We start from the raw sequence: 456,369 nt of genomic DNA on the forward strand, positions 1-456,369 counted from the left end.
TTCCGGCATCAGTCTGGCGCGCCTCGAACTCATTGATGGCCCGGTAGCGGCGCTTAAGTTCGTCAGGCGAAGCCCAGTTATGGACCCGGTGGATCAGGACGTCCTCATAGTGCGAGCGGTCGAAGATGCCCACCATGCCCGCTCCGGGAACCTCCCTCTCGATCCGCCAGAGAAAGTCATAGGACTTCTCCTCCTCGGTGGGTGCCTTGAAAGCCTTGAACTGGACGCCCTGCGGATCCATTGAAGCCATCACATGGTTGACGATTCCGCCCTTGCCCGCAGTGTCCATGGCTTGCAGGATCAGCAGAAGCCGTTTTTTCCCGCCGAAGCGCGACTCCGCGAACAGCTTTTCCTGAAGTTCGGCCAACGCGCCGTCCAATTCAGCCAGAATTGTCTGGCCATCGGCTTTGTTGCCCTTGTAACCGGGCGTCGCGTCAGGGTCGGCCTCGGCCAGCGAGAAGCCTTTCCCCACCCTCAGCGTATCGACGGGGTGCTTCTTGAACTCAACCAAGTCGGCCATTGGGGTCCTTTGTCCGCAGTGTCCGCGCCATCTGGCGCATCCCCACAGGCTAGTTCCCTTTGTACCTGCTCAGGAAGTCCCCCATACGGTTGATGGCCTCCTCGAGGTCCTTCACCAGCGGGAGGGTAACCATCCGGAAGTGGTCGGGGCGGACCCAGTTGAAGGCCCGGCCGTGGGAGACCAGGATTTTCTGCTCGCGCAGCAGGTCCAAAACGAACTTCTCGTCGTCGCGGATATGGAATACCTCGGGATCGAGTTTCGGGAAGAGGTACATGGCGCCACGGGCCTGCTGCGTGCTCACACCGGGGATGGCGTTGAGCATGTCGTAGGCCTTGTTCCGCTGTTCCAGCAGCCTGCCGCCGGGCAGAATGAGGTCGTTGATGCTTTGGTAGCCGCCGAGTGCGGTCTGGATGGCATGCTGGGCAGGCACATTGGCGCAGAGGCGCATGTTGGCCAGGAGGCTGATGCCTTCCAGGTAGTCCGAGGCATCCTTCTTCGGGCCCGAGATGGCCATCCAGCCGGCACGGTAACCGCAGACGCGGTAGGCCTTGGACAGTCCACTGAAGGTGAGGCACAGGACGTTGTCGCCCGTGAGCGCGGCCATGTTGATGTGCACGGCGTCCTCGTACAGGATCTTTTCGTAGATTTCATCGGCGAAAAGGATCAGTCCGTGCCTTTCGGCCAGGGCCACGATCTTCTTCAGCGTCTCTTCTGGATAGACCGCGCCAGTGGGGTTGTTGGGGTTGATCACCACAATGCCTTTAGTGCGCGGCGTGATCTTGGCTTCAAGATCCTCAATGTCAGGCTGCCAGCCTGATTCCTCATCGCAGAGGTAGTGCACGGGCTTCCCGCCCGCCAGGGCAACGGAAGCTGTCCACAGCGGGTAATCCGGTGTGGGGATCAGCACTTCATCGCCGTCGTTGAGCAGCGCCATGAGGGACATGGTGATCAGTTCGCTGACGCCATTGCCCAGGTAGATGTCGTCCACATGGATGTTCTGGATTCCGCGGGTCTGGTAGTACTGGGAGACGGCGGTCCGGGCCGAGAAGATGCCCCGGGAGTCGCTGTAGCCCTGGGCATGGGGCAGGTGGCGGATCATGTCCACCAGGATGGCGTCCGGGGCTTCAAATCCAAACGGCGCGGGGTTTCCGATGTTCAGTTTGAGGATCCGGTGACCCTCCGCCTCCATCTGTTGGGCGGCCTGAAGGATCGGTCCACGGATGTCGTATAGGACGTTGTGAAGCTTGGTGGACTGCTTGAATTCTGCCATCCATCAAATATGCCATATGACGGATGTACTTCCCGTTGAGACCTCAGACACAGAAGCGCAGAGAGCAGACGACGGCGGCTGCCGGCCCGTGTGGGTCCGGCAGCCGCCGTCGTGATTTGCGTTGTGGAGTCAGGTGTTACTTGACGATGCCCTTGTCCTTGAGCCAGGTTGCGGCGGCGTCTTTGGCATTCTGCTTCTGGCTGCCGCTGACTGCACGGTTGAGGCTGACCAGATCCTCAGTGGTCAGGATCTTCGATACGGCATTGAGCGCATCCTTTGCCTTGTCGGTCATTTTTGCCTTGTTGTAGAGCGGCAGGACCTGCTGGGCCTTGAAGTTGTTCTTCGGATCCTCCAGCACCACAAGGTCGTTGTCCGCGATGGACGGGGTAGTGGTGTAGATGTCGGCTACCTGGACGTCATCAGTGAGGAGGGCCTGCAGGGTCAGGTTTCCGCCGCCGTCACTGAACGGCTTGAGCGCCTTGAGTTCACAGCCGTACTTGTCCTTAAGCCCCGGAAGGCCGTATTGGCGGGTCTCGAACGTCGCCGGCGCACCGATAGTGAGGTCCTTGCAGACCTTGGCCAGGTCCTCGATGGACTTGAGCTGGTACTTCTCGGCTGTGGCCTTGGTGACCACCATGGCGTCTTTATCCTCTGCCTTGGATGCCTCCAGGATGGCCAGCCCGTCGGGAAGTTTTCCAGGCAGGGCTTTGACGATGTCGTCGGCAGAGACCTCCGACGCCGACGTATTAACGAACGACAGCAGGTTGCCTGAGTAGTCGGGCACCAGGTCCACGGAGCCGTCCTGGACGGCCTTGAAGTAGATCTCGCGGGAACCGATATTCGGCTTGGTGGTTGCCGTGACCCCTGCAGCAGTCAGTGCCCCGGCATAGATCTCTGCCACAATCTGGCTCTCCGGGAAATCAGCAGAGCCGACCACCAATGATCCGCCGCCGGCGCTCCCGGCACTGGTGCTGGGGGTTGCCAACGGGTCGCTCCCGCCGCAGGCTGTCAGCGCAACGGCAAGGCCGACGCCAGCAGCCATGCCGGCCAGTCCCCGGCGGGTAAGGATTGTCCTGATGTTGTCTTTCATGGGGTACCTCCTTGAACGGCAGCTGACGCAGGCGCGGCAGCTGGGAGATCAGCGGCGGCCTGCTGGCCACCGTGCAGATCGGATGTGAGGCCAGGCGAAAGAAGGACTCTTTGCGCCGCGGCAAGGATGAGGTCAACGATGATGGCCAGCCCTGCAATCAACAAGGACCCGGCAAGCATCCGCGGGAAGTCCTGCAGCGCCAAGCCATCAAAAAGATAGCGGCCCAAGCCGCCCAAGGGGAGGTACGCAACCACGGAAACCGTCGCGATGACCTGCAGAACTGCCGTTCGGACGCCGCCGAACATAACCAGCAGCCCGTTGGGCAGCTCAACCCGGAACAGGATCTGCAGCTCGGTCATCCCCATGGCCCGGGCAGCATCCACCATGGTCCTGTCCACACTCGAAATGCCGGCGTACGTTCCGGCAAGGAGCGGCGGCACGGTCAGGATGACCAGCGCCCACACCGGCGGCATCAGGCTGCTCCCGGCCAGGAGCGCGAAAAGGACCAACAGGCCCAGGGTAGGCAGCGCCCGCAGCGCACCTGCCACCGCTACTGCCACCACGCGCCCACGGCCCGTGTGTCCGATGTAGAGCCCGGCCGGAACGGCGATGGCCGTGGCAATCAGAAAGACAAGCCCGCTGTACTGGAGGTGCTCCAAGAGCCGGACGGGGATGCCGGAACTGCCGGTCCAGTGCAGGGGATCAGCAATCCAGGCGAGGGTGTCCACAAAAATATTGCTCATGGTGAGGCCCCGGCGTGGACGTTGGCATCGGCCAGATAGCCGGCGGCCGAAGTCGCCGGCGGGCCAGAGGTCTTAGCGGCGCGGGTCCACGGCGTCAGCAGCCTTTCCAGGACGACCAGCACGGCATCCATCAGCAGTGCGAGGACGAGGATGGCAATGATTCCCACCACCACTTCCGTGACGAAGTTCCGTTGCAGTCCATCCGTAAACAGCATGCCCAGGTTCCCCACGCCCAGGAGTGCCGCGACGCTCACCAAAGAGATGTTGCTGACGGAAACCACCCGCAGTCCCGCGAACATCACCGGCAGAGAGAGCGGCAGGTCAATCTGGACAAAGCGGGGCCACGGCGTGTACCCCATGGCCATAGCAGCCTGCCGGAGATCCTCCCCTACGGAGTCAAAAGCATCCAGGGCGGCCCGGACCAGCAGCGCCACCGCATAGATGGTCAGGGCAACAATGACGTTGAGCGGGTCCAGGATCCGGGTTCCGAGAATCGAGGGCAGGATGATGAACAGCGCCAGCGAGGGGACGGTGTACAACAATGAACTTGCCGTGACTACCACCGACCGAAGTGCCGGGTGGGTCCGCGCCAACTGCGCCAACGGAATGGAAATAACCAGCCCCAGCACCATCGGAATGAGGGCCAAGACCAGGTGCTGGCCGGCCAATCCCATGACCATGCCACCGTTTGCCAGGAACCAATCCATCAGAGCGCCGCCTGCCGGACCTGGCGGGCCTCTTCAATCACGCCGAGGACTTCCTGAGCCTTCACGGTTCCCAGGACCTTGCCGTCGCCATCCACCGCCACACCTTGGCCGGACGGGGACGATAGGGCCGAGTCCAGTGCCCTCCGCAGGGTCTCACCTGGGCGGAAGAGTGACCCGCCGGGGATGAGCTCAGAGTCCGTCCCCGGCTTTGCCCAGCCCAGGGGGCGCAGGTCCGGATCCACCACGAGCTGCCAGTCGGTCACCGCGGCGGGATCGCCGGCAAACTGGCCGGCACTCATCACAAGCGTGGGCACCGGGTGGATGGTGACGGCGTCGGACGTGGTGAACCCCAAATGGCGGAAGCCACGGTCCCGCCCCACAAAGGAAGCCACAAAATCATTCGCCGGTGCCCGAAGGATTTCCTCAGGGGTGGCGTACTGGGCCAGCCGGCCGCCGACAGCGAAAACGGCCACCTTGTCGCCAAGAATGGTTGCCTCGTCGATATCGTGCGTGACGAAAACGATGGTTTTTGCGAGGTCCTTCTGCAGCCTCAGGAGTTCCTGCTGTAATTCGTCACGCACCACGGGGTCAACGGCGCTGAACGGTTCGTCCATCAGCAGGACGGGTGGATCGGCTGCGAGCGCCCGGGCTACACCGACTCGCTGCTGCTGGCCGCCGGAGAGCTGGGACGGGTAACGCTTCCCGAGCGCGGAAGCCAGCCCGACGACGTCGAGCAGGTCCGTTGCGCGTTTGCGGGCTTCAGCCTTGGTAACGCCGTTGAGCCGGGGCACGGTGGCGATGTTGTCCAGCACCGAACGGTGCGGCATCAGCCCGGAAGACTGCATGACGTAGCCCATGGACCGTCTCAGTTCCGCGGCAGGCACCGAGGTCACGTCCCGCCCGTCCACGGTGATCGCACCGGACGTCGGTTCCACCATGCGGTTGATCATCCGCAGCGACGTGGTCTTGCCGCAGCCGGATGGCCCCACAAATACGGTGATTGAGCCCTTGTCGATGGACATGGTGAGCTGGTCCACAGCAGGCTGCCCGCCCTGATACTGCTTGGTGACGCTCTGGAACTCAATCATGGCTGGGTCCATTCCCGGACTTACCTGTTCTGTTGGACGGCATCGGACAGTGTTGGGTCATAAGTTCACTGATATTTACGGTAACGCAATCCGTGATCAGCGTAACTGGATCTGCGGGCAATCCGGGCAAGAGAATCCCTACTGTAATCATTCGTTGCACAACCCCGCGTGGATGGGTCCCCCCGATCACCCCGTGCCGGGATGCGCTTACGCCCGGCCCTGCCCGCGCCTAGAGTTGGACCGTGACCAACTTGGAAGTAGCTCCCCAACAGGAACTTTGTCCGCCCGCCGGCCCTGAAGGGACGTCCGAACCCTGCCTCCAGATCTGGCCCGAACGGGAGGTTCCGCTGGGTGGCGTGCGGGCCATGACCGTCCGGCGCACGCTGCCGCAGCGGGGTTTACCCACCATCGGCGCCTGGTGTTTCCTGGACAGTTTCGGCCCGGACCGCACCGCCCTGGCCGTTCTCCCGCACCCGCACACCGGGCTGCAGACGGTCACCTGGCCACTTGCCGGGAACATCCGGCACCGGGACAGCGTGGGCAGCGATGTTGTGGTCCGTCCGGGTGAGCTGAACATCATGACCGCCGGGCACGGGGTGTCCCACTCGGAGTTCGCCGTCCGGCTGGATCCCGACGCCGCCGCGCAGTTGCCCGTGCAGCGCGGCCTGCAGCTCTGGGTAGCGTTGCCGGAGGCTGAACGCCACCGCGAACCCGCGTTCGAGCAGCACCGGGAACTGCCCTCGGTGACGGGGCCGGGTTTCACTGCGACTGTGATGGTGGGCGAATTCGCCGGGGCGGTGTCACCGGCCACGATGTACTCCCCCATCGTCGGAGCAGACATCTCCTGCGCGGGGCCGGCCGTACTGCCACTGAACGCACATTTTGAGCATGCCGTGCTGGTGCTCGACGGCGGGCTGACGCTGGACGGACAGGAGGTCCCGCCCGGTCCGCTGGGCTACCTGGGCGCGGGACGCCCGTCACTGGAGTTCCAGGCCCTGCCCGGAACCCGGTTCCTCCTGATCGGCGGGGAGCCGTTTCAAGAGGAGCTGCTGATGTGGTGGAACTTCGTGGGCCGCACGCACGACGAAGTGGAGCAGGCGCGTCAGGACTGGGAAGCGCAGGCGGCACTGGCCGACGATGCCGCGCGTGGGGCACGCTACGGGCTGGTTGAGGGGCACGGCCCGGACGCAGGCGCCGAAACCGGACGCATCCCCGCCCCCATCATGCCGGCCGTCAGGCTGACACCACGGAAGCGGTCAGTGGGCCCCTGACCCTTCCGAGACCAGCTTCAGGACGCCAAACACGGGATCCTGGTCCAGGACACGGACATCGGTGACGCCGACGGCAGCCAGATGGCTCCGGAAAGAGTCCTGCAGCGGGACCACGTTCATGCCCAGTCCGCTGCCGAGAATAACCGGTCCGTCGATGCCAAGCTTCTGCAATGCCTGGGCAGCCAGGCCGGCAAGGTCTTTGCCGGCCTGGTCCAGCAGCTCCAGGCACGCCGGGTGGCCAGCCGCTGCCGCGTCCACCACCAGGCGTGCCTGCTGGGCCCAGAACCGGCGGCCGGTATCCGGGGAATGAAAGAGCGCAATCAGCCGGTTGGGGTGGTCCACTCCGCACGAGGCAAGCAGAGCCTCGGTCAGCTGGTCCGCCGGGAGTCCCTGGTTCATCCGGCGCAGGCTGTGCCGGACCGCCTCACGGCCCAGCCAGTAGCCGCTGCCTTCGTCACCAAGCAGGTAGCCCCAGCCGCCGGCCCGGGCCTCGTCGCCGGCGGCGTTCCGTCCCCAGGCTGCGGAGCCGGTTCCTGCGATCACGGCAACACCGGTGCTGGCTCCGCCCGCGGCCAGCAGCAGCCGCGAATCGTGGACCACCGTGACTTTGGCTCCCGGAACATGGGGTTCTATCAGCGCGGCCAGGGCGGCGGCGTCGTCGTCGGTATCAATGCCCCCGGCCCCCGCATACACGTGGGCCACCTGGCCGCCGCCGATCCGGGAGAAGAGATCCGCGAGGTTCAGTGCCGCCTGTTTGCGGCTGACGTTCTGGACGTTGGAACTGCCGGCGGACTCGTCGGCGACGGCTACTCCGTCCTCAAACCTGACGCCGCGGGTCTTTGTACCGCCGATGTCCAGGCCGATGATGACCCCCGCGAGGGGACCCGGGGCGGACGCGGCGCCGCCCGCCTGGTGGTTTCCGGGCAATGCGGTCTGGGGGTGCTCGCTGTCAGTCACGCACCCAGCCTACTGAAATGCTGCCGGCGAATCGCGGCCGGGCCGCGGGCCGCCGTCGTGTCTCAACACGTTGTGCCTCAACATCCCGCGCTTATCCCGTCCCTGAGCGGGCGGCCACCAGGCCCGCCAGCAGGTGGGGCCCCTCCTGCAGGACCATCTCCCGGAAGAAGCGGACAGGATAGGGCTCGGCATCGGGACCGGGCTTCCGGCGCCGCCAGCCCAACCCGATCTCGCGGTAGGCCAGGCCGGACTCCAAGGCAAGCTCGACCCAGCCCAGATTGCCCGTTTCCGGGCTGACATGGCGCCCCGGCGCATTGCCGCCGGGCGGGAGGATGCTGACACCAAGGCCCGCGGCGACCAGACCACGGACTGTGTGGGAGTCCTGGCTTTCGAACGCGATCCGCGGCCGGAATCCTGCCTCGCGGAACAGCGCATCGGTCAATGACCGCATGCCGTACCCCGGCTCCAGCGCCACGAAAGGGTCCCGGCGGATGTCCTGCACACTGACGCTGCCCCGGCCGGCCAGCGGATGGCCGTGGTGAACCACCAGGCGAAGGGGCTCACGGTAGAGCGACTCCGAGGAGATGATGCTGCTTGCGGACGGAACCGGTGCTGTCAGTGACAGATCCACCTGGCCCGAGGCGAGTTCCGCGAGGCAGGCGTCCCGCGCCCCCTGTCGGAGGATGAAGCCGGCCTCCGGATGGCGGCTGCGGAAGGCGCTGATGAGCAACGGCAGGGTGGCCTCGCCGAACGTGTGCTGAAAGGAGAGCGCCACTTTTCCCCGCACCACGTCCGACTCGTGCCGGACCAGGTCCAGCCCGGCCTGGAATTCGGTCAGGGCCGACTCGATGTATGGGAGCAGCGTCCGGGCGGCCGCCGTGAGGCGGATGCCCCGTCCGTCACGGATCAGCAGTTCGGTTCCGACGACGGCGCTGGCCCGGGACAGTGCCCGGCTCACCGTGGACTGGGGTACTCCAAGGAACTCGGCCGTTTCCGTGACGTGCTGGGTCCGGCCCAGCTCAGCCAGGATAGGCAGCAGCGGCAGGAGCTTCACCAACTGCTTGTGGTCGGCGTGCATTGGCCCCACCTCTCCAAACGTTCCACTATTGACATGAATTGCTTCTTAAAGATGCATTGGAAGCATACATTGCGGAAGCCTACCCTTGGGCTATGCCACAAAATACCGCGGCCCCGGGACCATTCGCTCCACCGCAGGGCGGCTGGGCGGGACATCCCAAAGGCTCCGCTGCCTACAACAAGATCTTGGCCGGCCTGGCCTTCGCGGGCGTGGCCACATTCGCCCAGCTCTACTCCACCCAGGCAGTACTGCCGCTCCTGGCCGCAGACCTGAAAGTGACCGCGGCAGAGGCGGCGTTGACTATATCGCTGGCCACTGTGGGCCTGGCCATCACCGTCATTCCCTGGTCCTTCCTCGCGGACAGGATCGGCCGGGTCAAGGCCATGGCCTGGGGCATCTCCGCCGCCACCGTACTGGGCCTGCTGGTACCCCTCGCCCCCACGTTCGGCGCGCTGCTTGCTTTGCGGCTGTTTGAAGGAATGGCGCTGGGCGGGATCCCGGCCATCGCCATCGCCTACCTGAACGAGGAAGTGAACAGGGCCCATGCGGCCATGGCCGCAGGCAGCTATGTTGCCGGCACCACGCTGGGCGGACTGGCCGGCCGGCTGGTGGCAGGGCCGGCAGGTGAGCTCTGGGGCTGGCGCACAGCCGCTTTGGCCGTTTCCCTGCTGGCAACAGTGGCCGCGGCACTCTTCCTCGTTCTGGTACCGCAGGCCAAGGGATTCACAGCCGCCAAAGCCTCCGGGGTCCGGGGTGCCATGGCGAGGCTCGGCGGACATGTGCGCAATCCCCGGCTTCTGGCGCTCTACATCCAGGCCTTCCTCATGATGGGCGGGTTTGTAGCCGTCTACAACTACCTTGGCTTCCGCCTGTCCGCTGAGCCTTACACGCTGCCGGCCACCTTCATCAGCCTGATCTTCCTGGCCTACCTTTCGGGAACGATTTCGTCGCGCTGGGCCGGCGGGCTGACAGCGAGGTTTGGCCGCAGAAATGTGCTGCTTGCGGGCATCACCCTGATGGTGGTTGGGCTGGCACTGACGCTGATGCCGGTGCTCGCCCTGATCCTTGCCGGCCTGGTGATCTTCACCGGCGGCTTCTTCGCTGCCCACAGCATCGGTGCAGGCTGGACCGGAAGCATCGCCACCACCGGCCGTGCCCAGGCGTCGTCGCTCTACAATCTGGCCTATTACCTGGGCTCGAGCTTCATCGGCTGGGCGGGCGGACTGGTGTTCCAGTCCCTGGGCTGGACGGCGCTTGCCGTGGCGATCATGGTCCTGGCGTGCATCACGGCGGTGACAGTCGCCGTCGTACATCCCCGGGGGAACGACGAAACCGCACGGCCGCCACACAAGGGCGGGCGGAAGCCGCGCGGCCGTAGAACTATCCGCCATTAAATGGCAAGTGTGTCTGGCGATTGTTCGGCAGGGATGGTTGCGTTCCGGGGTGATCAACAGGAATCCGGCGTCTAGGATGAACTGACGGACATTCAAGGAGATTCCATGAGCAGCAACCCAAAAAGCATCCGGCCGGCCAGCCACTTTGAGCCGCTGGATGCCATCGATGAACGGCTTCTGGCCGCCTTGGTGGACGATGCACGGATCTCCAACAAGCAGTTGGCAGAACTCGTGGGCATTGCACCGTCCACCGCGCTCATGCGGACCCGCGCATTATCCGAACGTGGCATTGTCCAGGGATTTGAGGCGAAGCTCAGCCTCTCGGCCATCGGCAGGTCCGTCCAAGCGCTCGTGGCCGTCCGGTTGCGGGCCCACGACAGGGACCAGATCGACCGCTTCACGGCCCGCGTTCCGCACCTGCCCGCAGTCCTCTCCACCTTCCACACGTCAGGCTCCGTGGACTACCTGCTGCACATCGCCGTTGCCAGCACCGAGGACCTGCGGGACTGGGTCCTCGACAACCTGGCCACCGATCCTGTGGTGGGCCACACCGAGACCACCCTCGTCTTTGAGCACATCCAGGGAAACCATGGTCCCCTGCCGGATTAGCCTCCGTGCGGCAGCGCTTTCCGAAACGTGACCGCGGACAGCGCCAGTGCGGCGGCGCTGCATAGCACTACGAAGCCCGTGACCGCCGTCGGCAGCCCGAACACCGCTGTAGCCCAGCCCAGTCCAATGACCGGCACGGCGCTGCCCAGGTACGTGATGACATAAACGGTGCTGATGACCTGGGCGTGCTGTGACGATTCCACCTTGGCGGCCACATCATTGAAGACCGTGCGGAAGGCGACCCCCTGGCCCAGCCCCGCGCAGACGCTGGCGGCGGCCAGCAGCAGCGGACTGCTCCAGGCGGCCGCTGCGGCCAGGAGCAGCACCGAGGCTCCCAAGACTGCCAGCCCCGCGGGCACCACAAAGCGTCCCCGCACGGACAGTACCTGGCTCAGCGCCGAGGCCGCGAGCGTCATCCCGGCCAGGGCGCCGATCAACGGCCGTGAATCGGTCTGAATGATCGGGGCGAAATAGGCCGGTGCCAGCGACAGGCAAAATCCAAAGACGGAGAAGCTGAGGAATCCGACGGCGGCCGCGAGCCAGAACGCGCCCCGCGCTTCAGTGGATACCGCGGGCCGGCGGGGCGCCAGGACCATGACGGGGCGCGGGCCAGCCGGAGGCTTGATGGCCGGCCGGGCCTGAAGCAGGTAGAGCGGCACCAGCATTGCCGCCAGGACCAGCGAGTGAACGTAGTACGGGGCGGTGGTGGGCCCCGGCAGCAGCGACAACAGGCCGCCGATGACGGGACCGGCCGCCACTCCACCCGCCGTAGCCAACAGGGTGAAGCGTGTGGCCCATTCCGGCCGGGACGGGAGCAATTCCCGCAGCGCGGCGGCACTGGCACCGGTGGCCAGGGCAACGGCCACGCCCTGAAGGGCCCGTCCGGCCGAAAGCGCCACCAGGTTTCCGGCCTGTGAGAAGACCCAACTGCCCGCCAGCCCGGCCAGTACAGCCAGGATGAGCGCCGCCCGCCGGCCGATGTGGTCCGACCAGTGGCCGGCCAGCATCAATGTGGCCACCAGCGCCAGGACATAGCTGGCAAAGGCCGCCGTGACCCCAAGTGCCGAGAGGCCAAGGTTTGCCTGGAGCAGCGGATACAGGGGCGTGGCCAGGTTCGCTCCGACCAGCAAGGTGAAGATGACGGCACCTGCCATCACCAGCCGTGCCGTGGTGGATGCATCCCAGCCCTGACGCCCGGCTGTGGCCGGACGCATACGGAGTTCATTAAAGACTGTCATTGCTGCTGCCTTGGCGTCGACCGGGGCGGGAGGTCCTTGTGGGACGCCGCCCCGGATGGGAATTGATACCTACAGAATGCTTCAGGGCTGACTGATTGGGCGTTAGTTCGTGGAACAATTGAGCAAAGTACGCAATTCTTGGTTCCTCAAATAACTGAAAGTGACGCTTTGCCTACCCTTGATCCCACGGATCTGAAGATCCTCGTGGAACTCATCCGCGATCCCCGCATCCAGATCGGCGAGTTGGCCGAGGCGCTGGGGATTGCGCGCAACACAGCGCAGTCGCGTGTCCGGCGCCTGCTCCGCGCCGGGGTGCTCCACGACGGCGGCCGCGAGATCGACCTTGAGTCGGTGGGGTACGACGTCGTCGCCTTCGTCACGATCGAAGTGACGCACCGGGAACTGGACGGAGTTGTGGGCGCCCTCCGGCTGCTCCCCCAGGTCCTGGAGGTCCATGAGATCTCGGGGCGAGGTGACGTGTGGTGCCGGGTGGTGGCCACCGATACGCACAATCTGCAGTCCGCCCTCCGCCAGATCCTCCGCATCAAGGGCGTCATCCGGACCGAGACTGTACTGGCTCTCCACACGCACATTCCGTACCGGACCGAACCCCTCATCAGCCGCCTCGCACAGGCCGTGCCCGGCACCCCAACACGGCCCAAGTAATTGTCCGGGCGCGGCGGCGGCTCCCCTGATGGCAGTTAGGATTCGAGCATGGATTGGCTTTCACATATTTCACAGATCAACTGGCTCGCCGTGGCACTGGCCTTCGTCTCGAGCATGGCGATCGGCTTTATCTGGTACATGCCGGCAGTGCTGGGCAAGCGGTGGATGGCCGCCATCGGAAAGACTGAAGAGGACCTGAAGAACATTGGCGGCGGCGCGGGGATCTGGGTTCCCATGATGGTTGCGGCCGCCGTGACTGCCATCCTGCTGGCGGTCCTGACCAGCACGCTGGGCCTGGATAGCGCAGCGGCGGGCGGCGGGTTCGCCCTGGTGCTAGCGCTGGTGTTCCGCGCTGGCGGGCATGTCATCCATAACGGGTTCGCAGGCCGCCCGACCGCTGTCACGCTGATCGATTCCGGACACGATCTGTTCGCCATGACGGTGGCCGGCGCCATCATCGGGACCATGCCCTGACGTGACCATCATCGACAATGCCGTCTACGTGGACGGCGTCCGCAGCGCAGAGCCGCAGAGCCTGGAACAGACCTTCGAAACCCTCTCCGAGCACGGAGGCATGGCCTGGATCGGGCTGTACCGGCCCACGGCGGCGGAAATGACGGCTGTGGCCACAGAATTCGGGCTGCACGCCCTGGCGGTGGAGGACGCCATTTCGGCGCACCAGCGGCCCAAGCTTGAACGCTACGAGGACAATCTTTTTACGGTGCTGCGCCCGGCGCGGTACCTGGACGCCACCGAGACCGTGGAGTTCGGCGAACTGCACATCTTCACCGGCCGGAATTTCGTGGTCACCATCCGCCATGCCGAAATGGCCGGCGTTGCCCGCGTCAGGCGGCGCCTTGAAGGCCGCCCCGACCTGCTCCGGCACGGCCCGGAAGCCGTTCTCTACGCCCTGCTGGACCTTGTGGTGGACGACTACGCACCGGTGGTGGCCGGGCTGGAAAACGACATAGACGAGATCGAGGACCAGCTCTTCAGCGGGGACACCACCGTCTCCCGCCGCATCTATGAACTGGCCCGCGAAGTCATCCAGTTCCAGCGCGCCATCCATCCCCTGCCGGACATGATGCAGCAGCTCAAGCGTGGCTTTGAAAAGTACGGCGTGGACTCTGAACTGCAGCACAGCCTGCGGGACGTCGAGGACCACGTGGAGCGGGTCATCTCCCGCGCGGATTCATTTCGCGACCTGTTGCAGAACGCCCTCACGCTGGACGGAACGCTGACCGCCAACCGGCAGAACGAGGCCAGCGCGGAACAGAACGAACAGGTCAAGAAGATCTCCTCGTGGGCGGCGATCTTCTTCGCACCTTCCTTCGTGGCCGGCGTCTACGGCATGAACTTCGACCACATGCCGGAACTTCACTGGGCTCTGGGCTACCCTATGGCCATCGCGCTGATGGCCGGCACCGCCGCCCTGATGTACACCATTTTCAAAAGGAAAGGCTGGCTGTAGGGCCGGAGGCTGCGAGCCCCGGGGCTCGCCGAGCCTCAGGCGACGTGGAGTTCCACGCTCCCGTGGCCTGAGTCTGCAGCGCTGAAAACCAGACGCCGGTTGGCAATTTTCTCCGTAAAGAAACGGTCGTGGCTGACCACCACCACCGCACCTGGGAAATGCAGCAGGGCACGCTCCATGACCTGGGTGCTGGAGAGGTCCAGGTGGTTGGTGGGCTCATCCAGCAGCAGGACCGAAGCACCCGAGAGCAGGCACTGGGCCATAGCCACTCGGGCGCGTTGGCCGCCTGAGAGGTTGCCAATCTTTTGCTTGAGATCAGCTTCCGAGAACTGGAACATAGCAAGAAACCTGTTCACCGACTTCTTCGTCGCCGTCAGGGCCAGGCTGTCAGGCATCGCGTTGACCGCGTGGCTGACGGTGTCGTCGTCGTCGAGTTCTTCCAGCACCTGGTTGTAGGAGACCATCCCGGCGCCCTTGGCCCAGGCCACGCTGCCTGAATCGGCTGGCTCTTCGCCGGTGAGCGCCCGGAGCAGCGTGGTCTTGCCGCTGCCGTTGGACCCGATGACGGCGATCCGGTTACCGCGCCCGATCTCGAAAGTGAGGCCGCTGAACAACGTCCTGCCACCGTAGGCCTTGCTCAGGGATTCCACCCGGCACAGGACATCCTTGACGTACAGACCGCCGTAAATCTCCGTGATGATCTGGTCCACGGGCCGGGGCGCACGGGACTTCTTGATCCTGGCCAACTGGTTTGCGAGTCCCTTGCCTGCCGCCTTGGCGGCTTCCCGCCGGTCCGAGATGCCTTCGGCTTCGAAGGCCAGCAGCTCGGACTCGTGGACAAACTGGCTCTCCAGGCTCTTGAGCTTGAACTGCTTGGCCACCACGTATTCGGCGAAGTTGCCCGGGTATTCGTGGAGGTGGAAGTTCTCCACCTCGATAATCCGGGTGACCACGGAGTCCAGGAACTTGCGGTCGTGCGAGACGATGATCGCAGCGCCCTTGAAAGTCCGGAACCAGCCTTCGAGCCATTCGACGCCGGCCACGTCAAGGTAGTTGGTGGGTTCATCAAGCAGGAGGACGTCCGGGGCTTCCAACAGGATCTTTGCCAGTGCGGCCCGGTTCCGCCAGCCGCCGGAGAGTTCGTCGATGGCGCAGGTGCGGTGGTGGTCGCTGAAGCCGAGGGTGGTGAGTACTTTATCGATGCTGCGCTGATAGTCCCAGCCATCCAGCCGGTCCATCGCCTCAAAGAGTTCAGACTGGCGGTGGATGAGTTCATCCAGCCGTGCTGCGTCCGAGGAATCGGCGGCGATGGCCGCATCGATGCCGGCCAGCTCGACTTCGATCTCTTTCACGTGGGCGAAGAGCCCGTCCAGGACCTCCGCAATAGTGAATTCGCCGTTCAGCTCGGAGAACTGGGAGAAGTAGGCGGCCTTGGTTCCGAGCTCGACGGCGACGGTCCCGGAATCGGGAGCCACCTGGCCCTGGATCAGCTTCAGGATAGTGGACTTGCCCGAGCCGTTCTTGCCGATCAGGCCAACCCTGTCCCCGGCTTCAAGCTTGAAAAAGGTTTCGCGGAGAACCTGGGTTTTGTCAAAGCTCACGTTGACGTCGTTCAGCCGGATCAAACTCATTGATGGTGTCCAATCCAGTGCTAGTAGCTTCTGATCCCCGATGGACAAGTTTACGTTAGAGTCGCCCCACCCAAAGCCCATGGAGCAACGGAAGCACCGACCCGATCATCAGCACGTTGCCGAGCACTGTGTCGTCCGCCCGGACCACTGAACCCGCGATCAGCAGTGCGCCGAATATCAGCACCGATACTGCTCGCTGTGCCGTGCGGCTAAGCCGTGCCAGCTGCCTTTCGAGGCGCGGGTTGGCCACCTTCAGTGAATCGTCCTCGACTCGGGTGAGAAGCCCATCCAGGCGTTTCGGGAGACGCAAGGCCACCCCTGCGGCATCCAGCGCCTGAGCGGCCAAATCCTGAACGATATTGCTGCGCTCGTCTCGCAGCAGCTGCGCTGCATATGGCTCCACCGAATCCCACAGATTGAACTTTGCGTCCAGCGAACTGCAAACACCCGAGGTCAGGGACATCGCACGGATGATGAGCAGGAAGTTCTCCGGCAGTTGGAACGGCAGCGAGCGGACGACGTCGCCGAACTCCAGCCCAAAATCACGGAACTCCCGCGGGTCCACCTCGCGAAGCTCGGAAAAACCCATCCCGCCGAACCGGGCGAAGAGGTGCGTCATGGCCCGCTCAAGCCCGGCGGTGTCAGCCGACGGCACCAGCACACCGACGTCGCTGATCGCCGCCACCAAACCCTTCCCGTCACGCGAGGCTGCCGCGATCAGCAGCTTCCGCAGGCCGCTGCGCGTCTTGGGTTGAACCTCGCCCATCATGCCGAAGTCGATGAACGTCAGCTTCCATGGATGCTCTTCCCATGAATCTTTGATCGGAGTGACAAAGATATTGCCCGGGTGCGGATCGGCATGGAAGAAGCCATTCGTGAACAACTGGTCGAACATGACCGACGCGAATACCGGGGCAACCTGTGCCGGGTCGATACCCGCCGCAAAAAGCGCCTCCGCGTCCGTGATCTTGATCGCCGTGACATCTTCGAGGGTGAGCACGCGGCGGGTGGTCCGCTCCCAAACGACGCCGGGCACAGTGACCCTCACATCGTCGGCGAAATCAGCGGCAAAGCGTTCTGCGTTCGCCGCCTCGTTCAAATAGTCGATCTCCTCGAGGCTGGTCTTCGCGAACTCCTCGACCAGCGCAGGCACGTTGGCACGGTTGGACACGAAGCGCACATGGCTGAGCCAGCCTCCCACTTTGCGCAGGGCGGCCAGATCGACGTCGACAATCGTGTGGATGCCAGGCCGCTGCACCTTCAACACCACATTGTCGAGCCCGGTGTCTGCGGCATTTCCAGGAAGAAGCCGCGCCCCGTGCGCCTGCCCGAGGGATGCGGCGGCGATGGGCACCTCCTCGACTGAGGCGAACACGGCATTCAGCGGCGCACCCAGTTCTGCCTCGGCAAGGCCACGGATTGCAGGGAACGTAGCGGGCGGTACCTCGTCCTGAAGCCCTTCCAGTTCAGCGGTGATTTCCGGAGGGAGCACATCGAGCCTCGACGACAGGAACTGACCCACTTTGATCATTAGACCGCCAAGCTCCATCGCGAGCACATGGAAGCGCTGCGCGAAGCGACGCATCCTTCGCGTTCGGGTGCGTTCAGCAATCCTGACTAGCCCGATTCGAGGTAGGAACAGCTCAAACCACCAGGTCACCGCAAGATGCCACGCGGCGAAGCCCAAGATGCGACGGTAACGGGCTCGGGTATCCCCAGTGCCGGGTATCGGATTTTCCCGGTTCCGGCGAACTGAGGTCACTAGGCTCAGCCCTGGGAGAGGATCGAGTACAGCCGGCGGCGAGCGTCCTGGAGCACTGTCACAGCCTCTTGTACCTGCTTCGACGATCCGGTGCGCCCCACTTGGGCCGCGGCCTGGGCAAGCTCCACCCCCGCCTTGGGCAGCGCCGCGAACCCGGTCCCCGACGCCTGACCCATGGAGTCCCAGGGCGCAGACGTTTCGGTACTCGCGACGTCCTCCCGGCCGGCTTCTGTCAACGAGTAGATTTTGCGGCCGTTGGATTCCTCAGCGCTTACGAACCCCTCATCGGCGAGCAGTTGCAGTGTTGGGTAGACAGATCCGGCACTGGGTATCCAAGTGCCGCCGCTGCGTTCCTCGATCTCACGCATGATCTGGTATCCGTGCATGGGACGCTCCGCGAGCAGTGCCAGCACTGCCGACCGCAACTCCCCTCGACCCGCACGGGTGCCGGAGCGCTTCTCGAACCGCGAGCGAAACTCCTCAACGGCCTGCCACATGCCGTCCAGGTTGTTGCCCATAAATCCGCCTGCAGGAAATGAATTATGCATCATGCCCTCCCTAGTAGATCGCGAACGATACTAAACGATAGCTAACGATATGCCCTGAGGCTAGAGGGCCGGTGCGGTTCAAGGCCACCTCCGCACGGCTGCGGCCGGCACGCCCCACGAGGTCAGGCCCACGCGGTCGGCGCGGAGGACAAGGTCCAGGTCAGCGGAGGCGGTGAGCCGCCGCACTTCCCGGTCGCTGAGAGCCACCCAGGCCCCGGACGCCGTCCGCAGGCGGCCGGCCATACCCAGATGGTCCGAGTGGAAATGAGTAACCACAATGCCCGTCAGATCGGTGAGGCCAAGGCCCGCCTGCCGTAGACCGGCGGCCAGATGGTCCAGACCGGCGTCACTGTCCCAGCCCAGATCGATCAGGACGGCGTCGCCGTCGCCCAAGAGCATGTAGCTCAGGGTATAGCGCATGGGGTTGTCGGGGAACAGGATGGGCCACACGTCACGGCCGAGTTGCTCCACGGGCGGCAGCACCTTGTTCAGCCACGCTTCCTTCTGGGCGTGACGGGTGATGGTAGTCGACCGCAGGCTCATCAGTTCCTCTCGCGGCGGTTAAGAATGGGTGCGGCGGACCTCTTACGGATTCGGATGAGTCGGGTTATTCTGCATCATTCCATGTCGTGAAGCTGGAATCGGCCCAACTGCGTGTGGTTTCCGTATGCTTGAGCGATCGCAAGGCAAGAGAAAAGCCCTTCAACCCAGCGTTTCCGCAGGTCAAATGGCTTTATTTGTGGAGCTAAGGAGATTCGAACTCCTGACCTCTTCGATGCGAACGAAGCGCTCTACCAACTGAGCTATAGCCCCGGAACAGTCCACCTTCCCTGATGAACGGCGGTACCGGTGACCTTAGGCTACAAATTTTCGTCCCGCATTGCGAATTGACACTCCACACCCGGACTGGCAAACGGTCTGGGCTGCCCTGGCAAGCTATCAGGCGCGGCGGCGCTGCAGGACGTCGTCGAGGTTGCTCAGGGCGCTCTGCGCCTTGGTGAGGGGCTTCGCGGCGGTCGCGGCGGGCGTGGCTCCGGTGACGCCCTGTTTCAGGGACGGCCTGCCGACGGCTTTGGGCGCCTCTGGAAGGTCAAGCGGCTGGGGCGCCGGGCGCTCGGCCTTGGCGGCCTCAACGTACACCGGCCTTGGCACGTCCACCGGTTCCCAGGTTGTGTCGGCCGGCGCCAAAGCAGCGGCGGCGCTGGCATCTCCGGCGGCAACGGCCACAGCCAGTGCCGCTTCCCGGAGTTCCATTGCAGTCAGGGGCTCGGGCTTCGGCTTGGGCTGATGGGCCTCGGCGTCAAAGAGCCGGCTTTCCGGCCGGGCGGCGGGGCGGGCCGCTGCATTCGTGGCGACAGATCCTGAACGCTGCACGGGGGCACTCATCGCTGAGCGAAACGCGGCGTTCACCTTCGCTTTGCGGTCCCGGACAGCCAAGGTCCGGAGCACCGCCACAGCTGCGCCGGTGGTGGCCAGACCGGCTACCGGCAGCAGCGCGCTTCCGATTCCGAACGGCAGAAGAACACCCGAAACAAAGGCGCTCAGCAACGCTGTGACACCAACGAGGGCGATCCCTGCCCTGCCATAGCGGATCCGGAACGCGCCGCGCGTCGTCGCGTTGCCGGACGTTTCCGTGGCGGTTTCGGGGCTCTTCCTGATCTCCATGGCTTTCTCCTGCGGGGCGGCGATGTTCATTACCGTCCCGGCTCTCGGGTCCGATGATTCAATGGCTGGTACGTCCGCCAGGAAGTCGCCAGCGGCCTGGACCTGGTGCTGGCGGTTCCGCAGAACGTAGGGCGCAACCCACACGATCCAGAGCACAACGGCAACCACAAGGATCACTGAGCTGCTTAGGGGGAAGTCCACAATCAAAACCGTATGAGCATTAGGGCAGCCGCCCCCGCATTAGCCACGGTGTGTCGCCGGCAACGTGGCAATTCATTGGATTTATGACCTTGGAAGTACCCATGGGCGGTTCAGGTCCGGCGGGTCAGGACCGGGACGCGAGCCACCGCGCGAGCAGCCCCTCCGGGACCTCGTCAGCGGTCAGCGCAAAGGACCGGTGGTCCGCCCACTCCCCGTTGATGTGAAGGAAGCGTGGACGGTGGCCTTCGTCGCGGAAGCCCAGCTTCTCAACCACGCGCAGGCTGGGGCCATTCTCGGGCCGGATGTTGATCTCCATCCGGTGCAGGCCCATTGCCTGGAAACAATGGTCCGTGGCCATGGCCACCGCCGTGGGCGCGATGCCGTGACCGGCGCGCGCCTGGTCAACCCAGTACCCCAGCGTGGCCATCATGGCCGAACCCCACACAATCGAGGACACAGTCAGCTGGCCAACGATGACCGGGCCGGCCAACCTGGGCGTGCGCTCAGTGATCAGGAACGGCAAAGCCGTCCCCTGGGCAGCCTGGATTTTCAAGGACCGCACCATCTGCCGGTAGTCAGGCAGCGCACCGCCGGGTGCCGGGTTGGATGCTTCCCAGGGCGCTAGCCACTCGCTGTTGCGCCCACGGACCTGGGTCCATTCCTTCTTATCCCGATACCGGATGGGGCGCAGGATCAGGTCGCCACATTCGAGTGTTACGGGCCAGATGGGTCCGGGGCGCACGGCAGTTATTTAGCGAGGCCGGCTGCGAAGCCCGGCAGCCATTCCCGCAGGCCTGGGCCGAGGTCTTCGCTGTCGATGGCGAGCTGGACGCAGGCCTTGAGGTAGCTGAGCTTGTCGCCGGTGTCGTAGCGGCGGCCGCGGAAGACCACGCCGTAAACTCCGTGGCCCTCGCCTTCGCCGGCAGCCAGTTCCTGTAGGGCGTCCGTCAGCTGGATTTCCCCGCCCCGGCCCGGGCCGGTGCGCTCGAGCACGTCAAATACTGCCGGGTGGAGGACGTAGCGGCCAATGACGGCCAGGTTGGAGGGCGCCTCCTCCACACTGGGCTTTTCAACGAGCTTGTTGATCCTGACATAGCCTTCACCGTCGATCTCCTGCACGTCGGCACAACCGTAGGCACTGATCTGGGAGGGGTCCACCTCGATGAGGGCCACCACAGATCCGCCGGTCTTGGACTGGACGTCGATCATGGTGCTGAGAAGTTCGTCCCGGGCATCGATCAGGTCATCGCCGAGGAGGACGGCAAATGGTTCATTGCCAACGTGCTGCTTTGCACGCAACACTGCGTGGCCGAGGCCGTTGGGGTCACCCTGCCGGACGTAATGGATGTCACCGAGGTTGCTTGCTGCCTGGATGGACTCAAGTTTGGCGAGGTCGCCTTTGGCTTCCAAGGTGTCCTCCAGCGAAGGAACCCTGTCGAAGTGGTCCTCCAGGGCACGCTTGTTGCGTCCCGTGATCATCAGGATGTCGTTCAGGCCAACGCTGACGGCTTCTTCAACCACATACTGGATGGCCGGCTTGTCCACCACCGGGAGCATTTCCTTGGGCATGGCTTTGGTGGCCGGCAGGAACCTGGTGCCCAGTCCGGCAGCGGGAATAACGGCCTTGCGTACTGTCTGCTGAGTGGTAGTCACTGGACTAATCTAACGGAGGGGCTGATCATTCAGTAATTATTGGTGGCTCCAGCGCCAACGGACCGCAGCGACTGCAACGTCCACAGGGAACGGCAACCAAGGAGCGGCATGTCCGAAGACAGCAGCGCAGCCAAGGCGGACATCCGCGCACGCCATCGTGCGCGCCGTGCCGCGACGGATCCCACTCACCGCGACACCACCGGTGCCGCCCTGGCCGTCCACGGCGTTGCCTGGGCTGAACAGCTCACCGGTGGGACGCCGTCGACCTTTTGCGCATACCTGGGCGTAGAACCCGAACCGCCCACACTGCCCCTGATCATCGAACTCCATCGGCATGGCCACACAGTCCTGCTCCCTGTCTGTGAGCCCGGACGCCGGCTGAACTGGACGCAGTGGACCCCCGGCGTCGAGTTTGTCCGCAGCCGTTATGCACCGGTGCTGGAACCGGCCGGACCTCGCCTTGGCCTCGGCATCATGACGTCTGTTGCCGCACTCTTCATCCCCGCCACGGCCGTGGACAGGGACGGCAACCGCGTAGGCCAGGGCGGCGGCTACTACGACGTCCTGCTGGGCTCCCTTGGCCGAGACGGACTTGAGATCCCGTTAGCGGCCGTTGTCTTCGATGCCGAACTGCTTCCGGCCGGAAGCATTCCCGCCGAAGACTTTGACCGGAGGGTGCCGGCTGCCCTGACGCCGTCAGGTTTGATCCGGCTACCGGACAAAGCCTGACGGAGGGCTACTTTCCGGGGGTGATAGAATTGGCACTCAGGCCCTGCGACTGCTAATGGACGGTTTTCGTTCAGCGCGGCACAGGACCTCTCGTTTGCCCCCGAGGAGGATCACCCAGTGCCCACTTATGCTTACGCCTGCAAGGATTGCGGCCACGCCTTCGACGTTTTCCAGTCGTTTACCGACAGCACCCTGACGTCATGCCCGGAGTGCCAGGGCGCCTTGCGCAAGAAGTTCAACAGCGTGGGCGTGGTCTTCAAGGGCTCCGGTTTCTACCGGACTGACTCCCGGGATACCAAGGGAAGCACCGTTTCGGCTGCCCCTGCCGCCCCCGTGGCCGCGCCGGCGCCTGCCACGGCCGCTGCCGCCAGCTGACCTCCCCTCTAACAAGACGTACGACGCCGGCGGCTCGGTTTTCCACATAGGCACCTTCGCTTCTGTCGGACTCCGTTGCCGGTACGTAGCGTGGTTTGCATGCCCGCTACTCTCTTTCGTTCCAGCCGCGGATCCGCCCCGCCGGGACGCCAGGTCCGCCGTCCGCTCCCGTTAGCACGCCCCCGCGCCGTGCGTGGCCATAGGCTGTTAGCCTGGCTGGGCCGGAACCGGCGCCTTGCGATAGCGCTCCTGCTGTGCCTTGCAGCGGGGATCACGGTCCATCAGCTCACTCCCCCGCCCGCCGATACTGTCCCGGTGTTGGCTGCGGCGCGGGACCTCCCCGCAGGCACGGCCTTGTCGGCCACGGACATGACGGCAACGAAGATCCCGCCGGGGATGCTGACCGCCGGGGCCATATCCCACACCGGTGAAGCCGCGGGAAAACAACTGGCAGCCCCCTTGCGGAAGGGCCAGCTTGTGACCGACTCCCTGCTGCTGGGACCCGGCCTGCTGACCGGAACGCCGCCGGGCTCCGCAGCCGTGCCCTTGAGGATGGCCGATCCTTCCTCCATCCAGCTCGTATCGCCCGGGCAACTGGTCAACGTGGTACTAACCGGGGCGAACGGCTACGATCAGCAGTCCCCCTCAGAAGTGCTGGCAACGTCCGTTCCCGTCCTGTGGACATCAGGACAGGGCGGCAGGACGGGTCAGTGGCTAAGCACCGGCGAAACCGACGGGCTGATTGTCGTGGCGGCAGCTCCGGAGCAGGCTGCGCGGCTTGCCGGGGCCTCCGCCCAGGGCAAACTGTTTTTCGTCCTGGTGGGACCGGAAGGCATCGCGCGGTGAAGCCGTTGCAGCTTGGAGGTCAGCCCCAGTGCGGCGGCTTGTTTTCCTTCAGCCACGCGTCGTGATCGTTGTCCGGGCCGTCGCCCCAGCGCTTCGGGTCATCCTCCGCAGCCTTGTTGGGCAAGATGCCTGCTGCCCCTGGCACCTTGCGGTCCGGCGCAGCGGCCGTCCCGTCAACTGCCTCATCCGGCTGGTCGTCACCTTGCGTCTCGGCTTGATCGGCATTCCGTGACGTCACAACAACCGCCTCCTCACTGGCCAGGCGTCCGGCCTGGTCTTCGTTCCTGTTGTTTCCAATATTTCCCAGCGCGAGCGCGTCCATGTCCTCGTCAAAGAATCCGCCGGAGGCAGTGCCGCGTCCGGGCGGCAGAACATTCTCGAGGCCCAGGTAACCCGCGATCCGGTCCGCGCAGGCGGACGGGTCCGTGAAGACTTCGATGGTCCAGAGCGGCATGTACCGCCAGCCCATCCGTTCCAGCAGCTGAGGGCGGAGCCGGCTCCGCTCTCGGACACTCATGGTGCGGTATTGCTCCGTGCCGTCCGACTCGATGGCCACCGGCCGCGGAATATCGGCGTCGTCCTGGCCCATGGTGCTGAGCGGGTCTGCTGCGGCCACTACGTCAATCACGCCGTCGTACTGGTGCCAGACTCGGGCGCCGCGGGCACGCAGCCGGTCGCCAAGATCGGCCACGAGGGGATCGGCCCCAAGCGCCTGCTCGCTGGCAGCGGCGCGCGAGGCCGGGGTACCGAGATCGGTCTTTCCGGCAATTTCACGGTTAAGGAGCTCGTAGAAGTCCACCGCACCATAGGACAGCCGCGTGTGGTCAAGGTCTTCGGGCTGGAAACACGTCAGGACGTGGAGCGATCGGCGGGCACGCGTCATGGCCAAAGCGAACTTTTCCCGCCCGCCCTCAGCCGACAGGGGTCCGAAATTGTGCAGCGCCCGGCCATGCGGAGTGCGGCCGAAACCGGGTGAGAAGATCACGTGGTCACGGACCAGGCCCTGGGCACGCTCAAGGTCAACCACCCGGAAGGACTCGGATCCTGCGCTGAAGAAACTGGCCAGTCCCGGGTGGTTCGGGAGCTGAAGACGGATTGACTCACCAATCCGGGCAGCATGGCGCAGGCTGGCGGTGACCACTGCCAGCGACGTGCGCGGCCGCGTCCGGGCGTGCTCAAAGACCAGCTGGACCACGCGGTTAACCTCGGCCACCACGGATTCCACGCCTTCGTGGTCGGCGCTGGGCAGCCCTGTGCCGTCGGGCAGGTACTCGACCAGGAGCGCCCTGTCCAGTCCTGTGGCCGACTGCCCCTCCGGGAGCCTGCGGAGCGCGCCGTCGTAGGAGTTCTTGCTCAGCTGCAGGACCAGGTCCTCGTCAACCGCGCGGTAGACAAAATTCAACCGCCAGACAGGCAGGACCGCAGACAGCGCCGAATACGCGCTTTCGACGCGATGGTGGGCCGCCTCACCGGCGGCCAGCCGCTCAACACCAACAGTGAAAGTCCGGGGGCTGGCAATCTTGGCATCACCGAAGGCAATGACCTGCCCGGCTCGGGCGATGGCAGGCAGGACGGCCTGCAGCGACGTCGCTTCGGCGTCCAGGATGACCACGGCGTCGAAGTGCTGTTCGGCCGGCAAGAGCCCGGTCATGAGGTACGGGCTGACCGACCAGACCGGCACCAGCATGGGAACCAGCTCGGCGGCCTGGGCCGTCAGCGCCGCGAGGGTAACCCTGCCGTCCTTGAGCAGGCTCCTGAGCAGCTGGGCCTGGCGCGGGTGTTCCGCAAGCGCGGCCCCCCACCGTTCGGACAGTTCCCAGCGCAGGCGCGCGGCTCCGCTGGCAATGTGAGCGTTGTCCGCGAGCCGGTACTCGGCCTCAAGCTGCCGGAGCGCGTCCCCGTCAGACATGGCGAGGTAATCGTCGCCGCTGATCATCGCTTCCAGCGCGGACTGCCACCAGGCCAGTTCAAGCTCTGCTCCGACGGAACCTGCGGGAACCTCCCGGTCCGCAAGATCGGCCAGGAGCTCCCCCAGGCCGTGCTCGCGCATGTTTTCCACGAGCAGCGTGCGCTCGGGAAGCGTTTTGAGCGTGTGGGTGTCGGCCACGAGCCGCTCCAGCCGCTTCATGAGTTCCTCATAGCGGGCCGTTGCCAGCGAGCCACCGGACTGTGTGTGCCGGAGGGCCTCGCCCAGCTGGGTCAGTTCCCGGTCCAGCGACCGGTACATCACATTCATTTCGGCAAGGCCCGAGGGGACGGCCGGGTGGCGCTGTGAGGTGGCGTACCCGGACCAGAGTGCACGCTGCTCCTGCACCAGCACCAGCGAGCTGTGGAGATCACTGATGTGGACGCCCGGACGGACGTACTCTTTCGCGACCCGGCGCAGGCGGGAACGCTGCATGGAGGCCATGTCGACGTTCCGCTCCCGGCGCCAGGCGGAGGACGCCGTGGCGGAAATGAGATCGTTGACCGGCCTGTCGAAGATGTCCGGTGTGAACTTATCGAGGCTTTCGCGGACAGCCATGAGGAGTTCGAGCTGCTTCCCCCACTCCGAGAAGGACTCGCCAAGCCGGATTTCGGCATGTTCGGCCACGCTGTTCATCCGGTCACGCAGAATAGGCAGGTTCTTCGCCACTGACCGGGCGAGCTCCTGGGCTTCCTCGGTCTCCTTGCGGGTGAGCAGCCGGGCGCCGTGCCACGGGCTGGCGGTGGACGCGCGGCTGAAGCTGCCAAGCTCGGCGGCGCGGCGGAGCCGGCCGGCGAGCTCATTGCGGTCGCGGATGCTGTCCAGCACACTGCGTTTGAGACGCACGGTGGTGGCGGGAGCCGGATGGATGGAAGTCAGCTCGGCCAGTGACTGCATGGCCTGATACGGCGAACAGCCCCAGCGCTGGCGCACGTTATGCAGGGACGCCACGTGATCCATCAGCGCGTGCCGGTGCTCAGTTAGGGTCCGGTGGAGGTTCCCCAGCTGCGGCTCAAGTGATTTTTCGTTCCGCACGATGGCCCGCACCAGCTGGGCCTTGAGCTGCTGGGGGGTGGCTGTGCCGGAGAGCTGGAACAGGATGGATTCAAGTCCAAGCGATTCCAGTTGTGCGGATACTTCGTTCAGGCTGGCCCGGCGGTCGCCTACCACCAGGACAGACTTGCCCGCATCCACCAGGGCACCGATGGTGTTGATGGCCGTCTGGGTCTGTCCTGTTCCCGGCGGGCTGCTGACCACCAGGGAGTCTCCAGCACGGGCGGCATCTATAACGAATTGCTGGGCCGGATCGGCGTCGAGGAGGAGCAGTTCGTCGTCCGGGTGGCGAGTGTCCACGCTCGGGAAGCGGGAGGGGTCCGGCACGGGTACGTCAATGACCCCACCGCCGGCCGCCTTGGCCAGGGCTGCGACCAGCGGGTTGCCCTCGTTGATCCAGGGATCGTCCAGGTTTCCGGAAAGGTCCGCGAAAGTGGACACCAGCAAATTGTGCTGGGCTTCGGCGCCGTGGATGGGCCGGATAAGCGTTGCGAGCCTGTCCAGGACAGGCTGGGGATCGAAGCGCGCGGTGCTGTAAGCGAGGCGGGTCACGGCGTTAACGTCAAACACAATGCCGTGGACAGTCTTCAGGTGCCGGACCAGGGCCGGGTTGATGTTGGCCTGCTCGGTGAGCTGCAGTTCGTAGTCGTCCTCACCTGGCCGGACCGTGAGCGAGATTGCGGTGAGCATCACCGGCGCGGAGATGCGCTGGGGTTTGCCGCCGACGGCGGAGGTCCACACGACGGTGCCTGCCGATAGGTAACCGGCATCAATGCCACGGTCATTTCCGAGTTCGAAGATTTTGGAGCGGATGTTCCGCGATGCCCGGGCCGCGACGACGTACTGCTGGTGGTCCCGGATGAGTGTGGACAGCCGTGTGCGGCGGCCGGCCATCAGCTGGGCCAGGCCGGACGGGTGCGCATGGGTCAGGTCAATGGAACCTTCGGGGGTCTTGGTGAAACGCAGCATGGTGTCTGCCCCGGTGACGGGTTTAAGCCCGGACAGCCATTTTCCAAGCTCCTCAGAACCCTCCGGGTGGCCTTGACCAACTGACACTACTGCCTTCTTTTCTGCGTTTGCACGTGACGCCCTGGACCATACCGGCATACTTTCGAGCGTAGCCGCAATGAAGCCGGGATGAGAGACCGCAACACTGGATCAGGCCAAATTGCCGTGGATTTCAACGGATGACAACAATGGCCGGCCTCCGCTGACGGAGACCGGCCACTCACACTGCTATTCCCACTCGATGGTTCCCGGCGGCTTGCTGGTCACGTCCAGCACCACCCGGTTGACGCCTTCCACCTCGTTGGTGATCCGGTTCGAAATCCGGGCCAGGAGATCGTACGGCAGGCGGGACCAGTCCGCCGTCATGGCGTCCTCGGACGAAACGGGACGCAGCACAATCGGGTGGCCGTACGTGCGGCCGTCACCCATGACGCCGACACTGCGCACGTCGGCCAGGAGGACTACCGGCATCTGCCACACCTCGTTGTCCAGCCCGGCTGCGGTCAGCTCGGCACGCGCGATGGCGTCTGCCTTGCGTAGCAGGTCCAGGCGCTCCTGGGTGATGTCGCCGACGATGCGGATTCCCAGTCCGGGGCCGGGGAACGGCTGGCGCCCGACGATTTCCTGGGGCAGGCCCAGCTGGGCGCCCACGGCGCGGACCTCGTCCTTGAACAGTGCGCGGAGCGGTTCAACCAGTTCGAACTGCAGGTCCTCGGGAAGGCCACCGACGTTGTGGTGACTCTTGATGTTCGCAGCACCTTCGCCGCCGCCGGATTCGACGACGTCCGGGTACAGCGTGCCCTGGACCAGGAACTTGATCTTCTCGCCGTGGGCCGCGGCCTCGGCGATGATGGCCAGCTCGGCCTCTTCGAACGCGCGGATGAACTCGCGGCCGATGATCTTACGCTTGGTTTCCGGATCGCTGACGCCGGCCAGGGCCGACAGGAAGCGCTCTTGCTCGTTGGCTACGTACAGCTTGACGCCGGTGGCGGCAACGAAGTCGCGTTCCACCTGCTCGGCTTCGCCTTCGCGCAACAGGCCGTGGTCAACGAACACACAGGTCAGCTGGTCGCCAACGGCCCGCTGGACGAGCGCCGCCGCAACGGCAGAGTCAACGCCGCCGGAGAGCCCGCAGATAACCCGGGCGTCACCGATCTGCTCACGGATCCGGTCCACCTGCTCCTCGAGGATGTTCCCCGTGGTCCAGTTGGGCTCCAGCTTTGCGCCCTTGAACAGGAAGTTTTCCAGCACCTGCTGGCCATAGGCCGAGTGCTTGACCTCGGGGTGCCACTGCACGCCGTAGAGGGCCTTCTCTTCGTTGGCGAAGGCAGCCACTTCAGCGCCGGCCGTCGTCGCCAGCACTTCGAAGCCTTCGGGGGCCTCGTGCACAGAGTCGCCGTGGCTCATCCAGGTGTTCTGGTGCTGCGGCATCCCTTCGAGGACGGAGCGGCCCTCACCGAGGATGGTGGTTTCGGTGGAGCCGTATTCGCGCAGGCCGGTCTTGTCGACCTTCCCGCCCAAGGCATTGGCCATGGCTTGGAAGCCATAGCAGATGCCGAAGACCGGAATGCCGGCCTCAAACAGGTCGGCGCCGACGGCGGGTGCACCGTCCGCGTAAACGCTGGAGGGACCACCGGAAAGGATGATGGCGGCGGGGTTCTTGGCCAGGAGCTGCTCGGTGGTGAAGGTATGCGGAACCACTTCCGAATACACATTCGCTTCCCGGACGCGGCGGGCAATCAGCTGCGCGTACTGGGCACCATAGTCAACAACCAGCACCGGCTTCTGGGAAGTCTGGGATGCAGTGGGAGTAGTCACCTCACTAGCCTACTTTGCGGCATCGCCCTGCCGCACATTCAGGACCGTGGGTGTGACGCAGTGAACGTCCGACGGCGGGACTTCCCCACCGCTGCAGCGTTCAGTAGCGCTGTGTGGCCTGGGGGTGCGCGGCCAGTTCGGCTTCCACCTCGGCGTGGAACTTCTTCTCCACGATAAAGGACAGGAAAGGCACCACGCCGCCCAGTGCCAGGAGGATCAGCTTCATAAAAGGCCACCGCATCAGCGACCACAGGCGGAAGTTGGAGATCAGGTACACCACGTACATCCAGCCGTGGAGGATCAGCACGGCGACGGAGATGTTCGCGCCGCCCTCCACGCCCTTGGGCTCGGCGTCGGCGAAACCCAGGCCGAACGTCTGGCCCGTGACGGCGCTGGTGCCGCCGGCAAAAAGGTACTGACCAAAGGCGTAACGTGCGATGAGCTCGGCGCAGAGCAGCAGCAGCATGGCGCCGGTGAGGTACGCCAGCACCTTGTAGAACTTCAGCGCGGACCGGATCTGCCGCTCGGTACCGCCGAAGCGGCGCTTCTTGCCTTTGCCCTGCGCAGGACCCTGCTGGATGGCCGGTTTCGGTTCGATCATGGCTTTACCTTTTGTTGGAGCTGTTCAGAAGTTGCTTCGGCGGGCGGAGCATCATGGTGAGGATTGTCGTCGAGTTCCTCTTCGAGGTCCCGCCGGTAGTCGTCCTTCACGAGGCGCCACCAGATAAACAGGGCGAAGCCGGCGAACACTACCCATTCGAGCGAGTAGAAGAGATTGAGCCAGTTGACTTGCTGGGCAGGCGGCTGGGGACCGATTTCCAGGGGCTTCAGGGCTCCGTCAACGGCCGCCGCGGACAGGTCGGACCCGGCGGCCAGTTCCGAGGTCGCGGCCACAAATCCCGGGTACATGCTGACGTCCCAGTAGTTGATGAGTTCGGCAACCGACACGGCGGTGGCGCGTCCGGCGTCCGGCGCGGTGGAAGGCAGCGGCGATTCAGACGGCAGCAGCCGTCCGGTCAGGTTCACAATGCCCGACGGCGGTGCGCCGGCGTCGTCGGGCTCTGCCACCCAACCGCGGGCTACGGGAATCCAGGTCTGCGGGGAAGCAGCGACACCGGTGACCGCAGGCGCTCCGGTCACGGCGAAGGCGGAAACCACCCAGTAGCCGCTCTCGCCATTCTTCAGGCGCTCTGGCACCAGAACCTGTTTGGCGGGGTCGTAGGTTCCTTCGGCGGCGACCATCTGGTCTGACACTGACCCGGGGAAGAATGATCCGGGGACAAGCGTTTCCGTCAGCACCCTCACGTCCTCGGTGCCGGGATTCACCGCAACCTCGGGCTGCGTGGAGCGCCCGAACTGCCACTGGCTGAGCAAGACAAACACCCCGGAGACGGCGATCGCGAAGACCAGGCCTGCGATCCATCGGGGCTTAAGGGCTGTTTTCCACACGTCTTAACCGTACTTCGTTCCTCTGTAGAACAACTAATAGCCCCCGATCGCTAGTGGTCGAAGAACACGAGGCTGGAGTTGATAAGTTCAGCGATGACTTCGGCATCGTAGGCCCGGCGCAGCGACTCCCGAAAGGATTCCTTGGACAGGGAGCGTGCCAGCGTGGCCAGGACTTCGAGGTGATCGGAAAACGAGCTTGCCGGGGTAGCGATCAGCAGGATGACGGTGGCCGGACCGTCAGCGGCACCGAAGTCCAGGGAGTGGCCGTACTTGGTGATGCCTACAGCGATGGACGTCCGCGAAACGAATTCGCTGCGGGCGTGCGGGAGCCCGATCCCGCCCGGCAGGCCGGTGGCGAGCTGGTGTTCGCGGGCGTTGACGTGCTCCATGAACCGCGGCAGGTCTGTGACGCGCCCGGCGGCGAAGAGGCGCTCTGCGAGTTGCGCCGCGGCGTCCGACTTGCCCGTTGCTTCCAACTCCAGAATCACCAGATCGGACGTGGTGAGATCGGCATCGTACCGGTCAAGTGGTTCCGCCAAGGCGTATCCCTTCAGTCAGGAGAAGTGCTGGTATGCGGTGCCGCCTCAGCGCAAAGGGACAATGTCCTCCACACCCAGCCGTGCGGCGTCGGCCGATTCGTCGTCCGGCTGCTGCTGGCTCAGCCGTTCAGCTTCAACGCGTGCTATGTAGTGCTTTATTTCGCTTTCGCGTTGTACATCGCTCCAGCCAAGGACTTCGCCCATAAGTTTAGCGACAACCGGCACCGCCGATACACCACGGTCCCAGGCTTCGATGGAAATGCGTGTCCGCCGGGTCAGGACGTCATGGACATGCCGGGCGCCTTCGTGGGTAGCGGCGTATACGGCTTCGGCCTGCAGGTAATCGTCAGCACCGGGCAACGGCTCAGCCAATTCGGGATTCCGGGCGATGATGTCCAGTACCTCCGGAGTCATGGACCCGTAACGGTTCAGCAGATGCTCCACCCGGGCCACGTGTACGCCGGACTCGTCGGCGGTCCTGCTCCTGCGGTTCCAGGCTGCCTTGAATCCGCCGGCACCGAGCAGCGGGATGGTTTCGGTGCAGCTCGCCGGGACCCGCTCATCCATGGTGCGGGTGGCCTCGTCCACTGCGTCCTTGGCCATAACCCGGTAGGTGGTCCATTTGCCGCCGGCCACCACCACCAGGCCCGGTACGGGGTGGGCCACGATGTGTTCACGCGACAGTTTCGCCGTGGAATCATTCTCCCCAGCCAGGAGGGGGCGCAGTCCGGCGTAGACGCCTTCAACGTCCTCCCTGGTCAGCGGGCGTTTGAGGACCCGGTTGACGTGCTCGAGGATGTAGTCGATGTCCTTGCTGGAGGCTGCAGGGTGGGCCTTGTCGAGGTTCCACTCAGTGTCCGTGGTGCCGATGATCCAGTGCCTGCCCCACGGAATAACGAAGAGCACGGACTTTTCGGTGCGCAGGATCAGCCCCACCGTGGACTGGAACCGGTCTCGGGGCACTACCAGGTGGATGCCCTTGGACGCCCGGACCTTGAGCTGCCCCCGGTCCGTGACCATCGCCTGGGTTTCGTCAGTCCATACACCGGTGGCGTTGATGACCTGCTTCGCTTTGACGTTGAAGTGCGTACCGTCTTCGTGGTTGACCACTTTGGCCCCCACCACGCGTTCACCTTCCCGCAGGAAGTCCACCACCGCCATCTGGTTCACCGCATGGGCGCCGTAGTGTGCGGCCGTCCGGACAAGGTTCGCCACGTACTTGGCGTCATCCACCTGGCCGTCGTAATAGCGGATGGAGCCCACAAAAGCGTCTTTTTTCAGGCTGGGGGCGGCCCTGAGGGTGCCCCGCCTACTGAGGTGCTTGTGGAACGGCACGCCGCGGCTGTGCCCGCCGGTAATGGACATGGCGTCATAGAGTGCGATCCCGGCGCCCACATAGGGCCGCTCGAGGAACGGTTTGGTCAGCGGATACAGGAACGGCACGGGCCGGGCCAGGTGCGGTGCCAGAACCGAAAGAATCAGGCCACGTTCGTGCAGCGCTTCCTTCACCAGCCCGAAATCCAGCATCTCCAGGTAGCGCAGGCCGCCGTGGATCAGCTTGGAGGAACGCGACGACGTGCCGGCCGCCCAGTCGCTGGCTTCCACAATCGCCACACTGAGGCCTCGGGTCACGGCGTCCAGCGCCGCTCCGGCGCCCACGATGCCGCCGCCGACAATCAGGATGTCCAGTTCGTTGCCGGGTTCCGAGGTAGCCCTGAGCCTGGCGATCGATGCTTCCCTGGCCGCGGGACCAAGAACCCCGCCTTCGTTTGGAACGTTGTTCACTGAACGCCTCCCTTGCCGCTGCTGCCGGTAGTTAATCAACACTACTTCTTTGCCGCCCGGTTGGGCAGGGCAGGGTCCACCGAGGGAGGAGCTCCAGATGGAATCGGGGGCGGCGGCCGTTAATCAGTGAGCGGGCGTCAGTTACCGGTGTAAGGAGAAACTACGACGTCGACGCGCTGGAACTCCTTGAGGTCCGAATAGCCGGTGGTCGCCATCGAACGGCGGAGTGCGCCGATCAGGTTGGACGTGCCGTTAGTGTGGTGGCCGGGCCCGAAGAGCACCTCTTCGAGCGGTCCGACGGTGCCGACGTTGGCGCGGTCCCCGCGGGGAAGCTCCAGGTGGTGGGCTTCCTGGCCCCAGTGCCAGCCCTTGCCGGGGGCTTCTTCGGCGCGGGCGAGGGCGCTGCCCAGCATCACGGCGTCGGCGCCCATGGCAATTGCCTTGACGATGTCACCTGAGGTGCCCATGCCGCCGTCGGCAATGACATGGACGTACCGTCCGCCGGACTCGTCCATGTAGTCACGGCGGGCGGCCGCAACGTCGGAGATGGCGGAAGCCATGGGCGAGTGGATGCCCAGGGCGCGCCGGGTGGTTGCGGTGGCTCCGCCGCCGAAGCCGACCAGGACGCCGGCGGCGCCGGTGCGCATCAGGTGCAGGGCGGGCGTGTAGCCGGCCGCCCCGCCCACAATCACGGGGACGTCCAGTTCGTAGATGAACTGCTTGAGGTTCAGGGGTTCGTGGTCTTTCGAGACGTGCTCGGCCGAGACCGTGGTCCCGCGGATCACGAAGATGTCGACGCCGGCGGCCACCACGGTCTTGTAGTGTTCCTGGGTGCGTTGCGGGGTGAGAGAGCCCGCCACGGTGACGCCCGCGGCGCGGATCTCGGCGAGGCGGGACGTGATCAGTTCCGGCTGGATGGGAGCGCGGTACAGCTCCTGCATCCGGCCGGTCACGGCAGGGCTGTTAACCTCGTCCTGGAGGGCGCTTATTTCGTCGAGGATGGACTGCGGGTGCTCGTACCGGGTCCAGAGGCCTTCGAGGTCCAACACGCCGAGTCCGCCCAGCCTGCCCAGGGCGATGGCCGTCTCCGGGGACATGGCCGAATCCATCGGGGCAGCAATCACGGGCATGTCGAACTTGTAGGCATCGATCTGCCAGGAAACGGAAACGTCCTTGGGGTCGCGGGTACGACGGTTGGGGATAATCGCAATGTCATCCAGGGAGTAGGCACGACGCCCACGCTTGCCACGGCCGATCTCGATCTCGTAAGTCACTGCTCTAGGTTATCCTCCACGGCCGTCAACTGCGATTCGAACATCCTGAAGTAGCGGCCGCGCAAGGCCACCAGCTCCTTGTGCGTCCCCTGTTCCACAATCTGACCGTCTTCGAGCATGTAGACAATGTCGGCCTTCTCAATGGTGGCGAGCCGGTGGCTGATGGCAATGATGGTGCTGCTGCGGTCCGCGAACAGCCGGGTGAAGATCCGGTGCTCGGCCAGCGCGTCAATGGCAGACGTCGGCTCGTCCATCACCATGAAGGTGGCGTTACGGTAGAAGTTCCGGGCCATCGCGAGCCGCTGCCACTGGCCGCCCGAGAGCCCGCTCCCCTTCCGGCCGCGCGGATCCTCCATCCAGTTGCTGACGTAGTTGTCCAGGCCGTTGGGCAGCTTATTGATGAACTCCAGCGCTTCGGCGTCGCTGGCCGCCCGGCGGATCCGTTCATCATCACGGGGCGACTCGACGTCGCCAAAGCGGATGTTGTCGGCGGCAGTGGCGAACTCGTACTTCAGGAACTCCTGGCTCAGCACCGCCAGGTGGCGGTGCCAGGACTTCACGTCGACGGCGGCGAGATCGACGCCGTCGAGCATTACCTGCCCTGAGTCCGGCCGGTAGAGCCCGGCGAGGATTCGGATCAGGGTGGACTTTCCGGCACCGTTCTCACCTACGACGGCGATGTGCTGGCCCTCGCGGATGGTCATGTTGATGCCGCGGATCACCTCGGTGTCGCTGCCTGTGTAGGTGAAGTGGATGTCCCGCAGCTCCACTGTTTTGGGTCCCTGCAGCAACGGCGGCGAGTGGTCCGAATGCACGCGCATGGCCATGAACAGCTCGTAGTCCTTGAGATTGGCAAGGTCCTCGTCAATCGAACTGAGAGAGGAGACCAGGCTGTTGGCTGTGGACAATGCGCGGCTGACGATCTGCTGGACATAGAGGAACTGGCCAACGGGCTGGGCGCGGGCGATGATCTGGCCCACCACCCAGATCAGGGAGATCACCTCGGCGCCGTACTGCAGGGCATCGGCGGCGAGTTGCTTGGGAATGTAGCGCTTCTGGAAGTCCAGGCGGCGCCGCTCATCAGCGTCGCGCAGCCGGGAGCGGAGATCCATCAGGTAGCCCACAATCCCGTAGAGCCGCATCTCGGCGATGTGCTGCGGGCGGAGCAGGTTGGTCTCGATCATCCGCCGCTGCCGGCGGGAGTCCACCTGCGTGTTCCAGTGCGCGATCTGTTCGCGCGAGAGCTTGAACTGCAGGTAGACGCTGGGCACGATGGCCACCAGGACAATCACCGCGATCCACCAGCTGACCAGCAGCAGGGCCCCCACGGCCAGGATTACCGAGACCAGCTGGGTGAAGATGGCCGCGATCCGGTCCAGCACGCGCGCATAGGAATCAGAGAACCGCTTGGCCCGGTCGTAGAGGTCGACCGTTACTTTGTCGTCGTACCGCCAGAACTCCAGGGCCAGGAACCGCTCATACATCTGGTCGCCCACAATCGCGCCCACCCTGAAGCTCATGAGCTGCTGGATGTAGCGGTCCACGCTGCTGAAGCCGCCCCAGAAGAGCCCCAGGGCAGCCGTGATGATGACGTACACAATGGCCTGCTGGCCTGCTGCGGAATCACCGGAATAAGCGGCAGCCAGCGCCGTGGTGGTCAGCGCTGCGAAGTAGGTGGTCACCAATGGCAGCGTCGCCGAAATGAGCGAACCGATTACTTTCATCACGACGGCGGCCGGCGAGGCCTGGAAGCTGACCCGCAGCACCTGCGCCACAGCCCTGGCGTAAGGCCTCAGGGCCAACCGCGGCTGGGGGTCCCTTTTTGGGTTCAGATCGGCGGGATGGCGTGGTTGGGACATGGCTCCAGCCTAGTTCCGCCCGGAGGGAGGCGCCGGGTGGGCCCACGGCGCCCGGGTTCCCTGGCCGAAGCGCAGCGAGGTCAGGGAGGCGCCGGGTGGGCCCACGGCGCCCGGGTTCCCTGGCCGAAGCGCAGCGAGGTCAGGGAGGCGCCGGGGATTAGCGCGAACCGTAGTTCGGGGCCTCCACGGTCATTTGGATGTCGTGCGGGTGCGATTCCTTGAGGCCGGCCGGGGTGATGCGGACGAACTTGCCGCGGGCCTTGAGCTCCGGGATGGTTGGCGCGCCGGTGTAGAACATGGTCTGGCGGAGGCCGCCCACCAGCTGGTACGCCACTGAGGCGAGCGGGCCGCGGTAAGCAACGCGGCCTTCGATGCCCTCGGGGATGAGCTTGTCATCACCGGAGACGTCGGCCTGGAAGTAGCGGTCCTTGGAGTAGGACGTGTTCTTGCCGCGGGACTGCATGGCGCCCAGCGAGCCCATGCCGCGGTAGCTCTTGAACTGCTTGCCGTTGACGAAGATGAGCTCGCCCGGGGACTCATCGCACCCGGCCAGGAGGGAACCAAGCATGACGGTGTCGGCGCCGGCAACCAGCGCCTTGCCGATGTCGCCCGAATACTGCAGGCCGCCGTCGGCGATCAACGGTACGCCGGCAGGGATGGCTGCCTTGGCGGATTCGTAAATGGCGGTGATCTGCGGGACACCCACGCCGGCCACCACTCGGGTGGTGCAGATGGAGCCGGGCCCCACGCCCACCTTAATGCCGTCGGCACCGGCGTCGATCAGGGCCTGGGCACCTTCGCGGGTGGCAGCCTGGCCGCCGATGATGTCCACGTGCGCCGTGACGGGATCGGACTTCAGGCGGCGGATCATGTCCAGCACGCCCTGGGAGTGGCCGTTGGCCGTGTCAACGAATAATGCGTCCACGCCGGCGTCGACAAGTGCCATGGCGCGCTCCCAGCCGTCACCGAAGAAGCCGATGGCGGCACCGACGCGGAGCCGGCCCTCGTCATCCTTCGTGGCCAGCGGGTACTGCTCGGCCTTGGTGAAGTCCTTGGTGGTGATGAGGCCCTTGAGCCGGCCCTGCTCGTCAACAAGCGGAAGCTTTTCGATCTTGTTCGTGGCCAGCTTGTGGGAGGCCTCCTCACGGCTGATGCCAACATGCCCGGTGATCAGCGGCATCTTGGTCATGACGTCGCTGACCAGCCGCAGCGGGAAGTCGGCTTCGGGCACAAAGCGGGTGTCGCGGTTGGTGACAATGCCGAGGAGCCGCAAGCCCTCGTCCACAACGGGGAGCCCGGACACCCGGTACTGCGAACAGATCTCATCAAGTTCCGCCAGCGTTGCCTCAGGGCCGATGGTCAGCGGGTTGGTGATCATGCCGGACTCGCTGCGTTTCACGCGGTCCACCTGGTCGGCCTGGTCCTGGATGGACAGGTTGCGGTGGATAACACCCAGGCCGCCCTGGCGCGCCATGGCAATCGCCATCCGGGATTCGGTGACCGTGTCCATAGCGGCGGACAGCAGCGGCGTGTGGACGGTGATCCGCTTCGAAATCCGCGATGACGTATCAGCCTCGGACGGGATGACATCCGTGTGGCCCGGGAGGAGCAGGACGTCGTCGTAGGTCAGGCCGATGAAGCCGAAAGGATTGTGCTCGGGCTGGGTCATGAGTGCGCCTCTTACCTTGGTTATGGGTTCACGGGTAGGGGTTGCAGCTAATGACCAGCCCGTCATTACGGGACTGGTCCGTGCAGGGCCTTGGTACATGCGGTGCCTCATGCGCGGACACCGTGCAGAAAGCTTTGAATAAATATTAGAACCTCCACGCCGATCCCCCTATTCCGGAAGCCCATTGTGAGCAACGGCACTCAGGGCGCGTGTCAGTTCCAGCCCGTCGCCGCCAGCATCCGCTCCTCAAACATGGGAATCATGCTTTCCACATACGTCCTGCTGAGATGGTTGTCGTCCTTGTACACGTAGACGTTGCCTACCACGGCCGGGCAGATACCGCCGGCGCAAATGAAGTCGCTAAGGTCCATCAGGTACAGCCCGTCCACCTTCCCGCGGTAACTCTCCAGCGGGGACGGCTCCACCAGGGACTCGTTCAGCGGCGGGTTGCAGGCCGGGGCGTCCGCGCCGTGGCGCTGGACGCACTCGGGCATGTTGATGGTGAAGCGCGGGTTGTCCCGGATGCCGACGATCTCGATGCCGGCGTCCGCAATGGGCTGGATGCCATCGAGGTACGCCGGCACCTCGGTCTCGAACGGTGCTTCCTCGTGGGTCTGGGTGGCCACGGTAAAGACGGCATCCGGCCGGTGTTCCAGCACGTACGCTGCGCTGGCGCGGTTGTAGGCGTTGCACTCGGCACTTCGCGTCTCAAATTCAGCCCCGAAACGGCATGCCGGCATCAGCAGGGTGACCAGCTCCCAGCCGCGGGCTTCCGCGGTGGGAGCCAGGGCGGCCAGATACTGCTGGGCATGGGAGTCACCCAGCACAACGATTCGTTTGGTGGCTTCACCTTCGGGGGCGGCCTGCCGGCACCCTTCAAGGACAGTGTCCTCCGCGGCATTGGGACCGACACACGGCGCATTGATTCCGGCCCAGTCGTTATCCAGCGCGGTGGGCCCGGGAATGATCCTCCCCTGCGGAGCGGACGCCCCGGCGTTGCCCGGGGCCAGCAGGGCGGCTCCCGGCGTCAGCTCGCGGGGCTGGGCGGCAGTGGCGGCTTCCTCCGCGGTGAGGCTCGTCTGCCAGACCGCCACCGGTCCGGCCAGAAGGGCACAGCAGGCAACCACGACGACGGCGGTGCGCCAGGTGCGCACCTGCGGCCAGCGCCACTCCCGGAGGGGTTTTTCCACAAAGTTGGTGGTGAGGACGGCCAGGACCACCGAGGCGGCGATGATCGCCGCGCCTTGGATGAAGGTGGGAGCCTCGATGCCGGTAGCTGCCAGGGCAAGCACCAGGACCGGCCAGTGCCACAGGTAGAGGGCGTAGGAGTTGTCGCCCAGAGAGACCAGCGGTTTCCAGCTCAGGAGGCGGTCCACGCCGTACCGGCTCCCGCATTGTCCAGCCACGATGATCGCTGCGGCAGCCAGCGTGGGCCACAGCGCCACGAAACCGGGAAACGCGCGGTCCACTGTCAGCAAGAGACCGCAGGAGACCATGGCCACCAGGCCGGCCCAGCCGAGCACCACACGCAGGAGTTTCCCCGGTTTCAGGTGCGGCAGGCCAAGCGCCAGCAGCGATCCAAGCGCGAATTCCCAGAGCCGGGTCCGGGTGTCGAAGTAGGCGTACGCCTGGTTCGTGGCCGTCTGGTCAATCGAGAACGCGAGCGAGGCGACGAGGATCCCGGCGAACGCGGCTGCCACTACGGCCCGATAGCTGACGTTGTACCGGTGCCGGAGGAGCCGCCACGCTCCAGCGGAGGCGGCAAAGACGAGCGGCCACAGGATAAAGACCTGCCCTTGGATGGACAGGGACCAGAAGTGCTGCAGGGGGCTCGCCGAGGCGTGGTCCTGGGCGTAGTAGTCCACGGCGGTGTCCGCCAGCAGCCAGTTCTGCCGGTACAGCAGCGCTGCCCAGGCCTGGTCCAGGATGACGGGCCAGCGGCCTTGCGGGAGGATGAGCCAGGTGCCTGCCAGGACCCCGAGGATCACCACGACGGCAGCGGGCAGCAGCCGTTTGAAGAGGTGCAGCCAGTGCCGGAGGAGATTGAGGGAGGTACCGGCTTCCACCTTCCGGACGAAGGACAGCGTCAGCAGGAAGGCCGAGATCAGGAGGAAGACATCCACACCGCCGGACACCCGGCCAAGCCACACATGGTAGGTCACCACCATCAGAACGGCGAGCGCGCGGAGGCCCTGGACTTCGGGACGGAACGTCGGTTTCCGGGCGGGCGTCCGCGTGACGGTCTTTGCGTCCAGCGCAGGGCGCGGGGCAGCCTCGGCTGGTGCACTGGACACAGAGACCTCTCCAAGCGGGTAAGCAAAGCATCAAGCCTACGGAGCCGCTGTGCCGATGGCCAATCAGGATCCGGTCGCGTGGGGCACCTTAGGTGGCCGTGCGTGTGGATTCGCGGTGGGCCGGGACAGGGATCCGCCCCTACGAACGCAGCAGCCCGCGGAGCGTCTGAATGGTGTCGGCCTCCGCTGCCGTCTTGTCGTCGCGGTAGCGCTTGACTCGTGCGAACCTCATCGCGATTCCGCCCGGATACCGCGAGGATTGCTGCACGCCGTCGATCGCGATCTCAACCACCGTGATGGGCTCAACCCAGACGGTCCCCGCCGTGCGGCGCACCTCGAGCTCCTGGAACCTCTCGGTCTGCCAGCGCAGCAGGGCGTCGGTGAGGCCTTTGAATGTCTTGCCCACCATCACATAGCCACCGGGTTCGCCGAACTCCCCAGTCGGGTCGAGGGCTCCCAGGTGCAGGTTCGACAGCAGCCCGGTGCGCCGCCCTGACCCCCACTCGCAGGCGAGCACTACCAGGTCATAGGTGAGCACCGGCTTCACCTTGATCCAGTTGGACCCACGCCGACCGGCCGCGTAGGCCGATCGGACCGCCTTCACCACCACGCCTTCATGGCCCGCGGCGAGCGCATCGCGCGACACTCTCTCAGCAACGGCCGCATCCGCCGTGATCTCCCCCGGGATCCGGTATTCGGGGGCGATGCGCTCGAGCACACCGAGGCGCGTTGACAGCGGCTCGTCGAGCAGGTCGCGCCCGTCCACGTGCAGCACGTCAAAAAACCACGGGTGCAGCACCGTGGTGCGCGCCGCGTCCGCCCCGAACCGCGACATGGTCTCCTGGAACGGTCGGGGGCGGCCGTCCTCGTCGAGGGTGAGGGTCTCGCCGTCGAGGATCACATCGCGTACCGGCAGTCCGCGCACCACCTCCACCACCTCGGGCAGCCGGTGGGTCACCTCGGCCAGGGTGCGTGTGTAGATGCGAACATCGTAGCCGGCGCGATGCACCTGGATGCGCGCCCCGTCGAGCTTGTATTCCACGGATGCCTCCCCCGTGGCCTCCAGCGCCGCGCTGGCACTGGCCGCGGTTGCGGCGAGCATGGGCCGCACGGGACGGCCGACGACGAGGCCCACGTCGTCAAGCTGGTCCGCCGTGCCTTTAATCGCCAGCAAGGCCGTCTCGCCGAGATTGCCGGAGAGCATCGCGGCGCGGCGTACGGCGTCGACAGGCCGATCTGCAGCGCGGGCAACGGCGTCCGTCAGCACCGCTTCGAGGGCGCCGGTACGCAGTTCACCGAGCAGCACGCCGGCGATGAAGGCCTGCTCGCGCTCGGTGGCCGCCGCCGTGAGCAACCGGAGAGTCGCGGCGCGCTCCGCGGCTGATCCAGCGCCTGCGGTGGCAAGCAGCCCGTCCAGCGCAGCGTCGACGTCGGCCAGCGTCAGACTCGGCTCAGCGGCCGGCTCCCCCATGGCCGCCGTCATGCCGCGCCAGCCGATGCCGACGCGGCCCTGCCGCGGCTGGGCGATAAGCAAGCCGACGGCCGTCGCGATGTCCACTGGCTCGAGCCGGCGCAGGAGATCGGCCAGTGCGTCGACCTTCGCGAGCCGGGAGCGGGTGGACGCGACGGCATCCGAGGTTTTCACGAGCTCATCGAGCAGCATGGCATCAGTCTGCCACGGCCGCCGACTCTGGACAGTGCCGGAACGCAGTTCCAGAATGAACGCATGGGAGTCATCGTCGCGAACCTGTTCATCACCCTCGACGGCGTCTACCAGGCACCCGGCGGTCGCGAGGAGGACACCGAGGGCGACTTCCCTTTCGGTGGCTGGCAAGCGCCGGTGTCCGATGACGAGGCCGGCGCGGCCATCGGCGCCGAGATCGACCGCATCGACGCCCTGCTCCTTGGCCGGAAGACCTACGACATCTTCGCGGCCTACTGGCCGCACCAGTCCAACGATATCGGCGGCACGCTCAACCGGGTGCCCAAGTTCGTTGTCTCCAGCACCCTGACTGCTCCGAGCTGGGCGGGCACTACGGTACTGGCGGATACCGCGGCCGCGGGTCGGCTACGCGAGGAGTACGACCAAGTGCACATGTTCGGCAGCGGCGTCCTCATCCGTTCATTGCTCGCGGCAGACGTGATCGACCGCCTCCACCTGTGGCTCTATCCGATCACCCTAGGGCAGGGCAAGCGCCTCTTCGACGCCGGGACTATCCCCGCCTCATTCCGCCTCGCGGAGCCGGCACGCACTTTCCCGAAGGGGGCGGTGTCTCTGGTCTACGAGCGTGCGGGCGACGTTGAAACGCAGGAAATGTCGGCCACGTAGGGGCGACAAAAAACCGGCCCAGCCGAAGCTGGACCGGTTCTTTGTGCGATGACTTGATGCAGAGGCACTGGGCCCACACCGGCGAGGGACCCAAGTCGAGCGAAGCGAGACTTGGGAGCCGGTGGGTGGGCCCACACCGGCGAGGGACCCAAGTCGAGCGAAGCGAGACTTGGGAGCCGGTGGGGACTAGTGGCTGTGGCCTGCGTGCTCGTCTTCGTTTGCGGGCTTCTCCACTACGAGGGTCTCGGTGGTGAGAACCAGCGCAGCGATGGATGCCGCGTTGCGCAGGGCTGCACGGGTGACCTTGACCGGGTCGATGACACCGGCTGCGATCAGGTCCTCATACTCACCCGTCTTGGCGTTGAAGCCGTTGTTGGTTTCGAGCTCGGCAACCTTGGCGGTGACAACGTAGCCGTCGAAACCGGCGTTCTGGGCGATCCAGCGAAGCGGCTGCACCAGCGCGCGGCGGACGATGCCCACAGCAGCGGCGGCGTCGCCTTCGAGTGCCTTGACTGCAGGATCCTCGTCGAGGGCCTTCAGGGCGTGGATCAGAGCGGAACCGCCACCGGCAACGATGCCCTCTTCGAGGGCGGCGCGGGTGGAGGACACTGCATCTTCGATGCGGTGCTTCTTTTCCTTCAGCTCAACTTCGGTGGCTGCGCCGACCTTGATGACACCGATACCGCCGGCCAGCTTGGCCAGGCGTTCCTGGAGCTTTTCCTTGTCCCAGTCGGAGTCGGTGCGGGTGAGCTCGGCGCGCAGCTGGGAAACCCGGGCTGCGACGTCTTCTGCGGAACCGGCGCCGTCAACGATGGTGGTGTTGTCCTTGGTGACCGTGATGCGGCGGGCGGTACCCAGCACCTCAAGGCCAACCGAATCCAGGCTGAGGCCCAGTTCCGCGGAGATGACCTGCGCACCGGTGAGGGTTGCAATGTCCTGCAGCATGGCCTTGCGGCGATCGCCGAAGCCCGGAGCCTTGACGGCAACAACGTTCAGGGTGCCGCGGATGCGGTTGACGATCAGCGTGGACAGGGCCTCGCCCTCAACGTCTTCGGCAATGATGAAGAGCGGCTTGGAGCTCGCCAGCGCCTTCTCCAGCAGCGGCAGGAAGTCCTGCACGGAGGAGATCTTGCCCTGGTTGATCAGGATAAGGGCGTCTTCGAGAACGGCTTCCTGGCGTTCGGAGTCGGTCACGAAGTACGGGGACAGGTAGCCCTTGTCGAACTGCATGCCTTCGGTGAGGACCAGCTCGGTCTGCGTGGTGGAGGACTCCTCGATGGTGATCACACCATCCTTGCCGACCTTGCCAAATGCCTCGGCGAGGAGCTCGCCGATTTCGTCGCTCTGGGCCGAGATAGCTGCCACGCTGGCAACCTGGGTGCCTTCAACCGGGCGTGCGTTCTCGAGCAGGCGGGCTGCAATGGCTTCTACGGAAACCTCGATGCCGCGCTTGATCTGGCCCGGAGCGGCGCCCGCCGCAACGTTGCGCAGGCCTTCCTTGACCAGGGCCTGGGCGAGCACGGTAGCCGTGGTTGTGCCGTCGCCGGCAACATCGTTGGTCTTCGTGGCGACTTCCTTGGCCAGCTGCGCGCCAAGGTTCTCGTACGGGTCATCAAGCTCAATTTCACGCGCGATGGTGACGCCATCGTTGGTGATGGTGGGTGCCCCCCACTTTTTGTCGAGGACAACGTTGCGGCCGCGGGGGCCGAGCGTCACCTTGACAGTGTTGGCGAGCTTATCGATGCCGGCTTCAAGCGACCGGCGGGCAGCGTCGTTAAACGCAAGCTGCTTTGCCATGGTTTTGTCCTTTCAAGACAGAACCCCGCACAGCTGACCAGCGGAATGCATGATCAGCGGCACGGGGATCCAAAGAGTTACTTTACGACGATCGCCAGAACGTCGCGGGCGGACAGCACGAGGTACTCGTTGCCACCGGTCTTGACTTCGGTTCCACCGTACTTGGAGTAGATGACAACGTCGCCAACGGCTACGTCGACAGGCACGCGGTTGCCGTCTTCGAAGCGGCCGGGGCCTACTGCAACAACTTCACCCTCCTGCGGCTTCTCCTGTGCGGAGTCCGGGATAACCAGGCCGGAAGCCGTGGTCTGCTCGGCTTCGAGCGGGCGGACAACAATACGATCCTCAAGAGGCTTAATAGAGACCGACACTCGGACCTCTCCTTCTACGTCAGCGAAATTTGTGGACAGTTGAGCTGTTTCGCCGTGGCTGGCAAACCGTCGTCGCGGTGCCGGCAGCAGCCTGGCTGGCAGCTCGTCATGTGTTAGCACCCTCCTAGGGAGAGTGCTAATGATGACTCTATGTTTTGGTTAGCACTCGGTCAAGGCGAGTGCCAGAATTATGTCTCCGGCGAACAGCCTTTTACCGGCCGGTGAGGTCCTCAAGGTCGACGTCCTCGTCGCCGTCGTCCCCTTCTTCGACTATGCCCCGCTGCAGATACAGAACCACGGCGCCGCCCACGGCAGCCAGCAGCGAGACCACCAGCATGATGATGCCGCCTACGCGTGCTCCGGCGTATAGGCCGCGAATCTCCCCTGCCTCATCCGTGGCGTCCTGGATGTTCTTGCCGCCCACGGAGTAGACAGTGGCGTTGAACGTGTCCAGGAAGAAGATGATCACGAGCAGCGCGACGCAGACAACGGCCACTGCGGATCCTGCAATCAGCGCGGGGCGGGCGAACTTCACCAGGTCCGGCTTACTGGCTTGCGGTGGTCCGGACGGCTGGGTGCCTGCACTGTCTTCCATGCCTTCAACCCTAGCCGGATCTGGCCACCGGCCCCCTCCACTAGGCTTGAACCCATGGCTCAAGCACCGCAGGACCAGATCGCCCCACTGCTCACGAGCGAAGGCTGGGAGCTCCTGGCGTCCCTGGGCCCGTACCGCGAGGACAAGGCGTTCGAACTCAACGCGGCCCTACGCAAGGCCGGTCACTCCCCCGCATTGGTCTCCGCCGTCCTCACCCAGTCCCGGCTCCGCACCAAGGCCGAGCTGAAGTTCGGCGAGTTCGCCCGGAGCATGCTCTTCACGCAGGCCGGGCTGGAACAGGCCACGCGTCTCACGGTCGCGGCAAGGCATGCCGAGCGCTTTGCGCAGGCCGGCGTCCGCCATGTGGCTGACCTCGGGTGTGGCCTTGCCGCGGATTCCCTGGCCTTGGCATCAATGGACATCACGGTCACGGCCGTGGAGATGGACGAAACCACCGCCGCCTGCGCCACGGTCAACCTGATCCCCTTCCCCAACGCCACGGTGGTGCATTCGGACGCCACCACCGTCCCTTTGGACGGGGTCGACGGCGTCTGGCTGGATCCCGCACGCCGCGTCACCTCCACGTCGGGTACCAAGCGGATCTGGGATCCTGAGGCATTTTCACCGCCCCTGTCCTTTGTGGAATCGCTCGCGGCCACCGGGCGCGCCGTTGGCGTAAAAATGGGCCCCGGCATGCCGCACGAGTCTGTTCCCGCTGGCTGCGAGGCGCAGTGGATATCGGTGGGCGGCGACGTCACCGAGGTGGCCCTGTGGTTCAACTCCGTGCGCCGGCCCGGAATCCGCCGCGCCGCGCTGCTGCTTGGTGCGCAAGGTGCCGCCGAGCTGACCAGCGCTGACGACTTCGACGGCGGTCCCGCGGCGCCGGTGGGTCCGGCAGAGAGCTACCTGTATGAGCCCGATGGTGCGGTGATCCGTGCCGGCCTGGTGGCCGACGTCGCGCTTCAATTGGGCGGGCACCTGCTGGACGAGCACATCGCCTATATCTGCGCTCCGGAACTGGTGGACACGCCCTTCGCCCGGGCGTACAAGGTCCTGGAAGTGATGCCGTACAACGTCAAGGCGCTCAAGGCCTGGGTGAAGCAGAACGGCATCACGGTGTTGGACATCAAAAAGCGCGGCACATCGGTAACCCCGGAGGAACTGCGCAAGCAGCTGTTCGCCGGCAACAAAGGTGCAGGCAAGAAGGCCGGACAAAAAACAGCCACCCTGGTCCTGACCCGTATTGGGGAGGACCGGGTGGCCATCTCGGTGGAACCGGTCTGAGACCGCGAACGCTCCCGAGACCGGGCCCTACTGGGCGCGCATAAAGTCCTCGGCGGCCCGGACCTGCTCGTCGGTGGGCCGCACGCCGGTATAGAGCACAAACTGCTCGAGCGCCTGGATGGTCGCCACCTCGGCGCCCGTGATCACCTGTCTCCCGGCGGCCCGGGCCGTCTTGATCAACGGCGTCTCGGCCGGCAGCGCCACAACGTCGAACACCACTTTGGCTGCCGCGATGGCATGTTCCGGGAAGGACAAGGAGTCCACTTCCGGACTGCCCGCCATACCAATGGGCGTGACGTTGATGATCAGGTCCGCCGTCCCGCGGTCGAGCGTTGCCCGCCACTGGAACCCGTACTGCTCAGCGAGCGCCCGGCCGGCGTCTTCGTTCCGGGCGATGACCGTGACGTCCGTGAAGCCTGCGTCGCGCAGGGCCGCGACGGTGGCCTTGGCCATGCCGCCGGCACCCTGGACCAGCACCGAGTAATCCGCGGGCACGGCGTTGCCGGCAAGGAGCTGCTCGATGGCGGTGTAGTCGGTGTTGTAGGCCAACAGATGCCCGTCGGTGTTCACGATGGTGTTGACCGAATCGATGGCCTTGGCGGAGGGATCCAACTCATCCACGAGGGCCATCACGTCCTCCTTGTACGGCATGGACACAGCGCAGCCGCGGATGCCCAGGCCCCTGACGCCGGCGATCGCCTGGGCCAGGTCGGTGGGGGCAAAGGCCTTGTAGATCCAGTTCAGGCCCAGCTGGTCGTAGAGGTGGTTGTGGAACCGGGTCCCGTTGTTGCTGGGCCGGGCCGACAGCGAAATACACAAGGTCATGTCTTTATTCAGAATGGGCACCCGACCATTAAACCGCCGTTGAGCGATTCGGCGATGTGTTGCGGGCCAGGTTACGGGCAACCCGTTCCGGCCGGATAGCTTCCGACGGCGGCGGGCAGCTTTCCCGGGGCAGTCGCCTTGCCTGCCAGGACGGCAACCAGTGCGTCGAACGCACCCGGGGTCCGGCCGTACAGCGCAATCTTTACCGGCGCGCTGGAATCCTGCAGCGGCCACGGCGCATCCAGGGCGACGGCGATATCGCCCCCGCCCGGCCGCCCGGCGTAACCGATAAGGCTGACCAGCGGGCCCGCCCCGGTGCCAAGCCCGGCCTTCGCCGCGGCCGCCTCAAACCGTGCCCGGTCCTGCGCTGATCCGCCCGTGATCCGGAGGCTGCCCTGGACGATTGGGATGCCGCAGTGGCCGGACAGAACTGTGACGGCGCCCGCGGAGACCCGCGCCGAGATATCGCCGCCGCTGCCGGGGGCTGCGCTGGCAGGGGCCGAGCCGGCGGACGCCGAGGTGACGCGGCCGCGCCAAATCATCATGGTAGCCACCCGGATGGCTGCTTCGTCCAGGCGCGCCGCGGGCAGGGTTCCGGCCGCCACGGCGCTGACGATGGCCGCATGGGACTGCCCCACGTCCGTGGGCATCAGCAGCAGGTCCGCGCCGGCAGCCAGCGCCGCCGTTGCTGCAGAGCCGCCCGGGTATTGCTTTTGGACTGCCCCCATATTGAGGGCATCGGTCACGGCCACACCCTTAAAACCCATGCCGCGCAACGCAGCGTAGGTGGGGCCGGACAACGACGCCGGGACGCCGGGTTCCAGGGCCGGTAGGGCGATGTGCCCGGTCATGACCATAGGCACACCGGCGGATATGGCTGCCCGGAAGGGCTTCCAGTCCCGAGCCTCGAGCTCTGCGATGCCCGCGGGCTGCACCGGAAGGTCCTGGTGCGAGTCAACCGTCACGGAGCCATGTCCCGGGAAGTGTTTGAGGGCGGGCAGGACGCCGGCCTCCTGCATGCCCTGAGAGAACCCCACGGCCAGCGCTCCCGCTGCGTCCGGGTTGCCGGACATTGACCGGGCACCGATGGTTGGATCTGCGGGCCCCATGGTCACATCCGCAACAGGCGCGAAGTCCACGGTGAAGCCCAGCGACCCGAGCTCCGCGGCCAGGGCGCGGCCTGCATCCTTGGCGAGCGGCACATTTCCGGCGGCTCCGTAGCTCAGGGCTGTTGGCCATTCGGTCAGGGGCGCACCGAGCCGCGCCACGATCCCGCCCTCCTGGTCCACGCCGATGAGCCCGGGCCAGGGCCTGCCGTCAGCTTTTGTGGCCTGGGCCAGCCGGGCGTTGACCGTCGCCATGGCAGCCGGATCCGTCTGGCCGCGGGCGTCGAGCGGGACGTTGTCGCCCATGATGATGGACCCGGCCAGATGGAGGCGTTCAATGGTTGCGGCCTGGGCTTCGGCGTCGGTACCGGCATACAGCGGAATCAGCACCTGACCGGCTTTTTGCTCCACCGACATCGCCATCACGGCGGCAGCGGCGGCATCCTGGTCCCGCTGTTCGGGGCCCCAGCCCAGCGGCAGCAGCCCGGGGTCAGGTGAGGGGGAAGCGGACGGAGGTGCCGTCGTCGGACGCTCTGATCCCGGGGTTGAGGCCGGCGCGGGGCTGGAGGTCGCCGGGGTGGTGGGGGGAACCGCCGTGCAGGCCGTCATCGCGGCCACTGCGGCGGCCACGAAAAAGAGGGTGGATTTGTGAATACACTCACGGCTCCATATGAATAAGGCCATTATGACGATGCTACCCCTGCACTAGACTTGAACGCGGCGCGTGCCCAGTGCTATCCGAACAGTTAGGGGAACGCATGAAGATTGATTTCGCTTCATCGAAGCAATCAACTCTTGGTGTGGAGTGGGAGCTGGCACTGGTGGACGGCGAGACCGGCGAACTGGCATCGGTCGCCAACGAAGTGCTCAGCGGCGTGGTTGCCAAGCACCCCGAACTCAACGAAGACGACGAGCACCCGCACATCAAGCAGGAACTCCTGCTCAACACCGTGGAGCTGGTCACCGGCATCTGCGAAACTGCCGCCGAAGCCAAGGAAGACCTCAACCGGTCCCTGGCCGCCGTCCGCGAAATCACCGACCCCATGGGCGTTGAGGTTTTCTGCGCCGGCAGCCACCCGTTCAGCCCGCCGCAGCTGCAGCCCGTGACGGACAAGGCCCGGTATGCCAAGCTGATCGACCGGACCCAGTGGTGGGGCCGGCAGATGGTCATCTATGGTGTGCACGTCCATGTGGGCCTGGACCGGCGCGAAAAGGCACTCCCCGTGCTGGATGGGCTGGTCAACTACTTCCCGCACTTCCAGGCGCTCTCGGCGTCGAGCCCGTTCTGGGGCGGCGAGGACACCGGCTACGCGTCGCACCGCGCCCTGATGTTCCAGCAGCTCCCGACGGCGGGCCTGCCCTTCCAGTTCCAGTCCTGGGGCGAATACGAGTCCTACGTCCAGGACATGTTCACCACCGGTGTGATCGACACCCTGTCCGAGATCCGCTGGGACATCCGGCCCGTCCCCAACCTCGGCACCATCGAAATGCGCATCTGCGACGGCTTGGCCACCCTGGAGGAAGTGGGCGCGATTGCAGCCCTCACCCAGTGCCTGGTCGATGAATTCTCCACCACTCTGGATAACGGCGGCACTATCCCCACCATGCCGCCGTGGCATATCCAGGAGAACAAGTGGCGTGCCGCCCGCTACGGCATGGAGGCCATCATCATCCTCGACGCCGCCGGCCACGAACAGTTGGTCACCGACCACCTCCTGGAGACCCTGAACCGGCTCGAGCCGGTGGCCGCGAAACTCGGCTGCCCCGACGAACTGGCCGACGTCGAAAAGATCATCCGCCGCGGCGCGGGGTACCAGCGGCAGCGCCGCGTCGCTGAAGAGCACGGCGGCGACCTGCAGGCCGTGGTGCTGGACCTGGTCAAGCAGATGCGGAACGGGCCCACTGGATAACCCCACCCGTTTGCGCTATCAGTTGCGGTCCCTGACATGAAAATTGCGGTGACGTTGTCCCGTTGACTGAATGATCTGGCGGTCGGCGTTTTGAGGCAGGATTATCCGGTGGGTTGCAGGGGCGCGAGGGTCACTTGGTAGCCCAGGGATTCGAGCTGTCCGATCGCGCGGGCCTTGGTCTTGGCAGGTGCTTGCAGCCTGAAGTAGTCGGCTCCGGGGTCTTTGTAGAGTTCCCCGGTGGTGAGCATGTGCCAGGCGGCGGTGAGCATGGCGTGTTCGACCGCGACGAGTGCTTTGGATGGCCCGCGCCGGGCGGCGAGGCGGGAGTATTTCGCGGAGAAGTAGGTGTTCTTCGAGCGTGCTGCCGAGAGCGCGGCGATACCGAGGGCTCCTTTGAGGTAGCGGTTGCCGGGGCGTGTCTTGGTGGACTTGACCCGTCCGGCGGATTCGTTGGATCCCGGAGAGGTGCCGGCCCAGGAGGCCAGGTGTCCCGCGGTGGGGAACACGGTCATGTCGGCGCCGGTTTCGGCGATGAAGATCTCCGCGACGGTGGTGCTGAATCCCGGGATGCTGATCAGGAGTTCCCGGGCGAAACGAAAGGGCGCGATCGCCTCCTCGATCCTTGCGCCCAGGTCCTCGATATCGGCGGTGTGGGCGTCGATCCGGTGCAGATAAAGTTTCGCCATGTAGCGGTGGTGGCTGCCAAACCTGCCGGTGAGCGCGTCGGTGAGCTCCGGGATCTTTGACCGCATCCTGCGCTGGGCAAGGTCTGCCAGGACCGCCGGGTCCTCTTGCCCCTCGATCAGTGCCTGCAGCATCAGCCGTCCCGAGACCCCGGTGATGTCCGAAGCTACCGAGGAGAGCTTGATGCAGGCGTCCTCGAGGAGCTTCTCCAGCCGCTGGATCTCCCGGGTCCGTTCCCGGGTGATGACGGTCCTGGCCCGGGTCAGGTCGCGCAGTTCACGGATCGGCGGCGGGGGCACGAACGAGGCACGGACCAGCCCGTGGGCGCCCAGATCCGCGAGCCAGGCAGCGTCGGAGACATCGGTTTTGCGGCCCGGGACGTTTCTGGCATCACGGGCGTTGACCAGGATGACGTTCAGGCCCTCGTCCTCGAGCAGGTAGTAGAAGGGACGCCAGTAATCACTGGTCGCTTCCATCACCACCAGGCTCACCCGCTCCTTCAGCAGGTGTTCCTTCAGGTCCAGGATCTGTCCGGTCATCGCACCCCACGTGGTGACCGTCGACGCGGTTGCCCTGGCCCCCCGCCCCTGGACACGGATACAGACCTTCGCATCCTTCTTCGAAATATCAATACCCGCACACCGCGGGTGCATCACTTCCATCTCGGATCACCCTTCCCAATCATTCCGGCAGGAATCAAAGTGCATGCGTTCCGGGGAAGGCGGATAAAACAACAAATCTGACATTCGGTTGGGTCGGACCGCAGCGCCCTGCCGGGATTGCTCCCGGTGGGTTTCTGCGGCCCGCCCGCCGAACCCGGCGTGCGCCTCTCAACGCACCGGGCTCTCCACGTGTCGTGACCGTTGGTCAGCCGCTGCTGGCGGCTGCCGGTTTGGTTGTCCAGGGGGTCGCGATGGTGCTGCCGCGGTAGCGGTAGCGGGTCACTGCGACGCTGGATGCGCCGGTGAACACGACCCCCTCATGGGCGATCCGCCATCCCTGGTCACAGAAACGGCGGCGCACCTCCTTCATGCTGACCCGGCTCTTGCCCTTATATTTCGTGCGTATCCAGCTAACGATCCGCCACCAAGCGTGGCTATCGAGTTGCTGGAATACCCGCGAGGACACACCGTGCCGGAAGTAGTTCGCCCATCCCCGCAACATCCGGTTGAGACTGATAATCAACTCTCCCAGACTCATGTGCAGGGTTGACCTACGCGTCTTGTAACGCACCTTGTCCTTGGCCGACTGGACGGCCTTCTTCGAAGGTGTGGTGTAGACGCAGCGTCTCTGTGTTCCTCGTTTCCGTCGGCGATGGATATGGAAACCGAGGAAGTCGAAACCCTCGTCAATGTGGACCACACGGGTCTTCTCCGGAGACAGCCGCAACCCCATCGGGGCTAGCACCTCGGCCACATCCTCCCGCAACTCCTCAGCGTGCCTGCGTTCTCCAGACACCATCACCACGAAGTCGTCCGCATAGCGGACGATCTTCCAGTTGCCGAGGCCATTCCGCTTGCGTTTGGCCCGCTGCTGGTCGGTTCCCATCTGTTCTCGCCGTTGCTCATCAAAGTGCTCGTCCAACGTCGATAACGCGATGTTAGCCAGCAGCGGGGAGAGTATCCCGCCTTGTGGGGTGCCGCTCAGCGTTTCCTCCCGCTGCCCGGAGGTCGTCATGACCCCGGCCTTCAAGAACGCTTTGACCAGCGCCAGGACCCGCTTGTCCTTGATCCGATGCCGTATCCGTTCCATCAACGGCGTGTGCCCGATTTCATCGAAACACGCCTGGATATCGGCTTCCAGCACCCACTCATGCGAGTGACTGGCCAGAAAATGGATCTCGGCAATTGCGTCCTGGGCCCTGCGGTTAGGTCGAAACCCATACGAGCACGGTTTGAAATCCGCCTCGAAAATGGGTTCCAACACCGCCTTCAGGCTCGCCTGGACCACCCGATCCACGACGGTGGGGATACCCAGCTTGCGCAGTTTCCCGCTCGCCTTCGGTATCAGCACCTGCCGCACTTCGACCGGCTCGAACTCGCCTGACTTCAGCAAGGCACGAACGTGGCCCAGGAAGGCCTCCACCCCAATCCGGGACTCGACCCAAGCCACCGTGGCCTGGTCCACCCCCGGAGTCCGTGCCCCGGCGTTGGAGGACACCCGTTCCCACGCGTGCACCAGAAACGCCGGATCATAGACAAGGTTAAACAGGTCACCAAACTGGCGATAGAAATCCTCTTTCGCCCAACGATGCAACTTAATCTGCATGCTTCGTACCGCCCAGAAAGCCGAATCAGCATCCGGCCACTGCACGGCGCCGGTATTCACCGGCGCTTCTTCGAACATTGCAACCTCTCGTTAACTGACACGCTGCCGCCCTTCCCCATGTGCGCGGGCTTTCCCCGGCTCGGAGTACTACGGCGGCTCCGCCCCACCCCTAACCTTCGGCCGGCATCAGGCCTATCCATCCCTCCATCTCCCTGGCCGGGAGTGGGTAATGGAACGGTTACAGATGGTTCCCACGTTCACTGTCGTCCGATTAACGGGTTAGGCACCCGGCTCTACCCCTGCGGCATCGCCACGGCTACGCCGTAGACATTCACCGTGGCCTCCCAGCCGCGAAGAGCAAGCCGGACCAGGAGTCCCCCGCCCGAAATGAGGGGCGGGCGTGCACCGCATACCAGCCCACATCCACCGGATTGGAGCTGGCGTTGCCTGAAGAGGCGTAACGACACCGGTTCCTCTCGTATACCTTCCCGTCTCGCTCACCGGGCCCGGCCCATCCGGCAGTACTGAACCGGCCCGACTTTGTCGAGGCTGCTCCCACCGGTTCTCGGTGATCCCCGAGAACGGCTGCCTCCAGCTTCACTCCACCGCTACGACGGCGAAGCGACGAAGGTCTCCCACCTCCATACGTAACAAACAGCGCCTCGTGGCGCACTGCTCCAAGGCAACAGTCCACGGTCCCGCGGACAACAAAGCTGTGCCCTCCACCACCAAACTAACCCACAGGCTCACCGGCACCATAGACGAATCGGGGTCGACCGAAACACACACATCAAGTCTGTCCCCTGAGCGTCTGCCAGCACCAGATATCCCTGGGAACAGACCTGACACGGCCAAATTTTCCGTCCCCACGGCGGAGCGAAGCGCACCTCAGAAACTAACCCGGCGGTTTAGGGACCACAGCTGATAGAGCAAGTTGGGTGTTCGGCGGGCAGGTGAGGCAGGCAGGTCAGGCAGGTCAGGCGGGGAGTGACACCGCGGTGACCGGCATCGAGGAGTCGGGGGCAAAGCGGATGCCGCTGGGCCCGATCCCGGCCATCACCAGCTGGGCACCGAGGGCCGCCACCATGGCGCCGTTGTCCGTGCACAGCTCCAGCGGCGGCACATGGAGCTTGATTCCGGCGGACGCACAGCGCTGACCGGTGAGTTCCCGCAGCCTGGAGTTGGCTGCCACTCCCCCGCCCAAGAGAACGTCTTTGATGCCATGCTCGCGGCAGGCCAGGACGGCCTTGGACGTGATGACGTCCACCACCGCTTCCTGGAAGGCGGCGGCGACGTCGGCCACCGGCACCTCTTCGCCGCGGGCCTCGAACTGCTCGACGCACCGCGCCACTGCCGTCTTCAGGCCGCTGAAGGACCAGTCGTAGCGGTGTTTTCCCGGCTCCTCGGCGGTGCCCATGTACTTGGGCTGGCTGAGGCCGCGCGGGAACCGGATGGCTTTGGGGTTGCCGGTGCGGGCGAGCTTGTCGATGGCCGGGCCGCCCGGGTAGCCGAGGCCCAGGATGCGGGCCACCTTGTCGTAGGCTTCGCCGGCGGCGTCGTCGATGGTGGAGCCGAGGAGCCGGACGTCGCTGGTGATGCTGTTGATCTTCAGGATCTCGGTGTGCCCGCCGGAGACCAGCAGGGCACCCAGGTTCTCCGGGAGACGGCCGGCCTGACCGAGCCCAACCGCGAGGCTGGCGGGACGGCCGGCCCTGCTGCCGGCGGCAGCACCGCCGTCGGAGTTTACGTCCAGCAGCCCGACGCCGACATGCGCCACCAAATGGTTGATGGCATACAGCGGCTTGCCGGTGGCCACGGCCAACGCCTTCGCGGCGCAGACCCCCACCATCAGGGCGCCTGCCAGCCCGGGGCCGGAGGTGACGGCAATCGCGTCCACGTCCGCCAGGGTCACGTCGGCGTCGGCCAGGGCCTGCCGCAGAGTGGGCACAAAGGCATCAAGGTGTGCGCGGGAGGCGATCTCGGGGATCACGCCGCCGAAGCGGACGTGCTCGTCCATCGAGGAGGACACCGTGTTGGTGAGCAGCGTGGTGCCGCGGACGATGCCCACGCCGGTTTCGTCGCAGGAGGATTCGATGCCCAGCACCAGGGGCTGCGAGCTGTTCATGCCTTGCCTGCTTCTGTTGTGGGATCTGGGGCTGGTGCCGGGTCGGCTGGTGCGGGGGCTGTGCCTTCGGGGACCAGTTGCAGCCGCATGATGAGGGCGTCAACCCCGTCGCGGTAATACCCGCGGCGGACGTGGATCTGCTCGAAGCCGAACCGCACGTACAGCTGCTGCGCCCGGGGATTGTCCGCACGGACCTCCAGGAGGACGTCCGCGGCCCCGCGGAGCCGGGCTTCATCGATCAGCCGGGTCAGGAGCCTTGAGCCAATGCCCCGGCCTTCACATTCAGGCACGACGGCGATGGTCTGGACATCCGCGATCGGCTCGATGCACATCAGGCCGGCGTAGCCCACAATGTCCCCGCCACTTTCCGCCACGAGGTAGCGGCGCGTTTCGTGCTGGGACAGTTCGGACAGGAACATGTGCAACGGCCATGCGTCCGCCGGGAACAGGCGCTGCTCCAGAGCGTCCACTGCGGGCACGTCTTCCAGGGTCATATCCCGGAACACCACGCCGTCGGCGCTGGAACTGTCTGCGCTGGTAGGCATGCTCACAGGGCCCGCTTCCGTGGGCCCGGGACCTGGGCGTCCGACTCGCGGAGGTACAGGGGCGTGGAGTCGAGCAGTTGCTTGCCGGAGGCGAGCCGGGCTAGGGCGAACTGTCCGAGGTAGAGAGCGTCGGGCTGCTCGTTACTGAAACCCGCGTCGGCGCGCAGCACGTCACTGTAGAGTCCGGCGCCGGCGCCGTAGGCCGGGAGGTCCGGGAGGTCGGCGGCGAAGCTGACGTGCGGGCCGTCCTCAAGCTGCGGCAATTGGCCGTCGGCGAGACTGTACCGTGCCCAGTAAACCTCTTTGCGCCGGGCGTCCGTGACCACCAGGAATTCGGCCGCGGCCTCGGTGGACTCTGCCACTTCCAGCGCCACGGCGTCCAGGCTCATCAGCCCGTACAGCGGTTTGTCCCAGACGAAGGCGAGCGTCCTGGCGGTTGCGATCCCCGAGCGCAGTCCGGTGAACGGGCCTGGGCCCACGCCTGTCACGATCGCGTCAATGTCCCGGCCGGTGACGCCGGCGGAGGCAAGCAGGTCCTCGATGCCGGGGGCCAGAACTTCGGCGTGGCTGCGGGTGTCCTCGGTGGAGAAGCTGGCCACAACGCCTTCGAGGGCGTCGTCCGAGACCAGCGCAGCACTGGCCACGGCGGAGGTGTCGATGGCAAGAATAAGCATCAGGGTGTCCCTTCGAAGGCCCCGCCCAGGGCAGGCTTGGTGCTCCAGCGGGGACCGAAGCCGCGCAGCACGATGGTGCGGGGCTCGTCGAGGTCCTCGGTGTCGAAGTCCAGGATTTCGGTGTGGGCGGGGTTGGGTTTCCGTTCCGCCGGATCCGTCTCCCCGTCCGGCCCGACCGGTTCCAGCCCGATCGCCCGGTGCAGGTCCACTTCCAGCCGGCTCTCGCTCAGGTGCTCCACCCGGCCGCGTCCCCACTCCACCACGGTCACGGCCGAGTCCAGCGTGTTTTCCAGGTCAATGTCGTCGATTTCCGACGCCGATCCCAGCCGGTACGCGTCCACGTGCACCAGCTCGGGGCCACCGGGCCGCGGGCCGTCGGGCAGGTTGGGGTGGATACGGACCAGGACAAAAGTGGGCGAAATGATGCCCGCACGCACACCGAGGCCTTCGCCGAGGCCCTGCGTGAAGGTGGTTTTCCCGGCACCCAGCTCGCCAGTCAGTACCACCAGGTCCCCGGCCTGCAGCTCCGCGCCCAATGCGGCGGCGAGCGCGTGGGTCTGGTCCGCCGTTGTGACCCTCAGCGTCTCTTCCCAGTGGGGCATCTCTGCCGTGGCCATGCTCACGGTGTTGCCTGCCCGGCGTCGGAATTTCCCACGGCAGGATGGCCGACGGCGGGACTTTCGTTAATGACCCGGCGTGGCACCCGCGGGCTGATCCGGGTCACGATCTCGTAGTTATTGGTGCCGGCGGCGACCGCCCAGTCGTCCGCCGTGGGACCGCCGTCGTCCCCGTTACCGAACAGCACCGCTTCGGCGCCGAAGAGGTCCGCGCCGGCGGGGCCGATGTTGCCGAGGTCGATGACCATCTGGTCCATGGCGATCCGGCCCACCACGGGGTAGGTCCGGCCGGCCACCCGGACGGGACCGCCGGTGGCAATGCGGGGCACGCCGTCCGCGTAGCCCAGCGGGACCAGCGCCAGGGTGCTGGGGCCGCTGGTGCGGTAGCGCAGGCCGTAGGAAACGCCCTGCCCATCCGGGACCTGCTTGCACTGGGACACCAGGGTGCGCAGCGTCATCGCGGGACGGAGACCCAGTTCGGCGGAGGTCTGGCCTTCAAAAGGCGAGAGGCCGTAGATGCCCAGGCCCACGCGGACCATGTCAAAGTGGGTATCGGGGCGCGTCAGCGTGGCCGGTGTGTTGGCCAGGTGGCGGACTTCGGGGTCCACGCCCGCGTCCTCGGCCACAGCCAGCACCTCGCGGAAGGCCGCCAGCTGATCGTCGGTTTCCGGCCGCTCGGGTTCATCCGCAACAGACAGATGGGAGAAGATGCCCACTACCCGCAGGAGGCCCTGGTCCTGGTACTCCATGGCCTCGCCCAGCAGCTGGTCCCAGGCATCGAGCGCTACGCCGTTCCGGCCCAGGCCCGTGTCCACTTTCAGGTGGATCCGTGCGGGACGTTCCTGGTCACGCGCGGCGGCCACAATCCGGTCCAGTTCCCAGCCGGAGCAGCCGATGTCCACGCCGGCAGCCACCGCTGCCGCGAAGTTGCTTTCCGCCGTGTGCAGCCAGGCCAGCAGGGGGGCTTCGATGCCGGCCGCCCGCAGTGCCAGCGCTTCGGAGATGTGTGCGACGCCCAGCCAGGATGCGCCGGCTTCGAGGGCGGCCCGGGCTACAGGAACCGCGCCGTGTCCGTACGCGTCAGCCTTCACCACGGCCATGACCTTGGCGGGCAAGGCCGCGTCCGCCAGCCGCCGCACGTTGTGGCGGATTGCGTCCAGGTCTATAACGGCGGAGCGCTCGTACCGAGGATCGGGTCCTGAGGCCGCGCGGAAGTCACCTGCTGTTACGGGATAAGTCACGCTAGTGATTCTAGTGCGGGCGCTCAGGGCGGGATAATCGCGGCGCCCTCAGGCATCGGACAGGTGCGCGATCGTGGCGGTGGCCCGGCGCTGGGCCGCAAGCGGTATGTCGTGGAGAATGTCGGCCAGGAAGCCGAAACGGCGGAGCCACTGGCTGCTCTGGCGTTCCGGCCTGGAGTTGGCCCGCTGCCACCAGTCTGCGATGTCTCCCCAGCCGGGTGCCGCCAGCGAACCGCCCACTTCCTGCACGGCGAGGGAAGCGCAGAGGTTTGCGAAGCGAAGCCTGTTGCCCAGCGGCCAGCCTGCCAGGCTGCCCACGATGAAGGCCGCGTCGAAGCAGTCCCCGGCGCCGGTGGGATCCAAAGCAATGACCGGCGGCGACGGTACCCACTCCTCCTCCCCCGTCTCCGAGTCCACGGCCATGGCACCCTGCGCGCCGAGCGTCACCACGGCCACGGGCACGCGATCGGCGAGGGCGTACAGCGCGGACCACGGATTGTCCTTCCCGGTGAAGGCCATGGCCTCGCGCTGGTTGGGCAGGAACGCATGGAAGTACTGCAGGTTGTCCAGCCGGACCCGTGACCATTCACCGCTGGGATCCCACCCCACATCCCCAAACAACTTCACGCCTTCCTTCTGCGCGGCCACGGCCCAGGGTTCAATCTCGACGCCGAGCTCGGCAATGCCGGCGAGCGCCCGGGGCGGTGAACCAATCAGTTCGGACGACGTCACGGGGGCCGGGTGGCCGTGGGTCACCAGCGACCGGTCCTTCGCCACGCAGAGCGAGACGGTGACCGGCGAATGCCACCCCTCGACTTTGCGCGACATACTCAGGTCCACGTGCTCTTGCCGGGCCAATATCTTCCAGTTGTAGTCCCCGTAACCGTCGTCCCCGAACGCGGCGGCCAATCCGGTGCGCAGTCCCAGCCTCGCCGCCGCAATGGCCTGGTTCGCGACGCCGCCGGGGCAGCTGCCCATGCCATCGCTCCAGATTTCCGTGCCCGGCTCGGGCGCGTGGGGCAGGCCGGTGAAGATGATGTCCTGGAAGACCGTTCCGGCGAGGATCAGGTCGAACCCGCCGCCAGACTGCGCGCGGACGGTTGCGAGCGGATCGAAGCGGCGGTCCGGGATGGCGTCCATGTCCGGCAGACTACGCCCTGCCGCGGCCCCACGGTAGGGGCGCGCCTGGCGGAGGCCTACACTGCTGACTATGCGGCTTATGATTGCCGGCGGCGGCGGATTCCGCGTGCCGCTTGTCTACCGAGCGCTGGCGTCCGGCGCGTTCGCGGGGCTGGTCAGCGAGCTGGTGCTGTTCGACGTCGATCCCGCCCGCCTGCGAGCCATCAACGCGGTTCTGCATGCCATGCCGGAGTCCGACGGCCGCCCCGCCGGCGGCCCCACCGCTGGCCCTCGCTCCGGTGTCCGGCCGCCCGCCGTGCGTTCCACCACGTCCCTGCCCGGGGCCCTGGCGGGGACAGACCTGGTGTTCGCGGCGATCCGCCCCGGCGGTACTGCCGGCCGGATCCACGACGAAAGGGTGGCCCAGGACCTCGGCCTTCTTGGCCAGGAAACCACCGGCGCGGGCGGCATCTCCTATGCGCTGCGCACCATCCCGGAAATGCTGGACCTGGCACGGCAGATGCGGGAGTTCTGCCCGGACGCCTGGCTGATCAACTTTACCAACCCGGCGGGCATGGTCACCGAGGCCCTGCTGCCTGTCCTCGGCCGGAAGGTCATTGGGATCTGCGATTCCGCGGGCGGCTTGGTGCACCGTGCGGCCCGCGCGGCCGGCCTGCCGCTGCCGGACGGAAGGCTCGACGGCGTGGGCTACTTCGGACTGAACCATCTGGGCTGGCTCTACCGGCTGGAGTCCGGCAGCCAGGATCTGCTGCCCGGCCTGCTGTCGGACCCGGCCGCCCTCAGTACGTTCGAGGAAGGCAGGCTGTTCCCGCAACCGTTCCTCAAGGAACTCGGCATCCTGCCCAACGAATACCTCCACTACTACTATCAGCGGGACAGCGCCACCGCGGCCATGCGCGCCATGGCCCAGACCCGCGGCGAGTCCATCCACCATCAGCAGGCCGAGCTGTACCCGCGGCTGGCCTCAGCCGGCCCGGACGCCTACACACTGTGGGACGCCGCCCGCCGCTCGCGGGAGGAAGGCTACCTCGCCGAGGCACGGACCCACGGCGAGCAGCGCGACGAGGACGACCTCGCCGGCGGCGGCTACGAACGCGTGGCCCTCGCCGTGATGCGCGCATTGGCGGGGGCCGGGGAGGCCCAGCTCATCCTCAACACCCCCAATACGCTTCCGTCCGATCCGGGCGGGGGTGCCGCCCTCGGAAGGACCACCACGGAACCGGCCATTCCGGGGCTGCCGGCGGACGCCGTCGTCGAGGTCCCCTGCACCGTAACGCCCGACGGCGCAGTGCCGCTTCCACAGTCAGCCCCGGGAGCGGAGCAACTCACCCTGCTCCGGCGCGTCAAGGAGGTGGAACGGCTCACTGTCCGGGCAGCGACGCACGGAGACCGGACGGCCGCCGTCGACGCCTTAAGCCGGCATCCCTTGGTGGACTCCCCCGTGCTCGGGGCCAAGCTGCTGGCCGGCTACGAGCGCGCCTTCCCTGCGCTGCTGGAGCTTTGGCGCCGCTAGGGGTTCCTGTACATCACGTGCCGGAATGCCGTCCGGGGGCGGCTGGAGTAGTGTTTTACCGAGCGGGCAACAGCCTGAGGCCCGCCGCGCCAGCGCTGGGAAGGAGAAGCCATGACATTGATCCGCAGGGTCGCTTTACTCTCCCTCCACACCTCCCCGATGGAACAGCCCGGCTCCGGCGACGCCGGCGGGATGAACGTCTACATCCGGGAGCTGGCCTCCGCGCTCGCCGAGACCGGCGTGCAAGTGGAGATCTTCACGCGCTCCACCTCAGCCAAGCAGGCCGCCGTCGAACATCCCTTCCCCGGCGTGTGCGTCCACAACGTGCTGGCCGGCCCGCCGCGGAAGATCCCCAAGGAGGAACTGCCGGCGCTGCTCCACAGCATGGTGGCCGAGATCGACCAGATCCGGCAGCGCCAGCCGCACGGCCGCTACGACGTCATCCATTCGCACTATTGGGTGTCCGGGATCGCCGGACTGGAGCTCTCGGAACTTTGGGGCGTGCCGCTCGTCCACACCATGCACACCATGGCCAAGGTCAAGAACCTCCTGCTGGAGTCCGGCGAACAGCCCGAGCCGCGGCGGCGTGAGGAGGGCGAGCACCGGATCGTCGACGGCGCCGCCCGCCTGATTGCCAACACCACGGCCGAAGCCGAAGAGCTGGTGTCCCACTACGATGCAGATTACGACCGTATCGATGTGGCGCCGCCGGGCGTGGACCTCAGCACCTTCACACCCGCGTTCCGCGCGCGGTCCCGGGCCGAACACGGTGTTTCGCCGGAGACGTTCCACCTGGTCTTCGCCGGCCGGATCCAGCGGCTGAAGGGCCCGCAGATCCTGCTCAAGGCGGCTGCCCTGCTTCGCGCCCGGCGGCCCGGGATCGATCTGCGGCTCACCATCCTGGGTGCCCTCAGCGGCAACAAGGACTTCAACCTCCGGCACCTGATCTCGGAGTCCGGAATGGACGACGTCGTCACGCACCTTCCCCCTGTCAGCGCGTCTGACCTGGCGTCCTGGTTCCGGGCGGCTGACGTTGTGGTGATGCCTTCCTACAGCGAATCGTTCGGGCTGGTGGCCATCGAGGCGCAGGCCTGCGGGACCCCCGTGGTGGGCACCCGGGTGGGCGGACTGTCCCGCGCCATCTGCCATGGCCGGACCGGGCTGCTGGTGGACGGGCACCACGCCTCGGACTGGGCGGACGCGCTTGAAGCCATGTACGACGATCCGGACACGCGGGCCGACATGGGGCGGGCCGCGGCCATCCGGGCGGAGAACCTGGGCTGGAACCGCACTGCCGCGATCACGCTCGAGACTTACCACGCCGCCGTCGAACAGCAGCTGGCCAGCGGGCTGATCCCGGCGGTTCCGGCACCCTAAGCGGTGGTCAGCCGCCGTCTGCCTTTAGTACCCGGCCCCCAACAAAAGGACAAGGATGTCTGAACAAAATTCCCTCAGCGACCTCAAGATCGCACGGCAGGCACCGATGAGGCCCATCGAGGAGATTGCAGCTGCCGCGGGCATCAACGCCGCCGCTCTGGAACTTTACGGGCGGTACAAGGCGAAGGTTGATCCGGCGTTGTTGACTGCGCCGGCGCCCGCCGGAAAAGTGGTACTCGTCTCTGCGATGTCGCCGACGCCCGCCGGCGAGGGGAAATCCACCACCACGGTGGGGCTCGCCGATTCGCTGGCCCGGGCCGGGCACAAGGTGATGATCGCGCTGCGGGAACCCTCGCTGGGCCCGATCCTGGGAATGAAGGGCGGCGCCACTGGCGGCGGCTACTCCCAGGTGCTGCCGATGGACGAGATTAACCTGCACTTCACCGGTGATTTCCATGCCGTGACGTCTGCGAACAATGCCCTGATGGCGCTCGTGGACAACCACATCTACCAGGGCAACGAGCTGAACATCGACCCCCGGCGGATGACGTTCAAGCGGGTCCTGGACATGAATGACAGGTCGCTCCGCGAGGTCATCATTGGCCTGGGCGGTCCCACCCAAGGTGTGCCCCGGCAGGACGGCTTCGACATCACCGTGGCTTCGGAGATCATGGCGGTTTTCTGCCTGGCCACCAGCCTGGCCGACCTCCGCGAGCGCTTGGGCCGGATCACGTTCGGCTACACGTACTCCCGCGTTCCGGTCACCGTGGCGGACCTCGGCGTCCAGGGCGCCCTGACCCTGCTCCTGAAGGAAGCCATCAAGCCCAACCTGGTGCAGACCATTGCCGGCACTCCCGCACTGGTGCACGGCGGGCCGTTCGCCAACATCGCGCACGGGTGCAACTCGCTGATTGCCACCCAGACGGCCCGGCGGCTCGCGGACATCGTGGTCACCGAGGCTGGCTTCGGCGCAGACCTGGGCGCGGAGAAGTACATGGACATCAAGGCGCGGATCGCTGACGTGGCGCCGTCCGCCGTCGTGGTTGTAGCCACTGTCCGAGCGCTCAAGATGCACGGCGGCGTGCCCAAAGACCGGCTGACGGAACCCGACCTTGAGGCGCTGCAGTCCGGCGTCGCAAATCTTCGGCGGCACGTGCACAACGTGGAGAAGTTCGGGGTGGCACCGGTGGTGGCCATCAACAGGTTCTCGTCCGACACGGAAGAGGAGCTGGACTGGCTCTTGGAGTGGTGCGCGGCGGAGGGGGTCCAGGCTGCGGTGGCGGATGTGTGGGGCCGGGGCGGCGGTGGCGACGGCGGCGACGAGCTGGCCGCGAAGGTCGCCGCCGCGGTTGCTGGGCCGAACAGCTTCCGGCATCTGTATCCCTTGGACCTGCCCGTGGAGGAGAAGATCCGGACCATTGCGCAGGAGATCTACGGCGCGGACGGGGTGGACTTCTCCGTCCCCGCGCTGAAGCGCCTGACGGACATAGAAAAGAACGGCTGGTCCGGGCTTCCCGTCTGCATGGCCAAGACCCAGTATTCCTTCACCGACGACGCCTCCCGGCTGGGGGCTCCCAAGGGCTTCACCGTGCACGTCCGGGACCTGATCCCCAAGACCGGCGCGGGTTTCATCGTGGCACTGACCGGTGCGGTCATGACGATGCCCGGCCTCCCCGCCGCACCCGCCGCCATGCGTATGGACGTGGACGACGCCGGCAACCCGGTAGGCCTCTCCTGACCCACGTTGCTCTATCACTTTGAGCTCTTATTCCGGGGCCAGAGTGACCAAAAGTGATAGAGCAACGGGAGCTGTGGATAACTTCTGCGGGAGAGATTGGCTCCGGGCGACAATGGTGCGCATGCGACCCTCCGCACCTCTGCCGTTCAGCCTTTCGTCCGCTCCGTTCACTGTCCATGAGGCGCGGGCTGCCAGCCTGAGCAGCGGAAGACTTCGTTCCTCCGACCTCGCGTCCGCCGGACGGTTGCTGTATCTGCCCACGGGCTGGGACTTTGAAATCCGGGGCCTTGCCAGGGCACTCTCCGCTGCCACTCCGGGCGCCTGGATCTCGCACCTGACGGCCGCCGTCGTGCTTGGGCTCTGGCTTCCTACCTGGTTCCGCGACTGCCGGGAACTCCATCTGAGCAAGCCCAGGAACCTGCCACCGGTGCGGCGCGAAGGCGTGGTCGGCCATACCGTCCTTGCCTTTGATGGGGAGATCATGATGCTGGACGGGATGCGGATCTCCACGCCGGCCCGCACTTGGCTTGACCTTGCCAACCTCGTGCCGCTGGAGGACCTCGTGGCTGTGGGTGACCAACTGATCCGTCTGCCTCGGCCCGGCTTCGAAGATCGCGCGGAGCCTTGGTCAACCCTTCCGGAGCTGGAAGAAATGCTGAAGAGGCACCCGAAGCTCAAGGGCATCGTGAAAGCAAGGGCAGCTGTCGAGCTCATCCGTCCCGGTGCAGATTCCGCGCCTGAGACGTTCCTGCGCCTCGCATTAACTGCCGCGGGCCTGCCGGAGCCAGAACTGCAACTACGGATTGTGAAGGCCGACCCGTATTCGCCGGCGGCAGACCTGGGCTACCGCGCCCATCGAATCGCCATCCAGTACGACGGCGGCCATCACCTGACCAGCGAGCAGCAGTCGCGCGACAATCGCCGCGACGAAACGTTCAATGCCGCTGGCTGGAGGTACTTCAAATTCAACGCGGACGATCTGGCCCACGGCTTCCACCGCGCGGTCAATCAGGTCCGGCTTGCACTCAAGTCCCCTTAAACGCCTGTTGCCCTATCAGTTGCAGTCGCCAAACCATAGATTTGGGGACCACAACTGATAGAGCAACGAGAGGGTGGAGCGGGGTTAGCGCTCCAGGTCGCCGCGGATGAAGGCCTCGACCTTTTCACGGGCGAGGTCGTCGTTGAACTGCTCGGGCGGGGACTTCATGAAGTAGCTCGAGGCGGAGAGCAGCGGGCCGCCGATGCCGCGGTCCAGGCCGATCTTGGCGGCGCGGATGGCATCGATGATCACGCCGGCGGAGTTGGGTGAGTCCCAGACTTCCAGCTTGTATTCCAGCGACACGGGGGCGTCACCGAAGTTGCGGCCTTCGAGGCGGACGAAGGCCCACTTGCGGTCATCGAGCCACTGGACGTAGTCAGACGGACCGATGTGGACGTTGCGCGGTGCAATGTCAGCTTCAACGTTGGACGTCACCGCCTGGGTCTTGGAGATCTTCTTGGACTCAAGGCGGTCGCGCTCCAGCATGTTCTTGAAGTCCATGTTGCCGCCGACGTTCAGCTGGTACGTGCGGTCCAGGGTGACGCCGCGGTCTTCGAAGAGCTTGGCCATCACGCGGTGCGTGATGGTTGCACCGATCTGGCTCTTGATGTCATCGCCAACGATCGGGACGCCGGCGGCGGTGAACTTGTCGGCCCATTCCTTGGTGCCGGCGATGAAGACGGGGAGGGCGTTGACGAACGCCACGCCGGCGTCGATGGCAGCCTGCGCGTAGAAGTGTGCAGCATCCTCGGAACCAACCGGGAGGTAGCACACCATAACGTCTGCCTTGGATTCGCGGAGCACGGCGACGATGTCAACGGGCTCTTCGGCGGACTGTTCGATGGTCTCGAGGTAGTACTTGCCGAGGCCGTCGAGGGTGTGGCCGCGCTGGACGGTCACACCTGTGGGGGGCACGTCGGCGATTTTGATGGTGTTGTTCTCGCTGGCCAGGATGGCGTCGGCGAGGTCCACGCCCACTTTCTTGCCGTCAACATCAAAAGCGGCAACAAACTGGACATCGTTGACGTGGTACTTGCCGAACTCCACGTGCATCAGACCCGGGATCGTGGCCTGGGGATCGGCGTCACGGTAATACTGCACGCCCTGGACGAGCGAGGCGGCGCAGTTACCTACACCAACGATGGCAACACGAATCGGATTTGCAGACACGGAACTCCTTTGAAGAAAACTTCAGCCGCCAGGACGGTCAGTACCGGAAAGGTACGACGGCGGCACGCTGGCAGTGCGCCATTCGGCGCCATTTCATCTTACCCAACCAAAAGGGGGCCGGGATTGTTCCCGGCCCCCTTCAGTCGAAGCGTTACGTGGTTACTTTTGCTTCCACAGGTTGATGTCCGACTCGACGGCGAACTCGTCGATGGCATCAACCTCGTCGGCGGTGAAGTCCAGGTTGTTGATGGCGGACAGGGTGTCTTCCAACTGCCGGACGCTGGATGCGCCGACGAGCGCTGAGGTCACGGACGAGCCCTTGCCCTGCTCGCGCAGGATCCAGCCGATCGCCATCTGCGCCAGGGTCTGGCCCCGGCCCTCGGCGATCCGGTTGAGCCCGCGCACGCGGTCCAGGTTCTCTGGACTGATCATGGCTTGGTCGAGGGACTTGTGCTGCGCTGCCCGGGAATCTGCAGGCACGCCGTTGAGGTAGCGGCCTGTGAGCATCCCCTGGGCCAGCGGCGAGAAGGCTATACAGCCGGCGCCTACCTGCTCCAGCGCCTCGTAGAGGCTGGGGCTGCCATTCTCGGTCCAGCGGTTCAGCATGGAGTAGCTCGGCTGGTGGATCAGCAACGGCGTACCCAGTTCCTTCAGGATCCGGGCCGCTTCGAGGGTCTGGGCCGGAGTGTAGGACGAGATGCCAGCGTACAGGGCCTTGCCCGAGCGGACGGCATGGTCCAGTGCACCCATGGTCTCTTCCATCGGCGTTTCCGGGTCCGGACGGTGGCTGTAGAAGATGTCCACGTAGTCCAGGCCCATGCGCTCCAGGGACTGGTCCAGGCTGGCCAGCAGGTACTTGCGGGAGCCGAAGTTGCCGTAGGGGCCTGGCCACATGTCGTAGCCGGCTTTGCTGGAGATGATGAGTTCGTCGCGGTACGGCTTGAAGTCGTCCTTGAAGTGGCGGCCGAAGTTGGTTTCGGCGGCGCCGTAGGGCGGACCGTAGTTGTTCGCGAGGTCGAAGTGGGTGACGCCCAGATCGAAGGCTCGGCGCAGGATAGCGCGCTGCACTTCGAAGGGCTTGTCGTCGCCGAAGTTGTGCCAGAGGCCCAGGGAAATGGCTGGCAGTTTCAGTCCGCTGCGTCCGACGCGGCGGTAGGGCATGGAGTCGTAGCGGTTCTCCGCAGCGATGTAAGTCATAATGACTATCCTGCCAGCCCTGTCTCACATAACAGCACAAAAGCGAACTATTAAGCCCGGGGCCACCATCAGCCGCCGCATCATCGCCCGGATGCCGTGAATCCGGAGTTCGAGCGTGGCAGGAAGCGTACTCTTCCGCGGGTCACCCATGACGGCCTCCATCGCCCGTACACCACCGAGCCGCCCATCACGGCTGGTCCATACGCGCAAAGTATGCCGGGGTCACTCCAGTGTCTAGGTTAACTCAAGGCTACTTCTGCCCCAGCAGTAAGAACCGCCCCGCTGTGCGCCGCCAGCACGAACGAATCGCCGTGGAACAGGGTGTCCTCGTCCGTCGACAGCAGCACCGAGCCGCCCAAACCGTCCAGCCGCACAGTCGATGCCGAGAAGTTCAGCAGCACCTCCATCGACCCGCGCCGGAAGCGCAACCAGCCGGCGTCGTCGTCGAACGTCACGTCGGTTTCCTCGAACCCCAGCCCGGCCAGTTCGGGGTGAGCCCGCCGCAGCGCCGTCAGCGAACGGTAGAGGGACAGGAGCCGCGCGTGGTCACCCTCAGCGGCCTCCGCCCAGTTGAGTTTGGAGCGCCGGAACGTTTCGGGATCCTGTGGATCGGGGACGACGGCGGGATCCCACCCCATGCGTTCGAACTCGCGGATTCTGCCCTCCGCCGTCGCCTTGCCCAGCTCCGGTTCGGGGTGCGAGGTAAAGAACTGCCAAGGGGTAGAGGCCCCGAACTCCTCGCCCATAAACAGCATGGGCGTAAACGGCGCGGTCAGCGTCAGCACGGCGGCTACGGCCAGCGGGCCGTACGGGAGGGACTGGGACAGCCTGTCGCCGATGGCACGGTTGCCGATCTGGTCGTGGTTCTGGCTGCAAACCACCAGCGCCGCGGGGTGGACCAGCGAGGTGTCGATGGGCCGGCCGTGGTGGCGTCCGCGGAAGCTGGAGTAGCTGCCGTCGTGCAGGAAGCCATCCTTGAGGACCTTCGCCAGCACGCCGAGGGACGCGAAATCGCCGTAATACCCTGCGGTCTCACCGCTGACATTCACGTGCACCGCATGGTGGAAGTCGTCGCTCCACTGCCCGGCAAGACCGAAGCCGTTGGAACCGCGGGGATAGATCAGCCGCGGATTGTTCAGGTCCGATTCGGCGATGAGAGTCTTGGGAAGCCCTGTCTCCGTGGAGATGGCATCGCCCAGCGCGCCGAACTCCTCCAGGAGGTGCACGGCCCGCTCATCGCGGAGTGCGTGAACGGCATCCAGTCGCAGCCCGTCCACGTGATAGTCGCGCAGCCACAGGGCCGCGTTGTCCAGGATGTATTCACGGACGACGTCGGAGCCCGGGCCGTCGAGGTTGACCGAATCGCCCCACGTGTTGGCGTCCCCCTGCCTGAGGTAGGGGCCGAATTTGGGCAGGTAGTTGCCGCTGGGGCCCAGATGGTTGTAGACCACGTCCTGGATGACGCCCAGTCCGGCGGCGTGGGCGGCGTCCACAAAGCGCTGGTAGGCCGCAGGACCGCCGTAGCCTTCGTGGACCGCGAACCACTGGACACCGTCGTAACCCCAGTTGTGGGTGCCGTTGAATCCGTTGACCGGCAGAAGCTCCACAAAGTCGATGCCGAGGTCCGCGAGGTAACCGAGCTTATCCGCGGCGGCGTCCAACGTTCCTTGGGGGGTGAAGGTTCCCACGTGAAGTTCGTAGATGACCGAACCGCGCAGTTCCTTGCCCTGCCAGCCGGCGTCCTGCCAGGCGTAGGAGCCGGGATCGAAGGTGCGGGACAGGGCATGGACGCCGTCCGGGAGGCGGCGGGACCGGGGGTCCGGCAGCGGATGCGTCTCGCCGTCGAGCAGGTAGCCGTAGTCCACGTCTGCGTCCGCGGGAGCGTCCGGCGCGGACCACCAGCCATCTGCACCGGGGGCTCCCGCCACCCGCTTCATGGGGTACTGCTGCCCATTGCCGAGCAGCGAGACGGCCGAGGCGTCAGGGGCCCAGACATCGAACCGGCCGGAACCCTGGTGCGTCAGGCTCATGCGTTGTCTCCGTTCACGGGCGCCAGCAGCGCCACAGGGTAAGGCTGGAGGATGTCGGCCAACGGCACCGGGCCTGGGCCGTGCGTCCGTCCTGTAAGTGCGTCGCACATGGCCGTGGAAAGTTCGACGGCGGTGTCCCGCCATCCGCCGGCGCGTTCCAGTCCGCAGGGAAGCCGAGTTGCCAGAGTCAGGGCGCCAGGTGTGGCGCCAGCCCCGCGGTCGAACGCCACCACGTGGTCAGCGGCGGGGCCTGACGCAAGAACGGGCCGGTAGCCCTCGAACAGTTCGGGCCGGTCCCGGCGGAGCCTGAGCGCCCGGGAGGTCACCAGCAGTTTCGTTACTTCGTCCCGGAAGTCTGCCGGGAGTGTGCCCGCGTCCAAGGCAGCCAAGGCCACGCCACGCCCCTCGAAGTCGACAGCCCGCCGGTTGTCCGGGTCGGCCAGCGACCGGTCCCAGAATTCGGTGCCCTGGTAAACATCGGGTACCCCCGGCATGGTCAGCTGGAGCAGCTTCAGGGACAGCGAATTGGCTGCGGCAAAGGCAGCCGTCCGGGCGACGAAGCCCTCGATCACCGTGGTGACCCGGTCGTCGTCGAACGCAGCATTCACAGCAGCCGTGACCCGTGATTCGAACTTCTCGTCCGGATCCGTCCACGTGGTGGAGTTGGCTGCCTCCCGGGCAGCTTTCTCGGCGTAGGCCTGCAACCGTTCCCGCGACGCCGGCCACGCACCGATGACCGCCTGCCACAGCAACGCCTCGAACGGGCCGTCGGGCACCGGGACAAGCCCGCGAAGAGTGTCCAGGGTTCCTGCCCACTCGTCCGGCAGCTCAGCGATCACGGAGATCCGTGCCCGCGTGTCCTCGCTGCGCTTGGTGTCGTGCGTGGTCAGCGTGGTCATGGACAGCGGCAGGGACTCTTGGCGCTCGGCCATCCGCCGGTGGAACTCTTCCGGGGCGACCGAGAAGTGGGACGGGTCCGCTCCCACTTCCGTCAGCGTCCCCAGCCGGTTGTAGCGGTAGAAGGCCGTGTCCTCAACACCCTTGGCCATCACCATGCCGGACGTCTGCTGGAACCGCAGGCCCAGTTCAGTCTCGGGCTTCAGCAGGAGGGGAAGCAGAGCGTCCAGCGTGTCGGAAAGGTCAGGACGCTGGCGAGCAGCAGCCGCGCAGGCTTCGCGCAGCACATCCTCACCCGTGGGCAGGTAGGTGCGGTACACGGGGAAAGCCGCGATGACCTGGGCCAGGGCATCCGCCGAGGCCTCCGCGGACAGGTCAGCGGACAGGTCAGCAGACAGCCCGGCGTCAGCATGGACCAGGCGGGCCAGCCGCAGGATCTCGGACCGCAGCATGCCATCAGCCACGGCACGCTTGGTCCCCAGGATCATGCCCGCATAGTCGGCAGGCTCCCCGGAACGGAGCTGTGCATCCAACGCGTTCAGAGCAGCCTCGCCGGCCGGCGCCACCAGCAGCCGGTCCAGGTCGGCCAGGGCGTCATAGCCGGTGGTGCCCTCGCAGGCGAATTCCGTCGGGAGCTCCTCCCCCGGCTCCAGGATCTTCTCCACCAGGACGTACGCTCCGCCGCTGAGGTCCTTGAGCCACCGAAGATACCCGGCGGGATCCGCCAGGCCGTCCGGGTGGTCCACGCGCAGCCCGTCAACCAGGCCGGCATCGAACCACCGCTTCACCTCTGTGTGGGCCTGGTCGAAGACCCAGGGGTTCTCAACCCGGATACCCGCCAAGGTGTTGACCGCGAAGAACCGCCGGTAATTCAGCTCATTGTCCGCCCGGCGCCAGGAGACGAGTTCGTAATGCTGCCGCTCATGCACAGCCCGCGGAGAGTCGCCGTCGGAGAATGAACCTGCGGCCAACGGAAAGCGGTGGCCGTAATAGTGGAGCTCGCCATCGGCAACCTCCAGCACATCAAGGTCGTCATCGCTGCCCAGGACGGGGATCCGGATCCGGCCAGCACCAAAGTCCCAGTCGACGTCGAACGCTTCCGCGTACGGCGAGCCGCGCCCTTCCTGCAACAGCGACCACCACCACGGGTTCTGCGCCGGCGAGGCCACACCCACATGGTTGGGGACAATGTCCACAAGCACGCCCATGCCATGTTCCCGCGCGGCAGCAGAAAGCGCCAGCAGTCCTTCCGGGCCGCCCCGCTCCGGATCCACCGACGACGGATCCGTCACGTCATAGCCGTGATCGGATCCTTGTTCCGCCGTCAGGATCGGAGACAGGTAGACCCAATCCACACCCAGTGATTTCAGGTACGGAACCGTTTCGGCAGCATCGAAAAGCGTGAAGCTGCTCCGGATCTGGAGCCGGTAGGTGGACGCCGGAACCTTCACTTTGCGGTGTCCTTCCGGTCCCCGACTTTCGTGGTTCTACCCGGGTCGGCCACCACGGGCGCGCTCAGCGACTCGGTCTCGCTGGTGGACGTCTGGGTCAGCGCGGCCAACGATGCAGCTACGGAGTGGTCCGGCTCGACGTCAGGAACACTGTGGGCGCGGAGGACCACCAGGGACTTTGCGTCCACAGGCAGGGCTTCCCCGGCCTTGACCGGCTCGGTGTCCGCATTGTGGCCGGCGGTATCGATGATAATGTCCCAGGCCGGCGCATACTCATCGGCCGGAAGGGTGAAATTCACCATGTCATCGTGGGCATTGAAGTACAGCAGGAAGTTCACGTCAGTGATCCGGCGGCCGCGGATGTCTTTACCCTGGATGCCGTCGCCGTTGAGGAACACTCCCACCGAGCGGCCGAAGCCGCTGTCCCAGTCCTCCGGCTTCATGGTGTTACCTTCAACGTCAAGCCATACGATGTCCGGCAGCCGTTCGCCTTCGCCTCGGCGGACGGGGCGGCCGTCGAAGAACCTGCTTCGGCGGAACGTGGGGTGCTTGGCACGGAGCGCGTTGACTGCTGCCGTGAATTCGACCAGCGGCTGGTCGATGTTCTCCCAGTTGATCCAGGTCAGTTCGGAGTCCTGGCAATAGCCATTGTTGTTGCCCTGCTGGGTTCGGCCCAGCTCGTCGCCGTGCAGCAGCATAGGAACGCCCTGGGACAGCAGCAGCGAAGCGATGAAATTCCGCTGCTGGCGGGCGCGCAGACCGAGGACGGCGGGATCGTCGGTGGGACCCTCGGCCCCGCAGTTCCACGACCGGTTGTGGGACTCGCCGTCGTTGTTGTCCTCGCCGTTGGCGTCGTTGCGCTTTTCGTTGTAGGACACCAGGTCTGCCAGCGTGAAGCCGTCATGGGCGGTGACAAAGTTGATTGACGCTACGGGACGGCGGCCCGAATGCTCGTAGAGGTCGGCCGAACCGGTGATGCGCGAAGCGAACTCGCCCAGCGTGGCTGGTTCGCCGCGCCAGAAGTCCCGGACCGTGTCTCTGTATTTGCCGTTCCATTCTGTCCACTGCGGCGGGAAGTTACCCACCTGGTAGCCGCCTGGACCCACATCCCAGGGCTCGGCGATGAGCTTGACCTGCGACACCACCGGGTCCTGCTGGATGAGTTCGAAGAACGTGGAGAGCTTGTCCACATCGTAGAACTCGCGCGCCAGGGTGGAGGCGAGGTCGAAACGGAAGCCATCCACGTGCATTTCGGTGACCCAGTACCGCAGCGAATCCATGAGCAGTTGCAGCGAGTGCGGCTGGCGTACGTTGAGCGAGTTGCCGGTGCCCGTGTAGTCCATGTAGTGCTTCTCGTCGCCCTCCATCAACCGGTAGTAGGAAGGGTTGTCGATGCCCTTGAAGGAGAGCGTGGGCCCCAGGTGGTTGCCTTCGGCGGTGTGGTTGTAGACCACATCCAGGATGACTTCGATGCCTGCCTTGTGGAGCGCGCGGACCATGGCCTTGAAGTCCTGGACCTGCTGGCCGGCGTCACCGGTGGAGCTGTAAGTGTTCTGGGGTGCGAAGAAGCCGATGGTGTTGTAGCCCCAGTAGTTGTTCAGGCCCTGGTCCTGCAGCGTCCCGTCGTTGACGAACTGGTGCACGGGCATGAGTTCGATGGCAGTGATGCCGAGCTTCTGCAGGTGTGAGATCACTGACGGGTGCGCGACGCCGGCGTAGGTGCCGCGTTGTTCCTCAGGAATCTCGGGGTGGAGCTGGGTGAGGCCCTTGACGTGGGCCTCGTAGATAACCGACTTGTGGTACGGGACCCGCAGGTTCTGGTCGCCATCCCAGTCGAAGAACGGGTTGATGACCACGCCCATCATCATGTGCGAAGCGGAGTCCTCGTTGTTGACCGAGTCAGGCTCGCCCAGGTTGTAGGAGAAGAGTGACGGATCCCAGTCCACCTGGCCGTGCACAGCCTTGGCGTAGGGGTCCAACAGCAGTTTGTTCGGGTTGAAGCGGCTGCCGGAATCCGGGTCGTAGGGACCGTACACGCGGTAACCGTACTTCTGGCCTGGCTGGACCTGAGGGACGTAGCAGTGCCATACATAGCCGTCCACTTCGTCGACCCTGTACCGCGATTCCACGCCGTCCTCATCAAAGAGGCACAGCTCCACCTTCTCGGCGTGTTCGCTGAACAGCGCGAAGTTCGTGCCGGTCCCGTCAAAAGTGGCGCCAAGCGGATAAGCCGATCCGGGCCAGATTTCCATGCGTGCTCCTCATCGTTGTTCGACAGCCGGTGTGTGGACACAAAACCGCCCCTGCCGGTACAAAACCTATGCCTACGGTAGCTGGTGGCTGTGACTATTACGTTTCCGGCCCACCGGTTTACTAAGCAGGCTGACTTTATGCCAAACGTCTGGTATTGCGTCCGCAATCCGGCCGGCCGTCAGCGGGCCGCCGCCGGAGGTGGCCGCGCCCGCGAGGCCGTGGAGGCTGGCACCGAGGGCGGCAATAGCCGCCCAGCGCTCGTCCGGATCGATGCCTGCGTCACGGAAGCGCCCGACGTCGGACCCCATCTGGGCGAGCAGCGCGCCGATGATCCCGGCCAGGACGTCGCCGCTTCCGGCGGTGGCAAGCCACGGTGTGCCGTCCGCCTGGCTGTAGAAATCCTGGAAGGGCGACGCGACCAGCGTGGTGGCGCCCTTCAGCAGGACGGTGGCCTCGGTCAGCACGGCAGCATGCCGGGCAGCACCGAGGGTGGAGGACTCGACGGCGCTACGGTCGGGGGCAGGATCAAAGTCGGGGCTGTCCGGGGACGAGGCAAGCCGTTGCAGGAGGGACGCCAGTTCTCCGGCGTGCGGCGTGAGCACCACCTGCGGCGCCAGGACCGCGGGCAGGGCAGGCAGCGCCCCGGCGTCGGCGATCACGGGCAGGCCGGACTCTACGGCGTCGTGGGCGCGCTGGAGCTGTTCGGTGTCACCGGGGCCCATGCCTGAACCCACCAGCCACGCCTGGACGTGGGTGTCCGCAACGGAGCCCGCGCTGCAGACTACTTCCGGGCAGGACTGCCGGACCAGGTTGGCTACCTCGGGCGGACCCAGGTAGCGGACCATCGCCGCGCCGGCAGCCAGCGCGCCGCGGCAGGCGAGCACGGCGGCGCCGGGATAGTCGGCGGATCCGGCCACAACGCCCAGGACGCCGCGGGAGTACTTGTGCGAGCGCCTCCCGGGCTGCGGCAGGAGCCGGGCCAGGTCCGGCAGCTCAAACCTGCGCAGCGCCGGCCACGGCAGGTCTTCTTCGATGCCTATGGGCACCACACGGACGCGGCCGGCGTGATCGGCGCCAGGGTCCGCCAGCAGTCCCACCTTGGCTGCGCCGAATGTTACGGTCACATCCGCGGTGAGCACCGGCGCATGCGCTTCCCCGGTATCGGCATCCACGCCGCTGGGAACATCGCAGGCCACCACGATCCCCGGCTCCCCGGACGATAGCCGCAGTTCCGCAAGACCCCTGACCAGGTCAGCGGCCGCCCCGCGTAGACCCCCGTTGGCGCCCGTTCCCAGAATTGCGTCAATCACGACGTCGGCACTCGCCACGTGTGCCGCAAGCTGGCCGGCATTGACCTCAGTGAGAAGGTGCACCCGCCCGCCGGCGCGCTCAAAAGCAGCCAGCGCCTCGGCGTGGGCGGTTCTGGCGGTGAGCACCGCCGTCGTACGCATTCCCCTGGCAGCCAGGATCGAGGCGGCGAAGAGGCCGTCTCCGCCATTGTTGCCCTTACCCGCCAGCACGGTCACGCTCGCGCCGTAAAGCCGCCGGCCACATGACTTCAGCTCGTGGACCGCCGCGTTGGCGAGCCCGTGGGAGGCCCGTTGCATCAGAACAGCACCCATCCCTGCAGACAGGAACGGCTGTTCGGCAGCCCTGATTTGGGTTCCGGTATAGGCGCTGATCATGGCATCAGGTGCATTGTCGGGTTGAGCAGGAGGTGGCTCAGCCTTCGGCCAGTACCGTGGCGGTGGCGATCCCGCCGTCGTGGCTCATGGAGACGTGCCACCGCTTGACGCCCTTTGACTCGGCCACCGCGAGGACGGTGCCTTTAACCTGGATGGTGGGTCCATGCTGGTCCAGGCCGATCCAGCAGTCCTGCCAGTTCATGCCTGCAGGCGCGCCGAGCACCTTGGCCACCGCTTCCTTGGCGGCGAACCGCGCGGCCAGCGAGCGGGTGTTCAGTTCACGTTCAGCGGGCACGAACAGCCGGTCCCGGAGCCCGGGGGTGCGCTCAAGCTGGCGGCCGAACCGCTCGATGTCTACAACGTCTACGCCAATGCCAACAATCATGGCGCTATTCTACGGGGACGCTCCGCACCAAGTTGCTGCCGACGTGCTGCCAGCGCAATTGCGTCACTTTTGGACCGGGACGGGCGCGGTTCCCCGGATTTCCGGGCCGCCGCCCTCCGCGCGCCCCACAAGTGACGCAATTGCGTTCGCGCTGGATGTCCACCTCTACGGACGTATTGCTTACGGTTCGTTTGGTTCGTAAGGTTGATAGATGACAACGACTACTTCGAATGAAGCCCGGATTCATTGGGCTGAGCTGATTGATGGTGTGCGTTCCGAGCCGGTTCATATCACCCGCCGCGGGCGGGCTGTCGCGGTGGTGGTAGACCCGGATTTTTATGAACGCGCCGTAGAGGCGTTGGAGGACGCCGAGGATGTTGCCGCCGCACGGGCTGCCCGGGCGGATGAGGGGCCGACGATCACTCACGAGGAGCTGCTGCGTGACCTTGGCATCGAGGCATGACGGGACGGTTTTGCGTTCGATATACGGCGGTCGCGGCCAAACAAATCCGGAAGCTTGACCGGCAGGCACAGCTGCGGGTGCTCAAGGTGATTGAAATCCTCAGTGACACGCCGCGGCCACCCAAGGGAATGCGGCTGGTTGGCGGGGATGGGGAATGGCGCATCCGCACCGGCGATTACCGGATTATCTATGAGATCCGGGATCAGGAACTTTTGATTTTGGTATTGCGTGTGGGACACCGCCGGGAAGTTTACCGGCGCTAAGGCCTCGTGCCATTACGTCTTCGTAATCACGCTGGCATGATTACGAAAAGGTAATCGATGCCCGCCTATTACGAATAGCTCATCAAGGAAGCCGTCTGCACGGCGTCATGAAAACAGTGGCCGACCTGGGCCTGATGGTCTACGGCGTCCGCCAGCGCAGCGGGCCCTCCCAGCGGGAGCTTGCCCGCCGGCTCGACGTCAGCCAGCCCTCGACACCGGAGGCGGCTACCGCATTCTTTGGTGGGCTGCTGCCAGAAGGCTCCGGCAGGTCCAACCTTGAGGCCCTGACCGATGAGCAGATCGCCGAGCGGTTGACCGTCATCCACGACCACGCGCTTGGCGCCGTCGGCGGGGGTGGCTCCCTGGCCGGCTATCAGCCGAAGACCGCCCTCGCCCTGTTGGACGGGGTCTGGCACGCGGGCGACGACGGCGCCGCCTCCACCCACATCCTCAAGCCGGTGGCCGCCGGGAACGAGCACGCCCTGCACGCCGAGGCCTTCTGCCTGGAGCTTTCGCGGCGGATCGGCTACGACCGCCGCATGGCCGGTCGGAGCCTGGAGCGTATCCACCAGGAGGTCGGCGCCCAGGCCCTTGGCCTACGCTCCCGCCAACCCTCGAAGACGAGTCGCTCGTCAGACTCAATATTCTTGTTGGTGCGCAGATAGCGGTCGAGTAGCGGCTCGCGTCCGCCCTGGTCCGGGTCATAGAGCAGCGACTCGACGGCCTCCGCCCACTGATTCTGTTCCCCACCCCAAGCCCGGAGAAGTCTGACATGGCCTGCGAAAGACGCCGGGCGAACCCCGGTGAGGATGCGTAGACGACCAGTGCTTCCTTGAGGTTCCCCGCCCGGTCCAACAGTTCGTCGGTGTTCATCAGCCTGCGGTTACTCTACGGTGACGCTCTTGGCGAGGTTGCGGGGCTGGTCCACGTCGTAGCCCTTGGCCGAGGCGAGGGCCAGGGCGAAGATCTGCAGCGGGACCGTGCTGAGCAGCGGGGCCAGCAGCGTATCGGTCTCCGGGACGTAGAAGACGTGCTCGGCGTAGGCCTTCACGGCCTCGTCGCCCTCTTCGGCGATCACGATGGTCTTGGCGCCGCGGGCCCGGACTTCCTGGATGTTCGAGACCACCTTGGCGTGCAGCGAGTCGCGGCCGCGCGGGGACGGGACCACCACAAACACGGGCTGGCCTTCCTCGATCAGGGCGATCGGGCCGTGTTTGAGCTCACCGGCAGCGAACCCCTCGGCGTGGATGTAGGCGAGCTCCTTGAGCTTCAGCGCACCTTCCATGGCTACCGGGAAGCCAACATGGCGGCCCAGGAACAGCACGGACTTCGCATCCTTCATGGACGTGCCGAGTTCCTTGATCTGCGCCTCGTTGTCCAGGATCCGCTGGATCTTGGCCGGGATCTTGTTCAGGTCCGCCAGGATGTCCTTGATCTCGCCCTGGAACTTGTTCCCGCGCAGCTGCGCCAGGTACAGGCCCAGCAGGTAGGCGGCGGTGATCTGGGCCAGGAATGCCTTGGTGGAGGCCACCGCGATTTCCGGGCCGGCGTGCGTGTAGAGCACGGCGTCGGATTCACGCGGGATGGTGGAGCCGTTGGTGTTGCAGATCGAGACTGTCTTGGCGCCCTGTTCCTTGGCGTAGCGGACAGCCATCAGGGTGTCCATGGTCTCGCCGGACTGGGAGATCGAGACGATCAGGGTGTTCGCGTCCACGATCGGGTCCCGGTAGCGGAACTCGTGGGAGAGTTCCACCTCGGTGGCGATCCGGCACCAGCGCTCGATGGCGTACTTGGCCACCTGCCCGGCGTACGCGGACGTGCCGCAGGCCAGCACAATGATCTTGTCGATGTTCTTCAGCAGCTGCGGGTCGATCCGGAGCTCATCGAGGGTCAGCTTGCCGTTGACGTCCGAGCGGCCCAGCAGGGTCTGCAGCACGGCGTTGGGCTGGTCATGGATTTCCTTCTCCATGAAGGACGGGAACCCGCCCTTTTCCGCGGATTCCGGGTCCCAGTCCACGTGGTATTCCTTGCCCTCGGCCGGGGCGCCATAGAAATCGGTGATCTCCACCGTGTCCGCGGTGATGGTGACGATCTGGTCCTGGCCCAGCTCCACCGCACGGCGGGTGTAGTCAATGAATCCGGACACGTCCGAGCCCAGGAAGTTCTCGCCCTCGCCCAGGCCCACCACCAGGGGTGAGTTACGGCGTGCAGCCACCACAACGTCCGGCTGGTCAGCGTGCACGGCAAGCAGCGTGAACGCACCCTCAAGGCGCTGGCAGGCGAGCTGCATCGCGGTGGTCAGGCCGCCCTCGGACGCCCCACCATCGAGTTTGGTGCGGAAGATATCCCCCAGCAGCACGGCCGCGACTTCAGTGTCCGTCTCGGACTCGAAGGCGTAGCCCTTGGCCACGAGCTCGAGCTTGAGCTCGGCGAAGTTTTCGATGATGCCGTTGTGGATCAGGGCCAGCTTGCCGCCGTCAGACAGGTGCGGGTGCGCGTTCTGGTCCGTGGGGCCGCCGTGCGTGGCCCAGCGGGTGTGGCCGATACCGGTGAACGTCTCCGGCAGCGGGTGTTCCTCCAGCTCGGCGAGGAGGTTGCTCAGCTTGCCGGACTTCTTCCGGGACTCGATGGACCCGTGCGAGACCACCGCCACGCCCGCGGAGTCGTAACCCCGGTACTCCAGGCGGCGCAATCCTTCAAGGACTACATCCAACGCGCTGTGACCGGAATTCCCACGGTCAGAATGGCCCACATATCCAACGATTCCACACATGGGCCCCAGCTTATCGGCAGCTGCGCTGAGATCTAAACCGCGTGACGAGGCTCACGCCCAAACCTGCTGATGTAATCCGCCATCCCAGGAACGGTGAAGGCGAGATAGCCGCGGCGTGGGCGTAGATGAGACCCGCGTGGATTAGTGAATGCCTCGCTGCGGACACCGCGGTTTGAACCCTGCCCAGCCGTGTAGCGATGTCGCTGACCAGTGAAGGGGCGTCGTTGTCCTGGGCCATGGCAGCCATAAACTCCTGCTGGGCAGTGGTCGCCCTTTACCAGCGTGAGTTGTAGAGTCCGGCGTCCACTTCGTCGCGGGCCCTGCCGATCCCTATGCGTGCATCATCTGCGTCGATTGTCCGGGAAGCCGCAACATCCCAGATGTGCTTGCCGCAGGCCTGGACGAAATATGGGTACCCGCCGGATGCTTTCAGGACAACAACCAAGGCATTTTCGCTCCAGGTCACGCGCTCCCGCTGCGATGGTGTTGCGAGGGCGTCTTTGGTGTCCTCGTCGCTTAGGAGCCCCACAGTTCGGTATAGATAGATGCGCTCTGCGTAGGTGGAAGCTTTGGAAAGGACGGAAGGCAGCGACGGGAGGCCCGTGCCGAGGAACATGAGCGTCGCGGGACGCGGATCTTGGCCGAGCTGGTGCAAGGCGACGTTGAGCGCCTCCAGGTCCTCCTTTGGTGCTTCCTGCAGCTCATCGACAGCCAGCAGAACTCCCGTTGCGGCGGCACGAGCGGCGAGAGGCCCAGCGGAAATTATTTCGAAATCACGATAATTGTGGATTCTTTGGCATAAAGCAGCGCCATCCGCGCGAGCAAAAATACCTGAGGCCAGCGCAACACGGTTGCGATCATCCTGATGGTAAGTCGTGACAACAGGGTGCTCCATTTCGCTCTCAGCCGCCCGCGGGGCAGAATCTCTAAAGTGACTTTGCAACGCAATGAAGCGAATGGAGAGGGTGTCTCCCCGTTCGTTGAGCTGGACCGCCAGACGTGGTCCCGGCTCGCCGCCCAGATGAAGCAGCCGCTTAACGAAGAGGACATTGTCCGTCTGCGTGGCCTCGGCGATCCTCTGGACATGAAGGAGATCCGCGAGGTCTACCTGCCCCTGTCGCGGCTCCTACACCTTTATGTGGAGGCCGCGGGCCAGCTTCATTCGGCCACCACCACCTTCCTGGGAGAGCAGACCCAGCGCACTCCCTTCGTCATCGGCGTGGCCGGCTCGGTGGCCGTGGGCAAATCCACCATCGCCCGCGTGCTCCGGGAAATGCTGCGGCGCTGGCCCGGCACCCCCAACGTGGAGCTGATCACCACGGACGGCTTCCTGTATCCCCTGGCCGAGCTCAAACGGCGCCAGCTGCTGGAACGCAAGGGCTTCCCGGAGTCTTACGACCGCCGCGCGCTGCTGCGTTTTGTGAGCGAGATCAAGGGCGGCGCGGAGGAGGTCCGGGCACCCTGGTACTCCCACGTTACCTACGACATCGTTCCGGACAAGGAAGTGGTGGTCCGCCGCCCGGACGTGCTGATTGTGGAGGGCCTGAACGTGCTGGCCCCCGCCCGCCCGCGCCACGACGGCAAGCAGGGGCTGGCGCTGAGCGATTTCTTCGATTTCTCCATCTATGTGGATGCCAAGACCTCCTTCATCGAGGAGTGGTACGTGGAGCGGTTCCGGAAGCTCCAGAGCACCGCATTCGCGCAGCCGGAGTCCTACTTCCACAGGTATGCCACCCTCTCCGAGTCCGAAGCGGAGACCACTGCCCGGGACATCTGGAAGCGCATCAACGAGCCCAACCTGGAGGAAAACGTCCTCCCCACCCGTGGCCGCGCCCAGCTGGTGCTGACCAAGGACGCGGACCACTCCATCCGCCGCATGCTCCTGCGGAAGGTTTAACCCACGTGTGCCACGACTGCATGGCAGGCGGCCTTTCGGGGGCCAGCCGCCGCTCCTTCGCCCGTTTCCTCGCCGCCGGAGCGGGACTGACTGTCCTGGCAGCGTGTACGCCGGAGGCACCGGCCGGGGTGGCGCCGTCGTCCTCCGCTGCCCCGGCGGTGACCTCCGCGTCCCCCTCTGCGGTCGCGGACCCTTCAGTGGAAAGCACGACGGCGGCAGCTGAGCCGCCGCCGCAGGCTGCCGTACCGCCGTCGGCGGCGCTGCCCCGTCAGTTCTCGCTGACGGATCCGGCCAGCCCGTGGCTGGTGGTCAACAAACACCGTCCGCTGGCGCCGGCGGACTACGTTCCGGCGGATCTGGTCCAGCCCAACGTCCGGCTGGCCGTTTCGGGCGAGGCGGCACTGCTGAACAGCACGACGGCGGCTGCCGCGGAAGCGATGTTCGCCGCGGCCGGGCAGGACGGCGTTGTCATGACGCTCGCGAGCGGTTACCGCTCCTACGGCACGCAGGTGGCCACGTACAACGGCTATGTGGCTGCCCGCGGCCAGGCCGATGCCGACACCGCCAGCGCAAGGCCCGGCTACTCGGAGCACCAGACCGGCTGGTCCTTCGACATCGGCGACGGCGGCGGGGCGTGCAGCTTCCAGCCCTGCTTCGCGGATCAGCCGGCGGCCGTGTGGGCGAAGGCAAACGGCCATCGCTTCGGCTTTGTGGTGCGGTACCCGTGGATGTTCCACCCGATCACCGGCTACTACTACGAGCCGTGGCACCTGCGGTTCATCGGCGTGGAAGCCGCAACGGACATGGCGGCCCGGGGTATCGGCACCGTGGAGGAGTACTTCGGGGTGGACGCGGCGCCAGGATATGCCTAAACACCGGGCTGATGTGTTGCAGGGGCGTCATCCTCTGTTAACGGCGATGCGCTAGCTTGGTACTCATGCTGACAGGATTCAAAAATTTCATTATGAAGGGCAACGTCGTTGACCTTGCCGTCGCAGTTGTGATGGGTGCTGCTTTCAGCTCCGTCGTAACCTCTATCGTCCAGGGCCTGCTGACGCCGCTGATCGGACGTCTGTTCAGTGCGAAGGGCGTTGAAGAGATGCAGTGGGAGGGATTCATGTATGGGTCCGTCATCTCCTCCATCATTTCTTTCGTGCTGGTGGCCGCCTCCATCTACTTCGTGGTGGTACTTCCCATGAACCACATGATCGAGCTCCGTAACCGCAAGCTGGGAATCAACAAGGACGTCAAGGAAGAGGCTGCGGAAGACCCGCAGATCGCCCTGCTTACCGAAATCCGGGATGCGCTGAAGTCCCGAACCCCCTAACTTCACGGCAACCAACTGTAGCCCGATTCCTGAAGGAGGCGGGCCACACTTGCTTGTGTCTTGGATCGGTCAATAACCAGTCAGTCGGTGACCAGTTCGAGCGCGAGTTCCGTGCGGACAACCTGGGCAAGGCGCTCGGCGATGGACTCAGCCGTCGCTTCATCGGCCGCTTCCACCATGACGCGCACTACGGGCTCGGTGCCTGAGGGGCGGAGTAGGACACGTCCGGTGTCACCCAGTTCGGCTTCGGCCAGGACCACGGCCTGTGCCAGCGCCTCGGAACTTCCCACGCCGCTGCGGTCAACGCCCTTGACGTTGATGAGTACCTGCGGGAGCTTGGTCATCACGGTGGCCAACTCCTTGATTGCCACGTGGCAGCGGTCTGCAGGCCGGTAAGGACGCCGTCGCCGGTGGTGGCAGATCGGGGGCACGATCACCACACTCCTGGCCGCCATCACCGAGCTGAAAAACAATCTCCGACAACGGGTCCGCTCCCGGCCTGAGAACCAACAGTGAGTATTTGATGCCTTGAGAGCCACCCGATCGTGCGGTTCAGAGCCAGCGATCGTGCGGAAGAGAGCGAGTGGTGGTGTGGTTGGGAGCCACTGGCCCTCGGCCCGACCTTAAGCGCTGGTGAGGGCGGTCTGCTCCCTCATGTTGTGGGTGCCGGTCTCGACCCAGACGGTGTTGTGGATGATGCGGTCCATGATCGCGTCGGCGTGAACACCGGAGCCGAGGCGCTGGTGCCAGTCCTTCTGCTGGTACTGGGTGCAGAACACCGTCGATGTCTCGCCGTAACGGCGCTCCATCAACTCCAGCAGCATTGTCCGCATCGATTCCGTCGGCCGGTCCAGCAACCACTCGTCGATCACCAAAAGCGTGAAGGCGGCATATTTGCGCAGGAACTTCCCGGCGCCGCCGGGGGTGTCCTGGGCGGCGGCCCAGGCTTCCTCGAGGTCGGGCATCCGGACGTAGTGGGCGCGGATGCGGTGCTCGCAGGCGCGTTTGGCGATCGCGCATCCCAGATACGACTTCCCCGACCCGGTGAAGCCCTGGAAGACGACGTTCTGCTGCCGGGTCACGAACGAGCAGGTGCCGAGCTGGGTCAGCACTTGCCGGTTCAGGCCGCGCTCGTCGAGCAGGTCGATGCGGCGCAAATCCGCGTTCGGATAACGCAGCCCCGCCCGCCGGATCAACCCGGCGACCTTGGAATGCATGAAGGTCGAGTAGGCGTCATCGACGACCAACCTCACCCGCTCCTCGAACGTCAAACTGATCGACAAGGTCTCGTCCTGGGTATCGATCGCCTCCAGCAGCTCGCCGGCGTTCATCTCCCGGAGCTTGCGTTTGGTCTCTCCATCCAGCGCGCTCATCGGGTGCCTCCGGCGTAGTAGGCGCCGCCGCGGACATAGCCGCCATCATCCGGTTCCGGTTCGGGTGTGTGTCCGGTTTTGTCCTGCCCGGTGTCGAGGATCGGCCGCAAATGGGCGTAGCGCGGAGAGCGGACCCGGCCCCGCAGCGCGAGCTGACAAGCGGCTTCGACCCGGGCCGGTGAGAACCGGCGCGACAGGCGCAATACGGCCAGCGCCGCGTCGATGCCGGCCTCGTCGATGAATACGGTCTCGAAGATCTTCCCGATCACTGTGACGGTCGCCGGGCCCATCCGCGCCGCCCACTCCTCGATCCGGGCCCGATCCCAGGCCTGCCAACTGCGTCCCTCGGGCAGGTCCGCGTCGTTCGTCTGATACTGATTCACCGTGCTTACCGGCAGCAGCAGGTGGCTGGTCAGGCGCTCATCACGCCGATAGACCTCCAGCATCGTCTCGGTGACGCGAAGGTCCACCAGGGCGCCGATGTGGCTGAAGGGGACGGAGTAGAAGTTCTTCGCCCAGACCACGTGAGCGTTCTTGTTCACCTTGCGCTTGTAGGACCACGTGCTGATCTCGAACGGCGCCGCCGGCAGCGGTTGCAGCAGCGGTTTCTCCTCCGTGGTGAAGACGCTCAGCCGGGACCCAGGACTCTGGACGTAGCGATTTAGTTTTTGAGTGACGTTTCTTTGTTTTTGATTTCGAATCGTAGGATCCGGTCCGTGCCCGGGTAACGGGTTTCGGTGGTGGTGAGGTGGGTGCAGAGCTCGCTGATCGCGGTGGTTGCCCGTTGGGTGGGGAGCGGATCGAGACGGATGGTGAGGTAGCCGTCGATGCGGGGGTCGATGTCGCCGCTGCCGGTGAGGACCTGACGGATCAGGGTGTGGGCTTCGTCCTCGCCGCGGGCGTAGCCGGTGTTGGTCCGGACCTCCCTCGCCAGCGTTGATGCGGTGTTGAACGCGGCCATCCGGATCGCATGGCTGAGCAGTTTCGTCTCGCTCTCCAGGACCCGCTGGCCCGGGGCGATCTCGCCGAGCGGAACCCGGGCAGGGATCCCCTTGTGGGCTGCCTGCGCGGCCTCGAGAGCGGTTTCGGCGGTCAGCAGGTCCGCGGTGATCTTGTTGTGCATGGTGTTCGTGATCAGGATTGTGGATGTTCCCGGCGGCGGGGTGCGGGCCGCGAGCATCGCGGCGTCGGTCTCGGCCAGGGTCTTCTCGTACCGGGTCCTGGCGGCGAGGACCTGCTGGTAGGCGAGGCGTTTGGCCGGGTTCGGCACTGACCGTTCCGGATCATCATCAGTGGATGTGTAGGCGTCGTGGGAGTCCAGGGCGAAGCGGATCCTGGCGTAGCGGAAATAGTTTTCCTGCCGCCACCTCGCGCCCATCCGGTAGATGATCTCTCCGGCGGGCATGTTGGTGTTGGTGGTGAGGATGTGGATCTGCCGGGACCCGCCGCCGGGAGTGTTGACCTGGCGGCTGAGCTGGCGCATCGGAAACACTTCCCCGGTCGTCCCGACGGGCACCTCCACGGCGGTGTCGGCGGCTTCCCAGGTCCGGGTTTGTCCGTGTTCGTCGGTGTGGGCGACCTCGGTGAACAGGGATGACGGAATGTCTTCGGTGGTGCCTTTGCGCCACGTCAACACATCGAAGTTGTTCTCTGCCATGTGTTTGAAGAGTGCCGGGGACCAGCCGCCCCGGTCGAACCCGACCAGCACCCGGCGGTCATCCCCGATGATGGTGCGCAGTCTCGGCAGGAGACGGCGCAGTTCCCCGGTCAGCGCGGCCCCGGGCTCGGCCATGACCACCAGCACGGGGGCGCCGGCAGCGTCGGCGACCCAGGTTTCCTCGGTCGCCGGGACCGGGAACTTCAACCTCGTTGAATGGACTTTCCCGATCTTCCGCGTGCCCTGGTAGGCGCGGACATGCCCATCAACATAGAGCACAGCAGCCAGATCCCCGCCCTCGTCGTGACTGCCATTGAGGTGTCTGGCAGCCATGGCGGTCAGCAGCTCTCCGGCCTTGCCTTTCGTGGCCAGGGCGGCGGTTTTACGGCGGAGGGTTTTCACTTCCGGGGCGCGGTCCAGGCCCAGGACCCTGCCGAGCGCTGCCGGGTCGATCCGGGTGATCCCCTCGGCGCGTGGTTCCCCCGCCAGGGCCTGGAACACGGCGCCGGTCAGGATGGTCTCCAACCCGTAGAACCCGTTCGGCAACGCCCCGAAGACCTCCTTCGCGCACTCCAAAAGCCCGGTGCGCTCGAGGGCGGGCAGGGCCAGGAACAGTCCGGCCAGCGGCACCCTTGCTGCGGGTGCGAACACCGGTGCCGCGCACTGGACCAACCCGGTCCGGGCCCACGCCCGTTCGCCGGACCGGTCCACCGGTGCAGGGAGCACCGGCAACTCCTCTTGGACCGGCTCCGTTACCGGAGGACCCGGGTGCGCAGCAGCCGGCTCTTCCGGGGCCGGGGTTTCCATGGCCAGGGTGCGGCGGACACTGAATTCGGAGACGCCCACAGCCGCTCCAACGGCGCGCAGGGATAATCCCGTCGCACGAAGGGAACGGATCCGGGACATCACGGCGTCCGTCAGCCGGCTGGGCCCTTTCGGGCCGGACTTTTCCGGGGACAGGCCCAGCACACCGGCCGCGGCCAGGTCCTGGCGCCACCGCCATAACGTGCCCGGATCCACTCCGAACGCGGCAGCTACCTCGGCGACCGAACCGGCTTTGATGTCCGCCAGTTTCGCCGCCGCGAACCGACGGGACACCGAATCCCCGGCATCCCAACCGTAGGAGAGCTCGCCATGGACGAAAACCCGGCCGCCTTCCTCGTCTTCGACCAGCGACGCGGCGGCGCCTATCGGGACGGCTCCGGCGTCCATCGAGGCAGGAAGAGGCAGCTGAGCAGTCATCGCACCCATCTTCCCACCCCGCTCATCACGATCAATTATCTTGTCTAGATTTTATCGCAAACAGGGAAAAATTAACAGCCAGCCCGCAGACAAGATCAGCGGAACCACGCGGAAGTCACTCCCCAGCATCCTCCTGTGTCAGGAGCCCTGGGGACCCGTCGCGTTTTTGGAACGGCTGCCGGTTATAGGAATCGATCTGCTCATAAATCCGGGTGCGCAACTGCGGCAGCGACGTAAACTGCTCATGCCGCAAGCCCGCGATGACCCAGGTCGCGACGTGGGAGACCGTGTTCTCGGCACTGCTCTTGTCTCGAGGGTGTCTCACTCTGCCGGGGAGTACGGCGGCCGAGTAGTGCGCCGCCATCTCCCGGTAAGCGTCATTCAGGACGACTTCGCCCTCCTTCGGGTGGGAGATGACCCCGGTCTTCAGGTTGTCGGGCACCAGGCGCGGGACGCTGCCGCCGAAGAAGGTGAACATCGATGTGTGGGCGCGTAGCCACGACTCCTGCCGCATATCAAGGCAGGCTTCCACGAACGCATACCGGCTGAAGGGCAGGCAGGCGACGAACAGATACACCTTCGAGATCTCGCCCGTGGTGAGATCCAGCAGCTGCATCGTGGGCCCGGACCAGTCGACCTCGATACTGCGGCCGGCCTTATGCCCGACCCGCGACGTCGCCCCCGACACCGCGGCGTAGTCGCCATAGAGCCGGCAGAACCGGTCATAACTCATCGTTGCCTGCGCCGCCATTGAAGTCGCGTCAACATACTCCTGATGGAGGAGCTTCAACGTCACCCCGACCCGGGCCAGCTCGGTGTGAATTCGAACCCAGTCCGGCTGCGCGAACACGCTCTCGTGCACCCCGCGGCCCGGAAACAACACCGCATACACCTCGGCCTCCGACAGCTCCGCGACATCATCCCAACCGAGACCTGCCAGCTCCGCCGCATCGAGGACCGCCTGAATGCTATTGCGGGCGATGCCCTGCGCCGAGGCGATCGCCCTGCCCGACAACCCCTGATTTCGTAACTGCAAGACCAGTTTCGCCTTGATCTTCCGTACCATTACCGGTACTCCTTCCACCACGTGGCCATCACATGGTGGAAGGAGCTTTACAGGTGGCTCTCAACCACACCAACCGTGGCTCTGAACGACACGATCCGTGGTTTAGGGAGGTGGCTCTGACCCGCACCACACGTGGCCTCCTTGGAAGCCAATATTCACCAACAGGCCCAAACCCACGCGCCCAAACGACGAAATCCAATCCGGACCAGAATCAAACCAGAACCCGACGTCCAACCCGACCATCATGAAAAATTCGGGTTAGGCTCATTGCACCGCCACCTCAACCGGGGAAGCCGCGGAATAGCGACTGCGGATTTTTTGGATGGGTCTGCAACTCTCTGGAAGGCTATTTTTCGATGAAACTTCGCGCGCAGTTGAGGTCAATTGACATTGAACGGGTGATTCTGGTCCCGGTCATGGCACTCTTGTTATTGTGGTCGATATCCGCACTATTTTCGGGTGGGAATCGCGCGTCGGTTTCTGTCCTTGTCACTGCGTTGCACCTGACCTACCAAGTGTTGATGACCGTCTTTTATATCATGCTGGTCTTCTTCCTTCTCACAAGGAACCCTGCAAGTGCCCGGAGCGGACGGATTGCGCCCACGGCCGCTGCCTACGTGGGGACCTTCCTGCCTTTCCTGTTCGTGTTTGCTGGTGGCTCGGAAGTTTCCGAGGGATTAGCTTCGTTTGCGGTGGGGCTCATGGCTCTGGGAATGTCCTTCACTGTCTATTCCCTGATGACGCTCGGTAAGAGTTTCGGCGTGGAACCCCAAGTGAGAACGCTCGTGCAGCACGGTCCCTATCGGCTAATCCGTAACCCTCTTTACGTCGGAGAGATGGTGACTCTGACCGGCGCAGTGTGCTTCAGTCCCACGTTGTTGAAGACGGCAATCCTTTTGGCACTGGGCGCAATTCAGGCCTACCGAGCAATCCAGGAGGAGCTGCTACTAGAGGAGAACTTGCCCGAATATGCAGCATACAAGCTGCGAACTAAGCGATTTGTTCCCGGCCTGTTCTGACCATGCTGCTGGCGGCTGCAAGTACCGCCTCCCGGGGCGCTCCCTTACGGGGAGCTGACCCCGAGGCCTGCGTCCCTTAAGGCCCCACAATCAGCAACTCCCTTCTCGCATGATGTCGCGAGTTGCTGATTGTACTGTCAGCGCTGTCAGTCCGCGACTAGCTCCAGCGCGAGTTCGGTGCGGACCACCTGGACAAGACGCTCGGCGATGGACTCGGCCGTAGCTTCATCGGCCGCTTCCACCATGACGCGCACTACCGGTTCAGTACCTGACGGGCGGAGCAGGACCCGTCCGGTGTCGCCCAGTTCCGCTTCGGCCACGACCACGGCCTGAGCCAGCACCTCGGAGCTGCCCACGCGGCTGCGGTCCACGCCCTGGACGTTGATGAGTACCTGCGGGAGCTTGGTCATCACGGTAGCCAACTCCTTGAGCGGTTTGCCCGTCAGCGCGATCTGCGCCGCCAACTGCAAACCGGTGAGGACGCCGTCGCCGGTGGTGGCGTAGTCAGCGAAGATCACGTGGCCGGACTGTTCGCCGCCGAGGTTGAATCCGCCGTCCCGCATGCCTTCCAGAACGTAGCGGTCCCCCACGGCTGTCTCGCGGATGCTGATGCCCGCTTCGCGGAGGGCGATCTTGAGGCCGAGGTTGCTCATTACTGTGGCCACCAGGACGTCGTCAGCCAGTTTGCCGGATGCCTTGAGCGCCACGGCGAGGATCGCCATGATCTGGTCGCCATCCACTTCAGTTCCTTCATGGTCCACGGCCAGGCAGCGGTCAGCGTCACCGTCGTGGGCGATGCCAAGATCCGCACCGTGCTTGATCACGGCGGCCTGCAGCGGGCCGAGGTGGGTGGAGCCCACGCCGTCGTTGATGTTGTGGCCGTCCGGATCGGCGCCGATCACTATGACCTCAGCGCCGGCGTCCTTGAAGACCTGGGGTGAGCAGCCGCTGGCGGCGCCGTGGGCGCAGTCCAGCACAACCTTCAGCCCGTCCAGGCGGTGCGGGAGCGTCTGCAGGAGGTGGACGATGTAGCGGTCCTCGGCGTCGGAGAAGCGCTGGATCCTGCCCACGTCGCTGCCGACGGGCCGCACCGGCTCCTTGCTCATCTGTTCCTCGATGGCGTTCTCGACGTCGTCGGGGAGCTTCTGGCCGCCACGGGCGAAGAACTTGATCCCGTTATCCGGTGCGGGATTGTGGGAGGCCGAGATCATCACGCCGAAGTCGGCGTCGAGGTCTGCCACGAGGTATGCCGCAGCCGGCGTCGGGAGGACACCGGCGTCATAGACGTCAATACCGGAGCTGGAGAGCCCCGCCTCAACGGCGGCGGCGATGAATTCCCCGCTGGCGCGGGGGTCACGCGCCACCACGGCCCGAGGCCGGGTGCCGTTGGTATTGCGGTCATGACCAAGCACGACGGCGGCTGCCTGGGCAAGCTGCATCGCAAGCTCTGCCGTCAACAGGCCGTTAGCCAAGCCCCGGACACCATCTGTTCCAAATAATCTAGACATCGGGGTCAAGTCTAGGTGATGGACGCGCTGGGCTTTGAACCGGCTGGTCAGCGTGACTCCAGCTTCAACGGACGGGGGCGCCGCGTTAACGGCCGAAGCCCGCCCCGCCAATGGCGGGACGGGCTTCTGTGTAAGCGGATTTAGCGCTTGGAGTACTGCTGAGCCTTACGGGCCTTCTTGAGACCGGCCTTCTTACGCTCGATGACGCGTGCGTCACGGCGCAGGTAACCGGCCTTCTTCAGGGTGGCGCGGTTGTTCTCGGTGTCGATCTCGTTGAGTGAACGGGCGATGCCGAGGCGCAGGGCACCGGCCTGGCCGGAGATGCCGCCACCGTGGATGCGGGCGATGACGTCGTAGGCGCCGTCAAGATCGAGGATCTTGAAGGGCTCGTTGACGTCCTGCTGGTGCAGCTTGTTCGGGAAGTAGTTGTCCAGCGCGCGGCCGTTGATGGTCCACTTGCCGGTGCCGGGGACGATGCGCACGCGGGCAACAGCTTCCTTGCGACGGCCAACTGCGGCGCCGGCAACGGTCAGTGCCGGGCGCTCCTTCTTGGGCGCTTCTGCTTCCGCAGGACCGCTCTCCGAGGTGTAGCTGGTCAGGTTTTCCTCAGCCACAACGGCCTCGGTGGTCTCTTCGTTCTGAGCCACGATTCTCCTTGTATAGATAAGTTGTTTGGTGGCCAGGACTACTGGGCGACCTGGGAAATTTCGAACGTCTTGGGCTGCTGGGCGGCGTGCGGGTGCTCTGCACCGCGGTACACCTTCAGCTTGCCCAGCTGCTGTGCAGCGAGGGAGTTCTTGGGGAGCATGCCCTTGATGGCCTTCTCAACGGCGCGGACCGGGTTGGATTCCAGGAGTTCCGCGTAGTTGACGGAGGTCAGGCCGCCCGGGTAGCCGGAGTGGCGGTATGCGCGCTTCTGCTCGAGCTTGGCGCCGGTGAGGGCGACCTTCTCAGCGTTGATGATGATGACGAAGTCGCCCATGTCCATATGGGACGCAAAGGTGGCCTTGTGCTTGCCGCGCAGCAGGATTGCGGTCTGGCTCGCGAGACGACCAAGGACAACGTCTGTGGCGTCAATGACGTGCCACTGGCGGTTGATATCGCCGGGCTTCGGGGTGTACGTACGCACGGTTTTTGCCTCGTTCTTGTTCTGGCGTTCTTGTTTAGGTGTCACTCAAGCGTGTGCACCTACTATCTATGCGCTACCGGAACAGAGGTGAGGGCTCTATGTAACCAGTGATCCTGGGGTCTCGAATGTGCACGTTGAGTAGTTATCCTGCAACCGGATTCTCAAGCGGGCACGCATCATCGAGAAAGGACACGCACAACGACTACCAATATTAGCTTGAACCGGGCCTCGGGGTCAAAGTGAGGCAAAATGGGGTAGCCGGCCGCTCATCCACTACTCTGCCGGCACGACGTAAGAAGGGGATGCAGTGACTTCTTGGGGCGACGCCGGCTCAGCCGGACCACTGTTCGTGGCCGTCATCGGCTTCTTAGGACTCATTCTCTCACCGTTGGCCGAGCTGCTGATTGCCAAACTCCTCCCCCGCGTCGGTCCCCTGCCTGGCCTGCGCGCAAGGATCACGACGGCGATGATCACCGCCACTCTCTGTGCAGCCTTCGCGTTCCGGTTCGGTGCTGACCCGGGATTGCCGGCATTCCTACTCCTTGCCGTTCTTGGTGTGCAGCTAGCGAGAATAGATGTCTCGCTCCATTTGCTGCCGAACCCCGTGGTTCTTTCCCTATTGACAGGGGGGCTCTTGTGCCTCCTGGGAGCCACCTTTGGCGGGGAACAGTGGGCTAACCTCCTTCGGGCAGTGGCCGGCGCCGCAATTCTCTTCGTCATCTACCTGATTCTGGCGTTAATTTCGCCGGCGGGCCTCGGAATGGGCGACGTAAAGCTCGCCGCTCCCGTGGGCCTCTACTTGGGGTACTTAGGCTGGAGCCAACTCCTCTACGGCGGCCTGCTCGGGTTCATTCTGAACGGCGTGGTGACCGTGCTCGTCGTGGCACGTAACCGCAAAGGACGCACCGCAGAAGTGGCTCATGGACCATCGATGATTGGCGCCGCCGTCGGCATCGGGCTCTTTTTTTTCTAGTCCTGGGATCGGACAAAACCGTAATCCTCAGGCTGCCCGCGCAACAGTAATCCAAGTAGCCGCGCATGGATCCGTCCATCAATCTGAGTACTCCCGTATAGGTTCCGAGTACGCCTGGAAAAAGCCCCTGAAAAAGTCGAGTACGACTACGCATTGTTGCCGAGAACCCCCAATGACAATCTCTTCTTAGCGAAGTCCAGCAACCGCTAGGAATTATGGGGGGAGCTGGAAATTCGTTGAAATATCAAAAAAATCACTTTCATCGAATTAAGGAAACTAAAATGACTTCTCTCATGGTCTCAATGATGGCTTTTGTTGCCGGCGTCAAGGATCGCCTCGACTCGGAAAAGGGCGCAACCGCAGTTGAGTACGGCCTGCTCGTCGCGCTCATCGCAGCCGTCATCATCGGCACGGTCGTAACCCTTGGCGGCCAGATTAACACGGCATTCGACACAATCGTGAAGGCACTGCCCGCCGCCGCCTAAAGAGTTTTCGCGGAAGCTCAGGGGTGGGGCGGCGGCACATGGAGCGTCGATTCCACAGCCACCGCTCCACGCCTGGGCTTTCTGCATCTCTAGCACGCATCAATTCAAGAGGGGTTGTGCCAAGTCTCATGTTCACTCGAGTAGTCAAGCTGTGCAGATCCACTGCCAGATGGAGCGACCGCATTCGCGGCGAGGCTGGCGCAACCGCGGTTGAGTACAGTCTGCTGATCGCCTTTATTGCAACGGCAATCATCGGTGTTGTCGGAACGCTCGGGGGGCAGTTGCTGCCCGGGTTTGAAGCCGTGATAGCTGGCCTGTGATGTTCATCAGGCTCCGGAAAGCCGGAAAGCCGTCATCGGGCAAAGAAAGAGGCGCCGTCGCGGTGGAAGCCGCCCTGATAATCCCTATTTTCCTCGTACTTGTTCTCGGTATTTTCGAGTTCGGTCGGGCATTCAACATCCAGGTTTCGCTCTCAGAGGCGGCCCGGGAATCCGCCCGTTATGCAGCGGTCCATGGCACCACAGCCGGGTTTACCCCCGACGCCGCCCAAGCAGCCGGTGTCGCCGCCGCGCCTTCGGTGGCCCTGTCCCCCGCAAATGTGGGTATTTCTTACAAGAATCCTGACGGATCAGCAGCTACAAAGTGTGGTGCCGGCGTCAACGCTATAAGCACCGTCACTTTTCCAACTGGTTTCATAACTGGTCTCGACAAGCTGATCAAAACCGACAAGCCGTTTACGCTGACTGGACGAGGAGTAATGCGATGCGGAGGATAATCAGCATCCCACGAAGTGGTTCGTCCGATGAGCGTGGCGTGATTGCACCTCTAGCTGCCATTCTCATGGTAGCGCTGCTCGGAATGACGGCCTTCGCCGTCGATACAGCGATGATGTACTCCGAGCACGCGCAACTGCAAAACGGCGCTGACTCTTCGGCGCTAGCAATAGCGAAAGCGTGCGCGGACAATGCGTCGTCAACCGACTGTCTAGCTCCGAAAGATGCAGCGACGGCACTCGCAGGTGATAACGCCTTGGACGGCGTCAGCAATGTTCCGGTTGCGTCGGTAAACCTCAGCTCGGGAACCGTCGACGTCACCACTCAAGCCCGGGATACCGCCAATAACAACCACTTTTCCCTCGTCTTTGCCCGTGTTTTGGGCATCGATACGGCAGACATCGGCGCATCTTCTCAAGCCGTCTTCGGTGGATACTCCGCTGCGGATGTCATCCCGCTTGCCTTTTCACAATGCGAAGCCGGGCCATCAACAGTAGGTGTCCTGCAGTTCTTTCCTGAGCATGGCCTCGCACCTGGCTACAAATGCGCCCACAAGTCGTCATCCGGTTCTGAAGTTCCCGGCGGGTTCGGTTGGCTGAAGAATGACACTTCACAATGCACGGTTCACGTCGACGTGACTCATCCGTGGGTTCTACAAAGCGAAGGCGGCAACTTTGATTCGACTTGCCTGTCGACTTTTGCCGACTATGAGAAGCAAATCAAAGCGGGTAAGGCGGTCGAAATATTGATTCCAATTTTTGACACGGCATGCCCTATAAAGAAATACACAGGCATCAATGTCTGCGCCGCTTCTACCTACCCGGCAACTGCGAAGGTATTCCGAATCGAAGCCTTTTCACAGATCGAACTAAAGGGCTGGCACTTCATCGGTGGTGGTGGCGACTATATGCCACCCGACGCCACTGCCCTGAAGAACTCCTTGGGACTAGGTAATTCTGACACCGGGATCTACGGCAAATTCATAAAGAAGGTCACTTTAGCCGAAGCAGCGACCCTGAAAGGCCCTACCACTTATGGCGCGATAGGTGTGGCGCTGAGTAAGTGACCGTGCTTCCGCAGTGAAGGTAGACGGCTCAAGAAGTGAACTCATGCAGGAAAGAAAAGGAGAAAGTCAAAGTGAAAACTCGCCTACTGGGAGGCATCGTTGCACTTGTGCTCGCAATAGTTGGCACACTGCTTCTAGTCTCATACGTTCAAGGATCTGAGGCCAGGGCCCAAGAAGGCCTGAAGCCAGTCGACGTCTTAGTGGTACAGAAACAGGTCCCACAGGGTGCTGACCTTGAAGTGATCAAGGCAGCCACCAAACTCACATCCCTGCCAGCCGACTCTGTGCCCAGCGGGGCACTGAAAAGCCTTGACGGACTTAACGGAAAAGTCGCGGCAGTCGAACTCATACCAGGAGAAGCGCTTTTGGGAGCGCGCCTTGCGGATCCGGCTACGCTGTCTGCTCCTGGTTCCGTAGCTGTTCCCGACGGTATGCAGGAAATTTCGGTTCAGTTGGACGCCCAGCGCGTGGTGGGCGGTCGGATTGCGGCGGGAGATACTGTTGGAATCATCGTCCTCCTTGATAAGGGTGGGGCAAAGGACAGCCCCGACATCGAATCCGGCCAGCAGGTCTTTCATAAGGTTCTGGTGACGAGTGTCCAGCGCTCGTTGCCTAAATCCACGGGAACAACGACGACCGATCCTGCCGAGCAAGCGAATACTCAGCTTCCGACGGGGCAAATGATCGTGACGTTTGCCCGGAATGACACCGATTCTTCAAAGATCGCCCTTGCTGCACAATTCGGAACCCTGTGGCTGACGAAGGAGCCGTCGACGACCATCGAAGGCGCCCCATTCGTGGCGAAGAAGTCCGAGCTGTACCGATGAGCCGCTACGTGCTGATCACGTCAGATCAGGAATTTGAAAAGCGGGTAAGGCAGGCGACGGCCGGCTTACACGGAACCTTTCACGCAATCGCTGCTGACTACCTGCCGCCGGGTCCGGACGACCTGCTCCAGGTACTGACTGGAGATCCCGTCGAAGTCATCCTGCTCGGGCCGGGACTTCCACTTGATGATTCCATCCGGTTGGCTAGTCTCTTCGACCTACAATATCCGGAAATCAGCATGGTCCTGGTCACCGCAGCCGAACAGAACATCGCACTTCCCGCTATGCGAGCCGGCATAAGGGACCTCCTAGACCCGGCCTCGGATGTTGATGCCATCCGCAAGTTGCTGGAGCGAGCAAGTCTAGCGGCCGCCGGGAGACGCCGTGGCTTGGGCAACTCGGTAGAAGGTGGGCCAAGAAGCAGCCGTATTATCGCGGTCATGTCTCCAAAAGGCGGAGTGGGCAAGACGACCATTGCGACGAACCTTGCCGTCGGATTGGGCAAGGAAGCACCCATGGGAGTTGTGGTGGTCGACCTTGATCTCCAGTTCGGTGACGTTGCATCCGGCCTGATGCTGGACCCTGAGCGAACCTTGGCTGATGCGGTGGTTGGGGCCGCAGTCCAGGACATCGTTGTGCTGAAGTCCTATCTGACGCTGCACCCATCTGGCATATACGCGCTCTGCGCGCCCCTGCGCCCGACCGACGCCGATCAGATTTCCGGCGAACAGGTCGGTCGATTGCTTAGCCAACTTGCTAACGAATTCCGGTACGTCGTAGTTGATTCGGCACCCGGCCTGGGCGAACACGTTCTTGCCACACTGGAAGTCGCCTCGGATGCAGTCTGGGTTTGTGGCATGGATATTCCAAGTATTCGTGGGCTTCGCACCGGGTTGGGAATCCTGACCGAACTTGACCTGGTACCGGAAAATCGTCACGTTGTGCTCAACTTTGCGGACCGCAGAACCGGGCTAACTTTGCAGGACGTTGAGGCCACTATAGGGTGCCCCGTCGACGTGGTTTTGCCTCGATCGCGGACCCTTCCATTTTCCACCAACAAGGGCGTACCTCTGCTGCAGGACTGCACTCGGGATCCGGCAACAAAGGGTCTGCGCCAGCTCGTTGAAAGGTTCAGCGCCAATTGGGAGGCTCGCCCCCATAAGAAACTCCATAGAAGGGCAGTAGTCCAGTGAACCTAGCCAAGCGCCTTGAGTCCGCCCGAGGCAATGACACCGTAAATGCCGGACGGGCCGCAGCCAATGTGTCCTGGATCGGAGGGACAACACCTCCAGTCGAGTCACCGCAGGGATCAGCAACCGACGCAGGCACCCTTGGCAGCGACGCGAATGAGGCCCTAAATGCAGTCAAGGATCGCGCAGCCGCTGCTCTCTACGAGCGAATGGGCAGCCGGATTACTGATGCTTCTCTGGACGAATCCGACCTGCAGAAATACGTCAAGGACGAACTCCGGGCCATCATCGACGAAGATGAAATCCCGCTCAGTGCTCCCGAACGCCAGCGCCTCGTACAGGAAATCATCGACGACGTCCTGGGTCTCGGACCGTTGCAGAAGTACCTCGCAGACGCTGCCGTGACCGAAGTTATGGTCAACGGGCCGGACAAAGTTTATGTTGAGCGTGGCGGCCGGTTATTCCTCACGAATGCCCGATTCAGTTCCGAGGAACATCTGCGCCGGATCATCGAACGGATCGTGTCAAAGGTAGGGCGGCGCATCGATGAGTCCTCGCCGATGGTGGACGCCAGGCTTTCTGACGGCTCTCGCGTTAACGCGATCATTGCCCCACTTGCCGTAAGCGGATCATCACTAACGATTCGAAAATTCAGTCATGTCCCGTTGACCGTTGACAACTTGATCTCGTTTGGAACCCTGAGCCCAGAAATGGCGGAGTTGCTGCAAGCGTGCGTCCTCGCCCGACTCAATATCATTGTGTCCGGTGGTACTGGGACTGGAAAGACTACGTTGCTTAATGTCTTGTCGTCGTTTCTGCCAGCCGACGAACGAATTGTAACGATCGAGGATGCTGTAGAGCTCCAATTGCAGCAGGACCACGTGGTGCGACTCGAAAGCCGGCCGCGCAACATAGAAGGCAAGGGTGAAATCTCCATCAGGGATCTCGTTCGAAATTCGCTTCGCATGAGGCCGGACCGGATTGTCATCGGCGAAGTCCGAGGCGGTGAGTCATTGGACATGCTTCAAGCCATGAACACTGGCCACGACGGTTCGATTTCCACAGTCCACGCCAATTCGCCCAGGGACGCCATCGCCCGTTTGGAAACCTTGGTCCTCATGGCCGGCATGGACCTTCCGTTGCGAGCCATTCGGGAACAGATTGCATCGGCGGTCAACCTGATCGTCCACATTTCGCGACTGAGGGACGGAACGCGCCGCGTCACACATGTTACGGAGGTTCAAGGCATGGAAGGTGACATCGTTACCCTCCAGGATGCCTTCTGTTTCGACTACAGTGCGGGCGTTGACGCCAACGGTAGATTCCTGGGTCGCCCCATCCCGACGGGGGTCAGGCCGCGGTTCGTTGATCACTTCGCCGAGCTGGGCATCGCGCTTTCGCCATCAGTATTCGGGAGCGTCCAAATGGGTGGTGGTTACAGGTGACCGCTAGTAGCCCCATTTTCTTCGTGCTGGGCATCGCCCTCTCGCTTGTGGCCCTCGCCATCTTCCTATTTTCCACACTAGGCATTGGCAAGGGCGGGATCGCTTTGTCGCGGCGGCGGCCCGGCGTTACCAACGAGCCATCCATCCTAACTCGTGCTACGGGCGCTGCGGTTGCCTTCGTGGACCGCAAGGTCAGCAAGAACGCCAGATTCGGCACCAGAGAATCGCTTGAGCAGGCTGGATTACGCATGCGGCAGCCGGATTTTATTCTCTTGGTCTGCTGTATCGGCGTCACCGCAAGCCTTATTGGCTTTGTAGCAGGTGGCATTCTCATGTGCCTGCTATTTCTAGTGCTGACTCCGCTGGGTGCGACACTTTTCCTCAGGATCATGGCGAGTCGCCGACGCGCCAGGTTTGAATCGCAACTTGGAGACACCCTTCAGATGCTTGCTGGTGGCTTGCGCGCCGGTCACAGCCTCTTGCGGTCCGTTGATGCCGTCGCTCAAGAGGCCGACTCACCCACCTCCGAAGAATTTGCCAGACTGGTCAACGAATCGCGGCTCGGGCGAGATCTCAAGGATTCCATGGTGGATGCGGCCAGACGACTCAGGAGCGAAGATTTCGATTGGACAGGACAAGCCATCGAAATACATCGCGAAGTTGGCGGAGACCTAGCCGAAGTCCTCGACCATGTGGGTGAAACTATCCGCGAACGGTCCGAGATAAAGGGCCAGGTTCAGTCCCTGAGCGCTGAGGGAAGACTGTCTGCCTACATTCTGGTTGCGCTCCCAGTGGGCATGTTCCTCTACTTGAGCACAGCTAGTCCAGACTACATGAGTGCCCTGTACACGAATTTGCTCGGCTGGGTGATGGTCGCAATGTCAGTGGTGCTGCTAGCACTCGGTTCCTGGTGGCTCAGCCGCGTCGTAAAGATCAAGTTCTAGGAAGGATCGCTATGAGTGCAATGGCATGGCTACTTGTTGGCCTGATCATAGTTCCAATTGCTTCGATGGTCTGGTCGTTCATATCCATTGACCGTAATGGTATTGCGGCTGTCCGAGCCAACCTTGGGCGAGGTCATCTGGCCGCTGAAGGAACCAACGCTGGCGAGCCGAGAGGCGTAGTCGGTCTCGGCGTTCGCCTCACGCCCAAGGGGTACGCAGGCTGGCTGGACAAGCTTCTGGCCAGGGCTGGCCGCCCAGCACGCGTGCCATTGGAACGGCTACTGATTGCGAAACCTATGTTGGCACTCGTCGCCGCATTTTTCAGCATCTTGTTTGTGATGAAGTCGCCAACGGGTCTCCCTCTACTCTTCGCGATCTTGCTCCCGGTCCTCGCCTACTTCACTCCGGATATTCTGATCCACGGCCGAGGGGCTGAACGGCAAAAGGCTATTGAGATGGAACTGCCCAACACCTTGGACCAAATGCTGATTTCGGTCGAGGCAGGATTGGGATTCGAGTCGGCAATGGCAAGAGCCGGTCAGAATGGCAAGGGTCCACTGGCTGAGGAGCTTGTCCGCACACTTCAGGACTTGCAGGTGGGGCGAAGCCGCAAAGACGCATATTTGGCCATGGCGCAGAGAACTGATGTGCCGGACCTTCGTAGCTTCGTACGTTCAGTAGTGCAGGCCGATGCCTATGGCATAGGGCTGGCGGGTGTCCTTCGCACGCAGGCTAAGCAAATGCGCGTCAAGCGCCGCCAGCGCGCCGAAGAGAAGGCCATGAAACTGCCGGTGAAAGTCCTATTTCCACTGATGTTATGCATCCTTCCCGTGCTCTTTATCGTCATCATTGGGCCTGCTGTTATCAATGTGATGAACAACTTCGTAGGCAAATTTTGATGCGTTGAAGCCGCACCCATCGCGCCATAAGGCGCCCCAAATACCGGACCCCCTCGGAACCCAGAACCGAGGGGGTCCGTTTGTGTGCCCGGACAGTGAGCCACTCCGAGGTTCAGCACAGTAGACGCGAAGGGAAAGCGCAGGAAATGCGCAGCAGTGGAAGCGTTCACGCAGGATCCTGCAAGATCCGATCAACGTCGAATCAAGGGTTGCTAGCTTCGTTTCAGAGCTGGTGCAGGGCCAGCCATCCGACTCGCTCAGGAGTACGAAATGCTTTCTCTCTACACGAACCTCATGATCCGTCTTCGCAGCGACGAGAAGGGTGCCACCGCCGTCGAATACGGCATCATGGTCGCACTCATCGCCGTTGTCATCATCGTGGCCGTAAGCAGCCTGGGTGGCACGCTGACGGGGCTCTTCGAATCCGTCGACACTAAGATCACGCCGACGACACCGGCCACCCCGTAACACCCCGTTACAGACGGATCCACGCTCAGTGCGGTGCAGGAGGCGTACCTGTACCGCACGTCGCATTCCCGCCCAGCGTGAGGCCAGAAACAGACCAGGAAGGGCACAGCGAAATGCAGAACAATGAACGCGGGGCAGCCGCCGTCGAGTTCGCGATCCTGCTGCCCCTCCTCTTGCTGCTGGTACTGGGGACCATCGAATTCGGCCGGGCCTACAACGCCCAGATCACACTCACGAATGCCGCCCGCGACGGCGCCCGCGTCATGGCCATCGCGAACGACCCGGCCGGAGCGAAGACTGCGGCCAGGAATGCGGCAGCGTCCGTCAGCACAGCGATTCCAACGTCAGACGTCACGCTCAGCACCACCATCTGCAGCACGGGCACCCAGGTGACGCTCACCATCAAGTACAGCCTGTCCACCATCACCGGCATCGCTGGCCCGTTTCCGATGACAGGCAAAGGAGTCATGCTTTGCGGCGGCTGACCGGGGACGCGCAGGCCACGGACCGAGGCGCCATCACGGTTATCGTGGCACTCCTCATGGTGGTCCTCCTAGGATCCGCGGCAATCGCCGTCGACGTCGGGGTGATCTACTCCGAACGCGCTCAGCTTCAGAGCGGCGCAGATGCCGCTGCCCTCGGCGTGGCTCAGAAATGCGCCCGGAATGCCAGCGATCCGTTATGTTCGACGACGTCGACCCTCGCCACCAGCCTCGCAAACCAGAACGCCCTGGATGGCATGAGCAAGGTCCATTCCATCGCTCTCGACAAAACGGCGCAGAAGGTCAGCGTCACCACATCGGCGAAGGAGCCCGGGGGGACGGACAACTCCGTCTCCCTCTTCTTCGCGGGCGCCCTCGGTGTTCCAACCAAGGAAGTCGGGACCAAGGCTTCGGCGGAGTGGGGCAGTCCGCTGAAGGGACCGGCAGCCTTCCCCATTACAGTCTCCGTCTGCCAGGTCCGGGGCCAGACCGGCGTCATGCAGCTCCTCCAGCTCCACGGAAAGTTGAAGAATCCCGGATGCAACTACGGCCCGTCAGGCGCTCCGGTTCCCGGTGGATTCGGAGGCCTGAAGCAGGACACCGGAAGCTGCGGGGCGATCATCGACGTCTCCAAAGCCACCGCTGGCGGAGACACTGGCAGCAACCCTCCGCCAAACTGTGAGGCGCTGCTGAACGGCTGGGGTGCCGACATCACTGCCGGCAAGGAGGTAATCCTCCTGCTGCCGGTTTTCAACGCCGTAACCGGCACCGGAGCTGGAGCCGTCTACGGCCTCACAACCTTTGCTGCCTTCAAGGTGGCGGGCTGGAAGTTCAGTGGCGGCAGCACTCTTCCCTATACCTTTCGAAACAGGGCTCCAGATGTACCGGCCGCCCTGGAGTGCCGGGAAGCAACCCAGTGCAAGGGAATTATCGGAACATTCGTCAAGTACGTTTCCCTGGCCAGCGGCTACACCTTGGGACCCGTCCACGCCGATGGCGCCACCATCGCCCGCCTCACCCTTTGATCCCGCAAATACCTAGAACCACGGAGTTGACAGTGAAGTCTCGCCTGCTCGCCGGAACGGCTGCGATTGCGTTGGCGGTTGTGGGCGCCCTCCTTATCATCTTCTACGCCCAAGGTGCCGACCAGCGAGCCTTGGCCACCACCAAGCCCGCGGATGTCCTGGTGGTCAAGACCGCCATCCCCGCTGGAACTCCCGTTAACGAGATGGCTGCGTCCCTCGTCATCGAAAAAGTTCCCGCCGCCGGCGTCGCCGACACCGCGCTCAGCACACTGGACGACAAAGCCGGCACTGTCAGCGCCGTAGCCCTCATCCCCGGTGAGCAGCTCCTCGCCGAACGCCTTGTCGCCCCTGAGGCGGTCAAGTCCGAGGGCGCTGTGAAAGTCCCGGCCGGCTTCCAGGAAGTCTCGTTCGAAGTGGAGCCCAAGAGGGTTGTGGGCGGACGTATCGACGTCGGCGATCACGTCGGCTTCTTCCTCTCGTTCGAAGGCGGAGCCTTCAAAGCCAAGCCCGAGGATTACACGAGCCAGCTAACCGTCCGCAAGGCCCTGGTGACCGCCGTCCAGCGCGCACCACAGACCAAACCCGCCGAAAAGCCGGCCGCCGGTGAACCCAACCCTCAGGACACCACCCTCCCGGAGGGCTCACTAATGCTCACGGTCGCGGTCAACGACGTCGACGCCGGGAAGATCGTTTTCGCCTCCGAATTCGGCCGCATCTGGCTCACCAAGGAACCCCTCGACGCCCAGGACAACGGACCCCGCATCGAGCGCAAGGAAGTGGTGTACAAATGAGCCGCTTCGTCCTCCTCTCCCCCAACACCGACTTCGACCACAAACTCCGCGAGGCCGTAGCGCACGGTCTCCGCGGCTCCGTGCAGAGCATCGCGTCGGACATCCTGCCCGCCGGGCCGCAGGAGCTGTTCGCCCTCCTCAACCAGGAACAGCCCGAGGTCCTCATCGTCGGCCCGGACATCTCCCCCGACGAGGCGATGCGATTCGCCAAAGTCTTTGACGTTCAACTGCCCGGCCTCAGCATTGTGTTGGTCAGCGACGCCGATCCCGCGGTCCTCCTGCACGCCATGCGGGCCGGGATCAGGGACATCCTGAGCCCCGGCGCGGATGCCGCCGAGATCCGGGTAATCTTGGAACTTGCTTGCCAGTCCTTCGCCACCCGCAACCGGACCTTCGGCGCACCGCCCGCCGAAAACAGCGGCAAGGGACTCGTCATAGGCGTTTTCTCCCCCAAAGGCGGCGTCGGCAAAACCACCCTCGCCACCAACATCGCCATCGGCCTGGGCCAGATCGCCCCCATGAGCGTGGTGATCGTGGACCTGGACCTCCAGTTCGGCGATGTTGCCTCCGGCCTCTACCTCAATCCCGAGCACACCGTCACCGATGCGGTCGGCCCGGCGGCGGCCCAGGATTCCTTGGTTCTGAAGGCCTTCCTGACCGTCCATCCGGCCGGTATATACGCCCTGTGCGCGCCGCCGAATCCGGTGGACGCTGACCATGTCACGCCCGAGCAGGTTACGCACCTGCTGGAGCAGCTCGCCCGGGAGTTCCAGTACGTGGTCCTGGATACCGCGCCCGGCCTCCCCGAGATCGGGATCGCGGCGCTGGAACAGTGCACCGATGTGGTGTGGGTCAGCGCCATGGACATCCCCAGCCTCCGTGGCCTCAGGTCCGGCTTGGAGGTTCTCCGCCAGCTTGAGATCATGCCGGAGTCACGGCACGTAGTCCTCAACATGGCCGATGCCAAGGCCGGCCTGACGGTCCAGGACGTGGAGTCCACCATCGGCGCCCCCGTGGACATCAGCATTCCCCGGTCCCGCGCAGTGGCATTGTCCACGAACCGGGGCATCCCAGTCCTTCAGGAATCCAGAAAGGACCCGGCCGTCAAGAGCCTGATACAGCTGGTTGAACGCTTCAACCCCGTCTGGCGGACCCAGGCCCAACGCAAGCTGCACCGAAGGGTGGTCATCTAATGAAACTCTCCGAACGGATCCAAACCGTCCAGGACCGGAACCAGGCCGCACAACCGTCTCTCGCCGTGCACCCCGCCGTGGCCAGTACGACGGCGGTACGCACCACAGTGCCCCACCGCACCCCGAGCGCGGCGCGGGTTGCGGAATCCGCTGGAACGCAACCTCCCGCCGTCGTACGTTCCCATGCCGATTCACCCGACCCGGCTCCCCAGGCACCCAAGGTGCAGCCGGTGGATGTCTTTGCCGCGATGAAACTCCGTGCCGCGAGCGCCCTCTTTGAACGCATGGGCGCACGGTTCAACGACGCTACAGTGACCGAGCAGGAGCTGCGGCGCACCGCGAAGGAAGAACTCACCCTGATCATCGATGCGGAACAGGTACCCCTGTCCGCGGAGGAACGCATCCGGCTGGTCCGCGACGTCGCCGACGACGTCCTGGGTTACGGCCCGCTGCAACGGTTGCTGGACGATCCGGCCGTCACGGAAATTATGGTCAACCGGATGGACCAGATCTACGTGGAGCGCAAGGGCAAGCTCACCCTGACCGAATCGCGCTTCAGCTCCGAAGAGCACCTGCGCAAGGTGATTGAGCGCATCGTGTCCAAGGTGGGGCGTCGGATCGACGAATCCTCGCCGCTGGTGGATGCCCGACTTGAAGACGGTTCCCGCGTCAACGCCGTCATCCCGCCCCTGTCCGTGGGCGGGTCATCGCTGACCATCCGAAAGTTCAGCAAGGTACCCCTAACGGTCCGCAACCTGATTGACTTCGGCACGCTGACCCCGGAGATGGCTGAGCTCCTCGACGCGTGTGTGAAGGCCAAGCTGAACATCATCGTCTCCGGCGGTACGGGCACCGGCAAGACCACGCTGCTGAACGTCCTGTCCTCCTTCCTTCCGGCCGACGAACGGATCGTCACCATCGAGGACGCCGTTGAACTGCAGATCCAGCAGCAGCACGTGGTCCGGCTGGAAAGCCGTCCCCCAAATACTGAAGGGAAGGGCGAGGTGACTATCCGTGAACTGCTGCGCAACTCCCTGCGTATGCGGCCGGACCGCATCGTGGTGGGCGAGGTCCGCGGCGGCGAATCCCTGGACATGCTGCAGGCCATGAACACCGGCCATGACGGATCCCTTTCCACCGTGCACTCCAACTCACCGCGTGACGCCGTGGCCCGTCTGGAGACCCTGGTGCTGATGGCCGGCATGGACCTGCCGCTGCGGGCCATCCGGGAACAGATCGCCTCCGCCGTCAACCTCATCGTCCAGATCTCCCGACTGCGTGACGGATCCCGCCGCATCACCCACGTGACCGAAGTCCAGGGTATGGAAGGGGACATCGTCACGCTGCAGGACGCGTTCGTTTTCGACTACTCTGCCGGGATGGATGCCCATGGCCGGTTCCTCGGCAAACCCGTGGCCACCGGCATCCGGCCACGGTTCATCGACCGGTTCGAAGACCTCGGCATCCACGTCTCACCGTCTGTGTTTGCCGGTTCCCTCTCCCCGGTCACGAAATGACCGCTCTCACCATTGGGATCGTCGTCCTGCTGGCGGCCGTCAGCCTTCTGGGCATCGCGGTGCTGGTCCCCGGCACACCCGAGGTGCCGATGGACCGCCGTCGTCCGTTCGAATCAAACGCGCCGTCCACGCTTGCTCGCTTCGCAGCGTCCGCCGTGACCTCCTCCGAACGGATCCTGGGCGGACGCAACGTCCAGCTTTTCTCTCGCACCCAGCTGGAAATCGCCGGCCTCCGGCTGAGCCAGTCCGAATTCTTTATCCTGGTGGCCGCCGGCGCGTGTGTGGGATTCCTCGTGGGCATTGTCACCGTCGGGCCGCTAGTGGGGCTGCTGCTGGCAATATTCTCCCCGTTCGTGGGGCACCTGGTCCTGGGATATCTAGCCGGGAAGCGGCGCGCGAAGTTTGATACCCAGCTGGGCGATACTCTTCAGCTCCTCTCGGGGGGCTTGCGCGCCGGCCACAGCATCCTTCGCGCCATCGACGCCGCCGCGGCGGAATCCCAGAAGCCCACGTCGGAGGAGATGCGGCGCGTTATCACCGAGACCAGCCTGGGCCGTGACCTGCTCGCAGCCCTCAATGATACGGCCCTCAGGATGAAGAATGAGGATTTCGTCTGGGTCTCGCAGGCCATCCAGATCAACCGCGAAGTGGGCGGTAACCTGGCCGAGGTCCTGGACCAGGTGAACGAGACCATCCGCGAGCGCAGCGAGATCAAGGGCCACATCAAGGCCCTTGCCGCGGAAGGAAAGTTCTCCGCCTACATCCTCATTGCCATGCCATTCGGAATCGTGGGCATGCTGCTTTCGGTCAGCCCCAACTACATGAACCCGATGTTCAGCCACCCCCTCGGCTGGGCCATGATCGGCGGCTCGTTTGTCCTCATGACCATCGGCGCGCTGTGGATGCGCAAGATCATCGACCTGAAGTTCTGAGGACATGATGAACCCTATGATTCTCCTGGCCGTTGTCCTGGTCTGCGTTCCCGTGGCCGGATTGGCCTGGTCCCTTCTGACGGCCGATCAAAGAGGCCGGGTGGCCACCGCTGAGCTGTTGAGCCGAGGCGCAGCACTCTCGGGAATTGGCGCTCCGCCCAGGGCCAGCGTGCTCGAAGCCATCGGGCGTCGGCTCACCCCGCCTGCGTACGTGGCGTTCCTCGACCGCCTACTGTCACTTGCCGGCAGGCCGGTATCGATGCCACTGGAAAAGGTCCTCGGCGCCAAGATTGCCATCGGCCTGGCGGGTGCGTCCCTCGGGCTCTACCTGGCCGCCGTCGGCACCACGCCCATGATGAAGCTCGCGGGCATCTTCCTCCTGTTCCTCGGCTACTTCATCCCGGACCTGATGCTGTACAGCAAGGGCCTGGAGCGGCAGAAGGCCATGCAGCTGGAACTGGCCAACACCCTGGACCAGATGCTGATCTCTGTGGAGGCGGGCCTTGGCTTCGAAGGGGCGATGGCCCGCGCCGGCGAAAACGGCAAGGGACCGCTGGCCGATGAGCTGGTCCGCACGCTGCAGGACATGCAGGTGGGCCGCAGCCGGCGCGAGTCGTACCAGGCACTGGCTGAGCGGACCAGCATCCCGGAACTGCGAAGCTTCGTCCAGGCGGTCGTGCAGGCCGATACGTACGGCATTGCCATCAGCCGCGTGCTGCGGATCCAGGCCAAGGTCATGCGCGTCAAACGCCGCCAGCGCGCCGAGGAAAAGGCCATGAAACTCCCCGTGATGATCCTTTTCCCTCTGCTGTTCTTTATCTTTCCGGTGCTCTTCATTGCCATTCTGGGGCCAGCGGTTATCAACACTGTTGTCACATTCAGCGGGCAGTGACGCCGGCCACGAGAAGTCAAGGATGACTCAAGGTTTCCACAGGATCTACTGAAAATGGGCTCTCACATAACTACAGGAAGTAGCCTTGAAACATGGATAGTCCACCACTCACTTCCAGCAGCGGGGGTGTCCCTGCCGAGCCGCTGGCCGCGGGGTCTGCTGCGGACGTGCGTTCCGGACAGCCGCAGGCGGGCGTCGCACCCGTCCGCTGGGTCGAACCGGACATCCTGGCGGAGCTGGAAGAAGAACTGGACGGCCCGGAACTTGCCCTTGGATTTGCCCGTGATTACGCGTCTTTATGGGACCTGCGCTTCAGCCGGCTGGCCGCAGCGGTCCACACTGAGGACCGCCCTGCTGCCTTGGACGCCGTCATCAGCCTGCGGATCGCCTCCGCCATGGTGGGCGGGATCCGGTTGTCAGCCCTGGCCCAAGGTCTGGAGGACGCAATCCGCCGCAACGACTTCGTCCATGGCCAGGCCTTGCTGGCAATCGTGGCCGAGCACGGCGTGCGTACAGTCTCCGAGCTCCAGGCAAGCTACATCCTCAAGAACGACTAGTGATCAGCGCCCGGCCAGCCTTGCAGGTTGGTCCTGTTCGGTGCGAGCCGGTAGCCCACCCCCCGCACGGTCTGCAGCCAGCGCGGTGACTGCGGATCTTCCCGCAGCTTGCGGCGAAGGTTCCCCACGTGGACTTCCACAGCCCGCTCGTCAGCCTCACTGATATAGGCATCGGCCTCATAAAGGTCGCCCCGGACCGCACGCACCAGATCCGACCGCCTGCATACTGCCCCCTCGCCGCGGAGCAAGGTGTGCAGGAGGTCGAATTCGCTGCGTGTGAGCCCGAGGTTGACCTCACCAATCACCACCGTGCGGGTCCGGTAGTTCAGAATGAGCCCGTTGTGTTGGATAACGCCCGCTTGGGTGAAGATTGCCGGCGCGGCCGGAGGTTCAGGCCATGAAGCCGGCTGAGGTGTATTGGTGCCTTCATGGCGCGGCCTGCGCATCATCGCTGCAACCCTTGCTCGGAGCTCACGAGGCCGGAAGGGCTTGGCGATGTAGTCATCCGCGCCTGCGTTCAGGGCCGAGAGCAGATCGGGTTCCTCGGTGCGGCCGGTCAGCATGACAACATAGGCATCACTGAAATTCCGGATGCGCCGCAGGACTTCAAAGCCGTCAATGTCCGGCAGGCCGATGTCCAAGGTGACCACCTGGGCCTTCTTATGTCGTACCACCTCTACGCCGGCCCGCCCCTCGGCGGCAGTATGGACCTCAAATCCGGCCTGACGCAGAATCCCCTCCAGGAGGTTCCGCACATCGGCGTCGTCTTCAATTACTACTGCTACCCCAAGATCTTCCATGTATATCCCCGTTGCCAGGTGAACGAGGCCCCCATCAGCCCAGCGCTAATCCCTCGTCCACTCCAACTCTCTATACGCTACAAGTATGAACGTCGGATGACACGCCTTCCTGCATTTAGTTTTGGAAAGTCAATTACCATGACATCGCAGCACATTAGTATTCGGAGGGTTGATTACCTCAGCATTCAGACATTCGGCGACATCATTTCATTGGGGACGGAATGGGGCCCGTCAGGAAAGTTGGAGATTCCGCATGGCTCGACGTCCCTCGCCCCGGGCGGTGGCCCTCTATTTCAGGAACCTCGGTCCCCGCACCCAAGTGGCCTTGTGCCAGCTTCCGCTATCCCTGATTGTTACCGTCCTTGGCGTGATGACACCCTTCGGCTGGCCATCCCTGCTGTCCAGCCCCTTCTACCTTGCCGGGCTGGCACTGCACGGCGCCCTCTTCCTGGCATGTTTCCTGACTCCCTGGGAGCGCCTGCGCCATAGTGCCTACCTAATCATTCCGGTGCTGGACCTTCTCGCCGTAGGACTCCTACGCAACGGCGCCGCGCCGCTCCTGCCGGGACTGGCAATCCTGGTGGTTTTTCCGGTGATCTGGCTCGCTGCTTCCGGGATGCTGGTCCGGACCAGCCTTGTACTGAGCGCTGTGGGTCCGCTCCTGATCATGGTTCCATCAACAGCTCCGAAGTTGCCCAACCTCACGGCAACGGACCTTACTCCACTTGTCCTTTTCCCTCTGGTGATGCTTGCTGTTTCTCTCGCAATCCGCTTCGCCAGCGTCAATATGCGCGTCCAGCAGCGCGAGCTACAAGCCATGGGCCAGGATCTGCGGGAGCTGCTCGCCGCGAGCCGGGAACGCGAGAAGCTCCTGGTGACCATCCTGGATGCCACCGACGTCGGCATTATTGCCGTCGATTCGAACGGTAACCAACTGCTGGCAAACAATATGATGAGGCGTTGGCAGCAGACCGCTGCACCCGCCGGCGTCGAGCCTGCCGACCACAGCGAACAGCGGGTCTTCGCCCAGGACAAAGTGACTCCCCTGCCGCCGGACAAGCGTCCGCTCCGGCGTGCCATCGAGGGTGAATCATTTGCGGACTATCTCGTCTGGATCGGCGATGCCCCGCAGCCGCGCGCGGTGTCCACCGCCGCCAGGCCGTTAATGGACGACGCCGGCCGCCTCACCGGAGCGGTGGTCGTCTACAACGACGTCACGGGGCTGGTTGAAGCCATGGCCGCGAACGAGGAACTGGTCTCGAACGTCTCCCACGAATTCCGGTCGCCGCTGAATTCGATCCTCGGCAACATTGACCTGGTGCTCGAGGACAGCGACGGACTTCCCGACGTTACGGTCCGGCGGCTGGAAGTGGTCCAGCGCAACTCCGAACGGCTGCTTGCCCTGGTCTCGGACCTGACGCTCGAGGCCGCCGCCGCCCTGAACGTCCACCCGAAGCGCACCGACATTTCCGGCCTGGTGGAGACCAGCATCGGCTCGGCGCAGGCGCAGGCGGAGCGAGCAGATGTGGCGCTGGTGGCCGATGTGCCCTCCCCGCTCTGGGCCTACGCCGACCCGCTCCGGATCGGCCAGGCACTGGACAATCTCGTGTCGAACGCCATCAAGTACTCCCCCGACGGCGGCACCGTGACCATCAGCGCGGCCGGCACCGAAGACTGGGTCAAGCTGGTTATTCAGGACACCGGGATGGGCATGGCACCGGAGGACGCGGCCAAGGTCTTCAGCCGGTTCTTCCGCGCCGAGGCTGCCCGGGACGCGGCCATCCCCGGAGCCGGGCTGGGCCTGGCCATCACCAAGACCATCCTGGAACGCCACGGCGGGGCCATCGCCTGCGCCAGTGCACTGGGCGGCGGCAGCACGTTCACCATGACCCTGCCCGTTGAATCCGCTGGTTGAGCTCGGCCACGGTGATTGAGCCCGTCGATGGGTCGGAGCTCAACCACCGGAGCTCAATGCTTGCGGACTGCCCTCGTCAGCTCGGCGCGGGCCAGCATCTCGTCGTCGGACGGGTAAGCCACTTCCTCAAGGACCAGCGGGTGCGGTGCAGCCAGCACGGACTTGGCGTCCCGCTTTTTGGCCAGCAGCCGCTCAAGCAGCCAGCCCGGCTCCTCGATGCCCTCGCCCACGAACAGGGCTGAGCCAACCAGGGAGCGAACCATGTTGTGGCAGAAGGCGTCTGCCTGGACGGTGGCCACAATGACGCCGTCTTCACTGCGGTGGAACTCGAAGCGCTGCAGCTCACGGACGGTGGTGGCACCCTCCCGCGGCTTGCAGTAGGACAGGAAGTTCTGCAGCCCCAGCAACTGCATGGCACCCACGTTCAGCAGGTCTACGTCCAGCGGGCTTTGGTGCCAGAGCGTGAAGTACCGTTCGAGCGGATCCCACAGGGCAGGTCCGTCCGCGATGCGGTAGCTGTAGCGCCGCCAGAGTGCAGAGAACCTGGCATCGAAACCCACGGGCGCCAGGGACACCAGGTGGACCTCGATAGCCCCGCTCAGGTCTCCCAACCCCCTGCTGAGGGCGCCACGAATCCGCCGAAGGAACGCGACGGCGGGATCCAGTTCGTGCCCGCGCGGCAGTTTCAGCCACTCTGCCTCGGTCAGGTCCAGGTGGACCACCTGGCCGCGGGCGTGCACACCGGCGTCGGTACGTCCCGCCACGGTGACCCGGATGGGCCGGCGGATCAACAACGCCAGGGCCTCTTCCAGGATGCCCTGGACTGTCCGCAATCCCGGCTGCACTGCCCACCCGTTGAAGGGGCCGCCGTCGTACGATAAATCGAACCGGACACGCAAAAACCCGCCGCCCCCCAAAACGGGGGCAGCGGGTTTTTGGTCGTTCATAGACATAAGTCTACTGGAGCGTCAGAGCCTGATTACTCAGCTTCGACGGCCTGTGCAGCGTCGCCACCGGCAGGCACGAAACCTGCGGCTGCGGCGGACTCAGCAGAGTCGAACCAGACTTCAGCAACCGTGGCGTCGTACCAGCGTGAGCCGGGAACGTGGTACTTCATGGAGTCCTCGTTGCCCTTGACCTCGAAGCCCTCAGGGGCAACGTTGTCAGCCGTAGCAGGCTTGGAACCGGCGTACTTGGCTTCAGCAGCTTCGGTTTCGACAGGCTCGGTTTCGACAGGCTCAGCAACCGGAGCAGCCTTAGCGGCAGCCTGGGTAGCCTCGGCCACAACGGCCTGCTTGGCGGAAACCGGCTCGAGAACCAGTTCGATGACAGCCATGGGAGCGTTGTCGCCCTTACGGTTGCCGATCTTGGTGATGCGGGTGTAGCCGCCGTTGCGGTTCTCCACTGCCTGTGCAATATCGGTGAACAGCTCGTGGACGATGCCCTTGTTGCTGATCAGGCCGAGTACACGGCGGCGGGAAGCCAGGTCGCCACGCTTGGCGAAAGTCACCAGACGCTCGGCGTAGGGCTTCAGTCGCTTGGCCTTGGTCACCGTGGTGGTGATCCGCTTGTGCTCGAACAGTGCGGCGGACAGGTTCGCGAGCATAAGACGCTCGTGAGCCGCTCCGCCTCCGAGGCGCGGACCCTTAGCGGGGGTAGGCATAATAGTTTCTCCTCATATGGAAGCCAGTTGTCTGCGCACACCGTGGTGCATCCAGCCAGCCGGCCAAGATCTGTTTGTTAGAGTTCGTCGTCGCCGAAGGCGGCGTCGTCCTCTTCAATTGCTGCGGCGCGTGCTGCGAGGTCAAAACCGGGAGGCGAGTCCTTGAGGGACAGGCCCAGTTCAACCAGCTTTGCCTTGACCTCGTCAATGGACTTCGCACCGAAGTTACGGATGTCCATGAGGTCAGCCTCGGAGCGTGCAACGAGTTCACCCACGGTGTGGATGCCCTCACGCTTGAGGCAGTTGTAGGAACGGACGGTGAGGTCCAGATCCTCGATCGGCAGTGCCATGTCTGCTGCCAGGGCAGCATCCGTCGGCGACGGGCCAATCTCGATACCTTCAGCTGCGGTGTTCAGCTCGCGGGCCAGACCGAAGAGTTCCACCAGCGTGGTACCTGCGGAAGCAACAGCATCGCGCGGGGCGATGGCCTGCTTGGTCTCGACGTCGACAATGAGCTTGTCGAAGTCGGTGCGCTGCTCAACACGGGTTGCTTCCACGCGGAAAGTAACCTTCAGGACCGGCGAGTAGATCGAGTCGACCGGGATACGGCCGATCTCGGAGTCGCCGGACTTGTTCTGAGCTGCCGAAACGTAGCCGCGGCCGCGCTCGATGGTCAGTTCGAGTTCGAACTTGCCCTTCGAGTTCAGCGTGGCAATGTGCAGATCCGGGTTGTGGAATTCGACGCCGGCCGGCGGAGCGATGTCCGCGGCGGTGACGACTCCGGGGCCCTGCTTGCGCAGGTAAGCCACAACCGGCTCGTCGTGCTCGGAGGAAACCGAGAGGCTCTTGATGTTCAGGATGATCTCAGTGACATCTTCCTTGACACCCGGAACCGTGGTGAACTCGTGCAGCACGCCATCGATCCGGATGCTGGTTACAGCGGCACCGGGGATGGAGGAGAGCAGGGTACGGCGGAGGGAGTTTCCTAGGGTGTAGCCGAAGCCCGGTTCCAGCGGTTCAATGATGAAACGCGAGCGGTTATCGGAGACGACCTCTTCGGAGAGGGTGGGGCGCTGTGCAATGAGCACTTAGGTTTCCTTTCGGCGAGCATCCGCTATATGACGCAACACAGGTGGTGGAAATTTGGTCTGAAGACTTAACGCGGCTGGGCTTGCCCGGACCATTGACGGTCCGGGCAAGCTCAAGCTGCTGGAAAAGCCTTAGACGCGGCGGCGCTTCGGCGGACGGCAGCCGTTGTGCGCTGCGGGGGTGACGTCCTGGATGGAGCCAACCTCCAGGCCAGCGGCCTGCAGCGAGCGGATTGCGGTCTCGCGGCCTGAACCCGGTCCCTTGACGAAAACGTCAACCTTGCGCATGCCGTGCTCCTGCGCACGCTTGGCAGCAGCTTCGGCAGCCATCTGGGCTGCGAACGGGGTGGACTTGCGTGAGCCCTTGAAGCCAACCTCACCTGAGGAAGCCCAAGAGATAACAGCGCCGTTCGGGTCCGTGATGGACACGATGGTGTTGTTAAAAGTGCTCTTGATGTGCGCCTGGCCCAGCGCGATATTCTTTTTGTCCTTCTTACGCGGCTTGCGAACCGCGCCACGAGTCTTCGGGGGCATTTTTTCTCCTACAGAAAGTTATTGGGGGAAAGATCCGCTATTCCCTCATTCGCCGGGTTACCTAAAATCGCGCCAGCGATTTTAGGGGGCAAATGGGACTTAACGAGCCTTCTTCTTGCCTGCAACGGTGCGCTTCGGACCCTTACGGGTACGTGCGTTCGTCTTCGTACGCTGTCCGCGCACTGGCAGGCCCTTACGGTGGCGAATACCTTCGTAGCTGCCGATTTCAACCTTGCGGCGGATATCAGCTGCTACTTCGCGGCGAAGGTCACCCTCAACCTTGTAGTTGCCTTCAATGTAGTCACGAAGTTCTACCAACTGGGTATCGGTGAGGTCCTTAACGCGGACGTCAGCGCTGATGCCAGTGGCAGCCAGGGTTTCGTGTGCACGGGTCTTGCCCACGCCGTAGATGTAAGTAAGCGCAATTTCCAACCGCTTTTCGCGGGGAATGTCTACGCCAGCGAGACGAGCCATAGTGGCAGTGCTCCTTGAATAAACCGGAGGTCGTAGGCAGTACACCCGCACGTTCTGTGCGGCCCCAGCCTCCGACCGGGGGTTAGCTGTCCGGGCTCATACGTCCCAGTTCAGCTTGTGCTGCCTTTTATTTACTTGCGTGGGTTAGCAACCCAGGATTTCCCTCGGGAGGGAAATTAGCCCTGGCGCTGCTTGTGGCGCGGGTTCTCGCAGATCACCATGACCCGGCCATTACGGCGGATCACTTTGCACTTTTCGCAGATCTGCTTGACGCTCGGCTTGACCTTCATGGCGTTCCTTTGCGTGTGGCAGTTGGTCAACTGGTGCAACCTTCAGCTCACGCTGAGGCCGCCCAGAATTTACTTGTAGCGGTAGACGATACGACCCCGAGTGAGGTCATAAGGGCTCAGTTCCACCACTACCCGGTCCTCTGGGAGAATCCTGATGTAGTGCTGGCGCATCTTGCCTGAGATGTGCGCGAGTACGATGTGCTTGTTGGTCAGCTCAACGCGAAACATCGCGTTAGGCAGCGCCTCAGTCACAACGCCTTCGATCTCAATGACCCCGTCCTTCTTGGCCATACCCTCCGCTAACTGTTGTTGCCGCAGCCCTGCCGGATTGCACCGGACATGACCACGAACGTTTTTGTTGGATCGGTGACCGCCTCCGGCCCCAAACAGGGCACAGCTGGGCAGACAACCAACAAACAACGTTACTACATCTGTACTCAGTTACCAAAAAATGCCGAGTTACACAATCCCGTCCAGGATCGCCAAGCGTACGACGTCGGCTGCCGCGCTCTGCAGGGAAATGAGACTCACCTGCCGGGCAGTTTCAGTGCTGCGGTCCAGCGCCACCTCGCCAGTGGCGAGGCAGAACACAGTATCCCCGTCGGCCAGCGTGTGCGAAGGGTTCAGCGCCCGAGCCAAGCCCGCATGCGCGGCGGAAGCAGTCCGCTTGCATTCGGCGGGGTCCAAGACAGCATTAGTCGCAACAACCACCAATGTCGTATTCAACGCTGTCGGCGCGTCTAAGGTGGGCCCACGCGAGCCGGGTTCCCTGGCCGAGCTTGCGAGGTTAGGGGGCTCGTGGGGAGGAACGACCGAGCGCGCGGAGGGTTGCGGCTCCTGCCGCCCGTCCGACACCGGAAAGCCAAGGGCGTTGACCACGGCCAGCGCCCCCACAACCACGCCGTTCTCGAGCGTGACCGATGCGGTACCCACTCCGCCCTTGAACTGTCCCCGGCCAATAAGAGCTCCGGTGCCGGCGCCCACACTGCCGCGTCCGACGTCGTGCCCGTCCTTTTCGGCAGCGGCCGCAACAGTTGCTGCGTAGCCCATGTCCGGCGTCGGGCGCGCAGAGAAGTCGCCGCCCCTGCCCAAGTCGAAGATGGCGGCGGCGGGGACGATCGGCACCACTCCCCCGGGGACGGCGAAGCCCCGGCCGTTCTCTTCGCACCAGCTCTGCGCACCGTGGGCGGAGACGAGCCCGTAGGCACTGCCGCCGGTGAGGACCACAGCGTCCACGGTGGACACCAGCGTGGTGGGGTCCAGCGCGTCAGTCTCATGCGTACCCGGGCCCCCGCCGCGGACGTCCACGGAACCGACTGTCCCCGGCGGCGGCAGAACCACGCTTACGCCCGTCAGCCAGCCGTCGCCGGTCTTCTGCTGGTGTCCTACCCGAATCCCCGGAACGTCAGTTATGGCTCCCATGGGCTCCATTGTGCTCCATCGCAGAACGGCGCTCCGGCGCCTCAAACAAACATTGTGCAATACTGCTGGAAACACGGCGTTAATGGGCGATGAAGCCTCCAACAACAATCCTCTGGCGAGGGCTTATGCGGGATTCTGCTCACCGTCCGTGTGGTGAAGTATGGCTAGATCCCCTGCCCGCAAGGCCCGCCTAGTGCGGGCCCCGATCCGTTGGAGACCCTCATGACTCGTCAACTCGCCTCCACACTTTCCACAGAGCCGCCGGGCCCTCCTGGCCCGCCAATGCGGCGACGCCCGAGGCACTGGTCCGGTCGGGCCCGGCGGGACTTCTTCGTGTTCCTGGCGCTGGCACTCCCAAACCTCGTACTCATTGCCGTGTTTACCTACCGCCCGCTCATCAGCAATATCTACTACTCGACCCTTGACTGGACCCTGGGTTCGGCATCGGCAACGGTGGTGGGACTGGACAACTACGTCACCTTCTTCAGCAGCAACGACGCTACCAAAGTGCTCGGCACCACGGCAGTGTTCACCCTGGTGACAGTGGGCGGTTCCATGATCCTAGGCCTGCTCATAGCTCTGGCGCTGAACTCCAAGGTCCGCGGCACAACGTTCGCTAGGTCGGCTGTTTTCGCCCCGTACGTGTTGTCCGGCGTGGGGGTGGGCCTGGTCTGGCTGTTCATTTTCGATCCCGGCTACGGTGTGCTGGCCTGGATCCTCCGCGGTCTGGGACAGCAGAGCCCGCAGTGGATCAATGACCCGCAGCTTTCCCTGGTGATGGTCATCCTCGTCTACATCTGGAAAAACCTCGGATACTGCGCCGTGGTGTACCTTGCCGGCCTGCAGTCACTGCCCCAGGACGTTATGGAAGCCGCCTCGCTCGATGGGGCGAACGGATTCAGGCGCTTCGTCAGTATGTCGATCCCGCTGCTGTCACCCACCACCTTTTTCCTGCTCATCACCAGCATGCTGAGCTCCCTTCAGGCCTTCGACCTGATCCGGATAATGACGCCGCTCGGGACTGGCACCAGCACCCTGATCTACGAGGCCTACCTGCAGGCATTCGGGGCCTTCAACAGGGCCGGATACTCCGCCTCGATTTCCGTGGTCCTGTTTGCCATCCTGCTGGTTGTCACCCTGCTCCAACTCCGCTTCGTGGAACGAAAGGTGCACTACTCATGAGTTCCCTGTCGCCGGTCAACCCCGACCCGAGCGCTCCCCCGCTGGTCCATCCTGAAGCATTCGTGCCCCGGGAGCGTCCGTTCTCGGCCCGGAACCTGCTCCAGACAATTCTCGGCGGGTACATTCCGCTCGTTGTTGCCACGATGGTGGTTTTCCTGCCCCTGCTGTGGATGATCCTGAGTTCCCTCAAACAGCCTGGTGAAATCATCACCACGGACCTGCAGATTCTTCCGAACAGCGTCAACGTGGAGAACTACAACATCGCCATGACCACCGTGCCGTTCGCCCAGTTCTTCATCAACAGCACGATCGTGACCGTGGTTGGCGCCACCGTCAAGGTGTTACTGGCCATCCTGACCGCTTATGCGCTGGTGTTTGTCCGCTTCCCGTTCAAAAACGCCATCTTCATACTGATTCTTGTGGCCCTGATGGTGCCGCCGCAGGTATCCATCCTGCCCAACTACATTCTGATTGCCGGCATGGGCGGCAAAAATACTCTCTGGGGCATCATCCTCCCAGGACTGGGAACCGCATTCGGAACGTTCCTCCTTCGGCAACACTTCCTGACCCTGCCAGCGTCGATCCTGGAATCCGCCGAGATTGACGGCGCAGGTCACTGGCGCCGCCTGTGGCAGATCGTGGTCCCTGTCTCAGTTCCTTCCATTGCCACAGTGGCGCTGGTGACGGTTGTCAGTGAATGGAACGAATACATCTGGCCGCTCATCATCACGGACCGTCCGGAAACCATGACCCTGCCGGTCGGCCTGACGCTGCTGCAGAACTCCGAAAGCAACGCCTCCGGCTGGGGCATCCTCATGGCCGGCGCTGTGCTGGTCATCGTACCCATCCTGGTGATCTTTGCAGCACTGCAGCGCTACATCGTTGCCGGCCTCACCCAAGGCAGCGTTACCGGCTGACCCGCGTCCGCCGTCGTTCTTCCACCAGAAGCAGCAATTCCCTTTAAGGCAACAACCGAAAGGAACCATCATGACCACGAATCTTGACCGACGGCACTTCCTGGGCCTGGCCGGCGTCACCGCCAGTGCGGCCGCGCTTTCCGCCTGCGGGGGCCCTGACACGGGCGGCACCCCGGCAGCAAGTAAAGCGGCGGACATTGATTTCAGCGGCGTCAAGCCGGCCGCGAAGATCGATTTCTGGTCCAACCACCCGGGCAAGTCCCAGGACGTCGAGAAATCCATCATCGAAAAATTCCACGCGAAGTACCCGGACATCAAAGTAAACCTGGTCACGGCCGGTGCGAACTACGAGGAAATCGCGCAGAAGTTCCAGACCTCGCAGGCCGCCAAATCGGGGCTGCCCGCTGTTGTGGTCCTGTCCGATGTCTGGTGGTTCCGCTACTTCACGAACGGCAGCATCATTCCGGTCGACGGGCTGATCAAGGAGCTGGACATCAAAGTCGACGATTTCCGACAATCCCTCGTTGACGATTACAAGTACGACGGCAGGCAGTGGGCGCTCCCCTACGGGCGCTCTACGCCGCTGTTCTACTACAACAAGGACCACTTTGCGGCCGCAGGCCTGCCGGACCGGGCGCCCGCAACGTGGCAGGAATTTGGCGAGTGGGCCCCGAAGTTGAAAGCGGCCTCGGGTGCACAGTATGCCTACATCTACCCCGCCCTGGCCGGCTACGCAGGCTGGACCCTGCAGAACAACCTTTGGGGCTGGGGCGGCGGCTGGTCAACGGACTGGGAGATCACCTGTGATTCGACCGAATCGGTGGAAGCATTGCAGTGGGCCCAGGACTCCATCTATAAGCACGCCTGGGCGGGGGTCTCGTCCAAGGAAGCCGCCGACGATTTCTCGGCCGGTCTGACCTCCTCCACCATCTCCTCGACTGGTTCCCTGCTCGGGGTGCTGAAGTCTGCCACCTTCAACGTTGGCGTAGGTTTCCTTCCCGGCGGCCCCAAAGCGAAAACCGGAGTTTGCCCCACAGGCGGCGCCGGCCTGGGCATCCCGAGCGGTATCAGCAAGGAGGAACAGCTCGCCGCGGGAACGTTCCTGAAGTTCATGACCGAGCCTGAAAACACGGCAGCATTCTCCGCCGCTACCGGATACATGCCGACCCGCACCTCCGCCGACATGACAGCAGTGCTGGCCAGAACTCCCCAGATCAAGACCGCCATGGACCAACTTGCCGTAACCAAGGTGCAGGACCGCGCCCGCGTGTTCCTCCCAGGCGCCGACCAGGAGATGGCCAAGGCTGCCGCCAAGATCCTTACCCAGGAAGGCGACGTAAAGGCCACCATGACCGAGCTGAAGGCCACACTCGAGGGAATCTACAACAAGGACGTTAAGCCGAAGCTCAAGGCCTGACGATGCACTAAGTGCCCTGCGATACGCAAAATCCCTGCCGCTACCGGTATTCAGGTAGCGGCAGGGATTTTGCGCGTCGACGGCAAAGCTGCGTCGAAGGACCTACGGGATCGGAACAGGCACGACGCCGAGCGGCACCAGGTGCTCCGCTCCGCCGTCGGGGGCTGAGAGTACCCAGATCCCCTTTTCATGGACCGCAACCGAGTGCTCCCATTGGCACGAGCGCTTGCCGTCGGTGGTCACCACGGTCCAGTCGTCCTCCAGCACGGCGGTGTCAATGCTGCCGCGGACCAGCATGGGCTCGATGGCGAGGCACAGTCCGGGCTTGATCTTGGGACCGCGGTGGCTGGTGCGGTAGTTCAGGACATCAGGGGCCATGTGCATTTCGGAGCCAATGCCGTGGCCCACATAGTCCTCCAGGATGCCCAGCGGCTTGCCCGGCACGGACGCGACGTAGTCGTCGATGGCTGCGCCGATGTCGCCCACGTGGCTGCCCGTGGCCAGCGCGGCGATGCCGCGCCACATCGCGGCCTGGGTGACATCGGAAAGCCGCTGGTCCTCGGGGTCAACATTGCCCACAATGACGGTCCGTGCAGAGTCGGAGTGCCAGCCGTCAACAATCGCGCCGCCGTCGATCGAGATGATGTCGCCGTCGTTGAGGACCTTGCCGCCGGGGATGCCGTGGACCACTTCCTCGTTCACGGAGGTGCAGATGGTGGCGGGGAAGCCGTGGTATCCAAGGAAGTTCGACTTGGCTCCAGCCTTGTTCACCACCGCGGCGAAAACATCGTCCAGCTGCTTGGTGGTGACGCCGGGAGCGGCGGCCGCCACAGCGGCGTCGAGCGCGCGGCTCAGCACCAGCCCGGCGTCGTGCATGAGGCGCATCTGGGCGTTGGTCTTGTATTCGATACGGGGCTGGCCGAAGGCCATGGTGTGTCCTCTCAATAGCTGAGGCTCCTCCCGGATGCCGGGAGGAGCCTCGAAAAGCTGGTGTGCCAGGCTTAGGCGGCCTGGGCTGCCTTGATAGCCTGCATCACGCGGTCGGTGACCTCGTCGATGCCGCCGATCCCGTCAACCTGGGTCAAGATGCCGCGCTCGGCATACTTGGCCACAACGGCTTCGGTCTGCTCGTGGTACAGGTCCAAGCGGTGGCGGATGACGGCTTCGTTGTCGTCGCTCCGGCCGGTTTCCTTGGCACGGCCCAGCAGGCGAGCGACGAGTTCCTCGTCATCGGCTGTGAGTTGCAGGACGACGTCGAGCTTTTCTTCGCTGTTCGCGAGGATACCGTCCAGGTAGTCCACCTGCGCCGTGGTGCGCGGGTAGCCGTCCAGGAGGAAGCCGTTTTCCACGTCCGGCTCGCTGAGGCGGTCGCGCACCATCTTGTTGGTGACGCTGTCCGGAACGAAATCCCCGGCGTCCATGTACTTCTTGGCTTCGATGCCAAGAGGAGTCTCGCCCTTCACATTGGCGCGGAAGATATCACCGGTGGAAATCGCCACGACGCCGAGGCGCTCGGAAATGCGTTCCGCTTGCGTTCCTTTTCCGGAACCGGGGGGTCCAATAATCAACATTTTCGTCATCGCAAAAGCCCTTCGTAGTGACGTTGCTGTAGCTGTGCATCTATTTGCTTGACGGTTTCAAGGCCAACGCCCACCATGATCAGGATCGAGGTGCCACCGAACGGGAAGTTCTGGTTCGCGTTGATCAGTACCAATGCCACCAGCGGAATCAGCGCCACGAAGCCCAAGTACATGGCGCCGGGCAGCGTGATCCGGGAGAGCACGTACTGCAGGTAATCCGCGGTCGGTTTTCCGGCACGGATACCCGGGATGAAACCGCCGTACTTCTTCATGTTGTCGGAGACCTCTTCAGGGTTGAAGGTGATCGCGACGTAGAAGTAGGTGAAGAACACGATCATGGCGAAGTACAGCGCCATATAGATCGGGTGGTCGCCTCGGGTCAGGTTGTTGTTGATCCACTCAACCCACGGCGCGAGAGCTTCGCCCGCTTTGGGCCGATTGAACTGTGAGATCAGTCCCGGCAGGTAGAGCATGGACGATGCGAAGATCACGGGGATCACGCCTGCCATGTTCACCTTGATGGGGATGTAGGTGCTGGTGCCGCCGACGGTCCGGCGTCCGATCATCCGCTTGGCGTACTGCACCGGGATTCGGCGCTGGGACTGCTCCACGAACACCACCAGGGCAACCGTCACAAGGCCGATGATCAGGACCAGGAAGAAGGTTCCCGGACCCTGCGAGCTCCAGATGGCACCGAGCGAGGTGGGGAACTGTGCCGAGATCGAGGTGAAGATGAGCAGCGACATGCCGTTACCCACACCCTTTTCGGTAACGAGTTCGCCCATCCACATGATGAGCCCGGTACCGGCGGTCAGCGTGATGATCAGCAGGATGGTGGTGATGATGCTGTTGTCAGGAATGATCGGCAGGGCACAGCCAGGGAGCAGCTGGCCCGAACGTGCCAGCGATACCAGCGTCGTGGCGTTCAGCAGGCCCAGGGCAATGGTGAGGTACCGCGTGTACTGGGTGAGTTTGGACTGCCCGGAGGCGCCCTCCTCGTACAGCTCCTGGAACCGGGGAATGACCACCCGAAGTAACTGCACAATGATGCTGGCCGTGATGTACGGCATGATGCCCAGCGCGAAGATGGACACCTGAAGCAAGGCACCGCCGCTGAACAGGTTGACGAGCTGATAAAGCCCGCCAGCGCTCTGACCGTTCTGCAAGCATTGCTGGACATTCTGGTAGTTCACACCAGGCGAGGGGATGAAGGCACCCAAGCGGAAGATTGTGATGATTGCCAGCGTGAACAACAACTTGCGTCGCAGGTCAGGCGTGCGAAAGGCCCGGCCAAATGCGCTAAGCAAGCGTCCTCCTGTGTTGTTTATAAGCGTGGTGTGATGGGGGACAATAATCCCAACAACCGAGTCTAACGGGTGGATCGGCCATGCGAACAATCCGCGAACCCGCGATTGCGGCGAACGGGCGGAAATAGTCGGCCGGCGGATGTGAAAAAAACTCCCGGCGTGCAGGGCCCTGAGGGCCTTGCACACCGGGAGTTCACAACGGGCGTTCGCCCACCGTCTACTAGAGCGCGGTGGTGCTTCCGCCTGCTGCTGCAATCTTTTCCGCGGCGCTGGCCGAGAATGCGTGGACGGTGACGTCAACCTTGACGGTGATGTCGCCGGTGCCAAGCACCTTGACGGGCTGGTTCTTGCGAACGGCACCCTTTTCGACCAGGTTCTCCACGGTGACTGCGCCACCTTCCGGGAACAGCTCGTTGAGCTTGTCCAGGTTTACAACCTGGAACTCAACCCGGAACGGGTTCTTGAAGCCGCGCAGCTTCGGCAGGCGCATGTGCAGCGGCAACTGGCCGCCGGCAAAGCCAGCCTTGATCTGGTAGCGGGCCTTCGTACCCTTGGTACCGCGACCAGCGGTCTTACCCTTGGAACCTTCACCACGACCAACTCGGGTCTTGGCGGTCTTGGCACCCGGGGCGGGACGCAGGTGGTGAACCTTCAGCGTGTTCTGCTTCTCAGCAGTCTCCGCGGCGATCTTTTTCTCTACCATTTACTTCGCCTCCTCTACCTTTACCAGGTGCGGAACCGTGTTGAGCATTCCAACCGTCACGGCGTCGGCGGTGCGGACAACGGTGTGTCCGATCCGCTTCAGGCCGAGGGACCGAAGGGTGTCGCGCTGGTTCTGCTTGCCGCCAATGGCGGACTTGATCTGAGTGATCTCCAACTGAAGGTCGGAGGGAATCAGGTTCTTAGCCATGGCTTAGACACCCGCCTTCTGGTTCAGGATTGCCTTCACCATTGCCGGCGGAGCAACCTCGTCCAGCGGCAGGCCGCGGCGTGCTGCCACTGCTGCCGGCTCTTCGAGCTGCTTCAGCGCAGCAACAGTCGCGTGAACGATGTTGATGGCGTTGGAGGAACCCAGCGACTTGGAGAGGATGTCGTGGATGCCCACGCACTCCAAGATGGCGCGGACCGGACCACCGGCAATAACACCGGTACCGGCGGAAGCCGGACGCAGCATTACGACGCCGGCAGCGGCCTCACCCTGAACGCGGTGCGGGATGGTGTTCCCAATGCGGGGAACGCGGAAGAAGGACTTCTTGGCTTCTTCTACGCCCTTCGCGATTGCGGCGGGAACTTCCTTAGCCTTGCCGTAGCCCACGCCGACCATGCCGTTACCGTCACCAACGACGACCAGAGCGGTGAAGCTGAAGCGACGACCACCCTTGACCACCTTGGAAACGCGGTTGATGGTGACAACGCGTTCAATGAACTGGCTCTTCTCGGCTTCGCGGCCGCCGTCGCGGCCACCACGGCCACCACGGCCGCCGTCGCGACCGCCCTGAGCACGGTCGCCACGCTCGCCGCCACGACGAGCGCCACCACGGCGGTCATCGGCAGCAGCTGCGGGCGCAGTGGTCTCAGTGGCCGGAGCAGCTACGGCTTCAGTAGCCTTCTGATCTGCAGACACAGTGTCCTTTTCCTTGTTTGCTTCCGTCACAGTGACAGCCCACCTTCACGTGCACCGTCAGCGACGGCGGCGATCCGGCCGTGGTACTTGTTACCACCGCGGTCGAAGACAACAGCTTCGATACCGGCAGCCTTGGCACGAGCGGCAACGAGCTCGCCAACGCGCTTGGCCTTGGCGGTCTTGTCGCCTTCGAATGCACGAAGGTCGGCTTCCAGTGTGGAGGCGCTTGCTACGGTCAGGCCCTTGGTGTCATCGACAACCTGGACGAATACGTGGCGTGCGGAGCGGTTGACGACCAGACGAGGACGTACAGCCGTGCCGGAGATGCGCTTGCGGATACGAAGCTGGCGGCGGCTGCGCGAAGCAGACTTGCTCTTGTTCGTTCGCTTCTTGTTAATTGAGATGGCCATGGTTACTTACCAGCCTTTCCGACCTTGCGGCGGATGACTTCGCCTGCGTAGCGGATGCCCTTGCCCTTGTAGGGGTCCGGCTTCCGCAGCTTGCGAATGTTGGCAGCAACCTCGCCGACCTGCTGCTTGTTGATACCTGAAACAGAGAGCTTGGTCGGGGTCTCAACTGCAAAGGTGATGCCGTCCGGTGCGGTGACATTTACCGGGTGGCTGTAGCCGAGAGCGAACTCAAGGTCAGATCCCTTGGCCTGTACGCGGTAACCAGTACCAACGATTTCAAGCTTCTTCTCGTAGCCCTTGGTAACGCCCTCGATCATGTTGGAGATCAGGGTGCGGGTCAGGCCGTGGAGTGAACGGGAGGCGCGCTCGTCGTTCGGGCGGGCGACAGTCAGGGTCTCTGCTTCCAGGGAAACCTCGATCGGGCTGGCCACAGTGTGGTTCAGCTCGCCTTTGGCACCCTTGACGCTGACGACAGAGCCGTCAACCTTGACCTCAACGCCGGCAGGAACGGTGATGGGGAGACGTCCAATACGTGACATTATTCTCTTCCTTTCCCGTTACCAGACGTAGGCGAGGACTTCGCCGCCCACGCCCTTCTTGCCGGCTTGCTTATCAGTCAAGAGGCCGGAAGAGGTGGACAGGATTGCGACACCCAGGCCACCGAGCACGTGCGGGAGGTTGGTGGACTTTGCGTAAACACGCAGGCCCGGCTTGGAAATACGGCGAACGCCAGCGATTGAACGCTCGCGGTTCGGTCCGAACTTAAGGTCCAGGGTCAGCTTCTTGCCAACCTCTGCGTCTTCTTCTTTCCAGGAGGCGATGTAACCTTCAGCCTTCAGGATGTCCGCAACGCGTGCCTTGAGCTTGCTGTACGGCATGGACACGGAATCGTGGTACGCCGAGTTTGCATTGCGCAGACGCGTAAGCATGTCTGCGACCGGATCAGTCATTGTCATTTGGGCTCTTGCCCTTCCTCATAACGGTTTCCTCGCTGCCGCATTAAGCTTCAGCGAAGGACCTGTTACGTAGTTAGATTAGTCTTCGGCCTTGAACGGGAAACCGAGTGCCTTAAGCAGCGCGCGGCCTTCGTCGTTGGTCTTGGCGGTGGTTACAACCGTGATGTCCATGCCGCGTACGCGGTCGATGGAATCCTGGTCGATTTCGTGGAACATAACCTGCTCGGTCAGACCGAAGGTGTAGTTGCCGTTGCCGTCGAACTGCTTGCCACTGAGGCCGCGGAAGTCGCGGATACGGGGCAGAGCCAGCGTGACCAGACGATCCAGGAATTCCCACATGCGGTCTCCACGCAGAGTTGCGTGTGCGCCGATGGGCATGCCTTCGCGCAGCTTAAACTGAGCGATCGACTTGCGGGCCTTGGTTACCTGCGGCTTCTGGCCGGTGATCAGGGTCAGATCGCGGACAGCGCCGTCGATCAGCTTGGAGTCCTTAGCAGCATCTCCAACACCCATGTTCACAACGACCTTCACCAGGCGGGGAACCTGGTTCACGTTGCTGTACTTGAATTCCTCAACGAGCGTGCTCTTGATGGAATCGGCGTACTTGGTCTTCAGACGAGGAACGATCTTCGCTGCCGGAGTCTCGAGAGTCTCAGTCATTAGATGTCCTTCCCGGAGCTCTTGGCCACGCGGACACGCACTTCGCGCTTCACGCCATCGCGCTCAACGGTCTCGGTGCGGAAACCGACGCGGGTGGGCTTCTTGGTGGACGGGTCAACCAGAGCCACGTTGGAGATGTGGATCGAAGCTTCTACGACCTCGATGCCACCGGTCTTGGTGCCGCGCTGCGACTGACCGGCCTTGGTGTGCTTGGTTACGCGGTTAATGCCCTCAACCAACAAGCGGTTGGTCTCGGGGAATACGCGCAGAACCTTGCCCTGCTTACCCTTGTCGCCGCCGCGCTCAGCCTTGGCGCCAGTGATGACCTGAACGAGGTCACCCTTTTTGATCTTAGCCATGGACTAGAGCACCTCCGGAGCCAGAGAAACGATCTTCATGAACTTCTTGTCACGAAGTTCACGACCAACCGGTCCGAAGATACGGGTACCGCGGGGGTCACCGTCAGCCTTCAGGATCACAGCTGCGTTCTCGTCAAACTTGATGTAGGAACCATCCGCACGGCGGCGTTCCTTCTTGGTACGGACGATGACTGCCTTAACAACATCGCCCTTCTTTACGTTGCCGCCCGGAATTGCATCCTTGACGGTAGCGACGATGACGTCGCCAATGCCTGCGTAGCGACGGCCAGATCCACCGAGAACGCGAATGGTAAGGATTTCCTTAGCACCCGTGTTGTCGGCGACCTTGAGTCGCGACTCCTGCTGAATCACTATTTACTCCTTGCGTCGCGCCGGTTCTCAGACCGAAAATCTTCCTACGGAATGAGCCTTGCGGAACGGTTGATCGGGGTGTCTCTTGACCTGCCTGGATTTTGCCAGACCAGGCCTAAACTCCCGTGCCAAAAACATTTGCTTCCCAGGCGGATCCGGACAGGTCCGAGGCGCTAGGGGGCACTATGCCGTGGCACGATTGTTTACGAGGTTGATGACGGCGCACAGAGGGCGCCATACAAACTCAATATCCTAGCACAGTTGGGGCCATCTCCCATATCACACGGCGGCATCCAGAGCACAACTATCGGACACCGGTAAGCCCAGCCAGCCCACCCGCCGCAAAACGCAGGAAACCCCCGCTCCCAAGAGGGAACGGGGGTTTCCGGTGCAGTACCTGCAGGCAGGCTGCGGGTGTTACTTAGCCTTTTCGAGGATCTCGACCAGACGCCACCGCTTAGTAGCGGACAGCGGGCGGGTCTCGGCGAGGAGAACGAGGTCGCCGATGCCGGCGCTGTTCTCTTCGTCGTGAGCCTTGATTTTCGTGTTGCGCCGGATGACTTTGCCGTACAAAGCGTGCTTTACGCGGTCTTCTACCTGGACAACGATGGTCTTTTCCATCTTGTCCGAGACTACGTAGCCACGCTTCGTCTTACGGTCACCGCGTTCGCCAGCCGTAGCTGCTGCGGAAACAGTTTCCGTCACGTTCTCGTCCTTTTCACTCACTTGGCATCCTCCTCGGCCTCAACCGTTTCAGCCGTTTCGGCCTTCTTGGCTGCAGCCTTCTTGGACTTCTTCTCTTCCTTGGCTTCCACAACCGGTGCGGCAACCTCGGCACGAATGCCCAGCTCGCGCTCACGGAGAACGGTGTAGATGCGTGCGATGTCCTTCTTTACCGCGCGCAGACGACCGTGGTTCTCCAGCTGACCGGTGGCGGACTGGAAACGCAGGTTGAACAGCTCTTCCTTAGCCTTACGGAGTTCTTCAACGAGGCGCTCGTTGTCGAACGTGTCCAGCTGTGCGGATGCAAGTTCCTTGGATCCTACTGACATTTCTATTCACCACCTTCGCGACGCAAAATGCGTGCCTTCAACGGGAGCTTGTGGATTGCCAGGCGCAGGGCCTCGCGAGCTACCGATTCCTCGACACCGGAGATCTCAAAGAGAACCCGGCCCGGCTTGACGTTTGAGACCCACCATTCCGGCGAACCCTTACCGGAACCCATGCGGGTTTCGGCAGGCTTCTTGGTGATCGGACGGTCAGGATAGATGTTGATCCAGACCTTGCCGCCACGCTTGATGTGGCGGGTCATCGCGATACGGGCAGACTCGATCTGACGGTTGGTGACGTATGCCGGGCTCAGAGCCTGGATACCCCACTCACCGAAGGAGACCTTGGTGCCGCCCGTAGCAGCGCCGGAACGACCCGGGTGGTGCTGCTTACGGTGCTTGACTCGACGTGGGATAAGCATTTAAGCCTGTCCTCCTTCTACTGCAGCAGGTGCAGCCTCAACTGCCGGAGCCTCGGCAGCCGGAGCTGCCTCCGCTGCCGGACGGTCGGTACGACGACGGCGGTCACCACGGTCAGCGCCGCCGGCGCCACCCGGGCGGCCCGGACGGTCGCTGGGGCCGCGGCCACGGGACGGAGCAGCAGCTGCCTGCTGAGCCAATTCCTTGGCGGTGACGTCACCCTTGTAGATCCAGACCTTCACGCCGATGCGGCCGAAGGTGGTCTTGGCCTCGTAGAAGCCGTAGTCGATGTTCGCACGGAGGGTGTGCAGGGGCACACGGCCTTCGCGGTAGAACTCCGAGCGGGACATTTCTGCGCCACCCAGTCGACCGGAGCAAGCGATACGGATGCCCTTGGCACCTGCACGCTGGGCGGACTGCATTGCCTTCTTCATCGCACGGCGGAAAGCCACACGGGAAGTCAGCTGTTCAGCAACGCCCTGGGCAACAAGCTGTGCTTCCATCTCGGGGTTCTTGACCTCGAGGATGTTCAGCTGGACCTGCTTGCCCGTCAGCTTCTCAAGCTCGCCGCGGATGCGGTCTGCTTCAGCGCCGCGGCGGCCGATAACGATACCGGGACGTGCCGTGTGGATATCCACGCGGACACGGTCACGGGTGCGCTCGATCTCAACCTTGGCGATACCGGCGCGCTCCATGCCAACTGACATGAGCTGGCGGATACGGATGTCTTCGCGAACGAAGTCCTTGTACCGCTGTCCGGGCTTGGTGCTGTCAGCGAACCAGTGCGATACGTGATCGGTGGTGATGCCGAGTCGGAACCCGTGCGGGTTAACTTTCTGTCCCACTTAGCGAGCCTCCTCTTTCTCAGGTGTAGCCACTACCACAGTGATGTGGCTGGTGCGCTTCTTGATCTGAAATGCACGACCCTGAGCACGCGGCTGGAACCGCTTCATGGTCGGGCCTTCATCAACGAACATTTCGCTGATGATGAGGTCGCTTTCGTCAAACGAAACACCGTCGCGGTCCGCGAGGGACCGGGCGTTTGCGATTGCCGACTGTACTACCTTGAATACCGGCTCCGAAGCTGCCTGGGGGGCAAACTTCAGAATTGCCAGAGCCTCATTCGCTTGCTTACCACGAACAAGGTTGACGACGCGCCGGGCCTTCATAGGCGTTACGCGGATGTGACGCGCAATTGCCTTGGCTTCCATTGCTTTCCTTCTCTCGTCTTTGACGTAAGTGCAGGCGCCTAGCGGCGCTTGCCCTTACGGTCGTCCTTGACATGGCCGCGGAATGTCCGCGTGGGAGCGAATTCGCCGAGCTTGTGCCCGACCATCGACTCGGTGACAAACACCGGAATGTGCTTGCGTCCGTCGTGTACGGCGATCGTGTGCCCGAGCATGTCGGGGATGATCATCGAACGGCGGGACCAGGTCTTGATGACGTTCTTGGTGCCCTTATCGTTTTCCCTGGCTACCTTTACAAAGAGGTGCTGGTCAACGAAAGGACCTTTTTTCAGGCTGCGTGGCATGTGTCCAGGCTCCTATCGCTTGTTCTTGCCAGTACGACGGCGACGAACAATAAGCTTGTCGCTCTCTTTGTTGGGACGCCGGGTGCGGCCTTCCCGCTTACCGTTCGGGTTGACGGGGTGACGTCCACCGGACGTCTTACCCTCGCCACCACCGTGCGGGTGGTCAACCGGGTTCATCGCGACACCACGGACGGTCGGGCGAACGCCCTTCCACCGCATGCGGCCGGCCTTACCCCAGTTGATGTTCGACTGCTCGGCGTTGCCGACCTCGCCGACGGTTGCGCGGCAGCGCACGTCAACGTTGCGGATTTCGCCGGAAGGCAGACGCAGCTGGGCGAAGCGGCCTTCCTTGGCAACAAGCTGGATCGATGCGCCGGCGGAGCGGCCCATCTTGGCGCCGCCACCCGGACGCAGTTCAACTGCGTGGATTACGGTACCAACCGGGATGTTGAGCAGCGGCAGGTTGTTACCGGGCTTGATGTCAGCACCGGAACCTGCCTCAACAACATCACCCTGGGAAAGCTTGTTCGGGGCGATGATGTAACGCTTGGTGCCATCAATGTAGTGCAGGAGGGCGATGCGAGCCGTGCGGTTCGGATCGTACTCAATTTCGGCAACGCGGGCGTTGACGCCGTCTTTGTCGTGGCGACGGAAGTCGATCAGACGGTACTGGCGCTTGTGGCCACCACCCTTGTGACGGGTCGTGATCTTACCGGAGTTGTTACGGCCGCCCTTTTTGGGCAGCGGACGTACCAACGACTTTTCCGGCGTCGACCGCGTGATTTCGGTGAAGTCCGCTACGCTCGAGCCACGACGGCCCGGGGTAGTCGGCTTGTACTTACGGATTCCCATAGTTTATTTCCTCGTTAAAGTGGTCTCCGCTACGAGAGCGGACCGCCGAAGATGTCGATGGTGCCTTCTTTGAGGCTCACAATTGCACGCTTGGTGTTCTTGCGGGTACCCCATCCGAATTTGGTTCGCTTGCGCTTACCGGCACGGTTGATGGTGTTGATCGATTCGACCTTGACGGAGAAAATCTTCTCCACGGCCAGCTTGATCTCGGTCTTGTTCGAGCGGGGGTCCACCAGGAAGGTGTACTTGCCCTCATCGATCAGGCCGTAGCTTTTTTCCGATACGACGGGTGCAAGCACGACGTCGCGCGGGTCTTTGATGGTGGCTGCACTCACTTGGCATCCTCCTCGTTCTTTGCTACTGCCCGGTCAGCAACGAATGCTTCGTAGGCAGCCTTGGTGAAGACAACGTCGTCAGAGACGAGTACGTCGTAGGTGTTCAGCTGGTCTGCGTACAGAACGTGAACACCGGCGAGGTTGCGCACGGAAAGTGCTGCAACATCGTTGGCGCGCTCGATGACAACCAGCAGGTTCTTGCGCTCAGAAACTTCGCGCAGCGTTGCCAGTGCGTTCTTGACGGACGGCTTGGTGCCCTCCACCAGTTCGGCAACAACGTGGATGCGTCCGTTGCGTGCCCGGTCAGAGAGTGCGCCGCGCAGTGCAGCAGCAATCATCTTCTTGGGGGTCCGCTGGCTGTAGTCACGCGGTGTGGGACCGTGGACTACGCCACCACCGGTCATGTGAGGAGCACGGATTGAACCCTGACGGGCGCGGCCGGTGCCCTTCTGCTTGAACGGCTTGCGACCAGCACCGGAAACTTCGGCGCGGGTCTTGGTCTTGTGGGTACCCTGGCGAGCAGCAGCGAGCTGGGCTACGACGACCTGGTGCAGCAGCGGCACGTTGGTCTGAACGTCGAAGATCTCTGCAGGCAGGTCAACCTTGACAGTGCTAGTCATTGAACTAGGCTCCCTTCACGGCGGTGCGTACGAGGACGACCTGGCCGCGGGCGCCGGGGACGGCACCCTTGATGAGGAGCAGCGACTTCTCGACGTCAACTGCGTGAACCGTGAGGTTCAGCGTGGTGTGACGAACGGCGCCCATGCGGCCGGCCATTTTCATGCCCTTGAAGACGCGGCTCGGGGTGGATGCGCCACCGATTGAACCGGGCTTACGGTGGTTCTTGTGAGCACCGTGTGAGGCGGGAGCGCCGTGGAAGCCGTGACGCTTCATAACACCGGCGAAGCCCTTACCCTTGGTGGTGCCAATAACGTCGATCTTCTGGCCGGCTTCGAAGAGCTCAACAGAAAGCTCCTGGCCCAGCTCGTAAGTGTCAGCATCTGCAGTGCGCAGTTCGACGACGTGGCGGCGAGGCGTGACGCCTGCCTTTTCAAAGTGACCAGCCAGCGGCTTGGTGACCTTGCGGGGATCGATCTGGCCGTAGCCGATCTGAACAGCTACGTAGCCATCAGTGGCTGCGTTGCGCAGCTGGGTGATGACGTTCGAATCTGCCTGGACCACAGTGACGGGGATGAGCTTGTTGTTCTCGTCCCAGACCTGGGTCATGCCGAGCTTCGTGCCCAGCAGGCCCTTTACGTTACGGGTTGCGGTCATAGTCTCTCAGCACCTCCCTACAGCTTGATTTCGATGTTCACGTCGGCCGGCAGGTCGAGACGCATAAGCGAATCAACAGCCTTCGGCGTGGGATCGATGATGTCGATAAGACGCTTGTGCGTGCGCATTTCAAAGTGCTCGCGGCTGTCCTTGTACTTGTGCGGAGAGCGGATAACACAGTAAATGTTCTTCTCCGTCGGCAGCGGCACGGGGCCAACTACCGTTGCGCCTGCGCGCGTGACCGTCTCAACGATCTTCCGTGCTGAAACGTCAATGACCTCGTGGTCATATGACTTCAGCCGGATGCGGATTTTTTGTCCCGCCATGTCGCCTGACTCTCTTTCAGTTAGTGCTGCTCCCGGTGAGGGCTGCTCTGTTCACTTTCTTGTTGCATGTGGCTGCCGAAGCATTTGAAGTCTGAACTACCACCCGCCGCACAAGCTGAATCCGGATGAATCCGGGTTCCTCAACCTGCCGACGTAACCGACCCCCGCGGTCGGGCGTGTCGTGCTTAGCACGCATACAAATCCGCAGTTCCATGGGGAGTGGGTTATGTTTGGGCTTCCACTTGGACCCTGACACCCGGCATTATCCGGATCGGGACACGAAGAAGCGCTTGAACAACTCATCTAGTATGCCGGATATTATGCCCAGAAGCGAATCTGCAGGCTGGCGCCTCCCCGGACAACAGATGGGCCAGCACACCGCTCATTCGGGCCCTGCACCGCCTGCGGTCATTGCCTTCGGCAACATCCGAATGGATGATGGGGGAATGACCGTCGCAAATGACGTTTCCGTCCAGGACCTGGCCGGCCGTCTACCCAGCTCATTCACCCTGGGAGTTGCCGCGGCCGCCTTCCAAATCGAAGGCTCCCTCTCTGCTGACGGGCGTGGTCCCTCCGGCTGGGACGCCTTCGCGGAGAAGCCCGGCGCCATCATCGATGGACATTCCCCCGCCGTGGCCTGCGACCACTACAACCGCTCGCCCGAAGATGTGGCTCTGATGCGGGATCTCGGCGTAGATTCCTACCGCTTTTCCATCTCGTGGCCGCGGATCCAGCCGGACGGCCGCGGCGCGTTCAACGAACAGGGTCTGGACTTCTACGACCGCCTGATCGACCAACTGCTTGAGGCCGGCATCTCCCCCATGGCCACCCTCTACCACTGGGATACGCCCCTGCCCCTGGAGCACCGTGGCGGCTGGATGAACAGGGCAACCGCCGAACGCTTCGCTGAGTATGCCGGGGAGGCCGGCCGGCGTTTTGGTGATCGCGTGGACCAATGGGTCACCCTCAACGAACCCGCCTCTGTAGTGCTCAACGGCTATGCTCTGGGCGTTCATGCCCCCGGACAGGACCTGCTCTTTGACGCCTTTCCTGCCGTCCACAACCAACTGCTTGCCCATGGCATGGCTGTCCAGGCGTTGCGTGCAGCAGGGGTCCGCGGCGGAATCGGCGTGACCAACCTCCACTCCCCCGTCCGGCCAGCCACGCGGAAAATCACGGACAAGTACATCGCGCTGGTGTTCGACCTGATGCTCAACCGGATATATGCCGATCCGGTCCTCCTGGGCCGCTACCCCCGCCCGCCGCTCATCGCCAAGCCCTGGTTCCGGTCCTTCGGCAGAATCCCCGACGCCGACCTCCGCACTATCCACCAGCCCCTGGACTTCTACGGCGTGAACTATTACTACCCCACGAAGGTGGCAGCCGGACGGGGGCCGGCCGAAAGTCCCACGGGTCCCGCCGAGGCCATGGTGCGGGTGCCGTTCCACCAGGAGCCGTTTCCCGAATACGGCACTACTGGTTTCGGCTGGCCGGTAGCACCGGAGCATCTGGGTATCCTGCTGCGCGAACTCAAGGACCGCTATAGAGGGGACCTGCCCCCGCTGTACATCACCGAAAGTGGCGCCAGCTTCCCGGAGCCTGACCATGTGAACGGCCCCATCCAGGACCAGCAGCGGATCAATTACATCGCGGGACACCTGCGGCACGCGCTGGAAGCGACGGCACCGGGCGGAATCGCCCACGACGTGGACCTCCGCGGCTATTACGTCTGGACCCTGATGGACAACTTCGAATGGGCTGCGGGGTACTCACAGCGCTTCGGCCTGGTGCACGTGGATTTCGACACCCTGGAGCGAACTCCCAAGGAATCGTTCTACTGGTACCGGGCACTCAGCCACGCCCGGAGATCCCTGGCCGGCGAAGGCCCTCCGGCGTGAAGCCCGCTTGGCTGAACTGCGGCTAACACCAGGCTGACCCCCGGCGACCCCGGACGAACGCCACGCTGACGCGGCCCGGCCCTGCTACTTGTCCTTGTTCGCCCGGTTGATGCGTTTGGCGCGGTCAATCTCGGTGCGGAAATGCTTCTTCGCCCAGAAAACTCCGGCAACCACGGCTACTGCGATGATCAGAAATATCAGCCATCCCATGATGTACTCCTCTCGCTATCAGCAACAGTATCAGGGCCAGCGTGACGGTAACTGTCGTCGCGGGACAGCGGGTTGGACTCAGGACCAGGAGTCATCTCCGGCCCCTCGGCCGGCGTTCGACCACTCCGACGCCAAGTCTGCGCCGATGGAACTTGGCCCTGGCGTGGCGCCCTGACCTGGCTGGCCTGACGGCTGGAGCTTGGCCACGGCGTCAAGCCACCCCTGAAGGTGACCGGCAGGGTAGGCCGCTTCATAAGATTCGTCCCTCACCGCGTTCCCTCCAAAGGCAGGCCTGCCTGCACAGTTAATCCATTGATTGGATTAACTGTGACAAAAGAACAGCCCCGCTGCACTAGCAGCGGGGCTGTTGCAAACTTTGCGTCAAGCCGTCAGACGGCCATCGGCTCCGTGATCAACAAGTAAATTACTTGATGATCTTGGTAACGCGTCCTGAACCAACGGTGCGGCCGCCTTCGCGGATAGCGAAGCCGAGGCCCTCTTCCATGGCGATGGGCTGGATGAGCGCAACGGTCATCTCAGTGTTGTCGCCAGGCATAACCATTTCCGTGCCTTCCGGCAGGGTGATAACGCCGGTTACGTCCGTGGTGCGGAAGTAGAACTGCGGGCGGTAGTTCGAGTAGAACGGGTTGTGGCGTCCGCCTTCATCCTTGGAGAGGATGTAGACGTTGGCCTCGAAGTCGGTGTGCGGGGTAATGGAACCCGGCTTGACGACAACCTGGCCACGCTCTACGTCATCACGCTTCAGACCGCGGAGCAGGAGGCCACAGTTCTCGCCGGCCCATGCTTCGTCGAGCTGCTTGTGGAACATCTCGATACCGGTAACCGTGGTCTTCTGGACCGGGCGGATGCCGACGATCTCGACCTCAGAGTTGATGGCGAGGGTTCCACGCTCGGCGCGGCCCGTTACAACGGTGCCACGGCCGGTGATCGTGAAGACATCTTCGATCGGCATCAGGAACGGCTTGTCACGGTCGCGTACGGGGTCCGGAACGGACTCGTCAACGGCTGCCATGAGGTCCTCGACGGACTTGACCCAGATGGGGTCGCCCTCGAGAGCCTTCAGACCGGAAACGCGAACAACCGGAGCTTCATCGCCATCGAAGCCCTGAGCCGAAAGCAGCTCACGAACTTCCATTTCAACGAGGTCCAGCAGTTCTTCGTCGTCAACCATGTCGGACTTGTTCAGCGCAACCAGCAGGTAGGGAACGCCAACCTGGCGGGCAAGCAGAACGTGCTCGCGGGTCTGAGCCATCGGGCCGTCAGTGGCGGCAACCACGAGGATTGCACCGTCCATCTGTGCAGCACCGGTGATCATGTTCTTGATGTAGTCAGCGTGACCCGGAGCGTCTACGTGTGCGTAGTGGCGCTTCTCGGTCTGGTACTCAACGTGGGAAATGTTGATCGTGATGCCACGCTGGCGCTCTTCCGGAGCAGAGTCAATCGACGCGAAGTCGCGCTGCTCGTTGAGAGTCGGGTACTTGTCGTACAGCACCTTGGAAATGGCGGCAGTCAGCGTCGTCTTACCGTGGTCAACGTGACCAATGGTGCCGATGTTGACGTGCGGCTTAGTCCGCTCGAACTTTGCCTTTGCCACAGGTTCCTCCTAGAACGTTTTCAAATGACTTACCCTTCAACCGCGCTTATCGCGGCAGAAACTCAGGCAAGTCTACTTGGGGGGCTTTGGATTGGTGAAATTGCAGATTCAGGAACTAATACTAGTCCCTCGAGCCTGTTCGTGCAGATGGCCGGGGCCCGGCTTGACCGGACCCGGCCACCTGCACCAGGTGAGCTTCCGTGAACCGGAAACGCACCCGAGTTTTTTGCTGCGAAAGTCCGAAGACTACTCGCCGCGGTTCTTCTGGATGATCTCGTCGGCAAATGCCTTCGGGACCTCGGCGTAGCTGTGGAAAGTCATGGAGTACACAGCGCGGCCCTGGGTCTTCGAACGCAGGTCACCGATGTAGCCGAACATGCCGGACAGCGGGACGTGCGCACGGATGACCTTGACACCCTGTGCATCTTCCATGGACTGCATCTGGCCACGGCGGGAGTTGAGGTCACCGATTACTTCACCCATGTATTCCTCAGGGGTGCGGACCTCTACATCCATCAGCGGTTCGAGCAGGATGGGGTTCGCCTTGCGTGCGGCTTCCTTGAAAGCCATACGGCCGGCGATCTTGAACGCCATTTCCGAAGAGTCAACATCGTGGTAAGCGCCGTCAATCAGCGTCGCCTTGATGCCAACAACCGGGTAACCGGCCAGGACGCCGTCGTTCAGTGCATCCTGGATACCGGCGTCAACCGACGGGATGTATTCGCGCGGAATACGGCCACCAGTGACCTTGTTCTCGAACTCGTACAGCTCGCCCTCGGAAGTGTCCAGCGGCCCAATGGCAATCTGGATCTTTGCGAACTGACCCGAACCACCGGTCTGCTTCTTGTGCGTGTAGTCGTGACGCGCAACAACATTCTTGATTGTTTCGCGGTAAGCGACCTGCGGCTTGCCAACGTTGGCCTCGACCTTGAATTCGCGGCGCATGCGGTCCACCAGGATATCCAGGTGGAGCTCGCCCATGCCGGCGATGATGGTCTGACCGGTGTCCTCGTTGAGGGAGACCTGGAAGGTCGGGTCCTCAGCGGAGAGCTTCTGGATGGCCAGTGAGAGCTTCTCCTGGTCACCCTTGGTGTTCGGTTCGATCGCAACCGAGATCACGGGCTCCGGGAAGCTCATGGACTCGAGGACGATCTGGTTGCCGGAGTCACACAGGGTGTCGCCCGTGGTGGTGTCCTTCAGCCCGATCGCTGCGTAGATGTGGCCCGCGGTAGCGCCCTCAACGGGCATTTCCTTGTTGGCGTGCATCTGGAACAGCTTGCCGATGCGCTCCTTCTTGCCCTTGGTGGAGTTGACCACCTGAGCACCCGCTTCGACGTGACCGGAGTACACGCGGATGAAGGTGAGCTGGCCGAAGAACGGGTGCGCAGCAATCTTGAACGCCAGAGCCGAGAACGGCTCCTCGGAGGAAGGCGCGCGCGTGAGTTCCTTCTCTTCGTCGCGAGGATCGTGACCGATCATCGGCGGGACGTCGAGCGGGTTCGGCAGGTAGTCAACCACGGCGTCAAGCATCGGCTGAACGCCACGGTTCTTGAACGCGGAGCCACAGAAGACCGGGTAGAGCTCAGAGTTGATCGTCATCTTGCGGATGCCGGCCTTGAGCTCCTCGACGGTGAGTTCTTCACCCTCGAGGTACTTCTCCATGAGCTCTTCGGTAGCGTCAGCCACCGTCTCAACGAGGGCAGCCCGGTATTCCTTGGCCTTCTCCAGCAGATCCGCGGGGATCTCCTGAACCTCGTACTTGGCACCCATGGTGACGTCACCCTTGGAGTCGCCCGGCCAGACCAGCGCGCGCATTTCCAGGATGTCGACAACGCCGGTGAAGTCGTTCTCGGCACCGATCGGCAGCTGCATAACGAGCGGCTTGGCACCGAGGCGGCTGATGATGGTATCTACCGTGTAGTAGAAATCAGCACCGAGCTTGTCCATCTTGTTGACGAAGCAGATACGCGGAACGTTGTACTTGTCAGCCTGGCGCCAAACGGTCTCAGACTGCGGCTCGACACCTTCTTTACCATCAAACACGGCAACGGCGCCGTCGAGGACGCGCAGTGAGCGCTCAACCTCGACGGTGAAGTCAACGTGGCCAGGGGTGTCAATGATGTTGATCTGGTTGTTGTCCCAGAAGCAGGTCACGGCGGCAGACGTGATGGTGATGCCGCGTTCCTTTTCCTGTTCCATCCAGTCAGTCGTCGAAGCGCCGTCGTGCGTTTCGCCGATCTTATGGTTCACACCTGTGTAGAACAGAATGCGCTCGGTGGTGGTGGTCTTGCCGGCATCGATGTGAGCCATGATGCCGATGTTGCGGACCTTACTAAGGTCTGTAAGCACGTCCTGTGCCACGGTGTCTCCCTTTCGGATGGACTACGCGTTCGCCGCCGGCTCAGTCGAGCCGGCGGCGTCCGGGAAGTATTACCAGCGGTAGTGTGCGAAGGCCTTGTTGGACTCGGCCATCTTGTGGGTGTCTTCGCGACGCTTCACAGCGGCACCGAGACCGTTGGAGGCATCCAGGATTTCGTTCTGGAGGCGCTCGGTCATGGTCTTTTCACGGCGGGCCTTGGAGTAGCCAACCAGCCAACGCAGGGCGAGGGCGGTGGAGCGGCCCGGCTTGACCTCAACCGGAACCTGGTAGGTAGCGCCACCAACGCGGCGTGAGCGGACCTCGAGGGAAGGCTTGACGTTCTCCATGGCCTTCTTGAGGGCTGCTACGGGGTCGCCGCCGGACTTGGCGCGGGCGCCTTCGAGGGCACCGTAAACAATGCGTTCTGCGGTGGACTTCTTGCCGTCAACCAGCACCTTGTTGATCAGCTGGGTTACCAGCGGGGAGCCGTAAACGGGATCTAGTACGAGCGGCCGCTTGGGGGCCGGACCCTTGCGAGGCATATTACTTCTTCTCCATCTTTGCGCCGTAGCGGCTGCGTGCCTGCTTACGGTTCTTCACACCCTGGGTATCGAGGGCGCCACGGACGATCTTGTAACGGACACCGGGGAGGTCCTTCACGCGACCGCCGCGAACGAGCACAATGGAGTGCTCCTGCAGGTTGTGGCCTACACCGGGGATGTAAGCGGTAACTTCAACGCCACCGTTGAGGCGCACACGTGCAACCTTACGAAGAGCCGAGTTCGGCTTCTTGGGGGTGGTGGTGTAAACGCGGGTGCAAACACCGCGGCGCATCGGGCTGCCGTTAAGCGCGGGAGCCTTGGTCTTTTTGACCTTAGGCGTGCGGCCCTTGCGGACCAGCTGGTTAATCGTAGGCACTCTCGTGTTCTCCGTTGGTTTGATCTCTACCTTCACGCTCAAGCGCCAGCCCGAGCACAATGGTTTTGGCGTTGTTCCTTGCAGCTGCGGCTCTTGAAGCTTGCGTAGGCGTGCAAAAGCGTGGCATTCGTTGCGCACCTTACCCGCAACCCGGAAACAAGCTCCACCCAGCATCATGAGAACAAAACCAAAATGATGCTGCGGCGGCCTTCATCCACTGCCACACAGAACAATTACACAAAGTTTAGCACGGCTGGACCCGGGACCTTAAACGGGTGTAGACGAAAGGCCCCGCCTCCACGGAGTGGAAGCGGGGCCTTTCAACGCAATCGACTAACGGAAATCGTTGCCGAGATCGTAGTCATCCAGCGGGATGGCGTGGAACTCAGGAGCTCCGTCGCCGCCCAGGGAGTCATACGAGAAGTCACTGAACGCGCTGGGGCCGGTGAACAGGTTGGCCTTTGCTTCTTCAGTGGGCTCCACGGTGACCTCGGTGTAGCGCGGGAGACCCGTGCCGGCCGGGATCAGCTTACCGATGATGACGTTCTCCTTGAGGCCGAGCAGCGGGTCGCTCTTGCCTTCCATGGCCGCCTGCGTCAGAACGCGGGTGGTCTCCTGGAAGGAAGCGGCCGACAGCCAGGACTCGGTGGCCAGGGACGCCTTGGTGATGCCCATGAGCTCAGGACGTCCGGAAGCCGGAGTCTTACCCTCGGACACAACGCGGCGGTTGGCCTCCTCGAAGCGGCTGCGCTCGGCGAGCTCGCCGGGGAGCAGATCCGATTCGCCGGACTCGATGACCGTGACGCGGCGCAGCATCTGGCGGACGATAACCTCGACGTGCTTGTCGTGGATACCGATGCCCTGGCTGCGGTACACGCCCTGGACCTCGTCCACCAGGAACTTCTGCGCGGCACGGGGACCCATGATGCGCAGAACCTGCTTGGGATCCACCGGACCGTTGATGAGCTTCTGGCCTACTGTGACGTGCTCGCCATCCTCGATGAGGAGGCGTGAACGGCGCAGTACCGGGTAGGCGATCTCTTCAGAGCCGTCATCCGGGGTGATGACCAGGCGCATCTGACGCTCGGACTCTTCGATGGCGATGCGGCCGGCTGCTTCAGCAATCGGCGCGACACCCTTCGGAGTACGGGCTTCGAAGAGCTCCTGGATACGGGGCAGACCCTGGGTGATGTCGTCGCCACCGCTGGCGGAAACAGCACCACCGGTGTGGAACGTACGCATGGTCAGCTGGGTACCGGGCTCGCCGATGGACTGTGCGGCGATGATGCCGACAGCCTCGCCGATGTCCACGGTCTTGCCGGTGGCCAGTGAACGGCCGTAGCACAGGGCGCAGGTGCCGACGCTGGACTCACAGGTGAGTACGGAGCGGACCTTGACCTCGGTGATGCCTGCTGCGAACAGTTCAGCGATCACGACGTCGCCGCAGTCGGTGCCGCCGGCCGCAAGGACATTGCCCTTGGAGTCCACAACATCAACAGCCAGCGTGCGGGCGTAGGCACTGTTCTCAACGTTCTCATCCAGGACCAGCTCGCCGTTGGCGTCCGGCACGGCGATTGCCGTTACCAGGCCGCGCTCAGTGCCGCAGTCCTCTTCGCGAACGATAACGTCCTGCGACACGTCCACCAGACGACGGGTCAGGTAACCCGAGTTGGCGGTACGCAGCGCGGTGTCAGCCAGACCCTTACGGGCACCGTGCGTGGCGATGAAGTATTCCAGCACCGACAGGCCCTCACGGTACGAGGACTTGATGGGACGCGGGATGATTTCACCCTTAGGGTTGGCCACCAGGCCACGGATACCCGCGATCTGACGGACCTGCATCCAGTTACCACGTGCACCGGAGGACACCATGCGGTTGATGGTGTTCATCGGCGACAGGTTGTCACGCATTACCTGTGCGATCTCGTTGGTTGCCTTGTTCCAGATCTCGATCAGTTCCTGGCGACGCTCGTCGTCGTCGATCAGGCCCTTGTCGTACTGTCCCTGGATCTTGGCAGCCATGGTTTCGTAGCCGGCGAGGATCCGCGGCTTGTCCTTGGGTACTTCGATGTCCGAGATGGCGACGGTAACGCCCGAGCGGGTGGCCCAGTAGAAACCGGCGTCCTTCAGGTTGTCCAGCGTTGCCGCCGTGACCACCTTCGGGTAGCGCTCGGCGAGATCGTTGACGATCGTGGACAGTTCGCCCTTGTCCGCAACGTTCTCAACCCACGGGTAATCGGCCGGCAGCGTCTGGTTGAAGATGACCTGTCCCAGGGAGGTCTGGACGATCACCGGCTGGCCGGCTTCCCAGCCTTCCGGAGCTTCCCAGCCCGAGTACGGAACAAAGCCTTCGAGACGGATCCTGACCTGCGAGTTCAAGTGCAGCTCGCGGAGGTCGTAGGCCATGATGGCTTCGGAAACCGAGGAGAAGACGCGGCCTTCGCCAGCTGAACCGACACGCTTGGTGGTCAGGTGGTAGAGACCGATGATCATATCCTGCGAAGGCAGGGTGACCGGGCGGCCGTCGGACGGCTTCAGGATGTTGTTCGAGGACAGCATCAGGATGCGTGCCTCGGCCTGGGCCTCGGGGCTCAGCGGCAGGTGGACTGCCATCTGGTCGCCGTCGAAGTCAGCGTTGAAGGCGCCACAAACCAGCGGGTGGAGCTGGATTGCCTTGCCTTCAACAAGCTGCGGTTCGAACGCCTGGATGCCAAGGCGGTGCAGGGTGGGTGCACGGTTGAGCAGCACCGGGTGTTCGGTGATGATCTCTTCCAGCACGTCCCAGACCTGCGGACGGTAACGCTCGACCATGCGCTTGGCCGACTTGATGTTCTGTGCGTGGTTGAGGTCAACCAGGCGCTTCATCACGAACGGCTTGAAGAGCTCCAGTGCCATCTGCTTGGGCAGACCACACTGGTGCAGCTTCAGCTGCGGGCCGACGACGATGACCGAACGGCCGGAGTAGTCAACGCGCTTGCCGAGGAGGTTCTGGCGGAAGCGACCCTGCTTGCCCTTGAGCATGTCGCTCAGGGACTTCAGCGGACGGTTGCCAGGACCGGTAACCGGACGGCCGCGACGGCCGTTGTCGAAGAGGCTGTCAACAGCTTCCTGAAGCATGCGCTTCTCGTTGTTGACGATGATCTCCGGGGCACCGAGATCAAGCAGGCGCTTGAGGCGGTTGTTGCGGTTGATCACACGACGGTAGAGGTCGTTGAGGTCGGAGGTCGCGAAGCGGCCACCGTCCAGCTGGACCATCGGGCGCAGTTCCGGCGGGATCACCGGGACGGCGTCCAGCACCATGCCGAGCGGGCTGTTGTTGGTGGTCAGGAACGCGTTGACCACCTTCAGTCGCTTCAGGGCGCGGGTCTTGCGCTGGCCCTTGCCGTTGGCAATGATGTCGCGCAGCAGGTCAGACTCGGCCTGCATGTCGAAGTTCTCAAGGCGCTTCTTGATCGCTTCGGCACCCATGGAGCCTTCGAAGTACATGCCGTAGCGGTCGCGCAGCTCGCGGTAGAGGCCTTCGTCGCCTTCGAGGTCTGCGACCTTCAGGTTCTTGAAACGGTCCCAGACCTGCTCGAGGCGTTCGATCTCGGCATCGGCACGCTTACGCACGTTAGCCATCTGACGGTCTGCCGAGTCGCGGGCCTTCTTTTTGTCGGCAGCCTTGGCACCTTCACCTTCGAGGCGCGCGATCTCGTTTTCGAGGTCACGGGCGATCGTGGCGATGTCGGAGTCGCGGTTGTCGATCAGCTGCTTCTTCTCGATGTCGTGCTCAACCTGCAGGTTGGGCAGTTCCTCGTGGCGGCTGTCGGCGTCGACGCTGGTGATCATGTAGGCAGCGAAGTAGATGACCTTTTCGAGGTCCTTCGGTGCCAGGTCAAGGAGGTAGCCCAGACGGGACGGAACACCCTTGAAGTACCAGATGTGCGTGACCGGGGCGGCCAGCTCGATGTGGCCCATGCGCTCACGGCGGACCTTCGCACGGGTGACTTCAACGCCACACCGCTCGCAAATGATGCCCTTGAAGCGCACACGCTTGTACTTACCGCAGTAGCATTCCCAGTCACGGGAAGGGCCGAAGATCTTCTCGCAGAAGAGGCCGTCCTTCTCGGGCTTGAGTGTGCGGTAGTTGATGGTTTCCGGCTTCTTAACCTCGCCGTAAGACCAGCCACGGATGTCATCCGCGGTGGCGAGGCCGATCTGCATGAGGCCGAAGGAGGATTCGCTGGACATATGGTCCCTGTTCTCTCTTGTTCTCTAAATTCTGAAGTCTTGGTTACGGGAAGAGGGAGGGGCCCGACGGCGGCGATCACCGCCGTCGGACGCCCTGCTAAACCTCTTCTACGGAACTGGGCTCTGCACGAGACAGATCGATGCCCAGTTCTTCCGCAGCCGTGAAGACTGCGTCATCAGAGTCACGCATTTCAATTGTGGTTCCGTCCGTGGAGAGTACTTCCACGTTCAGGCACAGTGACTGCATTTCCTTGATCAAGACCTTGAAGGACTCAGGAACGCCCGGCTCGGGGATGTTCTCGCCCTTGACGATTGCTTCGTAGACCTTGACACGACCGTGAATATCATCCGACTTGATGGTGAGGAGTTCCTGGAGTGTGTACGCGGCGCCATAAGCTTCCAGCGCCCACACTTCCATCTCACCGAAGCGCTGGCCACCGAACTGTGCCTTACCACCCAGCGGCTGCTGCGTGATCATGGAGTACGGGCCAGTGGAACGGGCGTGGATCTTGTCGTCCACCAGGTGGTGGAGCTTCAGGATGTACATGTAGCCGACCGAGATCGGATCCGGGAACGGCTCGCCGGAGCGGCCGTCGAAGAGGCGGGTCTTGCCTGAGGAGTTGATCAGGCGGTCGCCGTCGCGGGTGACGTTGGTGGAGTCCAGCAGACCCGTGATTTCCTCTTCACGGGCGCCATCGAACACCGGCGTTGCAACAGTGGTCGAGCCACTCTCGCGCGGCAGGTTCGGCAGCTGCTTCATCCACTCGGGCTCGCCTTCGATCTTCCAACCGGTCTTGGCAACCCAGCCGAGGTGCGTTTCCAGCACCTGGCCGACGTTCATACGGCCCGGAACACCCAGCGGGTTCAGGACGATATCAACGGGGGTACCGTCGGCAAGGAAGGGCATGTCCTCGATCGGGAGGATCTTGGAGATAACACCCTTGTTGCCGTGACGGCCGGCGAGCTTGTCGCCGTCGGTGATCTTGCGCTTGGCGGCCACGTAGACGCGCACCAGCTGGTTCACGCCCGGGGGCAGTTCGTCGTCGTTGTCGCGGTCGAAGACGCGGACGCCGATGACGGTGCCGGACTCGCCGTGCGGAACCTTCAGGGAGGTGTCGCGCACTTCGCGGGACTTCTCACCGAAGATGGCACGCAGCAGGCGCTCTTCCGGGGTCAGCTCGGTTTCACCCTTCGGGGTGACCTTTCCGACCAGGATGTCGCCGGCTTCAACTTCGGCACCGATGTGGATGATGCCGCGCTCGTCCAGGCCTGCCAGGACTTCCTCGGACACGTTGGGGATGTCACGGGTGATTTCCTCGGCACCAAGCTTGGTGTCGCGGGCATCGATCTCGTGCTCCTCGATGTGGATGGAGGAAAGTACGTCCTCGGCAACAATGCGCTGCGAGAGGATGATGGCGTCCTCGAAGTTGTGGCCTTCCCATGACATGAATGCCACGAGCAGGTTCTTACCGAGGGCGAGTTCGCCCTGGTCCGTTGCCGGACCGTCGGCGATGATGCCGCCGACCTCGAGTCGCTGGCCTTCGTTCACCAGGACACGGTTGTTGTAGCAGTTGCCCTGGTTGGAGCGTGCGAACTTGTTGATGCGGTAGTTGGTTTCCGTACCGTCGTCGTTGAGCATGATGACGAGCTCAGCGGAGACCTCGGTAACCACACCGGCCTTCTTCGCGATGGTGACATCACCGGCGTCGACGGCGGCGGCGCGCTCCATGCCGGTGCCCACGAACGGGGCCTCGGAACGGACCAGCGGCACGGCCTGGCGCTGCATGTTGGCACCCATGAGTGCGCGGTTAGCATCGTCATGCTCGAGGAACGGGATCAGTGCCGTAGCCACGGACACCATCTGGCGCGGGGAAACGTCCATGAACTCGACCTCGCCGGCGGGAACGAGCACAGGCTCGCCTCCACCACCACGGGCGCGGACCAGGACGGTCTCTTCGGCGAACTTCTTGTTCTCATCCAGCGGAGCGTTGGCCTGAGCGATCAGAACCTCTGCCTCGTCGTCGGCCGTGAGGTACTGGACCTCATCGGAGACAACGCCTTCAGCGACGAGACGGTAAGGAGTCTCGATGAAGCCGAACGGGTTGATGCGGCCGTAGGATGCCAGCGAACCGATCAGACCAATGTTCGGGCCTTCAGGGGTTTCGATGGGGCACATACGTCCGTAGTGGGACGGGTGAACGTCTCGAACTTCCATGCCTGCGCGGTCACGGGACAGACCACCCGGGCCAAGCGCGGACAGACGGCGCTTGTGGGTCAGACCCGAGAGCGGGTTGTTCTGGTCCATGAACTGCGACAGCTGGGACGTTCCGAAGAACTCCTTGATGGCTGCAACAACAGGGCGGATGTTGATCAGTGTCTGCGGCGTGATTGCCTCGACGTCCTGGGTGGTCATCCGCTCGCGGACAACGCGCTCCATACGGGACAGGCCGGTGCGGACCTGGTTCTCGATGAGCTCGCCGACGGCGCGGATACGACGGTTGCCGAAGTGATCGATGTCATCGATATCAACGCGCAGCTCGTGGTCCTGGCCATCACGCTTGCCCGTGAGGGTCTTCTCGCCAGCGTGCAGGGCAACCAGGAACTTGATCATGGCCACGATGTCTTCAACGTGCAGGACCGAAGCTTCCTTGTCGCCAAGGGAGCGGTCGATGCCAAGCTTGCGGTTGATCTTGTAACGGCCAACCTTGGCCAGATCGTAGCGCTTGGAGTTGAAGTACAGGTTGTCCAGGAGGGACTGGGCAGCCTCGACTGTGGGCGGCTCGCCCGGTCGCAGCTTCCGGTAGATGTCCAGCAACGCGTCTTCGCGGGTCTCGGTGGCGTCCTTCTCCAGCGTTGCGCGCATGGAGTCGTACTGGCCGAACTCTTCGAGGATCTGGCCTTCGGTCCAGCCCAGGGCCTTCAGCAGAACAGTGACGGACTGCTTGCGCTTACGGTCGAGGCGAACGCCGACCTGGTCGCGCTTGTCGATCTCGAGTTCAAACCATGCACCGCGGGACGGGATGATTTTGGCAGTGAAGATGTCCTTATCACTGGTCTTGTCGGCGGTGCGCTCAAAGTAGGCGCCCGGTGAACGGACCAGCTGGGAGACGACCACACGCTCGGTGCCGTTGACGACGAAGGTGCCCTTCTCCGTCATGAGGGGGAAGTCGCCCATGAACACGGTCTGCTGCTTGATTTCGCCCGTGTTGTTGTTCATGAACTCGGCCTTGACGTACAGCGGTGCCGAATACGTTGCGTCCCGGTCCTTGCACTCGGCCATGGTGTACTTCGGGTCAGCGAACTCCGGATCGGAGAAGCTCAGGGACATGGTGCCCTGGAAGTCCTCGATCGGGGAGATCTCTTCAAAGATGTCCGACAGTCCAGACGAGGTGGCGACACTGAGATCGTTTTCTTCGACGGCCTTCGCTACGCGGGCCTGCCAGCGTTCGTTTCCGACTAGCCAGTCGAAGCTGTCCGTCTGCAGGGCAAGGAGATTCGGAACGTCCAGCGGTTCGTGAATCTTTGCGAATGAGAGCCGGCGCGTGGCACCATCAGTGCTGTTTGATTCGATAGCGGTGGCAGTGTTATTTACATTAGAGGTGCTCGAGGCGACCAAGAGGGATCCTTCCACAGACCTTCAGGCGTTTTCAGATCTCCCCCGCTGTGCACCCTGCGGAATGACTCCGCAGTGCTACCATCCGGTTCCGCTATATGACCCGGGCCGGGGCTTTCCATACAATGACGTTGTTGACGGCACGTTGATGGTCAGCTGCCAGGCAAAGCCCACCGCTATATGAAGGCTGAAGGTAAACAGGGAAGACGCAAATATCTACGATACGGCAAAACCAATTACGTGTCTACCCCACAACTGGACTTATTGCAAGCACTGATTTTTCGTACCGGAAGAGGCCTCAGAGGCGCAGCGTCCGGACTGAAAGAGCGCGACGGCGACGCGGTGGAGGGCGCGGAGTGGACGCACTGGGGGCTGCTGTTGATGAAGAGCTGTCCGGCGCAAGAGTGGCAACGCTGCAGGCGGTGAGCCCGGCGAGGCGGCGGATGGGCAGTTCCCCCCCTATTGGCCGTGCCGGCACGACTGGAATCTCCGGTACCCATTCGGCGTTTGGATTAATGGGTGACATGTCTCACGGTAGCCTTGGAAGTACATCGATTCAGAGCGGAAGAGATCACAATGGGCAACTCCAACGACAATACTGACGTTGTTATCCTGGCTGGTGCGCGCACGCCGCAGGGCCGGCTCAACGGGCAACTGGCGAGCTTCACCGCCGTCGAACTCGGAGCGCACGCGATCAGGTCCGCGGTCGCCGCGAGCGGCGTGCAGGCCGGCCAGGTGGATGCCGTCATCATGGGCCAGGTACTGCAGGCCGGTGCCGGTCAAAACCCCGCACGCCAGAGCGCCATTGGCGCAGGGATTGGCTGGAACGTTCCTACTCTCACCATCAACAAGGTGTGCCTGTCCGGGCTGACCGCGGTGATCGACGCCGCAAGGATGATCCGCAGCGGCGACGCCTCGGTGGTGGTGGCCGGTGGCCAGGAATCCATGTCCCGTGCGCCCCACCTCCTGCCGGGTTCGCGCCAGGGCTGGACCTACGGCGCCATCCAGGCGCTGGATGTCGCGGCGCACGACGGACTCACGGATGCCTTCGATGGTCAGTCCATGGGGCTGTCCACCGAAACCAAGAACCTGACACTGGGCATCGACCGGACCCCGCAGGACAACGTGGCCGCCCAATCGCACCAGCGCGCGGCGCTGGCGGCGAAGAACGGCGTCTTCGACGACGAGATCGCACCCATCAGCGTCAAGCAGCGCAAGGGAGACCCCATCGTTGTGGACACCGACGAAGGCGTTCGCCCGAACACATCCCTCGAGTCCCTGGCCGGACTGCGGGCAGCCTTCGCCAGCGACGGAACCATCACGGCAGGCAACTCCTCTCCCCTGTCCGACGGCGCCGCCGCCCTTGTGCTGGCATCGCGCCGGTTCGCGGAGGAGAACGGCCTGGAATACCTGGCTGTGGTGGGGAAACCCGGCCAGGTTGCCGGTCCGGACAACTCCCTGCATTCGCAGCCGTCCCACGCCATCAAGAACGCTCTGCAGCGGGCAGAATGGGGCACCACCGACCTGGACTTCATCGAAATTAACGAAGCGTTCGGTTCGGTCGCAGTGCAGTCGCTGAAGGACCTGGACTACCCGCTGGAGAAGTGCAACATCCATGGCGGCGCCATTGCGCTGGGCCACCCGATCGGGGCGTCCGGTGCGCGGTTGGCGCTGCACGCGGCCCTCGAACTTAAACGGCGTGGCAGCGGTAAGGCTGCGGTCTCCCTGTGCGGCGGCGGCGGTCAGGGTGAAGCCCTGCTGCTGTACCGCGACTGATGGCGGGCAGGGACTGATGGTGGGGCAGGCCGGCGACCCAAGTGCCGCCGTCGGACGTCAGCGCTTCCTTGCTGACGCCGCCGCGCGCGGCCTGGCCGTGCAGATTGTGGAGCGCCTCGCTGCGCGGAACCTCGAGGAGGCTGCCGGGATCCTGGGCATCACGCCTGCGGAAATCGTGAAGTCCCTGGTGGTCAAACACAAGGACGGAACGTTCCTGTTCGCGCTGATTCCGGGTGACCGGCAAATCTCGTGGCCAAAACTGCGGACCCTGGTGGGCGTCAACAAACTCTCATTACCGTCCGCGGACGTAGCGCTCGACGCGACCGGCTACGAACGCGGGACCATCACCCCGCTCGGCAGCACCACCGCCTGGCCGGTGTACGCGGACGCCACCATTGCCGGCCGCCGCATCTCCATGGGCGCCGGCGAACACGGCTACAGTGCGTTTGTGGACGCCGACGCCCTTACCGCTGCCCTGCGCGCCGTTGTCGCCGATATCTCCGAACCGAATTAGCAACGCGGGGTCACTTACGGCCTATCAATGGGCACTTCATGGGCCATATGTGACCCCGCGTTTGGGTTAATCGTTGGGTTAAACGCAGGAAACCCCGCCCACCGAAGTGGACGGGGTTTCCGTGAAGAGGCGTGAGTTACTTGAGGGTAACGGTTGCGCCGGCAGCCTGGAGCTGCTCCACTGCCTTCTCGGCAGCTTCCTTCGTGACGCCTTCGAGAACAGCCTTCGGAGCACTGTCAACAACGTCCTTAGCTTCCTTCAGACCCAGGGAAGTGATTGCGCGAACTTCCTTGATCACTGCGATCTTCTTTTCGCCAGCAGATTCGAGGATAACGTCGAATTCAGTCTGCTCTTCAGCTTCTTCAGCTGCGCCGCCACCGGCGGGGCCAGCAACAGCAACTGCAGCTGCAGTAACTTCGAAGGTCTCTTCGAAGAGCTTGACGAACTCGGAGAGCTCGATGATGGTCAGTTCCTTGAAAGCTTCAATGAGCTCTTCGTTGGTGAGCTTCGCCATGGTGTGGCGTCCTTCCTATAGGTGGTGCTTGGCGGCCTGGGCCATTGCCTTCACACCGGAGTCTGGTGGGTGAAGAGAAACTAGTTCTCTTCGGCAGCGGGTGCTTCGGCGGGAGCCTCTGCACCTGCTTCGGGGGCTTCGTCTGCGGCCGGAACTTCTTCCGCGGCGGGAGCCTCGGCTGCTGCCGGTGAACCGTTCGCTTCTTCGAGCTTGAGGCGCAGTGCATCAATGGTGCGTGCAGCGGCGGCAGCAGGAGCCTTGAGGATGCCTGCAACCTTTGCGAGCTGCAGCTCGCGGGACTCGAGTGCTGCCAGGGCAGCGACTTCGCTCGCGTTCAGTGCCTTGCCCTCGAAGTAACCGGTCTTGATGACCAGCTGCTTGTTGGCCTTGGCAAAATCCGTCAGGCTCTTGGCAGCGGCAACTGCGTCACCCTTGATGAACGCGATTGCAGTGGGGCCGGAGAGCTGGTCGTTGAATGCTTCGACACCAGCTTCCTTGGCTGCAATTGCGGTCAGGGTGTTCTTGACGACCGAGAACTTGGTGTCCTGGCCGAGAGAAACACGCAGCTGCTTGAGCTGTGCAACGGTGAGCCCACGGTATTCGGTCAGGACAGCGGCGTTCGATTCCTTGAAATCGTTAGTGATCTCAGCTACTGCTGAAACCTTTGTAGGCGTTGCCATAACCCTCCTTCCGGGGATAGTGCCGGTATGCGACGGTCCCCGCTCAGATGAGCTAAAACTAAAAAACGCCCCGCGCAGATGCACGGGGCTTGGCTCGACACGGCTTTCACTGTGGAGCGTTGCTTCGTTCACCTGCGCCGGCCGCCCTATGTTCAGGGTCCTTCGTCCAGAAATACATTTGGCCTCCCGCACACAACTGCAGAGTTGAGCTGCGTTCAGGAGAATGGATTTCCAACAACCGACGGTCTTTGGTAGTTCAAGCTTACGGGACGGGCCGCCGGACCACCAAATCGGCCTCAGCTCTTACTGGTCCCCAGGTGTGGGAGCTCTTTTTGCCAGATGCCGGTCACGCCGGCCGTGGTGAAGCCCAGCTGCTGGTTGACCGTCAACAGGTACCTGTTCTCCGGCGCGTTCCAGGTGTAGATCACCCGGGCGTCCGGGAACTGCTCGGTGAGCCGCCCCATGTTGGCCACCTTGATCGAGAGCCCCAGCTTGTTCCCGCGGTGCTCCTGCAGGACCAGGGTGTCGTCCTGGAACACCACATCGGGCCGGTGGGCCAGGACGCTGATAGTGGTCAGGCCCACCAGTGCCCCGGTGGCCAGATGCTCAACGGCGGTCACCACGGTCCGCCTCCCCTGCGCGATGGTGACCTCTTCCGCCCCGCGGAGGATGCCGCCGTCGAACACCATGTCCTGGTCTACGGGGGTCTCAAGGGCAGGATCGACGTCGGCGCCCGCCTGGTTCTCGAGCACGGCTACGGCTTCCAGCCACTCATCCGGGCAGCGGTCAGTCCAGTGATGGAGCCGGAACCGCCCGTTGTTGGCTTCATCAGCCTCGGCCTGGAGATCGGCCACGAGTTTGGTGTCCAGGGGCAGTGCACAGGCGCTGAACTGTTCGATGTGCTGCAGCGTGTAGCCCGTCCGGCGCGCGAATTCGACTTCCCGGCTTTCCAGCGGCACAAAGCCCTGGCCTGAACCCGGCACCAGCTGGGCAGCCTCGAACTCGTGCAGGGACGCGCCGGGATGGTTGGTGTCAACGAGGATCAAGGTACGGCCCTCGCTGCGCGCCAGGTGTTCGGCCGCGAGGAGCAGCTTGCGGCCCACCCCCTGGCGTTGGAATTCCGGCAGGATGTCCAGCGTGAACTCCGCCATGTCCAGGTTGTCCGTCAGCGGCAGGGCAATGTCCACCGTGCCGATGATCTGATCCCCGGCCTTGGCCACCAAGATAATCTGGCGCTCATAGGGATCGGCCAGCTCAAGGAGCTTCTCCAGCGGCGTGTAAGCGAGGTCATCAGTGCCCCAGGTCTGCATCCGGACTTTGCGGCCCACCTCGATGGCAGCCAAAAAATCCGTTGCGTCAGGCGCGTCCAAGGTATCCGGGATCCACAGCTGCTCGATCCTTACGTCTTCTGCCATCAGGTGCGTCATCCCAGCCGTTTCTGCCACTCGCCCTCATAACCAGCAGGTGTGAATCCAAGCAAACTATTTATCGCCAGCATATGCCGGTTTTCCACAGCGTTCCATGTCAGCACCGATCGCGCCGCGGGCCACCGATGCTGGGCCGCCCGCAGGTTCGCTGTCTTGATCAGCAATCCCAGCCTCTGGCCGCGGTGATCGGACGTGACCAGCGTGTCCTGCTGGGCAATGCTCGTAGGAATGCCCGGCCGCCAGTTCGCGACCGTGTAGGCCACCAGCTTGCCGGTAGGCCTGTGCAGCGCCGCCGCGACCTGGCTCTGCACGCCGCCGCGGCTGCTCGACTGCTCCTCCTGCCGGACCCTGGCTGGGTCCCAGTCCTCAGCTTCCCAGTCCAGGCCGGCGATAGGGACGTCCGTGCTCATCCGGTTCTTGAGGACTGCGTATTCAACCACGAGTTCGTCAGGACACCGATCAGACCAGCCCACCAGGGTGTATCCGGTTGCCCGTGAAGATGCCTCCAGCTCCAGTGCATCGAGTTTGTTCGCCGGGACTGGCAGCGTGAGCCGGCTGGCCCTCTCCACCTGTTCGAGTTCGTAACCCGCACGGGCTGCAAAGACGACGGCAGGATCATCTGCGGGCAGCCCACCTGCTCCTGATTTGGCGGGAATCAGCCGGGTGTCCTTATCCACCGTCCCGGAGGGCAGCTCACAGTAGCCATCAAAAGAGGTGCGGCCTTTGTCCGCGCCAACAGCCTCGGCATGTTCCAGCAGCTTCCGGCCCCAGCCCTGCCGCCGAAAGGCTGCCGCCACGTCCACCAGGATCCCTGCCGTGGACGTGTTTTCGCGTAGGGGCAGGGTTACGGAGCAGGTGCCCACGGTTTGCTGGCCCAGCCGTGCGATGAAGAGCCGGCGATCCTCGTACGGATTACCGCGCCAGTATTCCAGGCTCTCCATGGCTGTGGGGCAGCGGTCCAGGTCGCCCCATTTCTCCAGTTCGTGTTTCTCGCGCAAGGCGTGGCACTCGTGGAAGTCCATCACGCCGGCGGTGCCGCCGGCACTGTGGTCCGTCCCGGCGTCGAGCGCTGCAGGAATGGCGACTGCGGTGATCTTCAGCTGCTGGCCGGTCATGCCCCCAGCCTAACCATCCGGACGGTTCAGCGGGGTAAACCAAAGGACCGCCCGGCGCAGTGCCGGACGGTCCTAGGGTGTGCCGGAATGAACCGGCGGAAGTGCTGCTGAGGACTAGACCTCGGTCAGGACCTTCGTGACGTTGGGGTCGACGGAGATGCCGGGACCGAACGTGGTGGCCACGGTGGCCTTCTGGATGTAGCGGCCCTTGGAAGCGGACGGCTTCAAACGAAGCACCTCTTCCAGTGCTGCTGCGTAGTTCTCGGCCAGCTTGAGGGCGTCGAAGGAGACCTTGCCGATGATGAAGTGCAGGTTCGAGTGCTTGTCGACGCGGAAGTCGATCTTGCCACCCTTGATGTCGTTGACAGCCTTGGCGACATCTGCGGTCACGGTGCCGGTCTTCGGGTTCGGCATCAGGTTACGGGGACCCAGGACCTTACCAAGACGGCCAACCTTGCCCATGAGGTCAGGGGTGGCAACGGCTGCATCGAAGTCGGTCCAGCCGGCTGCGATCTTTTCGATCAGGTCATCGGAACCCACGAAGTCGGCGCCGGCAGCGATTGCTGCCTCAGCCTTGTCGCCCGTTGCGAAAACCAGTACGCGGGAGACCTTACCCGTGCCGTGGGGCAGGATAACGGTGCCGCGGACCATCTGGTCAGCCTTGCGAGGGTCAACGCCCAGGCGGAATGCAACCTCAACGGTGGCGTCGAACTTGGACGGGTTGGTGTCCTTGGCGAGCGTTACTGCCTCGAACGGCGCGTAGAAGTTCTCCGCGTCGATCTTGGCGGCTGCTGCCTCATATGCTTTGCTGCGCTTTGCCATGCTGCTTATTTCTCCTTGTGCAGTTGTGGTCTGCGGACCGCGCTGGGCCCTGCCACAGCCGAGGATCCTGAATGGATCCTGCGGCATTACGGTTTGTGCCGGTTGTCCGGCAGTGGTGCCGGTTTCCCGACGGTGAAGGCTATTAGCCTTCTACAGTGATACCCATGGAGCGGGCGGTACCGGCGATGATCTTCGCTGCGCCCTCGAGGCTGGTGGCGTTGAGATCTTCCATCTTGGTGGTGGCGATCTCGTTGACCTGGGCCTGAGTCAGCTTGGCAACCTTGACGGTGTGCGGGGTGGGTGAACCCTTGGCAACGCCTGCAGCCTTCTTGATGAGCTCTGCAGCCGGCGGGGTCTTGGTGATGAACGTAAAGGAACGGTCTTCGTAGACCGTGATTTCCACGGGGATAACGTTTCCGCGCTGGGCTTCTGTGGCAGCGTTGTACGCCTTGCAGAATTCCATGATGTTGACACCGTGCTGGCCAAGCGCAGGACCGATCGGCGGGGCCGGGTTAGCGGCGCCTGCCTGGATCTGCAGCTTGATGAGGCCGGTGACCTTCTTCTTGGGAGCCAATGTAAGGTCCTTCTCTCAATATCTTCCTGGGACACAGGAGCGTGCCTCAGGTTTTTGGCCGCCATGGCGAGGCGACCGGCCGTTCCGGGGCTGCTAAGCGGGCAGTCCGGAACGAATTCTGTGCGGGTAACTAGATCTTGCTGACCTGGTTGAATGCCAGCGTGACTGGGGTTTCGCGTTCGAAGATCGATACGAGCACCACGAGGGTCTGGGATTCCACCTTGATCTCGGAGATCGTGGCGGGGAGGGTCTCGAACGGACCTTCCTTGACGATGACCGATTCGCCGACCTCGAAGTCGATGTCGACCTGGGCGGCAGCGTGCTTGACGGGCTTGCCCTTTTCGGCCTGCTCTTCTTCGAAGACCGGCGCGAGCATGGAGAAGACTTCGTCGAGTCGCAGCGGCACCGGGTTGTGGGCGTTGCCCACGAAGCCGGTAACGCCGGGGGTGTGGCGGACGGCGCCCCAGGAGGCATCCGTCAGATCCATGCGGACCAGGACGTAGCCGGGGATCCGGACGCGGTTGATGACCTTGCGCTGCGCGTTCTTGATCTCAACGACCTCTTCCATGGGCACCTGGATTTCGAAGATGTAATCTTCCATGTCCAGGGTCTGGATGCGGGTCTCAAGGTTGGCCTTGACGCGGTTTTCGTAGCCGGCGTAGGAGTGGATGACGTACCAGTCACCCTCCTGGCGGCGCAGCTTGGCTTTGAATTCGTCGGCGGGGTCAACTTCGGCCTTGGCGGCCGCGGCTGCCAGGGCGTCTGCATCAGCGTCGTCGCCCTCTGAGTCGCCCTCAGCGAGTTCGCCTTCTACGGCGTCACCCTCTGAATCGGCATCCTCTGAATCGTCGGCGGAATCGGCGTCGGCGGATTCGGGCGCAGCGGACTCAACCTCGGACTCTTCACCGGCTTCAACCGTGGCGGCCGCCGTGTTGTCCGTGGACTCTTCCAGCTCAGTCTCGGTTACCTCGAGCTCCTGCTCAGACACTTGGTCTCCTGCTTCCTCATTGCCTAACATGCCTATTTAAATGGCTCAATTCCGCACACCGCGTGGGTTCTTCCGGTTTACCCGGACAAGGCCACGCGGCCTGCGGACGATATGCCTTAGCGGTCCCCGGGAGCTATCCCGCCGAAGACCCAGCTGACCACGGTTCCAAAACCGATGTCCAGCAGGCTGACGATCACCATCATGATGGCCACGAACACCAGCACCACGAGCGTGTAGTTGATCAGTTCCTTGCGGGTTGGTGCAACAACCTTCTTCAGTTCGCCGATGACCTGGCGAATGAAGAGTGCAATTCGAGCGAAGAAGTTTGCCTTGGCGTCCTTCTTAGCTGGGCGGCCCTTGGAGCTGCTGGCAGCTGTTTCGGTCACCTGGTCCTCGCTCATCTTCGCAATGTTGGATTACCCGGTCCTGATCAGAACCATGGTTGCTGCGCTTGCTCCGGCTTTCCGCCGGAACAGCTTGCGCAGGGCAGACAGGACTCGAACCTGCAACCTGCGGTTTTGGAGACCGCTGCGCTACCAATTGCGCCACTACCCTATGGATCGAAAACAGCAGCCTGACAAAACTTCCACAGTTTGCACTGGGGCGCACGTCATCATCCGTGTTTTCAACACCGGAGAACCAGTCTACGCAACAACTTCGTCTACGTCGAACCAGCCTCATTCCGGACCGCCCAATCCGCCCTGGTGGGTGACTTGACCTGCTGTCACATCCACGCCGGCAGCCCGAACGATCCGCTGAACAGCATAGAGTAGATCACGTCGAATTCCACCATTCAGCCTCCGGGCTGCAAGCGAAGAACGGACCCTGCCATGTCTGCCGCCCGCGTTTCCAAACGCATTTCCGCTATTGCCGAATCTGCAACCCTGGCCGTTGATGCCAAGGCCAAGGCGCTGAAGGCAGCGGGCCGGCCGGTTATTGGCTTCGGGGCAGGGGAACCGGACTTCCCCACCCCGGACTACATCGTCAAGGCGTCCATCGAGGCCGCCAGCCAGCCCAAGTACCACCGCTACACCCCTGCCGCCGGGCTGCCGGAACTCAAAAAGGCCATCGCCGAGAAGACGCTCCGCGACTCCGGCTACGCCGTGGATCCGTCCCAGGTCCTGGTGACGAACGGCGGCAAGCAGGCCGTGTACAACACCTTCGCCACGCTGGTGGATCCGGGCGACGAAGTGATTGTCCCCACACCGTTCTGGACCACGTACCCGGAGGCCATCAGGCTCGCCGGCGGTGTTCCCGTTGAGGTGTTCGCCGGACCTGAGCAGGACTACCTGGTCACCGTTGAGCAGCTTGAGGCCGCTGTGACGGACAAGAGCAAGATCCTGCTGTTCGTCTCGCCGTCCAACCCCACAGGATCCGTCTACAGCCCCGAGCAGGTGGCTGAGATCGGCAAGTGGGCCGCCGCCAAGGGGCTCTGGGTGGTCACCGACGAGATCTACGAGCACCTGACGTACGACGGCGTCCCGTTCACCTCGATCGCCACGGCAGCTCCGGAACTCGGCGACAAAGTGGTCATCCTCAATGGCGTGGCCAAGACCTATGCGATGACCGGCTGGCGTGTGGGCTGGATGATCGGCCCGGCCGACGTCATCAAGGCGGCCACCAACCTGCAGTCGCACGCCACGTCCAACGTTTCGAACATCATGCAGATTGCAGCCCTCGCCGCCGTCTCCGGACCGCTGACCGCCGTGGACGAGATGAAGGTGGCGTTTGACCGCCGCCGCAAGGCGATCGTGGCCGGCCTGAATGCGATTGACGGTGTTGAGTGCCCGACGCCGAAGGGTGCGTTCTACGTCTACGCGGACGTCCGTGCGCTGCTGGGGAAGGAATTCCCGACGGCGGCGGGCACCGCAACGCCGTCCACCTCCGCCGAGCTCGCTGCTTTGATCCTGGATGAAGTTGAGGTGGCTGTGGTGCCCGGTGAGGCGTTCGGCCCCTCCGGCTACCTGCGGCTCTCCTACGCTTTGGGCGACGAGGACCTGGCCACCGGCGTCGCCCGGCTCCAGGACTTCCTGGGCAAAGCCAAGTAGGCCTCCCCGAACAGCAGATGCGCTATCACTTTTGGTCCTTATGCACGGCTTATAACGACCAAAAGTGATAGCGCATCTTTGGGGCTAGAGCAGGCGGCGTTCGGCGGCCCACTTGGTGAGCTCGTGCCGGCTGGAAAGCTGGAGTTTGCGCAACACGGCTGACACATGGGTTTCCACGGTCTTGATGCTGATGAACAGCTCCTTGGCCACCTCCTTGTAGCTGTAGCCGCGGGCGATCAGGCGCATCACTTCGAGCTCACGGGCCGAAAGCCTGTCCAGCTCGTCGTCGGCAATGTCCGCCGGAGCGGTGCCGAAGGCGTCCAGCACGAAGCCGGCCAGCCGGGGCGAGAACACGGCGTCGCCGCCGGCCACGCGGAACACGGCGTCGGTGATTTCGGCCCCGGAGATTGTCTTGGTGACGTACCCCCGGGCGCCAGCGCGGATGACCGACACCACGTCCTCGGCGGCGTCGGAGACGCTCAGGGCCAGGAACTTGGTAGTGCCAAGGAGCGCCACGGAACCCGCGATCACATCCCGGCCACCACCGCCCAGGCCGCCAGGCAGGTGCACATCCAGGAGCACCACCTCCGGACGCTCCTGCGCGATTACAGCGATGGCCTGCTCAACAGTGGCCGCTTCCCCAACAACGAGGATGCTCTGATCGAGGTCGGCTTTGAGCCCCGAACGGAAGATGGCGTGGTCGTCCACGATCACCACCCGGACCGGCTGTGCGGGGCGGATGGTCCCGGTCCCCTGTACGTTGTTCATGATTTCCCTTCCGCGTTGTCCGTTTGGAGCGCCGGCATGCCCAGCCGCACCTCCGTACCGTCCGGCGTGCTGGTTATAGACGCAGATCCACCGTGCCGTTTCATGCGTCCAATGATCGATTCACGGACGCCGAGCCTGTCTTCGGGTACATCCTGCAGGTCGAAGCCAAGACCCCTGTCCTTGATGAAGATTTCCGTGCGTCCATCGGAAACTTCCACGTAGACAGAGACGGTCCCGCCGCCGTGACGGGACGCATTGAGCATCGCCTCACGGCTGGCCTGGAGCATCGCCTCGTGGGATTCGGTCATGGCGGTGTCCCCGACGCTGACCACCTCCACGGCGTTGCCGAGGGAGTCTTCCACCTCGGCCGCCGCCGCCTTGATGCGGGCCGAAAGCTGGCCTGCCTCCTTACCGGGGTCCTGGAACAGCCAGCTCCTGAGTTCACGTTCCTGGGCCCGGGCGAGCCGGAGGACGTCGTGTTCGTTTCCCGCCCGCCGCTGGATCAGGGCGAGGGTCTGGAGGACGGAGTCGTGCAGGTGGGCAGCAATCTCGGCCCGCTCCGTTTCGCGGATCCGGCCCGCACGCTCTGTTTCCAGGTCCCGCCAGAATTTGAGGGCCCACGGAAGGAGCACCAGAACCACGCCGCCAAGCACCGCCACCGATGCGAGCAGGGCCAGCCAGGTTTGTTCCCAGGATCCGGAACCGGAGACCATTAGCAGCACGCCGGCAACCACCAGCGCCAATCCGGCGGCTAGGCGCGCCCAGCCGCCTGCCTGGTCGGCCTTGGTTTTGTCCACGAGCCCGGCACGGCGGGTTTCGTCGAGCTGCATCCAGGCGATGGCTGCACCGCCCAGCACGGCGGCGGCGGGGATGAGGGTCCCCAGGGGCACGTCCACACCGAGCAGCCGGGCAATCATGATGCCCGCCACCAGGAGGAGCCCTGCGCCCAGCAGCATTTCCTTGCCGTACCGCGTGCGGCGGACCCGGAACCACGGCGGCCGCACGGCGGCCGGGTAACCGGCGGGGTAGCCGGCGGGGTAGCCGGCACGGGGCCCGCGGCCGGAGACACCCCTGGGAGCGAAACCGGGGGCGACAGCACCGGCGTCGGGATTTCCCCACCATGGACCGGCAACGGGCAGACCGGGCGAGGTCGGCACTGGCGGAGGCCCGGCGCTGAATGCCGGGTCAAGGCTGACCGCCGGCGCAATGGGCGACGCCGGACGCCTGGCGTTGCGGCGGGCGCTTTCGTCGGCGGTGGGGACCATGATCCAGAGCCACGCATAGAAGGCGAACCCGGCGCCGCCGGCGAGGGTTGCGAATGCCATGCCGATCCGCACGCTTTTCACCGGCCAGCCCAGATGCGCCGCGAGGCCGGCGCAGACGCCCGCGATGACGCGGTCGCTGCTGCGGACAAGCGGTGGGCGGGTGAGGGCGGGGATCATGTGTCAATCCAAGCACGGATCAGGGTTCCCCGGACCCGATTTCGGCCTGAACCGGGGGTAACTCAGGGGCGAGTCAGGGTGTTCCCCAGTAGAGCGCCGCCGCGCCGGACGGCAGGATCGAAGTATGAACTCCCAGACCCCTACCCCCGCTGATGGCCAGCCCACGGAACCGCCGTACGCCGGACCATATTCAGGCCCGTATTCGAGCCCGTCTGCGGGCCAGTACGCCGGCCCGCAGACCGGCGCCAAAGCACCGGGCCAGCCGAATGACTTCTTCACCTGGGTCCGGAGCCACGGCATCCAGCGGGGCGGTGACCGGTGGATCGGCGGCGTCTCCAGCGGCATCGCACACCGGATGGGCATCGATCCGCTGATTGTGCGCGGCATCTTCATTGTTCTCACCCTCTTCGCCGGAATCGGCGGCCTGCTCTACGGACTGGCCTGGGCATTCCTTCCCGAACCCGACGGGCGTATCCACGTCCAGGAAGCCGGTGCCGGCCGCTGGTCCAGCGGTATGACAGGCTCGCTGATCACCACCGTGGTGGGGCTCACCGGGCTCGGCGGCGGATTCTGGGGCTGGAGCCGCAACGGCTTCGGCGGATTCCTCTGGACCGTCTTCTGGGTGGGCGGCGCCATCTACTTGATCTACTACCTGACCCAGCGCAGCAAGGCCCGGAACGGAGCACTTATGAACACCACACCGCAGCCGGCCGGCGGAAACTCCGGTTACTCGGCTGCTTATCCCACAAACCCCTACGCCTCGCCGTTTGCTGCGACGGATTCCACCTCCACCCGCACGGCCGGCCCGTCCGGGAGCGGATCTTACCTGCCGGTCCCGCCGTCGAGCGTCAACCCGCCACACGGCGGCGGTGGCTCCTACGGCGGGGGCGGTAGCGACGGAGGTGCCTACGGCGGCTACCAGCCACCGCAGGGTCCGGCCCGGGCACCCAAGGTCCGTCCCTCCGGCCCCGGCGCCCCAGCCGTAGCCATTACAGCCGGAACAGCGCTTGTGGTGGGCGGCGGGCTCAAGGCCCTTAACGCCGGTAACGTGATCAACCTCGGCGACGCCACCAACGCGATCGTCTGGGCCAGCGGCGCAGCGGTCCTGGGCCTGGGCATCCTCATTGCGGGGTTGCGCGGCAGGACGTCAGGAATCCTCGGCTTCTTCGCCGTTGTGGCCCTGGTGATCGGCGGAATCTTCAACGTCGCGGGCAACGGCGACAGGGTCCGCTTCACCCAGGTCGACTGGGCACCCGTCAGCATCGAACAGGCACGGAACGGTTTCGACATCACCGCAGGCCGCGGGACTATTGACCTCACGGAGCTGAACGTCACCGCCCCGCTGGCCTCCGACGTCGTAGTTTCCCTGGACATCACCGCCAGCAACGTCAAGGTGGTCATTCCGGACAACGTCCCCGTGGACATCAGGGCGGACATGACCATGGGCAACCTCACCGAAGGCAACGGCCACCGGAGCGGCATCTCCACCCGCGAGAGCAGCTACAACACCGACAAGCCCGGCGCCAAGCTGATCGTGGAGATCGACGGCACCTTCAGCAACGTCACCATCCAGGAAGGGAACTGACATGAGCAACGTCAATCCGTCACCGGACCCATACACTCCGGAAAGCACGACGGCGGCCGGTCACCCAGGAGCCGACGCAACTCCGTCAGCCACCCGCATAGGAACCGTCGTCTGGGGCCTGATCGTTATGGCGCTGGCCGCCCTGATCATCATCGCCCAGTTGGGTGTGGTGACCCTGAACGGCACCTATGTCCTGATCGGCCTGATGGTCGGCGCCGGCGCCGCGCTGGTGATCGGCGGTCTCCTCTCGGCCCGGAAACGTGACAACGAACGCACAACAGGGAAGTCTTGAACCATGGACAAATTCTTCAGCATCGTCAGGGGCTTCGGCCTGAAACGTGGACCCCAACGCTGGATAGGCGGCGTGTGCGGCGGCATCGCAGCCAAGCTCAACGTGGATGTGGCCTTCGTGCGGATCGCTTTCCTGGTCTTCTGCCTCCTCCCCGGCCCCGCCGTAGTACTGTACATCGCGGCCTGGCTGGTCCTTCCCGACCAGCGGAACTCCATCCCGCTGCAGAACTTCCTGGACCGCCGGTCCATCAGCTGACACCACAGGACTGCCACGCTGGAAGCATGAACACTTTCCTCAGCCCGGGGCAGCGGCGAGCCCCCGATGCCATCACCGTCCGCGGCCTCAACAAAAACGTACGGCCTGCCCAAGGGCGAAACCCGCACGGCCGTGGACCAGCTAGATCTGACCATCTGTGCCGGCGAAACCTACGCCCTCCTGGGCCCCCACGGCGCCGGCAAGTCCACCACCATCGAGATCCTGGAAGGCCACCGGAAACCGGACAGCGGCGAGATCATGGTTCTGGGGACGCGCTCCTGGAAGGCGGCACCGTCTTTCCGTGCCAGGATCGGCATTATGCACCAGGAGGCCACAGATTCCGGGGAACTCAGGGTTTCCGAGGCGCTGCGGTGGCTGGCTTCCTGTTTCCCCACTCCCCGGCCGGTGGATGAGGTCATTGAGGCCGTGGGACTTAACGGCAAGGGCGGCGTCCGCATTTCAACCCTTTCGGGCGGCACAAAGCGCGTCCACCCTGGCGGTCCTGCCGGTACTCCTCCTGTCCTTCACGTCGGGCGTGTACTTTCGGTTCTCCCAGCTTCCGGACTGGCTGCAGTCCATGACCAATTTCTTCCCTTTGCGCTGGACGGCGAGCGCCTTCAGGCCTGTCTTCCTGCCGGCCTGCTTTGAAACCGTTGAGCCCGGGAGCACGTACAACCTGCCGCTGACGTTCCTGGTCCTGGGCATTTGGGTGGCCGCAGGCGCAGGGCTGGCCCGGTTGGCGTTCAAGTGGCCACCGCAGAAGTAGAGAGTCCCGTGCCGCACGGATCCGGTGGCGGTGGCGAAGCGACGGTCAAAACCCACCTGCTGCGGGTCTTCAACAAACTGGATGTGGACGCCAGGACCCGTGCCGTGGTCCTTGCCATGGAACGCGGCGTTTTGTAACCGGTTTGTGTCGTAACGCACACCGCCGACTACAATCTAGGTGAGCTCAGCGTGGCGCTCTGCCTGTATACCTTCACACCAGGATTTGAGCCGAGACATGAAAATTGGAATTCTTACCAGCGGTGGCGACTGCCCCGGACTGAACGCTGTCATCCGCGGAGCCGTCCTCAAGGGCATCGCCATCCATGGCCACGAATTCGTGGGTTTCCTGGACGGCTGGCGGGGCGTCGTCGAAGGCGACGTCATCGATATTCCCCGCACTTTGGTCCGGGGCATCGCGAAGCAGGGTGGCACCATCCTGGGCACCTCCCGCACCAACCCATTTGAGAACGGCGGCGGCCCGGAGGTCATCAAGGCTCACATGGACCGCCTCGGCATCGACGCCATCATCGCGATCGGCGGAGAAGGGACCCTGGCTGCTGCGAAGCGCCTCACGGATGCCGGCCTCAAGATTGTGGGCGTCCCCAAGACCGTGGACAACGACCTCGACGCCACGGATTACACGTTCGGTTTCGATACGGCCGTGCAGATCGCCACCGAAGCCATTGACCGGCTCCGGACTACGGGCGAGTCCCACCACCGTTGCATGATCGCCGAGGTGATGGGCCGTCACGTGGGCTGGATCGCGCTGCACGCCGGCATGGCGGCAGGCGCGCACGCCATCCTGATCCCCGAGCAGAAGGTCAGCATCGAGCAGATCACCGAGTGGGTCCAGGAAGCCCACGACCGTGGCCGCGCACCGTTGATTGTGGTGGCCGAGGGCTTTGTGCCGGACCACATGGAATCCCCGCACTCCGAGCGAGGCCTGGACACGTTTGGCCGGCCACGGCTGGGCGGGATCGCGGACCAGCTCGCCCCGGAGATTGAAGCCCGCACCGGCATCGAGACCCGCGCCACCATCCTGGGGCACATCCAGCGCGGCGGCGTGCCGTCCGCGTTCGACCGTGTGCTCGCCACCCGTCTGGGCATGGCCGCGATCGACTCCGTCGTGGAGGGCTACTGGGGCACTATGGTGGCGCTTAAGGGCACCGACATCGAGCACGTGAGCTTCGACAAGGCCCTGGGCCAGCTGAAGACTGTGCCACAGAAGCGCTACGACGAGGCTGCAGTCCTCTTCGGCTAAGCCGTCGCCGCTGTGCTGGGTAGGCTGGGGATATGACTCTTGACTCCGGTTCTGCCGCCATCATCCAACTCGCTTGGGCCCGGCATCTGGGGCTCGACGACGGCGCATTCGCTGCGTCGCTGAGTTCAGGCGAGCGGATGGTCAGAGCCGACGATGCTGCAGAGACGGTGGAGTTCGTCAGGCTCTTCGGCAGCTCGGCACTTGTGGGACCGCAATGGGTCATTGATGCCGCCGCCGGAATTCCGGACGAGGAGATGGCACAACATGTGACACTGCTCACCCTGACACGATCGCACGGGGGCCACGGACTGGGCTCTGCGGCGTTGTTCTTCGCCGACGACCTGCCTCTGCGCCAGCCCTCCGAAGAACTCACCGTGTCCCACGGAAATGCGGAAGCGATCGAGCTCGAAGGCCTGTGCCCGCCGGACGACGTCAACGAAGTGCACCTGTCAGACCTTGAGAACCGGTACACAATCCTCCACGAAGTGGACGGGCTGCGCCTTCCGGTGGCGTGCGGCGCCTACGGGGAATGGGAAGGCCTTCTCGCGCAGATGGGAGTCCTGGTGGACCCCGGGTGGCGGCGCCGCGGGCTGGGAACCGCGGCCGCATCCATCGCTGCCCACGAGGCCCTCGCGGCGGGCCTCACCGTCCAGTGGCGCGCCGAGGTCAGCAACACCGGCGCCGTGGCCCTGGCACGTCAGCTGGGCCTGTCCGCCGGCGGCATCCAGACCAGCGTGCACCTGCGCTGAACTGCACATCAGCCGGCCGCGGGGACTTCCGCCTCAGCACCATCCCCAGGCTGGGGAACGGGCTCGGGCTTCGCGAAAAACGCTACTGTCAGAGCGCCGACGAGAAGTACTGCCGCCGGCAACAGGACGGACTGGCCCATCGCCATCGCGAACGGTGCGTGCAGCGCCTGCGGCAGGGCCGCGCCAAAGCCTTCAGTGGACGCCGCCTGTCCGGGCGGCAGGGGCGGGAATTCGGCCACAATACGGGCCTGAATCAGTGCGGCCATGGCGGCTGCCCCCAGCACTGAACCGATCTGCCGGCTGGTATTGAAAACACCCGAGCCGGCACCGGCCTGGCGCGGCGCCAGATTTCGTGTGGTGGCATTGGCGATCGGCCCGAAGATGCAGCCCATGCCCAGGCCTTGTACCGCACTCGGCAGGAGGAACATCCAGACAGGGGTATCGGGCGTCATAAGCACCGACGTCCAGGAGATGGCCAAGGTGAAAAGCAGCATCCCGGCGACTGCAAACCAGCGCGGATTGACGCGGTCAATCAGCTTGCCCACTATGGGCGACAACGCACCGGTGAGGACGGCCATCGGAATCAGCAACAGGGCAGACTGCGTGGGAGTCAGACCCAATGCGACCTGGTAAAAAATCATGGAAGCCAAAGGGTAGGCCGTGATGGAAAATCCCACCACGGCTATTCCAGCGTTTCCCAGCGCGAAGTTCCGGTCCTGGAACAGGCCCAGCGGCAGCAAGGGTTCGCCGCCTCTCCGTTCAAGCCACCACTGCCAGCCGATGAAAATGGCCATCACACCTACGCCTGCGATGATCAGGCCCCACACGGTGAACGGGCCGCCATCAATGGTCCCCCACTTGTACGTCTGGCCTTCCTGTATCCCGAACACGATCAGGAACATGGCCACGGCGCTCAGGAGCACCCCCACTACGTCGAAGGAGTGGCTGTGCGTTTTCAGTTCCGGGACGTTGCGCATCACCAACAGGAACGCAACGACGCCGATGGGAATGTTGATGAAGAAAATCCACTCCCAGCCAAGGGAGTCAACCAGGACGCCGCCGAGGATGGGCCCCACCAGGATGGCCATGCCCGCCGTGGCACCCCACAGCCCCATGGCCGCGCCACGGCGGTCCGGCGGGAAGATGCGGGTAATCACCGCCATGGTCTGGGGCGTCATCAGGGCACCGCCCACTCCTTGCACGCTCCGGGCCAGGATGAGGATCGCGATGTCGCCGGACAGCCCACACCACAGGGACGCGAGTGTAAATACCGCCAGACCCGCAATGTAGACCTTTTTCGGTCCGAAACGGTCCCCCAGACGCCCGGCAATCAACAGGAGCACGGCATAGGACAGCAGGTATGCGCTGGTAACCCAGACGACGGCCGTGATATCGGCGTCGAGCGCCTTCCCGATACTGGGGTTGGCCACGAACACGATGGTGGTGTCTATCAGGATCATAAAGAACCCGACCACCAGCGACCACAAAGCCAACCAAGGCCTGGCTACAGTTTCCATGGCGTTCCTTCGATTACGTTGGCGGCCGGTCGTGACACACTGCGGAAACGCTACTCCAGCAGATCTAGGATGTCCGTGCGGGCGAACATCTGCGCAGCGGCCCGGGCGGAGGGGCTGCCGGCGTCGGGATCTGCACCGGCGTCCAGCAACACCCGGGACACGTCCGCGTACCCCTTGAATGCTGCACCGGCCAGGGGCGTCTGGCCGCGGTCGTTGGCCGTGTCAGCCTCACCGCCGTGCTCAAGGATCAGCTGCACCGTCTCCGCGTGGCCGTGGTAGGCGGCCAGCATCAGCAGGGAATCGCCGGCCGCGTTGGTCATTGTGGCCGGGGCGCCGGCGTCCAAATAGCCGCGCAGGAGTCCGGCGTCCCCCTCCCGGGCAGCCTGGAAGAGCCGGTGCGCCAACGCCACGGCCTCGTCGTCCGGCGTCGAGGCATCGGCGCTGGCATCGCCGGGTGAAGCGTCGTCGGGTGCGGTGTTCTCGGTCATCAGCGGGTCCCCCTCAGGAATCCAGTCTGGCGCCCCACTACCTGGCCGGCGTCGGGAGCAACAATTACTTCCTGGGCAGCGATGTAAGGCTCTTCGCCGTCCAGCACGGTCAGTATTTCATCCGGTGCGACGGACCGTTTGATGACGGCCAACGCCACCGGGCCCATTTCGTAGTGCTGGGCAACGGAGGTCACTGTCCCGACCTTCCGCTCGCCGAGCATCACCGGGCTGCCGGGAGCTGGCATGGTGTGCTGCGACCCGTCCAGCTGCAGGAACACCAGGCGCCGCGGCGGATGGCCCAGGTTGTGCACGCGGGCGACGGTCTCCTGGCCCTTGTAGCAGCCCTTGGAGAGGTGCACGGCGGTCCGGAGCAGGTCCAGTTCGTGCGGAATGGTTTTGTCGTCGGTTTCCGCGCCCAGCCTGGGGCGCCACGCCGCAATGCGGAGGGCTTCGGCCGCCATAGCACCGGCGAGTGGGCGGTCCGCCAATGTTTCCTCGAGTTCGGCGGCCGGCACAAGGTACTCGATCCAGGGCCGCTCCAGCCCCGGGTGTCCTTCTTCCGGGACCACGGCGTAGGAGTAGCCGCCGGCGCCGACGTGCGGCCACGGATCCCGCCACGCCAGCAGTCCGGACCATTCCTCCACGGTTTTGGTGGACCCGAGCACGGCCCAGTCGGCGGAGACGTCGGTGATCTCGACTCGCAGCATGAACTTCATTTTGTTCAGCCACTCAGCCAGCGGCGCAGCCTCGGCGGCCTCAACAATCAGCCAGGTGGTCCCGCCGTCGTCCATTACGCGGGCGTCAAACTCGATCCGGCCCTGGACACTCAGCAACAGCAGCTCGCTTGACTCTCCCGGTTGCAGGCCGGTGACCTGCTGGGACGAGAGGGTGTTCAGCCACGTCAGCCGGTCCGGACCGCTGACGGTCACCACGCCGCGGTGGGAGAGGTCGACGACGGCGGTACCGGCTGCGAGGGCGCGCTGCTCACGCAGCGGCTCACCGTAGTGGGATGCGATGCCGGCGTCTGCGCCGGTAGCCTCGACGGCGCCGGGGCGCGACAGTAGGGGGCTGGGGGTAGTCATACTGGGGGCAACGTCCTTAGGTGGGTAGGTATTCCGGTCTCGGGCAGCGGGTCTCGCTGGGCTCGAGACCCGCTGGTCGCCCGCCCGGGGGCGGCGTCAGCGGTATTCGGGGTTCTCGAAGTCGAAGCGGGTTCCGGCTTTCCATTCTTCAGGGAGATTGCCGTACGCGGGAATCCCACCAGCGTCCTTGAGCATCCGGGCGAAATGCAGCAGGTTCCAGGTCATAAAGGTGGTGTTGCGGTTGGTGAAGTCGGATTCGGGGCCACCGGAGCCTTCGTCCAGGTAGCTCGGGCCCGGACCCACCGGGCCGATCCAGCCGGCGTCCGCCTGCGGGGGTATGGTGAAGCCGACATGCTGCAGGCTGTACAGCACGTTCATGGAACAGTGCTTGATGCCATCCTCGTTGCCGGTGATCAGGCAGCCGCCCACCTTGGGGTAGAACGCCCACTGGCCCTTGCTGTTGAGCTGCCCGGAGTGGGCGTACAGCCGTTCGATGAGCATCTTTGTCTGTGAGGAGTTATCGCCGAGCCAGATGGGACCGGCAACCACTACAATGTCGGCTTCTTCAACAGCCGGGTACAGTTCCGGCCACTCATCGGACGGCCAGCCGTGCTCGGTCATGTCGGGGTAGACACCGCTGGCGATGTCGTGATCGACAGTCCTGATCACGCGGGTGCTGACGCCCTGCTTCTCCATGATGAGGCGGCTGACGTTGATCAGGCCCTCGGTGTTGCTGGTCTCCGGCGACCGTTTAAGGGTCCCATTAAAGAACACAGCCTTCAGGTCGCTGTAATCGGTGGAGTTCTTCGGTGTAGCCATGATGCTCCCTTGATTCACTCGCCGGTGTTGCCCAGGATGCCAAGTCTACTGAGAATCGGTGACGCGGCTGGGTGTCAGGAAACCTTTTTCAGGAAAGCCGAGGCGTGCGCCTCGAGACCTTTGCCCGGCTGTGATGTTCCGCCGGGGGCCACGTCCCAGCGCCAGAGCAAATTGCCGTCCACGAGGCCGAAGATCCGGGTGGCCGCGCTGTAGTCCTTGGAATGGCTGCCGCGCATCACCATGTCGGTGCTGAGCTGGATCTGCGGGCCTTTGATCTGCCCGTAGTAGAGCTCAGAGATCCCGCCGGGATGTGAGATGGACACCGAGATATCGAACCCGTCGTCTTTATTGCGCAGCGCTTCGACTTCATCGGCGCTCTTGAGTGCGGGAACAATATCGGCCGGAATCAGGCCCGGTCCGCCGTCGGCATCAAGCTGTTTGCGCTCCAGCGCCCAAAAGCCGGTCTCAACCGTCAGCGGCCGCAGGCGTGTGCCGTCGTTGTCAGTTAACCAGCTCTCCGCGCGGTACTGCAGATACGGCAGACCGTTATGCGTGAAGGACACATGCTGGAGGAAGTGCTCCGAGTCCTCGTCCCCGCTCCCGAGCCGGCCGCTGCCTTCCCACTCACCAATGAGCCAGGAAAGCGGAACAAGTTCCGGTGTCAGGTCTGTAGGAATTTCTAACGGCACGGCAATTACCTCAGGAAAATGCTAGTTCGTTGAACGGGTTTACTTCTGGCCTTTAAAGAGGCGGTAAACCACAAAGCCGGCGAACCAGGCCATAGACAGGCTGGCGATGCCGAGCAGGACGAGGAAGAAGATTTCAAATGCAAGTACGGACATGATGCCATCCTAACCGGTTAGTAGATGAGGAGTTTGTCTATGAAGTAAGCCAGGGAGCCCACGGCCGAAACCGGTGCAAGCCCCATGCTAACCGCAGCCAAAAGATTCAGCGGACCGCCGCGGAGTGTTACCAGGCGGCGGAAGCTGACCAGCACGGCGCCCACCACAACGCCGAAGATCGCCGCGGGCACAACTGTAATGTCGGAGAAGACCAGGCCTGCCAGCGGCCCGGCAAGTCCTGCCATCACGATGCCGAGAGGGGCCACGATGCTGTCCGGCCATCGGATCAGGCCGGCCAGCAGTGCCACGCCGGCGCTGATGGCAGCCACCAGGAGCATCTCCCGCACGCCGTTGAAGCGCGCGCCGGCAATCCAGCCTGCACCCAGGCATGAGAGGAGCACACCGGCGCAGCAGCCAAGGGTGGATTCAAGCCGTTGGGCCTGGCCGGTGCCTCGGATGAGCTGCACGATGAACACAGCCATCATGCCCAGCGCCATGAATGCAGGCGTCCAGTCCAGGAAGCCCGGCGCGGGGACGAAACCGGCAGCGAGCGCAGACCCGACGCCGGCCAGCGCAATGACGGCTGCCAGGGTCTTCTTCGCGGGGATGCGGAGGAAGTGAGGCCAGCCGATGCCGACCGCCATGGCGATCACTACGGCGACGCCGACAAGTGCCTCGCGGGAGACGTACACGCCGGCGATGATGGCCACCAGACCCGCCACTCCGACAACACCGATGACCCACGAGCCCAGTGATTTTGCCGGGGCCTGCACCTCAGCGGTCACCGGGGACCCCGCCGGCCGGATCGCGGCGGCTTCGACTCTGCACTCAATTCGTGGCATCCCATTCTGGCTGTGGACCCGGCGGCTCTGCCTACCGCGTCAGGGCGTTCTGCCCCACGGCTCAATCCTGCCTTATATGACCCGGATATGTCGCAAAACGGAAGTTTGCCAAGCCGGAATCCGTGCCGTCGCGCGGGCTGGTGGGTATACTCAAGGTTCAGCTACGCTTCCTGCAACGGATGCCTGCCGGATTGATCCTTAAGTCGGCGAATTTCGCTGCAGTACAGATAGTACCGGCCGGTGAAAACCCGGTTCAGTCGCCCGAAGATGCGCGGACGCCCCTTGGAGGAACAATGTCGCACATCCTGCTATTGACGAACAGCACCGGTTCATCGGTAAATATCCTGCCTGCCCTGGAATTGCTGAATCACCGTGTGCACATCCTCGCCGCGGAACCCACAGCCCTGCTGGAGACAGATCCCTGCGACGTCGTGCTCCTGGACGCCCGCAAGGACCTGGTGGGCGCCCGCTCCCTCACCCAGTTGCTGAAAGCCACCGGCCTGAGCGCACCCTTGGTCCTGATCCTGACCGAAGGCGGCATGGCCGCTGTTTCCTCGGCCTGGGCAGTAGATGACATCGTGCTCGATTCAGCTGGTCCCGCCGAAGTGGAAGCCCGCATCAGGCTCTCCATAGCGCGGGCTGTGCCGGACAAGGATGACGCCCCCACGGAGATCCGCGCGGCTGGTGTGGTCATCGACGAAGCGAGCTACACGGCGCGCGTCAACGGAGCGCCCCTGAACCTGACGTTCAAGGAATTCGAGCTACTCAAATACCTCGCCCAGCACCCCGGCCGCGTCTTCACCCGCCAGCAGCTGCTCACCGAGGTGTGGGGCTATGACTACTATGGCGGCACGCGCACCGTGGATGTCCACGTCCGTCGGCTGCGTGCCAAGCTTGGAGCCGACCACGAAAACCTGATCAGCACGGTCCGGAACGTCGGCTACCGCCTGACCCTGGTGCGGCAGCAGGAAGACGAACTGACAGAAGCCTGACACCGTTCAACAGCACCTTCAGGCAGGAACAGCCCCGGACGAGTGGTCCGGGGCTGTTCCTGTATTTGTGAAGCTTTGTTGTGGAGGACATACGGGTCGAACGTATCGAGGCCACCCCACTGGCGGATCCCCCTCGTTCCCGCCGTAACAAGCGGGTGAGATAACGACTATACGTGCCTGCCCCGGGGCCATCAAATCGGAGCGCCTTCCGGCCGGGGCGTATAGCCTAGCCTCATGAGTCCTGCGCACCCGGAAAAATGGCCCGTCCTTGTTGTCCACGGCGGCGTGGAGGAACAACTGTTGAAGGACTGCGTGACGCTTCTGGCAGCTGCCGAGGAGTCTGACGGCAACCCCTCACTGTCTGAACAAACGGTGGTGACGCTCCGCGCCGGGGACTCTGCGGAGCAGTCCCTCCTGACCCTTGCGCTCTACGCGCCGGACGAAGATTCCGATCCTTCCTCCGGTCAGGACCTGGCCGGGTTTGCGGTCGTCGTCGCGGAAGCGGACGGCGGCGGCGTGCTGGAAATTGCCGTCCATCCGAGCTACCGCAACCAGGGCGTGGCGGACCGCCTTGTAGGCGCACTGAAGTCAGGGCGCGGCCTGGACGGCCTGAAGGCTTGGTCCCATGGCAACCACGAGGCGGCAGCGGACCTCGCCGCCCGCTACGGCTACGGTCCGGTCCGCGAACTCTGGAAGATGAGGCTGACTACCGCCACTGCGGAACTGCCCGACGCCGACCTCCCGGACGGCGTCACGCTCCGCGCCTTTGTGCCGGGCAAGGACGAGGACGGTTGGCTGGCTGCGAACCGGGCCGCCTTTGCCCACCACCCCGAGCAGGGCTCTATGTCCCGCGCGGACCTGGATGCCCGGCTGGCCGAGGACTGGTTTGATCCCGCCGGCTTCCTGCTGGCGGTGGACGCCGAGGACCGGCTGTTGGGATTCCACTGGACCAAGGTGCATCCGCGCCACGGCGCCCATCCGGCGATCGGCGAGGTCTATGCGGTGGGCGTCACACCGGCCGCACAGGGTATGGGCCTGGGCAAAGCGCTCACAGTGGCCGGTATCAGGCATCTGCAGGGCCTGGGACTTCACGCCGTGATGCTCTATACGGATGCCGACAACACTGCGGCCGTTTCCCTCTACCGGGGCTTGGGCTTCACACGCTGGGACATGGACGTGATGTACGGCCCGCTGACCTCCGATTAAGAGCCCGGGTGAGTTAGCCCACTCGTGTGACTAAGGGCTTCGGACGGGCCGAAATCTAGGCTCGTGGACGCTGATTGATTGTAAGGTTGGTAGAGAACCGTGCCGGCCGAGGGCCAGCATCAAGCGCCAGGCAAGAGGAGAGACCATGAAACCGGAACCCGCCGGAACAGTCACGTCCGAAGGCGCCTCAGTGCCGGTGCGCGCGCGCTTCGGCTCGTCTGAAGTCCCTGCCTCGCGTGCAACGCAGGACCGGATCGACATCCCCGAATTTGCGCCAAACCCTGTGCCCGAAGGGGACATCCGGCCGGACCGGTTCCTGGACCGCGAGCTCAGCTGGCTGGCATTCAACTCCCGCGTCCTGGAGCTCGCCGAAGATCCCGCGCTCCACCTCCTGGAACGTGTGGCTTTCCTGTCCATCTTCGCGTCCAACCTTGACGAGTTCTTTATGGTCCGCGTGGCAGGCCTGAAGCGGCGGATCGCCACCAACCTCGCGGTGCCCTCCCCTGCCGGACTTAGCCCGGTAGAGGTCCTGGAGAAGATCGGCGACGAAGCCCACCGCCTCCAGCAGCGCCATGCGCAGGTCTACGCCGAACAGATCCGCCCCGCCTTGGCCTACGAGCACATCCACCTGATGCACTGGGACGAACTGGACGACGCCGCCAAGCAGCAGCTCAGCGCGATGTTCGCCGAAAAGGTCTTCCCCATCCTGACGCCTCTGGCTGTGGACCCGGCGCACCCGTTCCCCTACATTTCGGGGCTGTCCCTGAACCTGGCCGTGGTGGTTCGCAACCCTGTGAGCGACAAGGAGCTCTTCGCCCGCCTCAAGGTTCCGGACCAGCTTCCCCGCCTGATCTCCATCGACGGTCCGCGGGCCGGAGCTGTCGCGGGACGCGTGGCGCGTTTCATCGCGCTTGAGGAAGTCATCGCCGTCCACCTGGACAAGCTCTTCGCCGGCATGGAAGTCCTGGAACACCACATCTTCCGCGTCACCCGCAATGAAGACCTTGAGGTGGAAGAGGACGACGCCGAGAACCTCCTGCAGGCGCTGGAAAAGGAACTTCTGCGCCGCCGGTTCGGCCCTCCGGTACGTCTTGAGGTCACCCACGACATCAACCCGAACATCCGGGCCCTGCTCATCCGTGAGCTTGGCGTGGAAGAGTCCGAGGTGTACTCGCTGCCGGCTCCTTTGGACCTCCGCGGGTTGTCCGTCATTGCCGGAATTGACCGTGCCGACCTTCATTACCCCAAGCACCTGCCGCACACGTCCCGGTTCCTGAACGAGTCCGAGACGTCCAAGGCCGCCAACGTTTTCTCGGCCATGCGCCGCCGCGACATCCTGCTCCACCACCCGTACGATTCCTTCTCCACCTCGGTGCAGGCGTTCCTGGAACAGGCGGCCGCGGACCCGAAGGTCCAGGCCATCAAGCAGACCCTGTACCGGACCTCGGGCGACTCCCCCATCGTTGACGCCCTGATCGACGCCGCCGAGGCCGGCAAACAGGTGCTGGCCCTCGTGGAGATCAAGGCCAGGTTCGATGAGCAGGCCAACATCTCCTGGGCCCGCAAGCTGGAACAGGCAGGCGTCCACGTGGTCTACGGCATCGTGGGCCTGAAAACCCACTGCAAGCTGTCGCTAGTGGTTCGCCAGGAAGTGGACGGGCTGCGCCGCTACTGCCACATCGGCACCGGCAACTACCACCCCCGCACGGCCCGCTACTACGAGGACCTTGGCCTGCTGACCGCCAATGACCAGGTGGGCGAGGACCTTTCCAAGCTGTTCAACCAGCTCTCCGGCTATGCGCCGAAGTCCACGTTCAAGCGGCTCCTGGTCGCTCCCCGCTCCGTCCGCTCGGGACTGATTGACCGCATCGAGACCGAGATCCGCAACGCCCGCGCCGGGCTGGCCGCCAGGGTGCAGATCAAGGTCAACTCCATGGTGGACGAAGCCATCATCGACTCCCTGTACCGCGCCTCCCAGGCCGGTGTGATGGTGGACGTCATTGTGCGCGGCATCTGCTCGCTGCGTCCCGGCGTCCCGGGCCTCAGCGACAACATCACCGTGCGCTCGGTGCTGGGCCGCTTCCTGGAACACTCCCGGGTGTTCGCCTTCGCCAACGGCGGCGATCCCGTGGTGTACATCGGCTCGGCCGACATGATGCACCGAAACCTGGACCGCAGGGTCGAGGCCCTGGTCCAGCTGGCCAATCCTGACGACATCCGCTATGTCCTCGACCTGCTGCAGCGCTACATGGACCCGGAAACAGCCAGCTGGCACCTGGATAACGAGGGCTTGTGGAACCGGCACCACATTGCCGACGACGGCAGCCCCCTCGACGACATCCAGTCCTGGCTGCTGGCCTCGCGCACCCGCCAGCGCAGCCTGAGCCGGCGGTAGGGCTACGGCGTTGGCGAGCGACATCCTCGTAGCAGACCAGACTGACCATCCCGACGAGGCAGTTGCCGTCGTCGCGGCCGGGGCGCTCCCCTGGCGGATCAACTCGGACGGTCTTGAAGTCCTGCTGATCCACCGTCCGCGGTATGACGACTGGTCCTGGCCCAAGGGCAAGATCGACCCCGGCGAGACCATTCCCGAATGCGCCGCACGTGAGGTGCAGGAGGAAATCGGGCTTGCCGCGCCCCTGGGCATCCCGCTCCCACCCATCCATTACCACGTGCCGTCCGGACTGAAGGTGGTCCACTACTGGGCGGTCCAGGTTAACGGTGCCCGGCTCGTTCCAGACGGCAAGGAGGTGGACCGCGTGGTGTGGTGCGCCCCCGAAACGGCCGCCGGGCTGCTGACCAACCCGTCCGACGTCGTTCCCCTGGAGTATCTGCAGGCTGCCCATAGCCGCGGCGACCTGAACACATGGCCGCTGATTGTGGTGCGGCATGCGAAGGCCAAACCGCGCTCGTCCTGGTCCAAAGCAGAGGGTGAACGGCCGCTGGCCGCGACGGGGATCAGGCAGGCCCAGGCCGTGGGCCGGCTGTTGCAGGCCTGGAAGCCGCCGCGCGTGGTGACCAGCCCTTGGCAGCGCTGCGTGTCAACCGTGGCGCCATACCTGAGGGCGACCGGGGCCAAGGTCAAGCTGGTGGAGGCGCTGACAGAACATAAGCACAACCGGACGCCCAAAAAAACCGCTGCCGTCATCGAGTCGCTCCTGGAAAAGGCACAGCCCGTCGCCGTCTGCACGCATCGACCTGCACTGCCCACAGTCCTGGGCCAGCTGGGCAAGCACATGCCGGGCCGTCTACGCACGCTCCTGCCGGACTCGGACCCTTATCTGTCCCCTGGCGAGATGGTGGTATGCCACGTGGCCGTCGGCAACAAGCACCGCATCGTGGCCGTGGAGCAATTGAAGCCCTTCGACGACTAAGGTTTGAGCGCCCGGCCGCCAGCGAACCGGTTCGTTCCGTCGCTGCTGCTGTTGCTGGCCACCACAACCGTTGGCGCCCGGCTGTATCCCGGCATGGCGGATCCGGTCCCTGTCTGGGCGATGTCATCGGCGGCCGCGGGCGGAGCGCCCCGGGTAGACTTTAGCCGTGAGCATCCCGACGCCTTATGAAGACCTCCTGCGTGACGTCCTGGCCCATGGCACGCACAAATCCGACCGCACGGGCACCGGAACCACCAGTGTTTTCGGCCGTCAACTGCGCTTTGACCTTGGCCGGAGCTTCCCGCTGATCACCACCAAACGCGTGCATTTCAAGTCCGTGGCGGTAGAGCTGTTGTGGTTCCTGCGCGGCGAATCGAACGCAAAGTGGATGCAGGATCAGGGCGTGAGCATCTGGAACGAGTGGGCTGACGCGGAAGGCGAACTGGGTCCCGTGTACGGCGTCCAGTGGCGCAGCTGGCCCACCCCTGACGGCGGCCATATTGACCAGATCGCCGAGCTTGTGGAGAACCTCAAAACCAACCCGGATTCACGCCGGCACATCGTGTCCGCGTGGAACGTCTCCGAGCTCAAGGATATGGCGCTGCCTCCGTGCCACGCGTTCTTCCAGTTCTATGTGGCTGACGGCAAACTGTCCTGCCAGCTCTACCAGCGCTCGGCGGACATGTTCCTGGGCGTGCCCTTCAACATCGCCTCCTATGCCTTGCTCACCTGCATGATGGCGCAACAGGTGGGGCTGGAGCCCGGCGAGTTTGTATGGACCGGTGGTGACGTCCACATCTACGAGAACCACATGGACCAGGTCCTGAAACAGCTGGGCCGGGAACCGTATGAATACCCGCTGCTGTTGATCAACCGGAAGCCGGCTTCGATCTTCGATTACACGATCGAGGACTTCGAGGTGGTGGGTTACCAGCACCACCCCACGATCAAGGCCCCGATCGCCGTATGAGTACCGGAAACGCAGCAGACCCCCAGTCCTTCGCCCAGGAGCTTGCCGGCTCCGTGACCGGCGTCGGCCTCGTGTGGGCGCAGACGTCCGGCGGCGTGATCGGCAAAAACGGCGACATGCCCTGGCACCTGCCCGAAGACCTGAAGCACTTCAACCGCCTCACCATGGGGCATCCGGTGATCATGGGCCGCAAGACGTGGCTGTCCTTCCCGGACAAGTACCGTCCCCTGCCGGGCCGGACCAACATTGTGATCACGCGGCAGAAAAACTGGGGCGAAACGCCCGAGGCGGAGGGCGCCGTCGTGGTCCCCTCCCTGGATGATGCCCTCATGGAGTCTCAGTTCGTCGACGGCGGCGGGACCGTGTGGATCCTGGGCGGCGGCGAAGTCTTCCGCCAGTCCACCGAACTCGCCAACGTCGCGGTGGTCACCACCATCGATGTGGAGGCCGACGGCGACACGTTCGCTCCCGAGCTCGACGAAACCTGGGAGGCGGCGGCGTCCGTTCCGCCGGATGGGTGGCTGACAGCAGCCAACGGAACACGCTACAGGTTTACCAAATGGATTAGGACGCAGGGCTGAGATGTTGAAAAAACCGGAAACACTGTTTGTCCTGGGCTACATGCTGCTGCCGCTGCTGGCGCTGCTGTCTGCGATCGTTGGCCTGACCATGATCCTGGGCGGCAACAAGATCGCCGGGGCCATCATCCTGGTGGTGGTGACGCAGGTCTTCGCCTTCGGCGCCTTCTACGCGTTGCGGCTCCGCAAAGCCGCGGTGCTGGCGGAAAATAACCGCGGCTGACATCAGTTTCCTGCCGCACGCTGCCGCACGCCGTCCCCACGGGGTATGACGTAACCGACTGCGCCTGACCCGTTCCGGCGTCTAAACTGTACGAATGACTACAGCAGCTACCCCCTCCGTCGGCCTGGTCGGATGGCGCGGCATGGTCGGCTCCGTCCTGATGCAGCGTATGCAGGACGAAGGCGACTTCGCCAACATCAACCCGGTGTTCTTCTCCACGTCAAACTCGGGAGCTGCCGCCCCGTCGATTGCCGGTGCTGCCGCCGGCGCGGCCGGCAAGCTTGGGGACGCGTTCGACGTCGAAACGCTGGCCAAGCTGCCCATCATTGTCACCGCCCAGGGCGGGGACTACACCAAGCGCGTGCACACCGAGCTGCGCAGCCGCGGCTGGGACGGCCTCTGGATCGACGCCGCCTCCACGCTGCGCATGAACGACGACTCGATCATCGTGCTGGACCCGATCAACCGCGACGTCATCGATAAGGGCCTGGTCAACGGCACCAAGGACTTCATCGGCGGCAACTGCACGGTTTCCTGCATGCTGATGGGCCTCGGCGGGCTGTTCAAGAACGGCCTCGTCGAATGGGGCACCTCCATGACCTACCAGGCGGCCTCCGGCGGCGGCGCCCGGCACATGCGCGAGCTGCTCAGCCAGTTCGGCACGCTCAACGCCGAGGTCAGCTCCGAACTGGACGACCCGGCGTCGGCCATTCTGGAAATTGACCGCAAGGTACTGGCCCACCAGCGCACCGACATCGACGCCACCCAGTTCGGCGTGCCGCTGGCCGGTTCCCTCATCCCGTGGATCGATGCGGACCTGGGCAACGGACAGTCCAAGGAAGAGTGGAAGGCCGGGGCTGAAACCAACAAGATCCTGGGCACCTCGGACGAAAACCGGATCATCATGGACGGCCTGTGCATCCGGATCGGCGCCATGCGGTCGCACTCGCAGGCGCTGACGCTCAAGCTCCGCGAGGACCTGTCCGTAGCCGAGATCGAGAAGCTTCTCGCGGAAGACAACGAGTGGGCCAAGGTCATCCCGAACACCAAGGAAGACTCCATGGCAGGCCTGACCCCCGTGGCCGCGTCCGGCACACTGGACATCCCCGTGGGCCGCATCCGCAAGATGGAAATGGGCCCGGAATACATCAGCGCCTTCACCGTTGGTGACCAACTGCTCTGGGGCGCCGCCGAGCCGCTGCGCCGCATGCTCAACATCGCCACCGGGAACCTGTAGGTCCGCCTCACTCTAAGCAGCAACGCGGGGTCACTTAAGGCCCATTCCATACCGTCGGATGGGCCTTAAGTGACCCCGCGTTGCTATCAGTGTCAGGTGTTGAGGAACGCGCGGTATAGTTCGGCCGCCTTCTCGAAAGCCGCCTGAGCGGCGGGTCCCAGTAGTCGCGTCTCGTCAAAGAGTTCAGGCACGACTGCGGCGCTCCGGGTCCTGCCGGCGCGCGCCCACGTGCCGATCACTTCTCCCCCTGCCACGACTGTCTTCTTGAATACTCCGTTGCCGCCCGGGACGATCTTGTTGGCGTGCTCCGGCGCCAAGACGAGGCTGCGGTCCTGGTAGCCCAGCACAAACTCGTCGAAGCCCGCAAGCAGGAGGACAGACCGCTGTCCGGGCACACCGTCGTCGAGCATTGACGCAGTCTCCGATGACATCCAATAGCTCGCACCCCCGAATTCCAGCTCCGCCAGCTGCCCGCGGACGAGTTCAAACGCCGCCCGCGCGTCGGTCAGGGGAATCTGCGTCCACCATGCGAAGTCGCGGACGCTGGCAGGGCCGTGGCTGCGGAAGTAACGCAGCATGAACTCGGCAATCGCTTCCTGGTGTTCAAGGTCCCGAGACACCGGGATCCAGTCATCGAACGCCACCAGAAGCTGCTGGTTCCCGGCCAATGGTCCTTGGACCAACCATCCGTGCCGACACAACGTCCCCAGGATATGGATCCCGCGCTGACCGGTGGTGGGCTGCCCGGCTGCCTCAAACACGTCAAAGGCTTCGGTCCGGCTCACGGGACCGCCGGCCGCGATCCGCTCCAGGGCCACGTCGCGGCATTTCTCGATGTCCGCCCACGTGATGTCCAGTTCCCGGTGCCGGCTGGCAAGGATGCGGCTGAGACGCTCTGTGGTCAGGCCCAGCATCCAGCGCAGATCCTCGGGAGCTACAAAGTGCAGCGTGCCGCGCATCGGCCAGGACCGGACCACGCTGCCACTGTCCAGGGCTGCCCGGACGTCCGTCAACCCTGCACCCGGAACGCGGAGGCCGATGGCCCAGAGCGCGGCCTGCAGGTCCTGCGCCTGCGTGGCCGTCATCCAGCGGACCGCATCCTCAACAGAGCCACGTCCGGAGCCAATCAGTCCTTGAGAGGCAAGGCGCAACCTGCCCATCACCTTGGGGCTCACGCGGTTCACGGCCATGCCCTCATCGTAGGGCCTTGCCCGATAGGGTGTAACCATGACTTTGGGGAGTTTGTGGCACTTGTTCGCGCGCGGAACACAGCTATGGCTGCTGGCAGGGAGCATTTCGGTCCTGGCCGGCGTGGCCATCGATCGGTTTGGTGGCCTGCGTCCTCGCTGCCGCCAGCAACGCGGGGCTTCCGGGACTCGTGGTCTGGCTTTTTATGGGGCCATATTTGGCGCTGACCGGCTGGGCCGCCGCCCTGCTGGGCATGGCCACGAACGTCCGGCTGATGGGCGCCGTTGACGGGCTCCTGGCTCCGGTCACCCAGGCAGGCTGACGCTAGAGCGCCAGGCCAATGAGCAGCGGTTCCGGGTGAAGTTCAATGCCAAAGCGTTCGACGACGCCGGCGCGCACCTCGCGCGCGATGGCCAGCATGTCCGTGGCGCTGGCGGTGCCGCGGTTGGTGATGGCCAGCGTATGTTTCGTGGACAATGACGCCCGGCCGCCGGAGGCGCTGACCCCTTCCAGGCCATAGCCCTTGCCGAACCCTGCCTGGTCGATCAGCCACGCGGCGGACAGCTTCACCAGCCCGTCCGCCCCGGCGGGGTACTGCGGCGCGGACTCCGGCAGCGTTGCCGCCACGTCCACGGGGACTATCGGGTTGGTGAAGAACGAACCGGTGGAATAAGTGTCCCGGTCGGCCGGGTTGAGCACCATGCCCTTGGAGGCCCGCAACCGCAGGACTTCCCGGCGGACATCGTTGGAGTAAGCCCGTTTACCTGCCTCCACACCGAGTGAGCGGGCCAGTTCGGCGTAGCGGATGGGCGCGCTCATCCGGCCCAGCGGGAGCTGGAATTCCACGGTCAGCACCACGTAGCGGGGTGAGCCCTCGACAGTGGTCTGCTTCAGAATGGAATCGCGGTAGCCGAACTTCAACTCGGAGTTTGTGAAGGTCTGGACCGAGTTCCGGCTCCGGTCCCAGGTGCGTACCGCCGCGATGGTTTGGGAGACGTCCGATCCGTAGGCACCGACGTTCTGCACCGGCGTGGCGCCCGTGGCGCCCGGGATACCGGACAGCGCTTCAAGGCCGGACCAGGCATGCAGCACGGCGTGTTCCACCAGGGCATCCCAATTGTGGCCGGCCTGGACCACCACTGCCACGCCGCCGCAGGAATCCTCGGCGTTGACGGTGAACCCCTGCGAGGCGATCCTGATCACGGTGCCGGGGAAACCGTCGTCGGAAATCAGGAGGTTGGAGCCGCCGCCGATGATGAGTACCTGCTCCCCCGCAGCGTCCGCCGTGCGGACGGCGTCGATGATCACCGCCTCGGTTGTGGCCTCAATGTACTTGCCGGCGGGTCCTCCGACGGCGGCGGTGGTCAGCTCGGAGAGCAAAGTGGAAGTCACCAGACCACACTATAGGGAAAGCCACCCGAACGACCCTAGCGTCATGCACAGCAACAGCAAACCAACAGTGCCGGGGGCAGATCCGCTGCCGGCATAGGCCACCACCACGGCATTGCGCCAGGCAGTGACCTCGGCAGCGGCGGTTGTGTTGGCGGTCAAAGGATCATGAAAGCCTGACGACGGCCTGGGCCTTCATCAGCACTTTCTGGCCGGCAGCAACCACGGTGAGGTCAATGCGGGCGGTGCCCGCCTCGGCGTCGAGCTTTCCGATGGCGCCGCTGACCTCAATGGTGGCCCCGGCCTCCGAGGTTCCGGTGGTGTCCGTGACCAGGACCGGCTTGGTGAAGCGGGTCTGGAAGTCGACGACGGCGGCGGGGTCGCCGGCCCAGTCGGTCACCAGCTGCACGGCGGCACCCATGGTGAACATGCCGTGGGCAATAACGCCGGGCAGTTCCACGCCGGTGGCGAAGGCTTCGTTCCAGTGGATGGGGTTGAAGTCGCCGGAGGCGCCGGCGTACTTGACCAGGTCGGTGCGGGTGACCTCGACGGTGCGGCTGCCGATGTCCTGGCCGGCGCTGAGTTCGTGGATGCTGGGGCTCATGGTTACTGTCCCTCTCCACGGACGAGGATGGATGACGTGGTAGTGGCGACTGACTCGCGCGAATCGTCTGCTGCGAGGGCGAAAATCTCCTGGCGGGTGGTGATCATGGCGCCGCCGCCCATGGCACGGACACCGTCAACGTGCAGTTCGGCAACCAGGCGGTCTCCGGCAACGATGGGGCGGTGGTGGATGAAACGCTGGTCGGCGTGGACCACTCGGGAGAAGTCGATGCCGGCATCCGGATCCTCGATCAGCTGGGCATCGGCGCGCTGGGCGATGATGATGGCAAACGTGGGCGGTGCCACCAGGTCTTTGTGCCCCAGGGCCTTGGCGGCCTCGACGTCGAAGTGGGCTGGGTGCGCGGCCTTGACCGCGCGGGCGAACTCGCGGATCTTCTCGCGGCCGACGTCGTAAACCTCTGCGGCAGGGTAGCTGCGGCCCTGCAGGTCCGGATTGATAGTCATGGAATCAAGCCTAGCGGCACGCGTCCGGGCGCCCGCGCTGATGACATGGGGAAGGACAGGAATAACACTACGGTATGATGAATACATCAATTCATCAATTCATGGCCGTACCTCCGCTCGGCCGTGACGAGAAAGCACAGGCAGCGATGATTTCGGCAGCGCAATCCCCCTTATACGAGATCAAGGCAAACCTGTTCAAGGCCCTCGCCCACCCGGCGCGGATCCGAGTGCTCGAACTGCTGTCCGCGGCGCCGGACAACTCGGGCACCGTCAGCTACCTGCTGGCCGAGACGGGCCTCGAGGCATCCCACCTTTCCCAGCATCTCGCCACCCTGCGCCGGCACGGGGTGGTGACCTCGGTCCGTTCCGCAAACACCGTGACCTACCGGTTGGCCCACCCGAAGATCGCCGAATTGCTGGCCATCGCACGGACCTTCCTCCTCGACAGCCTGACCGATTCCAACGAACAGCTCAAACTCGCGCAGGGACTGCCCAGCGAGCATCTGAAGGGTTCAAATTCATGAGTGCTGCCCTGGCGCATCTCAGCCGGTTCCTGCCGTCCCGCCGCGACTATGACGGGCTGCGTTCGTCCTGGAAAACGGATCTGCTGGCCGGCATCACCGTGGGGATTGTGGCCTTGCCGCTGGCTTTGGCCTTCGGAGTGAGTTCAGGCGTCGGCGCCGAAGCCGGACTCATCACCGCCGTCGTGGCCGGCCTGGTCGCTGCGGTCATGGGCGGCTCGCACGTCCAGGTCTCCGGCCCCACCGGCGCGATGGTCGTGGTGCTGGCCCCGGTGGTCGCCACGCACGGCGTCGGCAGCATCGCATTGGTCTCCCTGATCGCAGGGCTGCTGGTGGCCATCCTGGGCATCAGCGGGCTGGGCCGGGCGGTGGCCTTCATCCCGTGGCCGGTAGTGGAGGGCTTCACGCTCGGCATCGCCGCGATCATCTTCCTCCAGCAGGTCCCCATGGCCACCGGCACCGCGGGGATACCGGGCCACAACACCCTGCTGGCCGCCGTCGAGAGCGCCTCCCAGGCCACCTTGCCCGCAGTTCTTCAGACGCTCGGCGTCGTGGTGGGTGTGGCTGCCGTGATGCTCCTGCTCCCGAAGCTGAACAAAGCCCTGCCCGCGAGCCTGGTCGCGGTGCTGCTGGCCACCGTGGCGGCCGAGCTGCTGCAGCTGGACATTCCACGGATCGGCGCCCTGCCGCACTCCCTGTCCGCACCATCGATGCCGTCCCTTGATCCGGCAGCGCTGGGCGGGCTGCTGATGCCCGCGGTGTCCATTGCGATACTTGCCGCTATCGAGTCCCTGCTGTCCGCACGGGTGGCGGCCGGCCTGGCTGGCCCTGGCGGGAGGCCCTCCGGGGCGTACAGTCCGGACCGGGAACTCATGGGGCAAGGGCTGGCCTCAGTTGCAGCGGGGTTCTTCGGCGGCATGCCGGCCACAGGCGCCATCGCCCGGACCGCGGTCAATGTACGCTCCGGAGCCAAGACCCGGCTCGCTGCGATTGTTCACGCGCTCGTGCTGCTGGCCATCATCTACCTGGCAGCCGGCCTGGTAGGAAAGATCCCGCTGGCGGTCCTGGCCGGAATCCTGATGGTCACGGCAACCCGCATGGTGTCACGGCACACGGTCACTGCCATCATGCGCTCCACCCGAGCCGACGCCTTCGTGTTCATCCTGACGGCGTTTATTACCGTGACCTTCGACCTGATCGTGGCCATCGAGATCGGGCTTGTCGCCGCGGCCCTCTTTACGCTGCGGAAGTTCGCCACGCTCAGCAGCGTAAAGCGTGAAGAGATTCCGGGACCGCACGAGGAGGGGGACGAGCACATCGCGCTATTCAGGCTGGACGGGGCCATGTTCTTCGGCGCCGCGGAACGCGTCCTGCAGGAAATTAGCCAGGTCCGGGACATCCAGGTGGCAATAATCCGACTGTCACAGGTCCGGATGCTCGACGCCACCGGAGCCCACATGCTGGTGGAGGTCATCTCGGCGCTGGAGCTGCGCGGCGTGACAGTCCTGCTGAAAGGTGTTCAGCCCCAACACCTCGAGCTCGTGACCAACGTCGGCGTCATCCGCTCACTGAGGCATCACAAGCACCTGTTCACGTCCCTGCCCGAGGCTGTGGAGCACGCCCGCAGCCACGTACTCCGGAACGCTGCCGCTAACGCTTGAGGTTCTTCCGGATGGTCTGGCCCCGCACCACAATCCCGACGATGTGCAGGACCAGGCCCAGGCCGATAACCGCAAGGGACGCCATGGCGAGGTCACGGTTGTTGGTGGTGTTGCCCACCAGGTTCAGGATGATCCCGACGCCGATGAGGCCCATGGCGCCGAATACCAGGACTTTGTACGAGGTGGGCGCTGACTCCCAGAATTCTTTGAGCACCGTGACAGTCTACCGAGCAGGTTCAGAACAGCGATTCCTGCACGGCCGGGCTGCCGCCGTCGTGCCCGACCGACTGCGCCGGGGCGCCATCCAAAAAGACCCCGTGAACCAGATAGCGGGTAACGGTCACGGGGTCTCCTGTGCTTTGGGTGTACGGGTGGGGCTACAGCGCCGGCTGCACGCCGAACGCTACCGCGAGCTTCATGATCTTCTCGGCGCGGCCCAGACGGGGCAGGTCCGAGCCGTCGCGGATGACGCGGCCGTTGGCTTCGAAGTCGGACATAAAGTCCGTGGCCCAGGCGACGTCCGACGGCGTGGGGCTGATGACCTCGTTGATGACGTTGGTCTGATCGATGGCCAGGCACAGCTTGCCGGTCATCCCCATCATCACGGTGATGCCGGTCTGCTCTCGCAGAATGGGGTGGTTGGTGCCGACGGTGGGGCCGTCGATGGGGCCCGGCAGGTTGCCGACGCGGCTGGCAACCACCAGTTTCGCGCGCGGGTAAGCCATGGCCTCCGGGGTGGCCGCCATGCCGGTGTCGCGGCGGAAGTCGCCGGAGCCGAAGGCGAGGCGGAAAGCACCCTGGGCCTTGGCGATGTTGTTGGCTTCCTCGATGCCGAGCGCCGATTCCACGAGCGGGATGACGGGCGTCTTGCCGTCCATCCGGTGGAAGCTTTCGGTCACCTGGTCAGCTGATTCGGTCTTGGCGAGCATCACGCCGAGCAGGCCGGGCGTACCGCGCAGCCCTGCCAGGTCATCGGCCCAGAACGGGCTGGTGGCATCGTTGATGCGGACCCAGGCCTGGCCGACGCCGCTGAGCCAGTCAATCACGTGTCCGCGTGCCTCGTCCTTTTGCGACGGGTCCACGGCGTCCTCGATGTCCAGGATAATCGAGTCAGCGCGCGAAACAGCCGACTGGTCAAACAGGTCGGTTTTCATGGCGTTGACCAGAAGCCACGAACGGGCGATTTCTGCTGGGATATTGCGCTTGGGGCGTAAGGTCTCGGTGGCGGTGGGTGACGTCATGCTACTACCGTATCTGCCCGGGCACCGCCAGCGCTAAGCCATGGCGCCGGACGTGCCGAACAATACAGATGCGACCGGGATACGGCAGGCTCAGTTGCCCGTGAGTTCCGCATAGAGCTTTCGGACGCGGGTGTTGATATCGTCGCGGACAATCCGCATGCGTTCGGTGCCTTCGATGCCCCGGGTGGAAGGTTCGTCGGTTTCCCAGGTTTCGAAGCGGGTGCCTTCGCGGGCTTCGAGCTTGGCTTCGGTGCCCAGCACGATAACGACGTCGACGGCGTCAAGCACCTCGTCAGTGACGGCCTTGGGGTGCTCCCCCGTGATGTCGATGCCGAGCTCGTTTAGGGATTCCACGGCCTCACTGTTCAGGCAGCTGCCCGGCCTGGTGCCTGCCGAGTAAACGGTGACGTCGTTCCCGGCGAGATCGCGCATGAGGCCGGCCGCCAGTTGGGATTTGCCGCCGTTCTTGCTGCAAACGAACAGGATGCGGGGAGAGTTGGCGCCTTCGGTCATGAGTTGGTGTCTTCTTTCTGTTCTGCGGAGAGGCCGTGGACCAGCCCGGTAGGGAAACCTGTCGAGGCCGCGGGGACGTCGCAGCTGGTGCCGCCATCGGAGGAGCACACCCCGGTTTCGGGCAACTCCAGGTGAACAGTGCCCGCCGCGGCCTGGTCGCCGGCGAGAGCCGTGGCGACAGACCTGACCTGTTCGTAGCCCGTAGCCAGCAGAAACGTCGGGCACGGCCATAGGACTTCATGCCGACGATGTAGAAGTTTGCCTCCGGGTGGGCGAGCAGCCTGGCACCGTGCGGCTGGACCGTGCCGCAGGAGTGGAATTCGGGTTCGATCAGCGGCCCCAGCCGGGCGGGTGCTTCGACGGCGGGGTCAAGGTTCAGCCGGAGTTCGCCGCACCTCTGGAGCCGGAAGGATATCTCCGGCGTCGCGGCCAGCGGGGCAAGGTAGTGATCAATCAGCTCACCGCCACAAGGCAGTGCCGTCAGGCGGGGGGCCTCCCAACCGGTGGGTTCCAGCAAACGCACTGCCGCGGCGTCAGCTGTTCGCCGGGATCAGTGACTCGATGAGTTCTTCGATGCGGGTCTTGATCTCGTCGCGGATGGGCCGGACGGATTCGACGCCCTGGCCGGCCGGATCCTCCAGGACCCAGTCTTCGTAGCGTTTGCCCGGGAAGTAAGGGCACTCGTCGCCGCAGCCCATGGTGATCACGACGTCGGACTCCTTGACGGCCTCTGTGGTGAGGACCTTGGGGATCTCGGCAGACATGTCGATGCCGAGCTCCGCCATGGCCTCGACGGCGGCCGGGTTGACCTTGCCGGCGGGCTGGGAACCGGCGGAGCGGACCTCGATCCCGCCGTTGGAGAGTGTGGCGAGGAAGGCGGCGGCCATCTGGGACCGGCCGGCGTTGTGGACGCAGACGAACAGAACGGAGGGCTTTTTGACGGTTTCGATGCTCACGTGGTTCTCCTTGGATCCAAACATTGATACTTGTCGATACAGTGAGTATCGGATTAGATATTGACGCTTGTCAATATCTCGTTTAGGCGGCACGCAGTCGGGGCGCCAGGTCTCGGACGCGGTGTGAAATGTCGGTAAAGGCATTGTCAAAGGCCTCCCTGGTGTTCAGTCGCAGGGGATCCGGAATTGACCAATGGATACCGCGAAGACCGGAGAGCTCCTCATGGGCGTTATCGCACACGGTCACAATGAAGTCGTCGTCGCGCCCAACATCCTCCAGCCGGCGCGGGGAAACGTGGGCCAGGGCCACGCCGTGCCGGCGGGCGACATCGATGGCCCCCGGGGAAATACTGCCCGCCGGATACGTTCCGGCCGAGATGCAGGGAATTCCGCTGACCTGCTTCCAGAGCGCGGCGGCCAGTTGCGACCGGGCACTGTTCCGCGTGCACAAGAAAAGCACGCGGCTGGCCCCGCGCCCGGCCCCCGGAGCGAGCCCTTCGAGCGCACCGGCGGCGAGCCGGAAGTAGCTGCGCCGCCTGTCTGCTTCTGAGCGGTGACGGGTCGCCAGGCCCGCCCCCTCCAACGCGCGCAGGTGGTGGGAGAGCAGATTCGATGGCATCCCGAGCTCGGCCTGCAGTTCCGTCGGGGAAAGATCACCCAGTGTCAGCAGGTCCACGATGCGCAGCCGTGCGGGATCCGCGAGGGCGGCATGCTTGGCGACCCGCGCCTGAAAGGCTTCAGCTGGCTCAGTATTCATTGGTTCAATTTTGACTGAGATAATATCGTGGGTCAAGCTAGTTGGCATGACTTCCAATCAGCCGCCACTGTGGCGCCGCGCCGTCGCCGAACTGCTGGGCACCGGCCTGCTCGTCACCATCGTTGTCGGTTCCGGGATCGCGGCGCAGCAGCTATCCCCCGGTGACGTGGGCCTACAGCTACTGCAGAACAGCACCGCCACATTCCTGGGATTGACTGTATTGATCCTCATCCTCGGCCCCGTCAGCGGCGCTCATTTCAACCCCGCGGTCTCGCTCGTCGACTGGGTCCTGGGGCGGCGCCGCGGTACCGGGTTGACACTGCCGGAGCTCGGCACCTACGCGATTGCACAAACCGTGGGTGCCGTCGGCGGCAGCGCGCTCGCGAACGCCATGTTTGAGGTGGGAACCTCCATCTCGATGAAGGACCGTGCCACCACCGGGCACCTGTTGGGTGAAGTCGTCGCCACCGCAGGACTCGTCCTGCTGATTTTCGCCCTGGCCGCGACCAACCGGGGCGCCCTTGCGGCTCCGGCGGTAGGTGCCTATATCGGCGCCGCCTACTGGTTCACGTCCTCGACGTCGTTCGCCAACCCGGCCGTGACGGTCGGCCGCATCTTCAGCGACACCTTCGCCGGCATCGCGCCGGGCTCCGTCCCCGGCTTCGTGGTGGCGCAGCTGCTCGGGGCAGCCGTAGGTCTGGGGCTGCTGCTCTTCCTGTTCCCCTCCGCCGCGAACTATGCGGACGACGTCGTCCTTCCGCGCTCGTCGGAAAAGGCCAGCTCCTAGTACGTCACCGGCCGGCCGGGCCGGGTGCCCCCGGCAGCCGAGCCGCGACGGAACCGCAATGCCCATATATTGATGACAGTCAATATTGAGGCATAATGGGTACATGAACTTGGCGCCCCTCCTCGACCAGGCCACGGATGACGACTGCCGCACTCCGGCAGGGCCGACAGCGCTGGGGGCCGAGGAAGCGCAGCAGAAAGCCCTGGTCTTCAAGGCACTGGCCGATCCGAACCGGCTGCGGCTGCTCTCCATCGTCAGGGCCGATGCTTCCGGCGAAACCTGCGTGTGCGACCTGACGGCACCGCTGGACCTGGGCCAGCCCACGGTCTCCCACCACCTGAAAATCCTGGTGGAGGCAGGGCTGCTGCACCGCGAAAAACGCGGCACCCGGGCCTACTACTCCCTCGTCCCCGGCGCCCTCGACGCCGCCGCCGGCATCCTGGCCAACTTATGACCTCCACGGTGACCCTGCGGAACATGGAGCCGCCCGACTGGCCGTCAGTCCGGCGGATTTACCAGGAAGGTATCGACACCGGCCAGGCAACCTTCGAAACGCAAGCCCCTGACTGGGACTCGTTCGACCGGTCCAGGCTGCCCGGCCACCGCCACGTCGCAGCATCCACCGACGGTCAAGTCCTGGGCTGGGCCGCGGCATCGCCCACTTCCTCCCGACCGGCCTACGCAGGAGTAGTGGAACACTCCATCTACGTGACCGCGGAAGCCTGCGGCTTCGGTCTCGGCAAAGCCCTCCTGAACGCTCTCATCAACTCCACGGAGAGCGCTGGAATCTGGACGATCCAGGCCACCGTGTTTCCCGAGAACGGACCCAGCCTCCGCCTCCACCAGACCGCCGGTTTCGTTATCATCGGACACAGAAACCGCATTGCCCGCATGTCACATGGGCCCCTTGCCGGCCAGTGGCGGGACACGATCTTGATCGAACGCCGCTCCCCCGCCATCTAAGCCCATCGGCGCGTCCCGGGCAGTGTGTCATACGGATCGCCCCTAGTCCGTGCCGAGCCAACTCAGCCGCTTCAAGGTCCGGGTCACCCAAGCTGCGGGAAACTTTCAACACAGCCGCACCGGCAGGACGCTCGGCAATCGCCCTGCAATGATGAATCCGTGACTATCGCAAAAACAGTTCTGTTGTTCATCCTCGCCGCCGCGGCCGAAATTGGTGGGGCCTGGCTCGTTTGGCAGTCTGTCCGCGAGGGCAAGGACTGGTGGTGGGCGGGCCTGGGAGTGCTCGCCCTCGGGATCTACGGCTTCGCCGCGACCCTGCAGCCGGACGCCCACTTCGGCCGGATACTCGCCGCCTACGGAGGAGTGTTCGTGGCCGGATCACTGATCTGGGGCATGATCTTCGATGGGTTCCGGCCTGACCGGTGGGATGTCACCGGCTCCGTGATCTGCCTGCTCGGGGTGGTCGTAATCATGTTCGCACCACGCAACGCCGTCTGAAAATCCGCCTTGAATACATATATCCGTGAATACATTCCTGGCTGTACTATTGACTGATGGAAACCCTTGTACGTGCCCCGGTTCTGGCCCGGTTCGGCTACGCGGTCTCCGACCCTACCCGGGCGCGGATTCTGCTCGCCTTGGCGGATGTGCCCGGATACCCGTCCGACCTGGCCGATTCACTGGGCGTCTCGCGGCAGAGCATGTCCAATCATCTGACATGCCTGCGGGGCTGCGGCCTGGTGGTGGCCGTCCCGGACGGCCGGCGGACCCGGTATGAGCTTGCTGATGCACGGCTGGGCCACGCGATCATGGATCTGTTGGGCGTAGTGCTGTCCGTGGATCCTGCCTGCTGCGCACCCGACGGGACGTGCCTGGCGTGACCACGGGAATTCAAAGTGGGCCGACCGCTGACCGCCGTGTTGTCCTGAGCCGCCGCATCCGCATGTTCGCGGCCGCGACGATCACCTACAACGTCGTTGAGGCCGTGGTCGCATTGTGGGCGGGCAACTTGGCCGGTTCCTCGGCCCTCGTCGGATTCGGGCTTGATTCGTTGATCGAGGTCGCTTCCGCGGTCGCCCTGTCCTGGCAGTTTTCCGCGCGGGACCCGGAACGGCGCGAGCACATCACCCTGCGGCTCATCGCGATATCCTTCTTCGCCCTCGCACTGTTCGTCGCCGCGGACTCGGTCAGGACCCTGTCCGGAGGCGACCAGGCACAGCATTCCAGCCCCGGTATTCTGATCGCTGCCCTGTCCCTGGCCATCATGCCCGTCCTGTCCTGGCTCCAACGCCGAGCGGGCCGAGAACTTGGCTCCCGAACCGCGGTCGCAGATTCAAAACAGACCCTGCTATGCACATATCTGTCCGCCGTTCTACTGGTGGGCCTGGTTCTCAACAGCGCACTGGGATGGTGGTGGGCAGACGCCGGCGCGGCACTGATCATCGCCGGGATCGCCACTCGCGAAGGCCTCAACGCCTGGAAAGGGGATGTTTGCTGCGCCGTCCCTGAGCCGGGGACCGGACCGGCCGATTTGCTCGATCCGGCATCCCGGAAGTCGGATGTTGCGCAAAGCCATGCTTCCGGCTGCTGCGCCGTAGCCGAATCGGGTACCGGCAGTAAAGTGAGAATAGAACTCCTGCACATCGATGACTGCCCGAATGTGGCAAAAGCACTCGAGCAGGTGGAAGCCGCCCTGGTAGCCTTGGGTCGCCAGGACATCCGCGTCCATATGCGGCGCATCAAGACTTCGGCAGATACGGCCGGGACAGGCTTTGCCGGTTCTCCAACGATCACGGCAGACGGGGCTGACATCTTTCCCGTCGGGGCGCCGGCCGGCGATCTAGCCTGCAGGATCTACCTCACGCCAGACGGTCTTGCCGGCGTTCCGACCATCGATCAGGTGATGGAAGCCCTGACGAACCACGGCCTCTGACACTTACCATCAGCGTTCCGTCTTGCCGTGACCAACTCATAAGGCTTCCCCCGTGATCGAGCCTGACGAGCTAGTGTCAAAACTCTGGATCTCGACAGGCTCGATCACCGGGGCTCAGGGGAGGGTGCTGCCCCGTGCCGCAACCCATAGCCCGTACCAGTCGGCCCGGGTCATGGCCTCCGCAACGCGGGCGGCGTCCGCGCAGGCCGCGATTCTCGCCGTATTAACGGTGCCGATCACGGGCGCGATGCCAGCCGGATGCTTCATCAGCCATCCCAGAAGGACAGCCTCCCCCGTGGTGCCGTACTGACCGGCAAGCTCCGCAACCATCGCGGCCGCGGCAGTCTCGGCCGCCGTCGGGTTTTCCGGAGCTGCCCCGGTGTACAGGCCCTGCGCCAGCGCACCGTAAGCCTGCACGGTGACGCCGTTGCTGCTGCAGTATTCCAGAGTCCCGTGCGGGAAGCTGTAATCCACCGATTCCGGATGGTTCACCAGCACCTGGCTCTCCAGCCAGGCCCGCTTCAGCAGGCTCATCTCCAGCTGGTTGGCCACCACCGGCACCTCCAGCCGTTCCTGCAGCGCATCGATCTGCGCGCCGGACATGTTGGACACCCCCAACGCCCGCACCTTGCCGTCAGCCAGCAATTGCCCGACGGCGGCCGCCACCTCCGCCAGGTCCGTCAGGGGATCCGGGCGGTGCAGCAGGAGGACGTCCACGTAGTCCGTCTGCAGTCTCTTCAGGCTGCCGTCCACCCGTTCCAGGATGGATTCCCGGCTGAGGTCATAGTGCGTGGCCAGCCCGCGTTCGTTGAGGCGGATCCCGGACTTGGTCTGCAGCCGGATCCGGTCGCGCAGCCCGGGCGTTGCCGCCAGCACCTCGCCGAACACCGCTTCAGACTTGCCGCTGCGGTAGATGTCCGCGTGGTCGAACAGCGTAATGCCGGCATCCAGTGCGGCCTCGACGGCGGCAGCGGCTTGGTCCACATGTTCGGTTCCGTGCGGTTCGTCGGTCCAGCGGCCGCCCAGGCCCATGCAGCCGTAGATGAGTTCCTGCATCAGCGCAGCCAGGCGGTGCTGTAGGCGCCCAGTTTGCCGTCTTCCAGCGCTGAGCTGCTCACCAGCAGCGCTCCTCCCGGCAGTTCGACGGCGGTGTCCCCGAAGTTGGTAACGGACTGCCAGCCGCCGGGGCGTCGGAAATGCAGGACATCCGGGGAACCGGTCTCCACCCATTCCAGCTCCTCCCCGGCTTGGAGATTCCGGCGCAGCTTCAGGGCCGTGCGGTACAGCTCCAGGGTGGAGTTTTCGGCCCCGTCCTGCGCCTCCACCGCGTACTTGCTGAACCAATCCGGCTGCGGCAGGTGCGCGCCGCCGTCGCCAAAGCCGAAGGAGGTCCCCTCAACCGTCCACGGCAGCGGCACGCGGCAGCCGTCACGGCCCACCTCAACACCCTTGTTCCGGAAGAAGGCGGGGTCCTGGCGTTCGGCGTCGGGAATCTCTGCCACTTCCTGCAGTCCCAGTTCCTCGCCCTGGTACAGGTAGGCGGAACCGGGAACCGCGAGCATCAGCAGGGTGGCGGCGCGGGCACGGCGCTCGCCGAGCTCCACGTCCAATTCCTCCTTGGGGCCGCCGGCCAGCAGCCAGTCCTTGCCGTCCTGGCCCTTGGCGTGCTTCCTGCGTGCGGACGTCTTGGGCAGGCCGTAGCGTGTGGCATGCCGGACGACGTCGTGGTTGGAGAAAACCCAGGTGGAGGAAGCGCCGGTCGCGGCGGCTTCGGCGAGGTTGCGGGTGATGATTTCGCGGAAATCCTCGGCGTTGAAGTCAGCCTGGAGCAGGTCGAAGTTGAAGGCCTGGCCGAGGCCCTCCGGGCTGGCGTAGCGGGCACGGCGGGTGGCATGCACCCAGGCTTCGGCGACGGCGGTGCGTGGCGGGTTGTATTCGTTGAAGACTTCGCGCCATTCGACGTAGATGTCGTGCACGTCGTCCCGGTCCCAGAACGGGTGCGAACCGTCGTCGAACCCGTCGGTACCGGTGTTGGCCTCGGTCAGCTCCAGCTTGGAGAGGAGCGGCTCGGTGAGGTCCTTGGTAAGGGCATGGGCAACGTCCACGCGGAATCCGTCCACGCCGCGGTCGGACCAGAAACGCAGGGTCTTCAGGAAGTCATCGCGGACCTCGCGGCTGGCCCAGTTCAGGTCCGGCTGCTCCTTGGCGAAGATGTGCATGTACCACTGCCCGGGGGTTCCGTCGGGCTCGATGATGCGTTCCCAGGCGGGTCCGCCGAAGACGGAGTCCCAGTCCGACGGCGGAAATTCGCCGTTGGGTCCTTTACCGTCACGGAAGATGTAGCGCTCGCGCGCGGCGGAACCCTTCGGCGAGGCGAGTGCCTCCTTGAACCAGTTGTGCCGGTTCGAGGAGTGGTTGGGGACAATGTCGGCGATCAGCTTGATGCCGGCGGCGTGCAGCGCTTTGGCCATCTCGTCGAAGTCCGCCAGCGTGCCCAGTTTGGGGTCCACGTCGCGGTAGTCGTCAACATCGTATCCACCATCGGCGAGGGCTGACGGGTAGAACGGGCTGAGCCATACGGCGTCGATGCCCAGTTCCCGCAGGTAGGGGACCTTAGCCGTGATGCCCTTGATGTCACCCATGCCGTCCCCGTTTGAATCGGAGAAACTGCGGGGATAGATCTGGTAAACCGCGGCCTGGCGCCACCAGTTGGGATCGGCCAGACGGTCGGAATCGGACAGGGTTGCCAGCATGGCAGTGGTGGACAAAGGATGATCCTTTTCTCTTGTTTGGGTTGTTCTTGCTGGGTGAATAAGTCTGGCTATTTAACGGCCCCGCGCATGACTCCGGACAGTACCCAACGTTGGGCCAGGATGTAAACCACCAGTGTGGGCGCCATGGCCATCAGGTAGGACGCGAACGCGAGGCTGTAGTCCGTGTTGAATTCGCCCTGGAACAGCATTTGGACCACGGGGAGGGTCTGCAGCGACGGGTCGGCGATCATCATCTGCGGCAGCAGAAAGTCGTTCCACGAGCCCAGGAAAGCGAAGATGCCCACCGTGGCGTTCATGGGGGCCAGCAGCGGGAAGATGATCTTGCGGAACACCTGCCGCGTGGTGGCGCCGTCAATCCTGGCCGATTCCTCCAGCTCCGCGGGTATGGAGCGTACGAAAGCGATGTAGAGGAGCGCGTTGAACGAGATTCCGCCGAGCACGTGCAGGAAGACGACGCCAGCCGGGTTGTCCAGGCCGAGCAATGCCGTCTGCTTGATCAGCGGCAGGATGATCACCGGGAACGGAATGAACATGGCGGACAGAAGGTACACAAAGGAGCCGCGGAAGAATCGGTGGTTCCAGTTTCGCGCGATGGCGTAGGCCACCAGCGAGCTGCAGGCCAGCGAGCCGAGCACGCTGAAGACGGTAACGAAGGCCGTGGACATAAAGGCGCGCGGGAAGTTGGTGGCCACATATGCTGCGGCGAAGTTTTCCCAGTTCATTGGGCTGGGCCAGGCAAGGCCGGTCCCAGTGCCGATCTGGTCCGGGGATTTCAGTGCCATGGCCACGGTGAAGTACAGCGGCAGCAGGACAGTCAACGTGGCCACCAGCATTAGGGCGGCGAGCCACCAGTTGACCTTGAAGCCCTCGCGGCTGGACCTGCGGTTCCTTCGGGCTGTTGCCTTCGTGGCGGCGAGGGCGGTGCGGGTGAGAGTTGGTGAAGTCATTAGAGAGAAACCCCCCGGCGCTGGATGAGGCGCAACTGGATGACGGAGATCAGCAACGTGATCAGAAAGTAGATAACGGCATTGGCCATCTGGTACGAGTAGTCGCCGCCCGTGAAGCCGGAGAAGATGCGCATGGCCACTGACTGCGTCGCCATGCCGGGACCGCCGCCGGTGAGGCCCACGATGATCTCGTAGGTTCCCAGGAATCCCTTGAAGCCGAGGATCACATTGATCACCAGGTAGCCAAGGATGAGCGGCAGGGTGAGGCTGAGGAACTGCCGGAAGCTGCCGGCCCCGTCCAGGTCCGCGGCCTCGTAGACTTCGGCGGGCACGCTCTGGAGGCCGGCGAGGTAGATGATGGTGGCGCCGGGCGCGGCCTGCCATACGGTGACCAGCACAATGGCCAGCCAGGCGAGATTTTCGTTGGCGAGGATGCTCGTGGCCAACGGGGTGACGCCGAACCGCTCAGCCAGGACCGGAAGCGTGTTCGAGAACAGGTAGTTGAACACGAAGGACACGATCAGGGCGGACAGCACCATGGGGATGAAGAACACGGTGCGAATGCCGGTGCGCCACTTGATCTTCGCATTCAGGCCAAGAGCGATGGCCAGTGCCACGACGTTGACCACCACGGTGGTGGTCAGGGCAAAGACGAACGTGAAGATGTAGGACTGCAGGACCGCCGGATCCTTGAAGATGTTGACGTAGTTGGACAGCCCGATGAACTTCCAGTCGCCGTAGCCGGCGTAGTTGGTCAGGCTGAAGAACACACCCACCAGTGCAGGCAGGGTGATGAAGAAGGCGAACAGCGCCAGGACCGGCACCACCATCCAGTAGTACGTGGGATCGATCCGGCCCTTGGACCGGACGGGCGGCTTTTCGGCGGATGCTGTGCGCGACGGGGCTGCCTCGGCCGCCAGGGAAGTTGTGGTCATGGGGGCTCCTTGAATCGGGGTGGGCATCAGACCGCTGTCCGTTCGGCGACGCGGCGCCATTCGTCGTCGAGCGCGGAGAGGAACTGGTCGCCGTTCTTGCCGTACACAAAGGACTGGATGTAGTTGTTCACCGGAACTGAGGGCGGGAAATACGTGACGGCGCCCTGGAAGTAACGGGCTTCCGTGATGGAGTCGTTGAGTCCGCTGATCTGCGGGTTGGTCACGGCGGGGGCCTCCTTCAGCGGTGAGAAGGCGGCGTTCTTTTCGTTGTAGGTGTTCACCACGTCCGGCTCCAGCAGGTAGCTGACGAACCGCTGCGCCGCTGCCATGTTCGGGGTGTTCCTCGTGATGAAGAGCGCCATGTCCACGTTGACCCGGGCCTTGGTCTCGTCCGGGTTGTTGGTGACGGGCAGCGGGAAGGTGCCCAGCCGGATCGCCGGATTGGCGGCGACAAGCTGGGACAGCGCCCACGGGCCCTGCAGGTACATGGCTGCCTGGCCCTTGGCGAACGCCGCATTGCCGTCAGCGTAGTTCTTGCTGGCTGCACCGTTCTGCGCGTAGGAGGCCAACTGCAGCATCTTGGGCAGGGCCGGTCCGAAGTTGTTGGTGAATGATTCGGGGGCGGCGGTGCTGATGTCGGCACCGGCGGCCACGAGATTCGTGAAGAATTCGGCGACGTCGAGCGAACCGCCGGCCACGTAGTCAAACATGCCCTGCGCGAGGGTCCAGGGGTCCTTGTAGGTCCCATAAATCGGGACGATTCCGGCCGCCTTGAAGATTGCGCAGGCCGCCACGAATTCGTCCCAGGTGGTGGGGACGGCCACGCCGTTGGCGTCAAAGATGTCCCGGTTGTAGATGACCCCGGCCGCAGCCACCGAGAACGGCAGGGCGCTGGTCTCGCTGCCGTTGTACTGGCCCCAGGAGCTGATCAGCTCCTGCATCTCCGGGTTGATGGTGGACGCTGCCGGGAGGTCGGCGAGGTCGGCGAAGATGCCCTTCTTCACGAAGTCGGCAGTGGCCTGGGCGAAGCCGCGGGTCACGACGTCGGGCGGATCGTTCCGCACCAGGCCGGGAACAAAGTTGCCCTCATTGAAGTCCTGGATGACCTTGATGTCCGGGTTCAGCGCTTCGAAGTCCTTGATCACCTGGTTGAAGTAGTCCACCACTTCCGGCTTGTTCTGCATAAAACGGAGGGTGGTGACGCCGTCCTGCTTGCCGGCACTGGCGCTGGCGCCGCAGCCGGTGAGGGGCAAGATGGCTGCCGCGCCGGCCAGGCCGGCGGCCCGGAGCAGGGAACGCCTGCTGAGCAGTGATACGGGGACAGCGGCGGTCACAGGGCGGGGGCTGTCGTACGGGACTGGCGCCGATGGGGCTGGGACTGGGGCGGGCAGTGCTTCGGGATGCAGTTCACAGTTGCTCCTTTGCAAAGGGCTGGTAGAAAGCCGGTGGTCGGCGGCCGTCCGGCCCACCATGCTCTAAGTTGTTTATTTGGAATCTAAATTTAGTTCCTCAAGTATTATGTGGTGTAAAGCACAGAGAGGTCAACACCATGTCGGAAGTTTCCTCGGCAACGCCCCAGCTGTTGCGGCGCGTGAGCGCCGGAGCCGTCCTGGACTTCATGCGCGCGTCGGACGCGGTGACGGTCACGGAGGTCATGGAGGCCACCGGCCTCACGCGTGCCACGGCCATTTCGGTGTGCGAGGACCTCATGGAGCGGGGCTGGATCAGGGAGTTGGAGAACCAGCGGGCGTTTGGCGGCTACCAGAAGGGCAGGCCGGCACGCCGGTTCGAGCTGAACGAACGCGCCGGGTGCGTCCTGGGCATGGACATCGGCATCTCCAAGGCCACTGTGGTGGTGTCCGACCTCCGAGGAAAGGCACTCGGCAGGTCAAGCCTGCCCTTCGCCAACGCCGAAATTTCGGCAGAAGAACGCATCTCGGTCATCGACCGCGCCGCCATGCTGGCGCTTCACAGCGTGGGGGCCACCCCCGAATCAGTCCTTGCCGTCTGTGCCGGCATCGCGGCGCCGGTGGACCGCAACGGCGAGGTGCTGGTGACCCAGCACTTCTGGGGCCTGTTCGACGTCGGCCTGAAGTCCGCGCTGCGCGACCGTCGGGGCTGGACTGTACTGCTGGAAAACGACGCGAACCTGGCCGCCCTGGGTGACCGCTGGCGGGGAGCTGCCGCCGGCGTCGACGACGTTGTGGTCATCCTCGCCAGTGAGCGCCTCGGCTCCGGAGTGATCGACGGCGGGCGGCTGCTGCACGGCCGCGGCGGAGGTGCCGGCGAGCTTGCCTTCCTGGACATGGTGGAGGGCGTGGGAGACACCTTCGGCATTGCGGCGCTGGCGCGCGGCTGGGCGGCCGATGCCCTCGCGGGCAAGGCCAAGACGTCGCTCCGGGAGTACGCCGCCAAAGGCGCCGAAGCAGAGCACGTCTTCGCAGCCGCAGCGGACGGCGACGCCGTGGCGCTGAAGATCCTTGAACGGCTGGCCGACAGGATGGCCAGGGTTATCGGGGCCATCGCCACCATGATCAACCCCGAACTCGTGGTCATTGGCGGGGCGGTAGCGAACTCCGCCGGTGTGCTGCTGGAGCCGATCGCCGAGCGTCTGACGAAGTACACCGTCACTCCCCCGCGGGTGGCGGTGTCCCCGCTGGGCGATTCGATCGTGACCGTGGGCGCCGTACGGTGCGCCCTCGACTACGTGGAAAAGAACACGCTGGACCTGGAGCTCACAGCGCAGGCCTAAGTTACTCCGGCGAAGAGCGCGAGCGTACACTTGAGGCCCCAAATCCGCGCCTGATTCGGGGCCTCAACTGTACGTTCGCGCTTAGCCGTTGCGGCGCTGGGCTGCTCCGCTACGGCTGCGGCTCCAGCGCGGCGGCAATGGGCAGCGTGCCGTCGCGGAATTCGATGGTGCGTCCCGCCGTCTCCGGCAGGTCCAGCACGGCCGCGACCACGCTCGCGGTGTTGCTGCGGGAGGTTTCCCGGCCGACTCCGAGTACGGGGGCGACGTCGATGTGCCCAGTCCCCGGCTTGTCCGTCAGTGCGCCGGGACCCAGGATGGTCCAGGCCAGCCGCGTGCCGCGCAGGTACTCATCCGCTGCCGCCTTGGCCTCCGCGTAGGCGAAGAAGCTGTGGTCCGCCGGGACGCCATGGTCCCGCCCCGCGCCCAGGTAGGACACCATGACATACCGCCCGACGCCGGCCTCCGCCGCCGCGTCCATCGACCGGATGGCCGCGTCACGGTCCACGGCGTACGTCCGCTCGGGATTCCCGCCGCCGGCCCCGGCTGACCAGACCACGGCGTCATGGCCCTCGAGGCACCCGGCGATCGCCGCCGTCGTCGAATTTTCAACGTCCAGGACCGACGGCGTTGCCCCCGTGGCCGCGACGTCGGCCGCATGGTCCGGGTTGCGGATGATCGAGGTGACGCTGTGCCCCTCTTCCGTTAGCAGGGTGGACAGGTGGAGGGCCACTTTGCCGTGGCCGCCGATGATTGCGATGCGGGTCATTCCCCCATTCTGCCCCTCCGGCGTATTCGCTGCGTTCAGGCGAGGGTGCGGTAGCGGAGGTAGACCACGCCGTTTCCGAAGGTGCGCTCTTCTACGAGCTCCAGCCGCAGCTTCATTCCGTCCGGCAGGAAGCGCAGCCCACCGCCCACCGCCACCGGGTTGAGGAAGAGTTGGCATTCGTCCACAAGTCCGGCGTCCAGCGCCGCGGCGGCCAGAGTGGGACCGCCGATGCTGATGCTGCCCTCCGTGGCTGCCTTCAGTTCCCGGACGGCGTCGGGGTTGAACGTCCGCTCGATCCTGGTGCGGGCGGTGACCACGGATTCGAGGGACGCGGAGTAGACCACTTTGTCTGCCGCCTGCCAGATCCGGGCGAAGTCCTGGATCACGGGCGGCTCGTCGGTGGTGTCCCATGCTTCCCAGGCCGACATCACCTCATACATGCGCCGCCCCAACAGGAAGGTGCCAACCCCACGTTCGAGATCGTTGATGAAGGCGTGGACCTCCTCGTCCGGGGCGCTCCAGTCGAAGTTGCCGTCCCGGTCCGCGATGTAGCCGTCCAGGGACGCGATTCCTGAGTAGATGAGCTGGCCCATGCGCCCCATTCTGCCCCGGGCCGCGGTGGATGGGTAGGCGCCGGCTCCCGCCGGGCCATGCGGTGAGGGGTGAGCTCTCGGCGCTAAGCCACGGCCTTAGCGCCGAAACGTCACCCCTCATTTGATGGTGAACTGCTGCGCCATGGTCCAAAGGTTGGTGGTGGTCCAGTAGATCAGGACGCCGATCGGGAAGAGGACCCCGCCCACGGCGAAGACGAGCGGCAGGATGTACAGGATCACGTTCTGCTGGCGCGCGAAGGGATTGTCCGGAGATTCGTCAGGCACGTTCCTGGCCATAATCCGTCGTTGCGTGATGAACTGCGAGGCCGTCATGGCCAGGATCATCAGGACAGTCAGTACTGCGACAGCCGCGGGGTCGCCGGCACCGCCGTGCAGCACGGACGCAGACAGCGGAGCACCAAAAATGCTTGAGGCATTGAACTGCAGCGCCTGTTCGTGGCTCATCGCTCCGATGGCCTGGCCCTGCCCGGCCGCGGCTGGGATGCCGGAGAGCACCTGGAACAGCGCGAAGAAGAACGGAACCTGGATCAGCATCGGGAGGCAGGCGGAAAGAGAGTTGGTCCCGTGCTTCTTGTAGAGCGCCATCTGTTCCTGGGCCATGGCCTGCCGGGACAGCGGATCAGTCCTGCCCTGGTACTTCGCCTGCAGTGTCTTCAGGTCCGGCTGCAGGAGACGCATCCGGCGCTGGGCGGTGACCTGCCGCAAGAACACCGGAATCAGGGCGGCACGGATGATCAGCACGAGGCCGATGATGGACAAAGTCCACGTCCAGCCGCCTGCCGCAGGCATTCCGGCACTGCCCAGGAGGTCGTGGAAAACGACCATAATGGCGGACACCAGCCAATTGAACGGCACCATTATTGTTTCGAAGAAGTCCACTGATATCCCCCATCGCCGGCTGCAGCAAAGCTACGGCGAAAAGCAGCGCTTGTCACGGCCTCGTGCCGCGGCGGCCACACGTCGTGCGGAGATGCAGAAAAACCCCCGGAATCTCGGGGATTCCGGGGGTTTGGCCTGTAGCGGTGGGGAGGCTCGATCTCCCGACCTCACGATTATGAGTCGTGCGCTCTAACCAACTGAGCTACACCGCCACGAATGAGAAAAACCTGCGCCAAGCCGGTCAAAAACCGCCTTGACACAGGCCCTCATCCAGAGCCCCCCACCGGAATCGATCCGGTGACCTCGTTCTTACCAAGAACGCGCTCTACCACTGAGCTAGGGGGGCAACGAGTAAATACTCTACCGGAAGATTTGGCCACCAACAAATCGGCTGCAGAACGGTGCGAAAGGGGCCAAAAATGCCGGAAATACGGGACTCCTGGGGCCTTCGGGCGGACCATGCACGGGCCCGGAGACGGATCCCTGAGGACATGTGACCAAGCGAACATAAGCGGCAAGGTTAAAGCAGAACGGGCTGGCAGACAGCCAGCCCGTTCTCAGTTCACTTTAGAAAGCAGTGGTTACCACTTGTTGCGGGGCTTGAAGCCGCCTTCGGTGCGCGGCTTGCGTGCCGCGTCTGTGCCCACGCTGCGCTCGTTGCGGTCGCTGAAGGAGCGGCCGCCACGGTCAGCGGAGCTACGCTCGCCGTCGGTCTTGCGGAATTCCTTCTTGAACCCGCCGTTGCCCTTGAAGTTGCCGCCACGGTCGCCACCGCCGGCGCCGCCGCCGGAGTAACCGCCGCGGTCGCCGCCGCCACGGTTGCCCTGGTAACCGCCGCGGTCGCCGCCACGGTTGCCCTGGTAGCCGCCACGTTCGCCGTCGCCGGAGGGCTTGCGGCCGTTGTCCAGCTCGAGGTGGATCAGCTCGCCGCCGATCCGGGTGCGGGACAGCGCCTTCAGCTGGTCGGCGCTAAGGTCTGCCGGGAGCTCCACGAGGGAGTGGTCGGCGCGAATGTCGATGCCGCCGATGTTGGCCGAGGAGATGCCGCCTTCGTTGGCAATGGCGCCCACGATGGAGCCCGGCATAACGCGCTGGCGGCGTCCGACGGCGATCCGGTAGGTGGCATTGCCTTCGGTGAGCGTACGGGTGGGGCCACGTGAGCCGAAGCCGTCCTTGGAGCGCTCGCGCTTCTGGAAATCGGGAGCTGCGGCCAGTTCCTTGACGAGCAGAGGCTGACCGCCCTGGGCCATCACGGCCAGTGCAGCAGCGATCTCCGAGGCCGGCACGTTGTGCTCTTCCTCGTAGGAGGAGATGAGGTCGCGGAACGCGGCAACGTCCTCGGACTCGAGGGTCTCCGTGATGCGCTCGGCGAACTTGCCCAGGCGCAGCGTGTTGACGGTCTCGGCCGTGGGCAGGTGCATCTGCTCTACCGGCTGGCGGGTTGCCTTCTCGATGGAACGCAGCAGGTACTTCTCCCGCGGCGTCATGAACAGGATGGCGTCGCCGGAACGGCCTGCACGGCCGGTGCGGCCGATGCGGTGGACGTAGGACTCGGTGTCGTGCGGGATGTCGTAGTTGACCACGTGGCTGATGCGCTCAACGTCAAGGCCACGGGCGGCGACGTCGGTGGCCACCAGGATATCGATGCGGCCTTCCTTCAGCGCCTCGACAGTGCGTTCGCGCTGCTGCTGCGGGATGTCGCCGTTGATGGCGGCAGCCTGGAAGCCGCGGGCCTTCAGCTTGTCAGCCAGGTCCTCGGTAGCCATCTTGGTGCGCACGAAGGCGATAACGCCGTCGAACTCTTCAACCTCGAGGATGCGCGTCAGGGCGTCAAGCTTGTGCGGGCCCATAACCTGCAGGTACCGCTGGCGGGTGTTGGCGCCGGTGGTGGTCTTGGACTTGACCGAGATCTCGGCCGGGTTGTTCAGGTACTGCTTGGACATCCGGCGGATCTGGCTCGGCATCGTGGCCGAGAACAGTGCAACCTGGCGGTCCGACGGGGTCTGCTGGAAGATCTGTTCCACGTCTTCAGCGAAGCCCATGCGCAGCATTTCGTCAGCCTCGTCCAGCACCAGGTACTGGAGCTCGGACAGGTCCAGGGAGCCCTTGGAGATGTGGTCGATCACACGGCCCGGAGTACCGACAACAACCTGGGCACCGCGGCGCAGGCCGGCGAGCTGGGGGCCGTAAGCGGAGCCGCCGTAGACGGGGAGGACGGTGAAGTCATCGATGTGCTTGGCGTATGAGGTGAAGGCCTCGGCGACCTGAAGCGCGAGCTCGCGGGTCGGAGCCAGGACCAGGGCCTGGGTCTTGCGGGACGGGCCGTTAAGGTCGTGGAGCTCGGCCAGGCGGGACAGGGCCGGTACTGCGAATGCTGCAGTCTTACCGGTGCCGGTCTGGGCGAGGCCCACAACGTCGCGGCCTTCAAGCAGCAGCGGGATGGTTGCTGCCTGGATGGGGGAAGGCTTTTCGTAGCCGACATCCTGCAGCGCAGCGAGGACGCGGGCATCGATACCGAGATCGGCGAACTTGACGCCCTCTTCTTCGGCTTCCTCAGCCTTGGCGGGTGCCTCTTCGGTCTTAGCTTCTTCAGCCTTGGCTACGGGAGCTTCTTCAACCTTGGCGGGAGCGGCGGGGGCTTCGGCTTCAGTGACGGCGGGCTCTGCTGCGGGGGCAACGGCCTCGGTGAATTCGACGGCGACGGTTTCGACAGTTACTGCTTCAACGGTGGCGTCATTTTGATTTTCGGGCATAGGGAAATTTCCTCATCCATAGGGGGCCAGGCGGCACAACCCGAGGTGAGCGGAGCCGCAGTACGTGTGCCGTGGGTGCCGGGCATACATTGACCGGCCGGTCACTTAGAAGTCCGGCGCTTTCGCAATCCCGTGGCAGGACTTCCCGCTGCATCTCTTGGCTGCTATCTCAGCAGTCTGTACAGCGTTTTCTTTAGCCGGCTCTCCCTATGAAAATGCCCGCATCACAATAGCGGGCCCCAACACTTGCCAGTCCTGCCTCAAAAATTGGGCAGGAATAAGGGATTTCCGGAGTGGGGGATGTTTCAAGTGTAAGGTACAGATCCGCTTTGCGGCTAATTGAACGTACGACGACGGCGGTGAGCTTGCGCACATGGCTCCCCTGCCAGCCACTCAGCTGGGCCGTTACCCGCGTGAACGCCGCAGCAAGGCTTCGAATTTCTGGTTGAATTCGGGCTGCTGCAGGCGGATCTCGCGGTCGGCGTCGGCGTCCCGGAGGAGTTCCATGGACTCCAGGTCAGGCTCGCTGAACCATTTGCCCACCGTAATGCCGTGGTTGGGCACAAAGAAGCGGTGGATGTGGTCCCCGGCCTGGATGCTGCCGGTGCGGATCACCCTGAGGTAGGCGCCCACGCGCCCGGCCTCCGTGAAGCGTTTGACGAAGCGGGGTTCGTCAAAGCGCTGTTGGAAGGTGGCACAGGGCGTGCGCGGAGAAGTGACTTCCAGTTCCACGTCCAGTCCGATCTTCCAGCGCTCCCCGATGACGGCGCCGGTGGTGTCGATGCCGGCCACGCGAAGGTTTTCGCCGAAGATCCCGGGCGGGAGGTCCCGCTGGAGCTCGCCGGCCCAGTAGCCTGCGTCCTCCTGGGAGTAGGCGTAGATGGCCTGGTCCTCCCCGCCGTGGTTGATCCGGTCCGCCTGGACATCGCCGTGCAGGCCCAGCCGATGGACACGGACCGGGCCCTCCACCGGGCGCTTGTCGATAGCCGTCACCCCCACGCTCCCCTCAGTGGCGAGAAGTTGGTGGACGCGGCAGATGGCCAGCACAGATGCGGTTTCCATGGCTCCAGTGTAGGTTCCCGGGCCCGCATTGGGACTGGGCGGCAGGGTGGGGACTTCTGCCCCCGGTTTCCGCTCGCAGCCAGCCAGGGCAGCGGCTAGGCTGAACTCAGGATTGAGCTTCCGGCGCACAGTTGCGCCCACATTCAGCATGGACTACCAGGGGGGACGTCATGGACCCGGAAAAGGGCCAAGGCAACGGTCCGGACAGAGACCAGCCCAAAGACCAGGGCGCCGGTCAGGGCAAGGATCACGGCGTGCCGAAGCCGCCGCCCTGGCAGGTTCCCAAGCCGGAACTGCGCCCTGGACTCCTGAACGAACCCATTCCCACGGTTGATCCCTTCGCCCGTGACCGCGAGCGCCAGGCCCATGAAGCGGCCGCGCACAAAAAGCGTTCCCAGCGGCGGACCGTCGTGGTGGGGTTGGGAGTCACGGCCCTCCTTGCCGGAACCATCACCGCCGTTGTGGCCAGCAACCAGGATGAGGCCGACTACGCCCAGGTCTGCTTCAATGACGAAACCGGCGAGCGCGTGGAAGATACTCAGTGCAACAGTTCCGCCGGCCGCAGCGGCGCACTCTACGCATGGTACTTCTATTCCCGCGGCGCCAGCGTTCCCGGGGTGGGCCAGAACCGGTCCTCGTACCCGAGCTACACCAGCACCATCCCCAGCGGCGCCAAGGCTTCCACCGGGTACAGCACCAAGGGCGGAACAGTCAGCAGGGGCGGCTTTGGTAGCAGCTCCAAAGGCGGAAGCACTGGGGGCTAGGCGTGAAGCGCTTGTTATCGGAGCCCAGGCCCGAATGGAAGCAGAAGATCGAAGAGCAGGGCCTGGTCTTCTCCACCACCACCATGCCCGACGGTAAGAAGATCGAATACTGGAACGAGGCCGCCTACTACGAATTCACCATGGACGAGGTGGAGACGCTGGAGGTCACGGCCGAGGACATGCACAGGATGTGCCTGGAGGCAGCCAAATTCCTGGCCACCGGCGCCATGGGGAACATCGGCATCGGCCCGCAGGCGCTGGACCTCGCGGCTGAGTCTTTGCAGGCCGCTGACATGGATGTCTATGGGCGGTTCGACTTTATCTATGACGGCCAGGGCGGACCCGCCAAGATGCTGGAGTACAACGCCGACACCCCCACGGGCCTGATCGAGGCCGCCGTAGCGCAATGGTTCTGGCTGCAGGACGTGTTCCCGGAAAAGGACCAGTGGAACGGCATCCACGAGGCCCTGATCCGGCAGTGGAAGAAAATGCAGTACCGCACCGGCATGAGCACGCTCCATATCGCCCATTCCGAGGCTGAGGAGTCCGGCGAGGACTGGATGACGGCCGGATACATGCGGGACGTGGCCAGCCAGGCGGGCTGGACCACCATCGGCATCAACATGTCCGACATCGGCTGGGATCCCAACCTGAACCGCTTTGTGGACCTGGACAACTTCATGATCAGCACCATGTTCAAGCTGTACCCGTGGGAGCTGATGATGAAGGAGCCGTTCGGGCACCGGCTGCTGCAGCGAGCGCACAATCCCCGCTGGGTGGAGCCTGCATGGAAGATGCTGCTCTCCAACAAGGCCTTGCTGGCCGCGCTGTGGCATCTGTACCCGGACCACCCCAACCTGTTGCCCGCCTACCTGAACGAACCCGGACCCCTGAAAGAATGGGTGGCCAAGCCGCTGCACGGGCGCGAAGGCGACAACATCAAAATCCACGCTCCGGGCATCAGCTTGGAGCAGCCCGGCGGGTACGGCCGTGAGGGCTGGTGCTACCAGCAGTTCCACGCGCTGCCCGACTTCGCCGGCAACCACCCCGTCCTTGGCCTCTGGGTGGTGGACGGCGAGTCCGTGGGCTGCGGGATCCGCGAATCGAAGGGCCCCATCACCGATTATTTCTGCCGTTTTGTGCCCAACACCATTGACGCCCCGGCGCCGCTTTCAGCGCAGGCGCACTCCAGCAAAGCAGGTATCGCACTATGAGCCCCTTGACCTTCCCGAGCCCGGTGACCGTATGAGTGCGGAGACGACGACGGCGGGCGGCGGTTCCGGCGGTGCCGTCCCCGCCAAGGGGCTCCACGCGGGAATCCTGGACCTCGGCGACTCGGTCATGCTGGGCCTCGCGTCCACGGCGCCCGTGTATTCGCTGGCCGCCACGCTGGGCCTGATCGTCGCCGTGAACGGAACCTACACTCCCCTGATCCTGGTCCTCGGGTTCATCCCTGTCCTGTTCATCGCCTACGGGTTCCGTGAGCTGAACAGCGCCATGCCGGACTGCGGCACCACGTTCACCTGGTCCCGCCGGGCGTTCGGTCCTTGGGCGGGCTGGCTGGGCGGCTGGGGAGTTGGCCTGGCCGGCATCGTGGTCCTGGCCAACCTGGCGCAAGTGGCAGGCCAGTACCTGTGGCTGCTGATCGGCGACGGCTCACTGGCCGAAAACAAGGTGGTGGTCACGGCCACCGGTGTGCTGTTCATCGTCTTTATGACCCTGGTGAACTACCGGGGCATCCGGCTGGGCGAGCACGTCCAGCGGGTCCTGACCTACGTGCAGTACGTATCGCTCGGCATCTTCGCCCTGGCCATCATTATCCGGATCGCGGGCGGTGCGCCCGAGGGCCAGGCCTTCGACGTCGAGTGGTTCAACCCAGCCGGAGCCTTCGCCGATGCGGGCGCCGTGGTGCACGGGGCGCTCCTTGCCCTGTTCATCTATTGGGGCTGGGATACCTGCCTGGCGGTGAACGAGGAGACCGAAAACCCGTCAGTCACTCCCGGCCGCGGCGCCGTCATTTCAGCTTTTGTCCTGGTGGCCATCTACGTCTCGGTAGCCCTCCTGGTGATGATGTACGCCACCGTGGGTACCGAGGGCATTGGCCTGGGCAACGAAGCGAACCAGGCCGACGTCTTCCTGGCCATGAAGGACGTTGTTTTGGGTCCGTGGGGCTGGCTGATTGTGGTGGCAGTGCTGGCCTCGGTCCTGTCGTCCACGCAGACCACCATCCTGCCAACGGCCCGCGGCACCCTGTCGATGGGTGTGCACGGCGCGCTGCCGCCGAAGTTCGGCGAAGTCCACACCCGAAACCAGACCCCCGGATTCTCCACCCAGGTCATGGGCGCAGCAGCCGTGGTGTATTACGTGGCCATGAGCTTTCTCAGCGAAAACCTGCTTTCCGATTCCATCGGCGCCATCAGCCTGTTCATCGCGTTCTACTATGCACTGACCGGCTTCGCGTGCTTCTGGTATTTCCGCGGCACGCTGCGGGAATCGGCCCGCAACCTCTGGTTCCGGGGCATCTTTCCGCTGCTCGGTGCACTGATTCTCACCGCGGCCTTTTTCATTTCCGCCGTCCAGATGTGGGATCCGGCCTACGGTGACACCCAGATCTTCGGCGTCGGCGGGGCGTTTATCAGCGGCGTGGTGCTCCTGGCACTGGGTGTGGTCCTTGCCGTTGTCTGCCGGTTCCTGCCGTCAACGCGGGAGTATTTCACCGGGGAGCCCACGGCCGCTGCTGCCGCACCGACGTCGGCCTAAGATACTCAGATGAGCGACGCTGATGTCACTGCCGAAGTAACTGCCGCACCGGACCCGTCGGACATTCTGGCCCTTGACGCGCTGCTGAGCGCGGACGAGCGAGCACTCAGGCAGCGGATCCGCGACTTCACCGACCAGCGGATCAAACCAAACATCGCCCGCTGGTATGATGACGCCGTCTTTCCGCTGGAGCTGGCTCCCGAGCTCGGCGAGCTGGGCGTGCTGGGGATGCACCTGGAAGGCTATGGCTGCCCGGGCCGGTCCGCCGTCGAATACGGCCTGGCCGCGATGGAACTCGAGGCCGGCGATTCCGGGATCCGGACCTTCGTCTCGGTGCAGGGATCCCTGGCCATGACAGCCATCCACAAATGGGGTTCGGAGGACCAGAAGCAGGAGTGGCTCCCCCGGATGGCTGCCGGCGAAGTGATCGGCTGCTTCGCCTTGACCGAACCCACGGCGGGCTCGGATCCGTCCTCGATGACCACTTTTGCCCGCCGGGACGGTAACGGGGACAACGCCGGCTGGGTCCTGGACGGCGCCAAACGCTGGATCGGGCTGGCGTCCGTGGCCGGGGTGATGGTGGTGTGGGCCAAAACCGACGACGGCGTCCGCGGCTTCCTGGTGCCGGCCGGCACGCCGGGCGTAACCACCACCCCCATCGCGCAGAAACTCTCCATGCGCGCTTCCATCCAGTGCGATGTGGCGTTCGACGGCGTCCGGCTGGCACCCGAGGCCATGCTGTCGGGCGCGCTGGGCCTTCGCGGACCGTTCACGTGCCTGAACGAGGCCCGCTACGGGATCGTCTGGGGTTCCATGGGCGCCGCGCGTGATTCCTACGAGGCCGCCCTGGCGTATTCGCAGGACCGGCTGCAGTTCGGCAAGCCGCTGGCCGGGTACCAGCTGACGCAGGAAAAGCTGGTGAATATGCTGCTGGAGATCCAGAAAGGCACCATGCTGGCCTACTACCTGGGGCGCCTCAAAGACGAAAGGAAGCTGCGGCCCGAGCAGATCTCGCTGGGCAAGCTGAACAACGTGCGCGAGGCCATAAAGATCGCCCGGGAAGCCCGTTCCATCCTCGGCGGCAACGGCATCACGCTGGACTATTCGCCGCTGCGGCATGCTGCCAACCTGGAGTCAGTCCGCACGTACGAGGGAACCGACGAGGTCCACATGCTCGTCCTTGGTCAACACATCACCGGCCTCGGCGCGTTCCGGTAAACATGCCTGCCCCGCGTGGCTAATCGGGCAGGATGACCAGCTCAAGGTAGCCGCGCAGGCACTTTGCCATATCGACGCTGTTGGGCGACAGCAGCCACTGTGTCTGGATGCCGTCCCACAGGGCAATCAAGGATGCCGCGGCGACTTCCGGTTCCACACCGGGGCGCAGCCGCCCTTCCTCTGCGAGCTGCGTGAACCGACGGGCGTAGCTCCCCCGCAGCCGGTCAAATCGTTCGGTGAAAAATTCGCGCCCCGGATGGCCGTCCGTGACTGATTCCGCGCACAGCACGGTGTACAACTCAATGACGCCCGGGACTTCTTCGTTGAATCGGGCCTGGCGGATCACGGCGTCAACGAGCCCTTCCCCGGGATCGGGCGGCGTTGTGCCATCTCCGGTATTCGAGTCGCGCCAGTTGAGCACGGCAAGCAGCAGATCGCTTTTCGACGGGAAGTAGTGCAGGAGGCTCGTCTGGCTCATTCCGAGGTGGTCTGCAACATCCTGCAAGGAGCCCCCGCGGTACCCGTGGGCCGCAAAGACTGCGTGCGCGGCAACAAGTATGGCTTGCCGGCGTTCCGTCGACTTCGCATATGGTCCCCGCCGGGACGGCCGCCCCGCCTCGTTTGTGGTCATGGCATGCCAGTGTACAGGCGGAAAATATCCGATCGAAACAAAATTCGAGTGCTCGCTCGAATTTTGTGTTAGCCTGTCTCGTATCGACTCCCGATGTGCCGGCCATCACAGTCCCCGGCATGCGCTTCCGGCGCGGCGGGCTTACAGAAGGAACAGACCAGTAATGTCCCAGTCCACAGCGTCCGGCCGCACCGCCGATGTTTCCTACATAACTGACCGCGGACCGGGTTCGGGCCGTCGGACGGCCGCCCGCTCCTGGCTGCACACCACTGCGCCCACCCAGTCGCTCAACGGCAATTGGCGCTTCCGGCGCCTGCCTGGTGCACCCGGAACCCCCGGGGGCCGCGGCGTCCTGCCCGCCGGCGAGGCTCTCGACGGCATCGCCGAGGAGACATTCGATGACTCGTCGTGGGACGAGATCGCTGTCCCGGCCCACTGGGTGCTGGAAGGCGACGGCCGCTACGGGCGGCCCATTTACACCAACGTCCAGTTCCCCTTTCCAACCGATGCACCCAACGTCCCCGACGAGAATCCCACCGGCGACTACCGGCGCACCTTCGAACTGCCGGCGGCATGGACCGAAGCCGAGCGGATCTTGCTGCGGTTCGACGGCGTCGAATCGCGGTACAAGGCGTGGATTAACGGGATTCAGATCGGCGTCGGCGTCGGGAGCCGGCTGGCTCAGGAATTCGATGTAACCGATGCGGTACGCCCGGGATCCAACGTGCTCGCCGTGCGGGTGCACCAGTGGTCGGCGTCGAGCTATGTCGAAGACCAGGACCAGTGGTGGCTGCCTGGCATCTTCCGCGATGTGACGCTCCAGGCACGGCCGGCGGGCGGGATCGAGGACGTCTGGCTGCGCACCTCGTTCAGCGGCTCCGGTCATTCCGGCGCCGGCACCATTGACCCTGAAATCATGGCAAAGGGCGACGCCTTTCCGGTGACGCTGTCCGTTCCGGAGCTGGACGTCAACGTCACGTGGAACTCTGCTGCGGACGTTGCCCCGGTGGCGATCAACGCCGTCGAACCGTGGTCTGCCGAGATCCCGCGGCTGTACGACGCAACGGTGGGCAGCGCTGCCGAAACGCTCTCTCTACGCCTCGGTTTCCGCACGGTTGAAATTGTGGGGGACCGCTTTCTCGTGAACGGCCGGCGTGTGGTGTTCCACGGCATGAACCGGCATGAGACCCATCCAGACCGGGGCCGCGTCTTCGACGAAGAGTTTGCCCGCGCCGATCTGGCCCTTATGAAGCAGTTCAACGTCAATGCGATCCGCACCAGCCACTATCCCCCGCATCCCCGGTTGCTGGACCTGGCTGATGAAATGGGCTTCTGGGTGATTCTTGAGTGCGACCTCGAAACGCACGGATTCCATACTCAGCAGTGGGCCGGGAATCCCAGCGACGATCCCGCCTGGCGCGAAGCCTACGTGGACCGAATCGAGCGCACCATCGAGCGCGACAAGAACCACCCCTCCATCGTTATGTGGTCGCTCGGCAACGAGGCAGGCACAGGCGCCAACCTCGCCGCCATGGCCGCGTGGGCCCACGCCCGCGACACCGGACGCCCCGTGCACTATGAGGGTGATTACAGCGGCGCCTACACGGACGTCTATTCGCGGATGTACTCCTCTGTGCCCGAGACTGAAGCGATCGGACGGGACGGCTCGGGCTCGCTGCTGCTCGGCTGTTCCGCCGCCGAGTCGGCACGCCAGCGGACCAAACCCTTCATCCTGTGCGAGTACGTTCATGCGATGGGCAACGGCCCCGGCGCCATCGACCAATATGAGGACCTCGTTGACCGCTACCCACGGCTGCACGGTGGCTTCGTTTGGGAATGGCGTGACCACGGCATCCGCACACGCACGGCAGACGGAACCGAGTTCTTCGCCTATGGCGGCGATTTCAACGAGGTCATCCACGATGGCAACTTCGTGATGGACGGAATGGTTCTCTCCGATTCGACACCGAGCCCGGGACTTTTCGAATACAAGCAGATCGTGGCGCCGATCCGATTGGGCTTCGGCACCGAGGTGGCCGTTGGAACAGCGTCCGACGGCGGTGCACGGCGGTTCTGCACGGTCGCCAACCTGCGGCACTCGGCGGACTCGTCCGACGTCGTGTTCCAGTGGCGGACGGAAGTGGATGGGGTCCGCAGCGACTCAGGCGAACTGCCAGTGGCCGGCACCTCCGGCCAGGCTCTTGCGGCAGGCGACTCAGTGACCCTGGAGTTGCCGGGGTTTGCTGTCACAGGGAGCGGCGAGCATTGGCTCACCGTTGAAGCCGTACTCCGCAAGGACACCGGCTGGGCTCCGGCCGGGCACGTGATTTCGGCCGCCCAGCTGGATCTCTCGGCGCCTGCGCCGTCCGTTCAGGTCCCGCGCCCCATGGCTTCCGCCGGCAGGACAGGCAGCCTGGCGGCCGGGTCTGCGGGTGCCGGTTCCGCTGGGGCCGGAACGGTAACCCTCGGACCCGCGGTCTTCGAGGAGGGCCGGCTTGTGTCGCTTGGCGGTTTGTCGGTGGCCGGTCCCCGCCTGGAGCTCTGGCGTGCACCGACGGACAACGACGGCGGAGCGGGCCACGGCAGTTACGATCTCGCCGACCCGTGGCTGAACAACGGAATTGGCGTGCCGGCCCCGCCGTCGGCCGAGGTGTGGCGGACAGCAGGCTTGGACCGCCTGACTGCCCGGGTGGAAAAGGTCGCGGCGAACGACGAATCAGTAGTGGTCCGGACGCGGTACGCACCCGCGGACAGCGCCGACTCCGTAACGGTCGAAGAGCACTGGCAGCTCGCGGATGGCGAGCTGTGGCTGCGCCTGGACATCGTTCCCAGTGCCGGCTGGAACATGATCTGGCCGCGCATCGGGGTCAGTTTCGATTTGCCCGGCTCCGTGGACGGCGCCTCCTGGTTCGGCGCCGGACCGCGGGAATCGTATCCGGACAGCATGCACGCGGCACTGATCGGGCGGTATTCGGCAGCAATCGACGACCTCAGAGTCCCGTACGCGAAGCCGCAGGAAAGCGGGCACCGCAGTGCCGTGCGTTCACTCGAGCTGAACAACGCGGGCGCGCCCTGGCTGAAAATCGAGACAGTGCCGGATTCCCGCGGGCGCCGGCCCGGCTTCACCCTGGCCCGTCACACCGCACAGGAGGTCAGCGCCGCCGCCCATCCCCACGAGTTGCCCCGGAGTGAGCACAGCTACCTTTACCTGGACGCTGCCCAGCACGGTTTGGGTTCACGGGCCTGCGGCCCGGACGTCTGGCCGGACTTCGCGCTTCGTCCGGAGGCCCGCACGCTGACGCTGCGGATCGGGACAGCCGGGTAGCGGCCCGGCAGCCGCGCGATCAGCCGCGCGATCAGCCGGCCAGCTCAAACAGCCACGGCCACCGGCTCCTTCTGGCCGGCGTCCTTGCGGATGGTCGCGCTGATCACGGCGGCGATGGTGCACATGGCCGCCGCGCCGAACCAGGCGTAGGTGTACTGGCCGGTGGCGTCCCGGATGACGCCGGCGCCAAGGGCAGCGGCGGCCGCACCCAGCTGGTGGGCCGCGAACACCCAGCCGAACACCACGCTGCCGTCCGCGCCGAACGTTTTCCGGCAGATTGCCGCGGTGGGCGGCACGGTGGCCACCCAGTCCAGGCCGTAGATCACCACAAAAACGATCATGCTCGGCTGGATGCTGGCGCTCAGGAGCAGCGGCAGCACCAGCAGCCCGATCCCCCGGAACTGGTAGTAGACGGCCAGCAGGATCTTGGGGTTGTAGCGGTCGGTCAGCCAGCCGGAGGCGATGGTGCCCACGATGTCAAAGATCCCGACGACGGCGAGCAGCCCGGCCGCGGTGGTTTCGGGCATGCCGTGGTCGTGGGCGGAGGGGATGAAGTGGGTGCCGATCAGCCCGTTCGTGGTGGCGCCGCAGATCGCAAAACCTGCCACCAGCGCCCAGAACGTCCGTACTTTGCTGGCCCGCTTGAGCACCTGGAGGGCGCGCACCGCGGCGTTGCTGCTGCGCCCGCTGTCCACGGCATCCGCTTCCGCAGCCGTTCCCTCCTCAGGGGCCGTTTCACCGTAAGGCAAGGCACCGACGTCGGCCGGTGAGTTCTTGAGGAACTTCAGCACCAGCGGAACCACAGCCAGCGCGCCGGCGGCGATCAGCAGCGATGCCTGCCGCCAGCCCGGATCCTGGGCCAGCATGGCGATGAACGGCAGGAAGACCAGCTGGCCGGCGGCGCTGCCGGCGGTGAGGATGCCGATCACCAGGCCCCGGCTCTTGGAGAACCAGGTGTTGGCGATGGTGGCGGCGAAGACGAGGGCCATGGAGCCTGTGCCCAACCCGATCAGCAGTCCCCAGGTCAGGAGGATCTGCCAGGACTGGTTGACCAGCACCGTGAGCGCGCTGCCGGCCCCGATCAGCACCAGGGCGTTGGCGGTGACGGCCCGGATCCCGAACTTTTCCATCAGGGCCGCGGCGAACGGGGCGGTCAGGCCAAACAGCACCAGGTTGATGCTAACGGCTGCGGACAGAACGGTAGTGGACCAGCCGAACTCCTGCTGCAGGGGCACCATCAGCACACCGGGGGCGGCACGGAATCCGGCGGCTCCCACAAGGGCCAGGAAGGCGACGGCCGCGACGGTCCAGGCGGGGTGCAGTCGCCGGCGGCGGGTTGTTTCGGTGGCGCTCATGCGGCGGTGGCCAGTTGCACCGGCGCGTCCGTCCGGGTGAGGCTGTGCCAGCTGGTGTTGGCGGCTGTCAGCCGCTCCCCGCAGCCGGTGCAGGTGTCCGCGGAGCCGGTCCGCTGGCCGCAGCCGGAATGGATCACAAACATGTGGGCCTGGTCCGAGGGTGCAGGGAGGTGCTTTTCCGCCCACATGACCACGGCGTTCAGGACGGGGAGGGCATCCTCACCCTTCGGGGTCAGGACGTATTCCTGGCGGGCGCGGCCGCCGTCGTCGTACGCCTTCTTCTCGAGCAGCCCCGACTCCACCAGACCCGCCAGGCGCCTGGTGAGCACCGAGTCCGCGACGGCGAGCCGGGACTTCATGGCGTCGAAACGCCCGTTGCCGAAAAAGACCTCGCGGAGCACAAGCATGCTCCAGGGGTCACCCAAAATGTCGAGACCTCGTGCCATGCTGCAGTTGCGCTGGGACCAGTCGGAGCGGAGTACCATAAAGGCACCCTAGCTAACTTTCTTGAAGAAAGCCAGGGTGCCCGTGGTTGGAAAGGTGCTACTTGAGGCGCGGTGCTACTTGAGGAACGAGAAGGCCCGCTCAAGGTCGGCGATGAGGTCCTCCACGTCCTCGATGCCGCAGGAGAGCCGGATCAGGTTAACCGGAACCGCGAGCTCAGTGCCCTTGACCGATGCGTGGGTCATCTCCGAGGGGTAGTTCATCAGTGATTCGATGCCGCCCAGGGATTCTGCCAGCGTGAACACCTGCGTGTTTTCCGCGACCGTGCGGGCCGCCGCCTCGCCGCCCTTGAACTGGACGGACACCATACCGCCGAACTTCTTCATCTGCTTCTTGGCCAGCTCATGGCCGGGGTGGGAGGGCAGGCCCGGATACAGGACGGCCTCCACCTCGGGGCGCTGCAGCAGCCATTCGGCCACGGCCTGGCCGTTGTCGCTGTGCCGGTCCATGCGCACGCCGAGCGTCTTCAGGCCACGGGTGGTGAGGAACGCGTCCATCGGGCCGGACACCGCACCCACAGCGAACTGCACAAAGCCGATCTTCTCCGCGAGCTCCGCGTCGTTGACCACAATGGCGCCGCCCACCACATCGGAGTGCCCGCCGATGTACTTGGTGGTGGAGTGGACCACGACGTCGGCACCCAGGGCGAGCGGGGTCTGAAGGTAGGGCGACGCGAAGGTATTGTCCACCACGAGGAGGGCACCGGCGTCGTGCGCTATCGCGGCGAGCGCCTCAATATCGGTGATCTTCATCAGCGGGTTGGAAGGGGTCTCCACCCAGACGAAGCGGGTCTTGCTCGCGGCCACGGCTTCGCGTACCGCGTCCAGGTCCGCCATGTCCACGGGCGTGTTTCCGATCCCCCAGTCCCCGAGCACGCGGTTGATCAGCCGGTAGGTGCCGCCGTAGGCGTCGTTGCCGAGCACAATATGGTCGCCAGGCCTGGTCAGCGCCCGGATCAGGGAGTCCTCCGCCGCGAGGCCGGAGCTGAAGGAGTACGCATGGCTTCCGCCTTCGAGCGCCGCGAGCTGCTCCTGCAGGGCGTCGCGCGTGGGGTTGGTGCCGCGGCCGTATTCGTAGCCGTCGCGGAGCCCGCCGATTCCGTCCTGGGCGTACGTGGAGCTGAAGTGCACCGGCGGGACCACGGCGCCGGTGCGGGGCTCGAAGGCCTGGCCGGCGTGGACGGCGCGCGTGTTGAAACCCTGGTTTTCTGCAGACATTTGAAGGTCCTTTCATGCGGTGATCGAGCCTGTCGAGATCCTGGTTTCGACAGGCTCAACCACCGGAGGATTAGTTGCTGAGGTAGGCGAGGAGGTCGTGGCGGGTGAGGATTCCCACGGGGGCACCGACGAACGTCACCATCACGGTGTCCACGTCGGAGAGCAGCTCGCGGGCTGCGGAGATGGTTTCCAGCGAGCCGATGACCGGCAGACGGGGCCCCATGTGCTCAGAGATCTTGTCCGTCAGCTTGGCTTCGCCGCGGAACAGCTTGGAGGTCAGGCTGCGCTCATCCACTGCGCCGAGGACCTCGCCCATGACCACCGGCGGTTCCTGCGAGAGGACCGGGATGTGGCTGACGCCGAACTCGTTCATGATATTGATGACATCACGGACGGTCTCGTTGGGGTGGATGTGGACCAGGTCCGGCAGCTCGCCGTTCTTGGTCTTGATGACCTCACCCACGGAGGCTTCTTCGCCGCCGGAGAGGAACCCGTAGGAACGCATCCACTGGTCGTTGAAGATCTTGGCCAGGTAGCCGCGGCCGGAGTCCGGGAGGATGACCACCACCACGGCGCTATCGGGGAGGTCGCGGGCGGTCTCCAGTGCTGCCACCACGGCCATGCCGGACGAGCCGCCCACCAGCAGCCCTTCCTCGCGGGCCAGCCGCCGGGTCATGGCGAAGGAATCGGCGTCGGTGACGGCAATGACGTCGTCCGGCACGGATTTGTCGTAGTTGGCCGGCCACATGTCCTCACCCACTCCCTCCACGAAGTACGGGCGCCCAGTGCCGCCGGAGTAGACCGAACCTGCGGGGTCCGCCCCGATGATCCTGACCCGGCCGCCGTCGGCCTCCGGACGCTCCGCCGAGATCTCCTTGAGGAAACGGCCGGTGCCGGTGATGGTGCCGCCGGTGCCGGCGCCGATCACGCAGTGCGTCACCGTGCCGTCCGTGTCCTGCCAGATCTCCGGTCCTGTGGACTCGTAGTGGCTGCCGGGCGCGGCCGGGTTGGAGAACTGGTCAGGCTTGTAGGCACCCGGAATTTCCGTGACGAGCCGGTCCGAGACGCTGTAATAACTCTGCGGGCTGTCCGGGGCCACGGACGTGGGGGTGACCACTACCTCGGCGCCATACGCCTGAAGCACGGCGCGCTTGTCCTCGCCGACCTTGTCCGGCACCACGAAGATGCATTTGTAGCCCTTTTGCTGGGCAACGAGCGCCAGACCAACACCGGTGTTGCCCGACGTCGGCTCAACGATGGTCCCGCCAGGCAGGAGCTTGCCGGTCCGTTCGGCCTCTTCGATCATTTTCACCGCGATGCGGTCCTTGATGGAGCCGCCAGGATTGATGTATTCCAGCTTGACCAGGACAGTGGCTTTGAGGCCTTCCGTTACGTGGTTGAGCTTGATGAGCGGCGTGTTTCCGATGAGGTCCAGGACGGACTGCGCGTACTTCATAGGTACAAAGTTACCGCCTGCCGCCGTTGGTCCTGCCCGGGGCTCAGCTCCCCGCCGAGGAATCCGTCTGCCAGAGGCCCATGATGTTGCCTTCGGTGTCCTTGAAATAGGCGTACCAGCCCATGCCGGGAACGGCGTCCTTGGCCTGGGGCACCGTTGATGGCCCCCGGCGCGCTCGGCATGCCTGTCTGTTCGTCCGACGGCGCAGTGATGGCGCTGGTGTAGTCCATCCCCTGCATGGGGATCAGGGTCCAGCCGAACGCGCTCTGGTAGAAGGTGTTGGCGCGTACTTTGTCACCGGCGGGGCTCTCGAAATGCACAACTCCAGCCGCTGCGTTTTCCTCTGAATGCGGGGAAAGTCGCGGACGCCCTGCGCCACACGATGGAGTCTAGTCCTGGCGTCTTCGGACTGTAAGGGCCTCCGGAAGCCACGTTGTCAGCCCACCGTGGGACCATGAATACATGACCATCCTTGACGCTCCGGCCCGGCTTGCAGCCGCCGCGGATGCGTCCCTGCGGTGGCATCCGGACGGCCCGTACAGCCTGCACCAGACGCTGGGAACTCTCCTGCGGGGTACCGGTGATCTGTCGTTTTCGTTCGGGCCTAACGGGATATGGACAGCGTTTACGACGCCGGACGGCCCGGTCACGCTGCGCCTCACCGCTGCTGCGGACGGGGCTGTTGATGCCCAGGCCTGGGGTCCCGGCTCCGCCGCCGGACTCGCCGGAGTGCCCCGGCTTTTGGGCGCCGGGGACGACTGGTCGGCGTTTGACGAACCGGACTTCCACGCCACGCTCCCAAGGATGGTCCGGGACGCCCGACGCCGGAACCTGGCTGTCCATCTCCCTTCGACCGGGCGGGTGGTTGATTGCCTCGTGCCCACTATCCTCGAGCAGAAGGTCACCGTTATTGAGGCCCGCCGCGGCTACCGGTACCTGATGTACCGGTTCGGCTCGCCGGCTCCGGCGGCCGGAAGCGCGGCGCCGGAAGGGCTCCGCCTCCAGCCCACCCCTGAGCAGTGGCTGCGCATCCCCTCGTGGGAATGGCACCAGGCCGGCGTAGGACCCCAGCGTTCGGCGACCGTCATGCGGGCCCTGCGATCCGCCGTCGCGCTTGAACGGCTGGCTGCCCTGCCGTCCGCGGAGGCGGCAGCAAAGCTGCAGGTGATCCCCGGCATCGGGGTGTGGACCGCTGCCGAAGTGGTGCAGCGTACGCACGGCTGCCCGAACTCCATCGCGGTGGGTGACTACCACCTCGCCGCCTATGTGGGTGCCGCGCTCACCGGCCGCCGGACGGACGACGCCGGCATGCTGGCCTTGCTTGAGCCGTGGACCGGGCACCGGCAGCGAGTGGTCCGGATGATCGGGCTGAGCGGCTTCCGCAAACCGACGTTCGGGCCACGGATGACCATCCAGGACCACCGCCGGCACTGACCACCGAAAGCAACGCGGGGTCACTTAGCGCCCATGTTGGCGTCCCGCATGGGCGTTAAGTGACCCCGCGCTGGACTAGAGGGAGCGGAGTTTGGCCTTCTTGATCCTGGCGATGAGGCTGGTGAATCCTTCGGCGAGGTCCTCCGCGTTGGCCTTGAAATAGGACCAACCGGCGTTGGTGAAGCCTTCGTCCCGGCGATTGTCCCGCGACTGCTGATCGCGGGTGAGATGAGGGGCGCCGTCGTACTGGATGGCGATCCGAAACCGCCGGTAGCCCAGGTCCGCGGCCGGAGACCACGGGTCATCCGGATCCAGGCGGAGCTGCAATTCCGGCTCAGGAAGTCGGGCGTCCAGCATGGCCAGGCGTAGGAATGTCTCCGGAAACGAGTCCGCGCCGACTCTCATCTCGTCCAGGGCAAGCCGGGCCTTCTCCACACCCTTCATGTTTGGATGCTGCCGGATGAGCAATCGCAGTCCTTCCTTGAAGGCGTATGGTTCGGTCCTTCCTTCAAGACCGGGCCGAGGCATGCGGATCAGCTGGTCTCCCATGGCGATCACATATGCCAGCGGTACGTGATGCGCCAGATCAAGCCAGGTCCGGGGCGGGACGGAGACTGGGATTCCGTCGATTTCCATGACCTCGCCGGGCAGCGCATGCACGCGGTGGCCGGCCACTCCGGCACGGCGGACCCGAGGAAGTCCGTGGGGTTTGCTGAGGTGGATCGTTTCCTCCTTACCCAGCCAGGGCGGCAGGCCGAGCCCGGTCAGTATTGCCGCGCTCTCGTGGGAAACCCAGGCTCCGGGCGTTGCCGCGGCAAGGACCCGGGACCGTTCGGCAAGGACAAACTCACGGCCGGCAGGCAGGTAAATCAGCCGTCCGCCGTCGAGCACGTCCCTGGCGCGAAGACGCTTGGGCGCGACCCCCAGCATCCGGGACTCATAGATGGTGAACGGCTGGGTGTTGAGCGTCTGCGGCAAGGGCGTGATGCGGACCATGTGCACCATTCTGTCCGCACCGTTGTGAGGATACTGAGTTATCCACAGGCCCGGTTTCATCCACCCCAACGCGGGGTCACTTACGGCCCATCCGGGATGCCAACATGGGCCCTACGTGACCCCGCGTTGCTATGGGTGTGGGTCAGAGGCCCAGCCGGACGACGGCTTCCTCGCGCATCTCCACTTTGCGGATCTTCCCGGAAACGGTCATGGGGAAGCTTTCGCGGACGTCCACGTAGCGCGGGATCTTGTAGTGTGCCAACTTCCCGCGGCAGAATTCGGCGACGGCGGCCGCGTCCAGCGGTTCAGCGCCGGGCGTGAGGATGATGCAGGCCATCAGTTCCTCCCCGTACCTGGCATCGGGCACCCCGATCACCTGCACGTCCTGGATGGATGGGTGGCTGTACAGGAACTCCTCGATCTCGCGCGGGTAGATGTTTTCGCCGCCGCGGATCACGAGGTCCTTGATGCGGCCCTCGATCACCACATAGCCCTCGTCGTCCATCCGGGCGAGGTCGCCGGTGTGCATCCAGCGGTCAGCGTCGATGGCTTCCGCGGTTTTGTCCGGCTGGGCCCAGTACCCGGCCATCACGGCGTAGCCCCGGGTGCACAGCTCGCCGATCTCGCCGCGCTCCAGCACCCCGCCGGTGCCCGGGTCGATGATCTGGCTTTCCAGCCTCGGCATGGTGCGGCCCACAGTCTCGGTGCGATGCTGCAGAGTGTCACCCTTTCGGGTCATGGTGGACACCGGGGATGTCTCGGTCATGCCGTAGCAAATGGCCACGTCTACCATGTGCATCTCCGAGATCACCCGGTTCATCACGTCGATGGGGCACACCGATCCTGCCATGACACCAGTCCGAAGCGTGGCCAGGTCATAGGAGGCAAAGTCCGGCAGTGCCAGTTCGGCGATGAACATGGTGGGCACGCCGTACAGCGATGTCCCACCGAAATCCTGGACGGCTTCCAGCGCCGCCGCCGGCGTGAAGCCGCGGCCGGGGATGATGGTGGCCGCACCGTGGCTGAGGGCCGCCAGGTTCCCGATCACCATCCCGAAGCAGTGGTAGAACGGCACCGGAATCACCACCCGGTCGTGCTCGGTGTAGCCCAGCAGTTCACCGATGGAGTAGCCGTTGTTCAGGATATTATGGTGCGTCAGCGTTGCGCCCTTGGGGAAGCCCGTGGTCCCGGAGGTGTACTGCAGGTTGATGGGATCGTGCGGGTCCAGGTCCGCCATCCGCGCCTTCAGACCGGAATGGCCGACGGCGTCGGCCCGCTTGAGCAGCTCGGCGTACGTCAGCTCCCCGTCACTTTGGGTGTCGCCGGCGTCGAGCCCGTCCATGCCGTAATCCGGCAGGAACACCAGTTCCCGCAGGTCAGGGCAGCCGGCGAGCACCTGGCGCGCCATCCCCACGTAGTCGCTGTTCCGGTCCGACGGCGCCGTCACCAGCATCCGCATGCCGTTCTGCTTCACCACAAACTCCAACTCGTGGCTCCGGTAGGCCGGGTTCACGTTGACCAGGATGGCGCCGGCCTTGGCCGTGGCGTACTGCAGCAGCGTCCACTCGGCGCAGTTCGGGCTCCAGATGCCAACCCGGTCCCCCTTGGCCACCCCCGAAGCGAGGAGCGCACGCGCAAGGCGATCGACGTCGTCGTTCATTTTGGTGTAGCTCCAGCGGCGGGCATCGGCGCCCGGCACCGGCGCGGCCTCGATCAGCGCGTCGTGGAAGGGGAACCGGGCCACCACCCGCTCGAAGTTCCGGCCGATGGTTTCCTCGAGAAGCGGGACGTCAGTGTCCCCGGCTGTATAAGCGCGCATGCTGGCACGCTACCGCCTGGCCCCCGGCAATGAAAGCGCATGAGAAGCGCAACAGGAGAGTGTCCGCGCGTAAACAGGGCAGGCCTGCATGCCGAGTCCCGGTATTGTGAAATCCATGAGTGCACCCATCGACCTGCAGGCAACGTTCATCCCCAACGACGGCGAGTTCTTCCGTGTGAAGCTCGCCCTGGAAATCGCCATCGACGAGGTGGTCAACGAAGCCGGCTGCATCCGCTACGAGCTGACCGAAGCCTCCGAAGAGAAGCTGGTCCTGACGGAACAGTGGGAATCCGAGGAACTGCTCGCGAAGCACTCCAAGGGCACCGCCGTCCAAGACCTGAACGAATCCCTGAGCGCGCTACTGGCCGAGCCCGTGCAGCTGGAACGCCTGTAACCTTCCGCAAACCACAACGCGGGGTCACTTCGCGCCCATCTAACCAAGGTTTATGGGCGCGAAGTGACCCCGCGTTGCAGTTAAGGGCGCTTAGATATCCGGGATCTGTGTGCCGTCCTGGGGGCCGGACGTCTTTCCGGCGGTGGCCGGGTTGCTTTCCGCGGCGGCTGCGGCGTCTGCCTGCGAGCGCGCCACATGGGCGTGGACTTCATCCATGTCAAGGGCCTTGACCGCGTCAACAACCTGCTCCAGCTGCTGGGCGTTGAGGGCGCCCGGCTGGGAGAAGACCAGGACCTTTTCGCGGAACGCCATCAGAGTGGGAATGGACGTGATGCCGGCCTCGGCGGCGAGCTGCTGCTGGGCCTCGGTGTCCACCTTCGTGAACAGGACGTCGGAGTGCTTCTCCGAAGCAGCGCTGTACGTGGGCCCGAACTGCTTGCAGGGACCGCACCATTCAGCCCAGAAGTCCACCAGGACAATGTCGTTGCCTTCGATGGTCGATGCGAACTGTTCACCTGTGATATCTACGGTAGCCATGCCTTCAACGGTACGCGAGGCGCAGGCCGATGTCCCGGCCGGGCGTCCCCTGTTCGCTCCCCGCGTCATCGGGAATACCCGCCGCGGGGCCGTATACACCGGGCATTGCGAGGCTTACCCTTGGGGTCATCAGCCGCTGACTGCCGCATCCAGGAGGGTTCATGGCCCAGGCTATCTCCGCCCAGTCCCTGACGAAGAAATTCGGCCGGCGCGAGGTGCTCCACGGGGTGGATTTCGCGGTCGAGGCAGGCTCCGTGTTCGGCGTGATCGGCCCCAACGGCGCCGGCAAGACCACCACCATGCGCTGCCTACTGGACATCATCCGTCCCACCTCGGGGCAGGTCCGGGTCCTGGGCAAGGACCCCCGGGCGGGTGGTCCGGAACTCCGCCGGCGGATCGGCTACCTTCCGGGTGAGCTGTTCCTCGAGGGCCGCCTCACGGGCCGGACACTCCTGGCCCACTACCAGGCCATCAGCGGTCCGGTGCCCCCGGGCAGGATCGAAGACCTGGCCGAACGGCTTGGGCTCGACCTGGACCGCCACACGCGCAAGCTGTCCAAAGGCAACAAACAGAAGCTGGGCCTGGTCCAGGCGTTTATGCACGACCCCGAGCTCCTGGTCCTCGATGAGCCCACCAGCGGCCTGGATCCGCTGGTCCAGCAGGAATTCCATGCCATGGTCCGCGAGGCGCAGCACAACGGCCAGACCATCTTCCTCAGCTCCCACGTCCTCAGCGAGGTCCAGCAGACCGCAGACACGGTGGCCATACTCCGGGACGGCCGGATCATCGCCGTCGAGTCCGTGAGCGGGCTTCGGGAAGGTGCGGTGCGCCGGGTCCGGTTCACCGCGATCGGAATAACAGCGCACGACGCCGGCGCGCTGCTGGCTGGGGTACCCGGCGTCGGGCACGTTGAGGTGCTGGCGACCGACGGCAGCATCACCCTTTCGGCGACCGTGGAGGGGGCCATCCAGCCGCTGGTCAGGGCCCTGGGAACGCTGGAGCTGACGGACCTGGTGCTGGCGGAACCGGATCTTGAGGAGTCAGTGCTGAAGATGTATTCAAGTCCCGCGGACGCGAACCCCGACGACACCGAGCAGCGGGAGGCCGTGCGATGAGCACTACGCTGCCGCTGTTCCGCCGGGCCTTCTTGGATTCCTGGCGCTCCACCACGGCATGGGCCGCCGCCCTGGCCGGCGCCACGCTCCTCTACCTGCCGCTGTACCCGTCCATCGGCGGGAGTACGGAGATGCAGGGCATGATCGATTCCCTCCCGGCCGAGATGACCAAGGCGCTGAACTACGACCAGATCGCCACCGGTCCCGGGTACACCCAGGCCACGCTGTTCGGCCTGCTCGGCTTCCTGCTGATGACCATCGCTTCTGTCGGGTGGGGTGCCGCCGCGGTGGGCGGCGACGAAGAGTCCGGGCAGCTGGAGCTGACCCTCGCCCACGGGGTGACCCGCGTCCAGGTGGTCCTGGAACGCGCACTCTCCCTCTTCCTGCGTGTGGTGCTGCTCGCGGCCCTGGTCTTTGTCATGGTCCGGCTGCTCAATGATTCGGCCCACCTGGCCATACGGCCCGAGAACCTCTTCGGCGCAGCAGTGCTGTTTGCAGGGCTGGCACTGCTGAGCGGAACGACCGCGCTATGCGCCGGCGCTATGTCCGGAAGGCGGACGTACGGACTGGCCGCGGGCGCCGCCGTCGGAGTCCTTGGATACACCTTCAACGCCGTCGGCCGGCAGAGCGAGGACGTTGAGTGGCTGCTGAATCTGAGCCCATACCACTGGGCTTACGGTAATTCACCGGTGGTCAACGGCGCGGACTGGGCTGCGGCAGGGTGGATCTGGGGAATTTCGGCGGCGCTGGTGGCCGTAGCCGCGTTCGCTGTGAACAGGCGCGACGTCGGCACGTAGCTTTCCGGGTGACCGGCGGTCAGGGTGGCCAGCGGCCGGGGTCTGCGGTCAGGGCCGAGGTTCCCGGTTGAGGCTTTCCCAAAGGTGCGGCGCCGGCGTCCGGCTGCCGGGCAGTGCGTTGGTCTCGCGCCATTCGTGGATCCATTGGGGCAGCACCAGACCTGCCGGAGGCTGCCCGAACTCGCGCAGGATCTCCTCCTGGCTCACGGGCCCGCCCTTGCTGACCAGGCGGGTGGCGATGTAGGCACGCGCGTAAATCTCGCCGTCGGAAACCATGCGCTGCTCAAAGTAGATGGCCTTGGCATCCAGGCCGATGATCCTTGTTTCGATTGTGTACCGCTGCCACAGCTGCAGCGACTTCCGGAAGGCGATGGTCTCCCCCGCCGCCACCGGGGTCCAGCTGCGCCGGCGCATCGTCTTCCACACGCCGCTGCGGACCATCAGGTCGAACCGGCCCAGGTCCATAAGGGAAAAGTACATGCCGTTGTTAACGTGCATGGCGATATCGATGTCGGTGGGCAGGACGCGCAGCGGCAGGGACGATGTGTCCCAGATGGTCAGCGCAGAACGGCGGGCGGCGGTGAACAGCATCAGGAGCGTTCGCAAAAGCAGGTGCATGCCTCTATGTTACCCGGGGGTAACTTACTGGCAAGTCCAAAGAAGCTGGGCAGCCACGTACGATGTGGCGCATGACGCAACAACGCTACCGGGACCTCGCCGAGTGGCCGCTGATGGGAACGGCACTCGTTTTCAGGGCGGCCTAGACGTGGCAGGTGATTGGCCGCGTTGAAGGCCGCAGTGCGGAATGGCTCGAGACCGTGATGTTGCTGACGTGGGGTATCTTTGCCCTGGATTACGCCGCGAACCTGTGGCTGGCCAGAGAGCAACGCCGATCGGCAGGATGGTTGCCGCGGCCGTCATGATGAGTGGCATCGCCGTGCTGGGTGTGGTAACGGCATCCATCGCTTCCTGGCTGGTCCAGCGCGTCGAGGAGTCCACTGAAGCTGCCGCGGAGTCCATAGAAGAACCCCTGCGGGCAGAACTGGCTGGCCTGGTCACGGAGATCGCTGCGCTGCGGCGCGAGGTGGCCGAGCTCACGGACCGCCCAACGTTGTAGAAATTTCCAGCGGGCCGGGGAGCCGGACACCGGGTAGCCGCTTCCAGGACTGCGAGTAGGCGCCGCCGCGGGGCCACGTACCCGACGCAAAAATTCAGGTATTGCCTACTGGTGCAGCGCCCGTCGCAGCTTCCTAGACTCGAAACTCGTAGGGCTGAACAAGTTGCCGGCGCATCCTCCGAGCTGGGGTGGATGATGCCGCTTCATAGCGGAACATCCGTATCTTCTGGGTATGCGGGGGTTCCCATCATGCGCTTCAGTGCGCGGTTCCGTTCAAAGACCGGGACCGCGCAGCGCATCACACCTCGATCCGTCCCGCATATGTAGTTTGCGGCGGCCTTGCCGCCTCAGTTGCGGGCCCGACCTGCGACGGGCCACCCATGTATCAGTTGAGTCCAAAAATTCCCGAACCACCCCGCCGAAATTTCGAAACCGACGAGCCGCGGGTCGAACTCATACCGGGCCGCCGGCCCATCAGCAACAAGCTGTGGGCAGGCATGGCAAGCGCCGCCGTCATTTCCGCCTTCGGCGTCGGCGCCCTGGCCGGCCCAGCCCCCACGGCAGAGTTGTCGGTGCCACCGGGGGCCACTACGACGGCGGCGTCACCAGTTGTGCGCGTTGCCCGGCCTTTGGCGGCGGTGCCATTGGACGCGCCGTATGTTGGGTACGTTGACTTTGATGGTGCGGCAGCCGGCACCGCGCAGCCGGAGATCGCAGCTGCGGCGCCCGCGCCCCCGGCCGAGGCTCCCCCACCACCAGCTCCCGAACCTGCTCCGGCACCCGCGGGCGATACCAACCTCTACACGGTGGTTCCCGGCGACACCGTGGGTGGGATCGCGGCCAGGTACGGCGTTGACACGAACGCGATGCTGGCCGCCAACGGGCTGGGCCTCTACAGCATCATCGTCCCGGGCCAAACGCTGAAGCTGACGGGACCCGCCGTCGAGGTTTCCGCTCCAGCCCCGGCTACGGCATGGGCTGCACCCGTCGCTGCTTCACCGGCCTACGTCCCCGCCCCGGCGCCGGTCCAGGCCGCGCCCGCTGTCCGCACCATCTACGTCGCGGGCGCTGGCGGACAGGCCATGCTGGACGCCTGCATGGGGCCCATCCACTACACGCCAAACGACGGCTACTCCCTCTTCATCACGGAGCACGACTTCTGCGGCGGGTGGGCGCGTTTCTCCGGCATCGGCGTGGGCGAGACCGTCAGCATTCCGGGCTACGGGACCTACACAGCGACAGCGAGGGGCCAGGTCCCCAACCCGGGAACCACCAACGATGTCATCGCGGTATTCGGCGGGTTCCCCCGGGCTATCCTGCAGACTTGCATCCCCGGGACCAACCAGATGCTGCTGATCGCGCTCAACTAGGCACCGGCCGGGTATGCGGTCCAGCGTTTCCGAAGCTTGTTCGCGGTTCCGAACCTTAAGGCAAGGAGCCGCGAACAAGGCCATGCGGGAATTTGCCTGACTATGCAGACATCGGGTGGCGTTCCGAAATGTGCTCCACCAGTTCGCCCACGCGCTCCTCGGTGTAGTTGCGCGCAATGTCGCCCTGGCTGATGATGCCGACCATCTTGTGGTCGACGATAACCGGGAGCCGCCTTACTTGGTGCCGCTCCATGATTTCGATCGCTGCGTCAACACTGGCATCGGCGTCAACCCAGTAGGGCTTGCCGGTGGCCAGCTCGCTGGCCAGCATCTCGCGGGGATCCAGGCCGGCGGCAACGCACCTGAGCACGATGTCGCGGTCGGTGATCATGCCCTTCAACTTGCCGTCATCGCCGCAGATCGGCAGCGATCCGCAGTCCAGATCCAACATCATCCGAGCGGCATCTGCGAGGGACTGATGCTCCGTAATACACTGTGCATCCGTGGTCATAAATTCACGTACAACGCTCATTGGTTCTCCTTCATCGAGTGATGTATCGACGCAAGGCATCGGGGACATATGCGCCGATGGTGCCAGCCTACGCCGGGGCCAACACTGATGTCGACGACGGCCCCTCCCCCTGATTTCGGGCACAAAAAAGCCTCCGGAACCTGATGGGTTCCGGAGGCCTTTCCTTGGGTGGCAGATGAGGGATTCGAACCCCCGTAGGCGTTGCCAGCTGATTTACAGTCAGCCCCCTTTGGCCGCTCGGGTAATCTGCCGAACTTCAAAAGAAGATCACCCCCGGCTGCAGTGTTCAGAACGTCCGTTTCCGGGCCGTTCCGCTTCCAGTAACCGCGGGCAAGACAACTTTACAGAACTTCTGCCGAAACATCGAATCGAGGCGGCAGGCCCCTGAAAACGCCGCCGGACGCCCCGCAATTCCGTGGAAAACCGGGCGTCAGGCGTCGCCGAGAATCCGTCCGGCCAGCCTTGCCTCGAACTTCACGGCCTGCTCCTCGGTGATCTGGTTCAGCTGGACCGCCCGCAGCAGGTCCTCGCTCACACCGTCCATGCGGGCCGAGGCATCCGGGACGGGGCTGAAGATAATGGAGGCGGCGATGGCTGCTGCGGCAACGGAGGTTGCGGCGGTGGCCACGGCGCCGGCGGCTGCGGCGGTGGTTCGGGTGACGTAACGGACGGCGGTGCGTGGCATGGTGTTCCCTTTCGAGCTACTTCCAACGCGTTCAACTCTCCATCACCCGGCTTCGTTCCCCCAGTGCGTCCGCTATGAGGGAACTGTGAATCCGGAAACGTGCCACATCCGCTCCAGCGCCGCAACCGCCACAGCGCCACAGCCGGGCGATCCGTATTAGGCTGGAATGCAGAGATCCACGCCCTGCAGAGCCAATTTCAGGGCACCCACCGACACAAGGAGAATCATGGCAGGCGAGTCAACGTTCGACGTCGTAAGCAAAGTGGACAAGCAGGAAGTGGCCAACGCGCTAAACCAGGCACAGAAGGAACTGGTCCAGCGCTACGACTTCAAGGGCGTCGGCGCCGAGGTCGAATTCAGCGGCGAGAAGATCCTGATGAAGGCGAACTCGGAGGAACGCGTCCTGGCCGTGCTGGACGTCCTCCAGTCCAAGCTGATCCGCCGCGGCATCTCCCTGAAGTCCCTGGACACCGGCGAGCCGTACCCATCCGGCAAGGAATTCCGGCTGGAAGCCTCCATCAAGGAAGGCATCGAGCAGGATCTGGCCAAGAAGATCAACAAGCTGATCCGCGACGAGGGCCCCAAGGGGGTCAAATCCCAGATCCAGGGCGACGAACTCCGCGTCTCGTCCAAGTCCCGCGATGACCTGCAGTCTGTTATGGCGCTGCTGAAGGACTTCGACGAGGCGGACCTGCAGTTCGTCAACTTCCGCAGCTAGCACCCCTCCTCGGTTGTCCTCAGTTCAGCGGCCGGCCGGCAATCCGTTCCAGCCGGGCGATCCGCTCCTTCATGGGCGGGTGTGTGGCGAACAGCTTGGTGATCGCCCCGCCGCGGAACGGGTTGGCAATCATCAGGTGCGAGGTGTTGACCAGCTTCTGCTCCTGCGGCAGCGGCGCAATCCGCACCCCCTGCTCAATCTTGCGCAGGGCCGAGGCGAGGGCCAGCGGATCGCCAGTGAGCTCCGAACCGTCCTCATCGGCGTCGTACTCGCGGGTCCTGGAGATGGCCAGCTGGATCAGCGACGCCGCAAACGGCGCCAAAAGCGCCATCGCCAGCATGGCCAGCGGGTTGGAGTTGCGCCGGTCGCCCCCGAAGAACAGCAACATCTGGCCCACGGACGTGATGACGCCAGCCACCGCGGCCGCCACCGAGGACGTAAGGATATCCCGGTTGTACACGTGCATCAGCTCGTGCCCCAGAACCCCGCGCAGTTCCCGGGCATCGAGCAGCTGTAGGATCCCCTCGGTGCAGCACACGGCGGCGTTTTTTGGGTTCCGGCCGGTGGCGAACGCGTTCGGGTTCATGGTGGGTGAGAGGTAGATACGGGGCATCGGCTGGTTGGCCCGGACCGAGAGCTCCCGGACAATCTGGTACAGCTGTGGCGCCTGGGCCTCCGTGACGGGGTAGGCCTGCATGGAACGGATGGCGATCTTGTCGCTGTTCCAGTAGCCGTACGCCGTGGTGGCCACGCCGATCAGGGCCATGATCCAGATGGGCGCTGCACTGCGGGTATTGATCCCGATCAGTCCGCCCAGGCCCAGGAGCACGGCCCACAGGACGCCGAAGAGCGCCGCAGTTTTCAGGCCGTTGTAATGCTTGTGCACGTCCGCTCCTCCTGCTCGCCCTGACAAAGTTCCCCCAACAAGGCACGGTCCTAAAGCACCGGGTCGCGGGCATCGTATATGTAGAAGCCCGGCTGCAGCTGTGCCTCCGGCCAGACCACCGCGATGCGCTAAACCCCGCCCGGATGCAGGACCCATCCCTCACTCAAAATCTTAGTCCCGGAGCCTGCCAGCAGGTCGCCCACCCGCGGGCCGGCTGGTTGACGCGGCACCAACGCAAACGCGCCCAGCAGGCCCACATAGAAGCTGTCCTGCGTGAGCCGGTACACCTCAACCCTAATGGGGCAGCGGCGTCCTGTTCTGTCACACGATTGGTATCCTCAGTCGGGGGAAAGGAATCGGCTTATGAATGTGTCCAGGCGGCTGCTTTTTGCCTCGGATTTCTGGGAGGTTGCCCGGCCCCGGACTGCTCTGAACGCCGGCCATCTGCTGATCCGGCTCACCAATCCGGCCACCGCGTTCGATCTCCGCTCGGCCACTGACTGGCTGCACTGCGACAACGTTGCCCGGCAGGCCCTCGCCGAAGTCCTGGGAGCCAGCCGCTGCACGGTAATGTTTGCGCACCGGTGGCACCCCATCGGAGCGGCCATAGGCGAACCGGAGGCGGAATCCTCCACCCCCACCTTCCACTTGTTCGGGCGCTGGGACGCCGAGCCGGTCACCCCCGGCGAACAGCTGCGCCTTCCCGCGCAGCGCCGGGTGCCGGCCCCAGCGGAAGAGCTCAAAGAGTACGACGGCGGCCTCCGCACCGCCCTGCGCCGGCTGGCTGCGGAGCAAGAGGCAGAGCCCGTCCCGCCGGCGGACGGCACCTTCCCGGAACTCACTGCCAGGGCCCCGCAGGTCAAGGCCGGAGCGCACCACACACTACTCTCCCCGGCGTTGCCGCCGGCGCCGGGCGGAGCCGTCCTGACCCCGGGTCACCTGCTGGCGCTGGCCGCCGCCATCCAGGGCCTGACGGACCGCCCCGGCGTGACGGGTCTAAGCTGTGTGGTGCCGGAGCCCGGAGCCGGCGGCCTGAAATTCCATGCCATGGGCCGCTCGGCAGGAGAATCCCTCAACCCCATGCAGGAATTCCTGGATTTGCCGAAAGTAAGCCAAGCCTTATTGTGATCGACTCATAATAAGTGTTTCAATAGAGGCATGACGGAACACTTTGGCGGCCACGATGCATGGGCTGCAGCCCTGCGCGCCCACGGCCGCCGGGTGACCAGGCAGCGGCTCGCCGTGCTCACCGCCGTCGAACATCACCCGCACTCCCCCGCGGAGAGCATCCTGGCCGCCGCGCGCACCGAGCTTCCGGAGCTGACCGCGCAATCCGTATACGTGGTCCTCGGCGACCTGACCGATCTGCACATGCTGCGCCGCTTCGAACCGCCGCATTCCCCGGCCCTGTACGAGACCCGCGTCGGTGACAACCACCACCACGCCATCTGCATCAGCTGCGGCCGCGTGGAGGACGTCGACTGCGCTGTCGGACACGCGCCCTGCCTCACCCCGCATTGGGATGAGAACTCCAAGCCGATGACCATCCAGATCGCCGACGTGATGTACCAGGGCATCTGCCAGGACTGCCAGGCGTCCCAAAAACTTCCTTCTGAACGTCCCTCACAAGTAATCGAGAAATAGGAGAAATATGACTGCGAACATCTCAACAACCCAGTCCGGCGCGCCCGTCACTTCCGACGCGCACGCACAGTCCGTCGGTGCCGACGGCGCTATCATCCTCACGGACCACTACCTGATCGAAAAGCTCGCCCAGTTCAACCGCGAGCGGGTGCCGGAGCGCGTAGTGCACGCCAAGGGCGGCGGCGCGTTCGGTACGTTCAAGGCCACCTCGGACATCTCCAAGTACACTAAGGCCGCGTTCCTGCAGCCGGGCGTCGAAACCGAGATGCTGATCCGCTTCTCCTCCGTCGCCGGCGAAGCAGGCTCCCCGGACACCTGGCGCGACCCCCGCGGTTTCGCTGTCAAGTTCTACACCTCCGAGGGCAACTACGACCTCGTGGGCAACAACACCCCCGTCTTCTTCATCCGCGACGGCATCAAGTTCCCGGACTTTATCCACTCGCAGAAGCGCCTCCCGGGCACCCACCTGCGCGACGCAGACATGCAGTGGGACTTCTGGACCCTGTCCCCCGAGTCCGCACACCAGGTCACCTGGCTCATGGGCGACCGCGGCCTGCCGGCGTCCTGGCGTGAAATGCAGGGCTACGGCTCGCACACCTACCAGTGGATCAACGCCGCGGGCGAGCGCTTCTGGGTCAAGTACCACTTCAAGTCCAACCAGGGCGTCAAGACCATGTCCGGCGACCAGGCTGAAGAGCTGGCCGGCTCGGACGCGGACTTCTACATCCGCGACCTGCAGGAAAACATCGCCGAGGGCAACTTCCCGTCCTGGGAACTGCACGTCCAGGTCATGCCGTACGAAGATGCCAAGGGCTACCGCTTCAACCCGTTCGACCTCACCAAGGTGTGGCCGCACACGGACTACCCGCTGATCCACGTGGGCACCATGGAGCTGAACAAGAACCCGGAGAACTACTTCTCGCAGATCGAACAGGCCACCTTCGCGCCGTCGAACTTCGTGCCCGGTATCGCCGCTTCCCCGGACAAGATGTTGCAGGCCCGCATCTTCTCCTACGCCGACGCACACCGCTACCGCGTGGGCACCAACCACGCGCAGATCCCGGTTAACCAGCCGAAGAACCAGGTCAACAACTACAGCCAGGACGGTGCCGGGCGTTACCACTTCAACGCCCCCTCCGTACCGGTTTACGCGCCGAACTCCTTTAACGGTCCCGCTGCCGTTGAGCCGGCTTCCCCGGCCGGTGGCTGGGAGAACGACGGCGAGCTTACGCTCTCCGCACACTCCCTGCACGCCGAGGACGGCGACTTCGTCCAGGCCGGCACCCTGTACCGCGAGGTGTTCGACGACGGCGCCAAGGCCCGCCTGTTGGACACCATCACCGGTGCTGTGGGCGGCGTGAAGATCGCCGAGATCAAGGAACGAGCCATCCAGTACTGGACCAACGTGGACGCCGAACTCGGCGCCAAGCTGCGCGCCAACCTGGGCACGGGCTCCCCTGATTCCGACGCTGAGGCTGCCAACAAGATCGGCTAGTTTCTCCGCCCCTTGTGGTGCAACGCCCGCCCCGTCACGGTTTCGTGGCGGGGCGGACGTGTTTCCGCATCTCTCTTGTTCCCCAGCCTTTTGTTTCCACATAGGGACAATGCCTCTGGCCGGGGCCGCCCGGTGGTACCTAGGATCACTGCATGAGTACATTCCAGGGCATCCCTGCAGGGGCATTCGAGTTCTATGCCGAGCTTGAGCACAACAACAACCGGGAGTGGTGGCTGGAACACAAGGACAGCTACAACACCCTCGTGCGGGATCCGGTCACGGCCCTGCTGGCCGAACTGGAGCCCCGGTTCGGGCCGGGCAAGATCTTCCGGCCCAACCGGGACATCAGGTTCTCCCAAGACAAATCGCCGTACAAGACTTCCCAAGGAGCGTTCGCGTCGTCCCAGGAAGGCGTGGGATATTACGTCCAGGTGAGCGCCGAGGGGCTGCTGGTGGGCGGCGGCTGCCACACCAGTTCGCCAGCCCAGCTGTCCCGCTTCCGGAACTCGGTTGATGCTTCCGGGACCGGTGAATCGCTGCGGCACATCGTGGAGTCCGTGGCTGCCGCGGGCTTTGTCGTGGAAGGCGAAAAGCTCAAGACAGTGCCGCGCGGTTTCGACAAGGACCATCCCCGGGCGGAGCTGCTGAAGCACAGATCGCTGTCCGCCGGCATCGAGCTGGGCCAGCCGGAGTGGCTGGATTCATCGGCCGCGGCTCGGGAAATCGCGGGGCTATGGGACGAGCTGCGGCCCCTGGTGGACTGGGTAGGTCGGCACGCGGCGCCCTGACTGCGCGGGTACGGGCCTACTGGCGGCTGAGGGCTTCGTCCTCGGCTGCTGCACGGCCGGCAAGGGCGGCGTCCGCGCTGGATTCCGTGGCGTCCACGGCGGACTTTGCTTCGGCGAACCTTTCGTTCAGGCGGGAGTGCCGCTGACCGTAGGCGAAATAGATCACCACGCCGATGACCAGCCAGCCGGCGAAAAAGATCCAGGTCTCCACGGCGAGGTTCGTCATCAGGTACAGGCACAGGACGGCCGAAACCACCGGGAGGACCTTGCCGAACGGAACGCGGAAAGACGGCTTCAGGTCCGGGCGCTTTTTGCGCAGCACCAGGATGCCCAGGCTCACCACCACAAACGCGGACAGAGTGCCGATGTTGATCATTTCCTCCAGCAGGTCCACGTTGGTCAGGCCGGCCACAAGTGCCACTGCGGCGCCGCAGATGATCTGGAGGCGGACCGGCGTCGAACGCTTTTCGCTGGTCTTGGACAGTGCGCGGGGCAGCAGCCCGTCGCGGCTCATGGCCAGCACCACGCGGGACAGCCCCATCAGCAGCACCATGATGACGGTGGTGAGGCCGATCAGGGAGCCGAAGGCGATGACCTTGGCCGCGGTGGTGTTGCCGACGGCCTCGAATGCGGTGGTGAGGGTGGGGGTTTCAGCTGCCGCGAGGTCCGTGTAGGACACCATGCCGGTGAGCGCGAGGGACACCAGGATGTATAGCAGCGTCACCACGGCCAGGCCGCCGAAGATGCCGCGCGGCAGGGTCTTCTGCGGGTTCTTGACTTCCTCCGCGGACGTGGCCACGACGTCAAAGCCGATGAAGGCGAAGAACACCAGGGCAGCGCCGGCGAAGATCCCCAGAGTGCCGTACTGTGCAGGCGCGGCGCCGGTGAGGAAGCCGAAGAATGACTGCTTCAGGACATCCGCGGCGCCGCCGGCAGTGGGTTCCGCCGCAGGCACAAACGGCACGTAGTTCTCGAACTTCACGTACGTGAAGCCCACCACGATCACAAACAGCACCACGGCGATCTTAATCAGGGTGAAGACGTTTCCCACGCGGGCGGAGAGCTTGGTGCCCATAACCAGGAGCACAGTGAAGACGGCAACGATCAGGAACGCGCCCCAGTAGAGGTCCACGCCGCCGAGCGACAGCGCCGGCGGGACGTCGGCGCCCATCAGTGCAAACACCTTGCTGAGGTAGATGCCCCAATACTTGGCGATCACTGCCGCAGCGGTGAACAGTTCCAGGATCAGGTTCCAGCCGATGATCCAGGCGAGCAGTTCGCCCATGGTGGCGTACGTGAAGACGTAGGCCGACCCGGCGACCGGAATAGCGGTCGCAAACTCGGCGTAGCACATGATGGCCAGTGCACACGTCACGGCGGCAACGGCGAAGGACAGCGTCACGGCGGGGCCGGAGAAGTTGGCCGCGGCCTTGGCGCCCACCGAGAAGATACCGGCGCCGACGGCGACGGCGACACCCATGATCATCAGGTCCCAGCTGCTCAGCGACCGCTTGAGCTTGCGTCCGGGTTCATCGGCGTCGGCTATGGACTGCTCGATGGATTTGGTCCGGAGAAGGTTCATAAGGAATTCCACAATCCTGATTTGTGTTGGAAACAGACCCATCAACGATACTTGTCCACTCACTGGACGTTCACACCCGTCCCGCATGGTGAGACGCAACTAATGCCGAAGATAATTGCGAAAAGGCCCCTGAAGCCCTCCTTTAGAGGACCTCAAGGGCCTTTCGATCGAACCGTTTAGACGGGCCAGTCCATCAGCTTTGACCGGATCAGGAATCGTTTGCCTTCCGGCGACTCAACCGAGAATCCGCTCCCCCGGCCCTGGACCACGTCCACGGTCAGATGGGTGTGGCTCCAGTAGTTGAACTGCTCCTTGGACATCCAGAACTCGAGGGGCCGCGGCTCCAGGCCGTCGGCGATGTCGAACAGCCCCAGGAGGACGTCAGCTTCCGCGGTGATGAACTCCCCGGCCGGATAACACATTGGCGAGGACCCGTCGCAGCAGCCGCCGGACTGGTGGAACATGAGGGGTCCGTGCTGGCCCCATAGTTTCCTGAGCAGTTCCAGGGCCTCGGCCGTGAGCGCCACGCGGGAGATGTCCTCCCCGGGCAGCGTCACTGCCGCGTCAAGCCTCGCCTCCATCATCAGTACTTGATGACGACGCGGCCGTCGATCTTGGCGTGTTTCATCTCGTCAAGAACGGCGTTGACCTCGGAGAGTTCCCGGGTGGACACCGTGGGATGGATCTTGCCCTCGGCGTAGAACTCGAGTGCTTCCTCCAAGTCCTGCCGGGTCCCCACGATCGAGCCGCGGACGGTCAGGCCCTTGAGCACAATCTCGAAGATCGGTGCCGGGAAGTCGCCCGGCGGCAGGCCGTTGAACACAATCGTCCCGCCCCGACGCGCCATGCCGATCGCCTGGCCAAAAGCAGACGGGTGTACTGCGGTGACCAGTACTCCATGGCAACCTCCGGTTTCGCGTTGGATAACTTCAGCGGGATCTTCGTGCAGCGCGTTGACGGTAAGCTCCGCACCATGCTTCTTGGCCAGGGCAAGTTTGTCGTCCGCGATATCCACGGCCGCTACCCGCAGGCCCATCGCCACGGCGTACTGGACAGCAATGTGCCCGAGACCGCCGATGCCGGAAATGGTGACCCACTGTCCGGGCCTGGCTTCGGTCATCTTCAGACCCTTGTAGACCGTGACGCCGGCGCAAAGCACCGGGGCGATTTCAACGGGGTCCGAGCCCGCCGGGATGCGGGCGGCAAAACGCGTGTCGACGAGCATGTACTCCCCGAAGGAACCGTCCACACTGTAGCCGGCGTTCTTCTGCACTTCGCAGAGGGTCTCCCAGCCGGTCCGGCAGTACTGGCAGTCGCCGCAGGCGGACCAGAGCCAGGCGTTGCCGACGAGGTCGCCGACAGCCAGGTCGGTGACCCCTTCGCCCAGGGCAACCACTTCCCCTACGCCTTCGTGGCCGGGGATGAACGGTGGTGTCGGCTTGACCGGCCAGTCGCCCGCCGCCGCGTGGAGGTCGGTGTGGCAGACGCCGGTGGTGATGACCTTGACCAGCGCCTCACCCCGGCCCGGGGTTGGAATGGGGAGGGTCTGGATCTGAAGATCCTTGCCGAACTCGGTTACTACTGCTGCTTGCATTGTCGTCGTCATTGGCGAAATCCTTGCGTTGATAAAGCGTTGGAGCGGTGGAGGTGGTGCTGCCTTCCTGAGGGCTTAGAAGAAGCCGAGCTTGTTCTCGTTGTAGCTGACCAGCAGGTTCTTGGTCTGCTGGTAGTGGTCCAGCATCATGGAGTGGTTTTCACGTCCGATGCCGGAGGACTTGTACCCGCCGAACGCGGCGCCAGCCGGGTAGGCGTGGTAGTTGTTGACCCAGACACGGCCGGCCTGGATCTCGCGCCCGGCGCGGTAGGCGACGTTGCCGTTACGCGACCAGACGCCGGCGCCAAGCCCGTAGAGGGTGTCGTTGGCGATTTCCATTGCGTCGTCGTAGTCGCTGAACCGGGCTACAGACACAACAGGTCCGAAGATCTCCTCCTGGAAGATCCGCATCTTGTTGTGGCCCTCGAAAACGGTGGGCTGAACGTAATATCCGCCGGCCAGGTCGCCGGGCATTTCGGCGCGGGCGCCGCCGGTAAGCACCTTGGCACCCTCCTGCTTGCCGATGTCAATGTAGGAGAGGATCTTCTCAAGCTGGTCGTTGGAGGCCTGTGCTCCGAGCTGGGTTTCGGTGTCCAGCGGGTTGCCCTGGATGATTTTCTCCACCCGGGCCACGGCGTCGGCCATGAAGGAATCATAGATGTCCTCCTGGACCAGGGCGCGGGACGGGCAGGTGCACACCTCACCCTGGTTGAAGGCGAAGAGCGCGAAGCCCTCCTGGGCCTTGTCGTAGAACGCGTCATCGGACTCGGCAACATCGTTGAAGAAGATGTTCGGGCTCTTGCCGCCGAGCTCGAGGGTGACGGGGATCAGGTTCTGGGACGCATACTGGCTGATCAGGCGGCCCGTGGAGGTTTCGCCGGTGAAGGCGATCTTGCGGATCCGCGGGCTGGACGCGAGCGGCTTGCCGGCCTCGACGCCGAAGCCGTTGACCACGTTGAGCACACCGGCGGGCAGCAGGTCACCGATGAGTTCCATCAGGACCAGAATGGACGACGGCGTCTGCTCTGCGGGCTTGAGGACCACGGCGTTGCCGGCTGCGAGGGCGGGGGCAAGCTTCCAAACGGCCATCAGGATGGGGAAGTTCCACGGGATGATCTGGCCCACGACGCCGAGGGGCTCGTGATAGTGATAGGCGGTGGTGTCGTCGTCGAGCTGTGAAAGCCGGCCCTCCTGGGCGCGGACGGCGGAAGCGAAGTAGCGGAAGTGATCCGCCGCAAGCGGGATGTCTGCGTTCAAGGTTTCGCGGATGGGCTTGCCGTTGTCCCACGATTCGGCGACGGCGAGCATCTCGAGGTTCTCGTCGATGCGGTCGGCGATCTTGTTCAGGACCGCGGCGCGCTCGGCCACGGAGGTCTTGCCCCAGGACGGTGCAATCTTGTGGGCCGCGTCCAGGGCGAGTTCAATGTCTTCCGCGGTGCCGCGTGCCACTTCGCAGAAGACCTTGCCGGTGACGGGTGTGATGTTCTCGAAGTACTGGCCCTTGACGGGGGCAACCCACTCGCCGCCGATCCAGTTCTCATAGCGGTCCTTGAACGTGACCTTCGAACCCTCGGTACCGGGCTGTGCGTAAACAGTCATTGCTAGCTCCTTTGCTGTGCATGAAAGGTGGCGCCTGATGATGGCGTCCGCCGTTGGTTTCAGCGTAGGAGTGTGAAGGTTGCAGTCAGGTTGCGCGGGTGTGAGCCAGCTCACGGCCCCGGTGGTCAGGCGCTGAGTTCAGCTTCCAGCCGCTCAAGGTCCGCAACGATGGCGGCCCGCTTCGGCGAGCGCAGCGGCAGCAGCTTCAGGGCCGCAGTCCGGACGTCGACGTCGTCCCTCGCCTCCGGGAGGGCAGCGTATTTGAGCAGCGTCTCGGCACTGCCATCTGTCAGGACCGCTTCGCGCATGAGCGAGGAGACCCTGTCGCGGAGGTCGATGATGCCCGGCGCTTCGGAGCGCGGCAGCACGGCGCCGCGGTAGATTTCAAGTGCAATCCGGTGGGCGCCGCGCTGCAGACAGTTCAGCACCTGCCCGCTGTCCGGGACCAGGTCCATGGTGAGTTTGTACGGCCGGGATTCCGGAACGGCGGCCGGGTTGAGCTGCTGGAGGATCTTGCGCAGCCGGACCATTTCCGCGCGGAGCGTCATGGTGGGGCCGTCGCCCGGGTAGAGCAAGAAGCTGAGCTCCTCGGCGCTCAGCCCGGCGGGGTGGGTGCTGAGCAGGGCGAGGATTTCACTGTGGCGGGCGGACAGCGCCACCGTTTTTCCTTCGATACTGAGCAGCGCCTGGTCACGGCCCAGCAGCTGCAGGCTGTTGCGGTACAGGCTGCCTTCCTTAGCACCGCCGGCTCCCCCGGCCCGCGTCGAATCCGAGCTGGCCGACCGTGCCCCAGACGCTGTACTGGTGTTCCGCCGTCGGGCCGGCCGGCTGGCTAGGGTCGCCGCCAGCTGCAGGCGCTCAACTCGGAGCTGCGCCTGAGCGGCAGCGACGGTCGCCTCTACTAGGGACAGCGTGTGGGCCGCCACCGCACTGGCTTTGCCCGTGATGTCCACAACGCCCAGCAGCGCACCGGAATCCGGATCGTGAAACGGGACGGCGGTGCAGCTCCATGCGTGGACGGATCGCTGGTAGTGCTCCGCCCCGGAAATCTGGATCCCGCGGCCCAGGGCCAGGGCAGTTCCGGGCGCACTGGTCCCCACCGTGGCCTCTGACCAGTCGGCGCCCGGGACGAACATCATGCCTTCGGCGCGGCGCTGCAGGGCGGGATCCCCTTCCACCCAGAGCAGCCGGCCAACCTCATCACCGACGGCAACGAGCAGGCCGCTATCGTGGCTGGGCTGGACCAGGAGCTTGTGGATCACGGGCATGATGATGGCCAAGGGGTGCTGCCGCCGGTATTCCTCAAGCTCATCAGTGTCCAGAACCAGGGGTGCTTCAGGGTTGTCCGGGTTGGCCTGCAGTTTGACGGAACGCTGCCAGGATTCCCGGATCAGCCTGCGCAGCCCGGGGATTTCCGGCGCGTCCGGAAATGCATGGGCGCCAAGCTGCTCATGCGCGGCCAGGGCATCACGCTGGGCCAGCGCTGTCGCTTCGCCGTCAGATGCCGGCGGCAGGATCAGGTTCCTCATCGAACTCCCACTTGCGCTCGGCTTGCAGGCGCGGCACATTGCAGCCAGCCTGGGTTTAGCCCAGTCTAACGCCGCCCCGCACCCGCGCCTAGGGATGGAGTGAGGGAGGGCGGGGGTCAGGCGCGGGAGATGCTGATCATTTCCTCGCGCGGGACTACCTTGATGCGTTCACGCACGACGGCGGCGGTCCCGTCGGTGCCCGGCTTACCTTCGGTCCACGCGGCGCCGAGGGCTGCTTCGTGCGCATCCAGCTTGATCCAGCCCTCCCACGTGGTGAACTCGATGCCGCGCTCCTGCAAGAGGTCGATGATGGCCTGCGGATCAGGATTCTCGGCCGGGGGAAGCGTGAGCCGGTCCTCCAGCAGGAAGCCGATGGTTTCCAGGGCGTCGCCCTTGGTGTGGCCGATCAGGCCGACCGGCCCTCGCTTGATCCAGCCGGTGGCGTAGATGCCGGGGACGGGGTTGCCGTCGGCGTCGAGCACGCGGCCGCCCTCGTTGGGGATCACGCCGCGTTTGGCGTTGTATTCCAGCTCGTCCAGGGGCGAGCCGTGGTAGCCGATGGCTCGGTACACGGCCTGGACGGGGTAGTCCACAAACTCGCCCGTGCCCTTGACGTTGCCGGTGCCGTCCAGTTCCATCCGCTCAAACTTGATGCCGGCCACCTGGCCGGACCCGCCGTCGTCGGGGTCCTCGTAGACCTCAACGGGGCTGTGCAGGAAGTGCAGGTGCAGGCGGCGTGAGGACGGTTCTTCCGCTTCGGCGTGCTCTTCCACGAGCCAGTTGGTCAGCGTGTTCACCATGGTTTTGATCTGGTTGTTGCTGCGGATGGCGTCATCGGAAGCCTCATCGAACTCAAAGTCCTCCGGGTACAGGACAATGTCCACGTCCTTCATGTGGCTCAGCTCGCGCAGCTCCAGCGGCGTGAACTTGACCTGCGCCGGGCCACGGCGGCCGAAGACGTGCACGTCCGTGACCGGTGAGTTCTTCAAGCCCTGGTAGACGTTGTCCGGGATCTCGGTGGTGAGGAGTTCCTCGGCGTGCTTGACGAGCATCCGGGCCACATCCAGCGCCACGTTCCCATTGCCGATCACCGCGATTTCCTTGGCTTCCAGCGGCCAGTCGCGGGGCACATCGGGGTGGCCGTCGTACCAGGACACAAAGTCGGCGCCGCCGAATGATCCCGCCAGGTCGATGCCCGGGATAGGCAGATCGGCGTCCTTGATGGCGCCGGTGGAGAAAATTACGGCGTCGTAGAAGGCCCGGAAGTCATGGAGGGTGAGGTCGCGGCCGTACGTGACGTTGCCCAGGAAGCGGATGTCGCCCCGGTCCAGGACCTTGTGCAGCGCGTTCACGATCCCCTTGATGCGGGGGTGGTCCGGCGCTACGCCGTAGCGGATCAGGCCGTACGGGGCAGGGTAGGCCTCGAAAAGGTCGATGCTGACCTCAAAATCGCCGTCCTTAACACCGTTGGACTTGGTCAGGATGTCCGCCGCATAAACACCTGCCGGCCCCGCACCCACAATGGCAACGCGGAGTGGACGCTTGGAGGTGGTTTCGCCTGGGTTGGACACCGGGAGCCCTTCTGGAACGAGGAGATTGCGACGGAGACGCGCAGTGCAGCGCGCAGTGCAGTTGCGCACAATGTCCCATTCTAAATGTGTTCCAGCGGCACCACGTCGCCTTCCCGGTACAACAGCGCCCGGAGCTCGGCCTCCGCGGAGTCCAGGCGTTTGGGGTCGATGGTCTCCCCCGCGGCAAAGTGGTCCAGCAGCCGGGGATCAACATAACTTTTGCGCGCGATGGACGGCGTGTTCCCCAGTACCGCGGCAGCCTCCTGCATGGCCACGCTGATGGCGCCCTTCCGCGCCGAAACAGTCCTCTGCGGGCCGCTGCGCGCCAAGCTGACGGCGGCCGCCACGGTTCCGCGCAGCGTCCGGAAGTCCTTGGCGGTGAAGTCCAGGCCCGTCCGCTCCTTGACGTAGGCATTGATGTCCGCGCTGGTGACCGGCCGCCAGGTCCGGCCCTCCTTGTACGCCAGCAGCCTGGCATTTCCACCGCGGCGCTTAAGCGTCCGCACCAGGGCGGCGAGGTCGGCGTCGTGGATTTCCGATTCCCAGTCCTTGCCGCTCTTGGCCGGAAACTTCAGCTCCAAGCACTCCCTGCGGACGTGGACATGCGCGCACAGGAGCGTGGCCAGGCCGCGGCTGCCGTTCTCGTTGGTGTACCGCTCGGATCCCACGCGCAGGGACCCGCTGTCCAGCATCCGGAAAGCCGCCGCCAGTACACGTTCGCGGCTGGTACCGTCGCTGCGCAGGTCCAGGGTGACCAGCCGGCGGGCGGTGGGCAGCGACTCGGCCAGTTGCAGGGCGCGGTCAAACTTCACCCGGTCCTTCCGCTCGCGCCAGGCAGGGTGGTAGATGTACTGCCGCCGGCCCATCGCATCCAGGCCGGTCGCCTGGATGTGACCGTTGTCGAACGGTGCAATCCAGACATCGGTCCAGGCCGGCGGGATGCCGATGCTCTCCAGCCTGTCCCGGACCGGCCCGGGCGGCAGCGTGGAGCCGGCCAGGTCCCGGTAGCTGAAGCCCGTCCCGGCGGGCACGCGACGGTAGCCGCGGCCGTTCGCGTTGCTGCGGCGGAGCCTCACGGGACGGCCACCTGGGAGTTCATCGGTTCCATGAAGGACAGCGTACTGACTATTGACTGGAATACGAGTCCAACAACTGGTGTTATTGGTTAGGTGCCTACTCCCCCTGAAACGAACTCCTTGCCCAAGACCGCTGTCACCGCTCCATCCGGTCTTAAGGCTGTGGACAAGGAGACGACGGCGGGAGTCCTGTTCGGGTTCGGCGCGTACGGGTTGTGGGGGCTGCTTCCGCTGTACTTCTTTGCGCTGATGCCCGCCGGAGCGGTGGAGATCGTGGCCAACCGTGTGGTGTGGTCCCTGCTTTTCTGCATCCTCCTGATCACCGTCACCCGGTCCTGGCGCGCGCTGGCCCGTGCCTTCCGGGACCGCTCGGTGTTCGGTTCACTGGCCCTGGCGGCTGCCCTCATTGCCGTGAACTGGCTGACGTACACCTACGGCGTCACCACTGGCCAGGCTGTCGAAGCCGCGCTGGGCTACTTCATCAATCCGCTGGTCTCGGTCCTCCTGGGTGTGTTCGTCCTCAAGGAGAAGCTGCGCCCCCTCCAGTGGGCCGCCGTCGGGATTGGTTTTGTCGCAGTAGGCGTACTGACGGTCAGCTACGGCAAACTGCCGTGGATCGCGCTGACGCTGGCCTTCAGCTTTGGGCTGTACGGGTTTGTGAAGAAACGGGTTGGCCCGAAAGTGGACGCGGTGACCAGCCTCAGCCTGGAAACCATCGTGCTGGCCCCGATCGCCGCGGCCACCATGGTGTTCCTGGGTGTCAGCGGCTCGGCCACCCTGGCCAGCCAGGGCCCCGGGCATTTCTGGCTCCTGGCGGCCTCCGGCGTGATCACTGCGGTGCCGCTGCTGTTCTTCGGCGCATCGGCCCGCCGGCTGCCCATGACCACCCTCGGGCTGCTGCAGTACGTCGCCCCGCTCCTGCAGTTCATCGTGGCGCTGGTGGTGTTCCAAGAAGCCATGACCGTTAGCCGCTGGATCGGCTTCGGGGTGGTGTGGCTGGCCCTGCTGCTGCTGACCGCCGACATGCTCCGGGCAACCCGCAAGAACTCGATGGCAAGGAAACTCGCACGCGCCTCATGAAACGAGCGCGAACGAACACTTGAGGCCCTGGAAACGTGAGTTTCCAGGGCCTCAAGTGTTCGTTCGCGCCGTTGCGAGGGGACGCTAACTCTGTGGGGCTGGGTCCTAAGCGTTGGCCTTAATGGCCGCAGCGAGGACGTCCAGGCCGTCGTTCAGCAGGTCGTCGGTGATGACCAGCGGCGGCAGCAGGCGGATGACGTTGCCGTAGGTGCCGCAGGTGAGGATGATGACGCCTTCCTTGAGGCAGGCGGCGGCCACGGCCTTGGTCAGCTCGGGGTTGGGTTCCTTCGAACCGGCCTGGACCAGTTCGACGGCCAGCATCGCGCCGCGGCCACGGATGTCGCCGATCACGGCAGTCCCGGCGCCGGCGAGCTCAGCCTGCAGCTCCTGCAGGCGTCCCGCGGCGAGCTGCTCGATGTGGCGCGCGCGGCCGGCGAGGTTGTATTCCTCCATGGAGCCGATCGCGGCCAGCGCGGCAGCGCAGGCAACCGGGTTACCGCCGTAGGTGCCGCCCAGTCCGCCCGGGTGGACGGCGTCGAGCAGGTCCGCGCGGCCGGTGATTGCGGACAGCGGCATGCCGCCGGCGATGCCCTTGGCCATGGTGATGATGTCCGGGACAACGTCCTCGTGGTCCACCGCGAACCATTCGCCGGTGCGGCAGAAACCGGACTGGACCTCGTCGGCGATGAACACCACGCCGTTGGCCTTGGCCCAGGCGGCCAGTGCCGGCAGGAAACCCTCGGCCGGGACAATGAAGCCGCCCTCGCCCTGGATGGGTTCGATGATGATCGCGGCCACCTGGTCGCCGCCGATCTGCTTCTCGATCATGGTAATGGCGCGCTTGGCGGCCTCCGCACCGGTGATCGAGGCGTTCTCCTCGCGGTACGGGTAGCTCATGGGCATGCGGTAGACCTCGGGCGCGAACGGGCCGAAGTTGGTCTTGTACGGCATGGCCTTCGCGGTCAGCGCCATGGTCAGGTTGGTGCGGCCGTGGTAGGCGTGGTCAAAGGCGACGACGGCGTCACGCCCGGTGGCGAGGCGGGCCACCTTGATGGCGTTCTCCACAGCCTCGGCGCCGGAGTTGAACAGCACGGTCCGCTTCTCGTGGCTACCCGGGGTCAGGCGGTTGAGCTGCTCCGCGAGGGCAACGTAGCTTTCGTACGGAGTGACCATAAAGCAGGTGTGGGTGAAGTGCTCCACCGCTTCCTTCACGGCCCCGACGACGGCGGGATCGGACGCGCCGACGCTGGTCACCGCGATGCCCGAGCCGAGATCAATGAAGGAGTTGCCGTCGACGTCGTGGATGATGCCGCCGTCGGCGTCCGCAACGTAGACGGGAACGGCGGAGGCAACACCAGCGGCGACCACTGCCTTGCGGCGCTCGGTCAGGGCGATGGACTTGGGGCCCGGGAAGTCGGCCTGGACACGGCGCTTCTGTTCCATGCGGAAGGTGATTTCACTTGCTGTGGTGCTCATGGGGTTTCCTTTCAGGGCCCGGTGATCGAGCCTGTCGAGATCCTGGTTTCGACAAGCTCAACCACCGGGAGTTGCTAGGCGTCGAGTGCGCTCATGACGTGCTTGATGCGGGTGTAGTCCTCGACGCCGTACATGGAGAGGTCCTTGCCGTAGCCGGACTGCTTGAAGCCACCGTGCGGCATTTCGGCGGTGAGGAGGATGTGGGTGTTGATCCAGACCGCGCCGAAGTCCAGGTCGCGGCTCATCCGCATGGCGGTGCCGTGATCGGACGTCCAGACGCTGGAGGCGAGGGCGTATTCGACGTCGTTGGCCAGCTCGAGTGCCTCCGCTTCGGAGGAGAACTTCTGCACGGTGATGACCGGGCCGAAGGTTTCCTTCTGGACGATGTCGTCCGTCTGCTTGGCGCCGGTGACGATAGTGGGTTCGAAGAAGAAGCCCTTGTCCCCGGCGCGGTGCCCGCCCGTAACAATCTGGCAGTTCTCCGGGAGGTGCTCCACCACGGAGGTGACGGCGTTGAAGTGGTTCACGTTGTTCAGCGGGCCGAAGTAGTTGTCTTCGTCGTTCTGCGAGCCGGTGTGCAGCGTCCTGGTGTGCTCAACCATGGCCGCCACGACGTCGTCGTGGACTGAATCCTCAACCAGCACACGGGTGATGGCGGTGCAGTCCTGGCCGGCGTTGAAGAAGGCGAACTCGGCGATGGCCGCGGCGCTCTTCTTGATGTCCGCGTCCTTGAACACGATGGCCGGGGCCTTGCCGCCGAGCTCCAGGTGGGCGCGCTTGAGGCCCTTCGCGGCCCCGGAGGCAACGGCGATGCCGGCCCGGACGGAACCCGTGATGGAGACCAGGCCGGGGACCCGGTGCTCCACCATCATCGCACCGGTTGCGCCGGTTCCCAGAACGACGTTCAGGATGCCGGCGGGCAGGATGGCGCCGGCCAGGCGGGCCAGCACCAGGGTGGATTCCGGGGTTGTGTCGGACGGCTTGAGGACCACAGTATTGCCGGCCGCGAGGGCGGGGCCGATCTTCCAGATGGCCATCAGGAACGGGTAGTTCCAGGGGGCAACCTGGGCCACGACGCCGATGGGTTCGCGGCGTACATAGGAGGTGTGGCCTTCGAAGTACTCGCCCGCGGACTTGCCCTCGAGGATGCGCGCGGCACCGGCGAAGAAGCGGAGCTGGTCCGCGCCTGCGGCAATTTCCTCGGACGCGATCAGGCTGCGCACCTGCCCGGTGTTGCGGTGCTGGGCCTCCACAAGTTCGTCACTGTTGGCCTCAACGGCGTCCGCGAGCTTGAGGAGCATCAACTGGCGCTGCCCGGGGGTGGCGTGCTTCCAGGTCTTGAAGGCGTCCTTGGCCGCGGTCATGGCAGCGTCGACGTCGGCCTGGATGGACACAGGAGACTGAGCCACAACCTCGCCGTTGGTGGGGTTAACGATGTCCAGCAGGTCGGTGCCCGCAGGCGTGACGAACTCACCATTGATGAAGTTCTGCAAGGTTTGAACCACGGTGTACAACCTCTTTCATAAGGGAACATAAGCTGCAAAGCGGATGGTTGCGACTGCCTTGAGCCTATGCCAGCACCTTCACCCCGGGGAATAGCCACCTGCACACCCTTAGCCTCACTGTTTAGTGCGGTTGACCAGCATCCGTCTATCCTTGGACCATGGCCATTTCCCTCGCCACCCTGCTCGGCGTGCACTCCCTCCACCTTTCCAATGCAGGCCTTGCCGAGACCACCTGGCACGAGGACATCAACTGGGTTGCCGTCACGGAACTGGAAGACCCGCAGCGCTTCCTCAGCGGCGGCGAACTGGTACTGACCACCGGCATGCGCCTGCGGTCCGCGCCCGAGCAGCGGCGCTTTGTCCGGCAGGTCCAGCGCGCCGGAGCCGTGGGCATCGGCTTCGGGACCGGTCTGACGCACGACGCCGTCCCGCCGGCCCTGATTGCCGAGGCCAACCGCTGGGGGCTGCCGATCGTCCAGGTGCCGTACGAAACGCCGTTCATTGCCATCGGCAAACTGGTGGCGGAAGCGCAGGCCGCGGATCATGTCGCGAAGCTGGAACGTCTGATCGCGGGCCACCAGGTCCTGGCCCGCGCGCTCCTCACCGGCGGCGGCCTCGCCCAACTCCTGAAGCACCTGGGCGGGATGCTGCGGACGGAGATTGCCCTCACCCAGTTCACCGCCCACCTGTACAACAGCAGCTCCGAGCTCCTCTCCGCTGACACGTGGTCCTCCTACCCCATCCCCACCGGCCGCCGCGATGCCTGCACACTGTGGGTCCGCCAGCCATTCGAGGATTCAGGGATCATCGGCTATGCCCAGAACCTGATCAGCGTGGAGCTGAACAACATGGTCAAGCAGCGCCAGGCCCAGCGCGCCCTGTGCGGGCAGGTGCTCGAGGACGTCATCCACGGCGCCCTGGAGACCAGCGAGGCCCAGCGGCGCCTGGCCGGCGTGGGCCTGAACAGCACGCGCAAAAACGTGGTGCTGCTGGCGGTGTCCGCCGCCCATCACAAGGCGCTGGTGAGCACCTCGGTGCCGCAGCCGCTGGAGAACGCGGTGGCCGCCGTCGTCGGGAAGGACCTGGTGGTGGTGATCAACGACGACGGCGGTGCGGCACCTGCGCTGGCCAGGCGCCTCAGCGACCACCTGGCTGAGGCAGGGATCCACGCGACGATCGGGATCGGCGGCGGGTACACCAAGCCGAATGGCCTGCGCTGGAGCTACTTCGAGGCGCGCGATGCGGCCAGCCACGGCCTGCCGGTTAACGAGCCGGAACGCCTGAGCCTGACGTCCCTGTTGCTGGCCAGCGAAGACGTTCCGCTGGCTGACATGGCACACGAGTCGTTGAACCCACTCCGCGCCTTCGACGCTGCCCACGGCGCGGAACTGGTGACCACCCTGGAAAGCTACCTGAACAACAACGGTTCCGTGGCCGCCGTCGCCGAAGCCCTGACCCTGCACCGGAACACGGTGCGGTACCGGTTGGCGCAAATCACCGAACTCACCGGCTACGATCCTTCGGTCACAGCGGACCGCGTGCAGCTGTGGCTGTCGCTTGCCGTGTCGCGGCTCGGAGCGCGGCACCCCTGACGACCGCAACGCGGGGTCACATCGCGCCCATGTTACGGCCCCGGATGGGCGCTAAATGACCCCGCGTTGGAGGCGTTGGCGGGACTTCTTGCGTTCCTTCCGGTACTCGGCTTCCGCGTCGGCCGCGAGCTGTACCTGCCGCGTATGGAGGGTGACGTAGGCCGACGCAACAGCCTCGGGCAGGTCCGGCGCGGCCGCAAGCTTGGCCAGCAGGTCCCGTGCCACCACGCTGTCGTGAAAGTCTCCGAGGACCTGCTGCTGGCGGTGCGCGGCCTTGGCGATCTTCGCGGCGCGCTTACCGTGCACCGGCGCTGCGGACTCCGCCACGTGCCGCAGCCGTTTGGCGTCCTTGCGCACGTCGTGAAGGCATGTCTCGTGGTCCGCTCCCCGGCGTGCACGTTTGGCCGTCCTCGCTGCGCGCTGCAGGCGTTTGGCGGCCTTGGCCACCAGCTTCCCTGCCGCCTTACGGGCCGGGGCTGCGCCTTCGGACCGGACCGGCGGGTGGTCACGGAAGGCTTCCAGGTCATCCAGGAGCCGGAAGTACCGTTCGGAAAGCAGTGCCTTCTGGAGTTTCCGGTAGGCCTTGTTCAATCTGTTGCCGAGTTCATCGTCCAGCCGGCCCTTCACTGCCGAGGCCAGCCCGGGCGGCAGTTCGGCCGTGTGCCCGAGCAGGCGAGCCAGCATCACTTCGGCGTCGCGGGGCGACCCCAGCACGCTGCCGAGCCATTTCAGTTCGGCACTGAGGCGCCGCCCGGCCACGGGACTGTAGAGCCGGCGGTACGCTGCGAGCGCGGAACGGGCCCGGCGGGTGGCCGACCGCAGATCGTGCACAGCCTCGGGTTCCTCCAGCCGGACGCCGGGATCATGTGCCAGGATTTCGCGGATCTGCGCAGCCAGGTAGGCGGTCAGCAGGTCTGACACCGGATCCTTCTTGCCGGGACTTTTTGGCCCGGCCGCGGCACCGGACTCCGTGGCAGGCAGCGCCAGGACCTTTGCCAGCTTCGAGCCGTGTTTGGCGGGGTGAGCCCCGGCGGCCGCCAGGATTTGCTCAGCGGCCGGGAACAGGTCAGGACTCCCGTGCACCAGCTCGAGCTCCCATTCGCGCCACTGCCGTGTACGGGTATTGCGGTCAGGGGCGGCTTCCCCGTCGGGCTCGGCCGCGCGGCCCTCAGCGACGTCGGGAGCACGGTCGGGAGCACCGCCCGCAGCGAGATCTGCCGCGCCGAGCAACTCTGCGCTCACGCGGTCATCGGCCAAATCCGCCAGGTGGACTCCGTCCGCGCCGTACAAAGGATAAGTGGTGCGCCGGGTTTCGAGCCGGACCACCGGGGCGGCATCCTCACCCCGGAGGTACGCCAGCACGTGCGCCAACAGGCTGTCGGGAACGACGCCGGGCTGGCCCAGCGGGGCGTGCAGCTCGCGGCGCCGCTGGGGTTCCGAGCCGGAGACGACCGACGTGCCACCGGCCCCGTCGCCGGACCGGGGGCCCTCCGCTGTCAGCTTCAGGTGCCAGCCGGCGTCGACTCCGCCGGTGCGGCGGCGAAGTGTGATGTCGCGGGCGGCGAGCGTATGGCCTGCTGTGTCGAAGTACACCGCTTCCAGGGTGTCCACGTGTGGCTCCCCCACGCGGGCCACCCCGGGGATGTCCGCGATCGCCGGCACCTCGGCGTCCGGGCCGACGTCGTACTTCTTTTCGACCTCAACTGCCTGCGAAGCCATGACCGGCCGTCCTTCCTCAATGATGGGCGCCAGATCCAGCTGGACAAGTTCTCAGGAGCCCGGGACGGAACTCTTGTGGCCCGAGTCTATGCCCGCATCATTAATAGCCGGGAGAGGTTGGCCACAGAACCCTAGACATCAAACGTCTGACGTCTAACGTTAAGGACATGACTGTTTCCCCTTCCGGTACCCCGACGCTGTCCGACGCGCCGCCCAAGCCGCGTGCCGCCGTCGTGTTCGGCGTCATTGCGCTGGTGCTTATTGGCCTGAACCTGCGCGCGGGGATTGCGGCGGCGTCGGCCCTCCTCCACGATTTTCAGCAAGTCCTTGGCTACGGACCGCTGGTGGCAGCGATCATCCCGTCCATCCCCACGCTCTGTTTTGCGGTGGCGGGGGCCGCGACCTCGTGGCTGACCGGACGGCTGGGCGTGGAGAAGGCAATCCTGCTGGCGCTCGGATTCCTGGCCGGCGGGCTGCTGCTCCGAGGGATCCCGGCAACCGGCATGCTGGTGGCGGGCACCGTAATCGGGATGTCCGGCCTGGCGGTCTGCAATGTGGCTATGCCGTCGTTCATCCGCGAGCATTTCGCCAGCCGCACCTCGGCGATGACCGCGCTCTACACCGTCACCATGACCACCGGCGCCACCGTCACCGCGGTCGCCGTCGTCCCGTTGGCGTTGGCACTCGGCTCACCGTCCGCCGCAGTCGGCACCATCGGATTCCTTGCCGTGGCCGCCTTCCTGGGCTTCCTGCCCGTTGTTCTGCATGCGCACCGCAACAGCGTCCGGAACACTGCTGCCCGCATCTCCCCATGGCCACTGCTCCGCACCCGGAAGGGCCAGCTTCTCACCGCCCTCTTCGCCCTCCAGGCGCTCCTCGCGTACTCGCTGATCAGCTGGTTCCCGTCGATGTTGATAAACATGGGCATCAATTCAGCTGACAGCGGCCTGATGTACGGGCTGATGCAGCTTATGTCCGTACCGGCCGGCATGGTGCTGCTCGCCATCGGCTCGCGGCCGCGGATGCTCCGGCCAGCGTTGTATCTGGTCAGCACCACCATGGTGGCCGGCCTGGCCGCTCTGATGTTCCTGCCGGTGGGCCTGGCCGTCATCCCCACCGTCCTGCTTGGCTTCGGCCTGGGAATTTTCCCGCTGGTGATGGTGATGATCAGCCGGAGCGGGACGAGCACCGCGGAGACCACTGCCCTGTCCACGCTGGCGCAGTCCACCGGCTACCTGCTGGCCACGGCCGGCCCCTTCGGTGCCGGCCTGTTGTTCAGCGGGACTGGCGGCTGGACGCTTCCCCTCGCACTGCTGCTGGGCCTCGCCGTGGTCCAAGTGGTGGTTGCACACCTCATCTCCCGTGCCCCCTTGTCCGCCCTGAAGAAGTAGGCGCCATGACCCTGAGCACCTCACCCCGCCAGCCCCTCGCCGACGAGGTCACCGCCAAACTCCGTCAGATGGTCCACTCCGGCGAATGGCCCCTGGACCAGCGCATCCCGTCCGAGCCGGAGCTGATGCATGGCCTGGGGGTCTCGCGCGGCACTTTGCGCGAAGCCATCAAAGCCCTGGCGCATAGCGGGATGCTGGAGGTCCGCCGCGGCGACGGCACCTACGTCCGCGCCACCAGCGAGATGTCCGGCGCCGCCCGGCGGATGTACCAGGACCACACGGACGAACACATCCTCGAGGTCAGGCTCGGCCTTGACACGCAGGCGGCGCGCCTCGCGGCCCGGAATGCAACGGCCGACGACGTCGCCGACCTGCGCACGGTGCTCGCCACCCGGGAAGTCGCCTGGAACGCCGGTGACTTCGAGGGGTGGGCCCGGGCGGACTGGGCCTTCCACGCGCGCCTTGCCAAAGCCTCCGGGAACCCGCTGCTGCACGAGCTCTACGTCAGTTTCGGCGACGTGTTCCACCAGGACCTGCTCAAACAGCAGCGCAAGGGCAGGCTGGACGGCCTCACGAATGAAGGCCATGGTGCCGTGGTGGACGCCATCGAGGCCCACGACGCCGATTCCGCGGTGGCCAGCGTCAACCAGAACCTTAACACCTGCGCGGAGTGGCTGCGGGCGTAAGTCCAGCGCACGACGGCGGTCCGGCACCTGGATGCCGAACCGCCGTCGGGCGTTACCGCGTGCTGCGGCTGCCGCTGCCGGTCAGGGGCGGAGGCCCTGGAACACGTTCTTGGGCCGCTGCATCTCACCATGCTTGGCACCGAGGATAATCACGGCACCGGCGAAAGCAGGAATGGCCCACTGCAGCATTTTGAGCTGCTGCTGCGCCGACTTCAGCTCATCGGAGGCCCCTGCCCTGGGCTCCGTGGCCCCCTCGCCGCCCTGGTCCGCGAGCTGGTCCACCTTCTTGCCGAGAAGCCCGGCGTACAGTGTCACGGCGGCGCCGGCCAGGGTCACCGCCGTCTTGATCACAGTGTCCCGCGCCACGCCGTCCTGCTTCGCGATGCGGTCCTTGTTCTCAAAGGCAATCGCGAGGTCAGCCAGCAAATGCGAGGCGAAAGCCGCAGTCTGGACCGGCGCCCACTTCATCCAGCCTGCACTGGAGAGCCGGGTCCGTTCGGCCGGGTCCTTGGCATCCGCGGCCGCACCGTTCAATCCGATGGCGCCCATGAGTGAACCGCCGAACCAAGCCGCAGCCGTCAGATCGTGGACGGAGCGGGCAACAAGATTTCCTGCCATGATGAGCTTCCTTACGTTGAGTTGGTTCTGAGGTGCCGCCGGTGCGGTTCTCACTGGTCCATGACGTTCATGCTCACGCTATCGTAAGCACACTTACTAATATTACGGAACCCCGTCTTCAACAGCGGATACGCGTAACATCGTTGCCATGGAAACAGGGACCTTGTTCGGTTGGGCATTTGGCGAACCCGCCCGGGAAAAGAATGGCGCGTATGTGTCGGGCCTTGAGAAGGATGCACTGGAGAATGCCAGGGAGACCGCCAAGGCCAAGGGCGTAACCGTGGTTGCTGGCTCCGAGGTTTTCACGGCCCTGGGCGCAAATGACAGCCTGGTGGAGCTGGATCACGCTCCGGGCAAGCTGGTGGTCCGTTGCACGGTGCGCATTGAAGGCCAAGGGGCCGGGAAGCTCCACGCCGAGGGGCCCATGAACGGCTGACTCATGGCAGACGGGGAATCCAGCATCAGCGAGGCGGCAGACGCCGTCGAGGAGGCGTCCGACACCAAGGCGCTGGACGTTGTGGCGCGCTCGGGTTTTGCCGTGATGGCCCTGCTTCACATCATCGTTGGTGCGATTGCCATCGCCCTGGCCTTCGGCCAGCCGGGGCAGGCTGAAGCCACGGGTGCCATCGAGCAGCTGGGCGCCAACCCCTGGGGACCGGCCGTGCTGTGGTCCTGCGTCGTGGCGTGCACCGGCCTGGCTTTGTGGCAACTCAGTGAGGCCACCCTCCGTTCGCGGCGTCTTCCCCGAGCGAAGCGGCTCGGAAAGCTGATCTCCTCCGGCTTTTTGGCCGTAGCTTACGGAAGTGTGGGCGTCAGCTTCGCCGGGTTTGCCGTGGGCCTGCGCGGAGATTCCGGAGACACCACACGCGATTTCAGCACGGCCCTCCTGAACACGCAGTTCGGGCTGCCTGCGCTGGTGGCGGTAGGCCTGACCACCATGGGCGTCGGCGTCTACTTTGTGGTGAAGGGACTGCGGCGCGGATTCAAGGAGGAACTCTTCCGGTTCGAGGGCACCCGCCGCGGCAAGCTCATCGATTCCTTGGGCGTCACCGGGCACGTGGCTAAGGGAATCGCGCTGAACCTGGCCGGACTGCTGTTTGTGATCGCCGCGGGGAAGCAGAGTCCCGAGGAATCCACCGGGCTGGACGGAAGCCTCAAGGCGCTCCGAGACCATCCGTTCGGCCCGTACCTGCTTGTCGCGATCGGGGTGGGTTTTATCTGCTATGGCCTGTTCGCGCTGGTCCGGGCCCGGTTTGGCAGGATGTAGCCACCAAGGGAAGGGAAGCCAATGTCAACCGTGAGCCAACTGTTCAACTCCCCGGCCGTCGACGTCTGGAAAGTGATCGCCGACGGCTGGCTCTACTCCGGCTGGGTGGTGGGCGCCTCCCGCATCCGGGCCGTCGACGCGCAGTGGCCCGGGACCGGCTCCCGGCTGCACCACTCCGTGGGCCCCTGGCCACTGGTGATCAATGACAGCACCAGCGTGGCCGCCGTCGAACCCGGCCGCTTCCTGGAACTCGTGGCGCGTGGCTGGCCTCTGGGTGAAGCCAAAGTGGTGATCACACTGGAGGATCTGGGCACACAATGCCGGGTTTCCATCGCCGAGGACGCCATCCGTGGACCGGGCAAGGTTGTCCCCAAAGTGCTGCGCGACGCACTGATTGGCGCCCGGAACCGCGAAACCCTCAGCCGGCTGGAACTCCTGGCGGCCGGTGGGGCGGGAGCTGAGCCGGGGTAGCGCCGCATTCTTCTAGCGGAACGCTGACACACCCGTGATGTGGTTTCCAAGGATCAGGGTGTGCACTTCGTCTGTTCCCTCGTAGGTGCGGACGGATTCGAGATTATTGGCATGCCGCAGCGGTGAATAGTCCAGGGTGATGCCATTGCCGCCAAGAATGGTCCGGGCCTCCCGGCAGATGGCAATGGCTTCGCGGACGTTGTTCAACTTCCCCACGGAGACCTGGACCGGTTCCAGTGCGCCCGCATCCTTCAGCCGGCCGGTGTGAATGGCCAGCAGCGTGCCCTTCTGGATTTCCAACAGCATGTTCACCAGCTTCTCCTGCGTAAGTTGGTAGCCGGCCAGCGGTTTGCCGAACTGCATTCGCTCCTTCGAGTAGCCCAATGCGACTTCGTAGGCATCGCGGGCAGCACCCATGGCGCCCCAGATTATTCCGTAGCGCGCCTCGTTGAGGCAGGAAAAAGGCCCCCTGAGTCCATTGGCTCCCGGCAGTATTGCCGTTCCCGGCAACCGGACGTCCTCGAGGGTGATGTCGCATTGGATCGAGGCCCGCATGGAGAGCTTCGATCCGATGGCGGTGACGGTAAACCCGGGAGTGTCCGTGGGTACGATGAACCCGCGGATCCCGTCTTCGGTATTAGCCCAGATGACAGCAATCTGAGCCACGGACGCGAGGCCAATCCAGCGCTTTGCACCATTGATGATCCATCCGCCGTGACCGTCCGGCCTGGCCACGGTAGCCATGCTGGAAGGATCCGAACCCGCAGTGGGTTCGGTAAGTCCGAAGCAGCCGATCAGTTCACCGCGCGCCATCGGCGGCAGGTTCTCGTTCTTCTGTTCCTCGGATCCCCACTTGTGGATGGCGGTCATGGCCAGGGAGCCCTGGACGCTGACGAAGGTTCGCAGACCGGAATCGCCAGCTTCCAGCTCCATCGCGGCGAGGCCGTATTCGACGGCGGTCCGGCCGGGACAGCCGTACCCTTTCAGATGCATGCCCAGGACGCCGAGCTCTCCCAGCTCAGGTACAAGGTCCAGCGGAAAATGGGCGTCTTCGTACCAGGCGTTGATGTTGGGTCTGATGCGCTCTGCCACAAAACCGCGGACTTTGCGGCGGAGTGCCAGCTCGTCAGTGGTCAGCAAGCTGTCCAGGTTGAGGACGTCGTCGTTCAGCATCGCGGTCGCAGCTGTGGTCACAGAATTCTCCTGGGATGGGGGCGGCCACCCGGTCGACTCCGGGTAGCCAGCGAGTGCTCACTACTGTGCCAGTCGAATTACGGCAGATCCAATACTTAATGGGACATCAACCGATACCGCGAAGTCATGAATCGGGTGAAGACCCAGGTGTCGGCAGCACTTCTTCTGACAGCCTGAGCACTTCGCGCAGCGCGGGGCTGTTGTTGTCTTTTCGCCAGATCAGCCTCAGCTGAATGGGTTCTACGGGGTCGTCGAGCGGCAGAAACACCACCCCTGGGTACTGGAAATTAGCCGGAACCGAGGAAACCGTCAGCGCCACTCCGATTTCTGCGGCCACAAGTGCCATCAGCGTCTGGGAATCCGGGGCCATCTGCACTATTGCCGGAGCGTAACCGGCGCCGTTGGCCAAACGGTGCAGAAAGTCGTGCAGGATGGCTCCCGGATACTGGGGCAGCGTGACAAAAGGCTGTCCCTCCAGGTCAGACATCAGCAGCGATGGACGCTGGCTCAGCGGGTGGCCCTCATGCAGGGCGATGACCAGCCGTTCATTGGCCACTATGCGTGATCCGAGGGCTGCCGGAATGAAGTTCCACCGGCCGAGCCCAACTTCCATGGCGCCGCTGATCACCTTGTCCATGGCCGGCAAAGCGAAATTTGAACTGTAGAGCTGAAACTCGATTCCGGGATGCGTCTCCCGGACGAGCTTGGCGAGTTTGCCAACCAAAACGTGCGATGAAACTCCTGCGAACGCCACCCGCACGCGTCCTGTTTCCCCCTTACCCACGGAAGCCACTGCCAGGGCGGACCTGCGGCAGGCATCCAGGACGTCCCGGGCAGGTGCCAGCAGCGCCTCGCCTGCTGCCGTCAAGTGGACGGTCCGGGTGCTGCGGACAAAAAGCGGAGCCTTGAGCTCGTGCTCCAGCCGCTGGATTGCGCGACTCAGGGGTGGCTGGGCCATGTGCAGTTTCGCTGCGGCTCTGCCAAAGTGCAGCTCTTCGGCGACGGCCAGGAAGGCCCTGATCTGGTGTAATTCCACTGTCTGGCTAGCTCCGGGCCCGGCAAACGACATTGTTCATGTGCCCAACATACCGAACAGTCCGGCCGTCGACGCTAATGACTCCTGGGTATCAATCCGACACCGAATATGTATTGGACGCAGATCAATAGTCCTGCGACGGTAGGTGACGTAGACCACACGCCGAAGGAGACAGATGAAACAGCCGAGCACCGACCCAACGAGCCGCGAAGGCGCGGGCCTTGGCGGCCCGCGAAGCAGACGGGGAGTTGATGAGGTTTTCGGCCGCTCAGGTTCCGGTCCGCTTAGCGGGATCGTCATCGCGGATTTCAGCCGCGTGCTGGCAGGCCCATACGCCACCATGCTCCTGGCAGACATGGGGGCCACCGTGATCAAAGTCGAGGGGCCGGACGGTGATGACACGCGCACCTACATGCCACCGGTACGCGATGGTGAAGCCACCTTCTTCCTGTCCGTAAACCGCAACAAGCACTCCATCGCCCTTGACCTGAAGGATCCAAAAGACCTTGAGATTGCACGGGATCTGGTGAGGGCCTCGGATGTGATGATTGAAAACTTCAAGCCCGGCAATATGGAACGACTTGGGCTGGACTATGACACGGCGGCGCAGCTGAACCCGGAGATCATCTACACCTCGATTACCGGCTTCGGTACTGGTGCCGGAGCCCACATCCCCGGCTATGACCTGTTGGTTCAGGCAGCCTCGGGCATGATGAGTCTCACCGGGGATCAGGACACTCAACCGTTTCGTGCGGGAGTGGCTCTCTTCGACGTCATCACGGGCCTGCACGCGGCTATCGGGATTTTGGGCGCCCTCCACCACAAGGACCAGACAGGCGAAGGCCAACTGGTGGAACTGAACCTCCTGAACTCCGCCCTTTCCGGCATGGTGAACCAGTCCGCGGCCTACGTCACTGGCGGCGTGGTGCCAACCCGGATGGGAAATGAACACCCCAGCATGTACCCGTACGCATCTATGCAGACTGGCGACGGCATGATCATCATTGCCACCGGCAATGACGCCCAGTTCGCGAGACTCTGTGCAGCGTTGGCAATGCCGGAAGTGGCCAGGGACCCGAAGTTCTCCAAGACGCTGCAGCGCAATGCCAACCGGGACGAGCTCCGCAACATGCTCCACAGTCGGCTGGCCAGCCAGTCTGCCGATCAGTGGTTCAGGCAGCTCTCCGAGGCAGGTCTGCCGTGTGCCCCCATTCAGGATGTCCGCGGGGGCATCGAATTTGCAGAGCGGCTCGGCCTGGAGCCAGTGGTTTTGGCGGGCACGGGATCGCGCAAGATTCCAACGGTCCGGCATCCAGTGGCGTACAGCCGCACACCCGTTGACTATGAGCTGGCGCCGCCGGAGCTGAACAACAGTTCGGAACTGGTCCGCGGCTGGCTCCAGTCGCAGAAGGCCCTGGCCAATGCCTGAACCGTTCCGAACGACGGTCTCCCCGCGCTGGTCCGACCAGGATCCCAACGGCCATGTTAACCATGCCGCGGTTGTCACACTTCTGGAGGAATCGAGGATCCGCTGGCGATCGGGCATGCCGGGGCATCCGTGGCCGGCGGGCGCTCCCACAGTGGTGGCAGCGCTCGAGCTGAACTACCGCAGGCCCGTAACCCATGGCGAGGACCTGACCGTGGACCTTTGGGTTACCAGGATCGGTTCGTCTTCATTCACCCTCAACTGCGAAGCCAGGCAAAACGGCCTGCTTGCTGTCGACGGACGTACGGTACTCGTTTCGGTCACGCCGGAAGCCGGTGCTCCGCGGCCGCTTGAGGAACCAGAACGGCGTTGGCTTGAAGACTTTCAAACGGAAGCGCACCAACATTCCACCCGCAATCCAATGGAGCAGATGTGATCACACCCGACCAAGCCGAAAGCGGCACGGATTTCTACCTGATGGACGAGTTCCTCACCGCCGAAGAGCGCGAACTGAGGGGCAGGGTCCGGAATTTCGTGGACAAGGATCTGTTGCCTGTCATCAATGGCTACTGGGAACGGGCAGAGTTTCCGTTCGAACTCATTCCCAAATTGGCGGCGCTCGGAATCATCGGGTCCACCATCCAAGGCTTCGGCTGCCCAGGGCTGAGCCGGCTCGCCGCCGGTATGGTGGCCACCGAAATTTCACGCGGCGACGGGTCAGTTAACACCTTTCTTGGAGTCCAGTCCGGTCTGGCCATGGGCACCATCAACATGCTGGGCAGCCAGGAACAGAAGGATCGCTGGCTCCCCGAAATGGCTGCATTGGGAAAGATCGGCGCGTTCGCGCTGACTGAACCGGACCACGGGTCAGATTCGGTAGCCCTGGAAACGACCGCCCGGCGGGACGGCGACAGCTACATCATCTCCGGGCGCAAACGCTGGATCGGCAACGCCAGCATGGCCGACGTCGTGATTATTTTTGCCCGGGATGAGGCCGACTCAAAGGTCAAGGCCTTTGTGATGGAAAGGAACGACGACGGCACGTACCCTGCGGGGTACAGCACCGAGGTGATCACCGGCAAGATCGGCAAGCGCGCCATCCTGCAGCCGGACATCACACTGGACAACATCAGGGTGCCCGCACGGAACCGGCTCACTGAGTGCCACTCCTTCAAGGACGTGACACGGGTGCTGACGTCCACCCGCAGCGGGGCCTCCTGGGAATCGCTCGGTCACGCCATTGCGGTGTACGAAGCGGCCGTGGCGTATTCAAAATCCCGCCAGCAGTTCGGCAAGCCGATTGCCAGTTTCCAGCTCGTGCAGAACAAGCTGGCCAACATGCTGGCTGAACTCACCGCCATGCAGCTGATCTGCTTTAGGTTGGCGGCGCTGGCCGAGGACGGCCGCATGACCGGCCCGATGGCCTCGCTTGCCAAGATGCACACTGCCCAGAAAGCACGCTGGATCTGCTCCGAAGCACGGGACATGCTCGGCGGAAACGGCGTGCTGCTGGAAAACCACGTGGCACGGCATATGACGGATATGGAAGTGGTCTCCACCTACGAGGGAACGGATTCCATCCAGTCCCTCCTGGTGGGCCGTGAAATCACCGGAATCTCAGCTTTCAGCTAGACCCGGTCCAAACGCAACCGAAGGAAAAAGCCATGAACAGATTCAAGAACAGGGTGGCAATTGTCACCGGCGGCGCGCAGGGAATCGGCGCCGCCACGGCACTGAGGCTCGCCACCGAGGGCGCAACCGTAGTGGTACTGGACCTCAACGCGGAGGGTGCCAAGGCAACTGCGCAACAGATTTCGGCCCACCAGGACGTGTCGACAGCGGGCGGCCAGGCCGTTGCCGCCGTCTGCGACGTAACGGATGAAGCCGCCGTCGATCGGGTCTTCGAAGAAATCCACAGCGAGTTCGGCCGTCTGGACATCCTGGTGAACAATGCCGGCATCACCCGGGACAATCTCTTCTTCAAGATGAACCTCAGTGAATGGGAGGCGGTGGTCACCACGAACCTGACCAGCGCCTACCTGTGCTCCCGGGCCGCGCAGCGTTACATGGTGGAAGCGAAGTACGGCAAGATCGTCTCCCTGAGCAGCCGCAGCGCCTTGGGAAACCGCGGCCAGGCAAACTATGCCGCCGCCAAGGCCGGCATCCAGGGCCTGACGTCCACCCTTGCCATTGAGCTGGGCCCGTTCAATATCAATGTCAACGCGGTGGCCCCCGGCTACATTGACACGTCAATGACGGCGGCAACAGCGGAGCGAGTTGGAAGCAGCCCGGCCCAGCACCAGGAAGCAGTGGCCGCCCGGACCCCGCTGGGACGCGTCGGCCAGCCCGAGGAGATAGCGGCCGCTGTCGCCTTCTTTGCCAGCGCCGACTCCTCTTACGTTTCGGGCCAGACCCTGTATATCAATGGCGGTGCCCGCTGATGACGGAAGCGTTTCTTGTCGGCGGGGCCCGCACCCCTGTCGGCCGCTACGGAGGCGTTCTCTCCGGAGTCCGGCCTGACGATCTTGCCGCCCTTGTGCTTCGGGCGGCCGTCGCCAGGGCCGGATTGGATGCATCGTGCGTCGACGAAGTCATCCTCGGTTGTGTGAATCAGGCGGGAGAGGACAACAGGAACGTCGCGCGGATGGCCGTGCTGCTGGCCGGATTCCCGGACACTGTCCCCGCCGTGACCGTCAATCGTCTCTGCGCCTCCGGACTGACCGCCATCAGCATGGCCGCCCAGTCTGTGCGCAACGGTGACGCAGACATCGTGGTGGCCGGCGGTGTGGAATCCATGACCCGGGCACCCTGGGTGCTGGCCAAACCAGAGAAGCCGTTCGCCAAACCCGGTGAACTCGCAGATACTTCCATCGGTGCACGATTTGTCAATCCCCGGATGAAGGAGCGGCCCAACGCCACCATGACCATGCCGGAAACAGCTGAGGAAGTCGCGGAACGGGAGTGCGTCTCCCGGGCGGACGCGGACGCCTTTGCGTTGCGCTCGCATGGCCGGGCGCTCGCCGCGATCGACGCCGGCCGGTTCCGGGATGAGATTGTGCCCGTACCCGTGCCTGGCCACCGAGGTGGGCCGTCGCTGGTTGATACGGATGAGGGGCCGCGGCGCGGTTCCGGCCTGGATGCCCTCTCCGCGCTGCGGCCGATTGTGAAGCCTGGCGGCATTGTGACGGCCGGGAATTCGAGTTCCCTCAACGATGGCGCCTCGGCCATTGTGGTGGCCAGCGGCGAGGCTGTTGCGCGCTGGGGGCTGACGCCGCGGGCAAGGATAGTCACCAGCCAGGTGGCCGGCGTTGCCCCGGAAGTGATGGGCATCGGGCCGGTACCGGCAACGCAGAAGGCACTGGCGAAGGCGGGGTGGACGCTTGACGGTATTGGCGCCGTCGAACTTAACGAGGCTTTTGCCTCCCAGTCGCTGGCATGCATGCGTCTGCTGGGACTGGATGCAGGAACGGTAAATAACGACGGCGGCGCGATCGCTTTGGGGCATCCGCTGGGTTCCTCCGGATCACGGATCGTGGTCACGCTGCTGGGCCGGATGGAACGTGAAGGCGCCTCCCGGGGACTGGCCACGATGTGCGTGGGCCTTGGCCAGGGCGTGGCCATGCTGCTGGAAAGGGTATGAGATGAGGATTTTCGAGAACGCCGCGGAGCTCGAGGATGCGGCGGGCCAGGAGCTCGGGGTGAGCGGCTGGCACCAGCTGCAACAGGAACAGATCCAGGCGTTTGCGGACGCCACACTGGATCATCAGTGGATCCACGTTGATGCGGAGCGCGCAGCCAGCGGGCCCTTCGGTGCGACGGTGGCACATGGCTACCTCAGCCTGTCCATGCTTCCGTATCTTGCGGCGCAGGTGTACAGCGTCCAAGGCGCGGCGATGGTGATCAATTACGGGCTGAACAAGGTCAGGTTCCCGGCTCCGGCCACGGTTAATTCGCGCATCCGGGACCGGCTCACGTTAAAATCCGTGACCGAGACGGCACACGGGCGGCAGCTGGTCTTCCTGCATGAGATCGACCTTGAAGGCTCGGCCAAACCCGCCTGCATCGCGGAGACCGTTGCCCTGCTGAGGCGCTGACCCGGCGGCAGGACCGCAAGACAGCAAAACACTACTACTGCCCGCGAGGTGGAATTTCCTCTCGCCCGGGCAACATCCGAACAATGACGTTACGGCAGAGCCTGCTAACGGGCTCGTCGCTAAGGAGATCCTCAGTGGCTACAGAACACCTGCAGTTAAGGGATGCGGCCTCAACTCCGCAGACCACCATCCAAGAACCGAACGTGTCTCCGGCTGAACTTCGCCGCACATCCATCTCCTCGTGGCTTGGCTCGGCGCTGGAGTACATGGATTTCACGCTTTACACGCTGGCGGCCGCCGTGGTTTTCGGCCCGCTGTTCTTTCCGAACGCGGACCCGGCCATGGCGTTGCTGGCCAGTTTTGCAGCCTACGGTTCGGGCTTCCTGGTCCGGCCCCTGGGTGGCATTTACTTTGGCTACCTGGGCGACAGGTACGGCCGGAAGTTCGTCCTGATCATTACGCTGGCCATGATGGGGGTGGCCACCCTGGGCATGGGCCTGTTGCCAACGTACGCCCAGATCGGCGTCGGTGCGCCGATCATGCTGGTGTTGCTCCGCTTGATCCAGGGGTTCGGCGCGGGCGCGGAGCTCTCCGGCGCTTCGCTGCTGTTGGTGGAGTCCGCGCCCAATAGTCGCCGCGGCTTTTACGGTGCCGTGGTGGCCATGGGGACTGCCACTGGGGTCCTGCTGGCCAGCTCCATGTGGCTCTTGCTTTCACAACTGCCCAAAGACCAGTTCCTGAGCTGGGGCTGGCGCATTCCGTTCCTGCTGAGCATCGTCACTACCCTGATGGCCCTGTATCTGCGGCGCTCCATCAGCGAATCCCCGGTCTTCGAGAAAATCAAAGAACGCAGGGCGGCGCTGCGTGCGGAAGAAAAGCAGCAGAGCGTGTGGCGGGATGTGGCGGCTGCCCGGAAACCGTTCCTCGTGTCTTTGGGCATCAAGCTGGGTGAGAACGGTTCGGTTTACTTGGTGAAGGGCTTCCTGATTGGCTGGACCGTTTCTGTGGTCAAGATGGACGCCAACGTCGTCACCACGGGCGTCATGCTTGGTTCGATCATGGGCATCGCCACAGTCCTTTTGACAGGCAAGCTTACGGACAGGTTCGGCCGCAGAAAAGTATGGTTGTGGCTTTCAGCGTTCCAGTTTGCGTTCACCATTCCGGCCATGCTCCTCATTGAAACCCGGAACCCCATAATGGTGGCAATGGTGTTCGTGATCTACATTGGCGGCCCCATTCCCAATATGTACGGCGTTGAGTCCACGTGGCTGGTGGAAATGTTTGGTTCCAAGCGCAGGTTCTCATTTATGACCACAGTCAAGGAAGTGGGATCGGTGCTCTCCGGCGGGCTTGGCCCCATCATTGCCGCCGCTATGGTGGCTGCCACCGGCCCGGGCTGGATTCCGGTAGCTGCCATCCTTATGAGCTACGCTGCAATCGGCTGGATATCCGGGTACTTTGCGCCGGAAACCAGGGGGCGAGACCTCAACTCGGAAGCGGACGCCTGCTGAGGTCTCACCGGTGAAACGAAGCAGCGCGGGGCCGGTGTGGCCCCGCGCTGCTTGCATGTTCAGAAACTAGACGTTCGCGGCTACGCCGTCGCGGGAGATGGCTACCATGTCCTCACGCGGCACCACCTTGATGCGCTCTCGCTTGACCTCAACGCCGTGGGATCCGCCGGCCTCCGTGGCTGCGGCACCAAGCGCGAGCTCGTGCGCGTCCAGCGCCAGCCAGCCTTCCCAGCTGGTGAACTTCACGCCGCGGGCGTCGAGGAGTTCGACGACGGCGTCAGCGTCGGGAACATCGGCGACCGGAAGGTTTTCGCGGTCTTCCAGCAGGTACGTCACGGTCTCGAGGGCGTCGCCCTTGGTGTGGCCGATGAGGCCTACCGGTCCGCGCTTGATCCAACCGGTGGCGTAGATGCCCGGCACGTGGGTGCCGGCGGCATCCAGGACGCGGCCGCCGTCGTTCGGTACCACGCCCTTCTTGTGGTCGAACTCGATCTCCGGCAGCGCCGAACCGAAGTAGCCGATCGAGCGGTAGACGGCCTGGACCGGGTAGTCCACGAACTCGCCGGTGCCGCGGGCGTTGCCCGTGCCGTCCAGCTCGGTGCGCTCGAACTTCATGCCGGCAACCTTGCCCGGCGTCGCGGCGTCGTCGTAGATCTCCACCGGGCTGTGCAGGAAGTGCAGGTGCAGGCGGCGGGAGGCGGTGAGCTCGGAGAGGTCCTCGGGCTGCTCGGCGATCCAGTTGGTGAGCGTGCCCACCATGGTCTTGGTCTGGTTGTTGCTCTGGATCTGGCGGTCCGATTCCTCGTCGAACTCGAAATCCTCGGCGTAGAGGATGATGTCCACGTCCTTGGAGTGGGAGAGTTCGCGCAGTTCCAGCGGGGTGAACTTCACCTGGGCCGGGCCGCGGCGGCCGAATACGTGCACATCCGTGACGGGCGAGTTCTTCAGGCCTGCGTAGACGTTGTCCGGGATTTCGGAGACGAGCAGGTCGTCGGCGTGCTTGGACAGCATCCGGGCCACGTCCAGGGCCACGTTGCCGTTGCCGATCACCGCGACCTCCGTGGCGTCCAGCGGCCATTCGCGGGAAACGTCGGGGTGGCCGTCGTACCAGGAGACAAAGTCTGCGCCGCCGTAGGAGCCATCCAGCTCGATGCCCGGGATGTTCAGGTCCGCGTCCTTGATGGCGCCGGTGGCGAAGATGACGGCGTCGTAGTGCGTGCGGAGATCCTCGATGGAAATGTCCGTGCCATAGTCCACGTTGCCGAAGAAGCGGATGTCGCCGCGGTCCAGGACCTTGTGCAGGGCGTTGACGATGCCCTTGATGCGCGGGTGGTCCGGGGCAACGCCGTAGCGGATCAGGCCGTAGGGTGCCGGGTAGCGGTCAAAGAGGTCGATGCTCACGGTCAGCTCGCCGCTCTTGACGGCTTCGCTCTTGGTGAGGATGTCCGCGGCGTAAACGCCCGCCGGGCCGGAGCCCACGACGGCAACGCGCAGCGGACGCTCGGCTGATCCTACGGAGGTGCTTGATGACACGGCTGTGTTCCTTTATCTTCTGCATGGACTTCAGGGGGTAAGAACGTGGGTGGGGCTAGATAGTGAAGGCTCTTGCGGTGGTGCGGGGGCTGTTCGGGGTGGTGGTGCTGTAGTCCGCTGTCCTGAAATGCGACGGCGCGAACGGGCTGACGCGGACAACGTCGCCGATCACAATCACGGCAGGATTTGCGACGCCGGTGGCTTCCGCCTGGTCGGCGATGGAACCGAGCGTGCCGATCGTTACGCGCTGATTCGGCAGATAGCCGTTCTCAACGATGCCAACTGGAGTGTCCTGAGGCAAGCCGGCGCTGGCCAGGGCGGCGGCGGAGTCGCGAAGTGCGGCCACGCCCATCAGCAGAACGATGGTGTGGTCCGCCCGCGCGGGGACCTCGGACAGCTCTTCATGGCCGGTGACCACGCTGAATCCCTTGGCCAGGCCGCGGTGCGTCACGGGAATGCCGGCGGCTGCGGGAACGGAGATCGCGGACGTGACGCCGGAGACCACTTCGACCTCAACGCCGTGCTGCCGGCAGTATTCGGCTTCCTCGCCGCCGCGGCCCAGAACGTACGGGTCGCCACCCTTGAGCCGGACCACTCGGTGCCCTTTCAGGGCTTCGTCCACGAGGATGCGGTTGATCTCGGCCTGCGGCACGGGGTGGTGGCCGGGAGTCTTGCCCACCTCGATGACGCGGACGTCGGGGGCCAGTTCGTTGAGCAGTTCGCGCGGGCCGAGGCGGTCTGCCACGACGACGTCGGCCTGGCCCAGGAGCCGGCGGCCGCGGACGGTGATGAGGCCCGTGTCGCCGGGCCCGCCACCCACAAGGGCCACGGAACCGCCAGACGCTCGGCGGCGGCGCAGCGGGAGATCTCCGGTCTCCAGGGCGGTGGCGACGGCGTCACGCAGGGCCATGGCGCGGCGCGGGTCTCCCCCGGCGTTCACGGCGATCTGCACGTCATCCACCACAGCGACGGCGGGCGTCCACGCGGCTGAGGCTTCGTGGTCGGAGGCGTTGACGCACCAGATGCGCTGCGCCTCGGCGTCGGCCGACACCTGGGTGTCCACAGCGGGGTCGCCGGTGGCCGTCTGGACGAACCAGACGCCGTCGACGTCGGACGGAAGGTAAGTGCGTGGCTCCCAGGCCAGGAGGCCGGCGTCGGACAGTTCGCGGAGCGCGGCGGAGACAACGGGAGCCACGACGGTGACCCGCGCACCGGCGTCGAAAAGACCCTTGGCACGGCGGGTTGCCACGGGGCCGCCGCCCACCACCAGCACGGGGCGGCCGAGCAGCCGCAGTGCCGTGGGGTAAATATCCTGAATTGCCATGGATCAACGGTAGGGCCGCGCAGTTTCACCAACAACGGCAGCGGAAACACCAGTTCACGTAAGGTAACGGGGCGTCACATTCTATTCAGTTCCGGTTCGGGCCTCCTTCACGGCTATGAGCTCGATCAGCCGGATGTTGGGATCCTTGGCCAAGAGGCTTGGGCCATGTTCGCCGAGCGCCGCCGGGATGGCACCGTTGAGGTGCTCCTGCCGCGCTTCCTCGGTCTCGAAGGTGTCGAAGATGCCGAAGGTGTTTTCGTCGACGCGAAAGGCGTACCAGGTCTTAGTGCCCGGCTCGGTGGCCACAATGTCACGGCCTCCGCTGAGGAAGTCCCAGACGTCCTGCTCCTTCCCCGGCTTGGCCTCGACCAGTGCCAGTACTCCAAAGTTAAGCGCCATTGCAGTCTCCTCAAGAACATCAGCGGAATCGGCCGCCTGCCGGCCTATTCCAGAGTCTAGGAAGCTGCCCGGACCAGAACAAGGGTGCGCTGAAACTCTGGGATTCCCCTGGCGGCGTCGCGGTGCCAGTCTTGGCTACTGCCCGTAAAGACCGGTACTGAGATAGCGAAAGCCGGAGTCGACCATGACTGTGACAACGGTTGCGTCTGGACCGAGCTGTTCGGCCACGCGGAGCGCGGCAACCACATTTCCTCCCGAGGAGGTCCCGGCGAAGATGCCTTCCTCGCGGGCGAGCCGCCGGCTCATCGCCATCGCTTCCTCGTAAGAGACCCGTTCAATCGCATCCACCTCCGCTGGCTCCCAGAGCGGGGGAATAAAGCCGATGCCGGTCCCCTCGATCCGGTGGGAGCCCGTCGGGCCCCCGGAGAGTACGGCAGACTCGGCGGGCTCGACGGCGACGACCCGCAGCCCGGGAAGGTGCGCACGAAGGGCACGCGCCGTCCCGTGGATCGAATGGGCGGTTCCGACGAACTGGACGAAAGCGTCGACGCGGCCGGACGACTGTTGCCAGATTTCTTGGCCCAACGTAAGGTAACCCGTCATGGCGTCGCGGTTGTTGAGCTGGTCGCAAGCCCAATGGCCTGGCTGCGCGCTCAGTTCACCCGCCCGGGCGATCATCGCCTTGATCAGCCGCTCTGTGATCCGTCCGTGGTCGCTCGGCACGTCCTCGACCGTTGCCCCCAGCGCCTCCATGGTCCGGCGTTTCTCGTCACTGAACGCGTCCGAAAAGACGATGTGGAGCCCGTAGTCCTTGGCTGCGCAAACCAGGGCAAGCGAGATGCCAGTTGTCCCGGCGGTGTACTCGACGACGGTATCGCCGGGGGTGATATCGCCGCGGGCTTCGGCACCTCTAATCGCAGCCACGGCCATCCGGTCCTTCATGCTCCCGGTGGGGTTCGCGAACTCAAGTTTGGCGAGCACCCTGGCCGATCCTGCCGACACCACTTTGCCCAGCTCGATCAGCGGCGTAGAGCCGATTCCCGCCAGTACGCCCTCATCTGCCCCCACCGCACGTTCCATGGCCTTCCTCGCATCGCGCAATGCCTGCCCTGATGACTCCGGATAAGTCCCAAGGTATACCCCTCAGGAACCGGGAGTCGCGGCATATTCCGGTGCAACGGGGCGGACGTGTCAGCCGCGTTCCGGGGGTCCGTCCAGCAGCGCCCGCTTCAGGAGTGCACCGGCAGTCCACCGCATAGAAGCGACCGCCTCCTCCCTGCTCAGGCCGCCGACATCAGTCAGCCAGACCAGGGATTCAATGCCTGTGGCGCTGCGGATCGCCAGGACCAACCGATGAATCTCCATCTCGGACATTTGTTGCTGAAGCGGGGCCAGGGCCTCTGCGATCCAGGCGATGGCGCGGCCCTGCCGGAGGGGCAGGCTCCGCTCCTGGCCCACAGGAAGTTCGAGCGAGAGCCGCAACATGGTGCGCTGCTGCCCTTCAGTCTCGACGATCATCCGGGTGAAGGCGACCACCACGGCGTCCAGCCGCTCGGCGACGTCGGCCGGCGGATTTTCGGGCAGCATCGACGTGGCTGCGGTTTCCGGATGGGCTGCAGCCAGCAGCTCCCGCTGCCCAGGGAAGTACCGGTAGGCGGTGCTGCGGGCCACTCCGGCCAACAGTGCGGCGTCGTCCACCGTGGGCGCGGCGCCATCCGCAACAAGCTGGCGCGCCGCAGCTACCAGCGCATCAAGGGTGCGGCGCTTCTGGCCGGTGCGGCCGACGTCTACATAGGGTCTTGACATGATCTTTATGGTACTCCAGTCTTGTTATGGGACACGAGTCCCATAAGTCTTCCGACCACTCTCGAGGCGACCACCATGACGACGAAGAATTCAACATCCGCAGTTGTCCGGCAGCCCGGCGAAGGGGCCAGGCGCTGGTTCTTCGGCGGCGGGGTGCAGACCTGGAAGGCGACCGAGGAAGACACTGCCGGGGCGTTCCTGCTCTTCGAGGACGAAATGGCCCTCGACAAAGTCACACCCCTGCACACACACCCGGATTCGGACGAAACCATGTACATCCTGGCCGGCGAGATCCTGATGAACATGGACGGCACGGAGCACCGGATCGCGGCGGGTGGCGTGGTCATCGCGCCGAGGGGAGTCCCGCACGCCTTCAAAGTCCTTCAGGAGGGGACCCGCATGCTGTGCCTGCACACCCCCGGCGGCGCCCAGGCGTTCTACTTTGGCGCGAGCGAACCGCTGGTTGATGGCGAAGGAACAGGCGTTGTGGATTTCGGCCGCATCCGTGAATCAGGGCGGTTGAACGGCGGCATCGAGATCCTGGGGCCGCCGCCGTTCCCTCAGGCTTAGCCTCGGGACCCGTTAGTCCTCAAGGCCGGCCACGAACCGGCCGCGGTCGGTGATGAGCCGCTGCAGGTAGCGGCGCAGGACCAGGTCCCCCACCAGGCGGCCCAGGATCCCAAAAGGTGCCGTGAACTCCACGCGGTCCGTCATGATGCTGCCGGTGGCCGTGGTCTCGAACTCGTGGACGTGCCGGAACCTTTTGAATGGGCCCCTGACCTGTTCGTCCGTGAAACTGTTGGGAAAGTCGAGTGCGGTGATCCGGCTTGTGATCCTCAGCGGGACGCCGAAATGCCGGGCCGCCCACGTCACTTCCTGGCCTTCACCAATCAGGCCCGAGGTGACCCCGCCAACCGCCCGTTCCCCGGCGACTTTCTGGGAATCCAGGTGCGCCTCAATGCTGCGTGCGAGATCGAACAGGCGCTCCCGCGGGAGGGCGGATGCGGTGCGGCACACGAAGCTGACAGTCATGGCGCCAGTCTGCCAGACCGACGGGACTGGCTGTCGGGCGCTGCTGGGCACTAGAAACCAACGCGAGGTCAGATCCGGCCCAATAGACGGTGGTTATCGGGCCGGATCTGACCCCGCGTTGGATGGAGGGTTAGCGGGTGCTGCCGGCGAGGAGGCCGCGGCTGCGGAGGAGGCGCTTCTCGATCGGCGCGAACACCAACAGTTCGATCAGGATGCCGACGGCCAGGATCAGGAGGATCGCTGACATCACGATGGTCATGTCGGACAGGTCGCGGCCCTGGTTCAGCATGGAGCCGAGGCCGAACCCGATGGTGCCGCCCACGGCGATGATTTCCGCGGCCATCAGCGACCGCCACGAGAACGCCCATCCCTGTTTGAGCCCGCTAAGGTAGCCGGGCAGGGCCGCAGGCAGGATGATCTGCACGGCCATCTGGAAGCGGTTGGCGCCCAGAACCGTGCCCACGCGGCGGTACTGCGGCGGGATCTGGTCCACGCCGGAGATCAGCCCGTTGATGATGGACGGGATCGCGCCCATAAAGACGACGAAGTAGACGGTGGCGTCCGTGAGGCCGAACCAGATGATGGCCGCGGGCACCCAGGCCACAGACGGCAGTACCTGGAGTCCCGAAATCAGCGGCCCGAAGGCCCTGCGCAACGGCGCGACCTGGGCTAACAGCAACCCCACCGGGGTGGCGATGGCAACGCTGATCAGGAACCCGACCAGCCCGCGCTGCAGCGAAGTCCACACCGCTTCCTGCAGTTTGGCCTCGCCCCAGAGGGTACCGAACTGGCCAAGGACATCCAGCGGACCGGGAACCTGGTCGCGGCGCTTGAGGCCAAGGGAAACGTAGAACTGCCAGATCAGGACAAGGGCCACAAGGGCCGCGACGGGCAGGAGCACACGGCCCCAGTCGATCCGGTGCTTGCGCGCGGCATCGGACTGCAGCGAATCCAGCCCGGCCTCGAGCTCGCGCAGATCCTCGTGCCCGGTGGAGGATCGCGTCAGGGCGGCGTGGACTTTGATGGTTTCCGGCTCAGTCTCAGCCTCAGCTGCGACCAGCGGGGCGCTCCCGGCGAGGGGCGTGGGGTTATTTGGCATGGCGGCGAATCTCCTCCCGCAGCCGGGCGGTGATGACCCCGGTCAGCTGTCCGGCCAGGCCGGCGTCGGTTCGGTGTTCCTCGGTGACGGCCCACTCCTGGACCACGCGGCCGGGGCGCGACGACAGCAGCAGCACGCGCTGGCCCAGCCGGACGGCCTCGCGGACATTGTGGGTCACAAAAACGATGGTGCGCCCGGTTTCCTTCCAGATGCGTTCCAGCTCGTCATGCAGGAGGTCGCGGGTGATCGCGTCCAGGGCGGCAAACGGCTCATCCATCAGCAGCAATTGCCGGTCCTGCGACAGCGCCCGGGCCAGCGCCACGCGCTGGCGCATACCGCCGGAAAGCTCATGCGGGCGCTTGTCCCCGGCCCCGCCGAGGTGCACCAGCTCGAGCAGCTCATCGGCCTTGCTCCGGCGTTCAGATTTCCCCACACGTCGCAGCTTCAGGGCCAGTTCGATGTTCTCCCGGGCGGTCAGCCAGGGGTAGAGGGCGGCGTCCTGGAACATAAAAGCTGCGCCGTCGCTGGGCACTTCAAGGGCGCCCGACGTCGGGACGTCCAGTCCCGCCATGATGTTCAGCAGCGTGGACTTGCCGCAGCCAGACGCACCGAGGAGGGCTACAAATTCGCCCGCGCCGATGGTGGCGTTGACGTCGTCGAGCACCGGGGCGCCGTCGCCGAAGCGCTTGCCCAGGTTTTCCAGTACGACTGGCATGGTCCCGTCCTTAGGTAGTGGTGCGGTAGGTGGCGGTCAGTCCCGGCCGAGGCCGGCAGCGGAGACCCGGCGGGCGGTCCCGGTGACTTCATTCAGGGCCCGGAGATCGAACAGTCCCGTGATGTCCGCCTGCTTGGTGGTGCCGGCCTGCACCCCGTTTTCCAGGAGCTTGGGGTAGGTTCCCGCGAGCGGATCCACTGTGAACACCACGTTCTTCAGGGCCCGATCAAGGACATCGGCGGGAAGCGCCGCGCCTGCCGATTCCTGCAGGGCCTCGTTGATGACGGCCGTTTTCTGTGCATCGGGCGTGTCATTCAGCCATGCCACCGACTCGACGTGGCCCTTCAACAGTGCCTTCACGGTCTCCGGATGCGCGGCGGCGAACTTCTTGTTGACGATCAGGACGGTGGTGGGAAACTCGCCGGCCTTGCCGGAAAGCGAGCCGTCCCAGAGGTCTTTTTCGTCCACCAGGACCTTGGCTCCGGCCTGGAGCACCAAACGGGAGGCCCAGGGCTCGGGCAACCACGCGCCGTCGAGCTTTCCGTCCTGGAACAGTTTCAGCGTCTGGGCGTTTTCGGTGGGGTTAATGGCCACGTCACCGCTGCCGCCCACATTGGTCTTGTAGCCCTGCGAGCCAAGCCACGCGCGGAGGGCCACATCCTGCGTCCCGCCCAGCTGCGGCGACGCCAGGGTCTTTCCCTTGAGCTCGGCCGCGGACGTGATCCCGGGACGCACAACCAGCTGCGCACCACCGGCAGCGGCACCGGCAATGATGCTCACGGACTCCCCTTCGCTCTTGACGAACGAGTTGATAGCGGGGTTCGGGCCGATGTAGGTGGCGTCGATGGCGCCGGCGTTCAGCGCTTCGATCGCGGCGGGTCCGGCGTTGAAAGTTTCGGTGCTGAGCTTGGTGTCGCCCAGGTTCCGGGCGAATATCCCCTCCTTCAGGCCTACCAGGGCGGGGGCATGGGTCAGGTTTCCAAAGTAGCCCAGCTTCAGTTCTGCGGCCGGACTGGGCGACGGGATGGCTGCCTCAGCCGCCGTATTGCGGGAAATGGTGGACGCCACCACGGCACCGGCAGCGATCAGGAGGACGAGTGCGATCGCCAACGCCGCCTCGACGGCGCGTTTGCGCTGGGGTACTGCGTTTTCGCCTGCCACGATGCGGGTCATCCCGGGCCTTGAACTGGTCATTGTTTCACCATAGGGAGAGACATAAACCCATTCAATGAAGCAGAAACGGGGGGTCACGCGGGTTCATGCAGCGTCACATGCCTAGTGGTGAGAAGAGGGCCATACTGCTGCTTGATGACAAAATAGGGGGTTTTGCCTGTGACACTGGACGCAAAGTGGCCTCGTTCGGCGCTCCGGTCTCTTATGTGGCTTCCAACACATTGATACCCCTCTGACCTGCACTAATGCGCCTACTCCAACGGAACGGCTGACTAGGGGCCTTCTGTCTCAAGTAGTGCCCTGCCTAAAACTGCGTACCAATTCCGGGAGTTCGCGTGAGCGGTGCTGACAGAAGGGGTACAACCTTCCCTTATCCCGTACCAAAGCACCGCGTACGGTGCCACATATGACGACGAACCGACGCGTATGGGTTAAGCCACTGGAAGCGGATCGAGTTACAAAGGCAAAGGTTGCTTTCACCACTAGACGAGTATTGCCAAACAGCATGAGTTCGCTGATCTCCGGGGCGGTCCGCCCAAGGTCCGGCGACTTCGTCCTTGCGCGTATCGTCCAACTGGGCCATCACCGTCACATCGAGCAGCCAAACGGACGCCGAGCCGTGCTGCACGACGACGATGAAATCATCGTCACCTACGGCGACAGGTATGCCACTGACCAATTTGAGTCACAGGTTCCCGCGACACTGGGCCAAGCCCAACTGGTGGCATCGGGTGGTATTGCCTCTGAAGTACTCAGCCGCAGTCAGGCAGTCAGGCGGGCAACGGAAATCGAGCCCATCGGTCTGGTTGGTAACGCCAAGGGCAACCCTCTGAACGTAGACGATTTCGCTCTGAAGCCAGTCAGGCCGCAGCTTCCCCGTCCCCGGACAATAGCGGTCATCGGAACGGCGATGAATTCCGGTAAGACCACCACTGTCCACTGCCTCGTCCACGGCCTGGGCAAGGCGGGTGTCCGCGTGGGCGCTGCGAAAGCAACCGGGACGGGGTCCGGAAACGATTACTGGTGCATGCTCGATGCCGGCGCCCACTTGATGCTGGACTTTACTGACGTTGGACTGGCCTCTACCTACCGTCAGCCTATGGATGTGGTGGAGGCCAAACTCGGCGAGCTGATCAATCACCTCACGGCGTCAGGAACTGATCTAAACCTCGTGGAAGTCGCCGACGGCATCTACCAAGGCGAGACGTCCCGGCTGCTGGAGTCCGAGGTTTTCCGGTCCATGATTGACGCAGTAATCTTCGCTGCGCCTGACTCGATGGGTGCGATGGCCGGCGTAAGTCATTTGCAAAAACTTGGACATAATGTCTTGGCTGTTACTGGGCTTCTTACCCGCTCACCCTTGGCGATTCGGGAAGCCGAGGCCGTGACGGGGCTGCCGGTGCTGACCCGCGAGGAGCTCACCAGTCCAGCGACGGCAGCCCCTCTGCTTGGAATCTCCGACATCCTTCACGCGGCAAGCGCGGACAAGGCCCAATCCGCGATCGAGGCTCAGCAAGTCCCCGCGACCAGCGAGGTGCTGATTGGCCCCTTCAACGCATCTCCTGACCAGCCCCGGCCGCGGCCACGGCCGGGGCTGTTCGGATTCCCGAGGCCGGCGACTTCCGCTGGCAGCCCGGACGCGTGGTAAGCGCGGTGGCTGACAAGGACAGGCTTTACCGGATCCCAGCAAGCGTCTTCGCGAAAGTCACTGCGATCGGACTGGCGCAGGTCCTTACTTTGGTGTCCTACGTCTTATTGTTACGCAGCATCGTGGACAACTTCGAACCGGTGACTGTAGGAGCTGCTGCCGACCTGCAGTGGCGCTGGACTTTGGTTCAGGCCGCAATCCTGGGCGCTGTCGCCTTGCTCCACGGTTGGCTCCGGGCTATGGCCTTCAACGTAGCCGAGACGGCAGGCTACAACGTGGTTCGGGACCTGCGGATGAAAATGTACGCGCACCTTCAGGGTATGGCACCCCGGCAATTTCAGGGCAGGGCTCGAGGAGGCCTGCTTCTTCGCTTTCTTGGTGACCTTTCGATGACCAGGATGTGGATCAGCCGCGGAGTGCTCAGCGGGATGATAGCGGTCCTAGTGCTGGTCGGCACCCTGACAGTACTGTTCTTCTTCAGTTTCTGGATGACACTTGCGATCGTTGCGGCAATATCTGCCGGGGCCGCGGCCTCGGTGGTCGCCGGACAACGAATGCGACAGGCAACACGCATCATGCGCCGGCGCCGCTCACTCGTCATGAGCAACCTCGACGAGCAGCTCAACGCCCAACCTGTGGTGCAGGTTTTCGGGCGCTCAGCGGGAGAGTACGCACGCCTCTCACACCAAAACGATGAACTCACCCGTGCGCTCATCAGGGTTGCCCGCCTGCGCGGCTACCTTCGTGGCGTCGCAACCGCTTTTGCCCTGCTGGCACTGGCAGCCGTCCTTACTGCCGGGCTGTTCGAAGTCCGGCAGGGAACCGCGAGCATCGGGACCGTTATTGCATTCGTCGTTGTCACCCGGCAACTCTCCAGTCCGGTGCGTACCCTGGGGTTGTCCCACGACTACTGGCACCGTGCTCAGGTCTCCGTCGGCAAGATCAAGGAATACCTTCGCAGTTCGAGCAGGGACATGGACGGCAACGACCACGGTCCCCTTAAGGTCCGTCACGGCGCAATCGAGTTTTCCTCAGTATCGGTAACGGGGTCCCTCCACGATATCAATCTGCATGTTAGACCGGGTGAAGTGGTTGCTGTGACCGGAGAGGGCGGGAGCGGCAAAACGTCCCTGCTCGGGTTGGTCTCCAGAACAGTCGATCCTGACCGAGGGTGCGTCATCATCGACCGCCAGGTGCTGGCGAATACAGCACTCCGGTCGGCCGCCCAGTGGATAGGGGCCATGGGTCCTGAACTGCCACTGATGCGGGGATCGCTGTGGCGGAACCTCACTTATGCCGCCCCCCACGCGTCGCAAGAGGACGTTGACAGGGTGCTGGCGGCAACCGGGCTGGACGAAGCCCTCGCAGACCTGCCCTACGGTCCGCAGACCTGGATAGCCGAAGGCGGGCTCAACCTGTCCAAGAGCCAGCGGCAACGGATAGCACTTGCCCGGGCACTGATGGGCAATCCCCCTATCCTGCTTTTGGACGAGGCAACCCTTGGCTTGGACAAGGCCGCGAAGGAAGCCTTCGCAACCACGCTAAGAAGATTCCAGGGAACAGTATTGCTGGCTACCCAGGATCCCCAAGAGCTCGCACTGGCGGACAAGATAGTGGTTCTGTCGAAGGGGACCATCGCAGAAGTGATGACCGGTGAAGAGTACCGGGACCGGGTTTGGCTGGAGACGAACCTCCCAGCGTCGTCCCCACCCTCCGTTGCCGAGGTTGAGCACGTCCGAACGGGCACAGATCCACGCATTAGCGGAACCAGCCTGAAAAGGGAGTAGCCCCATGCATCCGAAGAAACGCGACAGGCTCCTCATGGCAATGGCGCTGGCAGTGTCCCTCGCCGGTACGGGCGCGATCGTAGCCAATTACGGGGCGAAGCAGGCACCGGACGTTCAGGCCATCGTCGTGCCGGCCGGCAATCTCACTGAGGGCCGGTGGTCTGTCCAATTCCTTGGCGACACCATGCTGGGGGACGGCGAAACCCCGATGTTGGACCCGCTGGGGCATGACACGGCGCTGGCAGCGGTTGCACCGCTCATAGACGGAGACTTCGTGATAGCCAACGCTGAGGGGCCGATGACGTCCCAGACCCAGCCGCTGAACCCCGGAAAGGCATACTCGTATAAGGCCGAACCAAAAGGAGCATGGGCATTATCGAAGGCTGGCATTGATGCTATCGGCCTAGGCAATAACCATTCCATGGACATGGGACTCGCAGGACTTGAAGACACTATGAAGGTTGCCAGTAATTCCGTGATGGCCACTTTTGGTGCCGGGCGCAACCTGACCGAGGCCGAGCGGCCTTTGATGCTGCGCACCGAATTGGGGACGATAGGCGTGGTGTCACTCGGCGAAAACTTCGGCAAGGCGACAACGGCCACCGAGATTAGTCCCGGCACCGTGGCGTTCAGCCCCGGAACAGTGCAGCGCGGTTACGACCTCGCCACCGCTGCGGGGGCTGACTGGGTGATCGGCTACGTGCATTGGGGAGACAATTACACTGACACACAACCACAGCAGCGTTATTGGGCCCAGGTAATGGTTGCCGCTGGCTACGACGCGATAGTCGGTACCGGTAGCCACATCGCAGACAAGATCGAATTTATTGGGGATGTTCCGGTCGCGTACAACCTAGGTAACTTCGTATTTGGCACGCCAGGGCGCTACGATTCCTATGGAAAACAGGGCTTCGGCCTGATGCTCAGCTTGGAGTTGAGCCGGGATGCACCTACGCAAGTGGCGGTGAAATGCATTGTCACAGATAACTTCGTAACAGGATTCCAAACCCAGCCGTGTAGTGCTCCGCAGATGCTGGGTATCATGTCGGTTATCAATCCAGCCCTGCAGATCCAAGGCACTGTAGCCAGAATGCCATGCCGCTGCCTGGAGCCGCCGAGGTGACCATACCCCGTGGTCAACCAAAACGGCGTAAGTGGCTCCGTGGAGTGCTAGCGTCTGGGCTCGTCGCAGTGCTGGCAGTCCTTGCGACGAGCACCTTCCTGGCAGGAGACGACCGCCAAAAAACAAGAAAATCCAATCAGGGAGAAAACATGCCAGCCCCCGGCGGCACCGGCCCACAGACGAGCATGATCCAGCCAGGCACTAAGGGAAATTTCTCCTTTTCTTGGGACGGCCCGCTGTCCGACCAGCCCATTAAGGTCTGGTATCACGCGCCGGAGGATCCATCGTCGGCCCAAATCCTGATGGTCATGACCGGAGCCCACCGGGATGGGGAAGCCTACAGGGAGGACTGGCTGCCGATAGTGCAAGAGCGCAACACCCTGCTGCTGGTGCTCGAATTCTCAAGAGACGACTACCCAGGAGCGTCCTCCTACAACCAAGGCAACGTCCTGGACACCAACGGGAATATCAATCCGCCCGAGGCCTGGAGCTTCAACATGGTCGAAGCCCTCTTCGAAGCGGTTGTCCGCGACACAAACAGCAAGGCCAAAGACTACGCCCTCTTTGGGCACTCAGCGGGTGGCCAGTTCGTGCACCGTTTCATGGAGTTCACTGCGGAAAACCATGTCCGAATTGCCGTTGCAGCAAATGCCGGCTGGTACACGATGCCGGATCAGGATATAGATTTTCCCTACGGAGTAAAGAATTCTTCGCTTTCATCCAAGGAGTTGCGGAATGCCTTTACGCGGCGCCTCGTCATCCTGCTGGGAGCCAACGACATAGATCCGAAGGACCCGCTCCTTCAACGTGACCGAAGAACAGATGCCCAAGGAGACAACAGACTCACTCGAGGCTTGAATTTCTACCAGGCCGCACGGAACGCTGCCCAGGAAGGCGACGAATTCAATTGGGCCCTGTCGGTAATTCCAGGTGCCGCCCACAACCATAAACAGATGGCTGAAGCAGCAGCACCCCTGCTGTTATCTCCCAACTAACCGCGTGCGATCACCCCCGGACTTCGGGGACAAACTCCTCCAGCGAGCACACTCCGAGCCGGGTACTGCGGGTACCGCTTCCACAACCGCCTCTAAGGGATGCGTCCCCAAGGGACCTTTGACAGGCGCGGCTTTGCCGGCTCTTCAAGGTTCCCGGGGAAATAGGTTCGTGTTGTAGTCAGCAAAGGACTCGTGGTCCTGCTGGGATGAGTGTTACTACGCATTCAACCTGAACAGGAACCACGAGCCTTGATAGAGCCTACTTGGGCTGGCCATGATGCTGCCAGCATGATCTTCAACCTGCATGATTATCGTGTCTTGGCTACTGCCGTGCTCCCTGACGGGGTTCGTCATGTCACCGTGGAGTCCACCTTCCCGCCGGGCTGCCCGAGCTGCGGGGTCATCGCTTCCCGGGTCAAGGAACGCCGCTGCCAGAAGCTCCGCGACATCCCGGTCGCCGGCTCCGTAGTGCTCCTCTGGGACAAGCGGCGCTGGTTCTGCGACGAGTACTTATGCGATCGGAAATCGTTTTGCGAGGCAACCCCTCAGGTCCCTCGCCGGGCACGATCTACACGCAGGCTCCGGGAGACGCTGGTGGACGCGGTCATCGATTCTGGCCGTGCCGTATCCGAGACGGCCACGGCGTTCGGGATCTCGTGGTGGCTGGTCCAACAGGTCATCGGTGAGGCCGCGCTCCGCCTGCCCGACGTGGACCTCCTTTCGCCGCGGATGCTGGGCATCGACGAGCACCGGTACCGGTCGGTGCGGTTCTTCCAGGACTCCGGCACGAAGGCCTGGACCCGGTATGAACCGTGGATGACAACGATCGTGGATCTGGACACCGGGCAGGTCCTGGGCATCGTGGACGGACGCGACCACAAGGGTGTCGGCGACTGGCTCTTCGCCCGGCCGCTGGACTGGCGGCTGGGGGTGCAGGTCGTCGCGATTGACCCGTCCGCGGCGTTCCGGAAGGCGCTGCGGATGTGGTTGCCGCGCACGGCGGTGTCGGTGGATCTTTTCCACGTGACGATGCTGGCCAACGACATGCTCACCACGGTCCGTCAGGGCCTGTCCCAGCAGGTAAGGGGCCGGCGGGGCAGGGCCACGGACCCGGCGTGGGCGAACCGGATGCTGCTGCTGAAAGCAAACGAAAACCTTTCAGAACGCGCCCGCCACCGACTCGCCGGGGTGTTCGCCGCTGATGACCCGACGGGCAGCCTCGAGGTCGCCTGGCAGGTGAAGGAGCAGCTCCGCACCCTACTGAACACAAGTTCCCTGGAGGACGCGGGTGCGGCGAAGAACGCGCTTGCTGACCTCGTGGAACGGGCAGCAATGCCCGAGACCAACAGGCTCTACCGCACCGTCTGCCGCTGGTGGAATGAGATCGAAGTCCTCATTGTCACCGGCGCGACAACAGCCAAAGTCGAGGCGAATAACACAGCGATAAAGCACATCAAACGCACGGCGCGAGGCTACCGGAACCCGGACAACTACAAATCGCGTATCCTCTTGAGAAGTGCAGCCCGGATGGCAGCATAAGCGTTCATCTCAGCAGACCATTCCCCGGGAACCTTGAAGAGCCGCTTTGCCCCTTCCCCTTAGCAGTGGCGCGCATTCGGTGTCGCCAGAGGCCGTTGCCTACCTGTATCCCTACTGGATGATGGCCTGGGCCGCCTATGCCGCTCCGAAGATGGCATCGTCCAGTTCTCCGACGGTGACTGCGACCCGGACCACCTCCTGCCAAGGATACGAAACGACAAAACCGCGGCTTGTTCGCAAAACCGGCCCGTGAAGGCCAGGATCTGCGAACAAGCCGCGGTCTCGGGTAAAACTCAGATGCTGTAGCGCTCGTCCTCGTGGTCCCCGGGGTGGTCCTTGACCAGGCCCGCGGCCAGCGTGTTGCCGTCCAGCGGGTCGATCACCAGGAACGCGCCGGTCCGGCGGTGGTGCAGGTAGTTCTCCAACGGCAGCGGCGCGGAGAGCCTCAGCTGCGCGTGGCCGATGTCGTTCAGCTCCAGGCTGGACGCGCCCTCGAGCTTGAACGTGGCCAGGTCGAGCTTGCCACTGACGCTGCGGACCAGCGCCTGGACAGTGCGCGTGCCGTGCTTCACCAGCACCTTGGCGCCTTCACGCAGCGGCTTCGGCGAGAGCCAGCACAGCGCGGCGTACAGGTCAGCGGTGGCCTCCGGGAAGGTCCCGGCGGCGGCAATAGTGTCACCGCGGGCGACGTCGAATTCCTCCGCCAGGCGGATCGCCACAGACTGCGGGGCGAACGCTTCCTGCAGTGATTCGCCGGCGAAATCGATGCCGGTCACGGTGGTGGTGCGGGCAGCCTGGCCGGGGGTCAGCACTGACACCGAATCCCCCACCTTCACAGACCCCTCGGTGATCTGGCCGGCGTAGGCGCGGTAGTCACGAAAGGCCTCAACATCCAGGCCACCGGCAACGGCATCGGGAGCCAGCGCACCCTGCGGCCGGATGACCAGCTGCACGGGGAAGCGGAAGCTCTCCAGCTGCGTGTCGATCTCGTCCGCGGCCGGCAAGGTTTCGAGGACCTCGAGCAGGGCCGGGCCGTCGTACCAGGGGGTGCGTTCGGAACGGTCCACCACGTTGTCGCCGTCGAGGGCGGACACCGGAATCACCAGCAGGTCATCGATGTGGTCCGCGCTGCCCAGCTCGGCGGAGCCGATGCCCAGTTCGCGGGCCACCTGCTGCACGTCGGCCTGGATTTCGCGGAACACGGACTCGCTGAAGTCCACCAGGTCGATCTTGTTCACGGCCACAATCACGTGCGCCACGCGCAGCAGCTGAAGCACGGACAGGTGCCGGCGCGTCTGCTCCAGGACACCCTTGCGGGCGTCAATGAGTACGACGACGGCATCCGCCGTGGACGCGCCGGTCACCGTGTTTTTGGTGTACTGGACGTGCCCGGGGCAGTCGGCCAGGATGAAGCTGCGCTGGTCTGTGGCGAAGTAACGGTAGGCCACATCGATGGTGATGCCCTGCTCCCGCTCGGCACGCAGGCCGTCCGTCAGGAGGGCCAGGTCGATCCCGCCCTTCTCGCCGCCAAAGCCGCGGTCGGAGGAGGTCCGGGCAACGGCGTCGAGCGTGTCAGCGAGAATCGCCTTGGAGTCGTGCAGGAGGCGGCCCACCAAAGTGGACTTCCCGTCGTCGACCGATCCGGCGGTGGCGAAGCGGAACAAAGTGGTAGGCAGGGCCGTTTCCAGCTCGGCGGCCAGGAATGAAGTTTCGGTGCTCATTTAGAAGTAACCATCCTTCTTGCGGTCTTCCATGGCGGCCTCGGAGATGCGGTCATCTGCACGGGTGGCGCCACGTTCGGTGATGGTGGAGGCGGCAACTTCGATCACAACGTCGCCCACGGTGGCTGCGTCCGACTCAACCGCACCGGTGCAGGACATGTCGCCCACGGTGCGGTAGCGGACGGTTTTGACGATGACTTCCTCGTGCGGCAGCGGCTGGGAAACCTCGCCCACCGCACGCCACATGCCGTCGCGGGCAAACACTTCGCGGTCATGGGCGTAGTACAGGCCCGGCAGCTCGATGTTCTCGCGTTCGATGTAGCGCCAGATGTCCAGCTCGGTCCAGTTGCTGATGGGGAACGCACGGACGTGCTGGCCCACAGTGTGGCGGCCGTTGTAGAGGTTCCACAGCTCGGGGCGCTGGTTGCGCGGGTCCCACTGGCCGAACTCGTCACGGAGGCTCAGGATGCGCTCCTTGGCGCGGGCCTTGTCCTCGTCACGTCGTCCGCCGCCGAAGACGGCGTCGAACTTGTTCTGCGAGATGGCGTCCAGCAACGGCACGGTTTGAAGCGGGTTACGGGTGCCATCAGCACGCTCGGCGAGTTCGCCGCGGTCGATGAACTCCTGGACGCTCCCGACGACGAGCTTGAGTCCCAGCCGCTCCACCGTCCGGTCGCGGAAGCCGATGACCTCGGGGAAGTTGTGGCCGGTGTCCACGTGCAGCACGGGGAACGGGACCTTGCCCGGCCAGAACGCCTTGGTGGCCAGGTGCAGCATCACCACGGAGTCTTTGCCGCCGGAGAACAGCAGCGCAGGCTTCTCGAACTCGGCCACGACTTCGCGGATGATGTGGATCGCTTCGGACTCGAGGGTGTCCAGGCTGGAGAGGCGCGTGGATACGGCGGCTTCAGTCACCTGGGTGGTCTCCTCAGTTAGGAAAGTGCTCATACGTGTAGTCCGCATTCTGTCTTGTCGGTGCCTGCCCAGCGGCCGGCGCGGGGGTCGTCTCCGGGCGCCACCTTGCGGGTGCAGGGCTGGCAGCCAATGGAGGGGTAACCCTGGGAAAGTAGCGGGTTGACGGGCAGGAGGTTGTCGTCGGAGTACTGGACCAGCTGGTCGAACGTCCACGCGGCCACCGGGTTGACCTTGACCAGGCCGTTGACCTCGTCCCAGGTCACCAGCGGGGTGTTGGTCCGGGTGGGGGCTTCGTCGCGGCGGACGCCGGTGAACCAGAGTTCGTAGCCGGCCAGCGTGCGGCGCAACGGGGCCACCTTGCGGAGGGCGCAGCACTGGGCGGCGTCGCGGGCAAAGAGGTCCTTGCCCAGGAGCCGGTCCTGCTGTTCCACGGTGTTCTCGGGAAGCACGTCCACCACGTTGACGCGGAGGTTCGCGGCCACCTCATCACGTGTGGCGTAGGTTTCCGGGAAGTGGTAGCCGGTCTCCAGGAACAGGACGTCGACGCCGGGCAGCTGGTCTGCGACCAGGGCCGGCAGGACGGCGTCGGCCATGGAGCACGCAACGGCAACAGAGGACAGGTCGAAGTTGCGCTCCACCCAGGCGATGACGTCGCGGGCGGGGGCGTCCCAGCCGAGCTCGGCAGCGCCGGACTCGGCGATGACTTTGAGCTCGTCATGGGTGCGGAGCTTGGCAGGCGATGCCGCCGGCTGAGCGTTGGTCACTGGAGGGCCTCCTCGTCAGCTGCGTGGGCCCATTCGGCGAACGTCTGGCCTTCGGAACGCTTGGCCACGAAAGTGCGCACCACGCGTTCCACGTAGTCCGGCAGGTCCTCGACGTACACCTTCAGGCCGCGGACGGTGCGTCCCAGGCCTGCCTCTTCGCGGCTGTCGGAAGCCAGCCCGCCGCCCAGGTGGACCTGGAAACCCGGGGAGGGGTCGCCGTCGGGCGTGGGAAGCATCATGCCCTTAAGCCCGATGTCCGCGGTCTGGATGCGGGCGCAGGAGTTGGGGCAGCCGTTGATATGCAGGGACAGTGCGTGCGGCAGTTCGCCGGACTCCGCGAGGTCCGCCAGGCGGCGTTCCAGGTCAGCGACCGCGGTGGCTGCGGTGACCTTCGTTTCCACGATGGCCAGCTTGCAGTATTCGATGCCGGTGCAGGCGATGGTGCCGCGGCGGAACACGGACGGGCGGGCGGACAGGCCCAGGGCGTCCAGCTCGGCAACCAGCGGTTCCACGTGGTCCTTGGCAACGTCCAGCACTACGAGCTTCTGGTGCGGGGTGGTGCGCAGACGGTAGGAGCCGCGGGCCTCAAGGGTGTCCGCGAGCTTGACCAGCTGAGCGCCGGACAGGCGGCCGGCCAGCGGGGTGGCGCCGATGAAGAACTTGCCGTCCTTCTGCTCGTGCACGCCGATGTGGTCGCCCGGGGTGGTTGGTTTGGGCGCGGCGGGACCGTCGGCCAGCTTGTAGCCGAGGTATTCGTCCTCGAGGATCTGGCGGAATTTCGCCGGTCCCCAGTCGGCCATCAGGAACTTCAGGCGGGCCTTGGTGCGCATGCGGCGGTAGCCGTAGTCGCGGAAGATGCTGGTGACGCCGAGCCAGACTTCGGCAGCCTCCTCGGGCTTCACGAACGCACCGAGGCGCTTGCCGAGCATCGGGTTGGTGGACAGCGCGCCGCCGGCCCAGAGATCGTAGCCAACGCCCAGTTCGGGGTGGCGGACGCCCACCAGGGCGAAGTCGTTGATCTCGTGGACCACGTCCTGGCTGGGGTGGCCGGTGATGGCGGTTTTGTACTTACGCGGCAGGTTGGACAGCAGCGGGTTGCCGATGAAACGCTCGCCCAGCTCCGCGATGAGCGGCGTGGGGTCGATGATTTCGTCCTTGGCGATGCCGGCCACAGGCGAGCCCAGGATGACACGGGGCACGTCGCCGCAGGCCTCGGTGGTGGACAGGCCAACACCCTCAAGCCGCTTCCAGATCTCGGGGATGTCCTCCACCCGGATCCAGTGCAGCTGGATGTTCTGGCGGTCGGTGAGGTCGGCGGAATCCCGGCCGAAGTCAACGGAAATCTGGCCGATGACGCGCAGCTGCTCGGTGGTGAGGGCGCCGCCGTCGATCCTGACCCGGAGCATGAAGTACTTGTCTTCGAGCTCGTGCGGCTCGAGCGTGGCGGTCTTGCCGCCGTCGATCCCGGGCTTGCGCTGGGTGTACAGGCCCCACCAGCGGAAGCGGCCGTGGAGGTCCTGGCTGGGGATGGCGTCGAAGCCGTCCTTGGAGTAGATGGTCTCGATACGCTCGCGCACGTTGAGGCCGTCGTCTTCCTGTTTCCAGGTTTCGTTGGCGTTCAGCGGGGTTTTGCCGTCCACTTTCCACTGCCCGTGCGGCTTGGCAGCGGGGCGGGAGGCGCGCGCGGGGCGCTTGGCGGCGGCGGGGTCCACGGACGCTCCGGCTAGAGCTGTATCAGTCATGCATCGACTGTAGGTGCCTGCCGAAGTGCGTCACAAAGGTCCGGAAACGGGAGGTCACCTAGGGAAACAATTCGTCACGAACCGCCGGAGAGCCTTGAAGAAGGCCGCCCGCTGTGCTGGGTTGCCGTTTCCTGGCGGGCGGCTATTGACCGTGGGCGACGGCGGCGTCGAACCGTTCCAGCGCGATCTCGGCGAGCACCGGCGAGGGCAGCAGTGGTTCTGTCACGAGGTCGGCTCCGGCTTTGGCCAGCTGGTCGTGAAAGAACCCCGGCGCGAGCAGGTACGAGGCAATCACCACGCGGCCGCCGTCGTCCACGGCCCCCGCGGACTCCCCCGCCCCGGCACCCCCTTCCAGTTCCAGGCGGAGCATGGCGACGGCGTCGGGCACCGACGGCTGGGCAGAGGCACCGTAGGCGGGCAGAATCCGGTTCCGCCGCAGCGCCCTGAGCTGGGCGGCGAGCTCTTCCACGCTGACAGCGGCCTTCGGGTTGGAGGACCCGGCCGCGGCGAGGACGATCGCGTCACGGTCCGTCACGCCGGCTTCGCGGAGGCGCTGGTCCAGCAGGGCTGCGAGCCGCGGGTCCGGGCCGAGCGGCGCGGCAGCCAGGCTCCCCGGACGGCTTTTCACGGCCCGGGCGATGTCCACCTTGACGTGGAAGCCCACGCTCAGCAACAACGGCACGACGACGGCAGTTGAGTCTGCGGGCAGGCCCGCCACCACGTCTACGAGGTCCGGCTGCTGGACGTCCACGTAGGCTTCCCGCACGTCCAGGCCAGGGCGCAAGGCGGCGATGTCAGCGCGCAGCGCGTTGACCACCGCGGCGCCCTGCGTGCTGGATGTCCCATGGGCGCAGGCGATCATGATCGGGTTGTTCATAGGGGCTAGCGTAACGTTGGAGCCGCCCTGTCCGCCCACCATGAAACCGCCGGGACGCCTCATGACATTGCCGTTCGACACGTTGCCGTTCGACATCGACCTGGTGTGGCTGGACCTGGCCGGGGTCTTCTTCTTCGCCGTCTCCGGGTCCTTGTTGGCGGCACGGAAACAGTTCGACCTGGTGGGCTCGCTGCTGCTGGCGTCCCTGGTCTCCCTCGGCGGCGGCGTCATCCGCGACATCATCCTCAACACCACACCGGCGGCCTTCTCCAACCCCGCGTATCTGGTTCCCCCGGTCCTGGCCACCGTCCTGGTGTATTTCCTGTACTCCAGCGTGCAGCGGTACACCTCGCTGCTGGTGCTGTTCGACGCTGGCGGGCTGGCCCTGTTCTGCATCACCGGAACGCTGAAGGCCCTGGCCTTTGGGATGAATCCGGTGGCCGCCGTGCTGCTCGGCGTGACCACGGCGGTGGGTGGCGGCCTGCTGCGGGACATCACCGCGAACGAGGTGCCCCAGCTGTTCAACCCCCGGGACCTCTACGCGCTGCCGGCCTTCAGTGGGGCGGCCTTGACCGCGCTGCTCTGGGTAACAGGGGCCTTCAACGCATTGACGGCGTGCGCGGTGGCGGCCGTGGTGTTCGCGTTCCGCGTGGTTGCCTGGCGCCGGTCCTGGTATGTCCCGCTGGCCGTACATGGCTTGCACCGGCGGGGCTCCGGTGGTGGCGGGGCTGATGGGGCTGGCAGCGGCTCGGGAGCGGGCCGCAGTTAGCTAGGATATGAGCATGACTGACATGTTCCTCGAGAAGTTCCGCGCGCTTGTTCCGACCCATCTCGAGGACGAATGGCAGGAAGAAGACGGCCTGCCTGCGGATGAACTGGACGCGGCCCTCGCCGAGCACCAGTTCCAGGTTCCCCTGGCCCTGCGCGAGTTTTACCTGGCGGTGGGCGGCTGCGAGGACATCATGGAGGCGTACCACTACTTCTGGGATCCCGAAGAGCTGGAAGTGGATGACGAAGGCTTCCTGATGTTCCTCGAGGATGAGGAAGAACAGTTCACCTGGGGCTTCCGTGTGGGCGACCTCGGCATCCCTGACCCCATCGTGTACCGCCGCAACAACGCCCGCGGCCAGTGGAAGAGCGAAGAAGGCACGTTCTCCGAATTCGTCTTCGACATGTTCGAGTGGGCCTTCAACGACGAGGAAGAAAACTAGGGTCCTCCCCGCCTGTGCCCTTGTGCCCTGTCCGGCCGAAACGGGGCACTTCGACACGGACGCGCCGCTTCCTAAGCCAGTTTCTTCGGAAACGTCGCCCAAAGTGCCCCACGACGGCGCGACTCACCTCGCACCGAAAGCCCCCTGCCGCGACTGTTCCAGTACCGCCAACACCTGGCCAACCATGCGGTCAGGGTGATAGACGACGTCGTCATAGCCGAATCTAAGGCCAAGACGACCACCGATGAGTGTGGCGTTGTTGCGCTTTCGGTCCTTCTTAACTTGCCTGGGCTCCAGGTGAGTGTCACCGTCGGTTTCCACCACGAGGCACTCCTCGATAAGAAAGTCCACCTCCCCAACCCCGGGAAGTTCCACATGCCTTCGGACATGGAGTCCCGCCCGCCGGAAGTGGCGGTTGGCCAGCACCTCCAGGATGGAATCCGCCCGAGGGATCACCATGTCCAGAACGGCCCTGGCGCGGGCATTCCGGTTTCCGGGGAGCTTACGCCGCAGGAAATCCAGGCTTATGTCGCCCCTCTGGGCTGCGCACTGAAGCATGACCAGCGATTCCACTGCGGGCAAGCAACGCAACGAATGAATCAGGACATCGGCCAGGCCGGCCACCGGCAGCCATGGGTGGGCCGGGTGGGGGCATCGGCCGTGGGCCAGCGTCCCCGGCGGTGTCCCCTTATGCCCTGGACTGAGGTGCACGGATCTTGGTTCATGAAGCGTCCACAGCTGGTATATGGGGGCAGCCGACAGACACGTCAGCAGAGCGTTGTGCTGCAGCGCCAGGGCGAATACGCCTGCCTCACGCGGCATGCTGTAGATGCCTCGTCGGATCCGCACAACCCGCCCGGCCGCCAGTGCCTTGTCGACGGAGGCCCGGGAAAATCCGGCCTCGCGGAGCGTCGACGCCCGGGTCACGCCGGCTCGCGTGCCGAGAAAAGTCTCAATATCCATCGTTCCACGGTGAACGCGGATAACAGCAAAGGGCAGACCCAAGATGCCGCATGTGGACAACTGCGCCGTCGTGGGGCACTTCGCCACGGACACTCTGTCCCTCCAGCCCGGAATGCCCACCGGAGGCCTCAATGTGCCCCACGAATGAGACGAAGAGAGGAAGAAAAGGCCTGTGACACGCGCAGTAACAGCAGGCTTGCACCCTGTGACAGAGCTGTCATACACTGTTCACGGATCCGCTAAACGCCTCCGGCGGGTCTGATGCGAACGGAGATATAGCCCCGGTTCGACGCAACGTGTGATTCGTTTCGTTGCTGAGAACCGGGGCTATCGCATTTAACGAACTCACCCAAGCAAACAGCGGGGCCCCGGCCAGGTTCAAACCCGCCGAGGCCCCGCTGCACACCAAGAGAATCAGCTGGCGCGGTCCACCACAGCCAGGGCGAAGTTGGCCAGCGAAGACTTCACAACACCTTCGGGAAGCGGCGCCAGCGCGGCAATGGCTTCGTCGGCCCAGCGGCGGGCGATCACCCAGGACTCGGCTGTCACGGGGTGCTCGCGCAGCCCGGCAACGGCGGCAGCCAGGGAAGCATCGGAGCTCAGGTCCCCATCAATGAGCTTCAAAAGGTCGACGGCGGACTGGTCACCGGCCGCCGCATCGCGCCGCAGGAACAAGACAGGCAGGGTGGGCACACCTTCGCGAAGGTCCGTGCCCGGTGACTTGCCGGACTTCACCTTGACGCCGGTGACGTCAATAACGTCGTCCGCCAACTGGAAGGCCACACCCACCTTTTCACCGTACTCCACCAGGAGCTCCTCGTAGGCCTCGTCGGCACCGGCGAAGATGGCACCGAGCTGGCCGGACGCGGCCACCAGGGAACCGGTCTTGTCCGCGATGACGGACAGGTAGTGCTCCACCGGGTCCTCGTCCGGGCGCGGGCCCACGGTTTCGTGCAGCTGGCCCAGGCACAGGCGCTCGAACGTCCGGGCCTGGATTCCAAGCGCGCGTGAGCCCAGCTCGGACACCAGGATGGACGCGCGGGCGAAGATGAGGTCGCCGGTGAGGACAGCCACGGAGTTTCCCCAGACCTCGTGGGCCGTGGGGGCGCCGCGGCGGAACGGGGCCGAATCCATAACGTCGTCGTGGTACAGCGTTGCCAGGTGGGTCAGCTCCACCACCACGGCAGCCTGCACAACAGCGGGCAGCGAGGCGTCGCCGAGGTGGGCGCACAGCAGCGTCAGCAGCGGCCGGATACGCTTGCCACCGGCTTCCACGAGGTGACGCGACGTTGCATCAGCCAGCGGGTCTGAGTTGGCAATGGCCTCGCGGAGCTTCTTCTCCACGCGGGCCAGGTTATTGGTGATCGCGGGGCCCAGTTCGGCGTCCTCCGCGATGGCCGCAAAGCCGGCGGGCAGCTGCAATTCCGTGGCAATGGCGGTGGTATTGAGGCTGGGTTCGGAGTCCGGCAGGCCGTGCCCGGCGTGCGTCCAGCTGTGGTCTGCGGAGTTAGTCACTGGTTAACCCTAACTTTTTGTTGCGGATACCGCTGATTCGAGGCCGACGCTGTATTGGATGTGGCCGGAACCAGTGACTCCAGGACGCGGATGGCCCTGTCCTCGAAGCCTTTCGCGGCCGGGTCGGTCAGGTTTGCGAGCAGCCGCACCACAAAGCGCATCAGCACGGGAATGGGCATCCCGGTCCGCAGCGCGAGCTTCATGACGGCGGGTTTTCCGATCAGCGCGGCAAATGCCCGGCCCAGCGTGAAGTGCGATCCCCACTGGCCCCGCACATAGTCCGCGTACCCCGCCAGGTGCGCGTCGGCGTCGTAGGTTGCCCCTGCAGCAGAGGAGCGAGCGGACGCGTCAATGATGAACTCGGCCGCGAACCGTGCCGATTCCATCGCGTAGGAGATGCCCTCGCCGTTAAACGGCGAGACCATGCCACCGGCGTCGCCCAGCAGCAGGAGGCCGGGCGAGTAGTGAGGGGTGCGGTTGAAGCCCATGGGCAGCGCGGCGCCACGGATTTCGCCCACCTGGTTGTCCGGGGTGAAGCCCCACTCGGCGGGCATGCCGGCAGTCCATTCGCGCAGGACCTGCCTGTAGTCGAGCTTGCCGAATTCTCGGGACGAATTCAGGATGCCGAGGCCCACATTGGAGGTTCCGTCGCCCACGCCGAACACCCAGCCGTAACCGGGGAGCAGTTTTCCGTCGCGGCCGGGGAGCTCCAGCCAGCCTTCCATCCAGTCGTCATCGTGCCGGGGTGACGTGAAGTACGTGCGGACGGCGACGCCGAGGGGGCGGTCGTCGCGCTTGTGAATGCCCAGCGACACGGCGGTTCGGGTGGAGTTGCCGTCTGCGGCGAGTACGACGTCGGCGCTGAAGTCGCGCGTCTCCCCCGTCTTGCGTCCGGACTCGTCCAGGAGCGCTGCGCGGACACCGGTCACACGGCCGTCTTCAGACCGCAGGGCTTCGGTGACGCTGTGCCGCTCGAGGATTTCGGCGCCGGCGGCCTGGGCGTGGCGGGCCAGTTCCTCGTCGAAGCCCAGGCGCGTGCGGATCAGGCCGTACTGCGGGAAGTCGGACACCTCGGGCCAGGGCAGTTCGATGGTGCGTCCGCCGGCGATCAGGCGGAGGCCCTTGTTCCGGCGCCAGCCGTCCGCTTCAGGGTGCGGCAAGCCGAGCTTCTGGATTTCGCGGACCGCCCGCGGGGTGAGGCCGTCGCCGCAGACCTTCTCGCGCGGGAAGCTGGTTTTTTCCACGACGGTCACGTTGATGCCGGCCTTGGCAAGGTAGTACGCGGCGGTTGAACCGGCTGGCCCCGCGCCGACAATCAGAACATTCATGCCGTTCAGCGGACGATGTTGCGGCGAAGCTTGGCCACAGGGCCCTTGTGCGCGGCGATGGCTTCCGCGGCACCCTCCGGCGTGGATTCCAGCGGTTTGGTGGCACGGTGCACGGCCACGATCCCGCCGGTCAGGTTGCGATACGTGACCTTTTCCCAGCCGGATTCCTGCAGCCAGGCGGCCAGGTGGTCCTGGTCCGGCCAGGCGCGGATGGATTCGGCGAGGTACACGTAGGCGTCCGGGTTGGAGGCCACCTTGACGGCGATGGCCGGCAGGGCACGCATGAGGTATTCGGTATACATGGTGCGCCACAGCGGAACCACGGGCTGGGAGAACTCGGCGATGACCAGCTTGCCGCCGGGCTTGGTGACGCGGAGCATCTCGGCCAGCGCCCTCTTGGGCTCGTTGACATTGCGCAGCCCGAAGGAAATGGTGCTGGCGTCGAAGCTGTTGTCCGCGAACGGCAGGTTGGTGGCGTCGCCGGCGACGAAGTTGATGTCCGGGCGGCGGCGCTTGCCCACCTTGAGCATGCCGAGGGAGAAATCACAGGCGATGACATCTATGCCTGCATCGGCATACGGCTCGCTGGAGGTGCCGGTTCCCGCAGCCAGGTCCAGCACGCGCTGGCCCCGTTTCATGTCCATGGCGTCCACCACGATCCTGCGCCAGCGGCGGGTTTGTCCCATGGAGAGGACATCGTTGACGACGTCGTACTTAGGTGCGACGTCGTCAAACATCGTGGCTACTTCGTCCGGACGCTTTTCCAAGGATGCTCGGTTCACCATGCAATTGTGTCAGACAAACTTGAGAAGGACTTTCGACGAGCCGGTCCCCCGGTCCGAGGCGACCGCAAATGCCTCGGCCACGTCACCGGCGTCGAACGTGTGGGTCAGCAGCGGCTCAACGTCCAGCCCGTCCGCCAGGTACGCGAGGGCGTCATCCAGTTCGTCCGCGAAGCGGAAGGTCCCGCGGTAATCAATCTCCCGGAAGACCAGAGCGGCGAGCTCGGCCGTCACGGGCCCGGCCGGCAGATTGCCCACCTGGACCACGGTCCCCCCGCGGCGCACGGCCGCCAGGACACCGCCCAGGGCCCGGGCAGCGCCGGAGGCCTCGAACGCAACATCCACCTCGGGAAGCTGCGCGCCGGAACCCACCAGCACGACGTCGTCGGCTCCCATCCGTTTGGCGATCGCCAGCGAAGTCTCCGAGAGGTCACTGGCGACAACGCTGGCTGCGCCGGCGCGCCGGGCGGCGGCCACCAGCAGCGCGCCGATCGGCCCGGCACCGTTCACCAGGACGTCCTTTCCTGCGAGGCTGCCGGCCCGGCCGACGGCGTGGATGGCCACAGCGAGCGGCTCCGCGACGGCGGCCTGGCGGGTGGTGACGCCGTCGGGCAGGCGGCGGAGCTGGCCCGCCGGGACGGCCTTGCGGGAGGCGAAGGCACCGTCCGTGTGGGGCCGGTGCGTGGCGCTGCCGTAGTAGGTGACCTGCGGGCAGAGGTTGGTGCGTCCGGCGAGGCAGTCGGCGCATTCGCCGCAGGACACGGCGGGGTGGACGGTCACGGCGTCGCCCACCGCGAAGCCCGTCACGCCTTCGCCGAGCTGGGAGATCCGGCCGGCGACCTCGTGGCCGAGCACCATGGGATCGGCCAGGAGGCTCAGCCCGGAGGCGCCGTGGCTGACGTAGTGGAGGTCGGAGCCGCAGATGCCGCCGTATTCGACGTCGACGATCACCGAGCCGGCCGGGCAGTCCGGGTCCGGACGGTCCTCGAGGCGCAGGTCTCCGGCGGAATGGACAACGACTGCTTTCATACTGCGTCCTCCACGAGGGTCAGGTCGCGTCCCTTGGTTTCGGGGGCGAAGAAGGTGGCCACAAAGGCGACGGCGGAGTAGAGGACCATCATTCCGGCAACCGGCCACCAGGAGTTGGTGAAGAGGGCCAGCAGGCCTGCGGCGATGATGGGGGCCAGGCCGCCGGAGAGTACGCCGCCGATTTCCTTGGCCATGGCCAGCTGGGTGTAGCGGTTGCGGGAGCCGAAGAGTTCGTTGACGTAGGCGGACTGGACCGAGAACATGCCCAGCACGGAGACGGACAGGCCGATGATCAGGGCCAGCGAAACCAGGAACGGATCGCGGGACTGCATCATTAGCAGGGCCGGGATGGCGAAGCACATCTGGAAGCCGGACAGGGCGCGGTACATGGTGCGGCGGCCCACCGTGTCGGAGAGCCAGCCGGCCAGCGGAACCGTGGCGAAGCCGAGGAACGAGCCGATCAGCAGCGCGAAGGTGCCCACGCTCTTGTCCATGCTCAGACCGGTGACGATGTAGCCGATGAGGAAGGTCTGGATCATGGCCGAGTTGCCGGATTCGCCGATCCGCAGAGCCATGGCCAGGAAGAAGGCCTTGCCTTTGCGCTTGGCTTTGGTGGTCGGTGCGGAGGCCTGTGTGGACTGCCGGACGGCGGTGCCGGACGTCGCGGCGAAGGCGGCGGCAGCAGCGGCGTCGGCGATTTCCTGCTCACGGGTGGCCTCGAAAACGGGGCTTTCCTTCAGGTTGCGGCGCATCCAGAGGGCGTACAGCGTGATGCCGATGCTGGCGATGAACGGCAGGCGCCAGCCCCAGCTCATGAGGGCTTCTTCGGGCAGGAGGGTCAGCAGGACCCACAGGCCGGCGGCCAGCAGCGTGCCGGAGTTGGTGCCGAGGCAGACGAAGGAGGCGATCAGGCCGCGCTTCTTCGGCGGGGAGTATTCGGCCAGCATAACCGAAGCCCCGGAGAGTTCAGCGCCGGCGCCGAAGCCCTGGGCGAGGCGCAGCAACACCAGGATGACCGGCGCAGCGATGCCGATCTGGGCGTAGCCGGGCAGGAAGCCGATGAGCATGGTGGACACGCCCATCATCATGATGGTGATGACCAGGACCTTCTTGCGGCCCACACGGTCACCCATGCGTCCGAAGAACCAGGCGCCGACCGGACGGGCCAGGAAGCCCACGCCGTAGGTGATGAACGCGACCAGCAGGCCCACTACGGGGTCGAAATTGGGGAAAAAGATTTTGGGGAAGATGATGGCGGCTGCCAGCGAGTAAAGCTGGAAGTCCATGTATTCCATGGCCGTGCCGAGCCAGCCGGATACTGCTGTTTTGATCAGGTCTTTGGATGAGCGCTGGGTGGCGCCGATCTGGATTGTTGCCGTCATGAACCCCTCTGTTCTACGGGTCTGGCCGGATGCACAGCTTCAATGATGCGGCATGGCCAGACGTTTTTTCTTGTCCCCGCATTGGAACAACGACTGCCATTCAAGCACTGCCATACCAGTCTGTCAACAGGTGACCCGACTCTTACCCCCCGCCCCGGGCTGACGGTGCCCGGACTGGGCAGCACAGCTACTGTGGAAGCATGGCCGTCCCCGATACCACCCCGCGCATCTCCGCCCGGATGATGGCGTATGCGCAGATCCGTGAGCGCATCATCTCCGGCGAGAACGCTCCCGGGACGCTCCTCTCCGAGAACGAACTCGCGCACCACCTGGGCACCAGCCGCCAGCCCATCCGGGAAGCCCTGATGCTCATCGCGCAGGAAGGCCTGGTCGAGATCCGCCCGCAGAGCGGCACCTACGTGACCTACCTGGACCCGGACATCGTGGCCCAGGCCCAGTTCATCCGCGAGGCCATCGAAGTCGCCTCGCTGGCTGACTGCGCCCGCAACATCACCCCTGAAGCCGCGGCCGCACTCTACGAACTCCTGGACCGGCAGGACGCCTGCAGGACGCGCGAGGAGTTCTACCCGCTGGACGAGGACTTCCACCGGTCCCTGCTGGCGATCGCCGGCCATGAAACAGCCTGGGCCACCGTTTCCAATGCCAAGGGCCACCTGGACCGCGCCCGTTACCTGGGGCTCAGCGGCTACCGCGGCATCACGGAATACGCGGCCGATCACCGGCACGTGCTGGACGCGATCCTCGCCGGCGACCTTTCGGCTGCGGAAGACGGCCTGCGCAGCCACCTGCGCTTCATCCTGGACGACGTCACGAGCATGCGCGCGGCACGGCCGGACCTGTTCTCCGCCCCTTCCGGGCCGGAGCGACGCACCGGCCGGCCGGCCCGGGTCTAAGTCCGGGACTTCGCGGGCGCGTCCTTTCCGCTCCCCCACTGCGACCGGCACGGCCCAACGCGGCCGCGCCGCATACGCGGGAGTAATGTTGTCTCATCATGACGAGCACGTTCCGCACCCTCACAGTCCACCTGGATGGCAACGCATCTGACGGCGGACTGCCGCAGTTCCTGGTCCGGGACGACGTCCTCTGCTGGACCCGCCGCGAAGCCGGCCTGGTGGGCTTCGGCGAGATCGCCCGCTTCACGGCCACCGGCCCTGAGCGTTTCCTCGAGGCCGACATCTGGTGGCGCCACCAGGTCCTCGAAGCGGACATCACAGACTCCGTGGAGCTGCCCGGCACCGGCCCGGTGGCTTTCGGCTCCTTCGCATTCTCCAAGAAGTCCACCCATGTATCGCGGCTGATCGTGCCGGAAATCGTGGTGGGCGTCCGGGACGGCCAGTACTGGCTCACCCAGTTAACGTTCGACGACGGCGAACTCACCGAAGCGGGCGCACTCGCCGCGCTGGACGGCTGGCTGAGCGGTGGCAGCGTGGGTGAGCCCGGCGTCGTGGGTGAGTCCGGCGCTGCCGGGGACGGCACGTCCGTCGCACTCACGTCGAAGGAGGACGGCGCTGTCGTGCGTCCTTTGCCTTCCGCCGACGGGGCCACCCTGCACACCGGCTCGCTCAGCGAGGAAGACTGGATGGCCGCAGTGGCCGCGGGTGTGGAGGAGATCCGGACCGGTGCGCTGGAGAAACTGGTGCTGGCACGGGACATTGTGGCCACGGTGCCATCGGGCGTGAACGCCGCGCAGGTGTTGCGCGAGCTGGCCGTGCGGTACCGCGAATGCTGGACCTATGGCGTGGACGGGCTGGTGGGCGCCACCCCGGAAATGCTGATCCAGGTGGAGGGGCGCACAGCCCAGGCGCGCGTTCTGGCCGGGACGCTGGACCGCCGCGATGCGCACGGCGAGGCCGGGATTCCCATGGACTATGCCGAGCGGGTGCTCGCCGGGTCCGAGAAGCAGCGCCACGAGCACGAGATCGCGATCCAATCGCTGACGTCACAGCTGGCACCATTTTCCGAGGCCATGAACGCCCACGACGAGCCTTTCATTTTGGAACTGCCGAACGTGTGGCACCTCGCGTCGGACGTAAAGGCGGAGCTCGCCGAAGTGGAGGGCCATGTGCCCACGTGCCTCGCGCTGATCAATGCACTGCACCCCACCGCCGCGGTCTGCGGCACACCCACGCTGGTAGCCGGCGCCCTGATCCGCAAGCTTGAACACCTGGACCGCGGCCCGTACGCGGGACCGGTCGGCTGGCTGGATGCGGCCGGGAACGGCGAGTGGGGCATCGCCCTGCGCGGAGCCGTGATCGAAGATCCTCATACCGTGCGGTTATATGCCGGTTGCGGCATAGTTGACGGCTCCCAGCCGGAAGCCGAGCTGGCGGAAACCTGGGCGAAGTTCCGGCCGATGCTGGAGTCGCTGGGCTTCGGCGGCACCTAATCCACTGCCCAGCCTCCCAACTGACTCGCAGATAACGTAGCGAAATCGCGTTTGCACAGCGTTAACTGCGACCTAGTTGGGCGGGCATCTAAAATTCCAGACACTCACCGTCAAAAAACCCTTGCGCTTTGGGGTACAAAGTTATCCAATAGTGAAACAAAGTTTTCTGTGACGCACATCTCGTTTTCGGCGGTACGCTATTAGCCGCTTAGGAAAAAATCCCTCCTGCAACAAAAGGTAAGAATATGCTGATTTCCCGCAAGCCTTTGGGCACCTCCAAACTCAAGGCCATGACGGTCCTCGCCATTGGCGCCATCGCGCTTTCCGCCTGCACCAACGCGTCGCAGAATGCCACGCCCGGCAGCACATCAACGGATTCCGACAGCGCCAAAGCCAGCTTCGATCCGTCCACCATCACCAAAGATGATTCGCTGGCCGCCATGGTTCCGGCGGCAATCAAGTCCAAAGGGACACTGACCATCGGTTCGGACACCTCTTACGCCCCGGCGGAATTCCTCGGCCCGGACGGACAGACGCCGGTGGGTTACGACGTCGACATCGCCAAGGCAATCGGCGCCACCCTGGGCCTCAAGGTTCAGGTGCAGACGGCCGAATTCACGGGTATTCTTCCCGCCCTCGGCCCGAAGTACGATCTGGGCATCTCCTCCTTCACGATCAACCCTGAGCGGCTTGGGGCCGTAAACTTCGTCAGCTACTTCAATGCCGGAACTGCTTGGGCCGTCCAGAAGGGCAACCCCAAAAAGTTCTCCATGGATGACGTGTGCGGCAAGTCAATCGGCGTCCAGACCGGAACCGTCCAGGAAGATCCGGACCTGGCCGCCCGTAACAAGAAGTGCACCGACGCCGGCATGAAGGCCATCGATATCATCACGCTGAAGAACCAGACCGACGTCACCACCCGTCTGGTCAACGGCAGCATTGACGCCATGGCAGCGGACTCCCCCATCATTGGATACGCCCTTTCCCAGACGAACGGCCAGCTTGAACGGCTTGGCGCCGTTTACGACGCCGCGCCGCAGGGCATCGCCGTAGCTAAGGCGGATACGGCCTTGGCGGACGTAATCCAGAAGACGGTCACCAAACTGATCGCGGACGGGTCCTACAAGAAGATCCTGGACGGCTGGGGCAACGCGGACGGCGCCATCACCAAGTCCGAAGTCAACCCGGCCGTCTCCTGAACGTGACCGCAACCGACCAAATAGCAGGTCCCCTAATGGAACACCACCCTCCCGAAGCACCGGTACTGAATAAAGCAGTACCGGTGCGGCATCCTGGCCGCTGGATCAGCGCCATCATCATCCTTGGCGCCCTGGTCCTCTTCCTGCAGAGCCTGGTGACCAACCCGAACTTCCGCTGGGACATCGTCGGGACCTACATCCTGGACACCAAGGTAGTCCAAGGCGTCGGCTGGACCCTGCTACTGACCGTTGCGTCAATGGTCCTGGCCATTGTGCTGGCGATCCTGCTGGCGTTCATGCGCCAGTCGGACAACCCCGTGTTCCGCTGGTCCAGCTGGGCGTGGGTCTGGTTCTTCCGGGGCACGCCTGTGTACACCCAGCTGATCTTCTGGGGCCTGGTATCCGTCCTGTACCCGAAGATCAGCGCGGGAGTCCCCTTTGGACCCGAGTTATTCAGCCTGGACACCAGCACCGTGGTCACGGCACTCGCGGCCGCGATCCTGGGACTGGGCCTAAACGAATCGGCCTATCTGGCCGAAATCTTCCGGGCAGGTCTGAAGTCCGTTGACCGCGGCCAGATGGAAGCCGCAGAGGCCTTGGGCATGGGCAAAACCAAGATCATGTGGCGGATCATCCTGCCGCAGGCCATGCGCGTCATTGTTCCACCCACCGGCAACGAGACCATCGGCATGCTCAAGACCACATCCCTGGTCCTGGCCGTACCGTTCACGCTGGATCTCACGTTCGCCTCCAATACGCTGGCCAACCGGACCTACCTGCCTGTTCCGCTGCTGATCGTGGCGGCCATCTGGTACCTGGTGATCACCAGCCTGCTGATGGTTGGCCAGCACTTCATCGAGGCCTACTACGGCAAAGGTGTGGACAACCTGGCCCCCGCAGCAATCAACCCGGCGGCCGCCAAGGCAGCTGCCGCAGCGGCTCCGAGCGCCACCGCCGAGCCCGCCCTGCGGATGGACTTCCCCGAGGAGGACCCAAAATGACCATCACCGCCGAGAAACCGCTGGTGAAGATCGAGGGCCTGCACAAGTACTACGGTCACCACCATGTGCTGCGCGGCATCGATCTGACCGTCAACCAGGGTGAGGTGTCCGTGGTGATCGGGCCGTCCGGTTCGGGCAAGTCCACCATGCTGCGCTGCGTGAACCTGCTGGAGACCATCAGTGCCGGGCGCATCTCCGTGGGTGGCAACCTGATCGGCTACCGCGAGGTCAACGGCCGGCTCCACGACCTGAAAACGAAGGAAATCGCGGCCCAGCGCCGGGAAATCGGCATGGTTTTCCAGCGGTTCAACCTGTTTCCGCATAAGACGGCCCTGTATAACGTCATGGAAGCGCCCATGCAGGTCAGGGGCCAGTCTCGGGTTGCCGCCAGGAAGCGGGCCCTGGAACTCCTGGACCGAGTTGGTTTGGCGGACCGTGCCGACCACTACCCGTCGCAGCTTTCAGGTGGCCAGCAGCAGCGCGTGGCCATTGCCCGGGCTCTGGCCATGGACCCGGAACTGATGCTCTTCGACGAACCCACATCCGCCCTGGACCCCGAGCTCGTGGGCGACGTCCTGAACGTGATGAAGGACCTCGCCAAGTCCGGCATGACCATGATCGTGGTGACCCATGAAATCGGCTTTGCCCGCGAAGTGGGCGACCGCTTGACGTTCATGGACGGCGGCGTTGTGGTCGAATCGGGCGATCCCCGGGAAGTTCTGGCCAACCCGCAGCACGCCCGCACCAAGGAGTTCCTGAGCCGGGTCCTCTGATCCAATCAACCTCTGACTCGAGCAACGCGGGGTCACTTACGGCCCATTATGCAGTACATGATGGGCCGTAAGTGACCCCGCGTTGCTTCTTATAGGCCGACGGCGGCGGCCACGGCGGCCTTGATGCGGGCGTGCAGGGCGCGGAGGCCAACGCGGTCCGTGCGGACTTCGATGATGCTGCGCCCCTTCAGCGGTGCGGCCAGCGCCTCGGCGAGTCCCGCCGTCGTACTTACCGAGCAATGCCCGACGCCGTACGCTGCGGCGAGTGCCGCGATGTCCACGGTGTGGGGGGTGCCGAAGAGCCGTTCGACGGCGTCGGAGTAGCGTCCGGATTCACGCACGGCCCCGTGCTCCAGCAGATCGAAGATGGCACCGCCGGCGTCGTTCAGCACCACGATCCGCAGCCCGGGTTCGGATTCGCCCGAACCGAGGAGCAGGCCGCCGGCGTCGTGCAGGAAAGTGACGTCACCCAACAGCAGCGTGGTGTCCTGGCGGCCGCCGAGGGCAACACCGGTGGCGGTGGAGATGGTGCCGTCGATCCCGGCGAGGCCGCGGTTGGCGTACACCGTCGCGGCTGGCTCGGCGGCGGGCAGGCCGGCCAGGTCAACGTCGCGGATGCCGTTGGAGGAGCCCAGCATCAACTGGCCGCGGGCATGCTGCCAGACCAGGGCGCCCACCGAGGGTCCGGTGGCGGCGGGCTCGGCGGCCAGGACGCCGTCGAGTGCGTGCTGCGCTCCGGCCCCGGCCAGCAGCCAGGTATCGAGCCAGTCGGACGGGCCGCGGCCGGCGAAATCCGCGAGGTCGGCCAGGTTCTCCAGCGGAAGTTCCGTGCGCCGGCCCGGCTGGTACCAGGCCACAGGAAGTGGCTGGTAGAGCGCGGACGGCACGTCGGCCCGCTCCAGCAACGCAGCTACCGGGCGAGATAAGGTGGGCCGGCCGAACATCACCACCCGTTCGATGGGCTGTGCCGCGGACGGTCCGAAGTGTTCCAGCAGCAGCCGGTATGGGCCCACAGCGTTGGGGCCGAACCGGGCGTTGGAGGACGGCTCCGCGAGCAGCGGCAGGCCGTGTGAGCGGGCGAACGCCTCGGCGACGGGCCCGGCGTCGTGCCCTGCCAGCACAACGGTGCGCCGTTCCTCCAGCGAGGCCGGCGCGGGCGGGAGATTCATGGTGAGCGGGTCGGTGCCGATCCGGAACCTGGAGTGCCCGGCCGCCGCCGCAAGTTCCTCTTCCGGTGCTGGGACCAGCGGGTCGCGGAACGCCAGGTTCAGCTGGACCGGCCCTGGCGCGAACTCGGAAAACGCACCCGTGGCCGCGGCCAGTGCCGTTTCCACGGCGCGCTGCGGGCTGCTGCCGGCCGGGACGTCGGCGGCGAAGCGCACGTGCTCGCCGAACAGGTCCAGCTGGATGGTGGTCTGATTGGCGCCGGTCCCCTGCATTTCCTCTGGCCGGTCCGCGGACACCACCACCAGCGGCACGGCCGCGTGGTTGGCCTCCATCACGGCGGGCAGAAGATTCCCGACGGCGGTGCCTGAGGTGGTGAGGACGGCCGCCGGGGAGCCGGTGGACAGCGCCAGGCCCAGGGCCGTGAAGCCGGCGGAACGTTCGTCGATCCGGACCAGGAGGTCCACGCGGCCGGCCGCTTCTGCCTCCGCCAGGGCGTAGGCCATGGGGGCGGAACGCGATCCGGGCGAGACCACCACGAACTGGACTCCGCCGTCGATCAGGGCGTCGACGGCGATCCGCGCGGCGGCGAGGGAGTTCAGGGAAGTCACCGAACCAGTTTGCCATCCTGCGGACGCCAGTATGTCCCGGCTCTCCCGTCTACCACCCGTTGCTCTATCACTTACAGTCCCTAAAAGGCCGGCAAAGGGACCAAAAGTGATAGAGCAACGTAAAGGAATCAGCCGCGGAACACCTGGACTACCGCCGGACGGGGCGCACGCACCTGGCCGCGGGCCGGCGTCGTGCCTTCTGCAACGTAGTCCGGGAAGAAGGAGTGCTGGTCCGCGAACGAGCCGTCTTCACCCGGGTGCTGCACGGACACGAACACGTTCCGCTCCTCGTCGTGGACGATCGGTCCGCAGGTTTCCGCTTCCCTCGGCACGGCCAGGAACTGCTCCACCTTGCCGCGCTCGGCTCCTTCGAGGGTGACCTTGAAGAGGCCGTCGGCCTTGCCGATGCCGGCGGGGGCACCGTCCGTGGAGATCCACAGGTTGCCAACGGAGTCGAACGCGAGGTTGTCCGGGCAGGAGATCGGCGAGACCTTGTCCACCGGGAAGCCGGAGAAGTAGGTCACGTCACCGGTGGCGGGATCGCCGCAGACCATCAGCAGGTTCCAGGTGAACGCGGTGCCGATCTGCCCGGGAGCCTCGGTGATTTCCACGATGTGGCCGTCGCGGTTGGCGTTGCGCGGGTTGATCTCCGTGGCGCCTTCCTTGCCAACCTTGCCGCGGTCCGAGTTGTTGGTGCAGGCCACATAGACCTTTCCCGTGAGGAGGCTCGGTTCCACATCCTCGCAGCGGTCCATTTTGGTGGGGCCCACCTTGTCGGCGGCGAGGCGGGTGTAGACCAGGACCTCTTCCAATGTCATGCCGGGCACGGCGGAGGCGCCGTCCACCACCAGGGGCAGCCATTCGCCGGTGCCGTCGAAGGAACCGTCGGCGGGCACGTTGCCGGCTCCGGTAATCTCCTCCAACGGTGAGTTGCCCGTGAACCTGGCGACGTAGAGGTTGCCCGCGGAGAGCAGCGTCATGTTGTGCGTTCGGTCGCCCTCCCGGTACTTCCCGGCCGAGACGAACTTGTACAGGTAGTCGAAGCGTTCGTCGTCGCCCATGTAGGCCACCACATGCCCTGAATCGGCCACGATCACGTTGGCGCCCTCGTGCTTGAAGCGGCCCAGCGAGGAGTGCTTCTTCGGGGTGGACGTGGGATCGAACGGGTCAACTTCCACGATCCAGCCGAAGCGGTTGGTTTCGTTTTCGTAGCCGGCGTTGCGGGTGTCGAAGCGGGGCTCGTCCAGTTCCCACTTGCGGGCCGTGGATTTGGAAGAGAGGCCGTACCGCTTGTCAGAAACGGACGTGCCCGGGGAGACGAAGTAGCCATTGAAGTTTTCCTCGCCGGAGAGGATGGTGCCCCACGGCGTAGTGCCGCCGGAGCAGTTGCCCAGGGTGCCCTTGATCTTGCGGCCGCTCGGGTCCGCGACGGTCCTGACCAGCGGGGAGCCGGCAACCGGACCGGTGAGTTCGTAGACCGTATTGTTCAGGTACCGGCGGTTCAGCGGCGCGCCCTTGACGTAGGTCCACGGTTTGGTGGTGTTCTTGCGCTCCAGCTCGACGACGCTCAGCCCGTGCGCTGCGGCACCCACCGCGCGGACGTCGGCGGCAGGCATGGTGGCCGGGAACATGATGTTCTCGTTCGTGTATTCGTGGTTGGCGAACAGCAGGCCACGGCGGCCCTTGCTGTTCGGGATCTCCAGGATGTCCGTGTAGTCGTTGTTGTAGCCGAACTGCTTCTCCTGCGCGGCGGCCGTCTGGTTGTTCAGATCGAAGTCCGGCGTGCCGTTGAAGATCGGGTCGCCCCAGCGGATCACGGGCTGCCAGGTGAAGCCTTCAGGCACCGTGAAAGCGTCGACGGCGGCGTCCACCGGAGCGATCGGCGTGAACTTCAGCTTCGACTTCGCGAAGCCCTCCTTGGCGGCGGGCGCCAGTCCGGGACCGCCGGCAACGGCCGGTTCCGCGGAGGTAATGGCGCTGCCGAGTACGACGGCGAGCGCACCGGCGGCGCCGAAGCCCAGGGCGGCGCGGCGGGACATGCTGGCGGACGCGATGTCGCGGAAATAGCTGTTGGCGCTGGTGTTGCAGACATCGCCGGAACAGGCGTTGTCGCACTTCAAGGCGCAGGTGACGGCACTGCGCTTGCCCTTGGTGTGGCCGAGCATGGGCAGCAGGGTGAACTTGCGGGCTGTCGTTTCAGACAAGGGGTGCCTCCAAATTTACGATCGGGTCCCGGCCACCCTGTCAGCCGGTTCCGACGCTCAGCCGTCCGCCGGGTGAAGTTCCGGTGAACCGGCGATGACCTGCAGAGATATGCGAGAGCGTTCGTAAAAAGCCCACGTTAAGTGAGAGAGCGTCAGGAAGCCAGGAGGGCGTGGACGCGGCCGAGTCGGGCCAGCCACCAGTCGCGGCGTTCGGCGGAAGCCGCAAACCGCTCCAGCAGCCCGGCGTCGGCGGTGACGTCGCGGAGGCGGATGGCGCCGTCGTCGGCCACTAACGGATCCAGCGTGATATCCGAGGCGAACAGCGACACCGTCCCCAGCCCGCACGCGTACGGCAGCTCGGGCAGGGCAGCCGCCAACCCCAGCCCGGCGCGGATCCCCACGGAGGTGTCCAGCGCAGAACTGACGACGGCGGGGAGGCCGGCCTGCGCCACGATGTCCAGCGCGCGCCGCACTCCCCCGAGCGGCGCGACCTTAACAACCAGCAGGTCCGCCGCGCCAGCCCGCGCCACGCGTAGGGGGTCGGATTCCTTGCGCACGCTTTCGTCGGCCGCGATCAGCACCGGCGTTCCGGCGGCGCGCAGCCGGCGGCGCACCTCGGCGAGCCCCTCGATGGTGGGCACGGGCTGCTCGGCATATTCAAGCCCGGCGGCGGCGAGCAGGGTGAGTGCCGCCACGGCGGTAGGCACGTCCCAGCCACCGTTGGCGTCGACGCGGATGGCGGCGTCGGGCAGGGCGGCACGGACGGCGGCGACCCGGGCGGCGTCGTCATCGAGTGTCTGCCCGCATTCGGCCACCTTGATCTTGACGGCATCCACCCGGCCGAAGCGGGCCAAGACGTCGGGCACGCGGTCCGCGGAAACGGCGGGCACGGTGGCGTTGACGGGGATCACCGAACGGACGGGTGACGGAAAGCCGGCCCAGCCTGCCTCGATGCTGGCGGCTAGCCAGCGGGAAGCCTCGGCATCGGCGTATTCGGGGAACGGGCAAAACTCGCCCCAGCCGTGCGGGCCGCGCAGCAACAGGGTTTCGCGTTCCATGATGCCGCGGAACTTCACCCGCATGGGCAGGCTCACCACGTGCGCAGCAGCGAGCAGTTCGTCCAGGGCGGGGAAGGCGGCAGGCGGCAGGGCGGCATCAGCGGGCATGCCCTTCACTGTACAAGCGCGGCAAGGTCCGCGCTGGTCTCTGCAGCGTTAGCTGAACCCGGCTTCAGGCGGAGTGCAGGCATCTCTGCAAGATATGGGTGGTCTGCCGGGCGCAGCGAATGATCTCCCGGAGGCGGTCCGCTGCCAGCCGGGGCAGGACCCTGGCAGGCTCAGCATCGACGGTCTCTTCGCGAAGGGACCGTTCAAGGTCCATGGCAAGTCCGGCCAGGCGTTCCGCGCCCACCATCTGGCTGGAAGTCTTGAGGCTCAGGACCGCATCCATCGCGCCGGCCAGGTCACCGGTGGTAAGGGTCAGCCGCATTTTTTCAGTCCGGAGGGGCAGGTGCTCGATGAAGTTCTGCACGAACACCTTCCACACGCCGTCATCGTCATCGAGCTCGGTGCGCAGCCTGTCCAGCACTGCCGGATCCAGGAGGGGCAGGGCGTTGCCGTCGTCCGGCGCCATGACTGTCCTTCCTGCCCCAAGAAGCGGTATACCGATGGACGTCCCGTGAGTCCCCCACTCGAAGCTATTCGCACGTGGAGGCCGAAAGCATCAGTAGTCGGTACTCGACTTTCATCTGAGTGGCACTGGGTGCAGACGAGCTATCCGACCCTTATCGGCGGTTGTTACGCTTTGCGGTGTGATTTCCCTAAAACCGGCGCCCTGTCTCGAAGTGCACGCGTGAGCGCCCCGGCACCGGTGGTCTACGCCCGGGCGTCAACCCTCCCCCTGTACGCGGCCGGGTTCGTCACAGCGTTCGGCGCCCACAGCATCGCCGCCGGCATGGGCGCGCAAAGCGAGAACATCGGCCTGACGCTGCTTAACCTGGGTATCCTGCTGGCCCTGTACGACGTTTCCGAGGTCTTCCTCAAGCCGGTCTTCGGCGCCCTGAGCGACCGGATCGGAACCAAACCCGTCATAGTCGGCGGCCTCCTGGCCTTCGCGGTGCTGTCGCTGATCGGCCTCTGGGCGGCGGATCCCCTGATGCTTGGACTGGCGCGGCTGGGGCAGGGCGCTGCGGCTTCGGCCTTCTCGCCGGCATCGTCCGCGATGGTTGCGCGGCTGGCGGCGGGTAAGAAAGCCGGGACCTACTTCGGCCGGTACGGTTCCTGGAAGAGCCTGGGCTACGTCATCGGCCCCCTGCTGGGTGCCGGACTGATCCTCGCGGGCGGGTTTGCCCTGCTGTTCGGGGCCCTCTCGGTGCTGGCGGCGGGCACCGCCGTGTGGGTGCTGGTGTCCGTTCCCCACCTGCCGCCGCTCCCCCGGCAGCGCTACACCGTTCTGGACCTTGGCCGCCAGGTCACGGAGCGGCGCTTCCTCGTGCCGACGCTGGTGCTAGCGGCCTCGACGGGAGCGCTCGGCGCGGCGATCGGGTTCATCCCCGCCCTCGCCACGCGGCACGGCCTTGGCCCGGTTGCCGGCACAGCCGCGGTCAGCGTCCTGGCCATCACCTCGGTGCTCACCCAGCCCTGGATCGGCAGGATGCGCGACGCGCACCGCATCAGCGACAACAAAGGGACGACGGCGGGGCTCCTCCTTACCGCCGCGGGCGTCGCCCTCATCGCCCTCACCCCGGGTCCGGTCACGCTGTTCATTGCCGCGGCGGCCATTGGCGCGGGAGTCGGCCTGGCCACGCCGCTCGGGTTCGCGCATCTGGCCGACACCACGCCGCCGGAGCGCATGGGCCGGACCATGGGTTCGGCGGAGCTCGGCCGTGAACTCGGCGACGCCGGCGGGCCGCTGCTGGTGGGCGGCATCGCCACCCTCACCGCCCTGCCGTTCGGTCTCGGGGCCCTGGCACTGCTGGTCGCGGCGGCCAGCATCCCGCGCCTCCCGAACGCCGCTACCCCGGGTCCGGGCGCACCTCACACGCGTTAGGTAGACTGCTGGAAATACCGCACGCGGGAGGAAACCCAGCATGAACCGCTAAGCGTGTCAGGTAGCTTATGGCGCTGACCTAACACGTGTCAAGTGTCACATCCGTGCTGCTGGCGCTCGCGGTCCGGCCTGCGGCGAATGCCCAAAAGTTACGCAATTCGGCCAGTCTGGGGCCACGAAACAGCCCTGCGGGTCCTCCCAGTTTTCTGTGACACCCTTAACCGATGACCATTCCACGCCAGGCACCACCGCGGACCCCTGCCCGCCCCACCCCGGGCTCCGGCTTTATGTTCGCGTTCGCCTGGCTCGCCTGCATTGTGGGCCTGATCGCCACCTACTACTACTTCGTCCAGACCAGCACGGGCCAGTTCATCGATGAATCCGCGCTGGTTGAGGCTGTGGACATCTACGGACCCGCGGGCAAGGCAGCCACCGAGTTCCTGGACTGGCTGCCCACCATCTCACTGGTGGTGGCCGCCGTCGTGGTCCTGTTTGTCACGGTGATCCGACGGCGGTGGTCGGCTGCCGGGATTGCAGTCACCGCGTGCATCGGGGCGAATATCGCCACGCAGGTCCTGAAGGAAGTACTGCCCGCGCGTCCGGACAAGGGCGTGGTGACGCTGGAGCTGAATTCCCTGCCGTCCGGGCACACCACGCTGGCGGCGTCGGCTGCGGCGGCGGTTTTCCTGATGGCCTCGCCGCGGTGGCGTCCGATGGCCGGGTTTGTGGGCGGCACGTTCGCCATCGCCTCCGGCGTCTCCACGCTGATCAACCAGTGGCACCGCCCGGCCGACGTCGTCGCAGCGTTCCTCCTGGTGGGCGCCTTTATGATCCCCGCAGGCTGGCTGATCATCCGGAATGGCGCGGCGTGGAACGTATGGGACGGCCTTGGCACGCACGTGGGTTCGGCCAAGATCTGGCTCACACTGCCGGTGGTGATCGGGCTCGTGTCGGCGGGGGTTGCCGTGTATTCGTTGGCCAAGATCGCCCCGGGTCCGCTCCAGGAGGACAGCACCACCAACTACTTCTGGGCCGGCATCTCACTCATTGTGATTGCCGGATACCTGGCCACCGTGGCCACCACGTCGCTGTTCGCGTACTCCGCACGACGGCGGGACTCGCCGAGGCGCTGACGGCACCACTGCGGCCGCACAGGCCTTCGCAGGCTGGTTGCCTAGCAATAGACCTTCTGGTTTTTGGATTCCACCTTCAGGGTGTAGTTAGCAGAGGCCTGTGTCTGGTCTGTGGTGTATGTGGCAGTGACGCGCACTGTCAGTAGGGTGGCCGCGCCGCCGTCCACCACGATCTGCGAGCTTCCAGCAAGGGTAATGGTGCCTGGCGTCGTGGTGGAGTTGATGGTAGTGGCCACGGAATAGGTGGGCCCATAGCTCCCGTCGGCCTGGAGCGCGGCGTAGGTCAGTGTGGCTGGCGCCGAGGGCACGGTGACGCTGAGGGTGGCTTCCTTCTGCGAGGAGGTGTTTGAGCAGGTGATGGAGGTGATGGCGGGCCCGGGCCAACTGCCGTTCGCCGTCACGGTCATCGTGGCGGCGGCTGACTGTTGCCACAGCGCCGCCGCGGGGCCGCCGCCCAGGCCAAGCAGAACTGTGAGGGCGAAGGCTCCAACGGCCAAGGCCGGCACCTGGAGGCTGCGGAGTTCACTCACGCCGCCGGCTCCGCCCCGGTGCCCCACTTACGCATTTTGCGCACTGCTTTGAAGACCACCGTGGCGCCGTACCCAATAAGGCCGGCTGCGGCCAGCTTGGTCCAAAGGTCGCGGTCCACATTGCCCAGCGCATTGGCGGCGAATCCCGCGTATGGAACCGCATAGAACAGCTTGCCGGTGACCTGTGGGGCGGTGACCGGTTCGGCATCGTTGGCACCGTTGTTGTCGCCCCTGGTCACGAGGGTTCTGTCCCCCGACTGGGTGGCGCCAAAGCCCACGATCCGGTGCGTTTCGACGTCGGGCCGGCCTGAGTACATCTGGAAGGTGATGACGTCCCCGTAGGAGAGTTCGTCGAAGGCCGCGGGCTTCATCACCAGGAACGTGCCGGGCGGGAACTTGGGCGCCATGGAGTTAGTCAGAACGGTGTAGGTCTGGGACCCTGTGGCCCGGGGAACCACAACCAGCACCAATGCGGCGAACACGGCGATCATCATGACCACCAGGTTCAGCACCCGCCAGGCCGCGGCCCAGAAAACACTGCCGGCAGGCTTGGAGCCTTCACTGCCGGCGGAGTCCGATCGGGTGGAGCCGAAGCCTGAACCGCGGCCGCCTGCGAAGTACAGATCAGCAGCCACTGGGCACCCCGCAGAGCTGGCGGGCGGTGATCGGAAGGGTGATGTTCACGGCTTGGCCTTTCACGGTGGACGGGGCGGTGGAACTGAGGCTGACCTGGAAACAGAACACGGTGCTCGTGGACTTGGGGACGGACGCTGACGTCAGCCCGGCTGGTGTCAGCGCCGTGTATCCGGTGGTTGTGGCGCATTGTGCGGTCGAGGTGACATTCTTGGCGCTGACCGTGAGGTACTGGGCCAGGACGCCGCTGCTGACGTTGGCGAGGGTTGCCTGGCCAACGGTGAGCGTCGCGTTGAAGGTTCCGCCGGCGTTGCTGCCGTTGGTGATTGCAACGTTGGCGTAGACCGAGTTTCCTGGCGAGACTGTAGCGGTTTGCGTAAGGTTCAGGCTTCCTGCCTGTCCTCCGGCGAGGGTCATGTTGGTCACCTGCCCCGAGGGGCTCGCGGTGAGGGCGACATCAAACGAAGCAGCGGAGACGATTCCCGGGGCAGCGGTGGTGCTGGCGTTCCACAAGGCGTAGGTGCCTTGGACTGTCAGCAGTCCGAGCACCACCGCTGCTGCGATGAGTAAACCGGTTCGCAGCATCCGCGGGATCCGCATTGTTCCTCCTGGTCCTGATCCTAATCTTTCCAGCCTGGCGGTTGGCCGATTGGCCAACCGCCAATCTCCGACTAGGACAGGCCGGACTGCGTGACCTGCGTCAGCTGGAAGGCAACGCTGTTGAAGTTGTACGAAACACCCACGTCGGCGCGGCCGGCGGTCGTGGAGAGGAATTCAAAGGTGATGGTGGCTGTCACCGTCTGGGCGGAGCCGGTGGGCTTCAGCGGGTTTGCTACAGCCGTACCGCCGACCGTCAGCACCGGAGCGGAAACGGAGACATTGGCAGGGGTGAAGCCGTTGGTGGCGGTGATGCCGGTGGTGGCGACGTTGGCGGCCATCTTGTCTCCCACGAGGGTGACGGGCAGGTCCTGCGTGAAGGTGAGCTTGTCGCCCGGCACTACCTTGTAGGTGGCGATAGTGACCGCGTCACCGTTGCGGTCCTTCCAGGTGCCTGCGGTGGAGTTCACCAGATTCAGGTTGCCGGAAACGATGGTGCCCGGGGTGGTTGTGGCTTCTGCGTTCCAGTTGGCCAGTGTGCCGCCGCCGCCCAGCAGCAGAGCCCCGCCCAGTGCGATGGCTGCGGATCCGGTGATCAGTGTCATGTTCTTCATGGTGTGTTCCCTAAGGCTTTGCTTGCGTGGTCTTCTTGCTGAAAACAACAATGCATGTCCTAAATCAGGACTTCAGGGGGGAACCCGTCAAGGTTTACTCAAGAAAACAGCCATCTGACCTGCGGTTTCGTCAAATCAACTGTAAATCAAAGTTAGTAATTCCGCCGGTGCTTCAGCCGCGGCAGCACAACTGCGAACACACCAGCCGCCGCGAACCCCAACAGCCCTGTCGCCGAGACACCCGCGCCCAGCGTAAAAAGCGCCGTCACTCCGGAGAGGAGGACGGGCCCGCCGGTGGAGCCTGCGTCGGCGATGAACCGCCACAGCCCCAGGAACTGGCCGCGGCCGCGGTCGGGCGAGAAATCGGCGCCGAGGGTCATGATAAGGCCGGAGCTGATGCCGTTGCCGAACCCGATCAGCAGTGAGGCCAGCAGCAGCCCGGCAAAGGACGCAGTCAAGGGAATGAGCAGCATGGCGATGCCCATGATGATGGTGGACGGGATGGACACGAAGAGCCTGCCGCGGCGGTCCATCACCTTGCCGGCCGGGTAGAACACCAGCATGTCGATCGCCCCGGACAGCCCGTAGATCACCGAAGCCTGGGCCGGATCCAGGCCCAGGTGGTCCGCCCACAGCGGGATGACCACTTGGCGGGACGCGCGCAGCGCACTCAGCAGCAGGACCCCCACACCCAGCGTCAGGAAGACGCGGGAATGCGACACGGCCACATTCCGCAGCGTCGGCTCCGGACCCTTGTGGCCGCCGTCGGGCGCTGGGGGGACGACGAGATCCGGGATGGTGACCGCCAAGACGGCGGCCGCGGCCATGCCCACCACCCCCACCCAGTACGCTCCGGCGATCCCGGCGAACTGCATCACGCCGGCACCAAGGAACGGGCCGAGGAAGATGCCGATCCTGCTGACCCCGCCCAGCGTCGACAGCGCCCGCGCCCGGAACTGAACAGGCACGGCCTCGGTAAGGTACTTCTGCCGAGCCAGGCTGAAGACGCTTGCGGCCATTCCGACGACGATCATCGCCACTGCGAGCAGCCACAGTCCGCTGGGGATCAGGGAGGACATCGCAGCGGCCACGAGCGCCAGGGCGCCCACTGCGGCGGCTCCGACGATGGACCAGCGTTCGCCGAACTTGAGCGTGATGAGGGACGCGGGCAGGTTGAAGAACCAGGAACCGAGCCCGATCAGTGTGACGATCAGCGCGGAGACTGCCACTGAGGCACCGAGGTCGCGGGCCGAGAGGACCACCACCGGGAGGACCGCTCCTTCGCCGATGCAGAACAGCAGCGCCGGCCCGAAGGCGGGTATGGTGATGCCTCGGAAGTTGAACGGCTGCGGGGTCCCTGGCGAAGTCATCAGATTTATCCTATGCCGCCGGAAATTCGCCAGCCTTCAGGGGGTCACAAGCGGCCCTGCGAGGACTAACGTTTGCCTTGTGGGGCGCTCCCGCCTGCCCCTCACCGCCAAGGAGGTCTCATGGGTGAAGTGTGGATCCGCACCATCAACAACGGATTGGTCCGGGCCGACAAAGTCACGGAAATCGCGTCCACCCGGGGGTCCCTGCATGAGGACCAGGGTTTTGCGCTGAAGGTCATCGTGGACGGCAAGGCCCACGTCGTCATTGACGACGGCGGTCTTCCGGGCACGCTTCCCGAACGGCTGGAGCACGCGCAGCATCTGGAGGATGCCCTGCTGTTCGCCCTAGACGAGGCCCGCGAAGCCGACGCATCCATGGTGGTCTTCTTCGATCCGGAGAGCGACCGCTGGACCCTCGCCGCGGCGGCGGAACTGGCCGGCGGTCTTCCCGCCGTCGGATAACCCCCGACGGCGGCCCTCCGCTAAAGGGTGAGCGGGTCAGGCTGCGACGTGGCTGAACTCGGTGGCCTTCGCGGTGACGCGCCGGGGTGCCAGGATGCTGAGCGTGCAGTGGGTCTGCTGCGGGTCAATCCTGGCGGGCAGGTGATGAGTCTCGGAGCAGGCCTGCAGCTGCCGCAGGGCTTCGGGGTCGACGCGGGCGTCCCGCACGTCCAATTCCAGATCGAGGTTGTGCTTTAAAGCGTTGGCGCGCTTCACCACAACGTAGAGGGCCTGGATGCTGTGGATGGTGACGTGGCCCTTGGCGAGAACCTGGGCCTTCGCGTGGTCGAGATCTACACGGACAAGAATGCTGAGCTTTTCGGACAAGATAATCAAGCCTTCCTTGCGTGGCTGCGACGCTGCAGCCGGGGAGGCCGCGACGCTGCGGCCAATGGCCGCGCCTCTGCAGCCTCATTCAGGGTAGGCAACGAATGTGATCTGCGCAACACCAGGTTTCATTGTGTCGGAGCCGCCCGCGTCTGGCCAGCCAAACCCGGGCCATGCTCCAGGGCTCCTGCAAAGTCGTTCAGGCGATGGTGATGCCGGCGAGTTGTAGGTCTTGGCTGGGGTAGTTGCGTGCGCCTCGGGTTGCCTTGGCGATGTTGGGGTCGCCGTGGAGTCCAGGGCAGGAATCGTCTCCGGCATCGGTGAGGCCGTTGACGCCATCGACGGCATACACCAATGTTTCTCATCCTGATCTTTGGCGTCTTGCGGCTGCCAGTCTCCTAACCATTCCGGTAATGGCCGCTCCACCAATCACGGCCATAAATGCCCCGGTCGTGATCGCCCAGACAGGGTTATCCGCTCCGGCGACGGCACGAACTTCCGAAGCACCCTCGTATGTACCGCCAACAGGAGTCAAGGAGGTGACACCACCTGGTGAGGCAGCAGAAGTCGCGCTCACTTGCGGGGTCACCATCGCTGTTGACGACGGCGTTTCCGAGGGTGTCGTTTCAGCTTCTTTAGTCACTTCGTCCGCCATAGCCTCAGGTGAAATCACTTCAGGTTTTGCCGCAGCTGCTTCCTGGGCCGCATTGCCAGCAGCAGGCACAAGCCGGGCGAAAGTGGCTGCAACCTCCTGAGATGGAGCATCAGTCCGCACAGGCGCCTGTTGTGCAGGTGAGGGTGCGGGAGCCGTAACGGGACCCTCAGGAGCAGGAAGTTCAGGAGTAGTTACAGCGGAGGCGGGCCCCGGGGCGCCTTCAGTTATAGCGAGAGTAGAAGCTGCCGATCCCTGGAGCCCACAATGTGTACCTACCCCAGCCCAGGCATCCCCTGGCTGGAGATTCGAGCAGGAGGGAGGAACAGGAGGCGTACCGGGGATGAAGAGCAACCTGTTAGGCGTTCCACCTTTGTTGGCACTAATTACACCTGTTGTAGCGTTATTGATCATTGACTGGTGAACCTGTGCGGGAGACAGTGCGGGGTCTCGGGAGAGCATAATAGCCGCCGCACCAGAAACGTGAGGGGCAGCCATTGAAGTGCCGCTCAAAGTGTTGTAGCCGGTAGAAGAATCGTTCCAAGCCGACCTGACGGACACTCCCGGCGCTTGAATGTCCACACATGAACCGTAGTTGGACCATGATGCCTGAGCGTCATTGATGTCTGTCGCCGCAACGGTAATGGCAGCCGGAATTCGGGCAGGAGAAGAATTGCAGGCATCCGCACCGTCGTTACCTGCGGCTGCAACTACCGTGATGCCGTCATTTAGCGCGCTCTGAACAGCCTGGTCAAAGGAGGAACTGGTGAAACCACCAATGCTGAGGTTCATAACTGCTGGCTGGCCGGCAACGTGGTGTGCAACCGCCCAGTCGACTCCTGCTATGGCTGTCGAGTTCCAGCCGCTACCATCGCATTCGACCACTCGGACGGGAATGATAGCGGCCTTTTTGGCAACACCGTAGGTTGTTCCGGCGACTGTTCCGGCGACGTGCGTCCCGTGTCCGTTACAGTCATTGACCCCATTGCCATCACTGATGCCCGTCCAGCTGGCAGGAACCCTGCCGGTAAATTCGGAGTGCGACATGTAGAGCCCGGTGTCCACAACGTAGACATTTACCCCGGCGCCTTCATTACCCATAGCGAATTGGCCGTCTCTTCCAGTTCGTTGATCTATTCGATCAAGCCCCCAGATGGACGTGGAGCCGGTGATTGAGACAGGGGTGTCCAGTTCAACCGATGCTACGTTTACTGATTTCTTCAGTGTCTCTATCTCATCGGAGGTCGCTACAACCACTGAAGCTTTCATCGTATGAGAGAGCGTCTCTTTGACTTCGATCCCTCTCTCTTGGAGAGAATTGGACTCCGCTTCTGCATTCACATCGCTGCCATAGTGCACAATGTATCGCTGTTCCCCTTCGGGTAGAGCAGAGGAGGACGGATGAGAAGAGGGGACCGGTAAGGGTGGGCTGTCAGTGACAGCATCGGCGTGAGCAGGGGTCAAAGACAGTGCTAACAACGCAAGGAAAACGGATGCCATGGCTTTAAGGGCACGGGGCGGACTGCCATCGCATCTGGCCTCCGCCATGCAGGCACGGGCCTCTTCGGCTGTTTTAGCGAAGCCGGGTGAATTCGGTTTGGACACGGGCTGCGGGACAAGGGGCACAGCCCCCAAGCTTAGGGGCTGTTCAGACAACATGGAAGCTCTCGAGGAGACTCATCCATAGTGATCGCGACGGCGAGCAGCAACGGCGGCCTGCGCACCTCTTCCACGGCTGCAGCCATGGTGTGGAGCCCGACGGCGTCCGTCACCGGCAGCGCGTGCGTCGCCTCCTCAGCGACGCCGGCCGCCGAGACCGGGACGCTGGACCGGGACTTCTGACGGATCCGGCGGTAGCCCCGAACAGTGCCCCTGTTGTTGGTTCTAAAAGCCGAACAGTTGAGCTGCCAGCGAATATATACCCCATAACCCAGCCGCTAACAGGATGCCCAGGTAGGCCAGGACCAGCCTCGTATCGCGGAGGTAGCAGTTTGACCTCGTCAGGCCCCTCCGTCGCGCTTTCCAATATCCTGCGAATCCGATTGCAGCGAACACGGCCAGTGCCACGGGACCGGCCGCCCAGCCGAGGAGGGCAATGGTGGCGAAGATGCAGAGCCGCAGCGGATCGAAAGTCGGCGGTGACTCCGGATCCGTTTCAGAATCAGGACTGTGTCCGTGTTGGCCTGCGACCTTCGAGCGCACGAGCTTGGACGGCGATGGCCCGGCTGCAATACGCCGCGCATCAGAAGCGGAACTCATCATTCCTCCCTGTCGCTGACTAAGACCTGGCGGACCGGGAGAAGTTCGCGGCCCGTGGCTGTGCTCATTCGTTGCCTGGCCAGGGCCGGCCAGGCCTGAACAGCACAAAACGGGGCGCACTGGTGATCGCCGGCGTCGCTCTTGGTTCCCACGTGGACGCAGCATTGCGTGAGCCGTTCCTCGATCATGGTCGAGATGTCCATGAAGGGCTTGACCATGATGCGGGTGATCCGTTCGGCGAGGAGCCGGCGCAGCCGCTGTTGTTGGCCCGGGAGCTTGCCGGCAGCCAGTGTGGTGAGTGTGCCGATGCCGAGGTCGCACTGGGTGCAGATGTTCTTCCAAAGATCCATTGTCCGCGGGTGGGACAGCGAGGCCTGCTCGCTTAACAGGTCCAGCAGGGAGGACTTCATGAGGGTGCGCAGCTCGAGCGGGATCGCGCTGTCTGCGATACGGTTGGCGATGCTGTCAGGATTAAGTTCCAGCCAGGCGAGCAGCTGATCGTGCCCGATGAGGGCTGTCAGCGAACGCCAGACCCCCGAGTCGTCCTTCAGCATGTAGCCCACGGACGCGCAGTGCGGATGTGAACACGGGAGGGCTGTCAGGTCGTGCCATGAGACCACACCTCCGGTCTGCTCCGCGAGCCGTTCGAGTACCCCCGTATGGGTCAGTCTGTCCAGGGGGTCGATGCCGTGGCCGCGCCCTGAACCGAACACTGGCTGAAGCGCAACCCCACCCACGAACGGGGTTTCCAAGGCCCTCATGACGACGGCGCCGACCTCACCGTCGTTGACGCCGAGTGTCGCTGTCATCGTCAGGGTGGTGAAAACACCTGCCTCGGACAGGCGTGCGATGGCCATGTCTTTGAAGCGGGTCAGGTCTCCCCCGCGGTGGTGGATGGATGCTTCTTTGGACGGTCCGTCGTATTGGAGGTACACCTCCACGCGGTCCCGGTGCCTGGCCAGCAGTGCAAGCAGTTCATCGTCGGTGGCCATCAGCATCCCGTTGCTGTTCACCATGATCCGGACGATCGGCCGGGCGACGAGCTCATCCAGAAGTTCGGACAGATGGGGATACAGTGTGGGCTCGCCGCCGGAGAGCATCAGCACGTCCAGCCGCCCGTTTTCGCGGGCAAGCCGGGTGTCGATATTCGCGAGCACCTCGCTGAGCGGCGCCACTCCCTGCAGCTGGGGGCCGGAGGCGGTGAAGCAGGTGGGGCAGCGCAGGTTGCAGTGCTCGATGATGTCCTGCAGGAGGATGCACGTGTGCTGCGTCTGCATGGCGGGCAGCCCGTAGGCGTAAGCCTCCGGTACCTGGCGGTAATTGCCGGCCTGGTCCGGGATGTGTTGTTTGGTCGGCGCCTGCCACTTCTCCAGGTAGCGCAGAATCTCCGGAGACTCGTCGTACAAGGTGCTGACGAGGCCGTGGTCCGGGCAGCCGCGTTCGAGCCAGACCCGGCCATCGCGGATCAGTAGCGCACCGGAGAGGCGCCGCACCTGCGCGAGCGGGGGGTTTGTCTCGTGGCAGTGGGGACAGAATGCTGTGACGTACCGGTGGATGCGGTCCCCGCGCAGCGGCTGGCCGGGGCCGGGCAGCGCGTGCCGGGAAGTAAATGGGGACGGATTCATATCCGGCTACTCATCTGAGAGAGGGCCATGACGCAGATCCCGCCGCCGAGCAGGATGAAGATCCCCAGTCCAATCAACAGCCCCGCACCCCAGCGGGAGGTGCGTGGCCGGATTGCCAGGGCACCGGCTATCGCCAGGTACGCGCCGATTGGAATGAAGACTGCAGGCCCGGCGAGGAAGGTCTTGTACCCTTCATCCGGAGCGATACCAGCTGTTGTCCCGAAATAGAGGGCATAAAGGGCAACAGTCCCCAGCAGGATGCCGAGCACCATGGAGCCGCGTCTTGGTTCAGGGGGCGGCTCCTCTTCTCGGGGCGGTGGCAGCGGGCTCCAGGCTTCTTCGGGGTTGTCATCGCTCATGCCACTCTTCCTTCCAACTCGGGGCGGAGTGGTTTCCCGAATACCCGCAGCATCCGCCAGAACAGCAGGGGGAGAATCACCAGAAGGAACCACTGGGGACGGCTCATCCCCAGCCAGAGCACCTCGTTGCCCCGGACGAACTCGACTCCGAACCGGAACAAGGCGTAGGAGGTCACGTAACAGATGAAGAGGTCGCCAGGACGCGGCAAGCGGTCACGAAAGTGCCACATCACGGCAAATGCTGCAAGGTGGAACACGATTTCATAGGCAAAGGATGGGTGGAGCCCTACCCCGGGCGGTCCGCCCAACATCGCAGCCTGCCCGGGCGTGAGCGATATCCCCCACGCACCCCCAGTCGGGGTGCCGGGCAGTTCCGTAAGGAGACAGCCCACCCGACCGATGACCAGCGCCAAGGCGACCGCGGGCGCAAGCAAATCCCCGGTGGACTCGCGGTAACCTGTCAGCCGTTTACCCAAATGGACGCCGAACCACGCGCCCACCAGGCCCGCGAGGATACTGCGGTCCCCGTTGCCCCACCAGTCCGCCAAGGAGACCTGACGGGAAACATCCCACGTGAGGACCCTTGAGCCGATGGCCCCGAAGGCAATAGCGAAACCGGCAATGGGCCACAGCCGTGGGTCGGACAGGCCGCGCCGGCGCTTCTCATAGGCGTAGAACAGCAGGGCTGCGAGGATTCCCAGCCCTAACAGGCCAGCGTGCACCAGCCCGTCTCCCGCGAGGGGAAGCCCGATCATGAGCAGAGTGTAGCAGTGACCATTCCTGTCCCCTCCGGTCCTACATCTGGACGTAGTGCCGCGTGGGTCAGCAGGTGCCGTCGGCCACCTGCGGGATGCGCCATAGGATTTGAGCATGGATATTGCCGTTCCAGGAGGTACCGGGGCCGTTGGCCAACATGTGGTGGCCATTGCCAGGGACCGCGGACATCGGGTGACAAGCCTGACCCGATCAGAAGGCGTGGACCTGCTCACCGGCCGCGGGCTCAACGAAGCCCTGCGCGGTGTGGACACCGTGATTGATGTCTCCGGGATCCAGACGCTCTCCACCAAAAAGGCCGTGGACTTTTTCGCCGCTGCCACCCGAAACCTGCTCGCGGCTGAGAAAACAGCCCAAGTACGGCACCATGTTGCGCTCTCGATCGTAGGCATCGACAGGGCTGGTTCGGGCCTGTACGCCGGGAAGCTCGCGCAGGAGGATGCCGTCCGGCACGGAGAAGTGCCGTGGACCATCCTGCGGTCCACCCAGTTTCACGAGTTTGTGCCGATGGCCATCCACGCGGCCTCGATTGGCCCGGTGGTCCTGGTTCCACAGATGATCACCCAGCCGGTCGCGGCGCGGGAAGTGGCTGAGGCGCTGGTGATCGCGGCAGAACAGGGTCCCCGCGGGCGGGTTGCTGATCTTGGCGGTCCCCGCCGGGAGCTGCTCGCGGATCTGGTCCGCGAATACCTGCGCAAACCCGGGCAGCGGAAGCTGGTGGTGAAGGTCCGGGCTCCCGGCGCCATGGGTCTGGCCATGCGCCGTGGTGATCTGGTCCCGGCGGCGGACGCCGCCGTCGGACGCCAGACGTTCCACGAGTGGCTGCAGGCCAGGCCTCCGGCCGACTAGTGGCGTTGCCTGTGGCGCATGACCGCCGCCGCGAGCCCCATGGTGCCCATCAGGGATCCGAGGATGATTGCCAGGCCTGTGAGGTATTCAAGAATGGTCATCGTTGACGCACCTTTCATATGGCTGATGCGTTGACGCTAGTTATTGATGCTCAGGATCAGCCAAAGATGGCAGGGTGTATTCCTGCAAGATTCCGCCCTGTGCCACCGGCCGGTGCTGACCGAAACCGGCCCGCACCATCCCTAGACTAGGAACGTGCCCCCACTGCCCGAGCCCTCATCCGATGCCACTCCGATACCGCGCGGCTGGCTGGCCCGCAAGCTCTTGCCGGGTGGTACCGAACCGGACCCCCGTTTCACCCTGGCCAACGAGCGCACGTTCCTGGCCTGGATCAGGACGTCGCTGGCGTTCCTGGCCGGCGGTATCGCGATCGAGGCGTTTGCGGGCGGGCTGTTCAGCGGACCCGTCCGGGAGGGGCTGTCCGTCCTGTTGCTTGTCCTTGGCATGCTGATCAGCGCGGGTGCCGCCGCCCGGTGGCTCTCGGTGGAGCGAAGCATGCGGGCCGGAACGCCGCTGCCGTTGCCGCTGCTGGTTCCGCTGCTGGCTCTCGGCGGAGCGGTAGCCGCTGGCCTCATCATTTTCCTGATCCTGGCGGGCTGACCAGTGTCCGTGCATACGGACCCGGGGCTCCAGCCCGAACGAACCGTCATGGCCTGGGGACGCACACTGCTGGCCCTGCTCACCGTCAGCTCCATTTTCCTGCGCTGGTTCCCCACTCACGGGCCGCTGGTTCTAGCCCTTGTTGCCGCGGCAGTGGTCACGGCCGGTGGCATCTTCGCCACCCAACGGATCCGGTACCGGCGAAGCTCCCGGGGCATCAACGCCGAAAATCTCCACGCCGATGCAGGCGGCGTCTTCGCCTTGTCCGCAGGAGTTGTCCTGCTCGGCGCCGTCAGCCTCTTCGCTGCGCTGACGTTCTAGCCCGCCCACCAAAAGGAGGCGGGAACGGACCTACCGGTACCCGTCCACGATCGACGCCGCGATTTCCTTGTACGCCCGCCGTGTCTCCGGCTTCAGCACGTCCAGGGTGACCAGGTCGCCGTCGGCCACTCCCCTGTCGTGCGGGACGGCGATGAGCTGGCGGCAGATCCCGGCGAGGTGTTCCTCGATGGCGTCCTTGTCCACGCGGGAAGAGACCTCCTCCTTGTCCGTGATGACCACAATCGCGTTCCGGGCCAGGTCCTCGTAGCCGTGGCTCGCCAGCCAGTGCAGGGTGCTGCGGGCACGCTTGGCCCCGCTCACCGCATACCCCGCGGCGATGATGATGTTGTCCGCCGACTGCAGGATCCCGCTCATGGCATTGTGCGTCACGCCCGTGCCGCAGTCGGTCAGGGCCACGGAGTAGTAGCTGGAGATCAGCTTGCGGATCCGCAGGTACTCGGCGGCCGTGAGCGAGTCCGAGACCTCCGGGTCCTGCTCCCCCGCGATCAGGTGCAGCCGGCCGGCGTGGTGCATGTACCGGGCCAGCGCGGTGAGGGAGTCAACGCCTTCGATGTTCGCCAGCAGGTCCGTGATGGTGCGCGGGCTGGCCTGCTGGTAGATGCCTTCGCCCAGTGCGCGTTCCACGAGGTCGCCCGAGTCCGGGTTGGCGTCGATGGCGCAGGGCGGGTCGCCACGGAATTCGGCCAGCGTCAGGCCCACGCCCACCGTGGTGGAGGTCTTGCCGATGCCGCCCTTGAGGCTGAGTACCGCGGTGTTGAAACTGCCCTGCAGCTGACGGGAGATACGGCGGCCCAGTTCGTCTTCCTCGCGCTGCTTGGCGCCGGGCCCCAGGTTCCAGGCCCCGCCCGTTAGCGCGTAGAGGGCGCCGCGGACGCCGCCCACCGGCCGCGGTTTCTGTTCGCGCACAAACAGGCCCGGGGAGCTGATGAAGTCAGGCATGGGGCTCTCGGCGATGACGTCCGCCGCGGTGGGGCGGACGCGGCGGAAGGCGGGCGTCGGTGCTTCCTCAGGAACGTACGACGACGGCGGCGCGGCTTCGTCGCGGTCGTACGCCACTGCGGAGGTGCCTGAGTCCGGCTCGGCAGACTGCCCGGCCTGCGGTACCTGTGGCTGCGCGGTCACGGGCGGCCGCGCGGGCCGGCGGGTGGGTGCAGGAACAGAAGTGTTGGGGGCAGAAGGCGCGGGACTGGCTTGGTCGGCGGCGGCCGCCGCCTCGGCCCAGGAACTGCGGCGCGGTACGGGGGTGCCGGCGTCGGGGGTGTTGGAGAGATCTGGCGTTAGGGCTGGCATGGTTCCTGTCTGGGCATCCGAAAGGGCGCCGTCGGCGCGACGGAGGTCACGGCGTCGTCGGGGCGGTTGCGGTAGCCCTGCATCTGCGATGGGGCGTGCGTTCTGATCCGCCGGATCGGGCATGTCTGTCCCCCCAGGACTTTCGGCACAAGGTTCTGCGGCACGTTACGGACTGATTCAGTCTGTAAGTCTAGGCGCTGGGGCGGGATTGTGAGGTCAGCCGCGGGTGAGCGCGGCCATTACCACCGCGGCGGTAAGGACCAGAAGGACGGCAAGTATGGCGTAGGCCTGCCATTTGGGGCGGCCCTTGTGCGGGTTGATGTCGATGTAAGGCATGGCTAGCTGCGGTTACTCCTCGTGGCGGTCACCCGCACTGCGCGTCGCTTCCGGCGCAGCACGTGGTACATCGCATAGAAAGGAATCAACAGCGTGCCCAACAGTGCGCACAGCGCCAGGACATAGTCAATGAGAGCCACTACGGTCTCCGAACGTTAGAGTGATCCCCCATGCGATCAGAGGTCACGTTATCCGTTGGTCACGTTGATGACAAGTCAAGTCATGTGTGCCGTTGTCCGCAGCTATCGGTCACCGGTTGAGCGCAAGCACCCCCGCTGCCGGGGTCAGGGACCAGGCCAACATGCCCGCAACGGCCATCGCGGCCCCGCACCGGTCAGTGCGAGGCTGGGCGCACGACGATGGCCGTGCCGGTCTGGTTGATGACTGTGCCCGAGCTTGAGGCCGCGGTAGCGGCTTTCGCTCCGGTGGCGGACGTGTCGATCAGCGAGAGGGAGTCGACCTCGATGGCCGCGTTCGACTTGGACGCAATGCTTGACGTGACGTCGCCTTCCTCAGCCATCCCCGACGGCGGTGTGAATGTCGTGGTCGCCGAGTTGGTGCCGTTCCTCGCGCCGTGTGCGGTCAACAACAACGCCCCCGACGTCACCGGCGTGATCGACGGCGCCCGGACAACCGGGTAGAGCACTCCACCGTTGGTGTCAGTGGTGGGCGTAACGTCCAGCGGCGTGGTGGCGTCTGCCCCCTGCACGGCAACCGTCGCCCAGGCATACCGGGAGGCGGGTTCAGGCACGCTCGGCGCTGTATCGCCGGACTGCATGACCCGATACCAGACCGCCTGGTGCGCCGAGGTGGATCCGGCGCTGGTGAAGTCGGCGACTGCCCGCGTCCATCCCGTGGGGTTCGTGGCGTTCGCTGCCCCAGACACGGTCACCTGCGAGAACAGGAAGACGACGTCGCCGGGCTGCCAACCTGCTGGCAGGGTGGCCGCGTAGGAGCCCGAAGCGGTCAGCTCGCCGGATCCGGTTGCCGTCGACCGGACAGAGGCCGGAGTAGGAGTAGGAGTCGGCGTCGGAGTAGGCGTCGGAGTAGGCGTAGGAGTCGGTGTCGGCGTCGGCGTCGGCGTCGGTGTCGGAGTAGGTGTCGGCGAAGGCGCCGGCCGGGTGAGCGTGAAACGGTCGGTGTAGGTCCCGCCCGAGGCGCCGACGAACTGACCGGTCAGGGTCGTGGCGGTCACCGACACGTTCAGGAAGCCGTACGTCGGGTTGTTGTTGCTGCCCATGAAGGTCTGGAAGTAGGGCGCCGTCGTCGTGTTGCTCTCGCTGTTGAGCGACTTCCCGCCCGAACCCACGGTGGCCAGGATCGTCCCGGTGCCGGCGGTGTACTGGGCAGTGGGGTTCGTGTCGGCGACACAGTCGGGGTTGAAGGTGCCGACGGGGATTGCCGTACAGGTGCCCCGGAGCGCGAGAGGGTAGCTGCGCGCGTACGCGTGGTCGTGTGCCTGCAGGTAAAGGTCCACCTTCTTCGCCACCAGCAAGTTCATCAGGTCAGGGCTGGCGGCGCAGGGGTAGTTGACCATCGACAGGCAGTACATGTGCATCCCGACGACGACGAACGGGATCCCGGCAGCCCGCCCCGCGTCAATCGCCGACGACACGAACTGGTAGCCCTGTGTGCCGGCCTGGTAGGACCAGTTCAGGGTCGTGCCGCTGAAGGTCAGCTTCGGGGAGACCATTATCACGCGGACCAGCGGGTTGCCGGCCGGGTAGTCCGTGTAGTACTGCTGGCCATAGGATCCTGCGACGCCGAGCCTGTCCGGCAGGCACGCCGCGAACCTCGACCACAGCCCGTCAGGTCCGTCGTCCTCGTGGTTCCCGGACAGGAGTTCGTAGGGCATCGTCCCGGCGTGCTGCGTAACGAACGAACACCAGGACGACTCCGGGGTGGTCGAGGAGTAGGACATGTCGCCGAGGTGGAACATCGCAGCGGTCCCCGCGTTGCGTGCTGTGTCGATCACCTTCCCCGCCGCCGTGGTGGCGGCGGTGTCGCCGGCGAAACCCAGGCTCACCGAGGATGCGGCAGTGGCCCGGGACTCCCGCGATGTGGCGAAAATGTAGGCGCCGGCGAGAACGAGTGCGCCGCCGAGCAGGACGGCCAGCGCCCGCCGCAGTGGGCGGCGCACGCGCCGGTGGCCGCTCATCGACAGCTCCATTCAGTCGCGCGGCGCAGCCCGTTGGCTGCCGCGGAGAACCCTAAAACAACGGTGGTCGCGCCCTGCCGTGACACTGCGGTGGCCGTCCCGGACACTCCGGCGAACTGGTTGTCCGAACCCGGTGGCAGGATCTGCGCGCTCTTGCCCACCCATATCACCGCCTGCGGTCGCGACGCGCGGAAGTTGGGCGTGCTGCCCGATCCGACAGCGATCCCAGCAACGCCTGCCAGCGCGTTCGAGGTGGGGCCGGCGGCCGCTGCGCCCAGGTCGGTGATGAGGCCCGAGGCGTCCCAGCCGACCGCGTGGGTTCCCTCGGGGACGGCACTCTGGCCGAGCGCATGCCCGTCGGAGTCGATCGCGAGCACCACACCGCCGCGCCCGGCGAGGGACGGCAGGGCCTTCGGGGTGCCGTCCGGCGCCCACAGGACCGGCGTTCCGCCCTCGGCGAGGGCCACCCCGCCGATCGTACCGTCAGGGCCGATCGAGAACGCATGACCGGCCTGCGCACCGGAGGGCAGCATGAGCTCGCGGGGTGCCGCGGTCACCGTGGACCAGACAGCGGGGCGCTCGTTGTCGTCGGCGCCCGGCCCGTCGGAGTGCTCCCCGTCGGCGACCAGCGCCCCGACGACGACGCCGCTGTCCGACACCATCGACGGGAGCGCGATGTCACCGGGGCCAACGGGGAGCAGGTGGTACTGACCGCCCTGCCACCACCAGCCCACCAGCATTTGAAGGGTGTCGTCATACCCCGTGCCGACGACGACTCCGGCCTGGTTCACCGAGGTGGGGACCGCGGTCTGGAGTGGGATTGCCAGCGGGGTCGGCCGACCTTGCCGCCAGAGCACCGGCGCGGATCCGCCCGTGGCAGTGTCGGCGATGCCGACCACCAGCCCGTTGCTGCTCGCCGCGATCACGTTGCTGCCGCGGCCACCCAGGCCGGCGAGCAGGCTCACCGTGCAGTTTGTGGCAGCGCGCATGTCACCCCCAGCAGCCGACGCCGCAACGGGCACCACTGCCACCACCACCAGGCCGCCCTCCAGCGCAAGAAGCGTCGCTGTCAGCAGTGCCTGAAGCCGCTTCGCCCGCGCCGTGCGTAAATGAGGGCCAGAAGTCGTACGGCCTGTGCCACGCCCGCCCGTGTGAAAAAATCCATTGTCTAGCAATGTTGCTCCCAGGAGTTGAACTCCATATTCACGGCAGCATCTGCAGCACAATTGACCATAGCCGCCCTGTGATCACCAGCCTAGGATTCAGGTCAAGCGGGTGTCACGAGTAACAGGTACCTACTTTGAAGCATGGGAAAAGCGCTGTAGTACTTGGGAGGTACTCACCTCTGGTACTTGGGGGTACTTAGGGAGTACTCACCTTCGGTCCTTGGGGTCCTCAGTCCTCGCCAAGTGCTGGGAGACCGCAGCAGGAGACTTGCCCACCACCTCAGCCAGGGCGCCAACCGCCATGTCATATGGACCTGCGTTCATTCGCGGTCCGGACCGCAGTTGCGCGTCGGACGTATTCTGTGACCTGGGAATTAGTGCAGCGGCCGGGTCTCCTGCAGCCGCTTGATGAACCAGCGCGACTGCTCGGGCCCGTACGGCAGGATGGGGATGGCCTTGGTGGCGTCCGTGGGGGTTTCGCGGATGGACTGCTGGGCCTGGCGGACGGCCGTGGTCATGGTGTTGGCCATGGTTTTGACGAACTGATCGCTGCAGGGCTGGCCGTGGCCGGGGACCAGGAACTCGTAGCGGTGGCGAAGGGCGGAGACGTGGCGCAGGCAGCCGGCCCATTCCTCCGGGTAGGAGTCCTCGAAGGACGGGTGCGCGCCCTGCTCCACGAGGTCGCCCACAAAGAGCGTGGTGGGGGAACCTACCAGGAGGTCGCCGTCGGTATGGCCGCGGCCCAGGTGGAACAGGGTTGCGGTCACCCCGCCCAGGTCCACCAGCACGGGCTGGTCCTTGACGATGGCGTTGGGCACCACCAGTTCCACGTTCTCGCCCTCGCCGGTGGACATCTCCGGCTCCAGTGTTCCTACGAACCGGCGCTGCAGGTCCCCGTGGTCGTCGATCTCCCGGGCGCAGTTTTCGTGTGCCCAGAACTCTGTGGCGCCGTCGGACGCGAACACGGCGTTGCCGAAGAAGTGGTCGTAGTGGGCGTGCGTGTTGACGACCACGAGCGGCAGGTCGGTCTTCTCCCGCACGGCGTCCAGGATTTCGTGCCCCTGCCGCGGCCCGCAGCCGGTGTCGATCACCATGGCACGTTCCGAGCCCACAATCAGGCCGGTGTTCAACAGTGATCCTTCGGTGACCAGCACGTAGTTGTCCGCGCCGACGTCGAGCCATTCTGACATTGTTTCTCCGTACCTCCGGAAAGCGACTGCGTTCTTCTTGGCCCCGATTCTACCCTCGGGCCCTTGGAGTTCCCGGGATGCGGGACGCGGTCGGGGCCGCATGTGGAGATCCACATTACTGGCCGATTTCCCACCTTAAATCCATCGACCTGCGTAACATTTCGCTATGCAGACAAAACAACACACGTGCTTCTGCGAGGAATGCGGCAGGATCACGAACCACGTGACCCACTATGTAAAGGCCGACGGCGGTGGCCGGCTGATCGCGACGGTGCAGTGCGCTGAGCATGCAGAGGAAGCCATCTGACGCGGAGGTGCACAACTCGCCGAGATCCCCGAAATGGTCCGCGGTTTGGCGGCCATGATCACGGGACGCCCCGAATCCGACTTCGACGTCGAGGTCACCTTCGACACGCCTGAAGTCGCAGCCCATCTCCGCGAAGCCCGTGAGCTTGCTGCCAGGTCCGACGAGCTGAAGGCGGCATCAGCCAAGGAACGCCACGAGGCGGCCATGGTCCTGAAGCGGCAGGGTGTCACCGTCCGCGACATCGGCGCGGTACTTGGCGTCTCACACCAGCGAGCGCAACAGCTCGTCACCCAATGACCGCGCTACGACCGTTCCGCTCCGGACCATCAGCTCGGTGTCCTCCGCGGGCACGGGGGTAACCTGAGGAACGTACGACGGCGGTGAGACGGCGGATCTCCGCGTCCAGTTCACGGGCGCTGAGTTTGTCCGCGCCGCCCCAACCACCCTCCCCTACTGCGCCCCGCGCCTGAAATGCCCCTCGATGAATCGCCCGTTTCTGGTGTGGGGATTTACCCAGACTTCACCGGGAAGCCCTGTCTGGCCGCCCGTCGCCAGGTCGATGATGGTCGGGCTGCTGTCGCGCACGCCGGTGGCGCGATCCCGATGCGCCCCCTCGAAAGCCTGCGCCATGAAGTCCAGCGCGTCAGGGCGAACGCCGGATGAACGGGCGTCCTCTCGCCAGTGAGAGACGGCCTCATCCACAATCCGGATTCGCTGGACTGCTTGATTCTGGGTCAGCCTGAAGTCGTCGGCATGTTTGATGAGCAGCCTGATGTCCCGGTCCCCGGCATCATCCTCTGGTGTGAGGCGTACGTCGGAGCGGCCGGCCCTTGATGGGTTCACGTCGAACGATGGTGCCAGGCGCCAGCCATTTCCGATATGGAGCAGGCCATGGTTGCGCATATGATCGTCTATGTTGTTGACCATCACCGTGAACACTGCCCGTGAAAAGAGCTCGGCAGCATCGGCGGAAGGGCTCGCAGAGATCGAAGCGACCCTCTTGGCGAGCGTGGCGTAGTCGGGGTGCTCGTGCTGGGCCAGCGCGAAGGCACTGCGAAAGCTCATGTAGGGAATGCGGTGTCCGGCCTTCCGGTCGAACCTCCGGGTGAGAAACACAGAGCGGCCCTCGGTGAGGGGGACCGCCGAGGACTCCTGGACCTGGATACCGGCACGGCGTTGCAGTCTGATCGCGGTCAGCTCCCAGGCAGAGACATCAGTGACATCGGATGTGCGGGGGAACTTGGCCAGGTGCATCTCGCCGTCTTCGTCGCGCACCCAGACTTTTGGCCGGGCGCCTCCGGGCGAGGAGCCGACGCCGATGAGTTCGCTGACGTCGTCGTCGATTTCGCCGTTCTCGGCAAACCGCTGGGCTGCATCGACAAGCATGGGGATCTCGTGGATCCCGGCCCGCCAGTGCTGCTGAGCGAGGAAGGTCCCGTCCTTGCGGAAGCGCAGGGCGCCTTGGCGCGTCGCGTCGTCAACGGCGAGCAGGAGCTCAATCTCCGACGGCGAAGCGAACCTAACGCCGTCGTCGCGGGCTTTCTTCCGCAGCCGTGCGTCGATGAGATCGCGGCCCCAGCTGTCAGGGGCGGCGTCGTCAAAGGCGAGGAAGGTGGTTCTGTGCGCGGCAGGCGTGTGCGGCCCACGCTGCAGGGGCAGGTCCGGAGAGATGGCGAAGGCATCGGCGTTCGCAAGCCACCCGTCGAGGTAGGTGAAGGTCATCGAGGGCTTCTGGAAACCAGGGCGTACGTCCACTGAGAAGTCACCTACATGGACTTCGTCCACCCACACTTCGTGGCTCATTGGGTCCTCCTGGCGCGCTGGCGGTCAAGGAGGTGCGCGCGCATGCGCCCCAGATCGGTACTCAGTGGATCGGACACCTCGGTGAGCCGCTCGGTCAGATTGAGCACTTCCATCAGGGCCAGGACACTTCCCAGCCTGACGCCAGTGTCGCCCCGTTCAATGCGGCGCAGCGTGGGCATGGAGAGATTGGCCCGGTCCGCGGCCAGCTCCTGGCTGAGGCCAAGCAGGATTCTCCATTGCTTCAGGTGCTCGCCCAGCAGCTCTGCGGTGTCGTTAACCAAGAAACGCTCCCTTCCACCCCAATGGTACTCCCATGTTGTGTTAGCTGCGCTAAAGGAACGTTTGAGTTTGTTTACCGACACGGCGGCACTCGAGCGCTGGCCTTCACGGCGTGAACGCAATGAGCCAAGGCTTGGCGGTAACCGTCTCGCCGCAGAGCCGCACACTGACAACACAGGAGGCAGCGGACCTTCTCGGAATCAGCCGGCCAACGCTCGTGAAGTTACTAGACGCCGACGATACATCAGTGGCCATTAACTCAGAAGACGAGATATGGACGAAACTCTCGCTGATCTTCGGGAAGCCCGGCGAGCAGTCGCGGCGCGCCGCCGTGCGGCTAAATCTGTTTGACATGATTGGGCTGTGTTTACCTCAGGGCGCGGGTGAGCCCCGCAACGATGCGGGTAGGAGTGCTGGTGGGCAGCTCCCGGGCTCTCCATGCCATCAGCAACGAACCGGAGGAACCCGGCAGCCGTTCCGCCGTCGCACACGCGGGGCTCGAAGGTGAGCGTCAGTTCGGTGACCTGCGGACCGCAAGTTCCCCGTCCACCACCCACGGCTTGTCGATGATCCGGCCAACTCCGAGGATGGCCACCTCGGGGTGGTTGATGATGACCGCAGATCCGTCAACCCCAAAAAACACTGTAGTTATTCAGGGTGAACGTGCCGCTGCCCAGCTGCTCCGGCGTCGCTTTGCCCTCGCGTACGACGGCGGTGAGCCGGCGGATCTCCGCATCCAGTTCGCGGGCACTGAGTTTGTCCGCGTTGCGTACCGAGGGGACCATCAGGCCGCGGTCCGCCTGGGCCGCGAAACCCAGGTTGCTGCCGCGAAGCCCAAGATCTCCACCGGATTTTTAAACGCTTTTCACATTGTCCAGGCGTCGGAACCGAACTTCGTCCTGGCTCCAAAGGGACAACGAGGCCAGGTAGTAAATGGGAATATGGGCAAATCCCCGAGCAGGGCGTATGATCATCAAAGAATTCATGCAGGAACCATGTGGGAGGAAACCGTGGACAGCGCTGCCAAATTTGTGCCGGTCGGGGAAGTCAGCGCCGACGAACGCTCAAGGATCGCCGTCGGCAAGGCCGGGGTGCGCAGGGACGATCGCTACGCCGTTGCGGTAAACGACGACGGCGAAATCCTCTTAACTCCGCTCGTCTCCATCCCGAAACGGGAACTGCTGATCTGGGAGAACGCTCAAATCCGCGAGGCAGTCAGCCTCGGCCTCCTCCAGTCCGCTGCCAACGAGACCACGAGCCTGGGTGACTTCAGCCAGTACGCAGACGATCAGGACGACGAGTGACAGAACCATTCGATCTGCGCTTCACACGCGTAGCGGCCGAGCAGATGGAAGCATTGACTGGTGATGGCCACGCGGAAAAGAAGCTGAAGAAGGTCCGCAGGGCACTTGGCCGGCTCCAAACCAATCCGTCCCATCCAGGACTGAATTCACACAAGTATTCATCCATGGCCGGTACTAACGGCGAAGAGGTTTGGGACTCATACGTGGAGAACAACACTCCTTCTGCATGGCGTATTTTCTGGCATTACGGCCCGGGAACCCGAGTGATCACCATTGTGACAATTACTCCCCATCCCTGAGTCGATGCTTCTTGAATCGTCACTCATATCGAGAGACGCCTCTGCGTTCGCGGCATTCACGAGACCGAAGTTGGCGTGGAGGAGAACCAGGCCCCGCGCTTTCACAGGTCCGCGAGCACCGACGCCGGGTTCTCGATCGGCAGCAACAAACCGCAGGAACCCGGCCGCGGCGCCGCCGTCGCACACGCGGTGATCAAAGGTCAGCGTCAGTTCGGTGCCCTTGCGGACGGCCAGTTCCCCCTCCACCACCCACGGTTTGTCGATGATCCGGCCAACTCCGAGGATGGCCAACCCAGCCGTGACAAACCGAGCGATGAACGCCATATTCCCGGCGTATTGTGCGGATCGGACTTCTTAAGGCCTGCCCGCAGTTCCACCAACGCGGTGGCATCCACGTCCACCCAGACAGTGGCTGCGCTTCCGCGATCACCACGGCCCGGCCGGTCTTCCGGACGGACGCGCACACTGTCTCGTCGTCGAACGGCACGATGGAGCGGACGTCGATGACTTCCAGCGAGCGCCCCTCCTCCGCAGCAGCAGCTGCGGCCGCAAGCGCCGTAGGCACAGATGGTCCGTAGGCGATGAGCGTTGCGTCAGTCCCGGCACGGGCGACGGCGGCCCGGCCTTCCGAGGATGTGCCCGCCTCGACGCTAAGTGAGTGCTGCGCCCGGAGATCCTCCAGGTCCACCAGGTACTAAACAGGCCCCCCAACCTGAAGGTGCCAGCCCCTAACCCCTAACCCTGTCCCCCTCCTGGGGCAAAATCCCTTGCCACGTTTGTTGGTGAAGCCTAGGCTCGTCCTACCCACACCCTGGCAGCATGGTCTCAGCCGCCGGTTACTTCAATCAGCGCCATGGAGAGCCGTCATGAAATCAGATACCAAGCGATTCCTGGGCCAGATCCTCGCCTTCTGCCTTGCCGTTACCGGACTGATGGTTGCCTCGGCCCCGGCCGCGCAGGCGGCCACCACATACGGCTACCAGAGCATCGCCTATTCAGGGGTGGCCAACCCGCCAACCTCGGATAAGCCCCAGAGCAAGCTTTGGTTCAACGACGGTTCCTGGTGGGCGGACATGTGGACCACAGGAAGTGGATGGCACATCTTTCGCTTGGACCGCAGCACACACAAGTGGGTCGATACCGGCGTGCTGAACGACAGCCGGTCTAGCACACTCGCCGATACCCTCTGGGACGGCTCCCACCTTTACATCGCTTCCCACGTGGTGACGATAAGCAGCGATGGAACCACCAAAGCCTCGATTTCCGGCCAGCCTGCCAAGTTGTACCGCTACAGCTACACGGCCGGCAAATACACCCGCGATGCCGGATTCCCGACCACTATCACCAACAACAGCAGCGAATCGATGACCATCGACAGGGACTCCACCGGTGCCATCTGGGCCACCTGGACCCAGGTCGCCGGAAACTCCACCTCCGGATTCACGAATACCGTGTACGTCAATGCGTCCGCACCCGGCGGCACGAGCTGGCCAGCACCCTTTGTCCTTCCCGTGTCCAACCCCCGCCCTGCGCCCGACGACATTTCTGCTGTGGTTTCCTACGCAAAGAACAAGATCGGCGTGATGTGGAGCGACCAACGCACCGGAAGCATGTGGTGGGCAACCCGAACCGACGGCACCTCGCCAACGGCTACTTCGTCCTGGAATATGCAGCCGGCCATTCAGGGCAAAGGGCAGGCTGATGACCACCTGAACCTCAAGGCGCTTCTCGCGGACCCGTCCGGAAGGGTTTACGCAGCAGCCAAGACCAGCCTGGACACCACGTCCTCGGATAAGTCGCTGCCGCAGTTACAGCTGCTCGTTTTCAAACCCGGTACCGGCTCGTTCACCAAATCCACCATTGCTACCGTCGGCGACTGCGTCACGCGACCCCAACTTCTTCTGGACACACAGAATAACAAGGTTCATGTATTCCTCACCGCCCCGTCCGCGAGTGGCTGCGCCTACATCGGCGCGACGGGCAGCATCTACGAGAAGACGGCCTCAATGGACAGCCCGGTGTTCGGCACGGGCCGCGGAACGCCGGTGATCCAAGACGGCGCCTCGGACCACGTTAATGACGTCACCACTACAAAGCAGGCCGTGAACCGCTCGACCGGGATCGTGGTGATGGCTACGAACAGCGTCACCAAGCGCTACTGGTACTCCGACCGGCCGCTCTGAAGCCGCAGGGGTCACTTTCACGGCAGCGCCAGCAGTGGTGCCCCAAACTGGGTAACAGCAGATTTCGTTTTGGAGGCTCATAACGACATCTGCTGTTACCTAGTGGGGTGGGGCGGGGGTCAGAGGTCCGCGAGCACCGACCCCGGGTTCTCGATCGCATCAGCCACGAACCGGAGGAATCCGGCTGCCGTGCCGCCGTCGCAGACACGGTGGTCGAACGTGAGCGTCAGCTCGGTGACCTTGCGGACCGCGAGTTCCCCGTTCACCACCCATGGCTTGTCCATGATGCGCCCCACGCCCAGGATGGCCACCTCGGGGTGGTTGATGATGGCAGCCGAGCCGTCCACGCCGAAGACCCCGTAGTTGTTCAGGGTGAAGGTGCCGCTGCCCAGTTGCTCCGGCGTCGCTTTGCCTTCGCGTACGACGGCGGTGAGCCGGCGGATCTCCGCGTCCAGTTCGCGGGCACTGAGTTTGTCCGCGTTGCGTACCGAGGGGACCATCAGCCCACGGTCCGTCTGGGCCGCGAAGCCCAGGTTGATCCCGGCGAAGCCAACGATCTCCTGAGAGCCGTCGGCAGCAGTTTCGATGCGAGTATTGAGGTCCGGGAATCGTTTTAACCCAGCAGTGACAAAACGCGCGATGAACGCGAGCAGCCCCGGCGTATTGTGCGGATCGGACTTCTTGAGGCCTGCCCGGAGTTCCACCAGCGCGGTGGCATCCACGTCCACCCAGACAGTGGCCTCAGGGATCTCCGCGCGGCTGCGGGACATGTTGGCGGCAACGGCTTTCCGGACACCCTTGACGGGCGTCCGGGAGGAAATGCCAAGACCTGTGCGGGAATCGGCATCCCCCTGGGTTTCGCTTACCACGCGCTCCGGCTCAACCACCGGCCTCGCGTCAACCACCGGAGTGCTGATGACCGCTTCAACATCCCGGCGCATGATCAGTCCACTGTCACCCGAGCCGTGAACGTTGCCCAGGTCCACGCCGTGTTCACGGGCCATCCGCCGGACGAGCGGGGAAATGACAGCGCCGAGCTTGCCCGGGACGCGAGTACGGAGCAGCGAGAGGTCGTCCACCCCCGGGGCCTCCTTTCGCGGAGCCCGAGTGCGCCGCGCCTGGCTGTTGCCGCCGGGAGTGCCGTAGCCGATCAGCACGTTTCCGGAACCAGCCTTCTCCTCCTCGCGGTAGGCCTGAGCAGCAGCCGGCGCGGATGATGCCGCCCCGGGAGTGGCATCGGGCCTGTCGGAGCCGGACGGCGTGCTGCTTGCAGCAATGCCGTCCGGCGAAGGGGCGGGGGCGGCATCATCCGCGCTGGCCACCGAGCCAGCCGGAAGCACGGAGATCAGCGGCTTGCCCACATCCAGCGTCTGGCCCGGTTCGCCGTGGAGCACCGTCACCGTGCCGGCGTACGGGGATGGGACTTCCACCATGGACTTGGCCGTCTCCACTTCAGCGATGGGCTGGTCCACACGGATTTCGTCGCCCACGGATACCAGCCAGTTGACCAGTTCGGCTTCCGTCAGGCCTTCGCCGAGGTCGGGCAGCAGGAATACTTTCGGTTCGCTCATGGTCAGTTCTCCCACTGGAGGTCGTCAACGGCGTCGAGGATGCGGTCCACGCCGGGCAGGTAGTAGTGCTCGAGCTTCGGTGCGGGGTACGGGACGTCAAATCCCGTGACGCGGCGGATGGGGGCGGCGAGGTAGTGGAAGCAGCGTTCCTGGACGCGCGCCACGATCTCGGAGGACACGGACGCGAAGCCGTGCGCTTCGGCAATCACTACGGCCCGGCCGGTCTTCCGGACGGACGCGCACACGGTCTCGTCGTCAAAGGGAACGATGGAACGGACGTCGATAACTTCCAGCGAGCGCCCCTCTTCCGCAGCGGCCGCGGCAGCCGCCAGCGCCGTGGGCACCGACGGTCCGTAGGCGATCAGCGTTGCGTCGGTGCCGGAACGGGCGACGGCGGCCCGGCCTTCCGAGGACGTGCCAGCCTCGGCGTTAAGAGAGTGCTGCGCCCGGAGATCTTCAAGGTCCACCAGGTCCTTGGACCAGTAGAGCTTCTTGGGCTCCATAAACATGACGGGGTCGTCCGAATCAATGGCCTCGCGCAGCATCCGGTAGGAATCGGCCACCGTGGCGGGGGTAAACACTTTCAGGCCGGCGGTGTGGGCGTAGTAGGACTCGGAGGAGTCGCAGTGGTGCTCCACTCCCCCGATCCCGCCGGCGTACGGAATCCGGATCACTATGGGCAGCTTCACGGCGCCCTTGGTGCGGTTGTGCATCTTGGCCACGTGGCTGACGATCTGCTCGAACGCCGGGTACGCAAACGCGTCGAACTGCATTTCGATCACCGGCCGCATCCCGTTCATGGCCATCCCCACGGCCATGCCCACAATGCCGGACTCGGCCAGCGGGGTATCGAAGCAGCGCTGCTCCCCGAAGGTCTTCGTGAGGCCATCCGTGATGCGGAAGACCCCGCCGAGGAGGCCCACGTCCTCGCCGAAGACCAGGACCGACGGGTCGGCGTGCATGGCATCCGCCAACGCCGTGTTGAGGGCTTTGGCCATGGTGACGGCCTGCGGCCCGGATGCTTCAGCCGCAGAAGCGGCAGAGGCGGCAGCCCGGGCCGTTGCCGCGCTGACGTTGCCGTTCGCCTCGGACGAGGTGGTGATGGTCGGACTCACTTGGCAGTCTCCTCAGATGACGCTTCGCGGGCAAGTTCGTCAGCCAGCATGGCTGACTGCTCCTTCAGCTGTGGTGTGGGCACCGAGAACACGTGCCGGAAGAGTTCCTGCGGGTCCACCGGAACGTCCTCGCCCAGGCCGTCCCGCAACTGGGTGGCAACTGCTTCCGCTTTTTCCGAGATCCGCGCGGCGCCGTCGTCGTCCAGCAGTCCACGCCCGGTGAGGTAGGTCTTCATCCGGCTGATGGGATCCTTGGCCAGCCATTCGGCCACCTCGCTGTCCTGCCGGTAGCGGGTGGCATCATCGGCGTTGGTGTGCGCCTGCATCCGGTACGTGTGTGCCTCCACCAGGAGCGGCCCGGAACCTTCGCGGGCGAGCTTCACCGCCCGGTCAAGGACTGCGAGGAGGGCCACAACGTCGTTGCCGTCCACCCGTTCGCCGGCCATGCCGTAACCCACCGCCTTGTGGGCGAGCGATGGCGCCACGGACTGGTGCGCCAGCGGAACCGAGATGGCGTACTTGTTGTTCTGGACGAAGAAGACCACGGGCAGGTGGAAGACGGCGGCGAAGTTCAGGGCCTCGTGGAAGTCACCTTCGCTGGTGGCGCCGTCCCCGCACATCGCCAGGACCACGGTGTCCTCGCCGCGGAGCTTGGCCGCGTGCGCGACACCCACGCCGTGCAGCAGCTGGGTGGTGAGCGGCGTGCACTGGATGCCCACCTTGTGCCGGGCCGGATCGTAGCCGCTGTGCCAGTCACCCCGGAAAATAGTCATGGTCTCCACGGGATCAACCCCCCGGGCCATGACCGCCACAGCGTCCCGGTAGGTGGGGAACAGCCAGTCGCCGTCGGAGAGGCAGAGTGCGGCTGCCACCTGGCAGGCTTCCTGACCGTGGCTGGACGGATACACGGCCATGCGTCCCTGCCGGACCAGCGCAGAGTTCTGGTCGTTGACCCGGCGGCCGACGACGAGCTGCTCGTAGGCAGCCAACAGTTCCTCGTCGGAGGGCAACGGGTACTCGTGGCCGGGTTCGGTGCCCTGCTCGCCTTCTGCTTTGAGCCGCCCGTCCGGGTCCACCATCTGGATCTGGTGGCGGGCGGGCAGCATGTAGTCCTCCACCGTGATGCCGAACTTGCGCACCGCTTCGGATACTGCATCTTCAGCCGGCAAACGCTGGGCCTGGTCCTGGGCAGGGTGGTCCGCGGAGATCGTCATTGGTCCGTCCTTCTGTAGCCACTAGTCGGTTCCAGTATGTCCCTCAGAGAAGTTTCGTATCCAGTACCTGAGCGAATCGTGGAGAAGACAGGTGCATAAGGTCATTTTGAGAGACGAATCGCAACCAGCGGTGGCGCTGCAGCAGGGAGCCGTGGACGTATTGGCGCGCATATCGGTCCGGGCGGTGTCGGCATCGCCCAGGGATAAAAAATCGCCCCAGCCTTAATGGCGGAGGCGACAATTTCACTCGACTTGTTCGTCAGAGTTCACGGTCCACCCATCGGGCTGGTGGCAGCGACTTTTGCGGGCTTTCACCTGAATAACAAGCTCTGCGTCCACGGAGCGAGCGTATCGCTGGAGCGTGAACAGCGTCGGGTTGCCTCCGAGTCGCTCAAACTCGGAGACCGTCGACTGGGACGTTCCCATAATTTTGGCTAGTTGGCTCTGCTTTATTTTCAGGTGCTTCCGGCGCTCCACCAGCTGAAGGATGGTTTCCGTCAGCGTACGGGCATCCTCCTTCGCATGAACTACCGACGAGTCTTCAGCGTCAATGCCGAGCTCGTCAAAGAGTTTGCTCATTACCGTCTCCCTTCGCGGTCATCTAACTATCGGCTACAACCGATATTCGCGTCAATTCATTTCACGTTGTCCGGTGCGGCGGACGGCGGCTCGGCAGTGAGCGACGCGCTGGGAGTCGGCGGCGGCGTGGACTTGGGGAAGGTGCCCGCGCGTTGCCGCCAGCACGCCGGCGAGAATGATCGTGGCGACGACTCCGGCGAGGAGCAGGCCACCGCCGTCGAACCTCCGGCGGCAAGCCGGTGACCGGCTCGGGGGCAGCGCGGCCGGAGCCGCTCCCCCGCCCGGTATTTGGGGTTACCAACAATGGGGTCGAAGCGTATTATTTATGTATGACAAAAATACGGGAAACCATCGACGGCCTGCCGGTCACGGAAGAGATGATTCAGGCCTGGGCAAATGAAGCTGAGGCAGGCTATGAAGTCGAGAAGCTGCATCCTCCTCGGCGAGGCCGCCCGTCGTTGGGGCAAAGTCCCGGCGTGCAGCTGTCCGTGCGCCTGGAACCGGAGTTGGCGGAGCTATTGTCGCAGAGCGCTGCCGAAAGGCATATCAGTAAATCCGTTCTGATTCGCGACGCGGTTCGGCACTACTTGCACGCTTCGTGAAACGAACTGTCCACATTTCGGCCAGAAAACATGGAGTAAGTGAGGAAGACGCTCTACACGCAGTTGCTAACGGCATCCATGAAAGCTACCTCGACGATGGAAGCCCTGCACGCCGGCTCATCTTGGGCTTCGACATTCAAGGGACGCTGCTGGAGCTAGTCGTCTTACGGTTCGACAGCGGAAACGAAATGGTCATTCATGCCATGCCCGCCCGCAAGCAATACCTGAAGCTCCTGTCCGAACAGTGAGCGCTACGCCCCATGTGCCGCGCCCGGCGCAAAAGCTAATGCAGCGGCCGAGTCTCCTGCATGCTCCCCGAATTCAGCAGTCAGCCCGTCGGTGATGTGGAAATCCCCTCCCAGGCGGCCCACGTCCTCGCCGAAGACTAGGACGGACGGATCGGCCCGTCCGGGGTCCACCATCTGGATCTGACGACGGGCCCCAAGGGAAGTTTCGTATCCAGTACTTCGCGGAATCATGGAAGGTTCCGCCGGATGGACCTAGTCTTGAAGACGAATTGAAATGTGAGCTGGACAACGGACGGGAGCGGTGGACGAATTGGCACGACTTGAAGGAGAGTCCGGGGAGGTGCCGCTGGACGACGTCGATCGCAGGATCATCGCCGAACTCACCCGGGACGGGAGGATGTCCGTGACGCAGGTGGCCGAGAACGTCCACATCTCCCGGGCCCACGCGTACACCCGCATCGCCAGGCTGACCGGCGAAGGTGTCCTGACCAAATTCACGGCCTTGGTGGACCCCATCAAGGCCGGCCTCAAGTCCTCTGCTTACGTGACGTTGAAGGTGAGCCAGCATTCATGGCGTGAGCTGCGCGAGCAGCTGCGCGCGATCCCGGAGGTCCATCACATCGCCCTCGTGGGCGGCGATTTTGACGTGATCCTGCTGGTGCGCGCCATCGACAACACCGACCTGCGGCGCGTGATTTTCGATCAATTGCAGGCCATGCCGGGCGTCCAGGACACACAGACTTTCCTGGTGTTTGAGGATGTGGATACGCGCTAGTAGATGGCGTCCACGAGGCATCGCCGCGTCCGCAGGAGCCGGCTCACTGAATCAGCGTGGCCCAGGACTCCAGGAACTTCTCAGCAAGATGGGCGTGGCCGGCGGTGTTCGGGTGCGCACCGTCAAAGTCGAATCCCGGGCTGTTGGCACCCGTGAACCAGCCGGCCTCGTAGGCGTCGATGAACGGAGCACCGGCGGCTGCGGCGCCGGCGCGGACGGCGCTGTTCACACGTTGCAGTTCCTCCGCTAGCGGCTGGGGGGCCGAGGGTCCAAGAACAATTGTCTGGACGCCGGGCCACAACCTGCGGGCCGTCTCGATTGTCTGCGCCGTGGCGGTTTGAATTTCATCGGGGCTGGTGATCAGGGCGTCGTTCTGGCCGCCTTGCAGGATGAGGACGTTGGGGACGAAGCGCGGATCCTCAGCGATTTCCCGCAACCGGACTTCGTACTCACGTGCCTGGTTGTCCTGCGGACCACCGCCCCACGCGAAGCCGGTTCCGCCTACGCCGTCGATGTTGGCGGGGTATCCGAGTGAGTCGGCAACAAGGTACGCCCACCCCTCGCCTGGCTGGTCCGCGCCCACACCGGCAGTGTACGAATCGCCAAGAATCAGGAGGACAGGCTGGGTGGGAAGCTGGATTTTCAGCTGTTGGACAGTGGCTGTGGGTGCCGGGGTCGCCATAGTCGGCGTGGCCGCCGGCGAGCTTGCCGGCATGGGGCTTACGGCATCGCCTGGACCACGCGGATTCGTCAGGGCGATACCCGCTACCCCGAACGCGGCTACGGCCAGCAGAAAAAGTGCACCGTATTTGATCCACTCCCGCCTGGTCATGCTGGGCTGCTACCGTTGCTCGTCACCCGGCACATCATACTGGCCCGAAATGGCCGACGGCGGCGGGCGGGCTAATTGCGACGGTCCGGTGTTCCGAGCAGCCGGGGCAGTCCGGACCAGCTACGTTCTCAGCTGTCCGCGATTCTGCGGTTCGACGGACTCTCCCTGCGTCGCCGAAGCGGAGCAGTCGTCACCACGGCCCACAAACTGGTGCGGGCAATTCATAAGTTCCAAGCCGTCCCCGGAAGTCACTCTGATTCGCATGGGATCCTGCGTTTTCCGTCCACTCCGCCATCGACGGGGGCTCTAGTCGTTTCAGATGATGGCGCCGGCGGCGACCCTGTGGGCACCACCCCTGGAAGCCGCCGGCACAATAAGTAAACCGAATGTGCCGTTGCCGTACACGAGTAGCCGGTACCCGATCTTTTCTCCACCACTACGGGCTCGGCGACCAAATCCCTTCCATCGCCCAAGTCAGGTGTCGTTAGCCGGGGTCAGATATCGGCCAGAACCGTGGCGGGCTTTTCGATGGCATCCGCAACGAACCGCAGGAATCCGGCTGCGGTGCCGCCGTCGCAGACACGGTGATCGAACGTGAGCGTCAGTTCGGTGACCTTGCGGACCGCGAGCCCGCCGTCCACCACCCACGGTTTGTCGATGATGCGTCCCACCCCGAGGATCGCCACCTCGGGGTGGTTGATGATGGCTGCGGAGCCGTCCACCCCGAAGACACCGTAGTTGTTCAGCGTGAAGGTGCCGCTGCCCAGTTCCTCCGGCGTCGCTTTGCCCTTGCGTACGACGCCGGTGAGCCGGCGGATCTCCACGTCCAGTTCGCGGGCACTGAGTTTGTCCGCGTTGCGTACCGAGGGGACCATCAGTCCGCGGTCCGTCTGCGCCGCGAAGCCCAGGTTGATGCCGGCGAAGCCAACGATCTCCTGGGAGCCGTCGGCGGCAGTACTTCGCAGAATCATGGAAGGTTCCGCCGGATGGACCTATTTTGGAAGACGAATTGAAATGTGATCCGGACAACGGGCAGGAGCGGTGGACGAATTGGCACGACTATCGGTCCGGCGGAGTGGGCATCCCCCAGGGATTAGAGATCGCCCCCGCCCTTTTGGCCGGGGGCGATAATTTCGTATGCCTTGTTCGTCGGAGTCCGTACGGATACCGGCATCCGCAGAGCCCAAGTTCGGCGCTCTCAATTGCAGACCGGGCCAATGATCCCTCAGCCATAAACTGCTCCGTGAACACCGCGCCTCTGAGACCAGATTGAAAAGGGTAAAACCGTCTTGGCCCCACGCCTGCCTCACGCGGAGCTGCCCGAACAAACAAACGACCGCTTTCGTGGCAGCCTCTTCAGCCGGTAAACGCTGGGCCTGGGCTGGCGCCTTTCCGAGGAGCTAGCGGCTAGAACTCCCCTTTTCCACAATCATTAGCAATGGCATAGACTGTGGAGGTCGTTAGGAGACGTCATCGCTGTCAAGGACCGCCGCACCAGAATGAAGCTTGGCCACGGGGCCGGCACCCTGAATGCATGGATCAGCTCTGCCCGTCCCTCGTTTTCTGAACAGGACCTGGTCTCAGCCCTGGTAGACATGACCCGCAGCACGACGGCAGCCGACCTGTCTGCACGCGACCGGGACTTCTGGGACAAGAACTCGGGAATCGCAGCCGACCATGCCGCCGTCGCTATCGCCTCCGCGGCGAACGCCGCCGCCCGGCTCGTTCTTGACGCTTCTGCCCTCACAGCCGCCGAGGTCGCCGAGCGCATGCGCATGTCCGCGTCCACCATCCGACACTACAAATCGGCACGGAAGCTCTACTCGTACCTAATCAACGGCAAGTTAGCCTTCCCGCAATGGCAGTTTAACGATACGGGTGACAAGTCGATCCCCTCCTTGGAGGACGTTCTTGGTGCGTTGCCCGACGACCTGCACCCGCAGGCGGTGGCCGGGTTCTTCCTAACGCCCCAACCCGACCTGGTCCTGAACGGAATGCACGTCTCGGCCAAGTCATGGCTGGAGGCCGGCGGCAGCAAGAAGGTCGTCGTCGACCTTGCCGAGGGACTGGCGGCCGGCTACTGATGCCGGACCAGTACCCGCCGGACACGGCTACCCTGCGGGCTCTGGGGTACGAAGCAAAGACGATACCGGCTGGCTCCGTGCTGTGGCGGATCCACTTCACCACCTCGTGGCATGTGGTGCCGTGGAACCGCCTGCGCACCTGGGGGCCCGTGCCGGGCTCACGCTGGGAACCTCACCCGCTGCCGCCAGGTGATGCCGCGCCGTTGGGTGCCGCCTACCTCGGTGAGGACGTGCTGACGTGCTTGGCGGAGGTATTCCAGCTGACCCGTTTCGTCGACGTCGACCGCGACGACCCTTACGTCACTGCGTTTAGTACCACGCGTGACCTGGTACTGGCCGACCTCACGGGAGACTGGCTGCTGCCGGCCGGCGGTTCGGCGCAGATCGCTTTCGGCGAGAAGGAGCGAACCCGAGCCTGGGCCCGTGCTATCCATGAGACGTGGCCGGACCTTGATGGCGTGTACTCCCTCTCGGCCATGGCCCTGAGCCGCAAGGTGGTGACACTGTGGACCGAGGACGCCATACCGGCCGCCCCAGAGTTCTCCTCACCCCTGAACGCGCCGGGCATCGTCTCCGATGTGATGGCAACTGCTGCGAAGATCCGTTACACCAGCAACATCGTCCTCTGAACACGCCCACCACCGCTAACCGTCCCTGAGGGAAGTTTCGTATCCAGCACTTCGCCGAATCGTGGAAGGTTCCGTCGGTTGCACCTACTCTGGAAGACGAATTGAAATGTGATCCGGACAACGAGCGGGAGCGGTGGACGAATTGGCACGACTTGAAGGCGAGCCCGGCGAGGTGCCGCTGGACGACGTCGATCGCCGGATCATCGCCGAACTCACCCGGGACGGCAGGATGTCCGTGACGCAGGTGGCGCAGAACGTCCACATCTCCCGCGCCCACGCCTATACCCGGATCGCCAGGCTGACCGGCGAAGGGGTGCTGACCAAATTCACGGCCCTGGTGGACCCCATCAAGGCCGGACTGAAGTCCTCCGCCTACGTGACGCTCAAGGTGAGCCAGCACTCGTGGCGTGAGCTTCGCGAGCAGCTGCGCGCCATACCGGAGGTCCACCACATCGCCCTCGTGGGAGGCGATTTTGATGTGATCCTGCTGGTGCGCGCCATCGACAACACCGACCTCCGTCGGGTGATCTTCGACCAGCTGCAGGCCATGCCGGGCGTCCAGGACACGCAGACTTTTCTGGTGTTTGAGGATGTGGATACGCGCTGATCACGGCCAACGGGCATGGCCGGGCCGGCAGAACGCGGCCCATCCGATCCCGCCACGCGAAGCCGCGCCCGTACCTGTACACCGAATTGAGAAAACATTTATTCTTTAAAAGTCTCGACTATATGAATTCTTCGGCGTAACTTTGCATCTGGAACAAGCGTCCGTGATCTGTATCACACCAGTGGGGCTCGGATTAGAGCAGGACTGGTGGGGCAGACTGAAAGGAGAAAGCCATGATTCTTAGGGAAATTTCGTTCGACCGGTTTATGTTCACCTGCACTGGGTGCGACCATGCCTGGGGTGCCGAGTATGACGTCCAGCATGTTGAGGACGGCCACGGACACGAACGGGACTACTTCTTTCGCAACGGACTGCACTGCACCGATCCCACCGGCCTCGGCGAAACGACGTGTCCCCACTGCGGCCGGACCGCGGTCATTGCCCACCACAGCGCCCGGCAGCCCGGTCCCCCTGCCACGGACGAGGCCCCTGAGGTGCCGGTCGAAACACCCGCCCCGGCCCCGGAGTTGCCGGCGGACATACCCGCCCCTGCCCGTAGCATCGATTGGGATACGGCGCCGCTGCTCTCAGGCTCTCGGTAGGCCCTACCGGCTAGGGAGACGGCTCCGACCGCGGCGAACACAGAGCCCCGGCTTCGCGTTGCTTACCGCGTCCCGGCCGGCTCCAGTTCCCGGGCGGGCTCCGGGGCGGAACGGACGACGTCGGGCTCCAGCCTTTTGGAGGCCCAGCGGCGGATGGGCCTCTCCACAAAGCGGAACGACAGGTAGGCCATAAGCACGGTCAGCGCCGCAGCCGCCGGGACGCGGAGCCAGAGTGACGGGACCAGCGGTATCAGCAGGAGATAGACGGGCAGGTGCCAGAGGTAGGCGGCGTAGGACAGGTCGCGGCCGGGGTTGGCCAGCCAGGGGTGGCTCAGGACCCGTGAGGCCAGGCCGACTGGCCGGAGGACGAGCGATCCGATCACCAGCCCGGCCAGGAGCGCCAACACCGCAGGGCCGAAGGTCCAGAAGACATCAAACCAGGCCCCGGGTGTGGTGGGCTCCTTGAGCGCGAACACGGCGGCCACCAGGGCGAGTGCCGCGAACGGACCGCCGCGGCGCACACCGGCGTGCAGCGAGCCGTGGAGGCGGGAGCCGGGGCGGATGGAGGACAACACCAGGGCCACGGCGCACCCCAGAAGCAGCTCGTCGGCCCGCGTGTCCGGCCCGTTGTAAATGCGGGCCAGCGATGCCCCACCGGAGACCAGGAAGAACCGCGAGACCAGGAACCCGGCCGCCAGGACGGCTGTGATCCAGGCGACCGTGCGGACCCGCCAGACGCGCAGCATCAGCAGCAGGAGCACCGGCCAGACCAGGTAGAACTGCTCCTCGACCGCGAGGGTCCAGGTGGGGCTCAGCGCGCCGCCGCCGGTCGAGGAACCAAAGGCTCCGAAGTTGGACAGGTTCATCACGTAGCCGGCGGCCGGAATGGCGTCGGCAGCCTGACCGCCCCACCCGGACGACGGAAAGATCAGGCCGCCCGTAACAACAACAGCACAAAGAACCAGCAGCGCCGGCCAGAGCCGGGCGAGCCGCTTGGCGTAGAAGACGCGCAAGCGCAGCCGGCCCGTGGCCCGGTACTCCTTCATGATCAGCAAAGTGATCACAAAGCCGCTGAGCGTAAAGAAGACGTCCACACCAATGGATCCGCCGGGGGCGAACCCGGTGACGGTGTGGAAGAGGAAGACTCCCGCTACCGCGACGGTGCGCAGGCCATCGAGTGCGTGCTGCCGCCCGGACAGCAGCCCGGATCCGGGCTGCAACGGGCGTTCCTTTACTACCGAGGTTTCCCGGTTTAACAAAAAATTCACTAAGCAAGCATATATAACGTTTTGATAACCCCGCTGGGTGGAGGCTGGGCGCCAGCTGGATGCGGTGGATCTTCAGACCGGCGCCCAGCAGCAACTAAATATCAGCCAGCACGGATCCCGGATTCTCGATCGCGTCAGCGACCAACCGCAGGAACCCGGCCGCGGTGCCGCCGTCGCACACGCGGTGATCGAACGTGAGCGTCAGTTCGGTGACTTTGCGGACGGCGAGTTCCCCGTCCACCACCCACGGCTTGTCCATGATGCGTCCCACCCCGAGGATCGCCACCTCGGGGTGGTTGATGATGGCTGCGGATCCGTCGACCCCAAAAACACCGTAGTTGTTCAGCGTGAAGGTGCCGCTGCCCAGTTGCTCTGGCGTGGCCTTGCCCTCGCGTACGACGGCGGTGAGCCGGCGGATCTCCGCGTCCAGGTCGCGGGCAGTGAGTTTGTCCGCGTTGCGGATGGAGGGGACCATCAGTCCGCGGTCCGTCTGGGCCGCGAAGCCCAGGTTGATGCCGGCGAAGCCAACGATCTCCTGGGAGCCGTCGGCAGCCGTTTCGATGCGGGTGTTCAGGTCCGGGAATCGTTTTAACCCAGCGGTGACAAAACGCGCGATGAATGCGAGGAGCCCGGGCGTATGGTGCGGATCAGACTTCTTGAGGCCTGCCCGGAGTTCCACCAGCGCCGTGGCATCAACGTCCACCCAGACGGTGGCCTCAGGAATTTCCGCACGGCTGCGGGACATGTTGGCGGCAACGGCTTTCCGGACACCCTTGACGGGCGTCCGGGAGGAAATTCCCAGTCCTGTGCGGGAATCGGCATCCCCCTGGGTTTCGCTCACCACGCGCTCCGGCTCAACCACCGGGCGCGCCTCAACCACCGGAGTGCTGATGACCGCTTCAACATCCCGTCGCATGATCAGTCCGCTATCACCCGAGCCGTGAATGTTGCCCAGGTCCACGCCGTGTTCCCGTGCCATGCGCCGGACGAGCGGTGAAATGACGGCGCCGAGTTTGCCAGGGACACTCGTCCGGAGGAGCGAGATGTCCACATCCGGGATTTCGACAGGCTCAATCACCGAAGCGACGGGCACTGTTCGGGGGGCCCTGGTTCGCCGGGCAGCGCCACTGCCGCCGGGAGTCCCGTAGCCGATCAGCACATTTCCGGACCCGGCCTTCTCTTCTTCACGGTAGGTATCCGCTGCGCCGGTTTCAGCAGGCTTGGTTTCGGCAGGCTCAACCACCGAGGCAGGCTCAACTACCGGCGCCGTCGAGCCCACCGGAAGCACGGAGATCAGCGGCTTGCCCACGTCCAGTGTCTGGCCGGGCTCGCCGTGGAGCACCGTCACCGTGCCGGCGTATGGGGATGGGACTTCCACCATGGATTTGGCTGTCTCCACTTCGGCGATGGGCTGATCCACCCGGATCTCATCCCCCACAGAAACGAGCCAGTTGACCAGCTCGGCTTCGGTGAGGCCTTCGCCGAGGTCGGGCAGCAGGAATACTTTCGTTTCACTCATGGTCAGTTCTCCCACTGGAGGTCGTCTACGGCGTCGAGGATACGGTCCACGCCGGGCAGGTAGTAGTGCTCGAGCTTCGGCGCGGGGTACGGAACATCAAATCCCGTGACGCGGCGGATGGGCGCCGCGAGGTGGTGGAAGCAGCGTTCCTGTACCCGCGCCACGATCTCGGAGGACACGGAAGCGAACCCGTGCGCTTCCGCGATCACCACTGCCCGGCCGGTCTTGCGGACGGACGCGCACACCGTCTCATCGTCGAAGGGAACGATGGAGCGGACGTCGATGACTTCCAGCGAGCGCCCCTCCTCCGCGGCGGCGGCGGCAGCCGCCAGCGCGGTGGGCACCGACGGTCCGTAGGCGATGAGCGTTGCGTCGGTGCCGGAGCGGGCGACGGCGGCCCGGCCTTCCGAGGACGTGCCAGCCTCGACGTTAAGAGAGTGCTGCGCCCGGAGATCGTCAAGGTCCACCAGGTCCTTGGACCAGTAGAGCTTCTTGGGCTCCATAAACATGACGGGGTCGTCCGAATCGATGGCTTCGCGGAGCATCCGGTAGGCATCGGCCACGGTGGCGGGGGTGAACACCTTCAGGCCGGCGGTGTGGGCGTAGTAGGACTCGGAGGAGTCGCAGTGGTGCTCCACTCCCCCGATCCCGCCGGCATAGGGAACCCGGATCACCATGGGCAGTTTCACGGTCCCCCGGGTCCGGTTGTGCATCTTGGCCACGTGGCTGACGATCTGTTGGAACGCCGGATACGCAAAGGCATCGAACTGCATCTCCACCACCGGCCGCATCCCGTTCATGGCCATCCCCACGGCCATGCCCACAATGCCGGACTCGGCCAGCGGGGTATCGAAGCAGCGCTGCTCACCGAACGTCTTGGTGAGACCGTCCGTGATGCGGAAAACCCCGCCCAGCAGACCCACGTCCTCGCCGAAGACCAGGACGGACGGATCGGCGTGCATCGCATCCGCCAAAGCGGTGTTGAGGGCCTTGGCCATGGTGACGGCCTGCGGTCCGCTGGCCTCGACGGTCGCCGCTGCGGACGCCGCAGCCCGGGCAGTTGCCGCGCTGACGTTGCCGTTCGCCTCGGACGACGTGGTGATGCTCGGACTCACTTGGCAGTCTCCTCAGACGACGCTTCGCGGGCAAGTTCGTCGGCCAGCATGGCCGACTGTTCTTTCAGCTGTGGTGTTGGCACCGAGAACACGTGCCGGAAGAGTTCCTGGGGGTCCACCGGGACGTCCTCGCCCAGGCCGTCCCGCAACTGGGTGGCAACCGCTTCCGCCTTGTCCGCGATCCGCGCGGCGCCGTCGTCGTCCAGTAATCCGCGCCCGGTGAGGTAAGCCTTCATCCGGCTGATCGGATCCTTGGCCAGCCACTCGGCCACCTCGCTGTCCTGCCGGTAGCGGGTGGCGTCGTCGGCGTTGGTGTGTGCCTGCATCCGGTACGTATGGGCCTCGACGAGGAGCGGCCCGGAACCTTCGCGGGCGAGCTTCACCGCCCGGTCCAGCACTGCGAGGAGAGCCACAACGTCATTGCCGTCCACCCGTTCGCCGGCCATGCCGTAACCCACCGCCTTGTGGGCGAGCGACGGCGCCACGGACTGGTGCGCCAGCGGAACCGAGATGGCGTACTTGTTGTTCTGGACGAAGAAGACCACGGGCAGGTGGAAGACGGCGGCGAAGTTCAGGGCCTCGTGGAAGTCACCTTCACTGGTGGCGCCGTCCCCGCACATCGCCAGGACCACGGTGTCTTCGCCGCGGAGCTTGGCCGCGTGCGCGACACCCACGCCGTGCAGGAGCTGGGTGGTGAGCGGCGTGCACTGGATGCCCACCTTGTGCCGGGCCGGATCGTAGCCGCTGTGCCAGTCGCCGCGGAAGATGGTCATGGTTTCCACGGGATCAACTCCGCGGGCCATGACCGCCACGGCGTCCCGGTAGGTGGGGAACAGCCAGTCGCCGTCGGAGAGGCAGAGTGCGGCTGCCACCTGGCAGGCTTCCTGGCCGTGGCTGGACGGGTACACGGCCATGCGGCCCTGCCGGACCAGCGCAGAGTTCTGGTCGTTGACCCGGCGGCCGACGACGAGCTGCTCGTAGGCAGCCAGCAGTTCCTCGTCGGAGGGCAACGGGTACTCGTGGCCGGGTTCGGTGCCCTGCTCGCTGTCTGCTTTGAGCCGTCCGTCCGGGTCCACCATCTGGATCTGGTGACGGGCGGGCAGCATGTAGTCCTCCACCGTGATGCCGAACTTGCGCACCGCTTCGGATACGGCATCTTCAGCCGGCAGGCGCTCGGCCTGGTCCTGCGCAGGGTGGTCCGCGGAGATCGTCATTGGTCCGTCCTTCTGTAGCCACTAGTCACCCCCAGTATCGCCCCAAGGGAAGTTTCGTATCCAGTACTTCCCAGAATCATGGAAGGTTCTGCAGAATGGGCCTAATCTGGAAGACGAATTGAGATGTGATCTGGACAACGAGCGGGAGCGGTGGACGAATTGGCGCGACTTGACGGAGATTCCGGGGAGGTGCCCCTGGACGACGTGGACCGCAGGATCATCGCCGAACTCACCCGGGACGGGCGGATGTCCGTGACCCAGGTGGCCGAGAACGTCCACATTTCCCGCGCCCATGCCTATACCCGCATCGCCAGGCTCACCGGCGAGGGTGTGCTGACCAAATTCACGGCGTTGGTGGACCCCATCAAGGCCGGGCTAAAGTCCTCCGCCTACGTGACCCTGAAGGTAAGCCAGCACTCCTGGCGCGAACTGCGCGAGCAGCTCAGTTCCATCCCGGAGGTCCATCACATCGCCCTCGTGGGCGGCGATTTTGATGTGATCCTGCTGGTGCGCGCCATCGACAACACCGACCTGCGGCGGGTGATCTTCGATCAGCTGCAGGCCATGCCGGGCGTCCAGGACACGCAGACTTTCCTGGTGTTTGAGGATGTTGATACGCGGTAGGTCTCCGGAGGACCCGCAGCGGCCTAGTTCGTGCGTCCGGCCAGCTCCAGCTCGCGGGAGGGCTCCTGGGCAGGCACCGGAACAGGACGGACGACGGCGGGCTCCAGCTTTCTGGAGGCCCAGCGGCGGATGGGTGTTTCCACAAACCGGAATGACAGGTAAGCCATCATCACGGTCAGGATTGCCGCCAGCGGCACCCGCACGGCGAGTGACGGAACTATGGGAATCAGCAGGATAAAGACCGGCAAGTGCCACAGGTACATGCCATAGGACAGGTCCCGGCCCGGGCCGGACAGCCAGCGATGGGCCAGAATCTTTGAGATCAGGCCGTCAGGCTGAAGGACAAACCACCCAACGACGAGCCCGGACAGTACCGCCAAGGCGGTCGGGCCCACGGTCCAGAAGACGTCAAACCAGGCACCGGGCGTGGTCGGCTCTTTGAACATGAACACGGCGAGCACCAGGGCGAGCCCCGCGAACGGACCAACCCGGCGCACACCGGTCTGGAGGGACACGTGGAGCCCCGAGCCCGGGCTGATGGACGTCAACACCAGGGCCATGGCGCATCCCAGCAGCAACTCGTCGGCCCGCGTATCCGGCCCGTTGTAGATCCGGGCCAACGATGCCCCGCCGGAAACCAGGAAGAACCGTGAAACCAGGAACCCAGCCGCCAGGACGGCCGTGATCCAGGCGACAGTGCGGACCTTCCAGAACCGCAGCATGACAAGAAGCAGCACCGGCCAGACCAGGTAGAACTGCTCCTCGACGGCGAGAGTCCAAGCTGGGCTCAACGCACCTCCACCGGTGGAGGAACCGAAGGCCCCAAAGTTGGACAGGTTCATCACGTAGCCGGCCGCCGGAATGGCATCGGCTTCCTGACCGCCCCACCCGGACGACGGAAAGACCAGCCCGACCATGACCACGACAGCACAAAGAACCAGCAGCGCCGGCCAGAGCCGGGCGAGCCGTTTGGCGTAGAAAACCCCAAGACGGAGCCGGCCCGTGGAGCGGTACTCCTTCATGATCAGCAGGGTGATGACAAACCCACTGAGCGCGAAGAAAACATCCACGCCAATGGATCCACCGGGGGCGAAACCGGTGACGGTGTGGAAGAGAAATACGCCAGCTACCGCGACAGTGCGCAGGCCATCGAGCGCATGCTGCCGCCCGGACACCAGCCCAGGTTCGGGCGCGGCCGGGCGTTCGCTCATGTTTAGGATTTCGCTACTTGACCAAAAATTCACTCATCAAGCATATATAACGTTTACATAACCCCGCTGAGTGCAGGCTGGGCGCGAGCTGGGTACGGCGGGTCAAAGGCCGATATTGCGGGCCTTTGGGGAGCCAACCAGCGGCTCAGCGCACGCACGCCTTTGCGGGGTCCGGCGAGGCCTGGCCGTTGCCCCTGCGGATCCAAGACCGTTCCGCTCACGAGGTTGATCCTTCGAATGGTTCGTGGTGGGCCGCCCCCTACGGTAAGGAACTTGACCGGAGCGACCAACGTAAGCGAGCAGTCTGCTTGCATCATTCCTGTTTCGCCCAATTCGAAGACGGCGTCCGCTGGTGCGAACATCTCTGGGCCGGGCGAAGTATCTGAACACCGCGCTCTGGTGCTCCTCCACGTCAAACAAATGCCCGGTTGTTGCGGGGACGACAACAGTGAAACGAGACAATATCAACCGACAGCCACCTTCCCGGACTTGTTAGATGTCCCGTTGAAGGCCACATCGCGGTGGAAACTGCGGTCGGCTAGGGGTCTATAAGGCGGGATAAGTGCTGTTCGCCCGCCCCTATTGATGGCGGGCGGTCTTGTCGTGCTGCGCGGCCTGCGCACAGTTAGGTTCACATGCGGCACCCTAAGCTAATTTGCTCACTGAGTAACTGTGTACTTCACCCAAGTACTCACTGCCGAAAAAGGCACGTAACTTCCACGCTGGTTCATGCCGTTGCGCCAAAATAGCTTTTAGTCATGGCTAGCGAGGTTGGCAAAAGGGATGAGTCGGTGCCCCCAGCGGATACCGAGGTAAAGCGCCGTGGGCTTCTCAGATTCGGATCCCTAATGGCTGCATTCACTGGTACTTCCGCCGTGGTCGGACTTGGTGCAAGTAGCGCCCATGCCGCTCCAGGCGATAAGTACGTTCCACAAGCGGAAAAGGGTGCCCCTTCAGGTGTGGCAGCTTTGGACGGCTCGGCCAAGGTCCCGCCTTCGCAGCTTCCTGACCTTTCAGCCACCTATGCTCCTGCCGCTGGATCGCCCAGCTATGCGCCACGACTCGCCCGCAGCGCGGCGAAGACAACAAACTACACAGCTGCGGCAAACGAGCATGTTCTCTGCAACGCCGTCACCGGACCCATAACTGTCACACTGCCAACGAACCCCGCCGACAAGACTTTAGTTTCAGTCGAGAAAATCGACAGCGCGAACGTTGTGCTGATCCAGACAGGCTCAGGCGACGTGCTGTACCAGGTTGGCAGCCGCGCCAGCACAATGGGGTTAATGATCGCCAACCAGGCGCAAAACCTCCAATTCGACTCTGCGACCCGCGTGTGGCGGCCCCTAAACAACTATCTCCCCGTTGAAGGACTCGATGCACGGTACGCTCCGCTCTCGGCCGGGCCGAAGAAGTCCGCCCGAGTTTGCGCTACCAGCAACGTCACGATTAGTGTCCCCGGTGGAGCGATCGACACCATAACCCTCAATAATGGGGACCGTGTCCTGCTTGTGGGGCAGACGAATGCGAACGAAAACGGCGTGTACGTTTACGCCACCGCGAGCACTCCGATGAACCGCGCCACCGATGTAAGCCAGCCGACGGATATTTCGGGTGCAATCGTTTACGTTAACGAGGGATGGCTGCAAGGCGGGCACGGGTGGAGGAACACGAATTATCCCACGATGACAGTCGGCATCACCTCGCAGACATGGGTCGAGTTCTACTGTGCCCCCATCCCGGGGCAAATTAGCAAGCCTGTCGCTTACAAACCGGGGAACTACTACTGGTGCAGCTCGACAGGTGCGACAGCACCGGTCACCGCCACCGCTGACCGGCCCACCGCTTCGCCTTTCAGCGTGAGTTCACCACTGATCATCACGGCAATGATCGCAGAAGTCCGCACGATCGGCGATGCTGCGTGCGTCTTCCGTATTGGCGTTTGGAAAGACAACGGCTACGGTCAGCCCGGCGGACTCGTTTATGACGGTGGCAACGTCCCGGCCGGAGCAACGACCGGAGTCAAAGTCATCGCCGTCCCAGGCGGCCTCACCGTCACGTTGCCGCCGGGGCTTTACTGGGCGGGCGGCGTGGCGCAGGGCGTCACGTCCGTCGCGCCCATCATGGGCGGAGTAGCGCCGGGCAGCGTCATCATGCCGTTCCCGCTCGGGACCGCCTCGCCGGGGGCGATGCAGGCGGTGGGAGGCTTCAATGGTGCCGCGCAGTCGGGCCCCTTGCGTGACTTCGCTGTCAACGCGGTGTCCGGCTCCGTCGTCCGCGTCGGGTTCCTGGTACCGGCCTAATGGCTATCCTGCCAGCGATCAAGGCTGACGATCTCGTAGACAGGCTCGGTGTCAACGTTCACGCGGCCTTTGGCGCCCCTGGCCGGGCCGGTGCAACGTATTGCTATAACCAGCCCGGCTGGACCCGGCTCGTCTCATGGCTCGGGCTGCGCCACGTCCGTGATCAGATGTGGTCTCCGAGCGTAACGGGCGCCTCGGGTACAGCCCTCCTGAACGCCGCGATTGAGTTTCAGAATGCCGGGGTCGGCGTGCTCCGCTCGATCACCGGCCCGGCGAAACTTGCCGAACTCATGAACGGCGAAGTGCCGCCTCCTGAAGCCGTCGAAACATACAACGAACTGGACCAAGACTCAGATCATCTCCAGACATGGTCGACTGACATCGCGTCATTCCAACCAACCCTTTACAAAACCGTGAAAGCGGCGTGGCCCACCGTACCCGTCTTAGGGCCCTCTCTCGCTGACGCCACGAAGTACGCACAGCTGAGCGATCAAAGCGCATATGTCGATTTCAACAACTTGCACAGCTACCCCCGGTCAGCGCAGATCGTCGAGTATGTCCCGTCGCTTGCCAATGCCACGCTTGGGCAATTCAAGACGATAGCGCCGGGGAAGGGCCTATGGCTGACGGAGACGGGCCTGGCGCACGGCGACGGGCGAGACCCCGCCGTCGAAGTTGAAGAGTTCACTGCAGCGAAGCTCCTGCTTCGGTTCCTGCTGTATGCCATCGCCCCGGCGACGGTTACAACGATCAACTCCTACCCGAAGTTCACCGGCTTCGGTGGCATGGGCGCAGAGAGGGCATACATGTACGAACTGCTGGATGATCACTACGGTTACTCGAATGGGCGGGCGATTGAGGACAGGCATGGTCTGTTCAACCCGGATCTGTCCCCGAAGCTGACCGCGCACGTTCTCAAGAACTGGTGCACGTTACTTGCCGACCCCGGCGCCACCTTTACGCCTGGCTCACTGGACGTGACGGTGTCGGGGATCGCCCTCAACTCGTTCAACCAGTTGGCTGCGCAGCAGTCGGACGGAACAATGTGGTGGATCATCTGGGAGCCCTCGAAGGTATCGGACTTCCAGCTCGGCGGGGGCGGCCAGCCCCGGGCAGGCTACGACCTCTATGACCCCGGCGTCCCGATCACGGCAACGTTTGGCCAGAACTGGCCGTCCATTTCGGTCTACCGGCCGCTAGTGAGTGCTTCACCGATCCAGCAGGCAACGGGCAAAAAGCTGAACCTGACCGCCTACTCAGATGTTCAACTTGTCCGTGTCAGTGCAAGCCGTCCCAAAGCCGCCGACGCTATCGGCGGGCTTCGAAGCTACCTCGATTCGCGTTCCATGTCGAACCGCTGAGGCTCAAGGCTGGTACCCGACGCTACCGAACGAACCGTCAATATCCCCTTGCCGCCCGCCCTACGTCTTAACACGTCGACCGGCGCTGACGCCGGGTCCTCAATCCCACCGGCAACAAAGCGCAAGAATCCGGCAGACACTGCGATTGAAACAGTGCCATATCAGACACCGGCCCACAGCCAACTCGCGTCCACCACCCACCCTTTGTCGTTGACTGAGCCTATGCAAGGAATCGCCGCATCGGGTACTGGAGTGACCATCGCGGCCACACGACACGTATGACTGAACGTGAAGTAGCACTCACGACGGGAACTGCGCAGTCCAGCGGAGGTGCGCCACATCGCCTTGGCGGGCGGTGATTTCGATGAATTTTCCGGCGCGGCCGCCCGACAACATCGGCATCCGAAAGGTGTATTCGACCGCTTGCAATCCAGGCATGGAGTACCTAATACGCAGTGGCTTCTCGTGTGGGGGACGTGGGCACCTGCTAACGCCGGTCCAGTGACGGGGCATTCCGAGTTGCGACCTACACCATGCAGCAGAGCACTTAGTCACAGCCAATATGCATCAACCCTTCGGGTAAAATTTGATTCGTGAACAGCGTCCCGCGGGCCGCATGCGACGTTCTTTTTGATTTGGTGACCGGACGTGAAAAGCTAACGGCGTGATCCTCAGGCTGGATCAATACGAGCTGAAGGGCTGATCATGGCGAAAACTCTGGTTATTGGGGCAAACGGGTTCATCGGGTCACACCTTGTTGATGCACTTTCCTTTGACGGACACGAGGTCACGGCCTTCGATAGGTTCCGATCTGATCGATCACCCCTCTTTGCTAGCGCGCCTCGCTTAATTGCGGGGGACTTCCTCAGCCGCTCCGACATCGAACGTGCCGTTTCGGGGCAAGATTATGTTTTCCATTTTCTTTCGACAACCACGCCAGCAACTGCGGAAAACGACCCCACGTTCGATCTCCGAACGAATGTGGCCCAGACTGTAGAACTTCTTGAGGCTTGTGTCGCTGCGTCGGTGAAGCACTTCTATTTTGCATCCACTGGCGGAGCTATCTACGGCAGCCAAGGGCAGTCCCAGTATTTTGAAACGGACAGGGCTCTTCCGATCTCACCATATGGAATTGGAAAGCTTACTATCGAGAATTACCTGAGCTATTTCAAGGCCAAGCACGGCCTGGATTCAACGGTCTTCCGCATTTCCAATCCGTACGGTGGCCGCCAGCGAGCTAACCGAAAACAAGGACTCATTCCCATCGCGTTGCGACAAATAGCTCTCGGAGAGCCCGTCGTACGCTTAGGCGACGGACAGATGGTGCGCGACTACATCTACGTCGACGACTTGGTGAGCATGATTGCGCTAGTGGTCGGGAAATCACCTGGACACACCATATACAACCTGGGAAGCGGCCGCGGCCATTCCGTGACTGAAGTCCTTGACTCACTACGACGCGTCACAGGTCAAGACTTCGCGATAGTTGAACGGCCTAAGCCAGCGACTTTCGTGGATCGAGTTGTACTCGATACAAAGCGATTCCTGAATGAGTTCGGCGCCTGTGACTTGACACCACTGGACGAAGGCATAAGCCAAACCTATGCAGCCATCCAAGAGCAAATACGTCAGGAACTTGACCCCACGCCCGTCTCTCCAGGCTAACTCCTCACTTCGGCTAGAACCTCCAGTCATGTCTGTTGGTACTATCTACTGACAGCACGACTTCTGCAATTTGATTCCCTCCGCGGGGCACACTCGGAGGCCAAGTTGCAAGGACCTCAACGGCGATACGGAACATCACGTCGCGGAACGCTGGGCTAAGACTCAAGACTCCAGACGATCATCATTACTCGGACGTCGCGACAACCATCGCACACTAGAATGGATCCTTCCTTGACTCAGCCCTTGGTTTCTCTGTGCATTCCAACGTACAACCCCGACATCGCCTACCTCCATGAGCTACTCGAATCAATCGAACGACAGACGTGGGCCCACATTGAAGTCCTGATCTCTGACGACTGCAGCTCAAACTTCGATGAAGTTGTGTCCGGCCTGTCGGTCACCAAGTTCCATCGCACAGTAGTACGCGCAACGGAACGACTCGGTATGGCACGTAACTGGAATGAAGCCGCGCGGTCCGCCAAAGGCGAGTTTTTAGTCGTCGTGGGGCAAGACGACTTACTTGTAGAAAGCGGGATTGAAACCCTGGTTGAGGCAGCTATGTCGAGTGGAGCTGGACTGGTATTCGGCGGGCAGGGATATATCGGAGCGAAGGGACAACGCATCGAAAGTCCCAGCCGTAGTCTTCGCCGCGACGCCGTGTTGCCCGTTGAGAAACTTCAGCTGTCCCCTGCCGCACTGATAGCGCTAGGTCTCTCATTCGGCAACGTACTGGGTGACCCATGTTCGACCCTGATACGCCGGCGGGATTTTGAGCGCACATCCGGTTTCAGCACTGAGTTTCGTCATGCGGCTGACCTAGAACTATGGCTTCGCCTCGCGTCAGAAGGAACAACTGCAGTAAGCTTGCCAACCGAAGTAGCGTTCCACCGTTCGCACGACGCGAACGCAACCATCTCGCATGTTAGCTCAGGTACAGCGCAGGCCGATCGCTTAGGGCTGCACAATACGTACGGCGGCTCGCTCGCCGACAACGAAGTTTGGAATAGATCGGCGCTTCGCCTTTATGTACATGCGGCCTACGACATGTTCCGTCATGGAATTCCACCCATCAAGGGATATCCGCAGTTGCGAGGTCCAGCGACAGCTCTAGCAAGTGCCTGTGTCACAGAAATTATGGAGCAGCTGCGACTAAAGAAGCCCGACATGTCAAAAGTAATTTAACGAACCCTTTAGCATTCCGATTTGGGGGCAGTAGTAATGATCGAATCCAAAAATAAACAAGTCATCATGTGGCGGCGCGATCTCCTTCCGGGCTCAGAAACATTTGTTCGAAGCCAACTGGAGAACCTAGTCGAATGGAATGGGCTCGCTTTAGGCGTCACCAGGATTTCATCTCCGCTGTCCACAAATAGAGATGAAGTGCTATTTACTGAGAGTCCTATTGACACGATACGTAGACGGCTATTCGCGTACACGCGAATTTCATTTAGGCTCCGTCGACGTCTCAAACAGTTGAGGCCTAGTGTTGTCCATGCACATTTCGCGATGGACGGTATTCTTATCGCCCCATTATGCCGGCAACTTGGTATTCCGCTCATAGTCTCCATCTATGGAATCGATGTGACAGCACTCGCGGCGCGACCAGGAATGCGGGGCGCCATCTACCGGAGACGTCTCGCGTCTATGTTCGAGAGCTCCTCAAAGATTCTGGCTGTTTCGGAGCACCTAGCTGACGCAGCTCTGCAGCTTGGAGCACCAAGCCACAAGCTCGTTGTACACCGGCTGGGCATTTCAATCCCAGACGAAGACACCCGAGGTGCGGCGACGCGGTGGGATTGGGATGTCCTGATTGTGGGGCGATTGGTCGAAAAGAAAGGCATCGACGACCTCATAAAGGCCGCTTCCTTAGTTGCAAGCCGGGATGGTATGCCGCTCCGGATCGCAGTGATCGGGGATGGCCCTCTTCGCAGTTCACTTGAGGACCTCGCGAAAACACTGAAAGTGTCAGTTGATTTTCTGGGTGGGCAGAGTCCGAGCCAGGTCCAATCCATAATGGTTCGCTCACACGTATTAGCGGTTCCCTCCAAGACAGCAGCTAATGGCGACCGCGAGGGGCTCCCAATGATCCTTCTCGAAGGCGCAGCTATGGGCTTGCCCATAGCAGCTACACGGCACAGCGGAATACCGGAATTCATCACACATGGCGTTTCGGGACTACTGTCTGACGAGGGAAACGTTGAAGCGCTAGCAGAAAATATCCGTAGGCTGATACAGGACGAACAGTACGCAACCGATCTGGCCCAACATGCCCGCCAGAAAGTTGCCGCGGAATACAATATCCGGATACAGTCCTGCGTCTTGGAGCAGTTTTACGACGATGCGACAAGGCCTAAGTGAAGTGAAGCAATTGCCTAGCGTTGGTCGTGGAATTGCCATTAGCACTATCGGCAATCTTGGGGCACCACTCGTTGCTCTTATCAGCGCCCCAATCCTCGCACAGTCATTAGGCGTAACTAGCCGTGGGGAAGTTGCTGCAGCCACTGCTCCGTTGCTCTTGGCAGTCAACGCCATCACTCTCGGATTACCTGAAGCAATTACGTACTTCACGGCTTCCGGAAAAAGAGACAATACTAGGGTTATCGCGAAGGGGTCACTATACCTAGTCGTTCTCGGACTGGCCGGGAGCCTGGCTCTTTGGGTGTTGGCACCGATGCTTGCCCCTCCGGAGTCACCGATATTGCAAGCCATGTCGTTGGCTGCACTGGCGTTGGCACCCTCTTTGCTCCTGGGCGGGATCCGAGCATACGCCGCAGGCCAAGGTCGATGGGCGTTGATCAGCATAGAGAGATTCTTTAGCGCCATATTACGGTTAGTCGCTTTTCTCGTGCTGGTGGCTCTTGACTCGCTCACCGTGCTGTCCGCTTCAGTTACCATCGCCGTGTCAAGTTTTGTCGGTCTCGCTATCTACTTGTACCTACTTCGAAAGGGACCCACACTCCAGGCCACGAGTCGCGTGCGCAGAAAGATTCCTCTGTTCTCTTATGGCACGAGAGTTTGGGTGGGAGCGCTCACCGGAATTTTGCTGTCACGCCTAGATCAAGTACTAATGATCCCACTTTCAACGGCCTATCAGATAGGTCTCTATGCGGTTGCAGTCAGCATCAGCGAAGTCACGCTAATATTTAACAGCGCCGTTAGAGACGTGCTTTTTTCCGCTGAATCCGTCAAGGCGAACGATTCGCGCTTGACTCGGGCTTCCAGAGTCTCCACGTTCCTGACGCTGCTGGGTGCGATCCTTGTCGGAGTCTCGTCTGTATGGCTTGTGCCCGTGCTATTTGGCGATGATTTTGCCGGCTCGGTTATTGTCGTTGAGATTTTGCTGTTAGGCGTCCTACTCGGGAATCCAGGCTCGGTAGCGGGGGCCGGGCTATCGGCTCGAGGTCGCCCGGGCCTGCGAAGCGTCGCTCTCTCCATAGCTTTCGCTGGCAACCTATGTATGGTTTTCCTGCTGGTGCCTAGCTACGGCGCCATCGGAGCCGCCTGGGCGACATTGCTGGGGAACGTGACTGCAGGAGTGATGTGCGTGATCTTTATGCGAACTCATTTCAAATTTTCCATCGCCAGTTTCTACGGCATTCGATCGGGAGATCTCGCAAGACTGGCGACCATTCTCAGATCAAGTGGGACGAAGACAACCTCAGCCAAGGACGAGATGAGCGTAGCCCTGGAACCCAGTGCGTCAACGCGCCCGAAGCCTAGATGTATTGACCCGAGAGGTTGGTAACGCGGCTGACGGGCGGCTGACCTTTGAGTGAGGTGTGGCCTCGATGATGATTGTAGTGATGCAGCCACTCGGTGAAAGCGGCAACACGCTCGGACTCTGATGCGTAGGGTTTGGCGTAGGCCCATTCATCGAGCATGGTGCGGTTGTAGCGCTCAACTTTTCCGTTGGTCTGTGGCCGGTAGGGGCGGGTGCGTTTGTGCTTGATGTCCGGGCCCAGTGCGTCCTTGAATGCGTAGGAGCGGTAGCAGGAGCCGTTGTCGGTCAGCACCCGTTTCACGGTGATTCCGCAGGCTTCGAAGTAGGCGTTGGCGCGTTCCCAGAACCCGGCCGCGGTTTCCTTCTTCTCATCGGCCAGGATCTCGGTGTAGGCCAGTCGGGAGTGGTCATCGACCGCGTTGTGCAGGAAGGCGTAGCCCGGTCGCCGGTTCATTGCCGTGCCGGTCTTGTTCCGATTGCCTGCGGCCCTGCCCACCGTGCGGTGTCCGCCGCCTTCAGGGATCCGCCCGAGTTTCTTGATGTCGACGTGGACCAGCTCTCCGGGGCTGTGGTGTTCATAGCGGCGGATCACCCTGCCCGTGGCACGGTCCAGCCAGGACAGCCTTGCCGGCTCTTCAAGGTTCCCGGGGAAATAGGTTCGTGTTGTAGTCAGCAAAGGACTCGTGGTCCTGCTGGGATGAGTGTTACTACGCATTCAACCTGAACAGGAACCACGAGCCTTGATAGAGCCTACTTGGGCTGGCCATGATGCTGCCAGCATGATCTTCAACCTGCATGATTATCGTGTCTTGGCTACTGCCGTGCTCCCTGACGGGGTTCGTCATGTCACCGTGGAGTCCACCTTCCCGCCGGGCTGCCCGAGCTGCGGGGTCATCGCTTCCCGGGTCAAGGAACGCCGCTGCCAGAAGCTCCGCGACATCCCGGTCGCCGGCTCCGTAGTGCTCCTCTGGGACAAGCGGCGCTGGTTCTGCGACGAGTACTTATGCGATCGGAAATCGTTTTGCGAGGCAACCCCTCAGGTCCCTCGCCGGGCACGATCTACACGCAGGCTCCGGGAGACGCTGGTGGACGCGGTCATCGATTCTGGCCGTGCCGTATCCGAGACGGCCACGGCGTTCGGGATCTCGTGGTGGCTGGTCCAACAGGTCATCGGTGAGGCCGCGCTCCGCCTGCCCGACGTGGACCTCCTTTCGCCGCGGATGCTGGGCATCGACGAGCACCGGTACCGGTCGGTGCGGTTCTTCCAGGACTCCGGCACGAAGGCCTGGACCCGGTATGAACCGTGGATGACAACGATCGTGGATCTGGACACCGGGCAGGTCCTGGGCATCGTGGACGGACGCGACCACAAGGGTGTCGGCGACTGGCTCTTCGCCCGGCCGCTGGACTGGCGGCTGGGGGTGCAGGTCGTCGCGATTGACCCGTCCGCGGCGTTCCGGAAGGCGCTGCGGATGTGGTTGCCGCGCACGGCGGTGTCGGTGGATCTTTTCCACGTGACGATGCTGGCCAACGACATGCTCACCACGGTCCGTCAGGGCCTGTCCCAGCAGGTAAGGGGCCGGCGGGGCAGGGCCACGGACCCGGCGTGGGCGAACCGGATGCTGCTGCTGAAAGCAAACGAAAACCTTTCAGAACGCGCCCGCCACCGACTCGCCGGGGTGTTCGCCGCTGATGACCCGACGGGCAGCCTCGAGGTCGCCTGGCAGGTGAAGGAGCAGCTCCGCACCCTACTGAACACAAGTTCCCTGGAGGACGCGGGTGCGGCGAAGAACGCGCTTGCTGACCTCGTGGAACGGGCAGCAATGCCCGAGACCAACAGGCTCTACCGCACCGTCTGCCGCTGGTGGAATGAGATCGAAGTCCTCATTGTCACCGGCGCGACAACAGCCAAAGTCGAGGCGAATAACACAGCGATAAAGCACATCAAACGCACGGCGCGAGGCTACCGGAACCCGGACAACTACAAATCGCGTATCCTCTTGAGAAGTGCAGCCCGGATGGCAGCATAAGCGTTCATCTCAGCAGACCATTCCCCGGGAACCTTGAAGAGCCGCCTTGCCAGCCCGAACCTGGAGAGGACCCGGTGCACCGTGGAGGGGTGGATGCCCAGCAGGTAACCGATCCTGGCAGGTCCCCACCGGCGGTTGATCCGGAGTGCGATGATCCGTCGCTCCCGCCGCACGGACGTCCGGCCCGGGGAGCTGACGGGCCGGCTGGACCGGTCATTCATCCCGTGCTCGCCGTGATCCCGGTAGCGGCCAGCCCACCGCGCCGCGGTCGTCACCGAGACTTGGAACCGTTCAGCTGCCCGGCGCAGCGGCCACCCGTCATCGACGATGCACTGAGCCAGCCGGAGCCTGCCCTTGGGCGTCAGGATGGCGTTAGCATGGGACATTGAAGACCTCCTTGTGGATCGGACTCTTAGACAAGCCCCACTCCACTCGGAGGTCTTCTTTTTGTCACCTAACCACGCCGAACGTTCCTAACGTCCGTGGTCAATACACCTAGACGAAACTCTTAGACCGAAATTTTTCAGTCCTTCGTGAGATTCATAGGAAACCGGATGGGTCTGCCCAAGGTTTAGTTGACAGTTTGGGCTGGTATTTCGGCGACCGGTTGAGAGGTCTTGTTTATTGTCTCAAACTCGATCGGCGTTAGCTTGCCGAGTCGTCGTTGGCGCCGTCGGCGGTGGTATGTTTTCTCGATCCAGACCACGATGGCCAGGCGCAGTTCCTCCCGGGTTTCCCAGCGTTTTTGGTTCAGCACGTTCTTTTGCAGCAGGGAGAAGAAACTTTCCATGGCGGCGTTGTCTGCGCATGCCCCAACCCGTCCCATGGAGCCCTTCAAGCCCCCCGTGCTTATCAAGCGAGTGTATTTCTTGGACCGGAATTGCGAGCCTCTGTCCGAATGTATGAGGGTTCCCTGCGGGGCGCGTTGACTGATCGCGGCCCGGAGCGCGTCAACAGCCAGGGAGGCCTTCATCCGTGAATCGATGGAGTAGCCCACAATCCTGTTGGAGAACACGTCCTTGACCGCACAAAGGTACAGCTTGCCCTCGCCGGTGTGGTGCTCGGTGATGTCCGTCAGCCACAACAGATTCGGCGCCGTGGCGGTGAAGTCGCGCCGGACATGATCGTCATGGACGGGTGTCAATGGCCAATAGTTTGTGCCCATGGGCGGCCAGCAGAAATGCCCGCTGCTTGAATTCTAGGGGTCGTTGCAACACCCGTGGTTAGCTGGCTATCAGTAAATCACGAAGACGCTCGGCTGGGGTGTCCCAGTCCAGTGTTTTGCGTGGCCGTCCGTTGAGTTCCTGGGCGACGTGTTCGAGGTCTTCGGGTCCGTAGGCGTTCAGGTCGGTGCCTTTGGGGAAGTACTGGCGAAGGAGCCCGTTGGTGTTTTCGTTGGATCCGCGCTGCCAGGGGCTGGCGGGGTCGCAGAAGTAGACGTCCATGTCGGTGGCGATGCTGAAGGCCTTGTGTTTGGCCATTTCCGCGCCTTGGTCCCAGGTGAGGGATCCGCGCAGGTGCGCCGGTAGCGTGGACATGGTCTTGATCAGCCCGTCGCGGACTGATTCGGCGGTGTGATCGAGGGGCAGGTGCACGAGCATCACGTAGCGGGTGGTGCGTTCGACCAGGGTTGCGATCGCCGACTGGTTGTAGGCTCCGGTTATTAGATCCCCCTCCCAGTGGCCTGGGACGGCGCGGTCCTGGACCTCTGCGGGGCGTTCGGAGATGTTGATCATCGGGTCCCGGAAACGACTGGTGCGCTCCTCGGGGTTCTTGTGTTTTTTCCGGCGTGTCCGCCCGGTGCGCAGTGCTTCTTTGACTTCGCGTTTTAGTCCGCCGCGGGCCTGAAAGTAGAGGGCCTGGTAGATCGTTTCGGGGCTCACGCGCATCTGCTCGTCATCGGGGAATTCCTTGATCAACAGCTTTGAAATCTGTTCCGGGGACCAGTGTGTGAGGAGCTTGATTTTCACATAGTCATGCAGCTCCCCGGGCTCTGCCAGCTTACTGTCTTTGGGCCGTGCCCTGGCCGCGGTCGCGGCCCGATGAGCGCCGTAGGGCTGGTAGCCGAGCACGGGGTGGCTGTTGCGTCTGATCTCCCGGCTAATGGTGCCCACGGACCGGCCCAATGCCCTGCCGATGTCCTGCATCGAGGTCCCGTGGGAGCGCAGGTCCGCGATCCTCTCCCGCTCCTGCAGGGACAGGTAGCGGGCGCTGATGGCCCGCTCCAGAGCTTCCAACGCCACCGCGGTGGGTACGGGCGCCGTCGCTGAGGCTGGCGGCTCCGTCGCCGTTGCAGGGGTCGAAGGTTCCGCGAATGTCGTTATCACTTCCTGTTTATACGGCAGATCCACGGCATGATCCTCGGTTGCGGCCGTGTCCTTTGCAGTCTGTTGCCGGTCCCATTGGTAGGAGCTCTGTTTGCTGGCGCCAACGGTGCGGGCGGCGTCCCTGCGGCCGGCTCCTTCTTCGCGAAGACGAAGGTAGTGAAGCTGTTTCGCGGAGGGGCGGCGCAGACAGGTGGAGGCCATGCCAGCATCCTTCGCCCAGTTCGAACAGGTGGATAGGTTCAGACCCAACTGCTTCGCCACCGCGCTGACGCTGCCGACGTTCCGCAACAGGGTCAGGAACTCCTCAACCACCGCCGGTGAGTAGCGTTGCGGCCGCCCGGCATTCATTGATCGGGTGTTCCGTGGCTTCCTGGTCGCTGGATTGACCTTGCCGGCCCAATTGTGCGCCGTGCTGATGTTCACTCCCAATTCCAGGGCCGCCTCGGCGATGTTGCCGGTCCGGTCCAGAACGGCATAGAACTGGTCTTTGTCCGCCTGCGTGTATCGGCGCTGAGGCCTGATCCCGGCAGCGTTGGCCCACTTCTGGCAAGTGCTCCGGTTGATGCCGAGCTCCTTGGCCGCGTCGGCGACGCTTCCCAACCGCTCCACGGCGGACAGGAAATCCTGCTTTTGCGTAGGGGTGTGTGACTGCTGACGACGCTTCACCGACGCACCGGCTGCAGCCGATTGTTCCACCGTTGAAGGAGATTTTTTCTTTAAGGACGAACTATTTTTCGATGGTAATTCCATGGGTGTTGCAACTCCCGATTTTCGGGGGTGTTGCAACGATCGCTAGAACTCGCCCAGTGGGCAGTTCCGTGGCCGCCTATGGGCAGTTTTTCATGGCCGCTAACAGACGGGCGGGCCGGCTTTCTTTCCCGCGCCGCGCCGACGGTGAATGACAGAGAGAATCCTATTCTCGCTGCACAGCCGCCCTACCCTGGTCTCGGAAGCCACCAGCCCCAGTTCGTGGACGAGTTCGTCATGGATTAGCCGGTACCCGAAAGTCGGGTCCTCGGCGTGGATTTCCAGGGCGGCGTTGACCAGGTGGGCTTCTTCCCAGTCACGGTCGCTGACAGGGTTCGCACACCACTGGTAGAAGGCTTGGCGGGAGAATCCCAGTACCCGGCAGGTCACCGCGACCGGCACCCGCACAGGGGCTTCCGGGGCGGCCAGTTCAAGGACCAGCGGGTACATCATTTTGGGTTGATGTCACGGGAGAGGTACGCCACCGCCCGGCGCATCACCTCCGCCTCCTGTTCGAGGAGCCTGATGCGTTTCTTCGCCTCACGCAGCTCGACAGATTCTTCCTTCGTTACCCCGGGAACCACCCCGTCCTGGACGTCAGCGATCTTCAACCACCGATGCAGGGCAGCCGGGAAAACCCCAAAGTCCTTTGCAATCTGGACAATGGTGGCTTCACCCTTGCGGGCCACCGCGACCACATCACGGCGGAACTCTTCAGGAAAAGCTTTAGGCATGTTCAACATCCTTCACTTGCGAGCCAAAACTCACAAATCAGATGTCAATCAAACCTTGGGCAGACCCTTCTCATGGAAATACGCGATTTCTAGTTGTCCGAATTTCAGTGGCCGAACCTGTATATGACTTGTTCCGGTGGCCGCCGGTGCCCGCGCTTGAATGGTTGCTAAGCGTCGTGGGGATCCACGTCTGTACCGTCACGGTACACGCGGCCGGCCTGCTCCTGGGCGTCCTCGCGGTCGACCACGGACACTGTCAGGTCCGCATCCACGAAATCCCTGTTTCCGCATGCCTTTGCGGATGGTGGGTGCCGTTCTCGTCCGGGGATGCCCGAGGAACAAAACGCTGGCCGAAGCCCCTGCCACAATCACCCCCAGATTCAGGCGCAGGCGGCGAGAGTGCAGTCATCAGGTGATCGCGTCGCTCCCAACCTGACCAATTGCGGAAGTCGCCCGGCTCGGCCGGAGGCTGCGGGCCTGGAGTGCGTCGATACCTCTGGCGCCGCCAACAACCTACCGACGCGCGATCACCGGCGTCATCAAAACCACCCGTAGAATCGTCTCGACGCTGGCGGTCACTGCCCCCAACCGGATCAAGCAGACAGGCCTTGCCTAAATGCGAAGGCCCCGATTATTGGCCTGCAAACTGTCTATCTCCATCTGCTTTTCGCGTCTCTCGTCAACGTGAAAAAGTGGGCCGGACGCGGCGACCACGAATAAAGTCATCAGGAGATTCCAGCTCAGGGCGTCAAATGAAAAGAACGTGACCGCTAGACAAATAATAACCAAACGCGATGGAACATTTCCACGACGAAATCCTTCGACAATCGACGATGTGAGCAACATGAAGCCCACGAGTCCGGTGGCAGTCAAGGTTCGAATATACTCTTGGTCAAAAACCTGAATTCCGCTGCCCCCAGAAAATACCGATGACTGCAATAGTGAGGCTATAGAACCATAACCAGACCCGAAGACTAAATCCCCAAGGGACCGTTGCATCAATTCCGGCAGGAACTCTAAAACATCCGCTCTATGCGTATAGGACTCCGACGAGTAAAATCCCGACAGACCGGGAAGCGTCCGAGGATCCACCGAGACTGCGATAATGAAGAATGTTGCTGCACCCAAGACGTACCCCGGAAGTCGTTTCGATCCCGCCGCCGTACTAAACCAAAATGCAAGAGCCACCAGAACAGCAAGAATTGCACTCCGCGTTCCGGAGAATAGGATTACAGTCGCTGCAAGCAGGCTAACTAGCCAGTACCTTCGGCGGCCACCGTTGATTGCTACCCACAGACAAACGACTAGGCAGATCGCCATCAGGGTGCCTAGTGGTATGGGATGCGACGTTGACCCCATCGCACGTCCGGCAAGCCACGGTGCAATAGGATTAAGTCGATGAGTAATAAAGTCAGTTCCATTTGTCAGAGGCCAAATTGCCTTCACACCAAGGAACTCTTCGGCAATCGAGAATAAAAATTGAATAACTACAAAAATTGGAACCGCAAAGTAGAGAACGGCCGTTCCGTTGAAACTGGGCTGGGATACAAGTAAAGAAACCAGCAAATAGGAAGTACACGAAAGAAGAATAAACCAGGCGTACGGCCCATCTGCCTCGAAAAACATGATCCCCGACGAGTAGAGGATGAATAGAACCAAGGACATATTAGGAGCTGCCTTGGCGATCAGACTATGACTCCGCAGTATTGCCACGACCAGAACTACTACCGCACCCCCAACAGCAGCCGATAGAACGTCACGTGATGGAGAGTGTGATGGCACAAGTACAGCCAGCGCTAGAACGAAAAATAGAGCGCACTGCGAAGCTTTGTTGGCCTTGCAGAAAATGGTCGCAAGAAGACCGCAAATGGTAATTCCGATTGGTAGTGCAACCATTATGAATCACCCATCAAACAAATACCGGGAGACCAATAGATCGGTCGGCCAGGTGCGTGACGAGCCAGTTGAAAACTCAACATACTAGCGATTGCGAGTTCCGAATTTAGCGAGCGCCATGCGAACAACCAATGCGGCTGCATATGCGACGGCCCAGCCACTCGGCTTACCTATTCTCAGCCCAGCAATTACCGTCTTGAGCATCGCCGTCAATGACCCCGAGTTTTTTGCTCCCTGAATTGAATGAACCACGACAAAGTCGCCAATAGTTCTGCGGTCTTCCGGATCCAATCTGCTCGCCCACGCTATTGACTGCGACGCAGTAATCTTTTTGGATACCGTTGCAGAACCAATATGGTAGACGACCGATGGCTCAGGCGATTGGAAAACAGCTACGTCATGATCAATCTTGGAGAGGTCAACGAGCCAGCTCACATCCTGGTGAAACTTCAAGTCTGCATCGAAGGGAACCTCCAACCCTAAGCGCCGGGGGAACATAAGAGTGGAGGCCTGAATGAATCCGACACCACCTACGAGTGCGGTCTTCCGAAAAATATACTGAGGAAGTGTCTCCGACGCGTTCATCAGTCGTTTCGGCCAGACTCTTGATTTGCCCTTTGCATCCCGCGCGAAGAGCCTGGAGCTAGCGATCCAGTAATGTCCGCCTTCTTCGGACGGAATCAATCGAAGCTGATTGGCCAAATGATTCCCTAGCCACTCATCATCGTCGTCCAATAAGGCAACCAGTTCACCTTCGGCAGCTTGGATTCCTGCCTGACGCGCGACGTTTCCTCCCGCCCCTGGGCCGACCCTTATCAATTTCACTTTCGGGTTTACTGGAAGATCAATAGGTGCCAGCGTATCTGCGACCACGAGTATCTCGAAAGGCGCGCTCTCTTGAGAGAGGGCAGACTCCACGGCCCGTCTGAGCACCGGTCTACCAATAGTAGGAATCACAACAGACACAGAGCGCATTTTAGATATTTCCTCTCTATCGCCAGCAAAGAAACTGGAACAATAAATAGCTCAATTGAACAGGGCTTAGACGGTGAGTAAAAACCATATTCCGTTTTCACGAGATCGATTATTGACTCAGTGCGACTTCATCTGGAGCAGAAATCGAGCGGTAGATGGATATGGATTCTGCTCCCACGCGTGTATCCAAGAGGGTATCCTTGGCCCACTCCACCGCAGCCTTAGACATGTCATCTCGCAGTTTTTCGTCGGTAAGTAGTTGATGAAGGCGGGAAATCAGTTCATCGTCGGTTGAACATACAAAGCCCGTGCTTCCGTGCACTATAGTGTCGACGTTACCCACCACGTCCGACACAACCGCGGGAATGCCTTGCGCTTGAGCTTGCATGAGAGACAGTGCCATTCCCTCCCATAACGTTGGGAAGAGCAGGACGTCAAGCTCGTCTATTTGCCGAGTGAGCTCGTCTGCATTTAGCCAGCCCGTGATCTTGACGGCTGGATCAAGAAGCCAACGCTGAATGTCAGTATCCGCGCCTCCCCCGATCCAAACGAACTCAGCTTGATCCTTCAACGCACGGGCGACGGTCGCAAATCGCCAGGGCGCCTTCTGATAACAGATTCGCCCGACCATCCCGACACGCAGCGGTCGATCGTTCGTAGCGCGTACCGCAACCGCGGGAACTCGAAGTCGTTCTTTCGGGATACCGGTACTGAGAAGGTGCGTGCTCGCCCCGACCATATGAGATTGCGCCAACTTGCGCTCTGAGTCTGAGGTGAGGACTAAGCCATCGCAGAATCGAGAGAGAAATACTTCGGCTAGTCTCGTCGCTTTGCGTTCGAACTTAGTAGTGTCTTCCCGGAGAAATGCGAACCCATGAGGAGAATAAACTATTACCCCGGTGCGATTTCTGATAAAGAGGGTTGCTAACCGTCCCACGGCGCCCGCTATGGATGAGTGCAGATGAATGGCATCGAATCTACCGCTGCGAGCTGCATTACGCACTGCCCCAATCAACGAAAGATACCTCTTCGGCCCGGTGCAGTCTTCCGATAAGGGCTGCAGGACGACGCGCTCATCGAACATGTCCTGCAGTTCGTCGTCACTTGGCGTTTCGGTGCGGGGTAAGAACCAAACTTCAACTCCTGCCCCCTGTTCAACCTGCCTTCGGCTGAGGGTGTCCATTAGAGTGAGCACTCCTCCACCCATGGCCTCAGTTACGTGCAATATCCTCATTTAGGACTCCCCCTGCTTGTTTCTGAAGCAAAATACGGCACAGCGATGCACAAGACCTGAAGTGATCAAGCGAAGGAACAGGCCGTAGAATTTTCCGTCGCAGTCTGGCTCAGAGTTGAGCTAGCTACAGCGAATGCATCCACTCGGCTTAATGTGGTCGCCAGTGACAGATGGCAAGGAACCGGACTGTCGTGCCTTGCCTTGCCTGCTATTGATGTGAGACCAACGCAGACGTTGACATCTATGCGTTCGTCATATTATCAGCCACAAGTCTAAACACACATGCATAGGCTGACGGCGCCGACGTCATGGAATCTTCAGGGATGAGTTGCAGAGTCATTGTTGTGCCAGTCTTCCCGCCGGCCATCGATATCAAGTTTGCGCTGTCATACGCCGCCGATCCCGGAGCCAGCACACCAAAGTGCATGTCCAAAGCGGCATCAGAAGTGAAGTGACGACCCAACTCAATGCTATGGTACCCGAGGTGCCCGCCGTCGATGCCTACTGCACCGCAGTTCAAACCTGCCTGACCAATTGGGGCAGTCGCGAGTCATCTCTGTCTGCTGTGGTTCCGCGATATGGCAAAATCATCATGGGGGCACCGGGTGGTCTGGCTACAGGTCAGACTTCTGCGGGCGGCGTGGTCGTGATTAACGCTCCAGTCTGAAACCAGTTGAATGAGAGGTCTCGATATTGGAGCTCAATGATTACTTGAAGATAGCAAAGCGAAATTGGCTGACTATCGTCGCAACCGCACTCTTAGGCCTTCTGATGGCCGGAGCCGCATCCCTCATCATCAAACCAAGCTACGTAGCGGAAACAAAGCTCTTTGTGGCGATCCAAGGGTCTGGATCCATCACTGAGCTGCAACAGGGCAATACCTTTAGTCAGGCGCGAGTCAGGTCGTATGTGGAGACGGTCGGCACGCCAGCTGTCCTTCAGCCGGCAATAGATAGGCTCGGCCTGGACCTGACACCCGCCGAACTTCAAGAGAAGGTAAGCGCTGGGGCTGATCTGAATACTGTCATCATTACGATTTCCGTTAACGATTCCTCGGCTGTCACGGCTGCGGCCATTGCTCAAGCTGTGGGCAGTAGTCTCATCGAAGTCGTTGATAAGTTGGAGAGGCCTTCAACCGAAGGTCTCTCGCCGGTGAAACTTTCAGTCGTCACGCCGGCAATCGCACCTGTTGCACCTTCAGCTCCGAATACTCGCTTGTACCTTCTAGTTGGTCTCGTTGGGGGTGCAGGCCTGGGCATAGGTATAGCGGTACTGCGGACGACTCTTGACACGCGTGTTCGCGGCGAACACGATGTCCGACGGTTATCGCAAGCTCCCGTGCTTGGCGGTATCGCTTACGATAGCGAAGCAGCGAAGAACACCTTGCTCACTCAGGTGCATCCGCAGAGCCCCCGTGCAGAATCGTTTCGCCAGATACGAACGAACCTTCAATTTGCGCAGGTAGGCCATGATTCAAAAGCCCTTCTCGTGACTTCCTCTCTACCGGGTGAGGGCAAGACGACGACGGCAACTAACCTCGCAATTGCCCTGGCGCAAGCAGGGCAATCCGTGGTGCTCGTGGACGCTGACCTTCGCCGACCTCGCGTGGACGACTACTTGGGCTTAGATCGAAATGCTGGCCTCACAACCGCGCTAGTTGGGGCAGCGGACGTAAATGAATTGCTGCAGCCATGGGGCGAGGATGAACTCTTTGTCCTTACTTCGGGGCAGATCCCTCCCAACCCGAGCGAGTTACTCGGCTCGGACGCCATGAAACGACTAATTTTCGGACTGGAGTCCGCTTTCGACGCTGTCATCATTGATGCCCCGCCACTGCTTCCGGTTACAGATGCGGCCGTGTTGGCGCAGCAAGTTGGTGGAGTCGTCCTGGTGATTGGGTCGTCCAAGGTGAAGTTCGCTGAGTTGGAGAAATCGCTGCGTGCCCTTGAAATGGTTGACGCAGACCTTCTCGGAGTTGTACTTAACCTGCTTCCGACGAGGCCCTGACGCGTACGCATACGGATATTCGAGTTACCACACTTCCACAGGAACAACTCCAGTCAATACTGCGCGGCCCGCGCGCCGGCTCAGTAATGCAAGAGACACCACAGATAGCCGTGACACCGTCTCGAACTATCAACAACTGCCGGTTGATAGATAACACAGCTCACGCCACAAATATTCATTCGATGGGGGACTTTTGACGCAGAATGATCCGCAGGACTGGCGAGTTCGATCAGCACGTCTGTTGAAAGTTGTGGACGCTTTTGTCATCACCTGGGCCGTCGCGGGCGCGTATGTCGTAAGGTTTGGCGCGGAGCCCGACTTCATGGTCGTGGGTCAAGAGTTCAGTTACGTGTGGCTATCTTTCGCGCTAGTTGTCGGATGGTGGCTGATGCTTGGAGCGTGGAACAGCCGTCAAAGTCGGATCCTAGGCGCTGGGCCGGATGAATATAAGCGTGTCGCAGCAGCTTCTTTGTGGTTGTTCGGGCTGGTGGCGATTTTTTCTTATGTGTTTCGGGTGGACACCGCACGCGGCTATGTAGGAATCGCGTTGCCCACGGGTCTGGCCGGACTTCTCTTAGCGCGGTGGTTGTTACGTCAGCATTTGAGCATCGCCCGCCAACAAGGCGGCAGTATGTCAAGGTTACTCTTGCTTGGTGGTCCAAGCGCTGTGGCCCACCTGGCTTCGTCACTGGAGCGCGCCAAGCACGCTGGATACCTTCCGGTAGCGGCCTACACACCAGGCGTGCACGATGGGCCCACTGAAGAACCGTCATCAGGCTTGCCTATTCTGGGTCACAAGGCCGACACCAGCTCAATACTTAAGGCCATAGAACTCTGTCAAGCCGACGCTGTCGCTGTCTCGGCCGGCGTCCAGCTTCATCCGCAGACGCTAAGGCACCTGGGTTGGGAACTAGCCTCCCGAAATGTGGGGCTCATCATGGCACCAGCGCTTACCGACATCGCCGGTCCACGCATTCACACTCAACAAGTGGCTGGGTTGCCTCTGATCCATGTAACGACCCCTACCCTCGAGGGCGGACAGCGAGTGGCCAAACGGTTGTTCGATGTCGCAACTTCTGGGCTCATGATTCTGATGCTCAGTCCTGTCATGTTAGTTATTGCGGCGATGATCAAATCGGACAGCAGGGGGCACGTATTCTTTGTGCAGGACCGAGTAGGGATGGAAGGCAAGCTTTTTGGAATGGTGAAGTTTCGGTCCATGGTCGTCGACGCGGAAGCAAGGCTTGCCGAACTCGCGAACCTCAACGAGGGCAATGGTGTCCTGTTCAAGATCAAGAATGATCCCCGCGTAACGCGTGTGGGAGGATTCTTGCGAAAGTACAGCCTGGATGAACTCCCGCAACTATTCAATATTTTCACGGGTTCAATGAGCCTGGTTGGGCCGAGACCACCACTGCCGCGAGAAGTGGAAGCATATGAGCACGATGTTCGCCGACGGTTACTAGTCAAGCCGGGACTCACTGGTCTTTGGCAAGTAAGCGGACGTTCTAACCTTTCCTGGCAGGATTCCGTCCGACTGGATCTTTACTATGTAGAGAATTGGTCTTTGGCGGCAGATCTGGTCATTATTCTTCGCACCGTTCGCGCTGTCTTTCGCAGTACGGGCGCTTATTAGTAATCAAACTCGCACGACTGCCCTCTTGGGGAAGGAATTATCTAAATGCGTATTTCCGTAATAGGCTGCGGCTATTTGGGGGCCGTCCATGCAGCGTGCATGGCTAAGCTCGGTCATGACGTCGTCGGCATCGACGTGGACGAGAGAAAAATTGCCGAGCTCTCGCAAGCCATTGCACCGTTTTATGAACCCGGACTCGAGTCTCTGCTGAGGGACGTCCAAGACACGGGACGGCTTTCGTTCACGACCGATATGTCCGCGGCCTCCGGCAGCGAAGTGCATTTCATCTGCGTCGGCACGCCACAGAAGAAGGGTGAAAACGGCGCCGACATGACTTTCGTCGATGCCGCCGTTCTTGGATTACTCCCATACTTATCGCCTGAGAATATTGTTGTTGGAAAGTCGACGGTTCCCGTCGGGACGGCATCCAGGCTTGCGGACCTCGTGAAAGCGCAGGAACACACAGCCCACTTGGTTTGGAATCCAGAGTTCCTACGCGAGGGACATGCAGTCTCAGACACTCTCAGTCCTGATCGCTTGGTCTACGGTGTCTCTGATGGCTCGGAGGACCATCCGGCCGTTGCGGTTCTGGATGAAGTATATGCGTCCGCGCTGAGCAATGGCTCTCCACGCCTCGTGACAGATCACCCAACTTCTGAACTCGTGAAAACGGCAGCCAATTCATTCTTGGCCACCAAAATTTCGTTCATTAACGCCATGGCCGAAGTATGCGAGGCTGCGGGTGCAGACGTGACACTACTCGCGGATGCAATTGGCATGGACGATCGAATCGGTCGAAAATTCCTTAACGCCGGCATCGGATTCGGTGGCGGCTGCCTGCCCAAAGACATTCGTGCTTTCATGGCCCGAGCCGGGGAACTTGGCGCGGACCAAGCTCTCACATTCCTGCGTGAAGTAGACGCAATCAACATGCGACGTCGCTCACGAGTTGTGGAGCTGACTCGAGAGGTCTGCGGCGACATTCTCCTGGGACAGCGGATCACTGTCCTCGGTGCAGCCTTCAAGCCAGAAAGCGATGACGTCCGCGATTCGCCCGCTCTTAGCATCGCTGCACAGCTCCAACTCCAAGGGGCTGTTGTAACGGTAACGGATCCAAAAGCCCTGACGAATGCAGCCCGTAGATTCCCAGAACTCCACTACGAGGCTGACCTTGACAGGGCCATCAGTGGTGCGGACGCATTGCTGCTTCTGACCGAATGGCAGCAGTACCGCGATCTCGATCCATACGCTCTGGCTGGATCGGTAGCATCTCGCCGCATCCTCGATGGCCGTAACATACTCGACGCGGCGAAGTGGCGGGCAGCTGGTTGGAGTTACCGTGGACTTGGGCGCCCTTAGGTATGGGCGACGACGTAACCAGGCTATCCGCTGGTCCAAAACAGCTTGGCGTTCCTGATGACGGGGAACTCTCTCGAAAGAAACGCCGTAGCCGTCGTATTTTAGTAGTCGTTTGTTGGTCGTCAACTCTGGCTGTGGTTGCCTTAGCGGCGGCGGCCTGGCTGGGCGAACGAGCCACAACAATCAATTATGAACTGAACACCGCATCAGAGCTCATCCCTTCAATTAAGGATGCCGTCGCCGCCAACGACTCGAAGAGGGCGACGGCCGTGACTGAAAAACTTCGGTCACACACAGCAGAAGCAAAGCGGGCTGCCGAAGATCCAGTCTGGACTCTGGCGTCATCCATCCCGATCGCTGGCCCAAACTTCAGCGCCGTGTCCGAAGTAGCGCGTTCCGCCGACGACGTCGCAACCCTAGGATTGGAGCCTCTTGTAAAGGTATTCGATGTCCTGGACTGGGATACTCTGCTCCCAAGTAGTTCAGGTGCCGATTTGAGCTCAATTGAGGCCGCTGCGCCGACTGTTTCTTCAGCGGCGCAAGCCGTCCGCCTCTCAGCTGAACGACTTCATCAGATTGATACGACGAAATTGTTGCCTCAAGTCGCCGATCCGTTGATTCGTGCCCGTGGCGAGCTACTGGACGTCACCGGAACTTTGGATGCCGCTGCACACGCTTCGGCGACGTTACCCGCCATGCTCGGATCCGATGCACCACGGAACTACTTGCTCATGATTCAAAACAATGCAGAGGCTCGTGCGTCAGGTGGCATCCCTGGGGCGCTGGCAATCCTTAGCCTCGATGGTGGCAAGCTAACTCTGAGCGCGCAAAGCAGCGCAGGGGAACTCGGAATCATGGCCCCAACCGTGCCTGTAGATTCGGTTCAACAGCAGATCTACTCAGCACGACTCGGCAAGTTCATGCAGGATGTAAATCTCACGCCCGACTTCCCCACTGCGGCGGCTACTGCCCAGGCTATGTGGGAAAGGAAAACTGGACAGCGAGTTGACGGGGTCCTCTCCATTGACCCCGTGGCGCTTGGCTACATTCTTGATGCAACCGGATCAGTGAAGATCTCCAACCCTGAATTGACTTCGTTGACTAATCTGGGACTGCCAGCTGAGCTCACAGGGACCAACGTTGTTCAAACGCTTCTCTCCGATGTGTACGCAAAGATCGCGCAACCCAAACTCCAGGATGCCTACTTCGCTGGTGTAGCACAAGAGATTTTCGCGACCTTGTCGACCGGCAAGGCGGATCCCAAACGACTCATGGAGGGCATTGGACGAGGAGCCTCCGAGGGTCGCATTCTAGTTTGGTCCGACGAGCCTCAGGAACAAGCCGTCATCGACAGGTATCCTATTGCCGGCGCAATCTCAGGTCCGAGCGTGGCCGCCGCACAATTCGGGGTCTATTTCAACGACGGCACGGGCGCGAAGATGGATTACTACGTCAAGCACTCCGTCGGGTTGATCAAAGAGTGCCCAAAGGACGGTTACGAGCAAACCACGGTTCGTATCACAAGCACCAACACGGCCCCTGCTGATGCAGCCACATCGCTGCCAGCGTATGTTACCGGAGACGGTATTTTTGGTGTTCCTCCAGGGTCCGTCCAGACAAACATCATGGCCTACGGACCAGTCCAAGCCAATGTGGAAATTGCAAGACTAGACGGACAGAAAACAGAGTTTGCACCCTATCTACACAGCGGCAGGCCTGTAGGAGTTCTTGCCGTGCGACTCGCCCCTGGAGAGAGTCGCACGGTGGAGTTTACTTTCGGAAAAATCGTGCAGCACACAGAACCTAACCTGTTTGTCACGCCCACAGTGCAGGATGTAAATGATGTGATCTTGCCCACAGGGGTCGCATCTTGCGGGCAATAAGTTATGGACACCGTGTTAACACTATGTAAACCGTCTGGACTGACATTGCTCCACACTCGAATCGGATGGTAACGTCTGTTTTGGGATATCTATCCGGGATTTCTGCGCAGGTCTCGTGCAGAGAGGAAACCTCCTCAATTCGGGTACTTCAAAAAAACTTTAACGTCTCCGGGGGGACAACAATGAAAAAAACACTCGCAGCACTCGCACTTGCAGGCTCAATCGCGCTCATCGGCTCACCCGCTGTTGCCGCCGAATACCCGGCTCTCCCGCCCCAGGCTGCTGTTTCTGACGGCACCGTCGGCCCGGGTGAACAGTTCACCTTCCGCGGCCAGGGCTTCCTTGCCGGCGAACCGCTGGTCATTACCGTCACGCCGGGCAACCCGCCCGCAGCTTCCGGTGCCGGTCTCGGCCGCTCGGTCGCAACAAAGATCCCTGTATTCCTGGCTCCCCAGTCGTTCAACGCAACGGCTGACGCTCAGGGCGCAATCGTGTTCCCGCTCTCGCTCGGCGAAGCTGGAACCTACTCCATCACAGCAACGGGCACCATCTCCGGCGTGACTGTCGGACCCGTTACGGTACAGGTTGCAGCAGCACTGGCCAACACCGGCGGCGCTCCGCTCGCAAACACCGGGGCTGGCCTTGCCAACACCGGTGCTGACTCGGGCCTGATCCTCTGGACCCTTGTGGGCGCAGGCGCACTGGCCGCTGGCGCAGCATCAGTGGTTGTTGTTCGCCGCCGCGCTAAGAACGAGGTTGCTGCATAACGGCGGCATCTTCCAAGCACTCAAGAGGGTGGGTGGCTCTCCGGGAATCCGGAGAACCACCCACCCTCTGCGTTTAAGGTTTCGACAGGCTTAACCACCGACGAGACAGGCTGATCCACCGAATGGCCAGGCGCAGGCACCAGCCTTGTGGTATCTATTTGATCTATGGGGAGACATTGGCGCAAAACACCATGGCAGTGGGATTTGTCCGTCCCCGTCCCGCGTCCACAGGCACTTCCATATGCACTCCTCGTATTGCTGGCCGTAGGCGCGCTCGGAACTGCCGCCCTGGCCCTGCTGAGAACAGCCTGAGTGCCTCTTGAGACGCCCAGACAACCCTAGGATTTGGCGTCCGATTCTAGTTGCCATGCTCGTGCCGCTGGCATTGTTGGCGTTCTGGCCGAGCCCGGTTGATGCTCCGGTGCAGGGCCAGCTCGCCAGCGTCCTGGGATTCCTCCATGCACGCGGAATTCCCGCTTGGTTCAATTACCAATTGTTAACACCAATTCGTCGAAGCATCCGCCAATGTAGCGCTATTCTTTCCGTTCGGCGCAGTTGCGGCCCTGGCATATCCGAAAAAACACGTGTGGCAGCTCGGAATTCTTGGGCTGATTGTCTCGGGTTGCATCGAGCTGGGCCAGCTGCTGTTTCTTCACAATCGGTTCGCGAGTGCGCTGGATCTTGTCACAAACACAGGAGGGGCCGTAATTGGCGCTCTCTTGGTCACTGCGGCCCTTAAACGCCTACAGGCCGGTCGCGGGTCAGCGGCAGGCCCGTAGTGCGTCACAGAGGCATCAGGAGCTAGCCGACGAAGGCCTTCAGCCAGGTCTTCAAGTCCTCGCCAAACTCCACGCGTTCGGAAGCCAGGGTGATGACTGCCTTCAGGTAGCTCAGCTTGTCACCCGTGTCGAATCGGCGGCCCTTGAAGACCACGCCGTACACGCCGGAGCCTTCGCCCTCACCGGCAGCGAGGGTCTGGAGGGCATCCGTCAGTTGGATCTCCCCGCCACGGCCGGGCGCTGTGTTCTCCAGGACGCCGAACACCGAGGGGTGCAGCACGTACCGGCCGATGACGGCCAGGTTGGACGGCGCTTCGGCTATGGCCGGCTTCTCGACCAGTTTGTTGACGCGGACGTAGTCTTCGCCTTCGATGGCTGTGATGTCCGCGCACCCGTATGCACTGATCTGCGAGGGGTCCACCTCGATTAGGGCAACAACCGAACCGCCGGTCTTCAGCTGTACCTCGATCATGGTAATCAGGAGGGTCTCGGCCTCGTCGATGAGGTCGTCACCCAGCAGTACGGCGAAGGGCTCGTTGCCCACGTGCTGACGCGCACAGAGCACGGCATGGCCCAAGCCCTTGGCTTCGCCCTGGCGGACGTAATGGATGGGGCCCAAGTCGGACGCCTCATGCACCAGGTCCAGGCGACCCTGATCGCCTTTCAACTCCAGCGCACGCTCCAGGCCGGGTTCACGGTCGAAGTGGTCCTCAAGGGCACGCTTGCTGCGCCCCGTGATCATCAAAATGTCGTTGAGGCCAGCCTTGACGGCTTCTTCCACGACGTACTGGATAGCCGGGCGGTCAACCACCGGCAACATTTCCTTCGGCATCGCCTTAGTGGCCGGCAGGAAGCGAGTCCCCAAGCCGGCAGCAGGAATGACGGCTTTAGTAATAAATTTCCCCATAGTCATAGGTGCACCTTACAAATCAATGGTGGGAATTTGCAATTGAGGGACTTGATTTCGACGAGCTCAATCACCAACAATTCATTCGGGGGTATCGCCCGGCTGAAGGCCCAGCCCTACGCCAATGACTCTTCTCAGGCGTTTGCTGTCTGCGTGACCGCAACGTAGGCCCGGAGCGCCTCCGCCGCCGGACGGGGCGTGAAACCTGAAGTCTTGATCTTGGTCAGGTCTAGCACACTGTTCAGCGGCCGGGGCGCCGCAGCTTTGTCCTTGAAGTATTCCTCGGTGCTGACGCCGGTGACGGCGCTCCGCGGCCGCCCCGAGAGCTCGTACACTTCGGCTGCGATGTCGGCCCAGGACTGTGGCTCGCCGTCGTTGCTGAGGTTATAGGTACCGTATTCCGCGCCGGATTCGAGCAGGTGCCGGATCCCTGCGGCGATGTCCGCGGTGAAGCTGAGCCGGCCGATCTGGTCATTGACGACGGACGGCTCGATGCCGCGGCCGGCGAGGGATGCCATGGTGCGGACGAAGTTGTTGCCTTCGCCGATGACCCAGCTGGTCCGGACGATGTAGTGGCGGGGAACGACGCTGACCACGGCGTCGCCGGCTGCCTTCGTCTGCCCGTATACACCCAGCGGAGCGAACGGCTCAGCCTCATCGTGGCTCTCGCCGACGCCGTCGAAAACGTAGTCCGAGGAAACCTGCACGAGGGTGAGGTCATGCTCGACGGCGGTCCGGGCCAGCCGCGCCACAGCGGTGACGTTGACGGCCCAGGCGGCGGCGCGGCCCTCCGCGGTTTCCGCGGTGTCGACGGCGGTGTAGGCGGCAGCGTTGATGATCGTCGAGTAGTTCTTCCAGTACCGCTCCGCGAAGGAGGCCTCACTGGACAGGTCGAACCCGGCCCGGCCGACGAACTCGACGGTCGTGTCGCCGTCGTACAGTTCCCGCAGCGCCTTGCCCAACTGCCCGTCGGCACCAACCACGAGGATTTTCTTCGCCGGCATCGGCACGACGTCCGCGAGGCGCGGGTGCGCCCTGTCCTTATTGGAGAGCTCTGCCTCCGCCAGCGGGACCGGCCAGACGATGGCGACGGTCTCGTCCGCGAGGTTCAGGAAGGTGTACTGGCCCTTCGCGTCGGCGGACCAGTGGTCGTTGACGAGGTAGGTGTAAGCCGTGTTGTCTTCCAAGGTCTGGAAGGCGTTGCCCACACCACGGGGAATGAAGATTGCCTGGCTCGCGTCCAGTTCGGCAGTGAAGACGGCACCGAAGGACGGGCCTTCGCGCAGGTCCACCCAGGCGCCGAAGATCCTGCCTGTGGCGACCGAGATGAACTTGTCCCACGGTTCGGCGTGGATACCGCGGGTGGTGCCGGCCTTTTCGTTAAACGAAATATTGTTCTGCAGAGGGCGGAAGTCCGGCAGCCCCAGGGCCACCATCTTTTCCCGCTGCCAGTTTTCCTTGAACCAGCCACGGTTATCACCGTGAACCGGAAGGTCATAGAGGACGACGCCGGGGATCGGGGTTTCGTGCGCGGTCAGCTTCTTGGAGAACTCGATCGACATGCTCTACTGGCCCTGTTCCTGGTACTTCGCTTCGGTCTGGGCCTTCTGCGGCCGCCACCAGTCCTCGTTCTCCCGGTACCAGGCGATGGTGTCCTCAATACCGGCGTCAAAGTTGGAGAAGCGCGGTTCCCACCCGAGCTCGTCGCGGAGCTTGGCGGAGTCGATGGCGTAGCGCAGGTCGTGCCCGGGGCGGTCCACGACATGGTCGTAGGCGTCCGGGGACTGGCCCATGTGCTTAAGAATGAGTTCGACGACGTCCTTGTTGTTCTTTTCGCCGTCGGCCCCGATCAGGTACGTCTCGCCGATCCGGCCCTTGGCGATGATGGCCAGCACGGCCGAGGAGTGGTCGTTAGCGTGGATCCAGTCACGGACGTTCTCGCCCTTGCCGTAGAGCTTGGGACGGATTCCGTCGATCACGTTGGTGATCTGGCGCGGGATGAACTTCTCCACATGCTGGTACGGGCCGTAATTGTTCGAGCAGTTGCTGATGGTGGCCTGCAGACCGAAGGAACGCACCCAGGCACGGACCAGCAGGTCCGAACCTGCCTTCGTGGAGGAGTACGGGCTGGACGGGTTGTACGGAGTGTCCTCGGTAAACCGCTCCGGATCATCGAGTTCCAGATCGCCGTACACCTCGTCGGTGGAGATGTGGTGGAAGCGTTTGTTGTGCTTCCGGGCCGCCTCGATCAGCGTGTACGTACCGATGATGTTCGTGTCCAGGAACGGGCGCGGGTCATGCAGCGAATTATCGTTGTGCGACTCAGCCGCGTAATGAACCACCACATCGCATTCTGCGACGAGCCCGTCCACGACGTCCGCGTCTGTAATGTCGCCTTTGACGAACTTGAAACGGTCCTCCGCGAGACCCTCGAGGGACGCGAGATTACCGGCATAAGTCAGCTTGTCCAGCACCGTTACATGATCAAGCGTGTTTTCCAACACATAGTGGACAAAGTTCGAACCAATGAAACCGGCGCCCCCGGTAACCAGTAATTTCTGCATAACATTCATCGTTCCACAGCTACACGATTTGGCTGAATTTGTAACCACCGCGAAAATGTCCTTATGCGCGGAATAATCCTCGCCGGGGGAACCGGTTCACGTCTTCATCCAATCACTCTCGGAATCAGCAAGCAGCTGGTCCCTGTCTACGACAAACCGATGATCTACTACCCGTTGTCCACACTGATGCTGGCCGGCATCCGGGACGTCCTCATCATTACTACGCCGCACGATGCGGATCAGTTCCAGCGGCTCCTTGGTGACGGCAGTCAGTTCGGCGTCAATATCACCTACACCCAGCAGCCGTCCCCGGATGGGTTGGCCCAGGCGTTCGTCCTGGGGGCCGAGCACATCGGCGATGGCCCGGTTGCTTTGGTCCTCGGCGACAACATCTTCTATGGCCGAGGCCTCGGCACGCAGCTAGGACGGTTCGAAAACATCGACGGCGGCGCAGTCTTCGGATACCGGGTCCAGGACCCGTCCGCGTACGGTGTTGTGGAATTCGACGCGGAGGGCAAGGCAATCTCCCTTGAAGAGAAGCCCGCAAAACCGAAGAGCCACTATGCGGTGCCGGGCCTGTACTTCTACGACAACGATGTGGTCCAGATCGCACGCGACCTAAAGCCTTCTCCCCGCGGCGAACTGGAAATCACGGACGTCAACCGCGTCTACCTCGAACGCGGCAAGCTGCAGGTGGAAATCCTGCCTCGCGGAACCGCGTGGCTAGACACCGGAACCTTCGATGACCTCAACGCAGCATCCGAATTCGTCCGTACAGTTCAGCACCGCCAAGGCCTCTCCATCGGGTGCCCCGAAGAAATCGCCTGGCGTTTGGGTTTCCTCAATGACGATGAACTTCGGGAACGGGCCGCACCCCTCTCCAAGAGTGGCTACGGGAAATACCTTCTCGATCTGCTCACTGAAGGCCTCGACGCTGCAACAAACCGCCTTCAACTCGCCCAACGCTAAGGCGGGCTCCGGCCCCGACGCAGCGAACCACAAAGCAAGAGGCCCGCCGCTTGAACAGCGGCGGGCCTCTTTTGTTGCACATTGATCAATGGCGTCAAGTCACAGGGTCTGCGCAAAGTGTCAGACGGGGCTATGGAAGCTGGCTCAATCATCGAGGGGTTTCGACGGTTTCGACAGGCTCAACCACCGGCGCCGGTGAACTTGGGCTCGCGCTTCTCCTGGAAAGCACGGAAACCCTCGGCATAGTCTGCGCTCTTGCAGAGGCGTGCCTGCTCGGCGTTTTCCTCGGCCATGGCGTCCCACAGGCCCAGCCGCTGGTCGCGGATGTGCGCCACCAGCTCCTTGCTCGCCGTGAAGGCACCCGTGGCCCCGGCGGCAACCTTCGTCACAATTTCCCGGGTGTTGGGCAACAGTTCATCCGCCGGCATGGCCCGGCTGAACATCCCCTGTGCCACGGCCTCTGTCCCCGATATGAGCTCGGCAGTGTAGATCAGGTCAAGGGTCCGGTGCATGCCCAGCCGCTCGGTGAAGTACCAGTGCCCGCCCGAGTCCAGCGTCGCGCCCAGCTTGGCGAACGGGGAGCCGAACTTCGCGTTCTCCGCCACGTACACCACGTCCGTGGCCAGCAGCAGGCCCAGCCCCACCCCCAGGCAGGCACCGTGCGCGGCGGCGAACGTCGGAGCCGGGAACGCGCTCATTTTCTTGAGCAGCGGCTGCACCAGCCCGCCCAGGTACGCTTCGGCGTCGTCCGTTTCCGGCGTTACGCCCGAGATGTCCCTGCCCGCGCAAAAGGCGCGGCCCTCTCCCCTGAGCAGCAGCGCCCGCACCTCACCACGTGAGGCGGCGGCAGCGGCGTCGTCGTACGCCTGTGTTAAATCCGTGAGCGCCTGCTCGTCGAGGGAGTTCAGCTTGTACGGCGCGTCCAGGACCACTTCGGCGACGTTGTTGGCGATGGAGAGGGAGATCATGGGTTCCTTAGACGTCGAAGTCGACTGTTACGTCTTTGCTGGTGGGGTGGCTCTGGCAGGTCAGGACGTACCCTTTGTCCAGTTCATCCTGCTCGAGGGCGTAGTTTTCGTCCATGGTCACGGTGCCGGTGATCAGTTTGGCGCGGCACGTGCCGCACACTCCCCCGGCGCACGCGAAGGGCACATCCGGCCGGACCCGCAGCGCCGCGTTCAGGATCGATTCGCGGGCGTGCGTGGGGCTGGCCACCTCGCCCTGCAGGCCGTCCAGCTTGAACGTGATCTTGTACGTCTCCTTGGACTCGTCCACCACCACGGGACGGCCAGCGTTCCCTTCCGGGCGGTCCGGCTTCCCGGACGTGAAGAGCTCGAACCGCACGTGCTCCGGCTTCACCCCGCGCTCGGCCAGCGTGTCCCGGCACAGCTGCACCAGCTCGAACGGCCCACACAGGAACCACTCGTCCACATCGTCCGCGTGGATGGCGGTGCCCAGGAGCTGCTGGAGCTTCTCGGCGTCGATCCGTCCACTGAGCAGCGGCGCGATCCGCTGCTCCCGGGACAGCACGTGGTGGATGGCCAGCCGCTGCGGGTACCTGTCCTTCAGGTCCGCCAGCTCCTCCAGGCGTCAGCCACGCCCCACTGCGCTTAGTCCCCGCTGAGACTTGTCACGGACCAAGGATTCAACATAGGAATGCTGCAAGCCGGGTTCGGGTGTGCGTCAGATTTGTAGGTAGCTGTGCTGTGGCATGTTTCTGGGGCCGTGTGTAGTGGTTGGGCGGCTGTGGTCTGGTTGTGGTGGGTGCTGTCGTGTTGGCAGCGCAGGGTGATGATGCTGGTGGCTCCGGGGCCGGACCAGCGCATGCCGGAGAGTTTGAGGCGTTGGCCGACGATGGCATTGCAGCCGGCTTCGACGGTGCCGGAGCCGACGAACATGTCGGGCTTCAGACTCTTCCGCCCCTGCACACGTGATTGCCTACGTCGCGCCGTGGCCGCCTGGCGTCGGACGCTGACCCGCCTGAATCAGCCGAGCGCTGAAACTAGCGCATGTCAGTCCTCGGTCTGGCGCCCCATGAAGGCAGCCATTCCGGGCACCGTGAACTGAATAGAGCCATATTCGGGTGCATACACAACACCCTTGTCGATGAGTCGTGAGCGGATGACGGCAAGTTTGCTGGTCGACTTCCCAAGGCGTTCGGCGATTTTTCCAGTCGAGGAAGGGGTATCGCTGTCCTGGGCCATGGCCCTGAGGTAGAGGCGTTCTGCATTGGTGGCACGCTGCCATCTGGCCTCGAAGAAGCCATGGTCCAGGTCGTTGGTGCCGTGGCGGACTGCCACGTGCGCGTCGTCAGCGCTGATGATCTTCTCCGATGATGCTTCCCAGGCGGCACGTCCGTAGACCTGAAGGAAGAAGGGGTAGCCGTTCGCGGCAGAGAGCAGGAGTGACAGCGCATCAGGCGCCAAGGAGGCGCCGAGCCTGTTGATGGGCAAGGCGAGGGCTTCCGAGGCGGCCTCTTCGTTGACCTGGCCTATGGTCCTGTAGAGAAACAGCCGCTCACCATAGGTCCTGGCCTCCGAGATCTTGCCGGGCAGGTTGGGTAGGCCCGCACCGATGATGTAAAAAGGCCATCCGCGCTGGCCCGCAAGGTGCTGAACGGACAACAGTATGGTCAGGAGCTCTTCGTCCAGGTCTTGCATTTCGTCAATGAACAAGCCGAACCCGACCCTGGCTTTTCGCATCGCGAGTGATACATCCTCAACAAGTTCCTCGAGGTCGATGTCCAGGTTGCCTGAATCGGCGCGCCCTTGTTTGGTCGTCACCGACGCGGAGACGCCGGCAACCCCCAAACTCGCTGAGATGTTGCCGATGCTGTTCAAGGCATTATGCAGAAAGCTCCAGGCTGGCTTTCCGCGGAGTCTGCGCGCACCTACTTCAAGCTCACGGGCAAGCTTCGCCCGGGTGGCCTTTTTGCCGGCGTCCCCTGGTTGGGCTTCAAGCTGGATTACCAGCCAGTCGTTCCGTCGCGCGTGCTCTGCGAAGACGTTCAGCAGAACGGTTTTGCCCACTCCGCGAAGGCCGGACAGAACCATGCCCCGGTCCCCCACGGTGTTGGACTTGGCGCGTGCGACCAACAGATCGAAGGCATCGATCTCTCCATCACGGCCGACAAGCTCCGGAGGCCGGACGCCGGAGCCGGGGTTAAAGGGGTTCAGTGCTGGATCCATGCCCCAGTGATACTCACTTATAACGAGATATAACGCTTTTTGTTATAAGACCATATATTTCGTTACCAGCGGCGTGAGAACACCACGGCGTGAGCGTGTGCACTTCCGATGCCGCTAGGGAAGCGCCTCAAACGGGGCCTGGGCCGACTTCGACGACGTTGCACCGGTGGCAGTGACGGTGGTCGGGAAACCGGGGGGAGGTGCACTCTTCGGTACGCCGATTGTGGTGCTGAATGCACCTCGACCGTCAGCTTTCCCCTGCTTAACAAGCGTGGCGTGAAGATAAATAGCGACCGTCTCGTCCGGGTAGAAGTTCCGGCCACTGACACTAAGGGTCTCCCCGACCCGTGCCTGAGTCGGGGCAATCTCGATGCTCGCCGTTTCCTGGACCTGCCGCCTGATCATGTCGGCGCGGTTCCGGGATTCCTCGGCCGCAGACTTATCCACCGCCGAATCGGCCTCAGTCTGGGCAATCTTCAGGCAGTCGGAAACGACCTGAAGGGCAACTACCGTATTTTCCTGTTTCTGCTCCTCGTACGCCGCCTCGACGGATGCGTCCGCAACCACTTTGAAGGTTCCTCCGAGTTTTCCGCCCAGTTTTGTTGTCAGGTCGAACCCGCGCCCTTTAGTGCATTCGATGTACGTGATGGCCACTCCGCCCAGACACTGGCCGTTGTACTCTCTCGTGTTGCCGGTACAGGCCGGTCCCCCGCACGTGACCAGCATGGCGCTGACGGCAAACTGGACCAACAAGAGCGCAACCAGGCGGGAAGGCCTGCGCGCCTGTATCTTCGGCGCATCGTCACGGGCATCCATGGTTAACTCCGTCCTGACTGAATTTTCTGCAGCATGCAGCCGCCAGCCTGAGCTGAGTAGACGTGACTGCCCGTTACCGGTGCGTTACTGCTTCCGTGGCCTCCCGATGAATTTGGCGGCGCTAGAGCCAGCGTTCGACGTCGGCACGCATGTAGGCAAGCTGGTTCCTGAGTTCCGGCAGACTGCGCGCTGCCGTTTGCCACACGGTGTCGTTACGAATGGCCGCGTAGTCGTGCGAGAGCACATTCCGGAGTCCGCGCATCTGGCGCCAGGGTATGGCGGGGTACTGTTCACGAACTGGCTCCGGGATCCGGTCCGCGGCAGTATTCAGGTCGATAAAGATGGACTTCATGGCCTCGCGCGACCGCCAATTGTCAGGATCGTTGAAAGCAAACTCGCCCTCGTCCACGATCTGCTGTGCCCAGCCCAGCCGTTCCTCCATGTCGCCGATCAGCTGCAGGACCCGGTCCTTCGGAGCCGCCGTGAGGGAGAAGGAGGGATCCTTCTGCTCCCGAGGCACGAACTGGCCGCCCACGGGAATCTCTTCGGGGTGCCGGCTCACAGGGGAACTGCTTCGCTGAGGATGCGCTCCATTATCGGGCCCCCCGAACCCGACGGGACGATGTCCACCTCCACGCCGAGCAGGTCAATCATGTCCAGGCGGAAACCGGACAGGTCGAAAAGCGTTGCGTCCGGCTCGAGGTCAACCAAGAGATCGACGTCGGACTCCGGCGTGTCCTCGCCCCGTGCCAACGATCCGAAAACGCGGATGTTGTGTGCTTTGTACCTGTGGGCGATCTCCAGTGTCTCGCTGCGGTGTTCAGCGAGGATCTCAGAGGGCCGGCGCCGCAATACCTTCATGATCCGGCCAAGGGTTTCGGGCCGCGGGATGCGCTTCCCGGATTCATAGGCTGAGAGATTCGGCTGGCTGACGTGCGATAGTTCCGCGAGCCGCTTCTGGCTAAGCCCGGCACGAACCCTTTTCTCGGCTATCTCGCTGATCATAGGTCAAGTATATCGGGGCGATATACGTCTGGGGCTGGCCTCGGCATACTGGGGCCGTCTACAGCGGTGCGCCAGATCTGTCACAACCGCCAGTAAAGGGTGAATGGGCAATATCTGGCACAAACGGGGTCTGGCCGAGTATGGTCAATATATGTCACAAACTCCGTTTTACCGGGCCGTGGACGCCGTCTCACTCGGGCGGGCCATCAGTGATGCCCGCAAGGAGGCCTCGCTGACCCAGCAGGACCTGGCCGACCGGCTCGGCACCGCCCGCCGGACCATCGTCCGGCTCGAGCATGGCGAAGCTGTCTCCGTCGTCGTCGCCATGAACGCCATCCGGGCGCTCGGCCGCGACGTCGCCCTGATCCCCCGGTTCGCGAAGCTGCAGGTGAAGCCATGAGCCCGAGGAACAAGAGCCTGGAGGTGTTCCTCAACGGGGAACACGTCGGGGTCCTGACCGGATCCGGCCTGAAGATGTCCTTCCGGTACGACCAGAACATCGTCGCAGAGTACGGTGCCTCCTCCATCCTGCTGTCCTTGTCGCTGCCGATAAACCGGAAGAAGATCGACGGCGCCGCGGTGTACAACTACTTTGACGGGCTTCTGCCCGAGGGCCAGGCCCGTTCGCACATCGCAGCAGAGAACGGACTCTCGACCCCGGATGCCCTGGGGCTGCTGGCCGTCCTGGGCGCCGACTGCGCCGGCGCCGTCCAGGCCCTGCCCGCGGACACGTCCCCGGACGGCCCAGCCGGCTCCCGGCCCATGACAGTTGACGAGGTCGCCGGCGTCGTCGAGGCGCTGCCTAGCTGGGACCTGCCCGATGACTTCGCGATCACCGCCTCGCTGGGCGGCATCCAGTCCAAGGTGCTGCTGAGCCGGCACGGGGGCGGGTGGGCCTGGCCGGGCCGTGGGGCAGTGTCCACACACATCATCAAGCCGGAGCCCCTGGACTCGCCGGTCCCGCACCTGCTCGCCTCCGAAGACTGGGCGCTCAAGGTGGCTGCGGCCGCCGGCCTGCCCGCCGCCGAAGCCCGTCTGGAGACGTTCGGGTCCCGCCAAGCGATCGTGGTGACCCGGTACGACCGGACTCCGGACGGCGGCCGGCTGCACCAGGAGGACTTCACCCAGGCCCTGGCACTGGCCAGCACCTCCAAGTACGAAACCTCCACGGCCCCGCCGTCCCGGCTGACCCAGCTCGCAAAAGCCGCGGCACCGCACACCAGGGACGACCGGGAATTCCGGCGCGCGCTGCTGCGGGCTATCACCTTCAACCTCGTGATCGGTAACGGGGACGCGCACTCGAAAAACTACTCGATGCTGCTTCGGGACGGCGGCGAAGTGATGCTCGCCCCGCTCTACGACGTCGCCCCCACCCTGCTGCTCTACGCACCGAGCAACAACGCAGGCCATCTGGTGGGCGGCCAATCAAGGCTGAACTACCTCACCCTGGACCACGTCACCCGGGAAGGTGCCGCGTGGGGCATGGACGCCGGGGATGCACGGGAGACCGCGGCTACCGTGCTGGAAGCCGTGGCCGCGGCGGCGGCCGCGGTGCCCGCGCCGGAGAAGATTGGCTTCCTGAACGAACTCGTCGCCGCGCGGGCCGGCGAACTGCTCGAGGGCAGGACGGCCCGCCGTGCACTTGCCGGTCAGGCGCCGTCGGGCACCTGAGGTTTCGGACCAAGCAGGATTAGATTTCCCTAGGTCATAGGTGAACCTTACAAAATCGTTGGTAAAAAATTCATTTGATTTCGATGGCTCAATCATCGGGGGCTTGGTCTCGACAAGCTCGACCACCGGGGGATTTCGACAGGCTCCATCACCGACCTTTGAACGCCGGTGCGCGCTTCGCCTGGAAGGCCCGGAACCCTTCGGCATAATCATCGGTTTTACATAGCCGGGCCTGCTCGGCGTTTTCCTCGGCCATCGCGGCCCACAGGCCCAGCCGCTGGTCGCGGATGTGCGCCACCAGCTCCTTGCTCGCGGTGAACGCGCCCGTGGCACCCAGCGCCACCCTGCCGACGATCTCACGCGTCTGGTCCAGCAGCTCGTCGGCGGGCATGGCCCGGCTGAACATCCCCTGCGCCACGGCCTCAGCCCCGGACATGAGCTCGGCCGTGTAGATCAGGTCCAGCGTCCGGTGCATCCCCGGCCGTTCCGTGAAGTACCAGTGCCCGCCCGAATCCAGCGTCGCCCCCAGCTTGGCGAACGGCGAGCCGAACTTCGCGTTCTCCGCCACATACACCACGTCCGTGGCCAGCAGCAGGCCCAACCCCACACCCAGACAGGCACCCTGCGCGGCGGCGAACGTCGGCGCCGGGAACGCGCTCATCTTCTGCAGCAACGGCTGCACCAGCCCGCCCAGGTACGCCTCGGCGTCGTCCGTCTCCGGCGTCACGCCCGAAATGTCCCGGCCCGCGCAGAAGGCGCGGCCCTCTCCCCTGAGCAGCAGCGCCCGCACCTCACCGCGCGAGGCGGCGGCAGCGGCGTCGTCGTACGCCTGCGCTAAATCCGTAAGCGCCTGCTCGTCAAGGGAGTTCAGCTTGTACGGCGCGTCCAGGACGATTTCGGCCACGTTGTTGGCGATGGAGAGGGAGATCATGGGTTCCTTAGACGTCGAAGTCGACGGTGACTTCTTTGCTCGTGGGGTGGCTCTGGCAGGTCAGGACGTACCCCTTGTCCAGTTCATCCTGCTCGAGGGCGTAGTTTTCGTCCATGGTCACGGTGCCGGTGACCAGCTTGGCCCGGCACGTGCCGCACACTCCCCCTGCGCACGCGAACGGCACATCCGCCCGGACGCGGAGCGCGGCGTTCAGGATCGATTCGCGGGCGTGCGTGGGGCTGGCCACCTCGCCCTGCAGGCCGTCCAGCTTGAACGTGATCTTGAACGTCTCCTGGGACTCGTCCACCACCACGGGACGGCCGGCGTTCCCTTCCGGGCGGTCCGGCTTGCCCGACGTGAACAGCTCGAACCGGACCTGCTCCGGTTTCACCCCGCGCTCGGCCAGGGTGTCCCGGCACAGCTGCACCAGCTCGAACGGCCCGCACAGGAACCACTCGTCCACATCGTCCGCGTGGATGGCGGTGCCCAGCAGCTGCCGGAGCTTCCCGGCGTCGATCCGGCCGCTGAGCAGCGGCGCGATCCGCTGCTCGCGGGAGAGCACGTGGTGGATGGCGAGGCGCTGCGGGTACCTGTCCTTCAGGTCCGCCAGGTCCTCCAGGAACATCACGTCCATGGCGGCCTTGTTCGCGTAGATCAGGTCAAAACGCGTCTCCGGGTTGGCCGCCAGCAGCGTCCGGGCGATCGCGATCACCGGGGTGATGCCGCTCCCGGCCGCGATGGCCACAAACGTGCCCGGCTCCCCTGCCAGCTCGCCAGCGATTTCCTGCGGCCGGTTCATGGAGTTCATGACGTTCTGCTCCACGGCCTTCCCGTCCCGGCCGTGCTTGGACACAAACGCACCCATGGGGCTCATGACGTCCAGGGTGTCCCCCGCCTTCAGCTCCGCATTGGCCCACGTGGAAAACAGCCCGCCCAGGTCCTGCTTCACCGCCACCCGGATCTCGCTGGACCCGTCCGGGAAGCTGCGCGGCTCGGCACAGATGGAATAGCTGCGGCGCACCTCATGCGGCTCGCCATTCTCATCCGCCAGCGTGGTGCGCAGGGCCACGTACTGGCCCGGGCGATCGTTGCCTGGTTCGAAATCACGGGCGCCCCACCACCCTGACCGGCAAAGGAAATCACTACCCAAAATGAAGTCAAGAAGGACCGTGATCTGCAGCCTCGATGCCTCGCATGCCTTCCGAGCGCCAGCAATTCACTGCGCTCAGCTTCCGAGCCAGTCCGACAGGATGCAGTCCGACTGAGATTAAAGCTTGTAGCTATGCCATCGAGTGATGGGCATGCTCATCCGGCCTGATGCGCATGCCCATCACGTCATGCGCATGCTCACTGATCCGGACCGTCAGGACGCGCGTCAAACTCACAGGAATCTAAAGGGCCAAGTAAGTGCAAACAGAAGAATTGAAGGACATTGTCCGGAAACTGCCGTCCTGGTTCAAGATCCCAACACCTTTGACCTCTACATTGACCATGGGGTCAGCGGCGCCAGGGCAGCGCGGCCGCAATTCGACAAAGCTCTTGATGCACTGCATAAGGGCGACACCCTGGTGATCACCACACTGGACCGGTTGGGACGTTCCACCGCCAACATGCTGGAGCTGGCCACCGTGCTGCGAAAGCGAGGGACCGGTCTTCATGTGCTGAATCTTGGCGGCGGGGACGTGGACACCGGCACCCCGATGGGCGGCATGGTCTTCACTGTCATGGCAGCCCTGGCGCAGATGGAACTGGAGATTAAACGGGAACGGATCACCGATTCAGTGTCCAAGCGCCGGGCCGCCGGCAGGGACCTGGGCGGGCGCCGGGAACGGTTCACTGACAGCCAGATCAAATGCCCGCCGCCTGATCGAGGCCGGCCAGCCGGCCACCCAGGTTTCCCGGGACCTCGGCATGTCCCGGGCGACCCTGTACCGACGCATGGGCAACCCTGTTCACTTTTTATGAAAATTCAATTATAGTGAATGTTCAATCAAGGTGAACAGAGGAGGGGAGATGCTGGAAAGCCGTATCAACATCATTGTTCAGCATCTGACCCAGTACGGCATCGACGTACGCGTGGAAGACTCCGGTTGGACCCGCCCCGCGTTCGAGTACCCGCTTCTCACGCTGCAGCGGGAGGCCGAACGCCAGAAGTTTGTGATCCTGGATGATGCTCTGGCGCAACGAGTCATTCCCTTCGAGGATCAGGCCAAGCCCCTGATTGCCCAGGGCTACATCGACGAAAAGCAGGCCAGAGGATACCGGGCACAGAATCTGAATTTCGTGGATGAGGCCGGTAATGCCTTCATTGCGTTCGGGAACGTCTATGTCGACGTACGAGGCCGCCGTGTGAGCCGCCGAACCCCCGAGAGGAAGGACGCAGGGGCCGGCGTTTCCGCTTCGGGAGTGAATCTGTTCAGCGCACGCAGGTCGCGTCTGCTGTTCGTTCTGCTGACCTGGCCATACGTGCCGCGCCTGACGATCAGGGAGATCAGCACGCTGTCCGGGGTTTCAGTGGGTCTTGCCCAGGAGACTCTAAAACTCTTACAACGAGAGGAATATCTCTCAGTCGGGCCCGGCCCCCAGCTGTTGAGGCAACGCGAGCTCTTCGAGCAATGGGTCATGACCTATCCTCATCAATTGGCCCCTCGGCTGTCGCTGGAGGCCTTCAGATCATCTGAACCGGGTCTTCACGGACCATTGGCGCCAGGGATGGAAGTCAGCGGAGAAAGCGCCCTTCCCGAACTGCTGAATCCATCAAGCCTGACCGTCTACGTCGAAGAGTTCACACCCCGCATGGCCGTCGTCAATAAGTGGCGCAGGGATGAGCATCCGAATGTCTTCGTCAGACACAAGTTCTGGACGGATCCGAGCAGCCTCGACATCGAAGCCCCGACAATGGCCGGGAACCTGCCGACCGTTCCCAGCACACTCGTATACGCCGATCTGCTCGCCAGCGGAGAACCCCGACAGCGCGATGCCGCCCTAATACTGAAGGAGCACGATGAGCGACTTCTCCGCATATTCCGCTCATGAGTTCGGCCCCTTATGCACTGTCCTGCGGAGCGTTATGGACATCACCGCCAAACCGGGAGAGCCGATCATGCTTGTCGGCGCTTCGGCACGTGACCTTATCCACCGGGGTTTGGGATTTGACTCGGAGCTAGCCAGCACCACGGACATAGACATTGCCATCGCCGTTGCGGACCGTTTCGCCTACCAATCGGTCGTAACGAACCTTGAACCCGAGGGAGACACCCGGATCCGCTTTCGCATCGACAAGTGGTCCGTGGACCTCATACCCTTTGGAGGGATCGAGAACCCCTCGGGAACAGCCGTTCCCCACCCTGACGGACAGACCGTCGATGTCTTCGCATTTCAGGAAGTCCTTGACGGAGCCGAACTGTACCGGTTGCCTGAGGGCATTGAAGTTCGGGTGCCGACGGCCGCCGGATATGCCGCCTTGAAAATCAAGGCCTGGGTGGACAAGGGAGCCCTGGGATGGACGAAGCATGCCCGGGACCTCAGCTACGTATGTATGTGGTACCAGAACAGTCCTGGCCTCAACGACTCCCTCTACGACTACGAAAAGGACGCCGACCTTTTCGAGCTGGCCAACTTCGACCAGGATCTGGCCTCCACATATCTGTTGGGCAGACACATCCGCGCCACCATCGGGGACGACCTTGCCGACCAGCTGGGGACCCTCTGGAACCCCGCCAGCCGGAAACTCATGGCATCATCTGAACGAAACGACAGATTCCTCCCCTCGGCGAAGGCCCGGGACTATGACACCAGACTTCAGTATTTCGACGCGATCCACGCCACACTCTCAGCTGTCCAAAGCCCCGGACACGACGATTGACCTGACAGTTCGGATTCCTTGATCTGCCTGGTTTCAGTCCCTGTAACCATCACCAGCGAAAGTCGTCTTGCGCGGTTCGAGGGTCATAAAAGGCCGAAGTCCCTTTTCCTGAGAAAAACCCAGGGTGAGACGCATTGGTGAGATGAGCCTGGGTTTTGGAACCGCCGCGAATGCTGGGCTTCGGCCGGGCCCCGCTTGGCCGGCCCTCCGGTCCTGATAAGGGATCCTTTTGACAGGACTTGGACTCTTGGGCGTAGAAACCTGGCGGCTTGATCGCTCCGAGGCGGCTTCCTGTGGCGAGCTCTAGCGGTCAATGCAACCCACCGAAGACGGGGGAGTGATGCAACGACCGCTAGAACTCGCCTAAGGGATGAAGGCTACGTTGAGCTGGTGGGCAAATTTCACCGACCTTTGAAGACTGGCGCCCGCTTCTGTTGGAATGCCCGAAAGCCCTCCGCGTAGTCATCGGTCTTACAGAGCCTTGCCTGCTCGGCGTTCTCCTCGGCCATGGCGTCCCACAGGCCCAGCCGCTGATCGCGGATGTGCGCCACCAGCTCCTTGCTTGCTGTGAATGCGCCCGTGGCCCCGGTGGCAACCTTCGTCACAATTTCCCGGGTGTTGGCCAACAGTTCATCCGCCGGCATCGCCCGGCTGAACATTCCCCGGGAAACGGCCTCGGCACCGCTCATCAGCTCTGCCGTGTAGATCAGGTCCAGCGTCCGGTGCATGCCCAGCCGTTCCGTGAAGTACCAGTGACCGCCCGAATCCAGCGTGGCGCCCAGCTTGGCGAACGGCGAGCCGAACTTTGCGTTCTCCGCCACGTACACCACGTCCGTGGCCAGCAGCAGGCCCAGCCCCACGCCCAGGCAGGCGCCGTGTGCGGCGGCGAACGTCGGCGCCGGGAACGCGCTCATCTTCTTCAGCAGCGGCTGCACCAGCCCGCCCAGGTACGCTTCGGCGTCGTCCGTCTCCGGCGTCACGGCCGAAATGTCCCGGCCCGCGCAGAAGGCGCGGCCCTCTCCCCTGAGCAGCAGCGCCCGCACCTCACCGCGGGAGGCGGCGGCAGCGGCGTCGTCGTACGCCTGCGCTAAATCCGTAAGCGCCTGCTCGTCAAGGGAGTTCAGCTTGTACGGCGCGTCCAGGACGATTTCGGCCACGTTGTTGGCGATGGAGAGGGAGATCATGGGTTCCTTAGACGTCGAAGTCGACGGTGACTTCTTTGCTCGTGGGGTGGCTCTGGCAGGTCAGGACGTACCCCTTGTCCAGTTCATCCTGCTCGAGGGCGTAGTTTTCGTCCATGGTCACGGTGCCGGTGACCAGCTTGGCCCGGCACGTGCCGCACACTCCCCCTGCGCACGCGAACGGCACATCCGCCCGGACGCGGAGCGCGGCGTTCAGGATCGATTCGCGGGCGTGCGTGGGGCTGGCCACCTCGCCCTGCAGGCCGTCCAGCTTGAACGTGATCTTGAACGTCTCCTGGGACTCGTCCACCACCACGGGACGGCCGGCGTTCCCTTCCGGGCGGTCCGGCTTGCCCGACGTGAACAGCTCGAACCGGACCTGCTCCGGTTTCACCCCGCGCTCGGCCAGGGTGTCCCGGCACAGCTGCACCAGCTCGAACGGCCCGCACAGGAACCACTCGTCCACATCGTCCGCGTGGATGGCGGTGCCCAGCAGCTGCCGGAGCTTCCCGGCGTCGATCCGGCCGCTGAGCAGCGGCGCGATCCGCTGCTCGCGGGAGAGCACGTGGTGGATGGCGAGGCGCTGCGGGTACCTGTCCTTCAGGTCCGCCAGGTCCTCCAGGAACATCACGTCCATGGCGGCCTTGTTCGCGTAGATCAGGTCAAAACGCGTCTCCGGGTTGGCCGCCAGCAGCGTGCGGGCGATGGCGATCACCGGGGTGATGCCGCTCCCGGCCGCGATGGCCACAAAGGTGCCCGGCTCCCCTGCCAGCTCGCCAGCGATTTCCTGCGGCCGGTTCATGGAGTTCATGACGTTCTGCTCCACGGCCTTGCCGTCCCGGCCGTACTTGGACACAAACGCGCCCATGGGGCTCATGACGTCCAGGGTGTCTCCCGCCTTCAGCTCCGCGTTGGCCCAGTTGGAAAACAGCCCGCCCAGGTCCTGCTTCACGGCCACCCGGATCTCGCTGGACCCGTCCGGGAACGTGCGCGGCTCGGCGCAGATGGAATAGCTGCGGCGCACCTCATGCGGCTCGCCGTTCTCATCCGCCAGCGTGGTGCGCAGGGCCACGTACTGGCCGGGCAGGTAGTCGAACTGTCCGGCGAGCTCCTGGGGCACTCCGAAGGTCACCTCGATGGCGTCCTCGGTCAGCCTTCTTACCTCGGTGACGGTCAGCGTGTGGAAGGACGGACGACGGCGGCCGCTGGCTAGCGCCGATTCGGCGGCGGTCTGGCGCACAACAGGCATGGGATTCCTTACAGGACTTTGAAGTAGTCGAACGGTTCCAGGCAGTCCTTGCAGACGTACAGCGCCTTGCAGGACGTGGAGCCGAACCGGGTGAGCTCCTTGGTGTTCAGGCTGGAGCACTGCGGGCACTTGACGGCCATTTGGAGGCGGATGGGGCCGTGGTGGCCGCCGGCTGCTGCCATGCCCGACGGCGGTGCGATGCCGTACTCCTGCAGCTTCGCCTTCCCTGCCTCCGTCATCCAGTCGGTGGTCCAGGCCGGCGCGAGCACCAGGTCCACCTCTGCTGTGTAGCCTTCCTTGGCGAACGCTGTCTTCAGGTCGTCACGGATGGCGTCCATGGCCGGGCAGCCCGAGTACGTGGGCGTGATGGTGACCCTTACGCTTTTCCCCTCGGCCTGCACGTCGCGGAGGATCCCCAGGTCCTCGATGGTGAGCACGGGAATTTCGGGATCGCAGACGGTGGCCGCGATGTCCCAGGCCTGCTGCTGCTGTGTCCGCTCGGGCGCAGCGGTGGCCACGGCGGTCACCAGCTTGCTCCGGGGTACTCGCGCGCCAGCACCTGCATCTCCGCGAGGAGGTAGCCCAGGTGCTCGGAGTGCCGGCCATGCCGCCCGCCGCCGGGGGCAGCCGGCACGTCCGGCACCTCCAGCTCCGCTTCGTCGAAGATCTCACCGGTCAGGCGGTCAAAGTCCGCTTTCAGCGTGGAAGGCTCGACGGCGGCGCCCGACTCTGCGAGGCGCGTGGTCAGCTCGTCGTCCTCGAAGAGCTCGGCGACGTAGGGCCACATCTGCTTCAGGCCCTGGATCATCCGTGCACGGGATTCCTCGGTGCCGCCGGCCAGGCGGAGCACCCACTGGGCACTGTGGTCCCGGTGGTAGTCGACTTCCTTCACGGCCTTCGCAGCGATGGCCGCGAGCGTGGCGTCGCTCGACTGGGTGAGCCTGCGGTACAGCTCGAACTGGTAGTAGCTCACGATGAACTGGCGGGCGATGGTGGCCGCGAAGTCGCCGTTGGGCTGCTCAAAGATCGCGGCCGACCGGAACTCATGCTCGCGCCGGAAGTACGCCAGCTCGTCCTCGGACTTGTCCCAGGCGCCGCCCGCGTAGGTGAGGAAGCTCCGGGCGTGGCCCAGCTGGTCCAGGGCGATGTTGCCCAGGGCCACGTCCTCCTCCAGCTCCGGGCCGCGGGAGATCCAGTGGCCCAGCCGCTGCGCGAGGATCAGGCCATCGTCTCCGAGGCGCAGCGCGTACTCGGCCACGTCCTCGGTGGGCTTGGCCAGGCCGGTGCGGACCTCGAGTGCGATGTCCTCCGGGCGAAGCGCATTGCCGGGGGTGATGCGGGTGGCCGACGCAGGGCCCACGCCGACGAGGGCCCCGCTGCGAGCTTGCGAGCTGTGGGAGTCGGTGGGGATCACAGGTGCTTCACCCCTTCGCTCTTGGTGTAATACGTGGCGTGCCGGTAGTCCTTGCCCTGCGGGGACTCGAAGAACGAGCCCTTTGCGTCCGGATCGCTGGCGGCGATGGCATCGGCCGGGACCACCCAGATGGACACGCCCTCGTTGCGGCGCGTGTAGAGGTCGCGGGCGTTGCGCAGGGCCATGGCGGCATCCGGCGCGTGCAGGGACCCGGCATGAACGTGGGACAGGCCGCGGCTCGACCGGACAAAGACCTCCCACAGGCCCCAGGCATTGCGGTCGGTCGTTTCGGCTGGGGCCACGCCGACAGGGGTCCCCGGCCGAGCTTGCGAGGTTGGGGAGTCGGTGGGGATCATGCTGCGTATTCCTTTATCTTCGCTGACTGTTTCATTGCGTACGCCGCGGCTGCGTCGCGGACCCAGGCGCCGTCGTCGTGCGCTTCCCTCCGGCGCTCCAGGCGCTGGGCGTTGCAGGGGCCGCGGCCGGCGAGGACTTCGTGGAATTCATTCCAGTCCAGCGGGCCGTGTTCCCACTTTTTGGTGTCCTCGTGGAAGCGGATCTCGCTGTCCGGGAGGGTGAGGCCCAGTACGCGGACCTGTTCCACCATCATTCCCACGAAGCGGCTGCGGAGTTCGTCGTTGCTGAAGCGCTTGATGTTCCAGGCCATGGACTGCTTGGAGTTGGGCGAATCGTCGTCCGGCGGGCCGAACATCATCAGCGCCGGGGCGTACCAGCGGTCCACGGCGTCCTGGGCCATCTGCTTCTGCTCCGGGGTGCCGTGGGCGAGTTCCAGCAGGATCTCGAAGCCCTGGCGCTGGTGGAACGACTCTTCCTTGCAGACGCGCACCATGGCGCGGCCGTAGGGGCCGTAGGAGGCGCGGCACAGCGGCACCTGGTTGCAGATTGCTGCGCCGTCCACCAGCCAGCCGATGGCACCCATGTCCGCCCAGGTCCGGGCCGGGTAGTTGAAGATGGACGAGTAGCGGGCCTTGCCGGCGATGAGGTCCGCCATCATCTTGTCCCTGCTTTGGCCGAGCGTCTCCGCCGCCGAGTACAGGTAGAGCCCGTGGCCGGCCTCGTCCTGGACCTTGGCCATCAGGATGGCCTTGCGCTTCAGGCTCGGGGCGCGGGAGATCCAGTTGGCTTCCGGCTGCATCCCGATGATCTCCGAGTGCGCATGCTGGGAGATCTGGCGCAGGAGGGTCTTGCGGTAGGCGTCCGGCATCCAGTCTTTTGGTTCAATGCGGGAATCCTCGGCCATGACGCGGTCAAAGTTGGCCCGACCGTCTGCTTCTTGGCTGTCCGCGTTGCGCTGGGCGTTGGCTTCCATGGTTACTCCTCTGCACCTGCCTGGATTTGGTCCGATTTATTTACCGACCGTTCGTTCAGGATATGCGGCGAGTGCGGAGGGCGTCAAGGAGGGGCCTGGGGTTGACCCCTAAAGCATCCGGGAACATCGGTGGGAGGCGATCCAGCCGGACCGCCGCCCCGGGCAGCGCCGGCCCGTCCGAATCCCACGTTCCGTCCGCCAGTACGCCGCCGTTGCCTGGTCTCGCTCCATTTCGTGACACAAATGCGCCGGTACGCTGTTCTGCCTCATCGCGGCCATAGACTGGTCACGCTCGGCCAAGTAATGGACGGGCACGAATTTCGGACACGAGTCGTTCCGAGTCGTTGATCGCGGTTGTGGGGGCATCGTGGTTTTGCCCTCACACCTGTCTCAGGTGGGATAGTGGGGGCGTCTTGAACCGTCAGCTTGGCAGTAAGTACATTCTTGAAGACAGCATCGGCCGGGGGGCCATGGGTGAGGTCTTCCGGGGGCACGACCATCAGGGCACCGCCTTGGCGTTCAAAGTTCTGCATCCGGACCTCGCAAGCGATGCCGACGTCGTGGGCAGGTTTGTCAAAGAACGCGGCATCCTGGAAGCGCTCAAGAGCCCCAATCTGGTGGGCGTGGTGGACCTTGTTGTTGAGGGCGCAACCCTGGCAATCGTCATGGAACTAGTGGACGGACCGGATCTCCGGTCATACCTCAGCCAGCGCGGAACCCTCGCCCCGTCCGAAGTGTGCCGGATCGGCTCTGCCGTGGCCACGGGCCTGGCAGCAGTCCATGCCGCCGGAATAGTCCACCGCGACATCAAGCCGGAGAACGTCCTCATGAAGGACTCTGATAGCCACGCCCTTCCCAAGCTGACAGACTTCGGCATTTCCTCATTGGTGGATACCGAACGCGCCCGCAGCACCATGCTGGTGGGAACTCCCCAGTACATCGCCCCGGAAGTCAGCGAAGGCCACGATGTCACGGCCTCGTCGGACCTGTATGCCCTGGGCATCATGCTCTACGAACTGGCCTGCGGGGTCACGCCCTTCGCCGGCGGTTCGGTGATGGCAGTGCTGCGCCGGCACAGCGATGTTCTTCCCGGCCGCCCGGACTCCCTTCCGGACGAACTGTGGGACCTCATTTCGTGGCTGCTGAACAAGCAGCCCGGACAGCGTCCGCCCACTGCCAGGCAGGTAGCCACCATCCTTGACGCGCTGGGCCCTTCCCTGACCAATTTCCCTCCGGGCCAGGTTCTGACAGAACCGCCGGCTCCTGTCACCGGCCTCCAGTCCGGTGTGACCATGGCAGTGCCGTTCACCCAACTGCCCGCCACGTCGGCACTTCCGCGCCAGGGCGCGCCGGACAGGCCCGCTGCCCTGCCGCTTCCCCCTGCGCCTGCGCCGGCAGCTGCGGCCTCAGTGCCCGACAAGCCAAATAAGAAGCGGCGTCTGGTGATAATCGCCGGAATCGCGGCGGCCGTGCTGGCTGTTTCCGCCGGCGCATTCACGGCCGTCAACGCGCTGAGCGGCGCCGGCAAGGACGCAACGGCAAGCGAGACCGCTGTGGCGTCGCAGTCGGCCACCGCAACATCTTCCATTTCGCCTTCAGCATCTGCCTCCGCGCAGAGCACTTCGTCCGCCAGTGCCAGCGCGGCTGCGTCGGCATCGGGCTTCGTGAATGTAGTGGGCAAGCTCCTGCCTGACGCACAGAAGACCCTGGGCACTTCTGTAACCGTGCAAGTGGTGGACAAGTATGACGCCACCAAGCCTGACGGCACGGTGCTGGCACAGGCAGCGGTGACCGGGTCGACGTCGCGCATTGAACTGACGGTGGCGCGCTCGGAAGTAGTGGCGTACCTGGCAGACCGGATCCCCGTCAGCGGCCGCTGGGGCAACTTTGAACCGGCCGTCACTATCTCCGGGACCACATACGCGCACAGCGTTGCCGCGCAAACCTGCGGCTACAACTCGGGCGAATCCGTTGAGTACAACCTGGGCCGCAACTACCAGACGTTCAATGCCACCGCTGGCTTGGGGGATGGCTCCCAGGACAGTACGGCGGTGGTCCTGGTGGAAGTCTTCGCCGACGGCCGCAAGGTGTCGAGCCAATCGGTGACGTATGGTCAAGCGTTCCCTATCAACGCTGACATGACGGACGTACTGCGTATGAAGATCCAATGGCAGCCAACCTCGTGCAACAAGAACAACGGCTCAGCGAACCTTGCGCTGGGCAGTGCGAAGCTCCTGGGTCTGCCTGGCCGCGTACCCGTACCCACTACGGCACCGTGATGACAGCAGCGGGAACCCATCTTGAAGTCCGCTTCGGCGTCCGCTCCTGGGTACTTGCGCCGGGCGATTCAGCCCGGATCGGGCGGGGCACCGAGGTGGAAATCAGCGTCCCGGAGCCGTCCGTTTCGCGGATCCATGCCTTCGTCCACTACGACGACGGTTGGTGGATCCAGGATGAGGGGAGTGCCGCCGGGCTCTGGGTAGGAGGCAGGCACGAGCCCCATGCCAGGATCGACGCCGCCACCTTCGCCCATTTAGGCAATCCAGAGTCGGGTGCACCCGAGGTCACCCTGACGCTGCGCGCGCCCGAGCGTGCGCCCGCCGCTTTCGCGGCCGGTCCTGCCCCGGCAATGCTCACGGCAGGGACTGTGCGGCTGGGCCGCGGCGCGGGGAACGACGTCGCGATCTCCGACGTAATGGCCTCGCGGAACCACGCGGTTCTTCGTCCGGCCGGAATGCAGATCCTGGTTGAAGACCTGGGCAGCCTCAACGGCACCTTCCTTAACGGCCGGCGCGTTTCCGGAGAGGCCACCGCCCAGCCTGGCGACCGGCTCACGATCGGCAATACCGACTACCGGATCGCCATGGCCGGCACGGGCCTGACAGTCGAGAAAGTTCCGGACGGGGAAGGCCTGCGGCTGGATTCGGTTGGCTATGAGATCCGCGATGGACGCAAGGCTAAGGCGCTGCTCCGGGACGTCGACTTCGCCTCCGCCCACGGACGCCTGCTGGCGGTCATCGGCCCGTCGGGTGCCGGAAAATCCACGCTTATGAGCGTCATGACCGGCGCCAACCGTCCGACGTCGGGCAGCGTCCGTTTCGATGACCAGGACATCAACAAGAACTACGAAGCCCTCCGCACCCGGATCGGGTTTGTCCCGCAGGAGGATATCCTGCACCGGACCCTGACCGTCCGGCAGGCCTTGGAGTTCGCCGCCAGGCTTCGCCTGCCCGCGGATACAACTGCCGAAGAGCGCCGCGCGCAGATCGACAGCGTCCTGGCGCAATTGGGTCTGGTGGAGCACGCCGGAACGAAGGTCAGCAGGCTGTCCGGCGGGCAGCGAAAACGTGCGTCCGTGGCCCTGGAGCTGTTGACTGAACCCTCACTGCTGATCCTGGACGAACCCACGTCCGGGCTGGACCCCGCCATGGACAAACAGGTGATGGACACGCTGCGGCAGCTCGCCAACGCAGGGCGCGTGGTGGTGGTAGTGACGCACAATGTGGCCAACCTGGGGGTCTGCGACCAGGTGATTCTCCTAGCCAAGGGCGGATTGCCCGCCTACGCGGGGCGGCCCGACACCATCCTGTCCCACTTCAAGACGGCCGACTGGGCCGGTGTGTTCAAGAAAGCCTCCGAGGAAGCGGACGAGCTTTACGGAAACTTCCGCAAACTGAACCCTGCCGAGCCTAACGTCCACCCGGAGCCCTCGGACGTGGCGACAGCACCACCGGCAGCAGCTGCTCCGCCGACGACGTCCCGCATCCGCCAATTGCGGGCGATCATCACACGGCAACTGTTCCTACTCTGGGCAGACAAGGGCTACTTCATCTTCCTGACGCTTCTGCCCCTCGTTCTGGGCGGCCTCGCATTAGTGGTTCCCGGCACTAAAGGCTTCGGCACACCCACGCTAAAAGAAATAGGCGAACCCAGCCAACTTCTCGTGGTACTGATTTTCGGGTCCGCGTTTATGGGAATGGCGCTTTCCGCCAGGGATTTGGTCAGCGAAAGAGCTATTTTCCGTCGCGAGAATGCAGTCGGCTTGCGCCCTGGACCTTATCTTCTTGCTAAATCAATTGTCTGCACCGTTGTGTGCTTTATTCAGTCTGCCGTGATGACGGGAATTGTCTTGGTTGGGAAGCCCGCGCCCGACAATTATCTGGTGTCCGAAATTCCGGGACTGGAAATCTTCTTCGCCATTGCCCTGACGGCCTGCGTGTGCAGTTTCCTGGGGCTGGCCATGTCCGCCTGGGTCCAGACCTCGGAGCAGGTGATGCCGCTGCTGGTTGTCACTGCCATGGCCATGCTTGTCCTCGCCGGCGGCCTGATTCCCGTCACTGGCCGGGCCGGCCTGGAGCAGGTCTCCTGGCTGTCCCCCACCCGCTGGGGCTTTGCCATCGGGGCGCAGTCCATTGATTTGAAGGCGTTGGTGCCCACCACCGAGGATGACTGGCTGTGGACCCACTCGCTCAAGCGTGCAGGCCTCGCCACGGGGGCGCTGCTGGCGCTGGGGGCCTTCTCCTGGATCCTTGCCTGGGCGCGGCTGATCAAACTGCCGCGGAACAACGGGTAGCGGCATTCCGTCCCAGGAGTGCCCTCAGCTGCAGGCCACCGTCGATTCCGAATTGCCGCTGGGGTTCATGACCTTGACGTAGGCCCCCGCGACTCCGGCCAGGGCCTGGCACGCGTCCGAGGCGCTGGTGTAGGGACCGCTGTAGACGGCGTAGATCCGCGTACCGTTCTTTGAGACTTGGTTCAGGGCACTGCAGCTTCCTTCTGTCACCAAGTAGCTGCTGCCAGGGTAGGCGTTCAGTGACTTCTGGATCTCGGTAGCGTAGCTGCCGGGGGTGATAGCCGAAGCGTAAAACGTCAGGTACTGGCCGTCGCACGGCACAATCTTCACCGGCACAGTAAGTCCGAGATCCAGGCTGGAGATTCCGGAACCCGCATTCGCCGTCGCGGCCGCCGGAGGCGCGGTTTCGGCCACGGGCGGCGGGCTGGTGATGACAGGTGCCATCTGGAACGTCGGCGTGGAAATGGCGCTGGGTGAAGCTGCCGACGGCGTTGCGGACGCTGCGCTGGAGGCGGAGGCTGCGCTGGAGCCGGAGACTGCCGGTGCGGCACTGGACGGCGCCGCCCCATCGAACCCGGCCAGTGCGGAGAGTCCCGGGATGAACACAACAGCCGCCGCCCCCACGGCCGCAAGGAGAAGAAGCCCCGCGAAGACCAGCAGGGCTATCCGGCCCCTTCGCGGCCCTGTGTTGCCGGACGGCACGCCTGCAGGACCGGGCGCGGGCGGGGGTGGCGGAGGCGGCTGCGACATTGTGTGGTCCTTACGTGGCTCTTCAAGGTTCCCGGGGAATGGTCTGCTGAGATGAACGCTTATGCTGCCATCCGGGCTGCACTTCTCAAGAGGATACGCGATTTGTAGTTGTCCGGGTTCCGGTAGCCTCGCGCCGTGCGTTTGATGTGCTTTATCGCTGTGTTATTCGCCTCGACTTTGGCTGTTGTCGCGCCGGTGACAATGAGGACTTCGATCTCATTCCACCAGCGGCAGACGGTGCGGTAGAGCCTGTTGGTCTCGGGCATTGCTGCCCGTTCCACGAGGTCAGCAAGCGCGTTCTTCGCCGCACCCGCGTCCTCCAGGGAACTTGTGTTCAGTAGGGTGCGGAGCTGCTCCTTCACCTGCCAGGCGACCTCGAGGCTGCCCGTCGGGTCATCAGCGGCGAACACCCCGGCGAGTCGGTGGCGGGCGCGTTCTGAAAGGTTTTCGTTTGCTTTCAGCAGCAGCATCCGGTTCGCCCACGCCGGGTCCGTGGCCCTGCCCCGCCGGCCCCTTACCTGCTGGGACAGGCCCTGACGGACCGTGGTGAGCATGTCGTTGGCCAGCATCGTCACGTGGAAAAGATCCACCGACACCGCCGTGCGCGGCAACCACATCCGCAGCGCCTTCCGGAACGCCGCGGACGGGTCAATCGCGACGACCTGCACCCCCAGCCGCCAGTCCAGCGGCCGGGCGAAGAGCCAGTCGCCGACACCCTTGTGGTCGCGTCCGTCCACGATGCCCAGGACCTGCCCGGTGTCCAGATCCACGATCGTTGTCATCCACGGTTCATACCGGGTCCAGGCCTTCGTGCCGGAGTCCTGGAAGAACCGCACCGACCGGTACCGGTGCTCGTCGATGCCCAGCATCCGCGGCGAAAGGAGGTCCACGTCGGGCAGGCGGAGCGCGGCCTCACCGATGACCTGTTGGACCAGCCACCACGAGATCCCGAACGCCGTGGCCGTCTCGGATACGGCACGGCCAGAATCGATGACCGCGTCCACCAGCGTCTCCCGGAGCCTGCGTGTAGATCGTGCCCGGCGAGGGACCTGAGGGGTTGCCTCGCAAAACGATTTCCGATCGCATAAGTACTCGTCGCAGAACCAGCGCCGCTTGTCCCAGAGGAGCACTACGGAGCCGGCGACCGGGATGTCGCGGAGCTTCTGGCAGCGGCGTTCCTTGACCCGGGAAGCGATGACCCCGCAGCTCGGGCAGCCCGGCGGGAAGGTGGACTCCACGGTGACATGACGAACCCCGTCAGGGAGCACGGCAGTAGCCAAGACACGATAATCATGCAGGTTGAAGATCATGCTGGCAGCATCATGGCCAGCCCAAGTAGGCTCTATCAAGGCTCGTGGTTCCTGTTCAGGTTGAATGCGTAGTAACACTCATCCCAGCAGGACCACGAGTCCTTTGCTGACTACAACACGAACCTATTTCCCCGGGAACCTTGAAGAGCCCCTTACGTGGCTTTGGTGGCGATTGAAGGGTTGTTGGCCAGCCACCCCATGAGGGCTTCGGTCAGCCGGCCGTAGCCGGCCCGGTTGGGATGCAGAAGTTCCTGCGCAGCGCTTTGCTTCTGGGCTGCGTCAATGAGCGCAGTGGGCAGAACGGTGTGGACGTAAGGCTCCTGACCACAGGCGCCATGGCCCGCCAAAGCGTCCTCGGTGGCGGGGACAAAATGGATGCCTGGGTACGAGGCCGCGGCTTCTTCCGCACCCCTGCGGATAGAGCTGTTCAGGGCGGCCGTCAGCTCCCTGGCGAAACCGGCCTCCGCCGGGCTGATCCGGCCGCACTCCCCAGAGGTCTCCCCAAAGAGCTGTGGGTACGCAGGGGCCAGGACTGTTTTGCCGTCGACCCGGTCCGCCACGCGGCGGTATGCGCCCGCCAGTGCGTCGGTCAACGCTCCTGCAGACCGGAGCGCTCCCGCTGTGAACGCCGGGTCGAAGGTGCAGTCGGCTTCTGAGAGGACGCATTGATTGAATATCTCGGCGAAGCGCATGTCGTTGCCACCCAGCATCACCAACGTGATGTCAGGGGCCTCGCCGGAAATCGCCTCCAACTGGGCTGGTTCGGCGCGGGCGTTGAACTCTTCGTCCTGCTGAACAGCGTCAAGGTTCCGGATGATGGCCCGGGAACACCCTGCGTTGGTGAGGTCTGCAGCCGTCCCGGAAAACCAGCCAGCCGCGCTTCGGTGGCAGCGCTGCTGCGGCCCGTCCGTGCCGCTGAAGTAGCTGCCGGCACCCTCACCCGCCGCCAGGGAATCCCCCAGTAGCATGATGGTCACCCCGGCTAAGGCGGCGGGGTCCTGCGGCGGCTGAACGGGCTGGGGCGAGGAAGCAGTGGCTGTGGCGACCGAAGTCGGTCCTGCCGCGGTGGGCGTGGCGGGAGCGACCGCCTGTCCCACGCCGGTGAGCGCAGCAACGGTGGCCGCGGCAAGAATTGCCACGGCCACCGAGGCTGGCCGTTTTTTCACTCCCGGCGCTGCGCCAGGGCTGCGTCGATTTCGGGGTCCTGCTGCTCGGCAAGCCAGGTGAGGAGAGCCGGATAGGCCGCAGGGTTTCCGGCAATCAGGGCGCGGGCCTGCGGAAACTGCGCGGCGATCTCATAGAGGCGGGCAGGCGGCGCTTCGGGATCGGCCGACTCCGCCAGGATCCGGGCCAGCGCCTCGTCTACCTGAACTGCCGTGCCCCCACCCTGCATCTCCGGCTCGCTGCCGGAGGCGCCATGGACCACGGGGGCCGGCTGGAAGGCGTCGCTCGGCTGGAAGGCTACATCCGGCGTCGTGCTTTCCGGCTGGCTCCACACGGGCGCGGGATTCTCAAAGGTGAAACCGCCCTGGACGGCGTTACCGGCAGTCCGGAAAGCTTCCCGCTGGGACGTTGAACCGAACATCGACAGAACCAGGGCTACCGGGAGCGCAAAAGCGATCAGCAGGCCCGGTGTACCGTTCCACGCCATGTGGGCCGTGGCAGCCATGATGACGATGACGAGGCCAAGAATGAACAGCACCGCAGCGTAACCGGCCGTGACAAGGTAGGACTGCCTGGTGTGCTGCTTCAGGGCAGACTTTGCGACGAAGCCGCCTGCCGCGCCGACCACTGCCAGGAAGATAACCACGACCCAGGGGACCGCATTGGCGGCCACGCCGTAGCCTGCGTAGGTTGCGTAGGAAATCAGCACGAGCGCGGACACCACCACCAGCAGGGCCAGGACGATGATCGCGAGCGTTGTAAGCACCCGGGTCCTCGCCAGGGCGCCGTTGGCGTCCCCCGCCTCGGCGTGGGTGCAAATCCTGGCCACTGAGGGAGACGCCGCCAGCGCTCCGAAGGCCATCCAGAAGAAGATACTGAGCTCTGGCGAGAATGCCTGGAAGTTGAGTGAGGTCACGGTTACGGCGGGGATGAGTGCCAACAGCGCCATTCCGGTACCGGCCACGCCCACACCGATTCCGATGAGGCGGCGCAGATTGTGCCCGCGGCTTGCCCCGTTGGCGGTCCAGACCAGGAGGGCCACATTGGCTGCTGCGAGCAGGACAGTGGCAAGCGTGCTAGCCCACTCGACGGACGGCATCAGGGTCATCCGTTCAATGAACTGAACCACAGAGAGCACACCGACGACGACGGCGAAACCGAGGAGCGCGATGCCCCACCGCTTATCCGTGGTTGCGTCCGCCGCTGCCGATCCCAGCTCCGCGCGGCGGGGTTGGGCCGCCAAAATCGCCCCGGCGAGGCCAAATGCCATGGCCGGACCCAGACCGCTCTTGTTGATCAGTTCCAGGACCAGGTAGACCAGCACGAGTACAAAGTACGGGGCGTTGGCAGCAAACCGGGCCAGCTGTGTCTTCCGGTAATCCCAGGCGTGCCCGAAGACCCCGGAACGCCAAAGGTAAGGAATTGCAATGCTGAACATACTCACCAGCGTGATGAGGATGACGTCGATCCTTGTGGCCGCGACGCTCCCGGCGGCGGTGGTGCCGTAAGTCCAGACCATGAACATGGAGATCAGGAGGAGGAAGACCGACAGTCCGTCCCGGACGTAATCGGACACAGGCACGGATGCGAACGCACCCGACGTCACGCGGGGTGCTGGAGCGAGGCCCTGGTGCGGGTTTTCGTGCGTGGCCTGCTGGGCTTTGGGCTGGGGCTGTTGGGCTTGGGCCTGCTGAGCTGGGGCCTGTTGCGGCGTTCCGCAGGAGGTGCAGAACCGTGCGCCCGGCGCAAGCTGGCCTCCGCAATTGGTGCAGTAAGACATGACTGCCTTTCAGTGGTTGATGGAAGTGCGGGAGCGGCTGTTTCGCCGGCTACTGGTTCTCATAAGACAGGTCGAGGTATGCGTAGCCCGAAAAGTAACTCTTGGAGGATGTGGACTCCACATCCAGCATGAGAGTGTGGCTTCCCACGCCCACGGGGATGCCTGTGCTCTTCCCGACAGTGGGATCAACGTCATAGCTCTTTCCGTTGATGGTGGCTACGATCTTGATGCCGGAGCTTGTGCCGGAAGTCGGTTTCAGCAAGAGCGCGCCGGCCCGGTCCGTGGGCACGGTGACGCTAAAGCTCTTTGACGACGACGAGATGTACGTGCTGGAAACGGTTTTGCTTCCACTGATGGTTGCCGGCTCCACGTATTCCAGGATGTGGATCTTGCCCTTAAGCCCTGCGCTCTTGCCCGTGCGGGCAGCATCCCGGAATTCGCTCCCCGCCCAGGCCATGACCTTGTACTCACCTGGTTCGAAGGTGACGGAGTTGTAGTCGCCCGTGGCGACGCCTCCCTTTTCCTCCTTGCCGTCGGCGGAATAGAGCCTCACCGCGCCAAGGGTGGACTTGTTCTCAAGCTGTAACTTGGTGGCCTCTTCCAGCTTGAGAGTGGACACCGCGTACCCGGCATTGTTGAAGTCGAGGTCCTTGGACTCGCCCAGGCTGATCGAACCTGAGGCAGCCTGCGAACGCGCCAGGCTGCTCACAGCCAGTGACTGCTCATGCGTAAGGCTCTTCACGGCGCTGACCAGGTGATCAGCCGCAGAGTCCAGGACGCTGACCCGCCATTTGCCGTCCTCATTTACCGTGGTCAGGGCAAACTTGCCATCGTGCGAGAGGAGGGCACTGACCCAGTTGATCTCGCCGTAGCCATATCCACTGGTCTGGTAGGCCGAACCGTTGAGGCAGTTGCCATCCTGGCTGGAGGAACTGTTCTTGAAGCACTTGTCCGTCAGAGTGAACTTGTCACTGCTGCCTGTGGAGACGTTGATTTGGCTGACGTAGGCCTGTGCCCGGTTGCCTTCACGGGGACCTTCGGTGAAGTCCACGTTGCCAAAGGAAAACTTGGAACTGGAGCTCGTGTTGACCTTGTTCCACAGATGCCCGTAGAGGTACAGGATGTTGGCTTCGTCCTTGACCAGGAACGGCGCAACCTGCGAAGCAGTCTGTGACTGGGACGCCTGGACAGCCGATTTGGCTGCGCTCTGCGGGCTATCGCCGCCTGTCTGGCTGGACGCCGGGATAAATCCGCGCGGTGTTGCCTGGTAGCTGTTGACAGCCTCCAGCACTGAACCGGCCACGTTGATGTACCAGCGCCCGTCCTTCTTGGTCGCCAGTAACGACAGGCCGGAGTTGGACGGCCCCAGGTCACTGATGTCCAAGGTCTGGTCTGTGACCGAAGCATTTTCAAAGTTGTCCACGAAGGAACGGATGGCGCCCTTGGTCTGGGCCGGATCGACGTGCAGTTTGATCTCGCCGCTGCTGATGTGAACCACTGCAACGTCCTCGGACACCTGGCTGACGGAGGGGTTGATCCCCGAGAACGTCACATCCACGCCGTCGAATACGAGCTCTGAACCTGCGTCCGCGCTGTCCTTCGTGGAAACGGACTTGGCAGCGTCGGCGATGCCCTCATCCTTGACCTTCTTCACAACTGCATCCTGGACCCGCATCACCGCGTCGCGCTCGTGCGGTGACACCATGGTGAAGAGTCCCACCAAGTCCTTGTTGGTCACAGCCTCGAGGGACTTCGTGACCGCCTGCTCGGGGCTGTCCGCACCACCGCGCAGGATGTTGGTCAGCACAATGGCGCCCACTACACCCGCGATGGCGAGCACGCCCAGCACAGACAACAGAATTGTCAGGCGCCGCGACAGCTTGAAGGACTTGCGCGGCGTCCTGGGCTGGGGGGCGGGCGGAGGCGCAGCTCCCGGGTTGACTTGGTCAGTCAGCAGGACACGGGAACCGCATGACGCACAAAATTGTGCTCGCGGCGCGAGAGCCGTCCCGCACGCCGGGCAGAATGACGCGGCTCCGCTCGGTGTTCCATCCTTTGTGGACTCACTAAAAATGGTCTGTTCCACGGCATTCCCCCAAATGTTTTTATGTGTCTCCATAGAACATTCGATGGAGATTTATAAGTCAAAGCTTAGATTAGAGGGACGATGCCGCCACTGCAAGTCGGTATGAACATACTTACTGGAAACATTTCAAGTCAATGCAAAAGCATGGGGAACGCTGAGCTTTTCAGTCCTATTTCAGCTGCTCCCAGCCCTACCTCCGTATTCCGGCAATACAACGCATAGGCGGTCCTAAAACAAGCCGAAAAATAGCCAAGCTTTTCCACAAAAGTCCGGTTAACGACGTCGTGCGTTCACTGGGGTTCTACAAGCTCGATCACCACCTCATGACACGGCCGGAGCTGGCCAACCTGGCCCACTTGCGCCGGGCCCGTGACCTGATCGACCGTGACTACGCCCGGCCGCTGGACGTGCCCACCATGGCCGCCAGGGCCCTCATATCAGCGGCGCACTTCTCCCGCCAGTTCAAGGCCGCCTACGGTGAGACGCCGTACAACTACCTCATGACGCGGCCGATCGAACGCGCCATGGCGCTGCTGCGCGCCGGCGCCAGCGTGACCGACGCGTGCATGGAAGTGGGCTCTACGTCCCTGGGTTCGTTCAGCTCGCGGTTCACCGAGATCGTCGGCATGACGCCCAGCGCCTACCGGGCCCGCGAACACCACGCCGTGAAAGCGATACCCCCATGCATCGCCCGCAGCACACCCGGCCCGCACGCAAACCGAGCAGGATTGAAGAAGCCTCTTCCTAGCCGCTGACAATCCACTGTCGAGAGCGGGGCGTGTGATGGCCTCGATGGCGTCGTCGTCGTATCAGCGCCCTATTAAAAGTGAATAAACCGTCCATACATTTGCTATGGCTACGACGCAACGCCGCTCATAGACTTCATCGTCGACTGCCGGCCTGAAGGCTAGGCGGGCGACTGCCGCCGTCGGACGTCCCTCCCCACTTCCTCCGCCCTGGACACGCAAAAGCACGGTGTGTCCCGGGGTTGCGGTGGTTTCTTGGAGGGCAACTGGGCGGGAGCGGTTTGATTTCGACAAGCTCAATCACCGGGCGGGGAAGGCTCAAGCACCGGGTTTCGACGGGCTCAACCACCGGGTTTTGGCGCGGCCGATGACCGTTGGCGCATAGTTGCAGAGTGCCCAGTACGCGGAGCCTGCGGCCAGCGAGGCCACCACGGCGAGGGCGGGACTGAACTCAACCACCAGGGGGTAGACCAACCAATGCACAAGGTAGATGTGCAGGGACGCGCTGGCCAGCAGAACCGTGAGGCGCCGCAGCCCGGCCGGGACGGGAAGACTGGGCAGCCACAGAAGCAGGAGGATCCCGGCAATGACCGTCAGTTCGCGGTAGGGATTGTCGAAAAAGCCCGGGATGGTCACAGCCGCCACGAGGCTCAGGCCGCATCGCTGAAGGACGTGACGGGCCCGGGCAACCGCCCACCCCAAAGCAAAGAGCCAAAGCGCCGGCGTGGTGTGCGGAATTCCCGGCTCAAAAAGCTCATACCGGGTGAGCAGTCCGGCGGCGAACAGTGCAAGCGGAAAGAGGAAAGGAAAGCGCTTTTCGGCCCGGCTTACCCAGGGCAGGGCGAGTAGTGCCGTCATGCTGACCAGCAGGTAGACGAGCACCTCGATGAACCAGAAATGCCACTGCGTGGTCACCTCCTCGGGTCCGATAATCGCGTTAAGCAGGACGATATTCGCGAGGCTGTACGTGTCCGTGATCAGGTAGGCGAAGCCGATGAAGGCCATGCTGGGGATGATGATCCTGGCCAGGCTGGCTGCCTGTTTTCGCAGCCGGGGCACACGCTCCCCGGCAAGCTGGAACCGGGCAAAGTTGAACCCCGCCACGGCCATGAGCACGTGTGCGGCACCCTGCCAGTGCAGGAATCCGACATGGGTACTGACAACCAGGAAAATCGCGGCCGCCCGCAACACGATGCTGGTTTCAAGCCGGGCAAACACGCGGCTCCGCTTCCGCGTCCGTGGCTGCTCAAGCCGGGCCCCAAGCACTCCCACCGGGGTGATGTGCCAGGCCGTTGGCAAGTGTCCCAATGCCTGCTCAAGCCGCACCGACGCTGCCACATACGAAAGCGAGTCCCCGCCGAGCGAAACGAACGTGTCGCCGTCGGAAATGTCAGTCAGCTCCAGCGTGTCCGCAAAAATCCGCACCACGCTGTCCTGCGGGTCAGCCCCGGCTTCAGCGCTGGACGCCGGGTCCTGAACTGCGGGGCCACCCTGTTGGGAGAGGGCCAGGACTGCAGGGTAGTCCGGTTTGCCCGATGCCAGCCGCGGGAGTTCCTGCACCGCGTAGACTTCCAGGGCAGTGCGCGGCAGGCCGATGCCCTGGGCGAGGAGCTTGCCCACCAGTGCCGGGTCGTGTTCACCTTCGACGGCGACCACGAGCCCCAGGTCCGTGCCGGCACTCGCCGCCTGAATGCCAAGGTCGGCAAGGATCCGTTCCACCTGTCCAAGGTCGACGCGGAGACCCACGATCTTGACGAACCGGCTGCGCCTCCCCACCACCTCGTACAATCCGTCCGCATTCAGGCGGGCCAGGTCTCCGGTGCGGAGTTCATCCACAGTCCGCCCGAGGCCCAGGTCCTCCGGCGTCCCGGCGTATCCCAGCATCACGTTGGGCCCGGAATAGACCAGCTCCCCATCCTCCAGTCCAGGGACCGGGTCGATCCGGAAGGTCCCGCCCGGGACCGGTATTCCGATGGCGCCGGGCGACGCACCTGCCAGCCGCGGCGGGAGGTATGCCATGCGCGCGGTGGCCTCCGTCTGGCCGTACATCACAACGAGGTCCCAGCCGCTCCGTGCACCCAGGTCAGCGTAGCGCCGGACCAGGTCAGGGCCGAGCCTGCCGCCGGCCTGCGTGACATACCTGAGCGTGGGCAGATTCATTGCCGCGAAGCCCACCCGTTCGAGCAAATCAAAAGTATAGGGAACGGCCGCGAACGACGTGGCGCCCTCGCTGCGGAACAGATCCCAGAAGCAGGGGTCCACCACGGACAGATCCGTCAGGACCAGGCTGGCGCCACGCAACAGGTGGCTGTTGATCACTGACAGTCCGTAACAGTAGGACATGGGCAGCGTGGTCATTGCCCGGTCATCTCCGGTGATGCCGAGGTATTCCGCGATGGATTCCGCGTTGGCCTGCAGGTTTTGATAGGACAGCCGCACGAGCTTGGGTGAGCCGGTGGACCCTGAGGTGCTCAGCAGAAGCGCCAGGTCCGGGTGCAGAGTATGTCCGGTGCCAGGCCTTCGCTCCTCCAGGACCATCTGGCCGTTTGCCGAACGAAGGATAACGTCCGGATCGTAGGCCGCGACAAGGGACTCCAGGGCGGCAGGCTTGTCCGCGGGCAGGAGGATCAGCGGATGACCGGCAGCCATGGCCGCCAGATACCCCACCAGCGATTCGACGTCGTTACCGGCCGTCAGGGCCACCAGCCGGCGTTCGGTGCCGAGGCGCCGGCCAAGCTCCCCAACACGGTCAGCCAGTTCCCGGTACGTCAGGACACCACTGCTGGTGGCAACGGCAGTCCTGGCACCGTTGTCCGCAAGGTTGGCGGCAAAGTGCAGGCGTTGGAGGTCAAGGTGGATGCTCATAGCGCGCGTGGTCCATAAGGTGTCTTCGGGGAGATTAGGGGAACCTAACTCGAAAACAGTACACCGGGCTTGGGTGAATTAAGAAACCAAAGTGTGCCCTATTTCCACGGTTGCTGGCGTAATGGGCGAATACCGGACGGGTAATGCCGCGAAGGGCGGCGATGTCCAGGTTCCCTCGGGTTGTGCTGACGTGTCATTTCACGGTGAGGGTGCCCTTCATGTTGCCGTGGAAGATGCAGTGGTACGGGTAGGTTCCGGGCTCGGCCGGGGCGGTGAAGCTGCCGGCGCCGGCTTGGATGGTGGTATCGAACGCCGCGCCGGTGTCCGCGGTGATGGTGTGCGCTTCTACGTCTTCGTTGACGACGCTGATCGTCGCTCCGGGGCTTACGGTTTCGGATCCCTGGTATTTGAAGCCCTTGATCAGGATTTTTGCCGCGGCTGCGGCCGGCGAAGATCCGGGGCTCGAGTTGGAGGGGGCGGGGGCTTGGGTGGTGGGCACCGCTGAGGCTGATCGTTCCGTCACAGTCGGTGCCGCAGTGGTGCCGGACCCGGACATGCCAGGGGTTCCACAACCGGCCAGAGCCAGCAGCGTAGCTGCTGCCGCTGCCAGTCCGAGAAACTTACGCGTGCTGCTGTTTGCCTTCATGGTCAAACCTTTCGTCGGCGGCTGGATCAATCGAGGTCCGTTTCAGGCTTTGAGTTTGGCGTAGATGACGTAGTTGTCGTCGAAGAGCCCGGTGGCGGGGTCGTAGCCGTCGCAGGTGATCAGGCGGAGTTCGGCTCCCGGGGTGTTGCCGTAGACCTCGAGGGTGGGGAACTCGTTTTTGCTGTAGAGGGCTCCGCGGTCAACGGTGAACACGGCCGTACTGCCGTCGGTTCGGGAGACGTTGATCTCGGTACCGGGTGTGAGTTTGCGGAGGTCCGCGAAAACACCCTGGTTGCCGCCGAGCGCGTTGACGTGGCCCAGCATCACGGCGGGCCCGCGTTCGCCGGGGGTTGGTGAGCCGTTGTACCAGCCCGCTGGTGCGCCGCTGCCGGTGTCCTGCGGGACTTCCAGGGAGCCGTTCTCCCGCAGGCCCAAGTGGAGCAGGTCGGTCCGGACCCCGATCGAGGCAATGCTCAGGGTGACCGGAGCTGAAGCACCCAACACCGGAAGCTGTTGGGCAGCCGCCGCCGGTGCAGCCGGTGACGGCACGGCGGGTGTGGCCGAGGGCGGGCTGGCCGCCACCGAAGACGAGGCAGAGGCCGAAGGCACCGCGCCGGCCTCGGGAGTTCCCGCTGTTCCGGCGGCGCAGCCGGTCAGGGCCAGCAGGAGCAGAACCCCGGCCGACGCGGGGGCCAGGAAGCCCCCGCGGCGGCCGTGGTTCTTGGTTCTCACAGTAGTGATCCGCTCAGCCTGGGCTTAGGCTGCTGCGTTGGCGTTGCGGCGGCGCACAGCGTACGCTCCACCGGCGAGAGCGACCAGGACCAGGCCACCGCCGAGGGCGAGGGCTCCGGCGTCGTTCCCTGCCTGCTGGCTGACACCGGTGTCAGCACCGCCGGCAGGCATCTTCATCTGCCCGGCCGTCAAGGTACCGCACAGCGCGGGGGACGTCGCGGCCAGCGGCAGGGTCGGCGCGAGGTCTGACTTGGCGGCCTGGCCGGCTGCGCTGAGGGTGGCGGGGTCAAGGCCGTGGACCACAACAACGGCGGTACCGGCTTTCAGGGCGGCCTTGGTTTCGGCGTTCACCTCGAACGTGCGGTCAATGGTGTAGGAGGCACCCTGCCCGGCGACCTTAAGGTCCAAGCCCGCTGCCGGGCTGGTGTCCCCGCTGGTGGAGAGCGTGGTGAGGATTCCGCCGTAGAACGGGGCACCTTCGGTGGTGGAAATGACCTTGTCGCCGTCCTTATCGGCCGACGGTGCCGGACAGGTGCCCTTGGCTCCGCCGTGGATGTGCTGGACGTGCGGGTACGGCGCGTCCATAAAAGTCGCGGCCAGGCCCGAAACATTCAGGACAACGTGAGCCTGATTGCCCGTAACGTCAACAGTGACGGTGCCCGAGCCCGTGCTGCCGTTAATCTGGCCCAGCGTCGACTGGTAAGACTGATCCGCTGCCATCGCGGGGGAACTGGAAAGGGCCAGTGCGGCCAAAGCCAGGGTGGGGACGGCCATAAAGCGAAGTGTCTTATTCATTGAAAGATCTCCTCATACACGCGCATGTGATGTTGGTGCCCCCCGAAGAAGGGGGCACGGGTACTTCGGAGCCGCAGCGGAAAAGGATGGGAACGGATGTGAACCCGGACACACCAATGGTTGATTCCGCACGGCTCGGCCGGGGACGACTGGCCGTGATCAGGGCGGGGGACCCGTCGTGGATCAGGCAGCTGCAGCCTTGCGGCGGCCCCGGGCAGTTGGCGGCGATCCCGGCCACCACGTCCGGTGAAGGGCGTAGCCGGCCACAGCCAACCCGCCCGCAACGGCCTCGGCCACCGCAGTGAGGACCTTTGCCGCGTACCAGACGGGTTCATACATGGCAGGCAGCGGCCCGAGAGCAGGCACCTGGACGTACCGGTAGAGGATGACCGCGGCCAGGGATGAGAACCCGACCACTGCGGCGGCCGCGAAGGCGGCCGGCGAACCCTTGAGCAGCACAAACGCCGCGGCCACCACTGCGGCTCCCGCCTGGACCAGGAACAGTGTGCCTTGCCCCAGACCGCCGGGCGCGGCCTGCTGATACCCCGGGGCGAGCTGGACATGGACCACGGCACTGATAACCAGGGCCGCCGCGACACAGCCACGCAGCACCCAAACGGTGTTCTTCCGTGCGGCGGGGCTTAGTTCCGGCCGGTTCATTTCACAACCAGCGTCCCGGTCATTTGCGGATGAAAAGTACAAATGATCCCGTACTCACCGGGAACAGCCGGTGCCTGAAAGATCACCGTCGCGCCCGCCGGGACCTCGATGTCGAAACTGCGCTTGTCTTTGGCCGTGAGGGTATGCGGGGCGCTGTCCGCGTTCGTTACCGTGACCGTCGCTCCCGGTTTTACGGATGCCGGAACTTCGTAGGCGAAGTCCCTGATGGTGATGACGGCGTCACCGGACTGTGCCGGCGCATCAGGGGACGGGGCGGAGGTACTGCTGCCGGCCGGGGGTGCCGGGTTCCCGCCCTGCACCCCGCATCCGGTGATGCCGGCGAGCGACACGGCCGCAACTACGGCCAGAACACGATTGATGGTTCTCATGAGAATCTCCTCGACGGGCGTGTTGTTGTTCCTCCGCGCACGCCCGGTGGCGAACGTCAGGAAACTACCCCGCGCAGACTATTCGCCGCCGACGGCGCCACGGACTGCCCGGTACGGCATCTCTGCGGTCCGGGCGCCGGCAGCAAGGCCTGAAGTGGCGGACTACGCCGGTTCGAGTTCCGCTCGGAGCCGCGAGAGGCCGTCCCTGATGCGGGACTTAATGGTGGGCAGCGGTGTGGCGAGCCGTTCGGCGACCTCGCGGTAGGTCAGGCAACCAAGATAGGCCAGGACGATGGCCTCGCGCTGGAGCGGGGACAGGCAACCCAGGCTCTGGTGAAGGGTTTGGGCGTCCATCCTGTTGATGACCGTCTCGGATACTTCGTCATTAGCCGTGTTCTCGGTATAGCCGGCCCAACGCCTGTCCCGGATTTGGCTGCTCTGTTGCGAACGGACCCTGTCAACCGCTCTGCGGTGCGCGATCGTCATGAGCCATGCCATGGGGCTTCCCGCGATCGGGCTGTATTTCGACGACGTTTGCCAGACCATGAGGAAAACTTCCTGGGTTACGTCCTCACTTAGCTCGTGATCGATGAGAACGCGGCGGACCAGGCCGAAAACCCGTGCCGACGTTTGACCATAAAAATCGCTGAACGCCTGATGATCACCCTGCGCTGTCCGGCCAAGGAGATGCGCCAGGGCATCCCTGGCCGTCTCGGAGGACAAGGGAAGTTGTGGCTCTTTCAAACTGTTCATCGTGCCTTCAGCCGTCAGGTGCGACCACCCCCAGCGGGCAGCCCTGGTCCAGCAGGTATTGCAATCGGGCCAGCCGTCACCAGGGCCTGCAACCGGGCCCTCGGCCTAGTCGAGACAGATCCCACCTCGCACCGTGCGCATCGTGGCCTTCACCGGCCAGAGCCTGCGAAGAGGCGCCAAACGGGTTATTCAGCAAGCTAGAGAACGCATGTTCTCTAGCTTGACCTTTACAATAGAGAACGATCGTTGTCCATGCAAGCGAACAGGAAGAAACACTCTCTGTGTCTCCACACGAGTCAGTCGGGAAGGCCCTTGCCCCCGGTAAGCCGGATGATGACGCCGCCAGAGAGCTCGTGCTCGCGGCCGCGAGCCGACTCTTTTATGCCCGCGGGTTCACGTCGGTGGGGATGGATGAGCTGCGGGCCGAATCCGGTGTCTCGCTCAAGCGCCTGTACCGTCTGTTCCCGGCCAAGGAGGCCATCGTGGAGGACGTCCTCCACATCTGGAGGGACATCTGGACCACCGGAGTCACCGCCCAGGTCGAGGCAGCACAGGAGCCCCGAGAACAACTTCTGGCGGTTTACGACTTTCTGGCCAGCTGGTTCACATCAGAGGGATTCCGCGGGTGCGCCTTTATCAATTCCTTTGGTGAGGTGGGAGGGGCATCCGGACGCATCACCGACATCGTCAGGGAACAGAAGAAGCACTTTCAGGACTATCTGGCCCAGCTGGCCGCAGGGGCGGGAGCACCCGCTGCGCTTGCTCCGCAGCTGGCCATACTGGCGGAAGGGGCAATCACAACAGCGGCGATCTCCGCCAGCGCAGAACCGGCCCGCCAAGCCCGCGCAGCAGCGGAAATCCTCATTGACGTCGCCTTCCACAACTCCCGCACCAGCCGTTGATCGCGGCTGGGATGTGCTATTCAGTGGTGGTCGGGAGTCCGGTAATCCCGGGGCGGCCCGGGCCGCCCGCCGGCGCATAGTCCCTGCGGCCAGACCCGGCACCTTGGGCCTGCCACGTACCGAAGACGGGATCCGTGAAGCTGCCGCATGGCCCTACTAGAATTGCCCCATGAACCCGCAGGAGCTGGCTAACCTGGCCCACTTGCGCCGGGCGCGCGACCTGATTGACCGCGAGTACGCCCAGCCACTCGACGTGCCCACCATGGCCGCCGGCGCGCTCATGTCAGCGGCGCACTTCTCCCGCCGGTTCAAGGCCGCCTACGGCGAGACGCCGTACAACTACCTCATGACGCGGCGGATCGAACGCGCCATGGCGCTGCTGCGCGCCGGTGCCAGCGTGACCGACGCGTGCATGGAAGTGGGCTCCACCTCCCTGGGTTCGTTCAGCTCGCGGTTCACCGAGATCGTCGGCATGACGCCCAGCGCCTACCGGGCCCGCGAACACCACGCTGTGAATGCGATGCCCTCATGCATCGCCCGGCAGCACACCCGGCCCGCGCGCAAGCCGAGCAGGATTGAAGAAGCTTCTTCATAGCCACTGACATAGCGTGTGACCCATGAACATTTCATTGAAGTACGCACACGTCACCGTCAACGATCTCGATGAGTCCCTCGCGTTCTACCGCGACGCCCTTGGCTTGGAAGTCCGGAACGACGTCGGCTCGGACGGCCAGCGCTGGGTCACCCTGGGCAGCGCTGCCCAACCCGATCTTGAGATTGTCCTGTCCCCGCCGCACGCCGGCCGCTCCCAGGCCGACGGGGACGCCATCCAGGAGCTGGTCACCAAGGGCGTTATGCCCATGCTCGTGTTCAGCACGGACGATCTCGACGCCGCCTTCGAGGCCGCCCGGGCCTCCGGCGCCGAGGTCCTCCAGGAACCCATCGTCCAGCCCTGGGGGCCACGCGACTGCGCCTTCCGCGACCCGTCCGGCAACATGATCCGCATCAACCAGGGCTGACGTTCTGTGCGACGCGCAACTTCGCTACCGACGCCCATATTCCAATACGCAGTCCATTTTCCGGGTGCGCCAGGGTAGCTGCGGGTCGAAAACGAACAAGCGCGTCGCCAGCACTTCTCCACATAGCCGCCCCGGCCTCTCCCCCAGCGGATGCGCAGCTGGCAACGTCGGTATATGAGAGACCTTCCGCAGCTTGTCCTGTCCCGCGACCGCGTCCTTCATGGGCTGACCCCGAATGAGCTTGCCAGGCGGGTGAAGGCCGGCAACCTGGTCCGCGTCCGCCACGGCGTCTACACCGACGGGCCCACCTGGAAAGGGCTGAAGCCGTGGGAACAATATCGGCTCCGCGTCCAGGCAGCTGCGGAAACGTTCGAGAAACCCACGGTCTTCGCCAGGCACTCTGCCGCCAGCGTGTGGGAAATTCCCACCATTGGCCTGCACCACCCGGTCCAGGCCCTCGCTGTGAAGAACGACGGCGGCCGGTCACGTGCCGGAGTCCGCCGTCACTTTGCTGCGCCGGCGGGTCTGATCGTGGCCCGCCGGGAGGGCCTGCTGGTCACCGACCGCATCCGCACGGTCCTGGATCTGGCGGCGTTCACGCCGTTCACCGAAGCTGTCGCTCCCCTGGACCATGTGCTTCGACCAGACCGGATCCTGCGGCTGCCTGCCGTGACCAAGGCTGAACTGGAGGCGGGCATCGGAACGTGGTATTCCGCTGCGGCGGGGCGAAGAATTCGGGCGGCCATCGAGTTCGCGGATCACGCCTCGGGATCGGCTGGCGAGTCTTTCAGCCGCGCACTGATCCATGTGGCCGGTTTCGAAGCCCCGGTCCTGCAGCAGGCTATTTCCGATGAGGCCGGTTTGGTGGGCTACACGGACTTCTGTTGGAAACAGGCCAGGGTCGTTGGCGAATTCGATGGTGTGGAGAAGTACGTCAAACCCGAGTTCCTTAAGGGCCGGACCGCGTCGCAGGCTGTGGTGGAGGAGAAGAAGCGCGAGAACCGAATCCGGGCCGCTGGGTTCAACGTGGTCAGGTGGGATTGGGCCGATCTGACGGAGCCCGGGAAGCTGGAACGCATGCTGGCAGCGGCCGGCGTGCCCCGCCGTCGTACGCGTTCTGCCGTTTTCGACGCGCAAACCCGACCCTGACGCGCACATTCCCTGGCGCCACCGATATTTGGGTGTCGACAGGGAATATGCGCAGCGCCAGGTCCGGCTTACCAGGTCCGGCTTACGTTCAGCTCGCGTCTGCGGTGACTGCTGTGCCGGCGAGCCGGAGCCAGGTATCCACCACGGTGTCCGGGTTCAGGGAGACCGAATCGATGCCTTCCCCGACCAGCCACTCGGCGAAGTCCGCGTGGTCGCTGGGACCCTGGCCGCAGATGCCCACATATTTGCCGCGCTCCTTGCAGGCCTTGATGGCCATGCTCAGGAGCTTCTTGACGGCAGGATCGCGTTCATCGAAGCCGCCCGACACGATCGCGGAATCCCGGTCCAGGCCCAGGGCCAGCTGGGTCATGTCGTTGGAGCCGATCGAGAAGCCGTCGAAGTAATCCAGGAAGTCGTCCGCCAGCAGCGCGTTGGAGGGGATCTCGCACATCATGATCACCTCGAGGCCGTTCTCGCCGCGGACCAGGCCGTTCTCCGCCAGCAGCTCGATGACGCCGCGGGCCTCGTCCAGGGTCCGCACAAACGGGATCATCAGCTTGACGTTGGTCAGGCCCATCTCGTTGCGGACGAAGGACAGGGCCTCGCACTCGAGGTCGAAGCAGTCCCGGAAGGAGGGCTCCAGGTAGCGTGAGGCGCCGCGGAAGCCGAGCATCGGGTTCTCTTCGTGCGGCTCGTAGGCCGGTCCGCCGGTGAGGTTGGCGTACTCGTTGGACTTGAAGTCGGACATGCGCACAATCACCGGGTGCGGGGCGAAGGCCGCCGCGATGGTGGACACGCCTTCGGCCAGCCGCTTGATGTAGTACTCGCGAGGGCTGTCATAGGCGGCGATCCGTTCCCGGATTTCCGCGGCCACGTCAGCCGGCTGGCTGTCCAGGTTCAGGAGCGCCTTGGGGTGGATGCCAATCTGGCGGTTGATGATGAATTCCAGCCGGGCCAGGCCCACGCCGTGGTTGGGCAGCTGCGCGAACGTGAACGCCTGCTCCGGCGTACCCACGTTCATCATGACCTTGACCGGGGCCTCCGGCAGCTCGGTGATGGCGGTTTCCTCGACACTGAAGTCCAGGAGCCCTTCGTAGATGGTGCCGGTCTCGCCGTCGGCGCAGGAGACGGTCACTTCGAGGCCGTCGGTGAGGGCATCCGTAGCACTTCCGGTGCCCACGACGGCGGGAATCCCCAGTTCGCGGGCGATGATGGCCGCGTGGCACGTGCGTCCGCCGCGGTTGGTGACGATGGCGGAGGCCCGCTTCATGATCGGTTCCCAGTCCGGGTCGGTCATGTCCGCGACCAGGACATCGCCGGTCTTGAAGGCGGCCATCTGGTCGATCGCGGTCAGGATCCGGACGCTGCCGGCACCGATCCGCTGGCCGATCGCGCGGCCCTCCACCAGCACCCGGCCGGTTCCGTTGAGGCGGAAACGGCTCAGGCTGCCCGCGGCGCGGCGGGACTGCACGGTCTCCGGGCGTGCCTGCAGGATGTACAGGCCGCCGTCGATCCCGTCCTTGCCCCACTCGATGTCCATGGGGCGGCCATAGTGGTTCTCAATGGCGACGGCGTGCCGCGCGAGCTGCTCGACGTCCTCGTCGCTGAGGCTGAAGCGGTTCCGGAGCGAAGCCTCCACCGGCACGAAGTCGATGGTGCGGCCGATCTCGCGGCTCTCCGTGTACGTCATCTGGAGGGCCTTCTCGCCCAGGCCGCGCTTGAGGATGGCAGGGCGGCCGGCCTGCAGCGCAGGCTTGTAGACGTAGAACTCATCCGGGTTCACGGCGCCCTGGACCACGGCCTCGCCCAGTCCGTAGGAGGACGTGACAAACACGGCGTCCTGGAAACCGGACTCGGTATCCATGGTGAACATCACGCCGGAGGCCCCGACGTCGGAGCGCACCATCCGCTGGATGCCGGCGGAGAGTGCCACCTCGGCGTGTTCGAACTTGTGGTGCACGCGGTAGGCGATGGCCCGGTCGTTGTAGAGGGAGGCGAACACGTCCTTGATGGCGATCAGGATGTTCTCGATGCCGCGGACGTTCAGGAAGGTTTCCTGCTGACCGGCGAAGGAGGCATCCGGGAGGTCTTCCGCGGTCGCGCTGGAACGGACGGCCCAGGACAGGTCCTCTGAGCCCCCGTGCTTGTCCACCAGCTGCTGGTAGGAGTTCCGGATCTGCGCCTCGAAGTCCGGCAGGAAGGGCGTCTCGCGCATCAGCGTCCGGATTTCCTGGCCGGCCGCGGCGAGGGCCGTCACGTCATCGGTGTCCAGGCCAACCAGCCGGTCCACGATCTTCCGGTCCAGGCCCGAGTCAGCCAGGAAGCTGCGGTAGGCGTCCGCTGTTGTGGCGAAGCCGTCCGGGACCTGCACGCCGGCGGAGGTCAGGTTCTGCACCATCTCCCCGAGGGAGGCGTTTTTGCCGCCTACCCGGTCCAGGTCCTTGAGTCCGAGTTCTGAGAACCACAGTATGTCTGTCGTCATGGTTGCTGCTCCTTTGCAGATGATGGCATGCGGGGGCGCCGCCCCGCTCGCGGCTGTAGCCGGTTGGTGGGCGCGAATCCTGTCTACAGTGACAGGTTCAGAGCGCTCTTCCAACATGATGTGCGCCACATAGGGCTTGTGAAAATTTTCCCTAATGCTTGAGGTTCATGCGCTGCAGGATGGTGGCGGCCATTTCCTCCACGGAGACCGTCGCCGAATTCAGGTACGGGATCCGGTGGGAAACGTATAACTGCTCGGCGCTGCGCAGCTCGAAGCCGCACTGCCGCAGCGACGCGTAGGGTGAGCCGCGGCGCCGTTCGGTGCGGATCTGGCTCAGCCGAAGGGGGTTGGAGGACAGCCCGAAGCACTTCTCAACAAAGGGCCGCAGTGGCTTGGGCAGCCCTTCCCGCTGAAAGTCCTCGTCCACCAGCGGGAAGTTCGCGGCGAAGATGCCGTGCTGGAGCGCCAGGTACATGGTGGTGGGCGTTTTTCCGCAGCGGGACGGGGCCACCAGGATGACCTGCGCCTTTTCCAGCGCCCGCAGGCTCTGGCCGTCGTCGTGTTCCATGGCGTACTCGACGGCGGCCATCCGGGACTGATATCGTTCCGCGTTGCCAAGGCCGTGGGCCCTGCCGGGTTCATGGCTGGCCTGGGACCCGAGGGCCTCCTCCAGCTGTCCCACATGCATCCCGATAAGATCCACGATGATCCCCCGGCACGTTGCAATGGCCTGCCTGATGTCGCTGCTGACGGCCGTGGAAAAGACGATGGGCCGCGGACCGGTGGCGACCAGTTTGTCGATGGTGCCCACCACGGTCCTGGCCTGTTCGACGGTGGTAATGAACGGGACCGTGATGCGGTCAAAGTTATTGGCGGGGAACTGGGTCAACAGGGTGTTGCCGAGCGTTTCCGCGGTGATGCCGGTGCTGTCCGAAAGGAAGTAGACAGGCCGAATCTCGTGATTGGTCATGAACGCATTCTCCACGAAGGACGGCCCCGGCTCGGTATTGGCATGACCGAGAGGAGCGCCCTGGCGGTGATAACGTGACGCTATGCATGTCCTGCCCGCCGTATGGCGAAGAATCTCTGCGTGACCGGGCGTCTTTGGGCGGCCCTGGGAGCCGCGACGTCCCGCACCGGTGAAGCCGCCCGGGCGTTTACGCCCAAACACCCGGCCCAGGTAATTGTCCTGGGCTTCGCGGCGGCGGTCGCCATCGGTACGGGGTTGTTGATGCTGCCGGCTGCTAAACAAGGCCCCGGCGGTGCCAGCTTTCTGGAAGCATCGTTCACCGCGACGTCCGCGGTGTGTGTCACCGGCCTGGTCACCGTGGATACCCCCGTTTTCTGGACCGGCTTCGGGCACGTGGTGATCCTGGTCCTCATCCAGGTGGGCGGCTTCGGCGTGATGTCCTTCGGCACGCTGCTGGGAGTACTGATGGCCCGCCGGCTGGGGCTGCGGTCCCGTATGACCTCAGCGGCCGAAACCAAGAGCACCGGCTTCGGCGACGTCCGGGGGGTCCTGCTGGGCGTCCTGACCGTCACCGCGGCAACGGAACTCCTGCTCGCCGGGATCCTCACGGCCCGCTTCATGGAGGGTTACAACTACCCGTTGGGTAAGGCCCTCTGGCACGGGGTCTTCCACTCGGTCTCATCCTTTAACAATGCCGGGTTCGCGTTGTACCCGGACAGCCTCATGGGCTTCGCCGGTGACCCGTGGGTATGCCTGCCCATCGCCTTGGCCGTGATTATCGGAGGTCTCGGCTTCCCCGTCCTCTTCGAACTGCGGCGCCGATACCGCACCCCGGTCCACTGGAGCATGAATACCAAACTTGTGCTGGCCGGGACCGGAGCCCTGTTGGTCAGCGGAACCGTGTTCCTGACAGCCGTGGAATGGGCCAACCCGGCCACCCTGGGCGCCCTTCACCCCGGTGAACGCCTCCTCGCGGGGTTCTTCCAGTCTGTGATTACCCGCACGGCCGGTTTCAACAGCGTGGACATCAGCCAGTTGCATCCCGTCTCCTGGCTGGGCATGGACATTCTCATGCTCATCGGAGGTGGACCTGCGGGTACTGCCGGTGGCCTGAAAATCACCACCTTCGCCGTCCTGCTCTTTATCCTCACAACAGAACTTCGCGGCGACACCGCCGTGAACATCTTTGCGAAGCGGCTCTCCCGCGCAGTCCACCGCCAGGCCATCGCCGTGGTCCTGCTCGCCCTTGCCCTGATCATGGGCTCCACCATGTTCCTGATGCTGATCACCGATTTCGGGCAGGAGAAGATTCTGTTTGAAGTCATCTCCGCTTTCGCCACCGTCGGATTGTCCACCGGCATCACCGCGGCGATGCCCCCGGCAGGACAGATCGTGCTGATACTGCTGATGTTCATCGGACGGCTCGGCCCGGTGACCCTCGGAGTGGCACTGGCAGTCCGCACCCGCCCGGTCCTGTTCGAATACCCCAAAGAAAGGCCCCTCATTGGCTAGGAAAATCTTCTCCCGCGGCTCGGAACGCCTCGCCCAGGCCGGGTCCGTCGCCGTCATCGGCTTGGGCCGCTTCGGCGGCGCACTCGCCCTGGAACTGGAAGCCCAAGGCACGGAGGTACTGGGGATTGACGCGGACGAAAACATCGTCCAGTCCTTCAACGGCCGCCTCACCCACGTGGTCCGCGCCGACGCCACCAAGGAGGAAGTCCTCCGCCAGCTTTCCGTCCACGAATTCGACCGCGCCGTGGTGGGCATCGGATCAGACATCGAAGCCAGCATCCTCACCACCTCACGGCTCCTGAAATTCCAGGGACCACAGATCTGGGCCAAAGCCATCTCGGAACCCCACGCGGAAATCCTTGGCCAGCTCGGCGTCGAGCATGTCATCCGTCCCGAGCATGACATGGGCAAACGGGTGGCGCACCTGGTCCGCGGTGGCATCCTGGATTACGTCGAGTTCGAAGACGACTTTGTGATGGTCCGCACCAGCCCACCCAGCCAGGCCCTGGACCGGCCGCTCGGAATCCTCGGGCTCCGCGACAAATACGGGATCACCGTCGTCGCCGTCAAACGCCTCGGCGGCACGTGGGGCCACACCACTGCGCAGACGGTCCTCTACGACGACGACCAGATCATAGTCCAGGGCAGCAAAACCCAAGCCGAAAAATTCAGCACCCTCACCTGAAAGCCGCACGTGTGACTTCAAGATCCGCAGCGACATCATCGGACCAGCCAGGTTGCGAGATCACCGCCGTCAACTTGTGGGCACCCCGCGTTCGGCCTAGATTTGGGCATGACCAATTCGCCCGAACACGAACTGCTCCTTGAGCTGCAGGACCTGATCATCGGCACGGGATCGGTGGCCGACTTCCTGGGCGGGCTGTCCATCATCGCCGCATCCGCACTGAGCCGCAGCGCCGGCGCCACGGTGGAATGCGGGGTCACCCTCAAGCTCGCCAGGAAGACGGCAACGGTGGGCGGAAGCACCGAGCGGGCCATCCAGCTGGACCGCATCGAACAGGCCGTGGGCGAAGGGCCGTGCCTCACAGCATTGAAGGCGGCCACCCCTGTCCTGCTGGCCGATGTCCGCACAGACACGCGCTGGCCTACCTACCAGAAACGCCTGATGGAGGAGGGCATCCACAGCGCCCTGGGCGTCCCCCTTGAACTGGGTCAAAACGCCGCCGCAGTCCTGAACTTCTTCGCGCCGTCCACCGGCGTGTTCACAGAGGACACCATCACCGAGGCAGCCAGCTTCGCCGCCGTCGCCGGCAGCGCCGTCCGCCTGGCCGTCAGGGTGGGAACCGCCGAAAGCGCCGCGGATGACCTCAGCGCGGCGATGATGAGCCGCACCGCCATCAACCTTGCCAGCGGAATCATCATGGCCCAGAACCGCTGCAGCCAGTCCGATGCCATGTCCATCCTGATGAACGTCTCCAGCCACCGGAACCAGAAGCTCCGGGACGTGGCCGACGAGATCGTCCGGAAGGTCTCGGGCGAGGAAGCCACCACCTACTTCGACAAGTAGGCGTAGTTAGCCCCGTCCAGCGCTCAGCCTGAACTTCAGCCGGGCTCAGTGTGCAGCCGCAACCTGGTCCGGGCCTGGCCGTAAAAAAGCGAGTACTCACTACTCGTGTCCTTGCCCGCCGGCCCTTTTATGATGAAGGCGTACCGACACATGAGGACTGGGGCATCATGATCGATCAACTGGTGGACTGGCGCGTCTCAGGCGCCCTGCTGGACATCCGGGGACACTCGGAAGCAGCATCGGCGTGCACCCTTGCCCGGATTGCGGCTCCCGCGGTGAGCGACATGGCAGGTTCCGAGGTGGAGAGCACTGTGACCATCGTGAGGCCCGACGGAACGCCTTCCACTGCGGCAACCACCGACGGCGCCGGCGGCCTTTCCCGCTGGGACCAGCTCGCCGGACGGGGTCCCACCTCGCGGGCACTGGGCGGCCGCCTGACCATCATTCTCAATGCCCGCTCCCTGGACAATCGCTGGGATGAGTACCCGGCCACTCTCAGGGCAGCAGGCTTCCGTTCCGCTTTCGCCGTGCCATTGCCGCTGGAACGCGGCTACCGGGCCGCACTGACGTTGTATACGGCGGAAACGAACGTGTTCACCCCGGTTGTGGCAGCCGAGGTGCTGGCATTCTCCGTCGTGGCAGCCAAAAGCCTGGTCCTGGCACTGCAGGTCCGGGCAGGCCTGGCCCAATCCGCGGATCTCCGCGCAGCCATGGCCGGCCGTACCGCGATCAACACCGCCTGCGGCGTGATCATGGGCCAGAACCAGTGCTCCTACGACGCGGCGGTCCAGATCCTCACCGCCGCCTCGAGCGAGCAGAACCTGACCCTCCGCGACGTCGCCGAAGGGATGCTGAGCACCCTGAAAGGCGGCGTACCGACCACACACTTCCAGCACCGCACCTAAGCCGGCTCCCGCCGTCGGGCATTGCGTGGTGGGACGCTCGGTACGGTCAGCGCAGAACTACCGTCCGCCCGCCGTCGAGCATTACCCGGCCTTCACAGTGCCACCGGACCGCGCTACTGAGCGCCTTGCACTCAGCATCGCGGCCCACGCGGACCAGGTCATCGGCCGTGTACGTGTGGTCCACGTCGATGACCTGCTGGGCGATGATCGGTCCCTCATCCAGTTCCGCGTTGACGTAGTGCGCCGTAGCGCCCACTGTCTTCACGCCGCGGTCATAGGCCTGGTGGTACGGCTTGGCGCCCTTGAAACTGGGCAGGAACGAGTGGTGGATGTTGATGGTTTTGCCCGTCAGCTGGGCCGACAGCTGATCGCTAAGGACCTGCATATAGCGGGCCAGGACCACCAGTTCCACCTCGAACTCGTCCACGAGCTCCAGCAGGCGGGCTTCCTGCGCAGGCTTGGTCCCCTGAGTGACCGGGAGGTGGAAGAACGGGATGTTGTGCCACTTGACCAGCTCTTCGTGGTCCGTGTGGTTCGAGACCACGGCCACGATTTCCACCGGAAGATCACCCGTGCGGGCCCGGAACAGCAGGTCATTGAGGCAGTGCCCGAACTTGGACACCATCACCAGGACCCGGCGCTTGCGGCCGTGCGGTTCCAGCTGCCAGCTCATAGCCCACTCAGCGGCCAGCGGCTCGAAGTCCCGGCGCAGGTCCTCGGTGCTGAAGGCTGTTTTCCCTGCCGCGAAATGCACCCGCATAAAGAACTGCTGGGCCTGGCGGTCACCGAAGTGATTGGTGTCGATGATGTCGCACCCGTGATCCAGCAGGTACCCCGTGATCGCGTGGACAATGCCCGGGGACTCGGCGCAATTGACTGTCAGAACATGTTCGGTAGTCACTCCCGTGAATCCTTCGCCGCGGCCAGGTGGGGAGTTTGGGGGGAAACGGTGGTCTTACTGCTCACGTGCTGCTCCTCGAATCAGTGCTGGCTGGAGTGCCGTTGGGGATGATGCGTGGCCCGCTTCATTGGGGACCGCATCGAGGTTGTTGAAGCTGTAAAGGTGGATCCCTGCGATGTCGGGCTGGCTTTCGAGCCCGGCCACCAGGGTGTGGGGTGAGTAGCGGTCGCCGCTGAGCAGCTTGCGCGCCAGCGTTCCTTTGCTGCTGAGGAACTTCAGGGAACTCCCGACGCCGATCTGCGTGGCAAGTGCCAGCAGTTTGGTCCGCGGGACGGACCCCGCCACGCCCGCCCAGACGGGCAGGTTCACGCCTTCACGGCGCAGGAGCGCCGCAAAGTCAAGGATTTTGGGCGCGTCGAAGCACATCTGGGTGACCACGTGGGTGGCCAGGTGCTGCTTGTCCTGCAGGGCCTCGAGCAGGTCCAGGGCGGCCACGGTCGGGTGGCCTTCCGGGTAGCCTGCCACGCCGGCGCGCATCCGGCCGCCGGTGTACTGGGCGATGTCTTCGAGCAGCGGGAGTGCGGACCCGTACGGGCCGGCGGGCTGCTTCCGGTCGCCGCCGATCACAAACACCTCGCCGATGCCCGCGCCGTCGCAGTCCCGCATGATCCGGGTCAGTTCGGCCCGGTCATGGATGCTGCGCGCGGCCAGGTGCGGGATGACGGTGTAGCCGAAGTCGCTCAGCTCAACCGACGTGCGCATGGTCCGCTCGACACCGTGGTGCGGCAGGCACGTCATGGTCAGCGTGGTGGTCAGCGGAACCAGCGCCCGGACCTGGTCAACGATCCCGGTTGAGGGGATGATTTCGATTCTTGTAGGGAGCATCTTCGGTCCTTTCCTGATATCGAAGGGTCAGCTGGCGTGGGCTGCCAGCAGTGAGCTGGCTTCCTGGCGGGTGCTGCCGGAAGACTCGATGTGGGCGAGCTGGGCGGGGATTTCCCAGCCCTTCTTGCGCATCGCGGTGGCCCAGAGCCGGCCGGCCCGGTAGGAGGAACGGACCAGCGGTCCACTCATGACGCCGAGGAAGCCGATCTCCTTGGCCTCGTCCTGAAGGTCCACGAACTCCTGCGGCTTGACCCAGCGGTCCACCGGCAGGTGCCGCTCGGACGGGCGAAGGTACTGGGTGATGGTGATCAGGTCACAGCCGGCCTCGTGCAGGTCCCGCAGCGCCTCGGAGATCTCCTCGCGGGTCTCACCCATACCCAGGATCAGGTTGGACTTGGTCACCATGCCCAGGTTCCGGCCCTGGGTGATGACATCCAGGGACCTCTCGTACCGGAACGCGGGCCGGATCCGCTTGAAAATCCGGGGCACGGTTTCAACGTTGTGCGCGAAGACCTCCGGCTTCGAATCACAGATCGCCTCGATGTGCTCGGGCTTGCCGGAAAAGTCAGGGATCAACAGTTCAACGCCGGTACCCGGGTTCAGCTCGTGGATCTTCCGCACCGTCTCGGCATACAGCCACACACCCTCATCGGCCAGATCATCCCGGGCCACCCCGGTGACGGTGGCGTAGCGCAGCTGCATGGCCAGGACCGAACGGGCCACCTTCGTGGGCTCAAACACGTCCACCGGGGACGGCTTACCCGTATCGATCTGGCAGAAATCACAACGCCGGGTGCATTCGGAGCCACCAATCAGGAACGTCGCTTCCTTATCTTCCCAGCACTCAAAAATGTTCGGGCAGCCGGCCTCCTCACACACCGTGTGCAGGCCTTCCTTCTTAACCAGGTTCTTGAGCTGGACATACTCCGGACCCATCTGGACCTTCGCCTTGATCCACTCCGGCTTCCGCTCCACCGGTACTGCAGAGTTACGCTGCTCAACGCGCAGCAGCTTCCGGCCTTCTGGTGCCAGTGTCATCAGTTCTCTTCCCTTAGCATTCCACGACGTTGACGGCGAGGCCGCCCATGGCTGTTTCCTTGTACTTGGAGCTCATGTCCCTGCCGGTCTCGCGCATGGTCACGATCACCTCGTCCAGCGACACCCGGTGGGTGCCGTCGCCCCAAAGCGCCATCTTCGCGGCGTTGATGGCCTTCGCCGCCGCGATCGCGTTGCGCTCGATGCACGGGACCTGGACCAATCCGCCGATCGGATCGCACGTCAGGCCCAGGTTGTGTTCCATCGCGATCTCCGCGGCGTTCTCCACCTGCTGGGGTGTGCCGCCCATGACCTCGGCGAGGGCCCCGGCCGCCATGGACGACGCCGATCCCACCTCGCCCTGGCAGCCCACCTCGGCGCCCGAAATGGACGCCTGTTCCTTGTACAGCACCCCGATGGCACCGGCCGTGAGCAGGAACTTGACCACAACGTCGTCGCGGTCTTCCTGCGTGGCTTTGTCCATCCCGGGTGCGAAATGCAGTGCGTAATACAGGACTGCCGGGATGATCCCCGCGGCACCGTTGGTGGGTGCCGTGACCACCCGGCCGCCGGACGCGTTCTCCTCGTTCACTGCCAGGGCGATGAGGTTCACCCATTCCTGCCAGTACTTCGGGTCCCGGTCCTTGTCCTCCTTTTCGAGGCGCTCACGCCAGTCCGGAGCACGACGGCGGACCTTCAGTCCGCCGGGCAGCAGCCCCTCACGCTTGAGGCTGGTTGCCACGCACTCCTCCATGACGGAGTAGATGTGCAGCAGGCCCTCGCGGATTTCCGCCTCCGACCGGGAGGCAAGCTCATTCACGAACATGACCTCGCCGATCGACAGGCCCTTGGACTGGCACCGGCCCAGCAACTCCGCGGCGGTGCGGAATGGCAGCGGCAGCTCCTTCTTGGACTCGTCGAGTTCCTTCAGGGCCGCGTCCTCTTCACCTTCGCGGACAATGAAGCCGCCGCCCACGGAGAAGAAGGTGGCCTTGTGCAGGACCTCGCCTTCTTTGTCGCTGACTGTGAAGGTCATGCCGTTGGTGTGCCGCGGCAGGACAGTGAGCGGGCGCAGGACCATGTCCTTGACCCCGTAGGGCAGGGGTACGGAGCCGGCGAGCTGGAGGGTGCCGGTTTCGGCGATCGCGGCGAGCCGCTCCTCTACCTCGGCCGGCAGGATCTTTTCGGGGTGGAAACCCTCCAGGCCCAGCAGGATGGCCGTCATGGTGCCGTGTCCGTGGCCCGTCGCCGCCAAGGACCCGTAGAGGTCCACCCGCAGCCCCGCCACCTTGTCCAGTCTGCCGGAGCCCTTTAACTCCTCGGCAAACACCGCGGCAGCCCGCATCGGGCCAACGGTGTGCGAGCTCGAAGGCCCGATCCCGACGGAGAACAAATCAAAGACTCCAACGGCCATGTGCGTTTCCTAACTAACTAATTAATTGGTCGGGTTGGGTGGCGCCTGGCCGAATTCCTCCGCGTGCTGGCTCGTACCTCGCCTCTGACGCACGCTTCCGGAATCCGCCCAGTCACCCGCGAACGTCACCAAAGGCGACGGTCCCCGCGAGTGCCGGTGGGGCTGGCATCCGGCAGCGTGCGTCAAAGCGACGAAGGAGCAGCACGCAGAGGATGTCAGTCCCACCGGTACGGGCAGAAGCTAAATGCCCGGGTACAGCGGGTGGGCGGCGGCGAGTGCCTCTACCCGGTGACGCAGGCCGGAAAGGTCCGCGTCGGCGTCGGCAATCAATGCCTCGGCGATGATGTCCGCAACTTCGCGGAAGGCTGCCTCGCCGAACCCGCGGGTTGCCAGCGCGGGGGTGCCGATCCGGAGACCTGAAGTGACCATCGGCGGCCGCGGATCGAACGGCACGGCGTTGCGGTTGACGGTGATGTCAATCGCGGCCAGGCGGTCCTCGGCCTGCTGGCCGTCCAGCTCGCAGTTGCGCAGGTCAACCAGGACCAGGTGGACGTCGGTGCCGCCGGAGATCACGTTGATGCCCTTGGCGGTGACGTCCGGCTGGACCAGGCGGTCGGCCAGGATGCTGGCGCCAAGCAGGACGCGTTCCTGGCGTTCCTTGAACTCAGGCGAGGCCGCGATCTTGAAGGCCACAGCCTTGCCGGCGATCACGTGCTCGAGCGGTCCGCCCTGCTGTCCGGGGAAGACGGCCGAGTTAATCTTCTTGGCGATCGCGGCGTCGTTGGAGAGGATGATGCCGCCGCGCGGACCGGCGAGGGTCTTGTGCGTGGTGGAGGTGGTGACGTGGGCGTGCGGCACCGGGCTCGGATGCAGCCCAGCTGCCACCAGTCCGGCGAAGTGCGCCATGTCCACCATCAGGAAGGCACCCACCAGGTCGGCGATCCGGCGGAATTCGGCGAAGTCCAGCTGGCGGGCATAGGCCGACCAGCCGGCAACGATCAGCTGCGGCTTGTGCTCCAGCGCCAGGCGCTCCACCTCGGCCATGTCAATGGTGTGGGTGTCTTCGCGGACCTGGTACGGGACCACGTTGTACAACTTGCCGGAGAAGTTGATCTTCATGCCGTGGGTGAGGTGGCCGCCGTGGGCCAGGTTCAGGCCCATGATGGTATCGCCCGGCTTGATCAGCGCGTGCATCACCGAGGCGTTGGCCTGGGCGCCGGAGTGCGGCTGCACATTGGCGAACTCGGCACCGAACAGTGCCTTGACCCTGTCGATGGCGAGCTGTTCGATGACGTCCACGTGCTCGCAGCCACCGTAGTAGCGCTTGCCCGGGTAGCCCTCGGCGTACTTGTTGGTCAGGACGGAGCCCTGCGCCTGCATCACGGCGACGGCTGTGTGGTTCTCCGAGGCGATCATTTCCAGGCCATTGCGCTGGCGGCCCAGTTCGTCATCGATCTTGGCAGCGATCTCCGGGTCCAGCACCGACAGGTCGGTGTCCAGGCTCGCGGAGACTACCTGCTCAAAAACTGCGGTACCGGCAGCGGCGCTCACAGTTCGCCACCGTTTACTTCGGCGTATTCCTGCGCCGACAGCAGCGGGCCCTCGGACTCGACGGTGACCTTGAACAGCCAGCCGGCACCGTAGGGATCAGAGTTGATGAGTGCAGGATCGCCGACGGCGTCGTCGTTGATTTCCGTGACCTCGCCCGTCACCGGGGAGTACAGGTCGGAGACAGACTTGGTGGACTCGATCTCGCCGCAGGTCTCCCCCGCGGTCACCGTGGAGCCAACCTCGGGCAGGTCCACGTACACGATGTCGCCCAGCGCCTCAGCGGCAACAGCGGACACGCCAACAACGGACGGGCCCGAGCCATCAGTGGAAATCCACTCGTGCTCGGCGGAGTACTTCAGTTCAGCGGCAACCTTAGCCATGTGTGTTTCCTTAGGTTTCGAAGTCAGTTGTGGTCGTGCGGTCGGTGGGCGGGAGTATTCGAAAGCGTGCGTCAGAGCGAGGAACGAACAGCACGCGTGAAAACTCCGGTCCGCCGGTCCCGGACTCAGGGAGCCGGTGGACTTACTTTTGGCGCTTGTAGAACGGCAGGGCGACAACCTCGAAAGGCTCTGCCTTGCCGCGCAGGTCGATGTCCAGGGCGGTGCCAATCTCGGCGTGCTCAACGTCGACATAGGCCATCGCGACCGGGTAGCCAAGGGTGGGGCTGGGCTGGCCGGAGGTGACTTCGCCAACCACTGCGCCGTCCTTGAGCACCGGGTAGTGCCCGCGGCCGGCGCGACGTCCGAGTCCCTTCAAGCCCACAAGCTTACGCTTGGAACCGGCTTCCTTGGCGGCTGCCAGGGCGGAGCGGCCCACGAAGTCGCCTTCCTTGCTCTTGAGTGCCACAACGCCACCCAGGCCGGCATCGAACGGTGACCGTTCGAGCGAAAGCTCGTTGCCGTAGAGCGGCATGCCGGCTTCGAGGCGGAGCGAATCGCGTGAGGCGAGGCCGCACGGAACGATCCCGAACTCGGCCCCCGCTTCGGCGACGGACGCCCAAAGGGAGGCGGCGTCGTCGTTCGCTACAAAGAGCTCGAAGCCGTCCTCGCCGGTATAGCCGGTGCGGGCCAGGATGACGTTGTGGCCGGCCACGGTGAGTTCGTTGAACGCGTAGTACAACAGGCCGGTAACCAGTGCGTGCTGGGCCTCATCGGTCAGCTTGAGCAGGATGGCCTCGGCCTTGGGGCCCTGGACCGCGATCAGCGAGGTGATGGCGGAGGCATCCTCCACCTTCACGTTGAAAGCCGTGGCACGTTCGGCCAGGGCGACGGCGACGGTGGGGGCGTTGCCCGCGTTGGGGACCACGAGGTACTTCTCGTCGCCGAAGCGGTACACGATGAGGTCATCGATGATGCCGCCGTCGGCGTTGCAGATGAGTGAGTACTTGGCTTTCCCGTCCGCGATGGCGGAGAGCTTGCCCACGAGTGCATAGTCCAGGAACGCGCCGGCTTCCAGGCCGGAAACCCAGACTTCGCCCATGTGGGAGAGGTCGAACAGGCCGGCAGCGTTGCGCACCGCGTGGTGCTCGGCCAGCTCCGAGCTGTACTTCAGGGGCATCTGCCAGCCACCGAAATCGGTGAAGGAAGCGCCGAGTTTCTTGTGCTCTTCGTAAAGAGCGGTGTAGTTCTCAGTCATTATGAAAGCCTTTCACACGAAACTAGTTCGCGAATTCCTCGATGGGCGGGCAGGAGCAGATCAGGTTGCGGTCCCCGGCTGCGCCGTCGATCCGGCCTACGGGCGGGAAGTACTTGTCCTGCTTGAGGTGGTGGAGCGGGAAGGCAGCCTGCTCGCGCGGGTACGCGCGGTTCCAATCGGAATTCACGACGGCGGACGCGGTGTGGGGTGCGTGGCGCAGCGGGCTGTTCTCGACGCTGAAATCGCCGCTGGCCACCTGGTCGATTTCCTTCCGGATGGTGATCATCGCGTCGATGAACCGGTCGATCTCCACCAGGTCCTCGGACTCCGTCGGTTCCACCATCAGCGTGCCCGCAACCGGGAACGCCAGGGTAGGGGCATGGAAACCGTAGTCAATGAGGCGCTTGGCCACATCCTCAGCCGTAACGCCGGTCTTCGCCGTCAACTCCCGCAGGTCCAGGATGCACTCGTGCGCCACGAGTCCGCCCTCACCGGTGTAAAGGACCGGGAAGTACTCGTTCAGGCGTGCCGCAACGTAGTTCGCCGCCAGCAGCGCCGACTTCGTCGCCTCGGTCAGGCCCTCGGCACCCATCAGCTTCACATACGCCCACGAGATCGGCAGGACGCCCGCGGAACCGTAGTTGGATGCGCTGATGGCCACGCCGTGGCCCGCTTCGTGGGCTGACTTGTTAGCGTCACCGGGCATAAACGGTGCCAGGTGCGCCTTCGCTGCGACCGGACCAACACCGGGTCCGCCGCCGCCATGCGGGATGCAGAACGTCTTGTGCAGGTTCAGGTGCGAGACGTCACCGCCGAACTTGCCCGGCTGCGCCAGACCCACAAGGGCGTTCAGGTTGGCACCATCCACGTAGACCTGGCCGCCCGCGGCGTGCACGGCGTCGCAGATTTCGGTCACGTCCGCGTCGTACACACCATGGGTGGAGGGGTAGGTGATCATGATCGCCGAGAGGACGTCCTTGTTCGCCTCGATCTTGGCGTTCAGGTCCGCATGATCAATGCTGCCATCCGCAGCGGTCGCCACCACAACCACCTTCATGCCGGCCAGGACAGCCGAGGCCGCGTTGGTGCCATGCGCCGAAGCCGGGATCAGGCACACCGTCCGCTGGTCATCGCCGCGGGACAGGTGATAGCCACGGATCGCCAGCAGGCCCGCGAGCTCACCCTGGGACCCGGCGTTCGGCTGCAGCGACACCTGATCGTAGCCAGTGATTTCCGCGAGGTCAGACTCCAGCCCGCCGATCAGCTCACGCCAGCCCACGGTCTGGGAATCCGGGGCAAACGGGTGGATCGAGGCGAACTCCGGCCAGGAAATGGCTTCCATCTCCGCCGTGGCGTTCAGCTTCATGGTGCACGAACCCAACGGGATCATGGTCCGGTCCAGCGCCAGATCCCGATCCGAAAGCCTGCGGATGTAGCGCAGCAACTGCGTCTCGGAACGGTGCGTGTTGAACACCGGGTGCTGCAGATACTCAGAGGTGCGGAGCACGGACTCGGGCAGTTCAAAGCCCTTCGCCTCCACCACCGGACCGGCACCGAAGGCGACGGCGATCGCGGAGAGAACATCCGTCGTCGTGGTTTCATCAGCGGAGACGCCGACGGTGTCCGCATCGATCTGGCGCAGGTTGATTCCGCGCGCTTCGGCGGCGGCGATGACCTTGGCCGCCTTGCCCGGGACGCGGACCGTGACGGTGTCGAAGAAGGTCTCGGTAACCAGGTCGCGGCCGGCGACCTTCAGCGTGGTGGCCAGGGTGCGGGCGTTGTGATGGACCTGCTCCGCGATTGCCTTGAGGCCGTCGGGGCCGTGGTAAACGGCGTAGAAGGAGGAGACGATGGCCAGCAGTGCCTGCGCGGTGCAGATGTTGGACGTGGCCTTCTCACGGCGGATGTGCTGCTCACGGGTCTGCAGCGCCAGACGGTACGCCGGGACACCGGCGTCGTCCTTGGAGACACCGACGAGGCGGCCGGGCATGGACCGTTCCAGGCCCTTCGCCACCGCCATATACGCCGCGTGCGGGCCGCCGAAGAACAACGGCACCCCAAAACGCTGCGTCGAACCGACCGCGATGTCCGCACCCTGCTCCCCGGGAGGGGTGATCAGCGTCAACGCCAACAGATCAGCGGCAACGGTCACGAGCGCGCCGCGCTCCTTGGCAGCGGCAATAACGGTGGTGTGGTTGAAGACCCGGCCGGACACACCCGGCTGCTGCAGCACCACACCGTTAATGACACCCTCCGGCATGCCCCTGGACAGGTCAGCGACCTCCACCTCGAACCCGAGGGCCTCGGCGCGGCCCTTCACGATCGCGATGGTCTGCGGCAGGCAATCCGCATCCAGGACCGTCTTGCCATCCCGGGCTTCCTTGTTCTTGTTCGCCCGGCGCATCATCAGCACAGCCTCAGCCACCGCCGTGGCTTCATCCAGCAGGGAGGCGTTCGCGATCGGCAGGCCCACCAGGTCCTGGACCATGGTCTGGAAGTTCAGCAACGCCTCCAACCGGCCCTGCGAAATCTCCGGCTGGTACGGGGTATACGCGGTGTACCAGGCCGGGGCCTCCAGGATGTTCCGGCGGATCACCGCGGGCGTCACCGTGCCGTAATAACCCTGCCCGATCATCTGCACAGCAGTCTTATTCTTCGCAGCCAACTTCCGCAGCTCGGCAAGGACCTCAACCTCACTCAGGGCGTCCTTGAGGGCCAGCGGCTTGGCCTGGCGGATGGAGTCTGGGACAGCAACGTCCACGAGGCCGTCAACGCTGTCATAGCCAACGGCCTTGAGCATGGTGTCAACATCGGCCTGGCGGCGGGCGCCAATATGCCGATCGGCAAAAGTGGAGGGGGACGACTGGATGGTCATGAAGGAACTCCATAATTCAGGTGGCGTGCTGGGTACGCCACATTGACTCGGGTTCCTCCCCGCTCTGTATTGGACCTGAGAGTTTCCGCGCCTACCTGCTTTCACAGGGTGACACTTGCACCGTCGGTGAGCCCGTTGCCGGACTACTTTCCAGAGTTGCCTAACCGCGGCGGTACCTGGGCCTGAGAGATTCCCGGAGAGGATTTGCTCCTACGGCGCCTGCTGAACGTACCGGCAGGACTCTCCCGCCGCAGATCAAAAGCATGTGCCACTTCGTCAGTGACACGTCTCACAGGATAACCGGATTTCAGGCCGCTTGCAAGGCGGCGCGGGGAGGATGGATGCCAGTGCCACCTGGCTGACTGTTTCGCCGGGGACGCTCATTCTGGCGTGGCGCTGCCAGAGGTGGAGGCCGGCAGTGGCGATGAGCCCAGAAGCGACAGCGGGGGCCGTCGAATGACGTTTGTGCCGGCCACAACCACCCGTAACTGTGCGGCGTGTGGGTCACATGGGGTCACGCCAGGGTTCGCAAGGGTCGTTTCGGGATCAGTCGGACCATTCCGGGTGAGTCGCGCCTCCGGCTGAGGCGAGTACCGGGTAAGCGGAGTCATGGCAGGTTCCGATAAGTCGAGTACTGGGTACTCGTACTTTCGGTCGGCGTACGTTCGTAGACTCCGGCTACCGGACGCTGCGATCCGCGCCCCGGTCCGAACCAGATCTGAAGGGGCATTGAGCTCACATGAGAACAACTTCACTTAGAGTGGCCGGCGCGTCGGCGGCGTTGGCAGGCCTTATGGCGGTGGCGGCTCCGGCAATGGCGTCCGTGATATTTGATCCGGCCACGGGGACGGGGTTTGTCGGCAAGGGGGATGTGCAGCTTGTCTTTTCCTGGAATAACAAAGTGCTCCAGGACAACGCATTTGCCGTGGACTTCCGCGTGAATTCTGTTAGCGAGACGACGTGGACCTGCACGAAGATCGTCGTGCAGGGCGACGCTGAAACACGGGAAATTGTTCAACAGCACAGCACCACCAGCACTGCCCAAGGACTCGTCACCACGGTTGCGCGTGAGAACTCCAAGGGTAAGGACGGAGCCGTGACAGGCTTCTACCTCACTGGCTATGAAGGCGCGCCTGTCTTGGGCACGGACGGACCCGCGCCAGGTTCCTGCCCGGCTGACCCCAGCGGCTTCGTCTATGACGGAAACGCGGTGACGACCGAATCCGGCGGCGGCCTCCAGGTCACCCGCGACGGGACGAACTGGTACAGCATCGGATAGGTTCCGGCAGTGCGACGGGCAGCGCAGGGGCGGGACCATCGCTGCTGCCCGCCCGTCGTCGCCCGTTCAGGAACCTTGGGCGGCCGCGCGGCGGGAGTTCATCACGTCCCTTGATCAAGTCTTTCGGATTTAGCGTGCAATCTGCGTCATATTCCCGCACGTCGGGCGATTACTTAAATATGGACCTGACGTCCATCAGCATTTTTCAGGGTATTCACATTGGAGGACTTCATGTCGTTCTTTACCGCATTGGTGACAAGCAAGATCGCGGCCGGGATTCTGGCCGGAGGAACCCTCGCCGCCGGGGGCGCGGCCACCGCAGCCTACACCGGGACACTTCCCGCGCCGCTCCAGCAGGCCAGTCATGAGGTCATGGGCGCCCCAGCACCGGCGGCCGCTTCCACGGCCGCTGAGCATACGCCCGCCGCGGCCCGGCACGGGAAAGCATCGAAGGCCGCCGCTGCGCCAGCGCCGCGGCCGGACGCAACACCTGCGGGCCCGGACGCTACCGGTCCGGCAGCCTTCGGACTGTGCACGGCGTTCACCAACGGCGGCCTGGACCCGGCCTCAACCGCCTCTGAGTCCTTGGCGACGGCAGCGAATGGCGGCGCGGGTATCGCAGCGTATTGCAAATCCGTGCCAGCGCCCGGCCAGGCGGCTGACCATCGGCAGGACAAACCGGCTAACTCGGGCACATCCCTATCACCGGGCAAGGGAACGCCGCTGGCGCAGGCTGACAAGGGCCTGTCCCACAAGCCTGCCACGGCAGGGAAACCCTAAGCCAGGCCGAACGGGGATGTCTGGGAGGCGGGGGATGGATACGATCACTGACGACCTGGTGGCAGCGGGCCACGGGGACTGCGCATCGTTGTTCTCCGCCGTATACCGGGCATTCTCACCGGCAGTCGCTGGCTATCTGCGGGCCGGCGGAGTGGACGATCCCGAGGGCGTCACCCACGATGTGTTCCTGGCCGTATACCCCAGATTGACGGCGGTCAGCGGCGGAGCGAAAGGCCTCCGGGTGCTGATCTTCTCCATCGCCCACGCCCGCCTCGTAGATCACCACCGCCGCCGCAGCAGAACACCCGTCCCGATGGAGTACGATCCCGGCAGGGACGACCGTCTGAGCGCATCGGCCGAGGACACGGTCCTGGACGGCAACGCAGAAGCCAACGCCCTCGCGATGCTTGAGGGCCTCAGCGAGGATCATCGGGAAGTCCTCCGGCTGCGTATCATCGCTGAGTTGTCCGTGAACGACGTCGCCTCCATCATGCAGAAGTCGCCAGGTGCCATAACGCAGCTCCAGCACCGGGCCCTGGCCAGCCTACGGAAGCTGCTCAAAGTTGAGACAAGGGTGGCCTCATGATCACCAGGCACACACTTCGCGACGAACAGGTCGTCGATGAACTACTCTTGGAAACCGGCAGCGAAGATGCCCCTGATCTGAGAGCCGTACTGCTGGACCTGCGCTGTTTTGTGGCCAGTCCCGCTGTGGTTCCTTCCGCTGAACTTGAAGCACTCATGGCCACCGGACCGGCCAGCCTGGACGCCCGCCGCCGGCGCAACCACCGCCGAACCGCCTTCACGGCGGTGGCCATTGCAGCGTCCATGGGAATTGGCACAGCGGCCGTGGCCGCGGCCGATCCCGGATTCCGCGAACATGCACAACAGGCCATCACCACCGTGATCGACGCGGTCACGCACGGCTACTCGGGAAAGCCAACACCCGCACCCGGCCCCGGTGCCACGAAGACGCCCGCCCGCGTTCCCGATCTTCCAGCACCTGCGCAAGGCGACCCGGGGCGGTCCGGCACGAACCCCGCGTCATCGCCGGTGATCCCGCCAGCCAACGGACCGGCTAACGGGCCTGCACCCGCCGTCCCCCAGAAGCCAGGGAACCGGCCTGCACCCGCATCTCCGTCCTTCAAGGCCCACAGTTAGCCTGAACGTGGGCACCAAGCTGCTGCCGGCGGCCAACCCGGCTCGGGACTGCGGGACCTCGTTCCTGAGGGAGCCGCCGCAGCGATCGAGACCGAGCAGGAGGTCGGCTCTTTGAAATCGTCCGCGGACATGGTGGAGGCGATCGAGCCGGCCGGCAGGTTCGACGAGCGGTGGACCGCTACGTCGCGATGACCCGGGCGAACAGGCCGGGGCGTCCGCGCCACGGTGGACGGGCGGACGTGGTGTCCGTCCCGCTGTCCGCGGGCGTCCTTGCCTTCGCCTGGGTGGTGCCGTCCCCCGCGGCCGGTGCCGTGCTGATGGGGCGTCTGGCGTCAAGCCAGTAGGGTGAACCTCGATATGCCCGATTTTCTGGTTGCGGACAACCGCGGTTGCGGCGCCCGAAGCGCCTGAGCCGTTAAGCTGCATGAGGGTGGCCGTCAGCGTCACGGTTTTCTCCGCCGCAATTGCGTTCTGGGCCATGACTGGCCCGGCACCCAGCGACACGGCAGCCGCTGAGCACACCCCGCCCGCACATGTTAAGTTGAGAGCCACGACGGGCCGTCTCGGTCCGGCGCCCCGGCTGGAAAAGAGAAGTTCCGTGGAATCCCCCGCATCTGCCCCCGCACCCGTGAGGATCCTGACGGTCTGCACCGGCAACATCTGCCGCTCCCCAGTGGCCGAACGCCTGCTGCAGGCCGGGCTGGACCAGGTGATGCCGGGCGGCTTCGAGGTCACCAGCGCCGGAACCCGGGCCATGCTGGGCGACCCCATGCAGCCGCTGTCCGGAGACATCGTGCGCACCTTTGGCGGGAACCCGGACGGTTTCGTCTCGCGGCAACTGACCAGCAAAATATTGCGCGGCGTGGACCTGGTGCTCACCATGACCTCGGGCCATCGCGGCGAAGTACTCCAACTGGACGCGTCCCTGCTCAAGCGCACCTTCACCATCCGCGAGTTCGCCCGGATGCTCGACGTCCTGGACGAGCGTGCGGACAGTGCCGCAATCGGTCCGGTAACGGCCGACGGCGGCAATCCCCTCAGTGCCAACACCGCCTTCTGGCGAGGGCTGCCCGCGCGGGCCGCGTCCGTCCGGCACCTGTCGCTGCCGGCGGATTCCTCGGAGAACGACATCATTGACCCCTACCGGCGCAGCCCGGAGGTATACCGCCAGATGGAGGACGAGCTGGCCCCCGCCATCGTTTCCGTCCTGCGGCACGCCCGCCTCAACGTTCCCGCCTAAGCAAGCGCGCTTTTCACCGAACCCGGCGAGCCACCGTCGTACGTCACAGCACGGAAACGACACGCCCCGCGTTATAGCCGTAACCGGGCACGAGGGCGGACACTAAGTCATGGTAAGCACCCCAAGCGGTTCGGATCCGATTGACCCGGCCCCGTCCGGCCCCGAAGCTGCCGCGCCTGCCGCGCTGAAACGGCGGCGCGTGATCGCGGCGGTGCTGTCGCTGGTGCTGGTGGCCGTCGTCGTCGTGTCCGCCCTGGTATTCACCCGGCCAGCCGCGGATGTTGCGGCCCCGGCGCCCATCATCGCTGACTCCGCGACCCCCACTCCTTCGGAGACGCCGCCGCCGCCGCCGGCACCGGCCCCTCCCCCGCCGCCCGAACCCATCGCGGAACTCCCGGCGGCGCCCATGAACATCCTGGTGATCGGCAGCGACAGCCGCGCCAACGCCCGGGAGCAGGCGGCCATCACCCAAGCCACCGGCGAATCCCAGGACCACCGCGCCGACACCCTGATGCTGGTCCACGTCCCGGCCGACCGCCGCAGTGTGCACGTCGTCTCCCTCATGCGGGACCTCTACGTCAACATCCCCGACTATGGCTTCGCCAAGATCAACGAAAGCCTGCAGGCGGGCGGCATACCGCTGGCCACCCGGACGGTGGAGTCCCTGATGGAGACCCACATCGACCACACCGTCATGCTGGATTTCAACGGATTTAAGACGCTCACGGACGGGCTGGGCGGAATCGACGTGAACGTCACAGTGCCGTTCCAGTCCACGCACGAAACGCAGCACGTTTTCACGCCGGGGGTGAACCACCTGGACGGCCAGGCGGCACTGGAATTCGTCCGCGAGCGCTACGCCTTCGTTGACGGCGACTTCCAGCGGGTCCGAAACCAGCAGACGTTCCTCCGCGCCATCCTCGCCCGGCTGACCAGCGACGGCGCCCTGCACGATGTGACCGCAGTGCGGGCCCTGGTGAATTTCGCCGCCGGCTACCTCACCGTGGACCAGGGCTTTGATCCTGTGGGCGTGGCGATCCTTGCCTACGGAATGCGCGGCATCGACCCCAATGCCATTGTTTCGCTCACGCTGCCGACAGCCGGGGTGGGCACGGCACCTGGAGGGGCGTCGGTGGTGTTCCCGGACTACGGCGGGATCGCCCAGGTGGCGGCGGCCATGCGCGAAGGCCGGCTGCCCGAGTACGCCGGCGGATAGCACGCCGGGCAACACGATCCGGTACTAGATGATTAATTCCGATTGGATTTAGTGGTCGTAGGCGATCAGGGAGCGTTTGCGGGGTGCTCCGGTTAGCCAGTTGTGCCAGATTCCGGCGGCGAGGGCCAGGAGCCGGGCGGCGACGCGTGCGTAGACGCCTTCGGTGGTTCGGCCGCCGTGTTGTTCGAGGGTGAGTTGGCCTTTGAGGGTGTCGAAGACGGATTCGATCCATTGCCGGATGCCGCCGAGTTTGCCGAAGCGTGGCTTTTCGTCCTTGCGGTCGGGTCTGATGAGGTGGGCGCCGAGGTCTTCGGTGATGAACCGTTCGAAGTCTTTGCCGGCGAAGCCTTTGTCTCCGAGGATGACTTGGCCGGCGCGGACGAGGTGGTGGTCTTTTTCCAGCAGGGCCTGGGTGACTTCGCGTTCCCCGATTTTCGGGTTCGCCAGACCCCAGATGACAGGCATGCCGTCCGGGGTGCTGATGAGGTAGAGCCGGAAGCCCCAGAAGTAGCGGGAATGGGAAGCGCAGTAGCCATAACCGGCGTGACCGGAGAGATCGCTGCGTTTGACGGTTTCCCGTGACATCCCGCAGGGCAGCGGGGTGGAATCGACCAGGCGGAGCACGTCATGCCAGGACGGAGTGTCCTTGGCCAAGGCTGTGATAGTCGCGGAGATCAGAGTCCCGGCGGCCCGGAGCCGTTTGTTGTAGCCGGGCTGCTGAGGAATGGAGGGGAACATGCCGGTCAGGTGCGTCCGGGCGTACCGGATCCACCTGGTTTCGGAGGAGTACCCCAGCAGTTGCTGGGCCACTGCCAGGCACAGCAGTTCTGCATCCGACAGGCTGGGCTTGCGCCCAGGCCGGCGGTCGCGTGACACGCCAAGATCCGGCAGGACACGGTCGGTAAGAAGGACATAGAGTGTGGTCAGGAGAGTGTTCAATTCGGGGTTCACATACTGGGTTTAACACTCTCCGCCTGACTTTAAAAGCCTCCACACCGACCAAGCCAATCGGAATTACTCATCTAGCCTTCGTGTCCCTTGCGGGACGCCCGTTCCGGGCTGAAAATGGTGCCGTGGCCGCCTGTCAACGCCGTGCCTCTATGGTTCCACTAGGCCGTCATCTAGCCGGGCGTTGGGGGTCGCGCTCTGGGCCCTTCACTGTTTCTTTTGCTGAGAACGTGGATTAGATTCCGATTTTTCCCGGCGATCCCCACGGGCGGCCGCGTCGATAATCGACAGGTTCGCACGTGAGGAGATGAACAGGATCATGCTGGCCGAATCCCAGGATGAGGAACAGATCATTGCCAGGGTCGCCGCGATCGATATTGGCAAGGCTGAACTCGTGTGTTGTGTCCGGGTCCCCGCGGAGGGGAACTCGAAGAAGCGGTTGCAGGAGGTGTCCACACATTCGACGATGAGCCGGTCGTTGGCAGAGCTGGCCAACCATCTGGTGGAGCTCCGGGTCGAGCGGGTGGTGATGGAGGCAACCTCCGATTATTGGAAGCCGGTGTTCTATCTCCTGGAGGCGCACGGGCTCGAGCCATGGCTGGTCAACGCGCGCGACGTCAGGCATTTGCCGGGACGTCCGAAAACTGACGTGCTCGACTCGGTCTGGCTGTGCAAAGTCGCCGAGCGGCAGATGCTCCGGCCCAGTTTTGTCCCGCCTGCCCCAATCCGCCGGCTGCGGGACCTGACCCGGTACCGGATCGATCTGGTCGGGACCCGCACGGCGGAGAAGAACCGGGTAGAAAAGCTTCTTGAGGACGCGTGCATCAAGCTCTCTGTCGTGGCCTCGGACATTTTCGGGGTCTCCGGCCGGGAGATGATGGCAGCGCTCATAGACGGCGAACGGAACCCGAAGGTCCTCGCGCAGCTGGCACGGGCAAGCATGCGCAGGAAGATCAGCGAACTCGAGGAGGCGTTCACTGGCCTCTTCGATGACCACCACGCCTTCCTGCTGGCCCGGATGCTGGCCAGGATCGACGGCATTGATGCTGATATCGCCGCGGTCGATGAACAAATCGAGGCGCAGCTTGCCCCTTTCGCCGCGGCGGCGGAGCGTCTGGATGAGATCCCAGGCATCGGCCCCATTGCCGCCGCGATCATTCTGGCCGAAATCGGGGTCGACATGTCCCGGTTCCCGACCGCAGGACACCTGTGTTCCTGGGCAAAGTTCTCCCCGGGCATCAACTCCTCTGCCGGGAAGACCAAGGGCAGCGGGTCGACCGGGCACGGCAACCGCTATCTCGCCCGGATCCTGGGCGAAGCCGCCGTCGGTGCCGGCAGAACCGATACCTTCCTCGGCGAACGCCACCGGAGGCTGGCTAGGCGGCAGGGCAAGAAACGCGCCATCGTCGCCATCGGCCGTTCCATCCTGGTCATCATCTGGCACCTCCTCAAGGACCCGGATACACGGTTCCATGACCTCGGTGCCGATCACTTCAGCCGCCGCACGAACCCCGACACCAGCAAACGCAATCACGTCCGCCAACTCGAAGCCCTCGGCTACACCGTCACCTTGACCCCGCAGCCTGACACCCACCCATATCGATAGCGCCGACCAACCGCCACACAGTGACGGGCACATCCCTACGCGCCAGCCGCCTTCAGCGCACCTCCATTTTCGGATCAGCGGGCACCAATGAAGCGGCCCCCGGCCGTGCCAGGGGCCGCTTCATTGGTGACTTAACTCCGGGTGGGGTCCGGGCGCAGCGGTGCCGGCCCCGGATCCGGGACGGGCAGCGGGCCTGGAGGTTCCGGCGTCGGGATGGGGCTGGGCCCGTCCGGTCCCGGGTGGCCGGGATGGGTGGGGCCCGGGTTAAAGGGGTCCGGACCTGGTTCGGGCGGGAACGGCTCTGGTTCGTGCACTGGCGGGATGGTCATGGAACTTCCCCTCATCACTCTGGGCGCGTGCGCCTTTGCGTGATCAGGATACTCCCGCCCGCCATCAACGCTCCCTCACATCCTGCAGAAATTTCCCGAACGCTCTCTCACTCCGGCTGTGAGTGCGTTCTAGTCCGACCTGCTTCTAGGCCGGACGGCGCAGTCGGACCGGGCGGGAAACCGGCGCCTTGGCTGCTTGGCCGGCTTCCTGCATCCGCGGGATGGCAAAGGTCACCACCAGGCGGGCGTTCGCGTCGTCCGTGGACCTGATGGTCAAGCTTCTGGTGCCGGGCGGCACGGACGGGGTGAATACCTGCAAGTTCCGTGAGCCCACACTGGCCGAATCCCTCAACGTGTAGAGCGTGCCCCAATGGTCTTCGATGGCAATTTCCGGGATGGCCCTCCCGGCAGCGGATTCCACGTGGATGTTGACCACCAGGCACGTGCTCCAGACTTCGACGGAGAGCACCGTGAACTCAGCGCCCCGTGTCAGGTGCAAGCCGTATGTGGGCGGCAGGAGCACCTTCCGGAGGATGCCTTTCGGAATTAGGTTTCGCATCATCGCCCCCAAAAATTACTAAGAGTGCTTACAATTAGACGCGATAATGACGCCCTGTCAAGGTCCCGCTCCGCGTTCTGTGGCAAGCCACAAGAGCTCAAGTTAACCCGCGCCACGCCGGGTGTTCATCCGGTGGAAACGGGCTGTGTATTCGCCCCCGGCAGGGTGGGCCTATGACTGATATCTCACGCCGCACCATCGTCAAAGGTTCCGTCCTCGCAGCAGCGCTGGCGGCCGCGCCCGCCGCCGCGAACGCCAGCAGCTTCCGGGCCGGCCGGTCCGGGATCCCCCTGGTCCGGAACCGCCTTACCCTGCCCAGCGGCATCGCCACCGGCGACGTCACCTCGGATTCCGCTGTGCTCTGGTCCCGCGCCTCCGCCGCTGGCCGGATGACCGCCACCTTCCGCGCCGTGGACGACGGCGGCACTGCACTGAGCGGGCGGGGTGCCTTCGAACGCACCCTCCGCGGTCCCAGAGCCACCCAGGCGTCGGACTTCACGGCCAAAATCCACGCCAGCCACCTCCCCGCCAACACCCGCTTCGCGCTGGAGATCAGTTTCGAGGACGACGGCGGCGCGGCCGGGGAAACCGTCAAGGGAACCTTCCGCACGGCACCCGACGCCGGGACCTTCAACGGCGAGGGACGCACCGGCGGTGACCTCCCGCGGTCATACGCCCAAAGCTTTGTCTGGACCGGCGACACCGCCGGCCAGGGCTGGGGCATCAACGAGGAGATCGGCGGCATGCGCGGCTACCGGGCCATGCATAACACCCGGCCCGACTTCTTCATCCACTCCGGCGACACCGTCTACGCCGACGGCCCCATTGCCGAAACCGTGGTGGAGAAGGACGGGCAGGTGTGGCGCAACCTGGTCACCGAGGAGATCTCCAAGGTGGCCGAAACGCTCACCGAGTTCCGCGGCCGGCACCGCTACAACTCCCTGGACGCCAACATGCGCGCCATGTTCGCCGACGTCCCGGTGATCGCCCAGTGGGACGACCACGAGACCCACAACAACTGGTACCCGGGCCAGATCATCGACGACCCCCGCTACACCGTCCGCGACGTCAACACCCTCGCAGCGCGTGGCCGGCAGGCGTGGCAGGAGAACATGCCCATCGCTGACAGTTCCGCGCTGTGGCGCCCGGGAACGTTCGACGACGGCGGGCACTACCAGCCGGCCCGCATCTACCGGAAGATCCCCCGCGGTCCTCAGCTGGACGTGTTCTGCCTGGACATGCGCACCTTCAAGTCACCCAACACCGACGGCAAGGAGGCCCACGCCACCTCCATCCTTGGCCAGGAGCAGGTGGACTGGCTGATCCGCGAGGTTTCCAAGTCCAAGGCGACCTGGAAGGTGATCGCCGCGGACCTGCCCTTGGGCATCATCGTCCCGGACGGCCCTGTCAATGAGGAGAGCGTCTCCAACCGGGATCCGGGCGCTCCACTGGGCCGTGAACTGGAGATCGCCGGGGTGTTGAGCGCGTTCAAGCGCAACCGGGTCAAGAACGTGGTGTGGCTGACGGCCGACGTGCACTACTGCGCCGCCCACCACTACTCCCCCGAGCGTGCGGCGTTCACGGACTTCGATCCGTTCTGGGAATTCGTGGCCGGGCCCATCGCCGCCGGATCCTTCGGGCCGAACCCGATGGACGGGACCTTCGGCCCCGAGGTGGTATTTGCCAAGGCCGGACGGTTCCCTGGCGAATCACCGCGCGACGGCGAGAACCAGTTCTTCGGCCACGTCCAACTGGGCGAGGATGACAGCTTCATCGCTAGCCTGCGGAACGCCAACGGCGCCACGCTCTTCTCGCAGGTGCTGACGCCGGAGCGGTGAGGACGGCCGCCGTCGGGAGTTGAGATGGCCCCCGGCTCAATGCCGGGGGCCACCGTATCGGGAGGGTCACCCGCAGACTGCCGATGCGCTATCTGGCGCTGTGGCGTGCCCAAACGGCTATTCGCCCTCAAGAGGCAGATGAAAAAGAAACGCGTCCGGATCCTCCCGGTAATGCCGTTCTAGCACCGGGCGGGGGACGTTTCAAGGGGTTCCGGCGGGTAACTTTGGCTGCCTGCCCAGCCCGCCCCGTTGATCTATCACTTAGAGTCGCTTTGCCCCGGGTTTAGGAACCATAAGTGATAGATCAACCGAGGCGGGAAGGGGCCGCGCTACCCCGGTAGCGAACGGCCGCGCCGTTGTCCGCGCGGCTCTATATATTGAAGGCATGACCCAGACTCCGCTGCAGGATTCCGCCAACTCTTCCGCTGCCCCTGCGCCCGCCGCACCGCCCGTCGCCAAGAAGGTCCCGCACGAGCGTACGCACCACGGGGACACCTTCGTGGACAACTACGAGTGGCTGCGCGATAAGGAATCCCCCGAGGTCGTGGAGCACCTGAAAGCCGAGAACGCCTACCAGGAGGCGGTCACCGCGCACCAGGAGCCGCTGCGCGAGGCCATCTTCCAGGAAATCAAGGGCCGCACCCAGGAAACAGACCTGTCTGTCCCAAACCGCAAGGACGGCTGGTGGTACTTCAGCCGCTCGGTTGAGGGCAAGGAGTACGGCATCCAGTGCCGCGTCCGCGCCCAGGACTCCGGCAACCCCGTGGCCGATTGGACTCCCCCCGCGGTGCAGGCCGGCGTCGAGATCCCCGGCGAGGAAGTCCTGCTGGACGGCAACATCGAAGCCGAAGGCAAGCCGTTCTTCTCCGTGGGCGGATCGGCTGTCACCGTGGACGGGAACCTCTATGCCTACGCCGTGGACAACGCCGGCGACGAACGTTTCACCCTTCACATCAAGGACCTCCGCACGGGCGAACTCCTGCCGGACGTCATCGAGAACATCTTTTACGGCGTCAGCTTCTCCCCCGACGGCACCCGCATTTTCTACACCGTGGTGGACGATTCGTGGCGCCCGTACCAGGTCAAGTCCCACGTCCTGGGCACCCCCGTCACCGACGATGAGGTGATTTACCAGGAGGACGACGTCGCCATGTGGCTGGGCTTTGAGCTCTCCTCTGACAGGCGTCACCTCGTGCTGGGCATCGGCTGCTCCGAATACAGCGAGACCCGCCTGCTGCGTTTTGATGACCCGACGTCGGCCCTCACCACGGTGATTTCGCGGGACGAGCGCGTCCTCTATGAGGCCGAACCGTTCCTGCTCACCGGTCCTGACGGCGAAACGTCAGAGCGCATCCTGCTCACCCACAACCGCGGTGCCATCAACTCCATGGTCTCCCTGGCGGACCCGGCCGAGCTCGCCAAGCCGCTGGCCGAGCAGCACTGGATCACCGTCGTCGAGCATTCCGACGACGTCCGCGTCAACGGTGCCGGCGTCACCTCCACGCACCTGATTGTCTCCGTCCGCAAGGACACCATCGAACGCGTCCAGGTGATGGGATTGGCCGGCCTCGGTACGCCCGCTCAGGAAGCCCCGGTGGAACCGGCGTTCGATGAGGAGCTCTACACGGCCGGCGTGGGCGGTTCGGACTACGAGGCGCCGGTGATCCGGCTGGGCTACACGTCCTACTTCACGCCGTCGCGCGTCTACGACTTTGTGCTGCCCACCCCGGCTTTGCCGCTTGGTGAGCTGCTGCTCCGCAAGGAAAGCCCGGTGCTGGGCGGCTACTCCGCCGGCGACTACGTGGCCACCCGCGAATGGGCCGACGCAGCGGACGGCACGCGGATCCCCCTGTCTGTGCTGCGGCACAAGAGCGTCAAACAGGATTCGACGGCGGCTGGCCTGGTCTACGGGTACGGCTCCTACGAACTGAGCATGGACCCCGGTTTCGGCATCGCCCGGCTATCACTGTTGGACCGTGGTGTGGTGTTTGTGATCGCGCACATCCGCGGCGGCGGCGAGCTGGGCCGGCACTGGTATGAGGACGGCAAGAAGCTCACCAAGAAGAACACGTTCACCGACTTTGTGGACGCCACCGACTGGCTGGCCGCCTCCGGGTGGGTTGATCCGTCCCGGATTGCGGCGCTGGGCGGTTCTGCGGGCGGTCTGCTGATGGGTGCCGTGGCCAACCTGGCGCCGGAAAAGTATGCAGCGGTGGTGGCGCAGGTGCCGTTTGTGGATGCCCTCACCACCATCCTGGACCCGGAGTTGCCGCTCTCCGCTCTGGAGTGGGAGGAATGGGGCAACCCCATCACGGACCCGGAGGTGTACGCCTACATGAAGTCGTACTCGCCGTACGAGAATGTGCATTCAGTCGCGTACCCCAAGGTGGCCGCGGTGACCTCGTTCAACGACACGCGCGTGCTATACGTGGAGCCCGCCAAGTGGGTCCAGGAGCTGCGGAACAGGACCACCGGCACGGAGCCTGTGGTGATGAAGATCGAGATGGACGGCGGCCACGGCGGCGCGTCCGGGCGCTATGTCCAGTGGCGCGAGCGGGCGTGGGACTACGCCTTCCTCGCCGACTCCCTCGGCGCCAAGGACCTGCTGCCCGGGGCTGGCCTCAAGTAGCCCATCGGATTCCTGGATCTCGCTTCCCATCCGCTCCCTCACCGGGCCGAATCCGGTGGTTGAGCTTGTCGAAACCCGGATCCCGCGACTCAGCCGTCATCCCGGCCGTATTCGGGGTGCTCGGCCAGAAGTTCGGCCAGAGTCTCGAGGTTGGCATGGACGGTGCGGGACTGGGCTTTTTCCACAAACCGGTCGGCGAGTTTGCCGAATACCCCGCCCAGTCCCGACGCGGCGTCGATCCGGTAGTTCAGGCGGGTGCCGTCGCCTTCAGGTTCCAGGACATTGGTGACAGTGAATTCCAGCTTTCCTTCCACCGAGCGGGATACAAAGCGGGTTGGAGGCTGGAATTCGATGACCTCCGTTGTCCAGTCGAATTTCCTGCCCACCACCTTGCTGGCGCCCTTGACCCGGGTGCCGACTGCAACAGGCTCGGTCCCGACCGTTTCGGCATGGACGGCCGAGGAGTCCCAGACTGGAATGTTTTCGCCCTTTGACAGGAAATTGAAGACTTCCTGTGGCGGGCGGGCGATGTAGACAGTTTCTTCCACGACAGGCATTGGATTCTCCTCAGACACGCCTGTTGCCAGCGCGGCATGGCCGGCAGCTAGGCACAACGCCAGTTTGGCCTTGACCCAGCAGGCAGTCAATGGCGTCCGGAAACCTCCGGTGGGCTCAGCTCCGCGCAGTCCATTCTTCGGCGAGGATCGCGTAGACCAACTCGGTGGCCCACTGGTTTTTGTAGTGCCATTTGTCCACAAACCTGGCTTCCAACCGCATGCCCAGCCGTTCGCACAGAGCCGCGGAGGCGGTATTCAGGGCGTCGAGCCTTGCCTCGATCCGGTGCATCCCCAGCTCCTCGAATCCCAGCTTCAGCACCGCATCCGAGGCCTCGGCCCCGTAGCCCTTGCCCCGCGCGGCTGGTGCCAGGGTCCATCCGACTTCGCCCTGGCCGCGCCCCGGAAGCCACTTCAGCACCACTTCGCCCAGCAGTCCCGGCGATCCCTTCGCTGCGATGGCCAGGCAGACCCAGTCGCTCTCCTTCTCGAAGACGAAATTGGCGTACTTGCCCACGGACTCCATGCACTTGTTGTAGCTCTTGGCCTCCCCCGGCAGGAAGCGGGCCGTGTCGGGCAGCGAATGGTAGGCATGGAAGGCGTCCAGGTCCGCAGCTTCGAACCGGCGCAGGATCAACCGCTCGGTGCGGAGGGGCAAAGTGATATCAGGCATGGACTGAGGCTATGCCATGGACCCGGAGTGGACGACGGCGGCAGTCGCCTCTGCGATGGCGCGCTCCTCGTCGGTGGGCACCACCAAAACGGGGATGACGGACGCAGCCGTGGAAATCACCCGCGGCTCCTTGGACCGCTGACTGTTCAGGCCGGCGTCGAGCTCTATCCCCAACGCACGCAGCCTTTCAGTCACCAGTGCGCGGAACTGGTGCGAGTTCTCGCCGATCCCCGCGGTGAACACAAGTGCCTTGGCCCCGCCGACGGCCACATGGTAGCCGCCGATGTACTTTGCCAGCCGGTAGGACGTGACCGCGAGCGCCATTGAGGCCTTGGCGTCGCCAGCCTCTGACGCCTCCACCACCGAGCGCATGTCGTTGTTCCCAGCGAGCCCCTTCAGCCCCGATTCACGGTTGAGCATGGTGTCGATGTCCTCCGGCGTCCACCCGATCCGGCCGAGGAATACCAGGATGGAGGGATCAAGGTCGCCTGAGCGGGTGCCCATCACCAGGCCCTCCAACGGAGTGAAGCCCATGGACGTGTCCACCGAATGACCACGGCTGATGGCCGTGACGGAGGCACCGTTCCCCAGGTGGGCGATCACGCCGTCGAACTCTTCCATGGGAAGATCCAGCAGCGCGGCGGCGCGCTGCGTGACGTACTCGTGCGAGGTGCCGTGGAAGCCATAGCGGCGGATGCCGTGGTTCGTGTAGAGCTCGTCCGGGACGGCGTAGCGCCATGCGTGCTCCGGCAGGGTGCGGTGGAAAGCGGTGTCGAACACCGCCACCTGCGGCAGGTCGGGCCACTTCCTGCTGATGGCTCGGATGCCCAGGACGTTGGCGGG

429 protein-coding genes, 5 tRNA genes, 16 pseudogenes and 1 riboswitch (2 of these 451 cut by a window edge) are annotated in these 456,369 nt (G+C 64.1%); of the genes and pseudogenes, 177 read left to right on the forward strand and 273 right to left on the reverse strand.

What is annotated here, in order from left to right; genetic code table 11:
* The 6 genes from ACQCSV_RS14425 to ACQCSV_RS14450 form a co-directional block, all read right to left on the reverse strand.
* Positions 1–520: the 5' portion of a polyphosphate kinase 2 family protein gene (locus ACQCSV_RS14425; RefSeq protein ID WP_354153403.1), read on the reverse strand. The gene continues 335 nt to the left of window position 1, outside the view; the window shows 520 of its 855 coding nt (coding positions 1–520); it begins with the start codon at positions 518–520; its stop codon lies beyond the left edge, outside the window.
* Positions 521–569: 49 nt separating this feature from the next.
* Positions 570–1,790, reverse strand: a complete 1,221-nt coding sequence (locus ACQCSV_RS14430) for a pyridoxal phosphate-dependent aminotransferase (RefSeq protein WP_354153402.1) — start codon at positions 1,788–1,790, stop codon at positions 570–572.
* A gap of 136 nt (positions 1,791–1,926) precedes the next feature.
* A complete protein-coding gene (locus ACQCSV_RS14435; RefSeq protein WP_354153401.1) occupies positions 1,927–2,880 on the reverse strand; it encodes an ABC transporter substrate-binding protein in 954 nt (317 codons plus the stop codon).
* On the reverse strand, positions 2,877–3,623 hold the full coding sequence (locus ACQCSV_RS14440) for an ABC transporter permease (protein ID WP_354153400.1): 747 nt from the start codon (positions 3,621–3,623) through the stop codon (positions 2,877–2,879). Before ACQCSV_RS14440 ends, ACQCSV_RS14435 begins: the two co-directional genes overlap by 4 nt.
* Positions 3,620–4,330 (reverse strand): ABC transporter permease, encoded by a 711-nt coding sequence (locus tag ACQCSV_RS14445; protein ID WP_354153399.1) that lies wholly within the window; start codon positions 4,328–4,330, stop codon positions 3,620–3,622. The genes ACQCSV_RS14440 and ACQCSV_RS14445 overlap by 4 nt, the downstream gene beginning before the upstream one ends.
* On the reverse strand, positions 4,330–5,430 hold the full coding sequence (locus ACQCSV_RS14450; protein ID WP_354153398.1) for an ATP-binding cassette domain-containing protein: 1,101 nt from the start codon (positions 5,428–5,430) through the stop codon (positions 4,330–4,332). The genes ACQCSV_RS14445 and ACQCSV_RS14450 overlap by 1 nt, the downstream gene beginning before the upstream one ends.
* A gap of 230 nt (positions 5,431–5,660) precedes the next feature.
* On the opposite strand from ACQCSV_RS14450, the gene ACQCSV_RS14455 reads away from it, so the two are divergent.
* Positions 5,661–6,689 carry a pirin family protein gene (locus tag ACQCSV_RS14455; protein WP_354153397.1) on the forward strand — a complete coding sequence of 343 codons (1,029 nt, stop codon included), beginning with the start codon at positions 5,661–5,663 and terminating at the stop codon, positions 6,687–6,689.
* Here ACQCSV_RS14455 and ACQCSV_RS14460 read toward each other — a convergent pair.
* Both ACQCSV_RS14460 and ACQCSV_RS14465 read right to left on the reverse strand, forming a co-directional pair.
* Positions 6,675–7,616, reverse strand: a complete 942-nt coding sequence (locus tag ACQCSV_RS14460) for a BadF/BadG/BcrA/BcrD ATPase family protein (RefSeq protein ID WP_354153778.1) — start codon at positions 7,614–7,616, stop codon at positions 6,675–6,677. The two genes, ACQCSV_RS14455 and ACQCSV_RS14460, sit on opposite strands and share 15 nt — an antisense overlap.
* Before the next feature lie 121 nt (positions 7,617–7,737).
* Positions 7,738–8,724 (reverse strand): LysR substrate-binding domain-containing protein, encoded by a 987-nt coding sequence (locus tag ACQCSV_RS14465; protein ID WP_354153396.1) that lies wholly within the window; start codon positions 8,722–8,724, stop codon positions 7,738–7,740.
* 92 nt (positions 8,725–8,816) lie between these two features.
* On the opposite strand from ACQCSV_RS14465, the gene ACQCSV_RS14470 reads away from it, so the two are divergent.
* The gene (locus ACQCSV_RS14470) at positions 8,817–10,118 is read left to right on the forward strand and encodes an MFS transporter (protein ID WP_354153395.1); all 1,302 of its coding nucleotides are present in this window, start codon (positions 8,817–8,819) and stop codon (positions 10,116–10,118) included.
* 105 nt (positions 10,119–10,223) lie between these two features.
* Positions 10,224–10,727 (forward strand): Lrp/AsnC family transcriptional regulator, encoded by a 504-nt coding sequence (locus tag ACQCSV_RS14475; protein ID WP_056344094.1) that lies wholly within the window; start codon positions 10,224–10,226, stop codon positions 10,725–10,727.
* On the opposite strand, the gene ACQCSV_RS14480 is transcribed toward ACQCSV_RS14475, so the two are convergent.
* On the reverse strand, positions 10,724–11,965 hold the full coding sequence (locus tag ACQCSV_RS14480) for an MFS transporter (RefSeq protein WP_354153394.1): 1,242 nt from the start codon (positions 11,963–11,965) through the stop codon (positions 10,724–10,726). The genes ACQCSV_RS14475 and ACQCSV_RS14480 overlap by 4 nt on opposite strands.
* A 168-nt stretch (positions 11,966–12,133) precedes the next feature.
* On the opposite strand from ACQCSV_RS14480, the gene ACQCSV_RS14485 reads away from it, so the two are divergent.
* From ACQCSV_RS14485 to corA, 3 genes are read left to right on the forward strand one after another with little or no spacing between them, the layout of a single operon-like run.
* Entirely contained in the window at positions 12,134–12,631 is a 498-nt protein-coding gene (locus ACQCSV_RS14485; protein ID WP_282328744.1) for an Lrp/AsnC family transcriptional regulator, read from the forward strand.
* A 48-nt stretch (positions 12,632–12,679) separates the two neighbouring features.
* Positions 12,680–13,105: a DUF1761 domain-containing protein gene (locus tag ACQCSV_RS14490; protein ID WP_426938662.1), complete on the forward strand. Its 426-nt coding sequence runs from the start codon at positions 12,680–12,682 to the stop codon at positions 13,103–13,105.
* Position 13,106: 1 nt separating this feature from the next.
* Positions 13,107–14,102, forward strand: coding sequence for a magnesium/cobalt transporter CorA (gene corA, locus ACQCSV_RS14495; RefSeq protein ID WP_354153392.1), 996 nt, complete (start codon positions 13,107–13,109; stop codon positions 14,100–14,102).
* A gap of 35 nt (positions 14,103–14,137) precedes the next feature.
* Here the strand turns inward: corA and ACQCSV_RS14500 are convergent, their stop codons facing one another.
* The 8 genes from ACQCSV_RS14500 to galU (ACQCSV_RS14535) all read right to left on the reverse strand — a co-directional run bounded on the left by ACQCSV_RS14500 (position 14,138) and on the right by galU (ACQCSV_RS14535) (position 21,562).
* Positions 14,138–15,733, reverse strand: a complete 1,596-nt coding sequence (locus ACQCSV_RS14500; protein ID WP_354153391.1) for an ABC-F family ATP-binding cassette domain-containing protein — start codon at positions 15,731–15,733, stop codon at positions 14,138–14,140.
* Positions 15,734–15,788: 55 nt separating this feature from the next.
* Complete coding sequence (locus ACQCSV_RS14505) at positions 15,789–17,495, reverse strand: AarF/UbiB family protein (protein WP_354153390.1); 1,707 nt, start codon at positions 17,493–17,495, stop codon at positions 15,789–15,791.
* 5 nt (positions 17,496–17,500) lie between these two features.
* Positions 17,501–18,043, reverse strand: a complete 543-nt coding sequence (locus ACQCSV_RS14510) for a PadR family transcriptional regulator (protein WP_354153777.1) — start codon at positions 18,041–18,043, stop codon at positions 17,501–17,503.
* Between the two features lie 78 nt (positions 18,044–18,121).
* The gene (locus ACQCSV_RS14515; RefSeq protein ID WP_354153389.1) at positions 18,122–18,586 is read right to left on the reverse strand and encodes an MBL fold metallo-hydrolase; all 465 of its coding nucleotides are present in this window, start codon (positions 18,584–18,586) and stop codon (positions 18,122–18,124) included.
* Between the two features lie 197 nt (positions 18,587–18,783).
* Positions 18,784–18,856 (reverse strand) — tRNA-Ala (locus ACQCSV_RS14520).
* 126 nt (positions 18,857–18,982) lie between these two features.
* Positions 18,983–19,885, reverse strand: a complete 903-nt coding sequence (locus ACQCSV_RS14525) for a hypothetical protein (protein WP_426939570.1) — start codon at positions 19,883–19,885, stop codon at positions 18,983–18,985.
* Positions 19,886–20,033: 148 nt separating this feature from the next.
* Entirely contained in the window at positions 20,034–20,651 is a 618-nt protein-coding gene (locus tag ACQCSV_RS14530) for a GNAT family protein (RefSeq protein ID WP_354153388.1), read from the reverse strand.
* Positions 20,652–20,656: 5 nt separating this feature from the next.
* Positions 20,657–21,562: a UTP--glucose-1-phosphate uridylyltransferase GalU gene (galU, locus tag ACQCSV_RS14535; protein WP_354153387.1), complete on the reverse strand. Its 906-nt coding sequence runs from the start codon at positions 21,560–21,562 to the stop codon at positions 20,657–20,659.
* Between the two features lie 108 nt (positions 21,563–21,670).
* On the opposite strand from galU (ACQCSV_RS14535), the gene ACQCSV_RS14540 reads away from it, so the two are divergent.
* The 3 genes from ACQCSV_RS14540 to cpaB (ACQCSV_RS14550) all read left to right on the forward strand — a co-directional run bounded on the left by ACQCSV_RS14540 (position 21,671) and on the right by cpaB (ACQCSV_RS14550) (position 23,512).
* Complete coding sequence (locus tag ACQCSV_RS14540; protein WP_426938663.1) at positions 21,671–22,291, forward strand: 5-formyltetrahydrofolate cyclo-ligase; 621 nt, start codon at positions 21,671–21,673, stop codon at positions 22,289–22,291.
* Positions 22,292–22,408: 117 nt separating this feature from the next.
* Positions 22,409–22,666: an FmdB family zinc ribbon protein gene (locus ACQCSV_RS14545; RefSeq protein ID WP_354153385.1), complete on the forward strand. Its 258-nt coding sequence runs from the start codon at positions 22,409–22,411 to the stop codon at positions 22,664–22,666.
* A gap of 99 nt (positions 22,667–22,765) precedes the next feature.
* On the forward strand, positions 22,766–23,512 hold the full coding sequence (gene cpaB, locus ACQCSV_RS14550; protein WP_354153384.1) for a Flp pilus assembly protein CpaB: 747 nt from the start codon (positions 22,766–22,768) through the stop codon (positions 23,510–23,512).
* A gap of 19 nt (positions 23,513–23,531) precedes the next feature.
* Here cpaB (ACQCSV_RS14550) and ACQCSV_RS14555 read toward each other — a convergent pair whose 3' ends face one another.
* The 11 genes from ACQCSV_RS14555 to ACQCSV_RS14605 form a co-directional block, all read right to left on the reverse strand.
* Positions 23,532–27,638, reverse strand: a complete 4,107-nt coding sequence (locus ACQCSV_RS14555) for an AAA family ATPase (RefSeq protein WP_354153383.1) — start codon at positions 27,636–27,638, stop codon at positions 23,532–23,534.
* A gap of 129 nt (positions 27,639–27,767) precedes the next feature.
* A complete protein-coding gene (gene guaA, locus ACQCSV_RS14560; RefSeq protein ID WP_354153382.1) occupies positions 27,768–29,357 on the reverse strand; it encodes a glutamine-hydrolyzing GMP synthase in 1,590 nt (529 codons plus the stop codon).
* Between the two features lie 100 nt (positions 29,358–29,457).
* On the reverse strand, positions 29,458–29,958 hold the full coding sequence (locus ACQCSV_RS14565; RefSeq protein WP_426938664.1) for a DUF3817 domain-containing protein: 501 nt from the start codon (positions 29,956–29,958) through the stop codon (positions 29,458–29,460).
* The gene (locus tag ACQCSV_RS14570; RefSeq protein ID WP_426938665.1) at positions 29,955–30,806 is read right to left on the reverse strand and encodes an SURF1 family protein; all 852 of its coding nucleotides are present in this window, start codon (positions 30,804–30,806) and stop codon (positions 29,955–29,957) included. Before ACQCSV_RS14570 ends, ACQCSV_RS14565 begins: the two co-directional genes overlap by 4 nt.
* Before the next feature lie 50 nt (positions 30,807–30,856).
* A complete protein-coding gene (locus ACQCSV_RS14575) occupies positions 30,857–31,345 on the reverse strand; it encodes a PTS sugar transporter subunit IIA (protein WP_354153379.1) in 489 nt (162 codons plus the stop codon).
* A gap of 45 nt (positions 31,346–31,390) precedes the next feature.
* A complete protein-coding gene (locus tag ACQCSV_RS14580) occupies positions 31,391–33,130 on the reverse strand; it encodes a glycerol-3-phosphate dehydrogenase/oxidase (RefSeq protein ID WP_282329404.1) in 1,740 nt (579 codons plus the stop codon).
* A gap of 137 nt (positions 33,131–33,267) precedes the next feature.
* On the reverse strand, positions 33,268–34,404 hold the full coding sequence (locus tag ACQCSV_RS14585; RefSeq protein ID WP_354153378.1) for a GuaB3 family IMP dehydrogenase-related protein: 1,137 nt from the start codon (positions 34,402–34,404) through the stop codon (positions 33,268–33,270).
* Positions 34,401–36,263, reverse strand: a complete 1,863-nt coding sequence (locus ACQCSV_RS14590; RefSeq protein ID WP_354153377.1) for an ABC transporter ATP-binding protein — start codon at positions 36,261–36,263, stop codon at positions 34,401–34,403. Before ACQCSV_RS14590 ends, ACQCSV_RS14585 begins: the two co-directional genes overlap by 4 nt.
* Before the next feature lie 157 nt (positions 36,264–36,420).
* A complete protein-coding gene (gene guaB, locus ACQCSV_RS14595) occupies positions 36,421–37,932 on the reverse strand; it encodes an IMP dehydrogenase (protein WP_354153376.1) in 1,512 nt (503 codons plus the stop codon).
* 212 nt (positions 37,933–38,144) lie between these two features.
* Positions 38,145–40,226 (reverse strand): acyltransferase family protein, encoded by a 2,082-nt coding sequence (locus ACQCSV_RS14600; protein ID WP_426938666.1) that lies wholly within the window; start codon positions 40,224–40,226, stop codon positions 38,145–38,147.
* A gap of 139 nt (positions 40,227–40,365) precedes the next feature.
* On the reverse strand, positions 40,366–41,889 hold the full coding sequence (locus tag ACQCSV_RS14605) for an ATP-dependent DNA ligase (RefSeq protein WP_354153375.1): 1,524 nt from the start codon (positions 41,887–41,889) through the stop codon (positions 40,366–40,368).
* A gap of 63 nt (positions 41,890–41,952) precedes the next feature.
* Here ACQCSV_RS14605 and ACQCSV_RS14610 point away from each other — a divergent pair, with 63 nt between their 5' ends.
* The gene (locus tag ACQCSV_RS14610; RefSeq protein WP_354153374.1) at positions 41,953–42,555 is read left to right on the forward strand and encodes a dihydrofolate reductase family protein; all 603 of its coding nucleotides are present in this window, start codon (positions 41,953–41,955) and stop codon (positions 42,553–42,555) included.
* Positions 42,556–42,741: 186 nt separating this feature from the next.
* Here ACQCSV_RS14610 and groL read toward each other — a convergent pair whose 3' ends face one another.
* The 3 genes from groL to ACQCSV_RS14625 all read right to left on the reverse strand — a co-directional run bounded on the left by groL (position 42,742) and on the right by ACQCSV_RS14625 (position 45,318).
* Positions 42,742–44,352 (reverse strand): chaperonin GroEL, encoded by a 1,611-nt coding sequence (gene groL, locus ACQCSV_RS14615; protein ID WP_248759662.1) that lies wholly within the window; start codon positions 44,350–44,352, stop codon positions 42,742–42,744.
* A gap of 77 nt (positions 44,353–44,429) precedes the next feature.
* Positions 44,430–44,723: a co-chaperone GroES gene (gene groES, locus ACQCSV_RS14620; RefSeq protein ID WP_056344177.1), complete on the reverse strand. Its 294-nt coding sequence runs from the start codon at positions 44,721–44,723 to the stop codon at positions 44,430–44,432.
* Between the two features lie 211 nt (positions 44,724–44,934).
* On the reverse strand, positions 44,935–45,318 hold the full coding sequence (locus ACQCSV_RS14625) for a hypothetical protein (RefSeq protein WP_426938667.1): 384 nt from the start codon (positions 45,316–45,318) through the stop codon (positions 44,935–44,937).
* 54 nt (positions 45,319–45,372) lie between these two features.
* Here ACQCSV_RS14625 and ACQCSV_RS14630 point away from each other — a divergent pair, with 54 nt between their 5' ends.
* Positions 45,373–46,602 carry a class I SAM-dependent methyltransferase gene (locus ACQCSV_RS14630; RefSeq protein ID WP_354222993.1) on the forward strand — a complete coding sequence of 410 codons (1,230 nt, stop codon included), beginning with the start codon at positions 45,373–45,375 and terminating at the stop codon, positions 46,600–46,602.
* 27 nt (positions 46,603–46,629) lie between these two features.
* On the opposite strand, the gene ACQCSV_RS14635 is transcribed toward ACQCSV_RS14630, so the two are convergent.
* Positions 46,630–47,448: a shikimate 5-dehydrogenase gene (locus tag ACQCSV_RS14635; protein WP_354222995.1), complete on the reverse strand. Its 819-nt coding sequence runs from the start codon at positions 47,446–47,448 to the stop codon at positions 46,630–46,632.
* 50 nt (positions 47,449–47,498) lie between these two features.
* Positions 47,499–48,950 carry a glycoside hydrolase family 3 N-terminal domain-containing protein gene (locus ACQCSV_RS14640; RefSeq protein WP_354223001.1) on the reverse strand — a complete coding sequence of 484 codons (1,452 nt, stop codon included), beginning with the start codon at positions 48,948–48,950 and terminating at the stop codon, positions 47,499–47,501.
* Between the two features lie 341 nt (positions 48,951–49,291).
* Between ACQCSV_RS14640 and ACQCSV_RS14645 the strand changes: the two genes are divergently transcribed.
* Positions 49,292–50,443 carry a glutamate--cysteine ligase gene (locus tag ACQCSV_RS14645; protein ID WP_354222997.1) on the forward strand — a complete coding sequence of 384 codons (1,152 nt, stop codon included), beginning with the start codon at positions 49,292–49,294 and terminating at the stop codon, positions 50,441–50,443.
* A 101-nt stretch (positions 50,444–50,544) separates the two neighbouring features.
* Here the strand turns inward: ACQCSV_RS14645 and ACQCSV_RS14650 are convergent, their stop codons facing one another.
* The 8 genes from ACQCSV_RS14650 to ACQCSV_RS14685 form a co-directional block, all read right to left on the reverse strand.
* A complete protein-coding gene (locus ACQCSV_RS14650) occupies positions 50,545–51,789 on the reverse strand; it encodes an IS110 family transposase (protein ID WP_426938668.1) in 1,245 nt (414 codons plus the stop codon).
* 205 nt (positions 51,790–51,994) lie between these two features.
* On the reverse strand, positions 51,995–53,473 hold the full coding sequence (gene ltrA, locus ACQCSV_RS14655; RefSeq protein ID WP_426938669.1) for a group II intron reverse transcriptase/maturase: 1,479 nt from the start codon (positions 53,471–53,473) through the stop codon (positions 51,995–51,997).
* Positions 53,474–54,371: 898 nt separating this feature from the next.
* A complete protein-coding gene (tsaD, locus tag ACQCSV_RS14660; RefSeq protein ID WP_426938670.1) occupies positions 54,372–55,520 on the reverse strand; it encodes a tRNA (adenosine(37)-N6)-threonylcarbamoyltransferase complex transferase subunit TsaD in 1,149 nt (382 codons plus the stop codon).
* Positions 55,517–56,065, reverse strand: a complete 549-nt coding sequence (gene rimI, locus ACQCSV_RS14665) for a ribosomal protein S18-alanine N-acetyltransferase (protein ID WP_426938671.1) — start codon at positions 56,063–56,065, stop codon at positions 55,517–55,519. Before rimI ends, tsaD begins: the two co-directional genes overlap by 4 nt.
* A gap of 2 nt (positions 56,066–56,067) precedes the next feature.
* Positions 56,068–56,739 carry a tRNA (adenosine(37)-N6)-threonylcarbamoyltransferase complex dimerization subunit type 1 TsaB gene (tsaB, locus tag ACQCSV_RS14670; protein WP_282329416.1) on the reverse strand — a complete coding sequence of 224 codons (672 nt, stop codon included), beginning with the start codon at positions 56,737–56,739 and terminating at the stop codon, positions 56,068–56,070.
* Positions 56,739–57,356, reverse strand: coding sequence for a tRNA (adenosine(37)-N6)-threonylcarbamoyltransferase complex ATPase subunit type 1 TsaE (tsaE, locus tag ACQCSV_RS14675; RefSeq protein WP_426938672.1), 618 nt, complete (start codon positions 57,354–57,356; stop codon positions 56,739–56,741). Before tsaE ends, tsaB begins: the two co-directional genes overlap by 1 nt.
* A gap of 2 nt (positions 57,357–57,358) precedes the next feature.
* Entirely contained in the window at positions 57,359–58,597 is a 1,239-nt protein-coding gene (gene alr / locus ACQCSV_RS14680; RefSeq protein WP_426938673.1) for an alanine racemase, read from the reverse strand.
* Positions 58,598–58,645: 48 nt separating this feature from the next.
* The gene (locus tag ACQCSV_RS14685) at positions 58,646–59,737 is read right to left on the reverse strand and encodes a carbohydrate kinase family protein (protein ID WP_354157881.1); all 1,092 of its coding nucleotides are present in this window, start codon (positions 59,735–59,737) and stop codon (positions 58,646–58,648) included.
* Between the two features lie 70 nt (positions 59,738–59,807).
* On the opposite strand from ACQCSV_RS14685, the gene ACQCSV_RS14690 reads away from it, so the two are divergent.
* The 4 genes from ACQCSV_RS14690 to ACQCSV_RS14705 all read left to right on the forward strand — a co-directional run bounded on the left by ACQCSV_RS14690 (position 59,808) and on the right by ACQCSV_RS14705 (position 65,404).
* Positions 59,808–61,250, forward strand: a complete 1,443-nt coding sequence (locus ACQCSV_RS14690; RefSeq protein WP_426938674.1) for a 6-phospho-beta-glucosidase — start codon at positions 59,808–59,810, stop codon at positions 61,248–61,250.
* A gap of 111 nt (positions 61,251–61,361) precedes the next feature.
* Positions 61,362–62,627 carry a D-inositol-3-phosphate glycosyltransferase gene (gene mshA, locus ACQCSV_RS14695; RefSeq protein WP_426938675.1) on the forward strand — a complete coding sequence of 422 codons (1,266 nt, stop codon included), beginning with the start codon at positions 61,362–61,364 and terminating at the stop codon, positions 62,625–62,627.
* A 55-nt stretch (positions 62,628–62,682) separates the two neighbouring features.
* Positions 62,683–64,365, forward strand: a complete 1,683-nt coding sequence (locus tag ACQCSV_RS14700) for a formate--tetrahydrofolate ligase (protein ID WP_426938676.1) — start codon at positions 62,683–62,685, stop codon at positions 64,363–64,365.
* A gap of 121 nt (positions 64,366–64,486) precedes the next feature.
* Complete coding sequence (locus ACQCSV_RS14705; protein WP_426938677.1) at positions 64,487–65,404, forward strand: DUF559 domain-containing protein; 918 nt, start codon at positions 64,487–64,489, stop codon at positions 65,402–65,404.
* Positions 65,405–65,488: 84 nt separating this feature from the next.
* On the opposite strand, the gene ACQCSV_RS14710 is transcribed toward ACQCSV_RS14705, so the two are convergent.
* The 7 genes from ACQCSV_RS14710 to ACQCSV_RS14740 form a co-directional block, all read right to left on the reverse strand.
* Complete coding sequence (locus ACQCSV_RS14710; protein ID WP_426938678.1) at positions 65,489–66,574, reverse strand: inositol-3-phosphate synthase; 1,086 nt, start codon at positions 66,572–66,574, stop codon at positions 65,489–65,491.
* 159 nt (positions 66,575–66,733) lie between these two features.
* The gene (mgrA, locus tag ACQCSV_RS14715) at positions 66,734–67,771 is read right to left on the reverse strand and encodes an L-glyceraldehyde 3-phosphate reductase (RefSeq protein ID WP_426938679.1); all 1,038 of its coding nucleotides are present in this window, start codon (positions 67,769–67,771) and stop codon (positions 66,734–66,736) included.
* A gap of 239 nt (positions 67,772–68,010) precedes the next feature.
* The gene (gene treZ, locus ACQCSV_RS14720; protein ID WP_426938680.1) at positions 68,011–69,801 is read right to left on the reverse strand and encodes a malto-oligosyltrehalose trehalohydrolase; all 1,791 of its coding nucleotides are present in this window, start codon (positions 69,799–69,801) and stop codon (positions 68,011–68,013) included.
* A complete protein-coding gene (gene treY / locus ACQCSV_RS14725) occupies positions 69,798–72,149 on the reverse strand; it encodes a malto-oligosyltrehalose synthase (protein WP_426938681.1) in 2,352 nt (783 codons plus the stop codon). The genes treZ and treY overlap by 4 nt, the downstream gene beginning before the upstream one ends.
* Positions 72,146–74,401, reverse strand: coding sequence for a glycogen debranching protein GlgX (gene glgX, locus ACQCSV_RS14730; protein WP_426938682.1), 2,256 nt, complete (start codon positions 74,399–74,401; stop codon positions 72,146–72,148). Before glgX ends, treY begins: the two co-directional genes overlap by 4 nt.
* 72 nt (positions 74,402–74,473) lie before the next feature.
* Complete coding sequence (locus tag ACQCSV_RS14735) at positions 74,474–76,087, reverse strand: NAD(P)H-hydrate epimerase (RefSeq protein ID WP_426938683.1); 1,614 nt, start codon at positions 76,085–76,087, stop codon at positions 74,474–74,476.
* Positions 76,088–76,124: 37 nt separating this feature from the next.
* A complete protein-coding gene (locus tag ACQCSV_RS14740) occupies positions 76,125–76,472 on the reverse strand; it encodes a holo-ACP synthase (RefSeq protein ID WP_056344245.1) in 348 nt (115 codons plus the stop codon).
* Between the two features lie 211 nt (positions 76,473–76,683).
* On the opposite strand from ACQCSV_RS14740, the gene ACQCSV_RS14745 reads away from it, so the two are divergent.
* The 3 genes from ACQCSV_RS14745 (at position 76,684) to ACQCSV_RS14755 (ending at position 77,863) form a co-directional block, all read left to right on the forward strand.
* Entirely contained in the window at positions 76,684–76,935 is a 252-nt protein-coding gene (locus ACQCSV_RS14745) for a type II toxin-antitoxin system Phd/YefM family antitoxin (protein ID WP_354153354.1), read from the forward strand.
* A complete protein-coding gene (locus ACQCSV_RS14750; protein ID WP_354153353.1) occupies positions 76,932–77,198 on the forward strand; it encodes a type II toxin-antitoxin system RelE/ParE family toxin in 267 nt (88 codons plus the stop codon). Before ACQCSV_RS14745 ends, ACQCSV_RS14750 begins: the two co-directional genes overlap by 4 nt.
* A 107-nt stretch (positions 77,199–77,305) precedes the next feature.
* Entirely contained in the window at positions 77,306–77,863 is a 558-nt protein-coding gene (locus ACQCSV_RS14755) for a hypothetical protein (protein WP_426938684.1), read from the forward strand.
* A 218-nt stretch (positions 77,864–78,081) separates the two neighbouring features.
* Here the strand turns inward: ACQCSV_RS14755 and glmS are convergent, their stop codons facing one another.
* Entirely contained in the window at positions 78,082–79,971 is a 1,890-nt protein-coding gene (gene glmS / locus ACQCSV_RS14760) for a glutamine--fructose-6-phosphate transaminase (isomerizing) (protein ID WP_354153351.1), read from the reverse strand.
* 274 nt (positions 79,972–80,245) lie between these two features.
* On the reverse strand, positions 80,246–80,866 hold the full coding sequence (locus tag ACQCSV_RS14765) for a hypothetical protein (protein WP_354153350.1): 621 nt from the start codon (positions 80,864–80,866) through the stop codon (positions 80,246–80,248).
* 36 nt (positions 80,867–80,902) lie between these two features.
* On the opposite strand from ACQCSV_RS14765, the gene coaA reads away from it, so the two are divergent.
* The 3 genes from coaA (at position 80,903) to mscL (ending at position 83,195) form a co-directional block, all read left to right on the forward strand.
* On the forward strand, positions 80,903–81,868 hold the full coding sequence (coaA, locus tag ACQCSV_RS14770; protein ID WP_354164229.1) for a type I pantothenate kinase: 966 nt from the start codon (positions 80,903–80,905) through the stop codon (positions 81,866–81,868).
* Between the two features lie 20 nt (positions 81,869–81,888).
* A complete protein-coding gene (locus tag ACQCSV_RS14775; RefSeq protein WP_426938685.1) occupies positions 81,889–82,740 on the forward strand; it encodes a M15 family metallopeptidase in 852 nt (283 codons plus the stop codon).
* 65 nt (positions 82,741–82,805) lie between these two features.
* A complete protein-coding gene (gene mscL / locus ACQCSV_RS14780) occupies positions 82,806–83,195 on the forward strand; it encodes a large conductance mechanosensitive channel protein MscL (RefSeq protein ID WP_426938686.1) in 390 nt (129 codons plus the stop codon).
* Between the two features lie 80 nt (positions 83,196–83,275).
* Here mscL and ACQCSV_RS14785 read toward each other — a convergent pair.
* The 5 genes and pseudogenes from ACQCSV_RS14785 to istA all read right to left on the reverse strand — a co-directional run.
* A pseudogene (locus ACQCSV_RS14785) lies at positions 83,276–83,613 on the reverse strand (phosphoglucosamine mutase); the annotation flags it as partial.
* A gap of 205 nt (positions 83,614–83,818) precedes the next feature.
* On the reverse strand, positions 83,819–84,568 hold the full coding sequence (locus tag ACQCSV_RS14790) for an ATP-binding protein (protein ID WP_354237381.1): 750 nt from the start codon (positions 84,566–84,568) through the stop codon (positions 83,819–83,821).
* Positions 84,565–85,326, reverse strand: a complete 762-nt coding sequence (locus ACQCSV_RS14795) for a Mu transposase domain-containing protein (RefSeq protein ID WP_426939571.1) — start codon at positions 85,324–85,326, stop codon at positions 84,565–84,567. Before ACQCSV_RS14795 ends, ACQCSV_RS14790 begins: the two co-directional genes overlap by 4 nt.
* The gene (locus ACQCSV_RS14800; RefSeq protein WP_426938687.1) at positions 85,230–87,467 is read right to left on the reverse strand and encodes a putative transposase; all 2,238 of its coding nucleotides are present in this window, start codon (positions 87,465–87,467) and stop codon (positions 85,230–85,232) included. Before ACQCSV_RS14800 ends, ACQCSV_RS14795 begins: the two co-directional genes overlap by 97 nt.
* A gap of 127 nt (positions 87,468–87,594) precedes the next feature.
* Positions 87,595–88,533, reverse strand: a pseudogene (istA, locus tag ACQCSV_RS14805) (IS21 family transposase); the annotation flags it as partial.
* Between the two features lie 356 nt (positions 88,534–88,889).
* On the opposite strand from istA, the gene ACQCSV_RS14810 reads away from it, so the two are divergent.
* A complete protein-coding gene (locus ACQCSV_RS14810) occupies positions 88,890–89,552 on the forward strand; it encodes a methyltransferase family protein (protein ID WP_426938688.1) in 663 nt (220 codons plus the stop codon).
* A 146-nt stretch (positions 89,553–89,698) separates the two neighbouring features.
* Here ACQCSV_RS14810 and glmM read toward each other — a convergent pair whose 3' ends face one another.
* From glmM to rplM, 3 genes are all read right to left on the reverse strand, one after another.
* Positions 89,699–91,060 (reverse strand): phosphoglucosamine mutase, encoded by a 1,362-nt coding sequence (gene glmM, locus ACQCSV_RS14815; protein ID WP_426938689.1) that lies wholly within the window; start codon positions 91,058–91,060, stop codon positions 89,699–89,701.
* Positions 91,061–91,200: 140 nt separating this feature from the next.
* Positions 91,201–91,707: a 30S ribosomal protein S9 gene (gene rpsI, locus ACQCSV_RS14820; protein ID WP_426938690.1), complete on the reverse strand. Its 507-nt coding sequence runs from the start codon at positions 91,705–91,707 to the stop codon at positions 91,201–91,203.
* Positions 91,708–91,745: 38 nt separating this feature from the next.
* On the reverse strand, positions 91,746–92,189 hold the full coding sequence (gene rplM, locus ACQCSV_RS14825) for a 50S ribosomal protein L13 (protein ID WP_058931751.1): 444 nt from the start codon (positions 92,187–92,189) through the stop codon (positions 91,746–91,748).
* Positions 92,190–92,496: 307 nt separating this feature from the next.
* On the opposite strand from rplM, the gene ACQCSV_RS14830 reads away from it, so the two are divergent.
* From ACQCSV_RS14830 to ACQCSV_RS14920, 19 genes are all read left to right on the forward strand, one after another.
* Positions 92,497–93,162, forward strand: coding sequence for a prepilin peptidase (locus ACQCSV_RS14830; protein WP_426938691.1), 666 nt, complete (start codon positions 92,497–92,499; stop codon positions 93,160–93,162).
* A 281-nt stretch (positions 93,163–93,443) separates the two neighbouring features.
* Positions 93,444–93,647, forward strand: a complete 204-nt coding sequence (locus ACQCSV_RS14835) for a Flp family type IVb pilin (protein WP_426938692.1) — start codon at positions 93,444–93,446, stop codon at positions 93,645–93,647.
* 128 nt (positions 93,648–93,775) lie between these two features.
* Positions 93,776–93,967 carry a Flp family type IVb pilin gene (locus ACQCSV_RS14840; protein WP_426938693.1) on the forward strand — a complete coding sequence of 64 codons (192 nt, stop codon included), beginning with the start codon at positions 93,776–93,778 and terminating at the stop codon, positions 93,965–93,967.
* Positions 93,967–94,422, forward strand: coding sequence for a TadE/TadG family type IV pilus assembly protein (locus ACQCSV_RS14845; protein WP_426939572.1), 456 nt, complete (start codon positions 93,967–93,969; stop codon positions 94,420–94,422). The genes ACQCSV_RS14840 and ACQCSV_RS14845 overlap by 1 nt, the downstream gene beginning before the upstream one ends.
* A gap of 38 nt (positions 94,423–94,460) precedes the next feature.
* Positions 94,461–95,486 carry a pilus assembly protein TadG-related protein gene (locus tag ACQCSV_RS14850; protein WP_426938694.1) on the forward strand — a complete coding sequence of 342 codons (1,026 nt, stop codon included), beginning with the start codon at positions 94,461–94,463 and terminating at the stop codon, positions 95,484–95,486.
* 71 nt (positions 95,487–95,557) lie between these two features.
* Positions 95,558–96,313, forward strand: a complete 756-nt coding sequence (cpaB, locus tag ACQCSV_RS14855) for a Flp pilus assembly protein CpaB (protein WP_426938695.1) — start codon at positions 95,558–95,560, stop codon at positions 96,311–96,313.
* Entirely contained in the window at positions 96,310–97,506 is a 1,197-nt protein-coding gene (locus ACQCSV_RS14860; protein ID WP_426938696.1) for an AAA family ATPase, read from the forward strand. Before cpaB (ACQCSV_RS14855) ends, ACQCSV_RS14860 begins: the two co-directional genes overlap by 4 nt.
* The gene (locus tag ACQCSV_RS14865) at positions 97,503–98,948 is read left to right on the forward strand and encodes a CpaF family protein (protein ID WP_426938697.1); all 1,446 of its coding nucleotides are present in this window, start codon (positions 97,503–97,505) and stop codon (positions 98,946–98,948) included. Before ACQCSV_RS14860 ends, ACQCSV_RS14865 begins: the two co-directional genes overlap by 4 nt.
* Positions 98,945–99,892, forward strand: coding sequence for a type II secretion system F family protein (locus ACQCSV_RS14870; protein WP_426938698.1), 948 nt, complete (start codon positions 98,945–98,947; stop codon positions 99,890–99,892). Before ACQCSV_RS14865 ends, ACQCSV_RS14870 begins: the two co-directional genes overlap by 4 nt.
* Before the next feature lie 11 nt (positions 99,893–99,903).
* The gene (locus tag ACQCSV_RS14875; RefSeq protein WP_426938699.1) at positions 99,904–100,791 is read left to right on the forward strand and encodes a type II secretion system F family protein; all 888 of its coding nucleotides are present in this window, start codon (positions 99,904–99,906) and stop codon (positions 100,789–100,791) included.
* Between the two features lie 270 nt (positions 100,792–101,061).
* Entirely contained in the window at positions 101,062–101,259 is a 198-nt protein-coding gene (locus ACQCSV_RS14880) for a Flp family type IVb pilin (RefSeq protein WP_426938700.1), read from the forward strand.
* A gap of 113 nt (positions 101,260–101,372) precedes the next feature.
* Positions 101,373–101,744 carry a TadE/TadG family type IV pilus assembly protein gene (locus ACQCSV_RS14885; RefSeq protein WP_426938701.1) on the forward strand — a complete coding sequence of 124 codons (372 nt, stop codon included), beginning with the start codon at positions 101,373–101,375 and terminating at the stop codon, positions 101,742–101,744.
* Positions 101,732–102,766 carry a pilus assembly protein TadG-related protein gene (locus ACQCSV_RS14890; RefSeq protein WP_426938702.1) on the forward strand — a complete coding sequence of 345 codons (1,035 nt, stop codon included), beginning with the start codon at positions 101,732–101,734 and terminating at the stop codon, positions 102,764–102,766. The genes ACQCSV_RS14885 and ACQCSV_RS14890 overlap by 13 nt, the downstream gene beginning before the upstream one ends.
* A gap of 32 nt (positions 102,767–102,798) precedes the next feature.
* Positions 102,799–103,557 (forward strand): Flp pilus assembly protein CpaB, encoded by a 759-nt coding sequence (gene cpaB, locus ACQCSV_RS14895; protein WP_426938703.1) that lies wholly within the window; start codon positions 102,799–102,801, stop codon positions 103,555–103,557.
* Positions 103,554–104,750, forward strand: coding sequence for an AAA family ATPase (locus ACQCSV_RS14900; RefSeq protein ID WP_426938704.1), 1,197 nt, complete (start codon positions 103,554–103,556; stop codon positions 104,748–104,750). The genes cpaB (ACQCSV_RS14895) and ACQCSV_RS14900 overlap by 4 nt, the downstream gene beginning before the upstream one ends.
* A complete protein-coding gene (locus ACQCSV_RS14905; RefSeq protein ID WP_354153328.1) occupies positions 104,750–106,267 on the forward strand; it encodes a CpaF family protein in 1,518 nt (505 codons plus the stop codon). Before ACQCSV_RS14900 ends, ACQCSV_RS14905 begins: the two co-directional genes overlap by 1 nt.
* Positions 106,264–107,199: a type II secretion system F family protein gene (locus tag ACQCSV_RS14910; protein ID WP_354153327.1), complete on the forward strand. Its 936-nt coding sequence runs from the start codon at positions 106,264–106,266 to the stop codon at positions 107,197–107,199. The genes ACQCSV_RS14905 and ACQCSV_RS14910 overlap by 4 nt, the downstream gene beginning before the upstream one ends.
* Before the next feature lie 7 nt (positions 107,200–107,206).
* Entirely contained in the window at positions 107,207–108,091 is an 885-nt protein-coding gene (locus ACQCSV_RS14915; protein WP_426939573.1) for a type II secretion system F family protein, read from the forward strand.
* Between the two features lie 92 nt (positions 108,092–108,183).
* The gene (locus tag ACQCSV_RS14920) at positions 108,184–108,648 is read left to right on the forward strand and encodes an Hpt domain-containing protein (RefSeq protein ID WP_426938705.1); all 465 of its coding nucleotides are present in this window, start codon (positions 108,184–108,186) and stop codon (positions 108,646–108,648) included.
* Here ACQCSV_RS14920 and ACQCSV_RS14925 read toward each other — a convergent pair.
* On the reverse strand, positions 108,645–109,448 hold the full coding sequence (locus tag ACQCSV_RS14925; protein ID WP_426938706.1) for a response regulator transcription factor: 804 nt from the start codon (positions 109,446–109,448) through the stop codon (positions 108,645–108,647). The two genes, ACQCSV_RS14920 and ACQCSV_RS14925, sit on opposite strands and share 4 nt — an antisense overlap.
* Positions 109,449–109,701: 253 nt before the next feature.
* On the opposite strand from ACQCSV_RS14925, the gene ACQCSV_RS14930 reads away from it, so the two are divergent.
* On the forward strand, positions 109,702–111,363 hold the full coding sequence (locus tag ACQCSV_RS14930) for a sensor histidine kinase (protein WP_426938707.1): 1,662 nt from the start codon (positions 109,702–109,704) through the stop codon (positions 111,361–111,363).
* Between the two features lie 53 nt (positions 111,364–111,416).
* Here ACQCSV_RS14930 and ACQCSV_RS14935 read toward each other — a convergent pair whose 3' ends face one another.
* From ACQCSV_RS14935 to ACQCSV_RS14970, 8 genes are all read right to left on the reverse strand, one after another.
* Positions 111,417–112,310 carry a tRNA pseudouridine synthase A gene (locus ACQCSV_RS14935; RefSeq protein ID WP_354222853.1) on the reverse strand — a complete coding sequence of 298 codons (894 nt, stop codon included), beginning with the start codon at positions 112,308–112,310 and terminating at the stop codon, positions 111,417–111,419.
* A gap of 32 nt (positions 112,311–112,342) precedes the next feature.
* Positions 112,343–113,026 (reverse strand): 50S ribosomal protein L17, encoded by a 684-nt coding sequence (gene rplQ, locus ACQCSV_RS14940; protein ID WP_426938708.1) that lies wholly within the window; start codon positions 113,024–113,026, stop codon positions 112,343–112,345.
* 77 nt (positions 113,027–113,103) lie between these two features.
* Positions 113,104–114,114 carry a DNA-directed RNA polymerase subunit alpha gene (locus tag ACQCSV_RS14945; RefSeq protein ID WP_056344331.1) on the reverse strand — a complete coding sequence of 337 codons (1,011 nt, stop codon included), beginning with the start codon at positions 114,112–114,114 and terminating at the stop codon, positions 113,104–113,106.
* A 132-nt stretch (positions 114,115–114,246) separates the two neighbouring features.
* On the reverse strand, positions 114,247–114,648 hold the full coding sequence (gene rpsK / locus ACQCSV_RS14950) for a 30S ribosomal protein S11 (protein ID WP_018769149.1): 402 nt from the start codon (positions 114,646–114,648) through the stop codon (positions 114,247–114,249).
* Between the two features lie 99 nt (positions 114,649–114,747).
* Entirely contained in the window at positions 114,748–115,122 is a 375-nt protein-coding gene (gene rpsM / locus ACQCSV_RS14955) for a 30S ribosomal protein S13 (RefSeq protein WP_066293239.1), read from the reverse strand.
* Positions 115,123–115,298: 176 nt separating this feature from the next.
* A complete protein-coding gene (gene rpmJ, locus ACQCSV_RS14960; protein WP_009358722.1) occupies positions 115,299–115,412 on the reverse strand; it encodes a 50S ribosomal protein L36 in 114 nt (37 codons plus the stop codon).
* Between the two features lie 69 nt (positions 115,413–115,481).
* Positions 115,482–115,703 carry a translation initiation factor IF-1 gene (gene infA / locus ACQCSV_RS14965; RefSeq protein ID WP_009358723.1) on the reverse strand — a complete coding sequence of 74 codons (222 nt, stop codon included), beginning with the start codon at positions 115,701–115,703 and terminating at the stop codon, positions 115,482–115,484.
* Between the two features lie 168 nt (positions 115,704–115,871).
* A complete protein-coding gene (locus ACQCSV_RS14970; RefSeq protein WP_354153322.1) occupies positions 115,872–116,834 on the reverse strand; it encodes a P1 family peptidase in 963 nt (320 codons plus the stop codon).
* Between the two features lie 222 nt (positions 116,835–117,056).
* Here ACQCSV_RS14970 and ACQCSV_RS14975 point away from each other — a divergent pair, with 222 nt between their 5' ends.
* The 3 genes from ACQCSV_RS14975 (at position 117,057) to ACQCSV_RS14985 (ending at position 120,350) form a co-directional block, all read left to right on the forward strand.
* Complete coding sequence (locus ACQCSV_RS14975) at positions 117,057–118,016, forward strand: sugar ABC transporter permease (RefSeq protein ID WP_354153321.1); 960 nt, start codon at positions 117,057–117,059, stop codon at positions 118,014–118,016.
* Positions 118,013–118,933 (forward strand): carbohydrate ABC transporter permease, encoded by a 921-nt coding sequence (locus ACQCSV_RS14980; RefSeq protein WP_354153320.1) that lies wholly within the window; start codon positions 118,013–118,015, stop codon positions 118,931–118,933. The genes ACQCSV_RS14975 and ACQCSV_RS14980 overlap by 4 nt, the downstream gene beginning before the upstream one ends.
* Positions 118,934–119,003: 70 nt before the next feature.
* Positions 119,004–120,350, forward strand: coding sequence for an ABC transporter substrate-binding protein (locus ACQCSV_RS14985; RefSeq protein ID WP_354153319.1), 1,347 nt, complete (start codon positions 119,004–119,006; stop codon positions 120,348–120,350).
* A gap of 102 nt (positions 120,351–120,452) precedes the next feature.
* On the opposite strand, the gene map is transcribed toward ACQCSV_RS14985, so the two are convergent.
* The 23 genes from map to rpsJ form a co-directional block, all read right to left on the reverse strand.
* On the reverse strand, positions 120,453–121,280 hold the full coding sequence (map, locus tag ACQCSV_RS14990; protein WP_426938709.1) for a type I methionyl aminopeptidase: 828 nt from the start codon (positions 121,278–121,280) through the stop codon (positions 120,453–120,455).
* Between the two features lie 71 nt (positions 121,281–121,351).
* Complete coding sequence (locus ACQCSV_RS14995) at positions 121,352–121,921, reverse strand: adenylate kinase (RefSeq protein WP_185263815.1); 570 nt, start codon at positions 121,919–121,921, stop codon at positions 121,352–121,354.
* Between the two features lie 5 nt (positions 121,922–121,926).
* The gene (gene secY, locus ACQCSV_RS15000; RefSeq protein ID WP_354153317.1) at positions 121,927–123,237 is read right to left on the reverse strand and encodes a preprotein translocase subunit SecY; all 1,311 of its coding nucleotides are present in this window, start codon (positions 123,235–123,237) and stop codon (positions 121,927–121,929) included.
* A gap of 220 nt (positions 123,238–123,457) precedes the next feature.
* A complete protein-coding gene (gene rplO / locus ACQCSV_RS15005) occupies positions 123,458–123,940 on the reverse strand; it encodes a 50S ribosomal protein L15 (RefSeq protein WP_354153316.1) in 483 nt (160 codons plus the stop codon).
* Positions 123,941–124,147: a 50S ribosomal protein L30 gene (rpmD, locus tag ACQCSV_RS15010; protein ID WP_056344352.1), complete on the reverse strand. Its 207-nt coding sequence runs from the start codon at positions 124,145–124,147 to the stop codon at positions 123,941–123,943.
* 3 nt (positions 124,148–124,150) lie between these two features.
* A complete protein-coding gene (gene rpsE / locus ACQCSV_RS15015) occupies positions 124,151–124,891 on the reverse strand; it encodes a 30S ribosomal protein S5 (RefSeq protein ID WP_056344356.1) in 741 nt (246 codons plus the stop codon).
* Positions 124,888–125,271, reverse strand: a complete 384-nt coding sequence (gene rplR, locus ACQCSV_RS15020; protein ID WP_056344358.1) for a 50S ribosomal protein L18 — start codon at positions 125,269–125,271, stop codon at positions 124,888–124,890. Before rplR ends, rpsE begins: the two co-directional genes overlap by 4 nt.
* Before the next feature lie 2 nt (positions 125,272–125,273).
* Complete coding sequence (rplF, locus tag ACQCSV_RS15025) at positions 125,274–125,810, reverse strand: 50S ribosomal protein L6 (protein ID WP_056344361.1); 537 nt, start codon at positions 125,808–125,810, stop codon at positions 125,274–125,276.
* An 18-nt stretch (positions 125,811–125,828) separates the two neighbouring features.
* Positions 125,829–126,227 carry a 30S ribosomal protein S8 gene (gene rpsH / locus ACQCSV_RS15030; RefSeq protein ID WP_056344363.1) on the reverse strand — a complete coding sequence of 133 codons (399 nt, stop codon included), beginning with the start codon at positions 126,225–126,227 and terminating at the stop codon, positions 125,829–125,831.
* 78 nt (positions 126,228–126,305) lie between these two features.
* Positions 126,306–126,887: a 50S ribosomal protein L5 gene (rplE, locus tag ACQCSV_RS15035; RefSeq protein ID WP_185261220.1), complete on the reverse strand. Its 582-nt coding sequence runs from the start codon at positions 126,885–126,887 to the stop codon at positions 126,306–126,308.
* Positions 126,887–127,246, reverse strand: a complete 360-nt coding sequence (gene rplX, locus ACQCSV_RS15040; protein WP_185261221.1) for a 50S ribosomal protein L24 — start codon at positions 127,244–127,246, stop codon at positions 126,887–126,889. Before rplX ends, rplE begins: the two co-directional genes overlap by 1 nt.
* A 3-nt stretch (positions 127,247–127,249) precedes the next feature.
* Entirely contained in the window at positions 127,250–127,618 is a 369-nt protein-coding gene (gene rplN / locus ACQCSV_RS15045; protein WP_024366126.1) for a 50S ribosomal protein L14, read from the reverse strand.
* Between the two features lie 417 nt (positions 127,619–128,035).
* A complete protein-coding gene (gene rpsQ / locus ACQCSV_RS15050; protein WP_056344371.1) occupies positions 128,036–128,344 on the reverse strand; it encodes a 30S ribosomal protein S17 in 309 nt (102 codons plus the stop codon).
* Positions 128,341–128,670, reverse strand: coding sequence for a 50S ribosomal protein L29 (gene rpmC / locus ACQCSV_RS15055; RefSeq protein ID WP_282329479.1), 330 nt, complete (start codon positions 128,668–128,670; stop codon positions 128,341–128,343). Before rpmC ends, rpsQ begins: the two co-directional genes overlap by 4 nt.
* Positions 128,671–128,672: 2 nt before the next feature.
* On the reverse strand, positions 128,673–129,089 hold the full coding sequence (rplP, locus tag ACQCSV_RS15060) for a 50S ribosomal protein L16 (protein WP_056344375.1): 417 nt from the start codon (positions 129,087–129,089) through the stop codon (positions 128,673–128,675).
* Positions 129,090–129,932 (reverse strand): 30S ribosomal protein S3, encoded by an 843-nt coding sequence (rpsC, locus tag ACQCSV_RS15065; RefSeq protein WP_056344378.1) that lies wholly within the window; start codon positions 129,930–129,932, stop codon positions 129,090–129,092.
* Positions 129,933–130,298 carry a 50S ribosomal protein L22 gene (gene rplV / locus ACQCSV_RS15070; RefSeq protein WP_056344381.1) on the reverse strand — a complete coding sequence of 122 codons (366 nt, stop codon included), beginning with the start codon at positions 130,296–130,298 and terminating at the stop codon, positions 129,933–129,935.
* A 38-nt stretch (positions 130,299–130,336) separates the two neighbouring features.
* Positions 130,337–130,618 carry a 30S ribosomal protein S19 gene (gene rpsS / locus ACQCSV_RS15075; protein ID WP_011775591.1) on the reverse strand — a complete coding sequence of 94 codons (282 nt, stop codon included), beginning with the start codon at positions 130,616–130,618 and terminating at the stop codon, positions 130,337–130,339.
* A gap of 12 nt (positions 130,619–130,630) precedes the next feature.
* On the reverse strand, positions 130,631–131,470 hold the full coding sequence (gene rplB, locus ACQCSV_RS15080) for a 50S ribosomal protein L2 (RefSeq protein WP_185261225.1): 840 nt from the start codon (positions 131,468–131,470) through the stop codon (positions 130,631–130,633).
* Positions 131,471–131,499: 29 nt separating this feature from the next.
* On the reverse strand, positions 131,500–131,805 hold the full coding sequence (gene rplW, locus ACQCSV_RS15085; RefSeq protein ID WP_018773664.1) for a 50S ribosomal protein L23: 306 nt from the start codon (positions 131,803–131,805) through the stop codon (positions 131,500–131,502).
* The gene (gene rplD, locus ACQCSV_RS15090; protein WP_185261226.1) at positions 131,802–132,425 is read right to left on the reverse strand and encodes a 50S ribosomal protein L4; all 624 of its coding nucleotides are present in this window, start codon (positions 132,423–132,425) and stop codon (positions 131,802–131,804) included. The genes rplW and rplD overlap by 4 nt, the downstream gene beginning before the upstream one ends.
* A 4-nt stretch (positions 132,426–132,429) precedes the next feature.
* Positions 132,430–133,080, reverse strand: coding sequence for a 50S ribosomal protein L3 (rplC, locus tag ACQCSV_RS15095; RefSeq protein WP_160673120.1), 651 nt, complete (start codon positions 133,078–133,080; stop codon positions 132,430–132,432).
* A 17-nt stretch (positions 133,081–133,097) separates the two neighbouring features.
* Positions 133,098–133,406, reverse strand: coding sequence for a 30S ribosomal protein S10 (gene rpsJ, locus ACQCSV_RS15100; RefSeq protein ID WP_038464699.1), 309 nt, complete (start codon positions 133,404–133,406; stop codon positions 133,098–133,100).
* A gap of 446 nt (positions 133,407–133,852) precedes the next feature.
* On the opposite strand from rpsJ, the gene ACQCSV_RS15105 reads away from it, so the two are divergent.
* The gene (locus ACQCSV_RS15105; protein WP_354153313.1) at positions 133,853–135,304 is read left to right on the forward strand and encodes a GH1 family beta-glucosidase; all 1,452 of its coding nucleotides are present in this window, start codon (positions 133,853–133,855) and stop codon (positions 135,302–135,304) included.
* Between the two features lie 84 nt (positions 135,305–135,388).
* Here the strand turns inward: ACQCSV_RS15105 and ACQCSV_RS15110 are convergent, their stop codons facing one another.
* From ACQCSV_RS15110 to rpoB, 7 genes are all read right to left on the reverse strand, one after another.
* A complete protein-coding gene (locus tag ACQCSV_RS15110) occupies positions 135,389–135,514 on the reverse strand; it encodes a hypothetical protein (RefSeq protein ID WP_255527485.1) in 126 nt (41 codons plus the stop codon).
* A gap of 424 nt (positions 135,515–135,938) precedes the next feature.
* Positions 135,939–137,129 (reverse strand): elongation factor Tu, encoded by a 1,191-nt coding sequence (tuf, locus tag ACQCSV_RS15115; protein ID WP_056344396.1) that lies wholly within the window; start codon positions 137,127–137,129, stop codon positions 135,939–135,941.
* 246 nt (positions 137,130–137,375) lie between these two features.
* Positions 137,376–139,490 (reverse strand): elongation factor G, encoded by a 2,115-nt coding sequence (gene fusA, locus ACQCSV_RS15120; protein WP_354153312.1) that lies wholly within the window; start codon positions 139,488–139,490, stop codon positions 137,376–137,378.
* A 69-nt stretch (positions 139,491–139,559) separates the two neighbouring features.
* The gene (rpsG, locus tag ACQCSV_RS15125; RefSeq protein ID WP_011692813.1) at positions 139,560–140,030 is read right to left on the reverse strand and encodes a 30S ribosomal protein S7; all 471 of its coding nucleotides are present in this window, start codon (positions 140,028–140,030) and stop codon (positions 139,560–139,562) included.
* A 1-nt stretch (position 140,031) separates the two neighbouring features.
* Positions 140,032–140,406: a 30S ribosomal protein S12 gene (rpsL, locus tag ACQCSV_RS15130; protein ID WP_011692814.1), complete on the reverse strand. Its 375-nt coding sequence runs from the start codon at positions 140,404–140,406 to the stop codon at positions 140,032–140,034.
* Positions 140,407–140,739: 333 nt separating this feature from the next.
* Positions 140,740–144,639, reverse strand: coding sequence for a DNA-directed RNA polymerase subunit beta' (locus ACQCSV_RS15135; protein WP_354153311.1), 3,900 nt, complete (start codon positions 144,637–144,639; stop codon positions 140,740–140,742).
* A 97-nt stretch (positions 144,640–144,736) separates the two neighbouring features.
* Positions 144,737–148,255 carry a DNA-directed RNA polymerase subunit beta gene (gene rpoB / locus ACQCSV_RS15140; RefSeq protein WP_185261231.1) on the reverse strand — a complete coding sequence of 1,173 codons (3,519 nt, stop codon included), beginning with the start codon at positions 148,253–148,255 and terminating at the stop codon, positions 144,737–144,739.
* A 573-nt stretch (positions 148,256–148,828) separates the two neighbouring features.
* Here rpoB and ACQCSV_RS15145 point away from each other — a divergent pair.
* Positions 148,829–150,028 (forward strand): acetyl-CoA C-acetyltransferase, encoded by a 1,200-nt coding sequence (locus ACQCSV_RS15145; RefSeq protein WP_354153310.1) that lies wholly within the window; start codon positions 148,829–148,831, stop codon positions 150,026–150,028.
* Positions 150,029–150,044: 16 nt separating this feature from the next.
* The gene (locus ACQCSV_RS15150; RefSeq protein WP_354153309.1) at positions 150,045–150,542 is read left to right on the forward strand and encodes a YbaK/EbsC family protein; all 498 of its coding nucleotides are present in this window, start codon (positions 150,045–150,047) and stop codon (positions 150,540–150,542) included.
* A 136-nt stretch (positions 150,543–150,678) separates the two neighbouring features.
* On the opposite strand, the gene rplL is transcribed toward ACQCSV_RS15150, so the two are convergent.
* From rplL to ACQCSV_RS15195, 9 genes are all read right to left on the reverse strand, one after another.
* A complete protein-coding gene (gene rplL / locus ACQCSV_RS15155; protein ID WP_056344416.1) occupies positions 150,679–151,056 on the reverse strand; it encodes a 50S ribosomal protein L7/L12 in 378 nt (125 codons plus the stop codon).
* A gap of 80 nt (positions 151,057–151,136) precedes the next feature.
* On the reverse strand, positions 151,137–151,736 hold the full coding sequence (gene rplJ / locus ACQCSV_RS15160) for a 50S ribosomal protein L10 (RefSeq protein WP_354153308.1): 600 nt from the start codon (positions 151,734–151,736) through the stop codon (positions 151,137–151,139).
* A 296-nt stretch (positions 151,737–152,032) separates the two neighbouring features.
* On the reverse strand, positions 152,033–153,151 hold the full coding sequence (locus ACQCSV_RS15165; protein ID WP_354153770.1) for a GNAT family N-acetyltransferase: 1,119 nt from the start codon (positions 153,149–153,151) through the stop codon (positions 152,033–152,035).
* 8 nt (positions 153,152–153,159) lie between these two features.
* Positions 153,160–154,278: a GNAT family N-acetyltransferase gene (locus tag ACQCSV_RS15170; RefSeq protein WP_426938710.1), complete on the reverse strand. Its 1,119-nt coding sequence runs from the start codon at positions 154,276–154,278 to the stop codon at positions 153,160–153,162.
* A gap of 114 nt (positions 154,279–154,392) precedes the next feature.
* Positions 154,393–155,100, reverse strand: a complete 708-nt coding sequence (gene rplA, locus ACQCSV_RS15175) for a 50S ribosomal protein L1 (RefSeq protein ID WP_354153306.1) — start codon at positions 155,098–155,100, stop codon at positions 154,393–154,395.
* 142 nt (positions 155,101–155,242) lie between these two features.
* Positions 155,243–155,674: a 50S ribosomal protein L11 gene (rplK, locus tag ACQCSV_RS15180; protein WP_024365990.1), complete on the reverse strand. Its 432-nt coding sequence runs from the start codon at positions 155,672–155,674 to the stop codon at positions 155,243–155,245.
* Positions 155,675–155,804: 130 nt separating this feature from the next.
* Positions 155,805–156,662 carry a transcription termination/antitermination protein NusG gene (nusG, locus tag ACQCSV_RS15185; protein WP_354153305.1) on the reverse strand — a complete coding sequence of 286 codons (858 nt, stop codon included), beginning with the start codon at positions 156,660–156,662 and terminating at the stop codon, positions 155,805–155,807.
* Positions 156,663–156,778: 116 nt separating this feature from the next.
* Positions 156,779–157,063: a preprotein translocase subunit SecE gene (gene secE, locus ACQCSV_RS15190; RefSeq protein ID WP_104061916.1), complete on the reverse strand. Its 285-nt coding sequence runs from the start codon at positions 157,061–157,063 to the stop codon at positions 156,779–156,781.
* An 81-nt stretch (positions 157,064–157,144) separates the two neighbouring features.
* Positions 157,145–157,217: transfer RNA gene (locus ACQCSV_RS15195), tRNA-Trp, on the reverse strand.
* Positions 157,218–157,492: 275 nt separating this feature from the next.
* Between ACQCSV_RS15195 and ACQCSV_RS15200 the strand changes: the two genes are divergently transcribed.
* Positions 157,493–158,710 (forward strand): pyridoxal phosphate-dependent aminotransferase, encoded by a 1,218-nt coding sequence (locus ACQCSV_RS15200; RefSeq protein WP_354153304.1) that lies wholly within the window; start codon positions 157,493–157,495, stop codon positions 158,708–158,710.
* A gap of 84 nt (positions 158,711–158,794) precedes the next feature.
* On the opposite strand, the gene ACQCSV_RS15205 is transcribed toward ACQCSV_RS15200, so the two are convergent.
* Positions 158,795–159,478, reverse strand: a complete 684-nt coding sequence (locus ACQCSV_RS15205; protein ID WP_354153303.1) for a response regulator transcription factor — start codon at positions 159,476–159,478, stop codon at positions 158,795–158,797.
* Complete coding sequence (locus ACQCSV_RS15210) at positions 159,475–160,920, reverse strand: PspC domain-containing protein (RefSeq protein WP_426938711.1); 1,446 nt, start codon at positions 160,918–160,920, stop codon at positions 159,475–159,477. The genes ACQCSV_RS15205 and ACQCSV_RS15210 overlap by 4 nt, the downstream gene beginning before the upstream one ends.
* Positions 160,921–161,044: 124 nt before the next feature.
* Between ACQCSV_RS15210 and ACQCSV_RS15215 the strand changes: the two genes are divergently transcribed.
* The 7 genes from ACQCSV_RS15215 (at position 161,045) to ACQCSV_RS15245 (ending at position 165,827) form a co-directional block, all read left to right on the forward strand.
* Positions 161,045–162,505, forward strand: coding sequence for a PspC domain-containing protein (locus ACQCSV_RS15215; protein ID WP_426938712.1), 1,461 nt, complete (start codon positions 161,045–161,047; stop codon positions 162,503–162,505).
* 1 nt (position 162,506) lies between these two features.
* On the forward strand, positions 162,507–162,797 hold the full coding sequence (locus tag ACQCSV_RS15220) for a hypothetical protein (protein WP_426938713.1): 291 nt from the start codon (positions 162,507–162,509) through the stop codon (positions 162,795–162,797).
* Positions 162,798–162,800: 3 nt separating this feature from the next.
* Positions 162,801–163,052 carry a PspC domain-containing protein gene (locus ACQCSV_RS15225; protein WP_354153299.1) on the forward strand — a complete coding sequence of 84 codons (252 nt, stop codon included), beginning with the start codon at positions 162,801–162,803 and terminating at the stop codon, positions 163,050–163,052.
* 66 nt (positions 163,053–163,118) lie between these two features.
* A complete protein-coding gene (locus ACQCSV_RS15230; protein WP_426938714.1) occupies positions 163,119–163,700 on the forward strand; it encodes an ATP-binding cassette domain-containing protein in 582 nt (193 codons plus the stop codon).
* Positions 163,701–163,799: 99 nt separating this feature from the next.
* Positions 163,800–163,955 carry a hypothetical protein gene (locus ACQCSV_RS15235; protein ID WP_426938715.1) on the forward strand — a complete coding sequence of 52 codons (156 nt, stop codon included), beginning with the start codon at positions 163,800–163,802 and terminating at the stop codon, positions 163,953–163,955.
* A 97-nt stretch (positions 163,956–164,052) separates the two neighbouring features.
* Positions 164,053–165,078: an ATP-dependent 6-phosphofructokinase gene (locus tag ACQCSV_RS15240; protein WP_354153297.1), complete on the forward strand. Its 1,026-nt coding sequence runs from the start codon at positions 164,053–164,055 to the stop codon at positions 165,076–165,078.
* A gap of 32 nt (positions 165,079–165,110) precedes the next feature.
* Entirely contained in the window at positions 165,111–165,827 is a 717-nt protein-coding gene (locus ACQCSV_RS15245; RefSeq protein ID WP_354153296.1) for a GNAT family N-acetyltransferase, read from the forward strand.
* A gap of 8 nt (positions 165,828–165,835) precedes the next feature.
* Here ACQCSV_RS15245 and ACQCSV_RS15250 read toward each other — a convergent pair whose 3' ends face one another.
* From ACQCSV_RS15250 to ACQCSV_RS15275, 6 genes are all read right to left on the reverse strand, one after another.
* Complete coding sequence (locus tag ACQCSV_RS15250) at positions 165,836–167,344, reverse strand: DHA2 family efflux MFS transporter permease subunit (RefSeq protein ID WP_426938716.1); 1,509 nt, start codon at positions 167,342–167,344, stop codon at positions 165,836–165,838.
* Between the two features lie 50 nt (positions 167,345–167,394).
* A complete protein-coding gene (locus tag ACQCSV_RS15255; protein WP_426938717.1) occupies positions 167,395–167,832 on the reverse strand; it encodes an ankyrin repeat domain-containing protein in 438 nt (145 codons plus the stop codon).
* A complete protein-coding gene (locus ACQCSV_RS15260; RefSeq protein ID WP_426938718.1) occupies positions 167,832–168,914 on the reverse strand; it encodes a YgfZ/GcvT domain-containing protein in 1,083 nt (360 codons plus the stop codon). Before ACQCSV_RS15260 ends, ACQCSV_RS15255 begins: the two co-directional genes overlap by 1 nt.
* Positions 168,915–169,010: 96 nt before the next feature.
* Entirely contained in the window at positions 169,011–169,733 is a 723-nt protein-coding gene (locus ACQCSV_RS15265; protein WP_354164345.1) for a flavodoxin family protein, read from the reverse strand.
* Positions 169,734–169,807: 74 nt separating this feature from the next.
* Entirely contained in the window at positions 169,808–170,422 is a 615-nt protein-coding gene (locus tag ACQCSV_RS15270; RefSeq protein ID WP_426938719.1) for an FABP family protein, read from the reverse strand.
* A gap of 170 nt (positions 170,423–170,592) precedes the next feature.
* A complete protein-coding gene (locus tag ACQCSV_RS15275; protein ID WP_354153769.1) occupies positions 170,593–171,327 on the reverse strand; it encodes a permease in 735 nt (244 codons plus the stop codon).
* A 383-nt stretch (positions 171,328–171,710) separates the two neighbouring features.
* On the opposite strand from ACQCSV_RS15275, the gene ACQCSV_RS15280 reads away from it, so the two are divergent.
* The 8 genes from ACQCSV_RS15280 to asd all read left to right on the forward strand — a co-directional run bounded on the left by ACQCSV_RS15280 (position 171,711) and on the right by asd (position 179,997).
* Positions 171,711–172,409 carry a winged helix-turn-helix transcriptional regulator gene (locus tag ACQCSV_RS15280; protein WP_282329503.1) on the forward strand — a complete coding sequence of 233 codons (699 nt, stop codon included), beginning with the start codon at positions 171,711–171,713 and terminating at the stop codon, positions 172,407–172,409.
* 234 nt (positions 172,410–172,643) lie between these two features.
* Positions 172,644–173,615: a mycothiol synthase gene (mshD, locus tag ACQCSV_RS15285; protein WP_354153290.1), complete on the forward strand. Its 972-nt coding sequence runs from the start codon at positions 172,644–172,646 to the stop codon at positions 173,613–173,615.
* Between the two features lie 145 nt (positions 173,616–173,760).
* Positions 173,761–176,010 (forward strand): RNA degradosome polyphosphate kinase, encoded by a 2,250-nt coding sequence (locus tag ACQCSV_RS15290; protein ID WP_354153289.1) that lies wholly within the window; start codon positions 173,761–173,763, stop codon positions 176,008–176,010.
* A gap of 10 nt (positions 176,011–176,020) precedes the next feature.
* On the forward strand, positions 176,021–176,989 hold the full coding sequence (locus ACQCSV_RS15295; RefSeq protein ID WP_354153288.1) for an NUDIX hydrolase: 969 nt from the start codon (positions 176,021–176,023) through the stop codon (positions 176,987–176,989).
* 166 nt (positions 176,990–177,155) lie between these two features.
* Positions 177,156–177,959: a thymidylate synthase gene (locus ACQCSV_RS15300; RefSeq protein WP_354153287.1), complete on the forward strand. Its 804-nt coding sequence runs from the start codon at positions 177,156–177,158 to the stop codon at positions 177,957–177,959.
* Entirely contained in the window at positions 177,956–178,540 is a 585-nt protein-coding gene (locus ACQCSV_RS15305; protein WP_354153286.1) for a dihydrofolate reductase, read from the forward strand. The genes ACQCSV_RS15300 and ACQCSV_RS15305 overlap by 4 nt, the downstream gene beginning before the upstream one ends.
* A 1-nt stretch (position 178,541) precedes the next feature.
* Positions 178,542–178,760, forward strand: coding sequence for an NF038396 family protein (locus ACQCSV_RS15310; RefSeq protein ID WP_354153285.1), 219 nt, complete (start codon positions 178,542–178,544; stop codon positions 178,758–178,760).
* Positions 178,761–178,854: 94 nt separating this feature from the next.
* The gene (asd, locus tag ACQCSV_RS15315) at positions 178,855–179,997 is read left to right on the forward strand and encodes an aspartate-semialdehyde dehydrogenase (protein WP_354153284.1); all 1,143 of its coding nucleotides are present in this window, start codon (positions 178,855–178,857) and stop codon (positions 179,995–179,997) included.
* A gap of 92 nt (positions 179,998–180,089) precedes the next feature.
* Here asd and ACQCSV_RS15320 read toward each other — a convergent pair whose 3' ends face one another.
* Positions 180,090–181,187, reverse strand: a complete 1,098-nt coding sequence (locus ACQCSV_RS15320) for a winged helix DNA-binding domain-containing protein (RefSeq protein WP_426938720.1) — start codon at positions 181,185–181,187, stop codon at positions 180,090–180,092.
* A 140-nt stretch (positions 181,188–181,327) separates the two neighbouring features.
* Here ACQCSV_RS15320 and ACQCSV_RS15325 point away from each other — a divergent pair, with 140 nt between their 5' ends.
* Entirely contained in the window at positions 181,328–181,507 is a 180-nt protein-coding gene (locus ACQCSV_RS15325) for a hypothetical protein (protein ID WP_354153282.1), read from the forward strand.
* Positions 181,508–181,509: 2 nt separating this feature from the next.
* Here the strand turns inward: ACQCSV_RS15325 and ACQCSV_RS15330 are convergent, their stop codons facing one another.
* From ACQCSV_RS15330 to ACQCSV_RS15340, 3 genes are all read right to left on the reverse strand, one after another.
* On the reverse strand, positions 181,510–182,577 hold the full coding sequence (locus tag ACQCSV_RS15330; RefSeq protein ID WP_354153281.1) for a UDP-N-acetylmuramate dehydrogenase: 1,068 nt from the start codon (positions 182,575–182,577) through the stop codon (positions 181,510–181,512).
* 163 nt (positions 182,578–182,740) lie between these two features.
* Positions 182,741–183,178 (reverse strand): MaoC family dehydratase, encoded by a 438-nt coding sequence (locus ACQCSV_RS15335; RefSeq protein WP_354153280.1) that lies wholly within the window; start codon positions 183,176–183,178, stop codon positions 182,741–182,743.
* 2 nt (positions 183,179–183,180) lie between these two features.
* Positions 183,181–183,642 carry an FAS1-like dehydratase domain-containing protein gene (locus ACQCSV_RS15340; RefSeq protein WP_354153279.1) on the reverse strand — a complete coding sequence of 154 codons (462 nt, stop codon included), beginning with the start codon at positions 183,640–183,642 and terminating at the stop codon, positions 183,181–183,183.
* Positions 183,643–183,788: 146 nt separating this feature from the next.
* Here ACQCSV_RS15340 and ACQCSV_RS15345 point away from each other — a divergent pair, with 146 nt between their 5' ends.
* Both ACQCSV_RS15345 and ACQCSV_RS15350 read left to right on the forward strand, forming a co-directional pair.
* Positions 183,789–184,166, forward strand: coding sequence for a metalloregulator ArsR/SmtB family transcription factor (locus ACQCSV_RS15345; protein WP_354153768.1), 378 nt, complete (start codon positions 183,789–183,791; stop codon positions 184,164–184,166).
* Positions 184,163–185,824 carry a SulP family inorganic anion transporter gene (locus tag ACQCSV_RS15350; RefSeq protein WP_426938721.1) on the forward strand — a complete coding sequence of 554 codons (1,662 nt, stop codon included), beginning with the start codon at positions 184,163–184,165 and terminating at the stop codon, positions 185,822–185,824. The genes ACQCSV_RS15345 and ACQCSV_RS15350 overlap by 4 nt, the downstream gene beginning before the upstream one ends.
* Here ACQCSV_RS15350 and ACQCSV_RS15355 read toward each other — a convergent pair.
* From ACQCSV_RS15355 to ACQCSV_RS15380, 6 genes and pseudogenes are all read right to left on the reverse strand, one after another.
* Positions 185,814–186,038, reverse strand: coding sequence for a DUF3188 domain-containing protein (locus ACQCSV_RS15355; RefSeq protein WP_160673224.1), 225 nt, complete (start codon positions 186,036–186,038; stop codon positions 185,814–185,816). The genes ACQCSV_RS15350 and ACQCSV_RS15355 overlap by 11 nt on opposite strands.
* 163 nt (positions 186,039–186,201) lie before the next feature.
* The gene (locus ACQCSV_RS15360; RefSeq protein ID WP_354222833.1) at positions 186,202–187,065 is read right to left on the reverse strand and encodes a CoA ester lyase; all 864 of its coding nucleotides are present in this window, start codon (positions 187,063–187,065) and stop codon (positions 186,202–186,204) included.
* Between the two features lie 90 nt (positions 187,066–187,155).
* Positions 187,156–187,578 carry a low molecular weight phosphatase family protein gene (locus tag ACQCSV_RS15365; RefSeq protein WP_354153277.1) on the reverse strand — a complete coding sequence of 141 codons (423 nt, stop codon included), beginning with the start codon at positions 187,576–187,578 and terminating at the stop codon, positions 187,156–187,158.
* A pseudogene (locus ACQCSV_RS15370) lies at positions 187,575–187,966 on the reverse strand (flavoprotein); the annotation flags it as partial. The pseudogene ACQCSV_RS15370 and the gene ACQCSV_RS15365, both read right to left, overlap by 4 nt.
* 145 nt (positions 187,967–188,111) lie before the next feature.
* Complete coding sequence (locus ACQCSV_RS15375) at positions 188,112–188,534, reverse strand: arsenate reductase ArsC (RefSeq protein WP_354153276.1); 423 nt, start codon at positions 188,532–188,534, stop codon at positions 188,112–188,114.
* 82 nt (positions 188,535–188,616) lie between these two features.
* The gene (locus ACQCSV_RS15380; RefSeq protein WP_354222831.1) at positions 188,617–189,291 is read right to left on the reverse strand and encodes a helix-turn-helix domain-containing protein; all 675 of its coding nucleotides are present in this window, start codon (positions 189,289–189,291) and stop codon (positions 188,617–188,619) included.
* 46 nt (positions 189,292–189,337) lie between these two features.
* Between ACQCSV_RS15380 and ACQCSV_RS15385 the strand changes: the two genes are divergently transcribed.
* The 6 genes and pseudogenes from ACQCSV_RS15385 to ACQCSV_RS15410 form a co-directional block, all read left to right on the forward strand.
* Positions 189,338–190,078, forward strand: coding sequence for an MIP/aquaporin family protein (locus ACQCSV_RS15385; RefSeq protein WP_354153274.1), 741 nt, complete (start codon positions 189,338–189,340; stop codon positions 190,076–190,078).
* A gap of 103 nt (positions 190,079–190,181) precedes the next feature.
* On the forward strand, positions 190,182–190,532 hold the full coding sequence (locus ACQCSV_RS15390; RefSeq protein WP_354222829.1) for a metalloregulator ArsR/SmtB family transcription factor: 351 nt from the start codon (positions 190,182–190,184) through the stop codon (positions 190,530–190,532).
* Positions 190,529–191,041, forward strand: coding sequence for an N-acetyltransferase family protein (locus ACQCSV_RS15395; RefSeq protein ID WP_354222828.1), 513 nt, complete (start codon positions 190,529–190,531; stop codon positions 191,039–191,041). The genes ACQCSV_RS15390 and ACQCSV_RS15395 overlap by 4 nt, the downstream gene beginning before the upstream one ends.
* Positions 191,042–191,200: 159 nt before the next feature.
* Positions 191,201–191,539, forward strand: coding sequence for a YnfA family protein (locus tag ACQCSV_RS15400; RefSeq protein ID WP_354153271.1), 339 nt, complete (start codon positions 191,201–191,203; stop codon positions 191,537–191,539).
* Positions 191,540–191,595: 56 nt separating this feature from the next.
* On the forward strand, positions 191,596–191,922 hold the full coding sequence (locus tag ACQCSV_RS15405) for a winged helix-turn-helix domain-containing protein (protein WP_354153270.1): 327 nt from the start codon (positions 191,596–191,598) through the stop codon (positions 191,920–191,922).
* Positions 191,923–191,984: 62 nt separating this feature from the next.
* Positions 191,985–192,635: pseudogene (locus ACQCSV_RS15410) on the forward strand (cation diffusion facilitator family transporter); the annotation flags it as partial.
* Positions 192,636–193,088: 453 nt separating this feature from the next.
* Here ACQCSV_RS15410 and ACQCSV_RS15415 read toward each other — a convergent pair.
* The 5 genes from ACQCSV_RS15415 to ACQCSV_RS15435 are packed head-to-tail and all read right to left on the reverse strand — an operon-like array spanning position 193,089 to position 198,964.
* On the reverse strand, positions 193,089–194,030 hold the full coding sequence (locus ACQCSV_RS15415) for an aldo/keto reductase (RefSeq protein WP_354153269.1): 942 nt from the start codon (positions 194,028–194,030) through the stop codon (positions 193,089–193,091).
* Complete coding sequence (locus ACQCSV_RS15420) at positions 194,030–195,742, reverse strand: alpha-amylase family glycosyl hydrolase (RefSeq protein ID WP_354222826.1); 1,713 nt, start codon at positions 195,740–195,742, stop codon at positions 194,030–194,032. Before ACQCSV_RS15420 ends, ACQCSV_RS15415 begins: the two co-directional genes overlap by 1 nt.
* A 53-nt stretch (positions 195,743–195,795) precedes the next feature.
* Positions 195,796–196,695 (reverse strand): carbohydrate ABC transporter permease, encoded by a 900-nt coding sequence (locus ACQCSV_RS15425; protein WP_354222824.1) that lies wholly within the window; start codon positions 196,693–196,695, stop codon positions 195,796–195,798.
* On the reverse strand, positions 196,695–197,630 hold the full coding sequence (locus ACQCSV_RS15430) for a sugar ABC transporter permease (protein ID WP_354222822.1): 936 nt from the start codon (positions 197,628–197,630) through the stop codon (positions 196,695–196,697). The genes ACQCSV_RS15425 and ACQCSV_RS15430 overlap by 1 nt, the downstream gene beginning before the upstream one ends.
* Positions 197,631–197,656: 26 nt before the next feature.
* A complete protein-coding gene (locus tag ACQCSV_RS15435) occupies positions 197,657–198,964 on the reverse strand; it encodes an extracellular solute-binding protein (RefSeq protein ID WP_354222820.1) in 1,308 nt (435 codons plus the stop codon).
* A gap of 215 nt (positions 198,965–199,179) precedes the next feature.
* Between ACQCSV_RS15435 and ACQCSV_RS15440 the strand changes: the two genes are divergently transcribed.
* Positions 199,180–200,382: an ROK family transcriptional regulator gene (locus ACQCSV_RS15440; protein ID WP_354222818.1), complete on the forward strand. Its 1,203-nt coding sequence runs from the start codon at positions 199,180–199,182 to the stop codon at positions 200,380–200,382.
* A gap of 109 nt (positions 200,383–200,491) precedes the next feature.
* Here the strand turns inward: ACQCSV_RS15440 and ACQCSV_RS15445 are convergent, their stop codons facing one another.
* The 7 genes from ACQCSV_RS15445 to ACQCSV_RS15475 form a co-directional block, all read right to left on the reverse strand.
* On the reverse strand, positions 200,492–201,148 hold the full coding sequence (locus ACQCSV_RS15445; protein ID WP_354222816.1) for an NAD(P)H-binding protein: 657 nt from the start codon (positions 201,146–201,148) through the stop codon (positions 200,492–200,494).
* A 35-nt stretch (positions 201,149–201,183) separates the two neighbouring features.
* Positions 201,184–201,741 carry a dihydrofolate reductase family protein gene (locus tag ACQCSV_RS15450; protein ID WP_354222814.1) on the reverse strand — a complete coding sequence of 186 codons (558 nt, stop codon included), beginning with the start codon at positions 201,739–201,741 and terminating at the stop codon, positions 201,184–201,186.
* Between the two features lie 117 nt (positions 201,742–201,858).
* Positions 201,859–202,641 carry a membrane protein insertase YidC gene (gene yidC, locus ACQCSV_RS15455; RefSeq protein WP_354222812.1) on the reverse strand — a complete coding sequence of 261 codons (783 nt, stop codon included), beginning with the start codon at positions 202,639–202,641 and terminating at the stop codon, positions 201,859–201,861.
* A 138-nt stretch (positions 202,642–202,779) separates the two neighbouring features.
* Positions 202,780–202,853 (reverse strand) — tRNA-Met (locus ACQCSV_RS15460).
* A 62-nt stretch (positions 202,854–202,915) separates the two neighbouring features.
* A tRNA-Thr gene (locus tag ACQCSV_RS15465) sits at positions 202,916–202,987 on the reverse strand.
* A 235-nt stretch (positions 202,988–203,222) separates the two neighbouring features.
* On the reverse strand, positions 203,223–205,394 hold the full coding sequence (locus tag ACQCSV_RS15470) for a DEAD/DEAH box helicase (RefSeq protein WP_426938722.1): 2,172 nt from the start codon (positions 205,392–205,394) through the stop codon (positions 203,223–203,225).
* Between the two features lie 405 nt (positions 205,395–205,799).
* Positions 205,800–206,456 carry an MOSC domain-containing protein gene (locus tag ACQCSV_RS15475; RefSeq protein WP_354222808.1) on the reverse strand — a complete coding sequence of 219 codons (657 nt, stop codon included), beginning with the start codon at positions 206,454–206,456 and terminating at the stop codon, positions 205,800–205,802.
* 170 nt (positions 206,457–206,626) lie between these two features.
* Between ACQCSV_RS15475 and ACQCSV_RS15480 the strand changes: the two genes are divergently transcribed.
* From ACQCSV_RS15480 to ACQCSV_RS15495, 4 genes are read left to right on the forward strand one after another with little or no spacing between them, the layout of a single operon-like run.
* Positions 206,627–207,220 carry a Tat pathway signal protein gene (locus ACQCSV_RS15480; RefSeq protein ID WP_426938723.1) on the forward strand — a complete coding sequence of 198 codons (594 nt, stop codon included), beginning with the start codon at positions 206,627–206,629 and terminating at the stop codon, positions 207,218–207,220.
* Positions 207,221–207,222: 2 nt separating this feature from the next.
* Positions 207,223–208,434 (forward strand): glutathionylspermidine synthase family protein, encoded by a 1,212-nt coding sequence (locus ACQCSV_RS15485; protein WP_426938724.1) that lies wholly within the window; start codon positions 207,223–207,225, stop codon positions 208,432–208,434.
* 31 nt (positions 208,435–208,465) lie between these two features.
* Entirely contained in the window at positions 208,466–209,980 is a 1,515-nt protein-coding gene (locus ACQCSV_RS15490) for an APC family permease (protein ID WP_354153261.1), read from the forward strand.
* A 9-nt stretch (positions 209,981–209,989) separates the two neighbouring features.
* A complete protein-coding gene (locus tag ACQCSV_RS15495; RefSeq protein ID WP_354153260.1) occupies positions 209,990–211,198 on the forward strand; it encodes an acyl-CoA dehydrogenase family protein in 1,209 nt (402 codons plus the stop codon).
* A gap of 19 nt (positions 211,199–211,217) precedes the next feature.
* On the opposite strand, the gene ACQCSV_RS15500 is transcribed toward ACQCSV_RS15495, so the two are convergent.
* On the reverse strand, positions 211,218–211,829 hold the full coding sequence (locus tag ACQCSV_RS15500) for a TetR/AcrR family transcriptional regulator (RefSeq protein ID WP_426938725.1): 612 nt from the start codon (positions 211,827–211,829) through the stop codon (positions 211,218–211,220).
* Positions 211,830–211,992: 163 nt separating this feature from the next.
* Between ACQCSV_RS15500 and ACQCSV_RS15505 the strand changes: the two genes are divergently transcribed.
* On the forward strand, positions 211,993–215,154 hold the full coding sequence (locus ACQCSV_RS15505; protein ID WP_426938726.1) for a glycoside hydrolase family 2 TIM barrel-domain containing protein: 3,162 nt from the start codon (positions 211,993–211,995) through the stop codon (positions 215,152–215,154).
* 44 nt (positions 215,155–215,198) lie between these two features.
* Here ACQCSV_RS15505 and ACQCSV_RS15510 read toward each other — a convergent pair whose 3' ends face one another.
* From ACQCSV_RS15510 to ACQCSV_RS15535, 6 genes and pseudogenes are all read right to left on the reverse strand, one after another.
* A complete protein-coding gene (locus ACQCSV_RS15510; RefSeq protein ID WP_426938727.1) occupies positions 215,199–216,509 on the reverse strand; it encodes an MFS transporter in 1,311 nt (436 codons plus the stop codon).
* Entirely contained in the window at positions 216,506–216,994 is a 489-nt protein-coding gene (locus tag ACQCSV_RS15515; protein ID WP_354153258.1) for a helix-turn-helix domain-containing protein, read from the reverse strand. Before ACQCSV_RS15515 ends, ACQCSV_RS15510 begins: the two co-directional genes overlap by 4 nt.
* Before the next feature lie 75 nt (positions 216,995–217,069).
* Positions 217,070–218,230, reverse strand: coding sequence for a cystathionine gamma-synthase (locus ACQCSV_RS15520; RefSeq protein WP_426938728.1), 1,161 nt, complete (start codon positions 218,228–218,230; stop codon positions 217,070–217,072).
* A gap of 70 nt (positions 218,231–218,300) precedes the next feature.
* Positions 218,301–219,686, reverse strand: a complete 1,386-nt coding sequence (locus tag ACQCSV_RS15525; RefSeq protein ID WP_282329544.1) for a cystathionine beta-synthase — start codon at positions 219,684–219,686, stop codon at positions 218,301–218,303.
* A 43-nt stretch (positions 219,687–219,729) separates the two neighbouring features.
* A complete protein-coding gene (locus tag ACQCSV_RS15530) occupies positions 219,730–219,840 on the reverse strand; it encodes a VOC family protein (protein ID WP_426939587.1) in 111 nt (36 codons plus the stop codon).
* A 112-nt stretch (positions 219,841–219,952) separates the two neighbouring features.
* Positions 219,953–220,006: pseudogene (locus ACQCSV_RS15535) on the reverse strand (hypothetical protein); the annotation flags it as partial.
* A gap of 142 nt (positions 220,007–220,148) precedes the next feature.
* Between ACQCSV_RS15535 and ACQCSV_RS15540 the strand changes: the two are divergent.
* On the forward strand, positions 220,149–221,120 hold the full coding sequence (locus ACQCSV_RS15540; protein WP_354222796.1) for a 3-methyladenine DNA glycosylase: 972 nt from the start codon (positions 220,149–220,151) through the stop codon (positions 221,118–221,120).
* Between the two features lie 75 nt (positions 221,121–221,195).
* Here ACQCSV_RS15540 and ACQCSV_RS15545 read toward each other — a convergent pair whose 3' ends face one another.
* Together ACQCSV_RS15545 and ACQCSV_RS15550 are read right to left on the reverse strand one after the other, a co-directional pair.
* The gene (locus ACQCSV_RS15545; protein ID WP_426938729.1) at positions 221,196–222,116 is read right to left on the reverse strand and encodes a hypothetical protein; all 921 of its coding nucleotides are present in this window, start codon (positions 222,114–222,116) and stop codon (positions 221,196–221,198) included.
* A 142-nt stretch (positions 222,117–222,258) separates the two neighbouring features.
* A complete protein-coding gene (locus ACQCSV_RS15550) occupies positions 222,259–223,935 on the reverse strand; it encodes an AMP-binding protein (protein WP_426938730.1) in 1,677 nt (558 codons plus the stop codon).
* A 115-nt stretch (positions 223,936–224,050) separates the two neighbouring features.
* Between ACQCSV_RS15550 and ACQCSV_RS15555 the strand changes: the two genes are divergently transcribed.
* Positions 224,051–224,329, forward strand: a complete 279-nt coding sequence (locus tag ACQCSV_RS15555) for an antibiotic biosynthesis monooxygenase (RefSeq protein WP_354153253.1) — start codon at positions 224,051–224,053, stop codon at positions 224,327–224,329.
* A gap of 90 nt (positions 224,330–224,419) precedes the next feature.
* On the opposite strand, the gene ACQCSV_RS15560 is transcribed toward ACQCSV_RS15555, so the two are convergent.
* A complete protein-coding gene (locus ACQCSV_RS15560) occupies positions 224,420–224,866 on the reverse strand; it encodes a thioredoxin family protein (RefSeq protein ID WP_354153252.1) in 447 nt (148 codons plus the stop codon).
* A gap of 161 nt (positions 224,867–225,027) precedes the next feature.
* On the opposite strand from ACQCSV_RS15560, the gene ACQCSV_RS15565 reads away from it, so the two are divergent.
* Positions 225,028–225,981 carry an ABC transporter ATP-binding protein gene (locus tag ACQCSV_RS15565; RefSeq protein ID WP_426938731.1) on the forward strand — a complete coding sequence of 318 codons (954 nt, stop codon included), beginning with the start codon at positions 225,028–225,030 and terminating at the stop codon, positions 225,979–225,981.
* Positions 225,978–226,778: an ABC transporter permease subunit gene (locus tag ACQCSV_RS15570; protein ID WP_426938732.1), complete on the forward strand. Its 801-nt coding sequence runs from the start codon at positions 225,978–225,980 to the stop codon at positions 226,776–226,778. The genes ACQCSV_RS15565 and ACQCSV_RS15570 overlap by 4 nt, the downstream gene beginning before the upstream one ends.
* A gap of 48 nt (positions 226,779–226,826) precedes the next feature.
* Here the strand turns inward: ACQCSV_RS15570 and ACQCSV_RS15575 are convergent, their stop codons facing one another.
* The gene (locus tag ACQCSV_RS15575; RefSeq protein WP_426938733.1) at positions 226,827–227,396 is read right to left on the reverse strand and encodes an acyl-CoA thioesterase; all 570 of its coding nucleotides are present in this window, start codon (positions 227,394–227,396) and stop codon (positions 226,827–226,829) included.
* 250 nt (positions 227,397–227,646) lie between these two features.
* Here ACQCSV_RS15575 and ACQCSV_RS15580 point away from each other — a divergent pair, with 250 nt between their 5' ends.
* The gene (locus ACQCSV_RS15580; protein ID WP_354153248.1) at positions 227,647–227,895 is read left to right on the forward strand and encodes a hypothetical protein; all 249 of its coding nucleotides are present in this window, start codon (positions 227,647–227,649) and stop codon (positions 227,893–227,895) included.
* A 389-nt stretch (positions 227,896–228,284) separates the two neighbouring features.
* Positions 228,285–229,265, forward strand: a complete 981-nt coding sequence (locus ACQCSV_RS15585) for a LysM peptidoglycan-binding domain-containing protein (protein ID WP_426938734.1) — start codon at positions 228,285–228,287, stop codon at positions 229,263–229,265.
* 100 nt (positions 229,266–229,365) lie between these two features.
* Here ACQCSV_RS15585 and ACQCSV_RS15590 read toward each other — a convergent pair whose 3' ends face one another.
* From ACQCSV_RS15590 to ACQCSV_RS15600, 3 genes are all read right to left on the reverse strand, one after another.
* Positions 229,366–229,797 carry a CBS domain-containing protein gene (locus ACQCSV_RS15590; RefSeq protein WP_354153246.1) on the reverse strand — a complete coding sequence of 144 codons (432 nt, stop codon included), beginning with the start codon at positions 229,795–229,797 and terminating at the stop codon, positions 229,366–229,368.
* 169 nt (positions 229,798–229,966) lie between these two features.
* Positions 229,967–230,048, reverse strand: a tRNA-Tyr gene (locus tag ACQCSV_RS15595).
* Positions 230,049–230,227: 179 nt separating this feature from the next.
* Positions 230,228–230,482, reverse strand: coding sequence for a hypothetical protein (locus ACQCSV_RS15600; protein ID WP_282329555.1), 255 nt, complete (start codon positions 230,480–230,482; stop codon positions 230,228–230,230).
* 226 nt (positions 230,483–230,708) lie between these two features.
* Here ACQCSV_RS15600 and ACQCSV_RS15605 point away from each other — a divergent pair, with 226 nt between their 5' ends.
* Entirely contained in the window at positions 230,709–231,200 is a 492-nt protein-coding gene (locus ACQCSV_RS15605) for a YajQ family cyclic di-GMP-binding protein (RefSeq protein WP_104061835.1), read from the forward strand.
* Between the two features lie 19 nt (positions 231,201–231,219).
* Here the strand turns inward: ACQCSV_RS15605 and htpX are convergent, their stop codons facing one another.
* A complete protein-coding gene (gene htpX / locus ACQCSV_RS15610) occupies positions 231,220–232,086 on the reverse strand; it encodes a zinc metalloprotease HtpX (RefSeq protein WP_354157996.1) in 867 nt (288 codons plus the stop codon).
* Between the two features lie 363 nt (positions 232,087–232,449).
* Here htpX and ACQCSV_RS15615 point away from each other — a divergent pair, with 363 nt between their 5' ends.
* From ACQCSV_RS15615 to ACQCSV_RS15630, 4 genes are all read left to right on the forward strand, one after another.
* Positions 232,450–233,214: a hypothetical protein gene (locus ACQCSV_RS15615; RefSeq protein WP_282329557.1), complete on the forward strand. Its 765-nt coding sequence runs from the start codon at positions 232,450–232,452 to the stop codon at positions 233,212–233,214.
* A 30-nt stretch (positions 233,215–233,244) separates the two neighbouring features.
* Complete coding sequence (locus tag ACQCSV_RS15620) at positions 233,245–233,730, forward strand: Fur family transcriptional regulator (RefSeq protein ID WP_354153243.1); 486 nt, start codon at positions 233,245–233,247, stop codon at positions 233,728–233,730.
* Positions 233,731–233,737: 7 nt separating this feature from the next.
* Entirely contained in the window at positions 233,738–235,225 is a 1,488-nt protein-coding gene (locus ACQCSV_RS15625; protein ID WP_354153242.1) for a catalase, read from the forward strand.
* A gap of 152 nt (positions 235,226–235,377) precedes the next feature.
* A complete protein-coding gene (locus ACQCSV_RS15630; RefSeq protein ID WP_426938735.1) occupies positions 235,378–236,013 on the forward strand; it encodes a DUF2461 domain-containing protein in 636 nt (211 codons plus the stop codon).
* Between the two features lie 16 nt (positions 236,014–236,029).
* Here the strand turns inward: ACQCSV_RS15630 and ACQCSV_RS15635 are convergent, their stop codons facing one another.
* The 7 genes from ACQCSV_RS15635 to ACQCSV_RS15665 all read right to left on the reverse strand — a co-directional run bounded on the left by ACQCSV_RS15635 (position 236,030) and on the right by ACQCSV_RS15665 (position 244,964).
* On the reverse strand, positions 236,030–237,595 hold the full coding sequence (locus ACQCSV_RS15635) for an APC family permease (RefSeq protein WP_426938736.1): 1,566 nt from the start codon (positions 237,593–237,595) through the stop codon (positions 236,030–236,032).
* Between the two features lie 176 nt (positions 237,596–237,771).
* Positions 237,772–238,179 carry a DUF779 domain-containing protein gene (locus tag ACQCSV_RS15640; RefSeq protein WP_354153239.1) on the reverse strand — a complete coding sequence of 136 codons (408 nt, stop codon included), beginning with the start codon at positions 238,177–238,179 and terminating at the stop codon, positions 237,772–237,774.
* Positions 238,179–239,201, reverse strand: a complete 1,023-nt coding sequence (gene adhP / locus ACQCSV_RS15645; RefSeq protein WP_354153238.1) for an alcohol dehydrogenase AdhP — start codon at positions 239,199–239,201, stop codon at positions 238,179–238,181. The genes ACQCSV_RS15640 and adhP overlap by 1 nt, the downstream gene beginning before the upstream one ends.
* A 63-nt stretch (positions 239,202–239,264) precedes the next feature.
* Complete coding sequence (gene exaC / locus ACQCSV_RS15650) at positions 239,265–240,788, reverse strand: acetaldehyde dehydrogenase ExaC (RefSeq protein ID WP_354153237.1); 1,524 nt, start codon at positions 240,786–240,788, stop codon at positions 239,265–239,267.
* A gap of 125 nt (positions 240,789–240,913) precedes the next feature.
* Positions 240,914–242,317, reverse strand: a complete 1,404-nt coding sequence (locus ACQCSV_RS15655; protein WP_354153236.1) for a GAF domain-containing protein — start codon at positions 242,315–242,317, stop codon at positions 240,914–240,916.
* A 116-nt stretch (positions 242,318–242,433) separates the two neighbouring features.
* Positions 242,434–243,888, reverse strand: a complete 1,455-nt coding sequence (locus ACQCSV_RS15660) for an FAD-dependent oxidoreductase (protein ID WP_426938737.1) — start codon at positions 243,886–243,888, stop codon at positions 242,434–242,436.
* 80 nt (positions 243,889–243,968) lie between these two features.
* Positions 243,969–244,964: a DNA topoisomerase IB gene (locus ACQCSV_RS15665; RefSeq protein WP_426938738.1), complete on the reverse strand. Its 996-nt coding sequence runs from the start codon at positions 244,962–244,964 to the stop codon at positions 243,969–243,971.
* Positions 244,965–245,057: 93 nt separating this feature from the next.
* On the opposite strand from ACQCSV_RS15665, the gene rarD reads away from it, so the two are divergent.
* Positions 245,058–246,044, forward strand: coding sequence for an EamA family transporter RarD (gene rarD / locus ACQCSV_RS15670; protein ID WP_426938739.1), 987 nt, complete (start codon positions 245,058–245,060; stop codon positions 246,042–246,044).
* Positions 246,045–246,149: 105 nt separating this feature from the next.
* Here rarD and gabT read toward each other — a convergent pair whose 3' ends face one another.
* Together gabT and ACQCSV_RS15680 are read right to left on the reverse strand one after the other, a co-directional pair.
* On the reverse strand, positions 246,150–247,520 hold the full coding sequence (gene gabT, locus ACQCSV_RS15675; protein WP_426938740.1) for a 4-aminobutyrate--2-oxoglutarate transaminase: 1,371 nt from the start codon (positions 247,518–247,520) through the stop codon (positions 246,150–246,152).
* 74 nt (positions 247,521–247,594) lie between these two features.
* Positions 247,595–249,025, reverse strand: coding sequence for a gamma-aminobutyraldehyde dehydrogenase (locus ACQCSV_RS15680; protein WP_426938741.1), 1,431 nt, complete (start codon positions 249,023–249,025; stop codon positions 247,595–247,597).
* Positions 249,026–249,183: 158 nt separating this feature from the next.
* On the opposite strand from ACQCSV_RS15680, the gene ACQCSV_RS15685 reads away from it, so the two are divergent.
* Positions 249,184–250,617 carry a PucR family transcriptional regulator gene (locus ACQCSV_RS15685; RefSeq protein WP_426938742.1) on the forward strand — a complete coding sequence of 478 codons (1,434 nt, stop codon included), beginning with the start codon at positions 249,184–249,186 and terminating at the stop codon, positions 250,615–250,617.
* A 51-nt stretch (positions 250,618–250,668) separates the two neighbouring features.
* Here the strand turns inward: ACQCSV_RS15685 and ACQCSV_RS15690 are convergent, their stop codons facing one another.
* Positions 250,669–252,336 carry a CHAD domain-containing protein gene (locus ACQCSV_RS15690; RefSeq protein WP_426938743.1) on the reverse strand — a complete coding sequence of 556 codons (1,668 nt, stop codon included), beginning with the start codon at positions 252,334–252,336 and terminating at the stop codon, positions 250,669–250,671.
* A gap of 167 nt (positions 252,337–252,503) precedes the next feature.
* On the opposite strand from ACQCSV_RS15690, the gene ACQCSV_RS15695 reads away from it, so the two are divergent.
* Both ACQCSV_RS15695 and ACQCSV_RS15700 read left to right on the forward strand, forming a co-directional pair.
* Entirely contained in the window at positions 252,504–253,727 is a 1,224-nt protein-coding gene (locus ACQCSV_RS15695) for an MFS transporter (RefSeq protein WP_426938744.1), read from the forward strand.
* A 5-nt stretch (positions 253,728–253,732) separates the two neighbouring features.
* Positions 253,733–254,413, forward strand: coding sequence for a FadR/GntR family transcriptional regulator (locus ACQCSV_RS15700; RefSeq protein ID WP_426938745.1), 681 nt, complete (start codon positions 253,733–253,735; stop codon positions 254,411–254,413).
* An 81-nt stretch (positions 254,414–254,494) separates the two neighbouring features.
* Here ACQCSV_RS15700 and ACQCSV_RS15705 read toward each other — a convergent pair whose 3' ends face one another.
* Complete coding sequence (locus tag ACQCSV_RS15705) at positions 254,495–255,031, reverse strand: hypothetical protein (protein WP_426938746.1); 537 nt, start codon at positions 255,029–255,031, stop codon at positions 254,495–254,497.
* 148 nt (positions 255,032–255,179) lie between these two features.
* Here ACQCSV_RS15705 and ACQCSV_RS15710 point away from each other — a divergent pair, with 148 nt between their 5' ends.
* The 3 genes from ACQCSV_RS15710 to ACQCSV_RS15720 are packed head-to-tail and all read left to right on the forward strand — an operon-like array spanning position 255,180 to position 256,769.
* Positions 255,180–255,467 (forward strand): hypothetical protein, encoded by a 288-nt coding sequence (locus ACQCSV_RS15710; RefSeq protein ID WP_426938747.1) that lies wholly within the window; start codon positions 255,180–255,182, stop codon positions 255,465–255,467.
* A 3-nt stretch (positions 255,468–255,470) separates the two neighbouring features.
* Positions 255,471–256,298 (forward strand): DUF1206 domain-containing protein, encoded by an 828-nt coding sequence (locus tag ACQCSV_RS15715; RefSeq protein ID WP_426938748.1) that lies wholly within the window; start codon positions 255,471–255,473, stop codon positions 256,296–256,298.
* A 21-nt stretch (positions 256,299–256,319) separates the two neighbouring features.
* A complete protein-coding gene (locus ACQCSV_RS15720; protein ID WP_426938749.1) occupies positions 256,320–256,769 on the forward strand; it encodes an SRPBCC family protein in 450 nt (149 codons plus the stop codon).
* Positions 256,770–256,781: 12 nt separating this feature from the next.
* Here the strand turns inward: ACQCSV_RS15720 and ACQCSV_RS15725 are convergent, their stop codons facing one another.
* Positions 256,782–257,942: an acyl-CoA dehydrogenase family protein gene (locus ACQCSV_RS15725; RefSeq protein ID WP_426939574.1), complete on the reverse strand. Its 1,161-nt coding sequence runs from the start codon at positions 257,940–257,942 to the stop codon at positions 256,782–256,784.
* 145 nt (positions 257,943–258,087) lie between these two features.
* Complete coding sequence (locus tag ACQCSV_RS15730; protein WP_426938750.1) at positions 258,088–258,999, reverse strand: LysR substrate-binding domain-containing protein; 912 nt, start codon at positions 258,997–258,999, stop codon at positions 258,088–258,090.
* A gap of 175 nt (positions 259,000–259,174) precedes the next feature.
* Here ACQCSV_RS15730 and ACQCSV_RS15735 point away from each other — a divergent pair, with 175 nt between their 5' ends.
* From ACQCSV_RS15735 to ACQCSV_RS15765, 7 genes are all read left to right on the forward strand, one after another.
* Positions 259,175–260,428, forward strand: a complete 1,254-nt coding sequence (locus tag ACQCSV_RS15735; protein ID WP_426938751.1) for a CaiB/BaiF CoA transferase family protein — start codon at positions 259,175–259,177, stop codon at positions 260,426–260,428.
* Positions 260,421–260,861, forward strand: coding sequence for an acyl-CoA thioesterase (locus tag ACQCSV_RS15740; RefSeq protein WP_426938752.1), 441 nt, complete (start codon positions 260,421–260,423; stop codon positions 260,859–260,861). The genes ACQCSV_RS15735 and ACQCSV_RS15740 overlap by 8 nt, the downstream gene beginning before the upstream one ends.
* A 41-nt stretch (positions 260,862–260,902) precedes the next feature.
* On the forward strand, positions 260,903–262,057 hold the full coding sequence (locus ACQCSV_RS15745) for an acyl-CoA dehydrogenase family protein (protein ID WP_426939575.1): 1,155 nt from the start codon (positions 260,903–260,905) through the stop codon (positions 262,055–262,057).
* A gap of 32 nt (positions 262,058–262,089) precedes the next feature.
* Positions 262,090–262,866: a 3-oxoacyl-ACP reductase FabG gene (gene fabG / locus ACQCSV_RS15750; protein WP_426938753.1), complete on the forward strand. Its 777-nt coding sequence runs from the start codon at positions 262,090–262,092 to the stop codon at positions 262,864–262,866.
* Entirely contained in the window at positions 262,866–264,065 is a 1,200-nt protein-coding gene (locus ACQCSV_RS15755) for a thiolase family protein (protein ID WP_426938754.1), read from the forward strand. Before fabG ends, ACQCSV_RS15755 begins: the two co-directional genes overlap by 1 nt.
* Position 264,066: 1 nt before the next feature.
* Positions 264,067–264,519: a MaoC family dehydratase gene (locus ACQCSV_RS15760; protein ID WP_426938755.1), complete on the forward strand. Its 453-nt coding sequence runs from the start codon at positions 264,067–264,069 to the stop codon at positions 264,517–264,519.
* A gap of 134 nt (positions 264,520–264,653) precedes the next feature.
* Complete coding sequence (locus ACQCSV_RS15765) at positions 264,654–266,030, forward strand: MFS transporter (protein ID WP_426938756.1); 1,377 nt, start codon at positions 264,654–264,656, stop codon at positions 266,028–266,030.
* A gap of 66 nt (positions 266,031–266,096) precedes the next feature.
* Here ACQCSV_RS15765 and ACQCSV_RS15770 read toward each other — a convergent pair whose 3' ends face one another.
* From ACQCSV_RS15770 to ACQCSV_RS15790, 5 genes are all read right to left on the reverse strand, one after another.
* On the reverse strand, positions 266,097–267,563 hold the full coding sequence (locus tag ACQCSV_RS15770) for an FAD-dependent oxidoreductase (RefSeq protein WP_426938757.1): 1,467 nt from the start codon (positions 267,561–267,563) through the stop codon (positions 266,097–266,099).
* A 55-nt stretch (positions 267,564–267,618) separates the two neighbouring features.
* Positions 267,619–268,887, reverse strand: coding sequence for a uroporphyrinogen-III C-methyltransferase (gene cobA / locus ACQCSV_RS15775; protein WP_426938758.1), 1,269 nt, complete (start codon positions 268,885–268,887; stop codon positions 267,619–267,621).
* An 81-nt stretch (positions 268,888–268,968) separates the two neighbouring features.
* Positions 268,969–269,286: a putative quinol monooxygenase gene (locus ACQCSV_RS15780; protein WP_426938759.1), complete on the reverse strand. Its 318-nt coding sequence runs from the start codon at positions 269,284–269,286 to the stop codon at positions 268,969–268,971.
* A gap of 135 nt (positions 269,287–269,421) precedes the next feature.
* Complete coding sequence (locus ACQCSV_RS15785) at positions 269,422–270,366, reverse strand: PLP-dependent cysteine synthase family protein (protein WP_426938760.1); 945 nt, start codon at positions 270,364–270,366, stop codon at positions 269,422–269,424.
* A gap of 111 nt (positions 270,367–270,477) precedes the next feature.
* The gene (locus ACQCSV_RS15790; RefSeq protein ID WP_426938761.1) at positions 270,478–271,092 is read right to left on the reverse strand and encodes a TetR/AcrR family transcriptional regulator; all 615 of its coding nucleotides are present in this window, start codon (positions 271,090–271,092) and stop codon (positions 270,478–270,480) included.
* 75 nt (positions 271,093–271,167) lie between these two features.
* Between ACQCSV_RS15790 and ACQCSV_RS15795 the strand changes: the two genes are divergently transcribed.
* Positions 271,168–271,662: a cupin domain-containing protein gene (locus ACQCSV_RS15795; protein ID WP_354153217.1), complete on the forward strand. Its 495-nt coding sequence runs from the start codon at positions 271,168–271,170 to the stop codon at positions 271,660–271,662.
* 12 nt (positions 271,663–271,674) lie between these two features.
* On the opposite strand, the gene ACQCSV_RS15800 is transcribed toward ACQCSV_RS15795, so the two are convergent.
* The 4 genes from ACQCSV_RS15800 to ACQCSV_RS15815 form a co-directional block, all read right to left on the reverse strand.
* Positions 271,675–272,124, reverse strand: a complete 450-nt coding sequence (locus ACQCSV_RS15800) for an SRPBCC family protein (protein WP_426938762.1) — start codon at positions 272,122–272,124, stop codon at positions 271,675–271,677.
* Between the two features lie 130 nt (positions 272,125–272,254).
* Positions 272,255–273,223, reverse strand: a complete 969-nt coding sequence (locus tag ACQCSV_RS15805) for an ABC transporter permease (protein ID WP_354158018.1) — start codon at positions 273,221–273,223, stop codon at positions 272,255–272,257.
* Positions 273,213–273,938 carry an ABC transporter ATP-binding protein gene (locus tag ACQCSV_RS15810; RefSeq protein ID WP_354153214.1) on the reverse strand — a complete coding sequence of 242 codons (726 nt, stop codon included), beginning with the start codon at positions 273,936–273,938 and terminating at the stop codon, positions 273,213–273,215. The genes ACQCSV_RS15805 and ACQCSV_RS15810 overlap by 11 nt, the downstream gene beginning before the upstream one ends.
* Positions 273,939–273,974: 36 nt before the next feature.
* Positions 273,975–275,111 (reverse strand): ABC transporter substrate-binding protein, encoded by a 1,137-nt coding sequence (locus ACQCSV_RS15815; RefSeq protein WP_354153765.1) that lies wholly within the window; start codon positions 275,109–275,111, stop codon positions 273,975–273,977.
* 505 nt (positions 275,112–275,616) lie between these two features.
* Between ACQCSV_RS15815 and ACQCSV_RS15820 the strand changes: the two genes are divergently transcribed.
* The 5 genes from ACQCSV_RS15820 to ACQCSV_RS15840 all read left to right on the forward strand — a co-directional run bounded on the left by ACQCSV_RS15820 (position 275,617) and on the right by ACQCSV_RS15840 (position 282,203).
* Positions 275,617–276,759 carry a DUF1611 domain-containing protein gene (locus ACQCSV_RS15820; RefSeq protein ID WP_426938763.1) on the forward strand — a complete coding sequence of 381 codons (1,143 nt, stop codon included), beginning with the start codon at positions 275,617–275,619 and terminating at the stop codon, positions 276,757–276,759.
* Between the two features lie 5 nt (positions 276,760–276,764).
* Entirely contained in the window at positions 276,765–278,546 is a 1,782-nt protein-coding gene (locus tag ACQCSV_RS15825; RefSeq protein WP_354153212.1) for an ABC transporter ATP-binding protein, read from the forward strand.
* Positions 278,547–278,550: 4 nt separating this feature from the next.
* Positions 278,551–279,669 (forward strand): CapA family protein, encoded by a 1,119-nt coding sequence (locus tag ACQCSV_RS15830; RefSeq protein WP_354153211.1) that lies wholly within the window; start codon positions 278,551–278,553, stop codon positions 279,667–279,669.
* Between the two features lie 68 nt (positions 279,670–279,737).
* Positions 279,738–280,664 (forward strand): hypothetical protein, encoded by a 927-nt coding sequence (locus ACQCSV_RS15835; RefSeq protein ID WP_354222775.1) that lies wholly within the window; start codon positions 279,738–279,740, stop codon positions 280,662–280,664.
* A 249-nt stretch (positions 280,665–280,913) separates the two neighbouring features.
* Positions 280,914–282,203, forward strand: coding sequence for an ISL3 family transposase (locus ACQCSV_RS15840; RefSeq protein WP_426938764.1), 1,290 nt, complete (start codon positions 280,914–280,916; stop codon positions 282,201–282,203).
* Between the two features lie 293 nt (positions 282,204–282,496).
* On the opposite strand, the gene ACQCSV_RS15845 is transcribed toward ACQCSV_RS15840, so the two are convergent.
* From ACQCSV_RS15845 to ACQCSV_RS15865, 5 genes are all read right to left on the reverse strand, one after another.
* Positions 282,497–283,924 carry a GTP-binding protein gene (locus tag ACQCSV_RS15845; RefSeq protein WP_354153209.1) on the reverse strand — a complete coding sequence of 476 codons (1,428 nt, stop codon included), beginning with the start codon at positions 283,922–283,924 and terminating at the stop codon, positions 282,497–282,499.
* On the reverse strand, positions 283,925–284,872 hold the full coding sequence (gene cysD, locus ACQCSV_RS15850; protein WP_354153208.1) for a sulfate adenylyltransferase subunit CysD: 948 nt from the start codon (positions 284,870–284,872) through the stop codon (positions 283,925–283,927).
* Complete coding sequence (locus tag ACQCSV_RS15855) at positions 284,869–285,603, reverse strand: phosphoadenylyl-sulfate reductase (protein ID WP_354222773.1); 735 nt, start codon at positions 285,601–285,603, stop codon at positions 284,869–284,871. Before ACQCSV_RS15855 ends, cysD begins: the two co-directional genes overlap by 4 nt.
* Complete coding sequence (locus ACQCSV_RS15860; protein ID WP_354153206.1) at positions 285,600–287,345, reverse strand: nitrite/sulfite reductase; 1,746 nt, start codon at positions 287,343–287,345, stop codon at positions 285,600–285,602. Before ACQCSV_RS15860 ends, ACQCSV_RS15855 begins: the two co-directional genes overlap by 4 nt.
* A gap of 142 nt (positions 287,346–287,487) precedes the next feature.
* On the reverse strand, positions 287,488–288,222 hold the full coding sequence (locus ACQCSV_RS15865) for a CbiX/SirB N-terminal domain-containing protein (RefSeq protein ID WP_354222771.1): 735 nt from the start codon (positions 288,220–288,222) through the stop codon (positions 287,488–287,490).
* Between the two features lie 61 nt (positions 288,223–288,283).
* Here ACQCSV_RS15865 and ACQCSV_RS15870 point away from each other — a divergent pair, with 61 nt between their 5' ends.
* Together ACQCSV_RS15870 and ACQCSV_RS15875 are read left to right on the forward strand one after the other, a co-directional pair.
* Positions 288,284–288,991: a trimeric intracellular cation channel family protein gene (locus ACQCSV_RS15870; protein WP_426938765.1), complete on the forward strand. Its 708-nt coding sequence runs from the start codon at positions 288,284–288,286 to the stop codon at positions 288,989–288,991.
* Positions 288,992–289,004: 13 nt separating this feature from the next.
* Entirely contained in the window at positions 289,005–289,433 is a 429-nt protein-coding gene (locus ACQCSV_RS15875; protein WP_193341890.1) for a hypothetical protein, read from the forward strand.
* 123 nt (positions 289,434–289,556) lie between these two features.
* Here the strand turns inward: ACQCSV_RS15875 and ACQCSV_RS15880 are convergent, their stop codons facing one another.
* The 6 genes from ACQCSV_RS15880 to ACQCSV_RS15905 form a co-directional block, all read right to left on the reverse strand.
* Entirely contained in the window at positions 289,557–290,396 is an 840-nt protein-coding gene (locus ACQCSV_RS15880; protein ID WP_354222769.1) for a type IV toxin-antitoxin system AbiEi family antitoxin domain-containing protein, read from the reverse strand.
* Between the two features lie 414 nt (positions 290,397–290,810).
* Positions 290,811–291,911, reverse strand: a complete 1,101-nt coding sequence (locus ACQCSV_RS15885; RefSeq protein WP_354153202.1) for a polyprenyl synthetase family protein — start codon at positions 291,909–291,911, stop codon at positions 290,811–290,813.
* Positions 291,908–293,239: a geranylgeranyl reductase family protein gene (locus tag ACQCSV_RS15890; protein ID WP_426938766.1), complete on the reverse strand. Its 1,332-nt coding sequence runs from the start codon at positions 293,237–293,239 to the stop codon at positions 291,908–291,910. Before ACQCSV_RS15890 ends, ACQCSV_RS15885 begins: the two co-directional genes overlap by 4 nt.
* Before the next feature lie 5 nt (positions 293,240–293,244).
* A complete protein-coding gene (locus ACQCSV_RS15895) occupies positions 293,245–294,021 on the reverse strand; it encodes a demethylmenaquinone methyltransferase (protein ID WP_354153200.1) in 777 nt (258 codons plus the stop codon).
* Between the two features lie 12 nt (positions 294,022–294,033).
* On the reverse strand, positions 294,034–295,050 hold the full coding sequence (locus ACQCSV_RS15900; protein ID WP_354153199.1) for an L-idonate 5-dehydrogenase: 1,017 nt from the start codon (positions 295,048–295,050) through the stop codon (positions 294,034–294,036).
* Entirely contained in the window at positions 295,047–296,432 is a 1,386-nt protein-coding gene (locus ACQCSV_RS15905; RefSeq protein WP_426938767.1) for an MFS transporter, read from the reverse strand. Before ACQCSV_RS15905 ends, ACQCSV_RS15900 begins: the two co-directional genes overlap by 4 nt.
* Positions 296,433–296,632: 200 nt before the next feature.
* Between ACQCSV_RS15905 and ACQCSV_RS15910 the strand changes: the two genes are divergently transcribed.
* The 5 genes from ACQCSV_RS15910 (at position 296,633) to ACQCSV_RS15930 (ending at position 301,812) form a co-directional block, all read left to right on the forward strand.
* A complete protein-coding gene (locus ACQCSV_RS15910; RefSeq protein WP_426938768.1) occupies positions 296,633–297,346 on the forward strand; it encodes a GntR family transcriptional regulator in 714 nt (237 codons plus the stop codon).
* A 98-nt stretch (positions 297,347–297,444) separates the two neighbouring features.
* Entirely contained in the window at positions 297,445–298,839 is a 1,395-nt protein-coding gene (locus ACQCSV_RS15915) for an isochorismate synthase (RefSeq protein WP_426938769.1), read from the forward strand.
* Between the two features lie 245 nt (positions 298,840–299,084).
* Entirely contained in the window at positions 299,085–300,038 is a 954-nt protein-coding gene (locus ACQCSV_RS15920; protein WP_354153195.1) for an ABC transporter substrate-binding protein, read from the forward strand.
* Between the two features lie 35 nt (positions 300,039–300,073).
* Entirely contained in the window at positions 300,074–301,039 is a 966-nt protein-coding gene (locus ACQCSV_RS15925; protein ID WP_354153194.1) for an amino acid ABC transporter permease, read from the forward strand.
* Positions 301,036–301,812 carry an amino acid ABC transporter ATP-binding protein gene (locus tag ACQCSV_RS15930; RefSeq protein ID WP_354153193.1) on the forward strand — a complete coding sequence of 259 codons (777 nt, stop codon included), beginning with the start codon at positions 301,036–301,038 and terminating at the stop codon, positions 301,810–301,812. The genes ACQCSV_RS15925 and ACQCSV_RS15930 overlap by 4 nt, the downstream gene beginning before the upstream one ends.
* An 89-nt stretch (positions 301,813–301,901) precedes the next feature.
* Here ACQCSV_RS15930 and menD read toward each other — a convergent pair whose 3' ends face one another.
* The 4 genes from menD to ACQCSV_RS15950 form a co-directional block, all read right to left on the reverse strand.
* The gene (gene menD / locus ACQCSV_RS15935) at positions 301,902–303,587 is read right to left on the reverse strand and encodes a 2-succinyl-5-enolpyruvyl-6-hydroxy-3-cyclohexene-1-carboxylic-acid synthase (RefSeq protein WP_426938770.1); all 1,686 of its coding nucleotides are present in this window, start codon (positions 303,585–303,587) and stop codon (positions 301,902–301,904) included.
* Between the two features lie 128 nt (positions 303,588–303,715).
* A complete protein-coding gene (locus ACQCSV_RS15940) occupies positions 303,716–305,791 on the reverse strand; it encodes a PhoX family protein (RefSeq protein WP_426938771.1) in 2,076 nt (691 codons plus the stop codon).
* Positions 305,792–305,943: 152 nt separating this feature from the next.
* On the reverse strand, positions 305,944–306,957 hold the full coding sequence (locus tag ACQCSV_RS15945) for an o-succinylbenzoate synthase (RefSeq protein WP_354153190.1): 1,014 nt from the start codon (positions 306,955–306,957) through the stop codon (positions 305,944–305,946).
* Between the two features lie 64 nt (positions 306,958–307,021).
* On the reverse strand, positions 307,022–307,423 hold the full coding sequence (locus tag ACQCSV_RS15950) for an Hpt domain-containing protein (RefSeq protein WP_354153189.1): 402 nt from the start codon (positions 307,421–307,423) through the stop codon (positions 307,022–307,024).
* A 219-nt stretch (positions 307,424–307,642) separates the two neighbouring features.
* Between ACQCSV_RS15950 and ACQCSV_RS15955 the strand changes: the two genes are divergently transcribed.
* A complete protein-coding gene (locus ACQCSV_RS15955) occupies positions 307,643–308,839 on the forward strand; it encodes an MFS transporter (protein WP_426938772.1) in 1,197 nt (398 codons plus the stop codon).
* Between the two features lie 224 nt (positions 308,840–309,063).
* The gene (locus tag ACQCSV_RS15960; protein WP_354153187.1) at positions 309,064–309,972 is read left to right on the forward strand and encodes a phosphatase PAP2 family protein; all 909 of its coding nucleotides are present in this window, start codon (positions 309,064–309,066) and stop codon (positions 309,970–309,972) included.
* A 41-nt stretch (positions 309,973–310,013) separates the two neighbouring features.
* Here the strand turns inward: ACQCSV_RS15960 and ACQCSV_RS15965 are convergent, their stop codons facing one another.
* The 5 genes from ACQCSV_RS15965 to ACQCSV_RS15985 form a co-directional block, all read right to left on the reverse strand.
* Entirely contained in the window at positions 310,014–310,502 is a 489-nt protein-coding gene (locus ACQCSV_RS15965) for a hypothetical protein (RefSeq protein ID WP_354153186.1), read from the reverse strand.
* Entirely contained in the window at positions 310,499–311,137 is a 639-nt protein-coding gene (locus ACQCSV_RS15970) for a signal peptidase I (RefSeq protein WP_354153185.1), read from the reverse strand. The genes ACQCSV_RS15965 and ACQCSV_RS15970 overlap by 4 nt, the downstream gene beginning before the upstream one ends.
* A complete protein-coding gene (locus ACQCSV_RS15975; protein ID WP_354153184.1) occupies positions 311,127–311,735 on the reverse strand; it encodes a SipW-dependent-type signal peptide-containing protein in 609 nt (202 codons plus the stop codon). Before ACQCSV_RS15975 ends, ACQCSV_RS15970 begins: the two co-directional genes overlap by 11 nt.
* 71 nt (positions 311,736–311,806) lie before the next feature.
* Positions 311,807–312,346, reverse strand: coding sequence for an alternate-type signal peptide domain-containing protein (locus tag ACQCSV_RS15980; protein WP_354153183.1), 540 nt, complete (start codon positions 312,344–312,346; stop codon positions 311,807–311,809).
* Between the two features lie 152 nt (positions 312,347–312,498).
* Positions 312,499–313,716, reverse strand: coding sequence for an MFS transporter (locus ACQCSV_RS15985; protein ID WP_426938773.1), 1,218 nt, complete (start codon positions 313,714–313,716; stop codon positions 312,499–312,501).
* A gap of 120 nt (positions 313,717–313,836) precedes the next feature.
* Here ACQCSV_RS15985 and ACQCSV_RS15990 point away from each other — a divergent pair, with 120 nt between their 5' ends.
* Entirely contained in the window at positions 313,837–314,178 is a 342-nt protein-coding gene (locus tag ACQCSV_RS15990) for a hypothetical protein (RefSeq protein ID WP_354153181.1), read from the forward strand.
* A 36-nt stretch (positions 314,179–314,214) separates the two neighbouring features.
* On the opposite strand, the gene ACQCSV_RS15995 is transcribed toward ACQCSV_RS15990, so the two are convergent.
* From ACQCSV_RS15995 to ACQCSV_RS16005, 3 genes are all read right to left on the reverse strand, one after another.
* On the reverse strand, positions 314,215–314,553 hold the full coding sequence (locus ACQCSV_RS15995; RefSeq protein WP_426938774.1) for a hypothetical protein: 339 nt from the start codon (positions 314,551–314,553) through the stop codon (positions 314,215–314,217).
* Positions 314,554–314,743: 190 nt separating this feature from the next.
* Positions 314,744–314,899, reverse strand: a complete 156-nt coding sequence (locus tag ACQCSV_RS16000) for a hypothetical protein (RefSeq protein WP_354156362.1) — start codon at positions 314,897–314,899, stop codon at positions 314,744–314,746.
* Between the two features lie 6 nt (positions 314,900–314,905).
* Positions 314,906–316,537 carry a S8 family serine peptidase gene (locus ACQCSV_RS16005; RefSeq protein WP_426938775.1) on the reverse strand — a complete coding sequence of 544 codons (1,632 nt, stop codon included), beginning with the start codon at positions 316,535–316,537 and terminating at the stop codon, positions 314,906–314,908.
* A 345-nt stretch (positions 316,538–316,882) separates the two neighbouring features.
* Between ACQCSV_RS16005 and ACQCSV_RS16010 the strand changes: the two genes are divergently transcribed.
* On the forward strand, positions 316,883–317,038 hold the full coding sequence (locus tag ACQCSV_RS16010) for a hypothetical protein (RefSeq protein WP_426938776.1): 156 nt from the start codon (positions 316,883–316,885) through the stop codon (positions 317,036–317,038).
* Between the two features lie 416 nt (positions 317,039–317,454).
* Here the strand turns inward: ACQCSV_RS16010 and ACQCSV_RS16015 are convergent, their stop codons facing one another.
* Genes ACQCSV_RS16015 through ACQCSV_RS16025 form a run of 3 tightly spaced genes read right to left on the reverse strand, consistent with a single transcriptional unit; the run spans position 317,455 to position 320,194 of the window.
* Positions 317,455–319,080 carry a radical SAM protein gene (locus tag ACQCSV_RS16015; RefSeq protein WP_426938777.1) on the reverse strand — a complete coding sequence of 542 codons (1,626 nt, stop codon included), beginning with the start codon at positions 319,078–319,080 and terminating at the stop codon, positions 317,455–317,457.
* On the reverse strand, positions 319,077–319,439 hold the full coding sequence (locus ACQCSV_RS16020; protein WP_354156358.1) for a hypothetical protein: 363 nt from the start codon (positions 319,437–319,439) through the stop codon (positions 319,077–319,079). Before ACQCSV_RS16020 ends, ACQCSV_RS16015 begins: the two co-directional genes overlap by 4 nt.
* On the reverse strand, positions 319,436–320,194 hold the full coding sequence (locus ACQCSV_RS16025; RefSeq protein ID WP_354156357.1) for a prolipoprotein diacylglyceryl transferase family protein: 759 nt from the start codon (positions 320,192–320,194) through the stop codon (positions 319,436–319,438). Before ACQCSV_RS16025 ends, ACQCSV_RS16020 begins: the two co-directional genes overlap by 4 nt.
* Positions 320,195–320,309: 115 nt before the next feature.
* On the opposite strand from ACQCSV_RS16025, the gene ACQCSV_RS16030 reads away from it, so the two are divergent.
* The 3 genes from ACQCSV_RS16030 (at position 320,310) to ACQCSV_RS16040 (ending at position 322,043) form a co-directional block, all read left to right on the forward strand.
* On the forward strand, positions 320,310–321,062 hold the full coding sequence (locus tag ACQCSV_RS16030) for an NAD(P)H-binding protein (RefSeq protein ID WP_354156356.1): 753 nt from the start codon (positions 320,310–320,312) through the stop codon (positions 321,060–321,062).
* Between the two features lie 255 nt (positions 321,063–321,317).
* The gene (locus tag ACQCSV_RS16035; RefSeq protein WP_354156355.1) at positions 321,318–321,722 is read left to right on the forward strand and encodes a DUF202 domain-containing protein; all 405 of its coding nucleotides are present in this window, start codon (positions 321,318–321,320) and stop codon (positions 321,720–321,722) included.
* Between the two features lie 3 nt (positions 321,723–321,725).
* Positions 321,726–322,043: a DUF202 domain-containing protein gene (locus tag ACQCSV_RS16040; protein WP_354156354.1), complete on the forward strand. Its 318-nt coding sequence runs from the start codon at positions 321,726–321,728 to the stop codon at positions 322,041–322,043.
* A 30-nt stretch (positions 322,044–322,073) separates the two neighbouring features.
* On the opposite strand, the gene ACQCSV_RS16045 is transcribed toward ACQCSV_RS16040, so the two are convergent.
* The 5 genes from ACQCSV_RS16045 to ACQCSV_RS16065 all read right to left on the reverse strand — a co-directional run bounded on the left by ACQCSV_RS16045 (position 322,074) and on the right by ACQCSV_RS16065 (position 328,204).
* The gene (locus ACQCSV_RS16045) at positions 322,074–323,354 is read right to left on the reverse strand and encodes a MinD/ParA family protein (protein WP_354156353.1); all 1,281 of its coding nucleotides are present in this window, start codon (positions 323,352–323,354) and stop codon (positions 322,074–322,076) included.
* A 338-nt stretch (positions 323,355–323,692) separates the two neighbouring features.
* Entirely contained in the window at positions 323,693–323,830 is a 138-nt protein-coding gene (locus ACQCSV_RS16050; RefSeq protein ID WP_426938778.1) for a hypothetical protein, read from the reverse strand.
* 194 nt (positions 323,831–324,024) lie between these two features.
* Positions 324,025–325,848 carry a hypothetical protein gene (locus tag ACQCSV_RS16055; RefSeq protein ID WP_426938779.1) on the reverse strand — a complete coding sequence of 608 codons (1,824 nt, stop codon included), beginning with the start codon at positions 325,846–325,848 and terminating at the stop codon, positions 324,025–324,027.
* On the reverse strand, positions 325,845–327,023 hold the full coding sequence (locus ACQCSV_RS16060) for a hypothetical protein (protein WP_426938780.1): 1,179 nt from the start codon (positions 327,021–327,023) through the stop codon (positions 325,845–325,847). Before ACQCSV_RS16060 ends, ACQCSV_RS16055 begins: the two co-directional genes overlap by 4 nt.
* Positions 327,024–327,388: 365 nt before the next feature.
* Positions 327,389–328,204 (reverse strand): MBL fold metallo-hydrolase, encoded by an 816-nt coding sequence (locus ACQCSV_RS16065; RefSeq protein WP_426938781.1) that lies wholly within the window; start codon positions 328,202–328,204, stop codon positions 327,389–327,391.
* A gap of 166 nt (positions 328,205–328,370) precedes the next feature.
* On the opposite strand from ACQCSV_RS16065, the gene ACQCSV_RS16070 reads away from it, so the two are divergent.
* Together ACQCSV_RS16070 and ACQCSV_RS16075 are read left to right on the forward strand one after the other, a co-directional pair.
* Positions 328,371–328,511, forward strand: coding sequence for a hypothetical protein (locus tag ACQCSV_RS16070; protein WP_354156349.1), 141 nt, complete (start codon positions 328,371–328,373; stop codon positions 328,509–328,511).
* Positions 328,512–328,544: 33 nt separating this feature from the next.
* On the forward strand, positions 328,545–328,808 hold the full coding sequence (locus ACQCSV_RS16075) for a hypothetical protein (protein WP_426938782.1): 264 nt from the start codon (positions 328,545–328,547) through the stop codon (positions 328,806–328,808).
* A 153-nt stretch (positions 328,809–328,961) separates the two neighbouring features.
* On the opposite strand, the gene ACQCSV_RS16080 is transcribed toward ACQCSV_RS16075, so the two are convergent.
* From ACQCSV_RS16080 to ACQCSV_RS16090, 3 genes and pseudogenes are all read right to left on the reverse strand, one after another.
* Positions 328,962–330,314 (reverse strand): type II toxin-antitoxin system HipA family toxin, encoded by a 1,353-nt coding sequence (locus tag ACQCSV_RS16080; RefSeq protein WP_426938783.1) that lies wholly within the window; start codon positions 330,312–330,314, stop codon positions 328,962–328,964.
* Positions 330,311–330,595, reverse strand: coding sequence for a helix-turn-helix transcriptional regulator (locus ACQCSV_RS16085; protein WP_354156346.1), 285 nt, complete (start codon positions 330,593–330,595; stop codon positions 330,311–330,313). The genes ACQCSV_RS16080 and ACQCSV_RS16085 overlap by 4 nt, the downstream gene beginning before the upstream one ends.
* Positions 330,596–331,018: 423 nt before the next feature.
* Positions 331,019–331,420, reverse strand: a pseudogene (locus ACQCSV_RS16090) (2-oxo acid dehydrogenase subunit E2); the annotation flags it as partial.
* A gap of 473 nt (positions 331,421–331,893) precedes the next feature.
* On the opposite strand from ACQCSV_RS16090, the gene ACQCSV_RS16095 reads away from it, so the two are divergent.
* Positions 331,894–332,196, forward strand: a complete 303-nt coding sequence (locus ACQCSV_RS16095) for a hypothetical protein (protein WP_354156345.1) — start codon at positions 331,894–331,896, stop codon at positions 332,194–332,196.
* 101 nt (positions 332,197–332,297) lie between these two features.
* On the opposite strand, the pseudogene ACQCSV_RS16100 reads toward ACQCSV_RS16095, so the two are convergent.
* Both ACQCSV_RS16100 and ACQCSV_RS16105 read right to left on the reverse strand, forming a co-directional pair.
* Positions 332,298–332,487 (reverse strand): annotated as a pseudogene (locus ACQCSV_RS16100) (2-oxo acid dehydrogenase subunit E2); the annotation flags it as partial.
* A gap of 124 nt (positions 332,488–332,611) precedes the next feature.
* Positions 332,612–332,884, reverse strand: a pseudogene (locus ACQCSV_RS16105) (transketolase C-terminal domain-containing protein); the annotation flags it as partial.
* Between the two features lie 178 nt (positions 332,885–333,062).
* Between ACQCSV_RS16105 and ACQCSV_RS16110 the strand changes: the two are divergent.
* A complete protein-coding gene (locus ACQCSV_RS16110; RefSeq protein WP_354156344.1) occupies positions 333,063–334,379 on the forward strand; it encodes a hypothetical protein in 1,317 nt (438 codons plus the stop codon).
* A gap of 119 nt (positions 334,380–334,498) precedes the next feature.
* On the opposite strand, the gene ACQCSV_RS16115 is transcribed toward ACQCSV_RS16110, so the two are convergent.
* The 4 genes from ACQCSV_RS16115 to ACQCSV_RS16130 all read right to left on the reverse strand — a co-directional run bounded on the left by ACQCSV_RS16115 (position 334,499) and on the right by ACQCSV_RS16130 (position 338,858).
* The gene (locus ACQCSV_RS16115; protein ID WP_354222734.1) at positions 334,499–335,950 is read right to left on the reverse strand and encodes a dihydrolipoamide acetyltransferase family protein; all 1,452 of its coding nucleotides are present in this window, start codon (positions 335,948–335,950) and stop codon (positions 334,499–334,501) included.
* Between the two features lie 2 nt (positions 335,951–335,952).
* A complete protein-coding gene (locus tag ACQCSV_RS16120; protein ID WP_426938784.1) occupies positions 335,953–337,065 on the reverse strand; it encodes an alpha-ketoacid dehydrogenase subunit beta in 1,113 nt (370 codons plus the stop codon).
* Complete coding sequence (locus tag ACQCSV_RS16125) at positions 337,062–338,279, reverse strand: thiamine pyrophosphate-dependent dehydrogenase E1 component subunit alpha (protein ID WP_426938785.1); 1,218 nt, start codon at positions 338,277–338,279, stop codon at positions 337,062–337,064. The genes ACQCSV_RS16120 and ACQCSV_RS16125 overlap by 4 nt, the downstream gene beginning before the upstream one ends.
* Before the next feature lie 243 nt (positions 338,280–338,522).
* A complete protein-coding gene (locus tag ACQCSV_RS16130; protein ID WP_354222728.1) occupies positions 338,523–338,858 on the reverse strand; it encodes a helix-turn-helix transcriptional regulator in 336 nt (111 codons plus the stop codon).
* A gap of 329 nt (positions 338,859–339,187) precedes the next feature.
* Between ACQCSV_RS16130 and ACQCSV_RS16135 the strand changes: the two genes are divergently transcribed.
* Positions 339,188–339,460: a ribbon-helix-helix domain-containing protein gene (locus ACQCSV_RS16135; RefSeq protein ID WP_354222726.1), complete on the forward strand. Its 273-nt coding sequence runs from the start codon at positions 339,188–339,190 to the stop codon at positions 339,458–339,460.
* Positions 339,457–339,708: a toxin gene (locus ACQCSV_RS16140; protein ID WP_354222724.1), complete on the forward strand. Its 252-nt coding sequence runs from the start codon at positions 339,457–339,459 to the stop codon at positions 339,706–339,708. The genes ACQCSV_RS16135 and ACQCSV_RS16140 overlap by 4 nt, the downstream gene beginning before the upstream one ends.
* A gap of 63 nt (positions 339,709–339,771) precedes the next feature.
* On the opposite strand, the pseudogene ACQCSV_RS16145 reads toward ACQCSV_RS16140, so the two are convergent.
* Positions 339,772–339,882, reverse strand: a pseudogene (locus tag ACQCSV_RS16145) (alpha-ketoacid dehydrogenase subunit beta); the annotation flags it as partial.
* A 136-nt stretch (positions 339,883–340,018) separates the two neighbouring features.
* On the opposite strand from ACQCSV_RS16145, the gene ACQCSV_RS16150 reads away from it, so the two are divergent.
* A complete protein-coding gene (locus tag ACQCSV_RS16150) occupies positions 340,019–340,483 on the forward strand; it encodes an Lrp/AsnC family transcriptional regulator (protein WP_141141390.1) in 465 nt (154 codons plus the stop codon).
* Between the two features lie 43 nt (positions 340,484–340,526).
* On the opposite strand, the gene ACQCSV_RS16155 is transcribed toward ACQCSV_RS16150, so the two are convergent.
* The gene (locus ACQCSV_RS16155) at positions 340,527–341,315 is read right to left on the reverse strand and encodes an SGNH/GDSL hydrolase family protein (RefSeq protein ID WP_354222722.1); all 789 of its coding nucleotides are present in this window, start codon (positions 341,313–341,315) and stop codon (positions 340,527–340,529) included.
* A gap of 494 nt (positions 341,316–341,809) precedes the next feature.
* Positions 341,810–342,271 (reverse strand): annotated as a pseudogene (locus ACQCSV_RS16160) (2-oxo acid dehydrogenase subunit E2); the annotation flags it as partial.
* 543 nt (positions 342,272–342,814) lie between these two features.
* On the opposite strand from ACQCSV_RS16160, the gene ACQCSV_RS16165 reads away from it, so the two are divergent.
* The 4 genes from ACQCSV_RS16165 to ACQCSV_RS16180 all read left to right on the forward strand — a co-directional run bounded on the left by ACQCSV_RS16165 (position 342,815) and on the right by ACQCSV_RS16180 (position 345,237).
* Positions 342,815–343,399, forward strand: a complete 585-nt coding sequence (locus ACQCSV_RS16165) for a hypothetical protein (RefSeq protein ID WP_354161511.1) — start codon at positions 342,815–342,817, stop codon at positions 343,397–343,399.
* On the forward strand, positions 343,399–344,028 hold the full coding sequence (locus tag ACQCSV_RS16170; protein WP_426938786.1) for an RES family NAD+ phosphorylase: 630 nt from the start codon (positions 343,399–343,401) through the stop codon (positions 344,026–344,028). Before ACQCSV_RS16165 ends, ACQCSV_RS16170 begins: the two co-directional genes overlap by 1 nt.
* Positions 344,029–344,170: 142 nt before the next feature.
* The gene (locus tag ACQCSV_RS16175) at positions 344,171–344,635 is read left to right on the forward strand and encodes an Lrp/AsnC family transcriptional regulator (protein ID WP_426938787.1); all 465 of its coding nucleotides are present in this window, start codon (positions 344,171–344,173) and stop codon (positions 344,633–344,635) included.
* 233 nt (positions 344,636–344,868) lie between these two features.
* The gene (locus tag ACQCSV_RS16180) at positions 344,869–345,237 is read left to right on the forward strand and encodes a hypothetical protein (protein WP_426938788.1); all 369 of its coding nucleotides are present in this window, start codon (positions 344,869–344,871) and stop codon (positions 345,235–345,237) included.
* 62 nt (positions 345,238–345,299) lie between these two features.
* Here the strand turns inward: ACQCSV_RS16180 and ACQCSV_RS16185 are convergent, their stop codons facing one another.
* From ACQCSV_RS16185 to ACQCSV_RS16200, 4 genes are all read right to left on the reverse strand, one after another.
* Positions 345,300–346,505, reverse strand: a complete 1,206-nt coding sequence (locus ACQCSV_RS16185) for an acyltransferase family protein (RefSeq protein WP_426938789.1) — start codon at positions 346,503–346,505, stop codon at positions 345,300–345,302.
* 94 nt (positions 346,506–346,599) lie between these two features.
* A complete protein-coding gene (locus ACQCSV_RS16190) occupies positions 346,600–348,024 on the reverse strand; it encodes a dihydrolipoamide acetyltransferase family protein (protein WP_426938790.1) in 1,425 nt (474 codons plus the stop codon).
* 2 nt (positions 348,025–348,026) lie between these two features.
* On the reverse strand, positions 348,027–349,139 hold the full coding sequence (locus ACQCSV_RS16195) for an alpha-ketoacid dehydrogenase subunit beta (RefSeq protein WP_426938791.1): 1,113 nt from the start codon (positions 349,137–349,139) through the stop codon (positions 348,027–348,029).
* The gene (locus ACQCSV_RS16200) at positions 349,136–350,353 is read right to left on the reverse strand and encodes a thiamine pyrophosphate-dependent dehydrogenase E1 component subunit alpha (RefSeq protein WP_426938792.1); all 1,218 of its coding nucleotides are present in this window, start codon (positions 350,351–350,353) and stop codon (positions 349,136–349,138) included. Before ACQCSV_RS16200 ends, ACQCSV_RS16195 begins: the two co-directional genes overlap by 4 nt.
* Positions 350,354–350,512: 159 nt before the next feature.
* On the opposite strand from ACQCSV_RS16200, the gene ACQCSV_RS16205 reads away from it, so the two are divergent.
* Positions 350,513–350,977 carry an Lrp/AsnC family transcriptional regulator gene (locus tag ACQCSV_RS16205; protein ID WP_426938793.1) on the forward strand — a complete coding sequence of 155 codons (465 nt, stop codon included), beginning with the start codon at positions 350,513–350,515 and terminating at the stop codon, positions 350,975–350,977.
* A gap of 23 nt (positions 350,978–351,000) precedes the next feature.
* On the opposite strand, the gene ACQCSV_RS16210 is transcribed toward ACQCSV_RS16205, so the two are convergent.
* Entirely contained in the window at positions 351,001–352,188 is a 1,188-nt protein-coding gene (locus ACQCSV_RS16210) for an acyltransferase family protein (RefSeq protein ID WP_426938794.1), read from the reverse strand.
* Between the two features lie 968 nt (positions 352,189–353,156).
* Between ACQCSV_RS16210 and ACQCSV_RS16215 the strand changes: the two genes are divergently transcribed.
* From ACQCSV_RS16215 to ACQCSV_RS16240, 6 genes are all read left to right on the forward strand, one after another.
* Positions 353,157–354,491 carry a hypothetical protein gene (locus tag ACQCSV_RS16215; protein WP_426938795.1) on the forward strand — a complete coding sequence of 445 codons (1,335 nt, stop codon included), beginning with the start codon at positions 353,157–353,159 and terminating at the stop codon, positions 354,489–354,491.
* Positions 354,491–355,852: a hypothetical protein gene (locus tag ACQCSV_RS16220; protein ID WP_426938796.1), complete on the forward strand. Its 1,362-nt coding sequence runs from the start codon at positions 354,491–354,493 to the stop codon at positions 355,850–355,852. The genes ACQCSV_RS16215 and ACQCSV_RS16220 overlap by 1 nt, the downstream gene beginning before the upstream one ends.
* Before the next feature lie 705 nt (positions 355,853–356,557).
* The gene (locus ACQCSV_RS16225) at positions 356,558–357,517 is read left to right on the forward strand and encodes an NAD-dependent epimerase/dehydratase family protein (protein ID WP_426938797.1); all 960 of its coding nucleotides are present in this window, start codon (positions 356,558–356,560) and stop codon (positions 357,515–357,517) included.
* Between the two features lie 231 nt (positions 357,518–357,748).
* A complete protein-coding gene (locus ACQCSV_RS16230) occupies positions 357,749–358,699 on the forward strand; it encodes a glycosyltransferase family 2 protein (RefSeq protein ID WP_426938798.1) in 951 nt (316 codons plus the stop codon).
* A gap of 66 nt (positions 358,700–358,765) precedes the next feature.
* Positions 358,766–359,875 (forward strand): glycosyltransferase, encoded by a 1,110-nt coding sequence (locus ACQCSV_RS16235; RefSeq protein ID WP_426939576.1) that lies wholly within the window; start codon positions 358,766–358,768, stop codon positions 359,873–359,875.
* On the forward strand, positions 359,856–361,262 hold the full coding sequence (locus ACQCSV_RS16240; protein WP_426938799.1) for an oligosaccharide flippase family protein: 1,407 nt from the start codon (positions 359,856–359,858) through the stop codon (positions 361,260–361,262). Before ACQCSV_RS16235 ends, ACQCSV_RS16240 begins: the two co-directional genes overlap by 20 nt.
* On the opposite strand, the pseudogene ACQCSV_RS16245 reads toward ACQCSV_RS16240, so the two are convergent.
* Positions 361,234–361,866: pseudogene (locus ACQCSV_RS16245) on the reverse strand (IS481 family transposase); the annotation flags it as partial. The gene ACQCSV_RS16240 and the pseudogene ACQCSV_RS16245 overlap by 29 nt on opposite strands.
* A gap of 112 nt (positions 361,867–361,978) precedes the next feature.
* On the opposite strand from ACQCSV_RS16245, the gene ACQCSV_RS16250 reads away from it, so the two are divergent.
* Complete coding sequence (locus tag ACQCSV_RS16250) at positions 361,979–363,268, forward strand: ISL3 family transposase (RefSeq protein WP_426938764.1); 1,290 nt, start codon at positions 361,979–361,981, stop codon at positions 363,266–363,268.
* Positions 363,269–363,312: 44 nt separating this feature from the next.
* On the opposite strand, the pseudogene ACQCSV_RS16255 reads toward ACQCSV_RS16250, so the two are convergent.
* The 7 genes and pseudogenes from ACQCSV_RS16255 to ACQCSV_RS16285 all read right to left on the reverse strand — a co-directional run.
* Positions 363,313–363,654, reverse strand: a pseudogene (locus tag ACQCSV_RS16255) (helix-turn-helix domain-containing protein); the annotation flags it as partial.
* A gap of 185 nt (positions 363,655–363,839) precedes the next feature.
* Positions 363,840–364,406 (reverse strand): annotated as a pseudogene (locus ACQCSV_RS16260) (IS3 family transposase); the annotation flags it as partial.
* A gap of 85 nt (positions 364,407–364,491) precedes the next feature.
* Complete coding sequence (locus ACQCSV_RS16265; RefSeq protein WP_426939577.1) at positions 364,492–365,796, reverse strand: IS30 family transposase; 1,305 nt, start codon at positions 365,794–365,796, stop codon at positions 364,492–364,494.
* 654 nt (positions 365,797–366,450) lie between these two features.
* A pseudogene (locus ACQCSV_RS16270) lies at positions 366,451–367,076 on the reverse strand (IS3 family transposase); the annotation flags it as partial.
* A gap of 612 nt (positions 367,077–367,688) precedes the next feature.
* Positions 367,689–368,972 (reverse strand): O-antigen ligase family protein, encoded by a 1,284-nt coding sequence (locus ACQCSV_RS16275; RefSeq protein WP_426938800.1) that lies wholly within the window; start codon positions 368,970–368,972, stop codon positions 367,689–367,691.
* Between the two features lie 84 nt (positions 368,973–369,056).
* The gene (locus tag ACQCSV_RS16280; protein ID WP_426938801.1) at positions 369,057–369,938 is read right to left on the reverse strand and encodes a glycosyltransferase family 2 protein; all 882 of its coding nucleotides are present in this window, start codon (positions 369,936–369,938) and stop codon (positions 369,057–369,059) included.
* Between the two features lie 118 nt (positions 369,939–370,056).
* Positions 370,057–371,181 carry a glycosyltransferase gene (locus ACQCSV_RS16285; protein ID WP_426938802.1) on the reverse strand — a complete coding sequence of 375 codons (1,125 nt, stop codon included), beginning with the start codon at positions 371,179–371,181 and terminating at the stop codon, positions 370,057–370,059.
* Positions 371,182–371,874: 693 nt separating this feature from the next.
* On the opposite strand from ACQCSV_RS16285, the gene ACQCSV_RS16290 reads away from it, so the two are divergent.
* The 6 genes from ACQCSV_RS16290 to ACQCSV_RS16315 all read left to right on the forward strand — a co-directional run bounded on the left by ACQCSV_RS16290 (position 371,875) and on the right by ACQCSV_RS16315 (position 379,612).
* Entirely contained in the window at positions 371,875–373,188 is a 1,314-nt protein-coding gene (locus ACQCSV_RS16290) for a polysaccharide biosynthesis tyrosine autokinase (RefSeq protein WP_426938803.1), read from the forward strand.
* Positions 373,189–373,381: 193 nt separating this feature from the next.
* Positions 373,382–374,824: a sugar transferase gene (locus ACQCSV_RS16295; protein WP_426938804.1), complete on the forward strand. Its 1,443-nt coding sequence runs from the start codon at positions 373,382–373,384 to the stop codon at positions 374,822–374,824.
* 45 nt (positions 374,825–374,869) lie between these two features.
* Positions 374,870–376,183: a UDP-glucose dehydrogenase family protein gene (locus tag ACQCSV_RS16300; RefSeq protein WP_426938805.1), complete on the forward strand. Its 1,314-nt coding sequence runs from the start codon at positions 374,870–374,872 to the stop codon at positions 376,181–376,183.
* A 134-nt stretch (positions 376,184–376,317) separates the two neighbouring features.
* Positions 376,318–378,066, forward strand: a complete 1,749-nt coding sequence (locus ACQCSV_RS16305) for a DUF4012 domain-containing protein (protein WP_426938806.1) — start codon at positions 376,318–376,320, stop codon at positions 378,064–378,066.
* A 182-nt stretch (positions 378,067–378,248) separates the two neighbouring features.
* Positions 378,249–378,833: an LPXTG cell wall anchor domain-containing protein gene (locus ACQCSV_RS16310; RefSeq protein WP_426938807.1), complete on the forward strand. Its 585-nt coding sequence runs from the start codon at positions 378,249–378,251 to the stop codon at positions 378,831–378,833.
* A 563-nt stretch (positions 378,834–379,396) separates the two neighbouring features.
* Entirely contained in the window at positions 379,397–379,612 is a 216-nt protein-coding gene (locus ACQCSV_RS16315; protein WP_426939578.1) for a VanZ family protein, read from the forward strand.
* 22 nt (positions 379,613–379,634) lie between these two features.
* Here the strand turns inward: ACQCSV_RS16315 and galU (ACQCSV_RS16320) are convergent, their stop codons facing one another.
* The 3 genes from galU (ACQCSV_RS16320) to rfbB form a co-directional block, all read right to left on the reverse strand.
* A complete protein-coding gene (gene galU / locus ACQCSV_RS16320; protein ID WP_426938808.1) occupies positions 379,635–380,525 on the reverse strand; it encodes a UTP--glucose-1-phosphate uridylyltransferase GalU in 891 nt (296 codons plus the stop codon).
* 128 nt (positions 380,526–380,653) lie between these two features.
* A complete protein-coding gene (locus ACQCSV_RS16325; RefSeq protein ID WP_426938809.1) occupies positions 380,654–382,081 on the reverse strand; it encodes a sugar nucleotide-binding protein in 1,428 nt (475 codons plus the stop codon).
* A gap of 3 nt (positions 382,082–382,084) precedes the next feature.
* Positions 382,085–383,083, reverse strand: coding sequence for a dTDP-glucose 4,6-dehydratase (gene rfbB / locus ACQCSV_RS16330; protein ID WP_426938810.1), 999 nt, complete (start codon positions 383,081–383,083; stop codon positions 382,085–382,087).
* Positions 383,084–383,146: 63 nt separating this feature from the next.
* On the opposite strand from rfbB, the gene rfbA reads away from it, so the two are divergent.
* The gene (rfbA, locus tag ACQCSV_RS16335; protein WP_426938811.1) at positions 383,147–384,052 is read left to right on the forward strand and encodes a glucose-1-phosphate thymidylyltransferase RfbA; all 906 of its coding nucleotides are present in this window, start codon (positions 383,147–383,149) and stop codon (positions 384,050–384,052) included.
* Positions 384,053–384,231: 179 nt separating this feature from the next.
* On the opposite strand, the gene ACQCSV_RS16340 is transcribed toward rfbA, so the two are convergent.
* From ACQCSV_RS16340 to ACQCSV_RS16365, 6 genes and pseudogenes are all read right to left on the reverse strand, one after another.
* Positions 384,232–385,020 carry an enoyl-CoA hydratase/isomerase family protein gene (locus ACQCSV_RS16340; RefSeq protein ID WP_426938812.1) on the reverse strand — a complete coding sequence of 263 codons (789 nt, stop codon included), beginning with the start codon at positions 385,018–385,020 and terminating at the stop codon, positions 384,232–384,234.
* A 7-nt stretch (positions 385,021–385,027) separates the two neighbouring features.
* Positions 385,028–385,639, reverse strand: a pseudogene (locus ACQCSV_RS16345) (2Fe-2S iron-sulfur cluster-binding protein); the annotation flags it as partial.
* Positions 385,640–386,064: 425 nt separating this feature from the next.
* The gene (locus ACQCSV_RS16350; protein ID WP_426938813.1) at positions 386,065–387,240 is read right to left on the reverse strand and encodes an ATP-binding protein; all 1,176 of its coding nucleotides are present in this window, start codon (positions 387,238–387,240) and stop codon (positions 386,065–386,067) included.
* Between the two features lie 114 nt (positions 387,241–387,354).
* Positions 387,355–388,056 carry a hypothetical protein gene (locus ACQCSV_RS16355; protein ID WP_426938814.1) on the reverse strand — a complete coding sequence of 234 codons (702 nt, stop codon included), beginning with the start codon at positions 388,054–388,056 and terminating at the stop codon, positions 387,355–387,357.
* 121 nt (positions 388,057–388,177) lie between these two features.
* The gene (locus ACQCSV_RS16360) at positions 388,178–388,618 is read right to left on the reverse strand and encodes a HepT-like ribonuclease domain-containing protein (RefSeq protein ID WP_426938815.1); all 441 of its coding nucleotides are present in this window, start codon (positions 388,616–388,618) and stop codon (positions 388,178–388,180) included.
* Positions 388,615–389,061 (reverse strand): helix-turn-helix domain-containing protein, encoded by a 447-nt coding sequence (locus ACQCSV_RS16365; protein ID WP_426938816.1) that lies wholly within the window; start codon positions 389,059–389,061, stop codon positions 388,615–388,617. The genes ACQCSV_RS16360 and ACQCSV_RS16365 overlap by 4 nt, the downstream gene beginning before the upstream one ends.
* Positions 389,062–389,212: 151 nt before the next feature.
* Between ACQCSV_RS16365 and ACQCSV_RS16370 the strand changes: the two genes are divergently transcribed.
* Entirely contained in the window at positions 389,213–389,461 is a 249-nt protein-coding gene (locus tag ACQCSV_RS16370) for a helix-turn-helix transcriptional regulator (RefSeq protein ID WP_354155297.1), read from the forward strand.
* Positions 389,458–390,732, forward strand: coding sequence for a type II toxin-antitoxin system HipA family toxin (locus tag ACQCSV_RS16375; RefSeq protein ID WP_426938817.1), 1,275 nt, complete (start codon positions 389,458–389,460; stop codon positions 390,730–390,732). Before ACQCSV_RS16370 ends, ACQCSV_RS16375 begins: the two co-directional genes overlap by 4 nt.
* Before the next feature lie 148 nt (positions 390,733–390,880).
* Here the strand turns inward: ACQCSV_RS16375 and ACQCSV_RS16380 are convergent, their stop codons facing one another.
* Together ACQCSV_RS16380 and ACQCSV_RS16385 are read right to left on the reverse strand one after the other, a co-directional pair.
* The gene (locus tag ACQCSV_RS16380) at positions 390,881–391,663 is read right to left on the reverse strand and encodes an enoyl-CoA hydratase/isomerase family protein (RefSeq protein WP_426938818.1); all 783 of its coding nucleotides are present in this window, start codon (positions 391,661–391,663) and stop codon (positions 390,881–390,883) included.
* 7 nt (positions 391,664–391,670) lie between these two features.
* Positions 391,671–392,813: a 2Fe-2S iron-sulfur cluster-binding protein gene (locus tag ACQCSV_RS16385; RefSeq protein WP_426938819.1), complete on the reverse strand. Its 1,143-nt coding sequence runs from the start codon at positions 392,811–392,813 to the stop codon at positions 391,671–391,673.
* Positions 392,814–393,138: 325 nt separating this feature from the next.
* Between ACQCSV_RS16385 and ACQCSV_RS16390 the strand changes: the two are divergent.
* From ACQCSV_RS16390 to ACQCSV_RS16400, 3 genes and pseudogenes are all read left to right on the forward strand, one after another.
* A pseudogene (locus ACQCSV_RS16390) lies at positions 393,139–393,628 on the forward strand (recombinase family protein); the annotation flags it as partial.
* Between the two features lie 48 nt (positions 393,629–393,676).
* Positions 393,677–394,699 carry a type IV toxin-antitoxin system AbiEi family antitoxin gene (locus ACQCSV_RS16395; protein WP_354224828.1) on the forward strand — a complete coding sequence of 341 codons (1,023 nt, stop codon included), beginning with the start codon at positions 393,677–393,679 and terminating at the stop codon, positions 394,697–394,699.
* Positions 394,668–395,528 carry a hypothetical protein gene (locus ACQCSV_RS16400; RefSeq protein ID WP_354224830.1) on the forward strand — a complete coding sequence of 287 codons (861 nt, stop codon included), beginning with the start codon at positions 394,668–394,670 and terminating at the stop codon, positions 395,526–395,528. Before ACQCSV_RS16395 ends, ACQCSV_RS16400 begins: the two co-directional genes overlap by 32 nt.
* A 401-nt stretch (positions 395,529–395,929) precedes the next feature.
* On the opposite strand, the gene ACQCSV_RS16405 is transcribed toward ACQCSV_RS16400, so the two are convergent.
* From ACQCSV_RS16405 to paaA, 6 genes are read right to left on the reverse strand one after another with little or no spacing between them, the layout of a single operon-like run.
* Entirely contained in the window at positions 395,930–396,712 is a 783-nt protein-coding gene (locus ACQCSV_RS16405; protein WP_426938820.1) for an enoyl-CoA hydratase/isomerase family protein, read from the reverse strand.
* A 7-nt stretch (positions 396,713–396,719) separates the two neighbouring features.
* Positions 396,720–397,958 (reverse strand): 1,2-phenylacetyl-CoA epoxidase subunit PaaE, encoded by a 1,239-nt coding sequence (paaE, locus tag ACQCSV_RS16410; protein WP_426938821.1) that lies wholly within the window; start codon positions 397,956–397,958, stop codon positions 396,720–396,722.
* 8 nt (positions 397,959–397,966) lie between these two features.
* The gene (gene paaD, locus ACQCSV_RS16415) at positions 397,967–398,485 is read right to left on the reverse strand and encodes a 1,2-phenylacetyl-CoA epoxidase subunit PaaD (RefSeq protein WP_354224640.1); all 519 of its coding nucleotides are present in this window, start codon (positions 398,483–398,485) and stop codon (positions 397,967–397,969) included.
* Entirely contained in the window at positions 398,482–399,372 is an 891-nt protein-coding gene (gene paaC, locus ACQCSV_RS16420; RefSeq protein WP_426938822.1) for a 1,2-phenylacetyl-CoA epoxidase subunit PaaC, read from the reverse strand. The genes paaD and paaC overlap by 4 nt, the downstream gene beginning before the upstream one ends.
* The gene (gene paaB, locus ACQCSV_RS16425) at positions 399,369–399,728 is read right to left on the reverse strand and encodes a 1,2-phenylacetyl-CoA epoxidase subunit PaaB (protein WP_354224638.1); all 360 of its coding nucleotides are present in this window, start codon (positions 399,726–399,728) and stop codon (positions 399,369–399,371) included. The genes paaC and paaB overlap by 4 nt, the downstream gene beginning before the upstream one ends.
* Positions 399,725–400,702 (reverse strand): 1,2-phenylacetyl-CoA epoxidase subunit PaaA, encoded by a 978-nt coding sequence (paaA, locus tag ACQCSV_RS16430; RefSeq protein WP_354224636.1) that lies wholly within the window; start codon positions 400,700–400,702, stop codon positions 399,725–399,727. Before paaA ends, paaB begins: the two co-directional genes overlap by 4 nt.
* 413 nt (positions 400,703–401,115) lie before the next feature.
* Here paaA and ACQCSV_RS16435 point away from each other — a divergent pair, with 413 nt between their 5' ends.
* The gene (locus ACQCSV_RS16435; RefSeq protein ID WP_354155288.1) at positions 401,116–402,981 is read left to right on the forward strand and encodes a protein kinase domain-containing protein; all 1,866 of its coding nucleotides are present in this window, start codon (positions 401,116–401,118) and stop codon (positions 402,979–402,981) included.
* A complete protein-coding gene (locus ACQCSV_RS16440; protein WP_354155287.1) occupies positions 402,981–405,275 on the forward strand; it encodes an ATP-binding cassette domain-containing protein in 2,295 nt (764 codons plus the stop codon). The genes ACQCSV_RS16435 and ACQCSV_RS16440 overlap by 1 nt, the downstream gene beginning before the upstream one ends.
* A gap of 24 nt (positions 405,276–405,299) precedes the next feature.
* Here ACQCSV_RS16440 and ACQCSV_RS16445 read toward each other — a convergent pair whose 3' ends face one another.
* The 5 genes from ACQCSV_RS16445 to ACQCSV_RS16465 form a co-directional block, all read right to left on the reverse strand.
* Entirely contained in the window at positions 405,300–406,025 is a 726-nt protein-coding gene (locus ACQCSV_RS16445; RefSeq protein WP_354155286.1) for a hypothetical protein, read from the reverse strand.
* 59 nt (positions 406,026–406,084) lie between these two features.
* Entirely contained in the window at positions 406,085–407,374 is a 1,290-nt protein-coding gene (locus ACQCSV_RS16450) for an ISL3 family transposase (protein ID WP_426938764.1), read from the reverse strand.
* A gap of 113 nt (positions 407,375–407,487) precedes the next feature.
* Entirely contained in the window at positions 407,488–408,474 is a 987-nt protein-coding gene (locus ACQCSV_RS16455; protein ID WP_426938823.1) for a GDSL-type esterase/lipase family protein, read from the reverse strand.
* A gap of 23 nt (positions 408,475–408,497) precedes the next feature.
* On the reverse strand, positions 408,498–410,279 hold the full coding sequence (locus ACQCSV_RS16460; RefSeq protein WP_354155284.1) for a zinc ribbon domain-containing protein: 1,782 nt from the start codon (positions 410,277–410,279) through the stop codon (positions 408,498–408,500).
* A 49-nt stretch (positions 410,280–410,328) separates the two neighbouring features.
* On the reverse strand, positions 410,329–412,128 hold the full coding sequence (locus tag ACQCSV_RS16465) for a hypothetical protein (protein ID WP_426938824.1): 1,800 nt from the start codon (positions 412,126–412,128) through the stop codon (positions 410,329–410,331).
* A 560-nt stretch (positions 412,129–412,688) separates the two neighbouring features.
* Here ACQCSV_RS16465 and ACQCSV_RS16470 point away from each other — a divergent pair.
* Positions 412,689–413,120, forward strand: coding sequence for a helix-turn-helix transcriptional regulator (locus tag ACQCSV_RS16470; protein WP_426938825.1), 432 nt, complete (start codon positions 412,689–412,691; stop codon positions 413,118–413,120).
* Between the two features lie 309 nt (positions 413,121–413,429).
* On the opposite strand, the gene ACQCSV_RS16475 is transcribed toward ACQCSV_RS16470, so the two are convergent.
* From ACQCSV_RS16475 to sigK, 7 genes are all read right to left on the reverse strand, one after another.
* Positions 413,430–415,976 (reverse strand): AMP-binding protein, encoded by a 2,547-nt coding sequence (locus ACQCSV_RS16475; protein ID WP_426938826.1) that lies wholly within the window; start codon positions 415,974–415,976, stop codon positions 413,430–413,432.
* Positions 415,977–416,169: 193 nt separating this feature from the next.
* Positions 416,170–416,622, reverse strand: coding sequence for a cupredoxin domain-containing protein (locus ACQCSV_RS16480; RefSeq protein WP_426938827.1), 453 nt, complete (start codon positions 416,620–416,622; stop codon positions 416,170–416,172).
* A 42-nt stretch (positions 416,623–416,664) separates the two neighbouring features.
* The gene (locus ACQCSV_RS16485; RefSeq protein WP_426938828.1) at positions 416,665–417,354 is read right to left on the reverse strand and encodes a sortase domain-containing protein; all 690 of its coding nucleotides are present in this window, start codon (positions 417,352–417,354) and stop codon (positions 416,665–416,667) included.
* A gap of 24 nt (positions 417,355–417,378) precedes the next feature.
* Complete coding sequence (locus tag ACQCSV_RS16490; RefSeq protein WP_426938829.1) at positions 417,379–418,149, reverse strand: CHRD domain-containing protein; 771 nt, start codon at positions 418,147–418,149, stop codon at positions 417,379–417,381.
* Between the two features lie 183 nt (positions 418,150–418,332).
* Positions 418,333–418,809, reverse strand: a complete 477-nt coding sequence (locus tag ACQCSV_RS16495; protein ID WP_354162813.1) for a hypothetical protein — start codon at positions 418,807–418,809, stop codon at positions 418,333–418,335.
* Positions 418,806–419,198: a cupredoxin domain-containing protein gene (locus ACQCSV_RS16500; protein WP_354224630.1), complete on the reverse strand. Its 393-nt coding sequence runs from the start codon at positions 419,196–419,198 to the stop codon at positions 418,806–418,808. Before ACQCSV_RS16500 ends, ACQCSV_RS16495 begins: the two co-directional genes overlap by 4 nt.
* Before the next feature lie 162 nt (positions 419,199–419,360).
* A complete protein-coding gene (sigK, locus tag ACQCSV_RS16505; protein ID WP_426938830.1) occupies positions 419,361–419,942 on the reverse strand; it encodes an ECF RNA polymerase sigma factor SigK in 582 nt (193 codons plus the stop codon).
* Between the two features lie 290 nt (positions 419,943–420,232).
* Between sigK and ACQCSV_RS16510 the strand changes: the two genes are divergently transcribed.
* The 4 genes from ACQCSV_RS16510 (at position 420,233) to ACQCSV_RS16525 (ending at position 423,021) form a co-directional block, all read left to right on the forward strand.
* Positions 420,233–420,853: a TetR/AcrR family transcriptional regulator gene (locus ACQCSV_RS16510; protein WP_426938831.1), complete on the forward strand. Its 621-nt coding sequence runs from the start codon at positions 420,233–420,235 to the stop codon at positions 420,851–420,853.
* A 169-nt stretch (positions 420,854–421,022) separates the two neighbouring features.
* Positions 421,023–421,448, forward strand: coding sequence for a helix-turn-helix transcriptional regulator (locus ACQCSV_RS16515; protein WP_426938832.1), 426 nt, complete (start codon positions 421,023–421,025; stop codon positions 421,446–421,448).
* Between the two features lie 22 nt (positions 421,449–421,470).
* Positions 421,471–421,872: a VOC family protein gene (locus ACQCSV_RS16520; protein WP_104063759.1), complete on the forward strand. Its 402-nt coding sequence runs from the start codon at positions 421,471–421,473 to the stop codon at positions 421,870–421,872.
* Between the two features lie 174 nt (positions 421,873–422,046).
* Positions 422,047–423,021, forward strand: coding sequence for a hypothetical protein (locus ACQCSV_RS16525; protein WP_426938833.1), 975 nt, complete (start codon positions 422,047–422,049; stop codon positions 423,019–423,021).
* Between the two features lie 88 nt (positions 423,022–423,109).
* Here ACQCSV_RS16525 and ppsA read toward each other — a convergent pair whose 3' ends face one another.
* A complete protein-coding gene (gene ppsA / locus ACQCSV_RS16530) occupies positions 423,110–425,503 on the reverse strand; it encodes a phosphoenolpyruvate synthase (protein ID WP_426938834.1) in 2,394 nt (797 codons plus the stop codon).
* 151 nt (positions 425,504–425,654) lie between these two features.
* The gene (locus tag ACQCSV_RS16535) at positions 425,655–426,473 is read right to left on the reverse strand and encodes a pyruvate, water dikinase regulatory protein (protein ID WP_426938835.1); all 819 of its coding nucleotides are present in this window, start codon (positions 426,471–426,473) and stop codon (positions 425,655–425,657) included.
* A gap of 144 nt (positions 426,474–426,617) precedes the next feature.
* Here ACQCSV_RS16535 and ACQCSV_RS16540 point away from each other — a divergent pair, with 144 nt between their 5' ends.
* From ACQCSV_RS16540 to ACQCSV_RS16555, 4 genes are all read left to right on the forward strand, one after another.
* A complete protein-coding gene (locus ACQCSV_RS16540; RefSeq protein ID WP_354162844.1) occupies positions 426,618–427,985 on the forward strand; it encodes a potassium transporter TrkG in 1,368 nt (455 codons plus the stop codon).
* Positions 427,978–428,670 carry a TrkA family potassium uptake protein gene (locus tag ACQCSV_RS16545; RefSeq protein ID WP_354155267.1) on the forward strand — a complete coding sequence of 231 codons (693 nt, stop codon included), beginning with the start codon at positions 427,978–427,980 and terminating at the stop codon, positions 428,668–428,670. The genes ACQCSV_RS16540 and ACQCSV_RS16545 overlap by 8 nt, the downstream gene beginning before the upstream one ends.
* Positions 428,671–428,778: 108 nt before the next feature.
* Positions 428,779–429,513 (forward strand): GAF and ANTAR domain-containing protein, encoded by a 735-nt coding sequence (locus ACQCSV_RS16550; protein WP_426938836.1) that lies wholly within the window; start codon positions 428,779–428,781, stop codon positions 429,511–429,513.
* A gap of 167 nt (positions 429,514–429,680) precedes the next feature.
* Complete coding sequence (locus ACQCSV_RS16555) at positions 429,681–430,418, forward strand: ANTAR domain-containing protein (protein ID WP_354162836.1); 738 nt, start codon at positions 429,681–429,683, stop codon at positions 430,416–430,418.
* A gap of 46 nt (positions 430,419–430,464) precedes the next feature.
* On the opposite strand, the gene purU is transcribed toward ACQCSV_RS16555, so the two are convergent.
* From purU to gcvP, 8 genes are all read right to left on the reverse strand, one after another.
* Complete coding sequence (gene purU / locus ACQCSV_RS16560; RefSeq protein ID WP_426938837.1) at positions 430,465–431,319, reverse strand: formyltetrahydrofolate deformylase; 855 nt, start codon at positions 431,317–431,319, stop codon at positions 430,465–430,467.
* A gap of 54 nt (positions 431,320–431,373) precedes the next feature.
* Positions 431,374–432,204 (reverse strand): methylenetetrahydrofolate reductase, encoded by an 831-nt coding sequence (locus ACQCSV_RS16565; protein WP_354224615.1) that lies wholly within the window; start codon positions 432,202–432,204, stop codon positions 431,374–431,376.
* 27 nt (positions 432,205–432,231) lie between these two features.
* Positions 432,232–433,242, reverse strand: coding sequence for a lipoyl synthase (lipA, locus tag ACQCSV_RS16570; RefSeq protein WP_354184224.1), 1,011 nt, complete (start codon positions 433,240–433,242; stop codon positions 432,232–432,234).
* A 13-nt stretch (positions 433,243–433,255) separates the two neighbouring features.
* Entirely contained in the window at positions 433,256–434,653 is a 1,398-nt protein-coding gene (locus tag ACQCSV_RS16575; RefSeq protein ID WP_354167908.1) for an L-serine ammonia-lyase, read from the reverse strand.
* Between the two features lie 240 nt (positions 434,654–434,893).
* Complete coding sequence (gene glyA, locus ACQCSV_RS16580; RefSeq protein WP_426938838.1) at positions 434,894–436,204, reverse strand: serine hydroxymethyltransferase; 1,311 nt, start codon at positions 436,202–436,204, stop codon at positions 434,894–434,896.
* On the reverse strand, positions 436,201–436,584 hold the full coding sequence (gcvH, locus tag ACQCSV_RS16585) for a glycine cleavage system protein GcvH (RefSeq protein ID WP_252570121.1): 384 nt from the start codon (positions 436,582–436,584) through the stop codon (positions 436,201–436,203). The genes glyA and gcvH overlap by 4 nt, the downstream gene beginning before the upstream one ends.
* 142 nt (positions 436,585–436,726) lie before the next feature.
* A complete protein-coding gene (gene gcvT / locus ACQCSV_RS16590; RefSeq protein ID WP_426938839.1) occupies positions 436,727–437,839 on the reverse strand; it encodes a glycine cleavage system aminomethyltransferase GcvT in 1,113 nt (370 codons plus the stop codon).
* A 22-nt stretch (positions 437,840–437,861) separates the two neighbouring features.
* Positions 437,862–440,714: an aminomethyl-transferring glycine dehydrogenase gene (gene gcvP, locus ACQCSV_RS16595; protein WP_426938840.1), complete on the reverse strand. Its 2,853-nt coding sequence runs from the start codon at positions 440,712–440,714 to the stop codon at positions 437,862–437,864.
* A 160-nt stretch (positions 440,715–440,874) separates the two neighbouring features.
* Positions 440,875–440,972, reverse strand: a riboswitch (glycine riboswitch).
* A 481-nt stretch (positions 440,973–441,453) separates the two neighbouring features.
* Between gcvP and ACQCSV_RS16600 the strand changes: the two genes are divergently transcribed.
* The 7 genes from ACQCSV_RS16600 (at position 441,454) to ACQCSV_RS16630 (ending at position 446,390) form a co-directional block, all read left to right on the forward strand.
* Positions 441,454–441,993, forward strand: coding sequence for a hypothetical protein (locus ACQCSV_RS16600; protein ID WP_426938841.1), 540 nt, complete (start codon positions 441,454–441,456; stop codon positions 441,991–441,993).
* 231 nt (positions 441,994–442,224) lie between these two features.
* Complete coding sequence (locus ACQCSV_RS16605; RefSeq protein ID WP_426938842.1) at positions 442,225–442,773, forward strand: protein tyrosine phosphatase; 549 nt, start codon at positions 442,225–442,227, stop codon at positions 442,771–442,773.
* 34 nt (positions 442,774–442,807) lie between these two features.
* Entirely contained in the window at positions 442,808–443,359 is a 552-nt protein-coding gene (locus ACQCSV_RS16610; RefSeq protein ID WP_426938843.1) for an RNA polymerase sigma factor, read from the forward strand.
* On the forward strand, positions 443,356–443,934 hold the full coding sequence (locus ACQCSV_RS16615; RefSeq protein ID WP_354222369.1) for a hypothetical protein: 579 nt from the start codon (positions 443,356–443,358) through the stop codon (positions 443,932–443,934). Before ACQCSV_RS16610 ends, ACQCSV_RS16615 begins: the two co-directional genes overlap by 4 nt.
* A 170-nt stretch (positions 443,935–444,104) precedes the next feature.
* A complete protein-coding gene (locus tag ACQCSV_RS16620; RefSeq protein WP_354222371.1) occupies positions 444,105–444,278 on the forward strand; it encodes a hypothetical protein in 174 nt (57 codons plus the stop codon).
* 254 nt (positions 444,279–444,532) lie between these two features.
* Positions 444,533–445,174, forward strand: a complete 642-nt coding sequence (locus ACQCSV_RS16625; protein WP_354222373.1) for a low molecular weight phosphatase family protein — start codon at positions 444,533–444,535, stop codon at positions 445,172–445,174.
* A 109-nt stretch (positions 445,175–445,283) separates the two neighbouring features.
* Positions 445,284–446,390, forward strand: a complete 1,107-nt coding sequence (locus ACQCSV_RS16630) for an LCP family protein (RefSeq protein ID WP_354222375.1) — start codon at positions 445,284–445,286, stop codon at positions 446,388–446,390.
* 48 nt (positions 446,391–446,438) lie between these two features.
* Here the strand turns inward: ACQCSV_RS16630 and ACQCSV_RS16635 are convergent, their stop codons facing one another.
* Complete coding sequence (locus ACQCSV_RS16635) at positions 446,439–447,341, reverse strand: IS982 family transposase (RefSeq protein ID WP_426938844.1); 903 nt, start codon at positions 447,339–447,341, stop codon at positions 446,439–446,441.
* Positions 447,342–447,645: 304 nt separating this feature from the next.
* Between ACQCSV_RS16635 and ACQCSV_RS16640 the strand changes: the two genes are divergently transcribed.
* Complete coding sequence (locus tag ACQCSV_RS16640) at positions 447,646–448,944, forward strand: IS110 family transposase (RefSeq protein ID WP_426938845.1); 1,299 nt, start codon at positions 447,646–447,648, stop codon at positions 448,942–448,944.
* A gap of 474 nt (positions 448,945–449,418) precedes the next feature.
* Here the strand turns inward: ACQCSV_RS16640 and ACQCSV_RS16645 are convergent, their stop codons facing one another.
* Positions 449,419–449,835, reverse strand: a complete 417-nt coding sequence (locus ACQCSV_RS16645) for a hypothetical protein (RefSeq protein WP_426938846.1) — start codon at positions 449,833–449,835, stop codon at positions 449,419–449,421.
* A gap of 170 nt (positions 449,836–450,005) precedes the next feature.
* Between ACQCSV_RS16645 and ACQCSV_RS16650 the strand changes: the two genes are divergently transcribed.
* Both ACQCSV_RS16650 and ACQCSV_RS16655 read left to right on the forward strand, forming a co-directional pair.
* Positions 450,006–451,670 (forward strand): alkaline phosphatase D family protein, encoded by a 1,665-nt coding sequence (locus ACQCSV_RS16650; RefSeq protein ID WP_426938847.1) that lies wholly within the window; start codon positions 450,006–450,008, stop codon positions 451,668–451,670.
* A gap of 385 nt (positions 451,671–452,055) precedes the next feature.
* Complete coding sequence (locus ACQCSV_RS16655; RefSeq protein ID WP_354155247.1) at positions 452,056–454,299, forward strand: S9 family peptidase; 2,244 nt, start codon at positions 452,056–452,058, stop codon at positions 454,297–454,299.
* An 89-nt stretch (positions 454,300–454,388) separates the two neighbouring features.
* Here ACQCSV_RS16655 and ACQCSV_RS16660 read toward each other — a convergent pair whose 3' ends face one another.
* The 3 genes from ACQCSV_RS16660 to ACQCSV_RS16670 all read right to left on the reverse strand — a co-directional run.
* Positions 454,389–454,856 carry an SRPBCC family protein gene (locus ACQCSV_RS16660; RefSeq protein WP_354155246.1) on the reverse strand — a complete coding sequence of 156 codons (468 nt, stop codon included), beginning with the start codon at positions 454,854–454,856 and terminating at the stop codon, positions 454,389–454,391.
* Positions 454,857–454,971: 115 nt separating this feature from the next.
* Positions 454,972–455,526: a GNAT family protein gene (locus tag ACQCSV_RS16665; protein ID WP_354155245.1), complete on the reverse strand. Its 555-nt coding sequence runs from the start codon at positions 455,524–455,526 to the stop codon at positions 454,972–454,974.
* 9 nt (positions 455,527–455,535) lie between these two features.
* Positions 455,536–456,369 carry the 3' portion of an acetate kinase gene (locus ACQCSV_RS16670; RefSeq protein WP_354155244.1) on the reverse strand. 333 nt of this gene lie beyond the right edge of the window, so 834 of the gene's 1,167 nt are visible here — the last part of the coding sequence; its start codon lies beyond the right edge, outside the window — the gene reads right to left on this strand; it ends in the stop codon at positions 455,536–455,538.

It is taken from the genome of Pseudarthrobacter sp. S3 (assembly GCF_050156905.1).
Lineage (GTDB): Bacteria > Actinomycetota > Actinomycetes > Actinomycetales > Micrococcaceae > Arthrobacter.

Coding starts and splice junctions, on each gene's coding strand:
- ACQCSV_RS14430 (WP_354153402.1), bottom strand. CDS start 1,790: ATGGCAGAATTCAAGCAGTCCACCAAGCTTCACAACGTCCTATACGAC.
- ACQCSV_RS14435 (WP_354153401.1), bottom strand. CDS start 2,880: ATGAAAGACAACATCAGGACAATCCTTACCCGCCGGGGACTGGCCGGC.
- ACQCSV_RS14440 (WP_354153400.1), bottom strand. CDS start 3,623: ATGAGCAATATTTTTGTGGACACCCTCGCCTGGATTGCTGATCCCCTG.
- ACQCSV_RS14445 (WP_354153399.1), bottom strand. CDS start 4,330: ATGGATTGGTTCCTGGCAAACGGTGGCATGGTCATGGGATTGGCCGGC.
- ACQCSV_RS14450 (WP_354153398.1), bottom strand. CDS start 5,430: ATGGACCCAGCCATGATTGAGTTCCAGAGCGTCACCAAGCAGTATCAG.
- ACQCSV_RS14465 (WP_354153396.1), bottom strand. CDS start 8,724: ATGCACGCCGACCACAAGCAGTTGGTGAAGCTCCTGCCGCTGCTGCCT.
- ACQCSV_RS14470 (WP_354153395.1), top strand. CDS start 8,817: ATGCCACAAAATACCGCGGCCCCGGGACCATTCGCTCCACCGCAGGGC.
- ACQCSV_RS14475 (WP_056344094.1), top strand. CDS start 10,224: ATGAGCAGCAACCCAAAAAGCATCCGGCCGGCCAGCCACTTTGAGCCG.
- ACQCSV_RS14480 (WP_354153394.1), bottom strand. CDS start 11,965: ATGACAGTCTTTAATGAACTCCGTATGCGTCCGGCCACAGCCGGGCGT.
- ACQCSV_RS14490 (WP_426938662.1), top strand. CDS start 12,680: ATGGATTGGCTTTCACATATTTCACAGATCAACTGGCTCGCCGTGGCA.
- ACQCSV_RS14500 (WP_354153391.1), bottom strand. CDS start 15,733: ATGAGTTTGATCCGGCTGAACGACGTCAACGTGAGCTTTGACAAAACC.
- ACQCSV_RS14510 (WP_354153777.1), bottom strand. CDS start 18,043: ATGCATAATTCATTTCCTGCAGGCGGATTTATGGGCAACAACCTGGAC.
- ACQCSV_RS14515 (WP_354153389.1), bottom strand. CDS start 18,586: ATGAGCCTGCGGTCGACTACCATCACCCGTCACGCCCAGAAGGAAGCG.
- ACQCSV_RS14540 (WP_426938663.1), top strand. CDS start 21,671: ATGTCCGAAGACAGCAGCGCAGCCAAGGCGGACATCCGCGCACGCCAT.
- cpaB (WP_354153384.1), top strand. CDS start 22,766: ATGCCCGCTACTCTCTTTCGTTCCAGCCGCGGATCCGCCCCGCCGGGA.
- ACQCSV_RS14555 (WP_354153383.1), bottom strand. CDS start 27,638: ATGCCGGTATGGTCCAGGGCGTCACGTGCAAACGCAGAAAAGAAGGCA.
- ACQCSV_RS14565 (WP_426938664.1), bottom strand. CDS start 29,958: ATGATCGAACCGAAACCGGCCATCCAGCAGGGTCCTGCGCAGGGCAAA.
- ACQCSV_RS14590 (WP_354153377.1), bottom strand. CDS start 36,263: ATGTCCCAACCACGCCATCCCGCCGATCTGAACCCAAAAAGGGACCCC.
- guaB (WP_354153376.1), bottom strand. CDS start 37,932: ATGACCCAGCCCGAGCACAATCCTTTCGGCTTCATCGGCCTGACCTAC.
- ACQCSV_RS14605 (WP_354153375.1), bottom strand. CDS start 41,889: ATGCTGCTCGATGAGCTCGTGAAAACCTCGGATGCCGTCGCGTCCACC.
- ACQCSV_RS14610 (WP_354153374.1), top strand. CDS start 41,953: ATGGGAGTCATCGTCGCGAACCTGTTCATCACCCTCGACGGCGTCTAC.
- groL (WP_248759662.1), bottom strand. CDS start 44,352: ATGGCAAAGCAGCTTGCGTTTAACGACGCTGCCCGCCGGTCGCTTGAA.
- ACQCSV_RS14625 (WP_426938667.1), bottom strand. CDS start 45,318: ATGGAAGACAGTGCAGGCACCCAGCCGTCCGGACCACCGCAAGCCAGT.
- ACQCSV_RS14630 (WP_354222993.1), top strand. CDS start 45,373: ATGGCTCAAGCACCGCAGGACCAGATCGCCCCACTGCTCACGAGCGAA.
- ACQCSV_RS14640 (WP_354223001.1), bottom strand. CDS start 48,950: ATGTCGGTGGAGCAAAAAGCCGGTCAGGTGCTGATTCCGCTGTATGCC.
- ACQCSV_RS14645 (WP_354222997.1), top strand. CDS start 49,292: ATGAAGATTGATTTCGCTTCATCGAAGCAATCAACTCTTGGTGTGGAG.
- ACQCSV_RS14650 (WP_426938668.1), bottom strand. CDS start 51,789: ATGGAAGTGATGCACCCGCGGTGTGCGGGTATTGATATTTCGAAGAAG.
- ltrA (WP_426938669.1), bottom strand. CDS start 53,473: ATGTTCGAAGAAGCGCCGGTGAATACCGGCGCCGTGCAGTGGCCGGAT.
- tsaD (WP_426938670.1), bottom strand. CDS start 55,520: ATGAACAGCTCGCAGCCCCTGGTGCTGGGCATCGAATCCTCCTGCGAC.
- rimI (WP_426938671.1), bottom strand. CDS start 56,065: ATGCCTACCAGCGCAGACAGTTCCAGCGCCGACGGCGTGGTGTTCCGG.
- tsaB (WP_282329416.1), bottom strand. CDS start 56,739: ATGCTTATTCTTGCCATCGACACCTCCGCCGTGGCCAGTGCTGCGCTG.
- tsaE (WP_426938672.1), bottom strand. CDS start 57,356: ATGGCCACGGCAGAGATGCCCCACTGGGAAGAGACGCTGAGGGTCACA.
- ACQCSV_RS14685 (WP_354157881.1), bottom strand. CDS start 59,737: ATGGACGCCATCCCGGACCGCCGCTTCGATCCGCTCGCAACCGTCCGC.
- ACQCSV_RS14690 (WP_426938674.1), top strand. CDS start 59,808: ATGCGGCTTATGATTGCCGGCGGCGGCGGATTCCGCGTGCCGCTTGTC.
- mshA (WP_426938675.1), top strand. CDS start 61,362: ATGACATTGATCCGCAGGGTCGCTTTACTCTCCCTCCACACCTCCCCG.
- ACQCSV_RS14700 (WP_426938676.1), top strand. CDS start 62,683: ATGTCTGAACAAAATTCCCTCAGCGACCTCAAGATCGCACGGCAGGCA.
- ACQCSV_RS14705 (WP_426938677.1), top strand. CDS start 64,487: ATGCGACCCTCCGCACCTCTGCCGTTCAGCCTTTCGTCCGCTCCGTTC.
- mgrA (WP_426938679.1), bottom strand. CDS start 67,771: ATGACTTACATCGCTGCGGAGAACCGCTACGACTCCATGCCCTACCGC.
- treZ (WP_426938680.1), bottom strand. CDS start 69,801: ATGAGCCTGACGCACCAGGGTTCCGGCCGGTTCGATGTCTGGGCCCCT.
- glgX (WP_426938682.1), bottom strand. CDS start 74,401: ATGGAAATCTGGCCCGGATCGGCTTATCCGCTTGGCGCCACTTTTGAC.
- ACQCSV_RS14735 (WP_426938683.1), bottom strand. CDS start 76,087: ATGATCAGCGCCTATACCGGAACCCAAATCAGGGCTGCCGAACAGCCG.
- ACQCSV_RS14740 (WP_056344245.1), bottom strand. CDS start 76,472: ATGATTGTTGGCATTGGCGTAGACGTTGTAGACATCGAGCGGTTCGGC.
- ACQCSV_RS14745 (WP_354153354.1), top strand. CDS start 76,684: ATGACAACGACTACTTCGAATGAAGCCCGGATTCATTGGGCTGAGCTG.
- ACQCSV_RS14750 (WP_354153353.1), top strand. CDS start 76,932: ATGACGGGACGGTTTTGCGTTCGATATACGGCGGTCGCGGCCAAACAA.
- ACQCSV_RS14755 (WP_426938684.1), top strand. CDS start 77,306: ATGAAAACAGTGGCCGACCTGGGCCTGATGGTCTACGGCGTCCGCCAG.
- glmS (WP_354153351.1), bottom strand. CDS start 79,971: ATGTGTGGAATCGTTGGATATGTGGGCCATTCTGACCGTGGGAATTCC.
- ACQCSV_RS14765 (WP_354153350.1), bottom strand. CDS start 80,866: ATGGAGCACCCTGTTGTCACGACTTACCATCAGGATGATCGCAACCGT.
- ACQCSV_RS14775 (WP_426938685.1), top strand. CDS start 81,889: ATGGCAGGCGGCCTTTCGGGGGCCAGCCGCCGCTCCTTCGCCCGTTTC.
- mscL (WP_426938686.1), top strand. CDS start 82,806: ATGCTGACAGGATTCAAAAATTTCATTATGAAGGGCAACGTCGTTGAC.
- ACQCSV_RS14790 (WP_354237381.1), bottom strand. CDS start 84,568: ATGAGCGCGCTGGATGGAGAGACCAAACGCAAGCTCCGGGAGATGAAC.
- ACQCSV_RS14800 (WP_426938687.1), bottom strand. CDS start 87,467: ATGACTGCTCAGCTGCCTCTTCCTGCCTCGATGGACGCCGGAGCCGTC.
- ACQCSV_RS14810 (WP_426938688.1), top strand. CDS start 88,890: ATGAAACTTCGCGCGCAGTTGAGGTCAATTGACATTGAACGGGTGATT.
- glmM (WP_426938689.1), bottom strand. CDS start 91,060: ATGTCTAGATTATTTGGAACAGATGGTGTCCGGGGCTTGGCTAACGGC.
- ACQCSV_RS14835 (WP_426938692.1), top strand. CDS start 93,444: ATGACTTCTCTCATGGTCTCAATGATGGCTTTTGTTGCCGGCGTCAAG.
- ACQCSV_RS14840 (WP_426938693.1), top strand. CDS start 93,776: ATGTTCACTCGAGTAGTCAAGCTGTGCAGATCCACTGCCAGATGGAGC.
- ACQCSV_RS14845 (WP_426939572.1), top strand. CDS start 93,967: ATGTTCATCAGGCTCCGGAAAGCCGGAAAGCCGTCATCGGGCAAAGAA.
- ACQCSV_RS14860 (WP_426938696.1), top strand. CDS start 96,310: ATGAGCCGCTACGTGCTGATCACGTCAGATCAGGAATTTGAAAAGCGG.
- ACQCSV_RS14875 (WP_426938699.1), top strand. CDS start 99,904: ATGAGTGCAATGGCATGGCTACTTGTTGGCCTGATCATAGTTCCAATT.
- ACQCSV_RS14880 (WP_426938700.1), top strand. CDS start 101,062: ATGCTTTCTCTCTACACGAACCTCATGATCCGTCTTCGCAGCGACGAG.
- ACQCSV_RS14885 (WP_426938701.1), top strand. CDS start 101,373: ATGCAGAACAATGAACGCGGGGCAGCCGCCGTCGAGTTCGCGATCCTG.
- ACQCSV_RS14900 (WP_426938704.1), top strand. CDS start 103,554: ATGAGCCGCTTCGTCCTCCTCTCCCCCAACACCGACTTCGACCACAAA.
- ACQCSV_RS14905 (WP_354153328.1), top strand. CDS start 104,750: ATGAAACTCTCCGAACGGATCCAAACCGTCCAGGACCGGAACCAGGCC.
- ACQCSV_RS14910 (WP_354153327.1), top strand. CDS start 106,264: ATGACCGCTCTCACCATTGGGATCGTCGTCCTGCTGGCGGCCGTCAGC.
- ACQCSV_RS14915 (WP_426939573.1), top strand. CDS start 107,207: ATGAACCCTATGATTCTCCTGGCCGTTGTCCTGGTCTGCGTTCCCGTG.
- ACQCSV_RS14920 (WP_426938705.1), top strand. CDS start 108,184: ATGGATAGTCCACCACTCACTTCCAGCAGCGGGGGTGTCCCTGCCGAG.
- ACQCSV_RS14925 (WP_426938706.1), bottom strand. CDS start 109,448: ATGGAAGATCTTGGGGTAGCAGTAGTAATTGAAGACGACGCCGATGTG.
- ACQCSV_RS14930 (WP_426938707.1), top strand. CDS start 109,702: ATGGCTCGACGTCCCTCGCCCCGGGCGGTGGCCCTCTATTTCAGGAAC.
- ACQCSV_RS14935 (WP_354222853.1), bottom strand. CDS start 112,310: ATGAACGACCAAAAACCCGCTGCCCCCGTTTTGGGGGGCGGCGGGTTT.
- rplQ (WP_426938708.1), bottom strand. CDS start 113,026: ATGCCTACCCCCGCTAAGGGTCCGCGCCTCGGAGGCGGAGCGGCTCAC.
- rpsK (WP_018769149.1), bottom strand. CDS start 114,648: ATGCCCCCGAAGACTCGTGGCGCGGTTCGCAAGCCGCGTAAGAAGGAC.
- rpsM (WP_066293239.1), bottom strand. CDS start 115,122: ATGGCTCGTCTCGCTGGCGTAGACATTCCCCGCGAAAAGCGGTTGGAA.
- rpmJ (WP_009358722.1), bottom strand. CDS start 115,412: ATGAAGGTCAAGCCGAGCGTCAAGCAGATCTGCGAAAAGTGCAAAGTG.
- infA (WP_009358723.1), bottom strand. CDS start 115,703: ATGGCCAAGAAGGACGGGGTCATTGAGATCGAAGGCGTTGTGACTGAG.
- ACQCSV_RS14970 (WP_354153322.1), bottom strand. CDS start 116,834: ATGGGAGCCATAACTGACGTTCCGGGGATTCGGGTAGGACACCAGCAG.
- ACQCSV_RS14975 (WP_354153321.1), top strand. CDS start 117,057: ATGACTCGTCAACTCGCCTCCACACTTTCCACAGAGCCGCCGGGCCCT.
- ACQCSV_RS14980 (WP_354153320.1), top strand. CDS start 118,013: ATGAGTTCCCTGTCGCCGGTCAACCCCGACCCGAGCGCTCCCCCGCTG.
- ACQCSV_RS14985 (WP_354153319.1), top strand. CDS start 119,004: ATGACCACGAATCTTGACCGACGGCACTTCCTGGGCCTGGCCGGCGTC.
- map (WP_426938709.1), bottom strand. CDS start 121,280: ATGGCCTTCGGCCAGCCCCGTATCGAATACAAGACCAACGCCCAGATG.
- ACQCSV_RS14995 (WP_185263815.1), bottom strand. CDS start 121,921: ATGTTGATTATTGGACCCCCCGGTTCCGGAAAAGGAACGCAAGCGGAA.
- rplO (WP_354153316.1), bottom strand. CDS start 123,940: ATGGTAGAGAAAAAGATCGCCGCGGAGACTGCTGAGAAGCAGAACACG.
- rpmD (WP_056344352.1), bottom strand. CDS start 124,147: ATGGCTAAGAACCTGATTCCCTCCGACCTTCAGTTGGAGATCACTCAG.
- rplR (WP_056344358.1), bottom strand. CDS start 125,271: ATGGCCATCTCAATTAACAAGAAGCGAACGAACAAGAGCAAGTCTGCT.
- rplF (WP_056344361.1), bottom strand. CDS start 125,810: ATGTCACGTATTGGACGTCTCCCCATCACCGTTCCTGCCGGCGTTGAG.
- rpsH (WP_056344363.1), bottom strand. CDS start 126,227: ATGACAATGACTGATCCGGTCGCAGACATGCTTACGCGTCTGCGCAAT.
- rplE (WP_185261220.1), bottom strand. CDS start 126,887: ATGACTGAGACTCTCGAGACTCCGGCAGCGAAGATCGTTCCTCGTCTG.
- rplX (WP_185261221.1), bottom strand. CDS start 127,246: ATGGCTAAGATCAAAAAGGGTGACCTCGTTCAGGTCATCACTGGCGCC.
- rpmC (WP_282329479.1), bottom strand. CDS start 128,670: ATGTCAGTAGGATCCAAGGAACTTGCATCCGCACAGCTGGACACGTTC.
- rplP (WP_056344375.1), bottom strand. CDS start 129,089: ATGCTTATCCCACGTCGAGTCAAGCACCGTAAGCAGCACCACCCGGGT.
- rplV (WP_056344381.1), bottom strand. CDS start 130,298: ATGGAAGCCAAGGCAATTGCGCGTCACATCCGCGTAACGCCTATGAAG.
- rpsS (WP_011775591.1), bottom strand. CDS start 130,618: ATGCCACGCAGCCTGAAAAAAGGTCCTTTCGTTGACCAGCACCTCTTT.
- rplB (WP_185261225.1), bottom strand. CDS start 131,470: ATGGGAATCCGTAAGTACAAGCCGACTACCCCGGGCCGTCGTGGCTCG.
- rplD (WP_185261226.1), bottom strand. CDS start 132,425: ATGACTAGCACTGTCAAGGTTGACCTGCCTGCAGAGATCTTCGACGTT.
- rplC (WP_160673120.1), bottom strand. CDS start 133,080: ATGACCGCAACCCGTAACGTAAAGGGCCTGCTGGGCACGAAGCTCGGC.
- rpsJ (WP_038464699.1), bottom strand. CDS start 133,406: ATGGCGGGACAAAAAATCCGCATCCGGCTGAAGTCATATGACCACGAG.
- ACQCSV_RS15105 (WP_354153313.1), top strand. CDS start 133,853: ATGACCGTCGCAAATGACGTTTCCGTCCAGGACCTGGCCGGCCGTCTA.
- ACQCSV_RS15110 (WP_255527485.1), bottom strand. CDS start 135,514: ATGGGATGGCTGATATTTCTGATCATCGCAGTAGCCGTGGTTGCCGGA.
- rpsG (WP_011692813.1), bottom strand. CDS start 140,030: ATGCCTCGCAAGGGTCCGGCCCCCAAGCGGCCGCTCGTACTAGATCCC.
- ACQCSV_RS15135 (WP_354153311.1), bottom strand. CDS start 144,639: ATGTCCAGCGAATCCTCCTTCGGCCTCATGCAGATCGGCCTCGCCACC.
- ACQCSV_RS15145 (WP_354153310.1), top strand. CDS start 148,829: ATGGGCAACTCCAACGACAATACTGACGTTGTTATCCTGGCTGGTGCG.
- ACQCSV_RS15150 (WP_354153309.1), top strand. CDS start 150,045: ATGGTGGGGCAGGCCGGCGACCCAAGTGCCGCCGTCGGACGTCAGCGC.
- rplL (WP_056344416.1), bottom strand. CDS start 151,056: ATGGCGAAGCTCACCAACGAAGAGCTCATTGAAGCTTTCAAGGAACTG.
- rplJ (WP_354153308.1), bottom strand. CDS start 151,736: ATGGCAACGCCTACAAAGGTTTCAGCAGTAGCTGAGATCACTAACGAT.
- ACQCSV_RS15165 (WP_354153770.1), bottom strand. CDS start 153,151: ATGGCAGAAGACGTAAGGATCGAGCAGCTGTGGATCCCGGATACCTTG.
- ACQCSV_RS15170 (WP_426938710.1), bottom strand. CDS start 154,278: ATGACCGGCCAGCAGCTGAAGATCACCGCAGTCGCCATTCCTGCAGCG.
- rplA (WP_354153306.1), bottom strand. CDS start 155,100: ATGGCAAAGCGCAGCAAAGCATATGAGGCAGCAGCCGCCAAGATCGAC.
- secE (WP_104061916.1), bottom strand. CDS start 157,063: ATGAGCGAGGACCAGGTGACCGAAACAGCTGCCAGCAGCTCCAAGGGC.
- ACQCSV_RS15200 (WP_354153304.1), top strand. CDS start 157,493: ATGTCTGCCGCCCGCGTTTCCAAACGCATTTCCGCTATTGCCGAATCT.
- ACQCSV_RS15205 (WP_354153303.1), bottom strand. CDS start 159,478: ATGAACAACGTACAGGGGACCGGGACCATCCGCCCCGCACAGCCGGTC.
- ACQCSV_RS15210 (WP_426938711.1), bottom strand. CDS start 160,920: ATGATCCCCGCCCTCACCCGCCCACCGCTTGTCCGCAGCAGCGACCGC.
- ACQCSV_RS15215 (WP_426938712.1), top strand. CDS start 161,045: ATGAACTCCCAGACCCCTACCCCCGCTGATGGCCAGCCCACGGAACCG.
- ACQCSV_RS15220 (WP_426938713.1), top strand. CDS start 162,507: ATGAGCAACGTCAATCCGTCACCGGACCCATACACTCCGGAAAGCACG.
- ACQCSV_RS15225 (WP_354153299.1), top strand. CDS start 162,801: ATGGACAAATTCTTCAGCATCGTCAGGGGCTTCGGCCTGAAACGTGGA.
- ACQCSV_RS15230 (WP_426938714.1), top strand. CDS start 163,119: ATGCCATCACCGTCCGCGGCCTCAACAAAAACGTACGGCCTGCCCAAG.
- ACQCSV_RS15240 (WP_354153297.1), top strand. CDS start 164,053: ATGAAAATTGGAATTCTTACCAGCGGTGGCGACTGCCCCGGACTGAAC.
- ACQCSV_RS15245 (WP_354153296.1), top strand. CDS start 165,111: ATGACTCTTGACTCCGGTTCTGCCGCCATCATCCAACTCGCTTGGGCC.
- ACQCSV_RS15250 (WP_426938716.1), bottom strand. CDS start 167,344: ATGGAAACTGTAGCCAGGCCTTGGTTGGCTTTGTGGTCGCTGGTGGTC.
- ACQCSV_RS15255 (WP_426938717.1), bottom strand. CDS start 167,832: ATGACCGAGAACACCGCACCCGACGACGCTTCACCCGGCGATGCCAGC.
- ACQCSV_RS15260 (WP_426938718.1), bottom strand. CDS start 168,914: ATGACTACCCCCAGCCCCCTACTGTCGCGCCCCGGCGCCGTCGAGGCT.
- ACQCSV_RS15265 (WP_354164345.1), bottom strand. CDS start 169,733: ATGGCTACACCGAAGAACTCCACCGATTACAGCGACCTGAAGGCTGTG.
- ACQCSV_RS15280 (WP_282329503.1), top strand. CDS start 171,711: ATGTCGCACATCCTGCTATTGACGAACAGCACCGGTTCATCGGTAAAT.
- mshD (WP_354153290.1), top strand. CDS start 172,644: ATGAGTCCTGCGCACCCGGAAAAATGGCCCGTCCTTGTTGTCCACGGC.
- ACQCSV_RS15290 (WP_354153289.1), top strand. CDS start 173,761: ATGAAACCGGAACCCGCCGGAACAGTCACGTCCGAAGGCGCCTCAGTG.
- ACQCSV_RS15305 (WP_354153286.1), top strand. CDS start 177,956: ATGAGTACCGGAAACGCAGCAGACCCCCAGTCCTTCGCCCAGGAGCTT.
- ACQCSV_RS15310 (WP_354153285.1), top strand. CDS start 178,542: ATGTTGAAAAAACCGGAAACACTGTTTGTCCTGGGCTACATGCTGCTG.
- asd (WP_354153284.1), top strand. CDS start 178,855: ATGACTACAGCAGCTACCCCCTCCGTCGGCCTGGTCGGATGGCGCGGC.
- ACQCSV_RS15320 (WP_426938720.1), bottom strand. CDS start 181,187: ATGGCCGTGAACCGCGTGAGCCCCAAGGTGATGGGCAGGTTGCGCCTT.
- ACQCSV_RS15335 (WP_354153280.1), bottom strand. CDS start 183,178: ATGAGCCCCAGCATCCACGAACTCAGCGCCGGCCAGGACATCGGCAGC.
- ACQCSV_RS15340 (WP_354153279.1), bottom strand. CDS start 183,642: ATGACTATCAATCCGGACCTGCAGGGCCGCAGCTACCCTGCCGCAGAG.
- ACQCSV_RS15345 (WP_354153768.1), top strand. CDS start 183,789: ATGATTTCGGCAGCGCAATCCCCCTTATACGAGATCAAGGCAAACCTG.
- ACQCSV_RS15350 (WP_426938721.1), top strand. CDS start 184,163: ATGAGTGCTGCCCTGGCGCATCTCAGCCGGTTCCTGCCGTCCCGCCGC.
- ACQCSV_RS15360 (WP_354222833.1), bottom strand. CDS start 187,065: ATGACGTCACCCACCGCCACCGAGACCTTACGCCCCAAGCGCAATATC.
- ACQCSV_RS15365 (WP_354153277.1), bottom strand. CDS start 187,578: ATGACCGAAGGCGCCAACTCTCCCCGCATCCTGTTCGTTTGCAGCAAG.
- ACQCSV_RS15380 (WP_354222831.1), bottom strand. CDS start 189,291: ATGAATACTGAGCCAGCTGAAGCCTTTCAGGCGCGGGTCGCCAAGCAT.
- ACQCSV_RS15385 (WP_354153274.1), top strand. CDS start 189,338: ATGACTTCCAATCAGCCGCCACTGTGGCGCCGCGCCGTCGCCGAACTG.
- ACQCSV_RS15390 (WP_354222829.1), top strand. CDS start 190,182: ATGAACTTGGCGCCCCTCCTCGACCAGGCCACGGATGACGACTGCCGC.
- ACQCSV_RS15395 (WP_354222828.1), top strand. CDS start 190,529: ATGACCTCCACGGTGACCCTGCGGAACATGGAGCCGCCCGACTGGCCG.
- ACQCSV_RS15405 (WP_354153270.1), top strand. CDS start 191,596: ATGGAAACCCTTGTACGTGCCCCGGTTCTGGCCCGGTTCGGCTACGCG.
- ACQCSV_RS15415 (WP_354153269.1), bottom strand. CDS start 194,030: ATGCAGGAACTCATCTACGGCTGCATGGGCCTGGGCGGCCGCTGGACC.
- ACQCSV_RS15425 (WP_354222824.1), bottom strand. CDS start 196,695: ATGACTTCACCAACTCTCACCCGCACCGCCCTCGCCGCCACGAAGGCA.
- ACQCSV_RS15430 (WP_354222822.1), bottom strand. CDS start 197,630: ATGACCACAACTTCCCTGGCGGCCGAGGCAGCCCCGTCGCGCACAGCA.
- ACQCSV_RS15440 (WP_354222818.1), top strand. CDS start 199,180: ATGTCGGAAGTTTCCTCGGCAACGCCCCAGCTGTTGCGGCGCGTGAGC.
- ACQCSV_RS15445 (WP_354222816.1), bottom strand. CDS start 201,148: ATGACCCGCATCGCAATCATCGGCGGCCACGGCAAAGTGGCCCTCCAC.
- ACQCSV_RS15450 (WP_354222814.1), bottom strand. CDS start 201,741: ATGGGCCAGCTCATCTACTCAGGAATCGCGTCCCTGGACGGCTACATC.
- ACQCSV_RS15470 (WP_426938722.1), bottom strand. CDS start 205,394: ATGCCCGAAAATCAAAATGACGCCACCGTTGAAGCAGTAACTGTCGAA.
- ACQCSV_RS15475 (WP_354222808.1), bottom strand. CDS start 206,456: ATGGAAACCGCATCTGTGCTGGCCATCTGCCGCGTCCACCAACTTCTC.
- ACQCSV_RS15480 (WP_426938723.1), top strand. CDS start 206,627: ATGGACCCGGAAAAGGGCCAAGGCAACGGTCCGGACAGAGACCAGCCC.
- ACQCSV_RS15490 (WP_354153261.1), top strand. CDS start 208,466: ATGAGTGCGGAGACGACGACGGCGGGCGGCGGTTCCGGCGGTGCCGTC.
- ACQCSV_RS15495 (WP_354153260.1), top strand. CDS start 209,990: ATGAGCGACGCTGATGTCACTGCCGAAGTAACTGCCGCACCGGACCCG.
- ACQCSV_RS15500 (WP_426938725.1), bottom strand. CDS start 211,829: ATGACCACAAACGAGGCGGGGCGGCCGTCCCGGCGGGGACCATATGCG.
- ACQCSV_RS15505 (WP_426938726.1), top strand. CDS start 211,993: ATGTCCCAGTCCACAGCGTCCGGCCGCACCGCCGATGTTTCCTACATA.
- ACQCSV_RS15510 (WP_426938727.1), bottom strand. CDS start 216,509: ATGAGCGCCACCGAAACAACCCGCCGCCGGCGACTGCACCCCGCCTGG.
- ACQCSV_RS15515 (WP_354153258.1), bottom strand. CDS start 216,994: ATGGTACTCCGCTCCGACTGGTCCCAGCGCAACTGCAGCATGGCACGA.
- ACQCSV_RS15520 (WP_426938728.1), bottom strand. CDS start 218,230: ATGTCTGCAGAAAACCAGGGTTTCAACACGCGCGCCGTCCACGCCGGC.
- ACQCSV_RS15525 (WP_282329544.1), bottom strand. CDS start 219,686: ATGAAGTACGCGCAGTCCGTCCTGGACCTCATCGGAAACACGCCGCTC.
- ACQCSV_RS15540 (WP_354222796.1), top strand. CDS start 220,149: ATGACCATCCTTGACGCTCCGGCCCGGCTTGCAGCCGCCGCGGATGCG.
- ACQCSV_RS15545 (WP_426938729.1), bottom strand. CDS start 222,116: ATGGTCCGCATCACGCCCTTGCCGCAGACGCTCAACACCCAGCCGTTC.
- ACQCSV_RS15550 (WP_426938730.1), bottom strand. CDS start 223,935: ATGCGCGCTTATACAGCCGGGGACACTGACGTCCCGCTTCTCGAGGAA.
- ACQCSV_RS15555 (WP_354153253.1), top strand. CDS start 224,051: ATGAGTGCACCCATCGACCTGCAGGCAACGTTCATCCCCAACGACGGC.
- ACQCSV_RS15560 (WP_354153252.1), bottom strand. CDS start 224,866: ATGGCTACCGTAGATATCACAGGTGAACAGTTCGCATCGACCATCGAA.
- ACQCSV_RS15565 (WP_426938731.1), top strand. CDS start 225,028: ATGGCCCAGGCTATCTCCGCCCAGTCCCTGACGAAGAAATTCGGCCGG.
- ACQCSV_RS15570 (WP_426938732.1), top strand. CDS start 225,978: ATGAGCACTACGCTGCCGCTGTTCCGCCGGGCCTTCTTGGATTCCTGG.
- ACQCSV_RS15575 (WP_426938733.1), bottom strand. CDS start 227,396: ATGCACCTGCTTTTGCGAACGCTCCTGATGCTGTTCACCGCCGCCCGC.
- ACQCSV_RS15590 (WP_354153246.1), bottom strand. CDS start 229,797: ATGAGCGTTGTACGTGAATTTATGACCACGGATGCACAGTGTATTACG.
- ACQCSV_RS15600 (WP_282329555.1), bottom strand. CDS start 230,482: ATGCCACGCACCGCCGTCCGTTACGTCACCCGAACCACCGCCGCAGCC.
- ACQCSV_RS15605 (WP_104061835.1), top strand. CDS start 230,709: ATGGCAGGCGAGTCAACGTTCGACGTCGTAAGCAAAGTGGACAAGCAG.
- ACQCSV_RS15615 (WP_282329557.1), top strand. CDS start 232,450: ATGAATGTGTCCAGGCGGCTGCTTTTTGCCTCGGATTTCTGGGAGGTT.
- ACQCSV_RS15620 (WP_354153243.1), top strand. CDS start 233,245: ATGACGGAACACTTTGGCGGCCACGATGCATGGGCTGCAGCCCTGCGC.
- ACQCSV_RS15625 (WP_354153242.1), top strand. CDS start 233,738: ATGACTGCGAACATCTCAACAACCCAGTCCGGCGCGCCCGTCACTTCC.
- ACQCSV_RS15630 (WP_426938735.1), top strand. CDS start 235,378: ATGAGTACATTCCAGGGCATCCCTGCAGGGGCATTCGAGTTCTATGCC.
- ACQCSV_RS15635 (WP_426938736.1), bottom strand. CDS start 237,595: ATGAACCTTCTCCGGACCAAATCCATCGAGCAGTCCATAGCCGACGCC.
- ACQCSV_RS15640 (WP_354153239.1), bottom strand. CDS start 238,179: ATGATGGAGGCGAGGCTTGACGCGGCAGTGACGCTGCCCGGGGAGGAC.
- adhP (WP_354153238.1), bottom strand. CDS start 239,201: ATGACGACGACAATGCAAGCAGCAGTAGTAACCGAGTTCGGCAAGGAT.
- exaC (WP_354153237.1), bottom strand. CDS start 240,788: ATGACTGTTTACGCACAGCCCGGTACCGAGGGTTCGAAGGTCACGTTC.
- ACQCSV_RS15655 (WP_354153236.1), bottom strand. CDS start 242,317: ATGAGGAACCTGATCCTGCCGCCGGCATCTGACGGCGAAGCGACAGCG.
- gabT (WP_426938740.1), bottom strand. CDS start 247,520: ATGAGCACCACAGCAAGTGAAATCACCTTCCGCATGGAACAGAAGCGC.
- ACQCSV_RS15685 (WP_426938742.1), top strand. CDS start 249,184: ATGGCCATTTCCCTCGCCACCCTGCTCGGCGTGCACTCCCTCCACCTT.
- ACQCSV_RS15690 (WP_426938743.1), bottom strand. CDS start 252,336: ATGGCTTCGCAGGCAGTTGAGGTCGAAAAGAAGTACGACGTCGGCCCG.
- ACQCSV_RS15695 (WP_426938744.1), top strand. CDS start 252,504: ATGACTGTTTCCCCTTCCGGTACCCCGACGCTGTCCGACGCGCCGCCC.
- ACQCSV_RS15700 (WP_426938745.1), top strand. CDS start 253,733: ATGACCCTGAGCACCTCACCCCGCCAGCCCCTCGCCGACGAGGTCACC.
- ACQCSV_RS15705 (WP_426938746.1), bottom strand. CDS start 255,031: ATGGCAGGAAATCTTGTTGCCCGCTCCGTCCACGATCTGACGGCTGCG.
- ACQCSV_RS15710 (WP_426938747.1), top strand. CDS start 255,180: ATGGAAACAGGGACCTTGTTCGGTTGGGCATTTGGCGAACCCGCCCGG.
- ACQCSV_RS15715 (WP_426938748.1), top strand. CDS start 255,471: ATGGCAGACGGGGAATCCAGCATCAGCGAGGCGGCAGACGCCGTCGAG.
- ACQCSV_RS15720 (WP_426938749.1), top strand. CDS start 256,320: ATGTCAACCGTGAGCCAACTGTTCAACTCCCCGGCCGTCGACGTCTGG.
- ACQCSV_RS15725 (WP_426939574.1), bottom strand. CDS start 257,942: ATGCTGAACGACGACGTCCTCAACCTGGACAGCTTGCTGACCACTGAC.
- ACQCSV_RS15735 (WP_426938751.1), top strand. CDS start 259,175: ATGAAACAGCCGAGCACCGACCCAACGAGCCGCGAAGGCGCGGGCCTT.
- ACQCSV_RS15740 (WP_426938752.1), top strand. CDS start 260,421: ATGCCTGAACCGTTCCGAACGACGGTCTCCCCGCGCTGGTCCGACCAG.
- ACQCSV_RS15745 (WP_426939575.1), top strand. CDS start 260,903: ATGGACGAGTTCCTCACCGCCGAAGAGCGCGAACTGAGGGGCAGGGTC.
- fabG (WP_426938753.1), top strand. CDS start 262,090: ATGAACAGATTCAAGAACAGGGTGGCAATTGTCACCGGCGGCGCGCAG.
- ACQCSV_RS15755 (WP_426938754.1), top strand. CDS start 262,866: ATGACGGAAGCGTTTCTTGTCGGCGGGGCCCGCACCCCTGTCGGCCGC.
- ACQCSV_RS15760 (WP_426938755.1), top strand. CDS start 264,067: ATGAGGATTTTCGAGAACGCCGCGGAGCTCGAGGATGCGGCGGGCCAG.
- cobA (WP_426938758.1), bottom strand. CDS start 268,887: ATGGCAATTCAGGATATTTACCCCACGGCACTGCGGCTGCTCGGCCGC.
- ACQCSV_RS15780 (WP_426938759.1), bottom strand. CDS start 269,286: ATGGCGCTTAACTTTGGAGTACTGGCACTGGTCGAGGCCAAGCCGGGG.
- ACQCSV_RS15785 (WP_426938760.1), bottom strand. CDS start 270,366: ATGGAACGTGCGGTGGGGGCAGATGAGGGCGTACTGGCGGGAATCGGC.
- ACQCSV_RS15790 (WP_426938761.1), bottom strand. CDS start 271,092: ATGTCAAGACCCTATGTAGACGTCGGCCGCACCGGCCAGAAGCGCCGC.
- ACQCSV_RS15795 (WP_354153217.1), top strand. CDS start 271,168: ATGACGACGAAGAATTCAACATCCGCAGTTGTCCGGCAGCCCGGCGAA.
- ACQCSV_RS15800 (WP_426938762.1), bottom strand. CDS start 272,124: ATGACTGTCAGCTTCGTGTGCCGCACCGCATCCGCCCTCCCGCGGGAG.
- ACQCSV_RS15805 (WP_354158018.1), bottom strand. CDS start 273,223: ATGCCAAATAACCCCACGCCCCTCGCCGGGAGCGCCCCGCTGGTCGCA.
- ACQCSV_RS15810 (WP_354153214.1), bottom strand. CDS start 273,938: ATGCCAGTCGTACTGGAAAACCTGGGCAAGCGCTTCGGCGACGGCGCC.
- ACQCSV_RS15815 (WP_354153765.1), bottom strand. CDS start 275,111: ATGACCCGCATCGTGGCAGGCGAAAACGCAGTACCCCAGCGCAAACGC.
- ACQCSV_RS15820 (WP_426938763.1), top strand. CDS start 275,617: ATGAGTTCGCTGATCTCCGGGGCGGTCCGCCCAAGGTCCGGCGACTTC.
- ACQCSV_RS15830 (WP_354153211.1), top strand. CDS start 278,551: ATGCATCCGAAGAAACGCGACAGGCTCCTCATGGCAATGGCGCTGGCA.
- ACQCSV_RS15845 (WP_354153209.1), bottom strand. CDS start 283,924: ATGAGCACCGAAACTTCATTCCTGGCCGCCGAGCTGGAAACGGCCCTG.
- cysD (WP_354153208.1), bottom strand. CDS start 284,872: ATGAGCACTTTCCTAACTGAGGAGACCACCCAGGTGACTGAAGCCGCC.
- ACQCSV_RS15860 (WP_354153206.1), bottom strand. CDS start 287,345: ATGACTGATACAGCTCTAGCCGGAGCGTCCGTGGACCCCGCCGCCGCC.
- ACQCSV_RS15865 (WP_354222771.1), bottom strand. CDS start 288,222: ATGAACAACCCGATCATGATCGCCTGCGCCCATGGGACATCCAGCACG.
- ACQCSV_RS15870 (WP_426938765.1), top strand. CDS start 288,284: ATGACATTGCCGTTCGACACGTTGCCGTTCGACATCGACCTGGTGTGG.
- ACQCSV_RS15875 (WP_193341890.1), top strand. CDS start 289,005: ATGACTGACATGTTCCTCGAGAAGTTCCGCGCGCTTGTTCCGACCCAT.
- ACQCSV_RS15880 (WP_354222769.1), bottom strand. CDS start 290,396: ATGGATATTGAGACTTTTCTCGGCACGCGAGCCGGCGTGACCCGGGCG.
- ACQCSV_RS15890 (WP_426938766.1), bottom strand. CDS start 293,239: ATGAATGTTCTGATTGTCGGCGCGGGGCCAGCCGGTTCAACCGCCGCG.
- ACQCSV_RS15900 (WP_354153199.1), bottom strand. CDS start 295,050: ATGAAAGCAGTCGTTGTCCATTCCGCCGGAGACCTGCGCCTCGAGGAC.
- ACQCSV_RS15905 (WP_426938767.1), bottom strand. CDS start 296,432: ATGACGGCAACAATCCAGATCGGCGCCACCCAGCGCTCATCCAAAGAC.
- ACQCSV_RS15910 (WP_426938768.1), top strand. CDS start 296,633: ATGGCCGTCCCCGATACCACCCCGCGCATCTCCGCCCGGATGATGGCG.
- ACQCSV_RS15915 (WP_426938769.1), top strand. CDS start 297,445: ATGACGAGCACGTTCCGCACCCTCACAGTCCACCTGGATGGCAACGCA.
- ACQCSV_RS15920 (WP_354153195.1), top strand. CDS start 299,085: ATGCTGATTTCCCGCAAGCCTTTGGGCACCTCCAAACTCAAGGCCATG.
- ACQCSV_RS15925 (WP_354153194.1), top strand. CDS start 300,074: ATGGAACACCACCCTCCCGAAGCACCGGTACTGAATAAAGCAGTACCG.
- ACQCSV_RS15930 (WP_354153193.1), top strand. CDS start 301,036: ATGACCATCACCGCCGAGAAACCGCTGGTGAAGATCGAGGGCCTGCAC.
- ACQCSV_RS15945 (WP_354153190.1), bottom strand. CDS start 306,957: ATGCCCGCTGATGCCGCCCTGCCGCCTGCCGCCTTCCCCGCCCTGGAC.
- ACQCSV_RS15950 (WP_354153189.1), bottom strand. CDS start 307,423: ATGGCGCCGGACGACGGCAACGCCCTGCCCCTCCTGGATCCGGCAGTG.
- ACQCSV_RS15960 (WP_354153187.1), top strand. CDS start 309,064: ATGACCATTCCACGCCAGGCACCACCGCGGACCCCTGCCCGCCCCACC.
- ACQCSV_RS15975 (WP_354153184.1), bottom strand. CDS start 311,735: ATGCGGATCCCGCGGATGCTGCGAACCGGTTTACTCATCGCAGCAGCG.
- ACQCSV_RS15980 (WP_354153183.1), bottom strand. CDS start 312,346: ATGAAGAACATGACACTGATCACCGGATCCGCAGCCATCGCACTGGGC.
- ACQCSV_RS15985 (WP_426938773.1), bottom strand. CDS start 313,716: ATGACTTCGCCAGGGACCCCGCAGCCGTTCAACTTCCGAGGCATCACC.
- ACQCSV_RS15990 (WP_354153181.1), top strand. CDS start 313,837: ATGGGTGAAGTGTGGATCCGCACCATCAACAACGGATTGGTCCGGGCC.
- ACQCSV_RS16015 (WP_426938777.1), bottom strand. CDS start 319,080: ATGAATCCGTCCCCATTTACTTCCCGGCACGCGCTGCCCGGCCCCGGC.
- ACQCSV_RS16020 (WP_354156358.1), bottom strand. CDS start 319,439: ATGAGCGATGACAACCCCGAAGAAGCCTGGAGCCCGCTGCCACCGCCC.
- ACQCSV_RS16025 (WP_354156357.1), bottom strand. CDS start 320,194: ATGATCGGGCTTCCCCTCGCGGGAGACGGGCTGGTGCACGCTGGCCTG.
- ACQCSV_RS16030 (WP_354156356.1), top strand. CDS start 320,310: ATGGATATTGCCGTTCCAGGAGGTACCGGGGCCGTTGGCCAACATGTG.
- ACQCSV_RS16045 (WP_354156353.1), bottom strand. CDS start 323,354: ATGCCAGCCCTAACGCCAGATCTCTCCAACACCCCCGACGCCGGCACC.
- ACQCSV_RS16055 (WP_426938779.1), bottom strand. CDS start 325,848: ATGAGCGGCCACCGGCGCGTGCGCCGCCCACTGCGGCGGGCGCTGGCC.
- ACQCSV_RS16065 (WP_426938781.1), bottom strand. CDS start 328,204: ATGTCAGAATGGCTCGACGTCGGCGCGGACAACTACGTGCTGGTCACC.
- ACQCSV_RS16070 (WP_354156349.1), top strand. CDS start 328,371: ATGCAGACAAAACAACACACGTGCTTCTGCGAGGAATGCGGCAGGATC.
- ACQCSV_RS16075 (WP_426938782.1), top strand. CDS start 328,545: ATGGTCCGCGGTTTGGCGGCCATGATCACGGGACGCCCCGAATCCGAC.
- ACQCSV_RS16080 (WP_426938783.1), bottom strand. CDS start 330,314: ATGAGCCACGAAGTGTGGGTGGACGAAGTCCATGTAGGTGACTTCTCA.
- ACQCSV_RS16110 (WP_354156344.1), top strand. CDS start 333,063: ATGAAATCAGATACCAAGCGATTCCTGGGCCAGATCCTCGCCTTCTGC.
- ACQCSV_RS16115 (WP_354222734.1), bottom strand. CDS start 335,950: ATGAGCGAACCGAAAGTATTCCTGCTGCCCGACCTCGGCGAAGGCCTG.
- ACQCSV_RS16125 (WP_426938785.1), bottom strand. CDS start 338,279: ATGACGATCTCCGCGGACCACCCTGCCCAGGACCAGGCCCAGCGTTTG.
- ACQCSV_RS16130 (WP_354222728.1), bottom strand. CDS start 338,858: ATGAGCAAACTCTTTGACGAGCTCGGCATTGACGCTGAAGACTCGTCG.
- ACQCSV_RS16135 (WP_354222726.1), top strand. CDS start 339,188: ATGACAAAAATACGGGAAACCATCGACGGCCTGCCGGTCACGGAAGAG.
- ACQCSV_RS16155 (WP_354222722.1), bottom strand. CDS start 341,315: ATGACCAGGCGGGAGTGGATCAAATACGGTGCACTTTTTCTGCTGGCC.
- ACQCSV_RS16165 (WP_354161511.1), top strand. CDS start 342,815: ATGAAGCTTGGCCACGGGGCCGGCACCCTGAATGCATGGATCAGCTCT.
- ACQCSV_RS16170 (WP_426938786.1), top strand. CDS start 343,399: ATGCCGGACCAGTACCCGCCGGACACGGCTACCCTGCGGGCTCTGGGG.
- ACQCSV_RS16180 (WP_426938788.1), top strand. CDS start 344,869: ATGATTCTTAGGGAAATTTCGTTCGACCGGTTTATGTTCACCTGCACT.
- ACQCSV_RS16190 (WP_426938790.1), bottom strand. CDS start 348,024: ATGAGTGAAACGAAAGTATTCCTGCTGCCCGACCTCGGCGAAGGCCTC.
- ACQCSV_RS16200 (WP_426938792.1), bottom strand. CDS start 350,353: ATGACGATCTCCGCGGACCACCCTGCGCAGGACCAGGCCGAGCGCCTG.
- ACQCSV_RS16210 (WP_426938794.1), bottom strand. CDS start 352,188: ATGAGCGAACGCCCGGCCGCGCCCGAACCTGGGCTGGTGTCCGGGCGG.
- ACQCSV_RS16220 (WP_426938796.1), top strand. CDS start 354,491: ATGGCTATCCTGCCAGCGATCAAGGCTGACGATCTCGTAGACAGGCTC.
- ACQCSV_RS16225 (WP_426938797.1), top strand. CDS start 356,558: ATGGCGAAAACTCTGGTTATTGGGGCAAACGGGTTCATCGGGTCACAC.
- ACQCSV_RS16235 (WP_426939576.1), top strand. CDS start 358,766: ATGTGGCGGCGCGATCTCCTTCCGGGCTCAGAAACATTTGTTCGAAGC.
- ACQCSV_RS16240 (WP_426938799.1), top strand. CDS start 359,856: ATGCGACAAGGCCTAAGTGAAGTGAAGCAATTGCCTAGCGTTGGTCGT.
- ACQCSV_RS16265 (WP_426939577.1), bottom strand. CDS start 365,796: ATGGCCTCCACCTGTCTGCGCCGCCCCTCCGCGAAACAGCTTCACTAC.
- ACQCSV_RS16275 (WP_426938800.1), bottom strand. CDS start 368,972: ATGGTTGCACTACCAATCGGAATTACCATTTGCGGTCTTCTTGCGACC.
- ACQCSV_RS16285 (WP_426938802.1), bottom strand. CDS start 371,181: ATGAGGATATTGCACGTAACTGAGGCCATGGGTGGAGGAGTGCTCACT.
- ACQCSV_RS16300 (WP_426938805.1), top strand. CDS start 374,870: ATGCGTATTTCCGTAATAGGCTGCGGCTATTTGGGGGCCGTCCATGCA.
- ACQCSV_RS16310 (WP_426938807.1), top strand. CDS start 378,249: ATGAAAAAAACACTCGCAGCACTCGCACTTGCAGGCTCAATCGCGCTC.
- galU (WP_426938808.1), bottom strand. CDS start 380,525: ATGACTATGGGGAAATTTATTACTAAAGCCGTCATTCCTGCTGCCGGC.
- ACQCSV_RS16325 (WP_426938809.1), bottom strand. CDS start 382,081: ATGTCGATCGAGTTCTCCAAGAAGCTGACCGCGCACGAAACCCCGATC.
- rfbB (WP_426938810.1), bottom strand. CDS start 383,083: ATGCAGAAATTACTGGTTACCGGGGGCGCCGGTTTCATTGGTTCGAAC.
- rfbA (WP_426938811.1), top strand. CDS start 383,147: ATGCGCGGAATAATCCTCGCCGGGGGAACCGGTTCACGTCTTCATCCA.
- ACQCSV_RS16340 (WP_426938812.1), bottom strand. CDS start 385,020: ATGATCTCCCTCTCCATCGCCAACAACGTCGCCGAAGTGGTCCTGGAC.
- ACQCSV_RS16350 (WP_426938813.1), bottom strand. CDS start 387,240: ATGGATCCAGCACTGAACCCCTTTAACCCCGGCTCCGGCGTCCGGCCT.
- ACQCSV_RS16355 (WP_426938814.1), bottom strand. CDS start 388,056: ATGGATGCCCGTGACGATGCGCCGAAGATACAGGCGCGCAGGCCTTCC.
- ACQCSV_RS16365 (WP_426938816.1), bottom strand. CDS start 389,061: ATGATCAGCGAGATAGCCGAGAAAAGGGTTCGTGCCGGGCTTAGCCAG.
- ACQCSV_RS16370 (WP_354155297.1), top strand. CDS start 389,213: ATGTCACAAACTCCGTTTTACCGGGCCGTGGACGCCGTCTCACTCGGG.
- ACQCSV_RS16375 (WP_426938817.1), top strand. CDS start 389,458: ATGAGCCCGAGGAACAAGAGCCTGGAGGTGTTCCTCAACGGGGAACAC.
- ACQCSV_RS16380 (WP_426938818.1), bottom strand. CDS start 391,663: ATGATCTCCCTCTCCATCGCCAACAACGTGGCCGAAATCGTCCTGGAC.
- ACQCSV_RS16395 (WP_354224828.1), top strand. CDS start 393,677: ATGCTGGAAAGCCGTATCAACATCATTGTTCAGCATCTGACCCAGTAC.
- ACQCSV_RS16400 (WP_354224830.1), top strand. CDS start 394,668: ATGAGCGACTTCTCCGCATATTCCGCTCATGAGTTCGGCCCCTTATGC.
- ACQCSV_RS16405 (WP_426938820.1), bottom strand. CDS start 396,712: ATGATCTCCCTCTCCATCGCCAACAACGTGGCCGAAATCGTCCTGGAC.
- paaE (WP_426938821.1), bottom strand. CDS start 397,958: ATGCCTGTTGTGCGCCAGACCGCCGCCGAATCGGCGCTAGCCAGCGGC.
- paaB (WP_354224638.1), bottom strand. CDS start 399,728: ATGATCCCCACCGACTCCCCAACCTCGCAAGCTCGGCCGGGGACCCCT.
- paaA (WP_354224636.1), bottom strand. CDS start 400,702: ATGGAAGCCAACGCCCAGCGCAACGCGGACAGCCAAGAAGCAGACGGT.
- ACQCSV_RS16440 (WP_354155287.1), top strand. CDS start 402,981: ATGACAGCAGCGGGAACCCATCTTGAAGTCCGCTTCGGCGTCCGCTCC.
- ACQCSV_RS16445 (WP_354155286.1), bottom strand. CDS start 406,025: ATGTCGCAGCCGCCTCCGCCACCCCCGCCCGCGCCCGGTCCTGCAGGC.
- ACQCSV_RS16460 (WP_354155284.1), bottom strand. CDS start 410,279: ATGTCTTACTGCACCAATTGCGGAGGCCAGCTTGCGCCGGGCGCACGG.
- ACQCSV_RS16470 (WP_426938825.1), top strand. CDS start 412,689: ATGACACGGCCGGAGCTGGCCAACCTGGCCCACTTGCGCCGGGCCCGT.
- ACQCSV_RS16475 (WP_426938826.1), bottom strand. CDS start 415,976: ATGAGCATCCACCTTGACCTCCAACGCCTGCACTTTGCCGCCAACCTT.
- ACQCSV_RS16480 (WP_426938827.1), bottom strand. CDS start 416,622: ATGAAGGCAAACAGCAGCACGCGTAAGTTTCTCGGACTGGCAGCGGCA.
- ACQCSV_RS16490 (WP_426938829.1), bottom strand. CDS start 418,149: ATGAATAAGACACTTCGCTTTATGGCCGTCCCCACCCTGGCTTTGGCC.
- ACQCSV_RS16495 (WP_354162813.1), bottom strand. CDS start 418,809: ATGAACCGGCCGGAACTAAGCCCCGCCGCACGGAAGAACACCGTTTGG.
- ACQCSV_RS16500 (WP_354224630.1), bottom strand. CDS start 419,198: ATGAGAACCATCAATCGTGTTCTGGCCGTAGTTGCGGCCGTGTCGCTC.
- ACQCSV_RS16515 (WP_426938832.1), top strand. CDS start 421,023: ATGAACCCGCAGGAGCTGGCTAACCTGGCCCACTTGCGCCGGGCGCGC.
- ACQCSV_RS16520 (WP_104063759.1), top strand. CDS start 421,471: ATGAACATTTCATTGAAGTACGCACACGTCACCGTCAACGATCTCGAT.
- ACQCSV_RS16525 (WP_426938833.1), top strand. CDS start 422,047: ATGAGAGACCTTCCGCAGCTTGTCCTGTCCCGCGACCGCGTCCTTCAT.
- ppsA (WP_426938834.1), bottom strand. CDS start 425,503: ATGACGACAGACATACTGTGGTTCTCAGAACTCGGACTCAAGGACCTG.
- ACQCSV_RS16535 (WP_426938835.1), bottom strand. CDS start 426,473: ATGACCAATCACGAGATTCGGCCTGTCTACTTCCTTTCGGACAGCACC.
- ACQCSV_RS16550 (WP_426938836.1), top strand. CDS start 428,779: ATGACCAATTCGCCCGAACACGAACTGCTCCTTGAGCTGCAGGACCTG.
- ACQCSV_RS16555 (WP_354162836.1), top strand. CDS start 429,681: ATGATCGATCAACTGGTGGACTGGCGCGTCTCAGGCGCCCTGCTGGAC.
- ACQCSV_RS16565 (WP_354224615.1), bottom strand. CDS start 432,204: ATGCTCCCTACAAGAATCGAAATCATCCCCTCAACCGGGATCGTTGAC.
- lipA (WP_354184224.1), bottom strand. CDS start 433,242: ATGACACTGGCACCAGAAGGCCGGAAGCTGCTGCGCGTTGAGCAGCGT.
- ACQCSV_RS16575 (WP_354167908.1), bottom strand. CDS start 434,653: ATGGCCGTTGGAGTCTTTGATTTGTTCTCCGTCGGGATCGGGCCTTCG.
- gcvH (WP_252570121.1), bottom strand. CDS start 436,584: ATGGCTAAGGTTGCCGCTGAACTGAAGTACTCCGCCGAGCACGAGTGG.
- gcvT (WP_426938839.1), bottom strand. CDS start 437,839: ATGACTGAGAACTACACCGCTCTTTACGAAGAGCACAAGAAACTCGGC.
- gcvP (WP_426938840.1), bottom strand. CDS start 440,714: ATGACCATCCAGTCGTCCCCCTCCACTTTTGCCGATCGGCATATTGGC.
- ACQCSV_RS16600 (WP_426938841.1), top strand. CDS start 441,454: ATGAGAACAACTTCACTTAGAGTGGCCGGCGCGTCGGCGGCGTTGGCA.
- ACQCSV_RS16605 (WP_426938842.1), top strand. CDS start 442,225: ATGTCGTTCTTTACCGCATTGGTGACAAGCAAGATCGCGGCCGGGATT.
- ACQCSV_RS16610 (WP_426938843.1), top strand. CDS start 442,808: ATGGATACGATCACTGACGACCTGGTGGCAGCGGGCCACGGGGACTGC.
- ACQCSV_RS16615 (WP_354222369.1), top strand. CDS start 443,356: ATGATCACCAGGCACACACTTCGCGACGAACAGGTCGTCGATGAACTA.
- ACQCSV_RS16630 (WP_354222375.1), top strand. CDS start 445,284: ATGGTAAGCACCCCAAGCGGTTCGGATCCGATTGACCCGGCCCCGTCC.
- ACQCSV_RS16640 (WP_426938845.1), top strand. CDS start 447,646: ATGAACAGGATCATGCTGGCCGAATCCCAGGATGAGGAACAGATCATT.
- ACQCSV_RS16645 (WP_426938846.1), bottom strand. CDS start 449,835: ATGATGCGAAACCTAATTCCGAAAGGCATCCTCCGGAAGGTGCTCCTG.
- ACQCSV_RS16650 (WP_426938847.1), top strand. CDS start 450,006: ATGACTGATATCTCACGCCGCACCATCGTCAAAGGTTCCGTCCTCGCA.
- ACQCSV_RS16655 (WP_354155247.1), top strand. CDS start 452,056: ATGACCCAGACTCCGCTGCAGGATTCCGCCAACTCTTCCGCTGCCCCT.
- ACQCSV_RS16660 (WP_354155246.1), bottom strand. CDS start 454,856: ATGCCTGTCGTGGAAGAAACTGTCTACATCGCCCGCCCGCCACAGGAA.
- ACQCSV_RS16665 (WP_354155245.1), bottom strand. CDS start 455,526: ATGCCTGATATCACTTTGCCCCTCCGCACCGAGCGGTTGATCCTGCGC.